This is a genomic window from Nocardia sp. NBC_01009, assembly GCF_045208035.1.
Classification (GTDB): Bacteria; Actinomycetota; Actinomycetes; order Mycobacteriales; family Mycobacteriaceae; genus Nocardia.
In genome coordinates this window covers 6206678-6668050 of record NZ_CP108695.1, presented here as the reverse complement: position 1 = coordinate 6668050, position 461373 = coordinate 6206678, and the positions used below count along the sequence as shown (strand labels likewise).

The following is a 461373-nucleotide window of genomic DNA, read 5'->3' as shown; positions in this document are numbered from 1 at the left end:
GGATGCGGCCAGCGCCCGGCTGTACCTGGGCGTTCTCGGCGCCGGTGAAATTGCCGAGCACCGAGCCGGGATCGCCGCCCAACAGCAGCGTCAGCACCAGCAGGACGAGACCACCGGCGCCACCGCCCAGCGCGATCTTGCCACCCCTGCCCGGGCCGCCGCCCCATGAAACCCGATCCGGGTCGATCTGCCTGCCCTCGTTGAAGGTCATCGTCGTCGCTCTCTGTGTTATCGGCCCGCAGGCGCGGCGTTGTCTAGAGCTTGACATGGACTGGGCGATATCGGTTTCCCCTCGACTAACGTGTCTGATCACGATCTCGTGATTCCACGCCTGCAGGTTGATTCGACCCTGTGCGGCGCGCTGGATCCGGTCGTCGTCGACGGCGGGTGCGGCGGAGTTCGCGGATGGCGTTGTCGGACAGCGGCTTCAGGAACGGCGGGTTGCCACCACCGGCGCCGTGAGCCAACGCGAACTCTTGTGCCCGGTCGGTCCGATTGCTACAGTCCTTTAACTGAGGGATGAATTATCTGCCGGGGGGTCAGATGTGGGCTCTGCGAGTAGATTCTGTTTTTGGAGAATCGAGTCCAGATGACTTTCAATGACGGTGTTGAAACCTACCCCTGCAGCATCGGGGTTTCCGGTTGGTCCTGCACTCCTACGCCAATTGACGGCGATAAAATGGGCGAGACATGGTGCCGCCACGATACCGGTGAATGTTTTGGCAGACCGTGCTGCAGCATTCCGCAGCCAATTGCGTATGCTGCTGCGTCGACATCCATTCAACCCGATAATATCTCCACTTTTGCCCTGGTAGGGATCTTGACGGTATTCCTTGTCCGCCGTTCGGTCTGGAAATTATGGCACTCCATCGGCGCGTCCAAAGTGATCAATCTACACAAGCCAGTTCGATCTGGATACGCCGTGGTTGAGTAGCGGCACCATAATCGTTCTTTACGATTGTCCGGGCTGATGCAGTTATCTGCAGCTGCAGATTTGATTGATCATCTGGTCGTATCGCCGCAATCTCCTCTCGTTATGGTCGGCTCCGACGCAAGCGGGTTGGGCAACTCCAGGGTCTTTGTTTCCTCGCCCGAAACGGGAAGGCGGATGTCGGTTTCCGCCCGACGAACATTCTCACCACGATGGGCGGGGCGGCGAGCGGTTCGACTGCGTGGCGTGTCTGCCGCGCAGACACCGGCGGGTAGCAGCGGCGATATCGGTTTCCGGCTCGGCAACCCGGCTGGCTACGATGGCTACCGCACCTGGCCAATGCCTGCCGGTGCCGAAAGTCGTCGAAAGGAATCCAGTGCTGCGCACCCACTTGGCTGGTTCGCTGCGAAGCGAGCACGCCGGTCAGACCGTCACCCTCACCGGTTGGGTGGCCCGGCGACGTGACCATGGTGGCGTGATCTTCATCGATCTGCGCGACGCGTCGGGTGTGGCGCAGGCGGTGTTCCGCGAGGGCGAGCCCGCCGCGCAGGCACACCGGCTACGCGCCGAGTATTGCGTGCGGGTCACCGGCGTGGTCGAGCTGCGGCCGGACGGTAACGAGAACCCGGAGCTGCCGACCGGCGGCATCGAGGTGAACGTCACCGAGCTCGAGGTGCTGAACGAGAGCGCCCCGTTGCCGTTCCAGCTCGACGAGCAGCCTGGAGACGAGGCCCGCCTCAAGTACCGCTACCTCGACCTGCGTCGTGAGACGCCGGGTAAGGCCATTCGCCTGCGGTCGAAGGTCAACGCCGCCGCCCGCGCGGTGCTGGCTTCCCACGAGTTCATCGAGGTGGAGACCCCGACGCTGACCCGCTCGACGCCCGAAGGCGCCCGCGACTTCGTGGTGCCCGCGCGTTTGCAGCCCGGCAGCTTCTACGCACTGCCGCAGAGCCCGCAGCTGTTCAAGCAGCTGCTCATGGTCGGTGGGATCGAGCGGTACTACCAGATTGCCCGCTGCTACCGTGACGAGGATTTCCGCGCCGATCGTCAGCCCGAGTTCACCCAGCTCGACCTCGAGATGAGCTTCGTGCGCCAGGAGGACGTGATCCTGGTCGCCGAGGAGATCCTGGCGGCGCTGTGGCAGCTGGTCGGCTACGAGATCCCCTTCCCGATTCCGCACATGACCTACGCGGAGGCAATGCGTCGCTTCGGTAGCGACAAGCCAGATCTGCGGTTCGGTGTCGAGATCACCGAGTGCGCGGAGTACTTCAAGGACACGCCTTTCCGGGTCTTCCAGGCCGAGTACGTCGGCGCGGTCGTGATGCCGGGCGGCGCGAGCCAGCCGCGGCGTCAGCTCGACGCATGGCAGGAATGGGCCAAGCAACGCGGCGCGAAGGGCCTGGCGTATGTGCTGGTGCAGGAGGACGGCACGCTCGGCGGTCCGGTCGCCAAGAACCTCAGCGAGTCCGAGCGCGATGGCCTCGCCAAGCACGTCGGCGCAGAGCCCGGTGACTGTGTGTTCTTCGCGGCCGGTCCGGCCAAGGCACAGCGCGCGCTGCTCGGTGCGGCTCGCGGGGAGATCGCCCGCAAGGTCGGCCTGATCGACGAGAACGCGTGGGCCTTCGTCTGGATCGTGGACGCGCCGATGTTCGAGCCGACGGCCGATGCGACCGCGAGCGGCGATGTGGCGCTGGGTTATTCGGCCTGGACGGCGGTGCATCACGCGTTCACCTCGCCGAAGCCGGAGTCCATCGACACCTTCGACACCGATCCCGGCTCCGCGCTCGCCTACGCCTACGACATCGTCTGTAACGGCAACGAAATCGGCGGCGGCAGCATTCGTATTCACCGCAGGGATGTCCAGGAGCGGGTCTTCAAGGTGATGGGCATCAGCCATGAGGAGGCGCAGGAGAAGTTCGGATTCCTGTTGGATGCCTTCGCTTTCGGTGCGCCCCCGCACGGCGGTATCGCCTTCGGCTGGGACCGCATCACTGCGCTGCTCGCCGGGCTCGACTCGATCCGCGAGGTGATCGCCTTCCCGAAGACCGGCGGCGGCGTCGACCCGCTGACCGACGCGCCCGCACCGATCACCCCGCAGCAGCGCAAGGAAGCCGGGCTCGACTTCAAACCGGAGAAGAAGAAGGCTCCCGAGGCGAAGGGCGACGACGCCACGGGCGAGCGCACCGCGGAGTAGTCCGCCGACTGCCGTTCAGCTGGTGCCCGTCACGGACTCAGCGGGTACTTCTCACGTCGAGAAGGCAGAATTGCCGGACCTGCCGGGAAGTGCCCGCAGTGGTCGGACCGAAACCAGGCCCTGAACGGCATGGCTGACGTGGGGGTTGCGGACCGTATCGGGGAATGGCGGGCTCGACGGCACAGGCGGTACCTTCTGGTCAGTTTTCGATGTCGTTCGATCGACGGTGACCACAAGGGGATCCATTGCTGCACTTGCGTATGATCAGCCCACCCGATGTGACCGACAAGGTGATGTCGGTGCTGGCCGCGGATCCGGGCGTTACGCATGTGACGCTGGCGCGGGGTGTCGCCGTCGAGCCTGCGGGGGATCTGGTGCAGGCCGATGTCGCGCGTGAGGCGGCCAACGATGTGCTGGCCGACCTCACCTCGCTCGGCATCACCCATTCCGGCGGCATCACCCTCGGACCAGTGGAGACTGTGCTCTCCGATGCCGGGGAGCGCGCGATCACGGAGGCGCCGGGCGATCCGACCGATGCGGTGGTGTGGGAGGAGCTGCTCAACCAGGTGCACGAGGAGTCGTCGCTCAACTCCACCTTCGTCGCCTTCCTCACCATCGCCTGTCTGCTCGCTGCCGTTGGTGTGGCGACGGACTCGCCGGTGACGATCGTCGGTGCGATGGTCGTCGGCCCGGAGTTCGGGCCGCTGGCGGCGTTCGCAGTGGGGTTGGTGCGCCGTGATTTTCTGCTCGCGCGCCGTTCGGCGCTCGCGCTGGCGATCGGGTTCCCGGTGGCCATGCTGTTCACCCTGGCGGCGACGCTGGCCTGGGAGCAGTTCGGCTGGATCGACCTCGCAGGCATCGAGGACATCAAGAACGTCGACTTCATCTACGAGGTCGGTCCGTTTTCGCTCGTCGTCGCGCTGCTCGCCGGTGGGGCGGGGATGCTTTCGTTGGTCACCGCGAAATCGGCCGCCCTTATCGGGGTGTTCATTTCGGTGACGACGGTGCCCGCGGCCGGATTCGCCGTGGTCGCGGCCACCATGGGGGAATGGCGTATCGCGTTCATGTCGGCCGGCCAGCTGGCGGTGAATCTGGCGGGCATCGTGGTGGCCGGGGTGATCGTGCTGGAGATGCGCCCTCGCGCAGGCAGCGAGGGCGGACCCATATCGCGCTTCAAGCAGTGGGTCGGAATGCGGTCGCTGGTCGGCTAGCGACCGCACGCGCCAGTTTTCAGAGCGGCGCGACCATGCCGCCGGTCAGGGTGCGGTAGGCGAAGGTCACCGCGATAGTTGCCACCGGCGCGGCAACGAACAAACCGAGGCCGCACAGAATCGCGCCGACGACGGTCAGCACCATGACCGCGAGAGCGAGCAAGAGCACCGGCCCGGCATTGGTGACAACAAGGGTGGCGCTGGCCTTGATCGCGGCAAACGGGCCCAGATCCTGATCCACGACATAATGCAGCGCGAACATGCACAGGAACCCGGCGATGAGCCCCGGCAGGACACACAGCGCGAAACCGATCCCCGTGAGCACGAACGCCAGCAGTGCGGTCAGCAGCACATTGCCCGCGTTCACGAAGTGGAAGTACGACCCGAAAACCGGTTTGTAGCCGTCGGTTTCGTACAGCGCGCCACGGACGAGCGCGGCCTGGAGCAGCCAGATCCCTACCATCACGGCCAGGAAGATCAGCAGCACGGGCAGCATCGACGTCGGATTCGTGATCCGGACGACGAGGACGAACGCGAGATAGATGAGTACGCCGACCGCGGTGGTGCCGAGCCACGGCAGCGGATTCGCCCGGAACCTCTCCCAGCCGTAGCTCAACGCGTTTCCGACGTCGAGACTGCGGGGGACGTTGTCAGCGGCTTGATAGCCGTAGGTCGGCAGCGGGCCGCCGGGCAGTGGCGGCATGATGCTGGGCGGTGGCGGTGTTGCGCCGGGGTAGGGCTGCATCCCGGGCGGCGGCATCATGCCGGGCTGGGGACCCGCCGGACCGGTCCCCGGCGGACCGTAGGTCGGCTGGTGCGGCGCAGGCGGTTGTTGAGGGGGCGGGGCCTGCGGCATCGGAGCCACCGCGGGCGGTGGCTCCACCGGTTCGCTGCCGTACTGCGCCGCGCCCGGGCCCTCGAACTGCGGGTACCCGGCGGGACCCGCCATCTCGTGGCGGCCGTGCTCGGTGCCGGTGCCCGGCGACTGCGGGTCGGAGCTTTCGTGCTGACCCGGCTGCGCGGCGAACTTCTCGCCACCGCTGTGCTCGGGAGATTCGCCAGCTGGATCGTTCGGTGTGGAAGACGGTGTGTCGGCCATTGTCGTAGACCTTTCGACGCAACTGGTTTGCGGTGTGGCGCACGGCAGTTGACGATGAGAAAACCGGACGCGCGCAATGGTGTCAAGCAAGGAGCGCCCGTTCCGCAACCTCGACCGAGACACGCCGAACGACGCGGAAAGGTTGTGTAACTGCTCGCTAGAAGTGACCCGGTGCGAGTAGCTTGAATGGCGATGACCGCACTATTGGCCGAACGCGCCGCCGAAGTCGTGTCCGCAGCGCAACAGTTGCTTACAAAGCGAATGGGTGCTCCGGTGAAGCTGAGCGATCCGATCGAGCTCAGCGGCAGTGGCAGGACAACTGTCCTACGCGTACGTGTTTCAGAGAACGCCTTTTCGTTGCCACGGACGCTGATTATCAAGCAGGTCCGTGGCTCCGCAGAGGATCGCCACACCGGAGGGCTAGCGCCCGGTGTGGCCAGCATCGACTCCGCATTCCTACGCGAAGCGGTGTCCTACCAGTTCACGACTGCGCTCAGTCGCGAGCAACGACCCGGCGCGTACCTGATAGCGCACAGCCTGCCCGACCGGTTGCTCATCCTCAGCGACCTCGGTGACAACGCCAGCATCACCGCGGTCCTGCAGTCCGGCTCGGAGCCTGCGACCCGCAACGGGTTGATGGCCTTCGCGCAGGCGCTCGGCAGAATGCATGCGGCAACTGTTGGGCGCGAGGCGGATTTCGTCGCGCTGCTGCGCCGCGTCGATGTGGTGCACCGGGTCGACGGCATCGCGCAGCAGGCCGAGGCCGCCATCTCCGAGGTGCCCGGCATGCTGCAGCGCGAACTCGGCATCGAGGTGCCCGGTGAGATCGCCGAGCGGATCGTGCGCGGTAACCGCTTGTTCTCCGCGGGGCGTTTTCGCGCCTTCAGTCCCTCGGATCTGTGCCCGGACAATGTCATCCTGAACGAGGAGGGTGCGCGGTTCCTCGACTACGAATGGGGCGGTTTCCGCGATGCCACCCTCGACATCGCCTACGCGCTGGTGTCTTTCCCTGGATGCCTGTGCGACTTCGAACTGTCCCGCGAACGCGCACAGCAGATGGTAGAGGCGTGGCGCTCGGAGGTCGTCGGCGTCTGGCAGTCACTGGCCGACGACGACGTGCTTGCCGAGCGCATCCTGGAGGCCCGCCTGATCTGGGTGTGGCTGTCGACCTATTGGTTCCTGCCCGCGGACCATGCCCGCATCGCCGCGGCTCGCGAGCACGGACTCTCGGTGCCGCGCTCGGAGGCATTGATCAACCGCTGGGCGGCGCTGGCCGAGGACGCCCGCTGCACGGGTGACGATGCTGTCGGCGACTTCGCCGAGGATGTCTCGGCCATGCTCGAAGAGCGCTGGTCCGAGTAACCGACCGGTCCGAACAGGTCTGGACCGAACAGGATTCGTCCGGTGCATGCCGGATTCGACATGCGGGGCATTCGAAGACGGTGCCGTGGTCACGGGTCGAGTTCGGCCGCACGTTTTTCCAGATAGGCGCGTTCGACGGTGTTCTCGGTCAGCAGCAGCGCCCGTTCATAGGCCGTCGCGGCATCTGCGGTGCGGCCGAGCCGGGCGAGGAACGCCGCGCGAGAGGCCTCAAGGTAGCCGTAGGTGGCCAGGGCGGGCTCGGCGGCAAGGTCGTTCAGCAGGGCGAGCGCGCGGCTCGGATTGCCGGAAAGCCCGACCGCCACCGCATAATTCAGGCGGGCCACCGGGGACGGCCACTCCCGAAGCAGCAGAACATACAGACCGGTGATTTCCCGCCAGTCGGTCTGTTCCCAGCTCGGCGCCTCATCGTGCACCGCTGCGATCGCAGCCTGCAGCGTGTACCGGTCGGTATGTGGCAGTGCATGTTTCACCAATGCGACGCCCTCGGTGATGGCTGCACGGTCCCACCGGGCACGGTCCTGATGTTCGAGGGTGCACAGTTCGCCGTCCGCGGTCACGCGTGCCGCCCTGCGGGCATCGGTGAGCAGGATCAGTGCCAGCAGACCGGTCATCGACGGATCGTCGGGCACCAGCGTATGCATCATCCGCGCCAATTGCAGTGCGCGCTCGACGAGATCGGCACGGACGAGCGCATCACCGGACGGCGCGGTGTGGCCGGTGGTGAACAACAGATGGATGACAGCACAGATGGCATCGAGGCGTTGCGGAAGTTCCCGCACCGACGGCACCCGATAGGGGATGCCTGCCAGCGCAATCTTCTTCTTGGCGCGCGTGATTCGCGCCGCCATGGTCGACTCGCTGAGCAGGAAGGCGCGTGCGACCTCGGGGGTGGTGATGCCGCAGACCAGGCGCAGGGTGAGCGCCACCTGAGCCTCGCGGGCCAGCGCCGGGTGGCAGCAGGTGCTGATCAGCCGGAGTCGGTCGTCGGGGATATCGGTGGCGGCGTCGACAGCGGCGAGTGCGAGATCGGCTGTGTCGCCTTCGACGTGGTCGGTGACCAGCAGCGGCAGGCTGCGCTGCATGGTCGAATTGCGGCGTAGCAGATCGAGGCCGCGACGCCGGGCGACGGTGGTGAGCCAGGCACCGGGTTTCGCAGGCACGCCGTCGGCCGCCCACTCCGTGAGCGCCTTGGCGTAGGCGTCCTGCACACACTCCTCGGCCAGATCGAAATCGCGGACCAGCCGCACCGTCGCGGCGAGCACGAAGGCCCATTCGCGACGATGCGCCTGCTCGACGGCCGCGGCCGCCCGCTCGGCCGCGGGGGTGTGGATCGACATCGACCGCCCGTTCCCTGCCTGCGCTCGGTCTATTCGAACACCATGATCGGGCGCACCTCGACACCGCCGAATCGGGCGGGCACCTGCTTTGCCAGTGCGATCGCGGCATCCAGATCAGGAGCCTCGAGCAGGTAGTAGCCGCCGAGTGCCTCCTTGGCCTCGCCGAACGGCGCGTCGGTCACGGTGAAATCGCCGTTGTCGTTCTTGCGTATCGAGGTGGCGGTGGGGGTCGGCTGCAGGGCGTTTCCGCCTTGTAGCGCATCGCCCGCGATCTCCTGGAACGTCACGTGGTCCTGGTAGACCGCGCCCATGACTTCCTGCGAAGCGGTCGCATAGGCATTCTCGTCTTCATAGATCAGCACCAGATACTGGCTCATGACAGCGCTCCTTCGGTGGCAGAACCCGCCGTTCGGGTCCCGTACTCATCCCGACGAGCGAGTTCGACGGAAATCGACAACCGTCGGAAAGAATTCTGCCCCGATTCGTGGTTCGCGTATCGCGACTTGCCGGGTGAATCTCGGCGCGACGGTCGTCAGGGCAGCAGTGCCGGACGTGGTTCGATCCGGCCGCCGGAGCGGACGGCGTAGGAGGCGCCGTGGCGGACGCCGGAATTCGGGTCTGCGACATCGGTGAGATAGAACCAGTCCATCTGGGTTTGGTCGGGGTTGACCTCGAGCACGCCGTAGCCGTGCGAATCCAGTTCGACGTAGCGCAGGTGGTGGTTGACGCCCTTGATCGACTCTTCCACCGGCACCGCGACCGTGCGTGGTGGCGCCTTCATGATTTCGCCGAGGCTCGAGGAGGTGACGGAGGGGACGACGAATTCCGCGCCGACGGTCGGTCCGCCCGGGTAGTTCGCGGCGTCGACGGGCAGGTCTGCGGCCCAGGAGGAGTGGATATCGCCGGTCAGGAAGACCACATCGCCGACCTGCTGGTCGGTGATCGCGCGGAACAGCCGCTGCCGGTCGGCGGTGTAGCCGTCCCACTGGTCGCTGTTGGCCGGAATGCCCGCCTGCGGCACGCCCATCATGGTCGTGACGGCCGCGGTGGTGGCCGGCTCCAGGGGCGGGAACACCAACGGTGCGATCATCACCGAGTTGCCGATCAGTTTCCAGCGCACCGGTGCGGACGCCAAACCGGCGGTGAGCCACTCCATTTGCGCCTTGCCGGTGATGGTGCGCGCCGGGTTGTCCATCTCGCGCCAGCCCGCGCCGGGCTTCGACTCCTGATCGCGGTAGCTGCGAAGGTCGAGCATCGACAGTTCGGCGAGGGTGCCGAAACGCAGCCGCCGGTAGATCTGCACGTCGGCGCCGGAGCCGCTGGTACGGACCGGCATCCACTCCAGGTAGGCGCGGGCCGACGCCGCGCGCCGGTCCTGCCAGTCGCCCTGGAGGGCGGGGTTGTGGTGGCTGGAGCCGCCGGACCAGGAGTTGTCGGCGCCCTCGTGATCGTCCCAGGTGCAGATGAACGGCACGAGCGCATGCAGGGCCATCAGGTCCGGATCGGTCTTGTACTGCGCGTGTCGGATCCGGTAGTCGGCCAGCGTGACGATCTCGTTCACCGGGTCGTGCGGGCGGACCGAGCCGTTGCGGCCGCCGTACTCGCCGTGCCCGTACTCGTAGATGTAGTCGCCGAGGTGCACGATCGCATCGAGATCGGTGCGCGCCGCCAGGTGCCGGTAGGCGCCGAAGTATCCGGCCTCCCAGTTCGCGCAGGAGACCACGCCGAACCGCAGGCGGTCGGGGGTGGCCGAGGCGGCGGGTGCGGTGCAGGTGCGCCCGACCGATGAGGTCACCCCGAACGCGGTGAAGCGGTAGTAATAGCGTGTGCCGGGTGCGAGCCCGCTCACGTCGATCTTGACGGTGTGATCGGAATCCGCTGTGGCCGTGGCGGTTCCGGCTCCGACGAGCGAGGTGAACCGTTCGTCGGCGGCGACCTCCCAGCGCACTGCCGCTGCTTCGCCGACACCGGAACCCGGCGTTGCGGCATCGGATACGGTGACACGGGTCCACAGGATCACCCCGTCGGGCAGCGGATCGCCGGAGGCAACGCCATGCCGGAACACCGGTTCGGCAGCGCCGCGCGCCGGTGCGGCGACCGCCAGCATGGTGGCGGCGGCCGCTGCTGCAGCGCCACCCTTCAGCAGGGTGCGCCGGGCGAGGGATCCGGGGGAGCCGGGGTGTGAAACGACCGTGTTTTCAGCCACGGGTAGTGATCACATCCGATGTCCGGTCGACACGCAAATCGGACCGCCCGACGTCACAGTGAACATCGAGGAACAGCTGCGCTGCGGCGTTGTCGGTGGGTCTCGGTAACCTGCTCAGCGTGAGCGAAGGCCTGTTCGACGTGCCCGGCGATGCCGCGCCGACGGAGCACACCATCGATAGAGTGGTGCGCCGCGATGCGGGCGCCCCGCTTGCTGTGCGGATGCGGCCCGCCGCGCTGGACGAAGTGGTCGGCCAGCAGCATCTGCTCGGCCCGGGGTCACCGCTGCGGCGGTTGATCGAGGGTTCGGGCGCGGCGTCGGTGCTGCTGTACGGGCCGCCGGGCACCGGGAAGACCACCCTCGCCTCGCTGATTTCGCAGTCCACCGGCCGGCGCTTCGAGGCACTGTCGGCCTTGTCGGCGGGGGTGAAAGAGGTGCGCGCGGTCATCGATGTGGCGCGCCGCAGGCTCACCGCGGGCGAGCAGACCGTGCTGTTCATCGACGAGGTGCACCGCTTCTCCAAGACTCAACAGGATGCACTGCTGGCCGCGGTGGAGAACCGGATCGTGCTGCTGGTCGGCGCGACGACGGAGAATCCGTCCTTCTCGGTGGTGTCGCCATTGCTGTCGCGCTCGCTGGTGCTGCAGCTGCAGTCGCTCACCGAGGCCGATATCCGTCTGGTGCTCGAACGCGCGATCGGCGATGAACGCGGCCTCAACGGCGAGTACAAGGTGACCGATGCCGCGCTCGATCACATCGTGCGCATCGCGGGCGGCGACGCCCGCCGTGCCTTGACCGCGCTGGAGGCGTCGGCCGAGTCCTCTCTGGACGGCGCTGTGGACGTGGATCTCGTCGAGGCCAGCGTCGATAAGGCCGCGGTGCGCTACGACCGTGCCGGCGATCAGCACTACGACGTGATCAGCGCCTTCATCAAGTCCATCCGCGGCTCCGATGTGGACGCAGCCCTGCACTACCTGGCGCGCATGCTCAGCGCGGGGGAGGATCCCCGCTTCATCGCCCGCCGTTTGATGATCCACGCCAGCGAAGACATCGGCATGGCCGATCCCACCGCACTACAGACCGCGGCCGCCGCCGCCCAGGTCGTCCAGCTGGTTGGTCTGCCCGAGGGTCGACTCGCTTTGGCGCAGGCCACGATCCACCTCGCCACCGCCCCGAAATCGGGCGCCGTCATCGGCGCGATCGGCGCGGCCATGGCCGATGTCGCCGCGGGCAAGGCAGGTGCGGTGCCACCACACCTGCGTGACGGCCACTACGCGGGCGCCGCGATGCTGGGCAACGCCAAGGGCTACAAGTACCCGCATGACAATCCGGATGGTGTTCTCGCGCAACAGTATCCGCCGGACGAACTGGTGGGCGTCGACTACTACCACCCGACCGATCACGGCGCGGAGCGTGACATCCAGGCTCGGGTGGGCCGGCTCCGGCGGATCGTGCGGGGTATGCGCACAGGCAAACGAGGCTAGGCACACGGTGGGTGTCGTCGTCGTGCCACGACCCCCCGCGCGCCCCTGCCCGATCCAGGGCGGTGTCGATCTCGCGGACCCGGCCGCACGTCGCGGTGGCGACGACAGTCGCAGCGCTGATGTCAGGTGACCCTCCTCTGCATCCAGGGCCGCGCCACCATAGACATCGCGAGGGCGCTCGGCGCATCCGCCTACACCGTCCAGGATCACCTCGAGTCGATCTTCGACAAGACCGCGGCCCGCATCCGCGGCGAACTCGTCGGCCAGGTATTCCTGGAGTATGACGCCCCGCGAGCCGGTCACCGACCCGCCCGCGGGCTGGTGGGTGAAGGGCATTGCGACATCGCCGACCGCGAGTCCCCACTGGGCAGGGCCCGTCTCGACTTCACGCACGCCGCGCCGCTACTCCGCGCGCAAACTCTCGAACCGCTGCACTGCTCCGATTCGCCATGGCGATCATGCAAGGTCTACGGCCTAGAGGCGATGATCAGCGCGTTCGATGCAGCGGTATCAGCGTCCGACGAGGCGCGCGAGGTGATGAAGTGGTAGGCCGCTCTGGACCTGGTCGAACGCCGACGGGGTGGCCGGTTCGCCGGGATCGGCGGACGGTGGTGCGGACCACCCCGGTCCCTGAAAATTCGGATGCGGCACACCGGTAGGCTGGATACCTGTGCAGACCCACGAGATTCGACGGCGCTTCCTGGACCATTTCGTCCGTGCCGGCCATACCGAGGTGCCGAGTGCCTCGCTGATCCTGGCCGACCCGAACCTGCTGTTCGTCAACGCAGGCATGGTGCAGTTCGTTCCGTTCTTCCTCGGTCAGCAGACCCCGCCCTACGCGACCGCGACGAGCGTCCAGAAGTGTGTGCGCACCGGTGACATCGAAAACGTCGGCGTCACCACCCGGCACAACACCTTCTTCCAGATGGCGGGCAACTTCAGCTTCGGCGACTACTTCAAGCGCGAGGCGATCACCTTCGCCTGGTCGCTGCTGACCGGCAGCGTCGAGGACGGCGGCTACGGCTTCGATCCGCAACGCCTGTGGGCCACCGTCTATCTCGACGACGACGAGGCGGAGCAGATCTGGCTCGAGGTCGGCGTGCCCTCCGAGCGCATCCAGCGCCGCGGCATGGCCGACAACTACTGGTCGATGGGTATCCCCGGTCCGTGCGGTCCGTGCTCGGAGATCTACTTCGACCGTGGCCCCGAATACGGCATCGAGGGCGGCCCCGAGGCCGACGAGGACCGTTATCTCGAAATCTGGAACCTCGTGTTCATGCAGAACGAGCGCGGCGCGGGCACCGGCAAGGACAACTTCGAGATCCTCGGCCCGCTGCCCAAGAAGAACATCGATACCGGTATGGGTGTCGAGCGCGTCGCGTTCCTGCTGCAGGGCGTGGACAACGTGTACGAGACCGATCTGCTGCGCCCGATCATCGACAAGGCCGAGGAACTGACCGGCCGGTCCTATGGCGTCACGCACGAGGACGACGTGCGCTTCCGCGTGATCGCCGACCACGCCCGCACCGGCGCCATGTTGATCGCCGACGGCGTCAACCCCGGCAACGACGGCCGCGGCTACGTACTGCGCAGGCTGCTGCGCCGGATCGTGCGCTCGGCTCGGTTGCTCGGCGCGGAGAAGCCGGTCATGGGCGAGTTCATGAAGGTCGTCAGCGACCTGATGTCCCCGTCCTACCCGGAGCTCGCCACCGATTTCCGCCGCATCGAGACCGTCGCGGTCGGCGAGGAGACGGCGTTCCTCAAGACGCTGAACACCGGCTCGACCCTGTTCGACAACACGGCCGCGGCCGTGAAGGCCAAGGGCAGCAGCACCATTGCGGGCTCGGATGCTTTCACCCTGCACGACACCTACGGTTTCCCGATCGACCTCACCCTGGAGATGGCCGCCGAGGCCGGCCTCGCGGTGGACGAGGACGGATTCCGCTCGCTGATGGCCGAGCAGCGCAAGCGCGCCAAGGACGATGCGCAGGCCCGCAAGCACGCGCACGCCGATCTGTCGGTCTACAAGGAGCTCGTCGACCGTGGCGCCACCGAGTTCACCGGCTTCGACGAGCTGACCTCCGAGGCGCACGTGCTGGCGTTGATCGCCGAGGGCGTCCGGGTTCCCGTCGCCACGGTCGGGCAGGACGTCGAGGTGATTCTCGATCGCAGCCCGCTGTACGCGGAGTCCGGTGGCCAGATCGCCGACCGCGGCTCGATCACCGCCGCCGGGGTGAAGCTGCGCGTGAACGATGTGCAGAAGATCGCCAAGAAGCTGTGGGTGCACAAGACCACCGTCGAGCAGGGCCAGCTCACCGAGGGCGATGTCGTGCTCGCGCAGGCCGATCCGGCCTGGCGGCGTGGCGCCACCCAGGGCCACTCCGGCACGCACATGGTGCATGCCGCGCTACGCCAGATCCTCGGCCCGAACGCGGTGCAGGCGGGCTCGCTGAACAAGCCCGGCTACCTGCGCTTCGACTTCAATTGGCAGGGGCAGCTTTCCGAGCAGCAGAAGAACGACATCGAGGCCGTGTCCAACGATGCGGTCGGCGCGGACTTCCCGGTGAATACCTTCGTCACCGACCTGACCAAGGCCAAGCAGATGGGCGCGATGGCGCTGTTCGGCGAGAACTACGGTGACGAAGTGCGCGTCGTGGAGATCGGGGGCCCGTTCTCGATGGAGCTGTGCGGTGGCACCCACGTGCAGCATTCCTCGCAGATCGGCCCGATCACGCTGCTCGGTGAGTCGTCGGTCGGTTCCGGTGTGCGTCGAGTCGAGGCGTTCGTCGGCCTCGACTCCTACAAGTACCTGGCCAAGGAGCGGGCGCTGCTCGCTGGTGTGGCGTCGTCGCTGAAGGTGCCGTCGGAAGAGGTGCCGGGTCGCGTCGAGCAGTTGGTGGAGCGGTTGAAGGCGGCCGAGAAGGAACTCGAGCGCACCAAGGTCGCCGCGGTGCTGTCCGCTGCGGGCAAGTTCGTCGAAGAGGCCGAGCGGGTCGGCAGCGTGCTGCTGGTCGCCGCCGCGGCACCTGAGGGCGTCACCGCGGGCGATCTGCGCACGCTCGCCACCGATATCCGTGGCCGATTCGGTAGCAGCCCGGCCATCGTGGTGCTGCTCGGCAACACCGATGGCAAGGTGCCGTTCGTGGTGACCGTCAACAAGGCCGCCCAGGATCTCGGCTTCAAGGCGGGCGATCTGGTCGGCAGCTTCGGGCCGAGCATCGCCGGCCGCGGTGGCGGCAAGCCCGAGATGGCTCAGGGCGCGGGCTCGGATCCCTCGGGTATCGAAGTCGGCCTAGCTTCGGTCCGTGCTCGGGTGGTCGAACTCGCCGGGTGATGACCGACTCGGAGAGTCCCGGCGCCGAGCGGCCCGACGCGGCGACCGATCCCGGTCGCGGTAGGCGTATTGCCGTCGATGTCGGTAGTGTCCGGATCGGCGTCGCCGCCAGCGACCCGGACGGCATCCTCGCCACGCCCGTGGAAACTGTCCCTCGAGCCAAGCCGAATCCCCGCGGCGGCGGTCTGGCACCTGACATAGCCAGAATTGCCGAAATTGTGCGGGAATACGAAGCCGTCGAGGTCATCGTGGGTCTGCCGCGTACATTGCGCGGCGAAAAAGGCTCCGCGGCCACCCTGGCGATGGCGTTCGCGGATCATTTGCGGACCACGATTGCTCCCGTGCCTATCCGACTTTCCGACGAACGTTTGACTACGGTGTCAGCTGCACGTGCATTGCGGGACAGTGGAGTTCGCGCGCGTGGCCAGCGGCAGGTGATCGATCAGGCGGCGGCCGTATCGATCCTGCAAGGATGGTTGGACGAACGGAGTGCGGTGTTGAGGTCGGTCGAAAACGCGTCTGATGTGTCGCACCAGCGGCATGGAGCGGTGCGTCCCGCGTCGTCCGGGGACGATGCATGACGGATCGATGGACGCAGGCCGAGGAACGCTTTCGGCAGCGTGAGGTCGAGTCTCGCCGCTATAAGCGAGACGATGCCGCCTGGGCTGCCTACGAGGACGACACGACGGTCATCCCGCGCTACACCGACGAGGAGCCGCTGGAGCCGCCTGCGCCGACCCGCGGCGGTGGCCAGCGCCCGCGCCGCCCCGCACCGGAGCGTGACGACGAGGAACTGCCGGAGCCACGGCGGCCACGTGGCCGCCGTTCGGAACCCCGCGCGGCCGAGTCGCGGTCGGCGAACTCGCGCGGTGGATCGCGGCGGCGGGGCACCCGTGTCGCGTCACGCAAGGCGGCCGAGCGCAAGCGCCGTCGGCGGAATCTGTGGACGATCGCAAGCGTGTTCGTGCTGCTGTTCGTCGTCGCCGCGGGCTTCGCAGGCTACAAGTGGGTGAAATCCGCCTTCGGCCCCGCCGAGGACTATGCGGGACCGGCTGGGCCGCTGGTGGTGGTGCAGGTGCAGCCGGGCGACACATCCAACCAGATCGCGAACGCGATGGTGGCCAAGGGCGTCGTCGCGAGCAGTGCCGCGTTCATCGAAGCGGCCGTGCGGAATTCGAACATGAACGCGGTGCAGCCCGGCTACTACGCGATACCGAGCCACAGTCCTGCCCTGCAGGCCGTGACCGCGCTGGTCGGCAAGGAATCGCGGGTCGGCAACCTGGTCGTCTCCGAGGGACGGCAGCTGCACGACCAGCAGGACGTGAACACCGGGTCGCGCACGGAAGGCATCTACCGCAAGATCGCCGATGCCAGCTGTGTCGGTACCGGCGCAGCGAAGAAATGCGTGACCTACGAGCAGCTCGACGACGCCGGCGCGAGCATGGATTCCGCCGCGCTCGGGGTACCGTCCTGGGCGGCCCAATCGGTCAAGGACGTGCCGGACCGCAGCAGGCAGCTCGAGGGTTTGATCGCCGCGGGGACCTGGGATTTCGACCCGAGCGGCACGCCGGAGCAGATCCTGAAGCAGTTGGTGACCGACAGCGCGCGCAGCTACGAGTCGACCGGGCTGCTGCAATCGGGCGCCGAGACCAAGCTGAATCCGTATCAGACGCTGATCGCCGCCTCACTGGTGGAGCGGGAAGCGCTGGCCCAGGATATGGGCAAAGTTGCGCGAGTGATCGTGAACCGCTTGCGAGTCAATCAGCCGCTGCAGTTCGACTCGACGGTGAACTACGCCCTCGACCGTACCGAGGTGGCCACCACCGACGCGGACCGGGGCAAGCGCACGCCGTGGAACACCTACGCCATGCCCGGCCTGCCCGCAACGCCGATCTCGGCGCCGTCGCTGAATGCGTTGCGTGCCATGGAAAATCCGGAGGCGGGCACCTGGTTGTACTTTGTGACCGTCGACAAGCAGGGCACCACCCTGTTCACCGAGAGCTACAACGAGCACCTGCGGAACATCGAAAAAGCCAGGCAGAGCGGAATTCTCGACAGTGGGCGGTGACTCGACGACGGCCGGGCCAGCCCGCAGGGCGGCGGTGCTCGGCAAGCCGATCTCACATTCGCGCTCCCCGCAGCTGCACCTGGCCGCCTACCGCGCGCTCGGCCTCGACTGGACCTACGACCGCATCGAATGCACCGCCGAGCAGCTGCCCGGCCTGGTCGACGGTCTCGGTCCCGAATGGGTGGGACTCTCGGTGACCATGCCGGGCAAGGAGGCCGCCTTGGCGTACGCGACCGAGCGTGCCGAGCGCGCCGTTCTGGTTGGGTCGGCCAACACGCTGGTCCGCGTTGTGGATGGCTGGCGCGCCGACTGCACCGATGTGGACGGCGTCACCGGCGCGCTGCGTGGCGGCGGTGTCACCGAACTCGCCGAGGCTGTCGTGCTCGGTGCGGGCGGCACCGCGCGTCCGGCCTTACTCGCATTGTCGGAGCTCGGGGCGAAGCAGGTCACCGTGATCGCGCGCGATGCGGGAAGAGCGCGCAGCGCACTGGATCTCGCGGAGTGTCTGGGTATGACGGCCACGGTGCTCGGATTCGACCCCGACGCGGTCGGTGCGGCGTGCGCGCGAGCGGGCGCGGTGGTGAGCACGGTCCCCGCGGACGCGGCCGCTGCCGTCGCCGACGCGGTGGCTACCGCGCCCGTCGTGCTCGACGCCATCTACAACCCGTGGCCGACGCCGCTGGCCGTGGCCGTCGCCCGGGCGGGCCATACCGTGGTCAGCGGACTCGAGATGCTGCTGAATCAGGCCTACGGCCAAGTCGAGCAATTCACCGGGCGGCCTGCCCCGCGCGCGGAAATGGCGGCGGCCATCGAGCCACGCGAAATCTGACACCGGTTCTAGTTTGGATCCGCGTGGCGCAGGTTATTGTGTTGGTCATGAATGCTTGGGTGTTGCGAGCCACACTCCTCGGTGCGCTGGTTGTCGTGCTGCGTACCGTGCTGGGATTTGCGATGGTGTACTGGCCGACCCAAGGCGGGTGGATGCGGATGCTGGCGCTGGTCGTCCTGCTCGGCGTCATCGCATTGTGGGGCGTGCTGGACGGTCGCAAGGACCGCGCCGCCCATCCCGACCCGGAGCGCGGCTCCGATCTGACCATCTTGTGGCTGAAGGCCGCGGTGGCCGGTGGCGTCGGCAGCGGCCTCGTCGCCTGGATCCTGGACTGGCTGCCCCGCTTCGACCTCGGTGACAACGGCTTGTTCTTCGAGCTGACCGCCTCGGCCTCGTTCATCGTCCTGCTGATCTTCGTGCCCGCGCTGCTCGGCGTCGCGATCGGCCGCGCGCTGGCGGGCCGCCGCAACGACAATCAATCCACGCCACCCACCGCGCAGCCGACCCCGGCCTGACCCGGGTATCGAGCGACGACAACGGCGCACCTCCTGTGGAGGTGCGCCGTTGTCGTTGTCGCCGGGCGTTTTCCGATTACAGCAGGATCGCGCCGCTACTCGGGCTGCCTTCCTTGGCAATCGCCGAGTATGCGGCGGCGAGCAACGTCGGATCCGGGCCTTCGAGGCGGCCCGGCTTGGCAAGGCCGTCGAGGACAACGAAACGCAGGACGCCGGAACGGGTCTTCTTGTCGGTCTGCATCGCGTCGAGGAGCTGCGGAAGCGCGTCGGCGTCGTAGCTGGTCGGCAGGCCGACGCTCTGCAGGATGGCGCGATGGCGATCGGCGGTGGCGTCGTCGAGACGTCCGGCGAGGCGACCGAGTTCGGCGGCGAAGACCAGGCCCACCGAGACGGCGGCGCCGTGCCGCCAGCGGTAGCGCTCGCGGCGCTCGATCGCGTGACCGAGGGTATGGCCGTAGTTGAGGATTTCGCGCAGGCTGGCTTCCTTGAGGTCGGCGGCGACCACGTCCGCCTTCACCTGGATCGCGCGGCGAATCAGCTCGGGGAGCACCTCGCCCTTGGGGTCGAGCGCGGCCTCCGGGTCGGCCTCGACCAGCTCCAGGATCACCGGGTCGGCAATGAATCCGGCCTTGATGATCTCGGCCATGCCCGCGACGATCTCATTGCGCGGCACTGTTTCCAGCGTCACCAGGTCGACCAGTACCGCAGCGGGCTCGTGGAAGGAGCCCACCAGATTTTTGCCCGCCTCGGTGTTGATGCCGGTCTTGCCGCCGACGGCCGCATCGACCATCGCCAGCAGGGTGGTCGGCACATGCACGATATTCACCCCGCGCATCCAGGTGGCCGCGACGAACCCGGCGAGGTCGGTCGCCGCGCCGCCGCCGAGGCTCACCACGACGTCGTTGCGGGTCAGGCCGATGCGTCCGAGCACCTCCCAGCAGAAGCCCGCGACGGCCAGGTCCTTGCCCGACTCGGCGTCCGGGATCTCGATGCGATGCGCGTCGATGCCGGTGTCGGCGAGTGCCTTTCGAACGGCTTCGGCGGTTTCGGCCAGCGGCGGCTGATGGAAGATCGCGACCGTCCGCACGCCGGTGGTCGCGCCGGTGACCGCTTCGACCAGTTCACCGAGCAACCCGCGGCCGATGATCACGGGATAGGGGTCGGCGGTGCGGACCTGGAGACGAGTCGGCTCGGTCATGTGTGCTCCGATTCTGTTCGTGCCGTTTGTTTCATCGCTCGGGCGCGAGCGCGTCGGGCGCGAGCGCGCCGCGACCGGCTGCCCGGTGTCGGTGTGTCGCCGGACGTTTCCGTCGGCGCGGGTGTCGGCTCGGTGTTGTCCTGCTGCTGCGGTTCGCCCTGGGCGTCCCTGCGGCGCGCCGCGGCGCGCGCCCGTGCCGCCCGACGGGCGCGTGACCTGCTATTGCCCTGCGGATTTCCGGCGCCCGGTGTCTTCTCGCCGCCCGGTGCCGTCTGCTGCGCGGTGCCTCGAGCAGTCGTGCTTTCTGTCCCGGTGGTCGCCGTCGCGTCGGGCTCCGCGTCTTGCGGCAGGACCGACTCCATGCCCAGCTTCGCCATGATCATGCGCACCACGCGTCCAGGGCTACGACCGTCGGTCCGCACCCGGACCGAGGCGACCTCCCGGTACAACGGCCGCCGCTTGCGCATCAGCTCCCGATACTTCGCGCCGGGATCGGCGCCGTTGAGCAGCGGTCGTCCCGTGCTCGCGCCGGTGCGGCGAAGTCCTTCGGCCACACTGATTTCCAGGTAGACCACGGTGCGGTTGCGCAGCAGCGCCCTGGTGTCCTTGGACAGCACGGCGCCGCCGCCGAGTGAAACCACCCCGCGCTCGGCCAGGATGGCGCGGCGCACCACCCGTTCCTCGATTTTGCGAAATTCGGGTTCGCCGTCGGTGGCGAAGATCTCGGGGATGGTGCGCCCGGTCTCGCGCTCGATGCCGATGTCGGTGTCGTACAGCTCGACACCGAGTTCCCTCGCGAGCTTGCGGCCGATCGTGGATTTCCCCGCTCCTGGCGGTCCGACCAGCACCACGCGCGGTGCGCGCGGATCGGTCTGGACGATCATTGCGGCACGTGTGGGCGGGCGCTGATGCGCTTGATGTAGCTGGTGATGTTGTCGAGGGTCTCGGTCAGCGAATCGCCGCCGAACTTCTCCAGCGCGGCCTGTGCGACGACCAGCGCCACCATCGACTCGGCGACCACACCCGCGGCGGGCACCGCACACACGTCCGAGCGCTGGTGGATGGCGACGGCTTCCTCGCCGGTGGTCATGTCGACCGTGGCCAGCGCGCGCGGCACCGTCGAGATCGGCTTCATCGCGGCGCGGACCCGTAGGGCCTCGCCGTTGGTCATGCCGCCTTCCAGGCCGCCCGCCCGGTTGGTGGAGCGCAGCACGCCGTCGGGCCCCGGCTTCATCTCGTCGTGTGCCTGGCTGCCGCGTCGGCGTGCGGTCTCGAAACCATCGCCGACCTCGACGCCCTTGATCGCCTGAATGCCCATCAGTGCGGCGGCCAGTCGCGAGTCGAGTCGGTTCTCGCCGCTGATGAAGGAGCCCAACCCGACCGGTAGACCCTCCACGACGACCTCGACGACGCCACCGAGAGTGTCGCCGTCCTTCTTGGCGGCCTCGATCTCCGCCATCATCGCGGCCTCGGCGTCCTTGTCGAACGCGCGCACCGGGCTCTCGTCGATGGCGGCAAGATCTTTCGCGGTGGGCACCAGACCGGTGGTGTTCGCGGCGGCTCCGATGGAGATGACGTGCGAGACGACCTCGACACCGAAGGCTTGTCGCAGGAAGTTGCGGGCGAGCGTGCCCGCCGCGACGCGCGCTGCGGTCTCCCGGGCGCTGGCCCGCTCCAGCACGTTGCGGGCGTCGTCGAAGTTGTACTTGAGCATGCCCGAGTAGTCGGCATGTCCGGGCCGTGGCCGGGTGAGCGGCGCATTGCGTGCCAGATCCGACAGCTCGGTCTCGTCGACGGGGTCGGCGGACATGACAATCGTCCACTTCGGCCACTCGGAGTTGGCGATCTCGACCGCGATCGGTCCACCCATGGTGCGGCCGTGGCGCACACCGCCCACGATGGTGACCTTGTCGGCCTCGAACTTCATTCGCGCGCCGCGCCCGTACCCGAGCCGGCGGCGCGCGAGCTGCGCGGAGATCTCTTGGGATGTCACCTCGACACCGGCCACCATCCCCTCGAGGATGGTGACGAGGGCGGGACCATGGGATTCTCCGGCAGTTATCCAGCGCAACACGTCGTCCATCTTCCCATGTCGGCGCGGGTGCTCCGGCACGCGGCCCGGCGTGATCACGGGCACGCTCGCACCGGCTGTGACATGGTCGCCGCACCACCTGCCGTCACCGGCCAGGTTGTCGCTGTGAGAGCGCCGCAGAGCTCGAGTCCGGGTGGATCGATCCGGCGTGTCGGGGTGGCGTCAGTTGTCATACGTCACCGCCAGCGCCAGCATCGTCGCCAAGCACATCGCAGGCCCGTGCGGCACCGTGATTGCTGCGGTGCGGTCGGCATCGGCTCGCATTCGCCGGACCGTCAGCGCCACGACGCCGACCGCGGCGGTGAGTGCTGGTGCGACGAGCGCTGCCGACACCCAGGTCCGCGCGCCGCCGAGCGCGGCCACCGCACCCAGTCCGATCGCGAGTTTCACGTCGCCGGCGCCGAACGCCCCGGGCGACACCAGGTGCACCAGCAAGTAGGGGATCGTCAGCAGCGCAGCACCGAGCAACGCGGTTGTGAATTGTGTTGTGAACAGCGCGTATCCGAACACGATCAGCGCCCCTGATCCGGTGAGCATGTCGGGCAGTCTGCGGTGCCGGATATCGATGACGGTGAGCATCGCACACCAGGCCACGAGCAGGGTGAATGCGGCAAAGTCCATGGCTACCAGCCTTTGTCGGGCGCGGTCGCCGATCAAGCCTCTGGTCCACAATGTTGATAGCCGATCGATATGTGAACAACCACTGGTCCGCTCGGTGTCGCGGTCGTCGACCGCCGGCTGCTCCGCAGTAATTGTGCGGGGGCAGAGCGGATTTCGGTTCAGCCGTATTGCGACGTTTGTCTGTTCACGGCGGTACCCGCCCGACCACGGCATCGCCCGCGGCGGATCCGCCCGTCGCCGGTGTAGGTGTTGCGTGTCGCCGCGATGCGTGTCGGCGGTAGCTTTGACATATGTCTGCTGATCACGCGGGCCTCGAGCCCGACTACGCGGCGCGTCGCGGTGCGCTGCGGAGTCTGCTGGTGGAGAACGAGGTCGATGCGCTGTTGGTCACCGATCTGGTGAACATCAGGTACTTGACCGGATTCACCGGGTCCAACGCCGCGCTGCTCGTGCATTCCTGGGATATGCGCAATGCCGAGGAGCGCACGGTGATCGGCACCGATGGCCGATACCTCACCCAGGTCGCCGAGCAGGCGCCGGATCTGCGCGCCGAGATCGCACGGGCCACCGCCCGCAGGATCGTGGAGCTCGCGGGGGAGTGGCAACTGGGCCGGGTCGGCTACGAAAGTCACGTCGTCACCGTCGATCAGCACCGCGGTTTCGTTGAGCAGTGCACCGGCCTGGAGTTCGTCGCTACACCCGGCCTCGTCGAACAGCTTCGCATGGTGAAGGACGCCTACGAGGTCGAGCAGCTGCGCGCCGCGTGCGCCGCGGGCGATGCCGGGCTCGCCACGCTGCTCGAGCGCGGTGGGCTGCGGCCCGGCCGCACCGAACGGCAAGTGGCAAGGGACCTCGAGTGGGCCATGTTCGAGCACGGCGCGGCGGCAGTGGCGTTCGAGACGATCGTGGCGGCGGGCGCGAATTCGGCTGTCCCGCATCATCGGCCGACCGACGCTGTGCTCGCTGTCGGCGACTTCGTCAAGCTCGATTTCGGCGCGGTGGTCGGCGGCTACCACTCGGATATGACCCGGACCTTCGTGCTCGGCTCGCCCACGGACTGGCACCGCGAGGTATATGCCCTGGTCCAGGAATCGCAGCGGGCCGGTCGCGAAGCATTGCAGCCGGGTGCGCCGGTGGCCGACGTTGATGCGGCGGCGCGCGCGGTGATCGAGGCGGCCGGGCACGGGAAGCTGTTCGTGCACGGTCTCGGGCACGGGGTGGGACTGCAGATCCATGAAGCGCCGGGAATCGCCAAAACCGGAACCGGTACACTTCTCTCTGGCGTGGCGGTGACCGTCGAACCAGGTGTGTACTTCCCCGGCCGCGGCGGCGTCCGCATCGAGGACACGCTCGTGGTGCGCGAGGGGGGCCCGGAACTGCTCACCAACACCAGCAAAGACCTGACCGTCGTCGACTGACGCCGGTTGCCCGAGACGTGGATATTACGAACGAGGAGATCCGAGGACAGTGGCGGACACCAGCGACTTCAAGAACGGCCTTGTGCTGAAGATCGACGGTCAGCTCCAGCAGATCATCGAATTCCAGCACGTCAAGCCGGGCAAGGGGCCCGCATTCGTGCGGACCAAGCTGAAGAACGTGCTGTCCGGCAAGGTTGTCGACAAGACCTTCAACGCGGGCGTCAAGGTGGAGACCGCCACCGTCGACCGTCGCGATATGACCTACCTCTACCACGATGGTTCGGACTACGTCTTCATGGACGGCGACACCTTCGACCAGATCTCGATCTCCGAGTCGACCATCGGCCCCGGCGCGCGCTTCCTGCTGGAGAACATGACCGTGCAGGTCGCCACGCACGAGGGCGCCCCGCTCTACGTAGAGCTTCCGGTCACGGTCGAGCTCGAGGTGCAGCACACCGACATCGGCCTGCAAGGCGACCGCTCCACCGGCGGCACCAAGCCCGCGACCCTGGAGACCGGCGCCGAGGTGCAGGTTCCGCTGTTCATCAACACCGGTGACAAGCTGCGCATCGACTCGCGCGACGGCAGCTACCTCGGTCGGGTGAACTCCTGATCACCTACCGCCATCGGGCCGCGGCAGTAGCGACGCGCCTGGTCACGCTCACGAAGCGTGACCACGTAGGGCCCCGCAGCTGCCGCGATCGGGTAAAGACGGGGATGATGTGACAGTGGCCGAACAGAAGTCCACGTACAAAAAGCTCGGTGCCAGGCACAAGGCCCGCCGCCGCGCGGTCGATCTGCTGTTCGAGGCGGAGGCCCGCGACGTCGACGCGGCCGACTTGGTTTCCGAGCGCGTCGAACTGTCCACCCAGGATCAGGCTGTCGCGCCGGTGCACGCCTACACCAAGACCCTGGTCGAAGGCGTCGCCGACGATCTCGACCGGGTGGACGGCACCATCGAGTCCTACCTCAAGGACTGGGAGCTGTCCCGGCTGCCCGCCGTGGACCGGGCCATCCTGCGGATCGCGGTGTGGGAGTTGTTCCACGCCAACGATGTTCCGCCGGTGGTCGCGGTCGACGAGGCGGTGGAGCTGGCCAAGGAGCTGTCCACCGACGACTCCCCGTCATTCGTGAACGGTGTCCTCGGCCAGGTCGTGCTCGTCGCACCGCAGGTCCGCGCCGCCGCCGCGGCGACGCTGGCCCCGCGCCCGGAGCCCGAGGCCTGAGATGGTGAACAAGTACCTGGTCATGGCGATGCGCAGGCCGAATTTCGACCCCGCCGTCGTCGAGCCGCACCGCGAGTTCCTCGCCGATCTGCTCGAACGCGGCCACCTGGTCGAGAGCGGCCGCTTCACCGACGGCACCGGCGGTGCCTACGTCATCCACGCCGACAACCTCGACGCCGCCCGCGAGATCGCCTTCACCGACCCGGTCCACACCACCGGGTCATCGGAACTCACGGTCTACGAGTGGGAGATCGCGGTCTCCGCCTGACCTGAACGTCCGCCACAGCCGCGCACCTGCAAGGTGTGCGGCTGTCGTCGTTCGGCGGTCCCGCCCACCGGAATTTGTCGGCGCGCACCCTGCGCTCCCGCTGGTGGGTGTACTGGCCCAGCGGGAGCGAACCGCGAACTGTGCTGTGACGGGTTCGCGGACTCGGGTGTGCGGTCGACGGAATTCACCTGTGACTGGTCGACGCCGGCGCTCGCGCACGGAGTCGATCTTCATTCCTCAACTGCACTCGAGGTCAAGTCATGTGGTGCAGGCCACCCGAATCAGACGTCCGCCACGGTCAGTACGAACTTGCCGGTGGTCTTGCCCTGCCCCACGTCGACGAGCATCCGCGACGCCGTCAGCACGGCCAGCGGCAGGGCGGCCGCCTGGGTGACGGATCGGTCCGATCATGCATCCGCCAGGTCATCGCCGAGGCTCTCGACCGCTTGCCGGAAAGCCTGCACAACCGGGCGGCTGTCGGATTGCCTGGTGACGACGGCGACCTCGACCGGTTTGGTGTCGAATGGCACGAACAGCACATCGGGTCGGGCGAAGTAGCGGCTCGCGGCCGCACCCTGCAGCCCCACTAGCCCGGTGGTGGCGACCGCGCTCGCAATCGCCGTCGGTGTCCTTACCGTCGGTGCATTCCGAGGCACCTGCTGGGCGGGGCCTGCCCACTCCTTGAATCGCGGGTGGGCACTCGACAACCCGACCCATCCGCAGTCGGCGACGTCGTCCCAGCTCAGCAGATCGGCGTCGGCCAGCGGGGATGATGCCGGGACGACCGCGACCGACGGCGTGGTGTACACCCGCTGGGACACCAATCCATCGAGCTCGCCGAGGTCGTGCACGATGCCGACGTCGACGTGGCCCCGGCGCACCGCCTCGTATTGTGAAAGCCAGTCGAGTTCTTCGTGCACGAGCTTCAGGTTCGGCATGGCCGCGGCCAAGGTGTCTCGCAGTTGCGGCCATCGCTCTGCTATCCCGAATCCGAGGACTCCGATCCGCAATAGGCCGGACCGACTCCCCAAGGTTGGATCGGTGCTCGCCCACAACTCGTCGAGCGCGCACAGCACAGTGCGGGCGTGCGCGACGATCCGAAGACCGGCCGGGGTCAACTCGACCCGGCGGCTGGTGCGATCGAATAGCCGCTCACCGAGCGCGTGTTCGAGTTGCTGCACCCGACGACCGAAGTGCCCGGCTGAGACGAAATGACGCTGCGCGGCCCGCGCGAAATGTAGATCGTCGGCCAAAGTGACGATATAGCGCAGGGACTCGATGTCCACCGTTAACTCCCATCGGTAGCGGAGCTGCGTGTCACGGGAAGCATAGAACGGTGACCTAGCTTGTTGTCGACCCGCGCACGCGGAAACCGGCGACGGCAATGTGCCGCTCACGATCGGGTGGTGTGATCGTTGTTGGTTAGCCGGTGAGCAGGAGGGCGGCTACCGCTCCTGTGGTTGCGATTGTGGCCAGGGCCAGGCCGGTGAGGACGAAGCGGAGCATCGGGACTCGGACCTCATGGGTGCGGCAGAATTCGAGGCACAGCAGCGTGGCGAGGGATGCCCATGGGGTGACCAGTGGGGCGATATTCGTGCCGATGAGCAAGGCCAGCAGTTGGTTTCGGTTCGCGTCCGGTACGACGGTCTCGCCTGCGGTATAGGCGGGCAGGTTGTTGGCCACGTTGGACAGCGCAGCGCCCGCTCCTGCGGCGCGGTATGTGCCGAGGGCGTCGGGGTCGGTGCCGATCAGCCAGTGCATCACCTCGGACAGTCCGAATCTGCTCAGTGTGGGCACCACGAGGAACAACCCGACCACGAAAACCAGCAGCTGCCAGGGGATCAGTGACAGCCGCAGCGCGGAACGGTCGAAGATCGCGAAGGCCGCCACCGTGATGGCCGCGGCGAGCGTGGCGGCGATGCCGATGCGATCGCCGACGAACGGGATGGCCAGGACGAACAGCAGGCACGCGGTCGCCGTCGTGTACAGCAGCGCGCGCTGCCTCGCATTCTCCGGGCGGACCGGTTCCGGCGGCAGGTATCGGTCGGCATCGCGTCGGCCGCGCCGCCAGTACCAGATCCACAGGCAGATCATCGTCGCGACGATCGACACCAGCTGTGGCGCCCACATGCGCGCGGCGAAGTCGGTGGCGTGCAACGCAATCCGGTCCGCGGCCAGCAGATTGGTGAGATTGGAGACCGGCAGCAGCAGGCTGGCGGTATTGGCCAGCCACAGCGTGGTCATCGCCAGCGGTAGTGGAGGGATCCGGGCGGGTCTCGCCAGCGCAAGCATGACCGGTGTGAGCAGCACCGCGGTGGTGTCCAGGTTGAGCAGGATCGTGGTAGCGGATGCGAACAGCACGCACAGCGTGAACAGCGCCGGATAGTAGCCGCGACCCAGAATTGCGATGCGATGCGCGATGACATCGAAAACCTTGGCCTGCCTGGTGAGTTCGGCAAGCACGATCACACTGCCGAGGAACAGCAGCAGCGGACCGATCCGGCGCATATTGTCGACGGCCTGGTCCTGTGGCAGTAGTCCGGTCAGCACGCACAGCAGTCCGGCGAGCAACAGTCCGAGCCGGACCCAGTCCAGCGTGCTCGGCCGCCATCGCGGCGGTGGTGTGGTCGAAGGAGGGGTCCGCGCGGAGGAAAGCATCTGCTCGGGCACGTTCGCCATCATCTCAGCAGGGGGCATGGTGGCAGCTGTTCAGTGCTGGGACGACTGGGTCGCGCGCCGGGCTGTGTCGGGTGCGGCGTCGCTCGAGTCCTCGAATATCTCGAGCAATGTTCTCCTGCAAGGTCTTTCGGAACGACACGGGGTACATGCAAGGACTCCAAAAACCACGGCCCGCTATTGACGGTGCCACTAACCAACGGTACGTTATGTGGGTCACGATTGGTGGTGTCGATAGCAAACGGACATGCGGTTCTCCTCTGGAGGCCGGTCGCGCCGATCATCGCTGGGTTCGTGATGGCGTTTGCTCCTCCCGAACCAAAGGACGTGTCTCGTCATGGTCGCCATTAGCCTTGGGCTCGTATTTCTTTTCATCCTGGTGTCCGGTGGGCTGCGGTCCATCGAGGTCGGGTGTCAGAACACGCAGAAGATCTATGTGCAGAACGTGTGGTTGTGCGCGGTGTTCTCGTATGCCGTTGCGCTGGCCGGATTCTTGATCTTCCTGGCGGTGTCGAGGGTGGTCGCGCCTTCGGCGTGGCCGTCCCTCGACGACGTGCGAAACATGCCGTGGTGGGCGCCGTTCGGCGGCCTGATCGGCGGTGTCGCGGTGGTCGGCATGATCACCGTCGCCAAATATGTCGGCGTGGCAACGTTCAACGCGGTCGTCATCGTGAGCGAAATGCTGGTCGCGCTGGTGATGGACGACCTGGGACTCATGGGGTTCGCCACCAGGGAGTTGACCGCACCCCGTGTGGTCGGCGCCGTATTGATCACGGTGGCGGTCTATCTGATGGCCAGCGACTCGGCGAAACAAGAAACCACCCCGCTCACCACCGCGCCTGTTGAAGGGATTGTCCGATGACCACTGCCACCGAACCCGAGGTCGAGACTCGCACCGCGCTGCCGCGCTCGGCATTTGCCCTGGTCTTCGTATTCCTGCTGATCGGCGGTGCATTGCGGTCCATCGAGGCAGGCTGTCAGAACACGCTGAAGTTGGCGCTGAAGAATGTGTGGCTGTGCGGGGTGGTTTCCTATGCGGTGGCCCTCACCGGCGTCGGGATCATTCTTGTTGTCGCGCTGCTGGTTTCGTCGAATCGGCAGTTGCCGACCCGAGCGGATCTCGCGGCCATGCCCAAGTGGGCGCCGTTCGGCGGTCTGACCGGCGGTGCGGCGATCTTCGCGATGATCACCGTTGCCTCCAGCGTCGGAATCGGCACCTTCAACGCCTTGATCATCGGCGGTCAGATGTTTCTCGCGACCGCGATGGACCACTTCGGCGTGATGGGGTTCCCACGTCGTCGCATCAATGTCCAACGAATCGCTGCGTGCGCCATGATTATCGCGGGCTCCTACCTGATGGCGAAGTACTGAGCGACCTGACCTGAGAGATTGATAGTCTCCTTCTTGCAACGTTGCCGCAGGCGAGGAGACCGAAATGGCCGAGACGAGGAGCGCAGCGCCGGGGACCGCCGAGTTGGCGGCGCTGCAGGCCGGCGGGTGCACGCCACAGCAGGCGTGGGAGCTCTTCGACCGCCTCCCCGGCGTGCCGACCGCGGAGATCACGACCGGACGTTGGCGCGGCGAGGAGCTGGACACCCGGCATCCGTTCGCCGGCGTGCTCGTCGCCTCGGGCTGGTATGGCAAGCAGTTCGACACCGCCGACACCGTCCACCCGCTGCTGTTCGCGGACGAGACCGGAACCGTGTTCCCCGTCGATCCCCGCCGGGTCCCGCTCGGCCTCGCAGGCCGGGTGCCGCTCGCGGGCGTGCGGATGGCGCGTAAGTCGTTGCGGGTGATCGGTTCGGTGCTTCGAACCCGCACGCCTGCAGCACGTTTGCGCGATATCGAGTATCGCGGTGTGCTGAGCGCGGGCATGATCTACGACCACTTGCCGATCGTCGATCACTTCCGGCGGGTCGACGAACGCACCCTGCTCGGCGTGATGGATCTGCGCGGCATGACCGAACCATATTTCTTCGTGCTGCGTCGAGAGGCGGTCTGACCCGACCAATGATGCGCCCTGTCCGCTCGGGGTGCGGCGCACCGCCCAACAGGCTGCCGACCGACCCTGGGCAGCGGTCGATCCATCCCGAAACACCTACGCGATAGCCGGCTTTCGAGTCGGCCGCGAGCCGATCATTGTCAGCGTGGCAGCCGCCGGACCACCCGGGATTCCCACTGTCGCCCAGTTCGATCGCCTGCCGAGGGACTTCGGCAGGTAGTGGGGAGGATCGGTCAGCCGATCGGCTCGGTCGGCGGCTCGGCAACCCAGCCTGCGACGACGGCGAGCCCGGTCGGGCGATGCACCGCGATGAAGCCGAAGGGGTGGTCGAAGGCGACGGAGATGGTGGTGACGAGGCGTTCCGGCAGCAGAGCCGCGGCCCGCGCCATGGTGATGGCCGTGATGGCCGCGGCCTCGAAACCGGTTCGGGTGAAACGGGCGAGTACTTCCTGTGCGCCCTGGGCTACATACAGCGGGTCGGGGGAGATATCGGGGAAGTGGCCGTGTGTGCTGTCGGTCGCCGCTGTCAGGCCGAACAACTCCGGCTGTGCGCGAAGGTTGTGCGTCGATCGGATCTCGAAGGGCGGCAGGCGAACTTCGAGCAGATCGCGCCGCGACCGCCCGGTGTGGGTACGTACCGCGAGACCGGGTCCAGTGGTCCCGGCAGGGAGGTCGGTGCGGATCGGCACCGCACCGGTCATCGCGCCCAGACCGGTCGCAATAACGTCGCCGGGGGTCGCCGCACCGAGCAGCAGGTGCACATCCACATCGGCGGTCCCGGTCACGACTACCCGGGTGACCGGTTGTGATCCTTCGAGGATCGCGGCATCGGTGAGGCGGTTGGTGACGCGTTGGAGGCCGGGTCCGCGCCGCCCTTGCCACGGGCCGGTTTCGGGCGCCAGCTCGGTTGCGGTGAACGGCGCTTCCCAGGTGGTCTTCGCCGCGAGGGCCGTGGCGAGGACGAGCACGGTGTCGCGCTCGATACGTAGCGGGAACTTCTCGATGAGTCCGCCGGTGTGCCGCCGAGCCCATTCGTCGAGGACTTGTTGTTCGCCGAGTCGGTCGATGGTGCCCGTTGGCAGTCGGCGCGTCCAATTCTCGTGCAGCGGTAGGTCATCACGAACCCAGAGGCCGAGCGCGGCGGACACGTCCTCGGCGTCGGCCAGTGTGTGCAATAGATCCAATGCCGCGGTGGTCGCCACCTCGGCAGACACCCCGATTGCCGTTTCCAGTTCGGATCGCGCGGCCCCCTCCGCGGCGGCGGCGAGCAGTGCCAACAGCGGCCACACACCGGCGCCGGACACGACGAAGTCGGCTGCGCCTGCCGCGGCGCACCATCGCGCGGTCAGCTCATTGGTCGCGACGACATGCGGCGCCACAGATGTCTGCACCGCTCCCACGATATTCGCCGATCGGTCCGAGCGCCGGTCTGTGCTGTCAGCGGTGTTTCGTGGTCGGCCGCCGCCGGGCGACGGCCAACCACGGGCTCACGCCTCGATCGACTCGGGGCGCAGGATGATCTTGCCGATCGGGGAGCGATCGTCGACGAGCCGGTGGGCCCGGCTCGCTTCGCTCAGCGGAAGGATGGCGTCCACCAATGCATCGAGATTCCCGGCGGCCGCACGCTCCAGCGTCGCGGTGCGGGCGTCGGCGACCCGGGCCAGCCACGCCGGGCCCGCGCAGCCGATGAGGGTCAGGCCGCTGGTGAGCAGGTCGGCGACGCCGACCTGTGCCGGTGCGCCGGACAGCCAGCCGTAGCTGAGCATTCGTCCGCGCAGCGGTGTCATGGCGGCCAGCACCTCGACGGCGGTGGCGCCACCGATCGAATCGAAGACGACGTCGACGGTGGCGTCGCCGAGTACTTCGCGCAGCTGGGTCGGCCACTGCGGGTTGTTGTGATCGAGCACCTCGTCCGCGCCGAGTTTCCGTGCCCTTGCGGCCTTTTCGGGACCACCCGCGGTCGCGATGATGCGCGCGGCGCCGTATTCCTTGGCGAGTTGCGTGAGCGCACTCCCGATGCCGGTTGCCGCCGCCTCGATCAGCACGGTCTCGGTGCCGGTGAGGGCCGCGGTCTCCAGCAGTGGGAGCGCCACCGATCCACTCATCAGCACCGATGCCGCCTCGACCGCCGAAACGCCGTCCGGAATCCGGACCGCGGAACCCGCGGGCGCGCAGACCAGTTCGGCGTATGCCCCGAAGCCCATGGTCTCCACGGCGACTCGCTGTCCGATCAGCTCGACATCGACGCCGGGCCCGACCTCGACCACCACGCCTGCCGCCTGGAAGCCGAACACCAGCGGTGTTTGGACGGGCATCGGGAACTGCCCCGAGCGCAGCATGGTCTCGGGGAACAGGACGGGAATCGCCTCGGCACGGATCACCAGTTCGCCCGTCCCCGGCTGCGGTGCGGGAACCTCTCGGGCGACCAGTACTTCGGGTCCGCCGATGCCCGTCATTACGATTGCCTTCATCGATAACTCCATAACTTGACTGTCGGTCCAGATGCTGGAAACAATATGGACCGTCGGTCAAGTTGTCAATGAAGGTGGTGGAATGGCCGACGAACGTCCCAAGGAGCGAGCGGATGCGGCGCGTAACCGGCGGGCGATCCTCGAAGCGACCGCCGCGCTGCTCGCCGAACATGGCGCCGATGCCCTGACCATGGATCGGGTCGCCGCGGCCGCGGGCGTGGGCAAAGGCACGATTTTCCATCGCTTCGGCAACCGCGCCGGCCTGCTGCACGAGATGATCGCCGAGAGCACCTTCGCGCTGATGGATGCTGTCCGCACCGGTCCGCCACCGCTCGGGCCCGGTGCCCCCGCCGGGGTCAGGTTGGTGGCCTTCTTCGATGCGTTCGTGCGATTGATGACCGACAACATCGAGGTGACGGTCGCCTACATCCAGGGCCCGCCACATCCGCAAGCCGCCGAAATCCACAACTTCTGGGATGCGCACATCACCGCACTGCTGCGCGAGGCACGCCCGGACCTGGACGCCGAGGTGGTCGGCAGGCTGCTGTTCGGGTCGTTGGGCGGGGCGCTGGTGCCGCAGATGGCCCGCGCGGGTGAGACGGATCGGCTGCTGGGTGCGGTTCGGGAACTGGTAGAGGCGGTGCTTCGGACGCCGTGAACGTCGGCGCGACCGGTGTCGAGGACGATTTCAGCGGTTACGTTTCGGGTCCGAACCGCGCCTGCTCGCCGGGTCGGATCTCGGGTCGGTCGTGCGCGAGGATCGCGTCGAAGCGTTCGTCGGCGCGGTCGAGCTGGTCGAGAATATGGCGCTTGACGTGCGCGGCGAGCGGGGTGTCCGCACGGGTGACCAGGTCGCGGTAGACATCGGTCAGCGGGCGGTATTTGGTGGCGAGCTTCTGCATATGAGGGCCGGCGGCGTACAGGATGCCCACGCCGTTATCGGTGAAGTCGGACAGCTTCACGACCCGGGCCCACGGCGCGCGATCGAGCTCGGCTGCGACGTGCGCGCGGTACTGGACGTGCCGATCGATCGACGGATCGGGCTCCGGATTCGTCACGGCGGCAACGATATCGGCCACCCTGGCGCCGAACCGTTCGGACAGTTCGGTGAGCGCGGCGCTGGTCGCCGGGCCGGGGCGGTCGCCGGCAAGCTCGGTCGCGTGATCCTCGACCGCGTCGTGCAGCAGGCCCGCGGCCACCAGATCGGCGTCGCGGACCTCGTAGTGGCTGATAATCCGAATCGCCACGCGCAGTAGATGATTGAGATACGGTTCCCGGCCGTAGCGATCGTCGCGGTGCAGCTCGTCGGCCAGGTCGAGGGCGGCGGTGAGCCGGTCGGCCTCGGGTAGTCCTGCGATCTCCAGTAGTAGTCGCTCGCGCAGTCCGGATTCGCCGTAGACGTCGCTGATCGTATGCAGCGGCATTACGGCCAAAACCCCCGCCCCAGGATTGCTCATAGGGTCAATCTATCGGTGCGGCCCTCGTCGGCGCTGTGCTCTGTGCCACTCTGCCTGCGTTGCCGGAGCATGCCCCGCGGAAAATCCGTTGCCGGTGCCCGCGGCTCGTGGTGTCCTGGTAGGCACGCGAGGCAGGAACTGGAGGTGACCGTGGCCGCGCACGATAAACGGCCGCGACGAGGTTCGGCCACCGATGAAATGATGAAATTGCACCGGCGCACCATGGTGCTCGACAGTCGGGTCTATACGGTGATCAGTCTGCGTCCCGGCAGCGATTTCCGCTTCTCCACCAATCGTTTTCACGACACCTGGCATGTGTTGTCGGACTGGCGCGGTTCGCGGGTGCTTGCCCGACTGCTGTGGGGTCTCGCCTATCAGCGGCGGCCGGGCACCGTGGTGGTGATCGATCCCGAACACCTGGACCCGAACCCGTTCGACGCCGCACCCGCGGATCCGATCGTTGTGGTGCCCTCGGACCTGACCGTATTCACGCGCGCCGCCGCCGTCGCACTGCGCCGGCAGCTGCCGTTCCGGCAGCGCTCCGAAGGCACCGTGCGCTGGCAGACCTTCGGCTTGCAGCAGGCGGTGGACGAACTACGGGAATGGAGATCACAAGGCCTCGGCGAGCGGATCTGGCGGCACCATGACCGGCGGACCGGATCGGCCTGGGTCGATCGTATCGGCGGCCTCATCACCCTGTTCGGCGCCCCCGATCAATTGCGCAGCTGGGCAACCGATCTCGCGACGCTGGGCACCTACGCCCAGGACGGGATGGATTACACCTACCTGGACGAAGCCGATTACAACGGTGAGGTCCAGATCTTCCGTCAGTATCGGCGGAAGGTGAGCATCGCAAGCCAGGCGCGCGCCGAGGTGCTCGCCCGAGCGGGTGGGGAAGCGGGCGATGTGGACAGCGCCATCTGGGCGCATGCCGCAACAGTTCGCCGCCGCCGCTTCCCTGCGATCGATGAGCCCTCGGTGGCCGACTGACCCCCGGTGCGTCCGAAGACAGCGCCGCAACGATGAAATCCGTTGCGGCGCTGTGCTGTATGACCGTTGGCTCGCCTATGAGCGCTCCGCCGAGGGCGGAGCTGTGCCATGCGCGAGCGCTGTCTATCCGACAACTGGGGTGATCGAACCTCGCGTTGCGCGACGGTATTCCCCTTGCGGTATCACTTCTGCGCTATCCCGCCTGCGGAACCAGGGTGTTCTGCCTTGCGGTGGTCCACCATCGGCCTTCCTGCTTCACCAGCACGTACAGCGCGACCATCGCGGGGTCGGTGTCGATGAGCTCACCCTGCGCGGTCGTCGCGCGCGCGACCTTGTGTGCGATCGCGACATCCGCACGCAGGAATACGATGTCGGTGACGTCGTAGCGCACATACTCGTCCTTCAGGAACCCGGCCAGCCCTTGGCGATTCGCTTCCAGCAGCGCCTCGGTGCCTGCGATCAGCATGCCGACGGCGTTCCCCGCGACCGCGTTGGCGGTGAAATGCGAAGTCATCAACTCGGCATCATTGGTGTTGTACGCAGTCTGGGTGTCGGCGATGATCTGCTCGATCGCCGCGATGTCCGCGGTGTGGTCGACGGTGGCGTCCTCGACGACCGGCGGCTGAAACGTTGCTGTATCCATGGGAATCAGCTTCGTACCTGAACTATGGTTAAGGTCAACTGCCCGGGGCAGTCGCCTGGATCACAGCTCTGGTGGCATACGGAATGGCAGTGCGCCCAGGTTGTTTGCGGTGCCGAGGCTCGTGCACTCCATGGTGGGTAAACGACAGGATGGATGCTGTGTTATCCCCGTGGCGGTCGGCGGATCGCCCCTCGACTTCATTTGTCCGCTTATTGCGACATGGTCATCGAAATTGCTCGGCCGCCACTATCGTTCGGTGTCGGGTCAGCGTACGTTGCGGGGGCGGAACTGAATGCTGATCCGCGGTCCGGCCGGCTTGCGGGTCTTCGGTATCGCATGCTCCCAGGTGCGTTGGCAGGAGCCGCCCATGACGAGCAGGTCGCCGTGGCCCACCGTGTAGCGCAGACTGGCGCCGCCACCGCGCGGCCGCAGGAGTAATGCGCGCGGTGCGCCGACCGAGACGATCGCGACCATCGTGTCGTGGGTGGCGCCGCGGCCGGAGGTGTCGCCGTGCCAGGCGACACTGTCGCGGCCGTCACGGTAGTAGCAGAGTCCTGCGGTCCGGAAAGATTCGCCGAGTTCGCGCTGGTAGTGCATGCTCAACGCAGCGCGCGCGTCGTCGAGTATGGGATCCGGTAGCGGTTGGTCCTCCTCGTAGAAGTAGAGCAGGCGTGGCACATCCACGACCCGGTCGTACATCGGCCGCCGCTCGGCCTGCCACGGCACCTCGCCGGCAAGGCGCTCGAACAATGTGTCTGCACCGCGGAGCCAGCCGGGCAGCACATCCACCCACGCGCCGCTGCTCAGCGGTGTCCGTCGCATTCGCTCCAGCGCCTCGAGGTGCACGTCATCGAACCCATCGAGCAGCGAACCCTGGAATGGTGACATGGATTCGAATCTACGTTGAATCGAACATATGTGCTAGCAGATTCCCGAAATGTAGAGACGCCGGACGTTCGCCTCCAATCTTCGTGGCCGGGCTCACAGCGGCGTCGTGGCCCGGCTCACAGCCCGATATGCCTGGTGAAAGCGGTGCTCGGGGCGCTGCTAGGCTGCTTGCCGTAAGACATCCTTTAACGGACCGTCCGGTGAGGCGGGGAAGGAGGTCGGCATGGCCGTGCCCGAAGATCGGGCCGCCAAGTCCGGCGCTGGCGAGGCATCGCAGCGACACACACCCGAATGGGTGGAGGCGGGACGCGAACTGTTGTCACCGTCGGATGTCGGCCGGACCGTTGCGCGTATCGCGCATCAGATCATCGAGAAGACCGCACTGGATTCGGGCGATCCCGACGCCCCGCGCGTCGTGTTGATCGGAATCCCCACCCGCGGCACCACGCTCGCCGCCCGGCTCACCGAGAAGATCGAGGAATTCTCCGGTGTGCGCCCGGCGCTCGGCTCGCTCGACATCACCCTCTATCGCGACGATCTGCGCAGTCGCCCGCACCGGCCACTGGAACGCACCTCCGTGCCCGAAGGTGGCATCGAGGACGCGCTGGTGGTCCTTGTCGACGACGTGCTGTTCTCCGGCCGCACCGTGCGCTCCGCGCTCGACGGACTGCGCGACCTCGGCAGGCCGCGCAGCGTGCAGCTGGCGGTGCTCATCGACCGCGGCCACCGCGAACTGCCGATCCGCGCCGACTTCGTCGGCAAGAACGTGCCCACCTCGCGCAGCGAGGACATCTCCGTACTTTTCACCGAACACGACGGCCGCGACGGCGTGTATCTGCATCAGGAGGCGGAAGCGTGAGCGAGCGAGCCACGGCGGAGCCGAGCGTCAGCCAGGTGGCGTCGTGAGACATCTGCTGACGGTGACGGATTTGGATCGCGTCACCGCGACGGAGCTGCTGGACGAGGCCGAACGTTTCGAGCAGGCGCTGCTCGGGCGTGAGGTGCACAAGCTGCCGACGCTGCGCGGTCGCACCGTGATGACAGTGTTCTACGAGAACTCCACCCGAACCCGGGTGTCGTTCGAGGTGGCGGGCAAGTGGATGAGCGCCGATGTGATCAACGTCAGCGCGAGCAGCTCCTCGGTCTCCAAGGGCGAGTCGTTGCGCGACACCGCGCTGACGCTGCACGCAGCGGGCGCCGACGCCCTCATCGTGCGACATCCCGCTTCCGGTGCCGCGCACCAGATCGCACGCTGGATGGATGCCTGGGCGGTGCAGTCGGGTCGCGGCTCGGGTCCGGCGATCATCAACGCGGGTGACGGTACCCACCAGCACCCGACTCAGGCACTGCTCGACGCGTTGACGCTGCGGCAGCGTCTCGGTGATATCGAGGGCAAGCGCGTGGTGATCGTCGGCGATATCCTGCACAGCAGGGTCGCCCGCTCGAATGTCTTCCTGCTGGCCACTCTCGGCGCCGAAGTCGTGCTCGTCGCTCCGCGCACGCTGCTGCCCGTCGGTGCGGAAAGCTGGCCCGCGCGGATCTCGCCCAGCCTGGACGCCGAATTGCCCGGCGCCGACGCGGTATTGATGTTGCGGGTGCAGGCGGAGCGCATGAACGGCGGCTTCTTCCCCTCGGCCCGCGAGTACTCGGTGAACTACGGGCTTTCGGAGCGCCGGATGGCGCTGCTGGAGGAGCACGCGGTGGTCCTGCATCCGGGCCCGATGCTGCGTGGCATGGAAATCGCCTCGCCCGTTGCGGACTCACCGAAGTCCGCGATCTTGCAACAGGTGACGAACGGAGTGCATATGCGGATGGCGGTGCTGTTCCGGCTGCTGGTCGGCACCCAGGAGGCGGTGGCGTGAGCGAGTTGCTGCTGCAAGGTGTTCGACCGTACGGCGAGGGGGAGCCGGTCGACGTGCTCGTCCGCGACGGTGTAATCGCCGCGATCGGTGCCGACCTCGACACGGGTGCCGACACCGAGGTGATCTCGGCGGCGGGCCAGGTCCTGCTGCCCGGCTTCGTCGACCTGCACACCCACCTTCGTGAACCGGGGCGCGAGGACACCGAGACCATCGAGTCCGGTTCCGCCGCCGCGGCGCTCGGCGGTTACACCGCGGTGTTCGCGATGGCCAACACCAATCCGGTCGCCGACTCGGTGGTCGTCACCGACCACGTGTGGCGGCGCGGCCAGGAGGTCGGGCTGGTCGATGTGTTCCCGGTGGGTGCGGTCACGGTCGGTTTGGCGGGCAAGCAGCTCGCGGAAATGGGCACCATGGCCGCAGGCGTCGGCGCGGTGCGCATGTTCTCCGACGACGGTCACTGCGTGTACGACCCGCTGCTGATGCGCCGTGCGCTCGAATACTCGAACTCCCTCGGGGTCCTGATCGCGCAGCATGCCGAGGAGCCACGCCTCACCCAGGGGGCGGTCGCGCACGAGGGGCCGACCGCGGCCAGGCTCGGCCTTGCCGGCTGGCCGCGCGCCGCCGAGGAGTCGATCGTCGCCCGCGATGCGCTGCTCGCCCGTGATGCCGGTGCGCGCGTGCACATCTGTCACGCCTCCACCGCGGGCACCGTGGAACTGGTCAAGTGGGCCAAGGCGCAAGGTATTTCGATCACCGCCGAGGTCACGCCACACCATCTGCTGCTCGACGATTCACGGCTGGAAACCTACGATGCGGTCAACAAGGTGAACCCGCCGCTGCGCGAGGCCTCCGACGCAGCGGCGCTGCGCCGCGCACTGGCCGAGGGCATCCTCGACTGCGTCGCCACCGACCACGCCCCGCACGCCGAACAGGACAAGTGCTGCGAGTTCGCCGCCGCGCGTCCCGGCATGCTCGGTCTGGAGACCGCGCTGTCGATCATTGTGCAGACCATGGTCGAACCGGGGCTGCTCGACTGGCGCGGCGTCGCGCGGGTGATGAGTGAGCGGCCCGCCGAAATCGTCGGACTCGACGACCACGGCAGGCCCATCGAGGTCGGCGAACCGGCGAACCTCACGCTGGTCGACCCGGACGCGACCTGGACGGTGCGAGCCACCGAGCTCGCCAGTATCTCGAACAACACACCGTTCGAGGCGATGACGTTCCCGGCCCGAGTGACGACGACGTTGCTCCGTGGCACGGTAACCGCCCGTGAGGGCAAGGCGGTGGGGCACCGTGCGGAGGCGTAGATGAGCGAACATTGCGCAGCCGCTCGTCGAAGCCGACCGGGTGCGGGTGTCCCGCAGGACACAGGAGGTCCGTAAGTGGAAAGAACGCTGTGGGTGGTCGGACTGCTGGCGCTGTTCGCGCTGTGCGTCTGGCTGATGTACCGAGGCTGGCAGAACCGGGCAGCGCGCCAAGCGGCGAGCATCGGTGAGCTACCGGGGGTGCCCGCCGACTGCGGCGCGCAACTGCTGGAGCCGACCACTGGAATGTATCTCGGCAGCACCATCGCGCCCAGCTGGCAGGACCGGATTGCGGTGGGCGACTTGGGCTTCCGGGCCACAGCGGAACTCACGAGGTTCGAACGCGGAATTCTGCTCGAGCGCGAAGGGGCGACGGTGATCTGGATTCCGCAGGAATCCATCACGGCGGTGCGCACCGAACGCGGGCACGCGGGCAAGGTCATGACGGAAGATGGTGTGCTGGTAATTCGCTGGAAGCTGCCCACCGGAACCGAGGTAGACACCGGTTTCCGGGGCGACGACAAGACGGTGTACCCGGCTTGGCGAGCGGATCCGACCAGAGCGACGACGGGAGAAGACGAATGAATGCAGGATCGCGCAGCGATTCGACGGGGGGCGGTGGTCGGGCGACCGGAGGTCCGGCGCAAGCAGCAGCTCTGGTATTGGAAGACGGGCGGGTGTTCCGTGGCACGGCCTACGGCGCCGTGGGTGAGACGCTCGGTGAGGCGGTGTTCTGCACCGCGATGACCGGGTACCAGGAGACCCTCACCGACCCCAGCTATCACCGGCAGATCGTGGTGGCCACGGCCCCACAGATCGGCAACACCGGCTGGAACGACGAGGACGACGAGTCCTCGAAGATCTGGGTCGCCGGCTACGCGATCCGCGACGCCTCGCGCGTCGCGTCGAACTGGCGCTCCACCGGGACACTGCAGGACCAGTTGGGTCGCCAGGATGTGGTCGGCATCGCGGGAATCGACACCCGCGCGCTGGTGCGCCACCTGCGTACCCGCGGTTCGATGAAGGCGGGCATCTTCTCGGGCGCCGCCCTGGCAGGCACCGACGAGTTGCTCGCCAGAGTGAACGGCCAGCCTTCGATGCTGGGCGCGAATCTGGCTCGAGAGGTCAGCACCGATGCCCTCTACACCATCGAGCCGGTCGGTGATCCCCGCTTCACGGTCGTCGCGGTCGACCTCGGCATCAAGACCAACACCCCGCGGATGTTCGCCGAGCGCGGGATGCGGGTGCACGTGGTGCCTTCGACCACCTCGCTGGACCAGATTCTGGCGCTGAACCCGAACGGCGTGTTCCTGTCCAACGGTCCCGGTGACCCGGCCACTCAGGACGGTGCGGTCGCGATCACCCAGGGCGTGCTGGAAAAAGGTCTGCCGCTGTTCGGCATCTGCTTCGGCAATCAGATTCTCGGCCGCGCGTTCGGACGCAAGACATACAAGATGAAGTTCGGCCACCGTGGCATCAACGTCCCGGTCGTCGAGCGGGAAACCGGTCGCATCTCTATCACCGCGCAGAATCACGGTTTCGCACTGGAGGGTGAGGCGGGGGAGCAGTTCGATACGCCCTTCGGCCGCGCCGAGGTCAGTCACGTCTGCGCGAATGACGGCACTGTCGAAGGTGTTCGCCTGGTCGACGGCCGCGCGTTCTCTGTGCAGTACCACCCCGAGGCCGCCGCCGGACCCCACGACGCCGCTTATCTCTTCGACCGTTTCGCCGGTCTCATGGAAGGAGCCTGATGCCTCGCCGCAAGGATCTCCAGCACATCCTGGTGATCGGCTCTGGCCCGATCGTTATCGGCCAGGCATGTGAATTCGACTATTCCGGCACCCAGGCGTGCCGGGTGCTGCGGGCCGAGGGCCTGCGGGTATCGCTGGTGAACTCCAATCCGGCGACCATCATGACCGACCCGGAGTTCGCCGATTCCACCTACGTGGAGCCGATCACGCCGGAGTTCGTCGAGAAGGTCATCGAAAAGGAGCGTCCCGACGCCATTCTCGCCACCCTCGGCGGGCAGACCGCGCTGAACACCGCGGTTGCCCTACACGAACGCGGTGTGCTGCAGAAGTACAACGTCGAGCTGATCGGCGCCGACTTCGACGCCATCCAGCGCGGTGAGGACCGGCAGAAGTTCAAGGACATCGTCGCCAAGGTCGGCGGCGAGAGCGCCCGCTCCGCGGTGTGCCACACCATGGCCGAGGTGCGCGCCACTGTCGCCGAGCTCGGTTTCCCCGTGGTCGTTCGCCCCTCCTTCACGATGGGCGGCCTCGGCTCCGGCATGGCCTACAACGACGACGATCTCGACCGCATCGCGGGCGGCGGCCTGGCCGCCTCACCTACCGCGAACGTGCTCATCGAGGAATCCATTCTCGGCTGGAAGGAATTCGAGCTCGAGCTCATGCGCGACAGCCGCGACAACGTCGTGGTGGTCTGCTCGATCGAGAACGTGGACCCGATGGGCGTGCACACCGGTGACTCGGTCACCGTCGCACCGGCCATGACCCTCACCGACCGCGAATACCAGAAGCTGCGCGACCTCGGCATCGACATCCTGCGCGAAGTCGGCGTCGATACCGGCGGCTGCAATATCCAGTTCGCGGTGAACCCCGCCGACGGCCGCCTCATCGTCATCGAGATGAACCCGCGTGTCTCGCGTTCTTCGGCGCTCGCTTCCAAGGCCACGGGCTTCCCGATCGCCAAGATCGCCGCCAAGCTGGCCATCGGCTACACCTTGGACGAGATCGTCAACGACATCACCAAGGAAACTCCAGCCTGCTTCGAGCCGACGCTGGACTACGTGGTGGTCAAGGCGCCACGGTTCGCGTTCGAGAAGTTCCCCGGCGCCGACGCGACGCTGACCACCACCATGAAGTCGGTGGGCGAGGCGATGTCGTTGGGCCGCAACTTCTCCGAGGCACTCGGCAAGGTGCTCCGCTCGCTGGAGACCAAGGCCGCAGGGTTCTGGACCCAAGAAGATGGCAAGTGGGCCCCCTCCGATGGCGGCGACCCGCAAGCGGTCGCCGCGGCCACCGAGTCCATCCTCGAAGATCTGCGGACCCCGACCGAGGGCCGCATCTACCAGGTGGAGCGCGCGCTGCGCCTGGGCGCGAGCATCGCGGAGGTCGCGAAGGCCTCCGGCATCGACCCGTGGTTCGTCGCCGAGGTCGCCGGACTCGTCGAATTGCGTCAGGAGATCATCGACGCACCGGTGCTCGACGAGACGCTGCTGCGTCGCGCCAAGCACCACGGCCTCTCCGACCGTCAGATCTCCGCGCTGCGTGCCGAACTCGCTGGCGAGACCGGCGTGCGCACCCTGCGGCACCGGCTCGGTGTCCGGCCGGTCTTCAAGACCGTGGACACCTGCGCCGCCGAATTCGAGGCCAAGACCCCGTACCACTACTCGACCTACGAGCTGGACCCCGCAGCCGAGTCCGAGGTCGCGCCGCAGCGCGAACGCGACAAGGTGATCATCCTCGGCTCGGGCCCGAACCGGATCGGCCAGGGCATCGAGTTCGACTACTCGTGTGTCCATGCGGCGCAGACGCTGTCGCAGGCCGGGTACGAGACAGTGATGGTCAACTGCAACCCGGAGACCGTCTCCACCGACTACGACACCGCCGACCGGCTCTACTTCGAGCCCCTGACCTTCGAGGATGTGCTCGAGGTCTTCCACGCGGAGTCCGAATCCGGCACCGTCGCCGGCGTTATCGTGCAGCTGGGCGGGCAGACCCCGCTCGGACTCGCACAGCGGCTCACCGACGCGGGCGTCCCGGTGGTCGGCACCAGCGCCGCGGCCATCGACCTGGCCGAGGACCGTGGCGAGTTCGGAGACGTGCTGGTCGCGGCGGGCCTGCCCGCTCCGAAGTACGGCACCGCGACGACCTTCGCGCAGGCCAAGAAGATCGCCGCGAGCATCGGCTACCCGGTGCTGGTCCGACCGTCCTACGTGCTCGGCGGGCGCGGCATGGAGATCGTCTACGACGAGCAGTCCCTCGAGGGCTACATCTCCCGCGCCACCGAGCTCAGTCCCGAGCATCCGGTGCTGGTCGACCGCTTCCTGGAAGACGCGATCGAGATCGACGTCGACGCACTGTGCGACGGCGAAGAGGTCTACCTCGGCGGCGTGATGGAGCACATCGAAGAGGCGGGCATCCACTCCGGCGACTCCGCCTGTGCGCTGCCGCCGATCACCTTGGGCCGCAGCGATATCGAGGCTGTGCGCCGGTCCACCATCGCGCTGGCCAAGGGCATCGGCGTCAAAGGCCTGCTCAACGTGCAGTACGCGCTCAAGGACGACGTGCTCTACGTGCTGGAGGCCAATCCCCGTGCCAGCCGTACGGTTCCGTTCGTGTCCAAGGCCACGGCGGTGCCGCTGGCCAAGGCTGCGGCCCGGATCACCATGGGCGCCACCATCGCCGAACTCCGCAAGGAAGGCATGCTGCCCGCCGAGGGCGACGGCGGGCACGTCCCGCTGGACGCGCCGGTCGCAGTGAAGGAAGCGGTGCTGCCGTTCCACCGGTTCCGCAAGGCCGATGGCACCGGCGTGGACTCGCTGCTCTCCCCGGAGATGAAGTCCACCGGCGAGGTCATGGGCATCGACGCCGACTTCGGCACCGCGTTCGCCAAGAGTCAGGCCGCCGCTTACGGTTCGCTGCCCACCGAGGGCACCGTGTTCGTCTCGATCGCCAACCGCGACAAGCGGGCCATGGTGTTCCCGGTGAAACGTCTGCACGACCTCGGCTTCCGCATCCTGGCCACCGAGGGCACGGCGGAAATGCTGCGCCGTAACGGAATTCCGTGCGAACAGGTGCGCAAGCACTCGGACCCGGAATCCGGTGGCGAGGTGCCGATCGCGTCGATCGTGGAGCAGATCCGCGACGGCGAGGTCGACATGGTGTTCAACACCCCCTACGGCAACTCGGGTCCGCGCGTGGACGGTTACGAAATCCGCACAGCTGCGGTCGGTGTGAACATTCCGTGCATCACCACGGTGCAGGGTGCGGCCGCGGCCGTGCAGGGCATCGAGGCGACCATCAACGGTGGCATCGGGGTGCGCTCCCTGCAGGAACTGCATTCGGCGCTTCGTGGCTGAGGATCGCGTGATCGAGGAAGGAGGCGGTGCAGTGAAGACGTTCGGCACCCGGCTGCGGCACGCGATGCGGCACTTCGGGCCGCTGTGTGTCGGCATCGACCCGCATCCGCAACTGCTCGAGGCGTGGGGCCTGACCGACGACATCGACGGCCTCGAAGCATTCGCCGAGACCTGCGTGGAGGCCTTCGACGGTCGCGTCGCGCTGGTCAAACCGCAGGTGGCGTTCTTCGAGGCCTACGGGTCGGGGGGCATCGCGGTGCTGGAGCGCACGATCAGTGTGCTGCGCGCTTCCGGAACATTGGTGCTCGCCGACGCCAAGCGTGGTGATATCGGCTCCACCATGGATGCCTATGCCCGTGCCTGGCTCGGCAACGGCCCGCTCGGCTCGGACGCGGTGACGGTGTCGCCCTATCTCGGATTCGGTTCGCTCGACCCGGCCTTTGGCCTGGCCGAGCAGAATCACCGCGGTGTCTTCGTGCTCGCCGCCACCTCGAATCCCGAGGGCGCGCAATTGCAGCGCATCACCGCAGCGGACGGCCGCACCATCGCCCAGACCATGGTCGATGCGGCGGCCGAACGCAACGCGGGCGCCGAATTCGGTTCTGTCGGAGTCGTTGTCGGTGCCACCCTCACCGAGGCCCCGGACCTGAGCAAGCTCAACGGGCCGATCCTCATGCCGGGGGTCGGGGCGCAGGGCGGGGGCGCGGATTCCATTCGCGCCCTGGTGTCCGACGCCGGTTTCGGTGCTGTCGTGCCGACCGCCTCGCGCGAAGTGCTCGCGGCAGGCCCGTCCGTCTCGGCGCTGTGCGCGAAGGTCGCGGAGCTGCAGGAAGAGTTTGCCTTCCTGCATGCCTGATCGGATACTCGCGGCCTCGCCGCAACGCTGAGGGCTGCCACGCGCAACACAACGGACCGGACAGCCTAACGGACCGGTCGCCCGCCGCGGGCCGAGCTATACGGACCGCGGCGGCTCGATGGCGCATCCATCGATGGGTTCCCACGGCGAGCGGCACGAGTCGATGACATCGTCGCGGCTGCCGCCTGCACCGTCATCTGCGAATTGCGGGCTTCGGTTCGATGAGGTAGCTGTGACGGTTCGCCTCCGAAAACTACGCGGGGCAACTTTTCGGCGATCGATCCGTCGCGCTGCGCTCGACCGTCGTTCGCCGGGTGCAGCACCACGATAGCGGCGAATGTCTTTGTGACGCTGCCGATTCGGAAGTGACTGTCCGCCCCGAGTTGCCCACGGCGGGTGCGGCCGGTTCTGTTTGCCGACACACCTGTGCGCCGCTGGCATCCGACACCCGTAATTCGACATCCGTCGCCGATGCGGCGGCGACCCGCATTACGGCAGCGGCCACGCCATCATCCCGCGGAATCGCCACGACCTGCGCAGATGGCGACATCGCTGCCACGATTACCGCACCCGATACCACCGCGATTCGAATCGGCTTCTTCTGCATGATGTTGGACACTGGGCCCGGCCGAGCGCGACGACCATGCGGGTTTCGCCCGATGTCCTGCGAAAACACACTCCGTCGCTGTGGTCAGGACGGCCGGACCGGGTGGTTGGTTCTACTGTCCCAGCGGTGCAGTGCGCCTGGCGTCGAAGACATGGAAACGACCATGGAATCGAAACGCAGCGAACTCGCAGGCACCACAGGCTGCGCACCTCCGAGAGAGGTGAAATCCTCGACTCGTATGCACACTCGAGCCGAATCGCGGCTGAACCGGCGCACCGAACGCGCACGCGATGTGCTCACCCGGATGGCGGCAGGGCACCGAACCCGCCGATCTGCAACGAGCTGTTCATCACCCGGAGCGCGGCGGAAAGCACATCAATGCCATGCACCAAGCTCCAGCTGCCGCCGGACGCGGCGCACCACTGGCGCGTGCGCACCATCCTCGAATATCTCGGCGCCGACGCCGCCGCGACCTGATGGCAGGGACGCCGGGGCCGGGCCGTGTGGCCGGCTGGCCGCCCGTCTGCGGCGGTTTCGGGGTGATACGGCAACGAGGGTGTGGCCGGGAGGATCGGGCGGCTCTGGGATCGATTCGGCCGTTGACGGGCGGGGTCCGTGGCCGTCGTTCTTCGCGTTCCGCGTGCCCGACACGCGAAAGACAACGCGACACGCGGAAAAATCCGAGAAAGTTCCTGGTCGGGCGGTTGCCCAGTTGCTGGGGTGGTGTGCCGTGCCACCGCAATCCCCCCGCTAACCCTGTTTGCTGCTGAAAAAGCCCTGTGTACGGGGCATTTCGGGGTCTCGGCGGTAGGATCGGCGCAGCGGACAATGGGGCGCGTCGATTCGGTCGGGTCTGCCCCTACGGCACCGGCGAATCATGCGCTGACCTGGGGGGTGGGTTCGCAATCGGCGGACGTCGTGGGTACGGTCGCTGAGACTGCCGGGTTACCGGCAGGAGTTGATGCAATGAACGATGAGACGGAGGAACCGTGGCCCTTCCCCAGCTGACTGACGAGCAGCGCGCCGCTGCTTTGGAGAAGGCGGCGGCCGCTCGCCGCGCTCGGGCGGAGCTCAAGGAGCGCCTGAAGCGTGGTGGCACCGACCTGAAGCAGGTCCTCACCGATGCCGAGTCCGATGAGATTCTCGGCAAGATGAAGGTGTCGGCGCTGCTGGAAGCCCTGCCCAAGGTGGGCAAGGTCAAGGCGGCAGAGATCATGAGCGAGCTGGAGATCGCCCCCACCCGGCGTTTGCGCGGACTGGGTGACCGGCAGCGCAAGGCGCTGCTCGCCCGATTCGACTTCGCCTGACAACGAAGGTGATCGGACACACGCGGAAGGGTCGACTGGTTGTACTGGTCGGCCCCTCGGCCGTGGGTAAGTCCACTGTGGTGCGCTGCGTCCGTGAGCGGCTGCCCCACTTGGTCTTCAGTGTGTCGGCAACGACCCGGGCCCCAAGGCCCGGGGAGGTCGACGGCCGGGACTATCGGTTCGTCACCCGGGACGAGTTCGACGCCATGATCGAGGCGGGCGAACTGCTCGAGTGGGCGGACATCCACGGAGGATTACAACGTTCCGGCACCCCGGCGGGTCCGGTACGCGAAGCAATGGCTGCCGGACTTCCCGTGCTCGTCGAGGTCGATCTCGAGGGCGCGCGGTCGGTGCGCAAGGCCATGCCCGAGGCGCTGCTGGTGTTCCTCGCCCCGCCCAGCTGGGACGAATTGGTCACCAGGCTGCGGTCGCGCGGCACCGAATCGCCCGAAGTCATCGAGCGCAGGCTGGAAACCGCCAGGACCGAATTGGCGGCCTGTGACGAGTTCGACATCGTCATAGTGAACGACGAGGTGACCAGCGCGTGTGAGCAGTTGGTATCGTTGTTTGTTAGCACAAATTCGAGTTCGTGACCCCCACCCCCGCAGGAGCGCCCCTAGTGAGCAGTACGGACATCAAGCCCGCCCCGGCATACGACACTCCGATCGGCCTGACCAACCCGCCGATCGACGAGTTGCTGGAGCGCACCTCGTCCAAGTACGCCCTGGTCATCTACGCAGCCAAGCGGGCCCGTCAGATCAACGACTACTACAACCAGCTCGGCGACGGCATCCTCGAGTACGTCGGTCCACTGGTCGAGCCGGGTCTGCAGGAGAAGCCGCTGTCGGTCGCGATGCGCGAAATCCACTCCGATCTGCTCGAGCACGCCGAAGGCGAGTAGCTCGAGCGGACGCAGTGACCACATCTAGGCCGGAGGCGTAGTGACCACACGGATCGTCGTCGGCGTCGGCGGAGGGATCGCCGCCTACAAAGCCTGCTCGATTGTGCGCCGGTTCACCGAGACCGGGCACCAGGTTCGGGTGATCCCCACCGAGTCGGCGTTGCAGTTCGTCGGCAAGGCCACCTTCGAGGCACTGTCCGGGAACCCGGTGCACACCGGCGTGTTCGCGGACGTGCCCGAGGTACCCCACGTACGGCTCGGCCAGGAGGCGGACCTCGTTGTCATCGCCCCGGCGACCGCCGATCTGATGGCGCGTGCCGCGAGCGGCCGCGCCGACGACCTGTTGACCGCCACGCTGCTGACGGCCCGATGTCCGGTGGTTTTCGCGCCCGCGATGCACACCGAGATGTGGGAGCATCCGGCCACCATCGCCAATGTCGCGACGCTGCGTGCGCACGGTGCGATCGTCATGGAACCCGCGTCGGGCCGCCTCACCGGCACCGACACCGGACCAGGACGGTTGCCCGAGCCCGAGGAGATCTTCGGACTCGCCACGTTGCTGCTCGAGCGTGCCGACGCGATCCCGCGTGATCTGGAAGGCCGCCGCGTGGTTATCACCGCCGGTGGCACCAGAGAACCGCTGGACCCGGTGCGTTTCCTCGGCAACCGCAGCTCCGGCAAGCAAGGCTATGCGCTGGCACGGGTCGCCGCTCAGCGTGGCGCTCACGTCACGCTGATCGCGGGTAACACGATCGAGATGGCCGCCCCGGCCGCCGTCGACCTGGTACACGTGACGACGGCCGAACAGCTCAAGACCGCGGTGGACAAGCACGCGGTCGGCGCCGACGCGGTGATCATGGCAGCGGCGGTGGCCGATTTCCGGCCGACCAACGTGGCCGCGGCCAAGATCAAGAAGGGCGCGGGCGAGCCGGATGTGATCGCGCTGACCAAGACCGACGACATTCTCGCCGGTCTGGTGCAGTCGCGCCGCGACGGCCAGCTGCCTGGCACCGCGATCGTCGGCTTCGCCGCCGAGACCGGTGACGAGCAGGGCGACGTGCTCACCCACGCGCGGGCAAAGCTGGCCCGCAAGGGTTGCGATCTGCTGGTCGTGAACGCGGTCGGCGAGGGCAAGGCATTCGAGGTCGACACCAATGACGGCTGGCTGCTCGGTGCGGACGGCACCGAACAGGCGCTCGACCACGGGTCGAAGGCGCTGCTGGCGAGCCGGGTGCTCGACGCACTCGGCCCGTTGTTGCGCTGAGCCGTCGTCGCCGATGCGTCGGTGCGAACGATTCGTTCGAGTCCTGTAGCGGTGCCGTGAGTATTGCGGTGTCGAGGTAGTCACCACCATCAACCGGTCGGTCGCGGTGCAGATATTCAGGCGAGCGACGCAATGTCGGGATGAAGATCCGGCAATGTGCGTCGGTCGCCGAATAGTCTGAGACAGCGTTTGACCGCGGGCCATGGTGTCGGTGGTTTGGAATAGTCTGAGATGAAGGGTTGCGCGGTGGCGGCAGCACGTTACTGTCGCAAACCGACACGAGTAACCCGTTGAGGGAGAGGGAAGAACTGTGCGCACGTCCGGCAGCCGGCTATTCACCAGTGAGTCCGTGACCGAGGGTCATCCGGACAAGATCTGTGATGCCATCAGCGATTCCATTCTCGACGCGTTGCTCGCGGAAGACCCGCGCAGCCGGGTCGCGGTGGAAACTCTCGTGACGACCGGTCAGGTCCACGTCGCGGGTGAGGTCACCACGTCGGCCTACGCGGATATTCCGCGCATTGTCCGCGAGAAGGTCCTGGAAATCGGATACGACTCGTCCGCAAAGGGTTTCGACGGAAATTCCTGTGGCGTCAATATCGCCATCGGCGCGCAGTCGCCGGACATCGCGCAGGGCGTGGACACCTCGCACGAGGCGCGCACCGCAGGTTCCGACGACGAGATCGAGCGCCAGGGTGCGGGCGACCAGGGGCTGATGTTCGGCTACGCGAACACCGACACCCCCGAGCTCATGCCGCTGCCGATCGCGCTGGCCCACCGCCTCTCGCGCAGGCTTACCGAGGTCCGCAAGTCCGGTGTGCTGCCCTACCTGCGCCCGGACGGCAAGACCCAGGTCACCATCGAATACGAAGGTGACCGGCCGGTTCGCCTGGACACGGTCGTCATCTCCACCCAGCACGCCGCGGATATCGATCTGGACAACCTGCTCGCGCCCGATATCCGTGAGAAGGTCGTCGATGCAGTGGTCGCCGATCTGGACCTGCCGAGCCTGGACACCTCGAACATCCGGCTGCTGGTCAACCCCACCGGCAAGTTCGTGCTCGGCGGCCCGATGGGTGACGCGGGCCTGACCGGCCGCAAGATCATCGTCGACACCTATGGCGGCATGGCCCGCCACGGCGGCGGCGCGTTCTCCGGCAAGGACCCGTCGAAGGTCGACCGCTCGGCCGCGTACGCCATGCGCTGGGTCGCCAAGAACGTCGTCGCGGCCGGACTGGCCGACCGCGTCGAGGTTCAGGTCGCCTACGCCATCGGCAAGGCCGCTCCGGTCGGTCTGTTCGTGGAGACCTTCGGCACCGAGAAGGTCGACCCGACTCGTATCTCGAGTGCGATCACCGAGGTCTTCGACCTGCGCCCCGGCGCGATCATTCGCGACCTCGACCTGCTGCGCCCGATCTACGCACCGACCGCCGCGTACGGCCACTTCGGCCGCACCGACATCGACCTGCCGTGGGAGCACACCGATCGCGCCGACAAGCTGCGCGCGGCAATCGGCCTGTAAGCCGACCCGGCCCGCGTGAACCAGCCCACGGCGGACCACCCCGCCACTCCCGCGGACGCCGCGTCCACGGGGGCACGGGCGGCACACGATTCGACAGCAGCGGGAGCACCCATCGCACGGGTGCTCCCGCTGCTGTCGCCCGCCCACCTGGACCGTGACTTCGACTACCTCGTCCCCCCGGAGTTGGACGCCATCGCCCAACCCGGCGTCCGAGTCCGCGTCCGTTTCGCGGGCCGGCTGGTCGACGGCTACCTCCTGGCCCGCCTCGCCCGCAGCGACCACTCCGGCAAGCTCGTCAAACTCGAACGTGTCGTCTCCCCTGAGCGAGTTCTCACTCCCGAAATCCTGAAGCTCGCCACCGCCGTCGCTGCCCGCTACGCAGGCACCCGAGCCGACGTACTGCGCCTGGCCATCCCGCCCCGTCACGCCCGCACCGAATCCGGCGGCTCGAAGAAGCCGGCCGAGTCGGCAGTGGCGCAAGAAGATTCGGTCCCGGGCGATGTACAACCGGAGCATGCGCCGGGTGCTGATGCCGCCGGTCGGCGTGGCGGCACCGCTTCCGCCGCGCCCGCTCCGAAGGCTGACCCGGCTGCGGCCGCTGGTGCCCACTTCGTTTCGGGCGATGATCGCGGTGGCCGCACAACGGCCGCAGCCTCCACGCTGAGCTCGGCGTCGCCTCGCGCGACGGCCTCCACGAAACCTGATGCAGCCGAATCTATTTCAGACGATGGCCCGAATTCGATAGGCGGATCCGCGACGGCCATCGCATCCGCGCCGACCGTAGCGCCGGTCGTGGGGGACAGCACGCCGCCCGGCGCGGATTCGGTTGGCGTACGAACCAATTCCCCCGTGGGCGCCGCAGCGCCGAGGTCGGCCTCCGGATCTCGCCATGACCTCAACATCGATTCTGTTGCCTCCGTGTCGGATTCGCGTCCACCAGGTGATCCTGCCGGCCCGAGCGATGAGACTGCCGGAGCCGACGATGCGACGGAGCAGACATCCAGCCTCCGGTCGCCGCATAGTGACACACCTGACCCTGTTTCCATCGGCCCGGTCGAGGTGGATTCGGGTGTCGACGGCGCGTCGGCGTCCGATGGTGGCGGTGATGCTGTCGGGAAATCGTCTATCTCTGGTGTTGCTGCGGCGTCTGCGCGGATGCTGTCCATCGATCCGGCTGTGGCCGAGGTGGATTCCGGTGTCGATCGTGTGCCGGGATCTGCTCGTCACGGCGATCGCGTCGGGAAATCGTCGCCCACTGTGGCCGTGGACTTCAGCGCCGAGCTCACTGTCGATCCGACGCCGTGGGACCGGTACATCCATGGGACCGCGTTCCTGGACGCACTGGGGCAGGGGAGGGGGCCGCGGGCGGCGTGGCAGGCGTTGCCGGGGGAGGATTGGGCGCGGCGATTGGCGGAGTTGGCTGCGGTGGTTGTCGGGCGGGGACGCAGTGCGATTCTGATGGTGCCCGATCAGCGAGATCTCGATCGGGTGCTGGCGGAATGTGTTCGGCTGGTGGGGGATTCGGCGGTCGGATTGGCGGCTGGGCTGGGGCCCGCAGCTCGGTATCGGCGATGGCTTGCGGCGTTGCGCGGGACAGCACGGGTGGTGGTCGGAACACGTAGTGCGGTGTTCGCGCCGGCGACGGAGCTGGGCCTGATCGCGATCTGGGACGACGGTGACGACACCTATGCCGAGCAGCGAGCGCCGTATCCCCATGCGCGCGAAGTCGCGATGCTGCGCGCGCACGAGACAGGTGCGGCCTTCATCGCAGCGGGGTTCGCACGGACGGCGGAGATACAGGCCGTTGTCGATTCGGGGTGGGCGCACGATCTGGTCGCCGACCGTGGGGTGGTGCGGAAGTTCTCGCCGCGGATCAGCGCACCGGGGGACACCGACATGGCGTTGGAGCGCGACCCGATTGCGCGCGCTGTGCGCATCCCTGGAGTGGGGTTCGCGGCCGCGCGGTCGGCGTTGAAAGAAGGTGCGGCGGTATTGGTGCAGGTGCCACGGCGCGGCTATGTGCCGTCGCTGGCCTGTGCGAAATGCCGGACGCCCGCGCGCTGTCGGCACTGCAACGGGCCACTTGCGCTGCCGGAGGTTCGCTCGCAGCACGACGACGTTGCGCACAGTCCGAGTTGCCGCTGGTGCGGCATCGTCGAGGCGGCCTTCCGCTGTGCGAGCTGCGGGTCGCGGGCCTTACGTGCGGTCGTCATCGGGGCCGTACGCACCGCGGAAGAGCTCGGTCGTGCCTTTCCCGGTGTGCCGATTCGCGGTTCCAGCGGCGGCGCGATGCTGGACACCGTCGAACCGGGCCCGCAGGTCGTGGTGGCGACGGTCGGCGCCGAACCGGTGCTGCCCGGCGGTTACGGCGTCGCGCTGCTGCTGGACGGCTGGGCGCTGCTGAGCCGGGCGGACTTGCGCGCCGCCGAGGACACGCTGCGGCGATGGATGTCTGCCGCCACCTTGGTTCGCGCGCACGGTCAGGTCATCGTGATGGCCGATCCGTCGATTCCCACCGTGCAAGCGCTCTTGCGCTGGGATCCGGTCGGCCATGCGCACGCCGAGGTGGCCGGTCGCCTCGAGGTCGGCTTCCCGCCTGCGGTCCGCATGGCCGCCGTCGACGGCTCCGCTGATGCGGTCGCCGAATTGCTCGCTGCCGCAAACCTTCCCGAAGGTGTCGATGTCCTCGGTCCCGTCCCCCTCCCACCCGGCGCCCGCAAACCCTTTGCCGGTGACAGCCCCGCCGAAGTCGAACGCATGCTCCTGCGCGTCGATCGCACTGCCGGTGCTGCGCTGTCCCGAGCTCTTACCGCCGCCCAGGCAGTCCGCAGCACCCATCGATCCGACGCACCTCTTCGTGTCCAAATAGATCCGGTCGACATCGGCTGACCGTGGCCGACCAGGCGCGAGTCGGCTTCGGGCTCGTGGTACCCAGGTAAATCCGGTGCGGATGGCTTGGTCGTGGGTCGGTACGCCCTGCAGGCAGCGGCTATTCGTGGTCCGAGTAGGTCCGGTCGATACCGGCCGACAATGTCCGCTCGAGCCCCGTCGATTACCTACTGACAGCGGCGGCGCAGAGCGAGTGGATCGCCGGTCCTTGGGGATCTCATGGTTGAGTGGAGACATGACGACTCGTTCGCGCTGCCGCATCATCACCATCGCGTGCGTCGCGATCGCGGCGTCCGCAACCTCGGGGGCATGCGCTACCGCCGAGCCTGAACAGTCGAAGTCCATGCTCGACCTCGTCGTCAGTTCGGGGGAGCGTCCGAACCCTGATGGTCAGCCGATCACCCTGACGTGTGAACCCGCCGGTGGCACGCACGAGCACCCGGAGGTAGCGTGCGCGGCGCTCGACAGGGTCAACGGCTCCTTCGACGACCTCGCCGCGGATTCCACCGCCGCGTGCATCCAGATCTACGACCCCGTGACCGTGACCGCCACCGGCACCTGGCGCGGCGTGCCGGTCCAATGGCAGCGGACCTTTGCCAACAGTTGCGAACTGCATTCCGGCACCGCCGGAGTCTTCTGACCGCCGCCTGCCGCCTGCCGCCGGCATCTGGTCCTCGTCGACCGAAACCGGTTGCGGCTGGCCCGTTTCGGTGCATCCCACCTCAGCCGCCGCGGTATCGCGGCGGCCTTCCTCGAGCACGGCTATCCCTGGCTGGATCGCGACGATCCCTTCGGCGCGGAATTCTCCCGCTGGATCGATGGCACGCCCGGAGTCGGTGACGATGTCAGCGCCCTGCTGCGGGCCCGCAGACGCGCTGTCGCCGACAAGAAGCCGCTCGCGATCGAGGAACTCGACGAGAAGTTGATCGCCCTCGGCGTCGATGTCCGGGATCGCAAGGGTGAGCAGCTTATTCGCACTGCCCTACGGCCGAGTTGACAGCGTTCGCCCTCGAACGCTGTCAACAAGCCGGACTACTTGAACGCGACCACGTTTCGCCGAGCCCAGTCCGCGAAGCTATGCGGTGTGCGCCCGAGCACCTTTGCGACGTCCGGGGACACCTGCTGCTCTGCCGGAGTGGGTGCGCCGATGATGGCCAGCGTGGTCTCGACGACCGGTTCCGGCATGAAATGCACCATCTGCGCGCGCGCCTCCTCGCGGGTCTGCTCGACGAAGCGGATCGGCTCGCCGAGTGCGGCACCGAGGTCATCGGCCCGCTGGCGCGGTGTGCTGAGGGCAGGACCGGTCAACGTATAGATCTGCCCGGCGTGGCCGTCCTCGCGCAAAGCTGCCGCGGCAACTTCGGCAATGTCGGCCGGATCGATGACCGGCAGGCCGACATCGCCGAAAGGCGCCGCGACCGTGCGCTGGGTGCGGGCCGACTCGACCCAGGCGTACGCATTGGAGGCGAAGGCGCCGGGCCGCAGGATCGTCCACTCCAGCCCTGACTCCCGCACGGCTTCCTCGATCGATCGTCCCAACTGCCCGTGGGAAGGCGACTCCGGTCGGGTGGCGACGCCTTGCGAGGACAGCTGCACAACCCGCTGGATCCCGGCGGATTTCGCGAGTTCGAGAATGGCCCGCGGGTTCATCAGATGGGCGCTGGTCCCGGTGTCGTGCAGAAAGAGCGCCTTCGCGCCTGCGAACGCGGGGGCAAGGGTTGCGGCCTCGGTCACATCGGCGCGCTGGTGGCGTACGCCGTCGGGCAGTGCCGGTGGCGTGGTTCCGCGGGACACGGCGGTCACCTGTTCGCCCGCCGCGGCGAGGGTTTGCACGAGGGTGCGTCCGACATTGCCGGTTGCTCCGGTTACAGCGATCACTTTAACTCCTGAGTTAGTTGACTGACTAACAAGAACGTAGCCGACAATCCGAAGTCTGTCTATAGTCAGTTGAATAACTAACTCGGAGGAAGGCGGGCGCATGACGGGCAAGCGGGAGCGGCTGGCCGCTGCGGCGGCCGAGGTGTTCCATCGGCAGGGCGTCGAGAAGACGACGATCGCCGACATCGCCACCGCCGCGGAGGTGCCGGTCGGCAATGTGTACTACTACTTCAAAACGAAGGATCAGCTGGTCCAGGCGGCGCTCGGCGCGCACGCGCGGTCACTCCAGGATCTGATCGTCGTGCTGGAAGAACACGAGCAGCCGCGGGAGCGGTTACAGGCGCTGGTGCGGGGCTGGGTCGAGCAGCGCGAGGTGGCCGCTCAGTTCGGCTGTCCCACGGGAACATTGGCCACCGAGCTCGGCAAGCGCGCCGACGGCCTCGATCGGGAGTCGGCGGCGAATATGCGTGCGTTGATCGACTGGGTCGAGCGGCAATTCGCAGCGATGGGGCGCAGCGATGCGGGCGAGCTGGCGGTTGCCCTGGTCGCGTCGTATCAGGGAATATCGTTGCTCACCAACACCTTCCGCGACCCCGAACTCATGCGCATCGAGGGGCTTCGCCTGGAGCGCTGGATCGATGGACTGCAATCGTGATCTCGGTCCAGCCCACGGCTGCGCCTGGATGATTCGGGTGTGGCGGGGTCAGTCGTCGGCGACGCGCGTGTGCTCGATGTCCGCGACGGCGCGCGCCCACGACCGTGTCGCGCGATCGCGGTCGTCGCCCATGCCTACGAGCAGGTCGAGCATCGTCGCATCGAGAGCGTGGGCGACGCTCGGCCCATCTGACCCGAGGTAGCCGGCGAGTTCGAGCATCACCATGCCATGGGTCAACCCCCAGACCCGGCCGGCTACGTCGGTCGCGGGACGGTCGCGAATCCGCTCGGCGGCGATGATGCGCTCGACCGTTCGAATCAGTCCGTCGAAACCGGTGTCGCCGACCGGCAGTGTGGCCCGGTCGGCCGAGACTGTCGGCTTCGGGCCCGGTTTCGGTGGCGTGGCCAGCCGGAACATCAGCCGATAGCGATGCGGACTTGCCAGCGCGTATTGCCGATAGGCGTGGCTCATGCGGAAGAGGTCCGCCACCGGGTCGTCGCTGGCGGTCGCGGCCTCGAGTGCCGCGCTGAAGCGGGCGAGTGCTTCTGCGACGATGGCTTCCAGTAGCCGGTGCATACCGCCGAAATAGGTGTACACGGCCATGGTCGAGGCGCCGATTTCGGCGCCGATACGGCGGGCCTGTAGCGCCTCGGTGCCGCCTTCTTCCAGCAGCCGCAGGCTCGCTTCGATGATTTTTTGACGTGGGTCCGGATCTGCTGTACGCCGACTGCCGTCCATAGCTGCGTAAATCTACTGCGGATAACATTGTTATCACTCCAAGGGGCCATATCCGGCTGTTACGTCGTGTTCCGACGGGCTTCCAGGGGAGCTGGCTGCTGGGCGGAGAGCGGTACGCCGCTTGTCCCAGGGCTGCACATCGCATCGGTGTGCGGCTTCTTGTTTTATCCGTCCGGTTGGTTTGTGTCGACCCTCACTCTTGTCGGCGATGCATTGTCGATACATCGTCGATAGCATGAACAGAACACGAAAGCCTGAGGAGGCAATCATGGAAAGCAGGGAACAACGAGATTTCGGACGGCGTGGCCGATGGAACCGGCCAGGGGCAGAAGAGTGCGGACCCGAGCGACATCAGCATCGTCGCGGTGGGCGGCACGGCTTCGGTCCCGAGTTCGGTCCGGGCTTCGGCCCCGGTTTCGGACCGCACTTCGGCCGTGGACGCGGCCGCGGTGGCCGAGGTCGGCGCGGTGACGTGCGTGCGGCCGTGCTGCTGTTGCTCACCGAGCGGCCGATGCACGGATACGAACTCATCCAGCAGATCAGGGAGCGCAGCGACGACGTCTGGCGGCCGAGCCCGGGGTCCATCTACCCCGCGCTTGCGCAGCTGGAGGACGAGGGTCTGGTGCTCATCGAGAAGGTGGCGGGTCGCAAGACTGCGAAGCTCACCGAAACCGGCACCGAGTACGTCACGGCGAATCGGGACGAGCTCGGCGACCCGTGGGCAGACATCAAGGAAGACGTCGGCGCACAGGCCATCGATCTGCGCGGGCTGGTCGGTCAGTTGATGGGTGCTGTCGGACAGGTCGCGGCGGCGGGCACTCCCGCGCAGGCGACCAAGGCGGCCGAGGTGCTCACCGAGGCGCGCAAGGCGTTATACCGCATCCTCGCCGAGGATGAAAGCCCTGAGAAGTCATAGCCGTCGCTAGCTAACAGAAGTGTGAAACACCTCTTCCCAGCGCGCATTCCACACCCTTTCGGGTGGATCATTGTGAGATGGAACAGTCAGGTGGATTGTGGGGTTGGGGTTGTTCACAATTGTGTCGTGTCGCGCTCGTCAGCGCACTGGCCGGAGCCGTCATCGTCGGCTCCGGCGCGGCGCCTACCACAGCAAGGGCTGAACCTGCGGGCTATCGGCCTGCGGACGTGCCCACCGAACCCGCTCCGCCGCAACCGGATCACCTGGCCGCCGCGACGTATCTGAAGACGCACCCGAGCGCGGTTCCCGCAGGCACCAACGATTTCGGCTGCGCTCCGACCGCCGCCCACCCACGGCCGGTGGTGCTCGCGCACGGCACCGATTCCACCGCGTACTCCGACTGGTCGGCCATCGCGCCGCAGCTCACCGCGGCAGGCTTCTGCGTCTTCGCGCTCAACTACGGCGGCAAGCCGGGTGCGGAAAGCTACGGAACCGAGGATCTGTGGTTGGGCGCGCACCAGATCGGTGCGTTCGTCGACGACGTGCTCGCCGCCACCGGAGCGACGCAGGTCGATCTCGTCGGGTTCTCCCAGGGCGCCAACGTGACTCGCCTCTACGTCAACAAGCTCGGCGGCGCACCCAAGGTCCTCCAGTGGGTCGGCATCGCATCCCCGAGCTACGGCGGGGTGATGTACGGACTGGTGCCGGTCGCGCAGGCGATTCCCGGCGCGCTGCAGGCATTTCAGCTGGTGACTTCGCTGGCGGCGGTGCAGCAGGCGCAGGGTTCGCCGCTCATGATCGAACTCAATGCCGGCGGTGACACGGTCCCCGGGGTGCAGTACACCACCATCGGCAGTCGGGTCGACGAGATGATCCAGCCCTTCGAGAACATTGCGTTGCACGGTCCCGGCGCGCGCAATATCGCACTACAGGACCTGTGTCCCGCGGACCTGACCGGTCATTTCCATATGGTCTACGACCCGTTCGTGCAGCAACTGCTGCTCACCGTGCTGGATCCGGCACACGCAGCTGCGCCGACCTGCGTAGCCGTAGCCCTCGGCACCGGCATCCCCGAAGTGATCATCGCCGGAAACTCCTGATCGCAGCGCACGAATGGCGCCCCGTCGGGCCGGGCGGGGCGAGGGTCCGCGGGGTCGGCAGATGGATATTGGGCCGGGTGGAGCGGCGGGGCACATGCTCAGCGGGTTGGCCAGTATCCCTGGGGTGCCGTGTCGTCCGCTGTCTCGCCGAATTCGCCCACATTGGTGACGCCGAGGTGGAGGAGAAGTCCCATTGCCACGATGCTGACGATGGTGATCAGTGGGGTCAGCAGCTGCACTGCTCCGGCGCCCGAAGGCGGGGGTAGGTGCATCGCATGGTGTGCGCGCATGGCAGCCATGCCGGTGTAGTGCATACCGCACACCGCCACCCCCATGATCAGGGCCGCGCCGCCGGTGGCGAACAAACCGCGCACGTGCAGGGTGAACCACAGCGCCGCGGTCGCCGCGACCACCGCGATGACGATCGATAGCGCCACTATGCGCATGTCGTAGTCGATGATTGCGTCGGAATTCATCGCGTACATGCCCGAGTAGTGCATAGTCCCCACCCCTAGGCCGGTAACCGTGCCACCGCCCAACAGTGCGGACGCCCTTTTGGGCTGCCGATTCACGATCGACAGCCCGATCCACACCACCGCCATCGCGATGATCGCGCTGAGCAATGTGATCGGCACGTTGTACCGGATCGACGCTCCGTTGATCGAGAAGCCGAGCATCGCGATGAAATGCATGACCCAGATCCCGGTGCCGCCGAGCGCGACCGCCGCGGCGACGAGCCAGCCCGGGTGTCCGGCGCCGATCCGGGACCGGGCCACGCATCGTAGGCCCAGCAGTGAACCGACGACCGACATGACGTAGGCGAGGACGGGCGTGACCAATCCATAGCTGAAGTGATGAATTTCCAGCACACGAACTCCAATGCCACAAGAGTGCTTCGATAGCGGCAGCTGCAACTGGGAGGCTACCCTCGGTAGCAAATAAAAAGGAAGTAGTTCCTCCGAAAAGAAAGTAAAGTTCAGCTCCCGGCCTGGTCAGGGCGAGGCGCGGCCAGCGACTCGGTAGCTGATCACACCCATGGCGTGGGCAAACCGTGCGCTTCCACGTTCAAGGCGGCGCTACCACCTGTGGCTCGACGAAGATCGGCCTCTTGGCGGAGGTCGTTGTTGGTCGGCCTGTCATCGGCGTGGGTTGGTCGCCGGCTGGCATCACCAGCTTCGGGGTCGGCTCGGACGGACGGTCGCCCCGGCTTGGGCCGTGAATCTGCGTCCACCACTGTGAGCACATCGTGGGATTCGGCGAGCAACTCCAGCAGCTCAGCGTCTGTTGTACGGGTGAACGCTCGGTCTATAGCTTGGCGGGTTCCCTTGCTGTTGAGCCACCGGACAACCTCGCTGTGCGGGTTGCCGTTGGGGTCCCAGAAGGCATTGGTCGGTACCAGTGCGCCGTGCCGAAGAGCGACGTCGTCGATGAGGAAGTCACGCAGGTGATGAATGGCTGCGGAAGTCTCGAGCCGCGACCAACTCGTCAGATATGGGGCGACGCTGTCGGCTGCCCTTCCCAACGCGCACAACAACGCCGCGGGATCCTCGAATGCTGGGTATTCGGTGAGAACGTCGTCCCACAGTGCGTCCAGCAGTTCGGCTATGACGCCTGCCTCCGGCCATGATTTCCAGTCGGCGCGACGCAGGTGGTCGTACACGATCTCGATATCGGGCCAGTTCAGCGCGCCGGTGTGGCACAGCTCCAGAATGCGCGGCGTGAAGTACCGCAGGTCCGCGGCCGACCCCATCGTCGTCATCGAACTGGTCGCGTAGTGCTGGAGATCGTCAGCGCCCAGCATCTTTCGTGGTTTGCTCAGCAGGACGGCGACTTCTTCGGTCGTGGTGCAGCAGGGACAGGCGTCGATGCGCGTCGGTCGCTTCGCCTGCGCGAACGCCGCGTCCAGTTCAGCGAGTACTTCTCGGAACGGACGGAAGTTACCGCTGCCTGGCACGGCGAAACGGTAACAAAGCGGCCGAGGTTTCGTCGCTATCAGTGTCTGCGCGTGGGGGTTCGCGGGGACAGATCAGCGAATCGAGAGTTTCCGTGAGCTAGGAGATTCGCGACCTGACCATCGGCAGCCCGTCGATGGGTTTGCCGGTGGCATGTTCGATGTTGTCGCGCAACCGGTTCCACGCTGTGACCCAACTCGATTCGCTGCCGCTCGTGGCGGGTGGCGGCCAACGTCAACTCGCTCATCGCTACCGTCGCCGGGTCGGATGCGGTGTAGGAACCGATCGCGGTGAGTAACTGTGTCATCGCGGCCGGTCCGGACGCCGCGAGCACCCGGGCCAACACGGTGTCGTATTCCGTGCGCGCCATCTGCAACGAAGCGTCGATGAGCAGGTCGGTCACCGACGGGAAGTGATGATGCACCGGCCGGCCCTCTAAAGGCAGCCCTGCGGGAGTGACCTCCGTGCCAGAGCGACTGGGTCAGGACGGAATCGACCGGATCTGGCCTCGGTCGAGCTGGTTCGCTGGGGTACGCGGTCACCGGAACGGGTGGTGACGCCGTCAGGGACGCAGTCTGGATCGTCTACCTGGACAAGACAAGGGCAACGCGCAAACGACCATCGTGAACAAGCATGTGTTTCTCAGCGCTGACCTGCGCTCGGCAGTGGCCGGTGCCGCTGCGTCGGTTCACCAGGGGATTACGTGTCGGTTCGGGGCCGGTGGTGGCCGTTCGTTCCACGTAAGATAACCGGTACAGGTCCACTCCTCGAGGAGGCTGGCGATGACCGACAGCCCACGATCGATCGCAGAAATCGACAAAGCGCTCCCATCGGGTGAGGATCAGGAGCGATTCTCCGGCTACGGGTTGATGGGGATGCCATTCGCCAGCGGCCACTACTTGGCGATGCGGCATTTCCCTGCCAGCTCGCTCGGTGCAGGGTACGACTCCGTGTGGCATCGAGACCCGGCCGGTGAATGGGTGATCTACAGCAGTCTTTCCCCGGAGGCCAGCTGCGCCCGCTATTTCGGCTCGGCACTCGAAGACCAACGGGTTGAACACATCTCGATAACCTGGACGGGTCCGTCCGCGTTCACCGTGGAGGTGCCCGACAAGCTCATGTGGGATCTCGAGCTGGGACGATCGGTGGCGACGTCGGCAATGACGGGTCTCGGTCGCATGCTGCCTGCAGCTTTGTGGCGAAGCCCTGCCGTCCTGTCGCTGATGTCGCGGGTTGCGGGTCCGGCGCTGGGCGTCGGGCGGGTGCGGCTTAGTGGCACTTCCCCGAACGGTCAATGGTTCCGGGCCAATCCGCGGATGCTATGGACCGTCGAGAGCAGTAGGGCACGGATCGATGGCATCGATATCGGTCCTCCGGGGCCGCTGGCCGAGCAGGCGAGGTTGGGCGACTTCTGGCTACCGCAACGCGGAATGTTCGTCGTCGGCGAGGCATATTTCGAGCAGTACGATCCGGCGCGCCATCGGGCGGCCCGCCCCGGCTCATAATGGCCGCGCTCGCTTCGGGCGGCGTCGGCCTCGGGGCGCCGTAGCATTCGCCGAGAATCGGGCTGGGTCTGAATCTCACGGCCACACGAACGGTTTTGCCAAACCGCCCGTGGGCGTAATGGTCGTGTCCGGAGGGGGACATGACCACCACGTTCTCCACCGGCGAGTATCGCTGTCAATGCCCGGATAGGGAACGTTGGGGCAGTTCTGGGTGAGCGGAGATTCCCGCTGACCCTGGCCCTGTCGATCTGCAACCTTCATTACAAATGACTCGCTTTCTCGGTTCGCGTGCGTAAGGTCGACTGATCTTGTTCGAACACGGGCGTTGGAGATTATGTCGAGATTCGCGAAGTTGCTGTTGGTCGCTGCCGGGGTTGTCGGCATGTCGTCGGTCGCGTTCCCGGTGCAGGCTCAGGAGGGGGAGCCGGCGTATGCCCCGACGATGCTGGTGTTGGACGCGTCAGGGTCGATGAAAGCGGCGGATCCCGGTGGTGGGTCGAAGATGGACGCGGCCAAGGCGGCGGTGCGGACCTTCGTGGGTGTGGCGCCGGCCGAGTCGAAGGTCGGTTTGACCGTGTATGGGACGGGCACAGGTTCGTCGGATGCGGAGAAGGCGACCGGGTGTCGGGACGTACGGCTCCTGCGGGGTGCCGAGACCATCGACAAGGGCGCGTTGACATCCGCGGTGGACGGGATCGAGGCGAGTGGCTATACGCCCATCGGCGCCGCATTGCGCAAGGCCGCGGAGGCGTTGCCACAGTCGGGTCCGCGGTCGATCGTATTGGTCTCCGATGGTGAAGACACTTGTGCGCCACCGGATCCGTGTGAGGTAGCGCGCGAGTTGAATCAACAAGGGGTCAAGGTCGTGATCCACGCGATCGGGTTCGGGGTGGATGCGAAGTCCCGCGCACAGTTGACCTGCATCGCGCAGACGACCGGCGGCACTTACACCGATGCTGCGGATGGCGCGGCCCTGGAGCGGGTCCTGCCCAGGGTGAGCCAGGCGGCATTGCGGACCTACAAGCCGGTGGGGACGCCCATCATCGGCACCGCGACCTATCGCAACGCACCGGTGGCCACGCCGGGTCAATACCTGGACACGATCGGCCAGAAGGAAAAGCGTTACTACGCAGTGGACGTGCCACAGGGGGCGACCGCCTACTTCAGTGGCACCCTGTCCTTTCCCCGGGTGCACCACGACAAGCCGAACGGCGATACCAGCGAACTCGATGTCCGGGTCTACGGCGCCGACGGCGAGGACTGCAACGGGTTCGAATTCGATTCGGTCGTCAATTCCAGTCACGGCGCGGCGCTGACCGTGGCCAAGACCTGGGACGGCGCAACCAAGGCGAAGACCGGCAACACCAGCTCCGACAAGTGCCGTGGCGGCGGCCGCTACTACTTCGTGCCCGAGTGGAGCGGTATTGCCGACAACATGCCCGAGCGGATGCCGATCGAGCTCCTTGTCGGGATCGAGCCCGCAGTGACTGACGCAGGGCCCCCGGCTGCCACCGCAAAGACGGCCTTCACCGAACCCGCCGGCGGCAGCGTGCCGGCGCCCGGCGGCGGCTCGTTCAATGTGGCAGGCGCCCTGAACGGCTCCGGTAGCTACACCGACACCCTGCAGCGCGGCGAGTTCGTCTTCTATCGCGTCAAGCTGGACTGGGGCCAGGGCTTGGCCTACCGCGTGCAGTACCAGGAGACCGGCAGTCATGGTGTCGATGGCCTCTCGACGATCACGACGACGCTGTACTCGCCGTTGCGTGAAGAGATCGATAACGACTTCACGTCGTACAACGGCGAAGCCCACGTGTTGCCGACCAGTAAGCCCGCGCTCGCGACGGTGCCGGTGCGCTACAACAACCGCACGGCCGCGGAGGCCCAGGACCGCAACCAGAGCATTGCAGGCTGGTACTACATCGCCGTGAAGCTCGGTCCGGCCCACACGGAAGGGGCCGGTGGGCCGGTGCCGATCCGCCTGGACGTCACGGTGGCAGGCAACGCCGACTCGGGTCCGCGCTACGGGGCGGCCACGGCAGGCGGGGTCTTCGGCGAGAACGCCACGCAGTCGACGAACGAGAAGCCGTCCGCCAACGAGAACGAGCCATCAGCTACCTCTGCCGCCGAGAACAGCAGTGGGATCTCCACCACCGGCTCGGCGATGATCATCGTGGGCGCGGTCGTCGTGCTGGGCCTGATCTTCAGCGGCCTGATGCTCTGGCGGCGCCGGACCACCCCACCGGGACGATAACCGGACGGTTATCGATCACGCGGCTGAGGCGGGGCAGCGAAGACGAAAGGGGCGGAGTCTTCGGTGGTGAGCGACATCGAAGACCCCGTCGAGCAGTTCGCGGCCGCGATGATGCCCCGGTCGTTTCGCCCTCGTTCCGGCTTTGCTCACGTCATCGCCTGGTGATGAGGAGGCCGGCTCGCGGCGGGAGGGAGCGGCAGCCGGGCTGGGAAACGGCCGGAGCGTTGTCCTGGCGAGCGCGCAACGGAGCATGCGACGATCTGGTGGGCACACAACCATGGGAGATGTGATGACCACACTGGCACAGGCGGCGGAGCTCGCTCGTGATGAGAACGGGCTCGCCGTCGTCTCGACCCTCCGATCCGACGACACCATCCAGTCCACGGTGGTCAATGTCGGGCTGCTGGTTCATCCGGTGTCGGGCGAGCCGGTCCTGGGCTTCGTTACCTACGGCAAGGTGAAACTCGCCAATCTCCGTGTCCGATCGCAGGTAACCACCACCTTTCGGCGAGGCTGGGCATGGGCAACGGTCGAGGGCAGCGCCCAGATCGTCGGTCCCGACGATCCTCAGCCGTGGATCGACGCCGAGGGGGTGCGCCTGCTTCTGCGTGATGTGTTCACGGCCGCCGGTGGTCAGCACGACGACTGGGACGAGTACGACCGGGTGATGGCAGCGGAACGTCGCGCCGTAGTTCTCGTCGAACCGAGTCGGGTCTACAGCAACGGCAGCTAGCACGTCTCGGCGAAAAGGATTGGGCCATGCGGATATTGAGGACGCCCGACGAGCGGTTCGCAGGGCTACCCGGCTTCCCGTTCGAACCGCACTACGTCGAAGTGGCGGCCGGTGACGGGACCATGCTGCGGGTGCACTACCTGGACGAAGGCCCGCCCGATGGGGAGGTCGTGCTGCTGCTGCACGGCGAACCGTCCTGGTCGTACCTGTACCGGCGGATGATCCCGGTTCTGGTGGCGGCCGGCCTGCGCGCGATCGCGATCGACCTGGTCGGTTTCGGTCGCAGCGACAAGCCGGCCGACCGTGACGCCTACACCTACCAGGCTCACGTCGAGTGGACCTGGGCTGCGGTCGAGGCGATCGGCCTCGACGGGATCACCCTGGTGTGCCAGGACTGGGGTGGATTGATCGGTCTGCGTCTGGTCGGTGAACATTCCGAACGTTTCGCAAGGGTCGTCGCCGCGAACACGTTTCTGCCGACCGGTGACCGCCATCCCGGCGATGCGTTCCTGGCCTGGCAGCGCTTCAGCCAGGAGACGCCCAACTTCCAAGCCGGGAAGATCGTCAATGGTGCCTGCCTGACCGACCTCACCCCCGAGGTGGTCGCCGCATACGACGCTCCGTTCCCGGACGACACCTACAAGCAGGGCGCCCGCCAGTTCCCGCTACTGGTTCCGGTCGGTCCGGAGGATCCTGCCGCGCCCGCCAACCGGGCTGCGTGGGCTGCCTTGGAGACCTTCGAGCGTCCGTTCCTGTGTGCTTTCTCGGACTCTGATCCGATCACCCGCGGCGGAGATAAGGTGTTGTGCTCGAAAATCCCTGGTGCTGCGGGACATCCACCGGTCACCATCACCTCCGCAGCGCACTTCCTCCAAGAGGACAAGGGCGAAGAACTCGCCGCAGTTGTCGTCGACTTTGTCCGCGCGACTGCGCGATAGGTTCGGTGGCTCCGTTGACGTGAGCTCCACTAGCTCAGCACCGAACCGGTGTAGATCAAACCGTCGAAAATCGCTGTTTCCAGGGACCTCTGCGCGACCCTTCTAGGACGTTCTCGACATTGTTCTCCCGCAAGATCGTCGGCCCGTCCATCGATTCCTCGCAGCGGTCTTCCCTGGTCGTGAACGCCTGTCCGCGACAGCGCCGCAATGAGATCGGCGAGGGTGCGGCCGCGTTCTTCTGCTGGTCCGATTGCAGCCTGCCGGTTTCGCGGAGCCGCTACGCCCACCCCACCGCCGTCGGCGGATGAAGGGGGAGGCGTGATGGCCAGGTTCGCGTGCTCGAATTCCGGGTGCCTGTACGCGTTGAATTACGTCCCAACGTGCCCGTACCGCGTCCCGGTGGCGCGCCCGGTCACCCGGGGTGTCCCATTCAACTCTCGATGTCTACGGCGATCTTTACGCCAGCCTCACGAAGTTCGTCCAGGGCCCGATCGATGCTGGCGGGGGAGACGCCGGCGGACAGGCCCAGGAGCACCCGGGTGTCGAACCCGGCGACGCGGGCATCCAAGGCGGTGGCGCGAACGCAGTGGTCGGTGGCGATGCCGCAGACATCCACGGTGTCGATTCCCTTGCTGCGTAACCAGTCCGCGAGGGCCGTGCCGTCTTTGGTGGCGCCCTCGAACCCGGAATAGGCGGCGGCATAGGCGCCCTTGAAGAAGACCTCGTCGATCGGCGCGGTATCCAGGTTCGGGTGGAAGTCGGCACCGGGGGTGTCGACCCGGCAGTGTGGCGGCCACGTGTCGATGAAGTTCGGGTTGTCGGAGAAGTGTGCGCCGGGGTCGATGTGGTAGTCGCGGGTGGCGGTGACAGCGGCGTAGTCGCTGACGCGCAGATATTCGCTGATCCGTTCGGCCAGCGCGGCTCCGCCTATGACGGCCACCGAACCGCCCTCGCAGAAGTCGTTCTGTACGTCGACGATGATGAGAGCTGTGCTCATGGTGCCTCCTGAAATCGGTCCCGCAGCGATTTTTCGGCCCGCACAGAGTGTAAGGGTAATCACCAGTGCACAGTGCCGAACACGCTGGCGTCCGGCCCATGACCACCGATCGTGAGCCCGCGAGCGTGCCTCTCTCCGAGAAGGTCGCCCGGATCGGGTGGTCATGTTCCTCGACCCCCAGATCGCGCCCGAATCCGGTCAGCCGAGGACAGTCATCCGCACCGACATCATCGAGCTCATGGGCAAGGCCACCCGGCCTCAGCTCAGCTGACGGTGGCCGGATTGCACCAAGCTGTTGCGACGGAGCCGTTGTTCGGCGATGAATTCCGCAGGGAGCGTCGGACTGGATGCGGTCGCGCGGGATCGCATGCTCGACTGCTGGATCGAGACCCTGCGCACGACTGTTGACGGACAGGGTGGGCCGACGCCTCGCGCCGTGCAAAGGGGATAACCTGAATCCGCTGTACCGGAGCCGCACATCGCCCGGTCTGCTGCATGATCAGGCTTGGGTCACGCTGGTGGATTGCGGCCCTCATCACTTGCTCTGTGATTCGACGGCAACCGACGTGCGACAAGGTATGTGAGACGACTGGAGGGTTGGATGGCGCAGGGGGGAGCGGGCGGCTTCGGGGGCAGGCTGAGTCGGCGTGCTGTCCTTGCCTCGGCCCTGGCCGCAACCTGGCTGGTAGGGGACACTTCCTCGAACAGTGTTGGGCGGGACGTTCAGCGGAACACGGTGAACGCGGCGCGGGATCCGGCTCATACCGACGTGTTGTTCGTCGGTGCGCATCCGGACGATGAATCGAGCAACCTGTCCACCTTCGGTCAGTGGTATGAAGACTTGGGCTGGAGCACCGGCGTCGTCACCATCACGCGTGGCGAGGGTGGCGGCAATGCCGTCGGACTGGAGGAAGGGCCGGAGTTGGGTCTGATCCGGGAGATGGAGGAACGTAAGGCGACCGCCTTCGCCGGGGTCGAGAACATCTACTACCTCGACAAGCCGGACTTCTGGTACACCCTCTCCGCGCCGCTGACCGCGCGCATTTGGGGCGAGCAGGACACCATGGCCAGACTGGTGCGGCTGGTGCGGCTGACCACGCCGCACACGATCGTGGTGATGGACCCCCGGCCGTTCAACCAGCATGGCGGCCACCAACTCTCGGCACGTCTCGGTATCGAGGCGTTCCGACTGGCAGGGGATCCACTGGCGTATCCCGAGCAGATCACCGATGAAGGGCTGACGCCGTGGCATCCCAGCAGGCTGCTTGCCCAGAACTACGGGTTCGACTCGTTGCTCGGGCCAGACGCACCCAAACAGCGACGCACCGATCCCGACACCGGTTTGCCGGTCATCGGCGTGTGGTCCGGCGCTCGCTCGCACGAACACAACACGACTTGGGCGCAGGTCGAGCGCGACGCGACTCGGCTTTATCTGACACAGGGTTTCGCCGCGAAGCCCGCGCAAGTGTCGTCGGACCCAGGGCAGCTCGGTTCCGATTGGTTCACGGTGCTGGCCGCGGACGGGCGGTTCGTCGAGGCTGCCGTGCACCGGCAAACCGGACTGAAGCCGCTGTACGCCGAGTTCCGTGACTGGGCGTACCGCGCCGGGTTGCCGTGGTTGGCCAACCGGGTCCAGCCGCACTATCCACCGAATCCGAGCACCACGATCCCGGCCGTTGCGGCTGCGCCTGTCCTCAACGGCGTCGAGGGACCCGGGGAGTATCCGGGGCCGGAACTGCCGCTCGCCGTCTGGGAGGGTGGCGGTGGATGCGCGGCGACAGCGAAGCTGGCCAGGCACGACGACGACCTGTACGTGCTGGTCAACGTCACCGACGACCGAAAGGGCGCCGAACTGGCGGCCGACGACATCAAGCGGCATTGGCGCACCGACTCGATCGAGATCGCCCTCGACCCACGCGGCGACTCCGACGACACCTCGACCACCCTCAAGATCGGCATCCTGCCGTACACGGCAGGCCGAGGTGGCCCAGCTGCCGAGCGCGACGCCGACAATCATCAGGGTGTGGCGGGCGAGGCGGTGCCGGGGATGCAGGTGGCCGCGATGGTCACCGAGCCGTACCGGGGGTACGCGATCGAGGTGAAGATCCCGCTCACCGGGCTTCCCGCAGCGGTCGATCCCACCAAGTTCGCGATGAACATCCTCGTCTACGACTCCGACACCGACGACAAGACCGGCCAGATTCGCCTGGCCTGGTCGCCATTTGGCAGCGCACAGGCAGACCCCTACGTGTGGGGCACCGCAACACTCGTCGGCTATCGACAGCCAGCGGACCCCTCGACGACCGAGGCGCTGCCCGCCATTCCGCAGACCGCCGCGCGTAGCGCCGACTCGTCTGCGTCGCTGGCCCAGACCAGACGTACCGGAGTGCCGATCGCGGGCAGCCCGCGGCCCAGACTTACACGCTAGCTCGCGCTTGCGCGCCACCTGGTCCTGCTGGATCTGGAGCGTACGTCGATCCGTCCGCCGGAATGGGATTGGGTGCATACCGCCAACGATGCCCTTGACCTGTGTCGCTGACGCCGTCACCAGTACAGCGCTACTTCGTGTCGTGAAATGCAACGACGTGTCGTGAATCGGCAGGTGAGCTGCAGAGATAGGGCGACTCTCGGTCGCCGACCAGGCCTTTTCAGGCGGCCGGGCGGAGGGGTTGACACCCCGCCCGGACCGCACTGGAGTTCTACCAGCTTTCGGCCGATGTGTCGGGGAGGTCAGGAGAATCGGGTCGTCTCACTAGAATGAGACGACCGTGTTCATTCGTTTCCGGGAGCCCGCCGTGACCATTCAGCCCGTTCGCCTCTTCGGCGACCCCATCCTGCGCGCACGTGCGGCGGAGGTCACCGAGTTCGATCGTGAGCTGCGCCAGCTCGTCGCCGACCTCACCGACACCATGCACGACGACGGCGGAGTCGGGATGGCCGCGCCGCAGATCGGCGTCGGCCTGCGGGTGTTCGTCTACGACACCGGCGAAGCCGCGGGCCATCTGGTGAACCCGACATATGTGGTGGACGGCGAGGAAGAACAGGTCGGGCCGGAAGGGTGCCTGTCGATTCCCGGTGTGCGCTATGACACGCGGCGGGCGCTGCGGGTGCGCGCGTCCGGGTTCGATATGGACGGCGCGCCGATCGAGTTCGCGGCCGAGGGACTGCTTGCGCGGTGCGTGCAGCACGAGACCGATCACTTGGACGGCGTGCTGTTCCTGGACCGACTGGATCCGGCCGCGCGCAAGGAGGCAATGCGCACCATCCGCGAATCCGATTGGTTCACAGCGGGTATCACCGTGCGCAGTTCGCGCGCGCTCGGGGCCGGCCAGGCCGGTCCGTTCGGACGTGGTCGCTGATGCGCATCGTCTTCGCGGGCACACCCGAACCGGCGGTGCCGTCGCTGCAGCGATTCATCGATTCGCCGCGCCATGAGGTGGTCGCGGTGCTGACCCGCCCCGACGCGGTCGCCGGGCGTGGGCGCAAGGTGACCAGGTCGCCGGTCGGCCGGTTGGCCGACGAGCACGGCATCCCGGTGCTGACCCCGCGCCGCCCGGCCGAGCCGGAATTCATCGAGCAGCTCACCGCGCTCGCGCCCGACTGTTGTCCGGTGGTCGCCTATGGTGCGCTGCTGCCGCAGCAGGTGCTCGATATTCCGCGGTTCGGCTGGATCAACCTGCACTTCTCACTGCTGCCTGCCTGGCGCGGCGCGGCGCCGGTGCAGGCGGCGATCGACGCCGGTGACGAGATCACCGGCGCATCCACCTTCCAGATCGAGGCGGGCTTGGACACCGGACCGATCTTCGGCGTCGTCACCGAGAAGATTGCGGTGACCGACACGGCGGGAGCGCTGCTCGAGCGGCTCGCGGCTAGCGGCGCGCAGCTGCTGGAGACCACCCTCGACGGTGTGGAAGACGGCACGCTGCAGGCCGTTTCGCAGCCGACCGACGGTGTCTCCTATGCCCCCAAGGTGGCCGTCGAGGCCGGGCGCATCCGCTGGGATATGCCCGCGCTCGCCATCAGCAGGCGGATCCGCGCGGTTACCCCGGCCCCCGGCGCGTTCACCGAGATCGGTGGCGCCCGCGTGAAACTCGGACCGGTCGAAATGGTCGAGGAAGTGCTGCCGCCGCGAACGATCGAGGTTCGTAAGTCCGGCGTTTTCGTGGGCACCGCCACCACCGCGGTCCGCCTGAATCAGGTCCAGCCGCAAGGCAAACGAATGATGGCGGCGCTCGACTGGGCCCGCGGCGCGCGCCTGCAGCCGGGCGCGGTGGTCGAATGAGCGCCGATGATGACCAATTGAAAGGACAGGCCGACGCGCGTCGGGCCGGATCGGCACCGGTGAAAAACGGTGCACAACGAAAGGATTCGGCCTTGCGCGACGACTCGGCACGCGGCGGAGACTCGACACAACAGAATCGTGGCGGCGACCGGCAGACGCCGCCGCCGTCGAAAGGCGCGGGCCGCAGCGGTTCCTCGGGAGCCCGCGACACCGGTGCCACGCCACGAGGGCAGCGCGGCGGTCAAGGCAGCAAGTCCGGTGCGGGGAACGCAACCGGCAAACGCGGCGAGGCCGCACGCGGCGATCAGAGCCGCCCCGGCGATGCACGTCGAGTGCAGCGCGGTCAGGGCCAAGGTGCGGCGACCGGGCAGTCTGATCGGGGGTCCCGGGATGCCGGGGACCGCCGCGGGGCTGCACAGGGAACTCGAGCCGGGCGTAGTGGCTCGGCGCAGGGGCGAGATGCAGGTGGTACGGGACGCGCATCGTGGAGCGCTGCTGGGCAGCGCAAGGATGCGTCGCCGCGTGGGCAGGGTGACCCCGTTCGGCGATCGGACGAGCGGCCTCGGAAGGCAGGGGCGGCGCAGTCGGGCGGTGATCGGGGCACGATGCGGGGTGCCGGGTCGACGAGTGGTGACCGGGGTGCGGTCAAGGCTGGCGGAGCGGCCGGCGATCGGCCGCGAGGCGGTGCCGATCGGTCCGGGCGCCCAGCGTCGAAAGGTACTGCGCGGCAGAAGGACTCGAATGCATCGCGGACCGGGCGGGACGAACGCGCGTGGGCCGGTTCGGTCGACGCGGTACGGCTCGTGGCGCTCGATGTGCTGCGCGCGGTTCGGGAACGCGACGCCTATGCAAACCTCGTGCTGCCCGGGCTGCTTCGGGAGCGCAAGATCTCCGGTCGGGATGCTGCGCTGGCCACCGAGCTAGCCTACGGCACCTGTCGGTCGCGGGGGCTGCTGGATGCGGTGATCGCCGATGGTGCGGGACGGCCGATCGACGAGATCGACGGTCCGCTGCTGGATGTGTTGCGGCTCGGTGTGTATCAGCTGCTGCGCACCAGGATCGGGGCTCATGCGGCGGTGGACACCTCGGTGGCGCTGGCGCGCGCCGAATTCGGCGCGGGCAAGGCGGGATTCGTCAACGCGGTGCTGCGCAGAGCAGGCGAGAAGTCCGTCGACGAGTGGGTCGACGCGCTCGCGCCGCGGGATCCGATCGGCCGGTTGGCCTTCGAGTTCGCGCATCCGACGTGGATTGCGCAGGCGTTCGCCGATGCCCTCGGCGCGCAGGCGGGCGAGCTGCGAGAGGTCTTGGCCGCCGACGACGCTCGCCCGATCGTGCATCTGGTCGCGCGCCCTGGTGAGATCACCGCCGAGGAGTTGGCACTGGTGACCGGTGGTGGGGAGGGCCGGTGGTCGCCTTATGCGGTGTACCTCGAAGGCGGCGATCCCGGAAAACTGGAGCCGGTGCGCGAGGGCATGGCAGCAGTGCAGGACGAGGGTAGCCAACTGGTAGCACTCGCGCTGACCCGCGCACCGCTGGACGGCCCCGACAACGGCCGCTGGCTCGACCTCTGCGCAGGCCCAGGCGGTAAGGCGGCGCTGCTCGGTGCGCTTGCCGCGATCGACGGCCACCGCATCGACGCGATCGAGCCTGCGGAGCACCGCGCCGAACTCGTCCGCAAGGCCGTGCACAACCTGCCCGTCGACGTGCACGTCGCCGACGGTCGCAGCAGTGGCCTGACCCCCGGTTACGACCGCATCCTGGTCGACGCACCGTGCACCGGCCTCGGCGCGCTCCGACGCAGGCCGGAAGCTCGCTGGCGTCGCACTCCGTCCGATGTGGCCGACCTGGTCGTCCTGCAACGCGAATTGCTAGCTGCCGCATGGGAACTCGTGCGTCCCGGCGGCGTCGTGGTCTACTCCACCTGCTCCCCGCACCTGCAGGAGACCGTCGCCATTGTCGCCGACGCCGTCCGCCGCACCGGAGCAACCCAACTGGACGCCCGCGATCTCCTCCCCGGCGTCACCGGCATCGGCGACGGTCCCGGCGCGCAACTGTGGCCGCACCGCCATGGCACCGATGCGATGTTCCTCGCGGCACTGCGCAAACCGGTGGAGTAGTTGCCTACCGAGTCACGAGCAGCCGTGTCGCTGCCCGACAACCGGGGTGGCAGCGAGTTCGCCGGATCGGGTTGGGACACGGCGAGCTCGTGATCCGGTCGGTATCTCTGGGTGCCGGTACGGCCGCTCGCCAGCTGGTCGTCGGTCCGCAGACAGCGAGTTTGTACCTGGTGTCGGCGGATTTGTCTGCCGGCTGGTCGTCGGTTCGCCATCGTCGGGTCGCGGTGGTCCGGGCGTCGAGTTCGTCGGTTGGGCGGGAAGCGCGCAGTCGGGATCGGGTAGCGCGTACTGCGGTGAGGCAGTCAGTGATAGATCCGTGGCCTCTTGGCAGGCCGGGTAGTAAGTTCGGTCGATGGGCGCTGGCAGCGAGTTCGTCGGCAGACCGGAAAGATCGTTCAGGTGGCTGATTCATGCGGCGCGACCTACAGTCGTGGTCTGTACGTGAGTCGATCACCGCGTCGGGTCGCACCCTGCGGCGGCCTGGCCACGAGGTCCTCTGTCGGCCGTGTCGTCGACGATGTCGCGCACGCTGACGGGTTGTGACAGACCTCCCCCATGTGGATCGACTCTTGGCCACCTGAGCCGTACACCCGACTCGGCCGTTCAGTCCCGGGCGGACTGCTCACGGAGCCGGGCAAGGGTTTTCGCCAGAATACGGGAGACGTGCATCTGCGAAATACCCATGCGCTGGGCGATCTGCGTCTGGGTCATCGACTCGAAGAACCGCATGGTGAGGATGCGGCGTTCGCGTTCCGGCAGACCGGCGAGCAGTGGGCGGATGGCAACGTATTCCTCCACCCGGTCGAACTGGGATTCCTCCTCGCCGAGGGTGTCCAGCAGCGAGGCCTCGGTGTCGCGACCGAGTGAGGCGGCGTCGATGGAGCTCGGCTGGTAGGCGTTGCCGGCAATGACGGCCTGGGTCACCTCGTCGGGATCCACGTCGAGTTCGGCCGCGATCTCTTTCGCGGTGGGGGAGCGGCCCAACGACTGGGACAGCGAATCTATGGCCGCGCCGATGCGCAGATGTGTTTCCTTGACACGGCGCGGGACACGCATCGCCCAGGTGTTGTCACGGAAATAGCGCCGGACCTCGCCCATGATGGTCGGCACGGCAAAAGACAGGAAGTTCGAGCCGCGCGAGATATCGAAACGGTCGACCGCGTGTACCAAACCAACCCTGGCGACCTGGGTGAGATCGTCGAACGGCTCACCGCGTCCGCTGAATTTTCGGGCGATGTGGTCGGCGAGCGGGATGCAGCGGCCGATCAATTCGGCGCGCAGCGCGGTGTGTCTCGCGGTGCCCGGTGTGCTTGCGGAGAGTTGTTCGAAGAGTGCGGCGACGTCGTCGTACCCTCCGCTCGACCCGGCCTCTTCGAGCGTCTCGGCCACCTCGACGGAATCCTCCGCCTGAGCCGGTTCGACCTCGTCCTCCTCTCTTTCGGCCCCCGACACCACGGTTTCGTCCGACACCACGGTTTCGTCCGACACCATGTTTTCGTCCGACACAGCGCTCTCGTCCGACTCGGCGCGTTTGTCCGACACGGCGTTTTCGTCCGCCACTACGCCTTCCCCCGGACCCGACGGAACTCCACCGTCGTCGGATATCCGGAGACGGCCGCATCGTACGAATCCTGTGTTGCCTCCACCACATCGGTGAGCGTGCGCAGCACATGCCACCCGAAGCTGCGCTGATCGGGTAGCCCCTCGCTGCCCGCCACACCGCTGACCCGCACCAGCAACTCGGTCTCACCCACGGTGAACCGGCAATGCAGGCTGGTGTCCGGCGCCGCGACCGCGATGAGCGTCGAGCACACCTCGTCCACCGCGAGCCTGATGTCGGCCACCTCGTCCAGGGTGAAATCGCTGAGCAAGACGAGGGTTTCGGCGAGCCCACGCACAATGGGTAGCTGTGTCACCGACGCAGCTACCCGAATCTCCACCGGGGTGCTGTAAAGCCCCTGTTCCGCCGAAATGTTGATCACCCTATGCAGGCTACCCACTCCTGGCCGAGGCAACCCTCACTACCGTTAGACTGCCGCGTTGTGTCCTCTTCGACGTTTTCGCGCCCGGCCGCGCCGATGATCGCCCCGTCCATCCTCTCCGCGGACTTCGCGCACCTCGCCGACGAGGTCAAAGCTGTGGAGGGCGCCGACTGGTTGCACGTCGATGTGATGGACGCGCACTTCGTGCCGAACCTGACACTCGGGCTGCCCGTAGTGCAGAGCCTGTTGAAGGCGACCGATATTCCGCTGGACTGCCATCTGATGATCGATGACCCGGGCCGCTGGGCGCCGCCGTATGCCGAGGCGGGTGCGCACAATGTCACTTTCCACGCCGAGGCGACCGACGATCCGATTGCGGTGGCCCGCGACATTCGGGCGGCGGGTGCGAAGGCCGGACTCTCGGTGAAGCCGAACACACCGATCGAGCCGTACCTGGAGATCCTGCGCGAGTTCGACACTTTGCTGGTGATGAGCGTGGAACCCGGTTTCGGCGGGCAGTCCTTCATTGCGCACGTGCTGGAGAAGGCACGGATCGTGCGCAGGCTTGTCGACGCGGGTGAGTTGCGGCTTATTGTGGAGATCGACGGCGGCATCAACAACGACACGATCGAGGCGGCAGCGGAGGCCGGAATCGACTGCTTCGTCGCCGGATCCGCCGTCTACAACACGGCCGATCCCGGTGCCACCGTGGCCGCGCTGCGGCGGCGTGCTGCCGCGCTGCGCGTCCAGTAACTCGGAATTCGGGTCCCACGGGGCCCGAATATCTTTACAACGCGCGAACTTTCATAGCACCGAGGGTGCGGGTCGCTTCGACGACCGCGCTCAGCGGCGGCAGTGTTGTCGCGTTCTCCGGCGGCTGTATCCAGGTCCGGTAGCCGGTGCGTTCGTCGTCCGGGGACGGCAGCACGACCTGGCTTCCGGTGCAGGCGACGGTGGCATACAGCCGGAACAGTTCGGCGGACACGGCCGTGGTGAGAGTGTCGGGCCGGGCGGGTCCCGTAATGAAGGTCCACCGCCGCGCGCGCGGATGATGGACGACCGGCGTGGCGATCTGGGCCTCGGTGAGCTGGTGCTGGACCCGTTCGCCGAGCTCCGCGGGCATGGTGATGGCACCGTAGTGCGTGCCTATGTGCAGTAATATGCGGCGCGACGTCGGGTCGATTGATGCCGGCATGTGAAATTCGCACCGATACTGCACGCAGCGAACTTCCAGCGTCGAATCGAGAAGAGTGGTCACGCAACACCCCCAAGTGTGTCGAACCTGATTTGACCCATCGTGCTGTCTATTTGACCCACGGCGCTGTCTGTCTTCCTAGAGTGGTGGACTTCCCTGGATCGAACTCCCCGGGGCCGCAACGGACCTCGGGTCGAACCGCTCCGCACTGAACTGCTCGGGTCGAAGTTGAACGTCAGGAATCAGCTAAATAACAATATTGCATCCAATTTTGTTCCCGCGCAAGCATTCGGTGTAATCCGTGTTTCGGCGGGGTACTCAGCGAAATCCCGCATTACGAGCCGCGAGTGAAATTCTTCCGCACGGTATCGAAAATATAAATTGATATTGATCGCCGACAGGTAAACGGCGATAGTTCCTTATGCTCGGTCACGATTCGGCTGCGAACAATAATTGGCGTTATGTTCGGCACGATCCGACCAGCCCAGCGGTCCGGTTCCGGTGCCGGCAGCGGAGTCGGGGTTTCGCCCGGCCACTGGATGGAACCGTGCTGGTTGCCCGCCGACACCCGTCGTTAGGCTGGTCTGGCACCGACCGACGGGAATAGCGGCCTGGCCCGAGCTGTTCCGCAACCGGTAGAAACGACGCGACAGGGAGTCAAGGCATGTTCACAGGCATCGTCGAGGAGCTAGGCGAGATCGTCGCCACCGAGCAGTTGGCCGACGCCGCTCGACTGACGATCAAGGGCAAGCTGGTGACCTCCGATGCCGGACACGGAGATTCGATCGCCGTGAATGGGGTGTGCCTGACCGTGGTCGACGTGATCGACGGCGACACGTTCACCGTCGACGTGATGCAGGAGACGTTGAACCGCTCCAGCATCGGCGGCCTCGGCGCTGGCTCCCGGGTCAACCTGGAACGCGCGGCCGCGCTCGACAGCAGGCTCGGCGGACACCTCGTGCAGGGTCACGTCGACGGCACCGGCACCGTGCTCTCCCGCACGCCCTCGGAGAACTGGGAGGTCGTGCGGGTTTCGCTGCCCGACGCGATCGCCCGGTATGTCGTGGAAAAGGGTTCGATCACCGTCGACGGCATCTCACTGACGGTCTCCGGCCTCGGCCTTTCGGAGGAACCGGCGGCCGACGGGAATCGTGACTGGTTCGAGGTTTCGCTCATCCCGACCACCCTCACGATGACCAATCTCGGCGCCGCGACGGTGGGCACCACGGTCAATCTGGAAGTGGACGTGATCGCCAAGTACGTCGAGCGGCTCCAGCAACGCGGCTGACCGGTCGCATATGCGCCGCCGGGAACATACGGCGGACGCCGTAGTGTTAGGGACGCACCCTTTTCGAGATGGAGCACAGCAGACGTGACCAGGTTCGACACCATCGAGCGCGCAGTCGCCGATATTGCCGCCGGTAAGGCGGTCGTCGTCGTGGACGACGAGGACCGCGAGAACGAGGGCGACCTCATCTTCGCGGCGGAGAAGGCGACCCCCGAGTTGGTGGCCTTCATGATTCGCTACACCTCTGGTTACATCTGCGTGCCGCTGACCGGTGACGACTGCGATCGGCTCGGCCTGCCGCCGATGTACGCGCTGAACCAGGACAAGCACGGCACCGCCTACACCGTGTCGGTCGACGCCCGCGAAGGCATCACCACCGGCATCTCCGGCGCGGACCGCGCGACCACCATGCGCCTGCTCGCCGCCGCGGAAACCAAGGCCGACGACTTCACCAGGCCCGGCCACGTGGTGCCGCTGCGTGCCAAGGACGGCGGCGTGCTGCGTCGGCCCGGCCACACCGAGGCCGCGGTGGACCTGTCCCGGATGGCGGGTCTGCGTCCTGCCGGTGTGATCTGCGAGATCGTCAGCCAGAAGGACGAGGGCCACATGGCCCGCACCGAGGAATTGCGCGTCTTCGCCGACGAGCACAACCTGGCGCTGATCTCGATCGCCGACATGATCGCCTGGCGGCGCAAGCACGAGAAGCATGTGGTGCGGGTCGCCGAGGCGCGGATCCCCACGGCGCACGGCGAATTCAAGGCTGTCGGCTACCAGAGCATCTACGACGAGGTGGAGCATGTCGCGCTGGTGCGCGGCGACATCTCCGATGGCGAGGATGTGCTGGTGCGGGTGCATTCGGAATGCCTCACCGGTGACGTGTTCGGCTCGCTGCGCTGCGACTGCGGTCCGCAGCTCGACGCTGCGCTGGAGATGGTGGCCCAGGAGGGCCGCGGGGTGGTGCTGTACATGCGCGGGCACGAGGGCCGCGGCATCGGTCTGATGCACAAGCTGCAGGCCTACCAGCTGCAGGACTCCGGTCACGACACCGTCGATGCGAACCTGGAGCTCGGATTGCCCGCGGATGCGCGCGATTACGGCACCGGCGCGCAGATCCTGGTCGACCTCGGCATCCGCTCGATGCGGCTGCTCACCAACAATCCGGCCAAGCGCGTCGGCTTGGACGGATACGGGCTGAAGATCACCGACCGGGTCCCGATGCCGTTGCGCGCCAACGCGGAAAACTTGCGGTATCTGCGTACCAAGCGGGACCGGATGGGCCACGACCTGATCGGCCTCGACGAGCTCGACCTCGGCGAGACCGCACAGTAATGCACACAGTCGACCAGATCCGGAAGGGCGGACTTCGATGAGCGGTACCGGCGTACCGACATTCGCGCTGGAGGATGCCAAGGAGCTCAAGCTCGGCATCGTCGCGTCGCGTTGGCACACGCAGATCTGCGACACGCTGGTCGCGAATGCGGAACGGGTGGCGAAAGAAGCAGGCGTCTCGCAGGTGACAGTGGTCCGGTGTGCGGGTGCGATGGAGCTGCCGGTGGTCGCGCAGGAGCTGGCCCGCACGCATGACGCGGTCGTCGCGCTCGGTGTGGTGATCCGTGGTGGCACACCGCATTTCGAGTACGTCTGTGATGCGGTGACCGCCGGTCTGACCCGGGTCTCGCTGGATGCGGGCAAGCCCATCGCCAACGGTGTGCTGACCACCAACGACGAGGAACAGGCCCTGGACAGGGCCGGGCTTCCCGGATCTGCCGAGAACAAGGGTGAACAGGCCGCCGCGGCAGCGCTCGACGCCGCGCTGACCCTGCGCACCCTGCGTCGGTCTGCGTAGGCCGATGCCAGTCGTCCGGATCTGGCGAAGGAAGCCCGGCACCGGGGCGGGCGCGCCCGCCGATTCGGCGGCGGGACAGGGTGACACCCCGGAGTGGGAGCTCGAGGTGCGCCCGCGTCGCGCGGTCCGCACCGCCTGGATCGTCGCGGTGCTGCTCGCCGCGTTCTTCATCGCGGGCGGCATCTGGTTACGCACCGGCTCGACTGGCGTCAACTTCCGCGCGGCCGACCAGTTGGCGATGATGGGCATCGGCCTGCTCGCGGCCGCCGCGGTGCTGTTGCTGACCAGGCCCCGGCTGCGCGCCGGTGCGCGCGGCGTCGCGGTCCGAAACATCCTCGGCGACACCGTGTTCCCCTGGGAGCACATCCGTGGTGTCTCCTTCCAGGACCGAAAGTCCTGGGCCCGCCTCGAACTGATCGACGACGACTATGTCCCGCTGCTCGCCATCCGCTCCAATGACAAAGAGCACGCGGCCCGTGCCCTGGATCGGCTCCGCGAGCTCGGCGTGAAGTACACCACCACCGCCGAATAGCACTGCCCACCACCTCAACTCGCCATCCTGCCGGTCGGCTGTGTTGGGTAAGTGACACATCATTACGGCAAACCGAGTGAGCGCTCCGCCACGGTGTGCTACTGGTCGGCAGGTATCAGGGGAAGGTGGGTGGCCGATTCGTGGGTGGACTGTGATGCCACCGAAGGCTGGTGTCCGAGCGGGGATGACATCCCGGCTCGGACACCAGGCGGTCAGTGCGTGTCGCCGAGAACAGCGCCTTCGCGGCGGGGGTCCGCACCGCCGATCCAGCCGTTCGTCCCGTCGCGCTGCAGGGCGCTCAGGCCACTGATCTGCGGAGCGACCGAGACCTGGTGGCCGAGTTCACGGAGCCGGAGCACCAGCGGGTCGTGATCGCCGTTGTCGGTGGCGTTGATGGCAGGGTGTTCGCCGCCGACATTGGTCGACGGGGTGTTGGCCGTGCCGAAGTCGACGCCCGAGACCGCCTGCTGTGGGTCGAGGCCCCAATCCAGCACCCCGATGAGGGACTTCAGCACGAACTGGATGATCACCGAACCACCGGGGGAGCCGACCACCTGGGTGAGCTCGCCGCGGGTGCCGTCGGCACCGCGATCGAAGACCAGGGTGGGGCTCATCGAACTGCGTGGGCGCTTGTTCGGCTGCACACGGTTGGCCACCGGCGCTCCGTCGGTGCCGAGCGGATCGGCGGAGAAATCGGTGAGCTGGTTATTGAGAACGAATCCATCGACCAGATGGAAGGAGCCGAACGCGGACTCCACCGTCGTCGTCATCGAGGCGGCATTGCCGTACTTGTCGACCACCGAGATGTGGCTGGTGCCGTGCTCGGGCGGCTGCGGGCCGACGCCGACCGGGACAGGGCCGAAATCGCCCGGCTGCGCGGTGCCCATGCTGTGGCCGGGGTTGATCAACGAGGAACGCTGCTTCAGATAGTCCTTGTTCAGCAGTGTCTGCGGTGAATTGCCGGGCAGCGGAATGAAATCCGTGTCGGCCACGTACTTGTTGCGGTCGGCGTAGGCGAGCCGCTCCGCCTCGGAGACGAGGTGCACCGCCTCGGCCTTCGGTTTGCCACCGTTGTGATCGATATTGTCCGGTCGCAGCGCGGCCAGGTCGAAGTTCTCCAGGATGCCGAGGGTGGCGGCGACGGCGATGCCACCGGAGGACGGGGCGGGCATTCCACAGATCTCATGGTTGCGGTAGCCGGTGCACAATGCGGTCCGCTTCTTGGGCTGGTACCCGGCCAGGTCGCTCGCGGTGATGAGGCCAGGAGTGCGGCCGCCCGTCGTCGAAGCGGTCGCGTCGACGATGTCGCGGGCAATGGCGCCGGTGTAGAACGCTTGCGCACCCTCGGAAGCGATGGCGCCCAACGCCTTCGCCATCGCCGGGTTGGCCAGGTTGGCGCCTGCGGGTTTGGCGGTGCCGTCGGGGTTGAGGAAGTACGCCTTCGAGGCCTCGTCGTTGGCGAGATCCTTGGCCGAATCCGCAATCTGACCCGCGAGCCGCGGGCTGATCGGGAAGCCCTGATCGGCCAACGACACCGCGGAATCGAACAGCTCGCGCCAACCGGTCTTACCGTGTTCCTGATGCGCGAGCTCCAGCATGCGCAGCACACCGGGGACGCCGATGGAGCGGCCGCTTGCCCGGGTGTTCGGTTTGGGTTCGGTCCGGTCGGTATCGCTGATCCAGCGCAGGTAGTTCTCGGTGGCGGCGGCGGGGGCGACCTCGCGCCCGTCGTAGGCGTCGACGGTTTTCGCCGCCGCGTCGTAGTAGAGCATGAACGAGCCGCCGCCGATTCCGGACGACTGCGGCTCGACCAAGCCGAGCACCGTTTGTGCGGTGATCAGTGCGTCGGCCGCAGTGCCCCCATTGTTCAGCACTTTGCAGGCCGCCTCGGTGGCGAGCGGATTCGCTGTCGCCACGGCGTACGAGCTGGTCCGGACCGCAGTCATATTGCTGCGATAACCGGACGCGCTCTCAGGGTTGGTGCTGATGTTCTGTGAGGTGGTGGCACCCGCCGTGGCGGGGGCGGCCGTCACCGGCGTCCCGTTCGGCACACTGGCGCATGCCGCGGCCTTGTCGCTGTCGGACGAACAACCTGTCACCAGTCCCACCGTGAGGACCAAGGCCGCGCCGGCCCCAGTCCAGATGTGTCGCACGCGCATTCACGGACTGTATCGCTCCGCTGCCGCCCGCAGCGCAGTTTTCCCCCGCCACTGGGAAGGTCATGAGAGGCCGATCACTGGCCGGTAGGCTGGCTCGGTGACGGTAGCGGCGGTGCTCTTCGACTTTTCCGGGACGCTGTTTCGGCTGGAGGATGACGAATCCTGGGCCGATGATTTGGTCGGCGAGGACGGGCAGCCGTTCGATATGCACGAAACGGCCGAGATCATGCGGCGCATGACAGCCCCTGTCGGTCAGTCCGTGCAGTTCGACGCCGAAGGTCAGATCGCCTGGGAGCAAAGGGATCTGGATCCACGGCAGCACCGAAAGGCCTACCTCGAGGTGCTGCGGCAGTTCGGGGTGCCGACCGTGCGGCAAGCGGAGCGGTTGTACGGCAGGCTCGTCGACCCCATCGTGGACGCCGTATCCCGATACCGAGGATGTTCTGAAAACGCTTGCGGCGCAACGCATTCCGGTCGGCTTGGTCAGCAATATCGCGTTCGATGTGCGCCCTACCTTCGCGGCAAGGGGCTGGGACCGGTTGGTCGACAGCTGCGTACTGTCCTTCGAGGTCGGTTCGGTCAAACCGGATCCACGTATCTTCCGAGCCGCGCTCGAGGAACTCGGCGTGCCCGCTGAGTCGGCGTTGATGGTCGGTGACAGCGCGGAGGCCGATGGCGGTGCGACTGCCCTCGGGTGTCGCTTCGCCCTCGTCGACCCCTTGCCGACGGTGGAACGTCCGGACGCACTGCTGCGAGTCCTGGAGCGGTACGAACTCGGCTGATTGCGCTATCGAATCGCGAACGTCGAGGCAGCGCGCAATAGCAATACTGTTCGATTGTGTCCTGTGTCACAGTGGTGAGCGATCGCGTCGTCTGGGCCGTCGTGCCGAATTACGGTGCGATCTGCGGGCCCGTCGGGGGTTCGCTGGTTTCCTCGTTGAAATGGGGGAGCGCCGTGTATGCGGACCCTGCTGCGGAGAATCATGCCATCGCGGTGGCCGCCCGAATGCTGGGCGGCATGCCCACGCAGGTCCGCGAGGCGCGTGAAGCCGCATGGGGCATGGCGGTATTCGGAATCGCCTATCCGGCAATCATGGGATCGACCATCGGTGCCGATGCGGCGCGGGCGGCCTCGATTCAATTCGTCTTCGGTTGGATATTGGGGCTCGTCGCCTGTGGATTCGCCGGTCGTTGGCAGTGGACGGGGGTCACCGCGATCATGTTGGCATTTCTGCAGTTTGTGGTCTGTGTGTGGGCGCGCAGCGATGTCATTCCACCCGTGCTCTGGATTGTGGCAGTTCTCTACTCTGCGGGTGTTTGCGCCGCTGTTGCCTGGTTGCTTCGGCGGCCCGTGGCGCAAGCCTGGTTTGTCGTGGGCGTCTCGCTTCCTGCGCGCTGAGCGAAGAGTTCGCGCGATTTATTCGATACGGAAGGGCACCGGCTCTGGCGTGGGAACATGTCGCGTGGGTCACATCGAGACGCAGACCAAATGTGGTTGTGGCCCTCGTCATAAGCATACTTACTCGATTGTAAGCAGGCCGATCATTCCGATAGCGTCCGATTTGCGCGTCTGTGAGGACGCGGCGCAAAGCTCGATGAGGAGTGATCGTGGTTTCGAATGTTGCTGTCGTGGACGAGCCGAAAGTCGTTCCGGCAGTCGGGGACTTGTCCAAGGTCCGCCGAATGGTCGATGCCAGCACCACGGTCCGTCATTTCTTCCGATTCGCCGTCGTCACGTCGAACATGCCCGATGCGGTGCGCAGGGTGCGCTTGGGGGCAGGGCTCCTGGTGGCTTTTACCCTTGGGCATTTCGTGCTCGGCCTGCTCGATAATGTTGAATCCGCAAGTGCTAGTTCGGCCGAGTTCTTTGCCAGCTGGGTGCTCGCCGCCAACGTCTTGATCTTCGGGCTCCGCGAACTCTGGGTCTGGGTGACCGCCATGATTCTGGCGAGTGTGCAGATCTTCATCGGACTTTTCACGATCATCTCCGGGCTGCCGTCTCAGGTCGGCGTCCTACCGGTCCTCGCGGTCATCGCAGGCGCTGCCGTGATCGTCGCGCTGCTGTTCCACTCCGCATCGACAGGATGGTTCTTCCGCAAGACGGCCTGATCGGCCCCTGTCTGTCCCGCAGGTTATCGCGCTGCCGGCGAGCGTCGGCCCCGATCGGCCTGTCGGACCCGCTCGATAGGCTTGATGGGTGGCAGATCCAGCGACGTACCGGCCCGCGCCCGGCACGATTCCCGTCGAACCCGGGGTGTACAAGTTCCGGGACTCCTACGGGCAGGTCATCTATGTCGGCAAGGCCAAGAGCCTGCGCAGCAGGCTGAACTCGTACTTCGCCGATGTCGCTTCGCTGCACCCACGGACGCGGCAGATGGTCACCACCGCCGCGAGCGTGGAGTGGACGGTCGTCTCCACCGAGGTCGAAGCGCTGCAGCTGGAATACAACTGGATCAAGGAATTCGATCCGCGCTTCAACGTCCGCTACCGCGACGACAAGTCGTATCCGGTGCTGGCGGTCACGCTCGACGAGGAGTACCCACGGCTGTTCGTCTATCGCGGCGCGCGCCGTAAGGGCGTGCGGTACTTCGGCCCATACGCGCACGCCTGGGCGATCCGCGAGACCCTCGACCTGCTGCTGCGCGTGTTCCCGGCACGCACCTGCTCCAACGGAGTCTTCAGGCGACACAACCAGATCGGCCGCCCCTGCCTGCTCGGCTACATCGACAAATGCGCGGCGCCGTGCATCGGCAGGGTGAGCGCCGAGGAGCACCGCGACATCGTCGACGACTTCTGCGACTTCCTGGCCGGGCGCACCGACCGCATGGTGCGGCAACTGGAACGCCGCATGCTCGACGCCGCCGAAGAGCTCGATTTCGAGACCGCCGCCCGGCTGCGTGACGATGTCCAGGCGCTGCGGAGGGCGCTGGAGAAGCAGGCCGTCGTGCTCGGCACCGGCACCGACGCCGACGTGATCGCCTTCGCCACCGACGAATTGGAGGCGGCGGTGCAGATCTTCCACGTCCGAGACGGCCGGGTTCGCGGCCAGCGCGGCTGGGTGGTCGACAAATCCGGCGACGCCATCGACGTACCGGAGGCCGGCGGCGAAATGGCGGCCCTGGTGGAGCAGTTCCTCACCCAGTTCTACGGCGAGCAGGTGGCACAGGTGGAACAGGGCGAGGACGAGCAGCCGGCGAACGTGGTGCCGCGCGAGGTGCTCGTTCCGCAATTGCCCGCCGACGCCGAGCAGATCCAGGAATGGCTGAGCAGGCTGCGCGGATCGGCGGTGCAGTTGCGGGTGCCGCAGCGCGGGGACAAGAAGGCGCTCGCCGAGACGGTACAGCGCAACGCGATGGAGGCGCTGGCTCAGCACAAGCTCAAGCGCGCAGGCGATCTGACATCGAGATCGCAAGCTCTGCAAGACATTCAGGACGCCCTCGATCTCGACAGTGCGCCGCTGCGCATCGAATGTGTAGATATCAGCCACGTACAGGGCACCGATGTGGTGGCCTCGCTGGTGGTCTTCGAAGACGGTCTGCCGCGCAAGTCCGAGTACCGCCACTATGCGATCAAGGAGGCCGCAGGCGATGGCCGCTCGGACGACGTCGGCAGCATCGCCGAGGTGACCCGTCGCAGGTTCCTCAAGCTACGCCGCGACCGCGACGCCGCCGAGCGCAGCGAACTGGACGGCCCGCCGGGCGTCGTCGCCGTCGCCGAACGCACCGAACTGGAGGTCACCGGGTCGGTCGCGGCTGTCGATGTGGAAACGACGGTCATCGACTTCGAATCCGACGACGCCGAACTCACCTCGCGACCCGGCATCGATCCACGCACCGGACGCCCGAAGAAGTTCGCCTACCCGCCGAACCTCTACGTCGTCGACGGCGGTGCACCCCAGGTCGCCGCCGCGGCCGAGGTGCTCGATGAGCTCGGTATCACCGATGTCGCGGTGATCGGCCTTGCCAAGCGGCTGGAGGAGGTGTGGGTGCCGGGGGAGAGTGACCCGGTGATCATGCCGCGCAACAGTGAGTCGCTGTATCTGCTGCAGCGGGTGCGCGACGAGGCGCACCGATTCGCGATCACCTTCCACCGCAGCAAGCGTTCGCGGCGGATGACCGCCTCCGCTCTCGACTCGGTGCGTGGCCTCGGCGCGGCGCGGCGGACCGCGTTGGTCACCCACTTCGGTTCGGTGGCCAAGTTGAAGGAGGCGACGGTCGAGCAGATCACGGAAGTGCCCGGCATCGGCGTGGCGACTGCCAAAGCGGTGCTCGCAGCGCTTCGGGAGGAGTAGTAAGGAACAGCGTCCTCGGAACCGCCGGAAGTTCCGTGCCGCCTACGTTGTGTGTCTGCGCCCGATACCCGAAGCGGTGCGGGATGATCGACAGGCACCTGAAACAGATCCGGTAGGACATGACACGCGTCGAATCGAACAACAGTGCGGGCAGTCCGCGGCCGACCGCTGGGCGGGCCGGCTCGGTGGATGCTGACGTCACGCCGGTCGAGGGGGGTTTGCGGGAGGTCGAGGCCGTCATCGTGACGGGCCTTTCCGGTGCGGGACGTGGCACCGCGGCCCGGGTGCTCGAGGATCTCGGCTGGTACGTCGCGGACAACCTGCCACCCGAGCTGATCGGGCGCATGGTCGAACTCGGCGCCTCCGCCGATCCGCCGATCCGCAGGCTGGCCCTGGTCATGGACGTGCGAAGCCGATTTTTCACCGGTGATCTCTCCGTCGTCACCGAGCAGTTGCGGGCCCGCGGCGTGCGGACGCGAGTGTTGTTCCTCGAGGCCTCCGACGACGTGTTGATCCGGCGCTTCGGTTTCGCCCGCAGACGTCACCCGCTGCAGAGCGAAAGCACCGATGGCACCCTTTCGGCGGGCATCGCCGCGGAACGGGTCCGCCTCTCCACCGTGAAAACCGCCGCCGACCTCGTCATCGATACCACCGAGCTGTCGGTCCACCAACTGCATCGCAAGCTGGAGGAGGCCTACGGTGGTGGCGCGCCCACCGCGCTGCAGGTGACCGTGCAATCCTTCGGGTTCAAGTACGGGGTTCCACTGGACGCGGACATGGTGTTGGATGTGCGTTTTCTACCTAATCCACATTGGATACCGGAACTTCGGGAACATTCGGGACAGGAGACCGTGGTCAGCGAGTACGTGCTGTCGCGCCCCGGCGCGGACGATTATCTGCGCACCTGCCACCACCTGGTCGACCTGACGACGAATGGTTACCGCCAAGAGGGGAAGCGATACATGACGGTGGCAGTGGGCTGCACCGGAGGTAAGCACCGCAGCGTGGCAATTGCGGAAGCGCTGGGCGAATTGATGAGCGCGGAGACCGGCGAATCCGCCGATGTCGTGCGGATCGTGCATCGGGATCTGGGGCGCGAATGACCGGGTGGGAATCGAATCCCGCCATCGTTGCTCTGGGTGGCGGGCACGGCCTGTATGCGACGCTGACGGCCGTGCGGCGGCTGACCACGAAGATCTGCGCCGTGGTAACCGTCGCCGACGACGGTGGCTCCTCGGGCCGACTGCGCGCGGAACTAGGCGTACCGCCGCCGGGTGACCTGCGGATGGCGCTTGCCGCGCTTGCCGCCGACAGCGACGACGTCTTGACGCGGACCATCCAGCATCGGTTCGGCGGCACCGGTGCACTGGCCGGACATTCGGTCGGAAACCTGATATTGGCCGGTCTCACCGAGGTGCTCGGTGATCCGGTGGCCGCGCTCGACGAGGTCGCGAAGATGTTGCGGGTCACCGGCAGAGTGCTGCCGATGTCGCCCATCGCGCTCGATATCGAAGCGGATGTCTCTGGGCTGGAAGCAGATCCGCGAGTGAGCCGCTGTATTCGCGGACAGGTTGCCATCGCGACGACACCGGGTAAGGTGCGGCGGGTGCGGCTGATACCGTCGGATCCGCCCGCGAGCCAGGAGGCGACCTCGGCCATCGAGCACGCGGATGTTGTTGTGCTCGGCCCCGGATCGTGGTTCACCAGTGTGATTCCGCACGTGCTCGTGCCCGAACTGCGCGACGCGCTGGTGTACACGAGAGCCAGAAAGGTGCTTGTGCTCAATCTCGCCGCCGAGCCGGGCGAGACGGCGGGGTTCTCCGCCGAGCGGCATCTGCATGTATTGTCCCAGCACGCACCGGAATTCGTGGTCGACGAGGTACTGGTCGATTCCGGGTCCGTGCCGGAAGGTCGCGAAAGAGAACATGTGGCCAGGGCTGCCGAACAATTGCGGGCGCGAGTAACCTTCTCCGATGTCGCCGAAGCGGGAACGGACCGGCATCACCCCGGAAAGCTTGCCGCCGCACTGGATCAGCTGATCCGGCAACCTCGGCCACACATGGCAGGGCTTCGAGTCGAGGGACGTCACATGGGTCAGGATGTGCGTTCCGGGTTGGGTGGAAAGGAGCGCGTCTCGTGGCGATGACAGCCGAAGTGAAGGACGAGCTGAGCAGGCTCACGGTCTCGCAGGTGAGTTCTCGCAAGGCGGAACTGTCGGCGCTGCTGCGGTTTGCGGGCGGCCTGCACATCGTCGGCGGGCGGGTGATCGTCGAGGCCGAGGTGGACATGGGTTCCATTGCGCGCAGGTTGCGCAGGGAGATCTTCGAGCTATACGGCTACGGCTCCGATGTGCACGTGCTCGGTGCGGGTGGTCTACGCAAAACCTCGCGCTATGTGGTGCGCGTGTCCAAGGAGGGCGAGGCGCTGGCCAGGCAGACCGGGCTGCTCGACGTGCGCGGGCGTCCGGTGCGCGGCCTGCCGGCCCAGGTGGTCGGCGGCAGCATCGGCGATGCCGAAGCGGCTTGGCGCGGAGCGTTTCTCGCGCACGGCTCGCTCACCGAGCCGGGTCGTTCCTCGGCTCTGGAGGTCAGCTGCCCCGGTCCGGAGGCGGCACTGGCATTGGTCGGCGCCGCACGGCGGCTCGGCATCACGGCGAAGGCACGCGAGGTGCGTGGCACCGATCGGGTCGTCGTCCGCGACGGCGAGGCGATCGGCGCGCTGCTGACCAGGATGGGCGCGCAGGACACCAGGCTCACCTGGGAGGAGCGCAGGATGCGCCGCGAGGTGCGTGCCACCGCGAACCGGCTGGCCAACTTCGACGACGCGAACCTGCGCCGCTCGGCTCGCGCCGCGGTCGCCGCCGCGGCCAGAGTGGAGCGTGCGTTGGACATCCTCGGCGACGAAGTGCCCGACCATCTCGCGGCCGCGGGCAAGCTGCGCGTTCTGCATCGCCAGGCGTCGCTGGAGGAGCTCGGCCAGCTGGCCGACCCGCCGATGACGAAAGATGCTGTGGCGGGCCGGATTCGGCGTCTGCTGTCGATGGCCGATCGGCGCGCCAAGGATTTGGGCGTGCCCGACACCGAATCGGCCGTCACCGCCGAGCTACTGGACGACGCCTGAGCCGTTTCGGCCGGACGATATGGTTTCGAACCCGCCGCAGACCCCGGTCTGCGGCGGGTTCGCAGTATCCGATCACTGTCGGTTCGTGCCGACCCGACCCGACCGCCAAGGAGCGAGTTTTACGAGTGATCGTTCGCGGCCCGTCTCGCGTCCGAGTGGCCGAAGTGCATGCGCCGAAGGCGCGAGTCTCGGCCGCTCGGACGCGAGACCAAGGGGGCCGCGAACACGCAGTGCCGTAGGCGCTGCAAATCCCACACAGCCCGGGCATTAGTGTGGTTATGGCATCGGAATGAATCCGCTTGAAAGCTGAGGAGCGATAACGTGACTGTCCGGGTAGGCATCAACGGCTTCGGTCGTATCGGACGTAACTTCTTCCGGGCGGTGGAGGCGCAGAAGGCGCTCGGCACCACCGACATCGAGATCGTCGCGGTCAACGACCTCACCGACAACGCGACCCTCGCGACCCTGCTCAAGTACGACTCGATCCTCGGCCGTCTGCCGCAGGACGTCTCGCTGGACGGCGACGACACCATCGTGGTCGGCGAGCAGCGGATCAAGGCACTGGCCATCAAGGAGGGCCCGGCCGCCCTGCCGTGGGGTGACCTGGGCGTCGACGTCGTCGTCGAGTCCACCGGCATCTTCACCGACGCGACCAAGGCCAAGGGCCACATCGCCGCCGGCGCCAAGAAGGTCATCATCTCCGCGCCCGCCAAGGGTGAGGACCTGACCGTCGTCATGGGCGTCAACGACGACAAGTACGACGGCAGCCAGAACATCATCTCCAACGCCTCGTGCACCACCAACTGCCTCGGCCCACTGGCAAAGGTGCTGAACGACAGCTTCGGTATCGAGCGTGGTCTGATGACCACCATTCACGCCTACACGCAGGACCAGAACCTGCAGGACGGCCCGCACAGCGACCTGCGTCGCGCCCGCGCCGCCGCGCTGAACATCGTGCCCACCGGCACCGGCGCGGCCAAGGCTATCGGCCTGGTGCTCCCCGAGCTCAACGGCAAGCTCGACGGCTACGCGCTGCGTGTTCCGGTCCCGACGGGCTCGGTCACCGACCTCACCGTGAAGCTGACCAAGTCGGCCTCCGTCGAGGAGATCAACGCCGCGTACCAGGCGGCCGCCGAAGGTGCGCTGAAGGGCTTCCTGAAGTACAACGTGGACCCGATCGTGTCCAGCGACATCGTCACCGACCCGCACTCCTGCATCTACGATGCGCCGCTGACCAAGGTCATCGACGATCAGGTGAAGGTCGTCGGCTGGTACGACAACGAGTGGGGCTACTCCAACCGCCTCGCCGACCTCATCGGTCTCGTCGGCAAGTCGCTCTGACGCGATGGCAGTCAAGACACTCCAGGATCTCCTGAGCGAGGGTGTCGAGGGTCGGGGCGTGCTCGTGCGCTCCGACCTGAACGTTCCCCTCGACGACAACGGCCAGATCACCGATCCGGGCCGCATCATCGCCTCGGTCCCCACCATCAAGGCGCTGGTCGAGGCCGGCGCCAAGGTGGTCGTCACGGCGCACCTCGGCCGCCCCAAGGGCGAGCCGGATCCGAAGTTCTCGCTGGCTCCGGTCGCGGTGCAGCTGGCGGAGCTGCTCGGCCGCAATGTCCAGCTCGCCGGTGACGTCGTCGGCTACGACGCGCTGTCGCGCTCGGAGGGCCTCACCGACGGTGATGTGCTGCTGCTGGAGAACGTGCGCTTCGATCCGCGTGAGACCAGCAAAGATGACGCCGAGCGGGCCAAGCTCGCCGCGGCTCTGGTCGAGCTGGTCGGCGACGACGGTGCGTTCGTCTCCGACGGTTTCGGTGTCGTGCATCGCAAGCAGGCCTCGGTCTACGACGTCGCGAAGCTGCTTCCGCACTACGCGGGCACGCTGGTCGCCGCCGAGGTCGAGGTGCTCGCGAAGCTGACCGAGAACGCCGAGCGTCCGTACGCGGTTGTGCTCGGTGGCTCGAAGGTCTCCGACAAGCTCGCTGTCATCGAGGCGCTCGCGCCGAAGGTCGACACGCTGGTCATCGGTGGCGGTATGTGCTTCACCTTCCTTGCCGCACAAGGACTCCCGGTGGGGGCCTCGCTGCTGCAGGAGGAGATGATCGATACCTGCAAGGGTCTGCTCGAGCGCTACGCCGATGTGATCCACCTGCCGCGTGACATCGTCGTCGCGAACAAGTTCGCCGCCGACGCGGACTCGAAGGTCGTTGCGGCCCACGAGATTCCGGAGGGTTGGCTGGGTCTGGACATCGGCCCCGATTCGGTGAGCCGGTTCGCGGCGCTGCTGACCGAGGCGCGCACCGTCTTCTGGAACGGCCCGATGGGTGTGTTCGAGTTCGAGAAGTTCGAGGCAGGCACCCGCGGTGTCGCCGAGTCGATCGTGACCGCAACCGGCAAGGGTGCGTTCACTGTTGTCGGCGGCGGTGATTCGGCCGCGGCTGTGCGGGCGCTCGGGCTGCCCGAGGACGGTTTCTCGCATATCTCCACCGGCGGCGGCGCGTCGCTGGAATACCTGGAGGGTAAGGAACTTCCGGGCATCGCGGTTCTGGAGGACTGACCATGGCGCGCAAGCCGCTCATCGCGGGCAACTGGAAGATGAACCTCAATCACCTCGAGGCCATCGCTCTGGTGCAGAAGATCGCATTCGCGTTGCCGGAGAAGTACTTCGCCAAGGTCGACGTCACCGTGGTCCCGCCGTTCACCGATCTGCGCAGCGTGCAGACCCTGGTGGAGGGCGACAAGCTGCTGCTCACCTACGGTGCGCAGGACGTGTCCATGCGCGACGAAGGCGCGTACACCGGCGAGATCAGCGGATCCATGCTGGCCAAACTGGGGTGCACCTACGTGGTCGTCGGGCACTCGGAGCGTCGGCAGTACCACCTGGAGGACGACGCCACCGTGCTCGCCAAGGCGAAGCAGGCGCTGAAGTACGGGATCACGCCGATCGTCTGCATCGGTGAGGGCCTGAACATCCGCGAGGCGGGCACACACGTCGAGTACAACCTCGAGCAGTTGCGTGGATCGCTGAAAGGTCTATCGGCCGAACAGATTTCGAAGGTCGTCATCGCCTACGAGCCGGTCTGGGCCATCGGGACCGGCAAAGTCGCCACGCCTGCCGACGCGCAGCAAGTGTGCGGCGCGATCCGTGCCGAGCTGGCCGAGCTGGCCAACCCGGAGGTCGCCGCGGGCGTGCGGGTGCTCTACGGCGGTTCGGTGAACGCCAAGAACGTCGGTGAGCTCGTCTCACAGACGGATATCGACGGCGCACTGGTCGGCGGCGCTTCGCTCAAGGGTGATGAGTTCGCCACCCTGTCGGCGATCGCCGCGGGCGGCCCACTGCCGTAAGCGTTTTCGTGACGACGAGCCGGGCATCGACATGATGCCCGGCTCGTCGTCATTCGATGGCCCTATACGGCGCGCAAGGTCAGGCCGTCGCCCTTGTCGTTTCGCAGGGTGAGGGCGTCCGCGTCGATGGTGGCGGTGGTCTTGCCGTCGAGGGCCCCGAGGACGGCGGTCTCGACCTCCATCACCTCGGGTGAACACATCATCCTGGTGCTGGCGACCTGGAAGGTGACCTCGGCGCCTGTGATGGTGGCGTTGCCGGTCAGCCGGTTGCAGCCGCCGCTTCCGGAGACGGCACCGTCGGGGGCGATGGTGAGGGTCGGTTTCACCTCGTCGATGGTCTGCGATCGGGTCCTGGCGTCGGGGGTGATGATCTCGGTGACGATCCAGGTGGTGCCGGTCAGCGGCTTGTCGGGTTGGGCGACCTTCTTGTCGAGCAGGTGCACGGTCGAGTTGGTGCCGTGCAGGGTGAGTTCGGTGTTGTCCAACTGCCAGCCAGGCGACGAGTTCAGCAGGTTCGTGAGCCATTCGTCGGCGCCATCGCGGTCACCCGAGCAGGCCATGAGGGTGCCGGACAGGGTGGATACCTGCAGCTTGTGGTCGTCGAGGACGACCGCGCCGCTGTAGGTGTTGCAACCCGCGGCGGCCGAGATCCGATCGGCTGCGAACGTGAGCGTCAGCGGGCCGTCACCCGGGATGGGCGCACCTTCGACATCGGTGGAGATGTAGGTGTGGCCCATCGGGGTCGGCGCATGCTCTGGAGATTTCTCCGAGTCGCTTGTGCAGGCAGCCGCCCACAATGTGAGCAAGAGAATCGGACCGAAACGCATGAAGTTTGCCGACATGTTGCGATCCTACCGACGTTGCCGTACCGAAACCGGCATTCTCGACCCCGACCGGCTCGCCGATGCGGTCCGACGTCCGCTCGCGGTCACTGCGCCCTGAAGCGGCAGGCGCGTCATTGGGCCTGTCGTTCAACCACATTGCGGTCGAGCGCCGGACACGACGGCGATGCCGCGTTCGCCCCGACCGGACCCACCGGCAGGATGGTCAGCGGTGACTGGTAGCCCCGAATCCGTGTCCGCGTCGCACCCAGCAGGAACGCCGCGCCGCGACGGTAGCCAAGCTGGTCGACGCCACCATCGCCGCGATCGGCGAAGTAGGTTATCAGCGCACCACGGTGCAGGAGATCTGCGGGCGTGCAGGGCTTTCGGCCGGTGCGATGTTCCGGCAGTTCGACAGCAGGCTGCATCTGATCGTGCGGAGCTCGGAGGAGGTCTTCGCTCGGCAGCTGGCAGCCTACCGGGCGGTAATGTAGCACCCTGGTGCACAGGATGATTCACTCGATGTCGCGCTGCGATACCTGCGTGAGGCGCAATCGTCATGGAGTAGGCGGTCATAGCTGGAGGGCATTGATGCGGTTGTGGACGTTGCAAGCGCCGGAAGTCGTCGCCGCAGTGCGATCCGACGGGCGCTACCTGGCCGAATGGGATCGAGTGATCGTCAACTGGCGGCCCGCGTTCCGGGCGATGGTCGCGGAGATGCGGCGTCGGGACATCTTCTGCGATAGCGCGCCGCCCATCTGGTGTTGGCCAGGTCGGGCGCTGCGGCGCAACCGAATCCGGCAGACTGCGAATTCGCTGCTCGGCGATGACCAGTGGGCGCACGGCATCTGGCTGCTGAAGCTCGACGTCCCCGATTCTCAGACCCTGGCCACCTCGTACTCCCGATGGAACGACTACCTCGGCGTCACCATGGACCTCCTGCGTGCCAGCGGTCTGTCCGACGGTCCTGCCTTCGCACCCGGTGCCGCACCCATGAATTGGGGTCCTGAACTGGAAAACGAATGGGACCAACCCCAGGTCGTCATCCCCGAGCTGCGCTGCGAGTGGCTATTGACCGCCTGCCCCTACCTGCCGGACCCCGAGACCGCAGTCCGAATTGCGGCCGATCCACTGCTTCGTGCCCAGCCGCAATGCGTCCGGCCCGACTGATGAATAGGCGCAATCCTGTTCGTGCGGAGTGAAAGTAACACTCTGCCGCCCGGATCAGCAGCTGGAGCGCCGTGGAAGTGCACGCTGAGGACGGATCAGGTGTGCAATGTTTCTGCCTGGTGCGCTCGGCGAGCGCCGCTAAACTCGGCACCGTGACCACCGCTGACGCAACGATCCCGCTATCCACCTGGGCGCCGCTGCGATCGCCGGTCTATCGGGCGCTGTGGATCGCCCAGCTGGTGTCGAACCTGGGCACCTGGATGCAGACCGTGGGTGCGCAGTGGATTCTGGTCGACGAGCCGAATGCGGCGACGCTGGTTTCGTTGGTGCAGACCGCGATCACGCTGCCGGTGATGTTGCTGTCCATCCCGTCGGGGGTGCTCGCCGATCTGGTCGATCGGCGCCGACTGCTGCTCGGAGCGCAGTCGGCGATGGCGTTGCTCGCCGCGTTGCTCGCGGTGTCGACCGGGACCGGACACACCACGCCTGCGGTGCTGCTGACGCTGCTGTTCCTGCTCGGCTGCGGGCAGGCGCTCACCGCGCCCGCCTGGCAGGCGATCCAGCCGGAACTGGTTCCGCGCGAACAGATTACGTCCGTCGCCGCACTCGGCAGCATGAATATCAACATCGGCCGGGCGGTCGGTCCCGCGGTGGCCGGTGTGCTGGTGACAGTGTCCGGGCCGACTCTGGTGTTCGTGCTCAACGCGGTGTCGTTCGGCGGGATCGTCGCGGCGCTCGCACTGTGGCGCCGCCCGCGGACCGATCAGAGCCTGCCGACTGAGCGCCCGCTGGCGGCGTTGCAGGCGGGCACCCGCTTTATTCGAGCGGCTCCCGCGATTCGCCGCGTGCTGTTGCGCGCGATCCTTTTCATCGCGCCGGCGAGTGCGTTGTGGGCCTTGCTTCCGGTCATCGCGCGCGACCATTTCGGTCTGTCCGCGTCCGGTTACGGGCTGATGCTCGGCGCCCTCGGCATCGGCGCGGTGCTCGGCGCACTTGCGTTGTCGCGATTGCGGTCGATGCTGACCCCGACGCACCGGCTGGCCGTGGCCGCGGTGTTGTTCGGCGCCGCGACGGTGGCCACGGTGTTGCTGCACTCGGTGCCGGTGGTGCTTGTCCTGCTGGTCGGCGCGGGGCTGGCCTGGCTGCTGGCGATGGCCACATTGAACTCGACCATGCAGTTGCTGTTGCCCGCGTGGGTGCGGGCGCGCGGGCTGTCGGTGTACATGCTGGTGTTCATGGGCGGTCAGGCGATCGGGTCGCTGGTCTGGGGTCTGGTCGCCGGTGCGGTCGGCTCGGTGTCGACCATGCTCATTTCCGCCGCGCTGCTCGCCTGTTGCGCGGTGAGCACGCTCTGGCTGCCGATCCGGCACAACGCCGAAGAACTGGACCTGACGCCGTCGGCCTTCTGGCCCGAGCCGCAGCTCGTGGTCGAGCCGGATCCGGCCGACGGCCCAGTGCTGGTGCTGCGGACCTATGACGTACCCGCCGAGAACGTCGACGAGTTCCTGGCCGCGATGGCCTTCGTCGGGCGCTCGCGGCAGCGCACCGGCGCGATGGAGTGGCGGTTGTATCGCGACGTCGGTGTGCTCGACCGCTATGTGGAGGCGTTCGTGGTGCGCTCCTGGGCCGAACACATGCATCAGCATCAGGTGCGGCTCACCGCCCAAGATCAACTGCGGGAACGCGCGGTAGCGGCGTTCACCAACGGCGACGACAAGATCACCCATCTGGTCGCGGTGGAGCCGCATTAGGTCCGGCAGGGGCTACCCCATAGACTGTCCGACATGCGGATGTTCCTGGATATCCTCCTGATCGTCACCAGCGTGCTGCTGGTGTTGCTGGTGCTGCTGCACCGCGCCAAGGGTGGAGGTCTGTCCAGCCTGTTCGGCGGTGGTGTCCAGTCCAGCCTGTCGGGATCCACTGTCGTCGAGAAGAACCTCGACCGCGTCACTATCTTCACCGGCCTGGTCTGGCTCATCGCCATCCTCGGCATCGGCCTGGAGATCAAGTTCGCCTGACGGTCCTTCGGGCCCAACGCCGCAGCTCACGATTCGAGTGAGCTGCGGCGATTTGTGCTGCGCCGAAGATCTCGAGGGGATCGATCGTCACGGGTTCGGTGGTGCTGAGGGTTCGGGCATCCGGGCAACGATGACGGCTGCTGCCGTCGCCGCGATCAGCACCGCCGTGGCGGTCACGAATGCCGCGGTGTAGCCGTCGCCGATTGCCGGCGCCACGACGAGCGGGCCGAGCATCTGTCCGGATCCGTAGCCCGCGGTGAGCGTTGCCGCTGCTCGGTGGTCCGACAGTTCGGTGCCCAGTCGAATCGCGAGCATGGTGATGCCCATGAAGGTGCCACCGAACAGCACTGCGGAGAGGATGGCGGACCAGAGCGCGGTGGACAGGGCGGGCAGCGCTGCCGACACGCATTGCGCCGATAGCGCTGCGACCAACACTGTCGCGGGTGTCCAGTGTCGGGCGGCCATGCCCCACAACACGGCGGGCGCCGCGCCCGCACCGACGATCACCCACATCGCCGAGCCGACGGTCGGGCCGCTGTGCGCGCTGACGGCCGCGACCAGGAAGGTGCCGATCACGATGTAGCCGACGCCTTCGAGAGAGTAGGCGACGAGCAACGCACGCCAAGCCGGAGTCGAGCGGCGTCTGCCTGCTACTTCGGTGGACCGATAGCCCTGATGGATGTCGAGCCGGAGCGCCGGCAGCAACAGCAGCGCTGTCAATACCGCCGCGCCGGACCAGAGTGCTTGCCAGGGCAGTACCGGTCGTGCGGCAAGGGCAAGCAGGCCGGTCAGCGCAATGCCGAGACCGACGCCGCCGAACGCGATCCCCGCCGCGTGTCCATGCCCGCCGAGTCGGGCGATCGCCCCGGCGCAGCCGACGAAGATCACCGCGCTCGCCACCCCGGCGATCAGTCGCAACACAGCGGGGAACACCGCCGGTCCCGGTATCGCCAGCAGCACTTCGCTCATCACCAGCGTCGCGGCGGCGAGGCGAAAAGATAGGGGGCTGTTCAGGTCCGGCCGTCGAGCAAGCAGCACGGCACCCACGAGATAGCCCGCGTAATTGGCGGCGGCGATCAACGCTCCGTCGTGTGCGCTGATCCGGTGCGCATCGACCATGGCGGGCATCAACGGGGTGTAGGCGAAGCGGCCCACTCCCACCGCCGCGGCCAGGCCGGCGCCTGCGGCGAGTGCTGGTGCAATGCTGCTGCGCGCGGTGGAAGCTACGGCGGTATCGGTCACACCTGCTGACCGTACGGACCGTCGACCCGGCCGTGAAATGCTTTCTACGCACGATGTATACGCTCGATGCATGGATATCGAGTTGCGGCACCTCCGGGCGTACCTCGCGCTCTGCGAGGAGGCGAACTACACCCGTGCCGCAGCACGCCTGCACCTCAGTCAGCCCGCGCTCACCCGGACCATCCAGCAGTTGGAACGCGGGGTCGAATGCCGCTTGATCGAGCGCTCGTCCCGCCGCTTCGAACTGACCGAAGAAGGCGCGGAACTGTTGGCGCACAGCAGGCGGATCATCGCCGACATCGACACCGTCCGTGACGAACTCCGCTCGCGCGCCACCCTCGACGTCGGTTTCTCCTGGCTGCTCCCCGATGCCTGGTTCGCACAGACCCGCACCCGCTACGAGGCGCTCGGCGGCCGCATCTCGCTGCACCGCGTCGAAGACCCGATGGCCGCGCTGGCGGACCGGTCGATCGATATCGCGATCCACCGCAACGAGATTCGGCTCCCACGCCACCTCGCGTCCCGGGTGATCGGGACCGAGGATCGGATGCTCGCGGTCTCGGTGAGCTCTCCACTCGCCCATGTCGAGGACCTACGCTGGGCCGACCTCGCGAGCTACCCACTGGTCGTCAACGTGGTCTCGGGCACCATCCACGCGGGATCATGGGATCCGCCGCACCCGGATCGCACCATCATCACCTGCACAAATTTCGACGAATGGATCGAACTCGTTGCGGCGGACCGAGGCATCGGCGGCGTCCCCACCCTGGCGCGGACCCGTGCACCGCATCCCGGCGTGGTCTACCGCGACATCCCGGACGCCCCGCCTTCGCACGTCTACCTCACCTGGCGTGCCGAGCCCGCCCCATTGCGCTCGGTGCAGCGCTTTCTCGGAATCGCCTGAGACGCAACGCCAATCGATGACTAGTTGTCGCGCTGTCGGACGGTGACGGGTGTTCGACACAGCGTCAGTCGGCGCGCGGGATGCGGCCGTCGACGTCGGTGAAACCGTATTGCTCGGCCAAATCGGCGACCCGCCAGGCTCGGCCGGTCCTGGCGCGGCGGTCGGGGTCGGTGGCGAGGGCGACGACCGCCCGGCCGGGGAAGTGGGGGGATTCGGCGGCGTCCAGGTCGAACGTGCCCTCGCCCGGGAGGGTGACCAGGCGCTTGCCCTGCTCGTTTGCCGGGACCAGCTGCAGGAGTTCGGTATTCACGATTCCGGGCCACAGGGAGACCGCGGTGACGCCGGTGTCGGTGAGGTCGTGGGCCATATCGGCGGTGAGCCGGTCCAGTGCGGTCTTCGCCACGCCGTACACGGCATTGTGCATGTAGCGCTGTGCACCCGGCGAGGAGATATTGGCGATCAAACCCGCCGACTCGATCAGCAGTGGTGCGGCGAATGCGCTTGCCGTGTAGTGAGATCGGACGCCGACATCGAACGTCTCGTCCCATGCGGCCGGGGGCACCTCCCAGAACGGTTTGCCGAGCCAGCGGGCAGCGGCGGGGGAGTTGTAGACATTGTTCACCAGCACATCCAGCCGGCCTCGCTCGTCGCGCACGCGGGTGAACAGGCGCTGGATCGCATCGTCGTCGCGGTGGTCGCACACGAACGGTATCCCGTGGCCGCCGAGGGCATCGATCTCCGCGGCCGTCTCGTGCACCGTCCCCGGCAGCCGGCCGGCCGCGGCCGAGCGCCCGGTGACGTACACCGTCGCCCCTGCTGCGCCCAATTCCAGCGCGACGCCTTTGCCGATTCCGCGGCTGGCGCCGGTGACGACGGCTACGCGGCCGCCGAGTAGGTGAGGTATTCCGTTCACGATCTCGGGACATTACCTTGAAACGAGAACGCGTTCTATGTTTTGGAGGCCGTAGTGGAGTTGACCCATCGGTTCGTGGCGACCAATGGCATTCGAATGCACGTCGCCGAACAGGGCGAGGGGCATCCGGTGATTTTCTGCCACGGCTTCCCACACACGTGGTTCATCTGGAATCGCCAGCTGGCGGCGGTGGCTGCGGCAGGCTACCGGGCCATCGCACCCGATCTGCGTGGCTACGGACGTACCGAAGCGCCCGCCGACGTGGCGGCACACACGAATTGTGAGGTGATCGGCGATCTCCTCGGCCTGCTCGACGACATCGACGCCGAACAAGCTGTGTTCGTCGGCTTGGATTTCGGTGCCGCACTGGTCTGGGAGCTGGCATTGCGCGCGCCGGAACGGGTGCGCGGCATCATCGTGCTGAACAACCCGTTCGTACCGCGTCCGTCGCGTCCGCCGTCGCAACTGTGGGCCAAAGCCTCGCAGCGACACTTCCTGCATCTGGACTACTTCCAGAAGCCCGGCGTCGCCGACGCCGAACTCGGTGCCGACCCGCGGGAGTTCCTGGCGCGCGTCTACTACTCCCTCAGCGCCGACTACCACTACCTGGACACTTGGCGTTTCCCGGCGGAAGGCACCGGCTACCTCGATGTACTGCCCGAGGCCCCGCCGCTGCCATGGCGCTGGCTTTCTGATGACGAATTAGAGGTCTTGGCACAGGATTTCGAGCGCACCGGCTTCACCGGCGGCCTGAACTGGTACCGCGCACTCGACCGCAACTGGGAACTCACCGCCGACTACGCGGACGCCACGGTGACCCCGCCGACCTACTTCCTCTACGGCGACCGCGACCCCGACATGGAGGGCTTCAGCGGCCGCGACCCCTTGGCCACGCTGCGGGAAAACGTCCCGAACCTGCGCGGGGTCACCAAGATCGGCGGCGCGGGCCACCTGGTTCAGTTGGAGCGGACGACGGAGGTCAACGACTGGATTACCGCTCATCTGCGCGAGCTTGCTCCGGTACCGGTTCCCGACTGACGATCCGGAAAGCGATCGGCGGTCCGAGTCCGCGCGTACCGCGGTGACCAGCCCTGGCGAATGAATCCGACTGGACAGGTCATTTGCCGCGGAGCTGCCCAGGCGTAGTCGACAACAGAGGTGCTCTGATCGCCTGGTGGACGCGCGTGCGTGCGGCTCGCGACCGAGCCACGCACTCGGCTGTCGCGAGATTTTCGCCTACTTGTATTCGCAGGCCAGTTCCGGATATTCGGGCCACTGGGGGAGCGGCTGGCGGTCCAGGTAGGCGGTGAGGCGGTCCAGCAGGTACTGCCAGCGTGGACCGATCGTGCTCGCGTCGGCGGGGCACACATGCCTACGGATGAGTTCGACATTCGTGACAACGCCGACCTGGGTCATGCGCAGCTCCAGCACACAGCCGTCGATCTGCGCGACCAATTCGTGCGGCGCCCGGCATTCGTCCACCCGCACCGTGATCAGCCCGATCCCGGGCCCGTCGATCGGCTCGATCGTCAGCTCCCCGCCCGCTCCCGACACCGTCCCGAACCAGCGCCCCAACTGCCGCCGCTCCGTGCACGCCGACCACACCTCCAACACCGGCCTACGAAAAGACCGCAGGTAGTGCAGCAACACCAAATCGCCGTCGGTCTCGCGATCGTGCTCGGGCCGTACCTCGCCGAGCATGGACATCGTGGTCATCGCCGTGCCCTTCCACTGCCGGTTACCGTTCTGCCCACTGTATTTCCAGTCCGCACCAACCGAATCCGAATCGCCCAATCGCAATCGTGTTGCGAGCAGACCGCGGCTTTCCCGGGCTTCGCGGGTTGCGTCGGGGAGCGCACCTCCGTCGGGATCCGCACCGCCGGTCGGGCCAAAGGGGCAGGTCCCTACAAGCGGTGCGGACGGGGTCAGTCGTCGGTTTGGGTCCAGGCGGCGACGGGGAGGGTGAGGTAGACGCCGAAGTCTTCGAGAGCGGTGGCTTGCGAGACCAGATCGTGCAGCAGGTCGCAGCGGTCCTGGCGGTTGTCGGCTCGGCTCTGGAACCATGTGGAGCGGACCTCGATGACGGCGTCGAGGCCGCTCTGGTCGAAGGGGCCGAGTTGGCGGAAGCGGATTTCGATATCGCCGGGCCGCAGGTCGCCGTCGTAGGGCTCGTCCGGGCATTCCACGGCCACGGACACGATGTGGGGCAGATGCTTTCCGAGGTCGCGCAGAACGGACTCGGGGACGTGAGGGGCGTAGGTGACCTCGACTAGTGGCACGCGATTCAGCCTAGCGAGACGGTGTTATGGCTCGGCAAGGAGTTTTCCGGCGGCGGCTTCGATGCGGTCCTCGTCCAGCAGCACCGTCGCGGCGGCAGGGCCGAGGGGGATGAAGCTGTCCTCGCTGGTGACGCGCGCGATGCGGCCGTCGAAACCGGCATCGATGAGCGCGGCGCAGAGCGCCTCGGAGACGCCGCCCGAGTGGCGGGTTTCATCGGCGACGAGAACACGGCCGGTGGCGCGGGCATGGTGGAGGAGGTCTTCGAGCGGGAGCGGCGCCAGCCACCGCAGGTCGAGAACCCGGGCGGATATACCGCTTTCGGCTAGTCGCCGAGCAACGCGCAGACTCATCGGCACGCCGTTGGCGAAGCTGACGATGGTGAGTTCGGTGCCGTCGCCATAGACGCGAGCACGGCCGATCGCGACATGATCGGCCGAGGGCGGCGCGAGCCAGGCACCGTCGCCGGGATCGTGCAGGTCACGGGTGTGATACAGCGCGATGGGTTCCAGGAAGACCGATACCCTGCCGTCGACCCGCCCGGCGGAGACACAGGTACGCAGCATCGCCGCGGCGTCGTCCCCGCGGGACGGGGACGCCAGGATGATGCCGGGGATGTCACGCAGCGCGGCGATCGAGTTGTCATTGTGGAAGTGCCCGCCGAAACCCTTCTGGTAGGCGTAGCCGGCTATCCGGATCACCATCGGGTTCCGGTACTGCCCATGGGAGAAGAACTGCAACGTGGCAGCCTCCCCGCGCAGCTGATCGGCCGCGTTGTGCAGGTATGCCAGATACTGGATCTCCGGTATCGGGAGGAAGCCGGCCAGCGCGGTGCCGAGTGCGGTGCCGAGCACACTCTGTTCGTCGAGCAACGCGTCGAAAACCCGCCGCGCGCCGAAGGCCTTCTGCAATCCCTTGGTGACGCCGTACACGCCACCCTTCTTGCCGACATCCTCACCGAAGACCAGCACATCGTGATCGCGCGTCAGCAGCGCACCGAGGGTGTGGTTGACGGCCTGCGCGAGCGTCATCGCATCGTTGACCACCGCAACTCGATTCGATTCCTGGCCGGGCACCTGGGCCGGCCGGGCAGCCTGGTTTGCAGTGTTGATTGCTTCCTCGCGAAGCGCGTCGGTTCGTACCGCATCCGGGTGCGATGGTGCGAGCGGCGCCATGACCGCGGCTGCCGAGCTCAGTTTGGGTTCGTGCTCCACCAGTTCGGCCATCGCCTCGACGCGGGTGCGGACGTCGTCGTAGCGGTCGATGACTTCATCGGGTGTCGCCACGCCGACCGTCACGAGCAGTCGGGCGGTCTCGATGACAGGGTCGCGCAGCAGGTCGGCGGCGATGTCGGCGGGGCGGCGGTAGGCGGATTCGACATCGGATCCGGCGTGGCCCAGCAGCCGCACCGTGCGCAGGCGCAGGAAGGCGGGCTTGCGGTTTTCACGTACCCAGTCGGCGGCGGACTGCGCGGTTGTCAGCGCGTCGAGCGCATCCCAGCCGTCCGCGCAGAAGTACTCGAGGCCGGGACGTAGGCCGTAGGCGTGTTCGATCCAGTCCGGCGGGGTCGGCACGCTGATACCGATCCCATTGTCCTCGCAGACGAACAGGACGGGCATTGGAATCCCTTGGTGGGCAGTGTGAATCGCGGTATTGATCGCGCCCGTCGCAGTGGAGTGGTTGGCCGATGCGTCACCGAAACTGCACAGCACGACAGCATCCGACGGCCATTCGCTGGTGACCCCGAGCTGGGCCGCACGACCGATCGCGAACCCGAGCCCGACCGCGCGCGGTAGCTGGGACGCGATCGTCGAGGTCTGCGGAATCACGCCCGCCGCCTTGCTGCCGAACACCTTGTGCCTGCCACCCGATATCGGATCGGCGGCCGCCGCGACGACGCCGAGCAGCACGTCACGGATCGGGTCGAGCCCCGCCACCTGCCGTGCGCGGTGCACGAAGAACGCGCCGGAACGATAGTGCAGCAACGCGGGATCGGTCGCGCGCAGTGCCGCCGCGACGGCCGCATTGCCCTCATGCCCGGACGATCCGATGCTGTAGTAGCCGCGTCGCACGCCGCCGAGCCTGCGCGCCGCGAGATCGAGCTGCCTACTCGTCGCCTGCGATTCGAACAGCTCCAGGCACCGCGCACCGGAAACCCGGCCGCCCGGGTCGATCGGCTCCCCGGCTGGGCGGCTCGGACTAGATGTCAGCGCCGCGATCTCGGTGCGAAACCGCTCGTCGAGGTCGACTCCCTGCTCGGTCATCGAACGATCATCCCGGACTCGGAGCCGCTCAGTCGACCATTCGCCGGTATTTTTCCGGGAACAGACCGAAAACTATGGAGAAGTTCGTGGGCAACTCTTACGCGGCGGTTCGAGCATGTGGACTATTGCAACCCTGCTGCCGCATCCGCGTCGAGCAGCCAGGTGGTCGATTCGAGGCCCTTGGCGCCGGCGGAGGGAATGTCCACCGGATCGGCGCCCGCTAACGCGGCTGCGACCGCTTCCCCCTTGGCCGCGCCGCCGACGACCAGCACCACATGCCGAGTGTGGCGGACCGCAGGCAGCGTGAGGGTGACCCGGACCGGCGGCGGTTTCGGCGAATTCGTCACGGCGACAACGAGTTCGTGCTGTTCACGGACCGCGTCGGTGTCGGGGAAGAGGGAGTTGATGTGGCCCTCGCCGCCCATGCCGAGCAGGTGCAGATCGAACGCGCCGTGTTCGGTCAGATGGGCGTGCACCGCGGCGGAGTACTCGGCGGCGGCCTCGACGGGGTCGGGGTATTCGCCGTCGGAGGTCGCGACCGGATGGACCCGGGCCGGATCGACCGGCACGTGGTCGAGCAGGGCTTGGCGGGCCTGCAGGTCGTTGCGTTCCTGGTCGCCTGCGGGGACGAAGCGTTCGTCGCCCCAGAACACATCGAGTTTCGACCAGTCGATGGCACCGGGCGACTTGCGCACCAGTTCCAGCAGCGCGATGCCGGTACCGCCGCCGGTCAGCACCACCGACGCCGAACCACGCGCGGCCTGGGCGGCCGTCACGACGTCGACGAACCGGGTCGCCGCCGCGGTCACCAACGCGTCGGTGTCGGGATGGACTTCGACGGTGTCGGCAGGAGATTCGGCCGAGATACGCTCACTCATAGGTCACCTTCTCGATTCCGGCGAGCGCCTCGGCATAGATCTCGTCGGCATCGAGCCGACGCAGTTCCTCCGCGAGACAGTCGCGAGTTTCCCTGCGGGCCAAAGCGATTCGCTGCACCGGGTCGCCGGTGCGGATGAGCGTCGCGGTGCGGCCGGTCTGCGGCCGCGCGATGGCGATCGACACCGACGGCCGATGCACCTCCACCCGCAGCTCACCCGTGCGGCGACGCACCTGGCAGCCCAAACGTGCGGCCAGCCAGCCGGCGAGCATGTCCAGCGCGGGCTCTTCGCGCAGCCCGGATACTGTCACCGATTCGACCGGCTCGTAGGGTGGCTCGTCCATGGTGGCCGCGAGCAACGCCCGCCAGTAGGTGATCCGGCTCCACGCCAGATCGGTATCGCCGGTGGCGTAGGAATCGCGCCGCTTCTTGATCGTCTCCTGCGGGTCGGGCGCGAAGGTGGCATCGGTGATGCGCCGGGTCGCCAAGCGCCCCACCGAATCCTTGGAGGGGAACTCCGGTGCGCCGCGCGGCCACCAGGCGACCACGGGGGTGTCCGGGAGCAGGAAGGGGATGACGACGCTGCTCTCGTGATTGATCAGCTCGCCTTGCAGTCGCAGCACGATCACCTCGGCCGCGCCGGCGTCACCGCCCACGCGGATCTGGGCGTCGAGGCGGGTCTCGGCTTCGCGATCGCCACGGGCCAAAACGACCACCCGGCAGGGGTGTTCGCGGCTGGCGTCGTTGGCGGCGTCGATGGCGTCTTCGGCTTCCGAGCTGTCCAGCGTGCACACGACCAGGGTCAGCACTCGGCCCATAGTGATCACGCCGTTGCTTTCCCGGAGGCTCACCAGGCGTTTGGTGACTTCGGACGTCGTGGTCTCCGGCATGTCGACGATCATGGCCGCCGCCATTCGCGCCCGGTACGGGCGAGTATCTCGTCGGCCGACGACGGACCCCAAGCGCCCGCCTCGTACGGTTCCGGCTTACCCTCGGTGGCCCAGTGTTCGAGTACCGGATCCAGAATGCGCCAGGACAATTCGACCTCCGCGTTCACCGGGAACAAGGACGGCACTCCGAGCAGCACGTCGAGGATCAGACGTTCGTAGGCCTCGGGGGAGGACTCGGTGAACGCCTCGCCGTAGCTGAAATCCATATTGACGTCGCGCACTTCCATTCCCGACCCCGGCACCTTCGAACCGAATCGGGTGGTGATGCCCTCATCCGGCTGTACCCGGATGACCAGGGCGTTCTGGCCGAGCTCCTCGGTCATCGTCTGGTCGAACGGCAGGTGCGGCGCCCGCTTGAACACCACCGCGATCTCGGTGACCCTGCGGCCCAAGCGTTTTCCGGTGCGCAGATAGAACGGCACGCCCGCCCAGCGCCGGGTGTCGACCTCCAGGGTGATCGCGGCGTAGGTCTCGGTGCGTGACTGCGGGTCGAATCCCTCCTCGTCGAGCAGGCCGACGACCTGCTCGCCGCCCTGCCAGCCCGCGGCGTACTGCCCGCGTGCCGTGGTCTCGTCGAGCGGCTCGACCAGCTTCGTAGCCGAGAGCACCTTGATCTTCTCGGTCTGCAACTGGTCGGGCTGGAAGCTGATCGGCTCCTCCATCGCGGTCAGCGCGAGCAGTTGGAGCAGATGGTTCTGGATCACGTCGCGCGCGGCGCCGATGCCGTCGTAATAGCCTGCGCGGCCACCCAATCCGATGTCCTCGGCCATGGTGATCTGGACATGGTCGACGTAGTTGGCGTTCCAGATCGGATCGTAGAGCTGGTTGGCGAAGCGCAGTGCCAGGATGTTCTGCACCGTCTCCTTGCCGAGGTAGTGGTCGATCCGGAACACCGTCTCTTCCGGGAAGACTCCGTTCACCAATGTGTTGAGCTCCTGAGCGCTCTCCAGATCGTGCCCGAAGGGCTTCTCGATCACCACGCGACGCCATGGCTTGCGGCCGTTGGCGTCGGTGGTGGACGGCTTGGCAAGCTCGTGTTCGGAGAGCTGATCCAGCACGACCGGGAACATGTTCGGCGGAATCGAGAGGTAGAAGGCGTGATTGCCGCCGGTGCCACGATCCTTGTCCAGCTTCGCGAGGGTGTCGGCGAGCGTGGCGAAGGCCGTGTCGTCGTCGAAGGTGCCCTTGACGAACCGGATTCCCTCGGCCAGGTGGTCCCAGACCTCCTGGCGGAAGGGTGTGCGCGCGTGCGCTTTCACCGCTTCGAGGACGACCTGGGCGAAATCCTCGTCCGCATAGTCCCGCCGCGCGAAGCCGACCAGCGCGAAACCCGGGGGCAGCAGCCCCCGGTTCGCGAGGTCGTAGATGGCCGGCATCAGTTTCTTGCGGGACAGGTCACCGGTGACGCCGAAGATGACCATGCTGCACGGTCCCGCGATACGGGGGACGCGTTTGTCCCGTTCGTCGCGAAGCGGGTTCTTCCAGACCGCCGCCGCCGTTTTTCCTGCCGCTGTGCCGGCCATCCCGATCAGTTGCTTCCGGTGCCGGCCGAATCGGCCACAGCGGCGTTCAACTCCTCGGTGGTGGCGGAAAGCAGCTCCGCCCAAGACTTCTCGAACTTGTCGACGCCTTCGCGCTCCAGCACCGCGAACACGTCGTCGAGGTCGATGCCGACCGCGACGAGCTTGTCGAAGACCTCCTTGGCGGCCGCGGCGGTCCCGCTGAGGGTGTCGCCGCGGATCTCGCCGTGGTCGGCGACCGCTTCGAGGGTCTTCTCCGGCAGCGTGTTCACCGTGTTCGGTCCCACCAGCTCGGTGACATACATGGTGTCGGAGTACTCCGGGTTCTTCACACCGGTCGAGGCCCACAGCGGCCGTTGCCGATTCGCGCCGGCCGACGCGGCCAGGTGCGCGTAGGTCGAGGTGTGCGCGCCGCCGTCGAACACGTCCTGGTACTCGGCATAGGCGAGGCGGGCGTTGGCGATGCCTGCTTTGCCGCGCAGCTCCAGTGCCTCTGGAGTGCCGATCGCTTCGAGGCGCTTGTCGATCTCGGTGTCCACCCGGGACACGAAGAACGACGCGACCGAATGGATCTTGGCCGGGTCGTGGCCCGCGAACTTGGCCTTGCCCAGGCCGTCGAGATAGGAGCCCATCACCGCGCGGTAGCGCTGGACGGAGAAGATCAGCGTCACGTTCACGCTGATGCCTTCCGCGATCACCGCGGAGATGGCAGGCAGGCCCGCTTCGGTAGCCGGGATCTTGATGAACAGGTTCGGCCGGTCGACGATCTTCCACAGCTCGACGGCCTGGGCCGTCGTTTTCTCCGCGTCGAACGCCAGCCGGGGATCGACCTCGATGGAGACCCGTCCGTCGACACCGCCGGATGCCGCGAACACCTCCGCGAACACGTCGCAGGCGGCGCGAACATCGTCGGTGGTGATGGTGCGGATCGCGGCGTCGGCGTCCGCGCCTTGGGCGGCAAGCTCTTTGAGCTGGCCGTCGTAGGAGTGGCCTTGGCTGAGCGCACCCTGGAAGATCGTCGGGTTGGTGGTGACGCCGACGACATTGCGGGTGGCGATCAGTTCGGCAAGGTTGCCGGACTGGATCCGGTCCCTGGACAGATCGTCGAGCCACACCGAGACACCGGCCGCAGAAAGAGCTGCAGTGTTTTCGTTCTGTGCCATGAGCGCTTATCCCTTCACGTTCTCGAGCGTGCGCTGCGCGGCGGCAACGACATTGTCGGTGGTGAAGCCGAACTCGCGGAACAGGGTCTTGTGATCGGCCGAGGCGCCGAAGTGCTCGATCGACACGATCTCACCCGCGTCACCGGTGAACCGGTACCACGGCATCGCGATACCGGCCTCGACGGCGACCCGAGCGGTGACCGCGGGCGGGAGCACCTCGTCCCGGTAGGCCTTGTCCTGCGCGTCGAACCACTCCACACACGGCATGGAGACCACGCGGGTTCCGATGCCCTGCGCCTCCAGCGTAGTGCGGGCCTCCACGGCGAGCTGCAGCTCCGAACCGGTGGCGATCAGGATCACCTGCGGGGTTCCGGTGGATGCCTCGGCGAGAATGTAGCCGCCCTTGCGGACGCCCTCGTAGCTGGTGCCCTCCTGGATCGGCAGGTCCTGGCGGGTCAACGCCAGTGCGGACGGGCCGTCCTGGTGCGGCAGCTCGGACACCGAGAAGTGCGAGGTGTGCTCGCTGCTGTCGCGCTCGAGGATGGTGCGCCAGGCGTAGGTGGTCTCGTTGGCGTCGCCGGGGCGGACCACGTTCAGGCCGGGGATGGCGCGCAGCGCGGCGAGGTGCTCGATCGGCTGGTGCGTCGGGCCGTCCTCACCGAGACCGATGGAGTCGTGGGTCCACACGTAGGTGACGGGTATCCGCATCAGCGCGGCCAGCCGCACTGCGGGGCGCATGTAGTCGCTGAACACCAGGAAGGTGCCGCCGTACGGACGAGTCGGGCCGTGCAGCGCGATGCCGTTGAGGATCGAGCCCATCGCGTGCTCACGAACACCGAAGTGCAGCGTGCGACCGTACGGGTTGGCCTTCCACATCCCGGTCGAGATCGACTCGGGGCCGAAGCTCGGGGTGTCGGGCATGGTGGTGTTGTTGGACTCGGCGAGGTCGGCTGAGCCACCCCACAGTTCGGGCAGCACCGGGGCCAGCGCGGCGAGCACCTTGCCGGACGCCTTGCGGGTGGCCATGCCCTTCGGATCGGCCTCGTAGGTCGGCAGATTCGCGGCCCAGCCCGTCGGCAGCCGGCGCTCGGCGAGCCGGTCGAACAGCGCCTTGTTCTCGGGGTTGGCCTGCGCCCACGCGTCGAACTGCTGCTGCCAGGCCTGGTGGGCCTCCTTGCCGCGCGCGGCGACCGCACGGGTGTGCGCGATGACCTCGGCGGCGACCTCGAAGCTTTGCTCCGGGTCGAAGCCGAGAATCTTCTTGGTGGCGGCCACCTCGTCGGCGCCGAGTGCGGCACCGTGCGCGGCGCCGGTGTTCATCTTGGTGGGGGCCGGGTAGCCGATGATGGTGCGCAGCACGATGATCGACGGCTTGCCGGTCTCCGCCTTGGCTGCCGCGAGCGCGGCCTCGATCGCGACGACGTCCTCGCCGCCCTCGACGGTCTGGACGTGCCAGCCGTACGCCTCGTAGCGCAGGGCGACGTCCTCGGTGAACGCGATCGTGGTGTCGTCCTCGATGGAGATCTTGTTGTCGTCGTAGATCACCACGAGGTTGCCGAGCTGCTGGGTACCCGCGAGCGACGACGCTTCGGAGGTGACGCCTTCCTCGAAGTCACCGTCGGAGGCGATCACGTAGATGAAGTGGTCGAACGGGCTCGCGCCCGGCGCGGCATCCGGATCGAACAGGCCGCGCTCGCGGCGCGCGGCCATCGCCATGCCGACAGCGGAGGCCAGACCCTGGCCCAGCGGACCGGTGGTGATCTCGACACCGTCGGTGTGGCGGAATTCGGGGTGGCCCGGGGTGAGCGAGCCCCACTTGCGCAGGTGCTTCAGATCGTCCAGTTCCAGACCGTAGCCGGCCAGGTAGAGCTGGATGTACTGGGTGACGCTGGAGTGTCCGCAGGACAGCACGAAACGGTCCCGGCCGACCCAGCTCGGATCGCTCGGGTCGAGGCGCATCGTGCGCTGGTAGAGGGTGTACGCCAACGGCGCCAGGCTCATCGCGGTGCCCGGGTGACCGTTTCCGGCGTTTTGCACCGCGTCCGCGGCGAGCACCCGTACTGTGTCGACGGCCTTGGTGTCCAGATCCGTCCAGTCGTCCGGGTAGTTCGGCTGAGTGAGGGCGCGGATGTCGTCTGTGACTGACACGACCGAGGTTCTCCTGACATTGGTTTCGTCGACTGTGGTGGTTACTGGCGGCGTTGACGCGCGGCAGCGGCGAATGCGCACGCACCGGTGTACCCCAACCACCCTAGATGTGCCCGGTGACCGGCTGGGCGGGAACCCGGCTTACCGGGTCCAGAGTCGGGCGTTCCGGTCCCGGCGGGCGCCGTTTCGCACCGTCGAACGGGTCGTTTCGCGGCCGGGTACCGACCGGTCGTGCCCGCCTTTGCGCGCGGCCGCGCGAGGGGGCGATGGGGAGAACACCACCGACGTGGGTCTACCATCCTCTGTAGTAGTAGCCGCGCCGTGCAGGTCGTGCGCTGCTCGTTCCATTGCCGGATGCGATGCACAGCGTGCGAGGAGAGACAGTGCGGATTGGGCAACAGCCGGGTGGCAATGGTGCGCACGGCTCCTCCGCGACGGCGCTGGCCGACCGGTTCACGGGTGATGGTCTGCTGTCGCGAACGGTGCGGAAACCGCTGGCCTACATTGCGCTCACCAAGCCGCGCGTCATCGAATTGCTGCTCGTCGCGACCATTCCGACGATGCTGCTCGCCGACCGGGGCGCCATCGATATCCGCCTCATCCTCGCGACGCTGTTCGGCGGCTGGATGGGCGCGGCGAGCGCGAACACATTGAACTGTGTGGCCGACGCCGACATCGACAAGGTAATGAAGCGGACCGCCAAGCGACCGCTCGCCAGGGAGGCGGTGCCCACCTCGCACGCCTTCGTGTTCGGTGTGGTGCTCGGCCTCGGATCGTTCGCCTGGTTGTGGTGGCAGGCGAATCTGCTCAGCGGCGTGCTGGTCGTCGCGACCATCCTGTTCTATGTTTTCGTCTATACCCTCGGCCTCAAGCGCCGGACCTCGCAGAATGTGGTGTGGGGCGGCGCGGCGGGCTGCATGCCCGCCCTGGTCGGCTGGTCCGCGGTCACCGGCAGCATCGGCTGGCCCGCGATCGCCCTGTTCGGCGTCATCTTCTTCTGGACACCGCCGCACACCTGGGCGCTGGCCATGCGCTACAAGGAGGACTACCGCGCGGCCGGTGTGCCGATGCTGCCGGTGGTCGCGACCGAGCAGGTGGTGACCAAGCAAATCGTCATCTATACCTGGCTCACCGTGCTCACGACCCTTGCCCTCGCACCCGCGACCGGCGTGATCTACACCGCCGTCGCGCTGGTGGCCGGGGCGTGGTTCCTGCTCATGGCTCACCAGTTGTACTCCGGTGTTCGCCGGGGCGAGTCGGTGAAGCCGCTGCGGCTGTTCTTGCAGTCGAACAACTATTTGGCCGTGGTGTTCTGCGGTCTTGCGGTGGACTCGGTGCTCGGCTGGGACACCATCGGCAGCTTCTTCGGCTAGCGCCGATCCGCCGCGACACCTGTACACCGAGTCCACGGGTTCAGCTGCGTCGACCGAGATAGCCATCGGGTCGGACCAGCACCGCGGTGCCCTCGCCGGCGTGGTATGCCTCGAACGCGTGACCTTCGACGTCCACGACGTAGCGCAGTGGCGTCGCACCGGAAGCATGATCGGCATCCACGGCAGCCCCTCCCGGGACCCCGTCTCCCGGACGTAGCACCGTGTAGGTGTGCACACCGGGCTTATTCGAATGCGCTGCGGTCTTTCCGAAACACAGCAGCGTCGAGTGCGGTCCGCGGAAAAGGTCGAACAGTCGGATCGGCAGCCCGGTCGCGTCCTTCAGCGGTGCGTCGGGCGCGCGATCACCCGCGACGAGCGGACCGTGATCGCCCGGATCGCGGTAGCTGATATCCAGCTGCCGCGTTTCCGCACCACGGTGCATGGCGTCTTCGTCGCCGTCGACCAGCTTGTCGAGCAGTTCGCTGCTGATGCCGAGCACCCGTGCGGCCACCGTCCTGCGCTCGGATTCGTAGCTGTCCAGTAGTGATTCGTCGCCGTGCACCGCCGCGGCGAGCTTCCATCCGAGGTTGTAAGCGTCCTGGATGCCGGTGTTCAAGCCCTGTCCGCCGGTCGGCGGATGCACGTGCGCGGCGTCGCCGGCCAGCAACACCCGGCCCTCGCGGAAGCGCTGCGCCAGGCGGATATTCGGCCGCCACACGGTGGCCCAGGCGAGGTCGCGCAGGACGATGTCGGTGCGTCCGGAGTATCGGTCGACGAACCCTTGCAGGACCTCGAGCGTCGGTTCGACATCGGCGCCGAGCGGTGCGGCGCACTGGAAATGTCGTCCGCCGGGCAAAGGAGACATGGCGATTCCCTCCATCGGCCGCTCCGCGCCGGCGAACCAGTAGCCGTACTGGTGGTCGAGCACATCGGCGCGGACGTCGCCGAGCAGCATTCGAATCGAGTCATCGGTCGTGCCCTCGAAGGGGACGTTCAGCGTCTTGCGTACGGTGCTCCGGCCGCCATCGGCCCCGACAAGATAGGCGGCGCGAACGGTTTCGGCGGTACCGTCGTGTGCGAGCGTGATGGTGACTCCCGAGTCGTCCTGATCGAACGACACCAGCGCGGTGCTCAGCTCGACATGAACACCGAACTCCGCCAACCGATCCCGCAGGATGCCCTCGGTCCTGGATTGTCCGAGCACCCAGAGGTTCGGGTAGGGGATCGCGGGTGTTGGTTCGGTCGGTTCACTCATCCGCCGCTCGCCGACGAACTCGCCGCCGAAGTAGGCGCGCATGACCGGCGTCGGGGTACCTGCGGCCAGCACCGCGTCCAGCACGCCGAGATCGTCGAACACCTCCAGGGTGCGCGGCTGGATGCCGTCCCCACGGGAGCCAGCGAAGAACTCGCGCGCCTGCTCCATGATGCGCACCGGGACGTTGCGGCGGGCCAGTTCGAGGGCGAGCGTCAGGCCGGTGGGTCCGGCGCCTGCGATGAGTACCTGGGTCTGCACGATGTCTCCTGAACTGAATTACAATTCACTGAATGTCGGTTCAGTATCAGAGTTGGTACCTTTCGCTGTCAAGGAGGTGATGTCGGTGTCGACAAGTCGCCGAGAGAAGTCCGCGGAAACCGAGCAGGCGCTGAAGGCAGCTGCGCTGCGGGTTTTCGCCGAACGCGGCTATCTGAACGCGAAGATCTCCGACATCACCACGGCGGCGGGTCGCGCGGCCGGGTCGTTCTACAACCACTTCGCGAGCAAGGAAGAACTCCTCCAGTCGTTGCTGAAGGACATGGCCGACGCCGGGGACGTGCGGGCAGAGGGGCCGGACCACAATCCGGACTTCAGCGATCCGGACGGCGTGCGCTATCACGTCGCCGGGTACTGGAAATTCGCTCGCGAGCATGAGCCCGTGCTGCGCGCGATGAGTCAGGCGGCGATCGTCAGCGAGGACTTCGCGCGGATGATCGGCCGGTTCGGCGTCGAGCAGCGCGCGGATGTCGCCGACCACGTGGATGGTTTTGCGGACAAGGGTTTACAGTTGCCGAGCACGACCGATGCCAGTCTGGCGATGGGGTTCCTGGTGATGCAGGCGCTGCTGCAGGCGGTCGAGGACGGCACCGTCACGCTGACCGACGAGCAGGCCATCGAGGGGTTGACCAAGTTCATCTACCGCGGCCTCACCGGGCGCGACTACTGATTGTGGTTGGCGGGCGTAGCAGAATCGGCCGCTGGACGGCCGGTGCGGTGAATGCTGTTCGTAGCCAACGCTGCGTTCCACCTGGGCGCCGCCGCTCTCGTCGCCGCTGCGATCGGCGTTCTATTTCCGGATCGACTCGAAACCTGGGTTGCGCGCGGCATAATTGCTGGAACGATTCTCGTGCAGCGTCTGTTCTATGACTTCAGCTGATAGCGGAGGCGCGGCCGGGCGGTGACGGCCGGATGGCGCTCGCGTACAGCCGAAAAGTCGCTTGCCGCAACAGCAGCGGGATGGCAGGGTCAGCGCTACCGATGTCGTCGAGGGGGGTGCATGAGGATTCGCGCGGGGATCGTCGCGGTGTCGGCGATCGTGGCCTTGACCGGATCGGCGGGTACGAATGCCGTTGCCGAATCCGGCGGAGCAGATCGAGCCGCTCTGCAGCAGGCGATGAACGACTTCGTCGCGGCCGGAGCAGCCGGGGTCCAACTCCGAGTGCGCGATCGGTCCGGTGAATGGACCGGTAGCGCTGGTGTTGCGGAAATCGGCCGCCCGGAAGGTGTTCCGGTGGATGGGCGATTCCGGGCGGGCAGCATCACCAAGACGTTCATCGCGACGGTGCTGTTGCAGCTCGTCGATGAGGGAAAGCTCGGCCTCGACGACCCGGTCGCACGGTACCTGCCGCAATTCGGCTTGGACCACCGCATCACTGTGCGAATGATCTTGCAGCACACCAGCGGTCTGCGTAGTCACACCCGCGGCTCGGACCCGGCGGATGCCGCCGACCCGGTCCTGGTCGACGACGTATTCCGCACCTATCTCCCTGACGAGATCGTGCGATTCGTTGCCGCCGAACCGCTGAAGTTCGATCCTGGGACGGGTTGGTCGTATTCCAACACCAACTACGTGCTCGTGGGTCTGCTGATCGAGAAGCTCACCGGGACGCCCTACGCCTGGCAGGTCAATCTCCGCATCGTGTTGCCCCTCGGACTGTGGCGCACTGAGCTGCCGGGGCAGGGGATCGAGATTCTCGGGCCGCACGCGCATGGCTACGTGCGTTATTCCGGAGACGGTGAAAGCGAGCTCATCGACATCACCCGGCTCAACCCCTCCTTTACTGGTGCATCCGGCGAAATCATCTCCACGACAGAGGATCTCACGACATTTGTGCTGGCCCTGGCGAGCGGACGGCTGTTGTCGCCTGCCCTGATGGAGGAGATGCGCGATATCCACCGGCTGAGTTCGACCGTGGGGTATGGACTCGGTCTGTTCGAGCGGGACTTCCCTTCGGACTGTGTCGGTCTAGGGCACGGCGGCCGCATGCCAGGCTATTCGTCCGAGATGCTCAGCAGTCCGGATGGTCGCGCCAGTGTGGTGATATCCGTAACCGAAGGCGCGCTCGCGCCGGAGAGCGAAGCGTTCCAGATAACCACTACTCGGCTCGCGAGCCTGGCGCTCTGTGGTCTCGCCAGCCCGCCGCTCCGACCAGCGTAACCGTAGTGCGTGGAGACTCGTGACCGTCGGATGCTGAAGCGACGGCCCACGTAGTGCGCATTCGCCCTACGGCAGCAGCGCGATAGAGCCGGTGGTTTTACGGCCTTCGAGATCGCGGTGCGCCTGCGCGGCCTCGGCAAGCGGGTAGGTCGCACCGATTCTGACATGCAGCGAGCCGTCGGCGATCGCGGACAGGATATCGTCTGCGCGCCACAGTAATTCGGCGCGATCACGGGTGTAGTGGACCAGCGTCGGGCGGGTGACGAACAATGAGCCCGCGGGATTGAGACGTTGCAGATCGAATGGCGGCACCGGCCCGCTGGCAGCGCCGAACAGCGCGAGCGTGCCGCGAATGCGCAACGAGGCCAGACTGGCTTCGAAGGTCGCAGCACCCACCCCGTCGTACGCGGCGGCGACACCGGCACCGCCGGTGAGCGCCCGCACCTGTTCGGCGAGATCGTCGCTGTAGCGCAGCACCTCCACCGCGCCGGCCTCCCTGGACAGCTTTTCCTTCGCATCCGACGACACCGTGGTGATGACTCGCACTCCACGGTTGGCGGCGAGCTGGGTGAGCATCAGGCCGACACCACCCGCACCCGCGTGTACCAGCACCGTCTCACCAGGTTCGGGCTTGTAGATCGATTCGATCAGGTAGTGCGCGGTCATCCCTTGCAGCAGGGCCGACGCGGCGACCGTCGGGGCCACCCCGTCGGGTACCGCGACCGCGACCGCGGCGTTCACCGCGACCCGCTGGGCGTAGCTACCCGGCGCCGCCGCCCAGGCGACCCGGTCTCCGACCGCGAATTCGGTCACATCAGCGCCGACCTCGGCCACGATCCCGGTGCCCTCGGCCCCGGGGATGTAAGGCACTGCCTGCGGGTATCGCCCGGTCCGGAGATAGGTGTCGATGAAGTTGATCCCGATGGCTTCGGTATCGACCAGCAGCTGATCCGGACCGATCTGCGGATCCGGAACCTCGACGAACTCCAGGACCTCGGGGCCGCCGTGCTCGGAAACCTGAATCGCGCGCATGAGATCCGTTCTACACCCATAGCCTCTGGACCCGAACGTACCGGTCAGTAAACTAACGTCCATGAGTGCTCCTGCCGCCCCGGCCCCAGTGCAGCTGTCGGGCTCCCTAGTGGACTCCGTCAAGGGATTCGTCGCCGAGCACGGCGGCTCCGCAACGGCCGTTCTCCAGCCGATCGGCCGCCTCGGCGTCCGAGTCACCCTCGTCGGCTCCGACGGCATCCTCGGCGACCAGGTCGTCCCCGACCTCGACACCGCCAAGAACCTGATCGCCACCATCGACGGCCTCACCGAAGCCGACGAATGGAACCGTGAACTCACCTCCATCGTGACGCCCCGCAAGGGTCACTGGGCAAAGATGGCAGGCTGGGTGGCTCGCCAGACCCGTTTCCCCAAGGCGCGCAACGAATCCTGAGGTTCGTCCCATCGGATACTCGGGCTTGGCGAATGGGTGCCACGTGAGTTCGGTGGTCTGAACAGGCTAGTGGGTGTACTCGAGCCCGCTCGAGCCTTCTTCGACCGAGTCCCGAAGTTCACGCCAGGAGCGCGAGGTGATTCGATACCTCGGCGACCATCGAGCCGACGACGCCTTCCCTGCCCGGAAGCGGGACTGAAGTGCGCACCCATGCGGCGAGGATCCGTACCGAAGACAGTCCGAACGAAAGTGCGCGGCCCCTCATCGCAGCACTGGCGAGGACCAACCTGGTGAGATCACGGTCCAGTCGGTGTATGAAGCAATCCGGCAGATCCTCGCCGAGCGCAGCACGGCAGACCTCGTCAACGTCAGCTGTATCGCTCCGGGTGCTGACTCGCATCATCGCGCCGAACAGCAGCGTGCTTCATGGAAGCGGTAAACGCCGCCGGCGTGAACCGGACGTGCCGACACATCATTGTCATCGGCAGAAGATCAGCTGGTCACAGACCGGCTGTGCACAAGATCGCGGGTGGGGCGTTCCCATCGATGTCGTGTGGCCCGAGGGGCGTCGCGCGGTGGACGCGGAATCCGTAGTAGCACCTGAACATCGCAGATGCGCCAACCCCTTTGGCCGGTGCAACCCCGGTACAACTAGGTGTCCCCGGTATCGGGGAGCATCGTTCCAGCTGTCACCCGGCGGGACCGCCGAGCTCGGCAAAGGCCGTGCATTGCAACGGATACCGACCGTTCAGCCGGTCTTCGGCTGCGGTTTCGAGGATAGATGGGTATCATCAAGCGGTTGAATCGAAACACGCTGCGGTCGAACAGTTTTGAGTTACCGGCCGGTTTCGGACATGAGTTCGATAACCGCGCCCGCCGAAACAAGCCGCATGAGCACAGGAGTTCAAGGGGTACCAAGACCGTACAGTCACACGGAAACCGTTGGGATTCATGGCAACCCGGCAGCGTTCCGGCAGCAATCCGCGACCGCGTTCGACGTGGTCGCGTCCGCGTGTGAAAGACCATGCCGATAAGCGGATCTCGTCGTCAGTTTTCTAATCGTTGTGAGGAGCCATCTTTTGACTATGTCATCGTCCCTGGCGCATTCAACGACACAGCAGGGCTGTCGGATCGTTCACCAGTCAGCGCCGGCTGACCTCGTCGGCCCACGCAAGTGACGCTCTATTCGGGCGAGTTCGCGGCTGATCCACACGGCGCGTACCGCGACATGCGCCGCCACCATGGTTCGCTCGTGCCGGTGGAGGTAGCGCCCGGTGTGCCTGCGACATTGGTGATCGGCTACCGCGAGGCGCTACACGTACTGGGCGACCCCCGACATTTTCCAGCCGATCCGCGAGTCTGGCAGTCCACGGTTCCGGCGGATTGCCCGGTGTTGTCGATGATGGAGTGGCAGCCCAACGCATCGCGGACCGCAGGCGAAGAACATGCAAGGTACCGGCGTGCCAACACCGATAGTCTCGACAAAATCGATCTCTATGCGCTGCGCGGTGCGGTCGAACGCACTGCGGCGGCGCTGATCGACAGCTTCTGTGAGTCCGGTTCGGCCGACCTGCTCAGCCAGTATGCGGTCCCGCTCACCGCGCAGGTGCTCAACGATTTGCTGGGGTTCTCGCAGGAGGCGGGGGAGGAAGCGTTCGCGGCGCTGGTGACGCTGCGCAATGCGGACGACGCAGCATCGGCCGAGGCGGGTCATCGGATGTTCACCTCGGCGATGCTGGAGGTGATTTCGGCCAAGCGGGAAGCCCCGGCCACGGATGTGACGTCCTGGCTGCTGGAACATCCCTCCGCCTTGGACGAAGCAGAGATGGTGCAACAGATGGCGATGTTGTATGTCACGGGTACCGAACCCACATCGAACCTCATCGTCAACACGTTGCTGTTGATGGCAACCGATGACAGATTCGGCAGTGAGCTACTCGCGGGAGCTCTGTCCACCCGGGACGCGATCGATGAGGTGTTGTTCACCGATCCACCATTGGCGAACTCCTGCTTCAGTTATCCGCGGCAGCCACAAATACTCGGCGATGTGCTGTTACCGATGCACGAACCGGTCGTGATCAGCCTCGCAGCGTGCAACAACGATCCTGCGGCGGTGAATGGTGATCGCACCGGGAACCGTTCGCATCTGGCGTGGGGCGCTGGTCCCCACGCATGCCCGGCCAAGTCGCTGGCGATGGTCATCGTTCAGGAAGCGCTCGACCAGTTGCTCGATGCGCTACCCGAAATCCGGTTGGCGGTGCCCGCTGAGCAGTTGCAGTGGCGCCAGGGAGGTTTCCACCGTGCGTTAGAGACGCTGCCGGTGATCTTCCCCCCATCCCCACCTTTGCCCAACGGTGCACGAGTGACTGTTGGGATCGGAAATGAGTAGGAGGCGGTTATGGTTACGCACGGGTATGAGGAACGCACATCGCTGGCAGAGCTTCTTCGGCACGGCCACTTAGAGTTCCACCAGCAGCTGCAGCAGGTTCTGAGCAACCCGGACTTCGCCGTCACGGACAAGCAGAGCCAGGAGCAGCGGCGGGAGAACGCGTATGACCAGTTGCGGAATCTGGTCAAGGAGATCGGCAGTACCCGCGCTGTCGCGACCGATCTGCCCAAGCTGTTCGCGGTGTTCGACTGGTCTGCAGTGCTGGCGACGGACCTGATCCCGCTGATCTCCGGCCACTACAACCTGGCGTCGGGCAGTCTGGCCACCCTGACCAACTCCGACTCCGACTCCGCCGAGCCGTACCTGCATGACCTGGATGACGCCACCAGCGTCGGCGTCATGCTGCTGACCGAGTACGGGTGTGGCTCCAACATCGGATTCATGCAGACCACCGCGACCTGGGATGGTGAGGGGTTCGTGCTCAACACCCCGGACCCGCTGGCGCGGAAATTTATGCCGTCCGTTGGTATCCCGGTTGCTCGGGTCTGCGTCATCGGTGCACGGTTCATCGACGCGGCGGGCGTCGATCAGGGCGTGCATCTGTTCACGGCGCGACTACGTGACGCCAACGGCGACCCGGCCCCCGGCGTGACGATCACCCAACTCGACCATCAGCCGCTGGTCATCATGGACAATTCGGTCATCAGCTTCGATAATCTCCGGGTCGAGCGCACTGACTGGCTGAGCAACGACCTGGCCACCATCGATGATGAGGGTGTGCTGACCTGGCACGACGAGGACAGCCGGAAGCGGGCGTTCGCCTCGGCGATCAGCCAACTGACTGTCGGGCGCTTGGCGCTCTCGTCGTGCTTGAACGCCTCGGCCCGCGCCTCGCTCTACATCGCCCTGCGCTACGCCGCCAAGCGGGTAGTGCCGTTGACGCCTGTCGACAGCACATTCATGTTCGATATCCCGCACGTGCGCGACACCCTGCTCACCGACCTGGCCGGCACGGTCGCCCGGACCATTTACGGCAACGCGGTCAAGACCTTCCTCGCGGGTGCCGATCTCACCGCTCGCGACACCGTCGTGTCGGTGATGTTGGCCAAGTATTTCATCCAGGAGCATGCGTTGGAGACAGTCACTGACTGTCGCATCAAAATGGCTGCGCAAGGCATGTTCAGCGCCAACCGGGTCGCCGACTACCTCGGAGTCTGTCATGCCGCTATCACCGGCGAGGGTGATATCTACGTCCTCGGGTCCGTCGCCGGTCGCGTACTGGCTAAACAGCTCGTCGGTTCGCTGCCACCCGAACCCGCTCTCCACGATCCCGCCGACCCAGGCGACCGCGCGCGCTTGCTCCGCGCCCGAACACTGACGATCGCGCAAGAGGCCCAACCGTACCTTGGCAATCCAGCGCTGAAAGCTCGGCTGGAGGTCATTCCGGACGCGCTCGAGCTCGCCGAGGCCTACTGCGCCGAGCAGGCCCTGCGGTTGCTCGACGAACACGCCGAACATCATCCCGAGATCGCCGCCCTGCGTGACGTTTTCGCTCTGGATCAGATCAGCAAAGAGTCTGCGTGGTATCTCACCCACGGTCTTCTCGACATCGCTGCCGTAAAGGCCGTGAAGCAGCAGCTCCGCAGTGGGCTGCTCCCACAGGCCATCGACAACCTCGCCGACCACCTGCCCGCACTGCTGGAGGCGTTCGGGCTCGATGACGAGATCCTCGGCGCACCGGTGCTGTCCGAGGATCTGCCCGCCGCGTGGGACTCCCGCTGCCACGACCCACTCCCTCACTGATCCTGCCAAGGCAAGTCCGGATAGGGCACCCCGGCGGGGGTGCCCTATCCGGGGCGTCGTAGCGGAACTCATCAACCAGTGCGGCCGTGGCCTGCGCTGGATCGAAGAAGTCCACAGGTAAGGGGTGTAGAGGGCGATGGCGATCTGGTTGTTGATCTACCCCAAGGTGGCGACAACCTTCGCGTGAGAGCCCAATTGGAAAGCCCCCAAGATATAGCTGGTCGCTGCGACCGGGATCCGTAGCAGGGCTTGCTCGGCGGTGTGGGGGCTACAGCAGTGCCTGTCCGGCTGGCTTGCAGACCACCGACGGACGTGTGGCAGGTAAGCCGGATGCTCCGCTGCTGATAACGTTTCACAACACCAGGCACTGTTCTCGAAACGTGGTGCAGCAGTCCGGTGTTGGACAGATCAACCGTCGGGTCGCAGTCGCACGACCATGGCTCGACCGTGTACCGGGAGGTCGGCCGACGTTCGCCCCATCCCGTTCCTGGCCCCTGACACCACAGAGGATTTCGATGATCATCTTGTACTCGGGACCCAACCAGCGACCACGCCGAGCCTACTCTTCAGGCCGAAGTAGCCACCCCGCCCCAAGTTGACAACATCCCTGCAGCGCCAGCCCAGCAGACGGCACACAAGACCTGGCGACGTGAGGCCGAAACCAACCCTGATGACGGAATCCTGTTGACAGGGAACAACATAGCGACCCGACAACCTTCGCTTGGCCCTCGCCTTGGGTACTATGCTGCCGCAACCGATATCAAGGAGACTACGTGTATCCGCAGCACACGCATCAGGGTGCTACCGCCAACTCAATGTCGTCGATCGAGTTCACAGGCCCTCGAATCCCGATCTACAGTGCAGAATTTGCGGCCGATCCGCACGGATTCTACCGCCAGATGCGTAGAGACTACGGACCGCTGGTGCCGGTCGAGATGTGGCCAGGAGTACCTGCCACCCTGGTGATCAAATATCGCACCGCCGTGGGCATTCTCAACGACTCCGACCGTTTTCCGGCCGATCCGAGCACCTGGCAGAAGACCGCACCTGCCGATATCCCGATCATGCCGATGATCGAGTACCGACCCAATGCAATACGTACCAGCGGTACAGAGCACACTCGGTACCGCAATGCTTTGAACGACGCCTTGGCCGGGATGGACCTGAACTCCTTGCGATCCATGGTGGCGACATCCGCCATCCCGATCATCAACACGTTCTGCAGGGACGGAAACGCCGAACTGTTGAACCAGTACATCCTCCCGCTGGTCTTCTCGGTCTTCTGCCAGATACTCGGCTGTCCACCCGAAATCGGTCAGCGGGTCGCGCAGGCCAGTGCTGCGATGTTCGACGGTGTGGATACGGAAGCGGTAAACGCGGAAATGGGCAACGCGTTGCTCGACCTTACGGCTCTGAAGCGCGCTCACCCGGCTAACGACGTCACCACGAGACTGACCCAGCATCCCGAAGGGCTGTCCGACGAGGAGATGGTGCACCAGTTGGTCCTGCTGTTTGCGGCCGGTGTCGAGCCACCACTGAACCTCATCGCCAACACCCTGCTGTTGATGCTGACCGATACCCGCTATGCCAGCGATGATAATAGCCGTCCCTTGTCAATCAAGACCGCACTCGAAGAGAGGCTGGCAACCGACCCGCCGATGGCGAACTATTGCATTACCTATCCTCGCCAGCCAATTCTGATCGAGGGCGTGTGGCTGCCGGCGAATCAGCCGGTCATCATCAGTATGGCCGCCTGTAATACGGATCCAGAGATGAACACAGGCGAATTCCTGGACAACGGATGGAATCTGGCGTTCAGCACCGGCCCACACGCCTGTCCTGCTCACGCCCGGCCGTACGGGCTTCTGCTCGCGCAGGACGTCATCGATCAACTCCTGGACATCCTCCCGGAACTGAAACTAGCGGTTGCCGAAGAGGAGCTCGTGTGGCGCCCTGGCCCATTTCACCGAGCATTGACAGCGTTGCCGGTTGTGTTCCCGCCTTCTCCTCCGTTGTACATCTGAAGGTGTAGCTCCTGTGAGGCGAACCCACCCGAACGACCGGAACCGAAGAAGGGGTCCCCATGGCGGTTAGTTCGATTCCCCACGGGCAGCACAGCATGACCGTGTACTTGGCAGTCGCGGATGCGCGGTCGGCAATCGAGTTCTACAAGAGGGCTTTTGATGCCGTCGAGCTTTACCGGGGGGAATCACCGAGCGGTCGCATTGATCATGCGGAGCTGAGGATCGGCGATTCTTCGCTGGTTCTCACCGAGCCTTCTGAGGGTCATCCGCTGGCGAGCCCGGCGCAGTCCCAGGCCTCGGTTGGTCTCCGGCTGTATGTTGAGGACGTCGACAAGCACTTCGCTCAGGCGCTGGAGCTGGGCGCCCGAGAGTTCAGCGCAGTGAGCGATCTGTTCTACGGCGACCGCAGCGGGACGCTGGTGGATCCGTTCGGCCACGTCTGGATTGTCTGCACCCACAAAGAGGACCTGTCGATAGAAGAAATCCAGGAGCGCGCCAAGAAGTTCTACGGCGGATAGATCGACAGGTTCACTGGACGTCTTCGGCCCCACGTAGTTCGACGTTCAATCACGTGCTCGCAGCGCTCGGCATGGCGGACAAGCACCGGCTGGAGGTCGTGTGCGCGCTGCTGGCGGACGTCGACGGGGCCGAGCGGCACTGCAGTTCGTTCGGTTTGCCGGTATCGAAGGCGACTCTGACACACCACTTTCGGGTTCTGCGGCAAGCCGGTCTGATTCGTCAGGTGAATCGGGGCAACAGCAATATGGCGCAACTACGCAGTGTGGAGTTGGCCGCTCGTTTTCCCGGCCTGATCGAGCTGCTCGAGGCGGAGAACAGGTGCCGAGCCGAGTCGCCGAGCTAGCCCCGATGCGCGGGTCGGTCGTTGGTCTTGGCGGCGCGTAGACCTGACTTTCGTGATTCGTTCATGACGACTCGGCCTCGCTAGTCGGTTCCCCGCAATACGTTGTCGCGGTATTCACCGGGGATATTGCCGCGTGACCGATAAATCGCCACGATGTAGGTCCAGCCTGGATCCTCGGATTCCGGTGCAAGCACGCAGGCTCGGCCGACACCGACTGCGGTACTGGCCTTCCACACCATCTGCGTGAAATTCTCGGTCCCCGGCGCCGGGCCGGCGGCATCGTATTCGTAGCGCTCTTGCTCATTCTTCCAATGCGTGACGGCATCACCGGCGGGCGTCGGCCGGGAGTCGTCGCTGCTGGCCAGGAATACGTTTTCGCCGTACCTCGTATCCAGTTCTTTGTGGGACAAGGAGCCGTTCTCCGCGTGGAACACCGCGCGCGTCTTCGCGTAGTCCGTCAGCTCTTGGCTAATCTTCAGCGCGGGGACTCCGTGGTGAGATCGTTCTTTATTGAGTCCGTCCAGGATCTCTTGGACGAACCCGGTGTCGGTGCACTCCTTCACCTCTCGTGCCTCGGCGGAGGCAGGAACTCCGCCGAGTGCGCCGAGCAGCGAGGCGCAGAGTACGGCGACCGTAAGGCGGGCCGGTGATCGCCGAGATCTGTCCGCGCGGAAACCTTGGTCCGTGGTGTCGTGAATCATGTGTAGCCCCTTCTCCATCGAAGCGGTACGTGATCAACCGGAACCAGCGTACGAAGCGGCGGACTCCTTCCCTTGCATCGGCGCGCACCTCGGAGTTTCCGCTGGGCTTCACCGACTGCTGTGGTGTCCGGCCACCGCGTAGGAGATGTCGAGGACGCACCGCGCGAACTCGGTCGGCTGGGCCAGGGGGAAGTAGTGACCTGCCCGCGGCGTGATGAGTAGTCGGCCGTCGGTGCTCGCGGCCAGGAATCGCCGTTCGTGGGTGCGGAAGTGATCGCGACTGCCGTTGATCAGCCAGAGCGGGCCGGGGTACTCGGCGAGATTGGCGAGCGGGTTGAAATACCGGCTTTCTCGGACCACGTCAGGGATGACTTCGGTGGCAATCCCACCGTGTTTGATCGCTTCGGCCACCCGCGGTGGGAGCGCCGAGTCGAAGAGGCGGCCGCTGGCCCGTTCGCCGCCGTCGGATTGCCGCGAGAGCACGCGATGCATCAACGCGAACGGAGCCGCTAAGCCGCGGTTCGGCACGCAGGTCGCCCCGGCGACTACCAGCCCGGCCACTCGCTCTGGATGCCGGGCAGCTGCGGCGATGCTCACGTATCCACCGAGCGAGTGCCCGACCACCACGGCGTGGCCGCCGACGTTGTCCACCGCTTCGGCGACTGCGTCGATGGCGGCGGCCAGCGTGAACCGTTCGCCGCGCCGCGCACCGTGCCCAGGCAGGTCGACTGCCGCCGAGGGGTGCGCGCCGAGCTGCTCGCGCACTACCGACCATGAGGTACCGCTCAGCCGAATGCCGTGCACGAATACCAAGGGAATGCTCATTCCACGCTCCTATCAACAACGCAACGTTGCGTTGCATTTGAAGATATACCGGCGCTAGATGCAACGCAACGTTGCGTTGTATCCTGGCGGGGTGAGCGAAGAACGCGCCCGAGGAGGGCCACGGCAAGCGTCGGCGATTTTTGCCGCGACCCTCGAGCTACTGGCCGAACAGGGCTATGACGGTCTGACCATCGAATCCATCGCAAGCCGCTCCGGCGTCAACAAGACCACCATCTACCGGTGGTGGCCGTCCAAGGACGCGGTGCTGGCAGCCGCGCTGGTCCACTCCGACCTTCTCGCCTTCGCGATGCCGGACACCGGCAGCCTGCGCGGCGACCTCCTCGCGCTGGCCCGGGAGATCGCCCAACTGCTGACCGGAGAACGGACCGCACCGATCGTCGCCACCGTTCTCGCCGCGGCACCCCGCAGGCCGGAGCTGGCTGTGGTGGCGCGCACGTTCTTTGTCGAGCGCCTCACCCGCGAGCAGCCGATGTTCCAGCGCGCGATCGCCCGTGCCGAACTGCCGGCGACGGCGGATCCGGCGATGATCATGGACCTGCTGGCCGGTGCGATCTGGTTCCGAATTCTGCTCCGTGATCAGCCCATGTCGTCGGATTACCTCAGCAGCGCAGTCGATCTCGTGCTGCACGGGGCTGCCGCCGCACACTGATCGACGACCCACGTTCAGGGTGCCGGTTCGAACCACACCTGCCCATCGGACAGTGCCTGCTCGATGCGCAGCAGATCGTGCTCGGGCAGCTCCGGCAATGCGGACACGTCGAACCAGGCGACCTCGAGCGACTCGTCGTCGTTGACCCGCGCCGTGCCGCCGACGGCGCGGCACCGGATCGTGATGTCCATGAACTGACAGATGTCGCCATTCGGGTAGGTGTGCGGCGGCATGGCGCGGACGATCACGATGCGCTCGGCGACGCAGCGAATGGCGGTCTCCTCGTACACTTCTCGAACCGCACACGCCGCGGGCTGCTCGCCCGGTTCCGGCATCCCGGCAATGACGGCCCACGTGCCGGTGTCGGCCCGCTGTCCCAACAGCACCCTGCCCTCGTCATCGAAGACAACAGCGCTGACACCGGGCAACCACAACAGCTGCTTGCCTGCGTCGGCCCGGATGGTGTGAATGAAGTCGGGGGTCGCCATGGTTTCGACAGTAAACCGCGCTCGACGGTGCCGGCTATCGGCGATCAGAACCAGGCTGATTGATATTGCGCCGGAAGGCATCCCGTCGTTGACCGTCGGGCGGTTACCCGCCGCTGGAGCGTGCGGACCTCCATCCGCCAGAAACCGGGCGTGGCCACGGCCAGCACATCCAGCGGCGCGGTGCGCGGATTTCGTGCCAGATCCACGTCGATCATGAAACGGACTCCATGTCCCGAAGTATCACGCTGTTGTCATCGTGGCCGCTATCAGGTGAGGTCGGTCTGGTTGCCGCGGTGTACGTGCACGGGCACATCGTCGGCCCACGGCTGGCGGGTCACCATGTCCGCGACATGCACCACGCCGCGCTCGAATTCGCCGGTCGCGGCGTCGACAAGACGGTATTCCTGAGTCTGCTTGTGGATCGGCTGGGCGTCGAGCAGGACGACGCGTACTTCGCCGGGGTCGAAGTGGCAACGCTGCTGCATCGCGGCGATGAGTTGCTCATTGTGCATGTGTCCGTCGCCGAAGTTCCAGCCGACCGCGGTGCTGCAGATGCGCTCACCGTCGGTGAGTGTGTACTCGTCCTCACGGCCGGCGGGCATGGCTCGATGAACCAGGGTGAACAGTGCGCGGCCGTGCGTGTTCATGGCGCGGAAGGCATATCCCATGAACATCGGAATCTGGGCCCGGTCCTTCCCGTAGAACCGCTCCAACTGGGCTTGCGGCATACTGGCGATCGCCACGATGCCGCGGCTGATCTTGTCCGCGGCCGAGGGTTTGATGCACCACATCGTCGTATCCCAGTTGCCTGCGTAGTACCGCATGCCGGGCAGGAACGAGATTGTGCGCGGGAACAGGTTCCCGGCGATCACAATGCCCGCGATCACGATGAACAGCAGCGCCACCGGCGCGGGGTTGTTCAGGCTGCCGAGACCGAGATCGGCGTGCGCGACGAACAACACCAGCACACCGAAGATCATGAAGACGTTCCATTCCAACGGCACCCCCATGGGAACGGCCGTCAGAATTACCAGGTGGAATCCCACCATCACGACCGCGGCCACCGCCGTCAGTGGGCCGCCGTGGGAGAAGAACAACACCAACGGAATCCCCATCTCGACGGCCGTGCCGCCGTGCGCGAAAATGCGCGACAACCGACCCGGCCTCAGGTCGTCGGGGAAGTTCTCGAAGAACATGCGCTTGAGCGACTTTCGCCGGAACACCGGGCTGTTGGACATCATCGTGGACACCACGAACGGGAAGTGCTTGTTCAGCTTCGAGGTCGCCGCGCCCATCCAGATCACCACGAAAACGACCTTCGCGGCGACGATCGTGTCGGTGGCGGTGAATAGAAAAGTGACTGCCAGGGTGGCATAGACCTCGCCGCGCGCCGCGAGGAAGATCACTTTGTCGCGCAACCCAATTGCCGCAAGCAGGCCGAGGATCACGGCGATTTGCCACACCGGGAGCAACCCCACTGTCGTGTCCAGCGCTGGTACCGCACCGGTGCCATCGGACACCAATGCGACCGACGTCGTCATCAGCAACGCCGCATACAGTGCGATATCCACTGGGGTGCGGGTGGTGCCACTGGTCAACGGAACACGACCGGGCCACGGCGGCAACCGAATTGTCCTCGGCCGCAACCAATACAGTATCGAGCCGAGCGGCGGAAAGAATCTGTTGTTCAGCGGACCGAACCCGCAACCGAGTCCGACCACCTCGAACAGCAGCGTGTAAAGCACAGCCTTCTGGAAGACGATCGGCTCCGACCACCAGTCGCCGACATCGGTGAATCCGTCGATGCCCTTGGTGGACAGCATGATCAGCCAGCCACCGAGAATATAGAGACCGACCTTGCCGACGTAGAACAAATGCAGCGCGACCGGAGTCCCGAAACCCACTTCGGCCCAATGCCTGGCCATGGGACGGATTCGTGCACTCCTAGTGCCTTTGCTCCACTCCGCCATATCGACCACGGGTAGGTCGGGTTCGAGAAACCCCATCGAGCACTCTCCGATTCGACGATACCGAGGTCAGCCGAATCAGGACCTCGATGTCCTTCGATACGTTGGCAGGTACGGCATTTGCTGTCAATCACCGATCCCGGTGGCTACCACGGCAAGGCGCCGGTGGTGTCGAAATAGCCGCCGGTGGGTCCATCGGGGGCCACCTGGGCCATGCGGACGATGATCTCGGCACCCTGCTGAACGGTCTGCGTGCCCAGGCGCCCGTTCAGATCTGTCGCGGTGTAGCCCGGCTCCACCGCGTTGATCCGCATGTTCGGAAACGCTTTGGCGTACTGCACGGTGATCATGTTGACGGCGGCCTTCGATACCGGATAGGCGACTCCCGGGTATGCGTGTGCGGGTGTGTCCGGGGTGGTGACCCGGGTCAGCGAGGCCAGGCCGCTGCTGACGTTGACCACGACCGGAGCGGCGGACCGCTGCAGCAACGGCAGGAAGGCGTGGGTCACGCGCACCACACCGAGGACGTTCGTCTCCAGCACTGGCCGCATCATGTCGGCGGTCACCGCGGCGGCGCCGACCACGCCCTTGTCCTGCGTCTGTCCTTCGAAGCCTGCGATGCCCGCGTTGTTGACGAGCACATCCACACCGCCATCGGCTTCGATCGTTTTCGCCGCGGCCACGACGGACGCGTCATCGGTGACGTCGATGACCACCAACCGTGCACCGAGCTGTTCGGCGGCGTGGCGTCCGCGTTCGGCGTCCCGGCTGCCGAGGTAAACGGTGTGGCCTGCCGCGACGAGCCGCCGGGCGGTCTCGAAGCCCAAGCCCTTGTTCGCTCCGGTGATCAGTGTCGTTGTCATGGCTTCATGGTCGCGCCGGGCAGCCGTGGTCAACCAGTCGTCCGGTCTTCCTGGGACTGCTGATACCAGGCAGTTCGGCGCTCGGCCGGGCACACTGAAGGACATGGCAACAGCGGAATTCGGGAAGGCGGTGCGCCGCTGGCGCGACCAGGTGTCACCTGAGACCGCCGGGCTGACCGTGGGTGGGCAGCGCCGCGCTCCCGGACTGCGCAGGGAGGAGCTCGCGCTACTGGCCGGCATCTCCGTCGACTACGTCACCCGCCTCGAACAAGGCCGCGCAGCCAACCCCTCGACACAGGTCGTCGAGTCGCTGGCCAGGGCCCTGCGGTTGTCCGCGGCCGAGCGTGCGCACCTGTTCCTGCTGGCCGGGCTGGCGCTGCCGGACCCCGAAACCGTGCCCACTTACATCACCTCGAGCGTCCAGCGCGTATTGGACCGCCTGACCGGGACACCCGTCGCTGTCTACGACGCATCCTGGACGCTGCTGCTGACCAACCCACCGCACGTAGCGTTGATGGGCGATCCGCCGGCCCGCCACAACAATGAACGCAACGGTGTGTGGCGACATTTCCTCGGCTCGGGCACCCCCGCCCGTCGCACCCCGAAGGCCATGCACGCATACGAAACCGCCCTCGTCACCGACTTGCGCACCGCCGCCGCCCAATATCCCGCCGACCAGCGCCTGCGAAAGCTCATCGCGGACCTGCGCGCCGAGAGCGCCCGGTTCGCCGCACTCTGGGATTCCGGCGCTGTCAGCCGCCGCGAGGCTGCCCGCAAGACGATCGATCATCCGCAATTAGGTTCCTTGACGTTGGACTGCGACGTGCTCACCGTGGCGGGCAGCGACCTGCGCATCATGATCTACACAGCCGAGCCCGGCACCGAGGACGCCGAACGCCTCGCAACACTTACGGTGCTCGGCACCCGGACACTCGTCGGATAGCGTCCGGCAGCTCGATACATCCGCCTCAGCCGCTGATCGGTTGTGTGGCAGGACATCCGGCCAGGCGAGCGCGTCCGGGTTCGCAATGCGCGCTCATGCCAGCGTGCCCGCAACCATCGCTGTAACAGCGGTCTACTGCGTCCGCAACCCGAGCAGCTGGCGGCTGTGCGGACGTAGTCGCTGTGCTGGACGGCCGCACACCGCGGCCGTTAGCGTGCGCGGTCGTAGACCATGGCGATCTCGCCCAGCTCGCCGGTCTCCTGGTGTGTGAGTGTCCACTTCGAACTCGGCAGGCCGTCGTCGAACAGCCGCTGCCCATCTCCGGCGATCTCGGGGCAGATCAAGAGGTACAGCCGGTCGAGCAGGTCCGCGGCGAGGAGTGCCTTGGTGATGGTCGGGCTGGTGTTGACGAGGATGTTGCCCGCTCCGGTGGCCTTCAGTTCGGCGATGACGTCGGCAGCGGGGGCGTTCACCATGCGGGTGCGTTCCCACGGCGCTTCGGTCAAGGTGGTCGAGAGGACCACCTTTTCGGTGTCGACGAGCCACTTCGCGTATCCGCGATCGCGCGGATCGGCGTTGTCGTCCGCGGCGACCGTCGGCCAGTACCCGAGGAACCCCTCGGCGTTGAGCCGGCCGAGCAGCGCTGTCGTCGCGCCCTCGTAGATGCGGGTGAGGTGGTCTCGTGCGACCTCGGTGGTTGCGTAGCGGACGATCGCCTCTGCATCGGTTGGCCCGCCCGGGCCGTTGTAGCGTCCGTCGAGGGTGAGGGCGATGTTCGCGGTTACCTTGCGTCCGGTCGAGGTGGTCATGCTTGTGTTTCCTTTCCTTTGGTATGTGCTGCCGTGGTGGTGCGCGTAGGTGTACCGACTGTGTCGGCGAGGTGGTCGAGTACCTGGCCCCAGCCGGTTTCGATCCCGGCGATGTAGGGGACGGCCTCGACGGCCGTTTCGGTGATGGTCAGGCCGAGCCGCAGCCGGGTGCCGTCCGGGACCGCGGCGAGGGTCAGGTCGTAGTGGCCGGTGAACGAGACCGCCCCCGCCGCGTCCAGCACCGATAGGTCGAACACGAGATGCTCGGGTTCCATCGCGGCGTGGACCCGTCCCTCGGAGCGGTACCGCCGCCCCTCGGCCTCGTGGTACTCGAGGACGGCGCGACCACCCCGCTTGGGCTCGACGGCGCAGTCGATGACCGTCATCGACGGCGGCGCCCACCAGGACGCGAGCAGGTCCGGGTCGACCCAATGCCGCCAGACGACGTCCCGGGCCGCGGCCAGCACGCGCTCGAACGAGAAGGTGCGTCCGTCCGCCCACCGTTCCCGGTCCGCGACAACGGATTCCGCTTCGATGGCGGCACGGTAGCGCGCGATGACGTTTCGCTCGTCCTGGTGCGCCTCGGTGGTCTCGACCAGTTCCCGCAGCCGGCACTCGAGGGCCTTCAATGGCGCCGCCTCGACCGCGTAGACGCGACGTTGCCCGAGCGGGAAGACCGTGACGAGGCCGGCGCGGGCGAGAGTCTGGAGGTGTTTGGTGGTCTGCGGCTGCCGTAAGCCGGTCCGCTCGGCCAGTTCGCCGACAGACCGGGGCCGCTCGGCGAGGAGCTCGACGATGCGCCACCGCGCGCCGTCTCCAAGTGCTGATGCGATCTCGTCCACGCCCAAAGTATTCACTATAAAGAATATTCGCGTCAAAGAATATTTTCGGCAAGGTCGGATCTGCGTGTCCGGGGTGACGAGGCGGTTCATGCTCAGTCGTCGAGCAGCCGCCATGCGGTGCGGGCGAGCCTGGCCCGTAGCGGTCCGGTGGGCTCGGTGGGTTCGGTGGTCTGCGCGGCACTTTTGTCGCGATTCATCCAGGGCGTGTCGGTCGAGTCGCACCAGTGGCCCGGCACATTCCACCGATCGCAGGCGATCCTGTCCGCCGAGGTGTCCGAGCGGCAGAACGCCGAACTCGCCGCGGCCCTGCGCCACGCCCCGGTCCAATGCGGCGCGCGGAATTAGCGACTATCGAAATATCAAGGCGTAGGCGAGGTTCCGAGATCGAAGCGGATACCGGAGCGGAGCACTCCGCTGGCGGACATTCCGAACATGTGGTGGAAGGTTTCGCTGAAGTGGGACGGGGTGGCGAAACCTGCGTCGGTGGGCCGGGCACGGTCACTGCGATCGTCGGTCCGTCGGGAAGTGGTAAATCCACGCTGGTTCAGCTGTTGCCGCGGTTCTTCGATCCGTCCAGCGGTTCGGTCGCGCTGGGCGGAGTCGATCTGCGCGAGCTCGGCAGCCGTGAGCTCTACCGGACGGTTTCCTTCGTTTTCCAGGATGTTCGCCTGCTGCGCGCATCGGTTGCGGACAATATCGCGCTGGCGGTGCCCCATGCCGACCTCGAGGACGTGGTTCGCGCCGCCCGCCTGGCGCACATCCATGATCGAATTCTCTGCTGGCGCCGTTCATTTCCGCCGCGGTGACGCCGCTGACGATCGTTGTCGTGATGTTCGCCTTCGATTGGAAGATGGGATCGGCTGCGTTGGTCGCCGCACCGGTGGTCGCGACGATCCAGATCCACCGGCTGCGCCTGGATGTATTCGATGACTCGCCCGGCGGCCTCATCACCACGTTCGATGCGCTCGGTATCGGTGGCGGCCATCGCCCGGCCGGTCCAACGATCGAGGAGAACGTACGTCTCGGCCGCCCGGACGCAAGCGAAGCCGAGGTGCGGGCGGCAGCGACCGCGGCCCGGCTGGACGAAGTGATCGAGCGACTGCCCGGCGGTTGGGCGACGAATGTCGGCGAGGGCGGCGCACTGCTGTCCGGCGGTGAGCGCCAACGTGTTTCGATCGCGCGAGCGCTGCTGAAGAATGCGCCGATCGTGCTGCTGGACGAAGTGACCTCCGCGCTGGACCCGGTCAACGAGGCGGCCGTCCACGCGGGTATCGAGCGCCTGATGGCAGGCCGGACAGTGGTCATGGTGGCGCACCGGCTGCGCACCGTCCAACGCGTCGATCGTGTCGCCTTCCTGGACGGCGGCCGGATTGTGGAGGAAGGCAACCACGAGGAGCTACTGCGCCGCGGCGGCCGCTACGCCGATTTCTGGAACATGTCCATGGCATCCGTAGCGAGTGAATGAGTCGGAATGTTGATCAATCTATTGGTCGCGGGAGCGTCGGGCCGGCACACCAGGCACAACGCACCCGAGGAAAGCTCATCACAGAGCAATGGCACCTCATCGAGTTGGATGCCCCGCGACACCACGGCTGTCACCGTGGCGCGAGGCGGCCGTCTCGAGAAACGGATCAAAGCCCATGCGCGCCCCTCGAACCCTATCCACCCAGAACGACGTGATGCTGCGGGATGTCGGCTTTCTCCAGCCCGGAGCGTATTTCCTGCCAGTATTCATCGACTTCTGACAGACACAGTCCGCCAACTGTTTGCTGGTGGGATGCTGTAAACGCGGCAAGGTAGTCGACCACTCGTACCCAAGTCCGCGGGAAGGGCCGGATCGACGTCGGGCCGCCGCAGTGACCACGTCTTCGGACATCAGTGCAATCGACCTCTATGAACCTCCGGCTTGCCCGGGTGGCATGCCGTGAAAGGTGAGAACCATGAAGCTCATAGTCATCGGCGGTACCGGACGGATCGGCTCCCAGGTGGTGCAGAAGCTGACCGCAGCCAGACACGAGGCCGTCCCCGCGGCACCGTCCACCGGTGTCGACCTGATCTCGGGAAATGGTCTGGACCAGGCGTTGGAGGGCGCCGACGTCGTGATCAACTTGGCGAACTCGCCGACCTTCGACGAGGCGTCCCTGGACTTCTTCCGCACCTCCATGAACAACCTGCTCGCGGCAGGAGAGAGTGCCGGTGTCGCGCACCAGGTCGTCCTCTCGATCGTCGGAGTGGACCAGGTGCCCCAGCTGGACTATTACCGGGCCAAGGCGCTGCAGGAGGACCTGCTCCGGCAGGGGCCGACGCCGTACTCCATCGTCCGCGCCACCCAGTTCTTCGAGTTCATGGACGCGGTCTTGTCCTGGACCTCCGACAGCGACGCCGTCCGCCTGCCCGCTACCCGCCTCCAGCCGATGGCCGCCGCTGACGTCGTCGACGCGGTCGTCGAGGTCTCCACTGACACCCCGCTGCGAGGGATCCGGAACTTCGCAGGCCCGGACGTCTTCCCCCTCGACGAACTCGGCAGGATCACCCTGGCGGCACAGCACGACAACCGGACCGTCATCACCGACGACACGGCCGGCATGTTCGCAGGCATAACCGGCGACGTGCTCACCGCCGGACCGGACGCACGCCTGGCACCCACGCATTACCGGGACTGGATCCAGAACGCCCACTGATCAGGGGATCCCGGTCCCCAGTCAAGGCCGAGGCGCGCGCCTCCCATCGACATCCGAACGGGTACATCCGACGCCAGCGTTCGCCGATCAACTGTGTCGGAATTCAGGCGGCACTCGCCCTCGCCGGTACGCACGCTCCGGCCGTGTCGAGTGCGTTCCTTCAGCGGCTGCCCATGCGGGCGAGCTGATCGAGCAGCAGTACCACCATGGCTACCGCGAGTGCTACCGCGACCCCGGAGTGACCATCGGTGCGCCCGTAATCGACGGCGAGCCCGACAGCCAGCGCTAGGACGGCGAATGCGAGGACGCGCTTCACAGATCCCAGTGTGACCGAAAGCTGCCTTCCTCGATCGCGGTGCGGTGTGCCGGGCGTTTCCGACCGAGGGCAGGAGTGCGCCGGCCCCGATAGGATGCCGAATACAACCAGGCCCTCATCGCCGAGGCCGCCGCATATGTAGTTGCCACCCTCGACTGCCCGCTTGGGGCAGGCTGCAAGCCCAACGCTTGTCGGCGGTGGAGTCGGTGGGCCGGGGTCGGTGGGGTTGCGCAACGCCGCGCTGGGACCGCACGCCTAGACTCTCGATCGAGAAGGAAGGACAGCTGATGAAGCGAAACCTGAACTGCCCCTGCGGAGAAGCCATCGTCGGAACCGACGAGGACGATCTCGTCGAGAAGACGAAGGCTCACTTGGCCGCGAACCATCCAGGCCACGAGTACTCGCGCGACGAGATCCTGTTCATCGCTTACTGATCGATGACTGTGTTGCGGCCCGCGTCGGAAAGTAGTGGGCCGTTTTCGCGAATCTTCGCTTGTCTTACGGACAATGATCGCGCCAACCCATCTCGCGCGCCGCGGACTGCTTGTCTGCCAACGTATCCGGCGAACATGTTGTCGGGCGCGGCGTGTGCTCGAGCCGATGTGCGGGGCTCGGCCGGTGGCCGCGATACTCGTTCCTGCCGACTCGGCCTCGGTAGTACTCAGCGGCTACGGTGAACGCGGCCTTCGGCTCCAGGACATGTCGGGATAGGCGTCTCCGCGCTGGTCCTCGAGGATCCCGGCAATGCCGTCGCCGGCAGGTCCAGGTCGCCGTGCCACGCTGACCTGCGGCGGGCGTCGAGGCCCGCTGGCCGTCAGGAGTCGGAGGCGCCGGTGGGTTCGCCCCGGCGGACGACCACGACGCCGGTGAGGATGAGCGCTCCGCCGAGGAGTTGGATCGGGCGGGGGGCCTCGCCGAGGAGGGCCCAGGCGAAGGTGAGGGCGGCCAGGACTTCGAAGAGAGCGACGAAGGATGCCAGGCGCGAGCCGAGGAGGCGGGTGGCGGCGATGCCGGAGACGTAGGCAAGGGCGGCGGTCACTATGCCGAGGGCCAGGACCGGAAGCCACCACGGGATGGTGAAGTCTTGGAAGACAACGGGATTCGTGGTTGCATGCAGGGGGACGATGCCGATCGCGCCCGCTGCCAGCAGGCCGAGTCCGCCGATGAGGAGTCCACCCGCGGCGAGGACGGTGCCCGGAAGTGTGCCGTCGCCGTGGGCGGAGAGAATGAAGTAGGCGGCGGCCCCGATCATGGCGGCGAGGGCCCACGCGATGCCGACCCAGTCGGTGGTGAGGCCGGAGCGCGGGTCGATGACCAGGACGAGACCGGCGGTCCCGAGCACGGCGCCCGCGACCGTCGCCGCGCCGGGCCGTTGGCGATGGCGCAACCACAGCCAGCTCACCACGGCGATCGGAGCGGTGTATTCGATGAGCAGTGCCACCCCGACTTCCATATGGGCGACCGCATTGAAATACGCCAGTTGGGTGCCGGCGACGGCGAGCAGTCCATAGGCGGTGATCAGGGCGGCGTTGCGGCGCAGCAGCTGCCAGTCGCCGCGCAGCTGCACCGCGGCGATCGGCACGAGCACGGCAGCGGCCACCAGCACCCGGACGGAGACCACGGACGCCGAACTCCAGCCCGCGTTCATCAAGCCGCGTGCCAGTGGCCCGGAAAGCCCGAACGACGATGCCGACAGCACCGCGCGGATCAGTCCGGAGCGCAGTCGCCGCTGTACGGCACTGTCATGAGTCATCGTCGCCATGAGTAATGACGCTAGAATCGCATTGGTAATATGTCAACATGACATTTGCTCATGACACCGAAGCGGCGCTGCTTGCCGCGGTGGAGTTGGTGAACTCGGCGGAGGAGCCGGACACATTGACTGAGATCGCCCAGCTCGATGAGTTTTTCGTCAAACATGTCTATACCGGCGTACACACCGGCGACGCTGCGGAGCTGGGAGCGGTGCGCGCACTGCGCGCACCGCTACGCCGGATGCTCACCAGTGACCGCGATACGGCAGTCCAGCTGGTGAACGAGACTTTGGCGAAGCATCGAGCGGTACCGCAACTCGTCCGACACGGTGACATCGACTACCACATTCACGCGGTGCCCGCGCAGGCTCCGATGCCCGTCCGGATCGCCGTCGAGACCGCGATGGCGATGATCGATCTGATTCGCTCCGACGAGCTGAGCCGACTGTCCTTCTGTGCCGACAGTGCGTGCGCGGGCCTCGTTCTCGACCTGTCCCGCAACAGATCTCGCCGCTACTGCAGCACCGCGTGCGGAAACCGAAACGCCGTCGCGGCCTACCGCGCCAGGAAGAAATAACCCTACGGTCGGTGCGTCCGGCGTGTCCGTCCCTCCCGGATTCCATGTCCGGGAGGACGGACCTCGAAACCTACTTTCCGGAACCGCTCGCCGACAGCGATTCGAGCAGGCAGTCCCATTGCGGGGCGCCGCCGGGGCAGCCCGGGCTGGCGATCGGACCCGACTGCTCGACCGGTTCGGCGGGCTGCAGCGGGATGGCCGACGCAGGTACGGCGGCAGCCAAGGGGGCCAGCAGGATTGCGCCGGCAAGGATTCCGGCACGAACGTGGTTACGCATCTATGGTTTCCTTTCGAGCGGCGAGGGGAGTCGCGTCAGAGAGGCTATTGGTGTGGTCGACATCGTCGACAGACCTTGGAAGGTGCGCCACCGAAGTTGGGGGCATCCCCGATAATTCGGTCAATACTCGCCGTGGACAAGATTCTTCGGCTGTTCGCCGGCCGCGAACCGCGCGATCTCCGAGGCGGCGACGGCATAGGCGCGTTCGGTGCTGCCGCGGCTGTTGCCTGCGACGTGGGGTGTCAGCAGGATGCCGGGTGCGGTCCACAGTGGATGGTCGGACGGCAGTGGTTCGGGATCGGTGACATCGAGGGCAGCTCGGAGCCGGCCCGAGATGAGCTCGGACAGTAGCGCTTCGGAGTCTACGACCGGTCCGCGCGCCACATTGACGAGAATCGCGTCATCGGCCATTCGAGTGAGAAACTTCGCGTCGACCAGTCCGATGGTCTTGCCGGTCACCGGAACCATCAGCACGACGACGTCGAAACCTCCCAGCAATTCCGGCAATTCATCGACACCGTGCACGCCGTCGCGGGCATTGACCCCGACCAGAGTGAGCGTCGCGTCGAACGCTTCCAGTTTGCGTCGCAGTTCGATGCCGAGATCACCCGCCCCGATACCGAGAACTCGTTTGCCTGCCAACGTATCCGTCTGATGGTGATTCCATCGGCACGCACGCTTGGTGTCGGCGAATCCGCCGAATTCGCGATAGATCGTCAGTAACGCCCCGAGCACCCATTCCGCAACGCTGGCCCCATGCGCGCCGCGCGCATTCGACAGCAGCACACCGTCGGGCAGTTGCCCGATCCAGCCGTCGGCCCCTGCGGTAAGCATCTGCACCAGCCGCAGTTTCGGCAGACCGGTGAGATCGATCGAATCCGGCCGGGTGAGGAATGCCGGGATCAGGACTTCGGCCAGCTCGGCACCTGCGGGGAGCGGCCTGCCCGGCTCGAAGCGCAGTGGGCGGATGCCGGTTACCTCCGAGAGCATCCCGACTCCATAATCATCTGGCACGAGGACAGTGACCGGCATGCCTTCCACACTAACTGCGGATTGCGGTGCGCGACCGGCAGATGCGTGAGTCGTGCTCACCTCGCGGAGGACTACTCGGCAGGACGCAGATGATCCGCGCAGGCAGCAGCATACGTGTCCAGCAGCGCGTCGGTTTGCGCGGTGGGCAGCGCGTCGAGGTTGAAGATCACGCGGTGCACATCGAGTTCGGCCAGTCGGTCCACGACGACCGCGGCGTCGTCCGCGGACACACCGGTCGTCACGACCACGGAAACCATCTTCGGTGCGCGACCCAGGTGCGCGGTGAGGTTATCGAGCTCGGCGATGCGGTGCGCGAGCTTATCGATGGCACCGACCGAGGACACGAACGGCATCCAGCCGTCGGCATAGTCGACCACGCGCTGGAGCACGGTGGGGCCCATGCCGCCGATGAGGACGGGCGGATGCGGGCGCTGTAATGGTTTGGGCCACTGGAACACCGGATCGAAATCGACGAATTCACCGTGGAATTCCGCCTGCTCCCGCGTCCAGAGTTCCTTGATGGCCAGGACCCGCTCGCGCAGCAGCCGGGTCCGTGAACCCGGACGGGTGCCGTGGTTGCGGATCTCCTCGAGATTCCACCCGGCGCCGACTCCGAGCTCGAATCGGCCGCCGCTGATCCGGTCGAGGGTGGCCACCTCTTTGGCCAGGATGATCGGATCACGTTGGGCAACAAGAGCAATCGCAGTCCCGATTCGTACTCGTTCGGTGACTGCCGCGATGGCAGACAGTGCAACGAAGGGGTCCAGCGAACGGAAGTATGCGCGCGGCAGTTCGCCGGAGCCGTAGGGCGTGTGCCGCGCGACCGGAATGTGGGTGTGCTCGGCCAGGAACAGTGCCGCGAAACCAAGTCCTTCGACGCTCGTGCCGAACTCGGCCGGGCTGATGCCCTCGTCGGTCAGGAACGTGCTGAACCCGATTTCCATGCGTGCTCCCGGTGGCTGCGGATTTGATCCCAGGTAGTAGACCGCAGGTCGCACTGCGCGCAGTAGGCGGGCGGCCATTCGCAGGGGCGGCGTCAGGTCGCCGCCGCCCCTGCGAACGTCGGTCAGACCGCGTCGGTGAGTGCCACGAACTCTTCGTCGGAGAGCGTGATCGTCGCGGCCGAGGTGTTCTCCTCGACGTGCCCGACACTGGAGGTGCCGGGGATCGGCAGCACGACAGGGGAGCGGCGCAGCAACCAGGCCAGCGCCAGCTGGGACGGGCTCGCGCCGTGCTCGTCGGCGAAGGTGTCGAGCGGACCGCCGGGGCGGGCGAGCTCGCCGGTTGCGATGGGGAACCAGGGAATGAAGGCGATGTTTTCGGCCGTCGCGTAGTCCAGCACGTCTTCGGCCTTGCGATTGGCGAGGTTGTAGAGGTTCTGCACCGAGACGATGTCGGCGATCTCCCGAGCTTGCTTCAGCTGTTCGACGGTCACTTCCGAGACCCCGATGTGGCGGATCTTGCCTTCTTGCTGCAGTTCGACGAGCGCACCGAGCTGATCGGCGAGCGGGACGGCCGGATCGATACGGTGCAGCTGGTAGAGATCGATCTGTTCGAGCCCGAGGTGGCGCAGGCTCAAATGCAGTTGCTGGCGCAGGTATTCGGGCCTGCCGACCGGCCGCCAGTCGCCAGGGCCCGACCGCGTCAGACCGCCCTTGGTGGCGATCACCAGGTCATCGGCGTAGGGATGCAGGGCGAGCCGGATGAGGCTCTCGCTGACGAACGGTCCATAAGAGTCCGCGGTGTCGATGAAGTTGACACCGAGCTCGACCGCGCGGCGCAGGACGCGAACGGCTTCGGCCGGGTCGTCGGGGTCGCCCCAGACGCCGGGACCGGTGATCTGCATGGCGCCGTATCCGAGGCGATTGATCGGCAGGTCGCCGCCGAGCGCGAAGGTGCCCGAGGCGTCGGCCGGGCGAGACGTTGTCTGTGCGGTCATACGGTAACTCCCTGATCAAGTCGTTGATTCATCGAATGTCGCGCGCACGTGGTGAGGTGGGGCGGCGCGGATGGCGCATTCCACCCTTGCGAGCAACACCTCGACCGCCCCGGATATGCCTGTGCGGTGCCTGCGGCGGGCACGCCTCGTCCGCGACTGTGGGGAAGGCATCGCCACGGAAAATAAAGGGCTGGATAGTGAATCGGCTCCAGCACACAGGCGCACCGGCTCGCTAGCCACGCACCCGCGATCGGACCGGACTGGTCGCGGCGAGCTCGACACCGGCCGGCACGCCGAGCCCGGAAACCGCGGCGTCGACGGCGGGGCGCAGCAGCTCGGTGCGGTCCGCGGCGATCAGCCCGACGAGCACGGCCAGGCAGATCTGCGCCGCGTCGTCGGGTCTCGGCGCGGCCGACTCTGCGAACACTGCGCTGAGCAACGTGAGCAGCTCGGTGGTGAAGCCACGGCAGATGTCGCCGCTCAATCGTGTGTGCTCATCGAGCAATTCGGCGGCGTGTGGAGAATCGGCAAACGGTCCGGTGGCGAGATCGAGCTTGGCCGTAAGGATTTCGTGCACCCTATCGGCGACGGGAGCGTGCCCGGCCGCGGCCTGCCGTGCCCGCCGCAGTGCTCGGTCGTGCAGGCGCGCACTCAGGCGGCGGACCGCGTCCTCTTTGTTGTGCACGTATTGATAGACCGCCGACCGCGACATACCCATCTCACCGGCAATGTCGTCCATCGTGGTGCGTCGCACGCCGTAGCGCGCAAGGCAGCGCGCCGTGGCGTCGAGCACCTCGTCGGTCCGGTCGGCGGCCATCGTATTCAGCCCAGTGCTTTGACCAGCTCCGCCGCCAGCGGCGCCGACGATGCGGGGTTCTGGCCGGTGTAGAGGGTGCGATCGACCTCGATGTGCGCAGCCCACGGCTCGCCCTCGCGGAAGTCGACACCCAGGTCGACGAGCCGATCCTGCAGCAGCCACTTGGCCTTGTCGGCGAAGCCGGCCTGGGTCTCTTCGGCATTGGTGAAACCGGTGACCCGGTAGCCCGCGAACGGTGAGTTGCCGTCGGCGGCGGTGGCGAGCAGGGCGGCCGGAGCGTGGCAGACAACGCCGAGCGGCTTGCCCGAGGCCAGCGTCGCGTTGAGCAGCGCGCCCGATTCGGCGTTCACGGCCAGGTCTTCCATCGGGCCGTGTCCGCCGGGGTAATAGACGGCGTCGTAGTCGGCGAGGTCCACGTCCGCCAGCCGGATCGGCCGCCGCAGCTCGGTCGCCGCGTCCAGCACTGCCGCAACCGCGGCCGCACCCTCCTGGCCACCGTTCACCTCGGGCGCCAGGCTGCCCTTGTCGACCGTCGGCGCCACACCGCCCGGGGTGGCGACCACGATCTCGTGACCCGCGGCCTTGAACGCTGTGTATGGCGCGACCACCTCTTCGGCCCAGTAGCCGGTCGGATGTCTGGTGCCGTCGGCAAGGGTCCAGTAGTCGACGCCGGTCATGACGAAAAGGATCTTCGACATCATTTGCCTCCTGATCGTGGATTTGTCGACGTGCTGACATTTCATGTCCGGATCGTCAGCTCGTCGCCAGCACCACGGTAGGTAGCGATTCATCGGAGCACCAATAGGATCGTTGATACGAGACATCGAAATGCTGATGGCTCAGCGGTCGACGCCCACTGCTCGTGGAGTAAGCGGCCGAGTCGGTACGACCGGTAGATGATGAAGCCGGATCCGCCGAGCACGTGCCGTGCCCCCTGGTCACCGCGCCTGTATCGAAGAAATCGACTTTCAATATCTGGGCTGCCGCGCATTGCGCGGTGTCGACAGCGTCCATATAGTCGCTCTGCGCTCCGTGCCTGGCTGCGCGGTCGATATGCTCGCCGCGACCATCCTCACGCCGCGAAACTTAATTCTGACCCTCGAAAAACGGTGACAGGCAACCGGTTTCGACATCGACACCGAGGTGTCCACCAGCGGGACCCGGCTTACGTAGACCGAACGGCAGCGTCGGGCAGCGACGCTGAGACGCGTTCGCGGGTGCGCAGCGACGCCCAGAGGGCGGCGGTGGCGGCGGTGCAGGCGGCGGCGCCACCGACGTGGATCGCGACGAGGGCTGCGGGCACGTCGGTGAAGTACTGGACGATGCCGATCAGCGACTGCCCGCCGACCAGGCCGAGCAGCACGAACAGCCGCGAGCGGACGGCGGGAGTGATGCCGACCGCGAACAGCCCGAAGGCCAAGCCGATCAGCAGAGCCAGGTAACCGACAAGCAGTTGCGAATGCAGGTGCACCAGGGTGACGATCTCGACCTGCAGGCGCTCGACCTGGCGCTCGATGCTCTTGTCGCCCGCGTGCGGACCGGCGCCGGTGACCAGGGTTCCCGCGATGAGCACGGCGGCGAGGGCGACGCCGCTGAGTGCGGTGAGCCAGCGCAGCGGGGCGGGGGCCTGGATCACTTCGATGCCGTCGTCGGGTGCACTGACCTTCGCGAACATCACCACCGAAACCCAGACCATGAGCATCGACGCGAGCAGGTGAACAGAGACGGTCCACCACAGCAGGCCGGTGCGGACGGTCATGCCGCCGATGATCGCCTGCAGGACGGTGCCGCCCGGCATCAACCACGCGTAGACCAGCACCTCGCGGCGTCGGCGGGCGCGCGTGACGGCCAGCACGATGAGTGCGGCGCACAGGGTCACCGCGAACGACAGCAGGCGGTTGCTGAATTCGACGGTCTGATGCAGGACCGGGACCTCGGAGACACCGATCGGGGTGAAGCTGCCGGGGAAGCATTGCGGCCAGGTCGGGCAGCCGAGACCGGAAGCGGTGACGCGCACGATCGCGCCGGTGACCGCAATGCCTGCTTGCGACAGGATGACGGCGGCCGCGATCCAACGCTGCACCTTCAGTGAGGGGAGCGGAAGCTTGTCGACGAGACGCAAAAATGCGCGATACAGCACGCGAACGATGGTAGCGGCTGCCGGTTGGGGCGACTCACCCGGTCTACTACGTGGTGTCGTTGTGCAACTCAGTCGAAGCGGAAGAAACGGGTTGCCAGGAGCGCGGACACCGCGCCCCACGCGGCGAGGACCGCGATTCCGAACCAGTCGACACTGCTGCGCATAGCGTCTTCGAGAGTGACCGCGAGCGCACCCGAGGGGACAAGCCTGGCCAGCACGTTCACCGCGGTCGGCAGGTCGTCGGAGGCGAAGACGATGCTGGCGACACCGAGCATCACGAACCACAGGATATTGGCGAGCGCGAGCACGATTTCCGCCTTGAGGGTGCCGCCGAGCAGCAGCCCCATCGCCGCGAAAGTCGCGGTGCCCAGTGCGATCACCAGCGCGCCGAGCGCGAGTCCGGCGAGATCGGGCCGCCAACCGAGCGCGAAGCCGATGATGCCGAGCAGGATGGCCTGCAATACCACCACGATCAGCACCGCCGCGCACTTGCCGCCGACGATGCCCCAGCGGGGCAGCGCGGTCGCGCCGAGACGTTTGAGCGCGCCATAGCGACGATCGAAGCCGACCGCGATGGCCTGCCCGGTGAACGCGGTGGACATCACGGCCACCATCATGACCGCGGGCACGAGCTTGTTCACCCGGTCCTCGCCCAGATCGCCGAAGGGGAGCAGGGACAGCCCGACCAGCAGCGTGATCGGGATGAACATGGTCAACAGCAGTTGTTCGCCATTGCGCAGCAACAGGATCAGCTCGAGTCTGGTCTGCGCACGCATCATGGAGGCCCAGCTGTTGGGGCGCGAGTCGGGGGTGAAGGTGCCGGGTGCGAACCGGTTTCCGACGAGATCGGGCTGGTTCATCCGCGTAGGTCCCGTCCGGTGAGTTCCAGGAAGACGTCTTCGAGGCGGCGCTGGTCGATCCGGATGTCGGTGGCGAGCACGTTGACCCTGGCACACCACGCGGTCACCGTCGCCAGCACCTGTGGATTGATCTCGCCCTCGACCAAGTAGCAGCCCGGCGTCGTCTCGCGCGGCGAGAAACCTTCCGGCAGTGCCGTTTTCAACAGTTCGAGATCGAGTTTCGGTGGGGCGGAGAAGCGTAGCTGTCCGGCGGCGCCGTGCGCGGTCACCTCGGCGGGCGTACCGGCGGCGACGATGCTGCCGTGGTCGATGATCACCAGCTGGTCGGCGAGCTGTTCGGCCTCGTCCATCAGGTGTGTGGTGAGCAGGACGGTGACCCCGTCGCGGCGCAGCGCGTCGATCAGCTCCCACACGATCAGCCTGGCCTGGGCGTCCAGGCCTGCGGTCGGTTCGTCGAGGAACACGATCTCCGGCTTGCCGACCAGCGCACACGCCAGCGCGAGTCGTTGTTGCTGCCCGCCGGAAAGACGGCGGTACGGGGTGCGCCGGTTGTCTTGCAGGCCGAGGGTTTTCAGTAGCCAATCGGGGTCGATCGGGTCGGCGGAATAGGCCGCGACCAGGTCGAGCATTTCGCCCGCCCGCGCGCCAGGGTAGGCGCCGCCGCCCTGCAGCATCACGCCGATGCGCGGCCGAAGACGGTCGGAGTCGGCGATCGGATCCAGGCCGAGCACCCGCACCGACCCGGCGTCCGGCGTCACGAAGCCTTCGCACATTTCGACGGTGGTGGTCTTGCCTGCGCCGTTCGGGCCGAGCAGTGCGAGCACCTGTGCCTGCTCGACATCGAAGCTGATCCCGTCGACCGCGGTGGTCTCGCCGTAACGCTTGACGACGCCGTCGATGTGTACGGCGGGTCCGGAGGCTGCGGTCACGATGAGACACCGTAGGACGTCGGCTGCTGTGACGGAGCCGACACCCCCGACTGGCCACGCCACGGTAGCGCATTGCGGGTGATCACGATGAAGAGCAGGCCCACGATCACGGTGACGATCGCCGAGCCGACGATCTGGAAGACCTCGAACTCCCCGCCGCGCGGCATCTGCAGCACGCTGACGATCGCCGAGAACAGGATGGCGGGCACGCGGAATATCGGCCGGGTCGCCCATGCTGCCAACGGCACGATCGCCCACAGCAGATACCAAGGTTGCACCACCGGGAACAGCAGCACGATGGCGCCGAGCGAGACACCGAGCGCTCCGACCGGATGCAGTCGCCCGGTTCCGGCGGCGACCAGCATGCGCACCGTCACAAACGCCGCGACCACTGCCGCGATCGGCCGGGTGATGCTCAGCATCGCTGTGGTGTGGTCGCCGAGGCCGAGCAGCACGCCGCCGAATCCGGTGACAATGCCGACTGCGGTGGGCAGCGACATCCAGCTGCGCACCGCGCTCGCGGTATTGAGCGTATGGATCCAGCCGAACCCGAGGCCGCTCAGTGAACTGATCAAAGCTGTGGTGCTGAGCGCGATTGCGCCGAGTAGCGCGGCGGAGATGACGAGCGAGCGCATACCGCCGCCCCATTTGCGGGCCAGCGCGACCCAGACGAATCCCATCGTGACAATCGAGGTGACCTTGATCGACGAGGACAAGGTGATGACCACCGCCCCGCCGATCAGCAGCGCGTAGGCCCGTCCGTCGAACGGTTCGATGTCGATCGCGCGCAGGCAGAGCTCCAGACCCGCGAGCATCAGCCCGAGCATCAGCGCATCGTTGTGCACGCCGCCGACGAGATGGAACAGCACCAGCGGGTTGGCCGCGCCGAGCCACAGCGCGCTCACCGGCGCCACCCCGCAGCGCGCCGACAGCCGCGGCAGCGCCCAGACGATCAGCGCGACTCCGGCCAGCGCGAGGATTCGGTGCATCCAGACGCCCATGATGATGTTGTCGCCGGTCAGCGCGGCGATGCCGCGTCCCATCCACAGGAATAGCGGGCCGTACGGTGCCGGCGTCTCGCGCCAGATGTTCGGGACATTTCTGGTCAGCACATTGTCGTTTCCGAGTGCCTGGGCCGGCCCCATCTCATAGGGGTCGATGCCGCGCGCGGCGATCTCGCTCTGTGCCAGATAGGAATACACGTCGTTGCTGAACAGCGGCGGCGCGATACACAGCGGCAGGATCCACAGCAGCAGCGTGCGGTCGAGCTGCGAGCGGGTCAGCCGGTGCAGGGGCGAGCCACCCAGACCGCCGACCGCGAAACGGCCGAGCAGCAGCCACGCGAGCACCACCATCGTGGTGCCGACCATGCACACCGCCAGCGACCCGGTGTGCGCGCGCCCGAAGATCGCGATGATGCGGATGCCCGAGGTGGGATTCTGCAGCACCGGCTGGGCTCCGACGCCGAGCGCGCTGATCACCATCAGCACCGTCCCGGTCGCGCCCAGCAGGCGGATCCGATCGAGCTGCGCCATCTCCCGGCGGTCGAGCTCCGGGACCTCTGATTCGTCGCGATGCAGAACCGCGACAGTGTGATCGGCGGCAGGCGCGTCGAGCCCGAGTACCCGGCGTCCGAGTGCCTTTGTGCTGCGCCGCGCGCTGTCGAGTACCGCCACGAGACGAAGCCTAGAGGAATGCGGGTGCCCTCACCGTGGCGGACGGCGGCCGACTATTCCGAGCTGTTGGCCAGCGTCGGTGGAGCAGAATTGGCGGCATGGTTTCGGAATCGAGGCGGTGGATCGAGGGGCCGCGGCGGCGGGGTTCTTCGCCCGGCGGGGCACGGTCGCACCAGCCACCGATGGGAAGCCCGCGCTGGATGCTGTGGCCAGTGTCGCAGTGATCGTCATTTGAGTGATCGCACAGGCGTTGGCGAATATTCGGATACCGGTGATTCCCACTCGGTCGAATCCCTGTTTTCACAGTTGATTGCGCGGATGTTCGGCAGCGAGGCGCAGTGCGATCGATCACAGTTGCGAGCTCCAAATCTCGTGGCGAACATCTGGCTGGCGAAGAATCGCGTGATTGTCGGGCTCCATGGGATTCATCGGCAGGTCACGAGCCCTCTGGGTCAGGGCACCCTTATTAGATTCCGGGAAGGAATTCCGCCACACTGGTGTTGTGAAAACCGTGGGTTTGCCGCATGACGAGGACTCCAGAGCCGGTCGCCGTACCGGTGCTGCGTCGTCGGCCGCGCCTGCGACCCTCGTCCCGAGCGGTGAGGGGCATACGCGGGCAGCCATCGTCCAGCTGCTGCTGGAAGACGGACCGATCACCGCGACCGCCATCGGAACCAAGCTGGGCTTGACCCCGGCCGGGGTCCGTCGCCATCTCGATGCGCTCATCGACTCCGGTCAGGCCAGGGCCAGCCGGTCGGCGCCCTGGCAGCAGAAGGGCCGCGGTCGGCCCGCCAAGCAGTACCAGCTCACCTCCGTGGGCCGCGGCCGGTTGGGGCATGCCTACGACGACCTGGCCGGCGCGGCTATTCGGCAGCTCGGTGAGATCGGCGGCGATCAGGCCATCACCGAGTTCGCACGCAAGCGGGCGCGCACCATCGTGGCAGGCATCGAGCCCGTCGGTGAGCACACGCCGGAGACGACCACTGCGAAGGCAGGCGAGATCGCCGAGGCGTTCACCGACGCCGGTTTCGCCGCGACCACCCGCAAAGTGGGCGCGGGCGTGCAGATCTGCCAGCACCACTGCCCGGTCTCCCATGTGGCGGAGGAATTCCCGCAGCTGTGCGAGGCCGAGCTGGAGGCTTTCCGGGACCTGCTCGGAACCCACGTGCAACGACTTGCGACGATCGCCAACGGCGATTGTGCGTGCACCACCCACGTGCCGCTGTTCGTTCCCCCTATTACCGATATGAAGTCAGCTTCTCCATCAACCGCTGCACAGCCCGCAGCGGGACGTACGAACGACTCCGGAAGGAGTGCCGAATGACGACAACCACCGACCAGGTGCAACCGCTCACTCAGGAAGAGACCATCGCTTCACTGGGCAAATACGGTTACGGCTGGGCCGACTCGGATGTGGCCGGTGCCAGCGCGCAACGAGGCCTCTCCGAGGAGGTTGTCCGCGACATCTCGGCGAAGAAGAGCGAGCCGGACTGGATGCTGGACTACCGCCTCAAGTCACTGCGCATCTTCGATCGCAAGCCCATGCCGAACTGGGGTTCCAACCTCGATGGCATCGACTTCGACAACATCAAGTACTTCGTGCGTTCCAGCGAGAAGCAGGCCGAGACCTGGGAAGACCTGCCCGAGGACATCAAGAACACCTACGACAAGCTCGGCATCCCCGAGGCGGAGAAGCAGCGCCTGGTCTCCGGTGTCGCGGCACAGTACGAGTCCGAGGTCGTCTACCACTCCATCCGTGAGGACCTGGAGAAGCAGGGTGTCATCTTCCTCGACACCGACACCGCACTGAAGGAGCAGCCGGAGCTGTTCCAGAAGTACTTCGGCACGGTGATCCCGGCCGGCGACAACAAGTTCTCCGCGCTGAACTCCGCCGTGTGGTCGGGTGGCTCGTTCATCTACGTGCCGCCGGGCGTGCACGTCGACATCCCGCTGCAGGCCTACTTCCGGATCAACACCGAGAACATGGGCCAGTTCGAGCGCACCCTGATCGTCGTCGACGAAGACGCCTACGTGCACTACGTCGAGGGCTGCACCGCGCCGATCTACAAGTCGGACTCGCTGCACTCCGCGGTCGTCGAGATCATCGTGAAGAAGGGCGGCCGCTGCCGCTACACCACGATCCAGAACTGGTCGAACAACGTCTACAACCTGGTCACCAAGCGGGCCAAGGCCGAGGCGGGCGCGACCATGGAGTGGGTCGACGGGAACATCGGCTCCAAGGTCACCATGAAGTACCCGGCCGTGTGGATGACCGGCGAGTACGCCCGCGGTGAGGTGCTCTCGGTGGCGTTCGCCGGTCCGGGTCAGCACCAGGACACCGGCGCGAAGATGCTGCACCTGGCGCCGCACACCTCCTCGACCATCATCAGCAAGTCGGTGGCGCGCGGCGGTGGCCGGGCCTCCTACCGCGGCCTCGTTCAGGTCAACAAGGGCGCGCACGGCTCCAAGTCGACCGTGAAATGTGATGCGCTGCTTGTCGATACGATCAGCCGCTCGGATACCTACCCCTACGTCGACATCCGTGAGGACGACGTGACGATGGGCCACGAGGCCACCGTGTCGAAGGTGTCCGAGGACCAGCTGTTCTACCTGATGAGCCGCGGCATGACCGAGGACGAGGCCATGGCGATGGTGGTGCGCGGGTTCGTCGAGCCCATCGCCAAGGAACTGCCAATGGAATACGCACTGGAATTGAACCGGCTCATCGAGCTGCAGATGGAAGGGGCCGTCGGCTGATGGCGACTGGCGTTGTTGGAGCGGTCGAGGGCGAGAACCCTACGGCCAAGCCGATTCAGAACCCGGGCGCCGGCTCCGCGACCAACAAGGGTGAGGTGTTCACCTCCTACGACGTGAACGCCTTCGAGGTGCCCTCGTCCAAGGATGAGGCGTGGCGGTTCACGCCGTTGCGTCGACTGCGCGGCCTGCACGACGGCACTGCGGTGCGCGACGGACAGGCCACGGTCGAGGTCAGCTCGGTCGCCGATGTGAACGTGGAGACCGTGGCGCGCACCGACTCTCGCCTCGGCGAGGCCGGCGTGCCGTCGGATCGCGTTGCCGCCCAGGCGTACTCGGGCTTCGAGTCGGCGACCATCGTGTCGGTCGGTGCGGAGACCGAGGTCGCAGAACCGGTGATCGTCACGGTCACCGGTCCCGGCGAGGGTATGACCGCCTACGGTCACTTGCAGATCCGGCTGGCCAACTTCGCCACGGCCACTGTGGTCATCGACCAGCGCGGCAGCGGAACCTACGCCGAGAACGTGGAATTCGTGCTCGGTGACAGCGCGAAGCTGACCGTCGTCGCGGTCCAGGACTGGGCCGACGACGCCGTGAATGCGACCGCACACCACGCGCTGCTCGGCCGCGACGCCACGCTGCGCCACATCGCGGTCACGCTTGGCGGTGACCTGGTTCGCCTCAGTGGAACCGTCCGCTACGCGGGCCCCGGCGGCGACGCCGAACTGCTCGGCCTCTACTTCGCCGACGCGGGCCAGCACTTCGAGCAGCGCTTGCTCGTCGACCACTCGCAGCCGAAGTGCAAGTCGAACGTGCTGTACAAGGGTGCGCTGCAGGGAGATCCGCATTCGCCCAAGGGTGACGCCCGCACCGTGTGGATCGGCGATGTGCTGATCCGTGCGGCCGCCGACGGTACCGACACCTTCGAGGTGAACCGCAACCTGGTGCTCACCGACGGCGCGCGCGCAGACTCGGTGCCGAACCTGGAGATCGAGACCGGCGAGATCGTCGGCGCGGGTCACGCAAGTGCTACCGGCCGTTTCGACGACGAGCAGCTGTTCTACCTGCGCTCCCGTGGTATTCCGGAGGATGTGGCGCGACGCCTGGTGGTGCGCGGCTTTTTCCAAGAAATCATCCAGAAGATCGCGGTCCCCCAGATCCGGGAGCGGCTGGAGTCGGCCATCGAGGCCGAGCTCGCCGCTGTCGGCGTCTGATCCCGAACCACTCACCCCCACAAAGGAACTCGAATTCGATGACCACCCTGGAAATCAAGGACCTGCACGTCGAGGTTGCCAACCCGGACGAGTCCGGTGAGCCCATCAAGATCCTGAAGGGCGTGGATCTCACCATCAAGTCCGGTGAGACGCACGCCATCATGGGCCCCAACGGCTCCGGCAAGTCGACCTTGTCGTACGCGATCGCCGGCCATCCCAAGTACACGGTGACCTCCGGTTCGATCACCCTCGACGGCGAGGACGTCCTCACGATGTCCGTCGACGAGCGTGCGCGTGCGGGCCTGTTCCTTGCCATGCAGTACCCGGTCGAGGTGCCCGGCGTCTCCACGTCGAACTTCCTGCGTACCGCTGTCACCGCCGTCCGCGGTGAGGCCCCCAAGCTGCGGCACTGGGTGAAGGAAGTCAAGGAGTCGATGAGCGAGCTCGAGATCGACGCCGCCTTCGCGGAACGCAATGTGAACGAGGGCTTCTCCGGTGGCGAGAAGAAGCGTCACGAGATCCTGCAGCTCGGCCTGCTCAAGCCGAAGATCGCCATCCTCGACGAGACCGACTCCGGACTGGACGTCGACGCGCTGCGCATCGTGTCCGAGGGCGTCAACCGCTACAAGGAGCGCGAGAACGGCGGCGTGCTGCTGATCACGCACTACACCCGCATTCTGCGCTACATCAAGCCGGAGTTCGTGCACGTCTTCGTCGGTGGCCGCATCGTCGCCGAGGGTGGTTCGGAACTGGCCGACGAACTCGACGCGAACGGCTACGTCCGCTTCACCCAGTCTGCTACCGCAGGAGCCTGATATGACCGCCACGGTCCCCGCACTCGACGTGGCCCGCATCCGGGCCGATTTCCCGATCCTGAGCCGTACGGTTCGGGATGGGAAACCGTTGGTGTACCTGGACTCCGGCGCGACCTCGCAGCGGCCCGTCGCGGTCCTGGACGCGGAACGCGAATTCCTGGTCCAGCACAATTCGGCGGTGCATCGCGGCGCGCACCAGCTGGCCGAGGAGGCGACCGACGCCTACGAGGATGCCAGGGCCGATATCGCCAGGTTCGTCGGCGTGCACGCCGGTGAGATCGTTTTCACCAAGAACGCGACCGAATCACTGAACCTGGTGACGTACTCCTTCGCCGACAGCCGGTTCCCGTACCACGTCGGTCCCGGCGACGAGATCGTCATCACCGAGCTCGAGCACCACGCGAATCTTGTTCCGTGGCAGGAGCTCGCGCGCCGCACGGGCGCGACGCTGAAGTGGTACGGCATCACCGACGACGGCCGGATCGATCTCGATTCGCTCGAATTGTCGCCCGCCACCAAGGTTGTCGCGTTCACGCATCAGTCGAATGTCACCGGCTCGATCGCGCCGGTGGCCGAATTGGTGCGCCGGGCAAAAGAAGTCGGCGCTCTCACGGTGCTGGACGCCTGCCAGTCGGTGCCGCACATGCCGGTGGACTTCCGCGAGCTCGGCATCGATTTCGCCGCGTTCTCCGGTCACAAGATGCTCGGACCTTCCGGTGTCGGTGTGCTCTTCGGCCGCCGCGCGCTGCTGGAGGAGACCCCGCCGTTCATCACCGGTGGCTCGATGATCGAGACCGTCACCATGGAGGCGAGCACCTTCGCCCCGCCGCCGCAGCGGTTCGAGGCGGGCGTGCCGATGACCTCGCAGGTGGTCGGACTCGGTGCCGCGGTGCGGTATCTCGAGGCAATCGGCATGGAAGCCGTTGCCGCACATGAGCACACGCTCGTCGACGCGGCGCTGGCCGGACTCGGCGCCATCGACGGCGTGCGGATCGTCGGACCGACCGAGAACGTCGACCGCGGCGGCGCGGTGTCGTTCGTGGTCGACGGCATCCACGCGCACGATGTCGGCCAGATCCTGGACGACGAAGGCGTCGCCATCCGAGTGGGTCACCACTGCGCGTGGCCGCTGATGCGCCGCCTCGGCGTGCCTGCGACAGCGCGCGCCTCCTTTGCGGTTTACAACACCCTCGACGAGGTAGACAAGCTGGTAGCCGCAGTGCGGAAGGCTCAGAGCTTCTTCGGGGTTGGATAAAACATGCGCATGGAGCAGATGTACCAGGAAGTGATCCTGGACCACTACAAACACCCGCATCACCGCGGGCTGCGGGAACCGTTCGGTGCCGAGGTGCACCACGTGAACCCGACCTGCGGTGACGAGGTGACCCTGCGCGTGCAGCTCGACGACAATGGTGACGTCGCCGACGTCTCCTACGACGGTCAGGGCTGTTCGATCTCTCAGGCGTCGACCTCGGTGCTCACCGATCAGGTCATCGGCCTGCCGCTGCAGCAGGCGCTGAAGGTGGTCGACTCGTTCAACGAGATGGTCGCGAGCCGCGGCACGGTCGAGGGCGACGAGGACATGATCGGTGACGGTATCGCCTTCGCGGGCGTCGCCAAGTATCCGGCTCGGGTGAAGTGCGCTTTGCTCGGTTGGATGGCGTTCAAGGACGCGGTGGTCCGAATAGCCTCCGCCGAGGAAGCCAAGCGTCCGATGGGCAATGGATTGCCAACGAATGGGGAAACGGCATGAGCGAGACACCGGTAACCGAATCCGCCGAACAGGCTGAACAGGTCGAGCTGTCTGCGGAAGACATCAAGCGCCTCGAGGATCTCGAGGAGGCGATGCGCGACGTCGTCGACCCCGAACTCGGCATCAACGTGGTCGACCTCGGCCTGGTCTACGGCCTGGCCGTCCAGGACGAAATCGCCATCCTGGACATGACCCTCACCTCGGCGGCCTGCCCGCTGACCGACGTCATCGAGGACCAGTCCCGCAACGCACTCGTGCGCAGCGGCCTCGTCGAGGACCTCAAGATCAACTGGGTATGGATGCCCCCGTGGGGCCCCGACAAGATCACCGAAGACGGCCGCGAACAGCTCCGCGCCCTCGGCTTCACCGTCTGACCGGATACCCGCTCGCAACGCCCCGACCCCGTGGTCGGGGCGTTGTGCATTCCGGGGTCGATCATCCGGCGAGGCCACACCAGGGGAGTACTTCTCACGTTTGCCGCAATCTTGTGCCACTCGTGCTGAAGCCGCACCGTGGGCCTGCGATGATGGGGCGGAGTCGGAAGAAGCGGGCGATGTTCTGGTTGGAAATCCACGAGTTCTCGAGGGACCGTCAGCCGCGCTGGGGGTGGGTCGTGATCATTCTTGCCGCTGTGCTGTTTTTCGCCGTGCTGGTGCTGGTGTTGGTGAGCACCGATGATTTCGAGGACGGGTCGACGACGACCGTGCCGTCCACGTCGGGTCCGTGCCAGCCGTTCTGTATCCGGAGCACTACCGCGCCGAATGGCGGGTAGCGCCGCTCGCTGGCTATTCGAGTGTTCCGAAGGCGTCTGGGTGTTTCGGCCGACGACACGCTCGCCGTCGGCGACGGCACCAACGATCTCGAGATGCTGGCGTGGGCTGCGCACGGCGTCGCCATGGGCGAGGCGCCGGCGGTGGTCTGCGCGGTTGCCGACGAAGTCTGTCCACCGGTCACCAGGGTGGGGTGGCCACGCTGCTGGCGCGCTGGTTCTGAGTCGGAATCTGCGGCTGTCACATCTTCGGGCCTCCCACGGTCATTGCGGTGACGGGATCTACCCGTCGTCGTCGCGCCGCGTGGCGACACACTCCTCCGGAGGAACAACATGCCGCAACGTTCACGATCGGCTCGGCTCGGCTCGGCCGTCTACTGGTTTCTCGCGTTCGAATTCGTCATCGGGTTCGCCACGAAGTTCTGGCCCGGGCCGACCTTCTTCGGCCCGGCGTACTCGGAGAAGTTCGCCGAGTGGGGTTTCGACCCGAACATGCGATTTGTCGTCGGTGGGGTGGAACTGATCGCTGCCGTGCTGCTGGTGGTGCCGCGCAGGGAGACTCGATTCCTCGGTGCCGCGATGCTGGTTCTGGTGCTGACCGGCGCCGTGACCACGCACGTCATCGACGACGGCGCGATCTACGAGGAGGTCTCCGCGCCGCTGCATTTGGTGATCATGCTGGTCGTCGCCCTGGTGAACTGGCCGGCCGACTGGAGAGATGTTGTCCCGCTGCGGAATCGAACGACATCGCGATGAGGCGAAGGTTTGCATAATTCGTGAGTGGTGGACAACGATCGCGCTGGACGTTGTTTCGACTAAACAGGAGAAATCATGATGTCAGTGTCGAGCAAGGCGGCTCTCGGCCTGGTCGTGTCATCTGCGACCGCGTTCGTCGCGCTCGGGGCCGGAACCGCAGGCGCGGCCGGCGACCTGTACGGGTCGCTGGCTATATCGAACACATCGCGCGGCGCGGTCGTCGGATCCGGTGTCAACTATGGGAGTTACGAGGAGGCGGATCGGCGGGCGCTGTCGGAATGCGGCGCCGCGAAGTGCAGAGTTATCGTGCACTTCGCCAATGGATGCGGTGCTGTCGCGGTCCGCGACGGCCACTACACCTGGGCATTCGGGTATTCGCGGGTGGAGGCGGAGCAGGCCGCGATCGGGCAGCTCGGTCCCGACCCATCACCGCTGCTGGCCGCCCTCGGCAGCGCGGCGCCGAGCCGCGCCGCGATCGTCACCTCGGAGTGCACAGCGAACGCGCGCTGACGAGCCCATTGATACGCGCGGTCGACCATCGCGCGCATCAATGTTTCAGCGGCGCAATACCTTCCTGGCCAGGAAATTGCCGAAGAACTGGATGCCCTGAACACCCGCGATGATGATCAGCGTCGCAACCAGCGTGACCTGCCAGTCGAACCGCTGATAGCCGTAGACCAGCGCGAAGTCGCCGAGCCCACCGCCGCCGACGGTGCCGGCCATGGCCGACATATCGACGATCGCAACGATCACGAAGGTGTAGCCGAGCACCAGCGGGCCGAGTGCCTCCGGGATGAGCAGGGTCAGAATGATCCGAAGCGGTCCGGCGCCGACGGCCCGTGCCGCCTCGATGACCCCGGGATCGACAGTGACCAGATTCTGCTCCACGATGCGCGCGATGCCGAACGATGCGGCCACGATCATGACGAAGGCGGCAGCCTCGGTGCCGATGGTGGTGCCGACTACCTCCAGGGTTACCGGCCCGAGGGCCGCGAGCAGGATGATGAACGGAATCGGCCGTACCACATTCACGAGCACGTTGAGCAGGAAGTAGATCGGGGCGTTCGCGAGCAGGCCGCCCTTGCGGGTGGTGTACAGGGCGGTCCCGAGGAACAGCCCGATCAGTCCGCCGATCACGAAGGTGAGCAGCACCAGATAGACGGTGGTGCCGATCGCTTCCTGCAGCACCGGCCGCAGTTTGTCCCAATCGGTATGCATGCTTGCTCCTTTCAGGCCGGTCGGCGATCGAGTTCGTCGACCACCTTGTCGACCGCATCGTCGGGCCCGTGCAAAGCCAGCGTGACGCTGCCGAACGTCTTGTCCTGCAACGTGCTCACCCCGCCGTAGACGACCTCGAACCGGACCTGTGCGTTGGTCGCCGCGGCCAGTGCCGCGCCGATCCCGCGTTTGTCGTCGATGTCGACGGTGACCAGCCTGCCGCCGTGCAGCTCGCTGAGCCTGCGGAACTCCTCATCGCTGGGCCGGTTGTGCAGCACGGTGTCGACGAACGACCGGGTCGGCGTCGCCTGTGGGTCGGCGAAGACGTCGAAAGTGCGGGCCAGCTCCACGATTCGACCCTCGGCAAGTACCGCGACGCGGTCGGCCACCGCGCGGATGACGTCCATCTCGTGGGTGATGACCACGATGGTGACGCCGAGCTCGCGATTGATCTTCTTCAGCAGCCGCAGCACCTCCTGGGTGGTCTCCGGGTCCAGCGCCGAGGTCGATTCGTCCGCGAGCAGCAACGACGGCGAGGTGGCGAGGGCGCGCGCGATGCCGACGCGCTGCTTCTGGCCACCGGAGAGCTGATCGGGATAACTGCGCGCCTTCTCGGACAGGCCGACGAACTCGAGCAGTTCGGCGACGCGCGCCTTGCGCTGGGCCCGCGGCCAGCGTGCCACCTTCAGCGGGTACTCGATATTCCCTGCGGCCGTGCGCGATCGGAACAGGTTGAACTGCTGGAACACCATGCCGATGTCCCGGCGGATCCGCCGCACCTCGGCCTCCCGCACGCCCGTGATGGGAGTGCCGGAGACCTCGACGGTGCCGCTCGTCGGCTTCTCCAGTGCGTTGATCAGCCGTACCAGCGTGCTCTTGCCCGCACCGGAATAGCCGATCACGCCGAAGATCTCACCCTTTTCGATCCGCAGATCGATGCTGTCGAGCGCGACATGCCGATCTGCGCCTTTGCCGAAAGCCTTGGTAACCGAACGGAATTCGACCGCGGGGACCTGATGCTCGCTCACTTGCCGTCGCGGATGGTCTGCTGCACCCGCTGCAGGATCTGCTCCAGCTCGGGACCGTTGCGCCGCACCTCGACCGCCGTGCCCTTGGTCACTTCGGAATGGGCCTGCTGCACCTCGGGTGAGTGCCAGAGCTCGACGAGCTTCTGGTACCTCGGGTTGTTCTTGTCCTCGGCCCTTGTCACCAGCGCATTGATGTAGGGCTCCGCGGACGGATTCTTCGGATCGTCCTTGTACAGCGCCGAATTGGGGTCGATGCCGGAGCGGTCCAAGAAGGTGTTGTTGATGATCGATCCGTCGACCGAGGCCAGCGACAGCGCCGTCTGCGCCGCGTCGACCGGGGTCACCTTGACCTTGGACGCGCCCTTGTCGATATCGGCGGGCGAGGGCGCCTTGGTGTCCGACGACAACTTCAGCAGACCCGCGGCCTGCAGCACGAACAGCGCCCGCGCCTGATTGGTCGGGTCGTTCGGGATCGCGATCTCGGCGCCCTGCGGCAGATCAGCGACGGTCTTGTGCTTCTTGGAGTACAGGCCGAGCGGCACGATATAGGTGGAGCCGATCGGGGTCAGATCCGCATTGTTCGCGACGTTGTAGGCGCCGAGGAACTGCAGGTGCTGGAACAGATTCACATCGATCTGCTTTTGCGACAGCGCGAGGTTCGGCTGCTTGTAGTCCGAGAAGTTGGTGATCTTCAAGGTGATGCCCTGCTCCTTCGCCTTCTGCTCGAAGACGTCCCAGGCCTTGTCCTTGTCGGTGGTGCCGATGCGCACTACCGTGTCGGAGGCGGCCTTGTCGTCGGAGCCGCACGCCGTAAGGGTGAGGGCCGCGGTGGCAACCAGGACCGGGATCGCCAGTACCCGATGGAATTTCACTCGTGCTCCCGAATGCTTGTCGCAACATCCGCCCGACGGACCCGTGCCCGATCGAGCGCTTTCTGAACCCGGTCATCCAAGCGGTGTCTCGCGGGGCGCCGCAACGGTTTGAATTGTGCTGAGCAAAACTCTCGCGAACTCTTGGACGGGCGTCTAGTTTGCGAGAAATGCGAGTTCTGCGCCGTATTGCGGTGATCCCGATCCTGTTCGCTCTTGCCGCCGGTGCGGTCGCATGTGATGACGAGCGCAATTCGGACGTGGTCCGTGTCGGTGTGAACGACATCGCGCTGCCGCACTGGGAGGTCTACAAAAAGAAGGCCGCCGAACAGGGCATCACGGTCCAGTACGTCAACTTCACCGACTACAACCAGCCGAACCCCGCGCTGTCGCAGCAACGGGTGGACCTCAACAAGTTCCAGCACGTGCGGTATCTGGCCAATTACAACGTCCGCAACAACGACACTCTGGTGCCGATCGGCGCCACCGAGATCTTCCCGCTCACCCTCTACTCGCGGAAGCACAAGTCGGTCAACGACATTCCAAAGGGCGGCCAGATCACCCTCAGCAACAATCCGGCCAACCAGGTGCGGCCGCTGCTGGCGCTGTCTGCGGCGGGCCTGATCGTGCTCCATGGCGGCGCGAGCTGGGACTCCAAGATCGAGGATGTCGACACCGCCGCCTCCAAGGTGCGCCTGACCACCATCGATCCCACACTGACCGCGCCTTCGCTCGACAGCGCTGACGCGGCATTCGTCGATGACACCTTCGCGCGCCCCGCCGGTCTGACCACCCAAGAAGTGATCTTCACCGATGACCCCGAGCGGCCGGAGCTGAAGCAGTACATCAATATCTTCGCCGCCCGCGCCGCGGACAAGGACAACCCGAAACTGGTAGCCCTCGCGAAGCTGTACCACGACCCCGAGGTGGAGGCGGTCGTGCGCGCCGAGACCGGCTACCGGGGTGTGTTCAAGACCAACGATCCCGCGGACCTGCAGGCCACGTTGAGGGAACTCGAGGCGAAATTCCGCAAGTAGGTGTCATCTGTCCATCGCCGACAGCACTCGGGCAGCCTCGCGCTGTGCGTTCGTATTCGGTTGCAGCGCACGCGAACCGGCCAGCTTCGCCTGGACGTGCTCGGAGACCGTGATCGGCGCGTACTTGCTGCCCGCACCGATGCACGAAGGCAGCGTTTCGATCATCGCGTCGAAATTGCCGTCGTGGAAGAACGCGGCGCTTCGGCGGCTTTCGATGGTGCCGTCGACGATCGGCGGCACCACCCGGTGCAGAGTGGACAGCCACCGTTCGTTGGTCCAGCGCGTCATCAAGTCGCCGAGGTTGACCAGCAGTGCGTCGTCGGCGGGCTGCACGTCGTGCCAGCGTCTGTCCGCACCGAGTACCTGTAGGCCCGGGACCTGGTCGGCCCACAGCACGGTGACGATGCCGTAGTCGGTGTGCTCGCCCATGCCCTTGAGTTCGCCGTCGAGATCGACGGTGCCCGGAGGCAGGGCGTAGTTGTTCATCCGCAGCACGTCCAGCGAGTGATCGGTGAAGTGGTCGAAATATCCGGCGGGCAGGTCGAGGGCGTCGGCGAAGATGGTGGTGAGAGTACGCACGACGCGCGCGGCCTCGGCGAAATACGCCTGGACCCGCTGTCGGAATGTGGACAGCTCGGCGGGCCAGACGTTGTCGGCATAGCCTGCCGCCGCGGGCAGGTCCAGGTCCGGGTAGTCGGCCGTGGTGGTGCCGACGTTGAACGCTTCGAAGTAATCGTTCATCCGCGTCGCCGAGGCCACCCCGAGACTCGAGCTCAGGTTCTCGCTTTTCGGCGGCGTGTAACCGCGGTTGAATTCGACGGCGGTCCGGTACCGCTGTTTGGTCGCCGGATCGAGGGCGAAGAAGTCGTCGAGCGCGGCGGCGAAGTCGTCGAGGACCGACCGCGCAATGCCGTGCCCGCGAATCTGCATGAACCCGACCGTGCCCGCGGCCGCATCCATCTGGCGAGCGACCGCGGCCCGGTCGGCATCGCTTGCCCGGTCGACGTAGGACGAGATGTCGATGACGGGAACATCGAACTCCATCATGGGCGTGTCCTTTCCTGGCCGAGCGGCATACATCCAGCTTGTCGCCGGATGCATGCCGCGTTCGGTCATTGGGGTCACGATCGCGTAAAGCCGCACGGCGCCATATCGCTCCGGATGCACGGGCCCGCATCCGGAGGCGAAAGGATCCGTTCGATGCGGGCGACAAACGTCTGGCCTGCTCGTCCGAGGTTGCCTTGACCTCGGCGGCAACGTTTAGCGTTGCGGTCGCCGGCCGCACGAAAGGGCCGCGCTTCGTCCGCATCGATCATCCGAGGAATGCCCATGAAGTTCGCGATCAGCTACAGCACGCCGTTCAACGGCACCGACCCCGACCGACTCACCGCGTTTGCCGTGCATGCCGAGGACAGTGGTTTCGAGGGCCTGTATCTGCCGGATCACATCGCGCTGTATCCCGGTGCGATATACGGGGGAAATGAGCTGCCTTCGACGCTCCCGTATTTCGACCCGCTCGACAGTCTGAGCTTCGTCGCCGCGTCTACCCGGCGGATTCTGCTGGGTACCGGTGTACTGCTGCTGCCGTACCGGCATCCGGTGATTCTGGCCAAGCGGCTCGCGACGATCGATGTACTGTCCGGCGGGCGTATGCGGCTGCTCACCGTGGGGCTCGGTTTCCTGCCGGGCGAGGCACAAGCGACGGGCGTGGACTTCGCCACCCGGGGCAGACGCGCCGACGAAGCGATCGACGTCCTGCGCCTGCTGTGGTCGGGCGGGCCGGAGGGGGTCGGCTATCACGGTGAGTTCTTCGACTTCGACAATCTGTGCAGCTTCCCGAAGCCGCAAGGGGCGAGCGAGCTTCCGATCCATATCGGTGGCAGCAGTCGAGCGGCAGCGCGGCGGACCGGTCGCCGCGGCGACGGCTATTTCGCCGGTGGGATGCTGCCCGAGTCCGAGCGTGACATTCAGTGGGATCTGGCCAAGGCGTCGGCTGTGGAGGCAGGCCGCGATCCCGCGGCGCTCGAGTACACCCGTTGGGGGACTGTCGACATGACCGCCGAACAGGTCGAGGCTTCGGCCGCGCGCGGCGTGACCCGAATCGTCGTCGGACTCCAGCCGGGCGATCCCGGTCAACAGCTGGACAAGATGTCGGAATTCGCCGAACGTTTCGGATTGGTAGGGGAATTGCAGAACCAGCACAGCTGACTTCCACCTGAACTCGACAACACCTCGGCAGCCACCTCCAGCGTGAATTCGCCGAATGTGACGACGCTCAGTCCTCAGGAGGCGGTGAACTTCGGTGCGCGGCGTTCGCCGACCGCGCGGACGCCTTCCGCGAAGTCGGCGCTGTGCATCAGTTCCGCCTGCTGTTCGGCCTCGTGATCGGTTGCGGCACGGACCTTTTCGGCCAGATCACCGCGCAATGTGGTGCGGATCGAGCGCACTGCGAGCGGCGCGTTGGCCGCGAGCTGCGCGGCCAGTGCGATGGACTCGTCGCGGAGTGTGCTCGCGGTGGTCAGTCGATCGCACAGGCCGATGGTTTCGGCTTCGGCCCCGTCGACGGCCCGACCGGTGGTCAGCAGGTCGAGAGACTTCTGTGCGCCGATGACCGCGGGCAGCGTGACAGTAAGTCCGAACCCGTGGTGGATGCCGAGCCTGGCGAAGTTGGCGATGAATCGCGTCTCGCGGGTGGCGACCCGGAAGTCGGCCGACAGCGCCAGTCCGAGCCCGCCTCCGATCGCCGCGCCGTGCACGGTCGCTACGGTCGGGGTGCCGACCTCGAACAGCCGCGCGGCCTCCGCATACAGCTCGCGTGGATCGCCGATCCCCGGCCCGGCGAAGTCGGCTCCCGCGCAGAAGTGTTTTCCGGTGGAGCACAAGACAATTGCTCGGCAGTCGGGGTCTGCGTCCAGCGCCGCATACGCATCGGCCAGGGACCGGATCAGCGCGGTGTCGAAGTAGTTGTAGGGTGGCCGCGAGAATTCCACCACTGCCACACGATCGTCGCGCAGCTCGATCGCAAGGTCGTCGCTCACTCGGGACTCCAGAACGTTGCGGACAGTGACTGAGCGAACTTTAACGGAGTCCGGGAACTGCGGTGCGGGGCAGGGGATCCCCTCGGACCGCCGGGGAACGATGGTGGGCATCGCAACACTTCCTTTCCGGCGGTGTCCCCTGGCGTGCGGTGTCGCCCACGCGCGGTTTGCGGATCGTCAGGTGCTTGCGACAGCGATGAACAGGTTCGGTCTGACCGTGATCAGTATCCGGTCGCAGGCGAGGTCTCGTTCGGCCATCCCGGAAGCGCTCGCACTGTCGAGGTACTTCTCACGGATGCGCGCGGTCCAGATGCCGTCCCGGTCGGTGGCCAGTTCGGCGTCACCGAGGACGCGGACTTGCCGATTGGGGCGTTGACCATCGGCCCGCAACCCGGCTTCCCGATCGATGACCAGGCCGACGCGCGGGTTCGAACGGATCCTGCGCAGATGTGGCCGCCCCGCATAGCTGGTCAGACGGAACGCACCGTCATCCCAGAGGAACCAGATCGGTGTGACGTGCGGATATCCCGACGCATCGACCGTGGCCAGATGCGCGACGATGTCGTTGGCCAGCAGCCCGGCGACCTCGGCTGGGCGAAGCGCCCGCATCCCCGACTCCCTTCGGCTCGAACGTGTGTTCGATTATACCGGAGCGTGTCGATGCTGGCCGCAGTGCCAGCAAGCGCGGTCTCGATTGTGTGTGGTGGCAGCAAATCAGCCGCTGGCTGCTGTCGGTCTCGGGGGCTTTGCGGACCCGCCGGTGCCCTTTCCTTCGGCCTCGACCAGGGTTCCGGCGGCGCTGATCGTTTCCACGGCCGTCGTCACGGCGGCCCGCTGTCGCATCGGTTCCCATCATCGGTGAGGCGGGCAGCAACGCTTCGGCGATCATGTGATGTGCGTAACGTGACGCATGGTTTGTTTCGAAGGGTCTTTGCATGACACTGATAACGGTTGGTGACCGAGAGCCTGCTGAGGGCTCTACCGTGACGCCGCTCGGAGCCGGGGCGCTACCCGCCGAGCTACCGCTGCGTGCGAGCCTGCGTCGCCTGACGTCCTATGCCGCACCGCAACCGGTTGTTCCGGTGCGGCTGAATACGAACGAGATGCCGTATCCGCCGTCGCCGGAGTTGGTATCCGACATCGCGGAGGCGGTGCGGATCGCGGCCACCACATCACACCGCTACCCCGACCCGCATGCACTCGCACTGCGCACCGAGCTGGCCGACTACCTGACCAGGAGTATCGGATGCGCGATGGCCCCTGCCAATGTCTGGGTGGCCAACGGCTCCAGCGAGATTCTGCAGCAGCTCATGGCATTGTTCGGCGGCGCAGGTCGGTGTGCGCTCGGCTGCACGCCGGCGTATTCGATGTATCGCATCCTCGCCGAATGTTTTGACACCGAGTGGATTTCAGTTCCCAGCGTGCCCGACTTCGCCCTCGATGTCGACGACATCGTGGCCGCGATCACCGACCATCGGCCCGATCTCGTGTTCGTGACCAATCCGCACAGTCCCAGCGGCCACAGCACCGAAATCGACGAGCTGGAACGAATCCTGAACGCCGCACCCGGAATCGTTGTGGTGGACGAGGCGTACGGCGAATTCTCCGCCACACCGAGTGCGATCAGGCTCATCGAGCGATTCCCCACGAAGCTGGTGGTGACCAGGACATTGAGCAAGGCGTTCGGTTTCGCCGGCGGTCGGCTCGGATATCTCATTGCCGCGCCCGCAGTGGTCGAGACGACATCGCTGGTTCGATTGCCGTACCACCTCTCGGCGATCACCCAGGCCGCTGCACGAGCGGTATTGCGCCATTCCGACACCATCCTCGCTCGTGTCGCAACCACGATCGCGGAGCGCGGCCGACTATGTGCCGCGCTGCGCACCCTGGGATTCGAAGTCCACGACAGTGAAGCGAATTTCCTACTCTTCGGCAGGTTTGCCGATCCGTCCAAGGCGTGGCAGAACTACCTCGACCGCGGGGTGCTGATCCGAGAGGTTGGTACTCAGCACCACTTGCGCGTGACCATCGGTTCGACGGCCGAGAACGAACGCTTCCTCGCGGTCTGCTCGGAACTGCGGGAGTTGGGCATGCCCTAGGTTGCCTGCATTCGAACACGTTGTGCTTCCCGCCGGCTACCGCGGGTTCAGCGTGACCGGTAGCGCCGAGGGTGAGAGGACGAAGTCTCGGTTGGAGGCCCGCACGACGTAGTTCGGAGCGGGCGTCGGCCGCCAGCGTGCGAGCAGCGCTGCCGAGGCCAAGGTGATCTCGAGCAGGGCGAAGTGGTCGCCGAGGCAGCGGCGGCGGCCGACGCCGAAGGACAAGTTGGCCTTCTTGTCGATGGCGTCGGCGCGCTCCGGTGACCAGCGCGCCGGGTCGAAAGCCTCCGGGTTGGCGTAATAGCGCTTGTCGTGCTGAACCATGTAGGGGCTGAACATGATTGCCGCGCCGTGCGGGATGGTGAGCCCGCCGATGGTGACGTCGCCATCGGCGGTGCCCGCGCTGATCCACGGGCCCCAGAATCGAAGTGTCTCCGCCACAACCTGTTTCAGATAGGGGAGCGCGGCGAGATGCTCCGGTCGAACGGGGCCGGTTCCGACGACGGCATCGAGTTCGGCATAGAGTTGTTCAGCGATGTGTGGCCGGCGCATGACCTCGTGCCACAGCCAACCGGTCAGTGAGGCCATCGACCCGACGCCACCTGCCAGCATCAGGATCGCTTCATCGATGATGTGCTCGTCGGACAGCGTTGCTCCGGTCTCGCTGTCGGTGTGCCGGATGAGCGCGGAGACCACGTCGTTGAAATCCTCGTCGCGGCGGCGATATTCCGACACCACCTCCCCGATGGCGCCACGCAGGTGGCGCGCCTTCGTGCGCCACCGCCAGTTCGCGATCACGCGCAGCCGGCGCACCTGCGGCGGCAATGCGGTCCGCAGGATGACCTGGCCGAGCAGCCACGGCACATTGTCCCGAATCTCGCGTCTCGCGTCGTCGCTGAACTCGGCGGTGAACAGCGTCGAGGAAACCGTGTCGAGAATCAGGCCGTGGGCCTCGTCCATCAGATTCACGCGTGCACCCGATGGCAGTCCCGCCGACCAGCTTTCGGCGATATCGGCCGCCGACCTCGTGTACTCGGCGAGGCGGCTCTGGCGCAATGCGGGCGCGATCATCCTGCGCCGCAGCTTGTGTTCGTCGCCGCGCAGGACGTTGACCGATCCGCCTGCAATGTCCTCGATTGCCTCACGCAGGTCTTCACGATTGAGCTCCGCGTCGCCGATGCCTGCCTCGCGAACCAGATCCGGGGTGGTGAGGAGGTATCCGGTCTGCTTGCCGAAAAATATCCGCACGACCGGCCCGAGGTCGGACAGCGACGTCACAAACGCCGGGGCGTCGCGCAGCGCCCGCAGACTGTGACCTACCAGCGGCAGGTGCCCCGGCGCAGTGGGCACTTCCGAAAGAGAGTGCGGCATCACCGGTTCGGGGCTGAGTGCGGACGTCTCGCCGGCCTGTCGATAGATGTTCAGCACGGCGCCCGTGTGCTGTGACTGCAGCACCGAGTCGCTGTATTTGCCGAGCACAGTGCACATTTCGGTGAGCGCATCGCGATCGGCAGCCAGCTCGGCAATGGTCGCGGCGATCCCCTCGGCCGAAGCATCCGCCGTGCGGACACCGCCACCGGTCGGCACCGACTCGTCGAGATCGGGATCGCAGTAGATGATCGGAAGCCCCACCGCCACGGCCTCGAGCAGGACCATGCCCTGTGTGTCGAAGCCGTAGGAGGGGAAAAGCAGCGCATCGCCACCGGACATGGCGTCGAGAGATTCGGCCTGAGTGACTCTGCCGTGCAATCGGATTCGATCGTCGAGCCGGTGCTCGGCGATCGCCGCGGCCGCGGCGTCGCGCAAATCACCTTCGCCATAGATATCGAGGGTGCAGTTGTCGGTGCGCCGTACCGCGTCGATCGCGTGGAGCAGGCGCTTCTCGGTGGAAAGCCGGCCACTCCACACCAGCCGCAGCGGCCCGTCGACCGACTGTCCAGAAACCACGCTGCTGTGGTTTTCCAGCAGGGCATCGTCGACGCCGTTGGACACCACCTGAATCGGGCGGGTCAGCCCGTGCGCGACCATCAGGTCGGCGAAATGCTGCGTCGGCGCGATCACCCGGTCGGCGGCCTGAGCCTGGCCGACGATCGTCCACCAGGCATGGCGCGCGGCGCGGCTCTCGGACCGGTGCGGCATGTGATGGCGATGCGGCACGAACCGGCCGTGCAACGCGCGCATCGCCAATGCTGTCGCATAGGGCGCGGGCGAGGTGTGTTCGATGAAGGCGTCGTCCCGGCTCTGGGCGGTGTGCACCAGCGGAAGTCGGTGTCGCCGTGCCGCTTTCATCCCGGAAATGGCGACACCATAGGTGGTGTGCGTGTGTACGACGTCGATCGGGCCGTGTGCGGCGAAAGCGGCGTCGATCAACTCGGCATTGCGCTTGGTCGGCAGCACCACTGGGAAGCCGTTCACCTCGAGCCCGGCGACCGCATCGAGCTCGACCACGTTGGGCTGGGAATCGGTGATTTTACCCGACAGCGGCGCGACGAAGAGGGTCACGTGATGGCCCGCGCGCTCGAGCCCGCGACACAGCGAGCCGACCGCAGTCTGGACACCACCGAGCGTGGCCGGGTGGTAATCCATGAACATAGCGATGTGCACAATGGGCACTGTACCGACGCGCGACGTTCGCCGAGAGCCCACAATTCTGTCGACTACCCGGCGAACCTCGATAGGAGCACAGTGCCGACGGGACCACAACAGCATCGAAAGAAGCGCCGTGAGAATAGCGATTCCACTCACCGGAACCCGAGGTGACGTACAGCCGGTCGTGGCACTGGGACTCGAGTTGCAGCGCCGCGGACACGACGTGCTGCTCGGCGCGCCACCCAACCTGGTCGATTTCGTCACCGGCACGGGACTCGCCGCGCGCTCGTGCGGGCCGGATGTGCAGCAGCTCTATAGCTCCGACGCCGGGCAGCAGGCGTTGGCAGCGGGCAACACCCTGCGCCTGATGCAACTGGTCGCGCGACAGATGGCCGGCTACGCCGAGCAGATGAATCGTGAGGTCATCGACGTGTGCGCGGGCGCCGAACTGATCGTCGCCAGCACCGTCACCGAGGACCGGGCGAGTTCAGTTGCCGAAGCAATGGGCGTGCCGCTGGTCAGCCTGCACTATTTCCCCTGCCGTGCCAATGGCGCCTATCCATTTCCCGGCGCGCTACCGCCGCAGTGGCGTCCTCCCGCGCCGGTCAACCGCGCGACCTGGGCGTTTGCGGAGAATCTGCGCCGCGTGGTGTTCATGCGCTACCTCAACGATCTGCGGGCGACACTGGGCCTGCCGAAGTCGATGGCGAGCACCGCCGCGGTGCTGGCCCGCAGGCACGTTCCGGAAGTGCAGATCTACGATCGAGCGCTGGTTCCCGGGCTGCCCGAACAATGGGACGCGCGTAGGCCGTTCACCGGTTTCCTGACCCTCGACCATGCCGCCCGTGCGGCGGTCGGCGACCTCGACGGAGACCACGCCGGCATTCTGTCCTGGATCGAGGAGGGGGACCCGCCGGTGTTCTTCGGCTTCGGCAGCATGCCGATCCGGGACACCGCAGCCGTATTGGCCATGGCTACCGAGGTGTCGGCTCGGCTGGGTGTGCGCGCGCTGGTGAGCGCGGGCTGGAGCGATCTGGATGTCGCTGCCGCGCAAGCCGGTTCGAATGTGAAGGTTGTCGGGCCGTTCGCGTACGACATCGTCTTTCCGCATTGCGCCGCCGCCGTGCATCACGGCGGTATCGGGACGCTGTTCGAGAGCTTGCGCGCCGGACTGCCGACGTTGGTGTGCTCGGTGTCGTTCGAGCAGCCCATGTGGGGCGGGCAGGTCGAGCGACTCGGCGTCGGCGCGCACCTGAAGTTCACGAAGCTCACCACGGCTCGCCTGGAGCATGGCATCACATCCATACTCGACAAAGAATGTAGAACTCGCGCAATGGAATTCGCTAAGACGCTGAGTACCGACGACGCCAGCGCCCGCACTGCCGACATCGTCGAGGCCGCCGCCCGGTGATAGCGCACGTTGTCACCGACACGGCCGTCATGTTCCGGCGCTGCGCGCGGCATACCCTGCGCAGCCGCGACACCTTGATCATCTCGCTGCTCATGCCGGTCCTGGTCATGATGCTGTTCACCTACGTATTCGGTGGGGCGATCGACGTCGGCGGGCCTTACCTGGACTACGTGGTGCCAGGAATCATGTTGCTGTGCACGGGTTTCGGCTCGTCGATCACCGCCACCAGCGTGTCGACCGATATGACGAGGGGCAGCATCGATCGGTTCCGTACCCTGCCGATGTTCAAGCAGGCCGTGCTGGCCGGACACGTCGCCGAAGGCGTCGTCCGCAATCTGGCTGCCATCGCGATCGCGCTCGCCGTTGCGCTCGTTCTCGGGTACCGACCCCACACCGGCGTCGTCGGCTGGTTGTCGGCGTTCGCGCTGATCACGTTGTTCGTCCTGGCGATCTCGTGGATCGCGGTCGCGCTGGGACTGGTCGCGAAGAACCCCGAGGCCGCCGGTGGGCTCACCTACGCGATCATGTTCATCCCCTACATCAGCAGCGCTTTTGTGCAGACCTCCACCATGCCCGGGTGGCTGCGCGGGTTCGCCGAGTATCAACCGGCCACGCCCGTCGTGGACACGGTGCGCGGGCTGCTCGATGCCACCGACACCGGGCACGATGCCGCGGTCGCCGTGTTCTGGTGTGTCGGTCTCGCCGTGATCGGGTTCGCCGGTGCGAGCGCCGTATTCGGCCGGTTGGCACACCGCTGAACAGTTACGTAGTCGGCGCTCGGACGTTTCGGTGCCGAAACACCTGCGGGCGATCTGCTGACCGGCAATGATTCGTTGGGTGGACGAGGCAAAGTACCGGGAGACCCGGCTGGCGTTGCATGCCGCGGGGGAGTTGTTGATCGCGGGCCCGCAATATCGGATGTTCGGAACCATTCGTTTGCGGTCGGTGCTCGGCGGTTTCGGCGGTGTGCGATGGCCGGTCTCGGTGGTGGGCACCGAGCTGGTCACCACCGCGGGTCGCATCCCGCTGGACAGCACATATCGCGAGGTCGCCGCGAAAGCGGGCTTTCAACCGGAGGCGCCCGAGGGCGTGTACAAAGACACCACCGGCGTCGACCCCGATGACCCGATCATGGTCGACGCGACGGCGGCCGCGGTGATCGCCGACTGGTTCGCCCTCGGAAATTCCGCGCTGCGCTGCTTGGCGCCCGACGCCACCGCGGTGCTGTGGCCGGAGCATTTCGATCTGTCCAGCACTCTGAACGAGGTCAACTACGGTGTGTCGCCCGGCGACGACGCCCATCCCGGTCCCTACGCCTACGTCGGGCCGTGGACGCCGCGCAGCGGCGCATTCTGGAACGCGCCGTTCGGTGCGCTGCTCCCGCGCGAGGAAGTGAACGCCGAGGCGGACCTGCTCGTGTTCTTCGAGGAAGGCAGGGCTCGCGCGGCGGAGACGATCTGATCAGCGGCTCGAGCCCGACGGATCCGCCAGCGCGGCAGCACGATCCGAGGTATCGCGTGCGAGCGCGTGCAGATAGTCCGCGGTCGCGGCATCGGCGGGAAAGAAGGACTCGACCGTGATCTCGTCGAGCGTGACGTCGAAGGCCGCGCCGAAGGTCGTGATGGTGCTGAACAGCGAGAGATCCATGCCGCGGTGGCGCAGCTGGATGGTCAGCGCGACGTCGGCCGGGTCGATGCGCACCGGATCGGTGTCGGTGGCGTAGTGGCTCAACTCCTCGTGCAACGCTGCGAGTTCGGGATCGCCGGTATGTGCGGCCTGGCGCGCGAGACGCGGCAGCAGGAAGCCGCGAACCTGGGCGAGATTGCGTACCCGGGGTGCGAATCCGTCGGGGTGCAAACCGAGTCGCATCATGTTGATCGGTGGCTCCAGTAGCGCCCCACGCACAGTGTGAGAGAAGATCTCGGCGGCCGTATTGGCGAACAGAAGATTCCAGTGGCGATCGAGAGCCAGTGCCGGGTAGGGCTCTTGCGCGGCCATGACGCGCCGCACCGCGGCCCCGGCCTCTGCGAGGTCCGGATCATACAGCGGACGCTGCCGATAGGTGGGCGCGTGCCCGGCCGCAATCAGCAGCCTATTGCGTTCGCGTAGTGGAATATTCAAATGCTCGGTGAATCGCTCGATCATTGCGTGGCTGGGGATCGTGCGTCCGGTTTCGACGAAACTGATGTGCCGGGCGGAGATCCCGGACCGGATCGACAGCTCGAGCTGACTCAGCTTGCGTCGGGTGCGCCACTCCCGCAGCAGGGCACCGACCCGGCGATCCTCATCCATGCGGCAAGTATCACCGCGCGACCGGACCGGCCGCCATTACATCCCTGGTAATCGACACGCGCACCGCACCGCTGCGACGGTTACCGCCATGACACAGAACACCCTGTCCGCCGACAACAAACAACTTGTGCTGCACGGCCTTGCCGAGTTCGCGAAGGGCAACATCGAGGTCCTGCGCGACCTGCTGCACGAGAATTTCATCGAGCACAGTCCCGGCAATCCCTCTGGCCGCGATGCCTTCATCGAATTCATCGCGGACTCTCCGGTCGCCGCCGGGCGGTTGGAGATCAAACGCGTGATTACCGATGCCGACTTCGCGGTCGTGCACTACCACATGATTCCGCCCGGCGACGAGCGCGGCCTCGCCGTGGTCGATGTCTGGCGGCTGGTAGACGGACGCATCGTCGAGCACTGGGACGTCGTGCAGCCGGTGCCCGACGCCGCCGAGATCCCGCACGGGATGTTCTGAGCAGACCGGCTCGGGTGCGTTCAGCGAGCGCCCCGACCTTCACCCGCGAGGCGGCTGCGACGGATCAGGGCCCGCTTGGTGCCGGGTGCCACCGCGGGCAGCACATCCTCGGGTTCGGGCTCGGTGGGATTGGGCCGGACGAACAGGGTGACCGTTGCGGCTGTCCGCTCGGTCCGAGCGACTCACGCCCCCTTGCGGGCAGTTGCCTTCTTCGCGGGCTTCTTCGCCGGTTTGTCGGCGGCCTTCTTTGCTGCCGCCTTCTTCGCAGGGGCGGCCTTCTTGCCGGCGCTCTCGCTGCTGCCATCGGACGCGGCGCGGCGGCCGCTGGCTTCCAGGCTGCGCTGCAATGCGGCGACCAGGTCGACCACCTCGGCATCCATCTCGGCGGGGGCCGGCTCGGGCCGGCCGGCCACCTTGCCGGTGCCGCTGGCGATGGCATCGTCGAGCACCCGCTGGAGTTCGATCTGATACTCGTCGGTGTATTGGCCGGGATCGAAATCGTCGGACATGGACTCGACGAGCGTCTCGGCCATCTTGATCTCTTGTGGTTTGGGCTCGGCGACGCCGTCGAGCGACTCGAATTCGGCCGCTCGGACCTCGTCGGGCCACAGCAGCGTCTGCAGCACCAGCATCCCCTCGCGCACCCGCAACGCCGCAAGTCTGGTCTTCTGCCGCAGCGTGAAATGCACGAGCGCGGTGCGGTCGATGCGCTCCAGCGTTGTCGCGAGCAGTACATAAGCCTTCGGCGTATTCGAGTCGGGCTCGAGGTAGTAGCTCTTGTCGAAGAAGATCGGGTCGATCTGCTCCGACGGCACGAATTGCAGGACCGGGATCTCGTGTTTTTCGGCCGCAGGGAGTTTTGCGAAGTCCTCGTCGGTGAGAATGATCTTGTCGCCCTCGGGCGATTCGTAGGCTTTGTCGATATCGGCGTATTGCACGGACTTTCCGCAGACCGTGCACACCCGGTCATATTTGATTCGCCCGCCGTCCTTGGCGTGCACCTGATGAAACCGTATGTCGTGGTCCTCGGTGGCGGTGTAGACCTTGACCGGGACGTTTACCAGCCCGAATGCGATCGAGCCCTTCCAGATCGCCCTCATGCTCCCATGATGGCGGAACGAATTCGAATACGCGAGCGAACCGGAATCCGCAGTGTCGCCGCGGCGATTCGGCGCCGCATTCCGGGGGGTAATCCGGCGAACAGCGTCCGCATGGCACCGAGCGTGCCGCCGAGATCGGTTCGCCCGGACAAATACGCCCGCTGCAACTCGGGTGGCAGCGAGAAGAAGACATCGAAGAAGACCGGAATCTCGGCGGGCGGCAAGGCGAGCAGAGCACGCAGACCGGCCGCCCGCAGCAGGTGGACCGCCCGTGCCGCGGCGGACCACGGCGAGTCTCCTCCCGCTACCGCGTCGGCGGCGGTGAGCGCGGCCGCGACGCTGTATCCGGTGGCGGGATGGGTGAAACCGCCTGCGGCGCCGAACCTTCGCGGCCCCGGTCGACCGCCCTCAATCGGGAAACGCACCCGCTCCACCGGTTCGTTTCCGGTGAGCTCGATACCGCGGAAACGTAATCGGTGCTCGAGGCGATCGCGCAATACCGCGCCGTCGAGTGCAGGCCGTCCGGCGAGGCAGGTCTCCTCGAGCAGCATCGCACCGCCGCCGAGGGGCACCGCGTACAGGAAGGACGGCGGCGCCTCCGGATGTGCGCCGTTGTCCGGGCGCCAATCCATGAACAGCGGGTCGACGCGGCCGTCCGCGACGACCACCCCGTATGCGGTCTGTTCGGCCAAGGCGGCGGAGCGGGCGATGCCGCGGGCGTCGATGACACGGGCGCCGTTCAGCACCGTCCCCGACGCCAGCGACACCGAGTGACGCTCGAGGCCGACGACCCGGTCGGCGATTACGTCTGCACCGGCCAACTCGAGGGATTCCTGTAGTCGAGGTGTGTCGAGAACGGCATAGCGTCGCGCTATGCGGTGGCCCAGCGTGCCCCACGCGGTCGGCTCATCGACCGTCGCGCCGACAGCTGCCGGGTCCAGCCACGCGGGCAGCTCGTCTTCCCAGGCGGCGTAGGTCGCCGACCAGAGCCGGTCGGGGAACGGATCGATGGCGGTGACCGAAAGGCCATGGGCGAGACTGCGATGTACCAACGCGCGACCTGCGGGGCCGAGGCCGCACACGATGATGTCTGCGGTCATGCCACGCCTGTCGTGCGATGTACTTGCCAGGGTGAGGTGGATTCGAATCCGGGCATCGGTCGCGCGCGTCCTTTCGTTCGGGCCGAGCTTAGTGGGGGCGTGTGATACCGAAGATCTCTGGTGACCATTCGCCGACCGGACGGTGATCCATTTCATATCCGGGTCCCGGACGGCGGTGGGCACGTCGGTCTCCATCCGCACTCCGTCGAGTGAAGTCCCCAGGTGGTAGCTACTTTCCGCGAGTATCGAAGTGATGCTCGCACGCTTTGCTCGGCAGTTGCGGGAATTGTGTTCTCGCTCACCGGTTTTGCCGGTCCGGTTGTTACGATCTCCGAGCGCCGACGCCAGCTCCCGATGCCCGGTGTCGCGGTGGTCGACGGTGATCGGCGCGCTGGTTCGCCCTGGGCTGTTGCCCGATGCGGGAGTGCCAGGTTGGTGGCGAAAGCCGGGCGAGCTGTTGCCGCGGCGCAGGACGCGCTGCGGCACAAGGAGTTAGGGGTAAGGCAGTGTTCGAACTGACCAGGCGGCGCAGCCGGCAGGTCCTGGCCGTATTCGCGGTGTTTGCGCTGGCGATGGGCATGCTCAGCTCGACGCTGTTCGATCGGGTGCAAGGCGGCGGATACTCCGACCCCAACGCCGGATCCGCACGCGCCACCGAGATTTTGCGCGAAGAATTCGGCCAGGCAGCGCCGAACTTCGTGCTGCTGGTGCAGACCCGGAAGTCGGTCGACGACCCGGAATCGGCCACCGCCGCAGCCGAGTTGGCGCAGCGGCTGATGGACGAGTCCGATGTCTCGAGTGTCGCGTCGTATTGGACCGACGGCAAGCCGCCCGCGCTCGCCAGCACCGATGGTGCCAAAGGGCTGATCGTCGCCAGCATTCTCGGCGACGAAGCGGACGTCGATAGAAAAGTCGGCGGTCTCGCCGACAAGTACGGCGGTAGGCACGGCGTGCTCGATGTTCGGGTCGGTGGCTACGCAATGCTGTTGCACGAGACCGTGCAACAAAGCGAGCAGGACGCCGTGCTCGGCGAATCCATCGCCTTCCCGGTCACCCTGCTCGCGCTGTTGTTCGTGTTCGGCGGCCTGGTTGCGGCCAGTCTGCCGCTGGTCGTCGCCCTCGTTACCGTCATGATCACCATGGGCGCGCTGTGGTTGATCACCCTGTGCACCGATCTGGCCGCGACCGCGACCAATGTCGCGACTCTGCTCGGATTCGGCTTGGCGATCGACTACAGCCTGCTGATCATCAACCGCTTCCGTGACGAACTCGCCATCGGTGCGCAGCCGGCCGCGGCGGTGCGCGCGACCATGCGTTCGGCAGGTCGGACAGTTGCCTTCTCCGCCGTCACGGTTGGTGTCGCACTGTCCGGGCTGCTGTTCTTCCCGCTGCTCGCGGTGCGTTCGATGGGGTACGCAGGCCTTGCGGTCGCGGTGATCGCGGCAACGGTGTCACTGACCGTGCTGCCGATGATCCTGTTGTTGATCGGCACCCGCATCGATAGCGGCCAGCTCGGCTGGTTCCTGCGGGCGCCGCGGCCCGCGCCCGGCGAGGGTTTCTGGCATCGCCTTGCGACTTTCGTGATGCGTCGTCCGGTGCCCATCGGCCTGGTGGTCGCCGCGCTACTGTTACTGCTCGGCACGCCGTTCCTCGGGGTGAAACTCGGTTTCCCGGATGAGCGGGCGCTGCCGGAGTCGATGAACAATCGACAGGTCACCGAGATCATCCAGCGCGATTTCACCGCGACCGACGCCAACAGCTTGGTCGCTGTATTGCCCGACAGCGCAGAAGGACTCGACGCGTACGCGAGGAAGCTCTCGGAAGTCGAAAACGTGCAGCGCGTGGACACCGCCACCGGTAGCTACTCGCACGGTGGCTTCCTCGCACAGCCGACCGAGCAGCACAAGCGCTTCGGCGCCACCGACGCCGCATACCTCGCGGTGCTTCCTGATACGACCGATCCGGACACACTGGACCGGGTGGCCGGCGACGTGCGTGCGGTACCGGCGCCATCGCGCGTGCTGGTCGGCGGCATCGCCGCGGCCAATGCCGACGCCATCGATTCGGTGATCTCGACGCTGCCGACCGCGCTCGGCTTCGTGGTGATCGTGATGCTGATCGTGCTGTTCCTGCTGACCGGCAGCGTGGTACTGCCACTGGTTGCCATCGTGCTGAGCGTGCTCAGCCTCACCGCGACCTTCGGCGCACTGGTCTGGATCTTCCAGGACGGGCACCTGTCCGGGCTGCTCGGCTTCACCGTGACCGGCGATCTACCGCCGACGGTGCCGGTGATGCTGTTCGGCGTCGCCTTCGGGCTGGCGATGGACTACCAAGTGTTCCTGCTGTCCCGAATTCTCGAGGAGTACGAGCGCACCGGCAAGAACGAGTCGGCGGTGGCGTTCGGGCTGGAACGCATCGGCCGCATCGTCACGGCGGCGGCCGTGCTGATCTCGCTGGTATTCCTGGGCTTTCTCGCTTCCGACATCACCTTCATGAAGGCCTTCGGTATCGGTCTGCCATTGGCCGTGCTCGTCGATGCGACCCTGGTGCGCGGGTTCCTGTTGCCCGCGGTGATGAAGGTGCTCGGCGACTGGAACTGGTGGGCGCCGGGTCCGCTGGAGAAGCTGCACGCCCGCTTCGGTTTCGATGAAGGCGGTTCCACGCCGCCGGTGCGCAGCCAGGTCGAGCACCGCAGGCCCGCACGAGTGTGACGACCCGAATGGCCGATGGCCGCTCGGTGTGCACCGAACGGCCATCGAATTCAGCGGGACGAGTCAGATGCCGCCGGTGGAGAGCAAGCCGCCGTCGACACGGACTGTCTCACCGGTGATCCAGGCGGCCTCGTCGGAGACCAGGAAGCCGATCAGCTTCGCCACGTCCTCCGGCGCGCCGAGACGCTTGAGCGGATACACCGATGCGGCCGCTTCCTCGTCCGCCGAGTAGAGGGCGTCGGCGAACTTCGTCTTGATAACGCCGGGGGCGACCGCGTTCACCCGGATCTTCGGGCCGAGCTGCCAGGCCAGTTCGTCGGTGAGGCGAATCAGGGCGGCCTTGGACGCGCCGTAGGCGGCGATCACGCCCGAGGAGCGGATGCCCGCGACACTGGCGACGTTCACGACCGCGCCGCCGTTGTCGCGCATCCAGGCCTTGTACGCCTCCTGGATGTAGCCGAGTGCGGCGACGACATTGACGTCGAAGATCTTGCGGACGGCATCGAGGTCGGCCTCCATCAGCGAGCCGTAGACCGGGTTGATGCCGGTGTTGTTGATCAGGATGTCCAGCGAGCCGAACTCGGAGACCGCCCGTCCGACCGCGGCTGCCCGGCTCTCCGCATCGCCGGAGTTACCCGCGAGCGCAACCACCTCACCCTGATGGCCGAGCGCTCGCAGGTCGACGGCCGCCTCGTCCAATGGCTCCGGTTTGCGCGCGGTGATCAGCACGTTTGCGCCGCGACTCAGCAATTCGGCCGCCACCGCCTTGCCGATACCTCGGCTGGCCCCGGTGACCAGTGCGCTCTTGCCCAACAGATCGGTACTCATGTGACGTCAGGTTACCTCAGTCACATGATCTGAGCGATTTCGCTCTATCTGCGGGTTCATTGCGTCATACGTTACCGCGTGTGACTTCTCGTTCTCGGGCGCTGGTCCGTGTCGCACGGTGCGCGCCGGCGGATGGGGCTGTCCGGAGGTCGCGCTCAACCCCTCGCCAGTTCGACGAGTCTCGTCATCAGCTGCGGCGAGATGGGTTGACACCGAAGATTTCTCCTTTCTCAGAAGAAGGCGCTTCGGTATTTACGGTGGCCGGTCTGACTGGTAGGTCGTCAATGGCCTGGTTTTCCACATTCTGTAGGCACAATATGTGTGTGCACACGAATCGGGGAAGTGCGTCGACCTCTGAGGGTGGTGAACTCGATAGTTCGACACAAGTGGTTTCGATTCGGATTCTGGCACCGCTGGTTCGGATGCGGGCGTAGCGAGAGGGTCGAGAGTGCAGCAGCGTGTTCTCCTTGTGAGCAGTGCCGACAACGGCCTGACCAGGCGCGCCCGGCTGGCGTTGCGCCGATCCGGACGTATGGTGCGTACAGCGGTGGTGACCACCAGCGGCGATATCGAAAAAGCCGTCGAAACATTCGACTCCGACGTGGTGATCTGTCCATTCTTAACTGTCCGCATTCCGGAATCGGTGTATACGCGATGGCCTACCGTTGTTATCCACCCAGGCCCGGTGGGTGATCGCGGAGGCAGCAGTCTCGACTGGGCTATCAGCGAGGACGAGCCGTTGTGGGGAGTAACAGCACTCTCCGCGGTTGGTACGTTCGACAGTGGACCTATCTGGGCGACAAGGATTTTCACACTGCCGCGTCTCCGTAAATCGCTCGTGTACAACGGGCAAGTGGCGAATGCGGCCATCGAGTGCATTTTGGAGGTTGCCGACAAGGCCGCCGACCCACATTTCCGTCCACTCGATCAGGAAAGTGCCCATCGCCCGATATCGCATGCGAGGGCGCGGCGGTTGATGCGCCAGAGCGACCGGGCCTTCGATTGGGCGTCCGATCCCGAGCAGATTCTGCGCCACATCCACGCCGCCGACGGTGCGCCGGGCGTGGTTTCGACGCTGGCGCAGCGGCCCGTGCGTCTCTACGACGCACACCCCGGCCGCAGTGGGCTCGACGCGGCGCCGGGGACCTTGCTCGGTCGTCGCCATCATGCGGTCGAAGTGGCCTGCGGTGGGGGCACCAGCATTTGGGTAGGCCATCTGAGCATCGATCTCGGTGATCGCTGGTCGTGCAAAGCCCCGTCCACCGCCGCGCTTGCACGGGCCGGGATCGTCCTCGGCACGATCCCGACCACAACTGCTGTGGCGGCAGGCGACGCCGGGCAGTTCACCGACATCACCTATCGGCGCTTCGGCCCGGTCGGCGAAATCGGCGCGGTGGAATTCGATTCGTACAACGGCGCAATGACCGAAAGTCTCTGCCGTCGGCTGACTTTCGTGATCCGAGCCGCAGCGCGTCAAGACACCAAGGTGCTGGTGGTGCGCGGGCGCGGTCACGCGATGTTCAGCAACGGACTCCATTTGGGCGAGATCGAGATCTCGCCTGAACCGGCGCAACAGGCGTGGCGGACCATCCGCGCGATCAACGCGCTGTGCCGCGAAATCTTGTTCTGCCGCCAGCTGTCGCTGGTGGCGATGACGTCGGCAGGGGCGGGTGGAGCAATGCTGCCGCTGTCTGCTGATGTTGTGGTCGCCACGGGCCACTCGGTCATCGACGCGCATTACCGCACAATGGGTTTGGGCGGCTCCGAGTTGCATTCCTACACCCTGCCGCGTCGCGTCGGCGCCGACACCGCGCACCGGCTACTCGAGGCCGCCGAACCGATCGATGCACTCGAGGCTCTCGATATCGGGTTCGTCGATCACGTCGGCCCCGACATCGGGTTCGACGACTGGCTGACTGCGCTGGCCAGTGAGTATGTCCAGCCTGAGCGGTGGCTGTCGACGATGAATCGCACGCGCGGGCGTCTGGCCCGCGATTTGGCCGACAAGCCGTTGGATGCCTACGAGTTCGAGGAACTCGGCGAGATGGCGCGCAACCTGTTTGCCGACAGTCTCGGGTTCGAAGCCAAGCGGCGGGCGTTTCTGTACAAAACCCCGTACCCGCGTTATCCCGAGCCACGCCACCCCCCACCTGTCCCCGCGATGGCGTCGCCGCATTAGACCAACACTGCGGCACAGGTGAGGAACCCGGCGATGCGCCATCAACGGTGGATGACGCAGGCCGAACAAGATGCTATGTCAGGAGGATTCGCACACGGCGCGTAGCGGACTCTTGCTCCGGCGGCCGTCTCGGGTGATCGGCACCATGCCCGGCAGGTCGTCGATTCAACCGGCGATGGAACTCGGCGGTCGGATGGCTGCTCGAATTCTACTGTCCAACAACGATAGTCCGGGAGCAGGAGCCGAGGTTCGCCGTCGAGGGCGTAGATGTCGGTGGTAGGTCTGGTTATGTCGGGTATCTCCGCTCGGCGACGATTCGTGCGATGTGCTGGTCTGTGCTGTGTCCGAGGTTTACCGTTGATGCCAGTTACTTGCAGATAGATCTCCTCGAGGAGTTTCGATGCACATTCCTGACGGGTATCTATCGCCGGCGACCTGCGCGGTGGGTTATGTGGTGGCCGTTCCGATCGCCGCGGTGGCGGCGCAGCGAGTCAAGAACGTCGTCAAGACCAGGCAGGTCCCCACGCTGGCGATGCTGTCTGCGGTGTCGTTTCTGGTGATGATGTTCAACATTCCGATCCCGGACGGCACCACCGCGCACGCGGTCGGCGGCGCGTTGATCGCGGTGCTATTGGGGCCGTGGGCCGCGCTGATAGCCGTGACCGTCGCGCTGGCCTTTCAAGCGCTGTTGTTCGGCGACGGCGGCGTCCTTGCCTTCGGCGTCAACGTGTTCAACATGGGCGTCGTATTGCCGTTCGTCGCCTACGGGATCTATCGGTTGCTCGCCAGGGGGAGCGTTCTGACCTCGTGGCGTCGGGTCGCCGCTGCCGCGATCGGCGGCTACGTCGGCCTCAACGCCGCCGCGATCTGTGTCGGCATCGAACTCGGCATACAGCCCGATCTGTTCCACGATGCCTCGGGCACGCCGCTGTATTCGCCCTACCATCTCTCGCAAACGTTGCCTGCGATGCTGCTTGCCCATCTGCTGATCGCGGGGTTCGCCGAGGCCGCGCTGGCCGGTGGCGTCGTCGCGTATCTACAGCAGGCCAATATCCCGCTCCTGCAAGTCAACAATCCGGGAGTGCCCGTCGATGCGGCAGACAACGTGGCGCCGAAACCGAAACTGCGTCCGTTCGCGGTAGCACTGTCGGTGATGGCGGTGCTGGTGCTGCTGACGCCACTGGGTCTGCTGGCGCCGGGAGGCGCCTTCGGCGAAGATTCGCCAGAGGACCTGGATCTCGGCGATCTCGGGCTCGACACGGTGCCGACGGGGCTCGCGAAGTACGCCGGGTTCTGGAACCACACAGTGCTCGGCGACTACGGATTCTCGAATGGTTCCCACTCCAATATCGGCTACCTGGTGTCGGCCGTGGTCGGGATCGTCGTCGTCGGAGCGGCAGTCTACCTCATCGCTTTCGGTCTGCGCGCTGTGGGCTTACGGAGTTCGATCGACAGTCGGACCGAACCCGCGCGCAGCTCGGCCGACACCGGCTCATGACCACGACCGCGCCCACCGATCCGCGTCCGGCATCCGCCCCGGCCTGGTTGCTCACTCGCGATGTCACGTTGTGCCCGTGCGGGTGTATCGGCAAGCGCCGCAAGGGGTCCTACATCGAGAAGACGCTCACCGGCGGTGCGGATCTATTGCGGCAGGTGATGTTCAGCGACGACACCTCCGCCCGGCACGGTTTACTGCAACGCATCGATGCCCGAGTCAAGATCGTCACACTGTTCGGGTTGCTGCTGGTCGGGGCGTTCCTGCACACCATCGCAGCGCTGATGGTGTTGTACGCCGCGACGCTGGTTCTGGCCGCGTGTAGTGCGGTGCCGGTCGGATTCTTCGTCAAGCGGGTGTGGCTGTTCGTCCCGATCTTTACCGGGATCGTCCTGATCCCCGCGACGCTGAGTGTGGTCACCGACGGCGAGGTGATCGTTACTCTCTGGCATTGGCACGGCCGGGCAGAAGGGATCACCCGGCAAGGTCTGATGTCGGCGCTGCTGGTCGTGGCTCGCGTGGCGTCCTCGATCAGTTCGGTCGTGCTGCTGACGCTGACCACGCCATGGACACGATTGCTCGCGTCACTGCGAACTCTCGGTGTCCCGCGCATGTTCATCCTGATCATCGGGATGGCCTATCGCTACTTGTTCCTACTGCTCGCCACGGTCACCGATATGTACCAGGCACGCAAAGCGCGCGCGGTCGGCGCCGAGAAGCACGACAAACGTGCGCGTCGATTCGTCTTCGCCACCGCTGGCGCGATGATCGGCAAGTCGATGGCGATGTCGGAAGAGGTACACCAGGCGATGGTCGCGCGTGGCTATCGCGGTGATGCCAAAGTCCTTGCCCAACCGCGGCCCTCGCGGATCGACCTGCTCTACGCCCTCGCTGTCGCGGTGTCCGGCGCGGCACTGTTGGTGGGTGAGCATGTCATCACCCGGTGAGGAATCCCAGTCCTGTCAGCTGCCCTCGGGCGGCGAGCCCGTCCTGGAGTGCACAGACCTGCGATATCGCTATCTCGGAAAGTTCGACGCTCTCTCCGGTGTATCACTGAAGGTCGCGGCGGGGGAGAAGGTCGCGCTGATCGGAGCGAACGGCTGCGGCAAGTCCACGCTGCTGAAGATATTGGACGGCTTGATATTTCCCGAGCGGGACCTACACCGCCTTCGGCGCACCTGTCACCGAGGACGCCTTGGAAGACGAGCAGATGAACAGGGGCTTCCGGTCGCGGATGGGCTTCGTTTTCCAGAACAGCGACGCGCAGGTCTTCTCACCGACGGTGCGCGACGAGCTCGCCTTCGGTCCACTGCAGCTCGGTCTGGACCGCGGTGCAGCCGCGGCCCGGGTCGAGGACGTCCTTGCCCTGCTCGGTATCGCCGATACCGCGGACCGAGCGCCGTTCCAACTCTCGGGAGGACAGAAGAAACGTGTCGCGATCGGCACCGTCCTGGTCATGAACCCGGAAGTGTTGTTGTTCGACGAGCCGACCGCCGCGCTGGATCCACGCACCAGCGAGTGGCTGACCGAGCTGATCGAGGACCTCGCCGAAGCGGGCAAAACAATCGTGCTCGCCACCCATGACCTCGACAGCTTGGATCGACTCGCCGATCGATGCATCGTTTTCGGCGAGGACCACACGATCCTTGCTGAGACCACACCAGCCGCCGCCCTCGCCGACCGGGAACTACTGCTCGAAGCCAATCTCATCCACGCGCACACCCGATTGCCGGTCCAGCAGCCCGCCGGTTGACCGCCCCCTCCGCTCAGTTGTGGGTGTGTGAGTGATCGTCGGGCATATCGCTTTGATGCACATGGCGATGCGAATGCTCGACTCCGTCATGGGTATGGGTGTGCTCGTGTTCGAGGTGGCCATGCTCATGTGCGCTGTGGGCGTGGGTATGGGTCAGTGTGCCGTGACTGTGTGCGTGGGCATGGGGCTCGACGTGGGAGTGTTCGTCGGTCATATCCCGGTTCCTTTTCTGTTTCGAGTGGGTTCTACGGCAATGCATGCATACCAGCACCCCGGGCTGATGTCCGGGAATGCCCAGTCCGGCATGTTGGGCGTTGTAAACCGCGTCCAGTACGTCGATACACCAACGGTGCTTGGCTCACCGACATGGTCGGCGAGATCGTTCACCGATAGTTCGGCATCGACCAGAGCCCACAGGATCTGAATGTGCGTCGAGTCGGTGAGCATCCTGCAACACCTCGACGACCAACAGGCTTGATCATCAGGCAACCGCATTACCCGATCATCTGCATTCCTACGCAGACAGTAGCGTTATGAGAGGAATGTAGTTTCGTGGCGAACGAGGTGCACCATGAACGAGGTCGACCATTCGGCGACAACTGCCTCGCCACTCGTGGGCGATACCGACATCGACCATGACACCGGGCCGATGCCCACCGCGGATACGTCCAGCAACCCAGCGATCGAGCACGCACGATCTATCCTGCGCAGTCACGGGTTACGGTGCACCGCACCGCGTTTGGCGGTGATGTCGGTACTGACCAGCGATCCCTCCGGAGGGCACCTCAATGCGCAGGAGATCGTCGCACGACTCACCGAGCGACGGGAACTCGTCGACCTGACCACGGTGTATCGCACGCTTGCGCGGATGGTCGAGATCGGCGCCCTGCACGTGCTCACTGTCGGGGAAAGGGCCGCGAGCTACGGGCTGACCGTACGACCCCACCACCACGCCGTCTGTACACGGTGCGCGGCGGTGATCGAAGTCCCCGCCGAACGACTGGCAACCGCGCTGGATCACGCCAGTCGCGGCAGCCGGTTCGAACTCGCTGCTAACGCCGGACTGACTCTGCACGGACTGTGTCCAGCCTGCAAACAGCCCGCGCGATAGCCGAACCGGCGGGTCGACATCGCCAGTCGGGGCCAAGCGGGTCGTGGGATTGCAACACATGACTGGGTTGTAGCGCGACAGCGGCGTGCCGATGCTGGGCGAAATGTACGCGCTCGCGGCGCGATCGACAGATGTGCGGGTCTGTAAGCGGTCGGGGAAGCCTTTCGCTTCGAACTGGACTAAATGGTCGGTTATTGAGCTCGGCGCACTTTATGCTGGGGCCTCGGACCACGTCGACCGGGGAGGGCTGGGCGGCGGTTATCGCAGGATGCGCGAAATACCTTACATTCGAGGAGGATTCGTGTGACGATCAGCAAGCTTGATATTTCGCGAGCGTGGTACTGGATCGGCCGGTGGGATCGCCAGCAGGAGCACTACATGCCCGATCGCGAACAGCGGTTCGAGGCTATCGGTGATGTTCTGACCGAACTCGTCGACCGGACGGACCCGTTGATCGTCGACCTCGGCGTCGGGCCGGGAACGCTGTCGGACCGGCTGCTCACGCGCATGCCCGCCGCAGCCATCGTCGGCGTGGACGCGGATCCACTCCTGCTGACGTTGGCCGAGATGACCCTGGGGTCACCGCGATTCCGCACGGTGAACGCCGATCTGCGCGAGCGCGATTGGCTCGACAGACTCCAATTGCATCGAGCGCCAGATGCTTTCGTGAGCACCACCGCTCTGCATTGGATGAACCGCGAACCGCTCCGCGCGCTGATCCGGGCCTGCGCGGGGACGCTCGCACCCGGCGGTCTGTTCATCGACGGGGACCATCTCTACGAGGGGGCGACCGGCCCGCGACTGGACGCACTGGGCAAAGCCATGACCGCCCGCCGTGCCCAACGAGTAGGAACCGCCGGTCTGGAGGACTGGGAGGCGTGGTGGGCAGCGGTCGATCGCGCTCCCGAACTTGCCGACCTGGTCCGCGTGCGCGACGGGGGATTCGCCCACACGGTTCACGACCGGCCCACCGTCCACGACTACATCGCCTTCGCGTACGAGGCGGGCTTCGCCGAAGCCGGAATCGTGTGGCAGTACGGCGACGACCGCGTAGTGGTCGGGATCCGATAGCCGGCCAGGGCACCCGGGGAACGACCGCGTTTTCGGCTATGCGAACTGGTCGAGGTACCGGCTAGCGCTTATCCGGCTCCACGCGGCCGGCGCGGAGAGGGATGTTGCCGTGCATGGCGAAACCGATCAGGAATCGAGAAGCACAGGCTACCGAGCAGCAATTAGCGTGGCTGCCATGGACATCACTACGCACCAGACCTCTATCGAGTCCGTCACCTTGGAGGTGCCCGACCCCGCGGCCGCCACGGCCTTCTACGCCGCCGCGTTCGGTCTCGGCGACAAAGTACGCGTCCGCGCCTCGGAGACGCCGACGACCGGCTTTCGTGGCTTCATCCTGTCGCTCGTGGTGTCTCAGCCGAGCACTGTCGACAGCCTCATCGGCACCGCGCTCGACGCAGGCGCGACCACGCTGAAGCAGGCCAAGAAGAGCTTCTGGGGCTATGGCGGCGTCGTCCAGGCCCCGGACGGGGCGATCTGGAAGGTCGCGACGTCATCGAAGAAGAACACCGGCCCGGCCACCCGGGAGGTCGACGATTTCGTGGTGCTCCTCGGGGTCGACGACGTCAAGGCGACCAAGCAGTTCTACCTCGACCGCGGCCTGGCCGTGGCAAAGAGCTTCGGCAGCAAGTACGTCGAGTTCGACACCCCGCCGGCTTCGGTCAAGCTGGCGCTCTACGGGCGCCGTGCCGCCGCCAAGGATGCCGGCATCCCCCCGGAGGGCACCGGGTCGCACCGGATCGTCATCGGCGGCAATACCGGGCCCTTCACCGACCCGGACGGGTTCGCGTGGGAGGCCGGCCCGGCCTGAGCCGGTCGCCGGTCGGCCGCGAGCAGAACGTGACCGTCCTGCCGCCGAGCCTGGTCGAGATTCGCTGTTCTCGGCGCACGACGATCGTGGATGCGCGGTGCCACCGTCGCTGCGTTCCGGGGTCGGTGCAACACCGCACTCATACTTGTAGCCCGTTGGCGGCCAGGTAACCGCGAGGATCCACCGACTGGCCGTTCCGGCGAACCTCGTAGTGCAGGTGGTTGCCGGTGGAATTGCCGGTCGATCCGACTGCGCCGATCACTGTTCCCGCGGGGATCTGATCGCCCACTCGCACCCGGATGCTGCCTGCGGTTTGGTGGGCGTAGATGGTCTCGGTGCCGTCCGCAGACCGAATCCGCACGTGATAGCCGTAGCCGCTGCCACTGTTGCCTGCTTGAATCACGGTGCCACCGGTAGCGGCGTAGATAGGGGTGCCCGCGGCGGCCGCAAGGTCGATACCGCCGTGGTGGTCGCCGTTGCGGGGGCCGTAGCCGGAACTGACGCGGTAATTGCCGGGGTCCAGCGGTAGCCTGGCACGTCCGTCGCCCGGCTGCCCGGTGCCGCTGATCGCTGTTTGCCTTCCGGCTATGCCATTGAGGTACTGGTTGGTGAGCTGGTTGACCGCCGTGGCGGTTTCGGAGGCGTTCGCTTGACCGCTGCCGACGATCGTCTGGGCTTTTTGCAGTGCGGCGGTGAGTATTTGGTGCACTTTCCGCTGCCCGGCCTTGGTGTAGGCGTTCGGACCGAGCTCGGCCAATTCCACATTGACCTCACGAATGATCCGAAGAATGGCTTTTTTGTCGACTTTGTTGGATCCGGCCAGGCCTACCAGGTGTTGCGCGAGTCCATTGTCGAGGGTATTGAACGCCGTCGCTGCATTCTTCTGGAACATGGACCGCGCTCGGAGGGCCGTTGCGGTGGCGCCTGAGCCGTTGACCGCGCCGGGTCGGGTCGCCAGGCTGCCGGTGTTCGAGGCGGTGTCACCGTCTTCCTCGCCGTACAGGACTGCCAATTTCTCCAACGCTGCGAGCGCTTGTTGAGCCTCGGGGGTCAGGCCGGCACCGGTGGCGTCGACTGCAGGAGCCGCAGCGACGGGGGATCCGGAGTCGTTGTTGGACAGCCCTGCCAGCGCCGAGGCCAGCATCGGCAGTGCGGACAGCGCCGCCGAGCCCGCGGTCGGCGCGAGCTGCGCGAGCATCTCGGGATCGAGCCCCATCGATGCCGGTGCCGCGGCGGCGGGTGTGATGGCCGGTGGGGGTGTCTGCGTAATCGAAGGTTGCGCGGGCTCCGCAGGCGCGGTCGTACTGGCGGCAGGCGTCGCCGGTGCCGCGCCGGTGCCGACGGCGGGGGTGGGGCGCAGTGACGGCAACCCGTGCCACGGTGGGGCGGAACTCGGTGGTGCTGTGGCCCCGGACGGATTCGGCGGTGCCGTGGCCCCGGACAGATTCCGACCCAGATTTGCCAGTGCCAGAGCCGTTTTCGCTACGACGTCCGACTGTCGTTCCGGCGGGGGCTGTCCCGGCGCAGCGGGCTGGTCTGTAGTCGGCTCGTCGTCGGTAGCGGCGTCGGGGTCCGTGATCAGCTGTGGCAACTCGCTGCTAGTCACCACGGCCTCCCCAAGCCTCAGGCTTCATCGACTCGCTCCTTTGACGCCGCTGTTCCATTAGCGATTGTGATCGTTCCGCCGGTGGCCACGTCCTCATCTATGGGAACAGGTTCCCAATTCTTCAGGGCAGCAAGGAAATACACAATTCCTGCCGTCGACGGCAGGCGCGGTGGCCACGCATAGCAGCTGATCGCGGTTCCGGTGGTTGGCACACATCGAAACGGCCTACGCGCTTCCACGACATCCGCCCCGGGCCGCCGACTATTTCGACATCCGCGCCAGATGGAAGTAGGGGGTGAGCCGACGGGGTCGGCCGGCGTCGGAAGGTCCCGGAACGTTACCGCGGTCACACCGGGCTCGCTGGGTGTAAGAGCGGTCTCCGGGGGCAGGTAAAATCGGTGGTTCTTGCGCTGATCTCGTCGCACAATCGAGCAGCCAACGACCAGCACCACGTATCCGTGAGGAGAAGCCTGTGATCACCGCGACGGACCTGGAGGTCCGGGCCGGAGTCCGCACCCTGCTGTCGGCCCCGGGGCCGGCACTGCGGGTGCAGGCCGGCGACCGGATCGGACTGGTCGGGCGCAATGGCGCGGGCAAGACCACCACACTGCGCATTCTGGCAGGTGAGGGCGAACCCTACGCCGGGAAAATCTTGCGATCCACCGATATCGGCTACCTGCCGCAGGACCCGCGCGAGGGCAACCTGGACGTGCTCGCCCGCGATCGCGTCCTTTCCGCGCGCGGACTCGACGCATTGCTGCGCGACATGGAAAAACAGCAGGCGCTGATGGCCGAGGTGGTCGACGATGCCGAACGCGACAAAGCTGTGCGCAAATACGGACGGCTGGAGGAGCGTTTCTCGTCGCTCGGCGGTTATGTCGCCGAGAGCGAGGCCGCGCGGATCTGCAACAGCCTCGGCCTGCCCGACCGCGTGCTCGGCCAGCCGCTGCGCACCCTGTCGGGTGGCCAGCGCCGCCGAATCGAGTTGGCGCGCATCCTGTTTGCCGCCTCCGACGGCAGCGGCGGTCGCTCCGACACGATCCTGCTGCTCGACGAGCCGACCAACCACCTCGACGCCGACTCCATCACCTGGTTGCGTGGCTTCCTGCAGAACCACGACGGCGGACTGATCGTGATCAGCCACGATGTCGAACTGCTCGGTGACGTGGTCAACAAGGTGTGGTTCCTGGACGCGGTGCGCGGCGAGGCCGACATCTACAACATGGGCTGGAAGAAGTATCTCGACGCCCGCGCCACCGACGAACAGCGCAGACGCAGAGAACGTGCGAATGCCGAGAAGAAGGCGAGCGCGCTGCGCGTGCAGGCCGCCAAACTCGGCGCCAAGGCCACCAAGGCCACTGCGGCGCAGAATATGGCCAAGCGTGCCGATCGGCTGATGGCGGAGCTCGATGACATCCGGGTCGCCGACAAGGTGGCGCGGATCAAGTTCCCCGAGCCCGCGCCGTGTGGCAAGACGCCGCTGATGGTCAAGAACCTGACCAAGGTGTACGGCTCGCTGGAGATCTTCACCGGTGTGGAGTTCGCGATCGACAAGGGCAGTCGGGTCGTGGTGCTCGGACTCAACGGTGCGGGCAAAACCACGCTGCTGCGGCTGCTCGCGGGTGTGGAGACCCCGGATTCGGGTGGACTCGAAGAAGGCCGTGGTCTGAAGATCGGCTACTTCGCCCAGGAACACGACACGCTCGACGACAACGCATCGGTGTGGGAGAACATCCGGCACGCGTCGCCGGACGCGGGGGAGCAGGAGCTGCGCAGCCTGTTGGGCGCATTCATGTTCACCGGCCCGCAGCTGGATCAGCCCGCGGGAACGCTGTCAGGTGGTGAGAAGACCCGCCTCGCGCTGGCCGGGCTGGTGTCTTCCGCGGCGAATGTACTGCTGCTCGACGAGCCGACCAACAACCTCGATCCCGTCTCGCGTGAGCAGGTGCTGGACGCATTGCGTAGCTACGCGGGTGCCGTTGTGCTCGTCACGCACGACCCCGGCGCGGCCGAGGCGCTGAATCCGGAGCGTGTGATCTTGCTTCCGGACGGCACCGAGGACCACTGGTCCCAGGATTATCTGGAACTGATTCAGCTCGCGTGATTTTCATCACAAGGATCTGTTGATCACGGCCCGCTGAGTGCTTAGCCTGGATACACGCGGCTCGGCGACTCGGAGGAAGCCATGAGCGACAGGCCCACACAAGTCAAGACCCCATTGGGTAGGGGCACACGCGTCACCGGTAGGTCACGCGATCGGCTACAAACCCAGTTGAAGAAGCAATACGAGGCGGGCGCAAGCATTCGTTCGCTGGCCCGGTCTACCGGACGTTCGTACGGTTTCATCCACAACGTGCTGGTGGAGTCGCATGTGCAACTCCGCAGCCGCGGTGGCGCGAACCGCCGGAAGAGCTCGTAGCGGTTTCGAACCGCTCTGTGCTCAGTACCCCGGCACTGCGCCGTCACCATCCACCAGGAGATTGCCGAGGCTACGGAAGATCGGCAGCCCCGTCTTGATCTCCAGGTAGGCGAACTGGCCCTGCGGGTTGACCTCGAGGAAGTAGTACTCGCCGTCGACACCGAGGCGCAGGTCCAGGACGCCGAAGCTCAGGCCGAGCGCGCCCATCAGGGTGGCCAATGACTTACTGACGGATGCGGGCAGATTGGCGCGGGTGAAGTCCACGGTGGTGTCCAACCGCGAGTCCACCCGGCCGACACCGGCCTGTGAGTCGATCCGGACCGTCCATTCGACACCGTCGACCCACACGACCCGCAGATCGCACTCGGCTTGGACGTAATCCTGGAATGTAGTGGGCGCGGAGCGGATGCCTGCGAGCTTGCCGAAGTCGCCCCGGGTGATGATCCTGGTCTCGGCGAATTCTGCGCGCCCGGTTCCGGTGCGCTTGTAAACGACAGCGCCGGAACGGGATTCGACAAAACTGCGCGCCTCGTCCGGATCGTTGGTGATAAGGGTCTCCGGGATGACGAATCCCGCTCGCTGTGCGGTCTGCAGCTGCACGATCTTGCGGGTGGCAGTGCGGTCGGCACCGGGGTCGTTGACCCAATTTGCCGGGATCGACCACAGCAGCCCTTGGATGAACCCGTCGCACTCGGCTTGGCGGTAGGCATCGTCGGATGCGCGCACGCCGACCGGAACCCGCGTCGGGTGTGGTCGTCGCCACCACACCGAACGCACGTCGTCGATCCCGATCAGATGCGACAGTGATCGCGCAGTGCCGAACCGGTCGAGCCGGAAACTTCCGGATTCGCGCGGAAAGTCGCGGAGGTCGAGTTGAATCGGGCTGAGCCCGTGGTGTTCTCGCAACGTCGCCGCCATGGCGGTGCCGTGCAGATCATCGGATTCGGTGACGATCAGGACCGAACCTGTACGGCTTGCCGCCATGCGGGGTCCCGTTCAGTCGAGACTGTCGCAGTTGATGCCGTCGTCGCTACTTTCGAACGATTTGGTCTGGCAATAGGTGAAGGTCGCGCTGCCGGCGCCCGGGCAGTCGACGAGCTCGAGCGAGTCGGCCCACGACGCCGTGAGTTGTTGCAGCAGTTCATCTCCCAGTGCAAGTGACGGCTCGGCCGCGATGGTCATCGGGCGTTCGACGAGGTCGACGCGCAGGCGGCGGGTGAAGTCGGCGGTGGCGCCGGGACGAATGTCAACCAGTACCGGGCGACCGTCGGAACTCGTGGCGTGCTGATCGGGGAGCACCCGCAGTACGTCGTCCCTGCGGAACGTCCAGGTGCCCTCGTTGACCCGGACGGTGATAGCGCGTTCCGACTCGGCCACCAGTAGGCCCTGCAACGCGGGAACGCGATCTCCCGTCGGCGCGGGACCGGGAAGGTGGATGGCGTCGGTCATAGTGAGTTCTCCGATCTGCTCGCGATTTGCCAGGGCCCCCGAGCGTGATCTGAAGCATAACGTGCAGAGGCCGTCGATCGGTTCGGATCGAAAGATTTCACGGCGGCTGGCAAACCTGATACGGCGTGGGATGCGCTTGAGCCGAAAGATTTTCGGTGTGCCGGAGAACGTTGTTCAGCAATCTGCAGGCTATCGGAATACCTAGGTATGCCTAGTGGTATTGCCGAGTGTTGGCGGCTGTGCAGGCGAACGTGCAAGTTTCCGGCCGACCCATCGGGCGGTGCTGGGCGGTGACCTTGTTCAGAGGCCGAGCAGATCCGGTCGTTCGGCGAGGGTGCGGAAACGTTCACCCGGAGCCTCGATGAGCTTGCGCGCGGTGAGGTCGAGGACGCCACCGATCACCGAAACCTCGGCGGCGACCGTTCCGTCGAGCTTGCGGATCTCCTGGCGGATGCGGAAGGTTTTGCCCTGCTGCCAATCGAATTCGCAGGTGATGCTCACCTCGTCGCCGCCGCGCAGCTCGCGTCGGTACTTGATGGTGGTCTCCAGCACCACTGGCCCCACGCCGGTGGCCAGGAGCTTGTCCTGGCCCACTCCGGCGGCGCGCAGCAGTTCCCAGCGGGCGTGCTCGGCGTATTGCAGATACACAGCCTGATTCAGATGGCCTTGTGTATCGAGCTCATAGCCGCGCACTACGACAGGAACGGAAAATGTCATGTGCGGAAGAACCCAGCGTTCGGTGTGGGTTGTTCCCGTGCGCGCTGATGTCTTCGCCACATTCGCGTGATCCGGGTATCGCCCTGTCGGTCGTGGTCCACATTTGGTGAGTGCCGAAATCACCGCCGGTTGGCGTTGCGCTCGGCCCACCAGGCCGGTGCATCGATGAAATGGTTGTCGAATTCTTCCTGAGACGCGGCGAGTTCCTCGAAGGTCGCCTCGCCTTTGACGAGCCGATCGAGCAGTCGGAAGTATCCGAAGCGTTCGACGGCGGGCATCAGGGCGATCAGAATTCGTGCCGAGCTGTCCGGGGTGGCGCCGAAAGCGTGCGGCATGAGCTTGGGCACGACGATCGATCCGCCGGCGCCGACGGTGACGATCTCGTCGCCTGCCAGCACCTGCAGCTCGCCGTCGGCGACATAGAAGAGCTCGTCGGACTTGGTGTGGTAGTGCGGGGTCGCCCCGTCGGCGCCCCGCTCCATGCTGACCTCCAGGTGGCTTACCGCGCCGCCCGCTTCGCTCGAGTCGATGAGCAGTCGCATGGTGACCGAATCCGTCCGCAGAACCTCGGCGTCCTGCGGCTGGCGGATGGCGAAGCTGCGGGTGGTGGTGTCGTTCATGATGTCCTCCAACTGATTCGGTCATTGATAATTCGCTACCGAACTATATCGCAACGAATAGAATCTTGTCCATGGCCGATATGAAGCAAGATCCCGTCGACGCGCTCGTCGAGCAGTGGCGCCGGGAACGACCGGATCTCGAGCTCGACGCGATGGCCGTAATCGGTCGCCTCGGGCGGCTGCTCGTGGTTGCGCAACGAGCGATCGAAGCGGTCTTCACCGCGCACGGACTGCAGCGGGGTGAGTTCGATGTGCTTGCCGCACTGCGCCGTTCGGGGGAGCCCTTCGAACTGAACCCGTCGGTGCTCGCCGACACGCTGATGCTGTCACGCGCCGGTATGACCGGACGGCTCGATCGCCTCGAGTCGGCAGGGTTCGTCCGGCGCATCGCCGACGCCGAGGATCGTCGGGCTGTCCGCGTCACACTCACCGATTCGGGCCGCGAGCTCATCGACACCGTGGTCACCGCACACACCGAGAACGAAACCCGCATCCTGTCGGTGCTGTCGGCCACGGACCGCCGTGAACTCGACCGCATCGCTCGCACCCTGCTCGGCAGCCTCGAATACGGCGCGTGACCTGCGGGAAATAAGGTAGTTCGTTACTCGTGTGCGCGGGGGAACAGTGGGTCATCCTTGGAGTTATCGCACCGAAGTGCGGTGCACAAGGGAGAGCATGATGATCGATATCGTCACCCTCCGCGGCACGGGCGAGCCGCGGAATGCCAACGGGACGCCGACGGGGATGCTCCATGACGTCACCAAGCTGCTCGACACCGACCGCTTCACCTGCTTCGAACCGGATTGGCCCGCCTCGATCGGACCGACGCCGGATCTCTGGGGCCCGTCACTGAAGACCTCGATCCGTCGCGGCGTCGCGGCGGGCGTGCGGGCCATCCAGGACTCGCCGAATGTCTGTGGGCTGCTGAGTTATTCGCTCGGCGGCATCTGCGCGAGCAAGATTCTGGAAGGAGTGCGTTCGGGCAAGTACACCAACGCCGACGGCTCCCCCCTCGAGATCGCCTTCGCGGTGAATATCGCGAACCCACTACGCAAGCGCGGTCAGTCGGTCGGAAATCTGTGCCCCGCAACGACCTACGGACTGCACGGCGAGCGCGGCGCCTGGCCGGCCCTCGACGTGCGTGAATATGCCAATCCCGGCGACATCATCACCTCGTCGCCCCAGGACTCGCCGCTGCGGGTGATCGATGTCGGGATATCGCCGTTCTCCTTCGTCGAAGGAGCCCGCATCGGCAACGTGGCGCCGCTGATCTTCGCCGAACTGCTGAGCTTCCTGATGAACGACCCGATCGCCAACCTCGGCCGGTATGCCACGGCCGTGAACGGGGTGATCGGATATCTGACCCCGTGGCCGGACGGCCAGCACGTCCTGTACTCGGGCCATAACATGCCCGGCACCGACGTCCTCTGGACAACCCACGCCGCCGACTACCTCAACGACACCTACTGAACCCGACACCAACTGATCCCGACATCTACAGACCCGAGACCTACTGAACCGACACCTACTGAACCGAGGTTCGCCGACCCGGCGCACCATGTCGCGACCGATTACACGGCGATCGCGCAGATATTGTCGATCATGATCGGCCAGACCTCTCGGGGAAACGCACCGTGCCCGACGCCTGGCATCATGACGAGTTTCGCCCCGGGGACGGCCTTGGCGGTCGCTTGTGCGCCGGCGGGTCGAATCATCGGATCGACGGTGCCATGCATGACCAGTGTCGGCAGTCGGAGTGCGGCCAGCGCCTTGCTTCGATCCGGGGCCGCAAGCATGGCTGCCTGCTGCCGGAGCTTGCCCGCGGGGTCGTGAGCCCTCTGGAAGCTCAACGCGCCGATCTCTTCGAGCCACTTGTCGTCGAGTGGATAGTTATCGGCCGGTGTGCCGATGATCTTGTATGTGTCGACGAGTTGTTGTCCGGCTGCCTCCGCGGTGTTCACCGGATGCTTCAGCAACGCAGCAACTTTCATGCTCGTCCTGATGGTGGCGCGCCCGATGCGCGCCGATGGTGACGACATGATCGAGGTCAGCGAACGCAGCCGCTGTGGATGCTCGATCGCCATCGTTTGCGCGATCATGCCGCCGAGCGAGCCGCCGACCACGTTGGCCGAGGACCAGCCGAGATCGTCGAGTACCGCAATCGCATCGTCGGCCATGTCGCTGAGCGAATATCGGGCCGCGGCCTTCGGGCGTGTGATCAGGTCGAACAGCCTCGGCTCACCGTGGTGGGTGAGGTGCGTCGAGAGTCCGACGTCACGATTGTCCATCCGCACGACCTGGAATCCACGTCGCACCAATTCCAGACAGAAGTCCTCGTGCCAGAGCAACATTTGCGCCCCCACCCCCATGATCAGCAGGAGTGGCTCTCCGGTGCTCGGTCCGAACATCTCGTAGGCGAGTGAGGCCTCACCGTTGCGTGCTCGGCCGCGTGTTACTTCGTGAATCATTCTTTTGTCCTTCCGAGGGGGTGTCCTCGGACAGCGTAGCCGAGATTGTTCTCATGTGAACAGTTCTGATGTGAACTCGATGGGTATGATGCTCGTATGTCGCGTCCGACGGATCTATACAGCGAGTTCGGCTACTACGTTCATCAGGTCGTCGTTTTGGTCGACAAGCGCGGCGATGCGATGTTCCGTCGCGAGCTCGGCATCAGCCTGCGGCAGTTCACGCTGTTGCGGCTGTTCGACGTCGGCCCTGAGGTGCCGTCTCAACAACTCATCGCCGAACGCCTCGGCATTGCAAAGAGCGCGGTCAGCAGACAGATCGATATCGCAAGGCAACGAGGCTGGATCCAGGTCGAGGTCTCGGCGCAGTCTCGCAGGCAGCACACGCTCACCCTCACAGACGTCGGCAAGCAACTGCTCACCGACGCGAAGGCATTGATCGCGCAGTCCGAGCAACAAGGGTTCGGCGACCTGCCCCGAGCCGATGTCGAGGCCACGATCCGCACCTTGAAAGCGCTATACGGGGCACTGACCGATCCGGCGCAATCGACGCCGACCATCGGTTCATAGCCGCACCGTCGGCCGCGCGCGAAATGCGAGCCTGCGCTCACGCCCGGTGCGACTGATCGATGGCGGCCGATACCTGTCGCAGGAACGAATGCGGCGGCCGGATCCTTTCATCGGTGGCCTCGGCCAGTGTTTCCAGCACCGGTGCTATGGCGGGTCCGCTGTCGACAACGGTACGGACCAAGCCGAGTTCGGCGCAGCGGCGTAGCAGCGGAGCCAGCAGTGCCGCCGCCTGCTCGGACCGTCCGGCCGCCGACAGACAACAGACGTAGCGGAGTTGAGCGTGCAGTAGTGCCCGTGGCCGTGTCTGGCCCTGGATTACCTGCACCAGACGCTCGGCTCGGGCGGTGGCGGCCCGAATCGAGTCGGTGGAATTCTCGGCGAGCAGCAGGTGGACGGCCGAGTCCTGCTCGAGCTCCGATGTCAGGGCCAGGATCGCGTCCGGTTGTCGACGATAGGTCGGGAGGTGCTCGAGTTTCTCACGATCGGTCTGTGGAATCGGCAGGCCGTGGCGCACCCGTTCGTTGAGGATCCGGGCTGCCACCCGGGGCAGGCTCCGGATCTCGGCGATGTGCTGCCCTTCGTCGAGTCGGGCTCGAGCGGTCTCGAGATCGCCGCGCAACGCCGCCAGACGCGATCCGGTGCCGTAGATGGCGAGCAGGACCTCGACGGTGCCGCCTTCCATCCCGGGCCAGGGTGCGAGAAGTTCCTGAGCCTCCACGAACTGCCCGGTCTCGTACAGCAGATCTCCCAGCATTGCGGTGGACTGGCGGGTGGCGTGGGATTGGGTGCCGGTCTCGAGTGCAAGTCGCACCGCCGTACGGAAGCTTGTCTCGGCGTCCGCAATGTCGAGATGATCGAAGGCGGCGAGGCCGGCGATGCAGTGGCTGTACACGGCGTTGAACGGGCCTGTGGAGCGGGTCCGAGAGGGCTCGGCCCACTCGTGCCATCGGGCGGCGCCGTCGAAGTCGAAGTGACACAGGGCAATTGCCGCCGCGGTGGTAGCCAGGGCGTTGGCGAAGAATGGCCGGACCGGTGCTGGCAGATGCGCGGTCACGTAGTCCGGCAGATCGGTGCATCTGTCGATCACCATCAACTCGGCCGCGCGGGCCACGGCAGCCTCGGCGCGAAGATCGCCGCCGAGCGCATCGTCGGCGGGCAGCGCCGCGATCGCGGCGTCGACCTGTTCCAGTGCGGTGCGGGTCGCGGCGGCGCGTTGCAATGCGATAGTCGCCCAGGCTACCGACAGTTGCAGCCGAGGGTTGCCCAGGCAGAGTGCGGTGGGCAACTTCGCGACGAGACCGAGGAACGTGGCCATCCTGGCGTTCTCGATCAACTCGTCGGCATGCTCCTCGATCAGGCGCATCGCGCGCTCCGGCGCGTCTGCCGCGAGCGCGTGATCGACTGCTTCGGTGAGCATGTCGTGCTCGGCGAACCAGATCGACGCGGTCGCATGCAATTGTTCGAGCAGACCGGGATGTTGCCGAATCAGCCTGCGGCGCAAGTAGTCTGCGAACAGTCCGTGATATCGGAACCAGCGCAGCTCATCGTCGACGCTGCGCAGGAACAGATCCTGCTTGTACAGATCTTCGAGCATTTGCTGCCCAGAAGACACCTCGGCGAGCGCCTCGGCGAGATCCCCGCAAATGGTCGCGGTGACGGCGGTCCGCATCAGGAAATCGAGGACCGGGGGTTCGAGATCCGCCACCACATTCTCCATCAGGTATTCGCCGATGGCGTAGTGCTGACCTGAAATTCCGTCCAGATGACTACCAGGACGGTCCTTTCCGCGCAGTGACAACGCGGCCAACTGCAGTGCGGCAGCCCATCCTTCGGTCGATCGACACAGGTTGTCGACGTCGTCGGCGTCCAGTTCGACGCCCTCGACACCGGCGAGTAGCCGCGCGGTGTCGGCGGCATCGAATCGGAGCTGACTTTCGTCGATCTCGACAAGTTCGTCGTGCACTCGCATCCGCCCGAGCGGGAGTCCGGTCCTGTTTCGGCTGGTGACGATCATGCGCAGGTGATGGCAGCCGTTGTCCAGCAGAAACTCCATCGCCGCGATCGACGCGGGACTGGTTACCAGATGCCAATCCTCGATCACCACGGCGACCGTTTCACCGCCGGCGTGGATCTGGTTGATGAGCATCGTCATCACGTGCCTGGCCGCATCGCTGGCGCGTTCTTCGAGAATTTGGGCCAGCTCGGCGGCCAGCGCGGGACGCACGCGCCGCACAGCCTCCACGAGGTGGGACAGGAACCACACGACATTGTCGTCGTCGGTGTCCACCGTGAGCCAGGCGACGCTGGATCCGTCCGCCTCGAGGACGTCGGCCCATTGCGTCGCCAGCGTGCTCTTGCCGAAACCGGCGGGCGCGTGGATCAGCACCAGCCGCCGTGACTGGCCCGCCCGCAGCAGCTCCAGCAGCGCCGGGCGTTCGACAAGTCGATGTGGCGACGTACGTGGCCGATACCGGGTCATCGGCGTCGCCACGGCCGTCGGTGGCGCCGGCGGCGTGCGCGCAACCGCTTGCGCCGTCACGCTGGGCGTGGTTTCGACGCCGATCGGGACGGCCGGCGTGTCGACCGGAAGACCGCAGGCGAACTGTATGTTGCGCAGTTGCTCGCCGAAGTCCTGTGCGGAGGCAGGCCGGTCAGTCGGCTCGGGTGCCATCGCGCTGTCGATGGCGGCGTGCAGCAGCGGCGGCACGCCCTGTGCCCGCAGGTCAGGTACCGGATCGGAGGTGATCCGCACGAACTGCGCAACCATCGTCTCGCCGGTTCGTCTCGCGAAGGCAGCGTGACCGGTGAGCAGGCAGAACAGTGTCGCACCGAGACCGTAGACGTCCGAGGCCACCGACGGCGCTGCGCCCTTCAGGACTTCGGGAGCCGTGTAGGCCGGTGTGCCGGCTACCAGCCCGGTCGCGGTCTCGAACAGACCGCCGATGCGGGCGATTCCGAAGTCCGCGAGCTGCGGCTCCCCGTAGTCGGTTACCAGGACATTGGCCGGATTCACGTCACGATGCACCACACCACAGGCATGGGCCGAGGCCAGCGCTCCCGCCAGCTTCACACCGATCGACAGCACCTCCTGCCAGGGGATCGGCCCGTCGGCTCGAATGCGGGTATCCAGGGATCCACGGCGATGAAATGGCATCACGATGAACGGGCGGCCGGTCGCGGTGATGTCGGCGCGCAGCACCTGCACGATGTTCGGATGTCCGGAGAACCGGCCGAGGGCCCGTTGTTCGCGAAGGAAGCGAGCTCGCCCGTCGTCGTCGACCTCTGTCGATAGCACCTTGACCGCCACCGTGCGGTCGAGAGCCTGCTCGATGCACTGATACACGACCCCGAAGCCGCCGCGGCCGACTTCGCGGGCATCGTCGAAGCCGGCCTCGGCCAATTCTGCGACGATGCCGAACCTCAGGTCGCGTTGTGTCCCCCCGATACCGTCATCGGACACCGCGCACTCTCTCGTCGGCCGGAGCAGGTCCACGGCACGCGCCGATGTTCGCCGAACGTTCGCAGTCGGCGAGGCTCCGCGTCGTATCGCAACCGCTCATGGCGTCCACCACCTCTAACGGCGAAATGCAGCCCCGACCTACCGATCATAATCCCGGCCGGTGGCACCCGAAGCCGCCATTACAGCTGGTAACTCGCCACCGCCCGAGCTGATCGATGGCCTGGGAACGCCCGTTCGGGAAGTCACTCCCTGCGGCGAACCGAGGCTTCGACGAGATCCAGTACCGCCGAAAGGTTTTCATTGGTGTGGCCGGAGGCTATGCGGGCGATCAGGCCGTCGAGGACCAAGTCCAGGTAGCCGAGCAGGACATCTGTGGGGACGTCGTCGCGCAGCCTGCCCTCCGCCTTGCGGCGCTCCAGGCGGGCCAGGGTGGCGGCGGTCAGCTCCTCCGAGCGCTGCTCCCAGTTCGCTCGGAATTCGGCGTCGGTGCGCAACCGGCGCGCGATCTCCAAACGTGTTCCGAGCCAATTGAATTGCTTCGGGTCGGCAAGCATGTCCCGCATCACCTGCACCAGACCCTGGTGGGCGGCCACATCGGCCATCCGCACGGCGTCTTCCTGCGCGAGCGCGAGGAAAAGGGCGTCCTTGTCACGGAAGTGATGGAAGATCGCGCCGCGTGAGAGCCCGGTGGTCTCTTCGAGGCGGCGCACCGTGGCACCGTCGTAACCGTATTCGGCGAAGCAGCTGCGTGCGCCGTCGAGGATCTGGTTGCGCCGGGCGGCGAGGTGATCGTCACTGACCTTGGGCACACAGTCTCCGTTTCGTGGCTAGAGTCTTGCGGGCGCTGGAGTCTTCCGGACGCTCGGCAAGCTCAGCGTCGATGCCGCCAACGAACTGTGCGTGAAAGCTCGAGCCTAGCCTTTCACAAGCGGGGCAGGAGCTTTCACGCACAGTCACCGTGATCGTTCGGGTGCTATCCCTTGATCATGTTGCGCAGCACGTACTGCAGGATGCCGCCGTTGCGGTAGTAGTCGGCTTCACCGGGGGTGTCGATCCGGACCACGGCATCAAAGGTCACCTTTTCGCCGTTTTCTTTGGTGGCCGTGACCTTCAGGGTCTTCGGAGTAGCACCCTCGTTCAGCTGGGTGATGCCCTCGATGTCGAAGGTCTCGGTGCCGTTCAGCTTCAGCGACGCGGCCGACTCGCCTGCCGGGAACTGCAGCGGGATGACGCCCATGCCGATGAGGTTGGAGCGGTGGATGCGCTCGAAGGACTCGGTGATGACGGCCTTCACACCCAGCAGGCTGGTGCCCTTGGCGGCCCAGTCACGCGAGGAACCCGAGCCGTACTCCTTGCCGCCGAGCACGACCAGCGGGATGCCCGCGGCCTGGTAGTTCTGCGAGGCGTCGTAGATGAAGGCCTGCGGGCCGCCGTCCTGAGTGAAGTCGCGGGTGTAGCCGCCCGAGACGTCGTCGAGGAGCTGGTTGCGCAGCCGGATGTTGGCGAAGGTGCCGCGGATCATCACCTCGTGGTTACCGCGACGCGAGCCGTAGGAGTTGTAGTCCTTGCGCTCGACGCCGTTGGCCTCCAGGTACTGCGCGGCCGGAGTGCCCGGCTTGATGTTGCCTGCCGGGGAGATGTGGTCGGTGGTGACCGAATCGCCCAGGTAGGCGAGCACCCGCGCGCCTTTGATATCGGTGACCGGGTTCGGGGTGTGCGGCATGCCCTCGAAGTACGGAGGCTTGCGCACGTAGGTGGACTCGGCATCCCACTCGAAGGTCTTGCCCTCCGGGGTGGGCAGGCCGCGCCAGCGCTCGTCGCCCTTGAACACGTCGGCGTAGGACTTGATGAACATGTCCTGGCTGATCGCGGTGCCGATGGTCTCCTCGATCTCCTTGGAGGAGGGCCAGATGTCCTTCAGGAAGACGTCGTTGCCGTCGGCGTCCTGGCCAAGGGCGTCGGTCTCGAAGTCGAAGTCCATGGTGCCCGCGAGCGCGTACGCGATGACCAGCGGCGGCGAGGCCAGATAGTTCATCTTGACGTCGGGGGAGATGCGGCCTTCGAAGTTACGGTTGCCGGAGAGCACCGCGGTGACCGACAGGTCGTTGTCATTGATCGCCTTCGACACCGCGTCCGGCAGCGGGCCGGTGTTGCCGATGCAGGTGGCGCAGCCGTAGCCGACCAGGAAGAAGCCGAGCTTCTCCAGGTAGGGCCACAGTCCGGCCTTGTTGTAGTAGTCGTTGACGACCTGCGAACCCGGGGCCATGGAGGTCTTCACCCACGGCTTGGAGGTGAGGCCCTTCTCGACGGCGTTGCGCGCGAGCAGCGCGGCGCCGAGCATGACCGACGGGTTGGAGGTGTTGGTGCACGAGGTGATCGAGGCGACCACCACGGCACCGTGATCGAGCACGAAGTCGCCGTACTCCTCCGAGGAGACCTTGACCGGCCGGCTCGGGCGGCCGGTGGCGCCGTTGGCGGCCGAGGGCACGAACTCCGAGTCGTCATCGGCGAAGGACAGCACCGCCGGATCGCTGGCCGGGAAGGACTCCTCGATGGCCTCGTCCAGATGCGTGTGCGGGGTGACGGCAGCCGGGCCGCTCTCGGCGTCGCTGGTGTAGTTGTGGATGTCCTTGCGGAACGCAGTCTTGGACTCCGACAGCAGGATTCGGTCCTGGGGACGCTTCGGGCCCGCGATCGAGGGCACCACATCGCCCAGGTCGAGCTCCAGGTACTCCGAGTACGCGGGCTCGTGCTCGGCGTCGTGCCACATGCCCTGTTCCTTGGCGTACGCCTCGACGAGCGCGAGCTGCTCATCGTTGCGGCCGGTCAGGCGCAGGTAGTCGATGGTCACGCTGTCGATCGGGAAGATCGCTGCGGTGGAACCGAATTCGGGGCTCATGTTGCCGAGGGTGGCGCGGTTGGCCAGCGGAACCTCGGCAACACCCTTGCCGTAGAACTCGACGAACTTGCCGACGACGCCGTGCTTGCGCAGCATGTCGGTGACGGTCAGCACCACATCGGTGGCGGTGACGCCCGGCTTGATCTCACCGGTCAGTTTGAAGCCCACCACACGCGGGATCAGCATGGACACGGGCTGGCCCAGCATGGCCGCCTCGGCTTCGATACCGCCGACGCCCCAGCCCAGCACGCCCAGGCCGTTGACCATGGTGGTGTGCGAGTCGGTGCCGACACAGGTGTCGGGGTAGGCCTGGCCGTTGCGGACCATGACGGTGCGAGCCAGGTGCTCGATGTTGACCTGGTGCACGATGCCGGTGCCGGGGGGGACGACCTTGAAGTCGTCGAACGCGCCCTGGCCCCAGCGCAGGAACTGGTAGCGCTCACGGTTACGGGAGTACTCGATGTCCACGTTGCGTTCGAGCGCGTCGGCGCGGCCGAAGACGTCGATGATGACGGAGTGGTCGATGACCATCTCGGCGGGCGCGAGCGGGTTGACCTTGTTCGGGTCGCCGCCCAGGGTGGCGACGGCCTCACGCATGGTGGCGAGGTCGACGATGCAGGGCACGCCGGTGAAGTCCTGCATGATCACGCGGGCCGGGGTGAACTGGATCTCGATGCTCGGATCGGCCGACGGATCCCAGCTCGCGATGGCGCGAATGTGATCGGCGGTGATGTTGGCGCCGTCCTCGGTGCGGAGCAGGTTCTCCGCGAGGACCTTGAGTGCGTAGGGGAGTTTCTCGGTGCCGGGCACGGCGGAGAGGCGGAAGATCTCGTAGGAGTTGCTTCCGACCTCGAGGGTGCCCTTGGCGCCGAAAGTATCGATACTTGTCGTCACGTCAGCTCCACTCGTCTGTGAGGGTGGCCACCGGCGGGGCTGTGCCAGTGGCTGGTTGTTTCGAGCGACCTGCAAACAGTCGCCGGCGGTACGTCTTCGGAGGGCTCCAGCGCTGGAAGGTACTGGCTCCTCGCGCCTTCGAGCCTAACAGTACGCTTGTCCTGTGAAACGCGCGGGGGCCGTTGGGCCTGCCATGTGCGGGAGGCCCGACACTCCGTCGCGTACTGTGCTTTCGAGTTGCAGGGGTGGCCGGTGGGCATGTACCGGCTCAGGGCAGTGCTCACCCCGCAGTGTTGGATGCCCGTCGCCTCGCGTGCGGCTCGACAGACCGGATGGAAGATGACCGTCTCGCACACCTCGGTTTTCACACCCATGGCCGCCGAACTGCCGCCCGGGATCGATGACAAAGCCATGGACGCCATCATGAAAGACGTGGCCGACAACCATGTGGCCACGCCCAAGGGCAAGGACCAGAAGGCGTTGGAGGCGGTCGTCGCCGACGCTCGGTCCCATGGAATCGAGCTCAGCATCGTGGTGATCCCCGGCAATCCAGGCCACGACTCCAATCTACGTGACCTGGCCACCGTGGTCGGCAAGGCCGAGCATGGAACTGTCGTGGTGCTCAGCGACGACTGGGTCGGCACGTACAGCGAATCCATCAGCCGGGTCAAGCTGGAGCGGGCCGAGGACTTCTCGAAGAGTCAGCAGGCGCATTCGGCACAGGCGGCCCGGCTTTTCGTGGATCAGTTGGAGCGGCCGGAAATGATCTCCTGGACCGCGGTCACCAGTGTGTTGCTGGCGGGCACCGCGATCGTCGTCGGCGGGCTGTACTGGATCAAGTCTCGGCGAGCGTCGGCGGACGCGGTGCCGGTGGGGGTTCCCGGTCGAGACGGCGACCGGGACTCTGCGCGCTAGCGAGTATCCGTTCTGCCACTTTTCCTAACGGTCGGTTTGTTTTAACCGGGCGGAGCCTTGCGCGCATCCAGCTAACTTCGGGCAAAGGACAAATTACGCGATTGTGATTCTGTTGCTGGAGTTTCCTTGGTGAAGGATGTGTCGTACGGTTCGAATGACTACTGATGGGGAAGATGTGTTGAGAGAGCTATTCGCCGACTACTGAGCTCGATGGTGCGGCTGATGCTCGTGAGGCGAAGCCGACGTCGGGTCCTTTGGGAGGTGCGATGCGCAACAACGGCGAAGCCGGCTCTCGGCGTCCGCGGTGGGTCGCTCTGGGGTTGCTGGTCTCGGTTGTCGTGGTGGTGACGGCGGGACCCGTCACTGCGGTGCCGCCCGCCCCGCCGAACCCCAGCGACGGCCAGATCGCCGACGCCGGCGCCCAAGTCGACGCCAGACTGACCGAAGTCGGCGGACTGATCAACCAGGTCGCCGCGGCCGACCAGCAGCTACAGCAGCTCGACGACGCTGTTGCGCGCAAACGCGAAGAGGTCAACAAAGCCCTCGTCGACCTGCAGAACGCGCGCGCGGCTGCCGACGCCGCTGCCGCGGTGGTTGTCGAGACTCAGCGCGAACTCGCCGACGCCGGAACCAAAGTCGGCGTGGCGCGGCGCAACTTCGACCAGTTCGCCACCCAGGCCTACACCCGCCCCGGTACCGGTTCGATGGTCACCTATCTCACCTCCGCCACTCCCGACCTCGCCCTCGATCGCGCCCAGGTGCTGAGCCTGGTGTCCAAGAACCAGCAGCAGGTCCTCGACGGCCTTCGACGTGCCCAGATCGATCAGGCCAACAAGAATTCCAGTGCGCGCCGGGCGAAGTCCGAGGCGGATGCCGCCGCCGCGGTAGCCGAACAGAAGAAGGTCGACGCGGCGAACGCCGTCGCCGCCGCGAAGTCCGAACTGGATCAGCAGACCGTGCTGCGCGACAACATTGTCCGCGAGCGCACCGCGGCCCAGGGACGGCTGGACGCCGCGCGCACGAATGTGGCTGGGCTGCAAGGACAACGTGAAGCATTCCTGGCCTGGGACGAGCAGCGCAGGGCCGAGGAGGCCGCGATCCGCGCCGCCGCGGCCGCCGCGGCGGCCCGCGCCGCCCAGGACGCTGCCGCCAGGGAGCGTGCGGCTCAGGCGGGGCAGGGTAAGCGCCCGCACAATCAGCTGGAGGACTCGCCGCCGCCGCGGTCGAGCACCCCGCGCCCGAGCATGCCGGCTGTCGGCGGTTCCGATGCCGTCGAAACCGTCGTCGACCGAGCCATGTCCCAGCTGGGAGTCATTTATGCCTGGGGTGGCGGCGACGAGGACGGGCCGACCCTCGGCATTCGCGACGGCGGCGTCGCCGACAGTCACGGCGACTACAACAAGGTCGGATTCGACTGCTCGGGACTGATGATCTACGCCTTCGCCGGAATCGGTGTTTCGCTGCCGCACTACAGCGGCTATCAATACAACGCCGGCACCCGCGTTCCGGTTGGCGAGCGGGCCCGCGGCGACATGTTGTTCTGGGGCCCCAACGGTAGCCAGCACGTCGCGCTGTATCTGGGCAACGGAAAAATGGTGGAAGCGCCGCAATCCGGTGAGGTCGTCCGGGTGTCCGCGGTACGCGAGGGCGGCATCATGCCGTACGCGGTGCGTATCGTCTCCTGAGGGTTGTGGCGTTGCGGCGTAACCAGGCTGGCGAATCCCACGGATTCCCGTACTGTCGGAGCCGGTTGCGGCGCTTGCGGCCATTACCTGGAATAGTTGTGGCAGCACGCACAGGACCAAAGCGAAAGCGGGGATGTTGGTGACTTCGACGGACGGTGTGAGCGGGGCAAGCTTGGCGAAAGAGGCGCCTGCTCCCGTACCTAGCACCCTGGAGCGTGACGTCCAGACCCTGGAAAAAGCGATCTACGAGGTCAAGCGGGTTATCGTGGGCCAGGATCGACTGGTCGAGCGGTTGCTGGTCGGTGTACTCGCGCGGGGCCACGTCCTGCTCGAGGGTGTGCCTGGTATCGCGAAGACCCTTGCGGTGGAGACCTTTGCCAAGGTCGTCGGCGGCTCGTTCTCCCGGGTGCAGTTCACTCCGGACCTGGTGCCCACCGACCTCATCGGCACCCGGATCTACCGGCAGGGCCGCGAGCAGTTCGACACCGAGCTCGGACCGGTTGTCGCGAACTTCCTGCTAGCCGACGAAATCAACCGTGCACCTGCCAAGGTGCAGTCGGCACTGCTCGAGGTGATGGCCGAGCGGCACGTGTCGATCGGTGGCAAGACCTACCCGATGCCCGATCCGTTCCTCGTCATGGCGACACAGAACCCGATCGAGAGCGAGGGCGTGTACCCGCTGCCGGAGGCGCAGCGCGACCGCTTCCTGTTCAAGGTCGTCGTCGACTACCCGTCGGTCGAGGAAGAGCGCGAGATCATCTACCGGATGGGTGTCACGCCGCCGGAGGCCAAGCAGATTCTCGAACCGGATGATGTGATCCGGCTGCAGAAGCTGGCCGCCAACACCTTCGTGCACCACGCGCTCGTCGACTATGTGGTCCGGGTGATCGCGGCGACCCGCACGCCCGCTGACTTCGGCATGCAGGATGTGGCGAGCTGGATCTCCTACGGCGCCTCGCCGCGCGCCAGCCTCGGCATCATCGCCGCGGCCCGCGCCGTCGCCCTGATCCGCGGCCGCGACTACGTAGTGCCGCAGGACGTGGTCGAGGTCATCCCGGATGTGCTGCGCCACCGCCTGGTGTTGTCCTACGACGCGCTCGCCGATGAGATCAGCCCGGACGACGTGATCAAGCGCGTGCTGCAGACGATCGGCTTGCCGCAGGTCGCGCCGCAGGCGATGGGACCGAGCACACAGCACGCGCCTGCACCGGCCGCACCGCCCACCATGGGTCCGCACTCTGCGCCGCCGCAGCAACCGCCGATTCCGCAACCCCCGGTGCCGCAGCCGCAGGTGGCTCCCCAGCCGCCGGTCGGGCAGATTCCGCAGGTCGCCGGCAATAACCAGCCCAAGTGACCCGAGCATCTGACCCGGTTCCACGAGTGACGATGTCATCACACGCACCGCCTTCGTTCCGAGCAGGAGAGCTCACCGATCCGAAGTTGTCGGCGGCGCTGAAATCGCTCGAGCTGACCGTGCGTCGACGGCTCGACGGCGTGCTGCACGGCGATTACCAGGGTCTGATCCCCGGCCCCGGTTCGGAGCCGGGCGAGGCTCGCACGTACCAGCCGGGTGACGATGTGCGGCAAATGGATTGGTCGGTCACCGCCCGCACCACCCATCCGCATGTTCGGCAGATGATCGCCGATCGCGAACTGGAAACCTGGATGGTCGTCGACCTGTCGGCCAGTCTGGATTTCGGCACCGCGTACTGCCAGAAGCGCGATCTCGCGATCGCCGCCGCCGCCGCGATCACCCACCTGACCAGTGGTGGCGGCAACCGGATCGGCGCTGTTGTCGCCACCGGTGAGCAGTTGGTCCGTATTCCGGCGCGCAGCGGTCGCGTGCACGCCCAGTCGCTGCTGCGCAGCATCGCGACCACCCCGCACGCCCCCGACGGCGTGCGCGGTGACCTGCGCGCGGGCATCGAATCCCTGCGCCGTCCGCAACGCAAACGCGGCCTCGCGGTCGTCATCAGCGATTTCCTCGGCGACATCAACTGGCAGCGTTCGCTGCGTGCGATCTCCGCGCGCCACGACCTGCTCGCGGTGGAGGTGCTCGATCCGCGCGATCTGTCGCTGCCCGACATGGGCGATGTGGTGCTGCACGACCCGGAGACCGGGCGTACTCGCGAATTCAGCGTGACGCCGACGCTGCGCGCCGATTTCGCGAGCGCCGCCCAGCGACACCGCGAACAGGTCGAGCAGGCGCTGCGCAGCTGTGGCGCGCCGGTCATGACGCTGCAGACCGATCGGGACTGGATTGCCGACGTGGTCCGGTTCGTGTCCACTCGGCGCCATGCCTTCGGCGCGCCGACCGGAAAGGTGGCGCGCCAGTGAGCATTTCGCATTTCACCGCGCTCATCTGGCTGAGCTTCCTCGCCGTCATCGGACTGATCGCGCTCGGCTACATCCTTGTTCAGCGCAGCAGGCACAAGCACATGCTGCGCTTCAGCAACATGGAGCTGCTGGAAAAGGTCGCACCGACGCGGCCGAGTCCGATGCGGCACGTGCCCATCGCGCTGATGCTGGTCGGGCTGGTGTTCCTCACCATCGCCGCCGCGGGACCGACGGCGGTGAAGAAGGTGCCGCGCAACCGCGCGACAGTCGTGCTGGTGATGGACGTTTCGCTGTCCATGGAGGCCACCGACGTCGAGCCGAGCCGTCTGCAGGTGGCGCAGAAGGCAGGCAAGGAATTCGTCGACGGGCTCACCCCCGGCATCAACCTCGGTTTCGTCACCTTCGCGGGCACCGCCTCCGTGATGCAGCCGCCGACCACGAACCGGGAAGCTGTCAAGGCCTCTATCGACAACATCAAGCTGGCCGAGCGCACCGCCACCGGTGAGGGCATTCTCACCGCGCTGCAGTCGATCGAGACCCTTGCGCAGGTGCTCGGCGGTGCCAGCACGCCGCCGCCCGCTCGGATCGTGCTGATGTCGGATGGCAAGCAGACCGTGCCCGACGACAAGGACGTCGACAATCCGCGGCACGGTTTCACCGCGGCTCGCCTCGCGAAGAACAAAGGCGTTCCGGTGTCGACGATTTCGTTCGGCACCCAGTGGGGCACGGTGGAGATCCCGGATCCGGACGGCACGGGGGCGCAGCGGGTCAAGGTACCCGTCGACGACGACTCGCTGCGCGAAATCGCCAAACTCTCCGGCGGCGATTTCTATACGGCGTCGAGCCTGACCGAGCTCACCGCCGTCTACGACACCCTCGAGGAGCAGATCGGCTACGAGATGACCCGTGGCGATGCGAGTAGGCCGTGGCTTTTGCTCGGCATGCTGCTTGTCTGCGCGGGTGTTGTGACCGGATTGCTCTATCGTCAACGCCTGCCATAGGCACTGCCCTCGCCTGCGGGCGCTGCGACTGTGGCATCGCACCAATGTGTGGTGCCCGGACGCGGCGCACGAACTCGAACAGATAGGTTGGTCTTTATGTCGAACATCACATCCCGGTCGGTACTGGTGACCGGCGGCAACCGTGGCATCGGGCTCGCGGTCGCGCAGCGTCTGGTCGCCGACGGCCACAAGGTCGCCGTCACGCATCGTGGGTCGGGGGTGCCGGACGGACTGTTCGGTGTGAAATGCGATGTGACGGACAGCGAATCTGTCGACGCCGCCTTCACCGAGGTGGAGCAGCATCAGGGACCGGTCGAGGTGCTGGTGGCCAATGCCGGCATCACCGACGACACGCTGCTGATGCGGATGACCGAGGAACAGTTCACTCGGGTCATTGATGCCAACCTGACCGGGGCGTTCCGTTGTGCCAAGCGGGCCAACCGGGCCATGCTGCGGGCGCGCTGGGGCCGGATGATCTTCCTCGGTTCCGTTGTCGGCCTCGGCGGCGGCCCCGGCCAGATCAACTACGCATCCTCGAAGGCGGGTGTGATCGGCCTCGCGCGCTCGATCACCCGTGAGCTCGGTTCGCGCTCGATCACCGCCAACGTCGTCGCGCCCGGGTTCATCGAGACGGACATGACGGCGGAACTGCCCGACGATCTGCGCGACACCGCGAAAAAGTTCATTCCGCTGCAGCGGCTCGGTCAGCCCGAAGACGTCGCGGCCGTGATCAGCTTCCTGGCCTCCGAAGATTCGCGCTATGTGTCCGGCGCTGTCATCCCGGTCGACGGCGGAATGGGCATGGGCCACTGAGCTGACGGAAATCCCGCCGGCGCCGTCGGTGGCCGCAAGCAACCTACACACGACTTTCAGGAGAACCGAGAACTCATGGGCGGACTGCTCGAAGGCAAGACCATCCTGGTCACCGGCATCATCACCGACGCTTCCATCGCCTGGCATGTCGCCAAGGTGGCGCAGGAGGCGGGCGCAAAGGTGCTCATCACCGGGTTCGACCGGCTGCGGCTGATCGACCGGGTCGCGCAGCGGCTGCCACAGCCGCTGCCGCCGGCCATCGAGCTGGACGTGCAGAACGTCGAGCACCTGGCCACGCTGGCGGACCGGGTGCGCGAGGTCGCGCCGGAGGGCATCGACGGCGTCGTGCACTCCATCGGGTTCGCGCCGCGCTCCTGCCTCGGCATCGGCGGCGAGTTCCTGGACGCGCCGTGGTCGGATGTCGCCGTTGCGCTGGAGGTTTCGGCCTACTCGTACGCGGGGCTCGCCAAGGCGCTGCTGCCTGTGCTCAACGACGGCGCCTCCATCGTCGGCATGGACTTCGACCCGCGCCAGGCGGTGCCGTTCTACAACTGGATGGGTGTCGCCAAGGCGACCTTGGAGTCGGTGAACCGCTATGTCGCCCGCGAGGTCGGCCACCGCGGCATCCGCTCCAACCTGGTTGCGGCGGGCCCGGTCAAGACCCTGGCTGCCAAGGCCATCGCGGGCGCCGCGACGGGTGAGGCCAAGAAGCTCGAGGCGCTCAACACCGTGTGGGACGAGAATGCCCCGCTCGGCTGGGACGTCAACGACCCGACCCCCGTCGCCAAGTCGGTGTGCGCGCTGCTCTCGGACTGGTTGCCCGGCACCACCGCCTCCATCGTCTACGTCGATGGCGGCGCCAGCCACAACTGGTCCATCCCGGCCAGCATGCTCGGTGAAGACGCGCCGGTGGCCGAATCCGAGCCCGCGAACGTGTGAAACTCCCGGCGACCGGGCGGATGAACCTCCCGGTATCCGGGTGCGGGGTGGCCCCGTCGCCCGGATGCCGGTGTTTCGGTCGGCCCGGCGTCGGAACTGTCGCATGGGCGGAGGCACTGGCAACCGGATTCCGGCAGGCGCCGGCATGAGGATGGGTTGAGCATGGGTTTTGATGCGCTGCTGCTGCTTTCCTTCGGTGGCCCCGAACGGCCGAAAGATGTGATGCCGTTCCTGGAGAACGTCACGCGGGGCAGGGGAGTGCCACGCGACCGCCTCGAGGAGGTCGCGCAGCACTATCTGCATTTCGGCGGCGTCTCGCCGATCAACGCGCTCAATCTCGACATCATCGCAGCGGTCGAAGCCGAATTGGCTGCAGCCGGAATCGATCTGCCGGTGTACTTCGGCAACCGGAACTGGCACCCCATGGTCGAAGACACCGTCGCACGGATGGCCGCCGACGGCGTGCGATCCGCGCTGGTATTCCCGACCTCGGCGTGGGGCGGCTACTCCGGTTGCCTGCAGTACCACGAGGACATCACCAGGGCGCGTGCGGCTTTCGGCGCAGGTGCGCCGGAACTGGTGAAGCTGCGCCAGTATTTCGACCATCCGCTGCTGATCGAGTCCTTCGCGGACGCGATTTCTGCTGCGGTGGCCGAACTTCCGCTCGACCGTCGGGATCGGGCGCGCCTGGTGTTCACCGCGCACTCGATCCCGATCTCCGCCGACGCCACCGCGGGTCCGCCCGCCGACGGCGGCAGGCTCTACAGTCGCCAGGTCGCCGAAGCGGCACGTTTGTGTGCCGCCGCAACCGGATTCACCGATTTCGACCTGGTGTGGCAGTCGCGTTCGGGCCCGCCGCAGGTCCCATGGCTCGATCCCGACATCGTCGATCACCTCGAAGATCTGTCCGGGAAGGCCGTCGACGCCGTGGTGGTCTGTCCGGTCGGCTTCGTCTCCGACCACCTCGAGGTGATCTGGGACCTGGACAACGAGGCGAAGGCGAAGGCTACCGAGCTGGATATGGCATTCGCCAGGGCGGCGACACCGGGCACCGATCCACGATTCGCCCGGCTGGTCGTCGAATTGATTGGCGAACATTTGACGGATACGGCGGCGCGCCGACTCGGCGCGGTGCCGGGCTACGGGTGCACCCGGAATGGGGATCCGTGTGCCGTCGGCTGCTGTGCGCCGGCCGGTCGGTGAATCGGGCCCTCGGACCGCAGATCGGAGTCGGCTGCCGAGTGGTGTACCTCGGCTGCCCAGCCTCGGGAGGCTCAACGAGGTTGCGATAGCATCCCTTTCGGCTTCGGTAGCGGACCGAAGCCGCTCGAAGGGGGAACCCGATGGTCTATGTCGACCTGCTGACCAGCGCAGGCCTGCTCGATACGCACGTGTGGTCCGATAGCGCCACGTGGACGTCGGCGTTGGACTCCTACGACGCTCGGCGTCGTGGTGGCAGCAGTAGCGGCGGCGGCGTGAGTGCTTCCGCCTACGTCGTCGGCATCATCTGCTTGATCATCATCGTGGTCGCGATCATCATTGTCGTCCGCTCGTCGTCGAACAGCAGGAACCAGAACCAGCTGCCGCAGAACCCGCCGCCGTACCCGCCGCAGCAATACCCGCAACAGCAGTACGCGCCGCAGCCCTACCCGCAGCAGGCCCCCGGCCAGCCCTATCCGCAGCAGCCGTACTCGCCACAGACGCCGGGCCAGCCGTATCCCCAACAGCAGGCGGGTCAGCCCTACTCGCCGCAGACGCCGGGGCAGCCGTACCCGCAGCAAGCGCCCGCACCGGGCTATCCGCAACCGTACGGGCAGCAGCCGTATCATCAACAGCCCCAGCAATACCCGCCGCAGCAGCCGCCCACCTACTGACCTCGGGGGTCAGGGGCGTATCGAGTTTGCCGACAATCACCAATCCAGGTGCGGGAGTGCATAGACACCCGGGAAGCCGGGACGTGCGCTGCCTTTGCCCCATGAGGTCAGCCCGGCAAGCCTGCCGTCGACGAGCAATGGTCCGCCACTATCGAGTAAGCCGGTGTCCGCTTCGGTAGAGCCTGCGCAGAGCATGTCGCGTGGATCGAAGGCCGAGCCGTATGCGGCGGCGCAGGCGCTGTCGGAGACCAGCGGGACGTCGGCGGCGCGCAGGATGGTGTTGGAGTAGTCGCCCTCGGCGGTTGCGCCCCACCCGAGGATCGTGCCGAAATCGGCTCGCTGGGTAGCGATTTCTACGAACGGTCCCGGTCGTGGCCGGTCCAGGGTGAGGATTGCGACGTTGTTGTGGTGGACGGTTTCGCCGTCGAAGTCGGTGTCGTGGAAGTCGGGGTGGATGCGAATATCTCTGACTCGCACGGTGTCTCCGTCACTCGAGCGCAGGTCGGTGCGGCCGAAGGTGACGGTGAGCGCCTGAGGGAGCAGCTGGGCCAGCTGAACGCAATGTGCCGCGGTGACCACCTGATCCGGTGCGACGAGCGCACCGGCGCAGAACTGTCCCGATGCGCGGGTGAGGAAGAGTGGGCTGCCGATCGCGGCGAGCCACGGGTACGCCGTTGCCGCTGCGGCGCTGCCACCCACGATTGCCGAGGCGGGGACCGCCGCAGGGAGACCGAGGCCGATCAGCGCGGCGGCCAGGACCGCGGAACTGCGCTGTGTAAGGAGCATTGCGCACCGCCCTGCGTCGGAGAGCCGGGTTGATCGGTCCCTATTCAACCAGAAGGGGCCACCACCTGGTGAGCGATCGGATCGACGGTTTCGCGCGACTCAGGACGTGCCACGTGCCGCTGCGTGCACGGCGACGAGGCGGGCGGCGCGGATGGCGTCCCAGAGTGGGCGTAGCAGGTCTTCTTGCGCGCCGATGGCCGTTGCCGACGTGGGGGAGGATGCCGGTTCCCGTTGTGCCACGGTGAGGATGGCGGCTACGTGGTCGGCGCTGTTCAGGATTCGCCTGGCACGCAATGGAATCGACTCGGGGTAGTCGTGTTTGGAGTAGTCGGCGAGCTCGGCCTCGATGAGTTCGCGTGGGTCGGATTCGGCGGCGTTGACGGAGGTGGTGTGCAGCTGCATCAGCGCGTCGGCGGCGTCGCGGACGGCTTCGCGCATCGCGTATTCGGCCTCGCCGAGTGACATGTCAGGGCCGGGTGCGGGCGGGATGGGGGTGCTGTAGACGGTCCACTGCAGGGTGTCGTCGGCCCACTGCGGGATCAGACCGGTGCCATCGGTTCCCGGGACGCCGATGAGCAAGCCCTCACCGGTGTCGACCGCGTCGGCGGCGAACACGGTGCCCGCGGGCAGGCCGCGCACGTCGCCCGGCACCGGAAGCACCAGCCGAAGCTGTGCGCCCGGCTGCGCCATGGTCTCGCGAATCACCTTGAGCAAGGCCATGACTCCGGTGCCGGGCAGGTTGCCCCGCGAGGACCACGGCAGGTCGTTGCGGCCGCCGGTCGCCGGGTCGCCTGCGGCAATGGTGTGCTGCGGCGCCCAGGCGTACAAGGCCTCCAGGATGTCGTCGGGCGCGCTGCATCCGGCCAGCCATGAGCCGGCCCACACCGTCAGCGTGGCACTAGGAGAGCACATAATCATCGAGCATAAAGGGTGATCGCTACCCGAGGGCATCCATCCCTGGTACCCCGGTGAGCTGCGTGCATCGATGGCCCGACTGATTCGAAATGCGCATGGTTAACTCATCGGTGTCAGGCCCTCCGGAACGCCGCGCGCCACCGGTACGCCTCGGGTCTGGTCGGCAGGGATACCTGCTCGACACGCATGGGTTCCAGGCCGCGGACCGCGAACGATTCGATTTCCGCGCGGGTCAGCGGCCATGGCGGACCATCCACATGCTCGCCCTCCACCCGGATGCCGGAGATCACCAGCAGTTCACCACCCGGCGCCACCATGTCCGCGACTCGGGCGATCGCCTCGGCCCGGACCGACAGTGGCATCGACTGCACGGTGATGGACTCCACCACGAGGTCGAACGCGCCGATCCACTCGGCGGGCGGATCGAGCAGATCGGCGACCACATAATCCACCGGTGAGTTCGGGAAGCGCTCGCGGGTCGTCCGAATCGCGGTTTCCGAAATATCGAACGCGGTGGTGCGGAAGCCCAGCCGCACAACATGTTCCGCATCCCTGCCCAGCCCGCTGCCGACCACCAGCGCCCGCCCGCCGACACCGGCGGGCTCGTGCCGCTCGGCCCAGTCGACCAGCAGTGGATTCGGTTCATCGGCATCCCACGGCACAATCGCCGACCCCACCTCCGCGGCGGCGTACAGTTGCTCGAACCATCCGGTCGGATCGCCTTGCGCGAGCGAGTCGGTAGCGAGCCGGGTTGCGTCCACATCACGATGGTCGGTCACCCGTCGAGTCTTGCAGAATGCGGCGGCGGGATTCGTTCGACGTCCCGGCCGTGTCGGCTGCCAGTACGAGAGGTTCGGCGAAACCGGATAATTCGGACGCGTAGGTTACTGCTCGGGCTCGGTGACAAAATCGATGAGCCGCTCCACCGCGCCGATGATCGGGGCTTCGAGGTCGCGGAAGGATTCGACGGCGTTATAGACGCGTCGCCAGCCCTCCTGCGGAGTGCCCCAGCCGAGGCGGCGGCAGATGCCGGTTTTCCAGTCTTCGCCGCGTGGCACCTCCGGCCACGCCTCGATTCCGACGGTGGCGGGGCGAACCGCCTGCCAGACATCGATGAAGGGATGGCCGGTGACGAGGACATGCGGGCCGAGGCCGGTGGTCAGTTGGGTTTCCTTCGAGCCGGTGACCAGGTGGTCGACCAGCACGCCAACTTTGCGGCCGGGGGCCGGGTCGAATTCGACCAGCCGCTCGGCCAGGTTGTCCAGGCCCTCCAGATGTTCCACGACCACGCCCTCGACGCGCAGGTCGTGGCCCCAGACTCGTTCGACGAGGGCCGCGTCGTGCACGCCCTCCACCCAGATCCGGCTGGTCCGGGCGACTCGGGCGCGCAATCCTTCGACCCGCGTGGAGCCGGATGCCGAGCGGGTGTCCTTTTTCGCAGCGGCAGCGGCCGGCCGGACCAGCGTGACCGGTTGGCCGTCGATGAGGAACGCCGCCTCGCGCAGTGCGAACAGTCGCACCGCTCCGCGCCCGTCTTCCAGCTTCACGAATTCACCGTCGTAGCTGCGATCGAATCCGACCACGGCGCCGCAGAACCCGGTGGCCGCGTCTTCGACGACGAGGTCTCGCTGCGCCGTCACCTGCGGCACTGCCCGCTTCTGCTTGCGCGAGTGCCCGTCGAAGATGTCGTTGCCATACATGTCACGCGAACTCACCCGCCCGAAGCTACCGTGCCCGGCCCGCCCGGTGGCGGAGGGCTGATCTTGTGTATGTCGCGCCCCCAGATGAGGTCCGGACCACTACAGTGGTTTTGTGGCCGCAATTGTTTGGCTGGTCGCGGGGATTCTGCTCGCGGCGGCGGAGATGCTCACCGGAGACCTCACTCTGCTGATGTTGGGTAGCGGCGCGCTCCTTACCGCCGGAATCAGCTTTGCCGCAGACACATCGGTGCTCGTGGACGCGATCGTCTTCGCGGTGGTTTCGATCGTCCTGATGCTGGGGGTGCGGCCGGTTCTGTTGCGGCACTACGGAAAGCCGCCGCTGACGCCGACCAATGTGGACGCGCTGCCCGGCAAGTCGGCACTGGTGCTCGACGCGGTGACCGAGCACAGCGGGCAGGTGAAACTGGGTGGTGAGGTGTGGACCGCCCGGTCGTTCGATCCAACCGAAGAATATCCGGAGGGGACCAAGGTGTTCGTCATGAGGATCGACGGCGCGACCGCCGTCGTCTGGAAGGGGCCGTAATGGCTGTACTGATCGTTGCCGCCGTTCTTGTACTGCTGGTCGTGGTGGTGGTCTTCAAGTCGATCGCGCTGGTGCCGCAGGCCGAGGCGGCCGTCATCGAGCGGCTCGGACGGTACTCGCGGACCGTGTCCGGCCAGCTGACGTTCCTGGTGCCTTTCGCCGATCGGATCAGGGCGAAGGTGGACCTGCGCGAGCGGGTCGTGTCGTTCCCGCCGCAGCCGGTGATCACCGAAGACAACCTGACATTGCATATCGACACCGTCGTGTACTTCCAGGTGACCAGCCCGCAGGCGGCGGTGTACGAGATCAGCAACTACATCGCGGCGGTCGAGCAGCTGACCGTGACGACGCTGCGCAATGTGGTCGGTGGCATGACGCTGGAACAGACGTTGACCTCGCGTGACCAGATCAATGGGCAGTTGCGCGGCGTGCTGGACGAGGCGACCGGGCGCTGGGGTCTGCGGGTCGCGCGGGTGGAGCTCAAGAGCATCGATCCGCCGCCATCGATCCAAGAGTCGATGGAAAAGCAGATGAAGGCCGACCGGGAGAAGCGCGCGATGATCCTCACCGCAGAGGGCACGCGGGAGTCGCAGATCAAGACGGCCGAGGGCACCAAGCAGGCCGCGATTCTCTCCGCCGAGGGCGCCAAGCAGTCGGCGATCCTCGCGGCGGAGGGCGAGCGGCAGAGCCGTATTCTGCGTGCCCAGGGTGAACGCGCGGCCTCCTACCTGCAGGCGCAAGGTCAGGCGAAGGCCATCGAAAAGGTCTTCGCCGCTATCAAATCCGGTAAGCCGACACCGGAACTGCTTGCCTACCAATACATGCAGACGCTGCCGCTGGTCGCGCGCGGCGATGCGAACAAGGTGTGGCTGGTCCCGAGCGATTTCGGAAAGGCGCTCGAAGGATTCGCGCAGAACTTCGCCACGAAGGGCGAGGACGGCGTCTTCCGGTACGAGCCCGCGCCTGCCGATGACGTGGCGAGCAAGCCGGAGGACGATTCCGATGTCGCGGGGTGGTTCGACACGGCCCGCGATCCGGCCATCGAACGCGCGGTCCGCGCTGCGGAGGCCGATGCCCGCACGCCGGTCGAAGGCGCTGTGCCCGCACCGAGGCGCTCCTACGAACCTTCTCCGCATCAACCGGTGATTCCCGTGCACGAAGCGTTCCCGCCGGATCAGCCGCAGCCACCGCAACCCTCGCAGCAATACCGGCCCGACGATCCCCATGGTCGTCCGTGGCAGCAGCCGGGTAACAACCCGCAGCAGTAGCTCCGCCTGCCGACCGCCCTGGCGTCCGTCCGGACTCCGGGGCGGTTTTTGTTGTCACGGTGGATGATTCACGACGCACGCAAGCCGTTCATGGCGAGCTCGATGAATCGGGGCCAATCGCCACTGCCGGTGCGGATGGTCGCGGACAACGCGCCGACGAGCATGTAGACATCGGCGACCGTGGCGTCGGCGCGCAGCGTCCCCGCGGCCCGGCCGTCGGCGATCAATACCTGTATGGCCGCCTCGAGTTCGGTCAGGGCGGTACCGCGCGGTTCGGTCCCCGATGTCCCACGGGCGGCTTCGATGGCGGCCGAGAGTCCGCGGTCGCCTGCCAGCACCTCCCCGACCCTGGTCAGATACAGCTCGAGCCCGCGGCCGAGCTCGGGCTGCCCGCGGCATTCGGTGCGCGCATATGTGGCCAGCTCGCCGAACCGGTGCTCGGCGGCGGCTTCGACCAGGGCCTGCCGAGTGGGGAAGTGTCGGTACACGGTGCCGACCCCGACCCCCGCTGCCCGCGCCAACTCCGGCATCTGCACGTCGTCGCCGCGCTCGGCGAACAACGCCCTGGCGGTCTCGAGTAGGCGTAACCGGTTGCGCTGTGCGTCTTTTCGGCCGGACGTCGATGGGGTTGACAATGTCTGCACTCCTCGGTGTTTAATTGAAACGGAATCGGATTCCGGTTCCAGTATCTCACAGTGGAGGACAGCTTTCCATGTCAGAAGACCGTTTCATCTTTCTCGAACCCACCCAGGTGCGACCGGGGCGCGTGCCGATGCCGCCGGCGTTCGCCGTGAAGGCGATGACCGCCGACACCGACGGACGTTTCTCCCTGCTCGAAGTGATTGTCGCCAGGGACATTCCGCGCCACATCCATCACGCGGCCGACGAGGGCATCTACGTCCTCGAAGGCGAACTCGGCATCGACTACGACGACCGCACCTACATCGCGGGCAAAGGCACCTTCACGCTGTTGCCGCGCGGCATTCCGCATGCACTGCGCTGCGTCTCCACGCCGCCGCCGCGCGTTCTGCAGATCTCCTCGCCGGGCGGCTGGGAGCACTACCTCGAGGACCTTTTCGAGGCCGGGCCCGCGGTGCTGACCGATGGCGAACTCGACCCGGCGAAGATCAATCCGATTGCCGCCGCCTACGACATTCGGTACGAAGAACGCTGAGCGCATTCCCCCGCCGCGCCTGCGGGACAGAACTATCCGACGGACTGCATGTTCGCGGTGAGCATCTGGACCGCGGCGCGGCGCAGGTCCCGGCGGGGACGGCGGACATCGAGTTCGGCGATGCAGATCTCCGCGACCATGGCCACTTTGAGCTGAGACGCGGCGTTCGGGTCCGGCCAGCCCACCGCGACCATATCCGGTTGCCCCACCGCGACGAAGATTTCGTGGCGTCGGCGGATCTCCTCGCGCAGATCCGGATCGGTGCGCGCCTGCACCATGAACGCCTCGGTGCCACGCGCATCGAGGCAGGCATCGAGAAAGGCGTCGAGGCTCAGGCCGACCCGCTCCAGCCCCGGCGGGATGCCGATCAGGGCGGCCACCACCTTCTGCGAGAGGGAGTCGAAGAATCGGCGGTGTAGTGCGATGACATAACTGCGGCGATTGACGAAGTGGCGGTAGAAAGTGCCTTTCGCCATCCCGGCCTCCGCGACCACCGCATTGATCGAAAGGCGTTGTAGCCCCTCGCGTTCCGCCACCACAGTGCCCGCGATCAGCAGTGCCGTACGACCGGGGTCGGCAATGACTGTCATAGTTTCGCACTCTCCCCACTCTTCTTGGAAAGCCTAGTATCGAACACCCCGCGCACATACGCTGTGACCGATCGGTCGGAGCCTAGACGGTTTCGAGACCGTCTGGTCATCGATGACCGTGCCGTTTCTGGGTGACACCCCTGGGGGTTTCGAATGTCCGCTGAGCGAAGTTTTACCGCCGGTGATGTAGTTCCAATCTCGACCAGCGCGCGCTACCTGGTTTCGATCGATCAGTTGTTGCCCGCGGACTCGCCCCGTTCCAATGGCGAGGACCGCAAGCATATCGCCAGGCTCGCTGAGAGCGAGTCCGAAATGCCGCCAATTCTGGTGCACCGCAACACAATGCGTGTCATAGACGGGATGCACCGGCTGCGGGCTGCGCGATTGCGCCAGCAGGACAGGATCGAGGTCGAATTCTTCGACGGCAGTCAGGCCGAGGCCTTTCTTCGCGGCGTCGAGCTGAACACGACGCACGGGCTGCCGCTGACGCTCTCGGATCGAAAGGCGGCGGCCGAGCGCATCATTGATTCGATGCCGGAGCTGTCGGACCGGGCGATCGCGGCCAGCACCGGTCTGTCGGGGAAGACGGTCGCCGCCATTCGAAAGCGTTCGAGTGCGGAAATTCCGCAGTCGAACGTTCGTGTCGGCGCAGACGGACGCCGTAGGCCACTGGATCGGACGCAACGCAGGCGGCGGGTGGCCGAGTTGCTCGCCGGCTCGCCCGATATGCCGTTGCGCGCCTTGGCCGCGGCCGCGGAGGTGTCGATCAGCACCGCCCACGCCATCCGAAAGCGATTGCGTGAGATGGACTGTCCGGTCGGCGTCGGCAGTTCCGAACAACCTGATGACGCCTCGCTGCTGCTGCAACAGCTCACCCGCGATCCCGCCATGCGGCTGAACCAACAGGGCCGGGATCTGCTGCGCTGGCTGCACACCCACTCGATCCAGCGCGACGTCTGGACCACCCTGATCGCCGCCGTGCCACCGCACACCGTGCCGGTCATCACCGAACTCGCCAGCAAGAACGCCAAAGAATGGCGTGCACTGGCCAGCTACATCGATTCCGCATCCGCTGCCGCCGAATAATCACCCGAGCGCAATTCGCCGGAACGCCCCGAGATCTAACGAGGTAATCGTCATGCTTGTTGGTGTCGCACACTTTGCGTCACGTCGGCCGCGTTCAATTCTCTATGGGGCCTTGTTGATCGGAATTGTCTGCGTTGCACTCGGCTGGACTGCGCCTGCGCACTTGAAATCGGGTGGCTTCGTGCCGCCGAACACCGAGTCGACGCAAGTCGCAGCACTGCTGAATCGCAGTTTTCCGGGCGCAGCGCCGAATATCGTGCTCTTGGTCAGCGCACTGGAGGGCATCGATAGCCCCGCGGCACGGTCGGTCGGCGAACGACTGTCGAAGGACCTGCGCGGGCGCGGCGACATCGACGCCGTGCAGTCGTACTGGGAACTACCCGTCGACCTGAGGCAGGCGTTGCGCAGCACCGATGACCGCAGCGGCCTGATACTTGCCCACGTCAACGGCGACGACACCGACGCGCCGAAGCGGGCGGGCAGGATCGCCGAACAGCTCGCCGGCGAAACCGACGGCGTCACGGTCCGAGCAGGCGGCCAGGCGGTCGCACTCGACCAGATGAGCCACCAGATCATCAAGGATCTGCTGGTCACCGAGGCGATTGCCGTGCCGCTGACCGGATTGGCGCTGATGCTGGTGTTCGGCAGCGTGATCGCGTCGATGATTCCGCTCGCCGTCGGTGTCTTCAACATCTTCGCGGCGCTGCCGATTCTGCGGCTGCTCTCCGAGATCGGTGATGTGTCGATCTTCGCGCTGAACATGATGAGCGCACTGGGTTTCGCGGTCGCGATCGATTCGAGCCTGTTCATGGTCAGCAGATTCCGTGAGGAACTCGCCGGTGGCCGCGACACCACGGCGGCCGTGCTGCGTACCGCACAGACGGCGGGCCGCACCGTGTTGTTCTCCGGCCTCGTCGTGGCGCTGTCGCTGTCCACGTTGCTGGTGTTCCCGCTGTATTTCCTGCGTTCGCTGGCCTACGCAGGGTTGGCCGTGCTCGCGGCGGCCGTGTTCACGACGTTGTTGCTCGTGCCCGCTGCGCTGGCGGTACTCGGACCACGGGTGAACCTGTTCGATCTGCGAATCCCGTTGCGTCGCCTGTTGCGTCGCCCGCCGCCGGTCGCCGTCGATCTGGCCGCGAGTCGTTGGTATCACGCGGTGACTGTGGTGATGCGTCATCCCGTGGTTGCCGCAGCGGCCGTGATCGCCGTGCTGCTGGTGCTCGGCGCGCCGTTCCTGTCGATACGATTCGGATCTGCCGACGACCGGGTGATCGCCGGGGCATCCAGCCACGAGGTCGGCGATGCGCTACGCACCGAATTCCGCGACAATGCCATGGCAGGCGTGCTCGTTGCGCTGCCCGACTACCACGGGCCCACCGAATCGATCGGTGCCTACGCCGCGCAGCTATCGCGTGTCGACGGTGTCACCTCGGTGGTCTCGGCCGCCGGTACCTACATCGGCGGCACGCGCCTGGCCTCCGCGTTGCCCGATATGGCCAATGACGCGGGCGCCTATCTCCGGATCGGCACTCGGCTCGATCCTTATTCACCTGCGGGCATCGACCAGTTGGACCGGATTCGAGTGGTGGCCGCCCCCGGTCCGGCCCGCTTCGGCGGCGCCGCGGCGGAGAACGTGGATGCCCTGCATGCCCTCGGAGCGAAGGTTCCGCTGGCGATTGCGCTGATCGCGCTGTCCACGTTCGTGGTGCTGTTTCTCTTCACCGGCAGCGTCGTGCTGCCGGTCAAAGCGCTGGTGCTCAACACACTGTCGTTGTCGGCGACCTTCGGCGCGATGGTATGGATCTTCCAGGAAGGGCATCTGACCGGACTCTTCGGTTTCGCTCCGACCGGCTATCTGGTGCCGACCATGCCGATTCTGATGTTCTGCATCGCTTTCGGCGTGTCGATGGACTACGAGGTGTTCCTGCTCTCGCGCATCCGTGAGGACTGGCTGTCGTTCGGCGACAACACACATGCCGTGGCCATGGGCGTGGCGCGGACCGCGCGCGTCTTCACCGCCGCCGCCTGCCTGATGGCCATCGCCTTCGCCGGGATGGTGACCTCGCACGTGTCGTTCATCCAATTGTTCGGCCTCGGACTAACGCTGGCGGTGCTGTCGGACGCCACCCTGATCCGCGGCGTGCTCGCGCCCGCGCTGATGCGGCTGATGGGCGCCGCCAACTGGTGGGCGCCGCGACACCTCGCGACTCTGCACGAACGCATCGAAATCTCCGAGACCAGCGTCGATCTCGAGCCAGTAGCCAAATGATCGAACAGGACACGACATGGCGAAATTTCGCACCGGCGTCATGGATTCGGGTGTCTACACCCGGTTTTCGCCCGACCTGCAGTTCCGCGGCAGCCGCTCCTTGGCGATGGCAGGCGGAGCGGACTCGCTGTGGGTGACCGACCATCTGCCCTCTATCCTGCCCGCATCGATCTGGAACCCGAGGTACGTCGGCATCACCAGGCTTGCACCGCACGCCGACGGGATCTATGAACCATGGACCGCGCTCGGCTATCTCGCCGCGCAGAACCGGCTGGCGCGGATGCGGCTCGGGGTCGGTGTCACCGATGCGGGCAGACGCAATCCGGCGGTGACCGCACAAGCCGCGGCGACGCTGCACCAATTGAGCAGGGGCCGGGCAATTCTCGGCATCGGCACCGGCATCCGCGACAACAACGAGCCCTACGGTGTGGACTGGAAAGCGCCGGTGGCGCGCTTCGAGGAAGCGCTGGCGACCATCCGGGCGCTGTGGGATTCGCGCGGCAGCTTGGTCACTCGGGAGTCGGCGCACTTTCCGTTGCAGGACGCCGTCTTCGACATTCCGCCGTATCGCGGCACCCGGCCCGAGATCTGGGTCGCCGCGGGCGGCCCCCGAATGTTGCGCGCCGCAGGACGATACGCCGACGTGTGGTTCCCTGGCTTCGCGCAACAGCCGCAGGATTACCGGCATCGGCTCGAACAGGTTCGCAGCGCGGCATCCGACGCAGGCCGCGATCCGATGGCAGTCGACGCCGCCGCGGTGTTCAGCGTGCTCACCGGTGCGCGACAGTCCGATGTCGACGAGTTGACCGACAGTGCCGGGGCGCGGGCGCTCACACTGTGTGCCCCTGGCGAGATGTGGACAAGGCACGGCGACACCCATCCGATGGGCGCGGATTTCGCCGGGCTGCAGGACCTCATTCCGCAGACCTTGGACGAACCGGCCGTGCTCGAATACATCGAAAAAGTCCCGCGGTCGCTGGTGCGTGAATTCTGCCTGACCGGGACACCGGACGAAGTGATCGATCAGCTTGCCGAATGGCGCGACAACGGTCTGCGTTATGCCGTGTTCATGAACCTGAGTGCAATTCATCCGAAAATGCGGAGCGGGATGTTGTCTAATGTGTCGCTCGTATCGATCTTGCGCAGGCTGAAACGCTTCTAATGCAACAAGATTGACGGCTGATCCACCCCGTGAATATTATGGGTATCGCGAGCGAAGAGGCTCGATCGATATTTATGCTGTGGGTGGGGTTCGGCATATCTAATTTCCGTAGACCAGGAGTGATAATGGTCGACATTGCAATTGTGGGTATCGGCTGCCGATTTCCCGGCGGCGTATTCGACCCGGAGAGCTACTGGAATTTTCTCCTCGCAAAGGGTGACGGCATCGTCGATATTCCGGAGGATCGCTGGAGTATCGAGAAGTACTATGACCCGGACCCGGACGCGCCAGGCCGAATGTATACCAGGCGCGGCGGCTTCCTCACCCAACCGCTATGGGATTTCGATGCCGATTTCTTCGGCATCGCCCATCGGGAGGCCGCCATCCTGGACCCGCAGCAGCGGCTGCTGCTGGAGGTGACCTGGGAGGCGCTCGACGACGCGGGGATGGCCGGGCGGGTGTCCGGCCATTCCGTCGGCGTCTACATCGGCGGATTCATTCTCGACAACGTGCTCGGCCGCAGTGGTCCGCTGGTGCGAGAAGCCATCACGAATCACACCGCGATGAGCGCCTCGCACACCCTGCTGTCGAACCGCATCTCATATCTGCTCGACCTGCACGGACCCAGCCTGACGGTAGACACGGCGTGCTCGTCGTCACTGGTCGCCACACACTTGGCGGTCCAGGCGATCACGAACGGTGAATGCGAGATGGCACTGGCCGGCGGCGCCAACACCATGCTGCAACCGGAGACGTTCATCTCCATGTGCAAGGGCCGCTTCCTCGCCGTCGACGGCCGCTGCAAGACCTTCGACGCGGCCGCCGACGGGTACGGCCGTGCGGAGGGCGCGGGCGCGGTGCTGCTGAAGTCGCTGGATGCGGCTCAACGCGACAACGACCGCATCTACGCGGTCATCCGCGCGACGGGGGTCAACCAGGACGGTCGCACCATCGCCATCCCGGTGCCGAATCCCATTGCCCAGGAACAACTTGCGCGGCAGGTCCGCGAGGATGCCGGCATCGCGGGGCACGAGGTGAGCTATCTGGAAGCGCACGGCACCGGCACCGCAGTGGGCGACCCGATCGAGTTGACGGCGCTGGGGGCGGTATACGGCGCGGTGGACGGCCGCAGTGAACCGGTGCCGGTCGGCTCGGTGAAGAACAATTTCGGGCACACCGAGGCGGCAGCCGGCGTTGCGAGCCTCATCAAGGCGGCGCTGACGCTGTACCACCGCACCGTGGCGCCGCAATGCTCGCTCGATACGCCGAACCCGAATATCGCCTTCGGCGAGCTACAGCTGCGCGTGCCGCTGGCTGCCGAGCCGTTGCCCGCGGCACCCGGGAAGGGCATCGTCGCAGTCAACGGATTCGGGTATGGCGGCACCAATGCACACGTCGTGCTCGGTGAAGCGCCGCAGCCGGTAGCCGCACCCGAGGACGAGCGTCCGGTACTGCGCGTGCTGCCGGTCTCCGGACGTGGCGAGGCCGCCGTGCGGACGCTCGCGGGCGAGGTGGCGTCGGCGCTGGCCGAGCAGCCCATCGAGACGGTGACGGCGGCGGCATGGACCCGCCGCGCCCATCACCCACTGCGCGTCGGGTTCGCCTACGAGAACGCCGAGGATCTGCGCGCCCAGCTGACCGCTTTTGCCGCCGGCGAGGGTCGCGCACCGAGCCGGATCATCGGCGACGGGGAGGTCGAGCCGGTCTTCGTATTCAGCGGCATGGGTCCGCAGTGGTGGGGGATGGGCCGTGAATTGCTCACCACCGAATGCACTTTCGCGAGGGTGGCGCGCGAGATCGACCGTGAGTTCGTCGCGGTGGCGGGCTGGTCGATCCTCGACGAGATGCTCGCCGACGAGGCCGATTCACGCATTATGCAGACCGCGTACGCCCAGCCCGCCAACTTTCTGTTGCAGGCGGCGCTGGCCGCCGAACTCGCCGACTACGGCATCTATCCGTCGGTGGTAGTCGGTCACAGCGTCGGTGAAGTCGCCGCCGCATACATCTCCGGTGCACTGTCGCTACGCGACGCGGTGACCGTCAGCTATCACCGATCCCGTTTGCAGGCCGCGACGGCGGGCACCGGCGGCATGCTCGCCGTCGGCATGTCCGAGGCCGACGCGCGCGAGCTGCTCGCGCGCACCGAGGGCATCTCGATAGCCGCGGTCAACAGTCCCGGCTCGATCACCCTCGCAGGCGACAGCCAGGACCTGGAGATGCTGCGCGACATGCTGGCCTCCACCGGCGTCTTCGCGCGCACCCTGCGGGTCGAGGTGCCCTACCACAGCCACCTCATGGACCCGATCCTCGACGAGCTGCGTGCCGAATTGGCCTCGCTCGCACCGCGGGATGCGAAGGTCACCACCTATTCCACCGTGACGGCGGACGAGATCACGGGCGACACCTGGACAGGCGATTATTGGTGCCGCAATGTCCGTGAGCCCGTTCGGTTCGCCGACGCCATCGGTGCGTTGGTCGACGCTGGGCATCGGGTGTTTCTCGAGGTCGGGCCGCACCCGGTGCTCAGCGGCAACATCCGGGAGATGCTGATCCAGCGCGGCGTGGTCGGCGCCTCGGTGACCACGCTGGCGCGTGACCGGCGCGACCGCCAGCATGTGCTGCGCGCGGTGGCCGATCTGTATGTCGCGGGCTCGCTGGACGGTTCGTCGATCCCGGGCCGGCCCGCCTCGGTGGTCGGGCACGTCGATCTGCCCGCCTATCCGTGGCAGCGCAAGCGCATCTGGCACGACGAGCCGGTCACGTTGCTCGATCGGCTCGGCACACCGGACAGTCGCGCGCTGCTCGGTGACCCAACCTCGGCGGTGTCCTCGGAATGGGAAGTGCAGCTTTCGGTTTCGCGTCTGCCCTGGCTGGCCGACCATGTCGTGGATGGTTACGTCGTGTTGCCGGGCGCCGCCTATCTGGATGCCGCGCTCAGCGCCGCGATCGAGCGCACCGGCCGCACGAGTGCAGGACTGGAGTCGGTGGAATTCGTCGCGCCGCTGGTGATCGACGAGCACGATGTGCCGGTGCTGCGGGTGACCGTCGAGGAATCGACGCGCCGCTTCATGATCCGCTCGCGTTCGGCCGATGCCGCGAACTGGACATTGAACGCCCACGGCCGACTGATCGAGGCCGATTTCGAGCCGGCGCTCGAGAACATCGGCGCACCGGCGGACGCCACGGTCATCGCGGGTCCGGATCTCTACCGCGCTCTGGCTTCTCGCGGGCTCGACTACGGGCCCGCCTTCCAGCGCATCGTGTCGGCCGTCGTCGGTAGAGACGCTGTCGTCGCGTCACTGGCGCCCATCGAGGTCGCCCACCGGCATCTTGCCCACCCGGCCATTGTCGATGCGGCATTGCAGTGCGTTGCCGCACTGGCTGCCGGTCCGGCGGCGGATTCCGATGTCGCCATCGTGCCTGCCTCGATCGCGGGCGTGCGGTGGCTCGGCGAGCTGCCCGAGCGCGCAAGGGTGGTGGTGACCAGGCAGGGCAGCGATCCGCTGCGCGCCGATATCGTGATCGTCGGCGAGCACGGCGAGGTCGCGATGCGGATGACGGGAGTCGAGTTCCGTCCGGTCAGCGCGGCGGTCGATATTTCACATCAATTGGAACGGGTTTTCTACCAACCGATCTGGGAGACAATCGAGCCGCAGCTACCCGTCGAACAGCCCGAATCCGATGAGGTCGTCGTCACCGTCTGTGTCGGCCCCGACGCCGCCGATCGCGCGGTCGCGCTGCTGGGGGATCGGTCCGATCGGACCGTTGTGATCACCGACCCTGCCGGCGACGGCACCGACGAACGGCTGCGACTCGCGCTGCGCACCGACGGGGCAATCGCCGGACCACGGATCCGGGTGGTCGTTGTCTTCGACACCGAATTCGCTGCCGCTCAGAACGTTTACTGGCTGGCCCGAATCGCGAACGCCGTCGAGGATCTGCGCATCGACGACGAGGCGGTACAGATTCGCGGAGTTCTGGTCACCGAACAGGCACTGTGCACGCCCGCAGACTCCTCGGCCCGAATCCGCCACGGCGCGTTGATCGGCGCGCGCCGGGCACTGCTCAACGAGCAGCCAGTGGCGCGGTGGCGACTGATCGATCTGGACGGAACCGCAGGGCAGCCTGCCGCGGATCTGATTCTGGCGGAGGACATCGTCGATGAGATCGCGGTGCGCGGTGACGCGCACTGGGCCGTGCGGCTCGAGCAGAACCTCGCGTCCTACCTCGAGCAGCGCGAGCAGACGGGACCGCTGTCGAAGCCCGAGCAATCCTTCGAGGTGGAGATCCCCAGGTCCCGGCTGATGTCGGATCTGGCGTTGCGCGAAACCGACCGGGTCGCGCCCGGACCCGGCGAGCTCGAGATCCGGATGGATGCCGTCGGACTGAACTACAAGGACGCCATGAAAATCATCGGCGTTCTCACCGAAAAGGAGCTCGGCGACACCTATTTCGGAATGACAGTGGGTATGGAGGGCTCCGGTCTGGTCGAACGGATCGGGCCGGACGTCACCGATATCGCCGTCGGCGACCGGATGATGGTGTGCGCGGGCGACATCCTGCGCAAGTACGTCACGATGCCCGCCGACGCGGGCGCGACGCTGCCGCATCCGCTCGCGCCAGGCGAATACTACAACCCGTTGACCTGCGGTTCTGGATTACCTTTCCTGACAGCCGAATTCGGTCTGCGCACGCTGGCCAAGCTGCAACCGGGTGAGACCGTGCTGATCCATGGCGCTGCGGGCGGCATGGGCATGGCAGCGGTCCAGGTCGCGTTGAATATCGGCGCTCGGGTGATCGCGACGGCGGGCACGCCGGAACGACGCGAGCACGTGCGGTCGGTGGGTGCGCACGAGGTGCTGAACTCGCGGTCGGCCGATTTCGTCGACGACATCGCGCAACTGACCGGCGGGCGTGGCGTGGACGTGGTCTACAGTTCGGCGCCGGGGGAGATCCTGCAGCAGAACTTCCGTGTCGCAGCGGAATTCGGCCGGATCATCGACATCGGCAAAGCCGATATCTACACCGGCGGCGTCATCGATCTCGGGCCGTTCGACCGCAACCTCACCTTCATCGCTGTCGACATGGATCGGGCGCTCGCGCACGATCCGGAGATTCTGCGCAGGCCGATGCGGATCACCCAGCAGGCCCTGCGCGACGGCACCTACCAATACCTGCCCTATACCGCCTATCCGCTGGCCGAACTCGTCGCGGCGTTCGAGTCGGTAGCGAGGGCCGATCAGGTCGGCAGGGTGGTCGTGGACTTCCGCGAGGATCAACCGCTGGTGCGGCCGAAGCTGGAATATCCGCGGATCGACGCTGCCGCAAGCTATCTCGTAACGGGAGGATTCGGCGGCTTCGGTCTCGCCACGGCCCGCTGGCTGGTTCGGGAGGGGGCACGCAGGCTGGTGCTCGCAGGGCGCAGCGGTGCAGCCAGCCCGCAGGCCCGCGCCCAGATCGCCGAATTCACCGAAGCAGGGGTCGAAGTGATCGAGGAGCGCCTCGACATTTCCGACTATGACGCCACAGTCGGTCTCATTGCCAGGATCGACGGCGCGGCCGGGCCGTTGCGCGGCATCTTCCACGCCGCCGGGGTGGTCAACAATCTGCCCATTCCGCAGATCACGCGCGAGTCCGTCGACGACCTGTTCGCCAAGGTGCGCGGTGCCGAGAATCTCGACCTGGCCACCGATGCGGTCGGTGTCGAGCTCGACATGTTCGTGCTGTACTCCTCGATCAGCGCACTCGGCTGCATCACTCCGCAGATCGGTTACGCCGCAGCCAATGCCGCGCTCGACGCGCTTGCGGCCAACCGGCGCGGCCGAGGCGCGGCCGCGCTGTCGGTGAACTGGGGCTTCATGAGTGGCGGCGGTATGGCCGACACCACCGAGGCCTTGGTCGAGTACGTCAAGATGCTCGGCTTCCTCCCCATCGACATGGACAGGGCGACCACGTTGCTGCGTGAATGTCTGTCACTCGACACCGCGCAGGCCGCGGTGGCCGATATCGATTGGGAGGTGTGGTCACGCGGCGCCCGGCCTTCCACCGACACCCACCGGTTCCGCCAACTGCTCGCCGAGATCGGCGTCGGCGGCGCATCGGGCGGCACGCTGCGTGCCGAGATCCTCACCTTGCCGACCGAGCAGCGGGTCGATTTCATCGCGCAGCGGCTCGCCGACCAACTCGCGGTGGTGCTCGGCGTGGAGACCGACACCATCAATATCGACGAGCCGGTCACCGACCTCGGTATGGACTCGTTGATGGCGATGGAATTCGGCGCCCGCACCGAAAAGGCGCTCGACCTCAAGATTTCCGCGCTCGAGATCAGCAGGGGCCTGTCGCTGCGCGGTCTCGGGACCAAAATTGTCAGCCAATTCGAGACGCCCGGCGACGAGCCGGTCGCGGCCTGAAAGGACGCGGCATGTCCACCGAACTGATCGCATTCGACACCATCGACGCCGTATTGGGCCACCGGGAGGGCCGCTTCTTCGGCGAGGGCTACAAGCGAATTGCCCACCACATCTTCGATATCGCGCTGGATCACGATCCGGCAGGCCGGCCACGACTCACAGCCTCGGCCGGCGTGACCTATCCGCTCGACTGGTCGCAGAAGAGCTCCCGGGTGCTGGAGCCGCATCTGAGCAGCATCGATTGCTCGATCTTCGGCTATCGCCTGCTCGAGGTCATTCTGCGGGAGTTCTGCGGACTGACCGCAGGCGAAATCCGGTCGTCGTGGCTGTCCTACATCCAATTCAGCAGCGGTACCGCGGCGACCGAATCGCTCGACCAGTTCCGGATCGTCGCAACCGTCACCGCGGTCGGGGACTCCTCGATCACCGTCAACAGCGAGCTAGGTACCGCCATGGCGTTGGAAGCGACTGTCGCGCTACCGGTCACACCGCGATTGCGAACCATGGAGCCACGTACTGTGCTGGAGGAAGGACACGGATATTTTCACGGCGCGGTCTATCAGCGCGGTCAATACCTGCGCAATGTCGTGATAGCCAATGAGGAAAGTTGGGCCGGCGCCGAATTCGAACTGGTGGAGCAGGATTCGCCAGGTGGCGGGCGCGGCGTCGCCGATGCCTATCAGCCGTCGGTCACGCTGGTCGACGCGACGGTGATCCTGGCGCAGCTGTCCCAAGTCTTGCTCTACGAGCTGGACAATATAGCCCGCAAGGACAGCGAAACGCTGTGGATGCGACGGATGACCGCCCGGGCCGCGGCTGCGCCGCCGCCTTACGAGCCCGGCTCGGCATCGACACAGATGGTGCGGTCGATGATTCTCACCTTCGGCGGCGGCGATTGGCGAATATCCACCTGGGAAGCGGATTTCGCGGGTTGTGAGATCCGATACGACCTGGCCCACCGACTTCCCGCGTAGTTCGCGGAACCTGTTCTCCGAGAAAGGCATCTCATGTCGGGAATCAATTATCGACGCATCGTGATCTCCGGAACCTATTCCACCGGGAAGACCACCACTTCGACCGCGCTGTCCCTGCTGACCGGTATTCCCCGGGTCGACGCCTCGTCGGCACGTGAGGTGGTCACAGAACTGTATCCAGGTATGCGGTTCCAGGATTTGAGCACCACCGAACTCATGGCGCTCGGCTTCCGACGCCTGGAACTGCGGATCCAGGCCGAGGCCATCCTGGATGCCGAGGGCGGATTCATCGCCGACGGCTCCGTGCTCAACGAGTGGATCTATGGCACCACCCGGCTGATCACCGGCCCCAATCCCGGTTCGGCGCGGTGGCACAAGGTGCTGAAGAACACCATCACCCTGCCCGGTCGACCGTTTTATCGCCGCTATCTGAATGCCTACGGGGACATGGCAAGACAGCGCGCCAGGCAGAACTACGACATCTTCTTCCACCTCCCGGTGGAGGTGCCGATGGATCCGGACGGCCATCGCCCGGTCGACGAGCGCTACCGCGCCCTCTCCGATCAGAAGCTGCTGCATGCGATCAGTGAGCTCGGCCAGCCCGTGGTGACCGTGCGCGGCACCCCGGAGCAGCGGCTGGAATCGATCATGAAGGTACTGGACATTCCCACTGTGATGGATATCGATGTCGCGGTGAAGGAGGCGATGGAAATCGTGCGCTCCAGCCGGGAGCGGGTCCAGGAAGCGATCATCGCGCAGCAGGAACTCCCCACCCTTGCCAAGAAGATCAAGTTCGCTACCCGCGTTTAGGAGAAAACCATGACCGTTCTGTTGGATAAGACCAAGCGCTACAACCCGATCGACTCCTGGTTCTACGATAACTTCATCTCCGACGCGGTCCGTGATATGACTCCGACACTATTCGACGACGTCGCCGCCGAATTGAAGGACAAGGCACAGGTCCTCGATGTCGGTTGCGGCGGTGGACAACTCGCGGTCGGCCTGGCTACTGCCGGCAAGCACTTGCAGCTCAGCGGCATCGATCTGTCGCCGCAGCAGGTCCGGCGCGCCCAGAAGCGCGGGGCGCCGCTCGGCGGTCGCATCCAGTTCCGGCAGGGTTCGGCGATGGATCTGCCCTTCGCGGACAACAGCTTCGACGCCGTCCTCAGTTCCGGGTCGATCAAGCATTGGCCGGATCAGCGCAAGGGCCTGTCGGAAATGATCCGGGTGCTGCGTCCGGGCGGTCTGCTGCTGATCATCGAGGCCGACCGTGGCTGCACCTTCGAGGATGCCCAAGGGTTCGTCGATCGGTGGCGGCTGCCGCGTCCGATGGCGCGCGCCTGCCTGCCGTTCTTCCGCACCTACATCGCTGGTTACGGCCTCGATCTGGAGGACGGACGGCAGCTCGTCGAGGATCTGCCGGTCGCAGGTGCGACGGTCGAACGCATCGCGGGCGAGCCGGGGATCCAGATCACCGCTCGAAAAGTCGAGGTAGTGCAGCCGGTCTAGCCATGTAGCGACAGACAGCGCAGGAGACGACCCGGAGTTCCGAACGGAACTCCGGGCGTTACCTGTCGCTGGTGCGGCAGGCGTCACCGAGGTGGCGGCGGTGACACTCACAGGAAACTGCCAGCCGGTACACAGCGGACGTGATCCTGGGGTACCGAGAATTCCGCTGTGACCAATGCCGCTGAGACGTCGATCAATGCCGATGGTGCGAGTTTCGTGGAGACAGCGGAGCTGAGATCGTCGCCGGGGGACCGCAGGCACTCCGGGTTGTCCGATCGGGCATGGGAATGCCTCGGGTTGGCGACGCTGCTGGTGGGGACCAGCGTCGTGTACCTATGGAACATCACCGTCAACGGCATGGGGAATGGGTTCTATGCGGCGTCGGCGCAGGCCGGGGCCGAGAATTGGAAGGCGCTGCTGTTCGGGTCGTTGGACCGTGGCAACTTCATCACCGTTGACAAACCGCCGGTGTCGCAGTGGGTGATGGGGTTGTCCGGGCAGCTGTTCGGATTCTCCAGCGCAAGCATGTTGGTGCCGCAGGCATTGATGGCGGTGGCCGCGGTGGCGCTGGTGTACGGCGCGGTCGCTCGGGTGAGCGGGCGCGGAGCCGGACTGCTCGCGGGAGCGGCGTTTGCGTTGATGCCGGTGGCCGCCATGATGTTTCGGTTCAACAATCCGGACGCCGTCATGGTGCTGCTGATGACAGCGGGCGCCTACTGCACGATTCGGGCTCTGCCACGGGCAGGCGCCGGGTGGCTCGCCCTGGCCGGGGTCGCGCTCGGCTTCGCCTTCCTCGCGAAGATGCTCGAGGGCCTGATGGTGCTGCCCGCGTTGGGGATTGCCTATCTGCTCGCCGCGCCGACCACTCTCGGCAAGCGAATACTGCACCTGCTCGGTGCTGCCGCCACGCTCGTTGCGTCGTCCGGGTGGTATGTCGCGTTGACGATGTTGTGGCCCAAGAATTCTCGCCCCTACATGGCTGGTTCCACGGATGACACCTTCATGGACCTGGTATTCGGCTACAACGGGTTGCAGCGCATCCAGGGCCGCGATGGCGGAGCCGGGCGAGCGGGTATGCCTGCTGGTGTCCAGCCGCAGGAGGCCTATCCCGGGCGCGGGGGCTCCGGATTCGGTGGCGTCGGCTCGCACGCTGGCGGCGCCCGACTGTTCACCGGTGAAATCGGATTCGAGATCAGCTGGCTCATCCCCGCGGCGCTGCTCGCCTGCGTATTGGTGTTGCTGGCCCGTGGTCGTCGTCCGCGCACCGATCTCGTCCGAGCGGGCGCGGTCGTCTTCGGCGTTTGGTTGGTAGTGGACGGCATCGTCTTCAGCTACATGAACGGTGGCATGCACGCCTACTACACCCTCGCGATAGCGCCCGCGATCGCCGGACTGTTCGGGCTCGGTGTGCCCGAAATGTGGCGGCTGCGCGATCGCACCCTCGGCCGGTACGGCTCCGCGGCACTGATTCTCGCGAGTGGTGGCTGGGGTTTCCTACTGCTACAGCGCAATTCGGATTGGTTGCCGTTGCTGCGATGGGCGATTCTCGCCGTCACGATTGTTGCCGCCGTAGGCGTTGTCGCCACCTCGTGGTCTGGGCTGCGCCGCTTCTCGACTGTGCTGATCGCCCTCGGTGTCCTTGCAGGGCTCGGCGGCACGTCGGCATACGCGGCGGCAACGTTGGGGCAGGCGCACACCGGTGGCAGCCCCGTCGTCGGCCCTGCCGAGCCGGGACGAAGGGGTTCCAGCGGCTACCCGGGTGCAGATGCGGCGAGGCCACAATTGGATGCAATGCTGCGAGCCACCACAACGCGATGGTCTGCCGCTATCGATCACTCCTCGCCCGCGGCCGCGATCGAATTATCCAGCGACACTGCGGTAATGGCCATCGGCGGCTTCAAGAACGACCCCACTCCGACGCTCGGCGAGTTCCAGGACTATGTGAAGAAGGGCGAGGTCACCTACTACATCGTGATGCCGCCTCGGAACTCCCGAACCGAGCCAGGGCAGCAACCGGCACCGGATCAGCGGCCGGCAGCCGGACGAGATCCGGCGCAGGGCCAAGGGTCTGTACTCGGTGCAGGGCGAACGATGGACCAGGGCTCCGCATCGAACCAAGAGGCAGTGTTGGGCGAGGGGCAGACGTCGGGCTGGCAGCCGGGATCGGGCCGGGGCGGATTACCGAGCAGCGGGCATGCTGACATCGCGGAATGGGTCGGGGCTACCTTCACGCCGACCTCGGTAGGCAACGCCACCGTCTACAACCTGTTGCAGCCCAAGTAGCCGGTTGCCACCGCCGCGGCAGCTCAGGGCTCGATCGTCCCCGGCATCGCAGTGCCGCGGAGGTGATGGCGGAAGGCGAGACGGACGATGTCGGCGATGTCCGGGTGGGCGATGGCGTACACATTGTGGCGGCCCGCTTTTCGGGCGTGAACCAGACCTGCCAGCTTGAGCTTCGCTAGGTGTTGACTTACCGCGGGGACGGTTTGCCCGATTTCGGCGGCCAGGGTTCCGACGTCGCGCTCGTCCTGGCTGAGCAGCCACAGGATCTGAAGGCGGGCGGTAGCGGCGAGCATGCCGAAAACTGCTGCCGCGTCGTGTAGTCGATCTGCCGGGATGGGACCCGGCGATTCGCCGTGCTCGGTCACTTCCGCCTCCACCGTGTGGGTAGCGTCGCACGATGCGAATACTTGCGCAACTGATTGACCGCGGTTTCCGACGCGATATGGCACCGGTACACCCGGTACAAGGCCGGTGCGCTCGGTCTAGATGGCGGCCAGAAAGACGCGCGCGACGGCTTCCAGTCCGTATTGATCGATCGCATCGAAGCGGGCCGGACGCGGGCTGTCGAGATCGAAGACTCCGATGAGTTCGCCATCGCGAACGAGCGGCACGACGATTTCCGATCGGGTGTCACCGTCGCACGCGATATGCCCGGGAAAGGCATGCACGTCGGGCACGAGTTGGGTTTCGCGCGTATCGGCGGCGGTTCCGCACACGCCTTTAGCGAGTGCAATTCGGACGCATGCCGGTTTGCCTTGGAACGGCCCGACGACGAGTTCTCGCCCGTCATAGAAATAGAAGCCGACCCAATTCAGATCGGGTAGCGCGTGGAATACCAGCGACGACAGGTTGGCCGCATTGGCGATGCGGTCGGGCTCACCGGTGACCAGCGCTTCGGCCTGCTCGACGAGCTGGCGGTACTGCTCGGACCGGTCGTCGGAGAGGTTGGGAACGGCGAACGACATGGGTGAATCCTAGGACGTTCCCACGGGCAATTCTGCTTCGACCGAACCCGTTTCGCCACTGACCTCATATTGTCGAGCCTTCCCAACATCGGAGGTACCGGACAGAGTTCAGCAGGCTTCGGTTGCGCGACAATCGGCTGACGCGCCAACGTGAGATCGGAAGGCTGGTGCACCCCGACCACTCGGCACGACCCGACCGCCGGAACGACCAGCAGGAGACATCGGTGAGTCAGTTGTTGCCGATCGACTCGAGCGAACTTCGCGCGATGGTGTCGACGCTGGAGCACCTCATCTCGGCAGCGTCTCGAACCGTCGGTGAACTGAAGGCTGCCATTGCGAGCGCCGAAGCGCTCATGGACAGTGGCCGGCGCGATCACCTCCCGGACTCGCCGGTCCCGGGTGCCCATGACGCGGCACTGCCGCCCGTCACCGACACGAGTGCGGTGGTCTCGAAAGTCAATGGTCCGTCGGCGGGCAACCCCGTCGTCCGCAAGCCGGGCCCCACGCCCTGGTCACGCAGGCCACCGGTTGCACCTGCGAGCTCATCCTGCCGACCCGCGTCCGTTGCATCCTCTCGACCGTCCGCGCCACGCACGCCGAGCGCCAGGGGCGCCGCCGTGTCTGCGCTTGGTGTGCCGACTGGTGGTGGGTCCGGGGTGCCTGTGTCGGGTGTGGTGAGTGCTGGTGCTGTGTCTGTCGTACCGAGTGTCGATGCTGGAGCGGTGTCTGGGCTTGGTGTGCCGACTGGTGGTGGGTCCGGCGTGCCTGTGTCGGGTGTGGTGAGTGCTGGTGCTGTGTCTGTCGTACCGAGTGTCGATGCTGGAGCGGTGTCTGGGCTTGGTGTGCCGACTGGCGGTGGGTCCGGCGTGCCTGCGCCGCGCCTGCCGAGCCCTGATGCCGGAGTCCGGCATGCGCTCGACCTACCGAGTACTGGGGCCACTGACGAGTCTGCGCCCCCTAAACCGAGCACCGGCGCGACCGTTGTGCCCGCGCGACGGCGTCGTTGGCGGGCCAGATCTCGTCACCACGATTCCGTGATATCGCGACGACCGACCAGCGCCGGGACCGATGACGCGATGCGAATCGCCCACGAGATGGCGGCTAAACACGATCTGGAGATCATCGGGTTCGACACGGCCGGCATCTCTGAACCCACCATTCGCGAAATCGCGGTTGCTGTGGACGACATGCTCGCGAAATATCCGATTCCACTGCGTGGCATCGAGATCACCGAAACACGTGACGGTAGGCCGTCACGCCTGGTGCGGGAGCAAGTTTCTGAGGGGGAGCAACAGGGGCCCCCAGCGAACTGGATCGTCCTCGACAGGGCCGCCGTCGCGAACCCGATCCGTGCGGCCGGGGCGGTGGCCTCGGCAACCCGGACACGCGCCGGTCGGCACGACTACGACGAGCGGCCGGTGTACGTGACGATCGTTCGCGAATTCGGTCGAGCACTCGATACCGCCGGCAATTTCCGTGCGCACCAAGAAGCGCAGCGGACACTGATCACCGAGAGTTTGCGTGGTGGAGGAAGTTTCGGTCACGGCTTGCTCGACCCCGGCACGGCGTTGGTCGAAGGGTTCACCGAGGTCGTGTTGCGCGGAGACAGGGCAGGAGGGGTGGCGACAGCGCTGCATGGAGCGTTGGTGCAAATGGCAAAGGCCATCTCCGTCGACCCTGACGAACCGTAACCATTGCATCGAATTCGGAATTCCGGTTCACCCATTGATTCTCGGGATCGCGATATTGCGAAGTCTGTGCAGGCCGACCTTCTCGAACACCCTCGCCACCGCCGGACCGATCCGCCGGGACACCGATCCGATCGCACAGATTCAAACCCTCGTGCCGACCGGATAACGGTGCTGGAGTAGAAGGAGCGCCGGGTGCTCGGCCGTGCCCGGCCTCCGATCGACGGGTTCCCCGACAACATTGGAGCAGCAGCTATGACCTTTGTCGGTAGCGGTCGCGGTGGCGGAGGCGACGCTCGTCGCGGGGGGTACCGCTATCGATGCCGCGACCGACGGTGTGCCGGGGGGCGATGCACCCGAAGTGGTGGCGCACGCGTCGCTCGCGGTCGCCACGGCCAAGGTGCTGTCCGACCCAACCGCCAACGAAGTGTCGGCCGCGCTGTTCGAGGTGGGTGGAACACGCAGCGTCGCAACGGATCTGAATCTGCACCACTGCTGGCGCAATGCGCGCACCCGCACGCTGCACGACCCGGTTCGGTGCAAGTACCAGCACATCGGCCGAGCATTGCGGCACGACACGCCACCACCGCTGCACGGGGTGATCTGACCCCAACCATCAGCCGAAAGCGCCAGAGCGAGACAAGGATACGAAAGTGACAGTGACGGTCGTCGTCGGAAATCCCAAACCCGCCTCTCGAACCCTGACCGCGGCCACCCTCGTCGCGAAGAGGCTGCGCCCGGACACCGAGCCCGCGGTGATCGACCTCGTCTCCTTCGGTGCGGGCCTGCTGTCGTGGGGCGACCCCGCGGTCGCCGCGGCGGTCCAGGCCGTCGCGGCCTCGGAGCTGGTCGTGTTCGCCAGCCCCACCTTCAAGGCCACCTACACCGGCTTGCTGAAGCTGTTCCTCGAACAATTCGACGGCGGCACCGGACTAGTCGATGTCGTCGCTGTCCCGGTCATGCTGGGCGCAGGTCCCGTCCATGCGCTGGCGCCGGATCTGCTGCTGAAGCCGGTACTCGTCGAACTCGGCGCGACAGCGGCCCTGCCGGGCCTCTACCTCTCGGACCGCACATTCCAGGAAGACGGTGTGATCGAGCGCTACGCCGATCGGTGGCGTGCCGTCGCGCAGGCACTAGGCACAAGGACAGCGAATCATGCATGACCTCTTCGAGTTTCCCGCCGACGGCGCGGGCCTACGCCGCGCCTTCGCCAGCTTCCCCAGCGGCGTGGTCGCGGTATGCGCCGAGATCGATGGCGTCCGGCACGGCCTGGCAGTGAGCACCTTCGTCCCCGTCTCGCTCGACCCGCCCCTGGTTTCGTTCTGCGTGCAGAACAGTTCGGCGACCTGGCCGAAGCTGAGCCGCGCGACCTACCTCGGCCTGAGCCTGCTCGGCACCCATCAAGAAGACGCGGCCCGAGCACTGAGCACCCGCAACGGCAATCGCTTCCACAATGTCGACCTCTACCGTGGCGCCACCGACGCGATCTTCGTCGACGGCGCCTCCGCCTGGATCGAAGGCGTCGTCGAGGTCCAGGTGCCCGCGGGCGACCACGCCGTAGTTCTGCTCCGCATCAACCGCCTCGCCGCCCCCGGCGAGGTCGACCCACTTGTGTTCCACGGCAGCAAGTTCCGCACGCTGCATCCGCACAACAAAGTCAGCGAGATAGCCGGCTGACGGACAGGATCCACTGATACTCCGAGAACGCCGAAATCAGACCCAGCGGTACGACACTCGCATTGTGCGGCCGGGGATTCTGTCGCGTTGGTGAACACTTGCGCAACTGATTGACGGACACGCAAGTTCGGGTTTCTAATGAATGGTGGCGCAATTCGTGCGCCGGGATCAACCACACGAAGCGGGGTGAGCGGCAGATGCCGGATGACAGTATCGACGTCTACAGCCGGGTTGCTCTCGCGAAACAGGTTGTGCCCGCTCGTCGTTGACCTGTGCGCGTCGTCCGCTGCCGACGAGTCGTCGGCAGCGACACACATCCAGCAAAACCTCTCGACCCGACAGACCGGTGCTTCGGACCTTCCGGGCGCCCGGTCTCTTGCGTTCGGTACGGCCTGGCGAATCTCGCTGTGGTCGGCCGATACCCGGGCGCGGCTCGATGCCGCGCAGCCACATCAAGACGACGGCAAGTATTGGAGCCCTACCATGGCCACCCTGTTCAACAAGGTCGAATCACCACATCGCGCACCGAATCTGGAGCGCCAGGCGATCTGGTTCACGATCGGCCTCTATCTGCTGATCAGTGCGGCCCTGCTGACGATGCACTATGTGCATGTGCAACAGCCGGTCGGGTCGTCGTCGGTCTCACCCGCACACTCCTCCTACGGGCAGTAGCCGATGACAACGACCGCCGCGGCCGTACTCACCGACCGATTCGACACCGACGTTCTACAGCAGCACTGGATTCCACTCTCCGCCACCGACTCCGACACCGCGGCGGTGCTGCGGGAGCGGCTCGGTGTCGATTTCGCGACGGCGAGGAATCGAGTATGGGAGACGGACGATTTCATCTACTTGCCGGTCGTCGTCAACCACAAACGTGGCGACACCATTGAACGCGACACGATCATGTTCGCCCTGGGCAGCGACTTCCTGGTGACGTTGCAACCGGACGGTCCCTTCACCCTGTTCGATAAGGCCGTCGCCAAGATGCGCCGCAATCCGGCGCTTACCGGCTCCCCGCATGGCGTGATGTACGCGCTGCTATGGGCGCTGAACGAGGAATCGGAGCGGGTGATCCACTACGCAAGCGACGCACTTGAAGCGATGAACGACGACATCGAAATGGCCACCAACGGCTACGACCGCCGCGGCCGCGAGATCGGCGTTGCGGACATGCGCGGCACTATGTCCCGGATGAACGCGGCCGAGCAGATCGTCTCCCGCGTCCAGGAGACTCAACTGCAACTGGCCCGCGCTGCCCGCCACCTGATGGCCGACACGCGCGGCGGCGACCTCGACGGCTTGATCGCCATCCTGATCGCCGATATGGACGGTGTAAAGCAACACGCGGGTTTCGAGCACGACAAGGTGCGCTATCTGCAACAGTCGGTGATGACCTGGCTGGATGTGAAGCAGAATCAGATCGTCAAGGTGTTCACGATCATTACCGCCGTCTTTCTGCCGCCGACGCTGATCGCGACGTTCTACGGCATGAATTTTACCTGGATGCCGGAACTGGAATGGCAGCACGGCCTCCTGGCCACCACGGTGATGACCCTGGTGGCGGCGGTGATTCCGTTGGTCTATATCAAACGGAAGGGATGGTTGCGCTGAACGTTCAGCTCGTGATGACGCCGAACCATGCGGAGGCGGCGATGAGGATCAGCGCGATCCCGATGGCAGCGTGAGTGGTGTAGGCGTGACGCACGGCGACCCCTTCAGAAGAAGTTGAAGCGTTCGGTGTGGACATTCCCAGGGACTCCGACGGCAGATATGTATGCGGACGGTTGGATCGCTGACAACACGCTACTTTCCGCGCACGCGGCGGGGCGTATTTCGCGCACGGTGTCGTCGCAGATTCGAGGAATTGTTATCCGCTCACGGCTGGTGACGGGCGTCGGCTCGACGTCACGATCGGGATCGGAAGTATGCGCGGTCGGGCGTGATGTGGCCGGCGTCGACGAGGAGGGCAAATGCGGCCGCTTTGCGGGCACAGCGACGAGTCCGACAATTTATGTGCTGCTGCATCACCGTGTGCGCCTGGTCGATTGAGAGGGAGGTTTCGGGGGCGGTGTGGGCATTCGCCCGCGCTGCGGGAATCGACGATTTGTTATCGCGTCGAGGACTTTCGTCTCGGCGAGGCGGCGGCGAAGATGGCAAGAAAGTAAGCGGTCGATGGAGCAGGGACGTGGGCCACACGACTACGGCTGCGAACGTAATCACGACGGTGACCAGGGAAATGTGCAGTGGGGTCATCGAATCGACCGCCTGTCTTGCGGGTGACAAAAACCAGACCGGGTAAAGGACACCTGGGCGGGAGTGCATCGCACTCGGCAGCGGTATCACTGTTGCCGGCACCAGCTCGGTACCGACCGAGGCTCCAGCAGGGCCGATCAGTGTGTAGGCCGAAGAGAGCCGATTATGTTTGCCAGGCTGTGACAGCGTCTGCGCCGCCGCTCTTGTGAAGCGGCCAGCATCCTCGCAGCGTACGCGGATACCGGCCGTCGATGAGTCAATTTGGATATTCCGTTCACGATTGTGTAACCGCCAGGACAACAGACTGTCGGTCGTGCAGCCATCGGAAAGGCGGACTCGCCAGGTAGGCAGGCACCGGTGGCCGGCACGGATTACGGTTCGCCCATGACGACTGACGAGCCTGCCGATCGACCTGTCCGCCACCTGCGGCTGCGGGGCTGGATCGCCCCGATCGCCGTGGTCACGCTGCTCATGGCGCTGTTGGCGACGATGTATCTCGCGTACGTGGTCAATCCCACGAAGAACCTGCACGATTTCCCGGTCGCGCTCGTCAATCAGGACGACGGCGACGTCCTCGGTGACAAGCCGGCCAACGTGGGCAACCAGATCACCGAGGCGCTGGTCGCGAACCTGCCGTCCGACAAGATCGACCTGCATGTCGTCGGATTCGCCGAAGCTCAGCGGCAGCTACGGCAGGGGCATGCTTACGGCGCCATCGTCATACCCAGTGATTTCACCAAACGGCTGGCAATTCTCGGCGCCGCCGGTGTCGTGCCGGGAGCCGTCGAGCAGCCCGTGATCACCGTGCACACGAACCCCCGCGCCGGCAGCTTCGCCACCGCGGTCATGCAGCGCATTGCCGATGAAGCATTGAGCAGGGTCGACGAAACAGTCGGCAAGCAACTCATCGATACCGTGCACGCCAGGTTGCAGCCGAGCCCAGGCACGCCCGGGACCGAGCTTGCGGGCGCCAGCCAACTGATGCTCGCCCATCCGATCCAGGTGGTGGTCGCGCCGTATCGCCCGCTGCCCGACGGCACCGGACAGGGTCTGTCCGCGTTCTTCTACACGCTGCTGGTCTTGCTCGCGGGCTTCACCGGCGCAATGACGATCCACTCGATGACCGATTCCGCATTGGGATTCGCGCCGACCGAGTACGGGCCGTGGTACGTGCACTATCCGTCGGCCCCGATATCCCGGTTCCGAACCCTGCTGCTGAAGTGGGCGATCCTGGCCATCACCGCACCCATCGTCTCGGCACTTTTCCTCGGCGTCGCCACGCTGTTGGATGTGCCGCTAGACCACCCGTTGGCTCTGTTCCTTTACTGCGTGCTCGCGATCTTGGCCGTCGGCGTCACCGCGCTGTCGGTGCTCGCCGCTTTCGGCACCGCGGGCCTGCTGGTCAACCTCATCCTGTTCATCGTTCTGGGCCTGCCGTCTTCCGGTGGCACCGTCCCCATCGAAGCCACACCGGAATACTTCGCCTGGCTGGCTACTTTCGAGCCGATGCACCAGGTCTTCCTCGGCGTCCGGTCGATTCTGTACTTCAACGCCAACGGTGCGGCCGGGTTGTACCGAGGCACCGGGATGGCGGTGCTCGGCTTGGCCATCGGGCTGTTGGGGGGCGCTGTGGTCACGCGCTTCTACGATCGAAAGGGGTTGCAGCGCAAACCTGCCGTGGCCGCACAGTCCGGTCGTTGATGGATTCGCTCACGAGCCGCCCGCGGCCTCGGCGTAGTACGGCGATAGTCGGAGCATCGCGCGTTCGGCGAACGGGCGGCTCAGCGGCATCAAGTGGCGCTTCCAGCCGAGTGTCGCGGCGATATCGGCGGTGATGGTGTCGAAGTCGCAGCGCTGATACCAGAGCATCCGCTGGCTCGCCTCGGTGTCGAGCCAGTCGGTGGCGTAGGTCTTGTCGCTGAACGCCGACTCCGGCAGCATCCGCAGCCCCATCGCACGGAGGACACCGGCGACGAACTGTCGGTAGGTGACCTGGCACGAGGTGCCGCCGCCGATAAACATCGTTGTGCCCCAGACCAGTTCGGTCTCCAATGCGTTGGCCATGGCCAACGCGGCGTCCGCGGGGTGGAGCACCTCGATCCGGTTGTCGAGGCCGATCTCGAACATGATCGGCTCTGCCTTGCGCACGCCGATGATCGGCACGTCGGCGAAACGCGGGATGAACCAGGTCAGTCCGCTGCGCCGCACCAGCGCCTCGCCCTCGATCTTGTGTCTGCTGTAGGCATCGGTGGCCCGTAGCGGATCCTCGACGTGGCGCGGCGGCGGCTTGTCCAGCGTGCGACCGTGCACGTCGAAGGTAGACGCGAAGATCAGCCGGGGCGATTTCGACTGTGCGCGGCAGGCGGCGATCACGTTGGCGGTGCCCTCGACATTGACCTGCCTGGCGTACTCGGGATCGTCGTCGCTGGCCGGTGGAATCAGTGCCGCGAAATGCAGCACCACCTCGACACCGGCCACAGCATCGGCGACCGCGCCCGCGTCACGGATGTCTACCCAGCGGACATCGGTGACGGACACGAATCGCGCCGCACGTCGCTCGTCCGCGGGTGTGCGCGCGGCCAAGCAGCGGACCTCATGTTTGCGCCGCAGCAGCTCGGCGAGCACGTGTGAGCCGATATTGCCGAACGCTCCGGTGAGCAACAGATTCACTACCGCACCACATTCTCGCGGGACTGTCTTTCCTGCCACGGTATCTGCTCCGACCTATCGATGGCCGCTGCGCAGCATGATCGGCTGCCGGCCGGACCGATATTGCAGTTTATGAAATATTGCAGATCGTGCTAAATTATCTGGCATGTCACAGGCGAAGCGCGACGCGCCACCGATGGGGCTGCGCGAGCAGAAGAAGCGCAGGACCCTCATCGACCTCAGCCTCGCCGCACGGCGTTTGGCGGTCGAGCATGGGCTCGACGCGACGACCGTCGATGACATCGCGAAGGCGGTCGGGGTCTCGCCTCGCACGTTCTTCAACTACTACGAGACGAAGATGGACGCGGTGGTCGGCCCGGTCGGCGAGATCGGCACACCGGAACTGCGGGAGCAGTTCATCGCGGGCGGTCCGACCGGCGTCCTCATCGACGATCTCACCTGGCTGTTCGCCTGGGGATTCGAGCCGGAAAGCGAAGTGCGCGAAGGCATCTCGCTGGTGACAGAGATCATCAAGACCGAGCCGAGGGTGTTAGCGGCCTTCGTCGCCTCCGGTGTCCGGCTGGAGGCCGCCATCGGCGAACTTCTGACGGCGCGGATGGGCGCTGCGGCAACACCCGAATTCGCCGCGCTCACAGCGGGACTCGTGACGACCATCACCTCCGGGGCGGTGATGTCCTTGGCCGATGACCCGACCGGGTCACTGGCGACTGCAATACGCAATCACTGTGCAATGGCTGCTCGGTTGTTCGACCAGCCGGCCGGCTCGAAAAGGAGACATGTCGATGACCACGACGGCTGCTGATTCGCCGCCTACCCCTATTGTCCTGACCCAGAAGCGGATCTGGCTGATCTTCTCCGCGCTGATCGCGGGGATGTTCCTGGCCAGCCTCGATCAGATGATCGTCGGCACCGCGATGCCGACCATCGTCGGCGATCTGGGCGGCATCTCCCACATGGCCTGGACCGCCACTTCGTATCTGCTCGCCACCACCATCGTGATGCCGATCTACGGCAAATTCGGCGATATGTTCGGCAGGCGTTGGCTTTTTCTGTTCGCGATCACAGTGTTCACCGCCGCCTCGATCGGTGCGGCCGCCTCGACGGGCTTCTGGGAGTTCATCGTTTTCCGCGGGCTGCAGGGTGTCGGTGGTGGCGGCCTGATGATCCTGGCGCAGGCCATCATCGCGGATGTCGTGCCTGCCAAGGATCGTGGCAAGTACATGGCTCCGATGGGCGCTGTGTTCGGCATCACTTCGGTCGCGGGCCCGCTGCTCGGCGGCTTCTTCGCCGACCATCTCGACTGGCGCTGGTGCTTCTGGATCAACGTGCCGATCGGAATCGCGGCGCTGGTCATCGCATTCCGCTATCTGAACATCCCCAGCCACCGGCCCGAAAGCCGGCCCGACTATCTCGGTGTCGTGTTGATGTCGTCGACGACCACGCTGCTGATCTTGATCACCGATTGGGGTGGCAAGCAGTACGCCTGGGGTTCGACGGTGATCGTGACGATGATGGCCGCGCTCGTGGTCGTGGTCGCTGCGTTCGTGATGGTGGAGGCGCGCGCCGAGGAGCCGATGCTGCCGCTATGGCTGTTCGGCAACCGGACCTTCGTGCTGACCTCGGTGATCGGATTCCTGGTCGGTCTCGTGATGTTCGCGGCGCTCGCCTTCATCCCGACCTACCTGCAGATGGCTACCGGCGCCTCCGCGTCGGTCTCCGGCCTGCTGTTGATACCGATGATGGTCGGGCTGATGCTCACCCTGATGACCTCGATGGCCGCGATTACCAGGACCGGCCGATACCGGGCCTACCCGCCGCTGGGTGCGGCGCTGATCGCCCTCGACATGCTGTGGTTGACCCGCTTGGACGCGAATACCGCGATGTGGGTTGTTTCGGCGATGCTGTTCGTGATGGGCGCCGGACTCGGCTTGCTCATGCAGATCATCGTGCTCGTCGTACAGAATGCCGTGGCGCCCAATCAGATCGGCACCGCAACCAGTGCCAACAACTACTTCCGGGAAATGGGCGGGGCGCTCGGGGTAGCGATCTTCGGCTCCATCTTCACCAGTCGGCTGACCGACGGCCTCACCGAGGTGTTCGTAGCGCACGGGCCGGAGGCGGCGGCGTCGAAACTCGATTCGGGCGCGCTGGTGCCGTCGGTGGTCAAGCACTTGCCGGACAACCTGCACGACGCGATCGTCGGTGCGTACGTCGACGCCCTCGTACCCGGCTTCTGGTACCTGATCCCCGGCGCGTTGCTCGCCTTGCTGCTCGCGTTGTTCATTCCGCACCTGAAACTCTCCGATGAGGCGGGCATGGTCGCCCGCGGCGAAGCGGTGATGGCGGAGGCCGACGATCGTGAGCCGGACCCGGAGCTGGTAGCCGAACGCTGAGATCACCTGCGCGACACCGCCATCGGATACGACAATGTCGTGCTCGATGGCGGTGTCTGCCAGTGTCTGCCGCACCTACTCGGGCGCGCGCTGAATCATTACCTCCGGCGTAATCGACTCGCCGACCGGAACCGGGCATGGTTGAGGCATCCGGTTCGAGCAATCGAACTGGAGGACCAAAACTGTTACGGCAGAGGAGAATTCAGCATGTCGCAGTATGAGGATGCGGTGGGCCGGTATTTCACGGCGTGGAATGCCACCGACGACGAGGCACGCGCCGCGGCGGTCGCCGCCGCATGGACCGAGGACGGGTCCTACACCGATCCGCTTGCCGACGTCAGCGGGCATGGGGATCTGGCCGCGGCGATCGGGGGCGTGCAGCAGCAGTTCCCCGGTTTCGAGTTCCGTGTGGTCGGCGCTGTGGACGGGCATCATGACACCGCTCGGTTCTCGTGGGAGTTGGTCTCGGTGGCCGACGGGAGCGCGCCGGTCGCCGGCTCGGATGTGATCACGCTGGCACCGGACGGGCGCATTGTCGGTGTATACGGCTTCCTGGACCGTGTGCCGTCGCCGTAATCGGATCCCGATCCGCGGCACGAGGGCGCGGCGGAGTCACCCTGGCATCGACGATGAGCTGCGCCGTATGGTGCAAGCGCGGGCACAACGACACAGGGCCCGCCGCTGACCGCACTCCTGCTCGAGCGTGCCGAGCAGGGTTTCACCGCGTGTTGCACGGATCGGCGCGTTGACCTCGTCGGCGGCCGGGCATTCGCCGATTGCGCCGGAGGCGAACAGGGTGCGCAATCGGCTGCGAAAGGCGCATCCTGGTGAGGGCAGGTTATGAGTCGGGCAGCAGGATGGGGGCCGTCGTGGACGACGAGTCGATTCGGTCCTCGGCAGAGCGGACGGAAAATGCTGCGATGGACGCCTATTCGCGGACAGTGATCGCGGTCGCGGCATCGGTGACGCCGCACGTGGCAAGCGTGCGGACGCGGCGGGGGTCCGGGTCGGCGGTGGTGTTCACCGACGACGGCTTCCTCTTGACCAACGCGCACGTCGTCGGCTCGGCCAGTAATGGCGAGGTGGTCTTCGCCGACGGAGTGGAATCGCGGATCGACGTTGTCGGCATCGATCCGCTGTCGGATCTCGCGGTGCTGCGGGCCCGTGGCGGAGCGCCCGGCGCGGTCGTTCTCGGCGACGCCGACAAGCTGGTCGTCGGCCAGCTGGTGGTTGCGGTAGGAAGTCCCCTGGGGTTGGCGGGCTCGGTCACCGCGGGCGTGATCAGTGCGCTCGGCCGTGCCGTGCCGGTCGCGTCGCGGCGGGCGGGGCGGGTGATCGAGGACGTGATCCAGACCGACGCCGCACTGAATCCCGGCAATTCCGGTGGTGCGCTGGCAGATTCGTCGGGTCGAGTGGTCGGGGTGAATACCGCGGTGGCGGGCGTCGGCCTCGGCCTTGCGATTCCGATCAACACGACGACCCGGCGCATCATCAGCACCTTGCTCAGCGAGGGGCGGGTGCGCCGGGCCTACCTCGGTCTGGTCGGGGTGCCCGCGCCGCTGCCGGCGAATGTCGCCGCGCGTACCGGGCAGCCTGCGGGCGTGCGCGTCGTGGAGGTGGTACGCGGCGGTCCCGCCAACCATGCCGGATTGCGCCGCGGTGATCTGGTGCTCAGCGTGGCGCGCTCGGAAGTGCGTGATGCGCAAGGCATTCAACGTCAACTGTTCGCCGACGCGATCGGGGTCTCGCTACCGGTGACGGTGCTGCGCAACGGAGCGATGGTGGACGTGTTCGCGGTGCCGATCGAGCTGACCGTGGACTGACGCGCTGTGCCGTCGTTGGTGCCCTACTCGGACACCGAGACCTGCGCGGGGGCAGCCGCTGCGGGGGCGGATTCGTGGGTCTGCGTCCATCGAGCATCGACGACGAGGCCGACGATCCCGACGGCAATACAGACGGCCGACACCACGAACATGGCGGGATGAGTGCCGCCGGTGAGCGCGTCGCCGAGGATGACGGTGCCCACGGTGCCGGGCAGGATGCCGGCGACAGTGGCGACCATGTAGGGCCAGAACCGGATCGAGGACAGCCCACAGCAATAGTTGATCACCGAGAACGGCGCGAACGCGATCAGCCGCAGCGAACCGACGGCCAGCCAGCCGCGGCGTTCCAGGCGATCATCGATGGCGCGCACGGCCGGGTGGGTGAGGTGCGCCGCCACTCGGTCCCGATCGAGCGCGCGCACGAGCAGGATCGCCAGGGCGGCGCTGACGGTGGTGGCCGAGACCGCGAGCGCGATGCCGAGTGCGGGACCGAAGAGCACCCCGGCGCTCACCGTCAACACCGTGCGCGGCACCGGCGCTACGGTGACCAGTGCGTGCACCACGAAGAACAGCAGTGGAAAGAGCGGACCGACCGTGCTCGCCCACTGCTGCATCTGCTGCGGGCTCGGTAGCGGGACCAGCATCGCCGCGACGAATAGCACGCCGCCGCCGACGAGCAGCGCGACGATACGCGGGTCACGGATCAATCTGGTCACCCGTGCGAGGTTACCGGTTGGTAGTGGCGGCCACGCTCAACCGACCGGATACCTCCCGCTAGCATCAAAGGAAACGGGACGAATGCTCGTTAACCTAAGTGCTCGCTGAGCTGGGCGAATACGACGGTATCGGGCGCACACAATGGGTGCGCCCGTAATCGAGTGGAAGAGGAAAAGCAGCTATGGCGATTGCTTCAGATCCGACGGCGGATCCGGTGCCCGAATACGCCGCATGGCGCAAGGGCGTGGCCGGGGTGCTGGCGAAGGCCCGCAAGATCGACCCCGCCGATCTTCCCGACGAGCCCGAGCGGCTGCTCGCGGAAACCACCTACGACGGGCTGACGGTCAACCCGCTCTACACCCGCCGTGACGAGCGGCCGGAACAGCCGCTGCCCGGCGCCTTCCCGTTCGTGCGTGGCCGGGATGCGACCCGTGACGTGAACCGTGGCTGGTACGTGAGCGCCTACGTAGGCGCACACGATGCCGCGGCGGCGAACCGCGAGATCATGTTCGGTCTGGCGAATGGCATCAGCGCGGTGTGGCTCGGCGTCGCTGAGCGCGGCGTGCCGGTGGCCGAACTGCCCGCGGCCCTGTCGGGGATGCTGTTCGAGCTGGCTCCGCTGACGTTGGACGCCGGTGGTGCGGCTACCGCCGCTGCCACACAGATCTTCACTGTTCTCGATGGCTACGAGCTGTCCGCGCGCGCGGACATCCAGGTCGGACTCGGGGCGGCCCCGCTCACCAGCCGCTTCGCGTCGACCGCCGATGTCGACCTGGCCGAGGCGCTCGGCCTGGCCGAGCAGGCAATCGCTCGGGCCGAGACCGTCCGCGCAATCACCGTGGACGGCACCGTCTTCCACGATGCGGGCGCCTCGGACGCTCAGGAACTCGGCGCCGCGGTGGCAGCCGGTGTGGAGTATCTACGTGCCCTCACCGAGACGCAGGACATCGCGGATGCGCTGGGTCAGATCGAGTTCCGCTTCGCCGCGACCGACGACCAGTTCGCCACCATTGCGAAACTTCGTGCGGCCCGCCAGCTCTGGGCCCGTGTCGCGCACGTCTGCGGCGCGCCCGCGTTCGGTGGTGCGCCCCAGCATGCCGTGACCTCTGCGGCGATGATGACCCAGCGCGACCCGTGGGTGAATATGCTGCGCACCACGCTCGCCGCGTTCGGTGCGGGTGTCGGTGGTGCGGACACCGTGACGGTGCTGCCGTTCGATTCGGCCCTGCCCGCCGGCGAGCTCGGCGTCTCCAAGCCGTTCGCCGACCGCATGGCTCGCAACACGCAGCTGTTGTTGCTCGAGGAATCACGCATTGGTCACGTGCAGGATCCGGGCGCCGGTTCCTGGTACGTCGAAGATCTCACCGCCGCGCTCGCCGCGAAGGCGTGGGAGTTCATGCAGGAGCTCGAGGCCGCGGGCGGCTACCTGGCCGCGTTGGACTCCGGTCTGCTCGCCGAGCGGATTGCCGCGACAAGGGCGGCACGGGATTCCGATGTCGCGCACCGCAAGACCGCTGTCACCGGGGTGAACGAGTTCCCGAACCTGGCCGAACAGCCGCTGTCGGAGGCCGCGCGTCAGGAATCGCGGATCGCCCGCTACGGAGCCAGGTTCGAGGCGCTGCGCAATCGCTCGGACGCTTACCTGGCGGCCGAGGGCTCCCGACCGCGTGCGCTGCTCGTGCCGCTCGGCTCGGTGGCCGAGCACAATGTGCGGGTCACCTTCATCGCCAACCTGCTGGCCTCCGGCGGCATCGAGTCGATCAATCCCGGTCCGCTTGCGGCAGACGGAATCGGCGCGGCAGCAACGGAATCCGGTGCCACGATTGCGGTGCTGTGTGGTTCGGACAAGCGCTACGGCACTGATGCGGGCGCGGCGGTCGGGGCATTGCGTGCCGCCGGCGTCGACACGGTGTTGCTGGCAGGCTCGCCGCAGGCAGTCGCGGAGCTGAGCGGCGCGCAGCGCCCGGACGGTTACCTCGCGGCCCGTATCGACGCGGTCGCTGCCCTATCCGGCCTGCTGGAGAAAGTAGGAGCCTGATGACCACTCGCGAAATCAAGCACGTGATCGGCAGTTTCGCCGATGTGCCGCTGGCCGAGCATCCCGCGGAACCCGCCGCGGTGGACGCCGCACAGGTCGATGCCTTCGTTCAGGGGGCGGCCGAGGCGAACAACTACGCCACCGAGCAGCTGGTGTGGTCGACGCCGGAAGGCATCGAGGTGCCACCGGTGTTCACCAAAGCCGATCGGGATGCCGTTGCAGCGGAGGGGTATCCGCTCGACAGCGTGCCCGGTATCGCACCGTTCCTGCGCGGCCCGTACCCGACGATGTACGTCAACCAGCCGTGGACTATTCGTCAGTATGCAGGCTTCTCCACCGCCGCCGACTCGAATGCCTTCTACCGCCGCAACCTGCAGGCCGGGCAGAAGGGGTTGTCGGTCGCCTTCGACCTGGCGACCCACCGTGGCTACGACTCCGACCATCCGCGCGTCCAGGGTGACGTCGGAATGGCGGGCGTCGCCATCGATTCCATCCTCGACATGCGTCAGCTGTTCGATCACATTCCGCTCGACCAGGTCAGCGTCTCCATGACCATGAACGGTGCGGTGTTGCCGATCCTCGCGCTGTATGTCGTGGCGGCGGAAGAACAGGGCGTGACACCGGAACAGCTGGCCGGAACCATTCAGAACGACATTCTGAAGGAGTTCATGGTCCGCAATACCTACATCTATCCACCCAAGCCCTCGATGCGGATCATCTCCGACATCTTCGCCTATACGAGCGCGAAGATGCCGAAGTTCAACTCGATCTCCATCTCCGGCTACCACATTCAGGAAGCGGGCGCGACCGCCGACCTGGAGTTGGCCTACACCCTCGCCGACGGTGTCGAATACATCCGCGCCGGAATCGCGGCGGGCATGGAGGTCGACAAGTTCGCGCCGCGGCTGTCGTTCTTCTGGGCCATCGGCATGAACTTCTTCATGGAGGTCGCCAAGCTGCGGGCCGGACGTCTGCTGTGGAGCGAGCTGGTCGCGAAGTTCGAGCCGAAGAGCGCGAAATCGCTGTCGCTGCGCACCCATTCGCAGACCTCGGGCTGGTCGCTCACCGCGCAGGACGCCTACAACAATGTGGCGCGTACCTGCATCGAGGCGATGGCCGCGACCCAGGGGCACACCCAGTCGCTGCACACCAATGCCCTCGACGAGGCGCTCGCGCTGCCGACGGACTTCTCCGCCCGCATCGCACGCAACACCCAGCTGCTGATTCAGCAAGAGTCCAACACGACCCGGCCGATCGACCCGTGGGGCGGCTCGTACTACGTCGAGTGGCTCACCCATCAGCTGGCCAACCGGGCCCGCGCCCATATCGCCGAGGTGGAAGCACACGGCGGCATGGCGCAGGCCATCGGCGAGGGCATCCCGAAGCTGCGCATCGAGGAAGCCGCTGCCCGCACCCAGGCGCGTATCGACACCGGCCAGCAGCCGGTGATCGGCGTCAACAAGTACCAGGTCGAAGAGGACCAGCAGGTCGAGGTGCTCAAGGTCGAGAACTCGCGGGTGCGCGCCGAGCAGATCGAGAAGCTGCAACGGCTACGCGCCGAACGCGATTCGGCGGAGGTCCGCCGGGCGCTGGCCGAATTGACCCGTGCGGCAGCCTCCTCCGCGGGCGGCATGGAGAACAACCTGCTCGCGCTGGCCATCGACGCGGCGCGCGCCAAGGCCACCGTCGGCGAAATCTCCGACGCACTGGAGCAGGTGTACGGCCGCCACCAGGCCGAGATCCGTACGCTCTCCGGTGTGTACCGCGACGAGGCCGGGAAGGTGACCAACATCAGCAAGGCGATCGATCTGGTCGAGGAGTTCGCCGAGGCGGAAGGCCGTCGCCCCCGCATCCTGGTCGCGAAGATGGGCCAGGACGGGCACGACCGAGGTCAGAAGGTGATCGCAACAGCCTTCGCCGACCTCGGCTTCGACGTCGATGTGGGTCCGCTGTTCCAGACTCCGGAAGAGGTGGCGCAGCAGGCGGCCGACAACGACGTGCATGTGGTCGGTGTGTCCTCGCTCGCGGCAGGCCACCTCACGCTGGTGCCCGCCCTGCGGCAGGCACTGGCCGATGTCGGGCGGCCCGACATCATGGTCATCGTCGGCGGCGTCATCCCGCCCGGCGACTTCGATGAGCTGTACGAGGCAGGCGCGGCGGCCATCTTCCCGCCGGGCACCGTCATCGCCGACGCGGCGATCGGTCTGTTGAAGAAGCTCGCAGCCGAGCTCGGACACGAGATCGGTAGCGGCGCTGTGGACTCCACCAGCGCCGAATGAGCAGACGCGTCATCGACGTCGACGCACTCGCCGAGGCGGTCCGCAATAACGAGCGGGCCGCCGTGGCGCGGGCGATCACGTTGGTCGAATCGACACGGGCCGATCACCGGGCCCTGGCGCAGCAACTGCTGCTGCAGCTGACTCCCGAGGCCGGCTCCGAGAACGTCGTGGTCTCGAATCGTGTCGGTATCACCGGTGTTCCGGGTGTCGGCAAGTCGACCTTCATCGACGCGCTCGGCATGGATCTGATCGGCAAGGGGCACCGCGTCGCGGTACTGGCGGTCGACCCGTCCTCCACCCGGACCGGCGGCTCCATCCTCGGCGACAAGACCCGCATGGCACGACTGTCGTTGGAGCGCAATGCCTATATCCGCCCGTCACCGACGGCGGGCACCCTCGGTGGCGTCGCCAAGGCGACGCGCGAAACCATCGTCCTGCTCGAAGCCGCAGGATACGACGTGATCCTGGTCGAGACCGTTGGCGTCGGCCAGTCCGAGGTGACGGTCGCCAATATGGTCGACGTCTTCTGCTTCCTGACCCTGGCCAGGACCGGAGATCAGTTGCAGGGCATCAAGAAAGGTGTCCTCGAACTCGCCGACCTGGTCGCGGTGAACAAAGCCGACGGCAAGCACGAACTCGAAGCCAAGGCCGCCGCCCGTGAACTGGCGGGCGCGCTGCGCCTCATCCACCCGCACGACGCGCTATGGCGCCCACCGGTTCTCACCATGAGCGGTCTGGAAGGCCACGGCCTGGACAAGTTCTGGGATACTGTCCTCGAACACCGCCGAGTTCTCACCGACGCAGGGGAATTCGACGAGAAGCGCCGCCGCCAGCAGATCGACTGGACCTGGACCATGGTTCATGACCAGTTGTTGCGCCGCCTCGCGGACAACCCGAACGTGAAAGCCATTCGGGCCCAAGTGGAGAAACAGGTCCGCGACGGCACTCTTACCGCAGCACTGGCCGCCGAAGAGATACTCGACGCCTTCGACAGCTGAGGGTCGACGGGGGGCACGTGCTCGGTCGCGGCCTAGGTTACTGCCAGGCGATCGGACAGCCGTACGACGAGGTGCGGTTCTCGATGGCGCTCGTGGCCGGGTGGGGTCGCCGGGGGTGCTCACGGTATTCCTCGTCGAGGATGTGTGGTCAGAGGCCGTCGACGATCGCCGCGACCTCGCGTGCGCAGCCGTAACCGATGGTGATGCCGGATCCGCCGTGACCGTAATTGTGGATCACGGGTGTTGGGGTGGAGCGGTCCAGCTCGAGTCGAACCTCGCCGCGGCCCGGCCGCAAGCCGACAAGCGTTTCGATCACCCGACTGTCGGCCAGTTGCGGGGCGAGATCGCGGCACCTATCCAGGATCGACTGTGTCAGTGCGGGATTCGGCGTCAGGTCCCACTCGTCTGCATCGAGGGAGCCGCCGAGGATACAGTCGTTTTCGCGCGGGTGGACGTACGCACGACCGAGCGGATGCGCTTCGTCGCGGACCGATACGGTCAGCCCGGGGTTGGTCACTCGAACGATTTGCCCGCGAATCGGATAGATGGTCGGATCGTCGACCAGTTCTCCTGCACGCAATCCGGCACAGTTGACCACGACGTCCGGTGCCAGGTCGGTGACATCATCGAGTCGGCGCACCAAGCGCCGGATCCACCGCGCTCCTGCCGCGCCGACTTCGTCGTGAAGATGCGGCAGAAACACGGGCATCTCGACGAGCGGAACGGCGAATCCGAACCCGAACCCATAGCCGGGCGGGAGCTCGTCGTTGTCGGCGGCGCGGAAGGCGCGCACGGTGCCCGACCAGATGGGCGTCGGGGGTTCGCTCCGATACAGCGCCAGCGATTCGCACATGCGCACCCCGGGCGTATCGGCGGCGGCGCGGGCTTCCAGATGAGCGAATGTCTGCATGCTCCACGCGCCGACACGGTCGGCCGGACCCGCCGCAGTCGGAAACCATACGGCCGCAGCAAGAAACGACGTCGTGGCGCTGATCGGTTCCGCGCTCACGACGGTGACCTCGTGCTCGGCGCGGAGCAACTCGGCCGCTGTCGAGAGACCCGAGATCCCCGAACCGATGACGACGACATGCATCTGGCCGAGCCTACCGCTCGAGGCGGGTGCGGCACTGCCGTCGGTGCGAGGTGCGTGCCATTCGTCAGTCGGGCTGTTCGGCTCGGCGGGTTGTCTTCGGGCCGGCCCGAAGGTGTGCGCGTTCACCCTGCTTGCCGAACAGACTGAGGAACTCGACAGGTTCGGCGTCGGCGGCGCCGAACCAGTGCGGTACGCGGGTGTCGAGTTCGGCCGCTTCGCCGGGCGTGAGTACCAGATCGTGTTCACCGAGGATTGCCCGCAGCCGTCCGTTGAGGGCGTAGAGCCATTCGTAACCCTCGTGGGTCTGCGGGTCGGGCTCGATGCGGTGCCTGCCGCCGGGGATCACCAGCTTGTAGGCCTGGATGCCGCCTGCCCGGCGGGTCAGCGGCAGCATGGTCATGCCGTGGCGGGTGACCGGACGCAGGTGGATGCGGGGGTCGCCGGTGGGTGGCGCGTCGACGAGTTCGTCGAGCGTGACGCCGTGCGCTCTGGCCAAGGGCAGCAGGAGTTCGAGGGTCGGTCGCCTGCTGCCGGATTCCAGTCGGGACAGGGTGCTCACCGAGATGCCGGTCGCTGTCGACAGGTCGGCCAGGGTGATGTCGCGTTGCCGGCGTAATGCGCGTAACCGGGGGCCGACTGCGTCGAGTGTGTGATCGAGGTCGCCGTCCATGTCCTCCAGTTTGCCATATTGGCAAACAATCTTGCCGAAATCGTGTGTTGTCTCCCATGGTGGAACCGAGGAGGTGGTCATGGTGACCGATCGGCTGAGTGATGGCTATGACGTGGTGATTGTCGGCGGTGGCGCTGCGGGGTTGAGCGCAGCGCTCATGCTGGCCCGAGCACGGCGGACGGTGGTGGTCATCGATGCGGGCACCCCGCGCAACGCGCCGGCCGCGGGCGTGCACGGGCTGCTGGCGCGGGAGGGGATTGTGCCGGGCGAATTGTTGGAGCGCGGTCGGGTCGAGGTCCGCGGCTACGGCGGACATGTCGTCGCCGGGGAGGTCGGCGCGGTCGGCCGCGAGGCCGAGGGGTTCCTGGTGACGCTGGCCGACGGCAGGTCGGTGCGGGCGCGTCGGCTGCTGGTGACCACTGGGCTGCTCGACGAGCTTCCTGACCTACCCGGCCTGCGCGAGCGGTGGGGCCGGGATGTGGTGCACTGCCCGTACTGCCACGGCTGGGAGGTCCGCGACCAGGCCATCGGTGTGCTTGCCTGCGGTCCGATGGCGGTGCATCAGGCCTTGCTGTTTCGTCAATGGAGCGCCGAGGTCACATTCTTCTCGCACACCATGCCGCCGCCGACCGGCTCGGATGCCGAGCAACTTGCGGCCCGCGGCATCAAGGTGGTGCAGGGCGAGGTCGCCGCCCTGGAAGTGGTCGAGGACCGTCTCGCGGGAGTGCGACTGAGCGACGGCACCGTGGTCCGTCGAACCGCGCTGGCAATCCAATCGCGGATGGTTGCCCGGGTGGCCATGCTCGCCTCGCTCGGACTGCATCCGTCGCAGCATCCGTCGGGAATGGGTGAATTTCTGCCCGCCGACCCCACCGGCCGCACCGAAACGCCCGGAGTGTGGGTAGCAGGCAACGTCACCGACTTGACCGCCCAGGTGGGTGCCGCGGCGGCGGCAGGCGCGGCCACCGCGGCCCAGATCAACGCCGACCTGGTCGCCGAGGACACCAGGCAAGCCGTTGCCGCATATCGGGCCCGGCAGGACCCGTTCTCGCCCGAATCCGAAGCACAACTCGGTGAACTGGTGATGGGCGACAGACGTCACGGCTGAGCATGGTTCTGCTGCGGTGGAATGGCATCCGCCCCGGCCGATGCGGGTGCTCAATGGTCCGGTGCTGTTCGTGTCCCGAAAGGTCGCCGGAACTGGTGCCTGCTGCGCAGGGACAACCGGATGACCGGGCCCGCGAAGATCCCGGCGAGGCGGGTGTAGGGCCACATCGCGATGAGCAGCAACAGGATAAGGCCGCGAGCCTGATAGATCAGCGGGGCGTGTTGCATGGCCTCGGGGTTCGGATGAAGTGTGAACAGCGAGCGGAACCAGGCGAACAGCGATTCGGCGGTCCGGTATCCGTTGTCGGAGGAGTTCGGGTCGAATCTGATCATCACGCCGGACAATAGGCCCGCGACCAAGACCGGCACTGTCATGCGGTCCACCCAGGTGGTCGCGGGCCGAGCGGGGCTGGCGATCAGATCGGGAACGAACAGCAACACCGCGCCCGTCGCCGCCAGCACGCCCGCAATCATTTCGACGACGAGGATGGCGACATAGATGGTGCCCTCGGGGCGGCTGTGTGCTCCGGCGGAGATCATGTCGGTAATGCGTGCCGCAACCACGATGCCGAAACCGAGCGGAAACACGATCGATCCGAGGCGTTGTGCGCGGTCCATGTCCTGGTGCGCGAGGTAGGAGCGGAATCGGTCGCGTCGGTGTCGCCATAGGTGGCCTACGGCGAAAGAGAGAAAGGCGCTGTAAGGCAACATGATCCACAGCAGCGACATCACCGTCGAGTTCGCCCACTTCCGCTATCGTGCTGACGGGCCATCACTTTCGCAGACAGGTAGACGGCGAACAAGAGGCCAGAGACTCTTTTCGGCAGTCACATCGGCGAGTCGCGCACCTGACCGTAGCCGAATGCCATGTGGCGGTTGGCTGTTGGGCGCGTGATATCGAAGTCGTCGGCGTCCGCGCCGTGCAGAGCGGTGTCTCTGCCGGTGGCCCGATAAGGCATGACCAAGTAGATCGGTGAAGTAGACGTGCACCCTCGCCAGCAGTGCAGCCCACTGCTGGGCAGGCCTGAGCCTGGCTATCCGCGCGCCGCTGCGAGGAAGGCGCGGATCAGGTCCGGGGACTTCACGCCCCGCTCGCTTTCCACCCCGCTCGACACGTCGACACCCCACGCTCCGGTCGCTTCGGCGGCATGACGGACGTTGCCGGGGTGCAAGCCGCCTGCCAGGAGCCACCGGCCGGTCGGCACCGTGAACTCCGGTGAGGCCCAGTTCCACGGCCGACCCGAGCCCGGATCCGGTGCGTCGAGGAGCAGGAGGTCTTCGCCGAGCTCGCCGCATCGGACGGGCACCTGAGTGGCGGCGCTGGCGCGGATGAGGGTGCGGCCGGGCGCGCGCAGCGCCGCGTAGTACTCCGGGCCCTCGTCGCCGTGCAGTTGGACGGCGCGGATTCGGCTGTCTCGGGTCGCCTGCACGACCTCGTCGACGGACTGGTCGCGGAAGACCCCAACGGTCAGCACGTGCGCGGGCACGCGCTGCGCGAGTCGGCGGGCGGTCGCTGTGTCGACCTGACGTGGACTCGCCGCGAAAACGAAGCCGATCGCGTCGGCCCCGGCCGCCACCGCGGTGTCCACATCCTGTTCGGTGCGCAGGCCGCAGATCTTGACGAAAAGATCGCTCATGTCTCTGAGTGAACCAAACCCCGCTCTGCACGCAGCTGGGCGGTCAGCGCGGTGGCGAGTTCGCGCGCCGCCGCGGCGCGTGCGCATCAGAACCAATGGCACGACGGCATCGCGTACCTGATGCCTAAGGATGAGCCGTTGCTCGACTCACCAGGCTGCCGCGCATGAACAGCGCGATGGTCCGCGCCTTCGGCACCAACCTGCTGACGATTCGGATCGACTTGGCCGACTGAGCAATCCGGCCGCCACCGTGAACCCGGTGGCGCGTGCCGAATCAGGTGGTATCGCCGAAGGTTTCGAGCAGTGTGCGCAGCGTTTCGGCGAGCGCATCGCGTTGGGCGTCGGACAGCGGCGTCAGTAGTCGTTGTTCGGTCGCCACGTGGTCGGGGAGCGCGGCGTCGATGACTTCGCGCCCGGCCTCGGTGAGTGTCACCAGGATGCCGCGGCCGTCGTGCTCGTTGCGGGCGCGGCTCACCAGGCCGCGCTCCTCCAGGCGGTCCAGGCGTTGGGTGATCGCGCCGGAGGTCACCATGGCGGAGCGCATGAGCTCGGTGGGGGTCAGGCAGTGTGGGGGATCGTTGCGGCGCAGCGTGGCGAGCACATCGAACGATGCGGCGTCGAGTCCGTGTGTGGCAAAGGTTTTGCGCAGTTCGGCGCCGGCCAATTGGGAAAGCCTGCTGAGCCGTCCGAAGACTGCCATCGGGGAGACGTCCAGGTCAGGGCGTTGTGCTTGCCACTGCATGAGCACCTGTTCGACATGATCGGCCACCTCTGCAGCCTAGCGAATATCTCAGCGGTGAGTTATCTCATAGAGATTTTGCTTATCGCTAAGCTATGTTTCTTAGGGCTAAGAAATCGCGGCGGGCAATGGCCCGGAGGAGGCAGACATCATGCGCATCACAGTGTTCGGCGCGGCGGGTGACGTGGGTAGCCGGGTGGTGGCCGAGGCGCTCGCGCGAGGTCATGAGGTCGTCGCAGTGGTTCGTGACCCTGCGCGCGCGGCAGCGGTGCCTTCCGGAGCGGAGCTCCGCACCGGCGATGCCTCGAATCCGGCCGACGTCGAGATGCTCGGTGCCGCAGCGGATGTGATGATCACCGCGACGCGACCGGCGTCGGGTCGTGAACACGAACTGCCCGCGCTCACCACGGTGCTGTTGGCCGGTTCGGCGCGGACCGGCGTTCGATTGCTGGTCGTCGGAGGCGCATCCACCCTGACCGTGCCGGGCACCGACGGTGCGATGCTGCACGAGATCCCCGATTTCCCGGCCGATCTGCAGCCGATCGCGCAGGCGTGCGCCGATCAGCTGGCGATCTGCCGCGCCGACGCCGACGCGGACTGGACCTACGTGAGCCCGCCCGCCGAACTGGTGCCGGGGCAGCGAACCGGCGCCTACCGGCTCGGCGCCGACGAACTGCTCGCAGGCGCGGAGGGGATCTCGACGATCTCCATGGAGGATTTCGCGGTCGCGCTCCTCGATGAGGCCGAGCGTCCGGCGCACTCCAGGACCAGGTTCACCGTCGCATCTGTCTGACGACTTCGACGGTCATTCGATCCCGAAAAGCCGGCCGGCGTTTCGATAGCAGACCTGCTGCAGCCAGGTGTCGCCGAGTTCGAGCCGCTCCAGCGCATAGATCGAATGACCGTAAGGGTAGGGAATATTCGGGAAGTCGCTGCCGAAGAGGATGCGGTCACCGAAGTCGTGCAGCCTGCCGCGTTCGGTGGTGGGGAAGGGTGAATCGGCCTCGCTGAAGTCGGTCCACACCATGGTGGTGTCGAGGCGGATTCCGTCGTAATCCTGTGCCAGATCAAGGAATTCGGAATACTCCGGTGTGCCCATGTGGGCGATGATCAGCTGCAGCCGCGGGAAACGTTGCAGCAGTGCGGCTATGGGTTCGGGTCCGGTGTATTCCCCGGGCGCGGGCCCGGAACCGCAATGGATCAGGACCGGGATCTGTGCGTCCTCGATCAGCCCCCAAACCGGATTGAGCAAAGGATCGGCGGGATGGAAGTCGCCGACCTGGATGTGCACCTTGAATACCCGGACGCCGCGCTCGATGGCCGCCTCGACGTAGCTCGCGGCGTGGTGTTCGGGGTAGAAGGTCGCGGTGTGCAAGCAGTCCGGGGTCCGATCGGCGAAGTCGGCGGTCCATTCATTGAGCCACGCCGCCATATCCGGTTTGTGTGGGTACACCAGCGAGGTAAAGGCGCGAACACCGAAGCCGCGCAACGTTTTGAGTCGGACCTGCTCGTCGTCGCGGTAGGCGATCGGCCATGGTTTGCCGGTCAACGGACCCGCGGAATCGAAGTATGCCCACACCTTGCGCATCACCTGCTCCGGCATGAAATGTGTGTGCACGTCGATGATTCCGGGCAGATCCAGCCGGGTGCAGAAATCGGCGAGATAGGAATTGTCGTCGTTGCTGTCGCCGATCATCACGCATCCTCGGGTGTCATTGGCGGGTAAACGGCTCGGGCGTAATCGCCGATCCTGGTGATCATTCGGTCGAAGAACGCCGCGGGATCGGTGCCGATCACGATGTCGGCGTTGGGTTCCCGGCCCCACATCCCGGCCCAATCGGCCACCGTGGTTGCGCGGGTGAGCGTTCCGATCAGTTCGACATCGACCGTTGCCGGACGGGTGGCGGCGAGCGCGGGGTCGAGGGCGATCGCCGCCGCGAACGGGTCGTGCATATGTGCCAGGTACCCCTGGTCGTAGGTGCGGTGGAAGTCGAAGTAGAACCGCACCGCGTCGGTCAGGTGGCGCACGATGGGGTTGCTCGTGCCAGAGCGAGCCTCGGGCGAATCGGTGTCCGACACCTGCTCGACCGGCAGGCTGCCTGCGCGTTCGGCCAGCAGCGCAAGGTGGACGGGATGCATCTCGATGGTCTCGGTGACATCGAGCGCGCACACGATCGGTCGGCGGTCGGGCGGCGCGGCCGAGAAGGCATCGAAGACCTCTTTGGCCGCCTCCGGGTCGACGTGCACGTTCCATTCGTTGGTCGGCGTCGTGTTGCCGGGGTGGTTGAACGCGCCGCCCATGATGACCAGTCGCTGCAGCAGCCGGGGCAACTCGGGCTCGACGCGAAGGGCGAGCGCGAGATTGGTCAGCGGTCCGGTGCACAGGCCGACGATCTGCCCGGGGCGCTCGCGTACCAGCTCGACCCACATCTGGGCGGCCGAGCGGCGCGAAAGCGAACGTGCGGATTCCGGCAGTTCCGCGTAGCCGACGCCCTGCGGCCCGTGTGTGTCCTCGGTGGTGCGCAGTGGGATGGCCAGCGGCTCGGTAGCGCCGAGCGCGACTTCGATGTCGGGCGCTCGGCACACATCCAGCCACGCGAGATTGTTCGCCGCCACGCGTGCTGCCGGAACATTGCCCGCGGTCGCGGCGATGCCGACGATATCGGCCTCCGGGGAGGCCAGCAGATAGAGCAGCGCGAGGGAGTCATCGATCCCGGTATCGACGTCCATGATGATCTGCTGCCGCACACTGCGAGCGTAGCGAGCGTCGTGGGGCCGCCCGGCTGGAGGCTCAGTACATCGGCAGCGCGTAGTCGTCGGTGTCGGTCATCATCTTCATGACCAGCGGCTTGCACAAGCGTGAGGTCATCAGTTTCATGCTGGCGCGGGCCATCTTGGTGCCGAGACGCGAGTTGGGCAGCATCATCTTGATGCCACCGCCGGGCAGTGCCTTGGCTTTGGCGAGAAACGGCGTGACGACGGTCTCGTAGCGGGCCAGCGCGCCGGCGAGATCGTCCGGGGTTGCGGCGATTTCGCCGGCCAGCACGTAGGCGCCGACGATGGCCATAGCGGTGCCCATGCCGGTCATCGGGGAGCCGCAGAAACCCGCGTCGCCGAGCAGGGTGACCCGCCCTGCCGTCAGCGACGGCATGTTGACGCGCGCCAACTCGTCGAAGTAGAAGTCCGGCGTCGTCGCCATCGCGGACAGTACCGCCGGTGTCTCCCAGCCCGCCTCGGCGAGCATGGTCCGGATGAGCTCGTGCTGTGCGGTGACATCGCGACGCAGCGCTGGGTCGGCCGCGGTCCGCAGCGTGATGATCGCCTTCGAGGTGGCGGGGTCGGCGTCCGGGCGGATCCCGACCGCCGCGCGGGGGACCGAGTGCATCGTGAACCAGCCCGGCTCGGTGCCGGCGGGCGTTGGGATGGTGAAGAAGGACGTGTAGCCGCCGAGGTAGGTCGTGAACTGTTCTTCCGGACCGAACGCCAGCCGCCGTGTTGCCGAGTGCACGCCGTCCGCACCGATGAGGAGATCGAAGCGTTCGGTGGCACCCGACGCGAAGCTCACCTCGACACCGGTGTCGTTCTGTTCGAGTTCCTCGATCCAGTCACCGTAGCGGTAGTCGAGTTCGGCTCCCGCCGTGGCGAGTTCGGTGAGCAGCACCTGGTTCAGGTCGCCGCGGGTGATCTCGATTTCCGCGATCGGGCCTCTGCCATCGAACATTTCGGCGGGCATCCGCGCGAACTCTCTGCCGTTCTCGTCGACATAGGCCATGCCGCGCTCGTCGAGCTGGTATTTGCGGATGCCCGGCATCAATCCCATCCGTTCGGCCACCTCGCGGCTCGGCCCGCGGAGGTCGACGGCCTGGCCGCCGGGCCTGGGCTCGGGTGCCCGCTCCACCACGGTGGTGCGGATGCCTGCGCGCAGCAATTGCAGTGCCACGGCGTTGCCTGCGATTCCGCCGCCGCTGACGAGGACGTGAAGTGTGCGGGTGGTGCTCATGATCCCAGTTCCCCTCTGAAGGACATTCGTATCAGACGAATGTCTAACACAATTATGGCACATGCGTCTAGTACGCATGTCTTAGACGTTGTATGGTGGAAAGCATGGGAAACCGAGAAGATCTACTGGCAGGAGCACGTAAGGCCATCTTGGAACGCGGGGTCGCGAAGACCACCGCACGAGATATCGCCACGGCGGCGGGGGTGAGCCTGGCTGCGATCGGCTACCACTTCGGCTCCAAGGAGCGGCTGATCACCGAGGCGCTGGCGGAGGCGCTCGGCAGCGGCATCGGCGACAGCATGGAGGCGCTGATCCGCGACACCACCGGCAAACCGCTGCTGGAGGCGTTTGCTCAGATGTGGGACGGCATGCCGGAGGTGTTGGAGAACAATCGCGAGGGGATGCTGGCAAGCCTGGAGAACCTGCTGCGCGTCGCGCGCACACCGGAGTCACAGGAATTCATGACCGACAGCCTCACCGGCGCCTACGCCGACATCGCGCATGCGCTCCAGCAGGCACATCCCGAACTGGATCAGGACGTCGCGCGGGCGATAGCCGAGCTGTATTTCGTGCTCACCCAGGGGCTCGGTGTGCTGTGGATGATCACCCGTGGCAAGAATCTGCCGGACGGCGCTCGGCTCACCGAAGCGATCGCGGTGCTCGCGCAGGATCTGCGAACCTGACTGGTCAGTCCTGCTCGGGTGTGCCGGCGGGAATGTGGCGCAGCCGAACCACCGCGATCACCGAAATTGCCAGTGCGGCAAGGGCAGCGATGCCCGCGGTGACATGCACGCCGTGCAGGAATGCTTCGCGCGCTGCCAGCAGGACCGAATCGCCGATGTGCTCCGGCAAGCTGGCGGCGACCTCGGTGGCGGCGCCGAGGGTGTCGCGCACCGAGCGCCCGGCCTCAGGGGACAATCCCGCGGGCAGTGACTCGGCGAGGTCGCCGCGGTAGAGCGCGATGCTGATGCTGCCGAGGATCGAAATGCCCAGCGCGCCACCGAGTTCGGCGCCCGTCTCCGAAACGCCGGAGGCAGCGCCAGCCTGTTCCTGGGGTGCCGAACCGACGATGAGCTCGGTGGTGATGCCGAATACCGGGGCGAGGCCGAGGGAAATGATTACCGAGGCGACCACTGCCAGCGCGAGGCCGCCGGACACCGACAGGTGCAGCATCAGCAGTAGTCCGATACTGGAAGCCGCCATCCCCGTACCGATGAGATAGCCGGGGCGCACCACTCGGACGATGCGTGGAGCCAGCGGCGAGCCGACGATGAAGCCGAGGCCCGAGGGGGCCATCACCACGCCGGTCGCCAGCGGTGAAAGACCGAGGACCAGTTGGAAGTACTGCGCGACGAACAGGAAGTAGCCGAAGGCGACGAAGATGCCGATCATATTGATCAGCAAGGCGATCCGGAACGTGCCGAGCCGGAACAGCCGCAGATCGAGCATTGGATCGCGGCGGGTGAGCTGTCGGCGCACGAAGAGCGCGCCGACGCTGCCGCCGCCGAACAACGCCAGCAGCGCGACGGGGCCGATGCCGTCCTGCGCAATCTTCTTCATGCCGAAGACCAAGGCGATCATGGTGGCCACGCACAGTGCCGCGCTGACCGGATCGAGCTTGCCCGCGTTCGGGTCGCGGAACTCCGGCAACACCTTCGGGCCGAGCACCAAAAGCAGCGCCATCACCGGCACAGCGAGCAGAAATACCGAGCCCCACCAGAAGTTCTCCAACAGCGCGCCGCCGAACAATGACCCGACCGCGCCGCCGGCCGAGAACGCACCGACCCACACGCCGACGGCCACCGAGCGCTGCCCGGCGTCGCGAAACATGGTGAAGATCAACGACAGCGTCGACGGCGCGAGGGTAGCCCCCGCGATGCCGAGCAGCGCACGGCAGCCGATCAGAATCTCCGCGGTCGGGGCGAACGCCGCGACGATCGAGACCACCGCGAAGGCGGCCGCACCGACCATCAGCAACCTGCGCCGGCCGATCCGATCGCCGAAGGTCCCCATGGTGATGAGCAGGCCCGCCACCATGAAGCCGTAGACATCGATGATCCACAGCAGCTGTGCGCTGGTCGGATGGAGATCCGCGCTGATCATCGGCACGGCGAGGTGCAGAACCGTCAGATCCATCGCGTAGACCAGGCATGCGAGCGCCAGCACCGCGAGCCCGATCCACTCCCGCCGCCCGGCCAGCGGCTCGGAGGCCGGGCTCGGTAATGGGCCGATAGTGGTGGCCACGGTGCTCGTTCCTTCCGGCGCGGTGTCATCCACGAGGTACATGTCCATACAGACGATGCAGAGACCACCATCTCATCGCCCACCGACCGGAAATCGCAAACGAATTTCCCGCTACCGCCCGCTCATGCGGACAACGGATCGCCGGGCTCGGTCAGCGCGTGCGCACGGGCCACGCGGCCGCCCCCGCACCGTAGGCGGGAGCAGGCCAGGCGTAATCGGGATATTCGGGCAGCGCGGGCGCGGCGGTGACCACATTTCCGTGCATCACGGTCGCGGCGGGGTTGGGCGCGGCGGCTGGTGGATGGCTCGGCGTGCGGTCCGGTGCGTCGAGCAGCCAGGAACCGGTGCGCGCGAGGGCAACTCGGACTTCGCGGCCGATACCGTCGGAGGCTCGTGCGACGAGCGCGTCGATGACGCCGGCGGCGAGCAGATAGCCGGAGGCGTGGTTGAGGGCCTGCGCAGGCAGTGCGCCGGGGACTGCCGCAGCGCCCTCGATGATCGAAATGCCCACGGCGGCTTGCACAATGCTGTCGAAACCGCGGCGGTTGCCCCAAGGGCCGAATTCACCCCACGCACTGACCCGGCCGTGCACCAGTCCGGGGCGCGCGGCCGCACGGAGTCCCGCCTGTTCGAGCGCGCCGGGCCGGTATCCAGTGATCACCACGTCGGCGGAGGCCAGCAGGTCATCGAGCACAGCGAGCTTGCCGCGCACGTCGAGCAGGGTGGAGTGTTTGCCCTGGCAGGTGTCGGCGAACTGCCACGGGATCTCGGGCAGCTGCGGCGGATCGACACGCAGCACCTCGGCGCCGAGCAGCGCCAGCGTGCGGGTCGCCACCGGTCCGGCGATCACGCGGGTCAGATCGAGCACACGGACGCCGCGTAGTGGCTGCAAAGGCGTTGCGCCGATGGGCAATCCGGACTCGCCACGGTCGTCGCGCAAGTCGATCGCGACCAATGGTCCGGCCGCGGCGGCCTGTCCTTGCGGGCTCTCGGCCCATTCCTGTTCTGTGCGGACCCGCACGGCGATCGCGCCCACCTCGGCGGCCCGCTCCTCGATATCGGAGGCGCGGCTCATCGCCATCTGCGCGACAGCCAGATCGATCGGGACGTCGGCGGGCAGACCGAGTGCGGCGAGCAGCCCGACGTGGTGGTGCGAGTAGTTGGCGTGGGTGCGGACCCAGCCGTCGAAAGTGGGGAAGAAGCCGGACAGCTCCGCGAACATCGTCGGCGGCTGTCCATCGATGCGCAACAAGCGTTCGCTGGAGAATGCAGCGGTGATGCGGTCCGGGTCCAGCCGATACGCCACCGGGTGCAGGCCGTGCGCGACCCTGATGCGGTTCGCCGCGGTGTTCAGCGCCGCGACCGATCCGGCGGCCAGCGCCCAGACCGGCAGGGTGGCGGCGAGATATCTGCCAGGAACAAAGGGCGGCGCAATGCTGGAGCCGGGGACACCGATGCCGGATTCGTAGTCGTGCAGCAGCCGTTCGTGCGCGTTCACCGGATCGAACACTCTAGCTGCAGCGGCTTTGCGACTCACGAGTGCCCATACTGTCACAGCACACGGTTGTGGTCTCGTTGGCCCCCAACGACTTCGCGTGCCTGGATGACGATCTCAGAGGCGCTGCCGTGATCACCTCGTGGATCAAGAATTCGGTACACGACTGTCCGGAATCTGCCCACGAAACGCAGCAGCTTTGTGGCGGGATCGGCGATGGCGTGCCACACGCACGCCCGCTACACCGCAACGAGGACACCTGTTGGGGGTGGCATCCAACTGCCACTGCCGTCCGACCGCAACGCAGCCGCGGAGGGGGTCCTTGTCGGGGTGTCGTCGATGGGTGTTGACTGGAACCAAGTGGGGCACCCGGACCCGAGTCGAGGTGTGCATGCCGGTGTGGCGACTGCGCGACTTTCGCGATGACGACCTGGATCAGGCGATCCAGATCTGGGATCAGAGTCGAAATCCCGGGTCTGCCGAACCCGTCTTCGCCGTTGCCGAGGTGATGGCGGCGGCGCGGAAGGGGCTGTCGGCGGTGGTTGCCGAGGTCGGTGCCGAGATGGTCGGGATGGCGGTTGCCGAGGTACAGGGCGAGCGTGCCTGGGTGCTGTTGGTTGCGCTGGGGTCGCGCTGGAGGGAACGCGGGATCGGCAGCGCTTTGCTCGCCGAACTCGAGCGGCGACTGCGGACCGCCGGTGTCCGGCGGATCTGCGCCCTGCTCCCCGCGGGGGCGACGGGCGCTGTCGCCTTCGAAAACTCCGGATACCTGCGCCGCGACGGTTTGGTCTACTACGAGATGCGCGAGCGCCTCGGCCCTGAGCAGAGCAGCCTGCTGACCGAGTTGGGTGGGCGACTGCTGCCCCCGGGGCTGTGGCAGTCGATGGCAGGCATGGACCGGGAGAAGGATGTCATTGAACGCCGGATCGTGCTGCCGCTTGCGAATAGGGACATCGCCGAACGTCATGGTGTGCAGACGCCAAAGAGCGTGATTTTGTTCGGGCCACCCGGCACCGGCAAGACGAGTTTCGCGAAAGCAGTGGCCTCGCGCCTGGGCTGGCCGTTCGTCGAGCTGTTCCCCTCGAGGTTGGCCGCGGCTGCGCCGGGCGGCTTGGCGGCCTCACTGCGAGAAACGTTCGACGACATCGCGGAACTCGACGAACTTTTGCTCTTCATCGACGAAGTCGAGGAGATCGCCGTTGCCCGCTCGGGTGCGGCGACCAGCGCCGCGCACGGTGTCACCAATGAGCTGCTCAAGTTGATTCCAGCCTTCCGGGAGAAGGACAGTCGCCTGCTGGTGTGCGCGACGAACTCCGTGCGTTCGTTGGACTCGGCCCTCCTGCGGCCGGGTCGTTTCGACTACGTGATCCCGATCGGTCCGCCGGATGTGCCTGCCCGCAATGCAATTTGGCGTCGATATCTCGGGCCTGCCAGCGATCGCATCGATCTCGACCGATTAGTCAGCGCGAGTGCACTTTTCACTCCCGCCGATATCGAGTTCGCGGCACGCAAGAGCGCCCAGACTGCGTTCGAACGCGAGATGCTCAGTGGTAGCGGTGAAACCGCGAGCACCGCGGACTACCTTGCGGCCATCGCCGACACTCGTCCGACACTGACGCCGGACATCCTCACCGCGTTCGAGCAGGACAACGAGAACTATACCCGGCTCTGAGGGCTGCGCGGTGCTCGGTCAGTCACGTAATGCCTGCTCGCGCAACGTGTTGAGGGTTTTGGACAGGATGCGGGAGACGTTCATCTGGGAGCAGCCCAGCTGTTCGGCGATCTGGGCCTGGGACATGGACTTGAAGAAACGCATGATCAATACCTGACGCTGCTGCTCGGGCAGCGCGGCGATGAGCGGTTCGACCGCCAAATAGTCCTCGACGGTGCGATAGCTCGGCTCGTCGGCGCCGTAGGTGTCCAGTACCGAGGTCGTAGTGCTGTCATCGCCGCCGCTGGGCGAGGGGTCGAGGGGTGCGGTTTGGTAGGCGTTGCGTGCGATGAGCGCCTGGGTGACCTCGGTCAGGTCGGCGCCGATTTCCTCGGCGATCTCCCTTGCCCTCGGTATGCGGCCGAGTCGCTGCGCCAGCTCCTCGGTCGCCGGGCCGATCGCCTGTTGAATTTCCTTGAGCCGCCGTGGAACTCGTAAGGCCCAGGTGTGATCGCGAAAGTGTCGTCGTACTTCGCCCATGATGGTCGGCACGGCGAAGGACAGGAACGACGCACCGAAGGCGGGGTCGAACCTGTCGACGGCCTGAACCAGGCCGACTCTGGCGATCTGTAGCAGGTCGTCGAAATTCTCGCCGCGGCCGCTGAATTTGCGCGCGACGTTCTCGGCGAGCGGCAAGCAACGCTCGATCACCCGCTGGCGCAACACCTCTCGGTGTGAATCGTCCGCGTCGACGGCTGCGAGTTCGGTGAGCAGTGGTTCGATGTTGTCGTAGGGATCTGTGCCTGGGCGAGCTCGCCGTGGTCGCGGCGCCGGTGACGAGACCTGCTCATCGACCATCGGAGCCGCCCCGCACCCAGTGGAAATCGACGACGGTCGGATAGCCGCCGGTGGCGGCGTCGAGCGGGGCCTGTACGGCGTGCACGGTGTCGGTGAGTGTACGCACGATGTGCCATCCGAAACTACCCTGGCCCGGCACAGTATTCGACGCGGCGACGGAGGAGACCCGCACGAGCATCGCGGACTCGCGATAGGTGAACCGGCAATCGATGGTCGTGTCCGCAACGGCGTCGAGAATCAGCTCCGTGGCGATCTCGTCGAGTGCCAGCCGAATGTCGGTGACCTCGTCGAGCCCGAAATCCGCGATAAGAGCGACGGTTTCGGCGAGCGCCCGCAGCATCACCAGTTGATCGAGCAGCGCAGGCACCCGAATCTCGATGGTGGTCGATCCACTGGCCTGCTCTGTCGTCCACTCCGTCATGCCTACCGCCTCGTCGATACGAACAGCTCACCGGAGCGGCAAGAATAACCCGCCACACCCGACCAGGGGCGGCCACATCGGCCCACACCGCGGCGCGAACTTGCTACAAAGGAATCTCCGCTCACGAGCTGTTCCGACCGAGAAGGAGATCGACGTGCGCCGAACCATCGCAGCCACGGACTGGTTGCGAGTGCTGCGGGCCGACGCCGCGGCGCGACACCAACTGGTCTGCATGCCGCCGGGCGGCGGATCCGTTACCGCGTACCGGACGTTGGCCGCGAAGCTCGGCCCCGGTATTGCCGTTGCCGCCGTGCAGTATCCGGGTCGGCAGGATCGGCTCGGCGAACCCCTGATCTCGGATATGGAGACACTGACGGGTCGGATCGCCGAGGAGATCTTGCGTCAAGGGCCGGTCGAGCGATTGGCGCTGTTCGGCCACAGTATGGGAGCGACGGTGGCATTCGAAACGGCCCGCCTGCTCGAGCGCGCAGGCCAGCTGGTGACCACACTGTTCGTCTCCGGTCGTCCCGCGCCGACTTACCTGGAACCGGGGCGTCTGCACCTCGCGTCGGAGGACGAGCTGATCGGTGATCTGGAGCGGTTGGCGACCGACCCGGCATCGGTGCGGATATTGCGCGACGACCCCGGTCTCGCCGAGCTGGTGTTGCCTGCTGTCCGCAGCGACTATCAGGCGGTGGAGACCTACGTCTACTGCGTGGATGGGCCACTCGCCGGGGATATCGCCGCGCTGGTGAGCACCGAGGATCCCACGATGGTCCCGGCGCAGGCCGACGAGTGGCGCGATCACACCGCGGGAAGGTTCGAGCGTGCGGTGTTCGCGGGTGGGCATTTCTACTTGGACGAGAAGGTCGCCGAGGTGGCCGACCTCATCACAGCGAGCTTGGCACGTCACCACCCGGTGGCGTGAAACCCCTTCGGGACGAGTCCATTCCGGGTGTCGGGCCGATGCGATCATGGCTATCCGGAAATTCGTTCGCGGCCGCCCGCCCGCTGCCGCGATAACCATGCGAATCCGGACCACGACACCGCGACACACACCGCAACCAGCACCCGCACCAACCCGAGCGCGCTCTCCGGGTAGATCACTCCGGTCAGGTAGTGGTCGATGAACCCACTCGACGGTAGCCCGGACACACCGGCCCGGTGGCGCGCCCAATTCTCCAGATAGGTCAGCGGACAATCGACTCCGAACAGGACGGTGCCGAATCCCCATCCGAATGCGATCAAGTGCAGCCAGATGGTGCGCGGCCAGCGCCACGCGAGAAATCCGCCGACCACCACGTAGGCCACGAACGCGAAGTGCACGGCGGCGGTAACGTCGGCCAGCAGCCGGTACAGCACGTTTTCAGCGTAGTCGTCCGGCCGGTGCGGTGCAGGCGTTGCGCACAGCTCGCCCGCCGGCACGGCACCTGCCCGGTGACGGCGTTCAGCCCAGATATTCGGACTCGAGCACCAGGTCGGTGAGCAGCGACTGGTATTCGACGTGAGTCTTGTGCTCGATGGTGCGCCAGGAGGTGCCCTCGTGCTCGCGCAGGTAGCGCCGATAACGCGGTGCGCCGGGCACTTTGACGTTATCGGCCACCACGATCGTCCCCGGATGCAGCCAATTCGCCGCGATGATCGTTTTCAGGTCCGGCAGATATGCGGTCTTCCAATGATCGATGAACACGAAATCCAGTGCGCTGACGGCGAATCCATACCCGTCGAGCAGCCGCTGCACCGTTGTGCCGCCGTCGCCGATCTTGCCGACCACCACGCTGACCCGATCCGTCAATCCGGCGTGTTCGATGACAGCGCGGGCGATCTCGGCGTTGGCCGGGCTGGCCTCCACCGACACCAGCCGCGCGTCCGCGGGTATCAGCCGCCCCGCGCGCACCGCGCTGTAGCCGCAGTAGGTGCCCAGTTCGAGCAGCAGTGTCGGGGCGGCCCGCCGGACCGCCACATCCAGAAGCAACCCTTTTTCGTCTCCGATATTCATCAGCATGCTGCGATTGCGGGCGAAATCATCGATGGTGGCGAGCACGCTCTCCGGATCACCCGCCGTGGCGTTGGTGAGCACGTGGTCGCGCAGTGCGGCTTCGCGGCCGTCGCCGACCTGCCCCGTGCGCAGCAGACTCAACCCGCCCAGCACGAAGCGGATGTTCGACCAGCGCAGCAATGGCAACCGGTCGCGCACCAGCGCGCCGAGCCCGCCGTGATTCGCCATGGTGCCCCTTGGGGTTGTCGGATCGGTCTCGATGCGATTCTGCCCGCGTCGGAGGTCACGCGGCGGCGATTCACCAGGGCGACGGTTGGTAGTCCTTGAGAAAGCAGCCGTACAGGTCGGTGCCGTTCTCGCCCTGGACGATCGGATCGTAGACCCGAGCTGCCCCGTCGACCAGGTCGAGCGGGGCGTGGAAACCTTCCTCGGCCAGGCGGACCTTCGTGTAATGCGGGCGCTCGTCGGTGATCCAGCCGGTGTCGACGGCGGTCATCAGGATCGAATCTTCCTCGAGCATTTCCTTGGCGCTGGTGCGGGTGAGCATATTCAGCGCGGCCTTGGCCATATTGGTGTGCGGATGGCCGGGGCCCTTGTACGCGCGGGAGAACTGGCCCTCCATGGCGGAAACGTTGACGACGTACTTGCGTCGCGCTGGCGACGCGGCCATGGCGGGACGTAGCCGGGACACCAGAATGAACGGCGCGACCGAGTTGCACAGCTGCACCTCGAGCAGTTCGGTCGGATCGACCTCGGCGACGGTCTGCACCCAGCTGTTGGTGTGCGCCAGATCCGGCACCAGACCGCCCGCGTCGATCGCAACGCCGCGCGAAATGCGTTCCGGTGTCGCCGATCCCGCGACCAACGCCAGTTCGGCGACGTCCGTGGCGGTCAGACTCGGCGTGAGCGAGGCAGTCAGCGCGGTCGGATGCGCCTGCATCGTTTTGCCGAAGCTCACCATATCCGGCAGCGCGCCCGCGGGCAGCGGACCGGATTCGGCATCGACGAGTGCGCTGTAGGCGCCGGTGGAGCGGCGCACGGTCTGCGCGGCATTGTTGATGAGAATGTCGAGTGGGCCCTGTGCGGCGACATCGTCGGCGAGAGCGACTACTTGGGCGGGGTCACGCAGGTCGATGCCGACGATCCGCAGTCGATGCAGCCAGTCCGCGCTGTCGTCCATGGCGGCGAAGCGGCGGATGGCATCGTTGGGGAAACGTGTGGTGATGGTGGTGTGTGCGCCGTCGCGCAGCAGTCGCAGCGCGATGTACATGCCGATCTTGGCGCGACCGCCGGTCAGCAGCGCACGACGGCCGGTCAGATCGGTCCTCGCGTCTCGCTTGGCATGGCTGCCGGCCGCGCACTCCGGGCAGAGCTGGTGGTAGAAGGCGTCGACGCGGGTGTAGCGCTGCTTGCACATGTAGCAGGGGCGCGGCCGGAGCAGGGTGCCCGCGCTCGCGCCCGCGGCGTTCGAGGTCAGCGGGATGCCCGCGGTCTCGTCATCGATCCGATTGGGTGACCCGGTCGCCGTCGCCGCGACCACCGAGCGATCCGCGGCCGCCACCGCGTCCCTTGCCTCGCTGCGACGGCGGAGCTTGAGCTTCTTGAACATGTGCCCCACGGCGCGCTGCACGGCGATCGAATGGGGATCGTCCTTGTCCAGCTGCCCGGCCTGTTCCAGCACACGCAGGCAAATGGCCAGTTCGGCCGGGTCGATGGCCTGGGTATCGGGCGAGGTCGACGCGGTGTTCTCGGCCATCGGAATGCGGGTTTATCCTTCGTGAACTGGGGCGGTTGACGCATTCATTGTCGCATCGCCGCCGCAGCCCGCCTGGCGCACCCCGGCTGCACCGTCGGTGGGCTACCCGCGCAGCATCTCAGCCGCCGCTATCCGGCCGCACTCGGTCGCGCGCTCGGCGAGCCGAGGCCGCAGGTCCGCCGGAATCTCGGTACGCACCTCGGTGATCACGTCCCAGACGACACTCGGTGTATCCGGGTCGACGCGCCGAGGAAATCGTCGAGACCGTCTATCCCGTCGACGAGCTCGAGCACGCGGGCCCGCCCCACCAGGTCCTGGGCGAGTGCGATCTCGACCAAGGTGTCGATGGTGCCGCTGCGCGCGGCGGTCAGCACCGCCGACAGCACGTGCTCGCGGGTGAGCTCGCAGATGCACGAAGCGAGAACAGGTTTGGCGGTGTCGGGTAGCGCATCGACCAGTGGCAGGGCCTGCGACCAGAGTTCGTGCTCAGCAGCGGCGGTCTCAGCTGCTTCCGTTGTCGGGCCGTGGCAGTGGCCAGCGGCGGCTCATCGGCGATGGATCGTCGCGTCGGAGGCGTGCAGGTCTTCGACGAAGTTGGCGATGGCCTCCGCGACGAGCAGCGGCTCGGTCACCGGTAGCCAGTGGTCGGCGGGAATCGCGCAGCGCCACAGGCGATCCACCCAAGGTGCGCTGCTGTCGTAGAGGAATGGCGGGACGAATACATCGGTGGTGTCGACCACCATCTGGACCGGCACCGCTGTCTGCCGCGGCCTTGGTCGTAGCAGATGGTGCAGCAGGTTGGCCCGCACGATGCGGCTGCCTGCGAGTAGGTCGGCGCGCCAGGTGGCGGCGATCGGCGCGTACGCGCGCGGGACGCCGCCGAGCCGCTCGATGAGCCAGGAGCGGACCCGGGGCGGGTAGGCGATCCGTTGCGCTGCGGCGGGCGCCGACCCGGCGTTGCGCCGCCACCACATCGGGTCCGTGGCCAGTCTGCGCAGGTGGCGCGACGGAGAGGCGATGTCGCGCAACAGCATTCCGACATGGTCGAGATTGGGGCCGGAGATCGCGGTGAACGAGGCGACGCGGGTGTTCGCCCGCGGATCGCACACTGCTTCCCAGGCCTGCACCGCGCCCCAGCCGTGGCCGCAGACATGCACCGGCCCGCCCGGGCTGATCGCGTCGATCACGGCGTAGAAGTCCGCGGCGAGTCGGTCCAGTCGATAGTCCGATGTTGCCGGGGGTTTCGCCGACCGGCCGTGGCCGCGGAGGTCGTAGGTGATCACGCGGAAGCTGTCGGCGAGCAGTGTCGCCACCTCGGCCCAGACGCGATGGGTGTCGGTGATGCCGTGCACGAGGACCAATGGTTCGGCGGCGGGATCGCCCCATTCGAAGACAGCCAGCTCGGTGCCCTCGACAGGCACGGTCGACTGCCGGTCCGGTCGTCGGAGATCGGTGCTGTCGGGCTGTTCGGTCATGTTCGCGCCTCGATCGATGAGCTGTCGCAGATGCTGATGTACCGCCGGTACGTGCTTCGATACTGGCAGTACGAAACATCGGAAATCAATGGGCCATAGCGTGCGTGAATTATGAAGTAGATCACGTGTACTGCAGGTCAATGGTGGATTGCGCCCGCATACGTCGCCACGCCGCATGCGCACTACCGGTACGTGTAGGATCCCGGATGTGCCCCGATCCGACACCAGATCCGCAGCGAGGACGATCACCCGCGAGGAAATCGTCGACGCCGCCATCCGGGTGATCGACAGGGATGGTCCGCGGCCGAGCATGGACGACATCGCCCGCGAGGCCCGCATCACCAAACCTCGGCTGTATCGCCAATTCGCCGACAAGGCTGATCTCTACACCGAGATCGGCAATCGGATGGCCAAGGCAGCAGGCGCTGCCGCAGGCAATGATCTCACCCTCATGCTGCAGCCGCCGCGCACCGCGCTGCACCGCGTCCTCGCCGGTTACGCCGACAGTATTCTCCAGCACCCCAACGTTTTTCGATTCCTCGGGCAAGCGCACGTCACGCAACACGCCGATGGTTCGGTGCTCCAATTCGACCTCGGTCGCGCCGCGGCGGGCCGCTTCGCCGCGCAGGCGCGTGAGGTAGCCGAATCCATCCAGATCGACGCGACCGGCATCGAATACTTGGCTCGCGCGGTCGTCGGAGTCGTCGTCTCGATCACCGATCTGTGGCTCGGAGATTCGGAGGTCCCGCGCCCCGCGACGACGGTCGAATTCGTCGAGCAGGCTACCGAATTCGTCTGGGGCCTCATCGACGGCTTCCTGTGCCGCCAGGGCATCTCGGCAGACCCGGACATCCCGATCTTCACGTCCTTGGCGGCAGTCAACCAGTCACAACAGCCCGCAACCTGACCGGGCTGCCCCGCGGGCCGTGTGGCTGTAACGCGGGCGGTGTTCCCAATGTAGGGGAACGATTGTCGACCCGCTGTTACGTCATACTCCAATCTGTCGTTGGTGCCGGGCCGTACGTGTGCGGCCCCCAAACCGCCCGGTGAGTGAGGATGCGATGCCACTGTTCGTGTGCCCGATGACATGCGGTGTCCGCGTCGACAGTGGTCGGGTGACGAGGTGACCGCCAATGCCAAACGATGGATGCCGGAGGGCATAGAACCTCCCGCGGGCGCGACAGCGGGCCTCATCGAGGCTGTCACGACTGCGCGGGTGGTGATTCAAACGTCGGCGGATCAGTTGGCGACCGGATCGTCGGCGGATCCGCCAAACCTGTTGAAGCTCCTGTCCGACAAGAAGCTTGTCGATACGCAGAACAAGTCTGTCATGGTCGACAACTATTCGTCGCGTCTGGATGAGGTCCGCGCGATCAAGTCCGACATAAAGAAGCAGGACGAGGGCATCGACATGTCCTCCTATGGCGTATTCGACGTCTCGAGCCAGACATTCACCAGTATCAAAGAAGAGGCCAAGGGCCTGGCCGACGCCTTGGCGGCCGCTCCCGCAGTGCTCGAGAAGCATGAGAATCTCACCGCGTCTCAGGAAGCACCGCTCATCACCGCCGCCTTGAATGCGTCAGAGAGTGTGCGCAAGAAGGTGGAAGAGGCGAACAAGCAGGTTGACGACCATAGGAAGGATGTCGAAAAGGCGACATCCACGTATGCCTCGAAGCCTGGCTACGTGCCGAGCTATTCCGGTCGTTCCGGTGGTGGTCGACGGGGTTCCTCGTACGGTCCATACAGGGCCCCGTCGGCTTCCGACTACGCGAAGTACACGGGCACCACTACGGTCAACCAGGCCATTGAGGGTGCGCTCGATGCGCTCGGGATCAAAGATCCGGTGGCTCGCGAGAATTGGCGGAAGGGCTATCTGGTCCTGATCGAACGCGAATCGAGCAACAACCCCAACGCCATCAACCTGGAGGACAGCAATGCCGACGATGGTCACCCCTCTGAGGGTCTCGCTCAGTGCATTCCGAGCACATTCCGTGAAAACCATGTCCCCGGGACCTCCAACTTCATCAGAGATCCGGTCGCCAACGTCGCCGCCAGCATGAACTACGTGATGCGCACGTACGGCGTCTCGAGAGATGGCAGTAATCTGGCGGCTGAAGTTCCCCAGGCCAACCCCGCTGTTGCCGGGCACGGATACTGAGCGCACCTGCGGCACGGAGATTCGACGCGGGTTCGTCGATATTTCCGCTATCGGGCCGACGTGTACCCGCCTTGTTGACATCATGCCAATAGTGGTGGAATCTGATGTCGACGGGCCGGCGGCGAGGCCGGCCCCGAGGCGAGCAAAGGATCGGACGATGGCACGCGCCGCGTGGAGTGATGACGAGGTCGAAGCGGTACGAGACCTGGCCAAGAACTTCTTCGAAAAGGAAGTCGTCCCGCATGAGGAGAAGTTCGTCGCCCAGGGGCATCCCGACCGCGCGCTGTACAACCGCGCAGGCGAACTCGGTCTGCTGTGCACCGCGCTGCCGAGTGAATACGGCGGCGGTGGAGGCACTTTCGCGCATGACGCGGCCATCATCGAGGAGCAGGCGTTCGCAGGAGACGGCGCACTCGGCATGCCCGTGCACAGCTCGATCATCGCGCCATACCTCAACGAGTTCGGGTCCGAGGAACTGAAGCGGCGGGTGCTGCCGAAGGCCGCGAGCGGCGAGATGGTGCTGTCGATCGGTATGACCGAACCGGGCACCGGCTCGGACCTGCAGAACATCAAGACCAGGGCGGTCCGTGAGGGCGACGAATACGTCATCACCGGCTCGAAGATCTTCATCACCAACGGCTGGTTGTGTGACGGCATCATCATCGCCGTGAAAACCGACCCGACCAAGGGCGCCGCAGGCGTTTCGCTGATTTTCGCCGAGGTCGGCGACAACACCCCGGGATTCAAGCGGGGTCGCATCCTGAACAAGATCGGCGGCAAAGCTCAGGACACCGCGGAGCTGTTCTTCGACGGCCTGCGGGTGCCGGCCTCGAACCTGTTCGGGGAGGCCGAGGGCCAAGGCTTCTACCAAATGATGCAGCTGCTCGCCCAGGAGCGACTGGTGACCGCGATCATCGCGGTGGCCATGATGGAGAAGGCCGTCGCGCTGACCGTCGACTACACCAAGGGCCGAGAGGCATTCGGCAAGCCGCTGTTCGCGATGCAGAACACCAAGTTCGAGCTGGCCGAGTGCGCGACCATCGCCACGGTGAGTCGCACCTTCCTGGACGATTGCATCGTCAAGCACCTGCGCGGCGAGTTGGACATTCCCACTGCTGCGATGTCCAAGTACTGGCTCACCGATCAGCTGGGTATCGTGGTCGACCGCTGCCTGCAACTGTTCGGCGGCTACGGCTACATGACGGAGTATCCGATTTCCCAGCTCTACACCGGCGCCCGCGTCCTGCGCATCCTCGCGGGTAGCAACGAGGTGATGAAGGATCTCATTGCACGGTCTCTCTGAAGTCAGGGGCGAGACGGCTTCGTCGGCGGCCGCATCCTCCGACGAGGCGCAGCCGCGCAGGCGCAGGCTGGAACCCGATGAGCGGCGCGCGCAGATCCTTGCCTGCGCGATCGACATGTTCGGTGAGCGTCCCTACGCGGCAGTCTCGACCGCCGAGCTGGCTCAGCGCGCAGGTGTGGCGCGCGGCCTGATCAATCACTACTTCGGCAACAAGCGCGACCTCTACCTCGCCGTGGTGCGCCGGATGGTCACCTTGCCGCGGCTCGACGACATGGTGACGCCGAGCGGCACCGATCGCGAGCGAGTCGACGCCAGCGTGCACTGGTTGCTGGACGTGATCTCCGAACACGGCAGCACCTGGGTGAAGGTGACAAGTCACGAGGGCGTCGGCAACGACCCCGAGGTGCAGCACATACTCGACCAAGCCGACGACGCGGCCGCCGAGCGCATGCTGCTGATGGTCGGACGCGCCGAATCGACACACAGTGCGGAATTGCGCGCGATGGTCCGCGCCTTCGGTGGTCTGGTGAAGGTGGCCGGGCGGGAGTGGATCACCCGAGGCACACTTACCCGCGAACAGGTGCACGTGTTGCTCGCGGACATGCTGATGACGTTGATGACCGAAACGATGCCGAAAGTGGACCCGCGCCGGTGAGCGCGGAGGCGGCCCGTTCGCGCTGCTAGGTCAGCTCACGGGCCGGCTCGCCCGATGTCGTGGTGCCGCGCGGCGCGGCGCCGTAGCGAACGTGCCGGACATGTCCCGGCGCGTGCCCCTGTCTGCCGTACTTCAGCTCGATCACTTCCTCGCGGCGATGCTCGATGACCAGCGCGCCGATGCCCGCTATCCACAGCATGGCGGTGGCAATCGCGCCGATCTGCGTCCAGCCGGTGAACCCGTATCCGGCTGCGGTGAGGGTGCACGCCATCGCCACGATGCCGAGAGCGCACAGGATCAGGCCGGGCACGTTGTAGTCGTCGCCGAGCAGATCGCCCGCATGAGCGTGCCACGGCCGCCCTTGGGTCGAATCGGTACTACCGAACATGTCTCCTCCTGGTTTCGAGTCAGCACATGATCAGCGATTTCACCCTGTGATCAGCATGGACCTCGGCCGCGCGATCCGCGAGGGGTGTTTGCTGGTTCGTTATTCCGGGGCGGGCGCAGCGGAAGTCGCACTGTTCCCACCGCTGCGAAATGTTGCTCCGGCTTCGTTATTACGCTTTGATGACGGCCGATTGGACGTTTCGGATGATCCTGCGGCTGTTCGCCCCTATTCTGTGTCGATATCGGGGCGGGTCCGGGCAGTCCGAGGCTCCTGCGCGGTTGTGGTGTGGAGAGGGACGGACCTGGCATGGCACGGATGGAACGCCGTGAGATCGAGCGCTGGCCAGAGGCGCAGCACGAGGAGAACTGGCAGCAGGAATCGGAATCCGAGGAGCGTTGGCCCGAGGCGGACGCCGAAGGACGCTGGGCGGAGACGCCGCAGCCCGGTCGTCGCCGGACGGGTCGGTTGCGGGTGGAGATTCCGCCCATCGTGAACCCGTATGCGATCGTCGCGCTGGTTGCCGCGTTGCTGGGGTTGTTTCCGGTGGCGATTGTGTTCGGTTTCATCGCCTTCAGCCATCCACGTGGCAAGGCGATGGCGGTGTCCGCACTGCTGATCGGGGTGGCCGAGGCGACGGCGCTCGCGGGATTCGTGGTGTTGTCCGGAACGGCATGGACCGATTCGGTGTCGCGCGCGAACAAGGTCGCCGAGGTATCGACCGTTGCCGCGCCGCCCGTGGTCGTGACGACGGTGGCGCCGACCACGGTCGCGCCGCCGCCGGTGACCACGACGTCCGCGGCGACCAACCTGGTCACTCCGAAGAAGGGCACGGCATGTTCGGACCCCGCGCTCATCGGTACGGGCGCGGACGGGAACACCCTGCTATGCCTGGCCACTCCGGCGAGTGGCGGCTACCAGTGGGCAGGGCCGTACACCATCGCGACGGCCGTGCAGCAGGCCGGGACGAAATGCGAAGTTTCCGGCACAACCAAGAGTGCACGCACCGCGGACGGTCATGCGCTGGCGTGCGAGAGCAAGGTGTGGGCGATGTGGACGGAGTAGCGCCGCGGTAGCTGTTAGTCGGCCTTCTTGGCCCGGCTCGGCTGTACGCGGGGCGGCTCGTTGGGCATCTTCGGATACTGCGGCGGCCACGGCGCGTCCATCAGGCCTGCGGCCATATCGCGTTCGGACATCGTCAGCAGCGATTCGATCGATTGCGGGGCACGGTCGGCCCACGGATCGCCGAGCGCGGCCAACCGCGCGGGCACGGTGGCGATGGTGAGTTCGTCGGGGACGATGGTGTCGAGTTCGGACCAGGCGATCGGCGTCGACACCTGGGCACCGACCTTCGGACGCACGCACCAGGCGCCGAAAACCGTTTTGTGCGGGGCGTTCTGGTTGAAGTCGATGAACACGCGACTGCCGCGTTCCTCTTTCCACCATTGCGCGGTGATCTCGTCGGGATGGCGGCGCTCGAGCTCGCGAGCCAAGGCCACAGCGGCGGCGCGAACCTGGTAACCATCCCAATTCGGTTCCAGCGCAACATAAATGTGCAGACCGCGAGAACCGGAGGTCTTGATCGAGGATTCGATGCCGAGTTCGGTGAACAGTTCGCGGGTCAGCACGGCGGCATACTTGAGATCGTCGAAGGTGATACCAGGGGAGGGGTCCAGGTCGATGCGCAGTTCGTCGGCGATCTTCAGATCGTCCACCTGATTGGGCCAGACGTGAAAGCCCAAGCAGCCCTGGTTCACCGCCCACAGGATATGCGCGAGATCATGCGCGACAAGGGCGTCGCTGGTGGTCCCGTTGGGTGTGGAGACCTCGACGGTGTGCAGCCAATCCGGCGCGGATTTCGGAACCCGCTTCTGGAACCACGATTTCCCCGACGCACCATCGGGATAGCGCTCGAGCAGCAGCGGTCGATTGCCGACCACTTTCAGGAACGGTTCGGCGACCGCCTGGTAGTAGTGCACCAGATCAAGTTTCGTTTCGCCGCGCTTGGTGAAATAGATCTTGTCGGGATTGCTGATGGCGACGGTTCTGCCGTCCACCTCGATATCGACGGACGTGCTCATCACTTTCCCTGGATTTCGGTGAAGAGGGTGCTCAATTCGGCGGGAGCGACCTCGTCGAGCTGGGCGTAGGTGCATGATTCCGGGGTCCGGTCGGCGCGGAAGCGAACCAGCCGGCCGCCGTGGCGCAAGCGGCCCGACTGCACATGTTCGTAGCGGACCTCGGCGACCAGCTCCGGGCGCAGCGCCTCCCAGGACAGGTCCTTGCCGCCGGTCCATCGGCTCACCCCGCCCGGCATCTTGCCGTCGGCCTTCGCCTGCGCGGCCGCATCGGCCCACTCCCGCCACGGATGGTTCTCCAGTGCGTGCTCGCGCAACGGTTTCAGCTCCTCGACCAGCGACTTGCGCTTGGCCGCAGTGAAGCTGCTCGCCACCCCGACATGATGCAGGTGCCCTTCGTCATCGAAAAGACCGAGCAGCAACGAGCCGACACCCTCGCCGTCCTTGTGCCAGCGGAAGCCGGCGACCACACAGTCAGCGGTGCGCTCGTGCTTGATCTTGAGCATCACCCTTTTGTCCTGCAGGTAGGCAAGATCGTTCGACTTGACCATGACGCCGTCGAAGCCCGCGCCCTCGAACCGGGTGAACCAGTCCTCGGCGATCTCGGGGTCCTCGGTGATCGGAGTGAGGTGCACCCTGGCGAATTCGGTGTCGAGAATGGTCGCCAGTAGTCGCCTGCGTTCGGCGAATGGTTCGCCGGTCAGATCCTTGTCACCGAGCGCAAGCAGATCGAAGGCGACGAAACTGGCCGGTGTTTCCTTGGCCAGCTTGTTCACACGCGAGGCCGCCGGGTGCAGACGATTCTGTAGCGTATCGAAATCGAGGCCCTGATCGGTGACCACGACGATTTCGCCGTCCACCACGCATTTCTCCGGCAGCGCCTGCATCAGCAATTCGGCGACCTCGGGGAAATACCTGGTCAGCGGGCGGTCGTTGCGTGACCCAAGTTCGATCTCGTCGCCGTCGCGGAAAACGACGCAGCGAAAGCCGTCCCATTTCGGTTCATAGCTCAGGCCCGGCTCACGCGGTACCGACGGGGCTGTTTTCGCCAGCATCGGCCGGACTGGTGGCATCACCGGTAGGTCCACGCGCTCCTCCTCGGTTTGTTCCTCACCCATGTCGACGCCGTAGCCGACGAAGATTCATCGGTTATCGCGGGCTGGGGCTCCGGCTCGATCGTAGGTCCCAGGTCCGACAACATCGTGAACTTCGGGCAACCGGGCTGCGGTGATGTCGGGCCGGGCAACCGGTGCGCGCAGGTCTGGAGCTGCAGTGATCGGCCGCAGCTCCATCGCGGCTACCTACGTGTTCGGGCCGAGCTCATTCGAGCCAGCCGTGCTGGTCGGCATAGGCGGTGAGGCGATCGCGGATCGTCAGGATTTCGCCCGCGGTCAATGCCGGGCTCGCGTCCAGGAGCAGTTCGGTGATCTGGCGCTTGTGCTCGGCGGCCGTCAGCTGGCCTGGGGAGGATGATCGGTCCTTTTTGTGTCGAGGGGGAGGAGCCGATGCTGCCTGCTGGCCGCCGACCACGGTCAGATTGACCGCTTTGGGCCCACGGTCGCCCTCGGTCACCTCGAATTCGAACACCCGACCCTGGCGCAGCTCGTCCTCGTCGAGACCGATGTCGTTCACGTGGACGAACACATCCGGTCCACCGTCATCGGGACGAATGAACCCGAACCCCCGAGAGCTGTCGAACGACACCAATTTCCCGATGGACACCAACACCCGCTCCTCGCCGTTGCTATTCGGCCACTTTAGCTCGCATTTTCCCCGTCGTTGGATGAAAGCGCCTTTTGTAACGAATTGAAGACGGTGAGCCCTTGACCGACCATTCCGTTGACCAATTCCCCGACGCCGTCCGGCCCGTTCAGGACCGTGAGGTTCGCGTTCGCCAGTCCGTTGGACGCCTGCTTGACGATCTCCGGCAACTGCTCGATCAGCAACTGGTCCAACGCGATCCGATTGTTCGATGCGGCCGCATCGGCCTGGATCCTGGTCCGGTCGGCCTCGGCCTCGGCCAGGATGCGCACCCGTTCCGCCTCCGCGAGTGCGGGTTTCACCACCTCGGCCTGCAACTGTTGTTCGCGCAGTTCGGCTTCCTTACGGGCCTGTTCGGCCTGCGCGGTCAGCACCTCCTGCATGGCCTTGGCCTCGGCCAGCGGCCCTGCCTGCGCCGCCTCGGCATTGGCTTTGTCGATATCGCGCTGATACTGGGCCTTCAGGATCGCGGTCTCGCGCTGGTACTCGGCCCGTCGGCGCAGCGACTCCTGCTCGGCCTCCGCGGCGAGCTGCGCGGCTTGTGATTGCGCGATCTGCGCGTCACGCTGCACCGCGGCGTTGTGCGGGGCCGCGAGTGCGGTGATGTAGCCGAGGTTGCCGTCATCGATGGACTGGATCTGGAAGGAGTCCACCCACAACCCGATATTGCTCATCTCGACCTTGGACGCGACAAGCACTTCGTCGGCGAGGCGCTGCCGTTCGCGAATGATTTCCTCGACCGTCATCGAACCGACGATCGAGCGCAGATGACCGGAGAAGATGCGCCCGGTGAGCACCGACATCTCCCGCTCCTGCTCCGACAGGAAGCGTTGTGCCGCATTGACGATCGACTTCTCGTCATTGGCGACCTTGAACGCGATCACCGCGCGCACCTCGAGTTGGATGGCCTGCTTGGTGACGCAGCGCTCCTTGATTTCCGCCTCGAACATCGCCAGCGACAGATAGCTCACCTTGCGGAAGAAGGGCATCACCCATTTGCCGCGTCCGATCACCACCCCGAACGGCACATCGTCCTTGCTCTTGGCGCCACTGACGAGCATTGCTTCGTCCGGATCAGGTACGTGATACCCCAGCACGTCGACTCCCTACTTGTTTACATTTTCTCGGGTAGATCCGTCTGCAACGGAATCCACGGAACCACATCGACGATGCGCCCCGGATTGACGGTGATGATCAACACGGTGGTTCCCGCCGGAATCGGCTCCTCCGCCCGTGCGATATAGAGCTCCGTCCCCCCGCGAATCGCCACCAAAACCTCCCCCAACATTCCGGCACCCCGAATCGCCGCCGTCAGCGTACCCGTCAAACCCCGCACGGGGTCGGTCATCGCGGTGAACTCCTCGGACTAGACACCAGGGCTGTCAGCCTACGCGTCGGAGCGGAATTCGGCCTCGGAGTAAATGGCGTCGGGTCGTCGATTACGGGTGTCGCTGTTCGCTGAGCGCTTCGGCGACGATATGGCCGACCGAGCGCTTGGTGAGATAGTGCGCGACGTCGTGCGGTTGTGCGCCATTGTCGATGGCGGGATGTGTTGTCGGCACGACCGTGCCGCCGGGGCCGGGTGGGAAGAAAGGGGCCAGGTCCAGGTGTGCCGCGACGATATCGTCACGGTCGGCGATATTCTCCCAGCGGGCGAGCGCGGGTGGAACGATCGGCGGCTGCGGACGCAGGCGCGGGTAGATGATCGACTGCAAGGCGAGCGGGGAACCGAGGGTGATCAGCGTGACCGGCCCCGGGGCGTGGTGCAGGGCCTCGTAGGCGACCACCGAACCGAGCGAATGTCCGATGACCAGCCTGGTCTCTGGTCCGATCAGGTCGAGCACCTGCTGCTGGGCATGCTTGCGCACAGCTTCGTCGGAGAGGTACCGGGTGACCTGCGCCAGCGACCGGTTGACGAACTTCTCCGCGAGCCCGAATCCGAAGGGCGCGAACCACTTCAGTCTGGTTAGCGCGTTGGTGGCGAACCTGGCCTTCGCCCCGATTCCCTGTTGGCCCACGTCGCCGAGCGCGGCGTTGTCGAGGTAGCGCTGTGCTTCCATCCGATCTCGCGAGTTGCCGGCCTGCGCCGCCGCCGTCGCGAGCCAAGCCGCGGCGAGCTGTTCGCTGAGTTCCTGATCGTCATCGCCGATCGGAGCGGCGCCACCCTGAGCACCGGGATCCAGAAAAGCGTTGCCGTAGAAGGCCATCCGAACCTCGGGGGCCCCCGGCAGCGGACCGCGCCACAACCGATCGGCCAGTTCGGGATGCCCGGCCGCGCGAACTCCGCCCGCCAGTGCGGGGATCCACTGGGCCTCCAGCACCTCCGCTGCATATTGTTCCTGCGCGATGCCATGCACGAGCACTATCGCTGCCATATTTCACGGCCCCCGGTTGTCACTCGCCACGGTGTGACGTTCTAGTACGTTCCTATCACGGCGGGCAAACCGCGGTGGTCGTCCGCGCAAAAATATGAGGTCCGTTAGCCGGGTTCCCGAGGGCGGTAGGTTGCCTGAATGGGAGGAAGGCTCGCGCTGGTCGTCGGATCCGAGTGCGTTGCGCTGGGGGAGTTGGGGTTCACCGGCGCTGCGGGCACGGCAGCGACCATACGGCGACGTTGGAAGCAGCCAATGCGGGGTTCCCGTTTCGCGAGGGAAGGTAGGTTGCCTGAATGGGAGGAAGGCTCGCGCTGGTCGTCGGATCCGAATGCGGGGCGCTGGGGGAACTGGGGTTCACCGGCGAACTCGCGACCGGTCTGTACGAGAGTTTGAAATCGACCGGCGGTTGGCAAGCCGCGACCGATGCCGACGGGCCACTGCTCAATCCGACTGCGGCGCAGCTCAGTTCGGCGGTCGGAGCGGCATTCGCGGCCGCAGCGCAGCAGCAGGCCACACTGTTGATCGGGTTCATCGGGCATGGGACGGCGACCAGTGCCGAGGACTTCTTTCTGCTCGGTCAGGATTCGCCGTCGATGCCGGACTCCCACACGGCATTTCATCTCATCCAGGAGATTCGGGAGCGACTGAACAGGTCGGCGCTCGATGGGCTGGTGGTGCTGGTGGATGCGTGCGAGACCGAGCAGGGCCTCTTCGGCGCGGCCCGTCGATGGCCGGAATTGCTGGCCAGGGCGGCGGGTCGGATGGAGCTGTTGGTCGCCGCGGGTGACGGCCCCGCGTATGCGGGCTGCTTCACTCGAACGATGTTGTCCACCTTCGCTTCCGGGCTGCCATTGCGTGGCGAGAATCTGTTGCCGTCGGATCTGGTCGACCCGATTGCGACGGTGTGCACCAGGCAGCAGCCCGAACATCTGTCCTTCACCTCGGGCACTGTCACCGTCAGCGAGGGCGGTGACCCTGGCCTGTGGCTGGTGCCGAATATCGCACGTCGCCGCGATGCGGTCACCGGCCGGCCGGCCGCAGGTTTCGTCGACCAGCTGACCAGTAGGTTGTTGCTCACCGCCGCGGTGAGGGAGACCCTCGACGACATCATCGAAGCCGGCAGCAACCGATTGCGCGGCGTCATCGGGCCGCCGGGTGTCGGCAAGTCGACCCTGCTGGCCATGCTCATCCGGCCCAGTCTCGTCGACACTCTGCCCATCTCGCCCGAATACATCACTGCCGCTATCTTTTTGACGGTGAACAGTTCGGTCGACGCGGTGGCCGCCGAGCTGTCGGCGCAATTGACCGCCAGGGTGCCCGGGTTCGCCACGGCCGCGCGGACCGCACGCGAGCTCGACGAACACAACGGCACCGCTCATGACGTGTTCGACATCGAGGTTCGACATCCGTTGGCGCGGTTGGCAAAAGACGGTAGACGGGTCACCGTGATCGTCGACGGGCTCAACCATCCGGAAGTCGGCACCCGACAATTGCTGATCGATGTCGTCACCGATCTGACGCGCAGCGATGATCTTCGTCAGGTGCGGGTCATCCTCGGTATTCGACAGGGCATGGGGATCGAGGATGCTCCGGCGCTCGCCCATATGCACCGCATCGTGGTCTCCGAGCCGGTCGCCGAGGACATCGCCGCCACAGTGGAGTCGGCGCGGGATAGTCGTATGGTGCTCGACGAGCGCGAGTGGACAGCATGGACGGATGTGCTCTTGGCCGAAACACCTTCGACCCGTGGTGATTCCGACTCGGTGACAGCCGGCTGGCTGATGGCTCGGCTGCTGACCGAGATCCCCGGTGCGATGGCCGATCAGGCGATGGTGCGCGACGTCGACCTCGACGATGTGGTGGCCTTGCGCATCGGGGCCGCCCTGCAGGTCGCGGGTGCGGCAACGGCCGGGACGATCGGCGCGCTGCTCGGTGTCCTCGCCGCCGCGGGCGTCGGGCCTGCGCTGCCGATCGAAGTGCTCGACGCGGCGATGGAGTGGATGGGCCACCAGACCGAGATTGCCCGCCTGCGTGACCTCACGGTCGGTCTCGGCTCGTTGGTCACTCGTAGCCGACCGGGCACCGCCCGCGAGGCGGTCGGCGTGACCCATGCCGCGTTGCTGGCCGGACTGCGGGCCGAATGCCGCAGGCTCGGAGTGGAACTCGACGAGGGCCACCGGGCGATCATCGCGGCGATCGAGGACAACGGCGCCAAGAGTGCCACCACTTACGCCCGCGGCGCGGCGGTGCGCCACTACCTGGCCTTCGGCAATTCCGCGGCCGCCTTCGACTTCCTCGAGCAACTGCAGACGCCGCGCGCCGCCGACAATCGCGACCTGTGGTCGGCGTGGCTGCCGAGCTTCACCGCGGTCATGGGCGCGGATCATCACGACACCCTGCGCGTGCGCAACCGCCTTGCGAACAGCCGCGGCCGCAGCGGCGACATCAATACCGCCATCGAAGAACTCGAGAATCTCGGCCGTGATCAGGCGCGAGTGCTCGGCGATCAGCACATCGACACCCTCACCACTCGCCTCCACACCGCCGACTGGCGGGGGCATACCGGCCGTTTGGAGCGCGCCGTCGCCGAACTCGAACGGCTCGTGATCGATTACATCCGCGTGTGTGGCGCCGACCATCCGTGGACCCTGCGCGTGCGCAACAGTCTGGCGTATTGGCGCAGCGAACGCGGTAGCCTGCGCCGCGCCATCACCGAATTCGAGCAGATCATCGAGGACCAGTCGAAAATTCTCGGCACCGCCGACCCCGAAACCCTGCGTACCCGACATGATCTCGCCCGCAGTCGCGCGATGGCAGGTGAAATCGACCGCGCCCTAGCCGAGTTCGAACAGCTGCTCAGCGACCTGAATCGCCTGCTCGGCCGCGACCACGCCCAAACCGTGCGCACCCGCAACAGCATCGCTCGATGGTTGCGGGAGGGCGGCGAAACATCAAGGGCAATAGCAGAATACGAGTCGTTGCTCACCGACCAGTTCCGTATCTTCGGCCCTGACCACCCCGATACCCTGTACACCCGCAACTGTCTGGCCGCCTGCCACGGCGAAGCAGGTGACATCACCCGCGCGATCGCCGAATACGAACAACTGCTCGCCGATCAGGAACGCGTCCTCGGCCCCGATAACGCCCACACCCAACTGACGCGAAGCAACCTCGACTACTGGCGCGCCCACTCAGGCCGATAGCCCTGTGCCCGAGGGCGAGTGGTACCTGGTGTGCCACGACATCGGCCGCGCCGTTGCGCGGCCGATCGAGGGCGTCGTGCGAGGGGTAGGAACGCAACAGGGTCATGCCCGCGCACCGCCCGCCGTCTCGGGCACCGAGATGTGCCAGCCGACGCTTGTTACCGACGGCTCCAGGCTCAGCCTGCTCACCGCCGACTCCATCTGCCGGTCATCGCGCTGGTCGCCGGTCAGCTCTGCGCGTACCTCCACCCGGCCTGGGACGTCGGTGTTCGCGCTGGCCACCGAAACCAGCCGGAATTCCGTGCGCGTCAACGCCTGCACCAGCAGCGCGCGGACGTGTGCCTCGTGCTCGTCATTGGTCACGGCGACGAAGGCGTAGGAAGCGGGCTGCTCATCGGATGCGTCGGGCTGGCGATCTACGGCCCGCCCGGCCGCCCGCAGGGCGATATTGACCACGACGACCGCAACGGTGCCCGCCAGCGCGGTGCCGAGCATTCCCGCTCCGGCCAGTGCGCCGACAGCCGCCGAACACCAGAGTGTCGCAGCGGTATTCAATCCACGCACGTTCAATCCGTCGCGGATGATGACGCCCGCGCCCAGAAAGCCGATTCCGGACACGATCTGGGCCGCGACGCGGGTCGGGTCGGCGGTGGCGCCCTCGAACCCATTGGCCGACAGCAGGACGAACAGCGTCGCGCCCGCGGAGACGAGGGCATTGGTGCGCAGGCCCGCACCCCTGGCCCGATACTGCCGCTCGAAGCCGATCACCGTGCCGAAGCCGACGCCCGCGAGCAGCCGAATGATCATTTCTACTGTTGACATCACGCACTCCCTGACTGGTCGGCGCACCATCGGACAGCAGGCTACGAGGCTGGTCCCGTTCCGAAATCGGCTGTGGAGGTGTCGCCGGGTGAATTGTTGGCTAACAGGGTCGTCGAACTATCTCCGCCGGGCATCCGGCTCACCTCCTTCGGCTGTTGTGCGCACGGCAAAGCCGGGCGCGGTATCGGCAATCGCTGCGGAGTATGCGTGGGGATCCCGGCAAACCTGCCGGTGGAAGCCCTCCTCGTAAGACCTTTGGCACTTCACGGCGTAAACCCGACAGGTGTCGGGAGCCAATCGGGATCACCCCTTAATCCGGGGAGACCTGTCCTGACCCGGGGCGTCTCTCGACGTTCGGGGTCGCTGGCCTGTATCCGTGAAGGAGCCTCAGCGAACGATCGGCACCTTGCGCTGGCCAGTAAACACCCAAACGAAAGTATTGGCAATGCGACGTCCGGGCATGCGTCCCGTCCGGCGCTTCCAGGATTCATCGCCTAGAGCTGCCTGCCTGTGTCCAGGTGGGTCTATCGCTGTCCGTGGTGGGCCCTATGTGTTCCTGAACACAGCGTCAAGACCGATAGAGGCAGCGGTAGGCCGCGATCGTTTCGGCGCAGTGGTCGATGACCTCTTCCCTGGTGGCGCGCAGCGAACCATTGAGCCACGCGGAGAACATGCCCGCATTACCGCTGGCCATGGTGACCGCGGCCAGGCGGCGGCGGACCGGGTCTTCGATGTGGGCGAACAAGTGGTCCTGCATCAGGCGGGTGAACACCGGCATGACCGCGATGGTGGTCTGGCCGAGGCCGGTGCTCGAATACGGCTCGACCAGGAACAATCGCGACTTGCGCGGATCCGCGAGCACCTTGTCGACGAGTACTTCGGAAAGCGCATGGTCGCGCGCCGGATTGTCGGTGGCGGCGAATGCGGTCATCGGCTCGAGGAACTCGTCGGCCACTTGGCGATAGAGCTGGTCGAGCAGTTCGTCGCGGCTGGCGAAACTCTCATAGAAGTACCGGTCGGTGAGATTGGCCCGCCGACACACCGCGCGCATGGTGACCCCGGCAGCGCCGGATTCACCGATCAGGTCCAGCGCAGCTTCGAGCAGCGCGGCCCGCCGCGCCTGCCTGCGCTCGGTGAGCGTCGTGCCGCCCCAGATCCGGGGACCGGCGTCGTCGTCTGATTCCTGCCCTGTCTGCACCGTCTCACATTAGTAGGCGTCGAGGCCACCGCGTCTTTCGCGGCTGCCCGGTGTCCGGAAAGTGCCGGAGTGATGCGCCGGTGCCCGCGGACTCAAGCGCCGCGCTCCAGGGGCAGACCGGCGTCGCGCCAGGCGACGATGCCGCCGGCCAGACTGTAGGCATCGAAGCCGGCGGTGCGGGCGGTGGTCGCGAAGCGCAGCGAGAGCTCGCCGACGGGGCACACGAAGACGACGGGGCGGGAGCGGGGGAAAGGGATACCGTGGGTGAACATGTCGTCGAGTTGGTCGTCGCGAATGTTGATGGCGCCGGGGACGTGGCCGATGCGGTAGGCCATGGCCCCTCTGGTGTCGACGACGGTCGGTCGGGCGGTGCGATCGAGATCGGCGAGTTCGTCGGGGGACAGCACCGGTGTCGCGGCCAATTCGGTCGCGGTGGGCTGCGGCCTGCGGTCGGTGCGGTCGAAGAGATCCGGCCTGCGCTTCTTGATATAGGACAGGTACGGTTCCAGGCGATCGCAGACGATGAAAACGGCGACGACGGGGCCATCGGTGGTGGAAGCCGCTGTGGCGCGCAAGGTTTCGAGTGCCGCGGCATAACTGGCGCCACTGGTCGGGCCCGCGAGAATGCCGTAGCCGGTGGCAAGGCGCAGCGTCGCGTCGACGGCGCTGGGGGCGTCGACGGTGACGATACGGTCGTAGAAGTCGGGTTGGAACAGACCGACGTCCCACATTTCGCTCTCCGAGCGGATGCCGGGGATGAAGTCGGTGCGGTCGGAAACCACGGCGATGGTGCGTAATTCGGGATTGTGTTTGCGCAGGTAGGTGGCGGTGCCACGGGTGGAACCTGTGGTGCCGAGACCGCCGATGAGGTAGTCGACACGGGTGATGCCGTCAGCGGCGAGATCCTCGTGGATTTCGCGGCCGGTCCCGTGGTGATGGGCCTCGATGTTCTTCTCGTTGGTGTACTGCGAGGCGTGGTAGTACGCGTCGGGATCCTTGGCCATCGTCGCCTCGATGACCGAATACACATCGTTCGGTGTAGTCGGGTCCGGGCACTCGGACAGTCCGGGCAGCTCCACGATGTCGGTGCCGAACAGCTGCAACAGATCCCGCACCTCGGCGACCTTGATCCGGTTGGTGACCGCACGCAGCCCGACGCCGTACACCGCGCCGAGTATCCGCAGCGCCTTGGCGGTATTGCCGCTGGACGCCTCGATGAGGGTCTGCCCGTTCGCCCGGATCTCGTCGAGATCGTCGCGAATCATGCCCCACGCCACTCGGTCCTTGACCGAGCCGAAAGGATTGTGCGACTCCAGCTTCGCGTACAGCTCGACGTTCTCCAGTCCGTGCACGGCAGGATCGAGGCGCAGCAGCGGAGTGTTCCCGATGAGTTCGGTGATGTGGTCGTAGCGCATTACGGCGCTCCATCGTTGTCGGCGTGGGAGGCGTGGCGCAGCACCGGCGGTCGATGCCGACCGCGTGCGGCAGACGGGTGCGGCGGCAGTCCGACCGGCACAGGCGGTTCGTAATCGCCGTCGCGGCACGCCTGGAAACTGCCCGCGCGGTGGGTGACGGCAAGCTTGGTCGGCACCGGATGCATCGAGGCCGTCGCCGCCGACAGATCCATGTGATAGGCGCCGGTATTGGGGAAGACCACGAGGTCGCCCGGCTCCGGCCGCTGCGGCAGCCATACCTTGTGATTGGTGATGAGATCGCGTTCCAGGCACAGCCGACCGGCGAAATACACCGCCACCGGACCGGATTCGGGCATCGGATGCAGTGTCGTCGAGGTGTCGCCCACTGGGCGCAGCGGTGTCACCGTAGCGTGGCCGACGTGTGCGTCCGGGCGGTGGGCGTTGCCGGACAGCACGATGGGGTCGACCATGACCTCCTGATCCGCCGGCGTCACCAGATCACGGCTGATGTCGAGATTGACAACCACGGTGCCATCGGCCAGCTCCTTGACGAACTCGACCTTCGCCACCGTCACGCCGGCATGATCGACAAGTGCCTTGCCGGGCTCCAGCCACAATTCGAGCATATTGTCCCCGGCGACTTGCGCCACGGTGCGCCCACCGTGGCGCTCCAGTGGCGCGGCCAGCAGGTCGGCGAGCATCGTGGTCGCGGGCACGGTATTGGCGTACTTGTGGAACACCGGAATACCGTGCACCGCACCGCCGTCGACGTGATAGCCGAAAGTATTGTTCCCCCAGCTCATCTGCGCGCCACGGCCGAGCAGTGCCTCGCGCAGCGCGAGCACGTAGCCGTCGAAGCGGTCCGCGTCGGCGGTGAAGACCTGACGAAAGCCGCCACCGATGTTCAGCACCGACGGTGTCAGACCGTGGTCGTAGGCCTGTTCGACCAAGGCCAGGCAGGCATCGATGGCTCTGATGCGTTCGGCAGGCTCACCCGAGTCGATATGAAAGGCGAAGCCGAGGAAGGTGATTCGGCTGCGACTGGCCGACAGTAGATCGAAGGCGCGGTCGAGGTGCGCGAGCGGTACGCCGAACCGGCTCGCCGATGCCGCCGCGAAACCGGAAACACGCAGCAGTACCGGCACTTTCGTGCGGTCGCCCGCCAGTTCGGCAATTCGGCGTAGCTCCCACAGGTTGTCGACATTGATGGTGACGCCACAGTCGATCAGCTCCCGCAGGAATGCTTCGCCTTTCGGCCCGGTCACCTCGATGCGCGTCGCATCGAAACCCGCTGCGATCGCGCTGCCCAGCTCCTGCGGTGAGGCGACATCGATGGCGACGCCTGCATGCTCGGCTGTCCGGACGAACGCGCGCGACTGGTTCACCTTGTGCGCGTAGCAGATTCGGTAGTGCGACACTTGCAGGTCCAGGACGGCACGGAATCGTGTGAGGTTCTCGGCATAGACTTGCGGGAACACCAGATGTACCGGGGAGCCGAAGCGGACCACCGTGTCTTCGACGGCGTCGCGCGAGTCGAGGAAGGCGCGCACCAGCGGGTGGATCTTTGCTGGTAGCGCCGGTAGCGGCGCCGTCATACCGCGGTTTCCGATGGGGCGGTTGTCGACGTATCGATCGCCGCGGGCTTGTCCGCGGCCGGGTTGTAGCCGCCGTCGCGTATGGCCTCGAATGCGCGGGCCCGATTGCGCGGGCTGCGGAATTCCGCGACGACCCGTTTGCTGATCAGATCGATGTCGACGACCTTGATCCCCATAGACTCCAGCACCCCGGTGATCGTGCGGACACAGTGTTTGCAGTTCATGTCCGGCACGTAGAACACCTGGTCCTCGGCGGTCGCCTCGCCACCGGCGGTCAGTTCATCGAGCTCGGCGCTTACCTCGTTGATCTCGCAGCGCCTGGCGAGCCAGCCGAAGACAGTGACGAACTGGTCCACCACCAGCGGCAACAGGGTGTAGTGCCCGCCGCCGAGGTGGTGTGGCATCGCGGCAAGGCAGGCGGGCCGGGTGTTGGACGGCAGCAGCGCGTACTGGCGGGAGATCAGGTCGAGATCGTCGTGGTATTTGGCGATCGCATCTTCGACGCTCAACCCCTCCACCCTCGTGGCACGCCGCATGACGTTGTGCGCATCCTCGATGGTCGAGTCCTTCATCGCGCGCAGCATCGCCACGCTGTCCGCGGTGTAGCGGACGGTCCCGTCGGGCTGGGTGGCCAGGGTCACCGGAATCATTCCGCGCCGATAGGTCGAGGCTTGCAGCTCCCAAAACCAGCGGGTCGCGACCGAAGAGAAGAGCCCGGAATCACGCATTCCTTCGGCGAATTCGGCCGCGCCGCGATACGGCGTCTGCCGGGCGAGCAGCGCGTGCTGGGCCAATGCCCGCCCGGTTGCTTCGACGCCGACGCGGAGGATGTCCATGGGTTCGTGATCGGTGGTGGTAGCCGCCAGCACCGCGTGCTCGCGCAGGCCGAGTGTGCTGATGCGTTCGGCGAGAGCAGAATTCGCGGCCAACGCGTGCCAGAGCGTCAGCACCGTCTCGCGCATGGCGATCGGGACGAGCGGCCCCAGCCCATCGGATCGGAAGTGGCCGGTGTTGGGGATTCCGTCGCTGTCGGTCCAGGCGATCCGATGTGTGGCGCTGGTGATCTGGTAGGGACGGCAGGGGCGCATGAACCGCTCCAGGTACAGCCGCTGCGAAAAGGTGAGATGGCTGTTCGATTCGGGACGCAGTGCGGCACAGGTGTATTCGATCCTGCGAGCCGCGGGGACAGGGATGGGCGTAGCGAACAATCCGGGCTGGGCAAGTCCGGCCAGCACTCGGGAAGCGGCCCGCCGGTCGTAGCGCGGGGAGCCGTCGATACTCATCGGACCTCCATGGCGATGGTCATGACACATTCCGTGAAGCGGTCTATCTCCTCGAGCGTGTTGTAGATGTGTGTGCTTACCCGAACCGAATCGTCGGCATCGTCGGCCGCGGCGGCCGGCGTGCAGTGGGCGCCGGTGCGCACGAGGAAACCTAGCTCGCTGAGGACGAATCCGAGGTCGGTGGCGGAGATTCCGGCGAGAGTGAACGACAGGATCCCGTAGCCGATCGCACACGGCGCGTGCGCGGGCCCCGGCAGGAATTCCAGGCCGGGTACCTGGCGCAGATTGGCGATCAGGCGCAGCGTGAGCTCGCGATTGTGCTCGGCTATCGCCCCGATATCGAAGGACTCCAGGACTTCCAATGCGCTGCCGAGCGCGAGGATGCCCGGGATGTTCTGGGTGCCGCCCTCCAGTAGATCCGGCATACCGGTCGGGACGAGCCCGGCGTCGGTGAGCTCGACTCCGGAATTGCCACCGGGGAGGAACGGCAGCAGTTGATCGTGAATTCGACGGTGACAGTACAGGATTCCGGTCCCCGGCGCGCCGAACATCTTGTGCGCGGCGAACACTGCGAAGTCGGCGCCGAGTTCGGTCACGTTCACCGGCAGGTGCCCGCCGCTCTGGCTGCAGTCGAAACACAGCAACACCGAGGGGTCCAGCCTGCCGCGCAGTTCCTCCAGAGTGGTCAGTCCGCCGAAGACGTGATGCAAGTGACTGGTGGTGATCAACCGGGTACGCGGGGTGAGCTTGGCCAGGATGTCGGCGGTGTCCGCCTCACCGAGTTCGGTCACCCGATAGGGGACCAACTCGACGTGGCGACCGAACCGGGCCAGCACTCGACGCAGATGGTGCCACGGGTGGACATTGGAGGCGTGATCGCGTGGGCTGTAAAGAATTTCGTCGCCGTCCTCCAGCGCGCCGAGGCCCCAGGACAGTGCGACGGCGTTGAGCGCGGCGGTCGCGCCACCGGTGAAAACGACCTCGTCAGGGTGTTCGGCGGCGATGAATGCCGCGGTACGCGCCCGTATCCTGCTGATCTGCCCGGTCAGGCTGGTTGCCCACGGGTAGGTGCCGCGACCGGCGTTGGCGGTGCGCGAGCTGTGATACCGGTGGATGGCCTCGATGACCGGCAGCGGCTTCTGTGTGGTTGCGGCGCTGTCGAGGTAGACCGCGGTGGATTCGGCGAGAGCGGGAAAAAGTCGGCGCGCGGCGGCGGATGGGGAGATCGGCGGTTCCGGCACCGCCGGTACGTGCGACCGGGTGGCCGCAGGCCGGGTGAGGTGCGACCCGGACGCAGGTGAACGCAACGTGTCGCTCCCTTCCGAGAACCGCTGGACGCCAATAACGATACGCACTTTGCGAAGGGCGTTCGAAGGTTTCTCGTACACAACGTCTTTCACGCGTCACGGGCGCGGCGATCGTTCAGTATCTGCCCTGCAGGTACTCGACGAGATGTTCGCGTTCGGTGGCGAGTTCGGAGATCGCGCTCTTGACTACGTCGCCGATGCTGACGATGCCGATCAACTGCCCGTCGTGCACCACGGGCAGATGCCTGATCCGGTGCTCGGTCATGGTCCTGCGCAGTCCGTCGACCAGGTCGTCCGGTGCGCAGGTGTGCACGTCGACGGTCATGATCTCCGATACTCGGGTGTCCAGCAGGTCCGCGCCGCGTGCGTGCAGGCTCCGGACCACATCGCGTTCGGAGACGATGCCGGCGATCCGGCTGCCGTCCGGCGATACCACCACCGCTCCGATGTTGTATTCGGCCAGCGCGGCCAGCAGGTTGCGCACCGTCGTGTCGGGCGGCACGGTGGCCACCTCGGTGCCTTTTCTACGCAAGATCTCCGCAATTCGCATATTTCCACCATCCATATGTCGCGGCAGTTCTAAGGATCTCTCGTTCGCGACCATGTGACCAGCACAAATCCGCATCAGGTCGCGACGAGGTCTCGAGCTGGGGCTGTGGACCTACAGACGGCGCGCGATGCTGCGGTCGAGATCGCGGGCCAACAGCGCGATCGCCGCCTGGGAGATGCCCGCCGAGGTGGCCAGGTCGATGGTAGTGAGCTGGGAGATACGGCGCAGACGATAGTCGACGGTGTTCGGGTGGACATACAGCTGCTTCGCGGTCAGCTGGCGGTTCATATCGTTGCCGAGATAGGCGCGCATCGTGTCGAACAATTCGGGGTGCGCGTCCAGTGGATCGAGAATGGTGGCGATCCGCCGGGTCGCGGGGCCGCCGCGCGTGAGCTGGTACTCCACGGCCAGGTCGGCCATCTGGTACAGGCCGGGTGCGCGTCCGGCCACCCGGACCAGGTTGAGTAGCTCGTGCGCCTGCTCGGCAGCCTCCGGGATCTGCTCGGTGTTACCCAGGACCGGCGTCGCGGTGAGCGGCACCGCCGCGGCCTCGGTGAGCAGCGCGAGTACCTCGCCGGTGAGCATCACCGCGCCCTCGTCGACCGGGATCAGCAGCGTGCCGCCCTTGGTGCTGAGCAGGGCCAGGACGCGGGAGTCGAAAACGGTGGCCAACGCCGACTGCAACCGGCGCAACTTGCGGCGCGCTGCGACCTGCTCGTCGACCCGAGAGTCTCGCTCGTCCGGATGTTCCGGAATCGACAGGGCCACCACCTGGTACGACTCGGCGATGGGGATGCCAGCCTGCCGCGCCAATGCGGAGCTGCTGCGTCCGCTCAGCAGGGCCGAGGCCAATGTCTGTGCCGCAGTTTGGTGTTCGCGCGCGACGAGGTGCTGTTCGTCTACGTAGGCGTCCGACACCGCGGCGGTGATCGCTTCGAGCAGTTCGAGCATCAGATCGGTGGCGACGAGCAACTCGTCGACATCATCGGCCTTGGCCCGCGCGGTCACGAGACCGAACGCGATCCGGAGTCCTTCGTGGTAGGCGCGCAGGATGGTACCGAGCGGCACGGCTTCCCGTGCCCATTGTGCCGCGGCTTCGCGGACCTCGTCGAGCTGTTCGTCGTCGGGTACCGCGCGCTTGTCGAACATTTCGGCGGCGAGCGCAAGACAGCTGCGGGTCAGTTTGGTGACGTCACCGCGCAGTTGCTCGCCCGGCAGCGTGCGGCAGGGGGCCATGCAGGTGGCGAAGTAGCCCACCATGCGCGAGGTCACCCGATCGGTGTTCTGCAACGGAACCGACGCCGGTTGCCCGCCGATTTCCAACGCCGTGTCAGGCGTGTTGATGGACAGATCCAGCGTCGAGAAGGTCATACACGTCGCTCCAGTAACCACGTCGGGCGTAATAGAACTGAGCCCGAATCGTGTGCATCACTATACGAAATTGTGATGAATGTGGGTAGCGATCCGTGAGATCTGTTGTCAGACCCTGCGATTGTCCGAGTAGATATCCCGTCGCGCTGTGGTGTCATAAAGTTTCGGCGCCGTGGCGGGGTGTCCGACTGATCGGTCGCGTGGAATTAGCGTCGACCAAAATCGGAGCGGCCGGTCTGTTTTTTATTGCGCACCAACCGGATGTGGTGACTATTCGTCGTCGAGTCCGGCGGAGAGGTAGGCGGCCGCGGCGAGCCACTGCCTGCACTGTGGTCCATGGACGTCGTGAATGTGCAGAATTTCGCGGGCCAGTCGGTAGGTGAGAGCGCGGGGCTCGGTGCCGCAATCCGGTGGTGTGAAGTCGGGAACTGCACGTGGCCGCACCATTTCGATCCCGGTGGCGCCGGCAAACGCAACTCGGTGGGGAGTTCGGAATGGCTGACTCATCGACCGCCCCTCGCATATGAGATGGGGAGGCTGATCGCGCCGGCGCGAACTCCCTGCGTACCTCCCGGATTATGGCTCCGAGTTTAGGCTGTTGTCGCTTACAGATGCAAGTACATTTGCACGAACGGCCGAGCGAAAACACCGGCGGCCCTTGGCGCATAGCCCAGGACCGCCGGTGTCGAAGTGTCGTTGTGAGGCCGACTACGGCTTGCGTGCGACGGCGCCGTACGCGGAGATGGGCCGAATATCGCCCACCTCGGTCTCGCCTGCCCTCCACTCCGTGATGGAGACGAAACCGGGCTCGACCAACTCGAGACCGTCGAAGACAGCCTGGATTTGGGCCTGCGGCCGCGGCGTATAGGGATCGCCGCCGGTGCCGGTGTAGTTCTCACACAGCGTGACGTAGGCCTGGCTGTCGTCGGTGCCGTCCCACATGACGAGGTAACTGCCCGACGGCACGGCGTCGAGCACCGTGTGCACGATCCGCAGCAGTTCGTCATAGGTCTTGGCGTGGCCGAGCACGCCCATGAACATGACGCCGATCGGCTCGTTGAAGTTCAGCACGTTCTTCGCGTCGGAGACGATCTGCTCCGGGTTGTGGAAGTCGCAGTCGACGTAGGTGGTCACACCCTCGTCCGAGGTGCTGGTCAGCAGCGCTCTGGCATGTGTCAGTACCAGCGGATCGTTATCGACGTAAACGATTTTCGCTTCGGGGATGACGCTCTGGGCGACCTCATGGGTGTTCTGCATGGTCGGCAGGCCGGTGCCGATGTCCAAGAACTGGCGGATCCCCTGCTCGCCCGCAAGGTAGCGCACGGCACGGATCAGGAACTGCCTGGACTGCACGGCCATGGTGGTGATGTCGGGGTCGACCTCGACGCCGGCGTCACCGGCGATCTGATCGATTTCGTAGTAGTCCTTACCGCCCATCCAGTAGTTCCAGATTCGCGCCGAATGGGGAATGTCGGTGCGGATCAATGGGCTGTGGTCGTCGGGCATGGGTGGGGGCTCCTCAGCAAGCAGGTGCGGCACGCGGGGCGAGCTGGCGCGGCGGGTGTCGCTAATGACTGGTACATCCGATGTGCACTGTGACAGTACAAGATTCGCGCCGCAGGGACGGTCGGGATCGGTGAGCTGAGCACGGTATTTCGCGGGTCGGAACGGCCGCCCGTTCAGAGCGGACCGCAGGGTCCGAAATAGTAGGCGCGTGAGGGTGAACTTCGTGCTATCGTCCCAATTGTCAGTGCAGATGCAAGAACGTTTGAGAGTGCATCTGCAAGAACTGACTCGAGTTGATCCACTGGCGCAACCGAGGAGTGGGGAAATGTCGGATACATCTACCAACAAGATCGATGGCAGCTGGCGCAAGAGCTCGTTCAGTAACCCGAGCGGGAACTGCGTCGAAGTGGCAGAGGCGACCAATAACCTGATAGCCGTTCGGAACTCGCGGGACCCGGAAGGCGGAGTGCTCTTCTATACGCGTCCGGAGATCGATGCGTTCGTCCGCGGCGCGAAGGCCGGCGAGTTCGACGATCTCACTAGCTGAGCGGTAACATTGGCGGTCGGTGCGGTGTGTTTCGAACTGGGGTGTTTGTGACACACTGTGGTCAAACCCGAGTATCGGAGATGACTTCATGATCGCAGAACCCGATGACGACGGTCGTGTGCAATCGGTTGTCGCGGAACGTGGTCCGACCGTGCTTCGGATCGCACTGGGCGGCCAATTGCGCAAGCTCCGGGAGAAGGCGAATATCACCCGGGAGGCCGCGGGCGACGCCATCCGTGGTTCGCATGCCAAGATCAGTCGGCTCGAGCTGGGCCGCACCGGCTTCAAAGAACGCGACATTCGAGATCTGCTGACCCTCTATGGCGTCGATGACCCCGTGGAGCGGGAACGATTCCTGGACCTGGCCAGACAGGCGAACGAACCGGGCTGGTGGCATCGCTACAACGATCTGCTGCCGTCCTGGTTCGGCACCTATCTGGGTTTGGAGCAGGCGGCCAACAAGATTCGCACCTACGAGGCGAATCTGATTCCTGGACTGTTGCAGACTCCCGAATACGCCAGGGCGGTCGTCTCCCTCGGTTACGAGGACGCCGACATGGATCGGCGGGTCGCGGTGCGTCAGCGCAGGAAAGAGATCTTGTTCCGGCAGGATCCGCCCGTCGTGTGGGCGGTGATCGATGAGGCCGCGCTGCACCGGCCGGTCGGCGGCGCGCGCGTCCAGCGTGAGCAGATGGAACATCTCATCAAGCTCTCCGAACTACCCAACGTCACCATCCAGGTGTTGCCGTACGCGGCAGGGGAGCACGCGGCGGCAGGCAGCTCGTTCAGCATCCTGCGCTTCGCCGAGCCCGAGTTGCCCGATATCGTTTACCTCGAGCACCTCACCAGTGCGCTGTACCTGGATCGTCGGCAAGATCTGGCGCTGTACCTGTCGGTTATGGACCGGCTGAGTGTGCAGTCCGAGCGTCCGGAGAAGTCCGTGGAGATTCTCCGGGGGTACGCCCAGGGGGAGTGAGGTCCGGCGGTTCGCCGTCGGCCCCGGTTTTCATTCGATCGCGCCCGTTTCGTGGGCCATCATGCCGGCTCGTGCCCGGGGCGGCTTGTTGCTGGTTGAGCGATCGGGCTGCACATAGCGATAGATTTGGCGTCGGCGCGCACGCCGACCGCAGATGCCTGCGGATCAGTGGGGCGCAGAGTCGCTCAGTATGGGGTGAACCCGTGCGTTCGGGTTATCACACAGCGCGAGGTGCGGCGGGGCGCCGATGGGCGCAGGACACCGCAGGTGCCGCGGGACGCTCTGTATCACGCAGCGGCACAACAGTATTCGGTGCCTGCGCGCGCTACCTCACTGCTTGATAAAAGTGGAGGCGATGCGCCAGAACGCATCCGGCTGCAGGACCTCGAGATCCCAGTCGTCGGCCATCGCATGTGCGGTGGTGACGATCCGGTCGATGTCGAAATCATGGCGGGTGGCCGCGCCGGTGGATTCGACGGCGTGGATCACGAACGCGACGGCAGTCTCCCGCGTGAGTGCGGCAGGCCGCTGGCCCGATCGTGACGACGGTGTGCTCATATTCGTACCGTTCGCTGGCTGGTCGGCCAGTGCGGCATCGGCTATTCCGAGCCGGCCGCCGTGAAGTGGTTGGTCCATTCGAACGCCCCTGACGTCTGGCGGCAGCAAACCCATGGCGACATTGGCCCTTGGCTCGCCCACGCGGCCTCCCCTGGTTGTCCCCTATATAGCGTTGCGGGACTGAGTTTAGGTCGGTGCGCCTTTCAGATGCAAGTACATCTGCACGATCGATTGCGTGTGCGCAGAGGCGATTTCGTGTCTGCTAACCGCCCGCGAACGCGTGGCGGAAGCGCGTTCCGCCGGGCAACTCAGTTGGCGTTGACGAGGACATCGGTGCTGTAGTGAACCTGGGTGCCCGGCTCGACATATCGGTCTGCCGCGCTGCGCCACGCAAGGAAATGGTCGGTGAATCGATGCGCTTCCGCTGCCTCGTCATCGACATATACCTGGTACAGGAAGAACCGGTGCGGATCCACGCGGTCGGCACAGACATCGAACCGGAGGCAACCCGGCTCCTCACGCACCGACGCGGCGGCGCTGCGGCCGACGGCGGCCAGAAATTCGGCGCGAGAACCGGGCCGGATCTTCAGGGACACGATGCGGCTGAACACAGTGACGGACTCCAATCGGGGACGTGCACAAGTCAATCGGTCGGGGCGGCACCGCCTTGGGCGACCGACTGGTTATCTAAATTTTCGATCGCGGAAGTCACCGGAATGGCACCTGAGATCAGTTCGAGTGTCGCTCCCGCGGTCTGCGGGGCGTGCAGAATTCCCGCCAGGACCGCGGCGACATCGGCGCGCGGGATGGCGCCGCGCGGCAGCGGCGGCGGACCGAGCGTCACGAGGCCGGTGGCGGGAGTGTCGAGGAGGCGGCCGGGGCGCAGGATCGTCCAGTCCAGATCGCGGGCACGCAGGTCGTCTTCGGCTTGGGTTTTGGCATCGATGTAGGCCGTCCAGACCTCATCGCTGCCCGCCGCGGGCGGCGCTCCGGCACCCATCGTGGAGATCTGCACGAAACGGCGCACGCCGGCCTGCTCGGCGGCGGTGGCGAGTAGCACCGAACCGCCCTTGTCGACCGTGTACTTGCGCTCCACGCTGCTGCCCGGGCCCGCGCCAGCGGCGAAAACGACGGCGTCATAGCCCTGGATGGCCGCGGCGACGTCGCCGAGCGCAGCATGTTCGAGGTCGAGCACCACGGCGCGAGCGCCGGTGGCGGCGATGTCGGTTGCTTGCTCGGGTTTGCGGATCATACTGTCGACCTTGTCACCGCGTTCGGTCAGCAATTCGGCGAGCAGCAGTGCGATCTTTCCGTGTCCGCCTGCGATGACGACGCGCATGGGGTGGTCCTCTCCGGTCGGTGTCGCGTGATATTCGGTGCGGTGATCAGCGTTCGGGTCCGCCCGGGTTGCAACCGGCTTGGACGATGGCCTGGTAGTCGAGCGCTGGACGCCAGGGTTCGAGATTCCAACTCGGTTTGTTCGGCGCCACCATGCGGGCCCAATGCCAGTGACATACGAACTGGTCGCGCATGCCGGGTGTATCGGCCGCTGCGGACTGCGCGAGCACTTCCTGCCAGGCGCGGTCCTCGGAGCCGGGGAAAGTAGTGTGCCGCCCGGCCGGTGTCGGGAAGACGAGCAGCCGCGGGCCATCGATGGCTACTGTCCACTCGATGTGGTCGATGAGTGCTTGATCAGCATAGGGATCGACGGTCGGAGTCGCGGCAGATGACGTCGAGATCGACGTCGCGGTGGCGGCAATGGAGGTCGTGACGGCGGGCGGGTCGAGCGTCGTGGCTGCCACCGACGCCGGCTGATCGGTTTCGCAACCGCTGATCGCGAGCAGCAGGGTGGCGCAGAGCAGAAGTGCCGCGCCGGACAGCATCGACGGGCGAGGTAGGCGCCTGCCCGGATAGGGCGGAATCGGGTTCACTGGGTCACTGTCGTTCCTCCCGCATGGTCATCGCCACCGAGCGTAGCCAAGGTTCGCCGGTGCGGCATATGACCGGCGCACCTCTGGTCGTGGTGTGCGACTGCGGCGGAGAGTCAGACGGGTCGCGGTGACAGCGAGGTCGGGGTTCCGCCGGTCCTCAGTGCCACAGCGAACGGCACGGCAGCGGTCGGAGCTCGGGTCGCACCTTGTTGTCCACGGTGACCACCAGCCCGGCTTGCACCGCGGCGGAGGTGAACTCCCACGCCTCGGCGCGGGTGGCGGCGTATTCGAGGATCAGAGCCTCGTCGGGTGTCGGTCCATCGAAGTAGACGGTGATCCGACGGGTGGGTGGCTCCTGGGCGTACTCCCGGTCGGTCAGTTTTCGCGCAGTGCCGGCCATGCCACTGTCTCCTTCCGCCACCGGCGCGGCAACGACGCCGGTACTTGTGACGGTAGGTCCCCACCATTGTGGGGAATATGGTGAACCTCGGCTGTTGGACATCTCACACGGCCGATGCCGGGCTATAGGGGGTTCTCACCAGGGCCGATGCACTATCGTCACGACCAGTCACGCGAAACTTGTGACTTGTCAAAATGTTTCGCTCCAAATATGTAACTGTGGTCCGTTGTTGTAAACGATGGTCACAACGTTGGACCCATTCTGGAGGCATCGTCGATGAGGCAGGCCCTACGTTCTAGGCGCAAGTGGAGATCCGGCAGGGGGGTGGTGCGCACGGTCGGTGCGATGGCCGCCGGTCTACTGATGGTGGTTGCGGTCGCGGGGACCGGTCACAGCGCACCGATATACCCGGCGGCGGATCCGGACCCGTTCTATGCGATCCCCGCGAATCTGGCGGACATGAAGCCCGGCGACGTCATCGCCACCCGCACGATGCCCCCACTGCCGATCTTCCCGGACACCACCGTGACGGTGGTGCGGTTCCGGTCGATCAACTCCCAGCGCAAGCCGATCGCGGCGACCACCACGGTGCTGACGCCGCGCGGACACAAGAAGGACGGCCCGCTGCTGTCCTATCAGCACATCATCAACGGCCTCGGCGCAGAATGCTCGGTCTCACGGGTGCTGTACACCGACGATCCAAATCTGATGGTGCGTGAGGCGCCGGCGTGGAACGTTTTGCTGCAGCAGGGTTGGACGGTCGCGCTGCCCGATCACCTCGGGCCCCAGTTCGCCTATGGCGCGGCGAAATTGGGTGGTCAGATCACCCTGGACGGTGTCCGCGCCGTCAAGCAGGTCTCCGAGCTGCAGGTGGAGAAGAGCCAGGTGGGCATGGTCGGCTACTCCGGCGGTGGCATGGCCACCGCATGGGCGGCCGCGCTGGCGCCACAGTATGCGCCGGAACTCGACATCGTCGGTGCGGCCATGGGCGGGGTGCCCATGAATCTGGTGAAGATGCTCGAGGCGCTCGGTCTCGGTTCGCATCCGGTGTTCGGGCTTGCGCTGGCCGCCGGGCTCGGTCTGGAACGCGAGTACCCCGACCGGTTCCCGCTCAGCGACCAGCTGAACGACCGCGGGCTCGCCGCCCGCGCGGCCATGGCCAACAGCTGCACCAATGACATCCTGGCCGCGGGTGCCGGACACGGCGCGATGGACTTCGCGAAGACGACGTCGATGATCAACGACGGCGACGCCCGCGCGGTGGTGGAGGAGAATAGCCTCGAACTCTACGACGGCGTGCCGAAAGCGCCGGTCTTCGAATGGCACTCGCCGATCGATGGGCTCATCCCGGTCGACGCGATCACCAACACCGACCGTCGCTGGTGTGCGGCAGGGGCGCGGGTGGAGGCACAAGTGACGCCGGTGCCCGATCATCTGACCGCGGCGGTGCTCGGCATCCCGGCGGCGCTCAGCTGGCTGAACGCCCGTTTTCAGGGGGAGCCCGCACCCAGCAACTGCTGAGGACCCACCACGTAGATACCAACGGGCCGAAGGCGATTCCACCGAATTGCCTTCGGCCCGGTTGTTGCGATATGGCGACATGACACACACAACTCGGGCACAGCGGAATCTCGGACCATGCACGGCGGGTTAGCCTGACTCTTCGAGCCCCGGTGCGACAGGGGGCATTTCGGGGTCGAGGACTCCCGTCATCTCCAGCACCAGGCAACCGACGTCGCACGCAGAGGGTGTGTCATGAGATGTTTGCGTGCGTTGTTCTTCGCTCTGTTACTGGTGTGCCCGCCGGTGCTCGGGCAGGCGGCCGCGGAGCCGCCGCCCGACCCGACCGCACGGCCTGGATTGCCTGCGCTATCCGATCTTTCGGGACTGCCCGGGCTGTTGACTCCGGAGAGCGGCTCACTCCTACCCGGCCTGCAGGAATGGATCGACCGGGTGCTGCCCCCGCCGCCCATCCCGTTCGCGCCGGCGCCGGACCCTGACCCGATGCTGTCGACCACTGGTCTGACGCCCGCGCTCGCCGCGCTGCGGCGGGCGGTGCTGCCCGCACCGGTTGGTGATCCGATCTTCGACGCGTGGCCTGCGAATCTGGAGGATTTCGCCGAGGGCCAGTTGCTCGAGGTCAGGGACATCACCCCCACCGCCGGGCCGCTGATCCTCGTCCCCATCAGACAGGCGCTGTTGCTGAAGTTCCGCACCACCGACGCGCACGGGCTGCCGTCGTATGCGACGGCGACGCTGATTGTGCCGACCAGCGCGTGGGCGGGCCCTGGGAGCAGGCCCGTAGTGGTCAACAACCTGCCGATCGACGCCCTCGGCCGCGACTGCACGCCCGGCTACAGTCTCGCGCACGGATTCTCGACGAAGACCAGCTTCACCGATTTCATCCCACCGACAACACCATTGGCGGTGCTGCGCGGGTATGCCGTGCTGATTCCCGACCACGAGGGACCCTGGATGGCCTACGCGGAGCCGTATGTGGCGGGTCATGCCGTGCTCGACGCGATTCGTGCGGTGCGCGAGCTGCGCCCGGAGGAATTCGGTGACAGCAAGTTCGCGATGGCCGGATATTCCGGCGGTGCGATCGCCACCCATGGCGCAGTCAAACTGATCGACAGCTATGCGCCGGAGTTGGCCGAGGTGATCGTCGGAGCCGCGCTGGGTGGGGTGCCCGCCGATTTCGAGATCCTCGCGCGGAGCATGAACGGCAATCTCGCCTCGGGGGTGTTCATGGCCGCGATCTTCGCCATCGGCAGGGAACGTCCGGAGATACTCGCGCGGATGAACAACCTGGCGCAGTGGGTGGCGACCTCGCCGGTGAAAGACCTGTGCGGCAACGGCTTCGGGATCGCCGGTGTGCTCATGCTGCCTCTCGATGTGGCTGCGAACTTCGCCGACCCGCTGCACTCCGAGCTCGCTGCGCAGATCTACCGGGTGACCAGGATGGAAGGCGTGAAGTCGGCAACGCCGCTCTACATCTACAACGGCGAGCAGGAATTCTGGATTCCGGCCGAGGGAGCTCGCAATCTCTATCACGAGCAGTGCGGTCTCGGTGTCCCCTCGGTCTATCGCAGTGTGCTCGGTGAGCATGTCATTGCCGCAGGCCTCGGCTATCCAGAGGCGATGGTCTGGCTGGATCAGCGGCTACAGGGCGTGCCTGCGCTCGACGAATGCTGAGATTTGCTCGTCTGCCGGACCTCCTCGTTGCGCTTGCCGTGGAATCGGCGATTAATGACACGTGATAGTGATACGCGTTTTCCGTTGTCGTGGTGCCCAGACTTTCCGTCGAGCGCAGCGAGCGCTGACCGCTGTGCCGGTACGGTGGGCCGGTCCGGACGCGGTGACAGACCGGATCGGCGGATGCTGCCGATGAACAACACCGCGGCCGTTGGGCCGGAGCAAGCGTCGCACCAGGCACGAGCCCTGGTCGGCCGCCATTATCGAATGACCGATCACTATGAGGTCGGGCGGGAGAAGATCCGCGAATTCGCCCGGGCTGTGCAGGACGATCACCCGGCACACCGGCAGGAATCGGCAGCGTGGGAGCTGGGCTACGACGGGCTGATCGCACCGCTGACCTTTCCGTCGATCGTCTGGCTGCTGATGCAGCGCAAGATGTTCGAATCGGTGATCACCGGTTACGACATCAGCCAGGTCCTGCAGACCGAGCAGACCATCCACATGCATCGGCCGATCGTCGCGGGTGACCAGTTACGCTGCGACTCGTTTATCGAGTCGTTTCGGCAGTTCGGCGACAACGACTTCATGGTGACCAAGAACGTCCTCACCAACCAGCACAAGGAGCTGTTGCAGACCGCGTGCACCACGGTGGTGGCGCGTACCGGCACCGAGGTCGCCCCCGACCTCGCGGCGGCGGTCGACGGCGTCATCATGACCGGCCAGGCGCTTGCCGATCGGCTCGGCGCGGCGCAGCGGCGCACATCCCCGACAGCGGACCCGGGACTCGTCGAATGCTCCGACGACCTGCCCGCGGGACCGGTCGATGAGGCGCAGGTACGGGAGCGATGCAGCGTCCCCACCTTCGATCAGCTGCGGGTCGGTGCGGAACTACCTGCCCGTATCGTGTCGCTCACCCGCGGCGACCTGGTGAATTACGCTGGGGTGTCGGGTGATTCGAATCCGATCCATTTCAGCGACCAGGTCGCCTGTGCCGCGGGTCTGCCCGATGTGGTGTCGCACGGACTGCTGACCATGGGCCTCGGCGCGGGGTATCTCACCGAATGGCTGGGTGATCCGGCCGCCGTCACTACATACGGCGTACGGTTCGCCGGGTTCGCTCCGGTCGCGCAGACCGAGCACAGCCGGATCGAGTTCCGTGGTCGGATCAAGTCGCTCGATCCCGATCGCCGTGCGGCGATCGTCGCCCTCACCGCCACTTCCGACGGCAGGAAGCTGTTCGGGCGCGCGACGGCAGAAGTTCTACTGCGCTGATCCGCGACGGTAGGCGACGAGATCGGGAGGCCCCCGGCGGGTGCTTCGCGACGTGGGCGCGTGGGTGCGGAACCTGGGCGGCCTGTCGGCTTCGAGTCCCCTCGTCCATGGGGTGAGGCCTCTGCGGGAAGGCTGTGTCGAAGCCGTGAGATGAGCGTATTCGTCCGACACGCCGATCGAGAGGCGGTCGTCGTGGAATGCGTAATGCCCGGTACTACCGCCGATTCGCGTGGGATTGTCACCATGCAATCGCGTGGTGACCGGCGCGTGGCCGGTGCATCCGTGGTGCCTCGGATGCCTGTGCCTGTGCACGAATATCTGTGCGGTTGAGGCACTTTGGCCGTAGAAAGTCACGGTCGTGACATGGCAGACTCGGAGCATGCCTGCATCGGAGCTACGAGAAGGGGATGGCCCCCCGTTTGCCGGAAGTGTGGCCGCCGACGGCGGACCCACGGTGCTGCGCATGATTCTCGGCGGCCGCATGCGACGGCTGCGAGAAGCGTGCGGGATCAGCCGGGAGGACGCGGGCGAGGCCATTCGCGGATCACATTCGAAGATCAGCCGACTAGAGCTGGGCCGGGTCGGTTTCCGGCAACGCGATCTCGTCGATCTGCTCGCCTTCTACGGGGTCACCGATCCTGCGGAATTGGCGGAGTTCATCGAGCTGGCGCAGCAGGCCAGCGCATCGGGCTGGTGGCACCGCGACACCGACTGGCTGCCCAAATGGTTCGACACCTATCTCGGCCTGGAACAGGCGGCGCGGCTGATTCGCTGCTACGAGCCGCGGGCGGTGCCCGAACTGTTGCAGACCGCCGACTACGCCCGCGCCCTGCTGACGCTCGCTCATCCCGACGAGCCGGACGAGGCGATCGAACGCCGGGTGGCGCTGCGCATGCGCCGACAAGAGATTTTGGTGCGTCGTGACCCGCCGCAGTTCTGGGTGACAGTCGACGAGGCGGCATTGCGGCGTCCGATCGGTGGCTCGACCGTGTGGCGTGGGCAGTTGGACCACTTGGTCCGGCTCGCCGCGCAACCGCATATCAGCGTCCAAGTGCTCGCCGATCATGTCGGCGGACCCGCGATCGCGGACGGTGCATTCACCATGCTGCGGTTCGCGGAGCCCGACCTGCCCGATATCGTCTACCTCCAGCAGTTGACCAGCGCCCTGTACCTGGACAAACGAGCCGATCTCGATGCCTATCTCCGGGTGGGGAACGTGCTGTCGGTGCATGCCGCGCCGCCGGAATACACCATCGGACTGCTCGAAGCGCTGCGGGAGCGGATGCCACGCACCGTTGATCGGCCGTCGGACACCGGCGATCAGCAGTAGCCGCAGTGCGCCTACGTCGCCTCGTTCGCGTCCGGTCCGCCGAGTAGTAGCCGTTTGAGGATCTTCCCGGTCTCACCGCGCGGTAGGTCGTTGAGAAAGGTGACGTCGCGCGGCACTGAGAAGCGGCTGAGCCGGTGCCGGATATAGCTGCGCACCATGTCCGAATCCAGGCCCGCGCCTTCCCTTTTCACCACGAAGGCGGCCAGCCGCTGGCCGTATTCGTGGTCCGGCACGCCGACCACCGCCACCTCACTGACCTGGGGGAGATGAGAAAGCGCCTCTTCGACCGGCCGTGGGAAGACGTTCTCGCCGCCGGAAATGATCATTTCGTCGTCGCGGCCCGCGATGAACAGCCGCCCTGCGGCATCGAGGTACCCGAGATCGCCGGTGTCGAGCATGCCGTCGGCCTCGCTGGGAGGTGCGGCATTGACGTAGCCGTCGAACAGCATGTGATTGCCGACGAAGATGTGCCCGGTCGCGCCGACCGGTAGCGGTTTCAGGTCGGGCCCGAGGACGCCGATCTTGGTGCCGAGCGGCGGACGGCCCGCGGTGGTCGGCGCGGTCCGCAGATCGTCAGGGTCGGCGATGGTCGCCCAGGAGACCTCTGTCGAGCCGTACACGTTGTAGAGGATGTCGCCGAAGGTATCCATGAAATTCAGCACCGTCGCGGCCGCGAGCGGCGCTCCGCAACTGGCGACGACCCGCAGGCTGGAGGTGTCGTAGCGAGCGCGCACGGGTGTGGGCAACTCGAGGATGCGGTGCACCATGATCGGCACGGCGATCAGCGTCGTCACGCGATGCTCGGCGATCAGGCGCAGGCAGTCCTCGGCGTCGAAATGTTCCGGCAGCACCACCGTTGCGCGCAGTGGCGTGCTCATCTGCAATGCCGCGAGGCCCCAGGTGTGGAACAGCGGGGCCGGGATGAGCATGGTGTCGTTCATGCGGAACGGAATCCGGGACAGCAGGGCGGCGATGGTGCCGAAACCCTTCGGGTGCGGGCGGCGCGCGCCCTTCGGCGTGCCGGAGGTGCCCGAGGTGAGTACGACCAGTTTGCCCGGTTGCGTTGGCTTACGAAAGTCCTTGTGCCCGTGTGCTATCAGATCATCGATCGTGGTTTCGCCCGGCGTCGGCGGGGTGTCGTCGGTGGTGTAGCGGGGGATGTCGGCGTGCAGATACTGGACGAGCGGATCGAATTCGGCGTCCACGAACAGCGCAGACAGCTTGTCGCGCTGCACGATTTCCTCGATCCGCCGGGCGGGCAGCCCGGTGTTCAGCAACACGGCGTCGATACCGAGCTTGCCTGCGGCGACCATGGTTTCGACCATGCCTGCATGATTGCGCGCCAGCAGTCCGACCGCGTCTCCCGCGTTCAGCCCGAGTGCCGCCATCGCGGCGGCCAAGGCTTGGGTGCGGTCGTGCATCTCTGTGAAGGTGCGCTGCCCCCGGCAGTCGATAACGGCCGCACGGTGCGGGGACTGCACGGCCGCGGCGGCGTAGCCACCGGCCATGTTGAATCCCCATTCGGCCAGACGGCGCAGCTGCCGGAACGCCGAGTCCGGTCGATAGGTGCGCCCTACCCCGGAGGTCATGATCTGTTTCGCGACACCGGCTCTGAGCCGCAGGGGCGAGTTCTCGCCGTTGACGATCACCGAGGTCGGCGCGGCGCGGACGAGGTCGGCAAGCAATCGCAGGCCGGCGTTCGTCCAATCGACGATCGCGGCGTTGGTCAGCTCGGCCAGATGCGGATGCACTCGGCCCGGCGCGAAATAGGTGACACAGATCCTGGTCTGCCCGTGCTCGTCGCGCAATCGCACCGAGGCGAAGCTGCCGAGCATAGGGAAGCGGAGCTCGAAGCTCTCCAGCTCCTGATCCACGATCAATTGCATGGTGTGGGAACGGATGCCGGCCTCGGCCGACCCGACCCGCACCAGCAGCACCGGATGGCCTGCGACGGTCTCCAACGGTTCGCAGGCGCCGACGCCTTCGAATATTCGTGGATAGGTTTGCGGATCCAGCAGCAGATCCCACACCGCTTTGCGGGCGATCGCGAATTCGGCGACTACATCGATGACATCGGTAATCAACTACGTGCAATTCTGGCAGGCGGTGCCGGACACTTGCGGGTCCGGCGCCGCGGTCTCACATCGGGTACAGGTTGTGCTTGCGAGGGTTTGGTTAGGCTCCGGCTTCCTTCTCCCTGAGCAGCCGCAGCGCGTGCCGAATTCCAGTCGGGTGCGGGCGGGTTCGATGACGGCGTCATATAACCGCGCTCGGCGGCGATCCACGGTGTGGCGACGGTTGCGTTGTAGCTATTGATCATGAAGTCTCGCACGGCGGACCGCTGGTCGGCGGGGACTTGGGCCAATTTGCGCTTGCCGACGATGTCTACCGCGCTCTCCGCGCCCATCACCGCGATCGGCGCGGTGGGCCACGCCAGGCTGATGTCCGCACCGAGCTTCGCCACCCCCACGGCCCCGTAGGCTCCGCGGCAACCTCCAGAACGCCGCGCAGGTGCTCCAGCTTGTCTCTCGTACTCGCCATGCCGGATGCCGCCTTTCGGCCTCGTCTTCCCCAGGCGGACGGTATCCATAGCGCAATCTACGACCGAGCGATTCTCCGGCCTCCTGGGCAGCTCACAGCGCCGCCCGAGGGGAGTTGGACGATGTCACGACAGCAATCGGTCCGCACGCTGGTGTGCCGCTCGGCGGGCAAACGTCGAGCTCAACCGACGGTCGGGGGGTGCGGGAACTGGATCTCTGCGACAACTGGGCCCAACTATTGTCCCTATGAGACAATTAGCTGCTAAGCTGTCGGTATGGGTGGCGACGATGGTGTCGACCTGGATGGCCGGAGGCTGCGTACGAGGCGTAGTCGGGCGGCCATGTCGGCTGCTGCCTTCGATTTGCTCACCGAGCGGGGGCTCGATTCGGTCGCGGTGGAGGACATCGCGGTGCGCGCCGGGGTGACGAGGCGGACTTTCAGTCGGCACTTCTCGTCGATCGAGGAGGCTGTGCTCGCCGATCTCGACCAGGATGTGCACCTGTTCAACGACGCGTTGTGCGCCAGGCCGCTCGATGAGCCACCACTGGCTGCTTATCGCAATGCCATTCATGACTGGCTGGATGCCGAATACAGTGGCCCGCGTGCGGAACTGCTTGTTCGCCGCTGGGAGCTGTTCCAGCGATTCGACGACGAGCCCGCGCTGTTCGCGGGCTACCAGCGCATCCGTCTTGCGGGGCAACAGGAATCGGTGCGCATCATCGCCGCGCGCATGGGTACAGATCCAGTAGCGGATCTGCGCCCGGCTGCGGCCGTTGCGGTGGGCTCCGGGATGCTCATCGCGGCGCTGCAGGCTTGGGCCGTCGGCGCGGATCCCAGCAGCCTGCCCGAGCTCATCGAAGGGTTCTTCGCCACTCTCGCCGGGCTGACCAGCGATATCCATCACGAGGAGGCACCGTCATGACCGCACGGCCGGTGCAAGCGAATGCAGTCCGTCGGACCTGTCGGCGCGTCGGGTTGGATCGTAATCCGATGCGTAGACGGGAAGATCGCCTCCAATCGGTGGCGGGCGCGCTATTGCTGCTGTTGTTCATTATCGTCGTTCCGGTGGCGGTCATGACTATCGGCGTCCGCGTCTACGAGACCGAAACCCGTGTCGCGCAAGCGGAGGCGGCGCAGCTGCACCAGGTCGACGCGACGGTCGTCGAGGTCGGCAAGACGCCGCTGTATGCGCCGATGACACCGGCGAAGGTGACCTGGAGCGATCCCGACGGCACCACTCACACCAGCGACTATCAGGCGACCGGAATAGTGAAAACCGGTGGCACCGTCAAGATTTGGCTCGACAGCACGGGAAAGGTCACCCATCCGCCCTCGGAGACCCGGGCGCTGAGCAAGGCCGTGCTCATCACCACCAGCGCGGTGTTGGCGGTGCTCGCCTGCTGCGGTGGCTGCTTTGCCCTGCTGCGGCGCGCACTGGACCGCAGGCGCTCGCGACTGTGGGAGACCGAGTGGGCCACAGCGGGACTCACCTGGGGCAACCACGGCACCCGACCGGACCAGAGCTAGCGCGGAAATTCATATGGAGTGCGGTGTGCCCGCCGACCAAGGGTAGGGACAAGGTCGGCGGGCACACCGCGTGCCGGGCCGCTGCGCGGCGAACGCGGGCCTGGCACATCGATAACGTTAGGCACTCGAACAGAACGCCGCTCGGCGGAAAGTAAACATCGGCACATGCTACGAATGGCACCGGTATGCGTTGTGACACAGCACAACTGGCGGTTTCTCGCGGCGGTCTAGACCGGGAAGAGGCTGTGCTTGCGATTCTCGGGTTCGAGTGCGGATTCCTTGTCGCGCAGCAGCCGCAGCGCCTGTCGGATTTCCAGGCGGGTGCGCGACGGTTCGATGACAGCGTCGATGTAACCGCGTTCCGCGGCGATCCACGGGGTCGCGACGGTCTCGTTGTACTGGTTGATCATGTAGTCCCGCACCGCCGCTCGCTGATCGGCGGGCACCTGGGCCAGCTGCCGCTTGCCGACGATGGTGACCATGCTCTCCGCGCCCATCACCGCGATCCGTGCGGTGGGCCAGGCCAGGCTGATGTCCGCGCCGAGCTGCTTGCAGCCCATCACTGCGTAGCCGCCGCCGTAGGCCTTGCGCACCACGACGGTCACGATCGGCACGGTCGACTCGAGGACGGCACGGAAGAAACGCCCACCGCGCTTGATGACGCCGTTGCGCTCCTCCTCGACACCCGGCAGCACACCGGGGGTGTCCACGACGAACACCAGCGGAAGCCGGAAGGCATTGCACAGGCGAATGAAATGGGTCGCCTTGTCCGAGCATTTGGCGTCGATGGCGCCGCCGAGCACCATCGGCTGGTTCGCGATGACGCCGACGCTGCGGCCGTCCACCCGGGTGAAACCGGTGATCAGGTTCTGTGCGGTGGCCGCGCCGATCTCGAGGAAATCGCCGTCGTCGAACAGCCGCAGCAGGATGTCGTGCATGTCGTAGCCCGCGCGGTCGGAATCCGGGATGATGGAGTCCAGCTCGAGGTCGGAGGCGGTGATTTCCGGCTCCAGCCCCGGGTTCACGATCGGGCCCTGCTCCATGACGCTGGACGGCAGGTAACTGAGGTAGTTCCTGGCCCAGTCGAAGGCGGCCTGCTCGGTCTCGGCGACATGATGGACGGTGCCGTTGCCTGCCTGCACCTGCGCGCCACCCAGCTCCTCCATGGTCACGGCCTCGCCGGTGACGTCCTTGATGACCTCGGGCCCGGTGACGAACATGTAGGAGTTCTCGGTCGCGATCAGGATGTCGGTGTTGACCGGCGCGTAGACCGATCCCGCCGCGCACTTGCCGAGCATGATCGAGACCTGTGGAACGAAGCCCGACAGTGGTCCCTGGCGCCTGCTCATCAGGGCGTACCAGGCCAGCGAAGCCACCGCGTCCTGGATTCTGGCGCCGCCGGAGTCGTTGATCGCCACGACCGGGCAGGCATTGTTCAACGCGAAGTCGAGTGCGTTGGCAACCTTGCGGCCGAACATCTCACCGACCGAGCCGCCGAAGACGGTCTGATCGTGCGCGATCACCACCACCGGCCTGCCGTCGATGCGGCCGTGGCCGGTCACCACGCCGTCGCCGTACATCGCGCCCGGCGTGCCCGGCTGGCGGACCAGGGCGCCCAGCTCGATGAAGCTGCCCGCGTCGAGCAGCATCCGGACCCGCTCGCGGGCGCTGGGTATCTCCTTGGCCTTGCGTTTCGCGATGCCGGCTTCGCCGGCCGGCTCCTGGGCGAGCTCCAGGATGCCCTGCAGCTGTTCCAGTTTGTCCCGCGTACCGCTCATGTGTGGTGATGCCCTTCGAAGTCGCTCGCCGTCGCCGTTGCTCCGCCGACCTCGTCATTCGGGGCGCGGCGCTCGATGTTATCGAGGATGACCCAAAGCACACATCCTAGACGGTCCTCATGGGGCAGCTCACAGGTCGCCGGGCGTGCGCTGGCCGTCTGTCGCCCCACCCGTCGTCACGGAGGCGGCGCGGGCCGAGCTCCACGGCGATCCACTGCCGGGGCATCGGTGTGTTGTGGTTGTCCCTGGTGGCAGCCGGTCCACTGGTGAAGAGTCGAGAAGTCGACGTCACGGCACGCGGTCGACCGTAGGGTGACGTTCACGCAGCGCCGGTTTGCGCGGTCGGCGCTGCGTCTGGAATTCCGCCGCGGTGGTGCGGGAGTTCGCGGGCGTCACAACGATTCCGATACATCGAAGGTCGGCGCCGCAATCGCTATCTTCTCGAAAGTCCGCAGATCACTTGTGATTTCGCCCAACGGTCGGAGTATCGGCTCATGACATCCCCGATTCTCGATTCGCCGCGGCATTTCGACGCGGCCGGTCATTAGCCTTCCTCAATCATGGTGGGCACACACGCGGGCTCGGGCGTCACGAGCTTGGAATCGAAACTCCTCGAGCATCTGAGATGTCAGGCGCGTGGCGCACCCCAGGGCGACGTCGCGACCACGACGAGAAACCTCGTCGCCGCGGCAGCAGGCGGATCGCCACCGGCCGAGGTCACCGGATCCGCGGCCCGCTGGGCCCGCGAAGGTGTCGCTCTCGAAACGGTCCTCGGCGCATATCACGAGGGCATCAGGACCGGTCTGGAGTTCCTCGCCGGCGCGGCCGCGGGCCTCGACGCCGACGAGGTCGTGGCCGGTTCGCGACTGCTGGTGCGGGTGCTGGAGACCGTCACGGTGGCGGCTTCGGCGGCCTATGTCGACGAGCACCGTCAGGTCGCCAGAGAGCACCAAACCACCGCACAGACCCTGGTATCTGCCCTACTCAGCGGCTACGGCGTGACTCAGCTGGCCAGGCAGACCGGTATCACTGTCGCGTCGTCCTACCAGGTGGTCGCGCTGTCGATTCCACCGCACGAGGACGAGCGAAGACCCGGCATTGCCAGGCCGTCCGCGGCGCGGCGCAAGCTGCGTCGTGTTCAGGCCGCGTTGGCGACACCGCTGGGGTCCCGTGCCCTGTCGCTGCTGTCCACCGATGGTGGCACGGTGCTGGTCCCGATCGACGGCGCCTCGGCCGGTACCCCGCTCGCCATGACCGCGGAGGTGCTGGAACTGCTCAGTGCGGCTGCCGAGGTGCCAGTCACCGCGACCGTCGGCGCCGGCGACACCGCGCGGATTCCCGAACTGGCAGCGCGCGGGCACGAGCTGCTCGAGCGGCTGCTGGTGGCAGGCCGCCCGCCCGGCCTCTATCCGATGGCCGACCTGCCCGCGGCGATCGGACGTGACGCGGCAGGTTATGACAAACCCCAGCAGGCGCGCAGCTCGGTAGTCACCTCACCCAACGATCACCGAATCGGTCGTACAGCCTGAATATCCGACCCTATTGTCGAATTCGCCTCGATTCAGGGGGCCACCGAAGGAGCTACGAGTGACAACCGCGTTGACCGATATCGACATTCTGCGCGAACTGGAACCCGTCGCCGAACGTAATCTCAATGAGCATCTCCGCAAAGCCAGGCCATGGAATCCGCACGACTATGTGCCGTGGGACGACGGCCGCAATTTCGCGGCCATGGGCGGAATTGATTGGGAGCCGGGACAATCGGTGCTCTCCGAGGTCGCGCAGATCGCGATGGTGACCAATCTGCTCACCGAGGACAACCTGCCCTCTTATCACAGGGAGATCGCTGATTCGTTCTCCCTCGACGGCGTGTGGGGCACCTGGGTCGGGCGCTGGACCGCCGAGGAGAACCGGCACGGGATTGTGCTGCGCGACTACCTGCTGGTCACCCGCGCGGTCGACCCCGTGGCGTTGGAAGCGGCCAGGATGGCGCACATGACCACCGGCGTCGCGAAACCGGTGAAGGGTTCGCAGTTTCTGCGCTCGGTCGCCTATGTCACGTTGCAGGAGTTGGCGACTCGGATCAGTCACCGCAACACCGGAACCGCGTGCGCAGAACCCGTCGCCGAGCGTATGCTGCAGCGGATCGCCGCCGACGAGAACCTACATATGATCTTCTATCGCAACCTGAGTGCCGCCGCACTGGAGCTGACGCCCAACGCGATGCTGTGTGCTATCACGGATATCGTGACCCGGTTCCAGATGCCCGGCCTCACCCAGCCCAACTTCCGTCGTAACGCGGTTGTGCTGGCCAAGAACGGCATCTATGACCTGCGGCAGCATCTCGATGTCGTGGTCCGTCCGATATTGCGGACGTGGAATGTCTTCGACCGCACCGACCTGTCCGGCGAAGGGGAACGCGCGCGCGAGGTGCTGGCCGGCTACCTGGACGAATTGGAAGTCGAGGCAAGGCGTTTCGAGGAGCAGCGGGACCGGGCCGCGACCCGGCTGGCAGAGCGAGTCGCCGCAGCAGGATGAACCTACGCGTGCCGATCACTGCCGCGGCGATGGTCACCATCGCCGTGGTGAGTGCTGCGCCCGTGCTTGCCGACGATGTGGCGGTGGCGCCGCCGCCACCGATCGATCCTGCGATGACCAGAACCGGGCTGCTCAGCCAGGAGCGGCTCGGCCCACACCGCGAACGTCTGAACATCGCCTCCGCGGCCATGCGGCGGGTCATCACCGTCGACGTATTGCACGGCACGGGCACCGGACCGCGCCCGACGTTGTATCTGCTCGACGGTGTGGACGGCGAAGCAACCTCGGGCTGGCTCAGCAAAGGCAATGCGGCGGAGTTCTTCGCGGACAAACCGGTCGACGTCGTATTGACCAGCGGCGGCACCGGAAGCATGTACAGCGACTGGGACCGCCACGACGCCGCGCTCGGGCTGAACCGGTGGGAGACCTTCCTGACCGAGGAGCTGCCGCCGATCGCGGAATCGCTGCTGAAGTCCGATGGGCGGCGTGCGATCGCCGGTGTGTCGATGGGTGGACAGGCGGCGATGATGCTCGCCCAACGCCACCCCGGCCGTTTTCGCGCCGTCGCCGGTATGAGCGGATGCTATTCGACCGCGGACCCATTGGGGCACGCCGTCACCACGATTACCGTCGCCTCGCGCGGCGGCAATGTCGAGAATCTCTGGGGCCCGCCGACCTCGCCGGAGTGGGTCGCGCACGACAGCGTGCTCGGCGCCGAAGGCCTGCGCGGGACAACGATCTACCTCTCGGCCGCGCCCGGCCTGCCAACCGGCGCGGATCTCATCGCCGTGGCCAACTCGCCGACCGTCCTCGATGCGCTGAAACTGGCAGGTGGGGGCGCAGCGTTGGAGGCCGGAGCGCGCGCGTGCACCGAGCGGTTCGCCGCCAGGCTCGGTGAGCTGAAGATCCCCGTCACCGTGGAGTATCAGCAGACGGGCATGCACACCTGGGCCGACTTCGAGGCACAGCTGCCGCGCGCCTGGCGCGCGCTTGCTCCCGCGCTCGGGCTGCCCGAGCCGAAATAGGCTCTGCGGCAAGGTGCACAGCAGGACCCGACTCGGCCTCGAGTTGCGGTTGGATTTACCGAATGTCATCTTGATGGGCGCTCCGCGCTCGCCCGAGGCGGTGCCGCATCCGATCCATTTCATGACGGGAAACACTGATGCCGACCCTGCCCTGGACCTCCGGAGTTCATAAGCCTGTCGACGGGGAGCAGTTGCAGGTGCTGACCTCGCGGCTGCCGCTGAACCGCTACTCCGATATCGTTCGGTTCCTGCGCTGGACGCTGAAGATCCGCTCCCAGCTGCGCGATGCCCCCGGCTGTGTCGGCTACACGCTCGACGCACGCCTGTTCAGCAAGACGTTCTGGACCTTGTCCGCGTGGTCGGACCAGGAGGCGATGAACAACTTCGTGCGTAGCGGCGCACACGCGCAGATGCTCGCCGACATGGCAGGCCGCGTAGGCAACCCCAGCTTCGTCGACTCGACCGCGACCCGTGTGGACATCCCACTCTCCTGGAAGGAAGCCCGCATCCGCCTCACCTGAGGCCCTGGTCAGCGGTGCTGCGGAATCAGACGACGCCGTCGGCGTTGACGTTGGTATGACTTCGGCACTTCAGTCGGTCCAGTTCTCGATCTTGGACCGGTCCCGTGTTCGGCGCGGTCAGACCCACCCCGAGGCGCTGCGTGAGACCGTCGAGTTCGCACAGCTGGCCGAGGAGTGGGGCTACCACCGCTTCTGGGTATCCGAGCATCACAGCGTGCCGGGCGTGGCGGGGTCGGCGCCGACGGTGCTCGCCGCGGCGGCTGCCGCGGCGACATTGCGGATTCGGATCGGCACCGGCGGTGTGATGCTGCCCAACCATCAGCCGCTCGTGGTTGCCGAGCAGTTCGGGGTACTGGAGTCGTTGTATCCGGGCCGCATCGATATGGGTCTCGGCCGGTCGGTCGGGTTCACCGATGGTGTGCGCCGCGCGCTCGGGCACGGGAAGGGCGACGCCGACGATATCGACGCGCAGCTCACCGAGGTACTGGAGTACGTCGGCAACGGCCGCAACGGAGTGCACGCCTGGCCCGCGGATGGCCTGCGGGTGCCTGCGTTCCTGCTGGCGACCGGCTCGGGTGCGGCGCGGGCGGCACGGTTCGGGCTGCCGCTGGTGATCGCGGCGGTGGCGGGCGAGGACCGGATGGTCGAGGCGATCGAGCATTACCGCAACGAGTTCCACCCGACGCCGTGGGGTGCGCAGCCGTATGTCGCCGTCTCGGGCGCGGTCGTCATCGCCGACACCACCGAACAGGCGCACCGGCTGTTGCTGTCGGAGGCGTGGTCGAATGTCTACTCGCGCACCCGTGGTGAGTTCCCCGTGCTCATCCCGCCCGAGGACATCGAGACCATGGCGATGACCGAGCGGGAGCGCAGGATGTTCGACGAGGCGCTGCGCGACCATATCCACGGCACCGAAGACGAGGTCGCGGAGGCGTTGGAGCACGTGGTGACCCGGACCGGCGCCGATGAGATCCTGGTGCACACCAGCACTTACGATCGGGCGGCGCGACTGGATTCGCACCGCCGCCTCGCCCGGCTGACCGGATTGGGCTCCTCGGCTCAATCCCGTTCGGGGAATAGCACTTCCGCGGCGGCGTAGCCGAAGAGCTTGCGGCCGAACGATCGTGCGTCGATGCCGATGGTCGCCTCGCTCTTTGGACTCGCTGCGTGTGGGCCGGCCGAGTCAGGAATCTGTAGGATTCACAGGCTGCGGAACGAGGTCGTCAACGGTTGCGGCGACGACGCCGAACAGGTCGGCGATCGTGGTCAGGGCTGCGGTGTGCAGTACGGCGGAGGGGACGGCGGGGCCCTGTGGGCTGGGCAGGGATCGGGTGGCGGTGGCCTCGGCGACGACGGTCGGGCGGTATCCGAGGTTGAACGCACCCTGAGCGGTGTAGCTCACGCACATGTGGGTCATGAATCCGGCCAGCACCAGTTCCTGGCCTACACCGAGTCGTTGCAGGGTCTGCTCCAGATCGGTGTTGTGGAAGGCATTCGGGAACTGCTTGACCACGACCGGCTCTCCGGACTGCGGTGCGACCGGGCCGCTGATCGCGCCGATGTCGGCGCGAATGTCATAGGGTGTGCCCGGGCCGCCGTCGTTGATGATATGCACTACCGGCCGGTGCGATTCTCGGGCGGCCCTCAGCAATCGGGCGCCGGCGGCCAGCGCCTGTTCGGCGCCGTCCACAGCCATTACGCCGCGGCGGTAGGTGTTCTGGAAATCGATCATGATCACTGCGGCATCGGCCAGCCGCGGTAGCTGATTGTCCAGACCGATCACGCTTCGGAGGGTGCTCGAGGCAGCATTCATCGACATTGGTTTCGACTTTCTGTGCGGGGGATGGAAATTCGGGCGTCGGATGCGGCGCGGTGGCTGCACTCGACGTTCAGGTCGTGATGCGGAACCAGTTTCGGTAGTCGCCCGGGGTGGTTGCGAGTTGCCTGCGGAAGGCGCGGTGCAGAGTCTCGACCGACCCGAGTCCCACCGTCGCGGCGACTCGTTCGAGCGGCTGGTCGGTGGTTTCGAGCAGCCGACGCGCGGCTTCGACCCGGCATGCCTCGACATAGACCACGGCGCTGGTGCCGGTTTCCTGCCGGAAGACACGCGTGAAATGACGCTCACTGAGGCACATCCTGGCCGCCAGCGCCGAGGTGGACAGATCGCCGTCCAGATGTTCGGTGACGAAGAGCCGCAATTCATCGATGTCACGGCGGGTGGCCGCGGGCCGGCTCAGTGGCACGCTGAATTGGCTTTGGCCGCCTTGACGTTTGAGGTAGACCACCAGTTGCCGCGCGACCTGCAACGCCAGTTCCTCGCCGTGATCCTCGGCCACCAGTGCCAGGGCGAGGTCCAGACATGCGCTGATCCCGGCGCCGGTCCAGATCCGGCCGGCGCGGATGAAGATGGGGTCGGGGTCCACGACGACGTGCGGGTGCTCGGCGGCGAGTTGGTCGGCTGTCGACCAATGGGTGGTGGCAGTCTTCCCGTCCAGCAAGCCTGCGGCCGCGAGCAGATGCGCACCCACGCACACCGAGGCTATCCGCCTCGTGCGCGGCGCGACGGTCCGGATCCACATCACGATCTCCGGCTCGACCCGCGCCACCGGGCCATGGGGCAGGGAGTCCACCGCGCCCGGGACGATCAATGTGTCGATCGTGTGTTCGACCTCGTCGAAGCCGAGATCGGTGACGACACGCACCCCGGCGGACGTGCGCACTTCGCCTCGTGTGGGGCTTGCCAGCCGCACGTCGTACCGCGCTCGCCCGCCACCCTCGCGGTTCGCCAGCGCGAATACTTCGGCCGGCCCGGCGACATCGAGCAAGTCGACATCGGGGAAGGCCGCGATGACGACGCGGTGGATCAAGGTCATGACTCTATCGTCGATGCCTGCGCCGATGGCCGCAACGACGTATCTCTGTCAGATCCGGCCATTGCTGCCCGGCTCGAATCGCGGACGACGAGGCTGTTCGGTACCGGAAGACGGCGTTCTGGACCGATCCGGAGCGAGGTCGACATCGACTGAATGTTCAGTCCTGCCGCCCATCGGCGTCGTCGCGAAACGACGAACCAACCGGGTTCAACGGATATGCACTGGTAGTTGGGTAAATTCGCGCCAGTGTTCAGTAACCGAACCGAAGGCTTCGATCCCGTTGCCCACGCGTATTCGATGGTTGGGCGGACTTACCGTGCCAGTGACTACTATGAGGTCGGCCGGGAGAAGATTCGTGAGTTCGCCCGAGCGGTACAAAACCGTCACCTCGTGCACTGGCGCGACGACATTGCCGCTGCCTATGGCTACCCGGGTCTCCTCGCGCCGCCGACGTTCGCGTCCGTCTCTGGACACCTGGCCTACTCCGAGATCTTTCCGACGATTCTGCGCGGCTACGATCTGAGTCAGATGATCCAGACCGATCAGATGATCGAGTACCACACAACTATCCACGAGGGTGACCGCCTGACCTTCGAGATGTGCCTGGAGTCGTTTCGCCAGGCGTTCGGCGGAGATCTCATAGGACTGCGTCAGGTGATCTTCAACGATCGCGACGAGCCGGTCCTGACCTCGCGCACGGCCATCGTGGGCCGCAGTAGCGACGACCCTGGTCTCGCGCATACCGCAGCTGAATCGCTGATGCCTGCTTTCACCGATCGTGAGCGTGACCCCCGCCGGAAGAACTCACCGCGTCGCGTCGATGTCCCAACCATCCCCGGCCCGGAAAACTACTGGCGTGGCGCGGGGGAGAACGTGGTGGCGGTCGATTCGCTGATCGTCGGCGATCGGCTTGCGCCGCGGACGGTCCGGCTCAGTAAAGGCGATTTGGTGAACTATGCCGGAGTCTCCGGTGACCCCAATCCCATCCATTGGAGTGAGAAGCTCGCACATTTGATGCGTCTGGAAACCGTGGTGGCACAAGGCATGCTCACCATCGGGCTCGGCGCGGACTACGTCAGCTCTTGGCTGGGTGATCCGGGCGCGATTCGTGCCCTCAATGTGCGGTTTACCAGTCCGGTATACGTCACAGAGACCGGCGCGGAGATCGAGTTCACCGGTCGGATCAAAGCGGTCGACCCCGACCGGTCCAGCGCGATCGTGGCCATCGGCGCCAAGCATCGAGGACGAAATGTCTTCGGTCGTGCGACCGCTACGGTCGCCCTTCGTTGACAGACTGTGGTCGTGGTGCCCTGACCGGGCTTCCGTGCATGGTCTCGGCTCGCCATGGGTGAGCCCATGCACGGATCGTCGTCGGCTGCACATCGGTGGCCATCGCGGTGGCTCGACCCGGCGCTACGAGACGGCCGGCGCCCTGAACGCCCCTCGCTGATGGCGGCTAACGCGGCGTGAGCAGCACCGGCAGCGTAACCAGGCCGTGTGAGCGCCACGAGGTTCGGTATTCGAGCGCCGATTCCGCAACAGCGAGCTGTACTCGGGGGTACCGCACGAACAACTGCGGGACCACGGCGTCGACGACAAGGTCGGTGGCGTGCGCGCCGAGGCAGTAGTGGGGGCCGCGGCCGAACATCAGGCTTGGCCTGCCATTGCGGGCCGGGTCGGAATCGGCGCCGAACAGCGTCAGCAGCACGGTGTCTCCAGCGGAGACGGTGTGCTCGCCCAGAATGAGGTCGGTGACCGCGAATCGTCGAATGGCAAACGGCAGTGGATTGGCGCGTTCCATCAGCGAGCCGCGCGACGTCGGCCAGGCGGCAAGGGTTGCGGCGGCATCGTCCGAGGTGAGCAGTGCGGCAATTATGTTGCTGCACATGTGCACGGCGTTCTCCAAGCCCGCCAGCATCATCAGGAAGGCGAGGGACACCAGTTCGTCCTCGGTCAGCGTTTCCTCGATGTCGCCGGCATGGATCCACCCGCTCAGTAGGTCGTCGCCGGGATCTGTGCGCTTCGACTCGACCAGTGTTGCGAATGTCGCGGTCAGCCAGCCGATCGCCGCCACGAGCCGTTGCCCGGACGCCTTCGATGCGGCATCGACAGTCACCATGGCGGTGGCGGCCTCGCGCAGGCGCGTATGGAGGTGGGCGGGTATCCCGAGCAGTTCGCCGATCACCAGTGCCGGAATCGGGACACACACGGCAGTGAGCAGATCAATTGTCTCGCTGCCGCTTTCGGGCAGTGCGGCGAACACCGCCGCGGCGGTTCGGGCGACGGCGTTGCGCAGACTTCCCGAGGAACGTCGGGAGAATGCGGGTCCGGCGAGCTTTCTGATCCGGTGGTGTTCGTCGCCGTCCATGTTCAACAGGTTTCGATCGAGCGCAGGTGGTAGCGCGAAGCCGGTATAGCCGTCGCTGGCGTGCTTCTTGTCCAGGCTCAGTCGGGGATCGGCCAGTAGTGTGGCTACCTCGTCGTATCCTGCAACCACCCAAACCTGTTGGCCGCCAGGAAGTTCCGCGCGTCGCACCGGCCCGCGCCAGGCGGCGTGCTCGTCCCATCGAGTTCTCGCCGACGTGCCGATCACCGCCGTCTCCACCATCGCGCCACCTCACTGTCGGTGTGTCCTCATAGGGTATTGGGTGGGTGCGCCGAACACTCGGCGGGGCGGGCGGCTCGTCAGGTCGATCCCTCGGTTGGTGCGGGTCGCGAGTTCTTCGGTTACGCGGGTTCCGGCGCAACAGCTTGTTCGCGAAAAGCGCGCCGTCATCCTCTTGCCGATTGCGGTACGTCGGCGTACCGTCATTCTGGTACATAGGTGTACCACGCGAGGAGGTGGGTGTATGCCCGCCCTGAAACTTCCGGATGGCCCTTCTACGCCGCGGATCGTGCAGAGCCTGGAGATACTCTTCGGACGCTCTCGTGCCTGGCGCCGCATGCATGACCGCTTCGGCTCGGCATTCACCATCCACATGCCCAGGTTCGGCCGGGTGGTGGTGGTCTCCGATCCGACCGAAGTCAAAGCGTTGTTCACCGCGAGTACCGATGTCGCCGACAATGTCGCCGTCAACCTCGGGCAGTTTCTGGGGCCGGGCTCGTTGTTCTCGCTGCAAGGCGAGGAACACCGCAAGCAACGCAAGTTGCTCACACCTCCGTTTCATGGTCGCCGCCTGGCCGTGTACGAGTCGCTGATCGAAGAGGAAGCGGTCCGCGAGATGGCGTCATGGCCGTCCGAGCACGAGTTCGCGACGATGGATTCGATGATGCGGATCACCTTGAATGTGATCCTGCGTGCAGTCTTCGGTGCCGAAGGCAAGGAGTTCGACGAGCTGCGCGAGCTACTTCCCAAATTGGTTCTCGTCGGGTCGGCCCTTGCGGCGGTACCGATTCCGCAGAGGATGCTGGGCCGCTTCGGCCCGTGGGCCCGGTTCGCGGCCTACCGCAACCGGTACGACGAAATCGTCGGACGGCTGATCGACCGCGCTTCGGCCGACGAACAGATCCAAGACCGCGACGACGTGCTGGCGATGATGTTGCAAGCTCGATACGACGACGGCTCCAGCATGAGTCGCAGCGAGATCGCGGACGAGCTGCTGACCCTGCTCACCGCCGGTCACGAGACCACCGCGACGACGCTCGCGTGGACGATCGAGCGACTGCGCCGCCACCCCGATATGCTGAACCGCCTCGTTGCCGAAGCCGATTCAGGCGGCTCGGAACTGCGGGAGGCCACGCTGCTCGAGGTGCAACGGGTCCGGCCGGTCATCGATGCCACAGCACGCACGGTGCGTGCCGAGTCGATGCAGTTGGGGCGGTGGACGCTGCCGAGGGGGCAGACCGTGGTGGTGAGCATCCGGTTGATGCACGACAACGAGGAGCTCTTCCCGAACGCCCGCGCTTTCGACCCCGATCGGTTCGTCGGCGTGCGCCCGGGCACGTTCAGCTGGATACCGTTCGGCGGCGGTGCACGGCGCTGCATCGGTGCGGCGTTCGCGACCATGGAGATGAACATCGTATTGCGTACGCTGCTAAGGGATTTCACGCTCGAACCGACCGATGCGCCGGACGAGCGGACGCACTTCCGCGGGGTGGCACTCGTGCCTGCCGGGAAGGGCCGCGCCGTGGTGCGCCGCCGCATTCCGCAGCAGGCGATTGCGGACCGGGGCCGCGCCACCGAGGTGACGGCGTGAGCGGACAGCGCGTCGAGGTCGGCCGCGGCGTTACCTTGGCCTACGAGCGACTGGGTGTGGGCGGTGTTCCGGTCGTGCTCGTCGCAGGTTTGGGCCAGCAGTTGCACGACTGGCCGGACGGATTGTGCGCGCTGCTGGTTGCACGCGGATATCAGGTCATTCGTTTCGACAATCGCGATGTCGGCCACTCGACGCATCTCGGTTTCCCACCGCCGGGCCCGGTGGATTTCCTACGCCGCCATTGGCATCGCGACCAGTACGATCTCGCCGATATGGCCGCGGATACGGTCGGTCTGCTCGACGCGCTCGAGCTGCCGTCCGCGCATCTGATCGGAATGTCGCTGGGCGGCATGATCGCGCAGACCGTCGCCGCCCGCTATCCGGCCCGGGTCGACTCGCTGACATCGATCATGTCCACCACTGGTGCCGCCCGACTGGGACGTCCGGCGTGGTCGACCTGGCGATTGATGTTCAGCCGACCGGCACGCAATCGCACCGAGCACATCGATCAGGCGGTGCGCATATACCGGCACATCTCGTCGACCGGATATCCGTTCGACGAGTCCGCTGTGCGTGCGGCAGCCGCCACGACCTGGGATCGCGACCCCGCTCCGGCCCCCGGTGTCGGCCGTCAGCTCGCCGGCATCCTGAAGTCCGGCGACCGGACACGAGAGCTGAGCGCCGTGACAGCGCCGACGCTGGTCCTGCACGGTGACCGCGACCTGATGGTCGCCCCGACGGGAGGGACCGCGACCGCGAATTCCATTGCCGGAGCTCGCCTCCGGACCCTTCCCGGCATGGGCCACGACCTGCCCGCGGGAGTATGGCCGGCCCTCGTCGACCTGCTCGACGACCATATCCGCACGTCCGAACCCAGGAGCACCGATGCCCCGCACTCATAGGCCGCTGTTCGGCCGCCCGGTCATGATCACCGGGGCGGCCTCCGGAATCGGCCGCAGTCTCGCCCAGCTGTTGTCACGCAAGGGCTCGCCCGTGGCGATCGCCGATATCGACCAGATCGGACTGAAGGAAACGGCAACGTCGTTGACCGGCCCGGTGCTGGCCCGCGTCCTGGACGTGCGGGACGCCGCCGACCCAGCTCGCGTTCGCCGGCGAGGTGCGCGACTGGCTGACCGCACCGCTGGCGGCAGTGTTCAACAATGCCGGTGTGGCGGTCTCCTCGTCGGTGCTCGACGCGGTTCCCGAGGACGACGAGTGGCTGCGGCAGATCAATTTCGACGGAGTGGTCAACGGTACGCGCGCCTTCCTGCCCATCCTTGTCGAACAGGACGAGGGGGTCGTCGTGAATACCTCGAGTGTGTTCGGTCTGCTCGGGATGCCCAATCAAAGCGCTTACTGTGCGGCGAAATTCGCTGTCCGCGGGTTCACGGACGCGCTGCGCCAGGAGCTGCGGGGAACCGGCGTGTCCGCGGTGAACGTCCATCCCGGCGGCATCACGACCAACATCGCGCGCAATGCCCGGGTCCGCAAAGACCCCGAGGGCCGCGGGCGAACGCCGGAGCAGATGGCGGCCGAATTCGAGGCTGTGGCCCTGACCAGCCCGGTGAAGGCGGCCGAAATCATCTGCCGCGGAGTCGAGGCGGGGAAGTCACGGATTCTGGTCGGCCCGGACGCCTATCTGTTCGATGCACTGGCGCGGGTGGCACCGACGCGCTATTACGATGTGATTGCACTGGTGGAGCGGCGGCTGCGTGCTCGTGGCAAGGCGGGAGCGCGGGCATGACCGAACATGTGGATGTCCTGATCGTCGGTGCCGGGCTGTCGGGAATCGGCGCCGCACATCACCTGCGGGCGGCGTTTCCGAGCCGCACCTACACGATCCTCGAAGCCCGCGATGCCATCGGCGGCACCTGGGATCTGTTCCGCTACCCTGGCGTCCGCTCGGACTCCGATATGCACACGCTCGGATACCGTTTCCGCCCGTGGACGCAGGCCAAAGCCATCGCCGACGGTCCGGCGATCCTCGAGTACATCCGCGCCACGGCTACCGACGCCGGTATCGACCGGCGTATCCGGTTCGGGCATCGAGTGGTCGGTGCGTCTTGGTCCTCCGCCGAATCCCGCTGGACGGTGCGAGCCGAGCACGCGGGCACTACCGCTGTATTCACCTGTGACTTCTTCTACGTCTGCAGCGGCTACTACCACTACGACGAGGGCTACACACCCGACTTCGCCGGGGTCGAGGACTTCGGTGGGCAGATTGTGCATCCGCAGTCCTGGCCCGCCGACCTGGACTACACCGGGAAGCGAGTTGTCGTCATCGGCAGCGGCGCCACCGCGGTGACGCTGGTGCCTGCGATGGCCGAGGCAGCCGGACACGTGACGATGCTGCAGCGGTCGCCGAGCTACATCTTTCCGGTGCCTTCGGAGGACACCGTTGCCAACCGGCTGCGCAGACTGATCGGACCAAAACGCGCCTATACGGTCGTGCGCTGGAAGAATGTGCTGCTGGGGACGTTCATCTACCAGTTCAGCCAACGGCGGCCGCAGCAGATGCGGAAGTTCATCCGCAAACTGACCATCGACCGGCTGCCCGACGGCTACGACGTCGACACGCATTTCAAGCCGACCTACGGGCCGTGGGATCAGCGGTTGTGCCTGGTTCCGGACGGGGACCTGTTCCGAACGATCCGCGAGAGTCGCGCCTCGGTCGTCACCGATCGGATCGACAGATTCACCGAGACGGGGTTGCGTCTCGAGTCCGGCCGCGAACTCGAAGCCGATGTGGTGGTGAGCGCAACCGGCCTGCAGTTGCTCGCCCTCGGCGGGCTCCGGCTCACCGTCGACGGACGAGAAGTCCCGCTGCCGAAAACCATGGCGTACAAGGGGATGATGCTGAGCGGAGTACCCAACTTCGCGTTCACCATCGGCTACACCAACGCGTCCTGGACGCTGAAGGCCGATCTCGTCAGCGAATTCGTCTGCCGGTTGCTGCGGCACATGGACACCAACGGCTACGCCCAGAGCACGCCATGGCCCGATCCGACCGTCACCGAGACCCCGCTGCTCGACTTCCAGGCCGGCTACGTCCTGCGCGCCATCGACCGATTCCCCAAGGCAGGTTCTCGAGCTCCGTGGCGGCTGGGCATGAGCTACGGCCACGACGTGATCACCCTGCGGTACGGCCGTATCGACGACGGAACCATCCGCTTCGCCCGTCGGCGCGCGCCGACGGATAGCGCAGCCTCGGAGGTCGTCGAACCCGGCCGCGGCCCCGAGCAGGTCACCGCATGAGAAGCGTGGTGGCCGCGTGCCGGGATCGCTCGACACGCGGATCGACGAGGGGAGTCACTACGCTGACTCCCGTGACACGTACCGAGCCCGTACCGCGCACCTCCACGGATGGCCCGGCCGAGCCGGGGCATCGGCGTCGCGTCCTCGACGGCATGGCTGTCGCAGTGCGCGAACGCGGTTATCGGGACTCGACTGTCGCCGACGTGGTACGCAACGCCCGTACCTCTCGCCGCACCTTCTACGAACATTTCGCCAGCAAACAGGACTGCTTCATCGCCCTGCTGAGCGAGCGGAACACCGAAACGATCCAGCAGATCGATGCCGCAGTGGACCCGCATGCGTCGTGGCGCACCCAGGTGCGCCAGGCCATCGAGGCGTGGATCCACTTCTCGCAGGAGGATCCCACGATCACGCTCAGCTGGATCCGCGTCGTCCCCGCCCTCGGCGAGGATGCCAGGCAACTACAGCGAGAAACCGGCGACGCGTTCGTCGACCTTATCCAGAAGCTCACCAGCACAACAGAATTCACTGCCGCCGGCCTGCATCCACCGACCCGCCAAGTGGCAACGATCCTGCTCGGCGGCTTCCGCGAACTCATGGCGACGACCGTCGAGGACGGCGGCCAAATCGCCGACATCATCGACGTCGCCGTCGAATCCGCGATCGCGCTGGTCGGTCCCCGCTTGTGAGACGAGACCGCACATCAGCCGACTTCCGCCTGCTCGCCGAGGCCCGGGATCCGTCGAGCGGCGGTCGAGCCGGGCTTCTACATCTTGTAGCCGATCTGGCGCAGTAGCTGTCTACGGTCTGCCTGGTCGTCGGCATTCTCTATGCCCAGCGGCGGGGGCCCGTCGACCACGCCGACGATTCCCCTCCCCAGCTCGGTCTCGGCAACCAGCACTTCCACGGGGTTGGCTGTCGCACAGAAGATTCCGCAGACCTCCGGGACGTGCTTGACCGCATTGAGCACATTGACCGGGTATCCCTCGCGGAGGAAGACGATGAACGAGTGTCCGGCTCCGACGGCGAGTGCGTTCTTCGTCGCGAGCTCGACCAGCTCGTCCTCGTTGCCGGAATGGCGGACCAGACGCGGCCCGGATGCCTCGCAGAATGCCAGGCCGAACCGCAGGTGGGGGCCGATACCGACCAGTGCCTCGTGCAGGTCCTCGACGGTCTTGATGAAGTGGGCCTGTCCGATGATGACGTTGAGATCGTTCGGTTTGTCGATACGCACAGTTGTCAACTCCACAGGAACATACTGCGCCTCACCGATGTGGATGCACAGCACTTCGGCGCCGATCTGCTCGCGAGCAGGCACTATCGAGAAACTCGCGTCCTGCAGATACCCTGCCGCGCGCCAGCCTGTCATTCAGCCCGCCGAAGGCCACCACGTCGGCGTCTACGCCTCGTGTCCGGGTCGTAGCTGGGATACCTCGCTGTAGCGGAGGGTACGCGGGGGCGGTGCGGACCCGGCTTCAGGGGTGACCAGCAGCCCGACGTGGTCGCCGAAGTCGTGGCGTTCGAGGATCCGTCCGCAGAATCAACCCGCTGCGGCATCCAGGATCGGCAGACCGGCCGGGCCGGGATGCCAGTCGCAGTGGGCGAACTTGTCGTTGCCGGTTTCGGTGCCGAAAAGTGCCGCCAGTGAGAACCTGGTCGCGACCGAGCATCGCCGTCGGCTTCGGGTGATCGTGGGCTACTTCGCCCGTGGTGTCGCGGGCACGTCGTGTGGTGGCCTCACGACGCATGACGCTGGCTGTTTGCTCGCCGGTTCACGGGGTAGCCGGGAACCATGAGCAACTCGGGATGCGACAGTGCCCGTTCTGTGGACACCGACCGACATGAGGATGTCGGTGTGATCGCTCGAGTTCTGGTCGTCGGTCCGGTTCGGGATGAACAGCGGCTGTCGTCCGCCTGCCTGACGACGCCGGCACGCGCTGCCGAGCGGGTGGATGTTCCGGTTCGGACCCATCGATCGTGTCGGGCGCGCACTCGGCGCTGGTCCACTGTGTGCGGATGCCGAGCATGCACAGCGTGTCGCCGACCTCACCGTCTACCTCCGCCAGAGTCATGCGGAGCGAGACCTGGCCGATCTCGGCCGCGATTACGCGGAAAAGGAGTTCTCATGGTTGCCGAGCCGATGATCGATCTTGCTGTTCGCGGTACTCCGGAGGATGTCTGGTCGCCGTGGCGGCATCGTCGCCGCGAACTGTCCCTCGCCGGGTGGCGACACTTGGTCGTCGTTGCGCCGCATCCCGACGACGAGATACTCGGCGCCGGTGGTTTGATCGCGTTGGCGCGCTCGCGCGATGTGCCGGTCACGGTGGTCACCGTGACCGACGGAGAAGCTTCACATCCCGGTTCGCCCACCTGTTCGCCGACCGAACTCGCCGATCTACGTGTCGAGGAATCTCTGCGTGCGGCAGCCGAACTGGGTATCGGACCACCCATTCGGCTCCGAATCGGCGATGGCGCCGTAGCGGCACAGCAAGCGGCGGTGACCGATGCCCTCGCGGAGATCCTCACTGCATGCGGGCGCATCGGCGCCTGGTGTGCGACGACCTGGCGGCGTGACGGTCACCCCGACCACGAAGCCGTCGGCCGGGCCGCGGCCGCGGCGTGCGCCGGAACCGCGACCCGATTGCTCGAATTTCCGGTGTGGATGTGGCACTGGGCGACTCCCGAACACCCCCTGGTCCTCGTGACCCGCGTGCGGACGTTGACGCTGCCGGAGGCCGTCATCAACGCCAAGTCGCGCGCGATCGCGCACTTCCGCAGCCAGACCAGCGCTCTGTCGGAGGATCCCGCCGACCAACCGATTCTGCCGCCGCACCTGCTCGACCGCTTCACCGGTTCGACGGAAACGTTCTTCTTATGAGCGAGACACGCCTGACCGCAGGCCATTTCGACGACATGTACGCCCGCGATTCCGATCCGTGGGGGTTCACCACGCGCTGGTATGAACAGCGCAAGCGGGCACTGACCTTGGCGGCACTACCGAAGCCGCACTACCGCTATGCATTCGAACCCGGCTGCTCGATAGGCAACCTCTCCGCCGAACTCACCACCCGTTGCGATCGACTGGTGTGCACCGATGTGGTGGCGCAGGCGCTCGATTCGGCCAAGGCCCGGGTCGAGCGCCTGCCCTACTCCACGCGAGGAACCGTTGAATTCCGCCGCTGGGCACTCGGCGAGGAATGGGTCGACGAGCGATTCGACCTGATCGTTTTCAGTGAGGTCTGCTATTACCTCGACGCCGCGAGCCTGCGTGCGGTGTTCGACCGCGCCGTCGAACACCTCGAACCCGGCGGCACTGTGCTGTGCGTGCACTGGCGACGAAAAGTGCCGGAGTACCCGATGTCCGGTGATCAGGTCCACGCGATCGCGTGCACTACTCGCGGCTTGTCGACGCTGGCGCACTACCGGGACGAGGACATGTCCATCGATGTCTTCACCGCGGTCGATCACGAGCCGATATCCGTCGCGCAGGCCGAAGGGATCAGGTGACACCCTGCCCGTTCAGCCTAGGAGCAGACCGCATTCGACCACATGCTGCTCACCGTCCACGACCGCATTCCGCCGGACTGAACCGACTGCCCGGCAGTCGGCGGTGCCCGCCGAGCGGAATCCGTTCGAGGAGGCAACTCGGTCCACAACGCGACGTTCAGATGCTGTCGAAGTCGGTGGATATCGCTTCGACCGTGCTGCCTGCCTCGTCGTTGCTCAGCGCGGTGGCCACGTCGGCTTGGGCGATGATGCCGACCAGCCGTTCGCTGTCGAGCACCGGGAGGACGATCCCGGTGACCGCGCGGATGTGGCGTCAGGTGGTTCGGTAGGTGCGGGCGACCAGGGCCGAACGCAGGTACCAGAGGCCGGAGGGTTGAGAGGGGTCGAAGCCGGTGAGTTGGCCGATGCGTTTGAGGCGATAGTCCACGGTGTTGGTGTGCACGTGCAGGACTCGGGCGGTGCGCTGGCGGTTGAGGTTGTTGCCGATGTGGCGTTGCAGAGTTTCCAGTAGTTCGGGGTGCTCGTCGAGTGGATCGAGCAGTGAGCCGAGGTATTCGCGTCCCGGACCGGGGCGGGTGAGCTGGTATTCGAGTGCCAGCTCGTCGAATCGGTACATTCCGGGCACCGCTTGCAAGCGCTGCACCATGTCGAGCAATTCGTGGGCCTGGTCGGCGGCGTTCGGGATCTGTTCGGGGGTGGCCTGCACCAGTGTCGCGGTGATGCCGACCTGCGCGGCGTGTGAGAGCTGGTTGACCAGGGTGTCGAGGCCCTCGTTGTCGAAGGTCGCCGAGGGAATGAGAATGGTGCCGCCGTCGACGCTGAGCAGCGACAGCGCGCTGTTGCCGCAGCGGGTCGCCAGCTCGGCCTGAACTCGGCGGAGTTTGCGTCGGGCCACGACCTGACGGTCGAGTGCCGGGTTGCCTTCGTCGCGATGCGCCGGAATCGCCGCCGCGACAACGACATACGACTCGGCGATGGCGATCCCGCATTCACGCGCCATGGTCGAGGTGCTGTGCCCGCCCAACAGTGCCGAGGTGAGCGTGTGGACGGCGGTGTGGTGCTCGCTGACCACCGCGCGTAGTTCCCTGACATAGGCGACCGAGACCGCCGAGGTGATCATGTCCAGCATTTGCACCACCATGTGGGCGCCGTCGACCAGATTGTCGTAATCCTTGATGGACGCGTTGGAGACCACCAGGTTGAGGCCCATCTGGAAGCCCTCGTGGATGGAGTGGTGGATCGTATCGATGGGCACGCCCTCGCGTGCCCATCCGGCGGCGGCGTCTTGGAGCCGCTGCAGCTTCTCCGGGATGCCTTGTCCGTCGAGCATGCTGACCGCGAGCTCGAGGCAGGTCCTGGTGATGGTGGTGACGTCACCGGAGATGGCATCCACCGGCAGTGTGCCGCAGGGGATGACATTTTCCACGAAGTGACCGACCATCTGGCGCGATAGCGTCCGGACATCTTTCAGCGGGGACGACATCGGCTGACCTGCCAAGGTCAGACTCGGCCAGGTCGGACTGTCGACGGACATTGGCGACTCCTTTGCCCCCGGGATGTAGCTGTGCAGGGCATTCACAGTAACTGCCCGAAGCGGGGCGTGGATCGATTCGCGATCTTCTGTGACAGCAACGGGGGCCGGTCGGTGTGCCCTTGTGAAGGGCCACAGGCGTCATGGGGGCTACTGGCGAGTAATGAAAGCCGTCACACTCGGTTGCCGGACCGGAAGTTTGCGGGACGTTCCGCTGCGACGGTAGGGCGGCGACGGTGAGGTAAAAGCGCTGTTAAGCGACTTCGCATTCTTCTCGAAAGGTGGTAGGGCCCAATTCAATTGAAAAATACCGATGGGTTGGTATGAAAATGTGGCTGACCGATCTGTGAACCTCGCGTGAACAGCGAACTCTGCAAAAATAGGACATGTTCCACTCTATGGTGGCGGAATTGGTTGATTATCTGTGACAACAAATCTCAGAATTTGTTGTCTCAGACGCTAAGTCGCCAACCGTTGTTTCCGGGGCGTGAAACCATGTTTCGCGCGCTGCGTGGGATGTGATTAGCCAAATGGTTGCCCATCCGTCAGACTGGCTGTGCTGCAGACGTTTTCGGATTGCAGGCCGCAAATCGACGGTGTACAGATGGGTGCATGCGCCGATGTTGTCGATAACGGTTGTGCACGTTGACGAGATATGAGACATAACAGTCTTGATTGCCGATATCGGAGGGCAAGTGATCGCAGTCTCGGCTGGCGCCGAATCCTGCGCTACCCAGGGGGAATACCTTTACCGCGAGTCGATGGAAAACCCATCGGTCCGCATTCTGCTCACGGGGGAAGCGGAAGATTCCAGCGCAACGGGAGGTGCGAAATGATGGCGACACAGATGGTGCGCGAGCGCGTGTGTGAGCTATTTCGACACGGTCTTCAAGTGGCCGAGATCGAGATAGACACACCGTTGCTGGATTATGGCTTGGACTCGGTCCGTTCGGCCGAGCTCGTGATTGATCTCGAGCGAGCCTTCGGCATCGAGATCTCCGACGAGGAGGCTGCGACGCTGCACACCGTACGCGCGGTGATCGACTGTGTGTCAACGAAGATCGGGCAAACAGCAGCCCGCCGCGCGGGAGTCGGAGCCTAGGCCGTGACTCCGAGTATGCAGTTTTCGGATATAGCGTCGAGCAGTCCCTCGGTGGCCGAAGTGTTCGATGATTTCGCGCGGCACAACCGCCCCGGCCTGGCCCGGCTACTGCGTGCCTGTCACCTCGATATGATTTACCTGGGCGCCGAGGGTGATTGGTTGATTCGCGCCGACGGTTCCCGGGTATTGGATCTGGTCGGCGGGTTCGGCGCGGCGCTGTTCGGGCACAACCATCCGGCACTGGTGCGGGTGGCTACAGCACGGCTGAATCAGCAGTCGCCGTTCGTGTCTCAGGGCAGCGTCCGCCCCGGCGCGTCCCTGCTGGCCCGCCGACTGTCCGAGTCGGTCGGCGCGGCCACCGATCGCGAGTACGTGGTGACCTTCGGTGCTACGGGCGCGGAAGCGGTGGAAGCGGCCATCAGGCACGCGGCGGTGGCGCATGCCCGTTCGCTCACCGACCTCGAGACCGAGTTGCGTCGCACCCTGCGTCGCGCTCGCCGTGACGGGCTGCACGACGTGCGCCCGATCATCGTCGCAGGGGCTGACGATGCCGTGGACGACCGCCGATCAGTGGCCCAGCTGCTCACCGACTCGCTGCACGAGATCGAGGAGATGCGCCGTCGCGGACCGATTTTCGTCTCGCTGGCGGGCGCATTCCATGGCAAGACGGCAGGTGCATTCGCCCTGACCGAGCAGGCCGACACGCCACCAGATCTGGTGGTTCCGGGCCCTGAACGACGCAGGCTGGACACGTGGTCGCCGCGCGAAGCGGCCGCGGCGTTCGCAGGCGAGCTGCGGCCGGTGTGCCGAATCGTCATCGACAGCGCAGGTCGCCCCGTGCGGTCCTGGATGTCGATCTCGCCGATCGCGGCGGTGTTCGCCGAACCGATCCAGGGCGAGGGCGGTGTCCGCGAGGTACCGGCCGAGACGCTGCGTGCGTTGCGTGCGCTGGCCGACTTGCACACGGCTGCCTTGGTTTTCGACGAGATCCAGTCGGGGATGGGCCGCACCGGAACATTCCTGGCGTCGGCGCCCTCGGGTGTGGTTGCCGACTACTACCTGCTGTCCAAGTCGCTCGGTGGCGGATTGGTGAAGATCTCTGCCCTGCTCGTCGATCGCGCACAGTCGATCGGTGATTTCGGCAGGTATCACACGTCCACTTTCGCCGACGACGAGTTGTCATGTGCGGTTGCGGATGCCGCACTGGACCTGCTGCGCGACAACCAGATCCGGATATCCGACGTCGGTGCTCGATTGCGGGCCCGGCTGGATACGGTGGCGAGTCGCTGGCCGCGGGCAATCGCAGGAGTGCGCGGCCGCGGGCTGCTGCAGGGCATCGAATTCATCCCTCCGGAGCCGGAATCCGCACTGCTGCGCGAAATCTGCGATCCGGACATGTTCGGGTACGTGGTCGCGGGCTACCTGCTGCACGCCCACGACATTCGAATGCTGCCGACCCTGTCCGCACCGACCACCCTGCGTATCCAGCCCTCGGCCTTCCTCGCCGAGTCCGAGATAGCTCGGTTGGCGACGGCGCTGGACGAGGTGGCGGCACTGTTGCATCGCGGCGACCTGGCCACCCTGCTCGCGCACTTGTCGAGCCCGGTGACGACGAATTGGCCGCTGCCCGACCGGACATCGCTCTCGGTCCGGCGCACCCACGAGGTCGCGCGGGACTGGAACGCACCGACCAGGGTGGTGTTTCTTGCCAACCTGCCCGAGGCCGCCGACCTGCGACGGTTCGCTCCCGAACTCGCCGAATGGTCGGACATCCAGTTCGCCGCATTGTTCGAACGCTTGCGCGCAGTGGCCGATCCGTTCGAACTGACCAGGCAGATAGTCACCTCGCCGACCGGCGCCCAGGTCGAGGTGTGCATGATCGCGGTGCCGATCTCGGCCGAGCAGATCATCGAATGCCTGCGCGCCGGGCATCGGGCCTGGGTGCGCGATCTGGTGCTCGAAGCGGTGGAGCAGGCAATCGAGCTCGGCGCCACCGTGATCGGGCTCGGCGGTTACACCTCCATCGTCACCGATGCCTCCCGCGACGTGGTGGAGGACGCCGTCACGGTGACCTCGGGGAACTCGCTCACTGCGGCATCCGCCTACGAGGTGGTACGCGCGGAGCTCGCCCGGCTGGAGCCGGGTCGACGACGGGTCGGCATCCTCGGCGCGCTCGGCAACATCGGCGCGGTGATGGCCGAACTTCTTGCCCCACTGGCAGATTCGGTGACCCTGATCGGGCGCACCGGATCGGCGAAGCGACTCGACCGGGTCGCCGCAACACTGGACGGAACAGTCGAGGTCAGTGAGGACCTGACCGCGCTGCGCGACTGTCGGATCGTCCTGACCGCCACCAACTCGGCCGTGCCTGTGGTCACCGCCGAGTCGCTGGCCGACGACCATCGGGTGCTGGTGGTCGATCTCGCGGTCCCCGGCGACGTGGATCCCGCGGTGTCTCACCGTCCGAACATCACCCTGGTCTCCGGCGGCCGTATGGCGCTGCCGCTGGGCCAGACACCTCCGTTTCCCGAAACCGGGCTGCCCGGCGGGGTCGTCTACGCGTGCATGGCCGAAACCATTCTGCTCGGCTTCGAGCCGCACACGGCGAGTCCCTCCTATGGCGGCCTGACCGCGGCAGGCGTGCGCGCCGCTCGTGACCTCGCCGCCCGTCACGACGTGCGCCCGGTTCTGCTTCCGACAGGAGCTCCCACCGTGCCCCATCCCGCTTCCACCCCGATACCGGGTCCGATGTACCTGGGCGCCGCCGATTTCACGGTCGAGAAGGCCGGCGGCAAGGCAGGCACACTGCATGAACTGATCGTCGCGGGATTCGAAGTGCCGCCGGGATTCGTCATCACCGCCGATCTCGACCTCGCCGAGGTCGCCGACGAGGATCTGCAACACTGGGTGCAGGCAGTCGGCGGATTCCCGGTCGCCGCGCGTTCCAGCGGCGTCCTCGAAGACCTCGACGATGCGAGCTTCGCCGGCCAGTACGAATCCTTCTTGGAGATCACGGATGCGGCGACGCTGCGCGGGTATATCACGCAATGCCGTGAGTCGGTGCACAACGAACGCGTCAGCGCGTACCTGTCCCGGCACGGCTACCGCGAGGCCGGTGCGTCGGTGGCGGTGCTCGTGCAACGAATGATCGATGCCCGGTGTGCCGGTGTCGGTTTCAGCATCGACGCACTCACCGGTATCGAAGACCACGCGGTGGTCGAATGCTGCAACGGCCTCGGTGAACGCCTGGTCTCCGGGCACGTCACGCCGACGAGGTACACGCTGCGCCTGTTCGGCGGTGACGTGGTGGCGCGCGACGCAGGCGGCGAAGACGTCGAATTGGCACCGGCTGCCACCGCCGAACTCGCGGCGCTGATGCTCGCGGTGCAGGCGCATCGACATCGCCCGCAGGACATCGAATGGGCCATCGATGGCGCGGGAAAGCTGTGGTTGTTGCAAGCCCGGGCCATCACGGCCATCTCCTGGCGCACCGACATCGAACAGTTCTCCGATGCCGACCTGCGTGACGGCGGCGTCTCGGCACGGGTATGCACGCCGATGATGTTCTCTTTGTACGACAACGCATTCCAGTTCTCGATGCAACAGTTCTTCGAGCGCCTGAGGCTGGCGGACCCGAACGAAGAACCCGACTGGATGGCTATGTACTACGGCCGGGCCTATTGGAATGTCAGCGCGGTCAAGAAGTGCTTCCGGCGCATCCCTGGCTTCGACGAACAGCATTTCGACGACGACCTCGGTGTGCTCAATGAGTACGGGCCCGAGGGGCCCGTCCGCACCCCGAACAACCCGAAAACCATTGCCCGCGCACTGCCGGTCGCGCTCGCCGTGCAGCAGAGCTACCGTGCGCAGCTCGACGAGGTCGCCGCATTCGCCGCCGAATGGCCCGCGAAGTACGCGGTATGGCGGGATCGGGTGCGCGAATTGCCGCACACCGACGAGGCTACTTTCGTCGCGGACCTGGCCGATTGCCTGCTCACCTTCCATGCGGCCACCGAACGCACCTACTTCACCACCATCTACAACAACTCCAGCGTGCAGACGGATTTCAAACAACTCCTCGACAAGGTCGACGCCGCGTCCGGCGGCAGCACCTCGGTCATCGATCTGATGGGCGGGCTCGCCGATATCAGCCACATGCAGCTGCAACGCGGCATCGTCGAATTGCATCGGGTGGCCACCGATCACGGCCTCGACAGCGCCGATTGGACCACGGCACTCGACACGTTCCTCGATGAGCAGGGGTTCCACGCCGACGCGGAACTCGATCTCACCAGCCCACGCTGGTCGGAGGCGCCCGAGCGGGTGCGATCGATGATCGTGACGATGCTCGAACACGGCACCCCGCCCGCTGATCCCGATGTGACACTGGTCGATCAGCGCAGGCGCTACGAAGACGAGCTCGCGGCGGTGCGTGCGCGGGTGCGCGCCAAGCCGATCACCCGACTCAAGCACGCCAAGGCGTTGGACAAACAGGTCGACCGGATGCGCAGGTACCTCGTTGCGCGCGAACGGATGCGGGAGTTCTCCTCCCAGTGCTACGCGATCGTGCGCGCCTATGTCGTCGAATCCGGGGTCCGGCTGGCGGCGGCTGGAACCATCGAGCAGGCCGACGACGTGTTCCAGCTATCCATCCACGAGCTCACCGATCTCGCCGCCGGACGCATCGACGCCGCCACACTGGCACCGCAGATCGCTTACCGCCGTGCGGTGTACGCCGGATATCGCGATCTCTTGCCGCCGCACGAGCTCGGCGGTGGCGTCACCGTCGGCGCGATCCGTGAAGTCGGTGACGGCGACCTGACCGGACTCGGTTGCAGCCCCGGCATTGCCGAGGGCACCGCGCGGGTGATCACGTCACTGGCCGACATCGACCAGTTGCGTGCGGGCGACATCTTGGTCACCCGGTTCACCGACCCGGGCTGGACCCCGGCGCTCGGCCTGGTGGCGGCGGTGGTGACCGAGGTCGGCGGGATGCTCTCGCACGCGGCGGTCATCGGGCGCGAGTACGGCATTCCCGCGGTGCTCAATGTCGCGGGGGCCACTTCGGTTGTTCGGTCGGGGCAACGGATTCGGGTGGACGGCCGCGCGGGTGTGGTCAGCGTGCTCGACCCCGAGGCCTCGACGGAGTCGGCCGCCGCCCCGGGGACTGGCTCGGCGGCGCAATCCACGACATCCACGGCGGCGCAGCCTCCGACAGCAACGGCAGCTCCGCGCGCGAGGGTGCCGGTCGATCAGCCGACGGCCGACGCGACGGTTTTGCCGACCGCAGCCGTGGCGATCGTGCCCGAGGCAGTGCCGGATGCCGGGACAAGAGCACCGAAAGACACAGCGCCACTGGCGCGCCCGACTCGCAGGAGGGATGAGCAACTGAGCGCACGCAAACGCCTGATCTGCATCGCCGGTGGCGACGGCTCGGGCAAGACCACGCAGGTGGCACGAATCGCCGCGGAGTTCGAAGCACAGGGGCAGACCGTTGCCGCGGTGACGATCTGGGATGCGTTCCTGGATCCGAAGGTCTCCTCGAAGCTGCCGTGGCGCAGTCCCGCCGAAATCTACGGCTACCTGAAGTTGTTGTCGCCGCTGAGTCGCGCGCACTTTCTGTTCCACGCGATGCAGCTGTCGTTCGATCTGGCCGCCGAGCGCGGCGTGGACATCATGCTGGCGAATGCGTACTGGTACAAGTACTTTGCCACCGAGGTGGCGCACGGCGGTGACCCCGCGGTGCTGCGGCAACTTGCGACGGGCTTCCCGGAGCCCGACCGCACCTTCTACCTGACCGTCAGCCCGCAGGATGCGCTGGGGCGCAAGCAGTTACGCAGTGACTACGAAAGCGGCTACGGCGACGAGGCAGCCTTTCTCACCTTCCAGCAACGCAGCCATGATGCGCTGGAGGCGCTGTCGGAGGAGTTCGACTGGGTGCGCCTGGACGGCACCGTTGCGCCCGCCGACATCACCGAGGCCGTGCTCGCACAGCTGCGGGAGGACGACCGATGATCGCGACATCCACGCGCCGCGTCGCCATCGTCGGCATCGACGGCGCGGGCAAGTCTTCGGTGATGGCCCGCCTGCGTGAGCTCGCACCGGCCGGGGACGGGTCTTTCGCGTCGATGACATGCCCCGACTTCCACAACACCAGAAACGTGCCGCTGACCGAGCTGTCCGAGCAGCTCAAGGCATTCAGCGTCGGCTGTGACGAAATCTCCAGTCTGGAGATGAAGGCCACCGCGATGTACCTGCAGATGACGCTGTTCGGCCCGGTCGAACGGCATTTCGTGCAGACCTGGTCGCCGGATGTGCTGGTGTTCGAACGGCATCCGCTGATCGAACTGCTCGTCTACGGTCCGCTGTACGTGGCGCTCGCGCGTCCGGACTGGAACGGCCACGACCGGCAGAACGAGATCGCCGCTGTGCTGGAGCGGCACCGGCCCGGCACCTTTGCCGACATCCTGGCCTGGCAGCGGTCGGAGTCGACCCGCCTCGGCAGCTCACCCGATATCTGGGATCTGCTGTCGGAAATCGCGGATCTGGTGCGACGGGACGTGACCGCGTCCGTCCCCGGTTTCGCTGCCCGCTTTCGCACCACACTGCCCGATGCCGTGCTCTGGCTGGACGCTCCGCCCGAGCAGGCCGCGGCACGGTGCGCTGAGCGCTCAGGGGACGGGCCCACTGAGGCCCATGAAACAGCAGAGCGGCTCGCAGCCCTGCGTGACGGATATCTACGGGTGCGCGACACCCTCGCTGCGGCCTTTCCCGAAGTGGGATTCCACCGCATCGACACCGGCGACGGTGTCGACATCGAGGAGTCGGTGCGCGCCTGCGTGACGGAAGGGAAGTTACTCGGTTGAACACACGGACTCCCGACAACGCGGGAATCCCGGCGGCCGACGTCGAGGTGCAGGTGCGCGCCGTCGTCGCCGAGGTGCTGTGGGTCTCGGCGGAGGATCTCGACGCGTCCACACCACTGATCGACTACGGCCTGGATTCCCCGACAGCCATCGAACTGACCATTCAGCTGGAGCAGGCGTTCGGGATCGATATTCCCGAAGATGCTGCGGCACAGTTGAACACGATCGGGCAGATCGTGCACTACGTGAAGGACCAGTCATGATCGGCGGGCTCGAGCCCCAGCGGACCAGCATCGTGCACGCGCTACTGGCCAATGCCGAACTCGGAGCCGACGCTCCCGCCACCGTCTTCGTCCCGGAGCGCGCCGTCGACGGTGCGGGCGACGTGAGCTGGCGGCACGACGAACTTGCGGCGGCGGCGGCCCGGGTCGCCGCAGGTCTGGCCGCCGAAGGCGTCGGGCCGGGCGACCGCGTCATGCTGTGCCTGCCCACCTCACCCGAGTTCGTCACCGCGTTCTTCGGTGCGCTGCTGCTCGGTGCGGTACCCACGGCCGTCGCCACGCCGGGTGGCTTCGGCTCAGCAGACATTTTCCTGGACAAGTTCACCCGCCTGCTCGGCTATCTGGAACCGGCGGCGGTCGTGGCGAGCGTGGCAGTGCTGAACGCCGCACCGATGCCGGACTCCGTGGCCGCGATCGACGGTGCAGTGCTGCACGCACTGGCCTGCGCACCGGATGCGCCCACGCTGCCCCCGCGGCTGCCTGCCCCTGGCGATCTGGCATTCATTCAAGCGACCTCAGGTTCGACGGGTACGCCGAAGGGGGTGCAGATCACGCACGGCAACGTGGCTGCCAATTGCGAGCAGATCGCCGCGGCTGCGGCAATGGGCCGCGGCGACACCTGGGTGGGCTGGCTGCCGCTGCATCACGACATGGGACTCATCGGCGGCTTCCTGACACCGATGTTCCGTGGCTTCGACGCGGTTCTGATGCCGCCGAGCAGGTTCCTGCGCAGCCCGGGGGACTGGCTGCGTGCGGTCGGACGTTATCGGGGAACTCTCACCGCCGCACCGAATTTCGCCTACGGCTATGCGGCGGCACGGGTGCCGGACGCGGAACTGGCCGACGTGGATCTGTCCAGCTGGCGATTCCTGTTCTGTGGCGCGGAGCCGATTCACCCGCCGACCGTGCAGCAGTTCGTGGACCGCTTCAGTGCATGGGGGTTGCCGAAGGACGCATTGGTGCCCTGCTACGGCATGGCCGAAGCATCCCTCGCGGTCACCGTCGCCCGCCCGCACACGCCGGTGGCCTTCGACTCCGTATCGCGCGAAGCATTGACCGGAAGCGGTGTGGCGCTGGATGTTCCGTTCGGTGACCCGGACGCGATGCAGATCGTGGATTGCGGCGCGCCGGTGGCCGGGACCGAGGTGCGGATCGTCGACGCGGATGAGGCCCCATGCGGCGACGACATCGTCGGACGCGTCCAATTCCGCGGCCCGTCGACCACGATCGGCTACTTCCGGTTGCCCGAGGCGACCGCGGCGGCCACCCGCGATGGCTGGTGGGACACCGGCGATATCGGGTACCTGCGCGATGGCCGATTGCGTATCACCGGCAGACACAAGGATTTGATCATCATCCGGGGCGCGAACTATCTGCCCACCGATTTCGAGATCGCGGCCCAGCAGGTGGCGGGCGTCCGACTCGGCGGTGTCGCGGCCGTCGGTCACGCCGATACCGCGGGTCTGTCGGAAGAACTGCACCTCATCGTCGAATCCGGCTCGGACGCAGCACAACACGATGCGCTGCGCAGGGCGGTGCGTGTCGCGGTGAGCAAGCGGACCGGAGTGCTGCCTGCCGGGGTGCGGGTGGTGCCACCGCGCAGTATCCCCAAGACCACCAGTGGCAAGGTGCAGCGTGCCGAGGCGCGACGCCTGTTCTTGTTCGATGACAGCCTGATCGATGCCGGGGGTGCTGCATGACTGCTTCGGCGAAGGTTCGCCGCTTGGATGGCCCCACGCTACGACACCCATTGGGCGCTTATCTCGAATACCGCAACGACCCGCTGACGCTGTTCTACGAACAGGCCGTCGCTCACGGTGGCAGCGTGCGGCTGCGACTGGCGCACCAACATGTGCATCTGCTGGTCGAGCCGGAGCACATCAACCAGGTGCTGGTCGGCAATGCGACCAAGTACGCAAAGGGGATCAGCTATCAGAGCCTGAACTATCTGCTCGGCCCCGGCCTGCTCACCAGCGGCGGCGAACTGTGGAAACGGCAGCGCGCATTGATCAAACCGGCCTTCGCTCGCCGTCACGTGGAGACCGAGATTCCGCTGATGGTGGCATGCGGAGAGCGAATGCTGACCAGGCTGGACGCACTCGCCGCGCACGGCGAGGTATTCGATCTGGTCCCCGAGATGATGGGATTCGCCGCCGACGTGGTCTGCCGCGCGGTGATGGGCGCCGATATCGACGGCGTGCTACCACAGATCGAAGACGATGTGCGCGAGGGTGTTTCGTGGGTGATGGGGCACATGGCCGCGCCCGTTCAGCTGCCGCCCAGCGTGCCCACACCCGCCAATCGGCGCTTCAACGGCGTGCGCGCCCGACTGCATCGCGTCGTCGACGACGTCGTTCACAAGCACCGACAGGCCGAATCAACCGACACGACATCGCTGTTGGCCCGGCTGCTCGCGGCCCGTGACGATGCGGGCCATGCCATGGATGACGAACAACTGCGCCACGAGGTACTGACCTTCCTGCTGGCCGGTCACGAGACGACCGGCGGCGCGATGGCGTGGACAATCTACGAGCTGTGCCGAAATCCATTGGTACTAGGAAAGATTCGTGCCGAAATCGACACGGTGCTGAAAGCTTCGACCGATCGGGGGTCGGAGTCGAACCACGCAGCTCGTGCGGGTGGGCCGAGCGGAGTGTCCAGCGCTGATGGGTTGGCCGGCGTAGACGGTGTCGGCGGGGCGAGTGTCGTCTCGGGCCTCGGAGGATCGGGGGCCGAACTCGGCGTCGACGGACCGAGCGGCGCAGACAGAGTCGGGGGTATCTTCGCGCACACGTTGCCGTCCCTCGAACTGACCGGCCACGCGATCGACGAGGCCATGCGTCTGCATCCGCCTGCCTGGGCGTTCAGCCGGACCGTGCTCGAGCGGGACAGTTTCGACCGCTTCGACCTCGAACCGGGCTCGATCGTGGTGATCAGCCCGTTCGTGAACCACCGGTGGCCCGAATTCTGGGACTCACCACTGACCTTCGACCCGGACCGGTTCACCAAAGAACGAAGCAAGGCTCGTTCGCCCTTCCACTACTTCCCGTTCGGCTGGGGCGCACACCTGTGCGTCGGCCAGCACATGGCACTCATGGAGGTGCGGGTCGGCATCGCGATGCTGCTGTCCCGCTACGACATCGAGCTGGTGAACGGCATCCGGGTTCGGGAGAACCCGGAAATCTCCAACACCCCCGACCCGGTTCTGGTGCGGCTGACCCGACGCAAGTCGTCGGTCCCGATCGCCAAGACGATGCAGGAGGCTGCGCAATGACCGAAACAACTCTCGGCGCGGTCGTGCAGGCCGCCGTATTGGCGGATTCGGCCACTGCGCAGCCGAATAGCGCTCAGGTAGGGGCCAAGGCCGCCAACCTCGGACGCCTGCTGGCCGCCGGCCACCGAGTCCCAGCCTTCGCGGTCCTGAGCACGGATGCGTGTGCCCGCATCGTCGCCCCGGTCACCGACTCCATCGCCGACCTACTGGCAACCCTCGACCACACCGATCCCACGTCGCTGCGCTCGGTGTCGGCGGCGATCCGTGCACTGATCACCACTCGGACCTTCCCGGATGACATCCGCGCCGAGCTCGACGCCGCCGTCGACGCGCTCGTCGAGCCCGGCCTCCGATCGACCGTCCGCGAGGCGCGCACGTCCGCACAGCCGGCCGATGCCCATCACGGCAACGCCGTCGTCGAACACTCCGCAACGTCGCCCGGGCCCGAGAGTCACTCGGCTTCGGAGACGGCGGGTACCCACAACAGTGTCGTCGGTTCGGGAGGCCGAGTGCGGTTGGCGGTGCGCTCGTCGGTCAGCGGCGAAGATTCGGCAACAGACTCCTTCGCCGGCCAGCTCGACACCCTCCTGAACGTCGCACCCGCGGGCGTCGCGCCGGCGGTGCTCGATGTTCTCGCCTCGGCATACTCGGAGCGATCCCTCTTCTACCGGGCACATCGCGGCCTGGACAACGCGACCATCGACTGCGCCGTCCTGATTCAGGTCCTGGTCGACAGCGCCGTATCAGGAGTGGTCTTCAGCTGTAACCCACAGACCGGCGATCCCGCCGAAGCGGTGGTCTCCGCGGCCCTCGGCCTCGGGGAGGGCGTGGTTGCGGGCACCGTCGAATGCGACACCTTCTTCGTGGACAACGCGTCGCGCACGATCACCTCACGGGTCGTGGCGGACAAACAGAGCAGAGTCGTCGCCGAATCCGGTTCCGGCACCACGATCGAGCAGTTGGCCGACACCGTCGCCACCGCCGCATTGGCCGACCTCCAGGTACTCGACCTCACCGCCACCGCCACGGGACTCGCCGAAACCTTTGGTGCGCCACAGGATGTCGAATGGGCCTACGACGCCGACGGCACCCTCTTCCTACTCCAGGCACGACCGGTCACTGCGACCGGCGCGCGCGAAACCATCTTCGACAATGTTAATGTCGCCGAGTCCTATCCCGGTATGTCCAGCCCGCTGACGTTCTCCATTCTGCGGGCCGCCTACGAACAGGTTTTCCGCGCCTGCCACCGGGACTTCGGCGCCACCGAAACCATCGTCGAGCGCAATGCCGCGAGCCTCTATCCCTACCTCGTCGGCACCGCGCACGGCCGCATCTACTACAACATCAGCAACTGGTATCGGCTGTTCCTGCAGATCCCCGGAATGGAATTCGCCATCGAAGGCTGGGAAGCGGCGCTCAATATCGAAAACCGCTACCAGCGCCCCGCCGCACCGAAACGCGGCATGGCCCGCGTGCGGATGTACCTGCTGCGGTTGCGGGTCATCGCGATCATCGCCTTCGGCTGGTTGCGGCTGCAACGCAGGTTGCGGGCATTCTTCGTCGAGCTCGCCGCGTTCACCGCCGACCTCGACCACCGGCTCGCGCCGGAAACGCCGGAGCGGGAGCGTGATCCGCATGCGCTGCTGGAGTGGATGGAACGCTGCCTGCACGAGCTCGTCCCCGCGTACTCGGTACAGATTTTCAACGATTTCATTGCCCAACAGATGTTCCATGTCGTCGGTCTCCTCCTCGAGCGGGAAGGTCTCGGCGAAGCGGAAGCGATCACCCTGCGCAATGAATTGTTCTGTGGGGAGGAGGGTGTCGACAGTGTCGACCCGGTTCGCTCGGCACTGACCCTGACCGCCACCGTCCGCGACGATGCGGCCCTGCGCGAGCTGTTCGAGGGCCCGCTGGCACCGCCGCAGGTGTGGAAAGCGCTGGCACAACCCGGGTTCACGGACTTCCACGCCGCATGCCTGCGTCACATCGCCCTGTTCGGCGATCGCACCGTCGACGAACTGAAACTGGAAACCGACCCGCTCGGCGAACACCCCGAACGGCTGGTGCCGATGCTGCGCAACTACCTGCGCGGTGGTCAGAACATCGACGAGATGGCGGCGCGGGAGAAACTCATTCGGCGTGCGGCCGAAGACACCGCCGCCACGGTGTTCCGTGGAAAGTTCGGCAGGCGCATGGTGTTCCGATTCGCGCTGGCTCGAGCCCGTGAGCATGTGAAGCAGCGGGAGAACATGCGCCTTGGCCGCAGCCGCTCGTTCGGGCTGGTCAAACGGGTGTTCCGCGAGTACGGCAGGCAGATGCACGCAATGGGTCTGCTCGAAGCGCCGCGCGATATTTTCTGGCTCACCTACGAGGAGATCGCGGCACTGACCCGGGGCACCGCGGTCGACACCAACGCGGCCCGCACCGTCGCCGCCCGCAAACGTGACCACGAAGTCTGGCACACCGAGGAACTGCCGTCCCGGATCATCACCTCGGGCATCGCCGCCACCACCATCAACGACCCGTCCTTCGATCACCCGACTCCTACCGTGACGTCCGGTGCCGTGCTCCGCGGAATCGGCTGTGCGCCGGGACGAGTCGAAGCACCCGCACTCGTTCTCGCGACACCGGACCCGGACGTTGTCATCGACGGCCAGATCCTCGTCGCCTCGACCACCGACCCCGGCTGGGTATTCCTGATGGTCGCGGCGGGCGGGCTGGTCAGTGAGAAAGGCAGCGTGCTCTCCCACACCGCCATAATCGGCCGCGAGCTGGGCATCCCCACCGTCGTCGGCGTCGCGGGCGTCACCCGCCGGGTGTCCAGCGGGGACACGCTGATCCTCGACGGTAAGGCCGGAACCGCAACCATCGTTCAGGAGGAAGGGCCATGACCTCCACCGAAGCCGTCCACGGCGAGAATTTCAGCCTCGAGCACTACCTCGATCCCGCCGCCCATACCTTCGAACAGCGCTTCGACGAATTCCGACCCTACGTCACCAAGGCACGCGGCACCGGATTCGTTTTGCGTGAGATCACCGGTCCCGCTGGGGCCGTTGTGCAGGTGCGCGATCCGGGCAGCACCGAGGTTCGTGACCTGATCATGCTGGGCTCCAACAACTATCTGGGCCTGGGCAACGAACCGGAGATCGTCGAGGCGGCCGTCGCGGCGACCCGCGAATTCGGCATCGGCTGCGGCGGGCCCCCACTGCTCAACGGCACCACCTCGGTGCACCGGCGGCTGGAGGAACGCCTCGCCGAGACCAAAGGCTGCGAATCCGCGCTGGTGTTCTCCTCCGGCTACGCCGCGAACGTGGGCTGGGTGACCGGACTACTGCGCAACGGCGACATCCTGCTCTACGACGAGCAGAGCCATGCCAGCCTCTACGACGGCATCCAGCTCGGCCGGGTGCGCTCGATGGCGTTCGATCACAACGATCTTCGGCATCTTCGGCACCGGCTGATGCAGATCCGTTGGCGCAACCCGGGTGCGAATATCGTGGTCGCTGTCGAGGGCGTGTATTCGATGGACGGCGATATCGCGCCGCTGCCCGACATTCGGGCGCTGTGCGATTCCTTCGGCGCCTGGTTGGCCATCGATGACGCGCACGGCACCGGCGTGCTCGGCGCTCGCGGGCACGGCACCGCCGAGCATTTCGCTATGGGCGACGGCTCGGTGGAGCTGTACATGGGCACCTTCTCGAAGGTGTTCGCGACCACCGGCGGATTCGTCGCCGGATCCACCGATTTGGTCGACGCTCTGCGCTTCTTCGCGCGCTCCTACATGTTCTCGGCCTCGTTGGCGCCCGCAGTGGTCGCCTCGGTGCTCGCCTCGATCGACTTCATCGACGCGCACCCGGAACGCATCCGCCAATTGCACGACAATGTGAGCTATTTCGTGCGGGAACTGCGCCGCATGGGCTTTGCCGTCGACCCGCAGACCGCGATCATCCCGATCCTGGTGCCGCAGCGGCTGGCTGTGGCGGAGGTGGTGGCCGCGCTGCACGCCGAGGGTGTCTTCGTCAACGGCGTCGAGTTCCCGGCCGTCCCCCGCGACCAGCAACGGCTGCGCGTCAGCATGATGGCCACCCTCACCCGCGACCAGCTGGACTTCGCGCTGGAAAAGATCTCGACCGTCGCTCGACGCTTCGGTTTCCATCCCGAACAGGAAGGCAGGCCATGACCGCACCCGAGATCGCCGCTGGCGGCACTGCCGCCGAACGGCTGCTCGTGCACGCGGCGCTGGCTGCGCCGAGCAACGACGAGCGTGCCGAGCTGTCCAAGCTCGCGCACGAAATATCCGACTGGTTCGAGGTTTTCGAGCTCGCACGGGTCAATGCGACTGTGCCGCTGGTGCAGCGCCGATTGGCGGCCGAAGAGTTGTACCACTTCGTCCCCGAGGAGGTGCGTGCGCGATTCGCCGACCTCATCGAACGTATTGCCACCGCGAATTATCGGCGTCTGGAGGGTGCGCTGGAATTGTTGCGCCGGTTCGACGAACGCGGTGTGCGCTGCGTTGTGTTGAAGGGCATGCTGTTCTCCTCGGAGATCTACCACGATCCGCGCTACAAGCGGATGAACGACCTCGACATCCTCGTCGAACTCGACCACGTGGACACGATCATCGAGATCTACCGCGAGATGGGTCTTTTCGCCACATCCGAGCTGCTCGGCAAGGCGCCGAAAGTGCGTGCCGAACGCTCGCATCACCTCCCGTCGTTCGTCTCCAGGGACGGCATGCTGGTCGTCGGTACGCACTGGGGCCTGATCACTCCCTTGGCCGGGTACCACATCGACTATCCCGCGATCTGGGATCGTGTGCGCCGCATCGACTTCTACGGCGTGCCCGCCTGGGCCATGTCGAACGAGGACAACCTGCATCACTTAGGTGTTCACCTGCCCTATTACAAGACCGGGGTCCGCGAACTCGCCGATATCTGGAACCTCGCCCGCCATGCCGCATCAGACCTGGACTACGACCTGCTCGCCGCCGAGATAGCCAAGGCGGGCAGTGAAAGCCTGATGTATCACGCACTCTCACTGACGCATCGCCTTGTTCCGATTGCGGACTTCGCGGCCCTCCTCGCGCGGATCGCCCCGCGGATAAACCGGTTCACCCGATACGACACCGCACGCAAGACCGCCGACCTGCACACCCTGCTACGCAGCCGCTCGACACACACCTCACGAATCGAAAAGGCATACACCGAGTTCAACATGACGGCGCTCGCACACGAGAAGCGCGCGGCGTTCGGACGGATGTGGTCGGATCTACTGCTGGCCCCCGGCGAGGAAGCGGCGAAGATGAGCTCGCTGCGGGAGCCGTCGACGCTCTCGGGCCTCGGTGCCAGGGTGGCAGCACCGTACCGGCTCACCCGGGTCTTCCAGCGCGACCTCGGCCGCTGGCTGTTCCCGGCGGCCTTGGCGAAGACTGTGTTCGATCTGGGTGCCGCCTATGGTCTGGAACTCGCGGGGAGAGCGGGTATTGCTGCGGCGCAGCAGGCGCGACCTGGAATCGACGAATACGCGGCACAACTCGGCCTGACCCGCGCCGACCTCCAAGCGGTACTGGACACTCAGGAGTGACCGAGTACCGCACGGTGTTGTGGGATCTGGACGGCACCCTCGTAGGCCTTCACCAGCGCACGTTCCAGGTGCTGATGCCGCTGGGGGCGGCGCGTGCCTTCCGCGATCTGATGCCACCGCATCGGTTCCTGCACACATTGAATGGTGTGCTGAGAGTCGTCCGCGCCAACGACACCGAGTACACCAACACCGATCTCATGATTCGGCTGCTGGCCGAACAGATGGGTATCGAACAGTCCCTTGCGGCGCGACGTCTGCACCGACTGGCCGAGATCGACTTTCCGCGCTTGCGCCGGTGCTTCTCTCCGCAACCCCAAGCGGTCGACACGGTAAATATGTTGCACGCCAAGGACCTAGCGCAAGTGGTCGCCACCAACCCGCTGTGGCCGCTGAGCACCGTGACCACGCGGCTGCGCTGGGGCGGCTACGAACCCGGGATCTTCGCCTTCCACACCAGCGGCGAGAACATGCGCAGCTCGAAGCCGCGCATCGAGTTCTATCGCGAACTCCTGGAGCGGCTCGGCGCCGAACCAGGGGAGTGCGTGATGATCGGCAACGATGCCGCCAAGGACGCGCCGGCGGCCCGGATCGGCATCCCCGTTTTCCTGGTCGGTGTGTCGGAATCCGCTGTCCCACCGAACTGTGCACAGACCGGTCTGGTCCGCACAGGGGACTGGCGCCGGCTACGCGCGTGGCTGGGTATCGAGGAGGAGTCATGCTCATCGTCCTGAATCCACAGTCCAATGCCGGAACGGCACTGGACCGGTGGCAACCCGTGGAACGTGCACTGCGCGAACGTAATACGGACCTGGAGGTCGAGATGCCCGGTGACGCGGAACAAGCCGCGAAGCTGGTGCGCGCCCGCATCGAGGCCGCCGACGGCATAACACCCGATGTGATCGTGGCCGCGGGTGGCGACGGCATGGTCAATCTGGTGCTCAACGCGCTCATGGATCCGGCCACCGACCGACCACGGCGGGGCGCTGAAGCGCTGGTCCTGGGTGCAATCGGACTCGGCAGCTCCAACGACTTCCATAAACCGATGCGCAGGGCAGCCGTCATCGCCGATGTCCCCGTGCGTATCGACACCGAACGCGCCGAACTCGTCGATGTCGGCAAAGCCACCATGCTGTTGCCCGACGGCACCCGAGCCGTCCGCTACTTCCTGCTCAACGCGAGCATGGGACTCGTTGCGGCAGGGAATCATTCGTTCAACCACGCACGCGGTGTAATCGGCTGGCTCAAATCGCGCAATGTCGAAGCCGCGATCGTCGCGACCGCGTTGAGCAATATCGCCACGCACCGTCCGCTGCCCGTCCAGGTGCGTGGCAGCGACTGGGAGCACGCCGCGCCGATCACCAACGTCGGCGTCCTCAAGAGCGTGCACTTCGCGGGCGGCATGTACTACGACACTCCGGTCACCCGTGCCGACGGCCGGTTCGACGTGAACATCTGGCAGGCTGCCGGCCGCGCCCGAATCCTCGGGCTCATCGCGGGGCTCTACCGTGGGAAATTCTCGGGGTCGGCGCTGGCGACCTGCTATCGCGACAGCGTCGTCGAACTGCGCCCGGCGCACGCCGCCCCGCTCGAGCTCGACGGCGAGATCACGATCGTCGAATCCGCGCGGCTCGAGGTGTTGCCCGAAGTGCTGAAAGTGTGCGTCGCATGACGGTGGTCCTGGTGACCGGCGCCGCCAACGGGATGGGCGCCGCGACTGTCGAATACCTTGCGCGCGTGGGCTATACGGTCGAAGGCAGCGACCGGATCGCGGGAGCGGACACGGCCGTCGTCGACGTCCGCGATGCCGAGGCGGTACGCGGCTGGGTGCGGGCCGCGCACGCCAGGCACGGCCGCATCGACGCCGTCGTCACCTTCGCCGCCTACGGCGTGGTCGGGTCGGTGGAGGAAACCGACCCAGACGAGGCCGCCGCGATCCTCGACACCAATGTGATCGGCACCCACCGCGTGCTGCGCGAGGTGCTGCCGATCATGCGCGAGCAAGGCCACGGTCGGGTGGTCGTGGTGAGCTCCGGCGCGGGTGCTGTCGCCGAACCTTACGGCGGCTGGTACTCGGCCACCAAGGCCGCCATCGAACGCCTCGGTGAGGCCGCGCGCATGGAAACAGCGGCATTCGGAATCCACGTTTCGGTGCTCGCCCCCGGCTGGACGGTGACGCCGATCATCGATGCCGCGGTGCGTGTGGCCGCCCCCATCGACGCCTACACACCCGATCGCGGCGCGGTGCTCGAACGGGTGAGCGGATACCTCGCGGCAGGCCAGCCCGCCGACGCGGTCGCCAGGAAGGTGCGCAGCATTCTCGAAGCGGTCCGACCGCGGCAGACCTATCTGTGCGGCGCCGACGTTCGGCTGTCGTTTTGGACCCGCCGCCTCGTCCCCGCCAGGGTTTATGAACGTTTAGTTCTGCGTTACTACGGCTTTTGACAGGAGCAACCCTCGGCGGTACCGGTAGGATCACCCGAGCCGGAACAGCCCCCGAGAAACCGGGGCTTGCCCGGTACGTGCCGTGCCTGGATGGTGTGCAGTACCCATCTGCTGTGCCCGGCACGGCGGGAAGGCAGCGATGACCGAGCGATAGGGGCAGGCCGATGAGACCGGCTCTGAGATGTCTTGTCTGGGAACTGGACAACACCCTGTGGGACGGTGTCGTGTGCGATGCGACGAGCACCACACCGCGCCCCGAGGCTGTGCGCGCGCTCCAGGTGCTGAGCGACCGCGGTATCTGGCACGCCGTCGCCAGCCGCAGCGACCGGGAACGAACCCTCGACAAGCTGTACCGCCACGGCCTCTACGAGATGTTCTCGGCGATCGAAATCGGCTGGGGCCGTAAGTCCTCCTCGCTCGTCCGGATCGCCACAACCCTCGGCCTCGCCCTGGACACCATCGGCTTTATCGACGCCGAGCCCATCGAACGCGCCGAGGTCCAGCGCGCGCTTCCCCGCGTCCGCTGCTACGCCGCCCGCAACGTCGATGTTCTCGCCGCCCTCCCCGACTTCCGCCCGGTCCTGCACACCGGCTCGAACCCAACGCCCCCTCTGGGTTTCGCGCGGGTTCCCGCGTTGTAGACCTGCCCGCGTGGGTGAATGCCGGTTACCAGGAGGGCTCGGCCACGCGGTGCAGGAGGCCTCGCAGCCGCTCGTCGCCCAACCTGCAGAGCGCCGGGGTGATCCGAGGTTTTGGGAGTCGGCTCGTGCCGCTCTTCGGAGTGTGGCGGCTCCCCGCCTGGACAGACTGCACATGAGGCACGTGCCGAAGCCGCCGCACAGGGCCGTCGGGTCTTCCTGTCAGTGAGCAGTGTCATGGTGCCCGTGGAGCGGTCGCGGAGTAAATTCGTTAATTAGCGAAATGCCGAAGGGTGGTGTGTGTGCTCGACGAGTGCAAGGCATTGGCCAACGAGACCCGGCTGCGCATCCTGGAGTGGCTCAAGAACCCGGATGCGAGCTTCCCGGACCGGGCGGGGGAGACCGCTGAGCTCGGGGTCTGTGTGGGTCTTCTCCAGCAGAAGGCAGGGACGTCGGCGTCGACCATGTCGGCGCATCTGGCGATCCTGCAGCGCGTCGGGTTTGTGTGCGCCACGCGGCGGGGGCAGTGGACCTACTACCGACGTGACGACTCCCGTATCGGCGCCTTCACCGATCAACTTCAACGCGTGCTCTGACCCAGGAAAGGCAGCTCTATGCCCACCGCACTATCCATTCTCGATCTCGCGTCGATCGCGCCGGGCCAGACCGCGCGCGATAGTTTCGACAACAGCGTCGCGCTGGCCCGGGCCGCCGAACGCTCCGGCTATCGGCGCGTCTGGTACGCCGAGCATCACAACATGCCCTCCATCGCATCTAGTGCAACGAGCGTTCTGATCGGCCACGTCGCGGCGCACACCGACACCATTCGGCTCGGCTCCGGCGGCATTATGCTGCCCAACCACTCGCCGCTGGTGATCGCGGAGCAGTTCGGCACCCTGGAGGCGCTGTTTCCCGGGCGGATCGACCTCGGGCTCGGCCGCGCGCCGGGCAGCGACCAGAAGACGATGCTCGCGCTGCGGCGTAATCCGAATTCGGCGGATTCTTTTCCGCAGGATGTGCTGGAACTGCAGGGGTACCTGACCGGGCGGTCGCGGATACCGGGCGTGCAGGCCGTTCCGCGGGCGGACGGGGTGGTGCCGCTCTACATTCTCGGGTCGTCACTGTTCGGTGCGCAGCTCGCCGCGCAGCTCGGTCTGCCATACGCCTTCGCGTCCCACTTCGCGCCGGACGCTTTACATCAGGCTGTCGCGGTCTACCGCGACAGCTTCCGGCCGTCGGATCAGCAGGCCGAACCGTACGTGATGGCCGGTGTCAATGTGTTCGCGGCCGAGGACCATGACGACGCAGCGGCGCAGAAGGCGATTGCGTATCGGGCTCGGGCGCGGGCGATGGTGTCGCGTGGCGCTGCGGGCAGCACGTTCAGCGATGCAGAGATCGACGCGTTTCTTGCCTCGCCCAACGGCAGTCAGCTCGCCTCGATGACCCGTTACACCGCCGTAGGCACGCCCGCCGAAGTACGTGACTACCTCGACGAATTCGCCGCGTCCAGCCACGCCGACGAGCTGATCCTGGCCCACCACGCCACGCAGATCGACGACCGAGTGCGCTCGGTCGAGCTCACCGGGCAGGCCGTGGCGGCTGCTTCGCTGGCCGCCGAATAATCGGCTGAGCGAATCTCCGGAAGTCTCAACGCTTCCGGTGTGGCGATAGCCGGGCCGGACCTGGAGTATCCGCTTCCGGCGCCAACGGAGCAGGGGCCGCGTAGGTCGGCGCTGGATTGCGCGTTGGAGCGGTATTGCGATGCCAGTCGCCATGGTCGTCTACCTGCCGCAGTTCTACCTGCCGCATGCCGAGCGGGTCGGCCGGGGCGCGCTGGTGACTGTCGGTGCTTGCTGCGAAAGCTGTAATAGCCAAGGCATTTCGAGAGGTTCTTCATCGGGTAGGTGATCCGATGGGCGACATCCTGCTCCGGCTTGCATCGCCGCGCTGAGCGATCAGGTTAGGGTTCGGCATGGCCGTTATCCATCAGACCTCCATGTCGCCCGGCAAGCTGGAATTGCTCGCATCCTGGTTGCCGACGCGGACCTGGTATCACGCGAGCGGTCGGCCGCCGCATCTGAGCAAAGCCGGCGGGTTCCGTCTCGATGATCCGGCAGGCGAGGTCGGCATCGAATTCATGGTGATCGCCGATAGTTCCGGTGTCGAGCCGGCTGTCTATCTTGTTCCACTCACCTATCGAGGTGGCCCGCTCGAGAATGCCGAGGACGGCCTCGTCGGCACTTCGTTGCACGGCGTGCTCGGGCAACGGTGGATCTACGATGGAGCTCATGACCCGGTGCTGGTTGCGCAGCTGATCGCGATGTTGGCCGGGAAGGCGCAGCCGCAGGCCCAGAACAACAGCGACACAACGGATCTTTCGGTCATCGTGGCCGCCGCCGACATCGTGTCGCAGGCCGTGGAATCGGCGTCGGTGGTCGATGGGGCCGACAGCACCGACATCGCCACGCAGGATGGTGTGATCCTGCGTGTCGAGCGGTTTCTGCGTTCCGGCGGCGTGTCGCAGAGTCCGCACGTCACCGCACCGTGGCGTCTTCCAGACGGCACCGACACGCGCGGGATTATTCTCACCGCGCGAATGTGATTGCAAACAACCGGCTATCTGCGCATCGGGGTCATATCATGTAGCTATGCCCGAAAACGAGAGTGCGGGGCGTGGCGGTGTGCTTTTTCATGGGGCATGGCAGGCGGTTCTTGTCGCTGGTGTCTGCTCGGTGATCCTCGGTGTGGTCATCGCGGTGTGGCCACACAAATCGGTGGCGATCGCGGAGCTGCTTTTCGGGCTGTATCTGGTGCTCAGTGGCGTACTACAGATGACCATCGCGATCGGCTCGCGGTTCGCGATGCCGCTGCGGGTGCTGATCTTCGTCAGTGGCGCGATGTCGGTGTGCCTGGCGGTACTGTGCTTGCGCAGCGGGAATTCGGTGCTGTTGCTTGCCCTATGGGTCGGCATCGGCTGGGCGATCCGCGGGGTCACCCAGGCCACCGTGGCGGTGTGGCACGACGGGCTGCCCGACGGCGGTAAGCAGGAACTGTTCGGCGTGGCCACGATGGTGATCGGGATCGTGGTGATCGTGGTGCCCTTCGATTCGCTGGATGTCTTGGCGCTGGTGGCAGGTGGTCTGCTCACGGTGTTCGGCGCATTGGAGATCCTCTCGGTCGGCCGTGGCCGCGGCGGTCTGGTGAGACTGGCGGAGTCGGCTCGGGTTCCGTTGGCGCCCAACTGAGCTGGCGAGCGGGCCGGGCAATTGGTTGACTGTGCGCATGGCATCCACACACCGGCGGCACAGTTCGGATGGATCGGCGCAGGCGGGGGCGACCCGGTCGGCCTCGGAGCTGATCGTCGTCACCGAACGCACGACATCGGCTATCGACGAGATCGCGCTGGACACCAGCCGATCCACCCAATCGCATGTGGCCGACCTGCTGCCCCCGGGTGCCGAGATTGTCCGAATCTTCGGGCCCGCCAATCGACTCCGACGCAAGTTGGTCGATACTGCGGGGGAGCCGGAGGGTGCGGACTATCTGAACTATTTCTCGGTGCACGGCGTTGCCGATCCGGAAGCCGTTGCCGCCTGGCTGCGCGCGGACGACTCGGTGGCTGCCGCCTACATCAAGCCGCCCGCCGAACCGCCCATCGCGCCGCCGATCGACGCGGGTGTCGATGTCGCACCCTCGCTCGCCGACGCACCGCCGGTGACTCCGAATTTCGAAGCGCGCCAGGGTTATCTGGACGCGGCGCCGCAAGGCGTCAACGCACGCTGGGCCTGGACTCGACCGGGCGGCCGCGGCGCCGGGATTCGCATCGTGGACGTCGAGGGCGCCTGGCGGTTCACCCATGAAGACTTGCTCGACAACCAGGGTGGCGTGATCGGCGGCAGTCCGTCCGCCGACCTGGGTTGGCGCGACCACGGCACCGCGGTGGCCGGTGAGATCAGCGGCGACGTGAATGCCTTCGGTATCACCGGCATCGCGCCCGAGGCGAGCATCCGGGCGGTGTCGATCTTCGGGGGAGCCGGCTCCGCGGCCGCGATTCGTACGGCCGCGGACGCGCTGAGCGCCGGAGACATCATCCTGCTCGAGCTGCACCGACCCGGACCTCGATTCAACTATGCGGGGCGGCCCGATCAGCGCGGCTACATCGCGATCGAATGGTGGCCCGACGATCACGCCGCGATCCGCTACGCGATCGGCCGCGGCGTCATCGTGGTCGAGGCAGGCGGAAACGGGGCCGAGAACCTGGACGATGCGCTGTACGACACGCGTCCTGCCGACTTCCCGGTGTCGTGGCGCAATCCGTTCCGTGGTGGCAGCGTCGACTCCGGCGCCATCGTCGTCGGTGCGGGCGCTCCGCCACCCGGCTCCCACGGCCGCGATCACGGACCGGCGCGGTCGCGACTGGCCTTCTCCAACTACGGCTCTCGCGTCGACGCGCAGGGCTGGGGGCGTGAGGTGACCACCACCGGATACGGCGACCTGCAAGGCGGCTCCGACGAGGACCTCTGGTACACCGACATCTTCAGCGGCACCTCCAGCGCGTCGCCGATCGTGGTCGGCGCTGTCGCCTCCTACCAGGGCATGTCTGCCGCGAGCTCGGGCCGCAAGACGCCGGCGCAGATTCGCGCGCGACTGCGTGAAACCGGATCACCGCAGACCGACGCGCCACAGCGGCCAGCGACCCAGCGCATCGGCAATCTGCCCGACCTGCGCACACTGATCGAACCGACGCCCGAGGTGTAGTTCCACTCATATCGCGACGTCGGATCGGCGGCTGGTCTCGTCGCCACCGTGGCGATGCTGACCTGTCTGATCGGACCGTGGGCGGTCGTGATTCGCCGTCCTCGGTTTCGTCGGGGACTGGCGGGCATGGCGAAAAGGGTTGTGACAGAGCAAATGCCGGTTACGTGACCCGGCTCGTACTACTCGGTCCGGCGCTCGCCGCGGTGGGTGTCTTCGCGGCACTGCAAACATCAGGGCAACGTCTGGTGGCGAGTATCCGTGGGGGCGTTGAACTTTGCGTGCCACAAGAACGCCGGGCGGAAGTCGTCTCGCGGATGCCGAACTCGCCCTTCGTCGCGGAGATCGCTGTTTCGACAAGGCTCTGACCTGGTAAAAGGACGTTGAATCCGGATATTCCGACAGTCCGTCGGCGCACGAATTATTACGTCGAATGTCTCCAAGAATGGTGAACGTCGCGGTGTCGACCACTCGGAAATGCCGGTAGCGTTCGGCGCGGCGCGGGCAGGCCAGGTGACCTTCTCGCGACTCCAGACCGATTCGAGGCCGAGGAGATTGTGGTGGGTGTTCCTACCGTTCGCGAAGAGCAGGCGATCCGCCGGTTGACCGATCGTCTGGTCGAAAGCTTCACCGACACTTACCCTGTCGAGCGCGTCGAGACCGTGGTCGGCGCCGCGCGCAGTCGCTTCGATGGCCATCCGGTTCGAGAGTTCGTTCCCATTCTGGTCGAACGCATTGCCCGGCGGGAACTGGAGGCGGCGCCGTCCTCGGCCGAGGACGGCGCGGTCATCCCGGAGGCCGAATCTGCTTCCTCGACAGCGCAATCGGACGCTGGCAGACTGCGGAACACGGATCTGAGACAGTCCATTGGTGCGGTCTTCGCCGGCAAACGCATCGCGGCGCTGTCGATCGCGGCTGCCGTTGTTGTCGCCGCCATTGTGGTGACGATTGCTGTGCGCCAACTAGATTCACCTGCCATCACGGGTCCGGTCGCGCAATCGCCTGCCACGTTGCACGGCGTGGTCGGGTCGGAGAAGATCGCGTTCTTCTCCGACCCGAAAGTTGTCGAGGCGCTGGCCCGCAACGGTGTGAAGATCGAGGTCGATCCGGCCGGTTCCCGGCAGATCGCCACCTCGGTCGACCTGAGCAAATACGATTTCGCTTTCCCGTCGAGCGGTCCCGCCGCTGAACGCATCCAGCGTGCCCGCAACATCACCGCGAAATACACGCCGTTCTCCTCGCCGATGGCGATCGCGACCTTCCAGCCGATCGCGGATCTGCTGACCGCGGCGGGTGTCGTGCACCCCGGTCCGGTCGCCACCTTCGACATAGCCCGCTACCTCGAGCTCGCCCGCACCGATACCCAGTGGGATTTCCTGCCGGGCAACACGGCCTATCCGGTGCGCAAGAACATCGTGGTGTCCACGACCGATCCGCGCAGCTCGAACTCCGCCGCCATGTACCTGGCCATCGCCAGTTACGTCGCCAATGACAACACCGTCGTGCAGGGCCCCGCCGCCGAGCAGGCCGTACTGTCCTCGGTGTCGAAGCTGTTCGCCCGCCAGGGCTACACCGAAAACTCCAGTGAAGGCCCGTTCAAGGAGTACCTCTCGGCAGGCATGGGCCCGACCCCGCTGGTGCTGATCTATGAAGCCCAGTTCGTCGAGGCTGCGGCGCACGGACAGGTCAAGCCGGGGATGGTGCTGACCTACCCGTCGCCGACGGTGCTGTCCAAACACACACTGGTGCCGCTCAACGCCGAAGGCGACCGAATCGGGCGGCTGTTGTCGACCGACCCGCAGCTGCAGCGGCTCGCCGCGGAACACGGCTTCCGCACCGGCGACACCGCCCCGTTCGCCAAAGTCACCGCGAACAACCACGTCCCGGTGCCCGCCGATCTGATCGACGTGATCGAGACACCCACCTATGACACACTCGAGCACCTGCTCGACGGCGTCACACAGACCTACAACTGAAGCGTCGATCGCTGCTTCCACGGCGGCAATGGATGCCGTCGGCGGTCCCGCCCATCGTTCTATCCCGACCGGTGAGTAGCCGGATCGCGCCGATTCGAGTAGCACGACACTCGTTGCAGCGCGGTCGGTTCGCGGCATCCTGAGCTGAGGGGCTGGAGGGAAAGGAGCCTCCTCATGAACGGGACCCATACCCGCACGCTGAGGTTCATCGACGAGCACGACACCACAACCACGGCGGGTACCAATGGCATGGTGGTGTTCGGCACCGGTATCGATTGCTATTTCTCGCATCGTCCAATGTTTGTGTCGCCGTACGACATTCAGGTGGTGCTCGACGTAGAGCTGGATGAGCGCGGCCGCAGAGCGCTCGGCGCCGATCGGCGCATCGGGTTCGGCGGCGTCCACTGCTTCGATACGGAGGAATTTGCCGTCAGCGAGCTGGACCCGCGGCGGGAGCAGCCGCGGACGACGTTCCGCGGCACCCTGATTCGTGGTCACCGCGAGCGTGGCGGGGTGCCGATCGCAAAGGATGTGCTGGCGCAGGTACGAACGGTCGTGTCGTTCGCGCAGCTGGATCCGCACCCCCATCGTGGCGGTGAACTGCTCACCCACCTGTGTTTCGGGCGGGCCGGGCGGTTATATCTGGCGCATCGGATCGGGCGGCGGCCGAGTTTCGACCAGATTGTGGTGGCGCGGCTGGTTCCCGGCACCGTGACCGACATGCTCGGTGTACCGCTGCCGGTCGACGTGCGAGACCTGGAGTTCGAGAACGCGCAGCCGATCATGCTCGGGCAGCGTCAGTTCACGGGGCAGCGGTTGCGGACCGGGGAGGTCGCGGTGGCGGCGTTCCATGCGCAGGCCTCGGCCGAGGGCGCGGACGGATTCCTCGCCGAGGTCGCCGTCGAACGGCAGATCTACCTGGAGGTAGCGGATTTGGCCTGAGGTCGGCCGGTGTCAATACGCCGTAGGTCGCGGTCATCGGCGTATCGGGTAAGGGGTGGAATCCGACTTCGGGGGGACGACCGTTCCAAGACGGGCGGCTACCTTCGGATCATGTCCGGAGCCACCGAATCGGTTCTGCCCGCCACCACGTCCGGTCGCCGGATCGCGGAAGTCGACATGCTGCGTGGGTTCGCGCTGTTCGGCATTCTGATCACCAATGTCACTGTCGCCACCATGCTCTGGTCGGCGGGCGGCACCGAAGACGATCCGAAGCTACGCTTCGACGGCACCATCGACCACGTCATCGGTGGGCTGGTGGACGCGTTGTTCTCGGGTCGGTTCTACCTGCTGTTCGCATTCCTGTTCGGCTATTCGTTCACGCTGCAGATCGCGGCGGCGCAGCGGGCAGGCGCGTCGCCGAACAAGCGGCTGCTCCGGCGCTGCGCCGCGCTGATGGCGATCGGGCTCGCCCACGTATTCCTGCTGTGGATCGGCGACATCCTGACGCTGTATGCGTTCCTGTGCCTGATTTTGATCGTGCTGCGCTGGCTGCGGCCGCGTACCGCCGTCATCACCGGCTCGGTCCTCTATGCGGCGTGGTCGGTCTGGGCCTTTCTGCCCGGCTCGGACGACGTGATCAGCGGCCTTGCCGAAGTATTCGACTTACCAGAGATTCACGAGGGGTTCACTGGAAGCTCGGCCGACACCTTTGCCACCCAGGTGTCGCTGGCACCGGGATTCCTGGTGCTGATCTGGTTCGCTCAGGGCATCACCAGTCTCGGCCTGTTCCTGATCGGCATGGCGGCAGGCCGACGCGCACTGTTCGAGGACCGAGATACGGTGCGCCGCTGGGCGCCTCGCGCACTGCGGCTCGGTCTCGGTGTCGGCCTTCCGGTCTCGGCGGTGTCGTTCGCCGGCTCGATGGACTGGTGCCCGGTGCCGTCCTTCTGGGGTGGTGTGCAGGAACTGATCAACCCGCTGATGACCTTCGCCTACATCGCCGGGATCGTGCTGCTTGCGCAGTCGGCGTGCACCGCCCGCGTCATCGGATGGCTCGCTCCTGCTGGGCGAATGGCGGCGTCGAACTACATCGCGCAGTCAGTGGTGCTGATGGTGGTCTACACCGGCTACGGTTTCGCACTGGTCGACACCATCCCACCCGCCGGGGTCATCGGCATCGCCCTCTTGACCTACGCCACACAGTTGGTGGTGAGCAATTGGTGGCTGCGCACGCATTCCTACGGTCCCATCGAGTGGTTGCTGCGCGCGGCGACCTACCTGTCGATCCCGTCGTGGCGGCGGGTAAACGCGCGGTCGCCACAGTGAATGGGTGGCGGGACACACGTGGTTGTCATGGTCGTTCGACGATCTCCAGGTACCAATCGGCGGTGCGGCTGCCGCTGCCGTTGCCGGTGACGTATTCGGCCTGCGTGATGTAGATCCCTGCCGCTGCTGTTGGTGTGCCCCAAGGGATTTCGTACTGGCCGCTGCCAACGTTGCACCATTCGGCTGGGTGCCTGTCGTCAGGCCGAGCGCACCCGGTTCTCGAGGACAACGTCGTTCACCGGTGTCCCGTAGCCGCGTGGCTTCGTGCTCCACGGCCGGCGGCAGCCCGCAGCTATTCGTGCGGTGGCGCATTCGTCGGTCTGTGCGACTATCTCGGTGGAGGCGACTTCCCCGCGCGGTCATGGCCGCCCTGCCCGAACATCAACGTGCTGCTCGGGGCGGCCGCCGTTGCCTACACTCACGCAATGTCGTCTGTGTCCTGGGCAGCCCTCGCTCGCGGCGCAGCCCTTGCACGGACTACCCCCTGGCGAGATATCGAGCTGGATCACCGCCGCCATACCGCGATCCACACCACCACTGCCGCCACAGTATTCGGCACCGCCACCACCGCCTCATCATGCGCTTCCGCGAATCCGAAAGCGAGATCCTGCCCGGCGCGACGGGCGGTGGGCAGCAACAGGTTCGCTGAACCGGAATGGCGGCGTTGGCGTTGTCGGGCGAGGGGTCGATCCGGCCATCGCATAACGCCACCTCCACCGGCAGCGATGCTGTCGGTGGAGGTGCTGTTGTAGCTCTGGCGCCGGTGCGAGACCCCGGATTTCCTTCCGAATCGAGCGGACCGTCAGTGCCAGTCGCTGATCTGGACGTCGTGGGGATCCGGAGCGCCTTTCCCGGTTTCGATCAGCGACTTCAGGCTCATCAGAAACACCGCCCACTTGGTGCTGCAGTGGTGCATGAATTCCACCGGCTCCTTCCAGCCTTCGTGTTTGAACAGAACGATGGTGTAGTCGTCGACCTGATCGAGGTCCCAGTTCACATGTGTGCCGATCCATTCTTCGGGTCCATCGACCACCTCCCACAGCACGCGCTTGTCCGGGACGAGCTCGAGGACCTTCATGTCGAATCCACCGGCGCTGAACCGGAATTGGAGAACACCGCCGACATCGGTGCCTTCGCCTCGGGTGTTGGTCGCCCACCAGTCGGCAAGCCCCTCGGTGGTGGTCAAGGCCGCGTAGACCTCGGCCGGAGCCGATTTGATTCCAACCCTGTGCAGGATGTCCACCATTTTCGATTCCTCTTTCCAGTGCTGGTTCCCGTAGGACCTAAATGAATTCACGGCTATATGCCGCGCTGGTCTTTCCCGCGCTGAATCGCTTCGGCGATCCGCTTGATACGCCGGAGCCTGGCGTCCCACGCCGCCCCCACCGAGGACAGCTGTGCGACCGCACGAGCAAGTTGCGCCTCGTCCACTCGGTACCTCTTCTCTCGCCCGGCAGGCGTGGCGTGCACCAAACCGGCGCGGTCGAGCACACTGAGATGTTTCGCGATGGCCTGCCGTGTCACCGGTAGCCGCTCACTGAGGCTGGTAGCCGTGCCATCGCCGTCGGCCAGGAGCAGGTCGAGCATCCGCCGACGGGTCGGATCCCCGACCGCGGACCACAGGTCGTCGTCGACGGCGCCGATCACGGGGTCGACACCAGCCGCGCGAGGTACTCCCCGAGTCGGGGAACAAAGGTGTCCCAACCGACGCTGTGTTCGCGGTACTGCTCCTCCAATTTCGCGGCCTCCCAGCCCATCTCCCGAAACCCGGTCTCGGTGAGCCGAATCTTGGTCCCGGTGCCCGACGGGGTGAGCTCGAAGGTGACCAGCATCGAGTTGGCGGAGTCGTCGACCTTGCCCTCGGGATAGCACCAGCGGAACGAGAACAATCGAGGCGGCTCAGCGTTCACCACGGTGATCGGGACGACTTCCGCCCTGTCGCCCCAGACAAGCTCGCCGACCGCGCCGGGAGTCGCTTCGATCTCGGCATCGTCGGTCCACCATTGCGAAATGTGCTCAGGGCTGCTGACGACCTCGAAGACCACCTCGGGCGAGGCGTCGACGTGGATCTCTCGTTCGATGCTGCCGTACTCCATACTCATCCCACTTCCTCCATATGCAACGTTTGGTTGCGCATTACGCTAGTCGGCCATCGGCCGTCGCGCAACCATTGGTTGCATATTGGCGACGACCGGCGCGCGGCCGATGCCGGCGGCCTGCCACCGCACCCAAGGCGCGCGGCACCCGTTCGGCACGCACGACCTGGCGATCGGCCAGATCTAGGACCGCATGGTCCAAGACTCCGGTGAGTGGAATCCCCGACGTCACGATCCTGCTCGTATCGGGCGACCTGCACCATCGGGCCGCGAAACCGGAAGGCTACTGAGGAAACCGGTCCCAGCACATGCTCGCTCGACAGGTCACCGATCACGGTTCCGTGATGGACCCAGCGGCCACGTCGAGCAGGAACGCGGTATTGCGGCGGACAACCTGGAGGGTTTGGTCGCGTCTGTTGCGTGTGAACGCGAAAGGTAGTTCCTATCAGGGTGTTTCAGGGTAGCGAGTGCTCGTCGATCAACGTTTGGTACAGCGTGAATGCGGGTTTGGGGCGGTAGTCGTCGGTGGTGATGCCCAGCTGGTTGGTGGGCTCGGGGGCTGCGGAGTCGGCGTCGCGTAGGCCGAACAGTTCGTAGTGGGTGATGTTGTGAACAGGCGCGGCGTCGATGATTGTTTCGAGCATCTGCTCGAGGCTGTCGGCTTGGTGGCGGGGGGAGCGGTCCGGTCCGGTGGGGCTGCCATTTTCGGCAATGTGCAGTGGTGCGAAATCCAGATGTGCTGTGGGAAGACTGGTTTCGCGGAGGTGGCGGATGGCGCGTTCGGTGAGTTCGATGAGGTTGCCTGGTGTCCCCGCGGGGGCGACGGGGGAGAAGGCGTCGGGGTAGAGGGCGAGGCCGACGTAATCGACGTGGTCGGCGAAGTCCGCGGCGGGGATCTTGGACAGGTGCTGCCAGAAGTCGGTGTCGCCGCCGAGCCATTCGGGCGGTTCGGCCACCGAGAATCCGAGTTCGACGTGGGTGTGGCCGAGGCGGTTCAGTGCGCGGCGGGCGTGGGCCATGCCGTGGGTGAGTGCGTCGAGAACCGCGGGTGAGCTGCCGTCGATCCAGGGGATGGGGAAATTGGGTTCGAGGGTGATCTGCAGGAATCGAGTGATCGCGCCGTAGCGGTGGATGGCGCGGTCGATGAAGGCCAGCCAGCCCGGGATGTCGGCGCTGGTCGGCAGATAGCTGAGGACCAGATCGAGTTGGCGGCGCTGGTCCACGTACCACTCGTCGGGCATGGTGAGACCGCGCAGCTCGCGTTCCGGATCCACCACCGCGACGCGTTCCGGCTCCGGTTCGGCGCCAAGATAGTGCAGGTACTCGCGGACGGCGAACGGTTTGCCGGACTGCAGCGCTGTGACAAGTGTGTCGATCGCCGCGACATCGTCGGGGGCTCCGATGCTGGTGCCTACCTGGCTTGCGGCGTAGATGCCGAAGGTCAAACCTTTGTTGGCGCGCATACCGTCAACCCTAGGCCGAGACCGGCCCACCGCCGTTGCAGTGGGCCCGGCCGGTTCAGCTCGCGGCGCTGCGGGCACCCAGCAGCAGGTCGAGCAAAAGCTGTGTGAACGCCTCCGGTTCGTCGGTGAATCCGCTGTGACCGCCCGGGAATATCGTCAGCGACAGACCAAGGTTCTCGGCGAGGGCAGCGGCCGGGCGGTGCGGCAGCTTCCCTCGGGTCAGCTCGCCCGCACCGAGGACGAGGCGGTCGGAAACGGTCGCGAGCGCGGCCTCGTCGGGCAGATACGAGGTGATCGGTCGCAATTCGTGCGCCATCATTACGGGTCCATTGGCCAAGAGCCGGCGAATCAACCCGGCCGGGCGGGGCGGGAGGTCGTCAGGGTTGGGGAAGCCCTTCATGGTGACGCCGACCCCTGCCGCGAACCGAGCCCCTGCCGCGGCGGGACCCTTGGTGTGCAGCAGCCGGCAGACCTCCTCGATGAACGCGCGATGTGCGGCCGCGTCGGGCAGTATTCCGAACATCGGGGGTTCGTGGGCGATGACGAGTCGAAGGCGTTCGGGGTGCTTCGCGAGCAGATCGAGCGCGACGACCGCACCACCGCTGCCGCCGAAGATGTAGGCGTCTTCGCCTGCGGGAGTGAGATGTTCGAGGAGGCGGTAGGCGTCGTCACTCATCACTTCGGCGGTCAGATCCCCGCGCTCCGGATCGTCGAGAGTGCTGTGTGAATAGCCGCGTGGGTCGATGGCGACGACGGTGAAATGCTCGGCGAGCGGCTCGGCGAGCTGGTCGAAGATGGCGGCGTCGCCGCCGCTGCCCGGCAGCATCAGCAGCAGCGGGCCGCTGCCGCGGATCTCGTAGAAGAGGGTCGCGCCGGGGACCTTGAATGTCTCGCTTCGCATTACTTCTGCTCCTTGTTGTCGGTCGACGGCCACTGTTCGAGTGCGATGTGCAGTGCGTCGATGATGCGGTCCCAGGAGGCCTCGGTCGGGCGCGAGTGCCCGAAGCCGCCGGTGGCTTCCAAGTTCGTGTAGCCGTGAAAGGTACTGCGCAGCAGGCGAACCGCGTCGGTGAGGTCGGGCTCTTCGAGGCCGTAGGCGCGCAGCATCCGGTAGGTCAAGTCGATGGCGCGGCGCAGGCCCGGCGAGGCGGTCGCCGCGGCGGGGTCTACCGGCATCTGGGTCGCCGCGTAGCGACCAGGGTGGGCGAGTGCATACCGCCGCCAGGTGTTGGCGTAGGCGGCGAGCGCGTCGCGGCCCGCGAGACCGGCGACCGCCGCGGCGATCAGGGTGGTCTTCTCCTCGGCGGCCAGGAGGGACACCCGCTGGCGCAGATCCTTGATGTTCTTGATGTGCGAGTACAGGCTCGCGTCTTTGACGTCGAACGTCCGTGCCAGTGCCGACACAGTGAGGTTGTCGAAACCGACCTCGTCTGCCAGATCGGCCGCCGCATGGACGATCTTGTCGGCCGTGAGACCGGCGCGTGGGGACATGCGCACCTACCTTCCTAGGTCTCCTAGGTTAAAACCTAATATCTCTAGGTGCAAGTGGCATTGTCCAGGGGATATCCGACCGACCGATGAGTTTTCGACGTGGCCACAGTCAACACTCATGGACCCGCAGGACTACTCCACCAGGAAAATCAATGACCTCGACTTCGACCGCCCCCGCGACTACCGGCACTCTCGACGTACCCGGCGCCCGCCTGCATTACGAGCTGCGTGGCACCGGACCACTGGTTGTTCTGGTCGGTGCGCCCATGGACGCGGCGGCCTTCGCGCCGCTGGCGGATTTGCTCGCCACCGATCACACCGTCCTCACCACCGACCCGCGCGGCCACCAGGGCAGCGTGCTCGACGACCCGACACAGGACTCGACCCCCGAGTTGCGCGCCGACGACCTCGCCCGCCTGATCGCCTCCGTCGGCGCGGGCCCGGCCGTGGTGTTCGGCTCCAGCGGCGGCGCTGTCACCGCCCTGGCGCTGGCCCAAGCCCACCCCGATCTGGTCACTACGGTCGTTGCGCACGAGCCGCCGTTGCTCGCACTGCTCGACGACCGCGCGGAGCAGCGGGCGAAAACCGAAGAGATCATTGCCACCTATCAGGGCGGCGATACCTTAGGCGCCTGGCGGAACTTCATGGCGCAGGCCAACATTCAGATGCCGGAGCCGGTGCTCGAACAGATCTTCGGTGGGGAGCGCGAGCCCGGGCAGCAGGCGAGCGAGAGTTATTGGTTCGCGCACGAGCTCCGCGGAACCACCTCGTGGGAACCCGATTCGGTGGCGTTGCGCGCGACGGCCGCACGCATCGTGATCGGTCTCGGCGCGGATTCGGCCGGACAGTTGTGTGAGCGCACCTCGCAGGAGTTGGGGGAGATGCTCGGGGTCGAGCCGGTGCTCTTTCCGGGCGGCCATACCGGTTTCGTGGAGGACCCGGCGGCCTTCGCCCCGCGGTTGCGTGAAGTGTTGCGGGCGTAATGGGCAGGCGGACATAGAAATTGGTACCGCCCGGGCCGGCATGGGTACGGCCCGGGTCGGCACTGCGGCGCTGAGGGCCGGCGAGGCCGGGCCGGCTGTGGCCGGATTCGGTGGCCACTGAGGACACCCGACCCGAGCGGCCACCTATGCCATTCCGCGAATGAACTCCGCCGAGTACTTGCCGCTGTAGTTGGGCTGGCCGTTCTTCTGCACCGCCGCGGCCTTCCCCGGAGCTGTCGCCTGCTGCCGTGAGCAGAAATTCGCAGCCCGGGGATTCCGGGTGGGGCCGTAGATTTTCGTGCAGAAGTGGGGCGTCGTCCGGGACGGCACCCCACTCACCAGCGAGTTACTCCGCCGATTCCAGGTAGACCGGCAGCTGTGCATGTCCGTTGGAGACGAAGCTGCCTACCGGCGCCAGTTCTTTCGGGTCCACAGCGAAACGTAGGTCGGGGAAACGGTTGAACAGCGCAGGCAGCGCGATCGCGGCCTCCATGCGGGCGAGGGGAGCGCCGATGCAATGGTGAGCGCCGTGGCCGAAGGCGACGTGCTGGTCCTTGGTCGCGCGGTGCACGTCGAACTCGTCGGCAGTTGCGCCGTGCACCTTCGGGTCGCGGCTCGCGCCTGCGTATGAGGCGAGGATCGCCTCGCCCTTGGGGATGCGGATGCCGTCGATGTCGATGTCGTCGACGGCATAACGCAGTGGCAGATGGGCGACAGGCGCTTCATAGCGCAGCGTCTCCTCCACCAGATCCGACCAGGGCACCCGGCCCTCGACCACATCAGCGCGCTGCCCGGGATGCGTCAGCAGTGCGAAGATCGCCTGATCGAGCAGGTTGACCGTGGTCTCGTGTCCGGCGTTGATGACCAGCATCAGCGTGTCGACGAGTTCCTTCTCGGTCAGCTGTGTGCCGTCGTCCTCGTCGCGGGTGGCGATCAACACGCTGGTGATGTCTTCGCCGGGCCTCTGGCGCCGGTAGGCCACCAGTTCGCTGATGAGCTGGTACATCTCGAGGTAGTTGGCCTGCGCCTGCTCGGGTGTGAAGGAGGTGTCGAAGAACCCGTCGACGCACTTGTGGATGCTGGCGCCGAGATGGTCGGGCACACCCATCAGCTCGCTGATGACCTGGATCGGCACCGGATAGGCGAATCGCGCACGCAGATCGACGGACTCACCACGCGGTGTCGCTGCGAGCTGTGCCACCAGATTCTCGGTGATCTCCTCGATCCGCGGCCGCAGTGCCGCAGTCCGGCGATGCGTGAACGCCGGCGCGACCAACTTCCGCAGCCGCCGATGCTCGCTGCCGTATGCGGTGAACATATTTTCCACCGCCACCCACGGCTGCAACGGCCACGCCTCGGTGATCTCGCCGTTCATGTACGCCGCCCAGTGCTGCCGCGGGTCCTTCGATACCCGCGGGTCGGCCAGCAGGCTACGGAGCACCACAGCGTCGGTCACCGACCACGCAGGCACTCCGCCGGGCAACTCCACCAGCGCCACCGGCCCGCGCGCCCGGATCCGGGCGGACTCGCCTTGGATGTCGAGACCGGCTGTGTCCAGGACTATCGGTTCATGCTCCATCAGACGCTCCTTACACCAGGTTCAACGGAGGGGACTTGGGGAACGCGACCGGCAGTGCGGCCATCGCCCGGTGGAAAGGACCCGGCCGCCAGACCAATTCGTCCTGCGGCACGGCCAGTTGCATCTCAGGAAGGGCGTCGAGCAGCTGATCGATAGCGTCCTGCACGACCATGTAGGCCACCGACTTTGCCGGACACGCATGCGGCCCAGCACTCCACGCCAGATGCGAGCGATTGCCGGTGCGGTCGCCACCGCGGATCTCGGGGTCGTTGTTGCAGCCGGCAAGGCTGATGAGGACCGGCTGATGTGCTGGCAGCCAGGTGTTTTCGATAAGGATCGGCTGCTTCGGGTAACTCATGCAGAAGTTCGCCATCGGTGGGTCGTTGAAGAGCACCTCATCGAGCGCGTCGCGAGTCGATAGGCTCCCGCCGAGGACCTCGCCGCCGAACCGGTCGTCGGTGAGCATCAGCAGCAGGGTATTGGTGATCAGATTCTGCTGCGGTTCGATACCGGCGCCGTAGAAGCTGATCAGCTGGGAGAGCATTTCGGTGTCGTCGAGTTCGGCGGGGTGGTGCGCGAGCCGCGAGGTGACATCATCCCCGGGCTCGGCGCGGCGCAGATGGATCAGCTCCATCAGCGCCTCGCTGAGCGTCTGCATGCCCCAGGCGGCGTTGACCGTGTCGAAGAGTGCGGCCATTCCGGTCGCGACCCGCTGTCCGAGCTCCGTCGAGCAGCCGACCAACTGGTTGAGCAGCTCGAAGACCAGCGGCAACGCGTACTGTGACACCAGATCGGCCGAACCGGCCTCGCAGAAAGTATTGATCAGTGGAACAGCGACCTTTTCGACCGTGGAATGTAGGGCGTGTAGGTCGATTCCGTCGATGCTCGCGGTGTAGGCCTGCCGATAGCGCGTGTGCGCGGCTCCGCTGTTGCGCAGCGCGTTCGGATACCACTCCATCATCGGCTTGATGGGGGAGTCGTCGGGCACGTGCTGCTGCCAGGTCCGCGGGTCGGCCGGAAAATGGTCCGGGTCATTGAGGATTCGCAGTGCGGTGTTGTAGCCGATCACCAAGGTGGCCGGCACATCCGGGGCCAGCTCCATCGGCACCATCGAACCGTACTGCCTGCGCATCTCGCGGTAGGCGCGGTGCGGGTCGGCGGCGAATTCCGGAGTGTGCAGTGAGACACGGGGACCATCGGTACGGATCGGTGAGCCGTGCGCGACGGGGCAGGTTCCGTTCGTGGTTGCGTTGGGCGCGGCCGACAACGGCGAGTGCGGCTTGGTCATAGGCGTGACTCCAGACGATGGATCAAAAACTCGACGAAATCGGTGAATGCGGGCATGCGCCTCGGTCACATGTGTCGAGAGAGGTCAGGGGTTCGCCGGGGTTTCGACGGTATGCTGCGTGCTTCGATCATCGACTTACAGCCTCCCGCCACATCGCTTCGTTCAGCCCTTCCTCGCAGTTGCCGACCATCGTGACCCCGGCAAAGAGGTCAGTGCCGAGGACCGGAGTTCTGGCGAGGCCAACCACAGTCTCACCATCGTCGCCTCACAGTCCCTGCAGGACAGATGATTTCGACAACCACCGACCGAACAAAGCAAGCCCTTCCAGTCGTCCGAAACCTGACGACTGGCCCACATTAGCAGTAAGACCGTCAGGTTTGCCTCGACGCCGCAGCAGTGCGGGCCATCGATCCGGGCGGGCACGGCCCGGCAAATATGCTGGGCGGCTATCGATCACATGCGGTTTTGCCGAGGCTGGCGGGCGTGGCGATGTCGCCGCCGAGCCGTGATGGCAGGCTAGGGGCATGGTGATGGACGAATGAGTCGTGGTGTGTTGGTGACGGGTGCGTCGCGGGGGATCGGACGGGCCATCGCGCACGCGTTTGCCGAAGGCGGCGACCGGGTGGCGGTGCACTACGCGACCGGCAAGGACGACGCCGAGGAGACGTTGCGTGGGCTGCCGGGAACGGGACATGTGCTCGTGGGCGGGGATGTCGGGTCACCGGAGGAGGCCGAGGCGATCGTCGCCGCGGCCGTCGCGGGGCTGGGCACCGTGCATGTTCTGGTCAACAATGCGGCGGTGAACATTCCGCATCCGTTGGCGGAGACCAGCTATGCGGACTGGCAGCAGGCATGGCGCACGACCATGGATGTCAACGTGTTCGGCACCGCCAACGTCTCCTACTGCGCGGCCCGACAGATGATCGACCGCGGTGTCGCGGGCCGCATCGTGAATATCGGCTCCCGGGGCGCGTTCCGCGGCGAACCCGACTACCCCGCATACGGCGCGAGCAAGGCGGGCGTGCACGCTCTCGGTCAATCGCTGGCGGTCTATCTCGCTCCCTACGGCATCGCGGTCGCCTCGGTCGCGCCCGGTTTCGTGGCGACCGAACGTGTCGTGCACCGCGTCACCGACGACGTCCGAGCTCAGAGCCCTTTCGACCGGGTCGCCGAGCCGGAGGAAATCGCCTCGGCGGTGCGGTATCTCGCCTCGGCGGAAGCGACCTGGACCTCGGGCGCGGTGTTGAATGTCAACGGAGCTTCGTACCTGCACTGACGTTTCCGCGTGCGAACTGCCCCGAACACGACAGTACCGCCGCACTTCATGCGTGTGCGGCGGTACCGGTCGGTGCGTGACTAGTGAACGAAGGTCGCCGCGCGTTCGGCGATGTCCAGCATCGACTGGGGCAGGATGCCGAGCAGAATGGTTGCTCCTGCGGTGAAGGTGACGACCGCGGTGGTCAGGAAGGGGGTGATCACCGCAGGGGCGGCTTCGGGCGGGTCGGTGAAGAACATCAGCACGATGACGCGGATGTAGAAGAAGGCCGCGATCGCGCTGGAGATCACACCGACGAGGACGAGAGGCGTGGCTCCGCCGGCGGCCGCCGCTTGGAAGACGGCGAACTTACTGACGAAGCCGCTGGTCAGGGGCAGGCCCGCGAAGGAGAGCAGGAAGAGCGCGAACACCGTTGCCAGGGCCGGGGAGCGGCGGCCGAGGCCGGCCCACTGCGACATGGCGGTGGCTTCCGCACCGGAGCTGTCCCGAACCAGGCCGACGACGGCGAAGGCACCGACGGTGCCGATGCCATAGGCCAGCAGGTAGAACAGGATGGCGGCGACACCGGCATCGGTGCCGGGGATCAGGCCGGTGAGAATGAAACCGGCGTGCGCAACCGAGGAGTACGCGAGCATGCGCTTCACGTCGGTCTGGGTGATCGCCATGACCGCGCCGATGAGCATAGTGGCGATGGCGATGGCGGCGAGCACCGGCCGCCAGTCGTCGCGCAGGCCGGGCACCGCGACCTGGAGCAGGCGCAGCAGCGCGCCGACCGCGGCGATCTTCGTTGCGGCGGCCATGAATCCGGTGATCGGTGTCGGCGCGCCCTGGTACACATCGGGCACCCAGGACTGGAACGGCACCGCGCCGATCTTGAACAGCAGGCCGACCGCGAGCAGGCCGACACCGAGCATGGCGAGGGTGGTGTTCTCCGGATGCTGCGCTATCGCATCCGCGATACCGCCGAGCCGGACGGTGCCCGCCTGGCCATAGAGCAGGGCGACACCGTAGAGGAAGAACGCCGACGAGAACGCGCCGAGCAGAAAGTATTTGAGCGCTGCTTCCTGGGAGAGCAGTCGCTTGCGACGGGCGAGCCCGCACAGCAGATACAACGGCAGCGACAGCACCTCGAGCGCGACGAACATGGTGAGCAGATCGTTCGACGCCGGGAAGAGCAGCAGCCCACCGATCGCGAGCATGGTCAGTGGAAACACCTCGGTGGTCGCGACACCCGTTCGGATGGCGGCCATCTCGCCCGCGCCTCCCGGGACCGCGGAGGCTTGCGGCGTGAACGCGTCCAAGCTGCGTCCGACGGTGGCCGCCGCCAGACTCCAGGTGCCGGGACCGGAACGTCCTTCGGCGCGCGGCTGCGCGTCACGCTCGGCGATGAGCAGCAGCGCCAGGATCGAGACCACCAGGATCGTGCCCTGCAGGAACAGTGTGACGCCGTCGATCGACACCGCACCGACCATCGCGGTGGCATTGGTGCCCGAGAGGCGTACGACGGCAACCAGAGCCGCCAGCAGACCGGCGAGCCCGAGCACCACCTGCGTCGCATACCGATACGGTCGAGGCAGGAACGCTTCGACCAGCACCCCGACTACCGCGACACCGAAAACGATGAGCATCGGCGAGAGCTTGCTGTACTCGATGCTCGGTGCGGGGACCGTGGCGGCGAGCACAGTTCCGTATTCGTAGGAAGTCACTTATGCCGTCCTTGATACATAGAACATGGTGGCGACCTGCCTGGCGGCACCGAAGTGCGCGCCACAGCCGGTACTGAGGCGGTCCGGTCGACGCTCGGCGGCGCTCACTTGTGCGCACCTCCGGTGTGCCCGGGCGCCCCCGCTTCGGGCAGCGACGGCACCGACGGCGCGGGGTCGTGGCGGCCGATCGTGGTCAGCGTCTGTCCGACCGCCGGATTGATGAAGTCCAGCAGTGGTTTCGGGTAGACGCCGAGGAACAGCAGCGCCGCGATCAGTGGTACCACCACAGCGAGTTCGCGGGGCACCAGATCGTAGAGGCGCTCGTTGCCTTCCTTCACCGGGCCGGTCATCATGCGCTGGTAGAGCCATAGCACATACAGTGCGGCGAGCACGAGTGCGCCGGTCGCGATGACGGCGGCGACCTGGTAGCGGCTGAACGTGCCGGCCAGGACCAGGAATTCGCTGACGAATGGGGCGAGACCGGGCAGCGACAGCGTGGCGAGGCCGGCGATGAAGAAGGTGCCCGCGAGCACCGGCGCGACTTTCTGCACCCCGCCGAATTCGGCGATGACCCGGGTACCCCTGCGCGACACCAGGAATCCGGCGATCAGGAACAGTGCGGCGGTCGAAATGCCGTGGTTGACCATGTAGAGCGTCGCCCCGGTCTGTCCCTGGCTCGTCATCGCGAAAATGCCGAGGATGATGAATCCGAAGTGCGAGATCGAGGTGTAAGCGATCAGCCGCATCACGTCGGTCTGGCCGACGGCCAGTAGCGCGCCGTAGATGATGCCGATGACCGCGAGCGTGATCACCAGCGGCGCATAGGTGCCCGAGGCATCCGGGAACAGCATCAGGCAGTAGCGCAGCATGCCGAAGGTGCCGACCTTGTCGACTACCGCCATCATCAGCACCGCACTCGACGGCGTCGCCGCGACCGCCGCATCGGGCAGCCAGGTGTGCAGCGGCCACAGCGGGGCCTTCACCGCGAACGCGAACATGAACCCGAGGAACAGGGCGTTGAGCACGGCGGGACCGGCGCCGAGCTGTCCGGCGTTGGCCGCGGTGACCACGGTGCGGAAGTCGAAGGTGCCCGCCGAGCCCGCGCCGAGCCCTTCCCGCGCGGTGAGCACATACAACCCGATCACCGCGGCCAGCATGATCAGCCCGCCGAACAGGTTGTAGAGCAGGAACTTCACCGCCGCCCGCGACCGCTGCTGGCGCAGCTGCACATCCGCACTGCGCGGTCCGAAGCCGCCGATGAGGAAGTACATCGGGATGAGCATGGCCTCGAAGAACACATAGAACAGCAGGATGTCGAGCGAAACGAAGGAGATCAGCACCATCGCTTCGACCATCAGGCTGAGTGCGACGTAGGTGTGCACGACGCGGCGGCCGCTGCCGACCTCGCGCTCGTCGTTCCAGCCCGCGAGGATCAGCAATGGCACCAGCGCCGCAGTGAGCAGTACGAGTACCAGCGCGATCCCGTCCAGGCCCAGGGTGTATCCGGCGCCGAAGGCCGGAATCCACTCGTGGTCCTCGACGAACTGATATTGCGCCCCACCGGGATCGAAGCGCACCGCCAAGATGATGCCGATCACCAGCACCGCGATCGAGATGCACAGGGCCAGGCAGCGCGCCAGTGTGCGTTGGGCGGCGGGCAGCACGAGCACCGCAACAGAGCCGACCGCGGGCAACGCCCACAGCAAGGTCAACCAGGGAAAATCGGTCACCAGATCCTCACCGCCAGCAGGGCGGCGGCCACCAGGGCCGCGCCGGTGAACATGGACAGGGCATAGGAGCGTACGAATCCGGACTGGACGCGCCGGATGCGGCCGGAAAGGCCGCCGATCAGTGCGGCGGTGCCGTTGACGATTCCGTCGATGCCGCGGCTGTCGAGAAAGACGAGGACCCGGGTCAGGTAGGCGCCCGGCCGCATGAACACGCCTTCGTTGAATGCGTCGCCGTAGAGATCCTTGCGAGCCGCGACGGTCAGCGTGCTCACCGATTCCGGTGCGGTTTCGGGGATCTCACGCTGGGCGTACTGGTAGTAGGCGAACGCGACGCCCACAGCGACGACGATCAGCGCGAATGCGGTGATGACAGCGGCGGGAACGGCCTCTTCACCGTGGTGTGCGCCGACAACGGGTTCCAGCCAGTTCTGCAGCGACGATCCGAGGACGAACAGCCCGCCCGCAGCAACCGATCCGACGGCAAGCAGGATCATCGGTCCCGTCATCACCGCGGGTGACTCGTGCGGATGGGTGTCGGGTTTCCAGCGGCGTTCGCCGAAGAAGGTCATCAGCATCACCCGCGTCATGTAGAACGCGGTCAGTCCGGCGCCGAGCAGCGTCACTGCGCCGAGCGCCAAACCGCTGGCGCCGCCCTGGTTGAACGCCGCCTCGATAATGCGGTCCTTGGAGAAGAACCCGGCGAACGGCGGCACCCCGATGATGGCGAGATAGCCGAGCCCGAAGGTGATGTAGGTGATCGGCAGCAGCGTGCGCAGTCCGCCGTAGCGGCGCATGTCGGTCTCATCGTCCATTGCGTGCATCACCGAACCCGCACCGAGGAACAGTCCGGCCTTGAAGAAGCCGTGCGTGAGCAGATGCATGATGGCGACCGCGTAGCCGGCCGGACCGAGCCCGGCGGCCAGCACCATATAGCCGATCTGGCTCATGGTGGAGGCGGCGAGCGCCTTCTTGATGTCGTCTTTCGCGCAACCGACGATCGCACCGAACAACAGTGTCACCGCGCCGACGAGCACCACCCCGAGTCGGGCATTGGGCGCCAGGTCGAAGATCGGGCCGGACCGAGCGATCAGATACACGCCCGCGGTGACCATGGTTGCCGCGTGGATGAGCGCCGACACGGGGGTCGGGCCCTCCATCGCGTCACCGAGCCAGGACTGCAGCGGCACCTGCGCGGACTTGCCACACGCGGCGAGCAGCAGCAGCAATCCGATCGCCGTGAGCTTTCCCTCGCTGGCGGCGGACGCTGCGCCGAACACGTCGGTGAAGTTGATCGACCCGAAGGTGGTGAACATGGTGAACATGGCGATCGCCAGGCCCATGTCGCCGACCCGGTTGACCACGAAAGCCTTCTTGGCTGCTGTTGCGGCGGACGGCTTTTCGTGCCAGAACCCGATCAGCAGGTAGGACGCGAGGCCGACGCCTTCCCAGCCGAGATAGAGCACGAGATAGTTGTTCGCCAGCACCAGCAGCAGCATCGCCGCGAGGAACAGGTTGAGATAGGCGAAGAACCGTCGTCGTGCCGGATCGTGGCTCATATAGCCGATGGAATAGATGTGGATCAGCGATCCGACTCCGGTGATCAGCAGTGCGAAACAGATGGACAGCTGGTCCAATTGGAGGCCGAAATCGACCTCGAGTCCCGGCACCGGCACCCAGCTGAACAGGTCCTGGTGAATGGCTCGTTCGGCATTATCGCGGTCGAGCATGCTGAAGAATGCCATCCCGGCGACCACGAACGACGCGAGCGCCGCGACAGTGCCGAGCAGGTGACCCCACTTGTCGGTGTACTTCCCGCCGAGCAGCAGGATGACGGCGCCTGCCAGCGGCAGCGCGGGCAGCAGTCCGAGAGTTGTTGTCCCGTCCATGTCAGAACTTCAGCAGGTTGGCGTCGTCGACCGAGGTCGAGCGGCGGGCGCGGAAGATGGTCATGATGATGGCCAGGCCGACGACGACCTCGGCCGCGGCGACCACCATGGTGAAGAACGCGAACACCTGGCCATCCAGATTGGCATGCAGCCTGGCGAAGGTGACGAAGGCGAGATTCACCGCGTTGAGCATCAACTCGATGCACATGAACACGACGATGGCGTTGCGCCGCAGTAGGACTCCCGCGGCGCCGATCGTGAACAACAGCGCGGACAGGAACAGGTAGTTCTGGGGGTTCACCGTATGCCTTCCTCGTCAGCTCTGTGGGGAATCGTCGGCGGGCGCGTGGTTTTCGGTCCCGTCGGGTGTGCTCGTCGAGCCGACCGAGATGACGGCCGCTTCGGTGAGCGCCCTGGTGCGACGGTGCCGCAGGATGGTGCTGACCGACAATTCCTCGAAGGACCCGTCCGGCAGCCTGGCCGGGATGTCGACCGCGTTGTGCCTGGCGTAGACGCCGGGGGTGGGCAGCGGGGTGGCGCGGCGCGTGGGATACAGCGGGTCACCGGTGCTGCGGAACCGGCGCTGCGACATTTCGCGCTGGCCGAGCCGCTGGCCGAACTGCTCGCGGTGCGCGAGCACCATCGCGCCGATGGTGGCGGCGATGAGCAGTGCACCGGTGAGCTCGAAGGCCCACACGTAGCGGATGAAGATCAGCTCGGCGAGCTCGCCGATCACGTCACGGCCTGCGAATCCGGTGGCCGGGTAGGTGATTCCGGAGTTGCGGACGCCGCTGGCGATGCCGCTGATCAGCAGCAGGCCGAAACCGAGGCCGACCGCGGCGGCGGAAAGCCGTTGCCCGCGAATGGTTTCCCGCAGCGACTCGGCGGAATCGACGCCGACCAGCATGAGCACGAACAGGAACAGCATCATCACCGCGCCGGTGTAGACGACGATCTGTACCACGCCGAGGAACAGGGCGTCCTGGGCAATGTACATGACCGCGAGCGCGATCATCGTCGAGGCGAGGCACATCGCCGAATGCACAGCCTTGGGTGCGAAGACCATGCCGAGCGCGCCGATCACGGCCAGCGGGGCGAGGATCCAGAAACTGACGGCCTCACCAGTGGAAGCTCGGGTCAGTGGCTCGGCGGCCAGGATCAATGCGTTCACGGCGCGCCTCCTTCCGCGCCCGCGGTGGCGGGCAGCCTCGGGGGAGTGGGTTCCGCCTCTGCGGCGCCACCGGGCACGTTGCCGCGGTAGTAGTCGCCTTCGTCGGTGCCCGGATACATGGCATGCGGTGGCGCGATCATGCCGGGCTGCAGCGGGGCGAGCAGCTGGTCCTTCTCGTAGATCAGATCGGCGCGATTGTCGTCGGTCATCTCGTATTCGTTGGTCATCGTCAGCGCCCGTGTCGGGCACGCTTCGATGCACAGACCGCAGCCGATGCAGCGGAGGTAGTTGATCTGATAGACCTGGCCGTAACGCTCACCCGGTGAGAAGCGCTGCTCCTCGGTGTTGTCCGCGCCCTCGACGTAGATGGCGTCGGCGGGACAGGCCCAGGCGCACAGTTCGCAGCCGATGCACTTCTCGAGTCCGTCCGGGTGCCGGTTGAGCTGGTGGCGACCGTGATAGCGCGGCGCGGTCGGTACCTTCTGCTCCGGGTAGAACTCGGTGTTGGCCTTTTTGAACATGGTCGATGCGGTGACGACGAATCCGGCAAGCGGAGCGAACAGACCGGGTTTCGGCATGGGATGCGCCAGCGCGGGGTCGGGCATCGGCGGTGTCGGGAAACCGAGGAACACCGTCGACCCGCTCGCACCGGATACCTCGGGACTCGGTTCCGCCACCGGCGGCGGCATGCCGTCTGCGCGTCCGGCCCGCAGGAACATGCCCACCATCAGCACGGAGATGATCAACCCGCCGATGACCAACACGGGTGTCTGGACGTGATAGCCCTCGGCCTCCAACACTCGAGCAGTGGCCACCAGCATCACCCACAGCAGCGACGCCGGAATCAGCAGCTTCCAGCCGAGATTCATGAACTGGTCGTAGCGCAGCCGCGGCAGTGTGCCGCGCAGCCAGATGAATACGAACAGGAACGTCCACACCTTGAGGGTGAACCACAGCACCGGCCACCAGCCGGAATTGGCCCCGTCCCACATGTTCAGCGGCCACGGTGCGTGCCAGCCGCCGAGGAACAGCGTGGTCGCCAGTGCGGAAACCGTTGCCATATTGATGTATTCGGCGAGCATGAACATCGCGAACTTGAGCGACGAGTACTCGGTGTGGAAGCCGCCGACGAGCTCCCCCTCGGCCTCGGGCAGGTCGAACGGCGCCCGGTTGGTCTCGCCGACCATCGAGACGCAATAGATCAGGAACGACGGCAGCAGTAGGAAGACGTACCAGGTGCCCTCCTGTGCCTTGACGATGCCCGAGGTGGCCATGGTGCCGCCGAGCAGGAACACCGTCGCGAAGCACAGCGCCATCGCGATCTCGTAGGAGATCACCTGCGCGGTCGAGCGCAGGCCGCCGAGTAGCGGGTAGGTGGAGCCGGACGACCACCCGGCGAGCACGATGCCGTAGACGCCGATCGAGGTGATCGCGAGGATGTAGAGCACGGCGACCGGCATATCGGTCAGCTGCAGCGCGGTGCGATGTCCCAGGATCGACACCTCCGGCCCGAACGGGATCACCGCGAACGCCATGACGGCAGGGATCACCGAAATGATCGGCGCCATGATGAAGATCGGCTTGTCCACGATCGTCGGGATGATGTCTTCCTTGAGCGCCATCTTCACGCCGTCGGCGATGGCCTGCAGTGTGCCCTTGGGGCCGACCCGGTTCGGGCCGACCCGCATCTGCATCCAGGCCACGATCTTTCGTTCCAGATACACCGCCATCAACGGGGTGAGCAGCAGGAAGGCGAAGATCGCGAGGGACTTTGCGAGCACGAGCCACAGCGGGTCGTGACCGAAGAGGGCGAACGCGTCGGGTCCGTAGGCGGCAGCGTGCGTAACCACGGAGGGCGTCGCGACGAGCAGAGCCAGATCACTCATGACGGTGTTCCTTCATCCTCTCGTCCGCACGTCGCAGATGAACCACGCCGCCCGGTTGGGTGGCGAGTTGTTCGAAGACCGAACTTCCCGGCGAATTCAGCGGCAGCCAGACCACCCGGTCGGGCAGGTCGGTGATCATCAGCGGCAGCGTGATGGTGCCGCGCTCGGTGACGATGCTGATCGGATCGTCTTCGACGGCACCGATTTCGGCGGCTGTCGCCTGCGAGAGTCGCACCACCGGCGGGCGTGCGATACCTGCCAGGTTCGGCTCCCCGTCCTGCATCCGGCCCTGGTCCAACAGCATTCGCCAGCCTGCGAGGACAGCGGTGCCCGGTTCGGGCTGGGTGACCGGGTGCGCACGATGCGCGGGTGGCGCGACGGGCGGGCCGTCCCACGCGCCGAGTTCGGCGAGTTCGGCACGGGCCGCATTGGCATCGGGCAGCCCGAGCGGCACTTGCATCTCATCCGCGATCGCCTGGATGACGCGCTGATCCGAGAGGGGAGTCGCCGCTCGCCGCACGGCGGAGTCGTGCAGCGCGGCGTCGAACTGCCGCGCGCGGCCCTCCCAGGTGCGGAAGGTGCCGGACTTTTCCATCGCCGAAGCCACGGGGAACACCACATCGGCGCGGTCGGTGATGGCACTGTGACGCAATTCCAGGCTGACCACGAAGCGGGCGGCGTCGACGGCGGCGAGCGCGGCCTGCGGGTCCGGCAGATCGGCGAGATCGACGCCGCCGATGACGAGAGCGCCGAGGGTGGCGGCGGCCTCCAGGATGGCGGCGGTGTCGCGGCCGACGGTCACCGGCAGGTCGGGCACGTTCCAGAGGGCCCGAACCTGTTGGCGGGCACGAGGATCCACGACGGGCCTGCCGCCCGGGAGCAGGCCGGGCAGTGCGCCCGCCTCCACCGCGCCGCGTTCGCCCGCCCGCCGCGGCACCCAGGCCAGGGCGGCGCCGGTCTCGTCGGCGAGCCGGACCGCCGCCGAGAGCGCGCCGGGGATTCCAGCGAGCCGCTCGCCGACCATGATCACCGCGCCCGATTGGCGCAGCAGCCGCGACGCCTCGGTCAGCTGTGCGGAATAGATTTCCGCGGTGGCGATTTCACCGGTGCGCAGCGTGTCGAGCAGGTGCGGCTCCGCGCCGGGCATCGCCTGCAGCAGGGTGCCGGACATGCGGTCGAGGCCACGCGAGGCGTAGGCGGCCAACGAGTAGACCGGCAGTCCGTGCTTGCGTGCGGCCTTACGCAGCCGCAGATAGACGATCGGTGATTCCTCCTCCGGCTCGAAACCGGCGAGCAGGACGATCGGCGCCTTTTCCAGGCTGTCGTAGTCGACGGTGACACCCTGCCCGGCGATGCGGGCGGCAAGGAAATCGGCCTCTTCGACCGAATGGACGCGGCTGCGGAAGTCGATGTCGTTGGTGCCGAGCGCAACTCGCGCGAATTTGGCGTAGGCGTAGGCGTCTTCTTCGGTGATGCGGCCGCCGATCAGGACACCCGCGCTGCCGTGCGCGGCGGCCAAACCCTCCGCGGCGGCGGCGAGCGCCTCGGACCATGAGGCAGGCGCGAGCTTGCCGTCCCAACCGCGCACCATGGGTGTGGTCAGCCGGTCGCGTTCGGTGGCATAGGCGAAAGCCCAGCGGCCCTTGTCGCAGTTCCATTCCTCGTTGACCTGCGGATCGTCGCCCGCCAGCCGGCGAAGCACCTTGCCGCGGCGATGGTCGGTGCGCTGCGCGCAACCCGACGCGCAATGCTCGCAGACGCTCGGACTCGATACCAGGTCGAACGGGCGCGCGCGGAACCGGTAGCTGGTGCCGGTGAGCGCGCCGACCGGGCAGATCTGCACGGTGTTGCCGGAGAAATACGAATCGAGCGGCTCGGCCTGCGCGATGCCGACCTGTTGCAGGGCTCCTCGATCCATGAGCTCGATGAAGGGGTCACCGGCGACCTCCTGGGAGAAGCGCGTGCAGCGGGCGCAGAGCACACAACGTTCCCGGTCCAGCAGCACCGCCGTGGACAGCGGAATCGGCTTGGGGTAGGTGCGTTTCACGCCGTCGAACCGGGTTTCGGGCCGACCGCTCGACATCGCCTGGTTCTGCAGCGGGCATTCGCCGCCTTTGTCGCAGACCGGGCAGTCGAGAGGATGGTTGATGAGCAGCAGCTCCATCACGCCCTCTTGCGCCTTGTCGGCGACGGCGGAGGTGAGCTGGGTGCGCACCACCATGCCGTCGGTGACTGCCATGGTGCAGGAGGCGACCGGCTTGCGCTGGCCTTCCACTTCGACGATGCACTGCCTGCAGGCGCCGACCGGTTCGAGCAGCGGGTGGTCGCAGAAGCGGGGGATCTGGATGCCCATCAGTTCGGCGGCCCGGATCACGAGCGTGCCCGCAGGCACGCTGACGGTGGTGTCGTCGATGGTCACGGTCACCAGATCGGCGGGAACGAGCCCGCTGGTATTGGTGTTCACAGTGGCAGGCCCACCCGTCACCCGGCCGGCACCCCCCATCGAATCGCTACGCGATGCTGTACTCATCGGACTCCTTCGGCCCAGGCAGTCGTGCGCGCGGGATCGAACGGACAGCCGTCGAGGCGCAGATGGTCGATGAACTCCTCGCGGAAGAACTTCAGGGAGGAGATGATCGGGCTGGCCGCGCCGTCACCGAGGGCGCAGAACGACTTGCCGTTGATGGTGTCGCTGATATCGAGCAGCTTGTCCAGATCGGATTCGGTGCCGCGGCCCGCCTCGATGCGCTTCAGCAACTGGACGAGCCAGTAGGTGCCCTCGCGGCAGGGTGTGCACTTGCCACACGATTCGTGGGCGTAGAACTCGGTCCAGCGCAGGACGGCACGCACCACGCAGGTGGTGTCGTCGAAGATCTGTAATGCCTTGGTGCCCAGCATGGATCCGGCGCCCGCGACACCCTCGTAGTCCAGCGGTACATCGAGGTGCTCGTCGGTGAACAACGGTGTCGACGAGCCGCCGGGCGTCCAGAACTTCACCCGATGCCCGGCGCGCACGCCGCCTGCATAATCGAGCAGTTCCCGCAGCGTGATGCCGAGCGGCGCCTCGTACTGGCCGGGCCGGGCGACATGGCCCGACAAGGAGTACAGCGTGAAGCCGGGCGACTTCTCGGTGCCCATGGACCGGAACCAGGCCGTGCCGTTGAGGATGATCGGTGGCACACTGGCAATGGATTCGACGTTGTTCACCACGGTCGGGCAGGCGTAGAGCCCGGCGACGGCGGGGAACGGCGGTCGCAGGCGGGGCTGGCCGCGGCGGCCTTCCAATGAATCCAGCAGCGCGGTTTCCTCGCCACAGATGTAGGCGCCCGCACCGGCGTGCACGATCAGCTCGAGGTCGTAGCCGGTGCCGAGGATATTGTGGCCGAGATATCCGGCCTCGTAGGCCTGGGTCACCGCGGCCTGTAGGCGACGCAGCACCGGCACCACCTCGCCGCGCACATAGATGAAGGCGTGCGCCGCGCGGATGGCGTAGGCGGCGATGATCACACCCTCTATCAGCGTGTGCGGAGTGGCCAGCATGAGGGGAATGTCCTTGCAGGTGCCGGGTTCCGACTCGTCGGCATTGACAACCAGGTAATGCGGCTTGGTGGTGCCGTCGGGGCCAGGACCCTGCGGAATGAAGCTCCACTTCATGCCGGTCGGGAACCCCGCGCCGCCGCGGCCGCGCAGACCCGCGTCCTTGACGGTCTGGATGACCTGGTCGGGGTCCATCCGCAAGGCTTTGCGCAGCGCCTGGTAGCCGTCATGGCGATGGTAGGTGTCCATCGTCCACGATTGGGGATCGTCCCAGTATCGGGTGAGAACCGGAGTCAACGTCATATCAGGCGCCCTCCATATTCGGCTGCGGCGCAGGCGGATTCATGTTGTGTTCCTGAGCGACCCGCAGACCGGCCAGGGTGGCCTCGCCCGCCGCGCCGTCCAGCACGCCGGGTCGCTGGTCGGGGAATCCGGCGAGGATGCGTGCGGTCTGCTTGAACGTGCACAGCGGCGCGCCGCGGCTCGGGGTCACCCGCTCTCCCGCGCGTAGCGAATCCACCAGTGCCTGAGCTGATTCCGGCGTCTGGTTGTCGAAGAACTCCCAGTTGACCATGACGACCGGCGCGAAATCGCACGCCGCATTGCACTCGACGTGCTCGAGCGTGATCACACCGTCCTGCGTGGTCTCGCCGTGCTGGATGTCGAGATGCCGCTGCAGTGTCGCGAGAATGGCGTCGCCACCCATCACCGCGCACAGTGTGTTGGTGCAGACCCCGACGTGGTAGTCACCGGTCGGTGTGCGCCGGTACATCGAATAGAAGGTGGCCACCGCGGTCACCTCGGCGCCGGTCAGTCCGAGCTGGTCGGCGCAGAATTCGATGCCGGTGCCGGTGACATAACCCTCTTCGGCCTGCACCAGGTGCAGCAATGGCAGCAGCGCCGACCTGGGGTGCGGGTAACGGCCGATGATTTCCTTGGCGTCGACCTCGAGACGCTCACGCACATAGGCCGGATACGGCTCTGGTCGCGTGGTCAGCTTCAGCAGAATCTCTGTCATCGGTCCACTCCGCCCATGACGGGATCAATACTGGCGACGGCCGCGATGACGTCGGCGAGCATGCCGCCCTCACACATCGCCGCCACTGCTTGCAAATTTGTGAACGAGGGGTCGCGATAGTGCACGCGGAAGGGCCGGGTGCCGCCGTCGCTGACCATATGTACGCCCAGTTCGCCGCGCGGCGACTCGACGGCCGTGTACACCTGCCCCGCCGGAACCCGGATGCCCTCGGTGACGAGCTTGAAGTGGTGGATGAGTCCCTCCATGGACGTGCCCATGATCTTGCCGATGTGCTTGGGGGAGTTGCCGAGTCCGTCCTGGCCGATCGAGAGGTCGGCGGGCCAGGCGATCTTCTTGTCGTCCACCATCACCGGACCGGGGCGCAGCCGGTCGAGGCACTGTTCGACGATCTTGAGCGATTCCTTCATCTCTTCCACCCGGATCACATAGCGGCCGTAGCAGTCGCAGCCGGTGGTGGTGGGAATGTCGAATTCGTAGGTCTCGTAGCCGCAGTAGGGCTGCGATTTGCGCAGATCGTGCGGCAAGCCGGTGGAGCGCAGCACCGGACCGGTGATGCCGAGCGCCATGCAACCGGTGAGATCCAGGTAGCCGATGTTCTGGGTGCGTGCCTTCCAGATCGGGTTGGCGGTGAGCAGTTTCTCCATGTCCCGCAGTCGCTTCGGCATCAGCTCGAGCAGCTCGCGGACCTTCGCGACACCGTTGTCCGGCAGGTCCTGGATGAGACCGCCCGGTCGGACGTAGGCGTGGTTCATGCGCAGGCCGGTGATGGTCTCGAAGACGTCCAGGATCAGTTCGCGTTCACGGAAACCGAACAGCATCGGGGTCAGCGCGCCCAATTCCATGCCACCGGTGGCCAGTGCGACCAGGTGTGAGGAGATGCGGTTGAGCTCCATGAGCATGACCCGGATGACGGTGGCCCGCTCGGGGATCTGCTCGGTGATGTCGAGCAGCTTCTCTACGCCGAGGCAGTAGGCCGTCTCGTTGAAGAACGGCGACAGGTAGTCCATCCTGGTGACGAAGGTGACGCCCTGGGTCCAGTTCCGGAATTCGAGATTCTTCTCGATTCCGGTGTGCAGGTAGCCGATTCCGCAGCGCGCCTCGGTGACCGTCTCGCCCTCGATCTCGAGAATGAGGCGTAGCACGCCGTGCGTGGACGGGTGCTGTGGACCCATATTGACGACGATGCGCTCTTCGCCCGCGCCGTCGAGCGCTTCGGCGACCTGGTCCCAGTCCTGTCCCGCGACGGTGACCACGGTGGGCTCTGCCCCCGCAGCCGACTCATGCCCGGCGTCATCTGCGACGTCGGGCCGAATGTCTGTTTCATTCATTAGCTGTACGTCCTCCGCTCGTCGGGCGGCGGGATACGCGCGCCCTTGTACTCGACCGGGATCCCGCCGAGCGGGTAGTCCTTGCGCTGGGGGTGGCCGCGCCAGTCGTCTGGCATGGTGATGCGGGTCAGCGAGGGGTGACCGTCGAAGAGGATGCCGAAGAAGTCGTAGGTTTCCCGCTCGTGCCAGTCGGTGGTCGGGTACACGCTGTACAGCGACGGTATGTGCGGGTCGGCGTCCGGCACGGACACCTCGATGCGCAGCCTGCGGTTGTGCGTGATCGACATGAGCGGGTAGACCGCGTGCAGTTCGCGGCCCTCGTCATCCGGGTAGTGCACGCCGCTGACGCCCAGGCAGAGTTCGAAGCGCAGTGCGGCGTCGTTGCGCAGCGTGAGCGCGACGGTCGGCAGGTGTTCGCGGCGCACATGCACGGTGAGCTCGCCGCGGAACACGACGATCTTCTCGATCGCGGTCTCGAAGCCGATGCCCGCGGCGGTGAGTGCGGTGCGCAAGGCGTCGACGACCTCGTCGAAGTAACCGCCGTAGGGTGCCGGGGTGCTGCCCGGCAGGCTGACCGGCCGGACCAGCTTGCCGTAGCCGGAGGTATCGCCGGTGCCGCTGACGCCGAACATGCCACGACGCACGCCGATCACCTCGGCGCCCGCCGCGGCCCACTCTTCTTCGGGGACAGTGCCTTCCGGTCCGGCCGTCGTGGCCTGCGGGAGTTCTTCCGACGGAGGTGTTCCGGTGTTGTCCGGGGAGTCGAACGTCATCGCAGCAGACCCTCCATCCGGATGGTCGGCGTCGATGCCAGCGCGGCCTGCTCGGCTGCGCGAACCGCCTCGTCGCGATTGACGCCCAGCGGCATCTCCTGAATCTTTGCGTGCAATGCCAGAATCGCGTTGAGCAGCATCTCCGGCCGCGGCGGGCAGCCGGGCAGGTAGATGTCGACGGGCACGACATGGTCGACACCCTGCACGATGGCGTAGTTGTTGAACATGCCGCCGGAGGATGCGCAGACGCCCATCGCGAGCACCCATTTCGGCTCGGTCATCTGGTCGTAGACCTGACGCAACACCGGCGCCATCTTCTGGCTGACCCGTCCTGCGACGATCATCAGATCGGCCTGTCGCGGGGAGGCGCGGAAGGCTTCCATGCCGAAGCGGGCGATGTCGAAACGGCCGGCACCGGTGGCCATCATCTCGATAGCGCAGCAGGCGAGACCGAAGGTGGCGGGCCAGAGCGAACCCTTGCGCAGATAGCCGGCGAAATCCTCGACCGTGCTCAGCAGAAAGCCGCTGGGCAGTTTTTCTTCGAGACCCATGTTGGACTACTTCTCACTTCCACTGTGTCGACATGACGGCATGCGTACGACCGCGCGGTATCAGTCCCAACTGAGGCCGCCGCGACGCCATTCGTAGGCGTAGGCGACGGAGACGTTGACGATGAACAGCGCCATCGCGGCAAGACCGAAGAGACCGAGCGCATCGAAGTGGACAGCCCACGGGTAGAGGAACACGATCTCGATGTCGAAAATGATGAATAGCATCGCGGTGAGGTAGTACTTCACCGGAAAGCGTTGTCCGGTAATGCTTCCCGGACCGCCCGCGACGGCGTGCGGGGTCGGCTCGATGCCGCACTCATAGGCCTCGAGTTTGGCCCGGTTGTAGCGTTTCGGGCCGACAAGGGCGGCCATCACTATGGAAAAGACCGCGAACGCAGCGCCGATCGCGCCGAGCACAAGCGTCGGCATTTCGATATTCACTACTGCACTTCCCCTCCTGCGAGCTGGAGTCAGCGTGTCGGGTGAGCGCGGGTTCGGTGGGTAGCGAGACCTGCTGAAGCAGGTCTCATACTCCGCCCGCGTTCATGTGAGCTAGGGCACACACTACAACTGGCACACCTGCGTGAGCCCGGTTTCGGAGCGTTGTTTGATCGAATTCGCGACTGCTATTTATGACTGACACGGGGGTAATCGAGATGTCGTCACGTGACAATCGGGCACCGCAATGACGGGCTCTATCCGCCATTTCGGCGGACGCCGGAATGTGGGATGCATAAAAAAGTCCCGGCGGACGCCGGGACTACGGAGATGTGGTTCGAGTCAGGCCGCGGTGCGCTTGCGCAGCAATGCGACCACGGCCTCGGTCAGCCGGATCGGATCGATCGGGTGTGCGACGGCGGCCTCGGCACGTGACCAACTGGCCAGCCAGGCATCGTCGGGGCGGCCGGTGAGCACGAGAACCGGTGGACACCGGTCGATCTCGTCCTTGAGCTGTTTGGCGATCCCGAGCCCGCCCGCGGGCGCCGCCTCGCCGTCCAGGATGGCCAGGTCGATGCCGCCTGCATCCATCTGGTCGATCACCACCGGTGCGGTGGCGACTTCGAGGTACTCCAGGCCGGGTAGCTCCGGGTGCGGGTGTCTGCCCAACGCCAGCATCACCTGGCGCCGAGTATCGGCGTCGTTGCTGTACACCAGGACCCGCAGAGGGGTGGAACGAATCGTGTCGGCCACGGAGGGGATGCTACTTCCGCGAGGGCACTCGCCGTGGCAGGTTCGCCCAGATTGCTTCACGCGTCGTGAGAGGTTGCGAATCGCAAAGGTTTCATAAGTTCTCGCCGGTAGTGTCCGAACACATGCGGGGAGATATCACCCGGGCCCTCGTCGATACCGACATCTGCACCGACGACATGGTCGGTGCCGCCGGGATCCCGGTGATCGACGTGCCGTTCGTAACCATCGGCAGTGGGATCGGATCGTTCGTCACCTCCGACGCGCTCCGGATCTACGGGGTGCCCGCTGCATCGATGGCCGTGCTCGGCCCGCAGCAGGTGCCGTGGTCGTCCTACGAGTACCTCACCCGTGTCTCGCAGATTCCGCGCGGTGAACGGTTGCGCAGCGACGCCGGTTCGACGCCGGACAATATGTGGGGATTTCCCTCGTACGCGGTCCGCGAGGCCATCGCGGACACATCGATCAAACCCCTCTGGAATGTATTCGTCGAGCCGATCTTCGCCAACTATTACACGCCGAAGGCCGGGCAGGTGTTCGTGGCAATGGAGCGCGAATTCCATCGCATCGACTATGCGAGCTCGTTGCACAAAGGGCATGATCACGATAGATAAGACCTTGCGGCCCTGCTCGCACGCCAGGTGGGTCTTGGTGGTCCAGCTACGTCTTCTTGCCACGAGGCAGCAGCGGTTCCAGTCGCGCCCACTGGGCGTCGGTCAGGTCCGCTCGCCTCGTCACCGATACGCTGGTCACGAGGTCTCCGGTGTTCTGGTGTTGCTTGGTCGCTAATTCAGATACCGGAGACCTCGCTCGATCTGCTCACCGACACACCAACGCAGGCAACATCATTCGAATCTTTCGAGTGGTAGGCGCCGTGCAGCGGCGCCCACCACGCACCCCACTATTGAGACATGGGCCAGCAGCAGGCCAGCACCGCTGCGCCGCTTCCGCGGAAACCTCCACGAAATCGACCGAATCAGAGGCGCACCGCGTTTTCGATTCGGTGAGAAATGCGCACAGCTCAGCAATTCTCGCGTGGCGGGAGGCCCTGCGTCTCACACGGACGGTTGCGGTATGTGGTGTCGACAAATTCGACAAATCGCTGGACGTCCTGAAAACTGGAGGCGATCCCGAAGGAGACGCGGAGAGCGCCACCGGTGGGCAGGCCGAGTTCGGTGATATACGCATCGATCGAGAGAGCCGACTTTCTGAACAGGCGAAGTAAGGATGGCCGACCGATGTCGAAGGCGGCCTCCCCAGCGCCGGGATTACAGAAGCAGCCCGTGCGCAACGAAAACCCTGCCGCCGAGGATTCTCGCGCTACCAGACGCTCGTCGACGATGGCCCCGAAGGGGTCGAGGATATTCAGCGCGACCGTCGCGCCGCGGTTGATCATATTGCGCGGCCCATAGATTCGGACCATGGAAGCCCCGTTGTCGTGCTCGAGCGACAGGAGCCGATCCAGAAGCCATCCGGTCAGGCAGCGGGTACGCCGATTGATCACATCGATGCCGACCCCGCGCAGCCAGTTGAGGCCATGTTCGATATCCGGTATGGCGAGGAAATTCACGGTGCCGTCCTCGAATTCGGCAGATCCCGCGGCCGGTGCGTGCCAACCTCCCTGAACGCTGGCGGCCTGGATGGTGCCGCCGGAGAACCAGGGCCGCCGCAGTCTGGACAATGCGTCGCGGCGGGCGATCAGGCAACCGACTCCGGTCGGATAGCCGAAAAGCTTGTACCAGCTCACGGGAACGAAATCGGCTCGGACGGCGGCGAGATCGAGCTCATGCGTCGGCAGATAGGCTGCAGCGTCCAGCAACACATCGAAGCCATGCTCATGTGCGATATCGACCCAGTCGAGCGGATGCTGAACACCGGTGAAATTGCTCTGCGCCGGATAGGCGAACAACCCACGGCTGCTTTCTCGTCCGTTCACCATAGCCATCGATAGTGATTCCTGCACCGTGCGGCGCTCCAGCGCGGCGCGGACGGCAGACTCGGTCACTCGTAGTTCGGAACCCGCGATCGGGATGTATTCCGTTCGAGCCCGCCTGGAGCGGGCGAATTCTCGAATGCCATTGACCGAATTATGGTTGTCGGCTGTCAGGACGAAACGTGTCGCGCGGCCGAAGGGATAGGCCTCGCCGACCAATCGACAGGCCGCCGTGGCGTTCGCCGTGAAGATCACGGTGTAGTCCTGCGCTGGAGCGTTGAAATGGGCGAGCACGGACGCCCGAGCAGTCTCGACCCCGGCCGTCGCCGCCCGTGAGGTCGGGTTGTCCGAATGTGGATTGCCATGACAGCCCGCAGAGATCCACTCGTTGTGTGCCTGATGTTGGGTGGTTGCGGCCAGCCCCGCGCCGGTGTAGTCGAGATAGACGTCCCGATTGCGATCCAGATATGCGTACTCGGTGGCCCGGAGGTCATCGAGCACTGTTGTAGTGGTGTATTCTGGATAGTCGGCCAGAAATTCCTGTGCGCTGGCGGTGCGCGTGCCGTCTCCGCTCATAGCAGGTCCTGTCTTATCGTGTGGGTCAGCGGTGGCTCGGTCAGCCCATCCGCATCAGGCGAGTCCTTGTCATCGTTGGTGGTTCTGCGACAACGTGGTCTCCCTTCCTGTGCCGCAAGATGATTCGTCGCTGCCAACCAGCCAGACAACGAGACCTCCGATTCCGCTAAGAGTCAAGCAGCACCCAACGCGGCAGCATCGTCGTACACGTCTGTTCCGATGCCGCACTAACGCAACGGAATCCGCATGAGTGTCGCCGACACGCGGTGGCCACCGTGGCCACCATCACCTTGGTCCGGTCGGCGATCCGCGGCCTGCTCACCACCGCCGGTGCCGGGCTGGCGGCGGCGTTGCGGGCACAGACGAGACAATGGTGAACCGTCACGGGTTTGGGGCCGAGGTCCTCCAGTGCTCATCGTTGCCTGCCACTGGGGGCGTCTGGCGCGGGTGGGGCCGATCCAGTTGCCCCCGTTCGAGACCGTTCACCTCTACATCAACGGTCAGCGCTTCCCCGGCGACTCCGCGCCCTGTCGGTTCAGCGCACACGATCAGGTCGTTCTCGGCAGCCGCTGGATGACTCTGGAGGGCGGCGAGCTACGAGTTCCCGCCTGGGCTCTGAATGGTAGGTCAAATCGATTGAGTCGCAAACAGGTTCATGCATGGCTGCTCCCAGAGATGGGAGAATCCACCCTTGACTAGTGATCTGCCACACACCAAACTCTAATTACTCCAGCACTTCTGGAGACTTGTCGGCCGACATGGTGAGTTCCAAGCGAATCGAGGGTTTGGGTTATGACGACGAGTATCGTGGCCGTGTCGGCTGAAACTGAAGTTCCTGCTGCGGATTTCGACACGACACACCTCAAGGAGAACCTGCGCTGGGGCCACTTGTTCTGGCCGGGCTCCACGGCGTTGACCGAGGAGCAGATCGACGATCGAGTAGCCCGCTATCAGCGGTCGCTCGAGCGCTTCCGGGCCAGCGGCATGCAGGGCAACTACCTGCCCGACGATCTGGAAGTGGACTCGGCGTGGCATGCGCATCAGTGCGATCCGGTCGGGTACGTGGAGTTCTGCACCCAGTATTTCGGCGGCATTCTCGCCCACACGGTAACGCTGTGTGTCTGCAAGTTGGTCGATCTCGACAAGAAGTGATCCACTCTTCGTGGTAGCCGTTCGGCGTAGCTCCCCTACCGGGGAGCTACGCCCCCGGCGGCAACTATCCGACAGTACGTGCGTCCGGTGACGGCCGGACAGCTCAGTGCTCGCGTGGACCGACCGCACTGTTTCTACAGCCATGAATTGCGTTACGGCCGTCCAGCTTTCGAGGAACCAGCGATGAAGATTTCGATCGAGCAGCCGACGAGCCCGACCTCGGGCGTGCGTCACGCTCCGCTATCGGAACCGGCCGACCCGCTCGACGTGGTGGGTCACGCTCTCGGTACGGCGGTGGAGAAGATCGTCCCGAAGGGCCGTGGCACGATCCCGCCGCTACGCCGTGGCTCCTCTCGGGTCACAGACTTTTCCGGCCGGTCATGCTGACCAATTCCGGACACATCACGCGAGAGAACTGGGCAGATGAATTCTTCGACGAAGGCTTCCGCGAAACATTCGCCATCCTAGGCAGATACGATGACACCGAGAGTGAGATCGAGGCGATTGTCGCACTGCTCCGATTGCCCCTCGGAGCGCGAATACTCGATGTCCCTTGCGGCTTCGGCCGTCACGCCGGGCCGCTCAGTCGGCGCGGCTATCGCGTCGTCGGTATAGATAACTCGCCGAAACAACTCGACGACGCCCGCCGTCGATATCCTGACTGCACCTTCGTCCTGACAGATATGCGAACGCCACCCGCAGGTCCATACGACGCAATTCTGAACCTGTGGACCAGCTTCGGCTTCTTCGACACCCGCGAGGAAGACCTTGCCGCCCTCGCGGCCTGGGCTGACGTTCTGGTGCCCGGGGGCAAGCTCGTCATGGAAATCGATACTCTCGAATACTTCGAGCATCGTGCACGCAACGGCAGCGAATTGATCAGTACGCAGCTGGTTCAACGGTCCGATCTCGTTGGTCACGCTCGATACGATTGGACCACCCAGGAACTCAACCTCCACTGGAAGCGCCCTGGATGGTCCCGACAGTGTCGGCTCCACATGTATTCCCGCCCACAACTCGAGACAGCAATCTATGAAGCCGGATTCGGCCACGTGGCATTCGCTGGCGACTTTCATGGCCGTCCGGTGGACCTGGACAGCGGAACCGTCATTGTCGCAACCAAGTAGTGCGGCACTTTCACAACGTCGACCGACCCGGTCGAGGGCATTTGGTCTGAAAGTCTCAGTGTTTCAAAGCATTTCACTGCCGGGCATTGCGATCCGGCATCCGAGCGATGGATCGCACCGCTGATCTGATGGCCTTCAGGGGCCCGCAATGCGACTGCTTGCCGGATCGCTGATTCCACGAAGCCGGCGTATTTGCTGGTCGAGCATTTCCACCCCGGATACGCCCGGCGTAGGCGCCGATGACGCACGCGGAATAGCCCGGCAGATCGGTTCGACCGCGAACCGAGCCTGATACTCGGCGATGAATCCACAGATCACCTCTGTCGCGGGTCGCTCGCCCATGTGAAGAAACACGTTGCTGCCGAGACGATTTCGATCGTCCGTTCCAGCTCGGCGATCTTTCGCTTCCGCCCGGCTCAGTGGCTGCGAACCGTCGCACGAAGGATATGTTCCTGTGCTGGCGAGCTCCAGCCTGCTCTGGACAACGGACCGGATTTCTGACTGTCCGGTATCGGCGCGTCCACTGCTGGTGGGTGCGGTGGGCACCTGCTGACGATGCCCACCAGCCTGGCTGATCGCCTACTTCTTCTCCACGGTCCTGGCGAGCAGGCCGAGCGAGGCCCGCAGCGCGGATTCAGGAAGAATCGGGAAGACTCCCATGTCGCGGTAAACCGCTGGGATCTGACTCCAGTCGTAGTACGACGTCACCGAGGTGCCGATCTCGCTGGGTTCCACGCGGTAGCCGTAGCGGTGTTCGATCATCGGCACCTGGCCCTCTCGGGAGACTGTCCACGCGATATGTGCGTCCTTTTCGAATGCGGTGATGGTCACTGTGACGTCGTACTTTCCCATCTCGGGAAAGTCATTGAGCGATTCACGATCCATCTGCACGACGAATTCATCTCCGACGGCGGTGATGGCTTCGCCTTCTGCGGATTGCAGCATGCCCGTGCTGTCGATCGACACATGCCCTTCGGGTGAGCACAGCAGGGCGAAGATCTCGGCCGGCTGCGCCGCGATCTCCCGTCGGACCTCGAACCGTTCTTCAGTCATGGGATCCATCCTCGCACAATCGTCGAGCGGACGCTGATCAAAAAGGCGGTTCGGTGATCGCCACCGACGGGAGGTCAGGGATGCCCGTGGCGTGTGCCACCTGGGTCGAAATATAGTCCGGCACAGCGTATTTCGATGAACATCACCGTCTCTCGGCTCCGTCGTTCGGATATCATTTCCGCACAACGGCGGATAACCCGCTGTGGCGTGATGCCGAGAACTTGGCAGCCAATGTCGCAGCCGCGCAGGGGCATTCCCCTGCCAAGGTGCTATCGACACTCGTTCATATCTCGAATATCCCAGCCGCGCAGCGGCATTCCCCTGGGGAGCCGCCGGAGACACTCGTTCATATCTCCACTGTCGCTTCCGGTCGGATCTCCGAGCCGGACGATTTGCAGCGCGACCAGTGGCGACCGGCCGCCGGAATGCCACACATGATTTCCTCGACCGAGGTCGTGAAGTCCCATACCTGCCGCTGGAGCAGATCGATGTGGTCCGTACTCAGCTGCCGGAGAGTGGCTTCCACCGAACCGTGCAGGCTCTTGCGATGCGCGCCCCGGAATTCGGGTCCCCGAGTCGGCCCAATGCCGGGTATTCCGTTATCGGCTCCGGGCTGTCGCGCGGACCTCCACTGAAGCTGCGGCAGCCACTTCGGGCATGTCAGCCCTTGCCCTGTCTGAGTTCACGTTTCAGGATCTCGCCGCTGCCCGCCTTGCGGAGATCACCGACGAACTCGACGATCCGCGGGCGCTTGTAACCGGCAAGCCGACCCTCGAGCCAGCCGAGCAGTTCCGTCTCGTCGAGCTCCTGACCGTGGCGCAGCACCACGACCGCTTTCACGGTCTCACCCCAGTGCGGGTGGGGTACGCCGACGACGGCGGCCTCGAGCACCGCAGGGTGCGCGCCGATCGCGTTCTCGACCTCGACCGAGTAGACGTTCTCTCCGCCCATGATGATCATGTTCTTGAGCCGGTCGTGGACGTAGAGGAATCCGTCGTTGTCGATCATCCCGATATCGCCGGTGCGGAACCAGCCGTCGGCGGATATCGCGGCCGCGGTCTCCGCGGGTTTGTTCCAATATCCTGTGGTCAGCTGCGGCGTCCGCAGCCAGATCTCGCCGTCCTCACCGGTGCCGACGTCGCGACCGGTGGAAACATCGACGATCCGGCACTCGCAGCTGGGGTGGATGCGGCCCACGCTACCCGGATGCCGGTCGACCTCCCCCCGGCGCAAGACCGGCGCGACCGCCACCCCGGCACAGGTTTCGGTCAAGCCGTAACCCTGCGAAAAGCCGGTCTGCGGCAGCATCTCCATCGCCTCGTCGATCAGCGAGCTGCTCGAGGGCGCGGAGCCGTAGATGATCACCTCGAGACTTGACAGGTCGAAGGTCGCGGCGGCGTTCTCGGCAACCAGACTGGCCAGCAGGGTCGGCACCAGGCTGGTGTGGGTGACACCTCGGTCCTCGACGGCGCCGGCGATCGCGGCGACCGAGGACCCCGACGGGATGACCACCTCGCCGCCCAGGTGCACGCAACACGTCACCGAGCTCATCCCGCTCATACGGAACATCGGCAGGCAGGCCATGTACCTCATCTCCGGATACAGCGCCCAGGCTGCCGCGGCCTGCTGGGCCATCTCCCGCAGATTTCGCTCGACCAGCTGAATGCCCTTGGGCTCGCCGGTGGTGCCGGTCGTGTAGGCCAGCAGCACGAGGGACTCGTCGGATTGATCGGCATCCGGCGCGTAGCCGGAATCCCCTGCGGCATACCAGCGCTCGAAGTCGGAGCCTTCGGGTCCATCCAGCCGGACCACCGGGCACCGTGGGTCCAACCCCGATGCCAACTCCCGATCGGCGAAGAGCAGGGACGGGTTGCAGTCCTCCAGAACGGCCCGGAGCTCGGCAGCCGTCAGCTGCCAGTTCAGACCGACCAGCACAATGCCGGCCCAGGAGGCGGCGTAGACGAGCTGAACGTAGGCCAAGTCGTTGTGCGCGAGCACCGCCATCCGGTCTCCCCGGCGTAGACCGGCTGCGTGCAGCCGGTCCGCGATTCGCGCCACGTCCCGGGCGAACTCCGCATAGGTCTGCGACCCCGCAGGCGCGCTGATCGCGCGGCATCCGGCGCGGTCCCGGGCGTGCCCGACCAAAAGGCCGGCCAGCGTCGGGGGGTGAGGGATGGTCATCGGCGTCTCCCTAGATCCTGGCCGCGACCGCAGCCATCTGCCCGGCGTACCGGATGGTCGATGTCCCCATGCGTGCCAGATCACGGGGCCAGCGGTTCGATCTCTTCTGCATTCATGTCTCTCGCTGGTCGTAACCGTGCAGGCACTGATGTTCGGGCTCCGGGAAAGGCGACCACCACACAGGTGCCCGCCGTCCCGCGATCAGTCGCGGGTCCCGAAGATGCTGTCGGGATCGTATCCAGGACACATTCGAGTTGTCACGCGATTCGAAAGGACGCTTGTTCCTTGGGTTCTCGGAACCCGCGCGATGGTCTCGATCACGGGCAACAGCCCGCATGCCGTCGCGGCCAACCGGTCACGGTGCGATCCACCCTGACCACATTGGGCATGGTCGTGCAGTCACTCATTGATCAAGACGCATTGTTGCGCAACGTTATTGCGTTCGTCGAGCACCCTGCAGATAACACGGTCGACGACGACGCCGAGGACACGAGGTCGTGGACAACACGCGTAGAGTCGTTCGGCGCGGACGGTCGACCCGCGCCGCCGCTGATGAGGAACTGGCCATAGTCCATCGCCAGCTCTGCTGTCTGTTCGATGACGAGGTTCGCTCGGTTGCTCATGGATTCATGCTCACATGCGGCACCTGTGCGGCCTTCCGGTGCGGAGAATACAGGGATGTCGTCCGAGGACCGGAGGGCGCAACGATGTCGCGACTCACCCTGGCTGGAAGACGGCCGCACCGACCTCTGCCGGGTCGAGGATGTGGGCCAGGAACAGTCGAGTGGTGGGCGTGGGGGTTCGGGTGGTGATGGCGTGCCACGGACGATCGAGTGGGGTGCCGTCTACCGGAAGTGCTTGCAGCAGACCGGATTCGAGGTCACCGACGAGCGCGTCGCTGTGCATCAGGGTGACGCCGAGGCCCTCGCGGGCCGCGGCAAGGACTGCGCCGTGGCTGCCGAGGGTGAGAGTGGGTGGCGTGATTTCGAGTCGGTCGAGCAGGTTCAGTGTGGCGTCCCTGGTGCCGGAGCCGCGGCCGCGCAGCAGCCAGGTGCTGCGCAGTGGGTCGGGGCAGTGTTCGGGGGCACCAACCACGACGAGCTGGCAGGCTCGGCGGCCGCGGATGACCAGGCCGGTGTCGCGTGGCGGGCGGCCCGCGATGACGAGATCTGTTTCGTGGTGGTGCAATTCGATGAAGAGGACATCGCGGGGATGGACCGACAGGCTCAGCTCGATGTCGGGGTAGCGGTTGCGGAAGGACGCGAGCAGTCGCAGCAGCACGTATTCGCCGGCGGTCGCGACGACTCCGATGCGTAGCCGCCCTGTCTCGGCGCGCCGGACCGCCGCATGTGCTTCCTTCATGAGTCCCAGGATGGTGCGGCAGTACTCGGCGTAGACCCGCCCGGCCTCGGTGAGCGCGATGCCGCGACCGGATTTGGTGGTGAGTTTCGCCCCGAGTTGCTTCTCGATGTGCGCGACCGCCGCGGAGACGGCGGCCTCGGTGATGTGCAGCTGGCTCGCGGCGCGACGGATGCTGCCCTGGCGGGACACAGCCAGGAATGTTTCCATCCGAGATGCGCTCACCATGCCCATATTCCACGGTACCAAACTCGAAGAAACCGTTGAGTATTCGGAGAAACAATCAAATTGTTTGTCGTCGCCGACCCCGTCATCCTGGAATTCGCAAGGCGCACACCCTCAGGATCTGGAGGAATGATGGCCGAGGAAACCGAACGGGACCGCTGGGATCCGGGTGTCCAATCGTATGCATCTATGGGGTATTACGCGCCGGACTATGAGCCGAAGGACACGGATGTCCTCGCCGTCTTCCGGGTCACCCCCCAGCAGGGTGTCGACCCGATCGAAGCCGCCGCCGCGGTTGCGGGCGAATCATCCACGGCCACCTGGACCGTGGTGTGGACCGATCGGCTGACCGCGCACTCGCGCTACCAGGCCAAGTGCTATCGGATCGATGAGGTGCCAGGGCGGCCGGGGGAGTACTTCGCCTACATTGCCTATGACCTCGATCTGTTCGAGGAAGGTTCGATCACCAACCTCACCTCGTCCATCATCGGCAATGTCTTCGGCTTCAAACCGCTGCTGGCGCTGCGGCTGGAGGATATGCGCATTCCAGTCGCCTATGTCAAGACCTTCCAGGGTCCGCCGCACGGAACTGTCATGGAACGGGAGTATCTGAACAAATACGGCCGGGCGCTGCTCGGTGCGACGGTGAAACCGAAACTGGGTCTGTCCGCGCGCAATTACGGCCGGGTGATCTACGAGGCGTGCAAGGGCGGTCTCGATTTCACCAAGGACGACGAGAACATCAACTCACAACCGTTCATGCGGTGGCGCGATCGCTATCTGTTCGCCATGGAGGGTGTCAATCGCGCCATGGCCGAGACCGGCGAGATCAAGGGCCACTACCTCAATGTCACCGCGGCGACGATGGAGGACATGTACGAACGCGCCGAGTTCGCCAAGGAACTGGGCAGCATCGTGATCATGATGGACCTGACGGTCGGCTACACCGCCATGCAGTCCATGTCGCATTGGGCACGGCGCAACGGTTTGCTGCTGCACCTGCACCGGGCAGGCCATTCGACCTTCACACGGCAGAAGACGCACGGTGTCAGCTTCCGGGTGCTGGCCAAGTGGTGCAGGCTGATCGGAGTCGACCATCTGCATGCGGGGACGGTGGTCGGGAAGCTGGAGGGTGATCCGGCCACCACTCGAGGCTTTTATGACACGTTGCGGGAGAACCATATTCCGGCGAACCCGGGCAACGGGATCTTCTTCGATCAGGACTGGGCAAGCTTGCCGGGGGTCATGCCGGTGGCTTCCGGTGGCATCCACGCGGGCCAGATGCATCAACTGGTCGACCTGTTCGGTGACGATGTGGTGTTGCAGTTCGGCGGCGGCACCATCGGTCACCCGCTCGGGATCGCGGCGGGGGCGGAAGCCAACCGGGTCGCGCTGGAGGCGATCGTCAAGGCGCGCAACGAAGGCCGCGATCTGTTGAAGGAAGGACCGTACGTGCTGCGGAAGGCGGCCGAGTCCTGTCGCCCCCTGGATGTCGCGCTGGCGACCTGGGGTGATGTCACCTTCGACTACACCTCCACCGATGCACCCGACGCCGTGCCGACGGCAAGCCACTGAGGCCGAATTTCCGAAGGACGTGCCATGTATCTGCGTCAGGGAACCTTCTCGTACCTGCCCGAACTCACCGATGCGGAGATCGCCGCGCAGGTGCGCTACGCGCTGCTGAACAACTGGCCGGTGTCCATCGAATACACCGACGACCCGCATCCTCGCAATGCCTATTGGGAAATGTGGGGGCTGCCGCTGTTCGATCTCGACGAGCCCGACGGTGTGCTCGCCGAGATCGATGGCTGCCGGAAAACCTGTCCGCGACACTATATTCGGATACTCGCCTATGACGCACGCTACGGCAGGCAGACCACGGCGCTGAGCTTCCTCGTGCAGCGGCCCGCCGACGAACCCGGGTTCCTGCTCACCCGCAGCGAAGGGCCCGATCGGCGGCAGATCTACGGGCTGCATTCCTACGCCACGAACGACCGTCCGGGGACGCGGTATGGCGGTTGAGCGTTCCGGATCGGCCGGCGGTTTCCGGCTGCACCGGCCCGGGGCCGATGATCCCCGGCCGGTGCGGGCGGTGCCGCCCGATGCGACGTCCGACACCGAGATCCTCGACGACGCCGCGGTGCTCGACCTGTCGACCGATATCGCGGGCAACGACGTCGAGGACGTGCTGGCCAGACTCGATGCGGAGCTGGTCGGCTTGGCGAATGTGAAGCTGCGTGTCCGGGAGATCGCGGCGCTGCTACTGATCGATCGGGCGCGTCAACGCTTCGGGCTTCGGGCGTCCCGGCCGACCATGCACATGAGTTTCACCGGCGGGCCCGGCACCGGCAAGACCACTGTTGCCCTGCGCATGGCGGAAATGCTGCATGCCCTCGGCTATATCCGGAAACCGAAGGTGCACACCGTCACCCGCGATGACCTGGTCGGTCAATTCATCGGACACACCGCGCCCAAGACGAAAGAGGCGCTGGCCAGGGCGGCCGGGGGAGTGCTGTTCATCGACGAGGCCTACTACCTGTTCCGCCCCGAGAACGAGCGGGACTATGGGCAGGAGGTCATCGAGATCCTCTTGCAGGAGATGGAGGACGAGCGCGCGAGTTCGGTGGTGATCTTCGCTGGTTATGCGGATCGGATGGACCGATTCTTCTCCGCCAATCCCGGACTGTCCTCGCGCGTGGCGCACCATCTGGAATTCAGCGACTACACCCATGGCGAGTTGCTGGAGATCGCCGAGATCATGGTGGCGCGGGAAAACTTTCGCTTCGATGATGCCGCGCGATCCGCGTTCGCCGAGTATGTCGAGTTGCGGATGCGCAGGCCGCGATTCTCCAATGCGCGCAGCGTCCGCAATGCCCTCGATCGGTGCCGGCTGCGCCAGGCCAAACGCCTGGTCGAGCTGCGGCAACCGCTTACCAAGACCGACCTGATCACGCTGTCTGCCCAGGATGTCCATGGCAGCAGCGTGTTCGGTGGCAGCGGTGCGAGTAACGGGCCCGGTGGCGGTGGCTTGCATGACCACGAAAGGCTCCGGGAGCACCGCAAATCGAGCACAACCGAGCTGCCGGACGGGCCGACCGCAAGGGCCCCCGCCTGACGAGATCGAGTCACCATGCCAGAAGGACTGAAGACCCTCACCCGTTACACCATCGAGGAGGAGCACCGGCACCCCGGCTCGTCCGGTGAGTTCTCCGCCCTGGTGAATGTTGTTGCGACAGCTACGAAGCTCATTGCCAACCAGGTGATGCGTGGAGCCATTGTCGGCTCGCTCGGCGCGGCGGATCCGGATAATCTGCCGCCGACGGTGCACCGCAAACTGGATGCGATCGCCAACGACATCATGGTGGCGCAGACCCAGTGGACGGGGCATCTGTCGGCACTGCTGTCGGAGCAGATGACGCAGATTCATCCGGTGCCGGACATCCACCGGCGCGGTAAGTATCTGCTGGCCTTCGACCCGTTGGACGGCTCCTCCAATATCGACGTAAATCTGCCCGTCGGAACGATATTCAGTGTGCTGCGGGCGCCGGATCGGGCGCGGGTTTCCGGCGGCGGTGGGGCGCCGATCGCCGATGACTTCCTGCAGCCGGGCGTGCGGCAGGTCTGCGCCGGGTTCACCCTCTACGGTCCGGCGACGATGCTGGTGATCACCACCGGCAGCGGTGTCGACGGCTTCACCCTCGACCGGGAGATCGGTGCGTTCGTGCTGACCCATCCGCGGATGCGAATCCCCGAGGACACATCGGGTTTCGCGATCAATGCCGCGAACGAGCGGTTCTGGGAACGGCCGGTGCGCAGATACGTGCACGAATGCCTCGACGGAGTGGACGGGCCGCGCGGGCGGGATTTCAATATGCGTTGGGTGGCTTCGCTGGTCGCCGACACGTTCCACATTCTTACTCGCGGTGGCGTTTACCTGTACCCGCACGACGCCAGGCCGCCGCTGCGGCCGGGTCGGGTGTCGTTGCTGTATGGGGCCAATCCGATCGCCTTCATCGTCGAGCAGGCGGGTGGCTGGGCCACTACGGGTGGCGAGCGCGTGCTCGAGGTGCCGCCGGAGCACGTGCACCACCAGGTGCCGTTGATCTTCGGATCGCGCAACGAGGTGGAGCGGATCGAGCGCTATCACAGTGAGCCCGACGAAGGGCCGAGCTTCGACAGCTCGTTGTTCGGCTCCCGGTCGCTGTTCCGGCCTGCCCCCCATTGAGAATTGAGGAGATGCCATGTCGGTGAAGCATCCCGTTGTCGCGATCACCGGATCATCCGGTGCGGGAACGACCAGCGTCACACGGACTTTCCAGGAGATCTTCCGCCGCGAGGGCATCAATGCGGTGATCGTGGAGGGGGACTCCTTCCACCGCTACGACCGCAACGAGATGAAGCTCGCGATGGTGGAGGCCGAACAGAGCGGCAACCTCACCTTCTCCCATTTCGGCGAGGAGGCGAATCTGCTGAAGGAGTTGGAGACACTCTTCCGTGACTACGGCGAGACCGGGGTCGGCTCGGTCCGCAAGTATCTGCACGATGACGCAGAAGCGAAACCCTACGACCAGCCGGCGGGCACCTTCACACCGTGGGAGGACCTGTCTCCCGGCAGCGACCTGCTGTTCTACGAGGGTCTGCACGGCGCCGCCGTCACCGACTCCGTGAACGTCGCTCAGCATGCGGATCTGCTGGTCGGCGTGGTGCCGATCGTGAACCTCGAGTGGACCCAGAAAGTCATCCGCGACAAGACCGAACGCGGCTACTCGAGCGAAGCCGTCATCGACACGATCCTGCGCCGCATGCCCGACTACGTGAAGTACATCTGCCCCCAGTTCTCGCACACCTACGTCAACTTCCAGCGAGTGCCGACCGTCGACACCTCGAACCCCTTCATCGCCCGCAGCATCCCCACCGCGGACGAAAGTTTCGTGGTAATCCGCTTTGCCGACCCCAAAGTGATCGACTTCCCTTACCTCCTCTCGATGCTGCACGACTCGTTCATGTCCCGCCCCAACTGCATCGTCGTCCCCGGGGGCAAAATGGAACTGGCCATGCAATTGATCTTCACTCCCCTCATCCTGCGGCTGATGGACAAGCGCCCCAAGCGAAGTCGCTGACCAACCAGCCCGTCGCCGAATGGGCCATCACAGTGGTGTTCGGCGCTCGTTGGTGTGGCCACGCCCCGGTCGGCCGGGGCGGTGGACCTGGGGGTGCGCAGTGCAGGGGATTGGCGTAAGGTGGCGTTAAGTTAATGAGGATTCACGTGATGGTTGCTGGTTTGGACAGGGAGTAGTTATGACTTCTGCCGTCGTTGTCGACGTGGTGCGCACGCCCTCGGGTAAGGGAAAAGTGGGTGGTGGGCTTTCGGAAGTTCATCCGGCTACGCTGTTGGCCGAGGTGCTGCGCACGCTGGTGGAGCGCAACGATCTGGATCCGGCGCTGGTCGACGATGTGATCGGTGGTTGTGTTACGCAGAGTGGTGAGCAGGCGTTCAATATTTCGCGGACGGCGGTGTTGGCCGCCGGGTTTCCCGAGACCGTGCCCGCCACGACGGTGGATCGGCAGTGCGGGTCCAGTCAGCAAGCGGCGCACTTCGCGGCGCAGGGGGTGATCGCGGGGGCCTATGACATCGCGATCGCGTGCGGCGTGGAGTCGATGAGTCGGGTGCCGATGTTCTCCAATGCGCAGGGCAAGGACGCGAACCGCGGTCCGCTGGCGCATCGTTTTCCGGAAGGTCTTATCGGACAAGGCATTGCGGCGGAGATCATCACTCAGCGGTGGAAGCTCGATAGGGAGACCCTGGACGCGTTCGCCGCGCGTTCACATCGGCTGGCGGCTCAGACCGCCGCGGCAGGCGGTTTCGACAACGAGCTCGTCGCGGCCGGGGCGTTGACCGCGGACGAGACGATTCGCCCCGACACCACGGTGGCGGGGCTCGCCGGTTTGCGTCCCGCGTTCGCCGCCGACGAGTTCCAGGCGCGGTTTCCGGAAATCGAATGGTCGATCACGCCCGGCAATTCCTCGCCGCTCACCGACGGCGCCTCGGCCGCGCTGATCATGAGCGAGGAAAAGGCCGACGCTCTCGGCCTGCGCCCGCGCGCCCGCTTCCATTCCTTCGCGGTCACCGGCGACGACCCGCTGCTCATGCTCACTGCCGTCATCCCGGCCACCCGCAAGGTGCTCGCCAGGGCCGGCCTGACGATCGACGACATCGACGTCTACGAAGTGAACGAAGCCTTCGCCCCCGTCCCGCTGGTCTGGCAGCACGACCTGCACGCCGACCCCGCCAAGCTCAACCCCCGCGGCGGCGCGATCGCCCTCGGTCACCCCCTCGGCGCCTCCGGCACGCGCATCCTCGCCACCATGCTCAATCACCTCGAACAAACCGGTGGTCGCTACGCTCTGCAAACCATGTGCGAGGCAGGCGGTCTCGCCAACGCCACCATTATCGAACGGTTGTAGTGCGACTACACAGCTGATCGGATCGCCGGCGGCAGCGACGTGGTGTGAGGCCGCGGATCGGCGCAAAGATCAGTCGGGGAGCAGGGGGACCGAGATGCCCTCGCCGCGGCCGATGAGGGCGGCGCGGGTGACGGCACTGGAGCCGAAGCGCTGCCGAAGATCGTCGAGGGTGGAGTCGAGGGTGTTGGTGGCGCGTGGCTCCAGCGGGAGGGTCAGTTGCACCGCGTCGGCGTCCTCGAGATTGGTGAGGGCGAGGCCGACGAGGGTGAGTCCGCGTTCCTGGATCATCGGCATGGCGGTGGCGAGCAGGGTGCGGGCGGTGCGCAGGATCGTTTCGGTGTGATCGGTTGCTTCGGTGAGGGTGTGGGAGCGGGTGGCTCGGGTGAAATCGTCGAAACGGATGCGTAGCACCACAGTTCGGCACACGCGGTCGGCAACGCGCAGGCGGCGGCCGAGGCGGTCGGTGAGGCCGTGCAGGTAAGCCTCGATTTCGTCGGGCGGGCGCGGGCGGCGGCCGAGGGCGCGTTGGGCGCCGATCGAGCGGCGGCGGCGTCCGGTCTCGACGCGGCGCGGGTCGCGGGCCCATGAGAGGGCGAACAGGTGCCGGGCCGCGCCCGGCCCGAGGATCGAGCGCAGCACGGGTTCACCGAGCTCCGCGAGGTGGCCGACCCGGGTGATGCCATGGTCGTGCAGCGTGCGTGCAGTGACTTCGCCTACACCCCACAGTCTTTCAACGGGCAGCGGGTGCAGGAAGCCGAGTTCGCCGTCCGGCGGGACGAGGCGTAGGCCGTCCGGTTTGGACACCGCGCTTGCTACTTTCGCGAGGAATTTGGTGCGTGCGATGCCGACGGAGATCGGCAGGCCGACCTGGTCGCGGACGTCGGCGCGGAGCCGGTGTGCGATGTCGATGGGCTCGCCCGCGATCCGGCGCAGACCGCCGACATCCAGAAACGCTTCGTCGATGGAGATGCCTTCGACGACCGGTGTGGTGTTGCGGAAGACTTCGAACACCGCCTTGCTGGCCTGCGCGTAGGCGGACATGCGTGGTTGCACCACGATGGCGTCCGGGCACAGTCGCAGGGCGGCGCCGCCGTTCATCGGGGTGCGCACACCGCGGGCCTTCGCCTCGTAACTGGCGGCGAGCACGACGCCGCCGCCGACGATGACCGGACGTCCCCGCAATCTCGGGTCGTCGCGCTGTTCGACCGAGGCGTAGAAGGAATCGAGGTCGGCATGCAAGATGGACGCTTCCGCGCGCGCTTCGATCCGGGGTCTACCGGATCGTGCGGCGGGCGCGGAGTCGGACACGAACACATGTTCGCACATATGTTCGAAAAGGTGAAGCATGGGTCCGCTGTCGTCATCACCGATGCGGCCGGGACGCGGTACTACGATGACGGTGTGATGGTCGAATCGGTGTGTCGAACTCGGCGAAATTCTGGTGAAGCGACTGTGGGAGAAGGTAATTGAGTAACGAACCCACTGCGGCGCACAGCGCGGCCGCGTTCCCGCTGCCACAGACACCGATCCACGTGCCCGACGACGTGCTCGCCGATCTTCGGCAGCGCCTGGCTCTGACGCGGTGGCCGGTCGACGCGGGCAATGGCGACTGGTCCTACGGCATTGATCGTCGCTACCTGCAGGAACTCGTCGAGTACTGGCGCGACGGCTACGACTGGCGCAAGGCCGAAGCCGCGATCAACGCCCACGAGCACTACCGGGTCGAGGTCGACGGCGTGCCGGTGCATTTTCTGCGCAAGGCGGGTGTCGGCCCGAACCCGACGCCGTTGATCCTCACCCACGGCTGGCCGTGGACGTTCTGGCACTGGTCCAAGGTCATCGACCAGCTGGCCGATCCGGGTGCGCACGGCGGTGATCCGGCCGAGGCGTTCGACGTGATCGTTCCGTCGTTCCCGGGCTTCGGCTTTTCCACGCCGCTGCCGAACAACCCGGACATGAACTTCTGGAAGGTCGCCGACCTCTGGCACACCCTCATGACCGAGACTCTCGGCCACGTCGAATATGCGGCAGCGGGCTGTGACGTCGGCGCGCTGGTCACCGGTCAGCTCGGGCACAAGTACGCGGACGAGCTGATTGCGATCCACATCGGGTCCGGTCAGAAACTGAGTATGTTCGAGGGCGATCGGGCCTGGGACGTCAGCGGCGGCCGGCCCATCCCCGAAGGGCTGCCCGACGATGTCCACGACCGGATCATCGAAATGGAGCGGCGCTTCGCCGTCCACCTCGCCGCGCATGTGCTGGAACCGAGCACGCTTGCCGTCGGGCTGTCCGACTCGCCTGCCGGAATGCTCGCCTGGATACTGCAACGCTGGGTGAAATGGAGTGACAACGGCGGCGACATCGAGACCGTCTTCACCAAGGATGAGCTGCTCACCCACGCCATGATCTTCTGGGTGACGAACTCGATCGGCACCTCGATTCGCACCTATGCCAACAACAATCGCTATCCGTGGACGCCCTCGCACGACCGGCGGCCGGTGATCGAAGCGCCGACCGGCATCACCTTCGTCGGCTACGAGAACCCGCCGGGTGTCGACACCGATCGGCGCGTGCAGAGCTTCCTCGACAGCGACCGCGCCGACTGGTACAACCACGTCAACCTCACTGTCCACGACCACGGTGGTCACTTCATTCCATGGGAAATCCCCGATCTGTGGGTCGACGATCTGCGCAGAACCTTCCGCGGCCGCCGATGACAAATCTACGGCCTACCTACGTAGGAATCCCGCGAAGCCGGTATCCTGGGGCCTCAGTCGGACGAGAAACGATGAGGGAGTCGGCACGGTGCGTGGATTCGGGGAACTGGAGGCGGTGATCATGGACCGCATCTGGGATCGGGACGCGGAGACCACGACGGTCCGCGAAATCTTCGACGAACTGGCGGCCGAACGCGGCATCGCCTACACCACGGTCATGTCGACCATGGACAACCTGCACCGCAAAGGCTGGTTGGCGCGCGAACGCGCGGGCAAGGCCTACCGCTACTGGCCGACCCTCACCCGTGAGGAGCACAGCGCGCGGCTGATGCTGGAGGCGCTCGGTTCCGGCGGCCGTTCGGATTTGGTACTCAGCCATTTCGTCGACCGGATCAGCGCCGACGAATCGGCAGGCCTGCGCGCGGCGCTACGCAGGCTGACCTCCCATAAGTCGCCCGAAGCGCCGTGAACGTAGCCCTCTGCCTACTGGTGTACGGCGGAGTGGTTGCGCTGTTCGGGCCGTCGGTGCTGCAACGGCTGACCCATAGCGGCGCGGCGCCGCGGCTGGGTGTCGTCGCCTGGCTGGTGGCTATTGTCGGTGCGCTCGGATCGTGGTTGCTGGCGGCCGGCATGCTGTTCGTCGAATTCGCCACGTACTGGCACGCGGATGTGGCAGTGCGCGTGTGCGTCGACGCACTGTCGACACCGGTGAACGAGGCGAGCCCGACGCTGCGCGCGGTGTCGTTCGCGGTGGCGGCCGTGGTGATCACGGGGACCGGGGTGGTGCTGTGGCGGTCGGTGCGGATTCTGCTGCGCATGCGTCGACGCACGCTGGAACACGCGCGGGCAGTATTGCTCGTCGGACGTTCGCGCCCCGATCTCGGTGCGGTCGTATTGGATTCGCCGCAACCACAGGCCTATTGCGTCGCAGGGCGGCCGGACGCGATCGTCGTCACCAGTGCCGCATTGGACGCGCTTGCTCCCGATCAGCTGACCGCGGTGCTCGCGCACGAGCGCGCGCACCTGCGTGGCAGGCATGCGGCACCGACGGCGTTCGTGCGTGGGTTGGCGACGATCCTGCCGCGCGTGCGGCTGCTGACGGTCGGTGCCGAGGAGATCAACCGGCTGCTGGAAATGTGCGCCGACGACGAGGCGGCGCGCAGGCATGGCGCCGAACCTCTGCTCGGTGGATTGATCGCGCTGGTCGGTGCCGGGACGGCGATCCCGGCGCATGCCATGAACGCTGCGGCCACCGCGGTGGTGGCCAGGGCTGAGCGGCTGGTGTCACCGGCCAGCGCGATGCGCAGGGCGACCAACCGCACGGCATTGCTCGGTGTGATCACCGCGACCATGATGGGAATGCTCGAGGTGGCCGCCGGATTGTTGATCTGCAGCTGGATTTTCGGCTGAGCAGGACGCCGCCGATGGGTCGGCGTGCGGTGGCCGAGAGCACAGCAGATCAGGCAACCGCGCATTCGGTGGAGTAGGAGGCGGTCGGTGCAGCTCACCTGGGATCAGGTCTTCGCGTGGCGGTTGGGTCAGCAGTTCGTCGCGCCACCCACCGAGGCACCCGTTCCCGAGATCGTCGATCGGCTGTGCGGGGTGCAGGCCCAGGTCACCTCGTCGGCGGAGCTGGCGGTCGCGTTGCAGCGTCGCGCAGCCGAAGCGGATGCGGTGGTGCGCGAGCTGAATTCGGGCACGCTGGCCGCCGCTCTCGGGCGGGCCCTCGCGTCCGTGCGGGTCGAGTAGCGGCTACTCGGTGGCGGCGCGGGCGGCGACCAGGACTTCGAGGCCATCGAGGATGCGTGCAAGGCCGAATCCGAAGTGGTCGAAGCCGGGATCGAACGCATTGTTGGATAGTGCCGCCATCGTCGGGTAGCGGCCGCTGGCCATGGCGCGTTCCAGAACCGGGACCTGGGCCTGCCAGAACTCCGCGTCGGTCAGGCCCGATTTGCGTTCTGCCTCTTGCAGATACAGCTGGGTGCGCGCGGCGCCCGCGACATAGTCGCTGACCAGGATGACCGCGGAGACGAGCTCGGGGTCGGTCAAACCCATGGGTTTGATGCGCGAGACCACGAGCTCCATGCCTTCCACGGCGCTGGGGCCCATCACCGGTCGGGACTGGTTGACCTGGAGCAGCCAGGGGTGGCGGCGAAAGAGGGCAAGGGATTCGTGGGCCAAGGCCTCCAGCGCACCGCGCCAGCCCGCGCCGCCGTAGGCGTCGGCGGCAGGCCGCTGCACCCGATCCAGCATGACGTCGAGTAGCTCGGCCTTGCCCGGCAGATAGCGATAGAGCGACATGGTTCCGGTGCCGAGCTCGGTGGCGACGCGGCGCATGGTGAGTGCTTCCAAGCCCTCGGTGTCGGCCACCACGATTGCCGCTTCGACGATGCGGTCCAGTGTGAGTGCGGGTTTGGGTCCGCGACTCGGCCGGGCGCCGGTGTCCCAGAGCAGGTCGAGAGTGCGGGCGATGTCGCCGCTGCCGCTGGCCTCCGTGCTCGTCATGAGAGCCAGCTTAACTGCTTGGCGAAAAACTGGGTACGTTGTACCTTAATTAGGGTACGTTGTACCCAGTTTTTATTCGATGTGTGATGCGGAGGGCGAGAGTGAGCGACGAATTCGCGGTCCGAGCCGAGGGGCTCGAGAAGAGATATGGGGACAAGCGGGCCTTGGACGGCTTCGATCTGACCGTCCGGCGCGGGACGGTGCACGGACTGCTCGGCCCGAACGGCGCAGGCAAGACCACGGCCGTGCGGATCTTGTCGACGCTGGTCCGGCTCGACGGCGGCCGGGCCGAGGTGGCGGGGCTCGATGTGGCACGCGACCCCCGGCTCGTGCGCTCGCGCATCGGGCTCACCGGGCAGTACGCCGCGGTGGACGAGGTACTCACCGGGCGTCAGAACCTCGAAATGTTCGGCAGGCTCTTTCATCTCGGTGGGCGCCGGGCCCGGCAGCGTGCGACCGAATTGCTCGAGCGCTTCGATCTCACCGCTGCCGCCGACAAGGGTGTCGGCAAATACAGCGGCGGTATGCGGCGCAGGCTCGACCTTGCGGCGTCGATGATCCTGTCGCCGGAGGTCCTGTTCCTCGACGAGCCGACCACCGGTCTCGACCCGCGCAGCCGAGGTGAGGTGTGGGAATCGGTGCGGGCGTTGGTCGCCGACGGCACCACCATCCTGCTCACTACCCAATATCTGGAGGAGGCGGACAAACTCGCTTCCCGCATCACGGTGATCGATCAGGGCAGGGCCATCGCCGACGACACCCCGGACGGGCTGAAGAACACCGTCGGAGCCGATCTCATCGAGGTCGTCGTCGCCGAGGTCGCCGATCTGCCGGTGGTCGCCAAGGTGGTCGCGAGGGTCTGTGCGGGGGAGCCCGAGACCGACGATCTCGAACGCAGGGTGCACGCGCCCGTCGCCGACCGCGTCGCCGCGCTCACCGAGGTGGCACGCGCGCTCCAGGACGAGGGGATCGGCATCGAGGACATCGGATTGCGCAGGCCGAGTCTCGACGACGTCTTTCTGCAGTTGACCGGACACCGCACTGTTGCCGAGGAAGCCGCCTGATGACCACCGTGACTGTGTCGCCGGCCCACTCGCGGGCATTCTGGGCCGTCGCCGATTGCTGGAATGTGGTGCGGCGCGGGCTGACCCACTATCAGCGCCAACCGGTGAACATCGCCTGGCAGCTCGGGTTCCCGATTCTGTCGGTGCTGCTGTACGGATATGTGTTCGGCAGTGCGATGAGCGTGCCGGGCGGCGGCGACTACCGGAGCTTTCTGATGCCGGGCATGTTCGCGATGACGATGGCGTTCGGGTTCATCAATACCGCGACGGTGGTCGTGTACGACGCGACCAACGGCGTGATCGACCGATTCCGGTCCATGCCGATGGCGTCCTCGGCGGTGGTGTCCGGGCGCGGCGTCACCGACCTGATCGTGGCCTGTGCGGAGTTGACGATCCTCATGCTCACCTCGCTGGCCATCGGCTGGCGGCCCGACGGTGGAATCGCCAACGGCCTTGCGGCTTTCGGGCTCCTGCTGTTGCTGCGGTTCGCCCTGATCTGGGTCGGTGTCTGGCTCGGACTGCTGGTGCCGAATCCGGAGGCGGCAGGTGGGCTGTTCGCGGTGGCCTTCCCGCTGACCATGATCTCGAGCATCTTCGTCGCACCGCAGCTGATGCCGAGTTGGCTCGGCGGGATCGCCGCGTGGAATCCGATCTCGTCCACGGTCGCCGCAACCCGTGAGCTGTTCGGAACTCCGGTGGGCAGCGGTGATTCGTGGATCGAACAGCACGCACTGCTCATGGCGATGGTGTGGCCGGTGATCCTCGCGGCGATCTTCCTGCCGCTGGCGGTGCGGCGATTCCAACGCCTGAGTCGCTGACACGGAAACGGTGCCCGGCCATCCCGAGGGATGCCGGGCACTGCGCCCGCTTGTCGAGTCAGACGGCGGCGCGGTCGCTCGCCGGATCCGGTTGTGCGGCAGCGGGTCGCGGTATTCTGGCCGCCAATCCGATTAGCCCTGCGACCAGCGCGACGGCCGCTGTGACGTACCAGCTGCGGTGGAAGGCGTCGAGGGTTTCCTGCGGTCCGGTGGGGGAGCCGAGGGTTGCCACGACGACGGCGACACCGACGGCGAGGCCGATCTGCCTGGACATGCTCAGCACGGCCGATCCGGTGGCGAATCGCTGGGGCGGCAGGCCTGCGCTGCCCGCGGCGAACGCGGTGGGCAGGGTGAGCCCGACGCCGAGCCCGCTGACGACCATGCCGCCCAGTAGACCACCCAGGTAGTCGGGTTCGAGGGTGATGGCGGTGGCCCACCACACCATGCCCGCGGCGAAAGCGACGCCACCGGCGGCGATGACCGGCCCGGCGCCGATGCGACTGATGAGTCGACCGGCGAGGATCGCCACGACCGGCACGACCAGGGGTCCCGGCGCGATCGCCAATCCGGTGCGTAGGGCCGACCACTCCCAGATGTTCTGCGCCCAGAGCACCACCGACAGCAGCATGCCGGCGAATGCGATCTGGAAGAACAGGGAATTGCCCGCCATCAGTGCGAAGTTGGGCGCGCGGAGCAGCGCGGGGTCGACAACGGGACTGTGGTGGCGGGCCGAGGAGATCGCGAAGGCGACCGCGAGCACCGCCGCGACGGCGAAGGAGGTGAGCACACCCGCCGAAGTCCAGCCCCAGTCCTGCCCTTTCACCAGGGCGAGGATGAACGCGCCGATGGCGCCGATCAGCATGATCGCACCGAACACATCGGGCAGTGGCCCGCCGTCGCCGCGCGGGCAGGGCAGCAGCCGTATGCCGAAGGCCAACGCGGCAAGGCCGATCGGCACGTTCACGAGGAACACCCAGCGCCAATCGATCTCGACGAGTAGGCCGCCGATCACCGGACCGAGTGCGGCGCCGAGGCCGCCGAAGGCCACCCACAGCCGAATGGCCATCGGGCGGCGCTCGGCTGGAGTCGCGGCCAGCACCAAGCCGAGTGAGGACGGGGTCAGCATCGCGCCGCCCACGGCCTGCAACACCCGAAAGGCCACCAGCGACTCGATATTCCATGCGGCCGAACACAGCCCCGAACCGAGCACGAACACGGCGAGACCGATCAGGAAGGTCGTCCGGTTACTGCCGCGATCGCCGAGCCGCCCTGCGGGCACCAGTAGCGCCGCGAACACGATTGCGTAGGCATTGAGCACCCACGACAGCCCGGATAGTTGAGTGTCGCCGAAATCCTTGCCCATATCCGGCAGGGCCACATTGACGATGAACAGATCCAGACTCGACAGCAGCACGCCGACCGACACGATGGCGAGGGCGACTCGCGAATCGACGGCGGGTCGATCTGTGGTTGGCACAACGGTATTCACGATCGCTTCTCCGATTCAGCCGAGCACTCGACGGGTTTGGCGGGCCGTCGCCAGCAGCAGGCCGCCGCGGTCCCAGATCGCGATGTCGTCCACCGACCAGCCGCCGGCGGTGCTGGCATTGGTCGCACGGACGAGCACCTGGCGCGATACCGGCCGGGTGAAATCCGTGTGCAGGTGCATCGAGAACGTGACCGTGGGCACTGCGACCGGTGTGGTCAGAGTGGGGAAGAGGCCGGGCGGCAGCGCATCGGCGAGCACCGCCAAAACCGCGGCGTCGGTCGGCAGCTCGGGGATCAGTGCGATCCACGCGCACATCCACGCCTCGTCCGACCCGCTCAGCGGCAGCGGGCCCGCGGCGGGACGGATTTCGAAATGAGCGCCGACAGGCACGATTTCTGGCGGGCGGAATGTCCAGCAGTCGGCGGGCGGCGGGACCTGCGGGGCGAGCACCGCAGGCCGCTCTGGCAGCTGTGTCGGTGCGGTCCGCCCGAAAGTGACGGCCGCCGAGGCGACCAGCACGCCTTCCTGATCGGCGACCACATCGATGACGGTGGTGCTGCGACCCACCGGATGCGCGGTCGCCCGGAACGTGAACGTCCCCTCGGCCGGTCGGCCGAGGAAGCGCACGTCGACCGCCCGCACCGGCAGGTCGCTTGCTGCTGCGCGGCGCGCGACCTCGATCAGCAGTCCACCGACGACGCCACCGTGCGGCCCGGTCCAGCCGCGCCAGCTGTCGTCGACGTGTGCCCGCCAGACGCAGTAGTCGAGTTCGGCGAGTGCGAACTCGTCACCGAGCCGTTGAGTGAGTTGCATCATGCAACGAACCATAAGCGAGTGAGTTCTTTGAAGCAACCGACTATGCTGTGGGGATGCGGAGGACAAGCTTCGAGGGCATGAACTGCTCGATTGCCCAGTGCCTGGAGATGGTCGGCGAGTGGTGGACCCTGCTGATCGTGCGCGACGCGCTGATGGGGGTGACGCGCTTCGAGGACTTCCGCGAACGTCTCGGCATTGCACGTAATGTGCTTACCCAGCGCCTGGAACACCTTGTCGCACAAGACATCATGACGAAAGTGCCGTACCAGGCGAACCCGGTCCGCCACGACTACCGGCTCACTGCCAAGGGGCGGTCGCTCTGGCTCGTGCTCACGGCGATGCGTCAGTGGGGTGACCAGTGGGCGGCCCCGGACGGCCCCCCGGTGCAGTCCTTGCACAAGACCTGCGGTCACGTCACGGTGCTCGAGCCGGTGTGCTCGGCATGCGGGGAACGGGTGCACGGCCGTGACCTGCAGCCGGTCGACGGTCCCGGAGTCCGCGACGTTTCGATGATCCCTGCCGTCCGCTGACATTCATTGGCCGGGCCGCACTGGATTAAGCTGCGGCGGTGGCGGACGGGCGAGTGGGACAGCTGATCGATACGGTCGCGTGGGTGCGCATCGAAGACGGGCGCATCCTGTGTGCACGCCCGCGCGGGAAGGACATCTTCTACATTCCCGGCGGCAAACGCGAGGGTGCCGAGACGGATCTGCAAACGCTGCTGCGTGAGATCGAGGAAGAGCTGACCGTCGCGCTGCTGCCGGAGACGGTCGCGCACGTCGGCACCTACGAGGCGGCAGTGCATGGACCCGACAGCGGTGTGGTGGTCAGGATGAGCTGCTACACAGCCGACTACCGCGGCACGCTCGCGGCGAGCAGCGAGATCGAAGAGGTCGCCTGGTTCAACTACGCCGATCGCGCTCTGGTGCCGCCGGTCGACCAGCTGCTGTTCGACGATCTCGTCGACGCCGGGCAATTGGCTCGAGCCCCCGGATCAGGTGCGGTTCCGGGCGTCGTCCGCCGATGCGCTGTCGCGGCGACCGTACACCGCGATACGGTCGCCTACATGAGATCGGTGTGCTCGTTGTTGCGCTGGGCCGGTTACGCATTGGTGGCGGGTCCGCTCGCCAGCCGGCCGGTGGCGGTCAGATTGCGGGTGCCGCGCCGGCTGTTCGGTGCGTCGTTCCCGATGGGCACTCGGTCCGGTCTGCGCGCTGCGGTGCACACGGTGCTTGCGATCGCGGTCTGTGTCCTGACGTGGTTTCTGGCGTTTCTTGCCGTGGTGGCCGCGGTGCGCGGCATCGCCTACCCGCTGATCGCGAACAACGACCTCGAACACTCCTGGGGCGGACCGACATTGGCCGGTGCGTGGGTGGTGCATGCGCTGCTCGGAGTCGGGTTGTTGCCCGCGTGGCTGGTTTTGCTGGCCGGGCTCGGTGTAGTGCAGGTGCGATTGAGTCACCAATTACTCGGGCGCACCGGGCCGTGGTGGCCGATCCCGGTGTCTCTTGTCCTCGGCGCCGCAGGCACCCTGCTCTTCATTTCCTGGCTACATCAGATATGAAGCCGACGGGTCTGCGAGCGGTGATCAGCTGGCGACCGTCGGTCTGCCCGCGCGCTCGATGAGGTGCTGCACGAGATTCACCAGCACTTCCTTGCTGGATTCGCGGCTGCGGGCGTCGCACAGCAGCACCGGAATATGGTCGTCGAGGTCGAGGGCGTCGCGCACCTCGTCGACCGTGTAGACGGGCGCACCGTCGAAGCAGTTCACCGCGACCGTGAATGCGAGGCCCCGGCGTTCGAAGAAGTCGACAGCGGCAAAGGAATTGCCGAGACGGCGGGTATCGGCGAGCACGACGGCGCCGAGCGCGCCGCGGGCCAGCTCGTCCCACAGGAACCAGAACCGGTCCTGCCCAGGCGTTCCGAACAGATACAGCACCAGATCCCGATCGATGGTGATGCGTCCGAAGTCCAGCGCCACCGTGGTAGTGGTCTTCTGCTCGACGCCGGACAGGTCGTCGACCCCGGTGCTGACCTCGGTGATCAGCTCCTCGGTGCGCAGTGGCGTGATTTCGCTGATTGCCGAGACCATGGTGGTCTTGCCGACGCCGAATCCACCGGCGATGAGAATCTTGACCGAGGCGGCCAAATGCGGGTCAGATTTTTCGGATGCCATCGAGTACCGCTCGCAATATGTTGAGATCGCCCGGGCCGGCCTCCGGCTGTACCGGAGCCCGGAAGATCAGATGTCCCTCGCCGATCAGATCGCCGACGAGGATCTTGGTCACCGCCAAGGGAAGTTTCACATGGGCCGCCACCTCGGCGACCGACTGCGGGACGCGGCAGAGCCGAACGATGTCGGTGTACTCGGGCTCGGCCCTCCGCAGGGTGGGCGCGCGATCAGCGGTGACAACCACCGTGAGCATGTCCAGATCATGACCCGCACCGATGGTGCGGCCACGGGTCACCGCGTAAGGCCGGACCAGCGGACCGGCGGCCTCGTCGAACCACGGCTCACCCTTGCGTGTCATGGCAGTCGTGCGGGGGTGGAGAGGTAGGTGCCGACGCGTTGGACGGTGACATTCATTTCGTAGGCCACCATACCGAGATTTGCGGTCTCGGCCGCTTGCAGTGCGAGGCAGGCGTTATCGCCTGCCGAGGTCACGAACAGCACGGCGCGATCGAGTTCGATCACCGCCTGCCGGACCCCGCCGCCGTCGAAACGACTGCCCGCGCTGCGCGCCAAACCGTAGAGGGTCGAGGACATCGCGGCGAAGTGTTCGGCGTCCTCGCGGGTCATGGCGGTGGATCTGCCGAGCAGCAGGCCATCGGTGGACAGCACCACCGCGTGACGTACGCCCGCCAACCGGTCGACCAGATCGTCGAGCAGCCAGTTCAGATCACCGGTGTTGGAAGAAGTCACCATTGCCTTCCTGTTCGTCCGCGGGCATGACGGCCGCGGTAGCGGGGAACTCCTCGGGCGCAGCCCTCGGCAGCTCGTCGGGCACGGTCCTCGGCAGCTGGTCGGGCGCAGCCCGGCGGCCCTGCCTGGTGCCGTTCTCGATGGCGGACATGAGATCTCGGGCCTGCTCGGCACTGCGTGCGCGCTCGGTGCCGGGCTCGGCGACCGGCTCGACCGGAGCGGGTTGCGCCAATTGTGGGGCGATGCTGGCCTGCCGGTGCCTGCGCGGCAGGGCGGGCCTGCCGTCGGGGTCCGCGTGCGGTGTCGGCGCGCTCGGCCACGGCCTGTCCGCGGGCGTCGGCCGCGGCGGTTCCACCACCGACGGCGCTTCCGGTGGCGCGGTCAGTACCGCGGATTCGGGTTCGGCGGACTCGTGTGCCGCGGATTCGACATACGGCACCGGGTGGCGGCGCCTGCGTCCGGCATCGGTCGTCTCGGATCCCGATGCGGGCAGGGAGTTTTCGCCGGCGATCAACGCAGACGGGATGAGCACGATGGCCCGGATCCCGCCGTAGTCGGACTCCGCGAGCCGGACCGAGATACCGTGCCGGACGGCGAGCTGGGCCACGACGAACAGCCCGAGGCGGGAATCGGCGGACAGCGCCGCGACTCCGAAATCCGGTGGGTCGCGCAGCATGTCGTTCATCTTGGCCATGTCGGTATCCGACATTCCCATGCCCTGATCGCTGATCTCGGCGACGATGCCCTTGCCGACCACATTGCCGGTTACCTCGACTCGGGACTGTGGCGGTGAGAAGGCGGTCGCGTTGTCGACCAGCTCTGCGAGCAGGTGGATGAGGTCGGCGACGACGGTGCCCATGATGTGGGTCTCGGGCAGTCGGGCGACCCGGACACGTGCGTAGTCGAGGGTTTCGCCGACCGCGCTGCGCACCACGTCGATCAGCGGCACCGGGTTGCGCCATTGCCTGCCGGGCTGCCCGCCGCCGAGGATGGTGAGGTTCTCGGCGTTGCGGCGTTCGCGAGTAGCCAGATGGTCGAGCCGGAAGAGCGTGTCGAGCAAGGCCGGATCCTCCTGCTTGGACTCGGCCTCGTCGAGAATCTCCAGCTGCCGATGCACCACGATCTGGCTGCGGTGGGCGATATTGAGGAAGACGGCCTTCACACCCTCCCGGGTGCGGGCCTCGTTTACCGCCGCGGCAATGGCCGCGGAGTGCGCGTGCTCGAATGCCTTGGCCACCTGGCCGATTTCGTCGTGGCCGTAGTCGAGGGTCGGCGATTCGGTGGCCGGATCGATGATTTCGCCCGCGCTCAGTCGCCGCATCGTCTCCGGCAGGCGCTCGTCGGCGAGCGCGAGGGTCTCGCCACGCAGGCGCTTGAGCCTGCGGATAATGCGGTTGGCGAGCAACAGCGCGATCACGAACGCCAGCACGCTGACCGCCAAGACCCCGCCACCTGCCCACGCGGAGGTATCCGCGGACTCGGCGGCCGTGTCCTCGGCCAGTTTCTGCGCCTGCTTGTTCTGTGCGATCCAGATATCGATCAGCTCGCGGTTCACCTCGGCGGCGGCGTTGTGCCATTCGGGTGTGCTCAACGGCAGCGGCGGAGTGGTCGATGGCTTGCTGGAGGAACTCGAAGAGCTGGCGGAGCTCGAGGAGTTCGACGAGCCGGAGGAGTTCGCGGTGCTGGTCGTATTTCGTTGGACGAGAGCATTTTCCATGGCTGTCAGCTGCTGCCATGCGGTGCTGTTCATCAGCGCCTGCAAACGCTCGCGTTGGGATTGGTCGAGTTCGGCGGCCAGGTTCGCGACTTCGGTGTGATAGAAGCCGATCTGCCGAAGGAACTCCTCCATCGGAACGGGGGTGGGGCCGTTCGCGTTGGCGATCATGTCTGCCAGTGCGTTGCTGCGCGACATCGCTTCCGTGGCAAGGAAAATGCGCATTCCGTCGGCGATGCGCACGCCGATCTCGGCGTTCGGCGCCGTCTGCTCGGCGAGCTCGGTGCCGAAGGTGATGACGTCGAGCAGACGGTTGTAGAACATGTACGCATCGGGCACGGGCAGTTGGCCCGCATCGGTAGCGGTCCGCACCTGGGTCATCTGGGTGCCCAGTGTCATGAAGTTCGCGGCGTTGTCGCCGATCTTCGAATCGTCGATCTCGCGCAGGCCGATGGATGCCTCGATCAGTCCGCGCAATGCGCTGTCGAGCCGCATTCGGGCCGCGCCGAGCGTCGGGATGCCCGAATCGTCGCCGGCCAGGGCGGCAATCGTCAGGTGACGTTCTTGCTGGACGGCCTCGAGTAGTTCCCTGGTCGACGGGATTGCCTGCTGATTTTGCGACGCCCAATCCTGGGCCTTGTTTCCCTGGGCTACCAGGTATCCCGCTGCACCCACGCCGACCACGAGCAGAGTCAGGCTCGGGATGAGCGCGATCGCCAGTATCCGTGTTCGGACACCGAGCCTCGCTCTGAACATCGGCACAACGTAATCGAGATGCCGACCCGTACGGCGATCGGGTCCCGGTGAGCGAGACTTGATTTGACATCGAAGCTCTGATCTGATCGGACAACGTCGAGGTGATGAATTCCAGTGGACGCCTTGGCTTCTGCGGTGCTCATCGGCTATTCGGAGCCTGCGGCAGTTCGGACCGGTCGCCATGCAGGTGTGGTGCCTGTGCATTCCGCCGAGTCGGCGACATCAGCAGCCGAACCGGGTCGAGTGGGTGCGGCGTGGGCGGGCGGCGGCGTAGATTGTGTGTAATCTGCGGTTACTCACAAGTAGGAGGCAACGATGCCCACGCCGGAAGCCGAAGTTTTCGCTCGTCTGAGCGCCCTGGCGGCGATCGATAGCCCCGAGGCCCGTTCGACCAAGACGATCGTCGAGACCTTCACCGGTAAGCCGCTCGGCACGGTGCCGGTGGGCACCGCTGAGGACGTGACCGCCGCATTCGACCGGGCACGAGCGGCGCAGGCACGGTGGGCCGCACGATCGGCCGAGGAACGCGCCGCCGTGCTGGAGCGGTATCGGGAATTGGTGGTCGAGCACCGCGAGTTCCTCATGGACGTGGTGCAGGCCGAGACCGGTAAGGCGCGGTGGGCTGCTCAAGAAGAGATCATGGGCCTGATGTTCGCCGCGCGGTACTTCGCGAAGACGGCGCCGGGGCTACTCGAACCACATTCGGTGCCCGGCGCTTTCCCCGTGCTCAATCGGGCATCGGTGCACACCCAGCCCAAGGGCGTTGTCGGTGTCATCGCGCCGTGGAATTATCCGATGCTGCTGTCCATCGGCGACTCGGTCCCCGCGCTGCTCGCCGGTAACGCCGTTGTTGTGAAGCCCGACAGTCAAACGCCGTTCTCGTCCTTGGCAAGCGCGGAATTGCTGTATCAGGCCGGGCTGCCGCGCGATCTGCTCGCGGTGGTGACCGGTCCGGGCACTGTTGTCGGCACCGCGATCGTCGAGGCCTGCGACTATCTGATGTTCACCGGCTCCTCGGCGACCGGCCGTTCACTCGCCGAGCAGTGCGGGCGCAGGCTGATCGGTTTCTCCGCGGAACTGGGCGGCAAGAACCCGATGATCGTCACCAAGGGCGCGAAGCTGGACAAAGCCGCCAAGGCGGCGGTGCGGGCCTGCTTCTCCAACGCCGGACAGCTGTGCATCTCGATCGAGCGACTGTATGTCGAGCGCTCGGTTGCCACGGAATTCACCACGAAGTTCGTCGCTGCGGTGCAGGCCGCCGAACTCGGTGCCGCCTACGACTATTCGGCCGATATCGGCAGCCTGATCTCCGAAGCGCAGCTGGAGACCGTGACCAAGCATGTCGCAGACGCCACCTCCAAAGGAGCGAAGGTGCTCGCCGGCGGCAAAGCACGTCCGGATCTCGGCCCGCTATTCTTCGAACCGACGGTGCTCGCCGAGGTGACCGACGAGATGGAATGCGGCCGCGACGAGACTTTCGGCCCGCTGGTCTCGATATACCCGGTCGACACCGTGGACGAGGCCGTCCGACTGGCCAACGATACCGAGTACGGCCTCAACGCGAGCGTGTGGGCGGCGAGCAAGAGCGACGGCGAGCAGATCGCCCGGCAACTGCATGCGGGCACCGTGTGCGTCGACGAGGGATACGCGCCTGCCTGGGGCACCACCGCGGCGCCGATGGGTGGCATGGGCATCTCGGGAGTCGGTCGCAGGCACGGCCCGGACGGGCTGCTGAAGTTCACCGAGGCGCAGACCGTGGTCGTCACCCGGTTCATGAACCTGGATGCGCCCCCGGTGATCTCGCAGGACAAGTGGCAGCGATTGCTGATGACGCTCGCGCGCAGCTTCCGGTTCCTGCCGGGCCGCTAGCGAGGTCGTAGCGGACCGCACCTCGTCGTCCCGGTGCACACACCGGGACGACGAGGCCGTGCGGTGCCGGCCAAGGGCTGCGGATCCCCGGACCGTCACCCGTCCCTGTGGTGTCAGGTCATGCGGTCGGCTCCGGTGTGCGGCGGCGGCCCGGCGGCCAGCACAGCGGATTCTTTGTCGGTGAGCAGCCGGGATCGGACGATGAAGCGCACGCCGTTCGGTGCTTCGAGGGAGAACCCGCTGCCGCGGCCGCTGACCACATCCACGGTGAGATGGGTGTGCTTCCACAGCTCGTATTGGTCACCGCTGATCCAGAATTCGGTGTGCCACGGCAGTCGGCCGAGCAGGACGTCGGCGCCGCCGATGCGGAATTCGCGGACCGGGAAGCACATCGGTGAGCTGCCGTCGCAGCAACCGCCCGACTGATGGAACAGCACCGGGCCGTTCTGTTCGATCAACCGCCGCAACACGATTCGTGCCCGATCGGTGATGGCGACGCGATGGATCCGGCCTTGCATCAGAAGAGCCCGAGCTTGGTCGGCGTATAACTGACCAGCAGGTTCTTGGTCTGCTGGTAGTGATCGAGCATCATTTTGTGGTTCTCGCGTCCGATTCCGGACTTTTTGTAGCCGCCGAACGCGGCGTGCGCTGGGTATGCGTGGAAGCAGTTGGTCCATACTCGTCCTGCCTTTATCGCTCGGCCCATCCGGTATGCGGTAGTGATGTCCTTGGTCCATACACCGGCGCCGAGTCCATAGAGAGTGTCGTTGGCGATGCGCACTGCTTCCTCGACGGTGTCGAACCGGGTCACCGAGACCACCGGTCCGAAGATCTCCTCCTGGAAGATCCGCATGGTGTTGTTGCCCTCGAAGATCGTCGGCTGGATGTAGTACCCGCCGGGCAGTCCGTCCACCTTACGTGCTTCTCCTCCGGTGAGCACGCGGGCGCCTTCCTGCCTGCCGATGTCGATGTAGGACAGGATCTTTTCGTATTGGTCGTTGCTGGCTTGGGCTCCGATCATGGTGGTGTCGTCGAGTGGGTTGCCGCCCTTGATGGCTTGGGTGCGTTCGATGCAGCGGGCCAGGAATTCGTCGTAGATCGAGGAGTGGATCAGCGCTCGGGACGGGCACGTGCACACTTCGCCCTGGTTGAGCGCGAACATCACGAAGCCTTCGACGGCCTTGTCGAGGAATTCGTCGTCGGCGGCCATCACATCGGGCAGAAAGATGTTGGGGCTCTTGCCACCCAGCTCCAGACTGACCGGAATGATGTTCTCGCTGGCGTACTGCATGATCAGCCTGCCGGTGGTGGTTTCGCCGGTGAAGGCAACCTTCGCCACCCGCGGACTCGCGGCGAGCGGCTTGCCCGCCTCGACGCCGAAACCGTTGACCACGTTGAGCACACCGGGCGGCAACAGATCGGCGATGAGCTCGACCACCAAGAGCAGCGACGCCGGTGTTTGCTCGGCCGGTTTGAGCACCACACAGTTGCCCGCGGCCAGAGCGGGCGCCAGCTTCCATGCCGCCATCAGGATCGGAAAGTTCCACGGAATGATCTGCCCGACCACGCCGAGCGGCTCGTGGAAGTGATAGGCGATGGTGTCGGCGTCGATCTCGGCGATGCTGCCCTCTTGTGCGCGAATGGCACCCGCGAAGTAGCGGAAGTGGTCGACCGCCAAAGGCAGGTCGGCGGCGAGGGTTTCGCGGACCGGCTTGCCGTTGTCCCAGGATTCGGCGACCGCGAGCGGTTCGATGCTGTTTTCGATCCGGTCGGCGATCCGGTTGAGAATATTGGCGCGCTCGGTGACGGAGGTGGCGGCCCAGCCTTCGGCAGCGTGGTGTGCGGCTTCCAGGGCCATATCGATATCGGCGGCGGTCGACCGGGCCACCGCGCAGAAGATCTCGCCGTCGACGGGGGAGGGATTGTCGAAATACCGTCCCTCGATGGGAGCAGCCCAGTCGCCACCGATGAAGTTGTCATAGCGGACGGCGTAACTGACGATGCTGGTACCGGACCCCGGTTTGGCGTAGATCATTTCAGTGCTCCTCGCGGAATCTTCCTCTGAGAGGCCACTATGACCCGCGAAGGTTGGTGCGAGGTTGGTGGCGTCGAACCGCGGACGCTAGGTGTGCAATGCGGTGTGAAGGCGCGCGGTAACCACGGCACGCCGTACGTCGTCGGCAGACAGCAGCCGCAGCGCGTGCTCGTGCACTTCGATGTCGTCGGGGACGCGTTCTCCGAGCGCCACCGCATGCTCGGCGCGATCGCTCGCCAGCACCACCGTGCGCACACCTACGTCCAGATACGTGCGCCACTCCACCACGCCCGGTGTGTCCGAGCCGGGCAGCAGCGGTCCGCGATAGAGCCACAGCGCCGAGGGAGCATCCCCCGCCGCGATGGCCGCGAGCAGCTCGACCGCGTCGCAGGACACCGCGCCGGTGAGCATGTACCTGCGGTTGGTGATCTCGCCACCGGTGGTCCGGCGCAGGTGCGAGACATCGGCTTTGAGCGTGTTGGCGGACACCTGGCGGTCGCCGTAGACCGCGGCGTGCAGTTGCTCGGGGGTGAAACCGTCGGGCTCCAGTGCGAGCAGAGCCAGGATTTCCAGTTGGCGTGGCGGTAGCGGGACCGGTCTGCCCTCGCGTAAAAGCTTTGCGGCGCCGAGGCATTCGAGACGAACACCCGGTGTCGGGGTGGGCGCGGCCGCGCGCAGCATGGTCTCCACGGCGGTGACGAGGGCACGCACCGAGGTCATGACCGCAGGATGCGAGCGGCTCCACGAGCTGGCGAGGTCGAGCGCGCCGACCTGTCTGCCGTCGGGCGCGTGGATCGGCGCGGCGTAACAGACCCAGCCGTGCAGCGCGGCGACCAGGTGTTCGGCCGAGAACACGGCGGTGGGGCGGTCGTGGTGGAGGGCGAGCGATAAACCGTTGGTGCCCATATGGCTTTCGTCCCAGGCACCGCCCGGGGCAAAGTTCACCTGTTCAGCTTGCCGCCGGACCGTGCGGTCACCGCAGGACCACAGGACGGTGCACGATTCGTCGGTGACCGCCGCAACGTAGCCCGCTTCCTCGGTGATGCTGCGCAGTTGGCCTGACAGTTCGGTGATCGGTGCGCGCAAGGCGGATTCCGCCCAGCGATCGCCGACATCGTCGAGGCCGGGCGCGCCCGTGCGGCCCGGGTCGACGGTATGCAACGAGCGCTGCCAGGATTGCGCGACTTCAGCGCGGAGCAGGCTGGTTTTCGCGGAGATGTCAGCCGCCGCGGTCGGCGCCGTCGCCCAGCGGGTCCATTCCTTTTCCAGTTCTGCCCGCTGCTGAGTGAGGGTGCGGAACAGTGCCACCTCGAAACCCCGCCGTCGATTGAGAGCTCACATTCGCTCTCTCATTCTGGCGTATGCGTTGCGGATACGGGAGAGTTCGATGTGTGCAGGCTGTCTGCTGATGACCGGTGCTGCGGCGAAAGTTCCCTACATAGAACATTCTTGGGGTCGAATGGCGAGGTTGATGGCGATCGTCGTGGGTCGAGTCCGACTACACCGTGACCCCACGTAGCGAGACCCCTGAACTCGCCGGGGCCGGGTCGTACTGCCAGCGCCCGCACTCAGGTCAGAACCAGCCTTTGCGTTTCGCCCAGATGAGCAGGGCCGTCGATATCGCGAGCATCACGAGCAGGGCCAGGGCTAGCCAGATCCATTGGGTTCGTTCGTTCACGATCACGTTCATGCCTCGAGTCCCGGATGGCGAGGGGATGAAATCCGAAGATGTTGGTCAATGCGTGGGCGGCCTCATCGTCCCAGGTCGGGACGTCCACCCAGACCAGTCCGTCAGGCCGGTCGAGCAATCTCTTCAGGTCGGTCGCCGGATAGGCACGCACACCGTCGTCGGAGATGAACCGGACGTCCATGTCGGCCTCCTCACGCGATGAACCGTCTCCTCCGTGATAGCACCAGCGCCGTGCCGGCGGGGGTGACTCGTCGAATCCGGGAGAGATGATCCGAACGACGCGATCGCGCGCCCGGCGGTCGCCCCGATGTATACGACCGACTTGGTAGCGGCTCCGCTCCCGGAGGCATCGGGACCCGGCGCTGCCTTCCCAACAGCGAGGGTGGTAACTCTTGTCGATGGCGGGCGTCGGCCAACTATGGTGAGCCGGTGGCACTCGAGCCAGGTGACCAGTTTGCGGGATTCGTTGTGAAGGCCAGGCTTGGCCATGGCGGCAGCAGCGAGGTGTACCTGGCCGAGGATCCGGAACGATCACGACCCGTATCACTGAAGATTCTGGGGCGGGACGACAGCCGGTCACCCGAGGCGCGTGCGCGATTTGTGCACGAGTTCGACATCTTGTCCGCGCTGCGGCACCCCAACATCGTGCGGCTGTACACACACGGTGAATCCGACGGCAGGCTCTGGTCGGCGCGAGAGTACGTGGCGGGCGCGACGGCGTCGCCGTTGGTGCGGATGCCGCACCAACGGCCTGATCTGCGGCGCGTGCTGCATGTGCTCTCCCATGTCGCGGCAGGATTGGATTTCGCGCATGGCAACGAGATGGTCCATCTCGACATCAAACCGGCGAACGTGTTGGTCGGCGTGGACGAGCCCGCGAGGGTGAAGATCTCGGACTTCGATCAGGCCCGATGGCTGCACCGGCCCGAGCCACCCTTGGCCACTAACGGTTTCGTGGTCGTATCGGTTCCGTATGCCGCGCCGGAACTGCTGCGGGCGGGCACTGTGTCCCCCGCGACGGACCAGTACGCGCTGGCCTGCTCGGCCATCGAGCTGCTCACCGGCCGCCCGCCGTTCCCCCGCGCGAACCTCATGGCTACCGCAGAGGCTCACCTACACGACCCACCTCCCGAAATCTCCAAGCGCCAACGCTGGATGCCGCCCGAGATCGACGCGATCCTGCACCGGTCCCTCGCAAAAGACCCTGATGCGCGCTACGCCGTATGCAGCGAACCCATCCGCTTGCTCACCGAGGCACTGCACGGCATCGATCCACGCCCTCGCCTTCCCTTACTGAACCGTCTCAATGCGGCATTCACCAGATCGCCTTTGCTGAATATCACATTCAGACGGAAACAAGGGGAGACAAATGATGCACGGGCGGGTTCCGACATGTGACCGGAGAACCCTCATCGAGCTAGCCCAACCTGGTAGGCGCACTGCCGGAACTGCGGGCCTCGACAGCGCACTGGCCGCTGCTCCGGCATATTCCACAACGAAGCTGCCCGTGCTGCGAGGCCCCGCCACCAAGGAGGAGAGGTGTGGCGGATCCTGCTGCACCACCGGTACGTCTGCGGCCGCCACCAGTATTGGATCGGCCCACCCGATACCGAGCGCTACGGCCCGATGCTGTGGCGCTGCCCCGAGATCGTCACCGCACAGCGGCAGCACCTGCGCCTGATCCAGCGTTTCGGCTGGGACGCCATCTACGACGGGGTCTTGACCGCGTTGATGGGATCAATGGGACCCGACCCTCGGACTGAAACGGCAGCAAGCCGTCCGGGCGGCGCACAGCCGCGTTCTTGTACCCGCGGGACGCGAAGAAACATCGTTCACCACGTCGAAGTTGCTCGCCTGCCTCTAGCCGCCACCTATCTCCGGACAGTCGGAGCTCAGCGCGTCCGGACTTAGTTGGCGACCGCAGCTCGCCAGCGGGAGCGCTCGCCACGTTCGTGCGGAACGGACAGCGCGATCGTACCGAACGATCATCGGCCCAACACGATGTCCGAGAGACATTGACCTTCAATCACGTAGGAGGCCGAGGATCCTGCTCCTCGGCGCAGGCGCGGGATGATGGTGCGCGCTAGTGCCCGGTCAGTGGTCATTCCAGTAGTCGGACGGAAAGCCGGCCAGGTGGTTGCAGGTGGAGATCAAGGCGTTTTCGATGTCAGATGCCGTTGGGGGAGAGTGGGTTCCGGCGATTTCGACGAGTGAGGTTGGGAGGAGGCGCTCGGTCTGGTGGGCGGCGATCAGGCGGTCCAGATCGGCCAGGCTGCCCATGTTGACTTTTGGGTTGGCGTTGGCGCGCAGCATGGCCAGCAGCTGCCGGTAGGTGTCGGGCGCGACGATGCGGGGTTTGAACGCCTTCAGGTAGACCTTCGGTTTGGTGTCGTCGGCACGATAGCGCCGCGCCGCGACATCGAAGACGAGGTCGATGATCCGTTCGAAGGTCGGTGCCGCGGGACCCGCGGTGATCCAGTAGACGTCGCCGGCTGGTGGCTCGTCGGCCAGCGCGGCGAGGGCGGCGGCGGCGAGATCGGCGGGCATCAGATCGGCCCGCATGCCCGGCGTGCTGGGCACGAAGGGCACCAGGCCCGCCATTGCCGCGCCGAGGATGTGGTGAAAGGCCTGCAGCCGGGCGATGTTTCCGGTTGCGGAATCTCCGATCACCGTCGAGATCCTGGCGATCGCCGCAGGCAGCCCGGACTCGCGAACCAGAATTTCACCGCGGCGTTTGGAGGCCGCGTAGGCGCCGAGGGCGACCGACTTGTCGTCCGCGTGGCCGATATAGGCGGTTGATGTGTGCACCAATCGGGCACCGGAGTCGGAGACGAATCGTAAAACATGGCCGACACCAGAAACATTCAATTTGTGCAGCGTCTTCGCCGCAGCCCCGAAGTTCACCGAGGCCGCGCAGTGCACGACGACCTCGACGCACGCCGCGAGGTCGCGGTACTCGCGCGGATCGAGCCCGAGCCAGGGCCGCGTGATATCGCCCCGAACCGATTCGGACCCGGCTGGTTTGTGGTGCACCAGCGCGATCACCCGGTGCCCGCGCACGTCCAGCGTGCGCAGCAACGGCGAGCCCACGACACCGGACCCGCCGGTGACCAGAATCGTCCGCCCGGTCATTCCCGGCCCCTTGGGCCAGCGCCAGTGAAAACCATCCGCAAAGCCGCGAGAACTGTTGGCCCACAGCATAACTGGAGGTCGAAGACCGGAAGATCCAGTTGGTCGTGCTGTCCGGCGGCACGGGCCTCGACCTCGACGATGCCGGTGGTCGGCAGTTCCCCGAACAGTGCCAAGGAGTCCATCCGATACGGAAACAGGAACCTGTCTCCCGCTGCGGGCAGTGCGGCGATGGTGTGCATCGCGGCATCGAGCAGTCCGTGGTGCAGCGTGCCGGGCGGGACGTTGCCACGCCCGCAGTCGAGAGCGCCGGAGGCGCCGAATGCGTTGGCGTGCACCGACTGTAGATATCGCATGCAGGGTCCGTGGAACAGCGTCCCCGCCGTGTAGGGGTCGGGGGCGGGGCGGGCATCCGCGAGTGGGGCAAATCTCACGGGACGGAGGTGTGCGTCGAAGAGCACGTATCCAGTGGCGACCGGGGTGTACCGCGATGCGCGGCGGACCGACAATGTGACAAAGGGTTCGCGTGGCTGCCCGCCCACTTCGGTGCGCAGTCCGACCGGCTCGGCGACGGTGATCCGATCCCGGAAGGTGACCGCACGTAATCCTGTTACCGCGCAGCCAGTTCGGGCTGCCGCGGCGCCGGCCAAGAGATCGGCGATCGCGGTACCGGGCAGCACCGGGACCCGCCCGTCCGGGCAGTGGTCGGCCAGCCAGGGCAGCGCCGCGGGGTCGAGGATCCGCTCGGTGATCGGCGGACGGGCCTGCGGGCGCTCCAGCCAGCGGCACAGGGTGTCGTGAAAGTCCGCCTGGCTGTGCAGGAAGCGCTCGTGCAGGGCGGTCGTGGTGGCGTGCGACTCCACGATCGCATCGGCGAGTGTGCCGTTCGGTCCCGCCCGCACCTTCTCGTGCGGGGTGGCGCCGACGCGGGATGCCGATGGTAGGCGCGGGGCGGGGGCCATCTCGGCGAACTCACCGTCATCGGGTTCGCCGTTCACCGCAGCACCACCTCCGCCGCGGATCGCACCCCGAGAATCGCCGGGTCCGCGACGATCAATGCTCGGGGATCCGCTGCTGGATAACCTAATTCGGCGAGAAAGGCCTCGGTACCGGCCGTTGGATCGATCAATCCGATCCCTGCGGCAAGTAAACCATCGCGCAGCGACGGCGTGACCATCCCGCGCTGCCACGGCCCCCACTGGATCGAACGGGCCAGGCAACCGGGCCGGGCCACCTGTTCGGTCGCCAGCACCTGGTCCAGAGTTTCGTTGCCCATGGCGTAATCGCATTGGCCCGCGTAACCGAAGCGCCCGGCCACCGACGAGAACGCGCACAGCAGCCGGAGCGGGTCGCCGCTCGTTGCGTCGAGCAGCGTGCGCAGCCCGTCGACCTTCGTCCCGAAACGCAGCTCGAACTGGGTGTCGGACTTGTCGGGGAGCTGTTCGCCCGCAAGGATTCCCGCCCCGTGCAGCACTCCGGTGATCGGGCCCCATTCGGCGCGGATCGGCTCCAGCGCAGCTGCCACGCCTGGGCGATCACCGATGTCGAGCTCGATATAGCGGGCCGGTGCGCCCACCTGATCCAGCGCGGCCAGTGTTTCGCGGATCTCCCGTGCGGCAATCACTGTGAGCGCTTGCGCCCGCGTTTCGGCGAGTGGCATACCCGCTCCGGCAAGTACGCGTAGCAACTCGTCCTCGGTCCGTGCGTGTGCCAGAGCGGGATCCTCCCGCAGCGGCGTGCGCCCGATCAGGACGAACTTGGACCGGTAGGTGTGCGCCAGCGCGCGAACCGCCAGTGCGGTCATCCCGCGACCGCCACCGCTGACCACGACCACGTCATCCGGCCCGAGATCGAGTTCTGGCCCCGGCTGCCAGGAGGTTTCGGTCAGATCGAGGGTATGGCGCGCGCCGTCGGCGGCCAGACCCACCTCGAGATCGCCACCACCACACCATAATTCGGTCACGATCGCCTGCGCGATGGACTCGGCGTCACAGCTGCCTCGTGCGCAGTCGATCGCCTTCACACCTGCGGAGGTCCATTCCGCCGCCGCCGTGCGCGCCGCAGCGGCGATCCCGCCCAGCCAGGCCCGCACCGGATCAGCCCGAGACGGTCCGAAAGATCCGCCCGTGTCCTGGACGGTGACGAACAATGTTGTGTCGGTGGCGTTTTCCACTCCGCCCCGGCGAATATTGCACGCCAGCGCGCGGGCCGCGCCGAACGCATTCCGTTGCACCGCCAGTGCGTCGTCCACTGTAGTGATATCGGCGAGGCCACCGAGGAACACCACGCCGGTTGCGTTCTCGGGCACGGTATTGCTCATCCGCGCCCTGCAACCGCGTCCGGTGAGCGCTGCGACCACCCGAGCTGCGATCCCTTTACCGTCGTCGGTGACGATCAGCAGACCGGAGTCCAGTCCGGCCATCGGCGTACCGGAGGCCGCGGTGGGAACTGTGATGGTTTGCCATCGGCGCAGCGCCGGCCCGGCACCGACCGGCAGCTGTGGCGCGGTGAGGTCCCGCAGTGCTGCCGCAATGTCGTGCACCGTCTGGAGTGCGCCGAGGTCCATCGGCTGAGCGCGCTGCTCCAGGATCGGAAATCGCGCCGCCAGCGCGGCGGCTACCTGGGCCCGAGTGATGGAATCGAGCCCGAGGTCACCTTCCAACTCCATGTGCGGGGCAAGCATGTCCACCGGGTAACCAGTCTTGTCGGCGACCACCCCCAGCACCACAGCCGTCAGGTCCTCGGACGTTGTCGGGGTCGAGGCACCTGATGCTTGCGGCAGATCCAGCTCCGGTGCCGGGGTAACCAGGGTGGACGGCAGCGGCGCAGCGGTCTGGGTGTGGATCACCGCCGGTGCGCCGACCACCGGCGCCTGGGATGCCGCGGGCGGGATAGGGCCTACCGCTGGCGTGGGCACGCTCGGCTCCGAGGTTGCGGTAACCATCAGTGCCGCAAGTATTTTCTTCGCCGTGGCGAGGTATGTGGCGTGCGCTTGGGCGGTCTGGCGTTGGATTTCGAGCAGTGACCACACCAGCGTGGGATCCGCGTCGAACGATGGGGGTTCGGCGTTGTCGCGAACTGCGCGCGGGTGCGTCGCTGGCTGGGCGGGGTGGTGGAGGTTCGGCGCGGTCAGACCTGCCGCACCGTTGGCCGGAGGGTATGGCCGGCCGAAGCTGCCGCCGTTGACGGTGATCCGCATGCCGGTCTCGCCGATCGGGCCCTGCCGAGGCTCTTCCCACAGCGCATCACAGGTGATCGGTACGCCGAGTGTTGCCAGCCGGCCGAGTGCTGCGCTGAGCGTTGCGATCCCGCTGCCGCCCTTGCGATCCAGCGCGATTCGCTGATGCGGGCGGTCGGCCAGGATGGTGCCGACCAGGCCCATCAAGACCGACCCCGGTCCGACCTCGACAAAGGTGCGGACACCGTCGTCATACATGGTGGAGATCATTGTGGCGAAGCGGACCGGATCGGTCACATGATCGACCAGTGAATCACGCAGCCGGTCCGGCTCGATGGGCGCCAGCTCGCCGTCGACATTGCGGTACACGTCGAGCAGCGGCGCCCGCAGCGGTATCTCGCGCAGGAATTCGCGCATCGGTGCACTGGCCGAGGCCATGCGTGGACAGTGGAACGCCCCTGGCGTCGCGAGACGCGTGGTGGATACCGCACCACGCAGCTCGATCTCCAATTTGTCGATGGACTCCCGGGATCCGGCGACAACCACCTGGGCGGGTGCGTTGTCGTTGGCGATCCACAGATCGCGCATATCGCGGTCCGTGATCAGCGCGGCCACCTCGCCATACGCCATGCCGACAGCCAGCATCGCGCCACCGTCGGAGTCCGCGTCGCGCATCAATTCGCCGCGCCGAGCGGCCAGCCGCATCAGGCTCTGCGCGTCGAGGACGCCCGCGGCATGCAGGGCGGTCAGCTCACCGAGACTGTGCCCGGCGACGCAATCCGGCCGCACGCCGAAGACTTCGAGCACCGCCAGCAAGGCGAGACTTGCTGCGGCCAAAGCAGGTTGGGCCGCTTCCGTGGTGGCGAGGCGCCTGCGTTGCGCGTCCCGCTCCGCATCGCCGAACACCGGACGTGGGAAGACGGCCGCCGCCAGCTCCGGGCCGGCCAGTCGATCCCATACGTCGTGCGCGGCGGGCAGATGCACCGCCACCTCCGCACCCATGCCCGGGTACTGCGAACCCTGGCCGGGGAACAGGAAGGCGAGCCGACCGGTTTCGGGTGCGCCCACCGCGTAGGAGGTTCCCGACGGCGTATCGAATGCCGTATCCGGTTGTGCCCGTACGTGTTTCATCGCCTCGGCGATCTGGTCGGCCAATTCCGCGGGACCCGCGCAGATCGCGAGCCGAACCTGATCGTCGGACCTGAACTGTTGCTGAGCTCGACGCACCAGCTCGGCCGTCGCCGACTGCGCCAGTTCCTCGGCCAGATCCGTGCAGCGGGCGAGAAGTTCGTTTGCCGAACCGGCCGACACCAGCAACAACTCGCTCGGGCGCGCCTGCGCGCGTGGCGCCCGCATCGCGCCGGTCCTGGGCACGTACTCCTCGAGGGTGAGGTGGAAGTTGGTGCCGCCGAACCCGAAGCTGGATACCGCGGCTCGGCGCGGATGTGCGGCCCGATGCACCCAGGGTCTGGTCTCGGTATTCAGATAGAACGGCCCCTCGTGCAGCCCGAGCGAGGGATCGGGCATGGTGACGTTGATGGTCGGCGGCAGCACCCGATGATGCAGGGCCAGTGCGGCTTTGAGTACACCCACCGCGCCCGCCGCCGTCTTGGTGTGACCGATCTGCGATTTGACCGACCCGAGTGCGCACCACCCGTGCGCTTCGGGCGCAGCCGCACCGAACACCGCATGTAACGCCGCTACTTCCGCCTTGTCCCCGGCCGGTGTCCCGGTGCCGTGCGCCTCGACCAGCCCGACTGTTTCCGGTCCGTATCCCGCTGCCACGTATGCCCTTCGGATCGCCCGCTCCTGGCCACTGGCCTGTGGGTGGTAAATGGAGCTGCCGCGGCCGTCCGACGACGACCCGACGCCGGTGATCACCGCATAGATCTGATCCGCGTCCCGTTCGGCGTCGGCGAGTCGCTTCAGTGCGCACATTGCCAGTCCCTCGCCCAGCAGAATCCCGTCGGCATCGGCCGAGAATGGCCGGCTGACACCGGCCCTCGACAGCGCGGTGGTCTTGCTGAAAGACACGAACATCATCGGGTCGTTCATCGTGTCCACACCGCCGGTGAGCACCAGATCTGCTCTGCCCAGCGCGAGTTCGTCGCAGGCAGCGGCCAGCGCGGCCAGCGAACTGGCGCACGCCGCGTCGACGGTGCAGTTGGTGCCGTGCAGGTCGAAGACGGCAGCGATGCGGCCGGCGACGACATTCGAGAGGATCCCGGGCAGTACAGCCTCGTCGAACCCGGTCGTATGGCCGGTGACGGCATCGCAGATCGACTGCACCTCCGCGTCGGCAAGGTCGTTCTCGCGCAAGACTTTCCGCAGGATCGGGCGGCTCAGCCGGGCGCCGATTTCACCACCCAGCTTGAGCATCCCACTGCCCATGATGACCGCTGCCCGCTCGCCGTCGATCCGGTCCACCCCACCGGTGACGTCGGAGAGCACCTGATCGGCGACCACCAGTGCCAGCAGTTGCGTGGTGTCGGTCGATGACAGATTCTTCGGCGGTATCCCGTATCGCATCGGGTCGAATACGATATCGGGCACGAAACCGCCACGCCGGCAATAGGTCTTGTCGAGGGCCTCGGGATCGGGATCGTAATGGTCGTCGATGAGCCACCGGTCCGCGGGCACATCGGTGATCAGGTCGCGCCCCTCGAGAACGTTGCTCCAGAACGCGTCCACATCGGCAGCGCCCGGCAGGATCGCGCCGAGGCCGACGATCGCGATCGGAGGCATGCGTGGCTGGTCTGTCGTCACTGGTTCCTCCGAGATCAGTGCGGCGGCCGCAATCGCCGCGGGACGTAGGCATAAGCGTTGTCCGGCAAGGCAATACCGAAACTGCGAAATTGGTGCGCGCGGGTCAGGACGGCGGCGCCTTCCATCAGGTTCAGCGCGATCTGCACAACACCGCGCTGTGTGGGATCGGCGAGGAAAGTCCCCGCCGTCCACCGGTTGAAACTTCCCGTGGCGGGGCCGCACCACAGTTGATAGTCTGCGATCCTTTCCGGCGCACCGGACACCGCCCACCGCACCGACTGGGACATGTACCAGCGGAACACCAGCTCCATCCGCAGCTTCGGATCCGACAATGCCAGCTCCGCGGTAGCCGGATCGCGATGCTGCCAATGTGTTTCGGTGTCATGCCACACCTCGTCGAGGGTCGCGCCGAACACCTCACGTTCCAACCGTGCCCGCTCGCCCACAGGGATGCTGGCGATGCTGTCGTGCGCCGCGTACACGCGGTACAGCTGCGCGGCGCGGGCGGCGAACAGCGTGCCGCGCCGCAATACCTGGGTTCGGATGCCCTTCTCGAACTGGCCCGGCGACGGGGCCATGGCGACATCGGAGATGTCGGCCGCCGCGAGCATGGCCTTGGCCCGCTCGGAGACACCGGCCTCCACCGACATCTGGTTTACCGAACCCGTGAGCACGTACGCGGCGCCCATGGCGAACGCCGCCGCGACCGCCGCCGGATCACCAAGGCCACCGGCCGCACCGATCCGGATCGATGTAGACCAGTCAGTATTGCTGCGCTGCAGTGTATTCCGTGCAGCGAGCACGGCGGGCAGTACAGCCACCAGCGATTGGTTGTCGGTGTGCCCGGCGCTGTCGGCCTCGATGGTGATGTCTTGCGCCACCGGTACCCGTGCGGCCAGGCGGCCCTCTTCTTCGGTGAGCAGGCCCTGCGCGACCAGTGCCCGCAGCAGCGCGACCGGTGTCGGGGACATGAACCGTTCGGCGACATCGGGACGGGAAACCTTGGCGAACACGGCAATCGGGCGCACGATCGCACCGGTGCGGTCCTGCCGCAGCCCCACCGCGGCACATCGCGCGACCGCCGGGGTCACATCGGTGAAGGCCGACAACGAGATAGCCGGCACCTGCCGGGCCAGCAGCAGATCGGCGATCCGGTCTTCGCCAGGTGCGTGGATGAGGTTCACACCCCAGTTCCGCCGGTCGCCCAGCGTGCTGGTCAGCGCGCCCAGCGTGCGGTCGAGGGTGCCCGTCTCGACGCCGCCCGCCCCGAAGAAGCTCAGCATGCGAGCCTGCGCCATCGCCACGACCAAGCGGGCCGAGGAGATACCGAACGCCATTTCACCGGCGATGTAAGGGAATCGGACGTCGTGCGTTTCGGCGAAGGTCCGATCCCCTAGCCATTCCGGAAACATTTCCGGCAACGTACCGATAACGGTGAAATCGGCGCGGGACACATCGGCGTCCTCGGCGAGGACGCCCCGCAATCCGTCGAATTTACGCTCGACGACGTGAATTCGTTGCCGCACATTATTCACCAAGGCCATCAGCTGGTGACCGCCGAACGCCGGGGCAGCTGAATTCGCCTGGCCGACCGATGTCGTCACAGGATTCCTGAAGGAACTCAGTAGTTCCCGAGCAGCGAGTTACCGTTCGCTTTCGGTTCGGTACTGGTGAGGAACTCGGTATATGCGATGGCGTATTGATCCATCGTCGCGTAGCCGCGGTTCCAGTAGTCCAGCTTGTCGAAGGATTCGGCCGTCTCCATATCGCTCAGGCCGAACGCTTCCTTGCCGAGTAGCATGTGCTCGGCCCTGCTGATCCGATTGTCGCCGTCGGCATCGGCGACGCCGAACAGCAGATTGCAGGTCAGCCCGATGAACTGCGAGAATCTGACCGGGTCGGAGGCCTGCGGCGCCACCAGCGAATGGACGAACTGTGATTCGGTCACCTGCCCACCCTCGGCGCCGGCGACGGCCAGCTGGAATTCTTCCCAGATCTGCTTCAGCGTCTCCTGCATCTCGGCGACCTTCCCGGGATCGCGTTGACCGGAAACCGTGGCCAGACGCGCGCCGAGCGCCTCGTAGTCGGCAACCGACACGGCACCGTCACCATCGACATCCAAAACCTTGAACAGCTTCGCCAGCTTCTGACTACGTACGTCGTCGAGCATTTCAGCCATTGTCGAACCCCTCGGAATTAGGTTGCGTCAATCGAATCCGTGCTGCCCAGAGCCTACCGCCTGGGCTGCACCGACGTCGCTATTACGACAGTCTTTTTCGAATGTGTGAATCCCGCATCGGGGGCCCGCGCGCTCGCTATACTGCGACCAGTCGTGATCGCCTGTCAGCGCGATGGAGTAGGTTGCCAAAAGTTGCTCTTGTTACCTTGCCCGCACACGGCTCGGATGTGCGGTAGTCGTGCACAACCGGCTACCGAGCATCTCGGTCCAAGGGCATGGAACAGCTGCAGCCACAACGGCATTGCCCGTTCATCGGGCGAGTGGTGATTGTCGTGTCCAGTTTTGTTGGCACCGTCCATATGAAGCGGGCGCGGGGTGTCGCAGTAAGGGTTATGTAGCGGATGGTGGAATTGCCCTGACCGCAACGACTTTCACATCTGCAGCGAAGAAGCCCGGAGCGCGAACCCCGGGCCTCGTCGGGACTCGATCACAGGGGCTGGAGGCGCCAGCCGCGGTCGACGGTTGTGGTGAGGGATTCACGCATGGTAGCCATTCCGTCCCACTTGATGTAGGCGTGGTTTTCTGGTGGTGGCACCGGCCGCAAGCCCCCGTAGCGCCCCAGGGACCCGGCGTTGCCGGTCTGGGTGTAGTTGTGTCGTGACCCGATGATGAAAACCTTCGGGATGACCTCGTACAGATCCATCTCCGGATTGCCGCGCCGCTCGAAGATGTCGCTGGGGAAGACGGTGTTGCGGCCGGGATACATGTATTCCAATCTCCCGTCGCGCAGGCTGACGAGCCGCGCCGAGTGGGTGAACGGGGACGGTGGTGTTCCGTTCGCGCGGAAGCAGAACACCCATCGGCCGTCGTTGTAATTGGCGTAGTCCTGGTTGATGTACCCGCCGCCGCATCGCTCTCCCGGCTTGTCGCTGCGGGAGGTCCAGGCATCCAAGTAGGCGTTTTGCTCGGTGGATATGTAGTAGTAGGACAAGATCTTGACGGTGCGCGAGTACCGCCACCCTCCGCCCTCCAGCTGGCTGGCGAACGGCTGCAAATGTGTGGGCAAGGTTGTGATGCAGCCGTCCAGAAGTTGCTGCAGTGTCAGCAGCCCGGATGGCAAGCTCGGAGCTTTCGCCTCCGCCCGCCGATCGGTGATCTCGGAGATCGAGTCAGGTGAGTCGAAGCTGTCGAATGACCGGATCTTTTCTTCGTCGTTCACAGGAATTCTCCTAGCGTCGCGAGAAGTACGTCCCAACAACGTCATCCATGGGGTGTTGAAACCCGGGCCGACCGACTCGAAACACATGGCGAGGGATGTCGGTCACGATGGTAAGGGTCGGCCAATCGTGATCCCGAAGATCGAAGCCGCCGCCCGTGCCCTGGGAACCGGCCGGTCTGGATCGTCGTCTCTCGTGAATCCTTCGCCGGCGGCGCTGCTTCGGCGGTTTGTTGTGGTCACAGCGCCCTACGGTATAGCGCCGGCCAACTGGTTCCAGAAGAATTCAGCAGCAGAAGCAGGATTGGTCGATGCTTGCCGCGTCAGGAGAGTCGGCGGGATTGGTCGACCCGCGCCGCGACACCGAGTTGGCCAGTGCGCGCAGTTGCGGATTCGCTGTGCTCCTGGCGCGACGGGTCTGCGTGCTCAGGAATCCGATGGCGTCGAAGGCCAACCGGCAACCCCCGGTTCGCACCTCTCGGTCGACGCCCCGCGCCGCGTCAAGGTCGCCAAGTCGAACATCCGCTATTGCCGCATACAGCGCTGTTCGGGTCTGGCCTGGCCGAATAGCGTGTGTCGGTGTGCCTGCGCCTAGGCTGCTGCCAGCGACGAGAGGATGCAGACGGGTACTTGGGAGCGCGGGCCCGTTCGGCAACGATTGTGCCGCCGATGCCTGATCTGTGGCGCTGCCGTCGGCTAGTCGTCGGGGGAGGCGCGGCGGTTGCGTTTGGTGGCGCCGCGCCGCTTCTTCGCGGAGATGCGACGTTCCTTTGCTCCGCGTGAGGGCTTGGTCGCGCGGCGAACAGGTGGCGGGGCGGCAGCGGCGTCACGCAGTAACGAGGCCAGGCGTTCGCGGGCGGCGGCGCGGTTCTGTAGCTGTGCGCGTTGCTCCGATGCGGCGATCGTGAGAACCCCGTTGACCAGGCGGGTGGCCAGCCGGTCGAGCATCCGGGTGCGCAGCCACTCCGGTACCGAGGGCGAGTTGGCGAGGTCGAGCGACAGCTCTACCCGGCTGTCGGTGGTGTTGACGTGCTGCCCTCCCGGACCTGACGACCGTGAGAACCGCTCGCGTAACTCGGATGCGGGTATCACCAGCACCCGAGTCACGGTCAGGTCTTCTGCCATGATCCGACGCCGCTCTTTCTGATCAACGAGTCGCCTTGGCCACGTCGGTCTAGTCGCGACTGAATGGTGACCTTGTCGTTCACGATAGCGATGACCTTGTCGACGTGTAACAAGCAGGCCGTCCGCACATGCCGCATATCGTGCGCGGTTGGCGCACCCAACCAAGCAACACGGCAAAGACCCCGCCGGGCCGCTCGCCTGTATATCTCAGGCGTGGCAATGCCTTTCAGATGTTCAGGTGGTCGAGTTCGGCAGTTGCTGCGGGGTGCCCGACACCGCGCGCGAGCGGGTGCGGCTCGCCAGTGAGTACCGCGAGCGCGGCAGCGACTTCGTGCAAGTGCGACTTGACGTAGGTGTCGGTAGTGCCGGAACTCTTACCACGATGGCCGGCGAAAGCGCGGGCAACGGCATAGCTGAAAGTCAGTTCGACCCAGGTCAGCGTGGTGTGACGCAGTTAGTGGGCGGTGACACCCTGCCTGGCTACCCACGGCAGTGACTCGCCGATTCGTCCCCAGACGTAGTCGTATCGGCGTGCGGTGATCGGGCGTCCGTGCCGGTAACGCAGCAACTGGCCGGTGAAAGGCGCCCCGCGCTCGGTGCCATGGTCGTTCAGGTGCCGCATCAGTGTCGGCGACACCGGCTGCCAGCGATCCGAGCCACCCTTTTCTCGCAGGAACACCAAGCACTGGTCACGATCGAGATCCTGCGGATGTAACGCCAGCGCGCCACCGCGACGGCACGCGGTCTCGAGGTGAAACCGCAGGATCAGCGCGTCGAGTTCGGGGCCGTCACCGGAGGTGGCTGCAACCTGGCAGATCTCGGCGACCTGACCCGACGGGACCGCATACCGATGCGATGCCCGACGGGACGGAATCGGCAATCGCCGTGCCGGATTATCTTGCGGCCGAACCCATCCGGCTTCCTCGGCGTAGCGGTAGACGCAGCGCGCTGCTGACACGAAATGCTCGACCGCGCTGGTCCCGCCCCGAGACGCTCGGTTGGAACGGGCAGTTGTCTGCACCGTGTACGCGAGTTCCTCGAGCTCGTGGCGGGTGGGCTCGGTCAACGACCGGTCCGGCCAAAGAGATTCGAGCAGATCAAAATGGGTCCCGTAGGTGCGCGCGGTACCCGCCGACAGACGTGCCCGCACACGCGGGATCACCTCGGCGAACGTCGGGGCCGCCGGTGCGGTGTCGACGAGGTCGGCGGCGGTGATGCCCATCTGGGCCACCAGCAACCGTGCCGCAGCCAAGGTATCTGCGGTGACCGCAGTCTGAGCAGCACTCTGGATCGTCATAAAGATTCCTCCAGGATTCGTCGGCTCTGACTGGTCAGCCCGTCGAGCACAGCCGGGGGATGAATCAGTCGGCGCTTCCGACCGCAATGCGCCACCAACAGCACCCGGTCGCCTTCGAGCAGACCGACCCGCGACCGGCGCATGTTCGCGGTGGGCGATGATCAGGTCGCGGTCAGGCAGCGGGGTGCTCGATGGGTCTCGGCGCGATGCTGCTGGGTTACCTTGCCATTTGGTGAAAGAGCCACGTATGCAACCTGTTGCGTTGTCACTCGGTGGAAGCACATGGTGGGATGGCCGGGATGATGCGCTGACCCGTGCGCCGTCGTTGAACGAGCTCGCGGACTATCGGGAACCAGAGCAGGGTGAGGAGCGTTAGCGCGAGCGCGTGCCAGGGTATCCGCCACCACCAAGGGACCACGGGTGGAAATGATGTCACGGTGGTGGCGAGCGGTGCGGGGAAGGACCAGGCCAAGAAGGCATCGCCGATGGGGAGGGCGCCGAAGGCGTAGCGTTTGGAGTTGCCGAGAGTGACTGGTATGCCGAGGCTTTCACCGAGGCTGGTGATCGGACCGGCGAGGGATTGATCGCCGTGCACTCGGGCCGCGCCGATGGTGACCACCGTGGCCGAGACGCTGACACCGAGAATGAGTGGCCCGGAATCCACATCGCCTGCGCCGTTGCGGCCGTGCGGATACTCGCGCACTCCTGGCAGACCGAGCGGGGTATCGACGAATAATCGGCGGAATGCGCTGTACTGCTGTCTGGCCCACGGGGCATCTATCTCGGGCAGGAACCGCTGGATCATTGCTTGTGACGAGCCGCGCGCACCTTCCTTCACGGGTGTCGTTCGGTGCGGCAGTAGACCAGTGGCTGGGTCCAGGTGCGCGCGAGCCGAAGTGAGCCATTGGGCGATCACCGGCTCGAAACGCGAACCGACGATGCGGTCGTGCAACCTCAGCGCGGCCACAGCCACCACATTGTCGACGGGCCAGGCCTGGCCCGGATACGCTGCAAGGAACGGCCCGTCGGTATCGAACGCCGCCGCGAGTGCCTCGCAATCGGCGGTGAATTGCGCCGTCTCCGGTGCGCCGGCACCGGCGAGTTCGATCACGGCCCCGCGCAACCGGCTGGACCATCCGACGTAGAAGACTCCGTATGCCGGGCGCAGTCGCGCATCGAAAACCGCTCGCCCCGAAGGGGATTCCAAACGCTGCAGCGCCCAGCGCGCCTCCCGAAGCGCCTCGTCCCGATACGTTGGGTCACCGCGCGCGACGTCAGTCCACGCCAATCCGTACAAGGCGTGCGAAAAGAAGTACCCCTCGGGAAACATTCCCCGCATCTCCTCCCCGGCCCCCGATCCCAATTTCGCACGGAGAAAACGTAATTGGGCGGCAACATCGGTGCGTGGCTGCTCATCCTGATACAGCCGACCCTGCGGGATGAGGATCAGCAGCGTGAGCAGAGCCGCGACGGCGACGTACATCGCCCCCAAGATGGTGCGAAAGGGGATCACACACCGACCCTAATCCCGAGTTCAATCCGAGCAGGTTTGCTGGTTCGACCACGAGGTGCCTCGTTGCGGAAATCAGGAACGACTTCGTCGACTGCGCGGTGGGCGACCTGTGGTCGAGTTCGGCTCATCGGAACTCAACCGTCCCCACGCTGCACATCGATGGGTCACGGTATGTCCCACGTCCTTCGTGAATAACAGCCCGGGATCCGGGCCCGACGTTGTCGAGGCTGCCGCGGCCCGCCTCATCCGCAGCTCGAGGATATTGAGCGCATAGAGGTCGGTCGCGCCGAGGTCGAGGGCTTTGGCGCCCGCTCGAGCATGCAGCGCAACGGAACTCGGATACCGGCGGAAAGTCGTACCTGGATCGCCTCCATGCCGAGGTGTTGACAAGGGTCATACATTCTCGTAATCTCTTCCTCAACGAAGAAACATCTTCACTGCAGATACATCTTCTGGGCAGAAGAATATACGAGAGGCTCAAGCTTTGACCACCATCGACATCAACCCAGCCACCCCAACAGCCCCGACCAAGTCCCGACGCCGCACCATCGTGCGAGCACTGGGCGCCACCACCCTCACGCTCGGGGTGATCGCCGCGGGTGGCTACCTTTGGCTGGACCGCACCTCCGAGGTGCACAACACCGGCGTCGCCGAGTGCACCAGCGTCGTCCCCGACGGCGGCTCCGACACCGACCTGCGGGCGGTCTGCACCACGCTGAGCACGATGACCGCGGCCTGGGGCCGCAACGATGCCGACGCCTATGGCGCAACCTTCACCGAGAACGCCACCTACACAACCTTTCTCGGCACCCACTACCAGGGCCGCGGCGATCTGACAGAGGCGCACCGCGCACTGTTCGACGGTTTCCTGAAGGGCACCAAGCTCGCGGACTCCTACCTCGACGCCCGGTTCTACGGCGGCACCGTCGCCATCGTCACCAGCCGGGGCGACCGATACTCCGACGACAAACCCGCCGAGTTGTCCAAGACCCAGACCTACACGTTGGTGCGTGAACAGGATGGTCAATGGCGGATCGCGGCGTTCCAGAACACCCAGCGCAACCCGGTGATGGAACGTGTCTCCTTCCTCTTCGACCCGGCGACCAAGCCGCTGGCCGAGCAGTGAAAGCGCTGGTGACCGGCGCGAGCGCAGGCATCGGGCGGGCATTCGCGACCACGCTGGCTGCCGCCGGGTACTCGGTGACGGCCGTGGCGCGCGGGAGGGATGAGCTCGAGGAGCTGATGACCGAACTCGGCGAGGGACACGACTACCTGGTCGCGGACCTCGCGACCGAGGACGGGCTGCGGGTCGTCGCGGCGGCGCTACGTGCCGGCGAATACACACTGTTGGTGAACAACGCGGGCACCGCCACACATGGCAGCTTCGCCGACATTCCCCTCGAATCAGCGCTGACCATACTGGATCTCAACTGCCGAGCAGTAGTAGTGCTGGCCCACGCCTTCCTCGCCGACGCGGCGCCCGGCAGCACGCTGGTGAATGTCTCCTCGACCCTCGGACACACCCCGAAGCCGGGCATGAGCGTCTACAGCGCATCGAAAGCTTTCGTCACCACCTTCTCCGAAACACTGTGGCACGAACAGAAATCGCGCGACGTGAAGGTGCTTGCCCTGTGTCCCGGTGTCACCACGACCGGCGGGAAAGCCGTCGAGGATGTGCCGTCCTGGCTGGTCCAGTCGCCCGAGCAGGTCGTGCACGCTGCCCGGAAAGCTCTGTCCGGCAAGGCCGGTCCGGTCACCTTCACCAGCCGGACCAACCAGATATTCGTTGCCGTGCTGTGCCTGCTGCCGCGCCGGGTCGCATTGTCCGCCCTCGCGCACTGAATTCCCCACCACCACTGACTCCGAAGGAATCTCAATGGAGATGTCAAGCCCCCGCAGCGACCGATCTCGGTGTCTGAGGTGTGAATTCCAGCCCGCAACCCGTCCCGCCGCCCGCTGATGACCAGCATCGCCGTGGTCGGAGCGAGCGGGCGCACCGGCCGGATCGTCGTCGAGCAGGCCCTTGCCTGCGGGCATCGGGTGACCGCGATCGTCCGGCGGCCCGGAAGTTTCTCACCCGCACCGGGATTGCGTGAGGTCATCGCCGATCCGACAATCCCGGGGTCCCTGCACGGACTGCTCGTCGGACACGATGCGGTGATCTCCGCACTCGGCGCAGCCGACCGCGCTCCCACCATCGTCTACTCGGCGAGTACCGCCGGGATCATCGCCGCCATGCCGCCCGGCGGTCGACTCCTCGTCGTCTCCTCTGCAGGACTGGATGTTCCGGCCGATGCCGGGCCGGCGAGCAGAGTGCTGGCCGCCGCACTGCACCGGATCATGTGCCATACCTACGCCGACATGGCGCGGATGGAGCAATTCCTCACCGAGAGTGCGCTGCGCTGGACCGCCGTTCGCCCGACCCGGCTCACCGACAAACCCGGCGCCACGATCCCCCGAGTCTCGTTGGGCGCCACGTCGAAGGTCGGTCCGCAGATCTCCCGCGCCGACCTCGCTGCCTACTTGCTCGATGCCGTCGACGACCCACACACCCACCACGTTGCGGTTTCGGTCTCGTCGGGGCGAGTCCTCCGCAACGCTACGGCGGTCTGCAGATCAGCGAGTCGATGAGAGGTGCTGATCTACCCACCGCCCTGATCCTGGCATCACCGGCTCGGACCCGCGCTTTCAGCGATGGCGTTGGCCTCTATGCCGTTGGCAGCCTGCACGAATGCGTGAACTCGTCGGGTGAGTTCGGTGGTGAGCCAGCCGAGGCCGAATTGCGGGGGTGCGCCACCAACGCCAGGGCACCACGAAAAACACTGCGGCTGTTACTACTTCTTCCCGGATCCGTTGCTACCGCCCTTGGCGGGCCACCGACTGAGCTCCCACCAAGACCACTCCCGCTACGCCACCGCACCCCGGCTCCGGACACCGTCTGGTTGGAAAGCACCGACAAGCCGCGACAGTTGATTACGCGAGCCCACCAGTACGCATCTGCGGGTGCCTCAGTCGGATGGTGTGGTTGGGCTTCTGGGCGTGCGAAGGGTCCGGCGGATGGCGTTGCGGAGCCAGTGGTGGGCTCCGTCGGCTGTGTGTCGGGGGTGCCAGGCCATGCTGATGGTCAGTGGCGGCAGTGCCAGGGGGATGTCGAGGAGGTGCAGTCCGAGGGCGGTCGCGTCGTCGGTGAGGGGCGATGGGTCGGCACCGGGGAGTGCGGCAGGTACGAGGCAGACGATGTCGCTGCGGGCGGTGAGGGTCATGGCGGCCAGGTGGTTGGGGAGGACGACGCTGACCCGCCGTTGGAGGTTGTGCTGGGCCAGCGCGGTGTCGAGTGGGCCAGTGAACCGGCCACGGCGGCTGACCGCGACGTGTTGGGCGGCAGCGAGCCGGGTCGGGGTCAAGGGTTCTTCGGTGAGGTGGTGGCCGGGCCGGACGGCTGCCACCATGCGCAGACTGACCAGTTCTTCGACCTGGGTTTCGGGATCTACGTGGTCGATGGATCCGATCTCCAGATCGATCCGGCCGTCGCGGAGTGCAGATCCGGCCTCGAGCTCTTCGGCCCGGAGCCGGAACGAGACCCCCGGCGCCTCCTGCTGGGCCAGTTGCAGCAGTCGGGGGGCCAGTGCCGCGCCGACCAGGTCGGCGGCCTGGAGGGTGAAGGTGCTGCTCAGGCCGGCGGGGTCGACGCCCGTGCCGGGGCTGAGCAGTGCTCCGAGACTGCGTACCACTGCGGCGGCTTCGTCGCGCAGGGCCTGGGCACGCGGGGTGGGGACCATGGTCTGTCCGGCCCGGACCAGGAGAGGGTCTTGGAGGATGCGGCGCAGGCGGGCGAGGGTGCGGCTCATGGCGGCGGGCGACGTGTGCAGGCGGGCGGCGGCGCGGGTGACGCTGTGCTCGGCCAGCAGGGCGTTCAGCGCGATGGCGAGATTGGCGTCGATGACCGGATCCGGGCTGTTCACCAGCATAATTCCATTTCAGTCAATGATTCAGTGCTGAAGTTCCCATTGTGGCAACGCTTGGTTCTCCGCAGGATGACGGTGTACCGATCCCCACGACCTGCGAGGCTTTCATGATCGTTATTACTGCTCCTACCGGGAACATCGGCCGTCCCCTGCTCTCCCAGCTCCTGGAGTCCGCCCACGCCGCGGGTGAGAAACTGCGGGTGATCGTGCGCGATCCCGCGCGGCTCCCGGACGCGGCGCGCGGACGCGTCGAGGTGATCACCGGCTCGCACGCAGACGCCAGGGTCCTCGACCGGGCCTTCGAGGGTGCGGACGCCGTCTTCTGGCTCGTCCCCCCGGACGCCTCCCAGCCCCCGCACGACGGCTACAGCGGCTTCACCCGCCCCGCCGTGCAGGCGCTCGCCGCCCACGGCGTCGGCCATGTCGTCGGGGTCTCCGCGCTCGGCCGCGGTACCCCGGTCGCCGACCGCGCCGGCCTGGTCACCGCCTCCCTCGCCATGGACGACCTCATCGCCGGCACCGGCGTCGCCTACCGAGCCCTGGCCAACCCGTCCTTCTTCGAGAACCTCCTGGAGGAGTCCGACTCGATCCGCGACAAGGGCGTGTTCACCGACGTCGTTGACGCCGACCGCAAAGCCCCCCTCGTCGCTGTCGCCGACATCGCGGCCGTCGCCGCCGGCCTGCTGCTGGACCGCTCGTGGACCGGCACCGACAGCGTCCCCGTCCTCGGGCCGCAGGACCTGTCGCCCAACGACCTGGCCCGCATCATGACCGAACAGCTCGGCCGCCCCATCCGCTACGAACGCCAGCCGCTCGACGAGCTGCACACTACCCTCGTCGGCTATGGCCTCAACGAGGCGTTCGTCCAGGGTGTCGTCGACATGAAGCGGGCCAAGGACCAGGGCCTCGACGCCGGAGTCGCCCGCACCCCGGACACCGCGTCCCCCACCAGCTTCGAGCAGTGGTGCGCCCAGACCCTCGAGCCCGCTGTCCGCTCCTGAGGCCCACCACCCGTCGCCCGGAACCCATGGTGCCCAGCGCACAACACCGCCTACACCTTTGGAGGCACCCTGATGCCCGCTGAAGAAACCGAACCACCGGTCACGGCGTTCATACTCGTCAAGACCACACCCGAGTGGCTTGCTCTGACCGTCCAGGAACGTGTGGACGCCTTCACCACCCAGGTCCTGCCCGCCGTCGAGGCCAAGACCACCGGCGTACGGTCACGCTTCTACGACACCGAGTTCTACTCCGCACGCATCACCGATGTCTGGGTATGGGAAGCAGAAGACCACCACGCCTACCAGCTCCTCATCGACGCGCTGCGCGAAACCCCGTTCTGGGATCGCTACTTCGAGGTCATCGACCTCCTCGTCGGCACCGAGAACGGCTACGCCCGAACCTACGGCCTCGAACCCGTCGCCACCATCACCACCTGAACCCCCGCGCGGCTGGGCCGATGTCAACCGGCCGGAGGGCATCGGCCAACGAGCTCGCCCACGGCCACGGCCTGCGGCGATGCCGCTACCACGGCCAGCCAAAAGCCCACGTCCAGCTCGTCCTCACCGCCGCCTGGGCGACCAGGCACCCCTTCGAGGTGTCGAGCACCACGGCGGGTGGCTCGTCCTCGAGGCCTGATGAGCAGCAAGGCCCTACGAGGCGGCGAGGTCCCGGCGTCGGAACAGCACTACTCCGACCGCACCGATGACGGCGGCGATCACCATGAGCCAGACCAGTGGAGTGGCCGTGACCTCCGCGGCGGGTACCGCAGGGATGTGCGCGAACGGCGACAGGTTGCGGACGGTGTGGGGCAGGCCGAGTAGCGGTCCGAGCAGCCCGAAGGCCAGGCAGAGTGCGAGGACGCCCCAGGAGAGTCCGGTCGACCAGGCGGGGAGGCCGCCGAAGAGGAGTGCGACCGCCGCCGCGACGACAAGGATCGCGGGCACGAAGACCAGAGCCGCACCGGTGAGACTCACGACCTGTCCGGGCACGTCCCCGATAACCAGACCGAACGCGAGCCCCGCCGCCGCCCCGGTCAGCGTCTGCAGGACCACGATCCCCGCAGTGACCAGGCCGATATGCGCGAGCATCCATCGCGGGCGCGAAACCGCTGTCGCGAGAACGGGTTCGAGCCGCCCTGCCGACTCCTCACCGCGCATCCGTAGCAATGCCTGCACGGCATAGCCGGCGACCGCGATCGCCATCATGCCGAAGATGGCGGCGAAGTAGGCGTTGATCATGTTGGTCGTTCCGCCACCCAGCTGTTCCATCATGTCGGCCACCTGCTGGCCCTCGCCGAGGAAGTCGTCGATCTGGTCGCCGATCGCGCCGTACACGACGGCGAGGACGGCGACTCCGAATGCCCACCAGAACAGGATCGTCCGTTGCATTCGCCACGCCGATCCGACCGCCGTCGGCAGCGAACGGGACGCCCGGGCCGGGCCTGGCCGGGTCGGCACGAGCCCCGAGCCGACGTCCCGGTGCTCCGTGAGTGCGAAGCCGACGGAGCCCACCACGAGTGCGAATACGGCGGGCAACGCCAAAACCCACCAGGCGTTGTCGTCGTAGGGTCGGACCTGCTCGGCCCAGCCGATCGGCGACGCCCACGTCGGCGAGCCGGCCACCACCCGGGTGCCGCCGGCCGTCACCGTCCCCGTCATGTCGCCCACCGCACGCAACAGGAACGCCACGCCCAGGGCCGCGCCGGCCAATCCGTTCGCGGTACGGGCGCTGTCGGTCACCTGGGCGGTGACCGCGGCGATCGCCGCGAACGCGATGCCGGCCCCGGCCACCGCAGCGCCGAGGGCGACCGACCCGCTCAGTGGCAAACCCTCCACCATCAGAACGACCACATTGAGCAGACCGAGAAGGACGTTGGCGCCGACCGCGACCATCAGCGCGGCGGTGAGCAGTGCCTTCCGGCCCACCACGGCGGCCTCGACGAGCTCGGCGCGTCCGGTCTCCTCGTTCTGGCGGGTGTGCCGGACGACCAGCAGCGTGGTCATCAGGCCGGCGGCCAGCGACAGCGGCATGACGATCTGGCAAGCGAGTATTGCGCCGGCGCTGTATCCCGACACGAGACCGTTGGTGGCCAGCGCGACCGGCGACGCCGCGGTGGCCATTGCGAAACTGTGCAGGTCGGCCTCGGTGGGATACAAGCCGAACACACTCGAGGCCGAGAATGCCTGCAGCGCAGTGAGAGCGAGCAGCCACACCGGCAACTGGATGCGGTCGCGCCGCAGAGCGAGCCGCATGAGCCGGGCGGTTCCCGCGTACTGACCCCGTCCGGTCGACTCCGGTGCCGTGACCGTGCTCATCGCGCCCGCGTCCGGGACTCGATCCGCCGGTGATTCTCGCTTTCGCGGGCCAATTCGTCCCCGTAGTGCCGCAGGAACAACTCCTCCAGCGTCGGTGGCGTCGACGTCAGTGACATGATCCCCAACGACAGCAAATGGCGCAGCACCCCGTCGATCGCACTGGTGTCCACCTCGCACCAGGTGTGCAGTCCGTCGACCCGTATGTCGTGCACGCCCTCGACTGCCTCCAGTCCTGTCACTGGGCGCTGTGTCTCGGCAGTGATCGACGTACGCGTGAGGTGACGCAGTTCGGCGAGTGTGCCGGTCTCCACGGTCCGGCCCTCGCGGATGATGCTCACCCGATCGCACAGCGCCTCGACCTCCGCGAGGATGTGACTCGACAGCAGGACCGTCTTCCCGGCGTCGGACATCTCCTCGACGCAGTCCCGGAAGACCGACTCCATCAGCGGATCCAGCCCGGACGTGGGTTCGTCGAGTACGTACAGTTCGACGTCCGACGCGAATGCGGCCACCAGGGCGACCTTCTGCCGATTGCCCTTCGAGTAGGTGCGCGCCTTCTTCGTCGGGTCGAGTTCGAACCGCTCCAGGAGTTCCGCACGCCGGGACTCGTCCAGTCCGCCGCGCAGCCCTGCGAGGAGGTCGATCGCCTCGCCTCCGGTGAGATTGGGCCACAGGTTCACGTCACCGGGAACGTAGGCGAGCCGCCGGTGCAACGACACCGAGTCGCGCCACGGGTCGCCGCCCAGGAGACGGGCGTTGCCCGAGTCCGCGCGCAGCAGCCCGAGCAGAACCCGGATGGTCGTCGACTTACCGGACCCGTTGGGGCCGAGGAATCCGTGCACCTCGCCCGTCCCCACCTCGAGGTCGAGGCCGTCGAGTGCTCGGGTCGGCCCGAACGTCTTGACGAGATCCTGCACCGAGATCGCAGCCATGGTGGGGACGCTACGCCGGGCCGCGGGGGACCACGACAGGTTTCGTCGCCGCGCGGTGCCGGATCAGATCAGACCGGCTGGTCGGCCTCGTACACGGCCTCCGCACGGCGCCTGACGTCCAGTTTGCGCGGTCGACTTCCTTGACCTGTGCGCAAACTGTAGTGCTCGGTGCCGTGTTACTCGTTCGGCGCGTGCGTTGACAGGGCCGACGCGGACGCTCTGGCGACGTTCATGTCGATCTCCTGGATCTGGATCGTCACGCCGTCCGGATCGACGACCCGCAAGCTGCGACCGAAGTCCTCGTCGAAGATCTCGTGGTCATAACCCCGCTCGCGCAACCGGTTCGCGACTACCTCCAGCTTCTCGTCAGTCGCGAACCCGAGTTCGACCGAACCGGCCGGGCGTCCCTTCGACACGGTGAAGTCGTGCAACCCGACCGCTCCGGCATCGGCCGAGAGTTGCGCCCACACATCGAGACTCGCATTCGAATCGAACACGAGGCCGAGACCGGCGTAGAACTCGCGGCACGCTTGCACATCCGAGACGTACCTGATGGGTAGGACGGTCAGCATCTTGCACTCCTTCTTGGAACGGGTGAGACCGAGTATGGGCACGCGCCGCACACCGCGCCCCTTTCTGGCGGGCATCCGCCGGAAATCGACATTTGCGCGGTCGGCATGACGGAATCCGTCATGCCGGCAACCGCAGGGCATTGAACGGATCGGGGTCGTTGCTGCTATTCAGCACAGCACCATCGCCTGGTCCGGGGCAGTACACGGCAGGCTCGCCCACCGCCCGGGTTGTACCTCAGTGAGCGAACCCGCCAGTGCCAGTGCCGTATTGGCGTGGGTGACCACCGCCAGCCGGCCGGTAGACCGGGGCCGCTCCGCAAGACGGCCGGGGGCATGGATGGTTCTTCTGTGCATTGGGAAGTCGTTGAGCGCTGGATCCTCGCGATTCATGCGCCGGCGCGGCGCGCGGAGGCCAGGGCGGACAAGATGCCGTAGATGCCGCCGGCGACAAGGCTGCCGGACAGCCAGGAGAAGTCGGTGTTACCCAAGGCTTTCGCCACCGGCCCCTGCATCGCGGGGACCACGCCGTACTGCCAGGACCAGCTGGCGAGCAATCCGGCAGCGAGGCTAACCAGACCGCGCGCATTGAACTTCCCGTAGATCGACGTCGTGCCGTCGCGGTAGAGGTCCGGGATCGAGAAGGTCTGGCGGCGCACCAGGAAATAGTCGACGAGCAGGATGGACATCCACGGGCTGATCCACATCAGGATCGACACCATCCAGTTGTCGAAGGTATGCGCGAAATTCGACGAGTTGATGAACACGGCCAGTACCGCGGAGGCCACCGCACCGGCGAAGAGGGTGATCTTCCAGCGGGCAATGCGGATGCCGACGGTCAGCGCGGCCAGCGAGCACGAGTACAGGTTCAGGATGTTGGTGGCGATCGGGCCGTGCATGATCAGCACCAGTACCGGGACGGCGAGCGCACCGAAGGTGCTGACGACGAGAGTGGACGGATCGGCGCCACCACCAGCGCTGGCCAGGCAGGCGCCGAGGGCAGCGAGCCAGACTGTGGGCAGGTACATTCCGGCCGCCGATGCCCAGAACACGGTCCTGGCGCGCAGCGTCGGCCGGGCGAATCGGCTGTAGTCCGCGGCGTAGGGAATCCAGGTCAGGCCCCAGCCGACACCGATGGCCGTGATGAGTTGTGTTACCGCGGTGAGCTTCTGGCCGGGAGTCGGGGCCGCGGCGGCGGTCCAGTCCAGGTGGGTGCGGGCGAGTGCGACCACGGTCATCGCCACCATGACGGCGATGGTGAGGGGGACGGTGTACTTCTCGAACGTCCGGATCGCATAGAAGCCGTACAGCGCGAGCGCGAGTTGAATCATCATGATGGCCGTCGCGACGAGAACTTTCAGCTCCATGCCGCCCCGGATGCCGATCTCCTCGAGCACTGCGAGCACGAGATCGAGCACGACCCAGGTGTTCACACCCACCCACGCCATGGTCAGCAGACCCTGGACGAGGGCGGGCAGCACTGCTCCCGCGATGCCGAACGCCGAGCGTCCGAGCACCATCTGATTGACAGCGGTGCGGTGGCCGATGACATTGAACAGCCCGAATACCGCGCAGCCAAATACATTTCCGACCGAGACGACGATCAGCGTTTCGATCAGGCTGAGCCCGAGGGCGATTCCGAGCGCGCCGAGCACCCAGTTGATGGGCGCGATATTCGCACCGCACCAGATCCAGAACAGTTCCCAGGGGGAACAGTCGCGTTCGCTGTCGGGAATGGGCAGTACACCGTGATCGTCGAATCGGACGCCGGTGTCACCGCTGGCCGGTGTGGTGTTGGCAGTGCTCGTGGTGCGAGGCAATTGGGGGGATGACATGAGTTCCCTCTTTCGGTTGTGATTCACCTCATAACAGCACCGCACTGCGCGATCGGTCGATGTGTATTCATCCATCGATTGCGGGTTGCTGTGTACATTTCGATAGGTGTTGACCATTAGCCGACTTGTCGCCGATCCCGCGCTGGGCCTGCGTGTCATGACGCCGGAATTCACCGAACGCCTGGCGGCGGAGATCCGCTGGCTGCACACCACCGAGCTTCCCGACCCGTCGCGATATGTCCGGCCCGGCGAACTGGTGCTGACCAACGGTCTGTGGCTACCGCATGTCTCGGCGGAGCGCTTCGTCGAGGCTGTCGCGCGGGCAGGTGCGACAGGGCTGGTGTTCGGGCTAACGGCGCAGACTCCGGACCTGCCGGAAGGGCTTGTCGCACTGTGCGTCTCGCGTGGTCTGCCACTGGTCGAACTGTGTATCGGGGTGCCGTTCGCCGCGCTCACCCGGGCCGCCGCCCGGATTCAGAACGAGGTCCTCCAGACGGAACTGACCGCGACCGTGCACCGTGGCGACGCCCTGGCGACCGCCCTGTCACGCGGCAGCGGTGCTGCGGGCGTGCTCGAAATCCTGCGTGGCGAAACGGAATTGCCGCTGTTGGTCATTGATCGCAAAGGGCGCTGCCTGGCCAGCATCGGCTGCGAACCTACCGATGAACAGATCCGCCTCGCCGCTGCGGCGCTCAACCGCACGCCACCGCCGATCGAGGTGGATCTACTGGGCTCCGGGCCGTCGGCGCTCTACCTCATCGAGGGCGCGATGGGAGAAATCGACGCCGGGCTGTACTGCCTGGAACCGGCCGCGAAACTCGCCGCGGCGGATCGGGAGGCGCTCGCCCAGGCCGCTCGATTCCTGAGCCTGGAGGTGACCAAACAACAAGCGGTGCATGCCATTGAGGCGCGTTTCGCGGCCGAGCTCCTGGAGATGATCCTGTCCGGGCCGCGGCGCAGCGGTGAGGTGAGCCAGCGGCTGCGTGCGTACGGTGTGCCGTCGGACCGGTCGCTGGGCGTGTTCGCGCTCGCACCGGTGTTCACGCCTGGCGGCCTCGACACACCGCTGGACGATATCGCCGATGCCGCCGGTGGGTTCTTCGCCGCGCACGGCATCCCGGTGTTCACCGTGGCGGGAAGCCGCGACGCGGTGGCCGTGTGCCCATGGGAGGGTACGACGGAGGAGCTGACGCGTTTCGCCCGAGAGCTGTCCGTGGAAGTCGGTAGAAGAGTGGCCGCTTCGCGGATCGTCATCGGGCTGGGTGAGATCGCCGCCGGTGTCGGCGCACTGCGGGAACCGCTGGTGCGTGCTCGGGAAGTCTGCCAGGTGCTGCGTGCGCAGGACGGGCCGGACACCGCCACCTTCGCCGATGTCGCGAACTTCCGGATGCTGCTGGGTCTGCTCGACGAGCAGGTGCTGCAACGGTTCTCCGAACAGGTGCTCGGCATCATCCGCGAGCACGACGCCCGCGCGCACACCGAACTGGAACACACCGTGCGGATCTTCCTGGCCAACGACGGCCAGTGGGGCGTGACCGCCGCCGCCCTGCATGTGCACGTCAACACCCTGCGCAACCGCATGGCCCGGATCACCGAGCTGACCGGCCGAAACGTCAACCGACTCGAGGATACCGTCGACCTGTTCCTGGCGTTGGCCGCCGAGACCGTCGGCCCGGGCACCGCATCGCACGCCGCGACGTAATGCCCGGGCCGACGCGACGTCAGTTCGGGTACACCGCCGGATCCACGTCGTAGCTCGGCAGTGCGCGACGCGGCGTCGCGGCGTCCTCGCGTGCCCAGGCAGCCACCTCCCGGCAGCGGACGAAGGTCACGTCCCCGCACTCCTGTGCGTACCCGATGAGGCGGCGCAGGGCCATCATCCGGCCCGGCCGCCCGGTGAGGAACGGGTGCATGCACACGTTGAACAGGCAGCCGTAGTGCCGCATTCCGTCGAGTTCGGCGCGCCACATTTCCTCGACCTTGACCGGCGATTCGATGACCGCGCCGATGCGCGGTTCGGGCAGATACGCATACTGCTCCCAGTCGTCCAGCGACCAGTGCACCGGCAGCTCCACCACCGGCGCATGGGTGCCGTCGACGAGGTACGGCCGGTCGTCACCCATCAGCGACGAGTCGTAGGCGAGACCGTATTCGGCAACCAGGCCGACCGTTTCGCGGCTGGCGCTCCACATCGCCGCCCGGTGTCCGGCGATGTCGATGCCCTGTGCAGCGAAAACGTCCAGTGCGCGGACGAAATCCGCGCGTTCCGCGCCTGCCGGCAGTGAGGTGGGCGCACGGTGACTGTAAGAGTGGTGCGCAACCTCGTGCCCGCGGTCGACGATCGAGCGGGCCAGGCCAGGACGCTGCTCGGCTACCCAACCGGGCACGAAGAACGTTGCGGGAACGACCATCTCATCGAGCAGATCGAGGATCCGCGGCACGCCGACATCCGGTCCGTACGACTGGTGTGACATCACCATGGGGTGATCGGCGAAGTGGCGTCCTTCCGCGAGGATGGGCGTCTCCGCATCGACATCGAATGTCAGCGTCGCCACGGCCGCCGCGCCGCGGGTCCAGGTGTGCTCGCTCATTTGTCGTTTCGTGCGCGCCATGCCGCGGCACTGTCCAGGGTGGCCATGGGATGGAGCATCTCATGGTTGAACGGAGCGAGCTCTGCCCCGGTCTCGACCCGACGCGGCAGATCCGGATTCGCCAGCGCACCCTGACCGAGGGACAGCACATCGGCATGCCCGCCGGTCAGTACATCGGCGGCCTGGGGGAGGGCATGCATGCCGCCATTGGCGATGACCGGGCGGCCGGACACCTCGCGGGCCAGCTGAGTGATGGTCGTGCCACTGGGGAAGCGCGCGGTCTCGAGGAAATTTCTGCCCTCGCTGGCGATGTGCAGATAGGTCGCGTCGGCCAGGGCCGCGAAGACGACCCGCGCGTCGGCCTCGGCACCGGGCCACCGGTAGGTGAAGTCGTTGACCTTGGTCTGTGACAGCCGCACACCGACGGGGAGATTGCCGAGCGTGTCACGCACGGCCCGCAGCACGCGCGCGGTAAGGCGGATCCGATTCTCCACAGATCCGCCGTAATCATCGGTGCGCTGATTGGTGTAGTCGGTGAGGAATTGGTCGAGCAGATAGCCGTTGGCCGCGTGGATCTCGACGCCGTCGAAACCCGCCGCCCGGGCCTTCTCGGCGGCGGCGGCGTATCCGGCGATGACGTCGTCGATATGGCGAGCCGTCATTTCCCGGGGCGCGTTCCACGGTCCGCCGACGCCGCCGTAATCGGCCATCATCTGCCCACGCGGCTGAACGGTCGACGGTCCGATGGTTTCGAACCCGTAGGCGTTGCCCTGTGAGATCGCTCCGGCGTGCATCAACTGCGCGATGATCGGGGCCCCGGCGCCGTGCACGGCGTCCACCACCGCGCGCCACCCGGCGATGTGCCTGTCGGTGACCAGGCCGGGCTGATTGAAATAGCCTTGGCTGTGGGTGGCGTCCGGGTAGATGCCCTCGGTGATGATCAAGCCGAATCCACCCGTCGCATACTCGCGGTAGTACTCGGCCATCTGCGCGGTCGGCGTGCCGTCCGGTTCGGCGGATATCCGCGTCATGGGCGCGACGGCGAACCGGTTGCGCAGCTTCAGGGAGTCGAGGCCGAATGGCTCGAGCGCCGGATGGGCCAGTTCGAGTTCAGCGGTGGTCATCGGTGTTCTCCTCGGTGGTCGGGGGAAGGATGGTCAGAGCCAGCGGGGTGGGGCCGGCGCCGTTTATGACGTTGTGGTCCTGCGGACAGGACGAGACGACCACGATGCAGGCCATCTCTGCGCGGAAGATGATCGAATCCCCTGGCGCGGTAGCAGCTTCGAGCCAGGACAGCTCCCCGTCGGCAGCGACGGGGATGCGCATGAATACGTTGATCGGCTGCGGAATGAACGGCAGCGCCGGCTGGCCGAGGTCGGCCATCGCTTGCCGCAGATTGTCCGCGCAGCTGGCGTGGTTGGGATCCCCGTATGCCGCATACCGTTCCGGATCGCAGGCGGCGATCAACATGTCGTGCCGC

The 461373-nt window shown here is 66.2% G+C and carries 421 protein-coding genes, 9 pseudogenes and 1 riboswitch (2 of these 431 only partly in view); of the genes and pseudogenes, 234 read left to right on the top strand and 196 right to left on the bottom strand.

From position 1 onward, the window contains the following. Positions 1-211, bottom strand: the start of a protein-coding gene (locus tag OHA42_RS29895) for a neutral zinc metallopeptidase (protein ID WP_406231109.1). The gene continues 713 nt to the left of window position 1, outside the view; 211 of the gene's 924 nt are visible here — the first part of the coding sequence; its start codon is at positions 209-211; its stop codon lies off the left edge, out of view. Between the two features lie 1096 nt (positions 212-1307). On the opposite strand from OHA42_RS29895, the gene aspS reads away from it, so the two are divergent. Beyond that, positions 1308-3125 carry an aspartate--tRNA ligase gene (gene aspS, locus OHA42_RS29890; protein WP_406239680.1) on the top strand — a complete coding sequence of 606 codons (1818 nt, stop codon included), beginning with the start codon at positions 1308-1310 and terminating at the stop codon, positions 3123-3125. A gap of 245 nt (positions 3126-3370) precedes the next feature. Then, positions 3371-4336, top strand: coding sequence for a DUF389 domain-containing protein (locus tag OHA42_RS29885; protein ID WP_406231108.1), 966 nt, complete (start codon positions 3371-3373; stop codon positions 4334-4336). Positions 4337-4355: 19 nt separating this feature from the next. Here OHA42_RS29885 and OHA42_RS29880 read toward each other — a convergent pair whose 3' ends face one another. Further along, on the bottom strand, positions 4356-5435 hold the full coding sequence (locus OHA42_RS29880) for a hypothetical protein (RefSeq protein WP_406231107.1): 1080 nt from the start codon (positions 5433-5435) through the stop codon (positions 4356-4358). A 192-nt stretch (positions 5436-5627) separates the two neighbouring features. Between OHA42_RS29880 and OHA42_RS29875 the strand changes: the two genes are divergently transcribed. Then, positions 5628-6797 (top strand): phosphotransferase family protein, encoded by a 1170-nt coding sequence (locus tag OHA42_RS29875; protein ID WP_406231106.1) that lies wholly within the window; start codon positions 5628-5630, stop codon positions 6795-6797. A gap of 89 nt (positions 6798-6886) precedes the next feature. Here OHA42_RS29875 and OHA42_RS29870 read toward each other — a convergent pair whose 3' ends face one another. The 3 genes from OHA42_RS29870 to OHA42_RS29860 form a co-directional block, all read right to left on the bottom strand. Beyond that, a complete protein-coding gene (locus OHA42_RS29870; protein ID WP_406231105.1) occupies positions 6887-8155 on the bottom strand; it encodes an RNA polymerase sigma factor in 1269 nt (422 codons plus the stop codon). 29 nt (positions 8156-8184) lie between these two features. Beyond that, positions 8185-8532: a YciI family protein gene (locus OHA42_RS29865; protein ID WP_328403139.1), complete on the bottom strand. Its 348-nt coding sequence runs from the start codon at positions 8530-8532 to the stop codon at positions 8185-8187. A 155-nt stretch (positions 8533-8687) separates the two neighbouring features. Continuing rightward, entirely contained in the window at positions 8688-10262 is a 1575-nt protein-coding gene (locus OHA42_RS29860) for an alkaline phosphatase D family protein (protein WP_406239678.1), read from the bottom strand. Between the two features lie 239 nt (positions 10263-10501). Here OHA42_RS29860 and OHA42_RS29855 point away from each other — a divergent pair, with 239 nt between their 5' ends. The 7 genes from OHA42_RS29855 (at position 10502) to OHA42_RS29825 (ending at position 18591) form a co-directional block, all read left to right on the top strand. Beyond that, positions 10502-11845 (top strand): replication-associated recombination protein A, encoded by a 1344-nt coding sequence (locus OHA42_RS29855; RefSeq protein ID WP_406239676.1) that lies wholly within the window; start codon positions 10502-10504, stop codon positions 11843-11845. 126 nt (positions 11846-11971) lie between these two features. Further along, a complete protein-coding gene (locus tag OHA42_RS29850) occupies positions 11972-12394 on the top strand; it encodes a hypothetical protein (RefSeq protein ID WP_406231104.1) in 423 nt (140 codons plus the stop codon). Positions 12395-12515: 121 nt separating this feature from the next. After that, a complete protein-coding gene (gene alaS / locus OHA42_RS29845; protein ID WP_406231103.1) occupies positions 12516-15179 on the top strand; it encodes an alanine--tRNA ligase in 2664 nt (887 codons plus the stop codon). Further along, the gene (ruvX, locus tag OHA42_RS29840; protein ID WP_406231102.1) at positions 15179-15760 is read left to right on the top strand and encodes a Holliday junction resolvase RuvX; all 582 of its coding nucleotides are present in this window, start codon (positions 15179-15181) and stop codon (positions 15758-15760) included. Before alaS ends, ruvX begins: the two co-directional genes overlap by 1 nt. Continuing rightward, positions 15757-17247, top strand: coding sequence for an endolytic transglycosylase MltG (gene mltG / locus OHA42_RS29835; protein ID WP_406231101.1), 1491 nt, complete (start codon positions 15757-15759; stop codon positions 17245-17247). Before ruvX ends, mltG begins: the two co-directional genes overlap by 4 nt. Next, positions 17237-18076: a shikimate dehydrogenase gene (locus OHA42_RS29830; RefSeq protein WP_406231100.1), complete on the top strand. Its 840-nt coding sequence runs from the start codon at positions 17237-17239 to the stop codon at positions 18074-18076. Before mltG ends, OHA42_RS29830 begins: the two co-directional genes overlap by 11 nt. 47 nt (positions 18077-18123) lie before the next feature. Next, positions 18124-18591, top strand: a complete 468-nt coding sequence (locus tag OHA42_RS29825; protein ID WP_406231099.1) for a B-4DMT family transporter — start codon at positions 18124-18126, stop codon at positions 18589-18591. A gap of 76 nt (positions 18592-18667) precedes the next feature. On the opposite strand, the gene aroB is transcribed toward OHA42_RS29825, so the two are convergent. From aroB to OHA42_RS29805, 4 genes and pseudogenes are all read right to left on the bottom strand, one after another. Then, positions 18668-19789 carry a 3-dehydroquinate synthase gene (gene aroB / locus OHA42_RS29820; protein WP_406231098.1) on the bottom strand — a complete coding sequence of 374 codons (1122 nt, stop codon included), beginning with the start codon at positions 19787-19789 and terminating at the stop codon, positions 18668-18670. A gap of 365 nt (positions 19790-20154) precedes the next feature. Beyond that, positions 20155-20673, bottom strand: a pseudogene (locus OHA42_RS29815) (shikimate kinase); the annotation flags it as partial. Then, on the bottom strand, positions 20670-21863 hold the full coding sequence (gene aroC, locus OHA42_RS29810; protein WP_406239674.1) for a chorismate synthase: 1194 nt from the start codon (positions 21861-21863) through the stop codon (positions 20670-20672). The pseudogene OHA42_RS29815 and the gene aroC, both read right to left, overlap by 4 nt. 180 nt (positions 21864-22043) lie before the next feature. Further along, positions 22044-22502 carry a prepilin peptidase gene (locus OHA42_RS29805; protein WP_406231097.1) on the bottom strand — a complete coding sequence of 153 codons (459 nt, stop codon included), beginning with the start codon at positions 22500-22502 and terminating at the stop codon, positions 22044-22046. Between the two features lie 290 nt (positions 22503-22792). Here OHA42_RS29805 and OHA42_RS29800 point away from each other — a divergent pair, with 290 nt between their 5' ends. From OHA42_RS29800 to OHA42_RS29785, 4 genes are all read left to right on the top strand, one after another. Then, positions 22793-23920, top strand: coding sequence for a M24 family metallopeptidase (locus OHA42_RS29800; protein ID WP_406231096.1), 1128 nt, complete (start codon positions 22793-22795; stop codon positions 23918-23920). A 49-nt stretch (positions 23921-23969) separates the two neighbouring features. Then, on the top strand, positions 23970-24533 hold the full coding sequence (gene efp / locus OHA42_RS29795) for an elongation factor P (RefSeq protein WP_406231095.1): 564 nt from the start codon (positions 23970-23972) through the stop codon (positions 24531-24533). A gap of 115 nt (positions 24534-24648) precedes the next feature. Further along, positions 24649-25146: a transcription antitermination factor NusB gene (gene nusB, locus OHA42_RS29790; RefSeq protein ID WP_406231094.1), complete on the top strand. Its 498-nt coding sequence runs from the start codon at positions 24649-24651 to the stop codon at positions 25144-25146. A 1-nt stretch (position 25147) separates the two neighbouring features. After that, positions 25148-25414, top strand: coding sequence for a YciI family protein (locus OHA42_RS29785; protein ID WP_328403111.1), 267 nt, complete (start codon positions 25148-25150; stop codon positions 25412-25414). A gap of 407 nt (positions 25415-25821) precedes the next feature. Here OHA42_RS29785 and OHA42_RS29780 read toward each other — a convergent pair whose 3' ends face one another. Both OHA42_RS29780 and OHA42_RS29775 read right to left on the bottom strand, forming a co-directional pair. Next, positions 25822-26700 (bottom strand): LysR family transcriptional regulator, encoded by an 879-nt coding sequence (locus OHA42_RS29780; protein ID WP_406231093.1) that lies wholly within the window; start codon positions 26698-26700, stop codon positions 25822-25824. Between the two features lie 136 nt (positions 26701-26836). After that, positions 26837-28093, bottom strand: coding sequence for an SLC13 family permease (locus OHA42_RS29775; protein ID WP_406239672.1), 1257 nt, complete (start codon positions 28091-28093; stop codon positions 26837-26839). 334 nt (positions 28094-28427) lie between these two features. On the opposite strand from OHA42_RS29775, the gene OHA42_RS29770 reads away from it, so the two are divergent. The 3 genes from OHA42_RS29770 to OHA42_RS29760 all read left to right on the top strand — a co-directional run bounded on the left by OHA42_RS29770 (position 28428) and on the right by OHA42_RS29760 (position 30092). Next, positions 28428-28952, top strand: coding sequence for a DMT family transporter (locus tag OHA42_RS29770; RefSeq protein ID WP_406231092.1), 525 nt, complete (start codon positions 28428-28430; stop codon positions 28950-28952). Then, entirely contained in the window at positions 28949-29461 is a 513-nt protein-coding gene (locus OHA42_RS29765) for a DMT family transporter (protein ID WP_328403103.1), read from the top strand. The genes OHA42_RS29770 and OHA42_RS29765 overlap by 4 nt, the downstream gene beginning before the upstream one ends. A gap of 64 nt (positions 29462-29525) precedes the next feature. Next, entirely contained in the window at positions 29526-30092 is a 567-nt protein-coding gene (locus OHA42_RS29760; RefSeq protein WP_406231091.1) for a DUF4334 domain-containing protein, read from the top strand. Positions 30093-30325: 233 nt separating this feature from the next. Here the strand turns inward: OHA42_RS29760 and OHA42_RS29755 are convergent, their stop codons facing one another. After that, positions 30326-31483, bottom strand: a complete 1158-nt coding sequence (locus OHA42_RS29755; RefSeq protein WP_406231090.1) for a serpin family protein — start codon at positions 31481-31483, stop codon at positions 30326-30328. 96 nt (positions 31484-31579) lie between these two features. Further along, positions 31580-32563: a zinc-binding alcohol dehydrogenase family protein gene (locus OHA42_RS29750; RefSeq protein ID WP_406231089.1), complete on the bottom strand. Its 984-nt coding sequence runs from the start codon at positions 32561-32563 to the stop codon at positions 31580-31582. Between the two features lie 82 nt (positions 32564-32645). On the opposite strand from OHA42_RS29750, the gene OHA42_RS29745 reads away from it, so the two are divergent. Further along, positions 32646-33221: a TetR/AcrR family transcriptional regulator gene (locus OHA42_RS29745; RefSeq protein WP_406231088.1), complete on the top strand. Its 576-nt coding sequence runs from the start codon at positions 32646-32648 to the stop codon at positions 33219-33221. Positions 33222-33258: 37 nt separating this feature from the next. Here the strand turns inward: OHA42_RS29745 and OHA42_RS29740 are convergent, their stop codons facing one another. After that, positions 33259-34020, bottom strand: coding sequence for an HD domain-containing protein (locus OHA42_RS29740; protein ID WP_406231087.1), 762 nt, complete (start codon positions 34018-34020; stop codon positions 33259-33261). Positions 34021-34218: 198 nt separating this feature from the next. Here OHA42_RS29740 and OHA42_RS29735 point away from each other — a divergent pair, with 198 nt between their 5' ends. Then, positions 34219-35010, top strand: a complete 792-nt coding sequence (locus OHA42_RS29735) for a hypothetical protein (protein WP_406231086.1) — start codon at positions 34219-34221, stop codon at positions 35008-35010. Positions 35011-35203: 193 nt separating this feature from the next. On the opposite strand, the gene OHA42_RS29730 is transcribed toward OHA42_RS29735, so the two are convergent. Continuing rightward, positions 35204-35653, bottom strand: a complete 450-nt coding sequence (locus OHA42_RS29730; protein ID WP_406231085.1) for an SgcJ/EcaC family oxidoreductase — start codon at positions 35651-35653, stop codon at positions 35204-35206. A gap of 264 nt (positions 35654-35917) precedes the next feature. Then, positions 35918-36475 (bottom strand): alpha-ketoglutarate-dependent dioxygenase AlkB, encoded by a 558-nt coding sequence (locus OHA42_RS29725; RefSeq protein ID WP_406239670.1) that lies wholly within the window; start codon positions 36473-36475, stop codon positions 35918-35920. 289 nt (positions 36476-36764) lie between these two features. On the opposite strand from OHA42_RS29725, the gene pyrR reads away from it, so the two are divergent. The 7 genes from pyrR to pyrF all read left to right on the top strand — a co-directional run bounded on the left by pyrR (position 36765) and on the right by pyrF (position 45667). Continuing rightward, entirely contained in the window at positions 36765-37400 is a 636-nt protein-coding gene (gene pyrR / locus OHA42_RS29720) for a bifunctional pyr operon transcriptional regulator/uracil phosphoribosyltransferase PyrR (RefSeq protein ID WP_328403083.1), read from the top strand. A 43-nt stretch (positions 37401-37443) separates the two neighbouring features. Continuing rightward, positions 37444-38403: an aspartate carbamoyltransferase catalytic subunit gene (locus tag OHA42_RS29715; RefSeq protein WP_328403081.1), complete on the top strand. Its 960-nt coding sequence runs from the start codon at positions 37444-37446 to the stop codon at positions 38401-38403. Next, complete coding sequence (locus tag OHA42_RS29710; protein WP_406231084.1) at positions 38400-39710, top strand: dihydroorotase; 1311 nt, start codon at positions 38400-38402, stop codon at positions 39708-39710. The genes OHA42_RS29715 and OHA42_RS29710 overlap by 4 nt, the downstream gene beginning before the upstream one ends. Before the next feature lie 75 nt (positions 39711-39785). Then, positions 39786-40292, top strand: a complete 507-nt coding sequence (locus OHA42_RS29705; protein ID WP_328403077.1) for a transporter — start codon at positions 39786-39788, stop codon at positions 40290-40292. Beyond that, entirely contained in the window at positions 40289-41458 is a 1170-nt protein-coding gene (gene carA, locus OHA42_RS29700; RefSeq protein ID WP_406231083.1) for a glutamine-hydrolyzing carbamoyl-phosphate synthase small subunit, read from the top strand. The genes OHA42_RS29705 and carA overlap by 4 nt, the downstream gene beginning before the upstream one ends. Beyond that, positions 41458-44811: a carbamoyl-phosphate synthase large subunit gene (carB, locus tag OHA42_RS29695; RefSeq protein WP_406231082.1), complete on the top strand. Its 3354-nt coding sequence runs from the start codon at positions 41458-41460 to the stop codon at positions 44809-44811. Before carA ends, carB begins: the two co-directional genes overlap by 1 nt. Before the next feature lie 31 nt (positions 44812-44842). Then, positions 44843-45667, top strand: a complete 825-nt coding sequence (gene pyrF, locus OHA42_RS29690; protein ID WP_406231081.1) for an orotidine-5'-phosphate decarboxylase — start codon at positions 44843-44845, stop codon at positions 45665-45667. A 65-nt stretch (positions 45668-45732) separates the two neighbouring features. Here pyrF and OHA42_RS29685 read toward each other — a convergent pair whose 3' ends face one another. Then, complete coding sequence (locus OHA42_RS29685; RefSeq protein WP_406231080.1) at positions 45733-46089, bottom strand: serine hydrolase; 357 nt, start codon at positions 46087-46089, stop codon at positions 45733-45735. A 1174-nt stretch (positions 46090-47263) separates the two neighbouring features. Between OHA42_RS29685 and mihF the strand changes: the two genes are divergently transcribed. The 8 genes from mihF to OHA42_RS29645 all read left to right on the top strand — a co-directional run bounded on the left by mihF (position 47264) and on the right by OHA42_RS29645 (position 55154). Then, positions 47264-47581, top strand: coding sequence for an integration host factor, actinobacterial type (mihF, locus tag OHA42_RS29680; protein ID WP_040692163.1), 318 nt, complete (start codon positions 47264-47266; stop codon positions 47579-47581). 8 nt (positions 47582-47589) lie between these two features. Next, positions 47590-48174 (top strand): guanylate kinase, encoded by a 585-nt coding sequence (gene gmk, locus OHA42_RS29675; protein ID WP_364901481.1) that lies wholly within the window; start codon positions 47590-47592, stop codon positions 48172-48174. A gap of 26 nt (positions 48175-48200) precedes the next feature. Beyond that, the gene (gene rpoZ / locus OHA42_RS29670; protein WP_328403067.1) at positions 48201-48482 is read left to right on the top strand and encodes a DNA-directed RNA polymerase subunit omega; all 282 of its coding nucleotides are present in this window, start codon (positions 48201-48203) and stop codon (positions 48480-48482) included. 40 nt (positions 48483-48522) lie between these two features. Beyond that, the gene (coaBC, locus tag OHA42_RS29665) at positions 48523-49746 is read left to right on the top strand and encodes a bifunctional phosphopantothenoylcysteine decarboxylase/phosphopantothenate--cysteine ligase CoaBC (RefSeq protein ID WP_328403065.1); all 1224 of its coding nucleotides are present in this window, start codon (positions 48523-48525) and stop codon (positions 49744-49746) included. Positions 49747-50056: 310 nt separating this feature from the next. Continuing rightward, a complete protein-coding gene (metK, locus tag OHA42_RS29660) occupies positions 50057-51268 on the top strand; it encodes a methionine adenosyltransferase (RefSeq protein ID WP_328403063.1) in 1212 nt (403 codons plus the stop codon). 120 nt (positions 51269-51388) lie between these two features. Then, complete coding sequence (locus OHA42_RS29655; protein WP_406239668.1) at positions 51389-54157, top strand: hypothetical protein; 2769 nt, start codon at positions 51389-51391, stop codon at positions 54155-54157. 235 nt (positions 54158-54392) lie between these two features. Further along, positions 54393-54797: an SSI family serine proteinase inhibitor gene (locus tag OHA42_RS29650; protein WP_406231079.1), complete on the top strand. Its 405-nt coding sequence runs from the start codon at positions 54393-54395 to the stop codon at positions 54795-54797. A gap of 51 nt (positions 54798-54848) precedes the next feature. Continuing rightward, positions 54849-55154 (top strand): hypothetical protein, encoded by a 306-nt coding sequence (locus OHA42_RS29645; RefSeq protein ID WP_406231078.1) that lies wholly within the window; start codon positions 54849-54851, stop codon positions 55152-55154. A gap of 35 nt (positions 55155-55189) precedes the next feature. Here OHA42_RS29645 and OHA42_RS29640 read toward each other — a convergent pair whose 3' ends face one another. Further along, complete coding sequence (locus OHA42_RS29640; protein ID WP_406231077.1) at positions 55190-56035, bottom strand: NAD(P)H-binding protein; 846 nt, start codon at positions 56033-56035, stop codon at positions 55190-55192. Positions 56036-56135: 100 nt separating this feature from the next. On the opposite strand from OHA42_RS29640, the gene OHA42_RS29635 reads away from it, so the two are divergent. Continuing rightward, the gene (locus OHA42_RS29635; RefSeq protein ID WP_406231076.1) at positions 56136-56690 is read left to right on the top strand and encodes a TetR/AcrR family transcriptional regulator; all 555 of its coding nucleotides are present in this window, start codon (positions 56136-56138) and stop codon (positions 56688-56690) included. Between the two features lie 48 nt (positions 56691-56738). Here OHA42_RS29635 and OHA42_RS29630 read toward each other — a convergent pair whose 3' ends face one another. Next, positions 56739-57428, bottom strand: coding sequence for a TetR/AcrR family transcriptional regulator (locus OHA42_RS29630; RefSeq protein WP_406231075.1), 690 nt, complete (start codon positions 57426-57428; stop codon positions 56739-56741). Between the two features lie 268 nt (positions 57429-57696). On the opposite strand from OHA42_RS29630, the gene OHA42_RS29625 reads away from it, so the two are divergent. Both OHA42_RS29625 and OHA42_RS29620 read left to right on the top strand, forming a co-directional pair. Next, on the top strand, positions 57697-58344 hold the full coding sequence (locus tag OHA42_RS29625) for a PadR family transcriptional regulator (protein ID WP_406231074.1): 648 nt from the start codon (positions 57697-57699) through the stop codon (positions 58342-58344). Positions 58345-58421: 77 nt separating this feature from the next. Beyond that, positions 58422-59444 carry an esterase/lipase family protein gene (locus tag OHA42_RS29620; RefSeq protein WP_406231073.1) on the top strand — a complete coding sequence of 341 codons (1023 nt, stop codon included), beginning with the start codon at positions 58422-58424 and terminating at the stop codon, positions 59442-59444. 98 nt (positions 59445-59542) lie between these two features. On the opposite strand, the gene OHA42_RS29615 is transcribed toward OHA42_RS29620, so the two are convergent. Continuing rightward, positions 59543-60313 carry an MHYT domain-containing protein gene (locus OHA42_RS29615; protein ID WP_406231072.1) on the bottom strand — a complete coding sequence of 257 codons (771 nt, stop codon included), beginning with the start codon at positions 60311-60313 and terminating at the stop codon, positions 59543-59545. A gap of 158 nt (positions 60314-60471) precedes the next feature. After that, the gene (locus tag OHA42_RS29610; RefSeq protein ID WP_406231071.1) at positions 60472-61398 is read right to left on the bottom strand and encodes a hypothetical protein; all 927 of its coding nucleotides are present in this window, start codon (positions 61396-61398) and stop codon (positions 60472-60474) included. Between the two features lie 288 nt (positions 61399-61686). Here OHA42_RS29610 and OHA42_RS29605 point away from each other — a divergent pair, with 288 nt between their 5' ends. The 6 genes from OHA42_RS29605 (at position 61687) to OHA42_RS29580 (ending at position 67131) form a co-directional block, all read left to right on the top strand. Continuing rightward, complete coding sequence (locus tag OHA42_RS29605; protein ID WP_406231070.1) at positions 61687-61812, top strand: hypothetical protein; 126 nt, start codon at positions 61687-61689, stop codon at positions 61810-61812. A 366-nt stretch (positions 61813-62178) separates the two neighbouring features. Further along, positions 62179-62901 carry a hypothetical protein gene (locus OHA42_RS29600; protein WP_406231069.1) on the top strand — a complete coding sequence of 241 codons (723 nt, stop codon included), beginning with the start codon at positions 62179-62181 and terminating at the stop codon, positions 62899-62901. A gap of 334 nt (positions 62902-63235) precedes the next feature. After that, complete coding sequence (locus OHA42_RS29595) at positions 63236-65152, top strand: vWA domain-containing protein (RefSeq protein WP_406231068.1); 1917 nt, start codon at positions 63236-63238, stop codon at positions 65150-65152. A gap of 289 nt (positions 65153-65441) precedes the next feature. Further along, positions 65442-65885 (top strand): TIGR03618 family F420-dependent PPOX class oxidoreductase, encoded by a 444-nt coding sequence (locus OHA42_RS29590; RefSeq protein WP_406231067.1) that lies wholly within the window; start codon positions 65442-65444, stop codon positions 65883-65885. Between the two features lie 26 nt (positions 65886-65911). Further along, a complete protein-coding gene (locus tag OHA42_RS29585; RefSeq protein WP_406231066.1) occupies positions 65912-66823 on the top strand; it encodes a haloalkane dehalogenase in 912 nt (303 codons plus the stop codon). 119 nt (positions 66824-66942) lie between these two features. Further along, the gene (locus OHA42_RS29580; protein ID WP_406231065.1) at positions 66943-67131 is read left to right on the top strand and encodes a hypothetical protein; all 189 of its coding nucleotides are present in this window, start codon (positions 66943-66945) and stop codon (positions 67129-67131) included. A 122-nt stretch (positions 67132-67253) separates the two neighbouring features. Here the strand turns inward: OHA42_RS29580 and OHA42_RS29575 are convergent, their stop codons facing one another. Next, complete coding sequence (locus OHA42_RS29575; RefSeq protein ID WP_406231064.1) at positions 67254-67820, bottom strand: nicotinamidase; 567 nt, start codon at positions 67818-67820, stop codon at positions 67254-67256. A gap of 601 nt (positions 67821-68421) precedes the next feature. Here OHA42_RS29575 and OHA42_RS29570 point away from each other — a divergent pair. The 4 genes from OHA42_RS29570 to OHA42_RS29555 all read left to right on the top strand — a co-directional run bounded on the left by OHA42_RS29570 (position 68422) and on the right by OHA42_RS29555 (position 74219). Next, the gene (locus OHA42_RS29570) at positions 68422-70248 is read left to right on the top strand and encodes a sugar-binding protein (RefSeq protein WP_406231063.1); all 1827 of its coding nucleotides are present in this window, start codon (positions 68422-68424) and stop codon (positions 70246-70248) included. Positions 70249-70615: 367 nt separating this feature from the next. After that, entirely contained in the window at positions 70616-71179 is a 564-nt protein-coding gene (def, locus tag OHA42_RS29565; protein ID WP_406231062.1) for a peptide deformylase, read from the top strand. Then, positions 71179-72102 carry a methionyl-tRNA formyltransferase gene (gene fmt, locus OHA42_RS29560; RefSeq protein WP_406231061.1) on the top strand — a complete coding sequence of 308 codons (924 nt, stop codon included), beginning with the start codon at positions 71179-71181 and terminating at the stop codon, positions 72100-72102. The genes def and fmt overlap by 1 nt, the downstream gene beginning before the upstream one ends. A gap of 605 nt (positions 72103-72707) precedes the next feature. Beyond that, positions 72708-74219, top strand: a complete 1512-nt coding sequence (locus OHA42_RS29555; protein WP_406231060.1) for an RsmB/NOP family class I SAM-dependent RNA methyltransferase — start codon at positions 72708-72710, stop codon at positions 74217-74219. 603 nt (positions 74220-74822) lie between these two features. On the opposite strand, the gene OHA42_RS29550 is transcribed toward OHA42_RS29555, so the two are convergent. Next, positions 74823-75779 carry an RNA polymerase sigma factor SigF gene (locus OHA42_RS29550; RefSeq protein ID WP_406231059.1) on the bottom strand — a complete coding sequence of 319 codons (957 nt, stop codon included), beginning with the start codon at positions 75777-75779 and terminating at the stop codon, positions 74823-74825. Next, the gene (locus OHA42_RS29545) at positions 75779-76201 is read right to left on the bottom strand and encodes an anti-sigma factor (protein WP_328403027.1); all 423 of its coding nucleotides are present in this window, start codon (positions 76199-76201) and stop codon (positions 75779-75781) included. Before OHA42_RS29545 ends, OHA42_RS29550 begins: the two co-directional genes overlap by 1 nt. A gap of 96 nt (positions 76202-76297) precedes the next feature. Between OHA42_RS29545 and rpe the strand changes: the two genes are divergently transcribed. Further along, on the top strand, positions 76298-76954 hold the full coding sequence (gene rpe, locus OHA42_RS29540) for a ribulose-phosphate 3-epimerase (protein ID WP_379066004.1): 657 nt from the start codon (positions 76298-76300) through the stop codon (positions 76952-76954). Positions 76955-76988: 34 nt separating this feature from the next. On the opposite strand, the gene OHA42_RS29535 is transcribed toward rpe, so the two are convergent. Further along, on the bottom strand, positions 76989-77396 hold the full coding sequence (locus OHA42_RS29535) for a hypothetical protein (protein ID WP_406231058.1): 408 nt from the start codon (positions 77394-77396) through the stop codon (positions 76989-76991). A 664-nt stretch (positions 77397-78060) separates the two neighbouring features. Here OHA42_RS29535 and OHA42_RS29530 point away from each other — a divergent pair. The 4 genes from OHA42_RS29530 (at position 78061) to OHA42_RS29515 (ending at position 81062) form a co-directional block, all read left to right on the top strand. Further along, positions 78061-78684: a riboflavin synthase gene (locus OHA42_RS29530; RefSeq protein ID WP_406231057.1), complete on the top strand. Its 624-nt coding sequence runs from the start codon at positions 78061-78063 to the stop codon at positions 78682-78684. 84 nt (positions 78685-78768) lie between these two features. Beyond that, complete coding sequence (locus OHA42_RS29525; RefSeq protein WP_328403020.1) at positions 78769-80013, top strand: bifunctional 3,4-dihydroxy-2-butanone-4-phosphate synthase/GTP cyclohydrolase II; 1245 nt, start codon at positions 78769-78771, stop codon at positions 80011-80013. A 37-nt stretch (positions 80014-80050) separates the two neighbouring features. Further along, a complete protein-coding gene (gene ribH, locus OHA42_RS29520) occupies positions 80051-80530 on the top strand; it encodes a 6,7-dimethyl-8-ribityllumazine synthase (protein ID WP_406231056.1) in 480 nt (159 codons plus the stop codon). 4 nt (positions 80531-80534) lie between these two features. Then, positions 80535-81062: a PH domain-containing protein gene (locus tag OHA42_RS29515; protein WP_406231055.1), complete on the top strand. Its 528-nt coding sequence runs from the start codon at positions 80535-80537 to the stop codon at positions 81060-81062. 212 nt (positions 81063-81274) lie between these two features. Here the strand turns inward: OHA42_RS29515 and OHA42_RS29510 are convergent, their stop codons facing one another. Then, positions 81275-83221, bottom strand: coding sequence for a gamma-glutamyltransferase family protein (locus OHA42_RS29510; protein WP_406231054.1), 1947 nt, complete (start codon positions 83219-83221; stop codon positions 81275-81277). A gap of 97 nt (positions 83222-83318) precedes the next feature. Between OHA42_RS29510 and OHA42_RS29505 the strand changes: the two are divergent. From OHA42_RS29505 to tpiA, 10 genes and pseudogenes are all read left to right on the top strand, one after another. After that, positions 83319-84003: pseudogene (locus OHA42_RS29505) on the top strand (HAD family hydrolase). A gap of 56 nt (positions 84004-84059) precedes the next feature. Beyond that, positions 84060-84620 carry a hypothetical protein gene (locus OHA42_RS29500; protein ID WP_406231053.1) on the top strand — a complete coding sequence of 187 codons (561 nt, stop codon included), beginning with the start codon at positions 84060-84062 and terminating at the stop codon, positions 84618-84620. A 209-nt stretch (positions 84621-84829) separates the two neighbouring features. Beyond that, the gene (locus OHA42_RS29495) at positions 84830-85330 is read left to right on the top strand and encodes a hypothetical protein (protein WP_406231052.1); all 501 of its coding nucleotides are present in this window, start codon (positions 84830-84832) and stop codon (positions 85328-85330) included. 88 nt (positions 85331-85418) lie between these two features. Beyond that, positions 85419-87512 (top strand): excinuclease ABC subunit UvrC, encoded by a 2094-nt coding sequence (gene uvrC, locus OHA42_RS29490; RefSeq protein WP_406231051.1) that lies wholly within the window; start codon positions 85419-85421, stop codon positions 87510-87512. Between the two features lie 119 nt (positions 87513-87631). Then, positions 87632-88615, top strand: a complete 984-nt coding sequence (gene rapZ, locus OHA42_RS29485; RefSeq protein WP_406231050.1) for an RNase adapter RapZ — start codon at positions 87632-87634, stop codon at positions 88613-88615. After that, entirely contained in the window at positions 88612-89658 is a 1047-nt protein-coding gene (gene yvcK / locus OHA42_RS29480; RefSeq protein ID WP_328403002.1) for a uridine diphosphate-N-acetylglucosamine-binding protein YvcK, read from the top strand. Before rapZ ends, yvcK begins: the two co-directional genes overlap by 4 nt. Beyond that, positions 89649-90632 (top strand): DNA-binding protein WhiA, encoded by a 984-nt coding sequence (whiA, locus tag OHA42_RS29475; protein ID WP_406231049.1) that lies wholly within the window; start codon positions 89649-89651, stop codon positions 90630-90632. The genes yvcK and whiA overlap by 10 nt, the downstream gene beginning before the upstream one ends. A gap of 321 nt (positions 90633-90953) precedes the next feature. Then, complete coding sequence (gap, locus tag OHA42_RS29470) at positions 90954-91973, top strand: type I glyceraldehyde-3-phosphate dehydrogenase (protein WP_406231048.1); 1020 nt, start codon at positions 90954-90956, stop codon at positions 91971-91973. 4 nt (positions 91974-91977) lie between these two features. Next, positions 91978-93192, top strand: a complete 1215-nt coding sequence (locus tag OHA42_RS29465; protein ID WP_406231047.1) for a phosphoglycerate kinase — start codon at positions 91978-91980, stop codon at positions 93190-93192. Positions 93193-93194: 2 nt separating this feature from the next. Then, positions 93195-93980, top strand: coding sequence for a triose-phosphate isomerase (gene tpiA / locus OHA42_RS29460; protein WP_406231046.1), 786 nt, complete (start codon positions 93195-93197; stop codon positions 93978-93980). A 62-nt stretch (positions 93981-94042) separates the two neighbouring features. Here the strand turns inward: tpiA and OHA42_RS29455 are convergent, their stop codons facing one another. Beyond that, positions 94043-94822: an META domain-containing protein gene (locus OHA42_RS29455; protein ID WP_406231045.1), complete on the bottom strand. Its 780-nt coding sequence runs from the start codon at positions 94820-94822 to the stop codon at positions 94043-94045. 335 nt (positions 94823-95157) lie between these two features. On the opposite strand from OHA42_RS29455, the gene OHA42_RS29450 reads away from it, so the two are divergent. The 4 genes from OHA42_RS29450 (at position 95158) to secG (ending at position 97989) form a co-directional block, all read left to right on the top strand. After that, positions 95158-95295, top strand: coding sequence for a hypothetical protein (locus OHA42_RS29450; protein ID WP_406231044.1), 138 nt, complete (start codon positions 95158-95160; stop codon positions 95293-95295). A 97-nt stretch (positions 95296-95392) separates the two neighbouring features. Then, a complete protein-coding gene (locus OHA42_RS29445) occupies positions 95393-95971 on the top strand; it encodes a hypothetical protein (protein ID WP_406231043.1) in 579 nt (192 codons plus the stop codon). A gap of 152 nt (positions 95972-96123) precedes the next feature. Further along, a complete protein-coding gene (locus OHA42_RS29440; protein WP_406231042.1) occupies positions 96124-97722 on the top strand; it encodes an MFS transporter in 1599 nt (532 codons plus the stop codon). A gap of 33 nt (positions 97723-97755) precedes the next feature. After that, positions 97756-97989: a preprotein translocase subunit SecG gene (gene secG, locus OHA42_RS29435; protein WP_328402986.1), complete on the top strand. Its 234-nt coding sequence runs from the start codon at positions 97756-97758 to the stop codon at positions 97987-97989. Positions 97990-98076: 87 nt separating this feature from the next. Here secG and OHA42_RS29430 read toward each other — a convergent pair whose 3' ends face one another. Beyond that, the gene (locus OHA42_RS29430) at positions 98077-99231 is read right to left on the bottom strand and encodes a YbfB/YjiJ family MFS transporter (RefSeq protein WP_406231041.1); all 1155 of its coding nucleotides are present in this window, start codon (positions 99229-99231) and stop codon (positions 98077-98079) included. Positions 99232-99301: 70 nt separating this feature from the next. On the opposite strand from OHA42_RS29430, the gene OHA42_RS29425 reads away from it, so the two are divergent. Further along, a complete protein-coding gene (locus OHA42_RS29425) occupies positions 99302-100135 on the top strand; it encodes a LysR family transcriptional regulator (RefSeq protein WP_406231040.1) in 834 nt (277 codons plus the stop codon). 64 nt (positions 100136-100199) lie between these two features. Here the strand turns inward: OHA42_RS29425 and OHA42_RS29420 are convergent, their stop codons facing one another. Continuing rightward, positions 100200-101048 (bottom strand): SDR family NAD(P)-dependent oxidoreductase, encoded by an 849-nt coding sequence (locus tag OHA42_RS29420; RefSeq protein ID WP_406231039.1) that lies wholly within the window; start codon positions 101046-101048, stop codon positions 100200-100202. Positions 101049-101102: 54 nt separating this feature from the next. Between OHA42_RS29420 and OHA42_RS29415 the strand changes: the two genes are divergently transcribed. Then, the gene (locus OHA42_RS29415; protein WP_406231038.1) at positions 101103-102086 is read left to right on the top strand and encodes an alpha/beta fold hydrolase; all 984 of its coding nucleotides are present in this window, start codon (positions 101103-101105) and stop codon (positions 102084-102086) included. A gap of 198 nt (positions 102087-102284) precedes the next feature. Here the strand turns inward: OHA42_RS29415 and OHA42_RS29410 are convergent, their stop codons facing one another. The 8 genes from OHA42_RS29410 to tkt form a co-directional block, all read right to left on the bottom strand. Beyond that, positions 102285-102764 (bottom strand): hypothetical protein, encoded by a 480-nt coding sequence (locus OHA42_RS29410; protein ID WP_406231037.1) that lies wholly within the window; start codon positions 102762-102764, stop codon positions 102285-102287. Positions 102765-102973: 209 nt separating this feature from the next. Beyond that, positions 102974-103327, bottom strand: a complete 354-nt coding sequence (locus OHA42_RS29405) for a hypothetical protein (RefSeq protein WP_406231036.1) — start codon at positions 103325-103327, stop codon at positions 102974-102976. A 24-nt stretch (positions 103328-103351) separates the two neighbouring features. Further along, a complete protein-coding gene (locus OHA42_RS29400) occupies positions 103352-105589 on the bottom strand; it encodes a thiamine pyrophosphate-dependent enzyme (protein ID WP_406231035.1) in 2238 nt (745 codons plus the stop codon). A 122-nt stretch (positions 105590-105711) separates the two neighbouring features. Next, entirely contained in the window at positions 105712-106467 is a 756-nt protein-coding gene (gene pgl / locus OHA42_RS29395) for a 6-phosphogluconolactonase (RefSeq protein ID WP_406231034.1), read from the bottom strand. Continuing rightward, positions 106460-107368: a glucose-6-phosphate dehydrogenase assembly protein OpcA gene (opcA, locus tag OHA42_RS29390; protein ID WP_406231033.1), complete on the bottom strand. Its 909-nt coding sequence runs from the start codon at positions 107366-107368 to the stop codon at positions 106460-106462. The genes pgl and opcA overlap by 8 nt, the downstream gene beginning before the upstream one ends. Continuing rightward, positions 107365-108939: a glucose-6-phosphate dehydrogenase gene (zwf, locus tag OHA42_RS29385; protein ID WP_406231032.1), complete on the bottom strand. Its 1575-nt coding sequence runs from the start codon at positions 108937-108939 to the stop codon at positions 107365-107367. Before zwf ends, opcA begins: the two co-directional genes overlap by 4 nt. A gap of 5 nt (positions 108940-108944) precedes the next feature. After that, complete coding sequence (gene tal, locus OHA42_RS29380; protein ID WP_406231031.1) at positions 108945-110099, bottom strand: transaldolase; 1155 nt, start codon at positions 110097-110099, stop codon at positions 108945-108947. Positions 110100-110105: 6 nt separating this feature from the next. Then, the gene (gene tkt / locus OHA42_RS29375) at positions 110106-112247 is read right to left on the bottom strand and encodes a transketolase (protein ID WP_406231030.1); all 2142 of its coding nucleotides are present in this window, start codon (positions 112245-112247) and stop codon (positions 110106-110108) included. A gap of 383 nt (positions 112248-112630) precedes the next feature. Here tkt and OHA42_RS29370 point away from each other — a divergent pair, with 383 nt between their 5' ends. Then, entirely contained in the window at positions 112631-113620 is a 990-nt protein-coding gene (locus OHA42_RS29370) for a heme o synthase (RefSeq protein ID WP_406231029.1), read from the top strand. A gap of 40 nt (positions 113621-113660) precedes the next feature. Here OHA42_RS29370 and OHA42_RS29365 read toward each other — a convergent pair whose 3' ends face one another. Continuing rightward, positions 113661-115133 (bottom strand): FAD-dependent monooxygenase, encoded by a 1473-nt coding sequence (locus OHA42_RS29365; RefSeq protein ID WP_406231028.1) that lies wholly within the window; start codon positions 115131-115133, stop codon positions 113661-113663. 85 nt (positions 115134-115218) lie between these two features. Between OHA42_RS29365 and OHA42_RS29360 the strand changes: the two genes are divergently transcribed. The 3 genes from OHA42_RS29360 (at position 115219) to OHA42_RS29350 (ending at position 117312) form a co-directional block, all read left to right on the top strand. After that, positions 115219-115821 carry a TetR/AcrR family transcriptional regulator gene (locus tag OHA42_RS29360; RefSeq protein ID WP_406231027.1) on the top strand — a complete coding sequence of 201 codons (603 nt, stop codon included), beginning with the start codon at positions 115219-115221 and terminating at the stop codon, positions 115819-115821. A gap of 51 nt (positions 115822-115872) precedes the next feature. Then, complete coding sequence (locus OHA42_RS29355; protein WP_406231026.1) at positions 115873-116031, top strand: hypothetical protein; 159 nt, start codon at positions 115873-115875, stop codon at positions 116029-116031. 120 nt (positions 116032-116151) lie between these two features. Next, positions 116152-117312 carry a serine hydrolase domain-containing protein gene (locus tag OHA42_RS29350; protein ID WP_406231025.1) on the top strand — a complete coding sequence of 387 codons (1161 nt, stop codon included), beginning with the start codon at positions 116152-116154 and terminating at the stop codon, positions 117310-117312. A gap of 66 nt (positions 117313-117378) precedes the next feature. Here the strand turns inward: OHA42_RS29350 and OHA42_RS29345 are convergent, their stop codons facing one another. Continuing rightward, entirely contained in the window at positions 117379-118344 is a 966-nt protein-coding gene (locus OHA42_RS29345; protein WP_406231024.1) for a quinone oxidoreductase family protein, read from the bottom strand. Between the two features lie 61 nt (positions 118345-118405). Between OHA42_RS29345 and OHA42_RS29340 the strand changes: the two genes are divergently transcribed. From OHA42_RS29340 to OHA42_RS29315, 6 genes are all read left to right on the top strand, one after another. Further along, on the top strand, positions 118406-118756 hold the full coding sequence (locus OHA42_RS29340) for a hypothetical protein (protein ID WP_406231023.1): 351 nt from the start codon (positions 118406-118408) through the stop codon (positions 118754-118756). A 1174-nt stretch (positions 118757-119930) separates the two neighbouring features. After that, the gene (locus OHA42_RS29335; RefSeq protein WP_406231022.1) at positions 119931-121145 is read left to right on the top strand and encodes a cytochrome P450; all 1215 of its coding nucleotides are present in this window, start codon (positions 119931-119933) and stop codon (positions 121143-121145) included. Between the two features lie 9 nt (positions 121146-121154). After that, entirely contained in the window at positions 121155-122948 is a 1794-nt protein-coding gene (locus OHA42_RS29330) for a hypothetical protein (protein WP_406231021.1), read from the top strand. A 773-nt stretch (positions 122949-123721) separates the two neighbouring features. Further along, positions 123722-124972: a cytochrome P450 gene (locus OHA42_RS29325; RefSeq protein ID WP_406231020.1), complete on the top strand. Its 1251-nt coding sequence runs from the start codon at positions 123722-123724 to the stop codon at positions 124970-124972. 95 nt (positions 124973-125067) lie between these two features. Then, positions 125068-125490, top strand: a complete 423-nt coding sequence (locus OHA42_RS29320) for a VOC family protein (RefSeq protein ID WP_406231019.1) — start codon at positions 125068-125070, stop codon at positions 125488-125490. A 53-nt stretch (positions 125491-125543) separates the two neighbouring features. Further along, entirely contained in the window at positions 125544-125834 is a 291-nt protein-coding gene (locus OHA42_RS29315) for an ArsR/SmtB family transcription factor (protein WP_406231018.1), read from the top strand. Positions 125835-125914: 80 nt separating this feature from the next. Here OHA42_RS29315 and OHA42_RS29310 read toward each other — a convergent pair whose 3' ends face one another. Together OHA42_RS29310 and OHA42_RS29305 are read right to left on the bottom strand one after the other, a co-directional pair. Then, positions 125915-126535, bottom strand: a complete 621-nt coding sequence (locus OHA42_RS29310) for a CAP family protein (RefSeq protein ID WP_406231017.1) — start codon at positions 126533-126535, stop codon at positions 125915-125917. A gap of 108 nt (positions 126536-126643) precedes the next feature. Then, positions 126644-127360: an alpha/beta fold hydrolase gene (locus OHA42_RS29305; RefSeq protein WP_406231016.1), complete on the bottom strand. Its 717-nt coding sequence runs from the start codon at positions 127358-127360 to the stop codon at positions 126644-126646. 91 nt (positions 127361-127451) lie between these two features. On the opposite strand from OHA42_RS29305, the gene OHA42_RS29300 reads away from it, so the two are divergent. Next, positions 127452-128030 carry a TetR/AcrR family transcriptional regulator gene (locus OHA42_RS29300; protein ID WP_406231015.1) on the top strand — a complete coding sequence of 193 codons (579 nt, stop codon included), beginning with the start codon at positions 127452-127454 and terminating at the stop codon, positions 128028-128030. Between the two features lie 14 nt (positions 128031-128044). On the opposite strand, the gene OHA42_RS29295 is transcribed toward OHA42_RS29300, so the two are convergent. The 4 genes from OHA42_RS29295 to OHA42_RS29280 form a co-directional block, all read right to left on the bottom strand. Continuing rightward, positions 128045-128518 (bottom strand): NUDIX hydrolase, encoded by a 474-nt coding sequence (locus tag OHA42_RS29295; protein ID WP_406231014.1) that lies wholly within the window; start codon positions 128516-128518, stop codon positions 128045-128047. A 44-nt stretch (positions 128519-128562) separates the two neighbouring features. Continuing rightward, positions 128563-128733, bottom strand: a complete 171-nt coding sequence (locus tag OHA42_RS29290) for a hypothetical protein (protein ID WP_406231013.1) — start codon at positions 128731-128733, stop codon at positions 128563-128565. A 51-nt stretch (positions 128734-128784) separates the two neighbouring features. Next, positions 128785-130524, bottom strand: coding sequence for a DUF3556 domain-containing protein (locus OHA42_RS29285; protein WP_406231012.1), 1740 nt, complete (start codon positions 130522-130524; stop codon positions 128785-128787). 107 nt (positions 130525-130631) lie between these two features. Then, positions 130632-131348 (bottom strand): SDR family NAD(P)-dependent oxidoreductase, encoded by a 717-nt coding sequence (locus tag OHA42_RS29280; RefSeq protein ID WP_406231011.1) that lies wholly within the window; start codon positions 131346-131348, stop codon positions 130632-130634. Between the two features lie 103 nt (positions 131349-131451). Between OHA42_RS29280 and OHA42_RS29275 the strand changes: the two genes are divergently transcribed. Continuing rightward, on the top strand, positions 131452-132291 hold the full coding sequence (locus tag OHA42_RS29275; protein WP_406231010.1) for a helix-turn-helix transcriptional regulator: 840 nt from the start codon (positions 131452-131454) through the stop codon (positions 132289-132291). A 209-nt stretch (positions 132292-132500) separates the two neighbouring features. Here the strand turns inward: OHA42_RS29275 and OHA42_RS29270 are convergent, their stop codons facing one another. Next, positions 132501-133100, bottom strand: coding sequence for a dihydrofolate reductase family protein (locus tag OHA42_RS29270; RefSeq protein ID WP_406231009.1), 600 nt, complete (start codon positions 133098-133100; stop codon positions 132501-132503). After that, entirely contained in the window at positions 133097-133942 is an 846-nt protein-coding gene (locus tag OHA42_RS29265; protein WP_406231008.1) for a metalloregulator ArsR/SmtB family transcription factor, read from the bottom strand. The genes OHA42_RS29270 and OHA42_RS29265 overlap by 4 nt, the downstream gene beginning before the upstream one ends. Before the next feature lie 455 nt (positions 133943-134397). On the opposite strand from OHA42_RS29265, the gene OHA42_RS29260 reads away from it, so the two are divergent. The 3 genes and pseudogenes from OHA42_RS29260 (at position 134398) to OHA42_RS29250 (ending at position 136623) form a co-directional block, all read left to right on the top strand. Beyond that, positions 134398-134748 carry an ATP-binding cassette domain-containing protein gene (locus OHA42_RS29260; protein WP_406231007.1) on the top strand — a complete coding sequence of 117 codons (351 nt, stop codon included), beginning with the start codon at positions 134398-134400 and terminating at the stop codon, positions 134746-134748. Positions 134749-134942: 194 nt separating this feature from the next. Continuing rightward, positions 134943-135407, top strand: a pseudogene (locus OHA42_RS29255) (ATP-binding cassette domain-containing protein); the annotation flags it as partial. 475 nt (positions 135408-135882) lie between these two features. Beyond that, a complete protein-coding gene (locus OHA42_RS29250) occupies positions 135883-136623 on the top strand; it encodes an SDR family oxidoreductase (RefSeq protein ID WP_406231006.1) in 741 nt (246 codons plus the stop codon). Between the two features lie 160 nt (positions 136624-136783). On the opposite strand, the gene OHA42_RS29245 is transcribed toward OHA42_RS29250, so the two are convergent. After that, positions 136784-136939: a hypothetical protein gene (locus OHA42_RS29245; protein ID WP_406231005.1), complete on the bottom strand. Its 156-nt coding sequence runs from the start codon at positions 136937-136939 to the stop codon at positions 136784-136786. Positions 136940-137226: 287 nt separating this feature from the next. On the opposite strand from OHA42_RS29245, the gene OHA42_RS29240 reads away from it, so the two are divergent. After that, positions 137227-137373, top strand: a complete 147-nt coding sequence (locus tag OHA42_RS29240) for a DUF1059 domain-containing protein (protein ID WP_328402905.1) — start codon at positions 137227-137229, stop codon at positions 137371-137373. Between the two features lie 380 nt (positions 137374-137753). Here OHA42_RS29240 and OHA42_RS29235 read toward each other — a convergent pair whose 3' ends face one another. After that, on the bottom strand, positions 137754-138701 hold the full coding sequence (locus OHA42_RS29235) for an EamA family transporter (RefSeq protein ID WP_406231004.1): 948 nt from the start codon (positions 138699-138701) through the stop codon (positions 137754-137756). A 38-nt stretch (positions 138702-138739) separates the two neighbouring features. On the opposite strand from OHA42_RS29235, the gene OHA42_RS29230 reads away from it, so the two are divergent. Then, positions 138740-139270 (top strand): CGNR zinc finger domain-containing protein, encoded by a 531-nt coding sequence (locus OHA42_RS29230; RefSeq protein WP_406231003.1) that lies wholly within the window; start codon positions 138740-138742, stop codon positions 139268-139270. A 70-nt stretch (positions 139271-139340) separates the two neighbouring features. Here OHA42_RS29230 and OHA42_RS29225 read toward each other — a convergent pair whose 3' ends face one another. From OHA42_RS29225 to mptB, 10 genes are all read right to left on the bottom strand, one after another. Beyond that, complete coding sequence (locus tag OHA42_RS29225) at positions 139341-139547, bottom strand: hypothetical protein (protein ID WP_406231002.1); 207 nt, start codon at positions 139545-139547, stop codon at positions 139341-139343. Positions 139548-139667: 120 nt separating this feature from the next. Then, positions 139668-140537 carry a 2-hydroxyacid dehydrogenase gene (locus OHA42_RS29220; RefSeq protein ID WP_406231001.1) on the bottom strand — a complete coding sequence of 290 codons (870 nt, stop codon included), beginning with the start codon at positions 140535-140537 and terminating at the stop codon, positions 139668-139670. A gap of 113 nt (positions 140538-140650) precedes the next feature. Continuing rightward, positions 140651-141523 (bottom strand): LLM class F420-dependent oxidoreductase, encoded by an 873-nt coding sequence (locus OHA42_RS29215; protein WP_406231000.1) that lies wholly within the window; start codon positions 141521-141523, stop codon positions 140651-140653. 122 nt (positions 141524-141645) lie between these two features. After that, entirely contained in the window at positions 141646-142518 is an 873-nt protein-coding gene (locus tag OHA42_RS29210) for an aldo/keto reductase (RefSeq protein WP_406230999.1), read from the bottom strand. 232 nt (positions 142519-142750) lie between these two features. Continuing rightward, on the bottom strand, positions 142751-143335 hold the full coding sequence (locus OHA42_RS29205; protein WP_406230998.1) for a TetR/AcrR family transcriptional regulator: 585 nt from the start codon (positions 143333-143335) through the stop codon (positions 142751-142753). 5 nt (positions 143336-143340) lie between these two features. Beyond that, complete coding sequence (locus tag OHA42_RS29200; RefSeq protein WP_406239666.1) at positions 143341-144033, bottom strand: type 1 glutamine amidotransferase domain-containing protein; 693 nt, start codon at positions 144031-144033, stop codon at positions 143341-143343. Between the two features lie 467 nt (positions 144034-144500). Further along, on the bottom strand, positions 144501-145475 hold the full coding sequence (locus tag OHA42_RS29195) for a COX15/CtaA family protein (RefSeq protein ID WP_406230997.1): 975 nt from the start codon (positions 145473-145475) through the stop codon (positions 144501-144503). 68 nt (positions 145476-145543) lie between these two features. Then, a complete protein-coding gene (locus tag OHA42_RS29190; protein WP_406230996.1) occupies positions 145544-146335 on the bottom strand; it encodes an ABC transporter permease in 792 nt (263 codons plus the stop codon). Beyond that, positions 146332-147264 (bottom strand): ABC transporter ATP-binding protein, encoded by a 933-nt coding sequence (locus OHA42_RS29185; RefSeq protein ID WP_406230995.1) that lies wholly within the window; start codon positions 147262-147264, stop codon positions 146332-146334. Before OHA42_RS29185 ends, OHA42_RS29190 begins: the two co-directional genes overlap by 4 nt. Further along, a complete protein-coding gene (gene mptB / locus OHA42_RS29180) occupies positions 147261-148940 on the bottom strand; it encodes a polyprenol phosphomannose-dependent alpha 1,6 mannosyltransferase MptB (RefSeq protein ID WP_406230994.1) in 1680 nt (559 codons plus the stop codon). The genes OHA42_RS29185 and mptB overlap by 4 nt, the downstream gene beginning before the upstream one ends. 418 nt (positions 148941-149358) lie before the next feature. Between mptB and OHA42_RS29175 the strand changes: the two genes are divergently transcribed. The 11 genes from OHA42_RS29175 (at position 149359) to OHA42_RS29125 (ending at position 157511) form a co-directional block, all read left to right on the top strand. Continuing rightward, positions 149359-150264, top strand: a complete 906-nt coding sequence (locus OHA42_RS29175; protein WP_406230993.1) for a helix-turn-helix transcriptional regulator — start codon at positions 149359-149361, stop codon at positions 150262-150264. Then, positions 150261-151697 carry a Fe-S cluster assembly protein SufB gene (sufB, locus tag OHA42_RS29170; RefSeq protein ID WP_406230992.1) on the top strand — a complete coding sequence of 479 codons (1437 nt, stop codon included), beginning with the start codon at positions 150261-150263 and terminating at the stop codon, positions 151695-151697. Before OHA42_RS29175 ends, sufB begins: the two co-directional genes overlap by 4 nt. After that, a complete protein-coding gene (gene sufD, locus OHA42_RS29165; protein WP_406230991.1) occupies positions 151697-152908 on the top strand; it encodes a Fe-S cluster assembly protein SufD in 1212 nt (403 codons plus the stop codon). Before sufB ends, sufD begins: the two co-directional genes overlap by 1 nt. A 38-nt stretch (positions 152909-152946) precedes the next feature. Next, a complete protein-coding gene (gene sufC, locus OHA42_RS29160; protein ID WP_406230990.1) occupies positions 152947-153723 on the top strand; it encodes a Fe-S cluster assembly ATPase SufC in 777 nt (258 codons plus the stop codon). A 1-nt stretch (position 153724) separates the two neighbouring features. After that, on the top strand, positions 153725-154978 hold the full coding sequence (locus tag OHA42_RS29155; protein ID WP_406230989.1) for a cysteine desulfurase: 1254 nt from the start codon (positions 153725-153727) through the stop codon (positions 154976-154978). Between the two features lie 3 nt (positions 154979-154981). After that, positions 154982-155476 carry a Fe-S cluster assembly sulfur transfer protein SufU gene (gene sufU / locus OHA42_RS29150; protein WP_328402859.1) on the top strand — a complete coding sequence of 165 codons (495 nt, stop codon included), beginning with the start codon at positions 154982-154984 and terminating at the stop codon, positions 155474-155476. Beyond that, positions 155473-155850 carry a metal-sulfur cluster assembly factor gene (locus tag OHA42_RS29145; protein ID WP_406230988.1) on the top strand — a complete coding sequence of 126 codons (378 nt, stop codon included), beginning with the start codon at positions 155473-155475 and terminating at the stop codon, positions 155848-155850. The genes sufU and OHA42_RS29145 overlap by 4 nt, the downstream gene beginning before the upstream one ends. Positions 155851-156029: 179 nt before the next feature. Beyond that, entirely contained in the window at positions 156030-156248 is a 219-nt protein-coding gene (locus OHA42_RS29140; protein ID WP_406230987.1) for a hypothetical protein, read from the top strand. A 21-nt stretch (positions 156249-156269) separates the two neighbouring features. After that, positions 156270-156521, top strand: a complete 252-nt coding sequence (locus tag OHA42_RS29135; protein WP_406230986.1) for an HAD family hydrolase — start codon at positions 156270-156272, stop codon at positions 156519-156521. Positions 156522-156578: 57 nt separating this feature from the next. Continuing rightward, the gene (locus OHA42_RS29130) at positions 156579-157001 is read left to right on the top strand and encodes a DoxX family protein (protein WP_406230985.1); all 423 of its coding nucleotides are present in this window, start codon (positions 156579-156581) and stop codon (positions 156999-157001) included. 75 nt (positions 157002-157076) lie between these two features. After that, positions 157077-157511: a DUF4189 domain-containing protein gene (locus tag OHA42_RS29125; RefSeq protein WP_406230984.1), complete on the top strand. Its 435-nt coding sequence runs from the start codon at positions 157077-157079 to the stop codon at positions 157509-157511. A gap of 45 nt (positions 157512-157556) precedes the next feature. Here OHA42_RS29125 and OHA42_RS29120 read toward each other — a convergent pair whose 3' ends face one another. The 3 genes from OHA42_RS29120 to OHA42_RS29110 are packed head-to-tail and all read right to left on the bottom strand — an operon-like array spanning position 157557 to position 160119. Continuing rightward, entirely contained in the window at positions 157557-158219 is a 663-nt protein-coding gene (locus OHA42_RS29120) for a methionine ABC transporter permease (RefSeq protein WP_328402849.1), read from the bottom strand. Between the two features lie 11 nt (positions 158220-158230). Further along, a complete protein-coding gene (locus OHA42_RS29115; protein ID WP_406230983.1) occupies positions 158231-159247 on the bottom strand; it encodes a methionine ABC transporter ATP-binding protein in 1017 nt (338 codons plus the stop codon). Then, positions 159244-160119 (bottom strand): MetQ/NlpA family ABC transporter substrate-binding protein, encoded by an 876-nt coding sequence (locus OHA42_RS29110; protein ID WP_406230982.1) that lies wholly within the window; start codon positions 160117-160119, stop codon positions 159244-159246. The genes OHA42_RS29115 and OHA42_RS29110 overlap by 4 nt, the downstream gene beginning before the upstream one ends. Before the next feature lie 167 nt (positions 160120-160286). On the opposite strand from OHA42_RS29110, the gene OHA42_RS29105 reads away from it, so the two are divergent. Then, entirely contained in the window at positions 160287-161153 is an 867-nt protein-coding gene (locus tag OHA42_RS29105) for a MetQ/NlpA family ABC transporter substrate-binding protein (RefSeq protein ID WP_406230981.1), read from the top strand. A 3-nt stretch (positions 161154-161156) separates the two neighbouring features. Here the strand turns inward: OHA42_RS29105 and OHA42_RS29100 are convergent, their stop codons facing one another. Beyond that, positions 161157-162197, bottom strand: a complete 1041-nt coding sequence (locus OHA42_RS29100; RefSeq protein ID WP_406239664.1) for an isopenicillin N synthase family dioxygenase — start codon at positions 162195-162197, stop codon at positions 161157-161159. A gap of 285 nt (positions 162198-162482) precedes the next feature. Between OHA42_RS29100 and OHA42_RS29095 the strand changes: the two genes are divergently transcribed. Continuing rightward, entirely contained in the window at positions 162483-163361 is an 879-nt protein-coding gene (locus OHA42_RS29095; protein WP_406230980.1) for an LLM class F420-dependent oxidoreductase, read from the top strand. A gap of 74 nt (positions 163362-163435) precedes the next feature. On the opposite strand, the gene OHA42_RS29090 is transcribed toward OHA42_RS29095, so the two are convergent. Beyond that, a complete protein-coding gene (locus OHA42_RS29090; RefSeq protein ID WP_406230979.1) occupies positions 163436-164191 on the bottom strand; it encodes an enoyl-CoA hydratase/isomerase family protein in 756 nt (251 codons plus the stop codon). Positions 164192-164368: 177 nt separating this feature from the next. Further along, complete coding sequence (locus OHA42_RS29085; protein ID WP_406230978.1) at positions 164369-164800, bottom strand: pyridoxamine 5'-phosphate oxidase family protein; 432 nt, start codon at positions 164798-164800, stop codon at positions 164369-164371. A 326-nt stretch (positions 164801-165126) separates the two neighbouring features. On the opposite strand from OHA42_RS29085, the gene OHA42_RS29080 reads away from it, so the two are divergent. Continuing rightward, the gene (locus OHA42_RS29080; protein WP_406230977.1) at positions 165127-166290 is read left to right on the top strand and encodes a histidinol-phosphate transaminase; all 1164 of its coding nucleotides are present in this window, start codon (positions 165127-165129) and stop codon (positions 166288-166290) included. A gap of 36 nt (positions 166291-166326) precedes the next feature. Here the strand turns inward: OHA42_RS29080 and OHA42_RS29075 are convergent, their stop codons facing one another. Further along, positions 166327-168894, bottom strand: a complete 2568-nt coding sequence (locus OHA42_RS29075; protein WP_406230976.1) for a cytochrome P450 — start codon at positions 168892-168894, stop codon at positions 166327-166329. 169 nt (positions 168895-169063) lie between these two features. On the opposite strand from OHA42_RS29075, the gene OHA42_RS29070 reads away from it, so the two are divergent. The 3 genes from OHA42_RS29070 (at position 169064) to OHA42_RS29060 (ending at position 171751) form a co-directional block, all read left to right on the top strand. Next, positions 169064-170290 carry a glycosyltransferase gene (locus OHA42_RS29070; RefSeq protein ID WP_406230975.1) on the top strand — a complete coding sequence of 409 codons (1227 nt, stop codon included), beginning with the start codon at positions 169064-169066 and terminating at the stop codon, positions 170288-170290. Further along, positions 170287-171048, top strand: coding sequence for an ABC transporter permease (locus OHA42_RS29065; protein ID WP_406230974.1), 762 nt, complete (start codon positions 170287-170289; stop codon positions 171046-171048). Before OHA42_RS29070 ends, OHA42_RS29065 begins: the two co-directional genes overlap by 4 nt. 79 nt (positions 171049-171127) lie before the next feature. Further along, a complete protein-coding gene (locus tag OHA42_RS29060) occupies positions 171128-171751 on the top strand; it encodes a hypothetical protein (RefSeq protein WP_406230973.1) in 624 nt (207 codons plus the stop codon). Here the strand turns inward: OHA42_RS29060 and OHA42_RS29055 are convergent, their stop codons facing one another. Further along, positions 171752-172582: a helix-turn-helix domain-containing protein gene (locus OHA42_RS29055; RefSeq protein WP_406230972.1), complete on the bottom strand. Its 831-nt coding sequence runs from the start codon at positions 172580-172582 to the stop codon at positions 171752-171754. A gap of 88 nt (positions 172583-172670) precedes the next feature. Between OHA42_RS29055 and OHA42_RS29050 the strand changes: the two genes are divergently transcribed. Next, entirely contained in the window at positions 172671-173051 is a 381-nt protein-coding gene (locus OHA42_RS29050) for a nuclear transport factor 2 family protein (protein WP_406230971.1), read from the top strand. Between the two features lie 182 nt (positions 173052-173233). Here OHA42_RS29050 and OHA42_RS29045 read toward each other — a convergent pair whose 3' ends face one another. Both OHA42_RS29045 and OHA42_RS29040 read right to left on the bottom strand, forming a co-directional pair. After that, complete coding sequence (locus OHA42_RS29045; RefSeq protein WP_406230970.1) at positions 173234-174151, bottom strand: Ku protein; 918 nt, start codon at positions 174149-174151, stop codon at positions 173234-173236. Then, positions 174148-175251, bottom strand: a complete 1104-nt coding sequence (locus OHA42_RS29040) for a lycopene cyclase family protein (protein WP_406230969.1) — start codon at positions 175249-175251, stop codon at positions 174148-174150. The genes OHA42_RS29045 and OHA42_RS29040 overlap by 4 nt, the downstream gene beginning before the upstream one ends. Positions 175252-175757: 506 nt before the next feature. Between OHA42_RS29040 and OHA42_RS29035 the strand changes: the two genes are divergently transcribed. Beyond that, positions 175758-177962: an MMPL family transporter gene (locus tag OHA42_RS29035; protein ID WP_406230968.1), complete on the top strand. Its 2205-nt coding sequence runs from the start codon at positions 175758-175760 to the stop codon at positions 177960-177962. Between the two features lie 63 nt (positions 177963-178025). Here the strand turns inward: OHA42_RS29035 and OHA42_RS29030 are convergent, their stop codons facing one another. Further along, positions 178026-178790, bottom strand: coding sequence for an SDR family oxidoreductase (locus OHA42_RS29030; RefSeq protein WP_406230967.1), 765 nt, complete (start codon positions 178788-178790; stop codon positions 178026-178028). A 469-nt stretch (positions 178791-179259) separates the two neighbouring features. Here OHA42_RS29030 and OHA42_RS29025 point away from each other — a divergent pair, with 469 nt between their 5' ends. From OHA42_RS29025 to OHA42_RS29005, 5 genes and pseudogenes are all read left to right on the top strand, one after another. After that, positions 179260-180969 (top strand): enoyl-CoA hydratase-related protein, encoded by a 1710-nt coding sequence (locus OHA42_RS29025; protein ID WP_406230966.1) that lies wholly within the window; start codon positions 179260-179262, stop codon positions 180967-180969. 400 nt (positions 180970-181369) lie between these two features. Then, positions 181370-182467, top strand: coding sequence for a cobalt transporter CbiM (cbiM, locus tag OHA42_RS29020; RefSeq protein WP_406230965.1), 1098 nt, complete (start codon positions 181370-181372; stop codon positions 182465-182467). Continuing rightward, the gene (gene cbiQ / locus OHA42_RS29015; RefSeq protein WP_406230964.1) at positions 182464-183411 is read left to right on the top strand and encodes a cobalt ECF transporter T component CbiQ; all 948 of its coding nucleotides are present in this window, start codon (positions 182464-182466) and stop codon (positions 183409-183411) included. The genes cbiM and cbiQ overlap by 4 nt, the downstream gene beginning before the upstream one ends. After that, positions 183299-183565: pseudogene (locus OHA42_RS29010) on the top strand (hypothetical protein); the annotation flags it as partial. The gene cbiQ and the pseudogene OHA42_RS29010, both read left to right, overlap by 113 nt. A 94-nt stretch (positions 183566-183659) precedes the next feature. After that, complete coding sequence (locus OHA42_RS29005; RefSeq protein WP_406230963.1) at positions 183660-184217, top strand: energy-coupling factor ABC transporter ATP-binding protein; 558 nt, start codon at positions 183660-183662, stop codon at positions 184215-184217. 13 nt (positions 184218-184230) lie between these two features. Here the strand turns inward: OHA42_RS29005 and OHA42_RS29000 are convergent, their stop codons facing one another. Continuing rightward, positions 184231-184431 carry a zinc transporter Slc39a7 gene (locus OHA42_RS29000; RefSeq protein WP_406230962.1) on the bottom strand — a complete coding sequence of 67 codons (201 nt, stop codon included), beginning with the start codon at positions 184429-184431 and terminating at the stop codon, positions 184231-184233. After that, positions 184428-184664: a hypothetical protein gene (locus OHA42_RS28995; RefSeq protein WP_406230961.1), complete on the bottom strand. Its 237-nt coding sequence runs from the start codon at positions 184662-184664 to the stop codon at positions 184428-184430. The genes OHA42_RS29000 and OHA42_RS28995 overlap by 4 nt, the downstream gene beginning before the upstream one ends. A 124-nt stretch (positions 184665-184788) precedes the next feature. On the opposite strand from OHA42_RS28995, the gene OHA42_RS28990 reads away from it, so the two are divergent. From OHA42_RS28990 to OHA42_RS28980, 3 genes are all read left to right on the top strand, one after another. Beyond that, a complete protein-coding gene (locus tag OHA42_RS28990; RefSeq protein ID WP_406230960.1) occupies positions 184789-185328 on the top strand; it encodes a Fur family transcriptional regulator in 540 nt (179 codons plus the stop codon). A gap of 303 nt (positions 185329-185631) precedes the next feature. Next, positions 185632-186399, top strand: coding sequence for a class I SAM-dependent methyltransferase (locus tag OHA42_RS28985; RefSeq protein WP_406230959.1), 768 nt, complete (start codon positions 185632-185634; stop codon positions 186397-186399). Positions 186400-186574: 175 nt separating this feature from the next. After that, positions 186575-187207 (top strand): glyoxalase, encoded by a 633-nt coding sequence (locus OHA42_RS28980; RefSeq protein ID WP_406230958.1) that lies wholly within the window; start codon positions 186575-186577, stop codon positions 187205-187207. A 139-nt stretch (positions 187208-187346) separates the two neighbouring features. On the opposite strand, the gene OHA42_RS28975 is transcribed toward OHA42_RS28980, so the two are convergent. Further along, on the bottom strand, positions 187347-188813 hold the full coding sequence (locus OHA42_RS28975; protein ID WP_406230957.1) for a peptidoglycan DD-metalloendopeptidase family protein: 1467 nt from the start codon (positions 188811-188813) through the stop codon (positions 187347-187349). 472 nt (positions 188814-189285) lie between these two features. Here OHA42_RS28975 and OHA42_RS28970 point away from each other — a divergent pair, with 472 nt between their 5' ends. Together OHA42_RS28970 and OHA42_RS28965 are read left to right on the top strand one after the other, a co-directional pair. Further along, on the top strand, positions 189286-190917 hold the full coding sequence (locus tag OHA42_RS28970) for an ABC-F family ATP-binding cassette domain-containing protein (protein ID WP_406230956.1): 1632 nt from the start codon (positions 189286-189288) through the stop codon (positions 190915-190917). 81 nt (positions 190918-190998) lie between these two features. Beyond that, a complete protein-coding gene (locus OHA42_RS28965; RefSeq protein ID WP_328402750.1) occupies positions 190999-191232 on the top strand; it encodes a helix-turn-helix domain-containing protein in 234 nt (77 codons plus the stop codon). A gap of 21 nt (positions 191233-191253) precedes the next feature. On the opposite strand, the gene OHA42_RS28960 is transcribed toward OHA42_RS28965, so the two are convergent. The 4 genes from OHA42_RS28960 to OHA42_RS28945 form a co-directional block, all read right to left on the bottom strand. Then, positions 191254-192216 (bottom strand): hypothetical protein, encoded by a 963-nt coding sequence (locus tag OHA42_RS28960; RefSeq protein ID WP_406230955.1) that lies wholly within the window; start codon positions 192214-192216, stop codon positions 191254-191256. 12 nt (positions 192217-192228) lie between these two features. Beyond that, positions 192229-192681, bottom strand: coding sequence for a hypothetical protein (locus tag OHA42_RS28955; RefSeq protein WP_328402746.1), 453 nt, complete (start codon positions 192679-192681; stop codon positions 192229-192231). 300 nt (positions 192682-192981) lie between these two features. Then, on the bottom strand, positions 192982-193398 hold the full coding sequence (locus OHA42_RS28950; protein WP_406230954.1) for an acyl-CoA thioesterase: 417 nt from the start codon (positions 193396-193398) through the stop codon (positions 192982-192984). A gap of 119 nt (positions 193399-193517) precedes the next feature. Further along, positions 193518-194018 carry a cupin domain-containing protein gene (locus OHA42_RS28945; RefSeq protein ID WP_406230953.1) on the bottom strand — a complete coding sequence of 167 codons (501 nt, stop codon included), beginning with the start codon at positions 194016-194018 and terminating at the stop codon, positions 193518-193520. Positions 194019-194089: 71 nt separating this feature from the next. Here OHA42_RS28945 and OHA42_RS28940 point away from each other — a divergent pair, with 71 nt between their 5' ends. Beyond that, positions 194090-194596, top strand: a complete 507-nt coding sequence (locus tag OHA42_RS28940; protein ID WP_406230952.1) for a MarR family winged helix-turn-helix transcriptional regulator — start codon at positions 194090-194092, stop codon at positions 194594-194596. Between the two features lie 97 nt (positions 194597-194693). Continuing rightward, positions 194694-195488 (top strand): hypothetical protein, encoded by a 795-nt coding sequence (locus OHA42_RS28935; RefSeq protein WP_406230951.1) that lies wholly within the window; start codon positions 194694-194696, stop codon positions 195486-195488. Between the two features lie 101 nt (positions 195489-195589). Here OHA42_RS28935 and OHA42_RS28930 read toward each other — a convergent pair whose 3' ends face one another. Next, on the bottom strand, positions 195590-196486 hold the full coding sequence (locus tag OHA42_RS28930; protein ID WP_406230950.1) for an alpha/beta fold hydrolase: 897 nt from the start codon (positions 196484-196486) through the stop codon (positions 195590-195592). 96 nt (positions 196487-196582) lie between these two features. Here OHA42_RS28930 and OHA42_RS28925 point away from each other — a divergent pair, with 96 nt between their 5' ends. Then, positions 196583-197053 (top strand): MarR family winged helix-turn-helix transcriptional regulator, encoded by a 471-nt coding sequence (locus OHA42_RS28925; protein WP_406230949.1) that lies wholly within the window; start codon positions 196583-196585, stop codon positions 197051-197053. 37 nt (positions 197054-197090) lie between these two features. On the opposite strand, the gene OHA42_RS28920 is transcribed toward OHA42_RS28925, so the two are convergent. The 3 genes from OHA42_RS28920 to OHA42_RS28910 all read right to left on the bottom strand — a co-directional run bounded on the left by OHA42_RS28920 (position 197091) and on the right by OHA42_RS28910 (position 204306). After that, positions 197091-200513 (bottom strand): protein kinase domain-containing protein, encoded by a 3423-nt coding sequence (locus OHA42_RS28920; RefSeq protein WP_406230948.1) that lies wholly within the window; start codon positions 200511-200513, stop codon positions 197091-197093. A 242-nt stretch (positions 200514-200755) separates the two neighbouring features. Further along, positions 200756-201322 carry a TetR/AcrR family transcriptional regulator gene (locus OHA42_RS28915; RefSeq protein ID WP_379067150.1) on the bottom strand — a complete coding sequence of 189 codons (567 nt, stop codon included), beginning with the start codon at positions 201320-201322 and terminating at the stop codon, positions 200756-200758. A gap of 164 nt (positions 201323-201486) precedes the next feature. Further along, entirely contained in the window at positions 201487-204306 is a 2820-nt protein-coding gene (locus OHA42_RS28910; RefSeq protein WP_406230947.1) for an aconitate hydratase, read from the bottom strand. A gap of 339 nt (positions 204307-204645) precedes the next feature. On the opposite strand from OHA42_RS28910, the gene OHA42_RS28905 reads away from it, so the two are divergent. From OHA42_RS28905 to OHA42_RS28865, 9 genes are all read left to right on the top strand, one after another. Next, a complete protein-coding gene (locus tag OHA42_RS28905) occupies positions 204646-205221 on the top strand; it encodes a DUF6676 family protein (protein ID WP_406230946.1) in 576 nt (191 codons plus the stop codon). 266 nt (positions 205222-205487) lie between these two features. Then, the gene (locus tag OHA42_RS28900; protein WP_406230945.1) at positions 205488-206906 is read left to right on the top strand and encodes an NlpC/P60 family protein; all 1419 of its coding nucleotides are present in this window, start codon (positions 205488-205490) and stop codon (positions 206904-206906) included. 133 nt (positions 206907-207039) lie between these two features. Beyond that, on the top strand, positions 207040-208260 hold the full coding sequence (locus OHA42_RS28895; RefSeq protein ID WP_406230944.1) for an AAA family ATPase: 1221 nt from the start codon (positions 207040-207042) through the stop codon (positions 208258-208260). Positions 208261-208292: 32 nt separating this feature from the next. Continuing rightward, on the top strand, positions 208293-209243 hold the full coding sequence (locus tag OHA42_RS28890; RefSeq protein WP_406230943.1) for a DUF58 domain-containing protein: 951 nt from the start codon (positions 208293-208295) through the stop codon (positions 209241-209243). Then, positions 209240-210244 carry a VWA domain-containing protein gene (locus tag OHA42_RS28885; protein ID WP_406230942.1) on the top strand — a complete coding sequence of 335 codons (1005 nt, stop codon included), beginning with the start codon at positions 209240-209242 and terminating at the stop codon, positions 210242-210244. The genes OHA42_RS28890 and OHA42_RS28885 overlap by 4 nt, the downstream gene beginning before the upstream one ends. A gap of 96 nt (positions 210245-210340) precedes the next feature. Next, positions 210341-211057 carry a 3-oxoacyl-ACP reductase FabG1 gene (gene fabG1 / locus OHA42_RS28880; RefSeq protein ID WP_328402720.1) on the top strand — a complete coding sequence of 239 codons (717 nt, stop codon included), beginning with the start codon at positions 210341-210343 and terminating at the stop codon, positions 211055-211057. 75 nt (positions 211058-211132) lie between these two features. After that, on the top strand, positions 211133-211996 hold the full coding sequence (inhA, locus tag OHA42_RS28875) for an NADH-dependent enoyl-ACP reductase InhA (RefSeq protein WP_406230941.1): 864 nt from the start codon (positions 211133-211135) through the stop codon (positions 211994-211996). Positions 211997-212158: 162 nt separating this feature from the next. Further along, positions 212159-213199, top strand: a complete 1041-nt coding sequence (locus OHA42_RS28870) for a ferrochelatase (RefSeq protein ID WP_406230940.1) — start codon at positions 212159-212161, stop codon at positions 213197-213199. A gap of 140 nt (positions 213200-213339) precedes the next feature. Continuing rightward, positions 213340-213870, top strand: a complete 531-nt coding sequence (locus OHA42_RS28865) for a hypothetical protein (protein WP_406230939.1) — start codon at positions 213340-213342, stop codon at positions 213868-213870. A gap of 36 nt (positions 213871-213906) precedes the next feature. On the opposite strand, the gene OHA42_RS28860 is transcribed toward OHA42_RS28865, so the two are convergent. From OHA42_RS28860 to OHA42_RS28845, 4 genes are all read right to left on the bottom strand, one after another. After that, complete coding sequence (locus OHA42_RS28860) at positions 213907-214656, bottom strand: S1 family peptidase (protein WP_406230938.1); 750 nt, start codon at positions 214654-214656, stop codon at positions 213907-213909. 99 nt (positions 214657-214755) lie between these two features. Then, on the bottom strand, positions 214756-215568 hold the full coding sequence (locus tag OHA42_RS28855; protein WP_406230937.1) for a hypothetical protein: 813 nt from the start codon (positions 215566-215568) through the stop codon (positions 214756-214758). Positions 215569-215684: 116 nt separating this feature from the next. After that, entirely contained in the window at positions 215685-216350 is a 666-nt protein-coding gene (locus OHA42_RS28850; RefSeq protein WP_406230936.1) for a class I SAM-dependent methyltransferase, read from the bottom strand. Positions 216351-216455: 105 nt separating this feature from the next. Further along, entirely contained in the window at positions 216456-217271 is an 816-nt protein-coding gene (locus OHA42_RS28845; protein ID WP_406239663.1) for a DUF3097 domain-containing protein, read from the bottom strand. Between the two features lie 112 nt (positions 217272-217383). Here OHA42_RS28845 and OHA42_RS28840 point away from each other — a divergent pair, with 112 nt between their 5' ends. Both OHA42_RS28840 and OHA42_RS28835 read left to right on the top strand, forming a co-directional pair. Next, positions 217384-217815, top strand: coding sequence for an NfeD family protein (locus tag OHA42_RS28840; protein ID WP_406230935.1), 432 nt, complete (start codon positions 217384-217386; stop codon positions 217813-217815). Beyond that, positions 217815-219083: an SPFH domain-containing protein gene (locus OHA42_RS28835; protein ID WP_406230934.1), complete on the top strand. Its 1269-nt coding sequence runs from the start codon at positions 217815-217817 to the stop codon at positions 219081-219083. Before OHA42_RS28840 ends, OHA42_RS28835 begins: the two co-directional genes overlap by 1 nt. Before the next feature lie 68 nt (positions 219084-219151). Here OHA42_RS28835 and OHA42_RS28830 read toward each other — a convergent pair whose 3' ends face one another. Next, positions 219152-219718: a TetR/AcrR family transcriptional regulator gene (locus OHA42_RS28830; RefSeq protein WP_406230933.1), complete on the bottom strand. Its 567-nt coding sequence runs from the start codon at positions 219716-219718 to the stop codon at positions 219152-219154. A gap of 77 nt (positions 219719-219795) precedes the next feature. Between OHA42_RS28830 and OHA42_RS28825 the strand changes: the two genes are divergently transcribed. After that, positions 219796-220257, top strand: coding sequence for a cupin domain-containing protein (locus OHA42_RS28825; RefSeq protein ID WP_406230932.1), 462 nt, complete (start codon positions 219796-219798; stop codon positions 220255-220257). 32 nt (positions 220258-220289) lie between these two features. Here OHA42_RS28825 and OHA42_RS28820 read toward each other — a convergent pair whose 3' ends face one another. Further along, entirely contained in the window at positions 220290-220847 is a 558-nt protein-coding gene (locus OHA42_RS28820; protein ID WP_406230931.1) for a TetR/AcrR family transcriptional regulator, read from the bottom strand. A 153-nt stretch (positions 220848-221000) separates the two neighbouring features. On the opposite strand from OHA42_RS28820, the gene OHA42_RS28815 reads away from it, so the two are divergent. The 8 genes from OHA42_RS28815 (at position 221001) to OHA42_RS28780 (ending at position 236540) form a co-directional block, all read left to right on the top strand. After that, positions 221001-221933: a ParB N-terminal domain-containing protein gene (locus OHA42_RS28815; RefSeq protein ID WP_406230930.1), complete on the top strand. Its 933-nt coding sequence runs from the start codon at positions 221001-221003 to the stop codon at positions 221931-221933. A 181-nt stretch (positions 221934-222114) separates the two neighbouring features. Further along, positions 222115-224202 (top strand): MMPL family transporter, encoded by a 2088-nt coding sequence (locus OHA42_RS28810; RefSeq protein ID WP_406230929.1) that lies wholly within the window; start codon positions 222115-222117, stop codon positions 224200-224202. A 16-nt stretch (positions 224203-224218) separates the two neighbouring features. Next, a complete protein-coding gene (locus tag OHA42_RS28805) occupies positions 224219-225364 on the top strand; it encodes an LLM class flavin-dependent oxidoreductase (protein ID WP_406230928.1) in 1146 nt (381 codons plus the stop codon). 125 nt (positions 225365-225489) lie between these two features. After that, complete coding sequence (locus OHA42_RS28800) at positions 225490-231774, top strand: SDR family NAD(P)-dependent oxidoreductase (RefSeq protein ID WP_406230927.1); 6285 nt, start codon at positions 225490-225492, stop codon at positions 231772-231774. 11 nt (positions 231775-231785) lie between these two features. Beyond that, a complete protein-coding gene (locus tag OHA42_RS28795; RefSeq protein WP_406230926.1) occupies positions 231786-232748 on the top strand; it encodes an AvrD family protein in 963 nt (320 codons plus the stop codon). Between the two features lie 33 nt (positions 232749-232781). Then, positions 232782-233558 carry an ATP-binding protein gene (locus OHA42_RS28790; RefSeq protein ID WP_328402684.1) on the top strand — a complete coding sequence of 259 codons (777 nt, stop codon included), beginning with the start codon at positions 232782-232784 and terminating at the stop codon, positions 233556-233558. A gap of 9 nt (positions 233559-233567) precedes the next feature. Beyond that, positions 233568-234257 (top strand): class I SAM-dependent methyltransferase, encoded by a 690-nt coding sequence (locus OHA42_RS28785; RefSeq protein WP_328402682.1) that lies wholly within the window; start codon positions 233568-233570, stop codon positions 234255-234257. Between the two features lie 231 nt (positions 234258-234488). Next, positions 234489-236540: an ArnT family glycosyltransferase gene (locus OHA42_RS28780; protein ID WP_406239662.1), complete on the top strand. Its 2052-nt coding sequence runs from the start codon at positions 234489-234491 to the stop codon at positions 236538-236540. A gap of 23 nt (positions 236541-236563) precedes the next feature. Here OHA42_RS28780 and OHA42_RS28775 read toward each other — a convergent pair whose 3' ends face one another. Beyond that, the gene (locus OHA42_RS28775; RefSeq protein ID WP_406230925.1) at positions 236564-236905 is read right to left on the bottom strand and encodes an ArsR/SmtB family transcription factor; all 342 of its coding nucleotides are present in this window, start codon (positions 236903-236905) and stop codon (positions 236564-236566) included. Positions 236906-237022: 117 nt separating this feature from the next. After that, complete coding sequence (locus OHA42_RS28770; protein ID WP_406230924.1) at positions 237023-237505, bottom strand: GAF domain-containing protein; 483 nt, start codon at positions 237503-237505, stop codon at positions 237023-237025. A gap of 1076 nt (positions 237506-238581) precedes the next feature. Between OHA42_RS28770 and OHA42_RS28765 the strand changes: the two genes are divergently transcribed. The 8 genes from OHA42_RS28765 to OHA42_RS28730 all read left to right on the top strand — a co-directional run bounded on the left by OHA42_RS28765 (position 238582) and on the right by OHA42_RS28730 (position 244827). Then, a complete protein-coding gene (locus OHA42_RS28765) occupies positions 238582-239196 on the top strand; it encodes a hypothetical protein (protein ID WP_406230923.1) in 615 nt (204 codons plus the stop codon). 259 nt (positions 239197-239455) lie between these two features. Next, the gene (locus OHA42_RS28760) at positions 239456-239800 is read left to right on the top strand and encodes a hypothetical protein (RefSeq protein ID WP_406230922.1); all 345 of its coding nucleotides are present in this window, start codon (positions 239456-239458) and stop codon (positions 239798-239800) included. 46 nt (positions 239801-239846) lie between these two features. Further along, a complete protein-coding gene (locus OHA42_RS28755; protein WP_406230921.1) occupies positions 239847-240356 on the top strand; it encodes an NADPH-dependent FMN reductase in 510 nt (169 codons plus the stop codon). Then, a complete protein-coding gene (locus OHA42_RS28750; RefSeq protein WP_406230920.1) occupies positions 240349-240870 on the top strand; it encodes a flavin reductase family protein in 522 nt (173 codons plus the stop codon). The genes OHA42_RS28755 and OHA42_RS28750 overlap by 8 nt, the downstream gene beginning before the upstream one ends. Positions 240871-241353: 483 nt before the next feature. Next, the gene (locus OHA42_RS28745) at positions 241354-241542 is read left to right on the top strand and encodes a hypothetical protein (RefSeq protein ID WP_406230919.1); all 189 of its coding nucleotides are present in this window, start codon (positions 241354-241356) and stop codon (positions 241540-241542) included. A gap of 105 nt (positions 241543-241647) precedes the next feature. After that, complete coding sequence (locus OHA42_RS28740; protein ID WP_406230918.1) at positions 241648-242484, top strand: CorA family divalent cation transporter; 837 nt, start codon at positions 241648-241650, stop codon at positions 242482-242484. A 159-nt stretch (positions 242485-242643) separates the two neighbouring features. Further along, complete coding sequence (locus OHA42_RS28735; protein WP_406230917.1) at positions 242644-242922, top strand: hypothetical protein; 279 nt, start codon at positions 242644-242646, stop codon at positions 242920-242922. A gap of 588 nt (positions 242923-243510) precedes the next feature. Then, the gene (locus tag OHA42_RS28730; protein WP_406230916.1) at positions 243511-244827 is read left to right on the top strand and encodes a YhgE/Pip domain-containing protein; all 1317 of its coding nucleotides are present in this window, start codon (positions 243511-243513) and stop codon (positions 244825-244827) included. A gap of 9 nt (positions 244828-244836) precedes the next feature. Here the strand turns inward: OHA42_RS28730 and OHA42_RS28725 are convergent, their stop codons facing one another. After that, positions 244837-245835: an NAD-dependent epimerase/dehydratase family protein gene (locus OHA42_RS28725; RefSeq protein ID WP_406230915.1), complete on the bottom strand. Its 999-nt coding sequence runs from the start codon at positions 245833-245835 to the stop codon at positions 244837-244839. Positions 245836-245941: 106 nt separating this feature from the next. On the opposite strand from OHA42_RS28725, the gene OHA42_RS28720 reads away from it, so the two are divergent. The 4 genes from OHA42_RS28720 to OHA42_RS28705 all read left to right on the top strand — a co-directional run bounded on the left by OHA42_RS28720 (position 245942) and on the right by OHA42_RS28705 (position 250012). Continuing rightward, positions 245942-246598, top strand: coding sequence for a TetR/AcrR family transcriptional regulator (locus OHA42_RS28720; RefSeq protein WP_406230914.1), 657 nt, complete (start codon positions 245942-245944; stop codon positions 246596-246598). Continuing rightward, a complete protein-coding gene (locus tag OHA42_RS28715; RefSeq protein WP_406230913.1) occupies positions 246579-248189 on the top strand; it encodes an MDR family MFS transporter in 1611 nt (536 codons plus the stop codon). Before OHA42_RS28720 ends, OHA42_RS28715 begins: the two co-directional genes overlap by 20 nt. 207 nt (positions 248190-248396) lie before the next feature. Beyond that, positions 248397-248765, top strand: coding sequence for a nuclear transport factor 2 family protein (locus tag OHA42_RS28710; protein WP_406230912.1), 369 nt, complete (start codon positions 248397-248399; stop codon positions 248763-248765). Positions 248766-249109: 344 nt separating this feature from the next. After that, positions 249110-250012: a S1C family serine protease gene (locus OHA42_RS28705; RefSeq protein ID WP_406230911.1), complete on the top strand. Its 903-nt coding sequence runs from the start codon at positions 249110-249112 to the stop codon at positions 250010-250012. Between the two features lie 23 nt (positions 250013-250035). Here OHA42_RS28705 and OHA42_RS28700 read toward each other — a convergent pair whose 3' ends face one another. After that, the gene (locus tag OHA42_RS28700; RefSeq protein WP_406230910.1) at positions 250036-250728 is read right to left on the bottom strand and encodes a TVP38/TMEM64 family protein; all 693 of its coding nucleotides are present in this window, start codon (positions 250726-250728) and stop codon (positions 250036-250038) included. A gap of 182 nt (positions 250729-250910) precedes the next feature. Here OHA42_RS28700 and OHA42_RS28695 point away from each other — a divergent pair, with 182 nt between their 5' ends. From OHA42_RS28695 to meaB, 3 genes are read left to right on the top strand one after another with little or no spacing between them, the layout of a single operon-like run. After that, on the top strand, positions 250911-252767 hold the full coding sequence (locus OHA42_RS28695; RefSeq protein WP_406230909.1) for a methylmalonyl-CoA mutase family protein: 1857 nt from the start codon (positions 250911-250913) through the stop codon (positions 252765-252767). Then, positions 252767-255046: a methylmalonyl-CoA mutase gene (scpA, locus tag OHA42_RS28690; RefSeq protein ID WP_406230908.1), complete on the top strand. Its 2280-nt coding sequence runs from the start codon at positions 252767-252769 to the stop codon at positions 255044-255046. Before OHA42_RS28695 ends, scpA begins: the two co-directional genes overlap by 1 nt. Continuing rightward, positions 255043-256044: a methylmalonyl Co-A mutase-associated GTPase MeaB gene (meaB, locus tag OHA42_RS28685; RefSeq protein WP_406230907.1), complete on the top strand. Its 1002-nt coding sequence runs from the start codon at positions 255043-255045 to the stop codon at positions 256042-256044. Before scpA ends, meaB begins: the two co-directional genes overlap by 4 nt. 148 nt (positions 256045-256192) lie before the next feature. On the opposite strand, the gene OHA42_RS28680 is transcribed toward meaB, so the two are convergent. Together OHA42_RS28680 and OHA42_RS28675 are read right to left on the bottom strand one after the other, a co-directional pair. Continuing rightward, entirely contained in the window at positions 256193-257137 is a 945-nt protein-coding gene (locus OHA42_RS28680) for an FAD-dependent oxidoreductase (protein ID WP_406230906.1), read from the bottom strand. A 64-nt stretch (positions 257138-257201) separates the two neighbouring features. Further along, positions 257202-257807 (bottom strand): helix-turn-helix domain-containing protein, encoded by a 606-nt coding sequence (locus OHA42_RS28675; RefSeq protein ID WP_406230905.1) that lies wholly within the window; start codon positions 257805-257807, stop codon positions 257202-257204. A 79-nt stretch (positions 257808-257886) separates the two neighbouring features. Between OHA42_RS28675 and OHA42_RS28670 the strand changes: the two genes are divergently transcribed. Then, positions 257887-258915 (top strand): NAD(P)/FAD-dependent oxidoreductase, encoded by a 1029-nt coding sequence (locus OHA42_RS28670; protein ID WP_406230904.1) that lies wholly within the window; start codon positions 257887-257889, stop codon positions 258913-258915. Positions 258916-258965: 50 nt separating this feature from the next. Here OHA42_RS28670 and OHA42_RS28665 read toward each other — a convergent pair whose 3' ends face one another. The 3 genes from OHA42_RS28665 to OHA42_RS28655 all read right to left on the bottom strand — a co-directional run bounded on the left by OHA42_RS28665 (position 258966) and on the right by OHA42_RS28655 (position 261320). Continuing rightward, positions 258966-259625: a respiratory nitrate reductase subunit gamma gene (locus OHA42_RS28665; RefSeq protein WP_406239660.1), complete on the bottom strand. Its 660-nt coding sequence runs from the start codon at positions 259623-259625 to the stop codon at positions 258966-258968. Positions 259626-259948: 323 nt separating this feature from the next. Further along, on the bottom strand, positions 259949-260551 hold the full coding sequence (locus OHA42_RS28660) for a phosphoribosylanthranilate isomerase (protein WP_406230903.1): 603 nt from the start codon (positions 260549-260551) through the stop codon (positions 259949-259951). Between the two features lie 274 nt (positions 260552-260825). Next, positions 260826-261320, bottom strand: coding sequence for a MarR family winged helix-turn-helix transcriptional regulator (locus OHA42_RS28655; protein WP_406230902.1), 495 nt, complete (start codon positions 261318-261320; stop codon positions 260826-260828). A 121-nt stretch (positions 261321-261441) separates the two neighbouring features. Here OHA42_RS28655 and OHA42_RS28650 point away from each other — a divergent pair, with 121 nt between their 5' ends. Continuing rightward, positions 261442-262083 carry an NAD(P)-dependent oxidoreductase gene (locus OHA42_RS28650; protein ID WP_406230901.1) on the top strand — a complete coding sequence of 214 codons (642 nt, stop codon included), beginning with the start codon at positions 261442-261444 and terminating at the stop codon, positions 262081-262083. Positions 262084-262095: 12 nt separating this feature from the next. Here the strand turns inward: OHA42_RS28650 and OHA42_RS28645 are convergent, their stop codons facing one another. From OHA42_RS28645 to OHA42_RS28635, 3 genes are all read right to left on the bottom strand, one after another. Then, on the bottom strand, positions 262096-262986 hold the full coding sequence (locus OHA42_RS28645) for an amidohydrolase family protein (RefSeq protein ID WP_406230900.1): 891 nt from the start codon (positions 262984-262986) through the stop codon (positions 262096-262098). Further along, on the bottom strand, positions 262986-264020 hold the full coding sequence (locus OHA42_RS28640) for a nucleoside hydrolase (protein ID WP_406239659.1): 1035 nt from the start codon (positions 264018-264020) through the stop codon (positions 262986-262988). The genes OHA42_RS28645 and OHA42_RS28640 overlap by 1 nt, the downstream gene beginning before the upstream one ends. Before the next feature lie 61 nt (positions 264021-264081). Continuing rightward, entirely contained in the window at positions 264082-265290 is a 1209-nt protein-coding gene (locus OHA42_RS28635; RefSeq protein WP_406230899.1) for an FAD-dependent monooxygenase, read from the bottom strand. A 104-nt stretch (positions 265291-265394) separates the two neighbouring features. On the opposite strand from OHA42_RS28635, the gene OHA42_RS28630 reads away from it, so the two are divergent. Next, a complete protein-coding gene (locus OHA42_RS28630) occupies positions 265395-265973 on the top strand; it encodes a TetR/AcrR family transcriptional regulator (protein WP_406230898.1) in 579 nt (192 codons plus the stop codon). Positions 265974-265977: 4 nt separating this feature from the next. Here the strand turns inward: OHA42_RS28630 and OHA42_RS28625 are convergent, their stop codons facing one another. Then, the gene (locus OHA42_RS28625) at positions 265978-267576 is read right to left on the bottom strand and encodes an MFS transporter (protein WP_406239657.1); all 1599 of its coding nucleotides are present in this window, start codon (positions 267574-267576) and stop codon (positions 265978-265980) included. Between the two features lie 109 nt (positions 267577-267685). Continuing rightward, positions 267686-269032, bottom strand: a complete 1347-nt coding sequence (locus OHA42_RS28620; protein WP_406230897.1) for a CoA transferase — start codon at positions 269030-269032, stop codon at positions 267686-267688. Between the two features lie 388 nt (positions 269033-269420). Between OHA42_RS28620 and OHA42_RS28615 the strand changes: the two genes are divergently transcribed. After that, on the top strand, positions 269421-270701 hold the full coding sequence (locus tag OHA42_RS28615; RefSeq protein WP_406239655.1) for an ATP-binding protein: 1281 nt from the start codon (positions 269421-269423) through the stop codon (positions 270699-270701). Positions 270702-270719: 18 nt separating this feature from the next. Here the strand turns inward: OHA42_RS28615 and OHA42_RS28610 are convergent, their stop codons facing one another. After that, on the bottom strand, positions 270720-271538 hold the full coding sequence (locus OHA42_RS28610; RefSeq protein ID WP_406230896.1) for an RNA polymerase sigma factor SigF: 819 nt from the start codon (positions 271536-271538) through the stop codon (positions 270720-270722). Next, positions 271528-271959 carry an ATP-binding protein gene (locus tag OHA42_RS28605; protein ID WP_406230895.1) on the bottom strand — a complete coding sequence of 144 codons (432 nt, stop codon included), beginning with the start codon at positions 271957-271959 and terminating at the stop codon, positions 271528-271530. Before OHA42_RS28605 ends, OHA42_RS28610 begins: the two co-directional genes overlap by 11 nt. Positions 271960-272113: 154 nt before the next feature. On the opposite strand from OHA42_RS28605, the gene OHA42_RS28600 reads away from it, so the two are divergent. Continuing rightward, a complete protein-coding gene (locus OHA42_RS28600; RefSeq protein WP_406230894.1) occupies positions 272114-272887 on the top strand; it encodes a thioesterase II family protein in 774 nt (257 codons plus the stop codon). A gap of 50 nt (positions 272888-272937) precedes the next feature. Here the strand turns inward: OHA42_RS28600 and OHA42_RS28595 are convergent, their stop codons facing one another. The 5 genes from OHA42_RS28595 to OHA42_RS28575 all read right to left on the bottom strand — a co-directional run bounded on the left by OHA42_RS28595 (position 272938) and on the right by OHA42_RS28575 (position 277189). Then, on the bottom strand, positions 272938-273321 hold the full coding sequence (locus OHA42_RS28595) for a DUF2784 domain-containing protein (protein WP_406230893.1): 384 nt from the start codon (positions 273319-273321) through the stop codon (positions 272938-272940). An 85-nt stretch (positions 273322-273406) separates the two neighbouring features. Then, on the bottom strand, positions 273407-274186 hold the full coding sequence (locus OHA42_RS28590; protein ID WP_406230892.1) for an O-methyltransferase: 780 nt from the start codon (positions 274184-274186) through the stop codon (positions 273407-273409). Between the two features lie 70 nt (positions 274187-274256). After that, positions 274257-275714, bottom strand: a complete 1458-nt coding sequence (locus OHA42_RS28585) for an SDR family NAD(P)-dependent oxidoreductase (RefSeq protein ID WP_406230891.1) — start codon at positions 275712-275714, stop codon at positions 274257-274259. Between the two features lie 206 nt (positions 275715-275920). Then, complete coding sequence (locus OHA42_RS28580; RefSeq protein WP_406230890.1) at positions 275921-276100, bottom strand: hypothetical protein; 180 nt, start codon at positions 276098-276100, stop codon at positions 275921-275923. 159 nt (positions 276101-276259) lie between these two features. Then, positions 276260-277189, bottom strand: coding sequence for an alpha/beta fold hydrolase (locus OHA42_RS28575; protein ID WP_406230889.1), 930 nt, complete (start codon positions 277187-277189; stop codon positions 276260-276262). Positions 277190-277397: 208 nt separating this feature from the next. On the opposite strand from OHA42_RS28575, the gene OHA42_RS28570 reads away from it, so the two are divergent. From OHA42_RS28570 to OHA42_RS28555, 4 genes are all read left to right on the top strand, one after another. Then, the gene (locus tag OHA42_RS28570; RefSeq protein WP_406230888.1) at positions 277398-278096 is read left to right on the top strand and encodes a TetR/AcrR family transcriptional regulator; all 699 of its coding nucleotides are present in this window, start codon (positions 277398-277400) and stop codon (positions 278094-278096) included. 216 nt (positions 278097-278312) lie between these two features. Further along, positions 278313-279347 (top strand): transglycosylase SLT domain-containing protein, encoded by a 1035-nt coding sequence (locus tag OHA42_RS28565; RefSeq protein ID WP_406230887.1) that lies wholly within the window; start codon positions 278313-278315, stop codon positions 279345-279347. Positions 279348-279504: 157 nt separating this feature from the next. Further along, positions 279505-280650 carry an acyl-CoA dehydrogenase family protein gene (locus OHA42_RS28560; RefSeq protein ID WP_406230886.1) on the top strand — a complete coding sequence of 382 codons (1146 nt, stop codon included), beginning with the start codon at positions 279505-279507 and terminating at the stop codon, positions 280648-280650. Further along, a complete protein-coding gene (locus OHA42_RS28555; RefSeq protein WP_406230885.1) occupies positions 280634-281305 on the top strand; it encodes a TetR/AcrR family transcriptional regulator in 672 nt (223 codons plus the stop codon). Before OHA42_RS28560 ends, OHA42_RS28555 begins: the two co-directional genes overlap by 17 nt. Before the next feature lie 25 nt (positions 281306-281330). Here the strand turns inward: OHA42_RS28555 and OHA42_RS28550 are convergent, their stop codons facing one another. Further along, positions 281331-281693 (bottom strand): hypothetical protein, encoded by a 363-nt coding sequence (locus tag OHA42_RS28550; RefSeq protein WP_406230884.1) that lies wholly within the window; start codon positions 281691-281693, stop codon positions 281331-281333. Positions 281694-281999: 306 nt separating this feature from the next. On the opposite strand from OHA42_RS28550, the gene OHA42_RS28545 reads away from it, so the two are divergent. After that, the gene (locus tag OHA42_RS28545; protein ID WP_406230883.1) at positions 282000-282755 is read left to right on the top strand and encodes a DUF4190 domain-containing protein; all 756 of its coding nucleotides are present in this window, start codon (positions 282000-282002) and stop codon (positions 282753-282755) included. Positions 282756-282769: 14 nt separating this feature from the next. Here OHA42_RS28545 and ligD read toward each other — a convergent pair whose 3' ends face one another. The 6 genes from ligD to OHA42_RS28515 all read right to left on the bottom strand — a co-directional run bounded on the left by ligD (position 282770) and on the right by OHA42_RS28515 (position 287904). Further along, positions 282770-283771 (bottom strand): non-homologous end-joining DNA ligase, encoded by a 1002-nt coding sequence (gene ligD / locus OHA42_RS28540; RefSeq protein WP_406230882.1) that lies wholly within the window; start codon positions 283769-283771, stop codon positions 282770-282772. Next, the gene (locus tag OHA42_RS28535) at positions 283771-284856 is read right to left on the bottom strand and encodes an ATP-dependent DNA ligase (RefSeq protein WP_406239653.1); all 1086 of its coding nucleotides are present in this window, start codon (positions 284854-284856) and stop codon (positions 283771-283773) included. The genes ligD and OHA42_RS28535 overlap by 1 nt, the downstream gene beginning before the upstream one ends. A 232-nt stretch (positions 284857-285088) precedes the next feature. After that, entirely contained in the window at positions 285089-285496 is a 408-nt protein-coding gene (locus tag OHA42_RS28530) for a cold-shock protein (RefSeq protein WP_406230881.1), read from the bottom strand. Positions 285497-285525: 29 nt separating this feature from the next. Beyond that, complete coding sequence (locus OHA42_RS28525; protein WP_328402575.1) at positions 285526-286626, bottom strand: SPFH domain-containing protein; 1101 nt, start codon at positions 286624-286626, stop codon at positions 285526-285528. 17 nt (positions 286627-286643) lie between these two features. Beyond that, positions 286644-286877, bottom strand: a complete 234-nt coding sequence (locus tag OHA42_RS28520; RefSeq protein ID WP_328402573.1) for a hypothetical protein — start codon at positions 286875-286877, stop codon at positions 286644-286646. A 91-nt stretch (positions 286878-286968) separates the two neighbouring features. Then, positions 286969-287904, bottom strand: a complete 936-nt coding sequence (locus OHA42_RS28515) for a hypothetical protein (RefSeq protein WP_406230880.1) — start codon at positions 287902-287904, stop codon at positions 286969-286971. A gap of 293 nt (positions 287905-288197) precedes the next feature. Between OHA42_RS28515 and OHA42_RS28510 the strand changes: the two genes are divergently transcribed. Next, complete coding sequence (locus OHA42_RS28510; protein WP_406230879.1) at positions 288198-291107, top strand: tetratricopeptide repeat protein; 2910 nt, start codon at positions 288198-288200, stop codon at positions 291105-291107. Positions 291108-291209: 102 nt separating this feature from the next. On the opposite strand, the gene OHA42_RS28505 is transcribed toward OHA42_RS28510, so the two are convergent. From OHA42_RS28505 to OHA42_RS28460, 10 genes are all read right to left on the bottom strand, one after another. Then, positions 291210-291929 (bottom strand): MgtC/SapB family protein, encoded by a 720-nt coding sequence (locus tag OHA42_RS28505; protein ID WP_406230878.1) that lies wholly within the window; start codon positions 291927-291929, stop codon positions 291210-291212. Between the two features lie 234 nt (positions 291930-292163). Further along, positions 292164-292335, bottom strand: a riboswitch (M-box (ykoK) riboswitch). Between the two features lie 162 nt (positions 292336-292497). Next, the gene (locus tag OHA42_RS28500; RefSeq protein ID WP_406230877.1) at positions 292498-293127 is read right to left on the bottom strand and encodes a TetR/AcrR family transcriptional regulator; all 630 of its coding nucleotides are present in this window, start codon (positions 293125-293127) and stop codon (positions 292498-292500) included. 92 nt (positions 293128-293219) lie between these two features. Further along, a complete protein-coding gene (locus OHA42_RS28495; RefSeq protein WP_406230876.1) occupies positions 293220-294542 on the bottom strand; it encodes a pyridoxal-phosphate dependent enzyme in 1323 nt (440 codons plus the stop codon). Continuing rightward, positions 294542-296137, bottom strand: coding sequence for a decarboxylase (locus OHA42_RS28490; protein WP_406230875.1), 1596 nt, complete (start codon positions 296135-296137; stop codon positions 294542-294544). The genes OHA42_RS28495 and OHA42_RS28490 overlap by 1 nt, the downstream gene beginning before the upstream one ends. Continuing rightward, a complete protein-coding gene (locus tag OHA42_RS28485; protein WP_406230874.1) occupies positions 296134-297420 on the bottom strand; it encodes a heavy-metal-associated domain-containing protein in 1287 nt (428 codons plus the stop codon). Before OHA42_RS28485 ends, OHA42_RS28490 begins: the two co-directional genes overlap by 4 nt. Next, positions 297417-298727, bottom strand: coding sequence for an aminotransferase class V-fold PLP-dependent enzyme (locus tag OHA42_RS28480; protein WP_406230873.1), 1311 nt, complete (start codon positions 298725-298727; stop codon positions 297417-297419). The genes OHA42_RS28485 and OHA42_RS28480 overlap by 4 nt, the downstream gene beginning before the upstream one ends. A gap of 115 nt (positions 298728-298842) precedes the next feature. Next, entirely contained in the window at positions 298843-299277 is a 435-nt protein-coding gene (locus tag OHA42_RS28475) for a CBS domain-containing protein (protein ID WP_406230872.1), read from the bottom strand. Between the two features lie 111 nt (positions 299278-299388). Next, a complete protein-coding gene (locus tag OHA42_RS28470; protein ID WP_406230871.1) occupies positions 299389-300648 on the bottom strand; it encodes a PucR family transcriptional regulator in 1260 nt (419 codons plus the stop codon). Between the two features lie 270 nt (positions 300649-300918). Next, positions 300919-301155 (bottom strand): hypothetical protein, encoded by a 237-nt coding sequence (locus OHA42_RS28465; protein WP_328402549.1) that lies wholly within the window; start codon positions 301153-301155, stop codon positions 300919-300921. 201 nt (positions 301156-301356) lie between these two features. Then, positions 301357-302154 (bottom strand): SAM-dependent methyltransferase, encoded by a 798-nt coding sequence (locus tag OHA42_RS28460; RefSeq protein ID WP_406230870.1) that lies wholly within the window; start codon positions 302152-302154, stop codon positions 301357-301359. A 325-nt stretch (positions 302155-302479) separates the two neighbouring features. On the opposite strand from OHA42_RS28460, the gene OHA42_RS28455 reads away from it, so the two are divergent. Next, positions 302480-302701 carry a DUF397 domain-containing protein gene (locus OHA42_RS28455; protein ID WP_406230869.1) on the top strand — a complete coding sequence of 74 codons (222 nt, stop codon included), beginning with the start codon at positions 302480-302482 and terminating at the stop codon, positions 302699-302701. A gap of 88 nt (positions 302702-302789) precedes the next feature. Then, entirely contained in the window at positions 302790-303677 is an 888-nt protein-coding gene (locus OHA42_RS28450) for a helix-turn-helix domain-containing protein (protein ID WP_406230868.1), read from the top strand. A gap of 330 nt (positions 303678-304007) precedes the next feature. Here the strand turns inward: OHA42_RS28450 and OHA42_RS28445 are convergent, their stop codons facing one another. The 5 genes from OHA42_RS28445 to OHA42_RS28425 all read right to left on the bottom strand — a co-directional run bounded on the left by OHA42_RS28445 (position 304008) and on the right by OHA42_RS28425 (position 306566). Then, positions 304008-304313 carry a hypothetical protein gene (locus tag OHA42_RS28445; protein WP_328402542.1) on the bottom strand — a complete coding sequence of 102 codons (306 nt, stop codon included), beginning with the start codon at positions 304311-304313 and terminating at the stop codon, positions 304008-304010. A gap of 230 nt (positions 304314-304543) precedes the next feature. Beyond that, positions 304544-304846 carry a putative quinol monooxygenase gene (locus OHA42_RS28440; protein ID WP_406230867.1) on the bottom strand — a complete coding sequence of 101 codons (303 nt, stop codon included), beginning with the start codon at positions 304844-304846 and terminating at the stop codon, positions 304544-304546. 32 nt (positions 304847-304878) lie between these two features. Next, on the bottom strand, positions 304879-305574 hold the full coding sequence (locus tag OHA42_RS28435; protein WP_406230866.1) for an SDR family oxidoreductase: 696 nt from the start codon (positions 305572-305574) through the stop codon (positions 304879-304881). 46 nt (positions 305575-305620) lie between these two features. Further along, a complete protein-coding gene (locus tag OHA42_RS28430) occupies positions 305621-306166 on the bottom strand; it encodes a DUF2599 domain-containing protein (RefSeq protein WP_406230865.1) in 546 nt (181 codons plus the stop codon). A 157-nt stretch (positions 306167-306323) separates the two neighbouring features. After that, entirely contained in the window at positions 306324-306566 is a 243-nt protein-coding gene (locus OHA42_RS28425; protein WP_406230864.1) for a hypothetical protein, read from the bottom strand. Between the two features lie 345 nt (positions 306567-306911). Between OHA42_RS28425 and OHA42_RS28420 the strand changes: the two genes are divergently transcribed. The 4 genes from OHA42_RS28420 to OHA42_RS28405 all read left to right on the top strand — a co-directional run bounded on the left by OHA42_RS28420 (position 306912) and on the right by OHA42_RS28405 (position 312366). Next, positions 306912-308087, top strand: a complete 1176-nt coding sequence (locus tag OHA42_RS28420) for a lipase family protein (RefSeq protein ID WP_406230863.1) — start codon at positions 306912-306914, stop codon at positions 308085-308087. Positions 308088-308321: 234 nt separating this feature from the next. Beyond that, positions 308322-309761 (top strand): lipase family protein, encoded by a 1440-nt coding sequence (locus tag OHA42_RS28415; protein ID WP_406230862.1) that lies wholly within the window; start codon positions 308322-308324, stop codon positions 309759-309761. Positions 309762-310028: 267 nt separating this feature from the next. After that, the gene (locus OHA42_RS28410; RefSeq protein WP_406230861.1) at positions 310029-311036 is read left to right on the top strand and encodes a fused (3R)-hydroxyacyl-ACP dehydratase subunits HadA/HadB; all 1008 of its coding nucleotides are present in this window, start codon (positions 310029-310031) and stop codon (positions 311034-311036) included. 379 nt (positions 311037-311415) lie between these two features. Then, entirely contained in the window at positions 311416-312366 is a 951-nt protein-coding gene (locus OHA42_RS28405) for a helix-turn-helix domain-containing protein (RefSeq protein WP_406230860.1), read from the top strand. An 11-nt stretch (positions 312367-312377) separates the two neighbouring features. Here OHA42_RS28405 and OHA42_RS28400 read toward each other — a convergent pair whose 3' ends face one another. Continuing rightward, positions 312378-314450 (bottom strand): AMP-binding protein, encoded by a 2073-nt coding sequence (locus OHA42_RS28400; protein WP_406230859.1) that lies wholly within the window; start codon positions 314448-314450, stop codon positions 312378-312380. A gap of 91 nt (positions 314451-314541) precedes the next feature. Continuing rightward, a pseudogene (locus OHA42_RS28395) lies at positions 314542-314851 on the bottom strand (carboxyl transferase domain-containing protein); the annotation flags it as partial. A gap of 330 nt (positions 314852-315181) precedes the next feature. Here OHA42_RS28395 and OHA42_RS28390 point away from each other — a divergent pair. Then, the gene (locus tag OHA42_RS28390) at positions 315182-315829 is read left to right on the top strand and encodes a TetR/AcrR family transcriptional regulator (protein ID WP_406230858.1); all 648 of its coding nucleotides are present in this window, start codon (positions 315182-315184) and stop codon (positions 315827-315829) included. A 68-nt stretch (positions 315830-315897) separates the two neighbouring features. Further along, positions 315898-316434 (top strand): hypothetical protein, encoded by a 537-nt coding sequence (locus OHA42_RS28385; protein WP_406230857.1) that lies wholly within the window; start codon positions 315898-315900, stop codon positions 316432-316434. 227 nt (positions 316435-316661) lie between these two features. On the opposite strand, the gene OHA42_RS28380 is transcribed toward OHA42_RS28385, so the two are convergent. After that, entirely contained in the window at positions 316662-318212 is a 1551-nt protein-coding gene (locus OHA42_RS28380) for an acyl-CoA carboxylase subunit beta (RefSeq protein WP_406230856.1), read from the bottom strand. Between the two features lie 560 nt (positions 318213-318772). On the opposite strand from OHA42_RS28380, the gene OHA42_RS28375 reads away from it, so the two are divergent. From OHA42_RS28375 to OHA42_RS28355, 5 genes are all read left to right on the top strand, one after another. Beyond that, positions 318773-319741, top strand: coding sequence for a transcriptional regulator (locus tag OHA42_RS28375; protein ID WP_406230855.1), 969 nt, complete (start codon positions 318773-318775; stop codon positions 319739-319741). A 58-nt stretch (positions 319742-319799) separates the two neighbouring features. Beyond that, a complete protein-coding gene (locus OHA42_RS28370) occupies positions 319800-320750 on the top strand; it encodes an acyl-ACP desaturase (protein WP_406230854.1) in 951 nt (316 codons plus the stop codon). 8 nt (positions 320751-320758) lie between these two features. Then, a complete protein-coding gene (locus OHA42_RS28365; protein ID WP_406230853.1) occupies positions 320759-321775 on the top strand; it encodes an alpha/beta hydrolase in 1017 nt (338 codons plus the stop codon). A 137-nt stretch (positions 321776-321912) separates the two neighbouring features. Continuing rightward, the gene (locus tag OHA42_RS28360) at positions 321913-322296 is read left to right on the top strand and encodes an antibiotic biosynthesis monooxygenase (RefSeq protein WP_328402502.1); all 384 of its coding nucleotides are present in this window, start codon (positions 321913-321915) and stop codon (positions 322294-322296) included. A gap of 55 nt (positions 322297-322351) precedes the next feature. Next, positions 322352-323395: an LLM class flavin-dependent oxidoreductase gene (locus OHA42_RS28355; RefSeq protein ID WP_406230852.1), complete on the top strand. Its 1044-nt coding sequence runs from the start codon at positions 322352-322354 to the stop codon at positions 323393-323395. Between the two features lie 84 nt (positions 323396-323479). Here OHA42_RS28355 and OHA42_RS28350 read toward each other — a convergent pair whose 3' ends face one another. Together OHA42_RS28350 and OHA42_RS28345 are read right to left on the bottom strand one after the other, a co-directional pair. Beyond that, positions 323480-324109, bottom strand: coding sequence for an isochorismatase family protein (locus OHA42_RS28350; RefSeq protein ID WP_406239651.1), 630 nt, complete (start codon positions 324107-324109; stop codon positions 323480-323482). Between the two features lie 76 nt (positions 324110-324185). Beyond that, positions 324186-325169, bottom strand: a complete 984-nt coding sequence (locus OHA42_RS28345) for a GlxA family transcriptional regulator (RefSeq protein ID WP_406230851.1) — start codon at positions 325167-325169, stop codon at positions 324186-324188. Between the two features lie 246 nt (positions 325170-325415). Here OHA42_RS28345 and OHA42_RS28340 point away from each other — a divergent pair, with 246 nt between their 5' ends. Further along, positions 325416-326459: a fused (3R)-hydroxyacyl-ACP dehydratase subunits HadA/HadB gene (locus tag OHA42_RS28340; protein WP_406230850.1), complete on the top strand. Its 1044-nt coding sequence runs from the start codon at positions 325416-325418 to the stop codon at positions 326457-326459. A 166-nt stretch (positions 326460-326625) separates the two neighbouring features. Here the strand turns inward: OHA42_RS28340 and OHA42_RS28335 are convergent, their stop codons facing one another. Further along, complete coding sequence (locus OHA42_RS28335) at positions 326626-327777, bottom strand: cytochrome P450 (protein WP_406230849.1); 1152 nt, start codon at positions 327775-327777, stop codon at positions 326626-326628. Between the two features lie 241 nt (positions 327778-328018). On the opposite strand from OHA42_RS28335, the gene OHA42_RS28330 reads away from it, so the two are divergent. The 5 genes and pseudogenes from OHA42_RS28330 (at position 328019) to OHA42_RS28310 (ending at position 333309) form a co-directional block, all read left to right on the top strand. After that, positions 328019-329365, top strand: a complete 1347-nt coding sequence (locus OHA42_RS28330) for a cytochrome P450 (protein WP_406230848.1) — start codon at positions 328019-328021, stop codon at positions 329363-329365. Next, the gene (locus OHA42_RS28325; RefSeq protein ID WP_406230847.1) at positions 329362-330267 is read left to right on the top strand and encodes an alpha/beta fold hydrolase; all 906 of its coding nucleotides are present in this window, start codon (positions 329362-329364) and stop codon (positions 330265-330267) included. Before OHA42_RS28330 ends, OHA42_RS28325 begins: the two co-directional genes overlap by 4 nt. Further along, positions 330251-331109, top strand: a pseudogene (locus tag OHA42_RS28320) (SDR family NAD(P)-dependent oxidoreductase). The gene OHA42_RS28325 and the pseudogene OHA42_RS28320 overlap by 17 nt, the downstream one beginning before the upstream one ends. After that, positions 331106-332620 carry a flavin-containing monooxygenase gene (locus OHA42_RS28315; RefSeq protein ID WP_406230846.1) on the top strand — a complete coding sequence of 505 codons (1515 nt, stop codon included), beginning with the start codon at positions 331106-331108 and terminating at the stop codon, positions 332618-332620. The pseudogene OHA42_RS28320 and the gene OHA42_RS28315 overlap by 4 nt, the downstream one beginning before the upstream one ends. A gap of 71 nt (positions 332621-332691) precedes the next feature. Then, complete coding sequence (locus OHA42_RS28310; RefSeq protein WP_406230845.1) at positions 332692-333309, top strand: TetR/AcrR family transcriptional regulator; 618 nt, start codon at positions 332692-332694, stop codon at positions 333307-333309. A 77-nt stretch (positions 333310-333386) separates the two neighbouring features. Here the strand turns inward: OHA42_RS28310 and OHA42_RS28305 are convergent, their stop codons facing one another. Then, a complete protein-coding gene (locus OHA42_RS28305; protein ID WP_406239650.1) occupies positions 333387-333869 on the bottom strand; it encodes an adenosine-specific kinase in 483 nt (160 codons plus the stop codon). A 721-nt stretch (positions 333870-334590) separates the two neighbouring features. Between OHA42_RS28305 and OHA42_RS28300 the strand changes: the two are divergent. From OHA42_RS28300 to OHA42_RS28290, 3 genes and pseudogenes are all read left to right on the top strand, one after another. Next, positions 334591-334764: pseudogene (locus tag OHA42_RS28300) on the top strand (acyl-CoA dehydrogenase); the annotation flags it as partial. Continuing rightward, on the top strand, positions 334746-335498 hold the full coding sequence (locus tag OHA42_RS28295) for a PIG-L deacetylase family protein (RefSeq protein ID WP_406230844.1): 753 nt from the start codon (positions 334746-334748) through the stop codon (positions 335496-335498). The pseudogene OHA42_RS28300 and the gene OHA42_RS28295, both read left to right, overlap by 19 nt. Next, positions 335495-336127: a class I SAM-dependent DNA methyltransferase gene (locus OHA42_RS28290; RefSeq protein WP_406230843.1), complete on the top strand. Its 633-nt coding sequence runs from the start codon at positions 335495-335497 to the stop codon at positions 336125-336127. Before OHA42_RS28295 ends, OHA42_RS28290 begins: the two co-directional genes overlap by 4 nt. Before the next feature lie 313 nt (positions 336128-336440). On the opposite strand, the gene OHA42_RS28285 is transcribed toward OHA42_RS28290, so the two are convergent. Then, positions 336441-337661, bottom strand: coding sequence for a PucR family transcriptional regulator (locus tag OHA42_RS28285; RefSeq protein ID WP_406230842.1), 1221 nt, complete (start codon positions 337659-337661; stop codon positions 336441-336443). Between the two features lie 889 nt (positions 337662-338550). On the opposite strand from OHA42_RS28285, the gene OHA42_RS28280 reads away from it, so the two are divergent. From OHA42_RS28280 to OHA42_RS28180, 21 genes are all read left to right on the top strand, one after another. Then, positions 338551-338760 (top strand): acyl carrier protein, encoded by a 210-nt coding sequence (locus OHA42_RS28280; protein ID WP_406230841.1) that lies wholly within the window; start codon positions 338551-338553, stop codon positions 338758-338760. A gap of 51 nt (positions 338761-338811) precedes the next feature. Next, positions 338812-344775, top strand: a complete 5964-nt coding sequence (locus OHA42_RS28275) for an aminotransferase class III-fold pyridoxal phosphate-dependent enzyme (RefSeq protein ID WP_406230840.1) — start codon at positions 338812-338814, stop codon at positions 344773-344775. Continuing rightward, on the top strand, positions 344772-345626 hold the full coding sequence (locus tag OHA42_RS28270; protein WP_406230839.1) for a hypothetical protein: 855 nt from the start codon (positions 344772-344774) through the stop codon (positions 345624-345626). Before OHA42_RS28275 ends, OHA42_RS28270 begins: the two co-directional genes overlap by 4 nt. Next, positions 345623-345889, top strand: a complete 267-nt coding sequence (locus tag OHA42_RS28265) for an acyl carrier protein (protein ID WP_406230838.1) — start codon at positions 345623-345625, stop codon at positions 345887-345889. Before OHA42_RS28270 ends, OHA42_RS28265 begins: the two co-directional genes overlap by 4 nt. Next, complete coding sequence (locus OHA42_RS28260; protein WP_406230837.1) at positions 345886-347607, top strand: fatty acyl-AMP ligase; 1722 nt, start codon at positions 345886-345888, stop codon at positions 347605-347607. The genes OHA42_RS28265 and OHA42_RS28260 overlap by 4 nt, the downstream gene beginning before the upstream one ends. Further along, complete coding sequence (locus OHA42_RS28255; protein WP_406230836.1) at positions 347604-349181, top strand: cytochrome P450; 1578 nt, start codon at positions 347604-347606, stop codon at positions 349179-349181. The genes OHA42_RS28260 and OHA42_RS28255 overlap by 4 nt, the downstream gene beginning before the upstream one ends. Next, positions 349178-352072, top strand: coding sequence for a PEP/pyruvate-binding domain-containing protein (locus tag OHA42_RS28250; protein WP_406230835.1), 2895 nt, complete (start codon positions 349178-349180; stop codon positions 352070-352072). The genes OHA42_RS28255 and OHA42_RS28250 overlap by 4 nt, the downstream gene beginning before the upstream one ends. Then, complete coding sequence (locus OHA42_RS28245; protein WP_406230834.1) at positions 352069-353361, top strand: aminotransferase class I/II-fold pyridoxal phosphate-dependent enzyme; 1293 nt, start codon at positions 352069-352071, stop codon at positions 353359-353361. The genes OHA42_RS28250 and OHA42_RS28245 overlap by 4 nt, the downstream gene beginning before the upstream one ends. Further along, the gene (locus tag OHA42_RS28240; protein ID WP_406230833.1) at positions 353358-354764 is read left to right on the top strand and encodes a nucleotidyltransferase family protein; all 1407 of its coding nucleotides are present in this window, start codon (positions 353358-353360) and stop codon (positions 354762-354764) included. The genes OHA42_RS28245 and OHA42_RS28240 overlap by 4 nt, the downstream gene beginning before the upstream one ends. Next, positions 354761-355495: an HAD family hydrolase gene (locus OHA42_RS28235; RefSeq protein ID WP_406230832.1), complete on the top strand. Its 735-nt coding sequence runs from the start codon at positions 354761-354763 to the stop codon at positions 355493-355495. The genes OHA42_RS28240 and OHA42_RS28235 overlap by 4 nt, the downstream gene beginning before the upstream one ends. Then, positions 355480-356433 (top strand): diacylglycerol/lipid kinase family protein, encoded by a 954-nt coding sequence (locus OHA42_RS28230; RefSeq protein ID WP_406230831.1) that lies wholly within the window; start codon positions 355480-355482, stop codon positions 356431-356433. The genes OHA42_RS28235 and OHA42_RS28230 overlap by 16 nt, the downstream gene beginning before the upstream one ends. Then, positions 356430-357206 carry an SDR family NAD(P)-dependent oxidoreductase gene (locus OHA42_RS28225; protein ID WP_406230830.1) on the top strand — a complete coding sequence of 259 codons (777 nt, stop codon included), beginning with the start codon at positions 356430-356432 and terminating at the stop codon, positions 357204-357206. Before OHA42_RS28230 ends, OHA42_RS28225 begins: the two co-directional genes overlap by 4 nt. Before the next feature lie 164 nt (positions 357207-357370). Continuing rightward, entirely contained in the window at positions 357371-357847 is a 477-nt protein-coding gene (locus tag OHA42_RS28220; RefSeq protein WP_406230829.1) for an HAD-IIIC family phosphatase, read from the top strand. Positions 357848-358146: 299 nt separating this feature from the next. Beyond that, positions 358147-358440, top strand: a complete 294-nt coding sequence (locus OHA42_RS28215) for an ArsR/SmtB family transcription factor (protein ID WP_406230828.1) — start codon at positions 358147-358149, stop codon at positions 358438-358440. Between the two features lie 18 nt (positions 358441-358458). Further along, complete coding sequence (locus tag OHA42_RS28210) at positions 358459-359466, top strand: LLM class flavin-dependent oxidoreductase (RefSeq protein WP_406230827.1); 1008 nt, start codon at positions 358459-358461, stop codon at positions 359464-359466. Between the two features lie 350 nt (positions 359467-359816). Beyond that, positions 359817-360446, top strand: coding sequence for a maltokinase N-terminal cap-like domain-containing protein (locus OHA42_RS28205; protein WP_406230826.1), 630 nt, complete (start codon positions 359817-359819; stop codon positions 360444-360446). 46 nt (positions 360447-360492) lie between these two features. Beyond that, the gene (locus tag OHA42_RS28200) at positions 360493-361089 is read left to right on the top strand and encodes an HdeD family acid-resistance protein (protein WP_406230825.1); all 597 of its coding nucleotides are present in this window, start codon (positions 360493-360495) and stop codon (positions 361087-361089) included. Positions 361090-361126: 37 nt separating this feature from the next. Further along, a complete protein-coding gene (locus tag OHA42_RS28195) occupies positions 361127-362602 on the top strand; it encodes a S8 family peptidase (protein WP_406230824.1) in 1476 nt (491 codons plus the stop codon). A 554-nt stretch (positions 362603-363156) separates the two neighbouring features. Then, a complete protein-coding gene (locus OHA42_RS28190; protein ID WP_406230823.1) occupies positions 363157-364575 on the top strand; it encodes a three-helix bundle dimerization domain-containing protein in 1419 nt (472 codons plus the stop codon). 174 nt (positions 364576-364749) lie between these two features. Then, positions 364750-365517: a hypothetical protein gene (locus OHA42_RS28185; protein ID WP_406230822.1), complete on the top strand. Its 768-nt coding sequence runs from the start codon at positions 364750-364752 to the stop codon at positions 365515-365517. A gap of 111 nt (positions 365518-365628) precedes the next feature. Then, the gene (locus OHA42_RS28180; RefSeq protein ID WP_406230821.1) at positions 365629-366843 is read left to right on the top strand and encodes a DUF418 domain-containing protein; all 1215 of its coding nucleotides are present in this window, start codon (positions 365629-365631) and stop codon (positions 366841-366843) included. A 505-nt stretch (positions 366844-367348) separates the two neighbouring features. Here the strand turns inward: OHA42_RS28180 and OHA42_RS28175 are convergent. The 7 genes from OHA42_RS28175 to OHA42_RS28145 all read right to left on the bottom strand — a co-directional run bounded on the left by OHA42_RS28175 (position 367349) and on the right by OHA42_RS28145 (position 371893). Continuing rightward, positions 367349-367546, bottom strand: a complete 198-nt coding sequence (locus OHA42_RS28175) for a hypothetical protein (RefSeq protein ID WP_406230820.1) — start codon at positions 367544-367546, stop codon at positions 367349-367351. A gap of 99 nt (positions 367547-367645) precedes the next feature. Next, positions 367646-368089: an SRPBCC domain-containing protein gene (locus tag OHA42_RS28170; protein WP_406230819.1), complete on the bottom strand. Its 444-nt coding sequence runs from the start codon at positions 368087-368089 to the stop codon at positions 367646-367648. A gap of 53 nt (positions 368090-368142) precedes the next feature. After that, positions 368143-368490: an ArsR/SmtB family transcription factor gene (locus tag OHA42_RS28165; protein WP_406230818.1), complete on the bottom strand. Its 348-nt coding sequence runs from the start codon at positions 368488-368490 to the stop codon at positions 368143-368145. After that, positions 368487-368939 carry an SRPBCC family protein gene (locus tag OHA42_RS28160; RefSeq protein ID WP_406239649.1) on the bottom strand — a complete coding sequence of 151 codons (453 nt, stop codon included), beginning with the start codon at positions 368937-368939 and terminating at the stop codon, positions 368487-368489. Before OHA42_RS28160 ends, OHA42_RS28165 begins: the two co-directional genes overlap by 4 nt. A gap of 455 nt (positions 368940-369394) precedes the next feature. Next, entirely contained in the window at positions 369395-370402 is a 1008-nt protein-coding gene (locus OHA42_RS28155) for a hypothetical protein (protein WP_406230817.1), read from the bottom strand. A gap of 55 nt (positions 370403-370457) precedes the next feature. Continuing rightward, complete coding sequence (locus OHA42_RS28150; RefSeq protein ID WP_406230816.1) at positions 370458-371303, bottom strand: alpha/beta fold hydrolase; 846 nt, start codon at positions 371301-371303, stop codon at positions 370458-370460. After that, on the bottom strand, positions 371303-371893 hold the full coding sequence (locus OHA42_RS28145; protein WP_406230815.1) for a TetR/AcrR family transcriptional regulator: 591 nt from the start codon (positions 371891-371893) through the stop codon (positions 371303-371305). Before OHA42_RS28145 ends, OHA42_RS28150 begins: the two co-directional genes overlap by 1 nt. 152 nt (positions 371894-372045) lie before the next feature. Here OHA42_RS28145 and OHA42_RS28140 point away from each other — a divergent pair, with 152 nt between their 5' ends. Then, on the top strand, positions 372046-372876 hold the full coding sequence (locus OHA42_RS28140; protein WP_406230814.1) for an alpha/beta fold hydrolase: 831 nt from the start codon (positions 372046-372048) through the stop codon (positions 372874-372876). 346 nt (positions 372877-373222) lie between these two features. Here OHA42_RS28140 and OHA42_RS28135 read toward each other — a convergent pair whose 3' ends face one another. Beyond that, positions 373223-374455: a cytochrome P450 gene (locus OHA42_RS28135; RefSeq protein WP_406230813.1), complete on the bottom strand. Its 1233-nt coding sequence runs from the start codon at positions 374453-374455 to the stop codon at positions 373223-373225. 10 nt (positions 374456-374465) lie between these two features. After that, positions 374466-375743: a cytochrome P450 gene (locus OHA42_RS28130; RefSeq protein ID WP_406230812.1), complete on the bottom strand. Its 1278-nt coding sequence runs from the start codon at positions 375741-375743 to the stop codon at positions 374466-374468. Positions 375744-376281: 538 nt separating this feature from the next. Here OHA42_RS28130 and OHA42_RS28125 point away from each other — a divergent pair. Then, entirely contained in the window at positions 376282-377019 is a 738-nt protein-coding gene (locus tag OHA42_RS28125) for an SDR family NAD(P)-dependent oxidoreductase (RefSeq protein WP_406230811.1), read from the top strand. A gap of 80 nt (positions 377020-377099) precedes the next feature. Here OHA42_RS28125 and nuoN read toward each other — a convergent pair whose 3' ends face one another. The 15 genes and pseudogenes from nuoN to OHA42_RS28050 all read right to left on the bottom strand — a co-directional run bounded on the left by nuoN (position 377100) and on the right by OHA42_RS28050 (position 393742). Continuing rightward, complete coding sequence (gene nuoN / locus OHA42_RS28120) at positions 377100-378725, bottom strand: NADH-quinone oxidoreductase subunit NuoN (RefSeq protein WP_406230810.1); 1626 nt, start codon at positions 378723-378725, stop codon at positions 377100-377102. A gap of 104 nt (positions 378726-378829) precedes the next feature. After that, on the bottom strand, positions 378830-380455 hold the full coding sequence (locus OHA42_RS28115; RefSeq protein WP_406230809.1) for an NADH-quinone oxidoreductase subunit M: 1626 nt from the start codon (positions 380453-380455) through the stop codon (positions 378830-378832). Beyond that, positions 380452-382341, bottom strand: a complete 1890-nt coding sequence (gene nuoL / locus OHA42_RS28110; RefSeq protein ID WP_406230808.1) for an NADH-quinone oxidoreductase subunit L — start codon at positions 382339-382341, stop codon at positions 380452-380454. Before nuoL ends, OHA42_RS28115 begins: the two co-directional genes overlap by 4 nt. A gap of 1 nt (position 382342) precedes the next feature. After that, on the bottom strand, positions 382343-382642 hold the full coding sequence (gene nuoK / locus OHA42_RS28105) for an NADH-quinone oxidoreductase subunit NuoK (protein WP_107656630.1): 300 nt from the start codon (positions 382640-382642) through the stop codon (positions 382343-382345). A 15-nt stretch (positions 382643-382657) separates the two neighbouring features. Next, on the bottom strand, positions 382658-383512 hold the full coding sequence (locus OHA42_RS28100; protein ID WP_406230807.1) for an NADH-quinone oxidoreductase subunit J: 855 nt from the start codon (positions 383510-383512) through the stop codon (positions 382658-382660). Continuing rightward, entirely contained in the window at positions 383509-384033 is a 525-nt protein-coding gene (gene nuoI / locus OHA42_RS28095) for an NADH-quinone oxidoreductase subunit NuoI (protein WP_406239647.1), read from the bottom strand. The genes OHA42_RS28100 and nuoI overlap by 4 nt, the downstream gene beginning before the upstream one ends. Positions 384034-384099: 66 nt before the next feature. Next, positions 384100-385398, bottom strand: a pseudogene (gene nuoH, locus OHA42_RS28090) (NADH-quinone oxidoreductase subunit NuoH); the annotation flags it as partial. Continuing rightward, positions 385391-387901: an NADH-quinone oxidoreductase subunit G gene (locus OHA42_RS28085; RefSeq protein ID WP_406239645.1), complete on the bottom strand. Its 2511-nt coding sequence runs from the start codon at positions 387899-387901 to the stop codon at positions 385391-385393. The pseudogene nuoH and the gene OHA42_RS28085, both read right to left, overlap by 8 nt. Before the next feature lie 23 nt (positions 387902-387924). Next, positions 387925-389238 carry an NADH-quinone oxidoreductase subunit NuoF gene (gene nuoF, locus OHA42_RS28080; RefSeq protein WP_406230806.1) on the bottom strand — a complete coding sequence of 438 codons (1314 nt, stop codon included), beginning with the start codon at positions 389236-389238 and terminating at the stop codon, positions 387925-387927. 1 nt (position 389239) lies between these two features. Then, positions 389240-389953 (bottom strand): NADH-quinone oxidoreductase subunit NuoE, encoded by a 714-nt coding sequence (gene nuoE / locus OHA42_RS28075; RefSeq protein ID WP_406230805.1) that lies wholly within the window; start codon positions 389951-389953, stop codon positions 389240-389242. Then, positions 389950-391302 carry an NADH dehydrogenase (quinone) subunit D gene (nuoD, locus tag OHA42_RS28070; RefSeq protein ID WP_406230804.1) on the bottom strand — a complete coding sequence of 451 codons (1353 nt, stop codon included), beginning with the start codon at positions 391300-391302 and terminating at the stop codon, positions 389950-389952. The genes nuoE and nuoD overlap by 4 nt, the downstream gene beginning before the upstream one ends. Next, positions 391302-392075 carry an NADH-quinone oxidoreductase subunit C gene (locus OHA42_RS28065; protein ID WP_406230803.1) on the bottom strand — a complete coding sequence of 258 codons (774 nt, stop codon included), beginning with the start codon at positions 392073-392075 and terminating at the stop codon, positions 391302-391304. The genes nuoD and OHA42_RS28065 overlap by 1 nt, the downstream gene beginning before the upstream one ends. Beyond that, positions 392072-392626, bottom strand: coding sequence for an NADH-quinone oxidoreductase subunit B family protein (locus OHA42_RS28060; RefSeq protein WP_328402372.1), 555 nt, complete (start codon positions 392624-392626; stop codon positions 392072-392074). The genes OHA42_RS28065 and OHA42_RS28060 overlap by 4 nt, the downstream gene beginning before the upstream one ends. Before the next feature lie 60 nt (positions 392627-392686). Next, positions 392687-393055, bottom strand: a complete 369-nt coding sequence (locus OHA42_RS28055; protein ID WP_379070420.1) for an NADH-quinone oxidoreductase subunit A — start codon at positions 393053-393055, stop codon at positions 392687-392689. A 351-nt stretch (positions 393056-393406) separates the two neighbouring features. Further along, a complete protein-coding gene (locus OHA42_RS28050) occupies positions 393407-393742 on the bottom strand; it encodes a hypothetical protein (RefSeq protein ID WP_406239643.1) in 336 nt (111 codons plus the stop codon). A 197-nt stretch (positions 393743-393939) separates the two neighbouring features. Here OHA42_RS28050 and OHA42_RS28045 point away from each other — a divergent pair. Beyond that, a pseudogene (locus OHA42_RS28045) lies at positions 393940-394410 on the top strand (hypothetical protein); the annotation flags it as partial. A gap of 425 nt (positions 394411-394835) precedes the next feature. Here the strand turns inward: OHA42_RS28045 and OHA42_RS28040 are convergent. Next, entirely contained in the window at positions 394836-396323 is a 1488-nt protein-coding gene (locus OHA42_RS28040) for an aminotransferase class V-fold PLP-dependent enzyme (RefSeq protein WP_406230802.1), read from the bottom strand. Between the two features lie 813 nt (positions 396324-397136). Here OHA42_RS28040 and OHA42_RS28035 point away from each other — a divergent pair. The 3 genes from OHA42_RS28035 to OHA42_RS28025 all read left to right on the top strand — a co-directional run bounded on the left by OHA42_RS28035 (position 397137) and on the right by OHA42_RS28025 (position 398602). Next, positions 397137-397475: a hypothetical protein gene (locus OHA42_RS28035; RefSeq protein ID WP_406230801.1), complete on the top strand. Its 339-nt coding sequence runs from the start codon at positions 397137-397139 to the stop codon at positions 397473-397475. A 183-nt stretch (positions 397476-397658) separates the two neighbouring features. Further along, entirely contained in the window at positions 397659-397862 is a 204-nt protein-coding gene (locus tag OHA42_RS28030; protein WP_406230800.1) for a hypothetical protein, read from the top strand. Then, complete coding sequence (locus OHA42_RS28025) at positions 397856-398602, top strand: class I SAM-dependent methyltransferase (RefSeq protein ID WP_406230799.1); 747 nt, start codon at positions 397856-397858, stop codon at positions 398600-398602. Before OHA42_RS28030 ends, OHA42_RS28025 begins: the two co-directional genes overlap by 7 nt. 579 nt (positions 398603-399181) lie before the next feature. Here OHA42_RS28025 and OHA42_RS28020 read toward each other — a convergent pair. The 4 genes from OHA42_RS28020 to OHA42_RS28005 form a co-directional block, all read right to left on the bottom strand. Continuing rightward, the gene (locus OHA42_RS28020) at positions 399182-399655 is read right to left on the bottom strand and encodes an SRPBCC family protein (protein ID WP_406230798.1); all 474 of its coding nucleotides are present in this window, start codon (positions 399653-399655) and stop codon (positions 399182-399184) included. A 660-nt stretch (positions 399656-400315) separates the two neighbouring features. Then, positions 400316-401836, bottom strand: a complete 1521-nt coding sequence (locus OHA42_RS28015; protein WP_406230797.1) for a class I adenylate-forming enzyme family protein — start codon at positions 401834-401836, stop codon at positions 400316-400318. 410 nt (positions 401837-402246) lie between these two features. Then, positions 402247-402459, bottom strand: a complete 213-nt coding sequence (locus OHA42_RS28010) for a hypothetical protein (RefSeq protein ID WP_406230796.1) — start codon at positions 402457-402459, stop codon at positions 402247-402249. Between the two features lie 94 nt (positions 402460-402553). Continuing rightward, a complete protein-coding gene (locus OHA42_RS28005; RefSeq protein WP_406230795.1) occupies positions 402554-403423 on the bottom strand; it encodes a LysR family transcriptional regulator in 870 nt (289 codons plus the stop codon). A 129-nt stretch (positions 403424-403552) separates the two neighbouring features. On the opposite strand from OHA42_RS28005, the gene OHA42_RS28000 reads away from it, so the two are divergent. The 6 genes from OHA42_RS28000 to OHA42_RS27975 all read left to right on the top strand — a co-directional run bounded on the left by OHA42_RS28000 (position 403553) and on the right by OHA42_RS27975 (position 409885). Further along, positions 403553-404995 carry a form I ribulose bisphosphate carboxylase large subunit gene (locus tag OHA42_RS28000; RefSeq protein ID WP_406239641.1) on the top strand — a complete coding sequence of 481 codons (1443 nt, stop codon included), beginning with the start codon at positions 403553-403555 and terminating at the stop codon, positions 404993-404995. 24 nt (positions 404996-405019) lie between these two features. Beyond that, the gene (locus OHA42_RS27995; protein ID WP_406230794.1) at positions 405020-405442 is read left to right on the top strand and encodes a ribulose bisphosphate carboxylase small subunit; all 423 of its coding nucleotides are present in this window, start codon (positions 405020-405022) and stop codon (positions 405440-405442) included. Continuing rightward, complete coding sequence (locus OHA42_RS27990; RefSeq protein ID WP_406230793.1) at positions 405432-406535, top strand: AAA family ATPase; 1104 nt, start codon at positions 405432-405434, stop codon at positions 406533-406535. The genes OHA42_RS27995 and OHA42_RS27990 overlap by 11 nt, the downstream gene beginning before the upstream one ends. A 15-nt stretch (positions 406536-406550) precedes the next feature. After that, a complete protein-coding gene (locus OHA42_RS27985) occupies positions 406551-407645 on the top strand; it encodes a class 1 fructose-bisphosphatase (protein WP_406230792.1) in 1095 nt (364 codons plus the stop codon). Between the two features lie 16 nt (positions 407646-407661). Next, entirely contained in the window at positions 407662-408540 is an 879-nt protein-coding gene (locus OHA42_RS27980; protein WP_406230791.1) for a phosphoribulokinase, read from the top strand. Between the two features lie 178 nt (positions 408541-408718). After that, positions 408719-409885: a thiolase family protein gene (locus OHA42_RS27975; RefSeq protein ID WP_406230790.1), complete on the top strand. Its 1167-nt coding sequence runs from the start codon at positions 408719-408721 to the stop codon at positions 409883-409885. A gap of 69 nt (positions 409886-409954) precedes the next feature. Here the strand turns inward: OHA42_RS27975 and dinB are convergent, their stop codons facing one another. Continuing rightward, on the bottom strand, positions 409955-411199 hold the full coding sequence (gene dinB, locus OHA42_RS27970; protein WP_406230789.1) for a DNA polymerase IV: 1245 nt from the start codon (positions 411197-411199) through the stop codon (positions 409955-409957). Positions 411200-411351: 152 nt separating this feature from the next. On the opposite strand from dinB, the gene OHA42_RS27965 reads away from it, so the two are divergent. The 4 genes from OHA42_RS27965 (at position 411352) to OHA42_RS27950 (ending at position 414351) form a co-directional block, all read left to right on the top strand. Continuing rightward, a complete protein-coding gene (locus tag OHA42_RS27965; RefSeq protein WP_406230788.1) occupies positions 411352-412602 on the top strand; it encodes an epoxide hydrolase family protein in 1251 nt (416 codons plus the stop codon). 121 nt (positions 412603-412723) lie between these two features. Continuing rightward, positions 412724-413071, top strand: coding sequence for a BlaI/MecI/CopY family transcriptional regulator (locus tag OHA42_RS27960; RefSeq protein ID WP_406239639.1), 348 nt, complete (start codon positions 412724-412726; stop codon positions 413069-413071). Further along, positions 413068-414012, top strand: coding sequence for a M56 family metallopeptidase (locus tag OHA42_RS27955; protein ID WP_406230787.1), 945 nt, complete (start codon positions 413068-413070; stop codon positions 414010-414012). The genes OHA42_RS27960 and OHA42_RS27955 overlap by 4 nt, the downstream gene beginning before the upstream one ends. Before the next feature lie 87 nt (positions 414013-414099). Then, positions 414100-414351 (top strand): hypothetical protein, encoded by a 252-nt coding sequence (locus OHA42_RS27950; protein WP_406230786.1) that lies wholly within the window; start codon positions 414100-414102, stop codon positions 414349-414351. A gap of 3 nt (positions 414352-414354) precedes the next feature. Here the strand turns inward: OHA42_RS27950 and OHA42_RS27945 are convergent, their stop codons facing one another. Then, positions 414355-415107: a TetR/AcrR family transcriptional regulator gene (locus OHA42_RS27945; protein ID WP_406230785.1), complete on the bottom strand. Its 753-nt coding sequence runs from the start codon at positions 415105-415107 to the stop codon at positions 414355-414357. Between the two features lie 101 nt (positions 415108-415208). Between OHA42_RS27945 and OHA42_RS27940 the strand changes: the two genes are divergently transcribed. Both OHA42_RS27940 and OHA42_RS27935 read left to right on the top strand, forming a co-directional pair. Next, positions 415209-416171: an ATP-binding cassette domain-containing protein gene (locus tag OHA42_RS27940; RefSeq protein ID WP_406230784.1), complete on the top strand. Its 963-nt coding sequence runs from the start codon at positions 415209-415211 to the stop codon at positions 416169-416171. After that, positions 416171-416989: an ABC transporter permease gene (locus tag OHA42_RS27935; RefSeq protein ID WP_406230783.1), complete on the top strand. Its 819-nt coding sequence runs from the start codon at positions 416171-416173 to the stop codon at positions 416987-416989. Before OHA42_RS27940 ends, OHA42_RS27935 begins: the two co-directional genes overlap by 1 nt. Positions 416990-417047: 58 nt before the next feature. Here the strand turns inward: OHA42_RS27935 and OHA42_RS27930 are convergent, their stop codons facing one another. Both OHA42_RS27930 and OHA42_RS27925 read right to left on the bottom strand, forming a co-directional pair. Further along, positions 417048-418478, bottom strand: coding sequence for an MFS transporter (locus tag OHA42_RS27930; RefSeq protein WP_406230782.1), 1431 nt, complete (start codon positions 418476-418478; stop codon positions 417048-417050). Positions 418479-418493: 15 nt separating this feature from the next. Continuing rightward, on the bottom strand, positions 418494-419294 hold the full coding sequence (locus OHA42_RS27925) for an acyl-CoA thioesterase (protein ID WP_406230781.1): 801 nt from the start codon (positions 419292-419294) through the stop codon (positions 418494-418496). A gap of 53 nt (positions 419295-419347) precedes the next feature. Between OHA42_RS27925 and OHA42_RS27920 the strand changes: the two genes are divergently transcribed. Together OHA42_RS27920 and OHA42_RS27915 are read left to right on the top strand one after the other, a co-directional pair. Next, positions 419348-419824, top strand: coding sequence for a winged helix-turn-helix transcriptional regulator (locus OHA42_RS27920; RefSeq protein ID WP_406230780.1), 477 nt, complete (start codon positions 419348-419350; stop codon positions 419822-419824). A gap of 38 nt (positions 419825-419862) precedes the next feature. Further along, positions 419863-420858: an NUDIX domain-containing protein gene (locus tag OHA42_RS27915; RefSeq protein ID WP_406230779.1), complete on the top strand. Its 996-nt coding sequence runs from the start codon at positions 419863-419865 to the stop codon at positions 420856-420858. A gap of 24 nt (positions 420859-420882) precedes the next feature. Here OHA42_RS27915 and OHA42_RS27910 read toward each other — a convergent pair whose 3' ends face one another. The 4 genes from OHA42_RS27910 to OHA42_RS27895 are packed head-to-tail and all read right to left on the bottom strand — an operon-like array spanning position 420883 to position 424687. Further along, positions 420883-421470, bottom strand: coding sequence for a GTP-binding protein (locus tag OHA42_RS27910; protein ID WP_406230778.1), 588 nt, complete (start codon positions 421468-421470; stop codon positions 420883-420885). Next, a complete protein-coding gene (locus tag OHA42_RS27905) occupies positions 421451-421825 on the bottom strand; it encodes a DUF742 domain-containing protein (RefSeq protein ID WP_328402293.1) in 375 nt (124 codons plus the stop codon). The genes OHA42_RS27910 and OHA42_RS27905 overlap by 20 nt, the downstream gene beginning before the upstream one ends. Beyond that, positions 421822-422220 (bottom strand): roadblock/LC7 domain-containing protein, encoded by a 399-nt coding sequence (locus OHA42_RS27900; protein WP_378674425.1) that lies wholly within the window; start codon positions 422218-422220, stop codon positions 421822-421824. The genes OHA42_RS27905 and OHA42_RS27900 overlap by 4 nt, the downstream gene beginning before the upstream one ends. Further along, on the bottom strand, positions 422195-424687 hold the full coding sequence (locus OHA42_RS27895; protein ID WP_406230777.1) for a nitrate- and nitrite sensing domain-containing protein: 2493 nt from the start codon (positions 424685-424687) through the stop codon (positions 422195-422197). The genes OHA42_RS27900 and OHA42_RS27895 overlap by 26 nt, the downstream gene beginning before the upstream one ends. 315 nt (positions 424688-425002) lie before the next feature. On the opposite strand from OHA42_RS27895, the gene OHA42_RS27890 reads away from it, so the two are divergent. Further along, entirely contained in the window at positions 425003-426556 is a 1554-nt protein-coding gene (locus tag OHA42_RS27890) for a succinic semialdehyde dehydrogenase (protein ID WP_406230776.1), read from the top strand. A gap of 113 nt (positions 426557-426669) precedes the next feature. Here OHA42_RS27890 and OHA42_RS27885 read toward each other — a convergent pair whose 3' ends face one another. From OHA42_RS27885 to OHA42_RS27870, 4 genes are all read right to left on the bottom strand, one after another. After that, positions 426670-427074 carry a DUF779 domain-containing protein gene (locus OHA42_RS27885; RefSeq protein WP_406230775.1) on the bottom strand — a complete coding sequence of 135 codons (405 nt, stop codon included), beginning with the start codon at positions 427072-427074 and terminating at the stop codon, positions 426670-426672. Beyond that, positions 427074-428591: an aldehyde dehydrogenase family protein gene (locus tag OHA42_RS27880; RefSeq protein WP_406230774.1), complete on the bottom strand. Its 1518-nt coding sequence runs from the start codon at positions 428589-428591 to the stop codon at positions 427074-427076. The genes OHA42_RS27885 and OHA42_RS27880 overlap by 1 nt, the downstream gene beginning before the upstream one ends. A gap of 87 nt (positions 428592-428678) precedes the next feature. Beyond that, a complete protein-coding gene (locus tag OHA42_RS27875) occupies positions 428679-429899 on the bottom strand; it encodes a transcriptional regulator (protein WP_406230773.1) in 1221 nt (406 codons plus the stop codon). Between the two features lie 260 nt (positions 429900-430159). Further along, positions 430160-430462 (bottom strand): hypothetical protein, encoded by a 303-nt coding sequence (locus OHA42_RS27870; protein WP_406230772.1) that lies wholly within the window; start codon positions 430460-430462, stop codon positions 430160-430162. A 248-nt stretch (positions 430463-430710) separates the two neighbouring features. On the opposite strand from OHA42_RS27870, the gene OHA42_RS27865 reads away from it, so the two are divergent. After that, entirely contained in the window at positions 430711-431679 is a 969-nt protein-coding gene (locus OHA42_RS27865; protein ID WP_406230771.1) for a serine/threonine-protein kinase, read from the top strand. Positions 431680-432375: 696 nt separating this feature from the next. Here the strand turns inward: OHA42_RS27865 and OHA42_RS27860 are convergent. From OHA42_RS27860 to OHA42_RS27820, 9 genes are all read right to left on the bottom strand, one after another. After that, complete coding sequence (locus OHA42_RS27860) at positions 432376-433413, bottom strand: SDR family oxidoreductase (protein WP_406230770.1); 1038 nt, start codon at positions 433411-433413, stop codon at positions 432376-432378. Next, positions 433410-434408 carry a hypothetical protein gene (locus tag OHA42_RS27855; protein ID WP_406230769.1) on the bottom strand — a complete coding sequence of 333 codons (999 nt, stop codon included), beginning with the start codon at positions 434406-434408 and terminating at the stop codon, positions 433410-433412. The genes OHA42_RS27860 and OHA42_RS27855 overlap by 4 nt, the downstream gene beginning before the upstream one ends. Further along, positions 434405-439354 (bottom strand): beta-ketoacyl synthase N-terminal-like domain-containing protein, encoded by a 4950-nt coding sequence (locus tag OHA42_RS27850; protein WP_406230768.1) that lies wholly within the window; start codon positions 439352-439354, stop codon positions 434405-434407. The genes OHA42_RS27855 and OHA42_RS27850 overlap by 4 nt, the downstream gene beginning before the upstream one ends. A 14-nt stretch (positions 439355-439368) precedes the next feature. Further along, positions 439369-440958 carry a PfaD family polyunsaturated fatty acid/polyketide biosynthesis protein gene (locus OHA42_RS27845; RefSeq protein WP_406230767.1) on the bottom strand — a complete coding sequence of 530 codons (1590 nt, stop codon included), beginning with the start codon at positions 440956-440958 and terminating at the stop codon, positions 439369-439371. A 17-nt stretch (positions 440959-440975) separates the two neighbouring features. Next, the gene (locus OHA42_RS27840) at positions 440976-441524 is read right to left on the bottom strand and encodes an EF-hand domain-containing protein (RefSeq protein WP_406230766.1); all 549 of its coding nucleotides are present in this window, start codon (positions 441522-441524) and stop codon (positions 440976-440978) included. Between the two features lie 496 nt (positions 441525-442020). Further along, positions 442021-442752, bottom strand: a complete 732-nt coding sequence (locus OHA42_RS27835; RefSeq protein WP_406230765.1) for a hypothetical protein — start codon at positions 442750-442752, stop codon at positions 442021-442023. Positions 442753-443445: 693 nt separating this feature from the next. Then, on the bottom strand, positions 443446-443874 hold the full coding sequence (arfB, locus tag OHA42_RS27830; RefSeq protein WP_406230764.1) for an alternative ribosome rescue aminoacyl-tRNA hydrolase ArfB: 429 nt from the start codon (positions 443872-443874) through the stop codon (positions 443446-443448). A gap of 454 nt (positions 443875-444328) precedes the next feature. Further along, positions 444329-445171 carry a tyrosine-type recombinase/integrase gene (locus OHA42_RS27825; RefSeq protein ID WP_406230763.1) on the bottom strand — a complete coding sequence of 281 codons (843 nt, stop codon included), beginning with the start codon at positions 445169-445171 and terminating at the stop codon, positions 444329-444331. Positions 445172-445436: 265 nt separating this feature from the next. Then, a complete protein-coding gene (locus OHA42_RS27820) occupies positions 445437-446684 on the bottom strand; it encodes a hypothetical protein (protein WP_406230762.1) in 1248 nt (415 codons plus the stop codon). Between the two features lie 484 nt (positions 446685-447168). On the opposite strand from OHA42_RS27820, the gene OHA42_RS27815 reads away from it, so the two are divergent. The 3 genes from OHA42_RS27815 (at position 447169) to OHA42_RS27805 (ending at position 449315) form a co-directional block, all read left to right on the top strand. Next, positions 447169-447810 (top strand): SgcJ/EcaC family oxidoreductase, encoded by a 642-nt coding sequence (locus tag OHA42_RS27815; RefSeq protein WP_406230761.1) that lies wholly within the window; start codon positions 447169-447171, stop codon positions 447808-447810. Between the two features lie 8 nt (positions 447811-447818). Beyond that, positions 447819-448526 carry an SDR family NAD(P)-dependent oxidoreductase gene (locus OHA42_RS27810; protein WP_406230760.1) on the top strand — a complete coding sequence of 236 codons (708 nt, stop codon included), beginning with the start codon at positions 447819-447821 and terminating at the stop codon, positions 448524-448526. Positions 448527-448643: 117 nt separating this feature from the next. Beyond that, positions 448644-449315, top strand: a complete 672-nt coding sequence (locus OHA42_RS27805; protein ID WP_406230759.1) for an NAD(P)-dependent oxidoreductase — start codon at positions 448644-448646, stop codon at positions 449313-449315. A 377-nt stretch (positions 449316-449692) separates the two neighbouring features. Here OHA42_RS27805 and OHA42_RS27800 read toward each other — a convergent pair whose 3' ends face one another. Next, entirely contained in the window at positions 449693-450652 is a 960-nt protein-coding gene (locus OHA42_RS27800; protein WP_406230758.1) for a LysR family transcriptional regulator, read from the bottom strand. Between the two features lie 104 nt (positions 450653-450756). On the opposite strand from OHA42_RS27800, the gene OHA42_RS27795 reads away from it, so the two are divergent. Next, entirely contained in the window at positions 450757-451650 is an 894-nt protein-coding gene (locus tag OHA42_RS27795; protein ID WP_406230757.1) for an NAD(P)H-binding protein, read from the top strand. A gap of 72 nt (positions 451651-451722) precedes the next feature. Beyond that, the gene (locus tag OHA42_RS27790) at positions 451723-452088 is read left to right on the top strand and encodes a darcynin family protein (RefSeq protein ID WP_406230756.1); all 366 of its coding nucleotides are present in this window, start codon (positions 451723-451725) and stop codon (positions 452086-452088) included. Between the two features lie 213 nt (positions 452089-452301). Here the strand turns inward: OHA42_RS27790 and OHA42_RS27785 are convergent, their stop codons facing one another. The 4 genes from OHA42_RS27785 to OHA42_RS27770 all read right to left on the bottom strand — a co-directional run bounded on the left by OHA42_RS27785 (position 452302) and on the right by OHA42_RS27770 (position 457302). Next, the gene (locus OHA42_RS27785) at positions 452302-453966 is read right to left on the bottom strand and encodes an ABC transporter permease (protein WP_406230755.1); all 1665 of its coding nucleotides are present in this window, start codon (positions 453964-453966) and stop codon (positions 452302-452304) included. After that, positions 453963-454898, bottom strand: a complete 936-nt coding sequence (locus OHA42_RS27780) for an ATP-binding cassette domain-containing protein (RefSeq protein WP_406230754.1) — start codon at positions 454896-454898, stop codon at positions 453963-453965. The genes OHA42_RS27785 and OHA42_RS27780 overlap by 4 nt, the downstream gene beginning before the upstream one ends. Before the next feature lie 176 nt (positions 454899-455074). Then, a complete protein-coding gene (locus tag OHA42_RS27775; RefSeq protein ID WP_406230753.1) occupies positions 455075-455470 on the bottom strand; it encodes a VOC family protein in 396 nt (131 codons plus the stop codon). A gap of 386 nt (positions 455471-455856) precedes the next feature. Beyond that, the gene (locus OHA42_RS27770) at positions 455857-457302 is read right to left on the bottom strand and encodes a purine-cytosine permease family protein (RefSeq protein WP_406230752.1); all 1446 of its coding nucleotides are present in this window, start codon (positions 457300-457302) and stop codon (positions 455857-455859) included. A gap of 106 nt (positions 457303-457408) precedes the next feature. On the opposite strand from OHA42_RS27770, the gene OHA42_RS27765 reads away from it, so the two are divergent. Then, positions 457409-459004 (top strand): PucR family transcriptional regulator, encoded by a 1596-nt coding sequence (locus OHA42_RS27765; protein ID WP_406230751.1) that lies wholly within the window; start codon positions 457409-457411, stop codon positions 459002-459004. A gap of 19 nt (positions 459005-459023) precedes the next feature. Here the strand turns inward: OHA42_RS27765 and OHA42_RS27760 are convergent, their stop codons facing one another. The 3 genes in view from OHA42_RS27760 to OHA42_RS27750 are tightly spaced (each overlapping or abutting the next) and all read right to left on the bottom strand, a layout consistent with a single transcriptional unit that may run on beyond the window. After that, entirely contained in the window at positions 459024-459893 is an 870-nt protein-coding gene (locus tag OHA42_RS27760; protein WP_406230750.1) for a polysaccharide deacetylase, read from the bottom strand. After that, positions 459890-461017, bottom strand: a complete 1128-nt coding sequence (locus tag OHA42_RS27755) for an NADH:flavin oxidoreductase (protein WP_406230749.1) — start codon at positions 461015-461017, stop codon at positions 459890-459892. Before OHA42_RS27755 ends, OHA42_RS27760 begins: the two co-directional genes overlap by 4 nt. Beyond that, positions 461004-461373, bottom strand: the 3' portion of a protein-coding gene (locus OHA42_RS27750) for a DUF1989 domain-containing protein (protein WP_406230748.1). 272 nt of this gene lie beyond the right edge of the window; 370 of the gene's 642 nt are visible here — the last part of the coding sequence; the start codon falls outside the window, past its right edge — the gene reads right to left on this strand; its stop codon occupies positions 461004-461006. Before OHA42_RS27750 ends, OHA42_RS27755 begins: the two co-directional genes overlap by 14 nt.

Coding starts and splice junctions, on each gene's coding strand:
- OHA42_RS29880 (WP_406231107.1), bottom strand. CDS start 5,435: ATGGCCGACACACCGTCTTCCACACCGAACGATCCAGCTGGCGAATCT.
- OHA42_RS29875 (WP_406231106.1), top strand. CDS start 5,628: ATGACCGCACTATTGGCCGAACGCGCCGCCGAAGTCGTGTCCGCAGCG.
- OHA42_RS29870 (WP_406231105.1), bottom strand. CDS start 8,155: ATGTCGATCCACACCCCCGCGGCCGAGCGGGCGGCCGCGGCCGTCGAG.
- OHA42_RS29865 (WP_328403139.1), bottom strand. CDS start 8,532: ATGAGCCAGTATCTGGTGCTGATCTATGAAGACGAGAATGCCTATGCG.
- OHA42_RS29860 (WP_406239678.1), bottom strand. CDS start 10,262: ATGCTGGCGGTCGCCGCACCGGCGCGCGGCGCTGCCGAACCGGTGTTC.
- ruvX (WP_406231102.1), top strand. CDS start 15,179: ATGACCGACTCGGAGAGTCCCGGCGCCGAGCGGCCCGACGCGGCGACC.
- mltG (WP_406231101.1), top strand. CDS start 15,757: ATGACGGATCGATGGACGCAGGCCGAGGAACGCTTTCGGCAGCGTGAG.
- OHA42_RS29825 (WP_406231099.1), top strand. CDS start 18,124: ATGAATGCTTGGGTGTTGCGAGCCACACTCCTCGGTGCGCTGGTTGTC.
- aroB (WP_406231098.1), bottom strand. CDS start 19,789: ATGACCGAGCCGACTCGTCTCCAGGTCCGCACCGCCGACCCCTATCCC.
- OHA42_RS29805 (WP_406231097.1), bottom strand. CDS start 22,502: ATGGACTTTGCCGCATTCACCCTGCTCGTGGCCTGGTGTGCGATGCTC.
- OHA42_RS29800 (WP_406231096.1), top strand. CDS start 22,793: ATGTCTGCTGATCACGCGGGCCTCGAGCCCGACTACGCGGCGCGTCGC.
- OHA42_RS29785 (WP_328403111.1), top strand. CDS start 25,148: ATGGTGAACAAGTACCTGGTCATGGCGATGCGCAGGCCGAATTTCGAC.
- OHA42_RS29775 (WP_406239672.1), bottom strand. CDS start 28,093: ATGGCGAACGTGCCCGAGCAGATGCTTTCCTCCGCGCGGACCCCTCCT.
- OHA42_RS29770 (WP_406231092.1), top strand. CDS start 28,428: ATGGTCGCCATTAGCCTTGGGCTCGTATTTCTTTTCATCCTGGTGTCC.
- OHA42_RS29765 (WP_328403103.1), top strand. CDS start 28,949: ATGACCACTGCCACCGAACCCGAGGTCGAGACTCGCACCGCGCTGCCG.
- OHA42_RS29760 (WP_406231091.1), top strand. CDS start 29,526: ATGGCCGAGACGAGGAGCGCAGCGCCGGGGACCGCCGAGTTGGCGGCG.
- OHA42_RS29750 (WP_406231089.1), bottom strand. CDS start 32,563: ATGAAGGCAATCGTAATGACGGGCATCGGCGGACCCGAAGTACTGGTC.
- OHA42_RS29745 (WP_406231088.1), top strand. CDS start 32,646: ATGGCCGACGAACGTCCCAAGGAGCGAGCGGATGCGGCGCGTAACCGG.
- OHA42_RS29740 (WP_406231087.1), bottom strand. CDS start 34,020: ATGAGCAATCCTGGGGCGGGGGTTTTGGCCGTAATGCCGCTGCATACG.
- OHA42_RS29735 (WP_406231086.1), top strand. CDS start 34,219: ATGATGAAATTGCACCGGCGCACCATGGTGCTCGACAGTCGGGTCTAT.
- OHA42_RS29730 (WP_406231085.1), bottom strand. CDS start 35,653: ATGGATACAGCAACGTTTCAGCCGCCGGTCGTCGAGGACGCCACCGTC.
- OHA42_RS29725 (WP_406239670.1), bottom strand. CDS start 36,475: ATGCGACGGACACCGCTGAGCAGCGGCGCGTGGGTGGATGTGCTGCCC.
- pyrR (WP_328403083.1), top strand. CDS start 36,765: ATGGCCGTGCCCGAAGATCGGGCCGCCAAGTCCGGCGCTGGCGAGGCA.
- carA (WP_406231083.1), top strand. CDS start 40,289: ATGAATGCAGGATCGCGCAGCGATTCGACGGGGGGCGGTGGTCGGGCG.
- carB (WP_406231082.1), top strand. CDS start 41,458: ATGCCTCGCCGCAAGGATCTCCAGCACATCCTGGTGATCGGCTCTGGC.
- OHA42_RS29650 (WP_406231079.1), top strand. CDS start 54,393: ATGACGACTCGTTCGCGCTGCCGCATCATCACCATCGCGTGCGTCGCG.
- OHA42_RS29635 (WP_406231076.1), top strand. CDS start 56,136: ATGACGGGCAAGCGGGAGCGGCTGGCCGCTGCGGCGGCCGAGGTGTTC.
- OHA42_RS29630 (WP_406231075.1), bottom strand. CDS start 57,428: ATGGACGGCAGTCGGCGTACAGCAGATCCGGACCCACGTCAAAAAATC.
- OHA42_RS29625 (WP_406231074.1), top strand. CDS start 57,697: ATGGAAAGCAGGGAACAACGAGATTTCGGACGGCGTGGCCGATGGAAC.
- OHA42_RS29620 (WP_406231073.1), top strand. CDS start 58,422: ATGGAACAGTCAGGTGGATTGTGGGGTTGGGGTTGTTCACAATTGTGT.
- OHA42_RS29600 (WP_406231069.1), top strand. CDS start 62,179: ATGACCGACAGCCCACGATCGATCGCAGAAATCGACAAAGCGCTCCCA.
- OHA42_RS29595 (WP_406231068.1), top strand. CDS start 63,236: ATGTCGAGATTCGCGAAGTTGCTGTTGGTCGCTGCCGGGGTTGTCGGC.
- OHA42_RS29590 (WP_406231067.1), top strand. CDS start 65,442: ATGACCACACTGGCACAGGCGGCGGAGCTCGCTCGTGATGAGAACGGG.
- OHA42_RS29585 (WP_406231066.1), top strand. CDS start 65,912: ATGCGGATATTGAGGACGCCCGACGAGCGGTTCGCAGGGCTACCCGGC.
- OHA42_RS29575 (WP_406231064.1), bottom strand. CDS start 67,820: ATGAGCACAGCTCTCATCATCGTCGACGTACAGAACGACTTCTGCGAG.
- OHA42_RS29570 (WP_406231063.1), top strand. CDS start 68,422: ATGGCGCAGGGGGGAGCGGGCGGCTTCGGGGGCAGGCTGAGTCGGCGT.
- fmt (WP_406231061.1), top strand. CDS start 71,179: ATGCGCATCGTCTTCGCGGGCACACCCGAACCGGCGGTGCCGTCGCTG.
- OHA42_RS29555 (WP_406231060.1), top strand. CDS start 72,708: ATGCGGGGTGCCGGGTCGACGAGTGGTGACCGGGGTGCGGTCAAGGCT.
- rpe (WP_379066004.1), top strand. CDS start 76,298: ATGATCGCCCCGTCCATCCTCTCCGCGGACTTCGCGCACCTCGCCGAC.
- OHA42_RS29535 (WP_406231058.1), bottom strand. CDS start 77,396: ATGCCGGCATCAATCGACCCGACGTCGCGCCGCATATTACTGCACATA.
- OHA42_RS29530 (WP_406231057.1), top strand. CDS start 78,061: ATGTTCACAGGCATCGTCGAGGAGCTAGGCGAGATCGTCGCCACCGAG.
- ribH (WP_406231056.1), top strand. CDS start 80,051: ATGAGCGGTACCGGCGTACCGACATTCGCGCTGGAGGATGCCAAGGAG.
- OHA42_RS29515 (WP_406231055.1), top strand. CDS start 80,535: ATGCCAGTCGTCCGGATCTGGCGAAGGAAGCCCGGCACCGGGGCGGGC.
- OHA42_RS29510 (WP_406231054.1), bottom strand. CDS start 83,221: ATGCGCGTGCGACACATCTGGACTGGGGCCGGCGCGGCCTTGGTCCTC.
- rapZ (WP_406231050.1), top strand. CDS start 87,632: ATGACACGCGTCGAATCGAACAACAGTGCGGGCAGTCCGCGGCCGACC.
- yvcK (WP_328403002.1), top strand. CDS start 88,612: ATGACCGGGTGGGAATCGAATCCCGCCATCGTTGCTCTGGGTGGCGGG.
- OHA42_RS29465 (WP_406231047.1), top strand. CDS start 91,978: ATGGCAGTCAAGACACTCCAGGATCTCCTGAGCGAGGGTGTCGAGGGT.
- tpiA (WP_406231046.1), top strand. CDS start 93,195: ATGGCGCGCAAGCCGCTCATCGCGGGCAACTGGAAGATGAACCTCAAT.
- OHA42_RS29455 (WP_406231045.1), bottom strand. CDS start 94,822: ATGTCGGCAAACTTCATGCGTTTCGGTCCGATTCTCTTGCTCACATTG.
- OHA42_RS29445 (WP_406231043.1), top strand. CDS start 95,393: ATGCGGTTGTGGACGTTGCAAGCGCCGGAAGTCGTCGCCGCAGTGCGA.
- secG (WP_328402986.1), top strand. CDS start 97,756: ATGCGGATGTTCCTGGATATCCTCCTGATCGTCACCAGCGTGCTGCTG.
- OHA42_RS29425 (WP_406231040.1), top strand. CDS start 99,302: ATGGATATCGAGTTGCGGCACCTCCGGGCGTACCTCGCGCTCTGCGAG.
- OHA42_RS29410 (WP_406231037.1), bottom strand. CDS start 102,764: ATGACCACGATGTCCATGCTCGGCGAGGTACGGCCCGAGCACGATCGC.
- OHA42_RS29400 (WP_406231035.1), bottom strand. CDS start 105,589: ATGACCGAGCAGGGAGTCGACCTCGACGAGCGGTTTCGCACCGAGATC.
- pgl (WP_406231034.1), bottom strand. CDS start 106,467: ATGAGTGAGCGTATCTCGGCCGAATCTCCTGCCGACACCGTCGAAGTC.
- opcA (WP_406231033.1), bottom strand. CDS start 107,368: ATGATCGTCGACATGCCGGAGACCACGACGTCCGAAGTCACCAAACGC.
- zwf (WP_406231032.1), bottom strand. CDS start 108,939: ATGGCCGGCACAGCGGCAGGAAAAACGGCGGCGGCGGTCTGGAAGAAC.
- tal (WP_406231031.1), bottom strand. CDS start 110,099: ATGGCACAGAACGAAAACACTGCAGCTCTTTCTGCGGCCGGTGTCTCG.
- OHA42_RS29355 (WP_406231026.1), top strand. CDS start 115,873: ATGCTGTTCGTAGCCAACGCTGCGTTCCACCTGGGCGCCGCCGCTCTC.
- OHA42_RS29350 (WP_406231025.1), top strand. CDS start 116,152: ATGAGGATTCGCGCGGGGATCGTCGCGGTGTCGGCGATCGTGGCCTTG.
- OHA42_RS29345 (WP_406231024.1), bottom strand. CDS start 118,344: ATGCGCGCGATTCAGGTTTCCGAGCACGGCGGCCCCGAGGTCCTGGAG.
- OHA42_RS29340 (WP_406231023.1), top strand. CDS start 118,406: ATGAGTGCTCCTGCCGCCCCGGCCCCAGTGCAGCTGTCGGGCTCCCTA.
- OHA42_RS29330 (WP_406231021.1), top strand. CDS start 121,155: ATGGTTACGCACGGGTATGAGGAACGCACATCGCTGGCAGAGCTTCTT.
- OHA42_RS29320 (WP_406231019.1), top strand. CDS start 125,068: ATGACCGTGTACTTGGCAGTCGCGGATGCGCGGTCGGCAATCGAGTTC.
- OHA42_RS29310 (WP_406231017.1), bottom strand. CDS start 126,535: ATGATTCACGACACCACGGACCAAGGTTTCCGCGCGGACAGATCTCGG.
- OHA42_RS29305 (WP_406231016.1), bottom strand. CDS start 127,360: ATGAGCATTCCCTTGGTATTCGTGCACGGCATTCGGCTGAGCGGTACC.
- OHA42_RS29295 (WP_406231014.1), bottom strand. CDS start 128,518: ATGGCGACCCCCGACTTCATTCACACCATCCGGGCCGACGCAGGCAAG.
- OHA42_RS29290 (WP_406231013.1), bottom strand. CDS start 128,733: ATGATCGACGTGGATCTGGCACGAAATCCGCGCACCGCGCCGCTGGAT.
- OHA42_RS29285 (WP_406231012.1), bottom strand. CDS start 130,524: ATGGGGTTTCTCGAACCCGACCTACCCGTGGTCGATATGGCGGAGTGG.
- OHA42_RS29280 (WP_406231011.1), bottom strand. CDS start 131,348: ATGACAACGACACTGATCACCGGAGCGAACAAGGGCTTGGGCTTCGAG.
- OHA42_RS29275 (WP_406231010.1), top strand. CDS start 131,452: ATGGCAACAGCGGAATTCGGGAAGGCGGTGCGCCGCTGGCGCGACCAG.
- OHA42_RS29270 (WP_406231009.1), bottom strand. CDS start 133,100: ATGACCACCTCGACCGGACGCAAGGTAACCGCGAACATCGCCCTCACC.
- OHA42_RS29250 (WP_406231006.1), top strand. CDS start 135,883: ATGAAGCTCATAGTCATCGGCGGTACCGGACGGATCGGCTCCCAGGTG.
- OHA42_RS29240 (WP_328402905.1), top strand. CDS start 137,227: ATGAAGCGAAACCTGAACTGCCCCTGCGGAGAAGCCATCGTCGGAACC.
- OHA42_RS29235 (WP_406231004.1), bottom strand. CDS start 138,701: ATGGCGACGATGACTCATGACAGTGCCGTACAGCGGCGACTGCGCTCC.
- OHA42_RS29230 (WP_406231003.1), top strand. CDS start 138,740: ATGACATTTGCTCATGACACCGAAGCGGCGCTGCTTGCCGCGGTGGAG.
- OHA42_RS29225 (WP_406231002.1), bottom strand. CDS start 139,547: ATGCGTAACCACGTTCGTGCCGGAATCCTTGCCGGCGCAATCCTGCTG.
- OHA42_RS29220 (WP_406231001.1), bottom strand. CDS start 140,537: ATGCTCTCGGAGGTAACCGGCATCCGCCCACTGCGCTTCGAGCCGGGC.
- OHA42_RS29215 (WP_406231000.1), bottom strand. CDS start 141,523: ATGGAAATCGGGTTCAGCACGTTCCTGACCGACGAGGGCATCAGCCCG.
- OHA42_RS29210 (WP_406230999.1), bottom strand. CDS start 142,518: ATGACCGCACAGACAACGTCTCGCCCGGCCGACGCCTCGGGCACCTTC.
- OHA42_RS29205 (WP_406230998.1), bottom strand. CDS start 143,335: ATGGCCGCCGACCGGACCGACGAGGTGCTCGACGCCACGGCGCGCTGC.
- OHA42_RS29200 (WP_406239666.1), bottom strand. CDS start 144,033: ATGTCGAAGATCCTTTTCGTCATGACCGGCGTCGACTACTGGACCCTT.
- OHA42_RS29190 (WP_406230996.1), bottom strand. CDS start 146,335: ATGAACCAGCCCGATCTCGTCGGAAACCGGTTCGCACCCGGCACCTTC.
- OHA42_RS29175 (WP_406230993.1), top strand. CDS start 149,359: ATGGGATTCATCGGCAGGTCACGAGCCCTCTGGGTCAGGGCACCCTTA.
- sufB (WP_406230992.1), top strand. CDS start 150,261: ATGACGACAACCACCGACCAGGTGCAACCGCTCACTCAGGAAGAGACC.
- sufD (WP_406230991.1), top strand. CDS start 151,697: ATGGCGACTGGCGTTGTTGGAGCGGTCGAGGGCGAGAACCCTACGGCC.
- sufC (WP_406230990.1), top strand. CDS start 152,947: ATGACCACCCTGGAAATCAAGGACCTGCACGTCGAGGTTGCCAACCCG.
- OHA42_RS29155 (WP_406230989.1), top strand. CDS start 153,725: ATGACCGCCACGGTCCCCGCACTCGACGTGGCCCGCATCCGGGCCGAT.
- sufU (WP_328402859.1), top strand. CDS start 154,982: ATGCGCATGGAGCAGATGTACCAGGAAGTGATCCTGGACCACTACAAA.
- OHA42_RS29145 (WP_406230988.1), top strand. CDS start 155,473: ATGAGCGAGACACCGGTAACCGAATCCGCCGAACAGGCTGAACAGGTC.
- OHA42_RS29140 (WP_406230987.1), top strand. CDS start 156,030: ATGTTCTGGTTGGAAATCCACGAGTTCTCGAGGGACCGTCAGCCGCGC.
- OHA42_RS29130 (WP_406230985.1), top strand. CDS start 156,579: ATGCCGCAACGTTCACGATCGGCTCGGCTCGGCTCGGCCGTCTACTGG.
- OHA42_RS29125 (WP_406230984.1), top strand. CDS start 157,077: ATGATGTCAGTGTCGAGCAAGGCGGCTCTCGGCCTGGTCGTGTCATCT.
- OHA42_RS29120 (WP_328402849.1), bottom strand. CDS start 158,219: ATGCATACCGATTGGGACAAACTGCGGCCGGTGCTGCAGGAAGCGATC.
- OHA42_RS29105 (WP_406230981.1), top strand. CDS start 160,287: ATGCGAGTTCTGCGCCGTATTGCGGTGATCCCGATCCTGTTCGCTCTT.
- OHA42_RS29100 (WP_406239664.1), bottom strand. CDS start 162,197: ATGGAGTTCGATGTTCCCGTCATCGACATCTCGTCCTACGTCGACCGG.
- OHA42_RS29095 (WP_406230980.1), top strand. CDS start 162,483: ATGAAGTTCGCGATCAGCTACAGCACGCCGTTCAACGGCACCGACCCC.
- OHA42_RS29085 (WP_406230978.1), bottom strand. CDS start 164,800: ATGCGGGCGCTTCGCCCAGCCGAGGTCGCCGGGCTGCTGGCCAACGAC.
- OHA42_RS29080 (WP_406230977.1), top strand. CDS start 165,127: ATGACACTGATAACGGTTGGTGACCGAGAGCCTGCTGAGGGCTCTACC.
- OHA42_RS29055 (WP_406230972.1), bottom strand. CDS start 172,582: ATGGATGAGGATCGCCGGGTCGGTGCCCTGCTGCGGGAGTGGCGCACC.
- OHA42_RS29050 (WP_406230971.1), top strand. CDS start 172,671: ATGACACAGAACACCCTGTCCGCCGACAACAAACAACTTGTGCTGCAC.
- OHA42_RS29045 (WP_406230970.1), bottom strand. CDS start 174,151: ATGAGGGCGATCTGGAAGGGCTCGATCGCATTCGGGCTGGTAAACGTC.
- OHA42_RS29040 (WP_406230969.1), bottom strand. CDS start 175,251: ATGACCGCAGACATCATCGTGTGCGGCCTCGGCCCCGCAGGTCGCGCG.
- OHA42_RS29030 (WP_406230967.1), bottom strand. CDS start 178,790: ATGAGTACCGATCTGTTGGGCAAGAGCGCACTGGTCACCGGGGCCAGC.
- cbiM (WP_406230965.1), top strand. CDS start 181,370: ATGCACATTCCTGACGGGTATCTATCGCCGGCGACCTGCGCGGTGGGT.
- cbiQ (WP_406230964.1), top strand. CDS start 182,464: ATGACCACGACCGCGCCCACCGATCCGCGTCCGGCATCCGCCCCGGCC.
- OHA42_RS29000 (WP_406230962.1), bottom strand. CDS start 184,431: ATGACCGACGAACACTCCCACGTCGAGCCCCATGCCCACGCACACAGT.
- OHA42_RS28995 (WP_406230961.1), bottom strand. CDS start 184,664: ATGCTCACCGACTCGACGCACATTCAGATCCTGTGGGCTCTGGTCGAT.
- OHA42_RS28990 (WP_406230960.1), top strand. CDS start 184,789: ATGAACGAGGTCGACCATTCGGCGACAACTGCCTCGCCACTCGTGGGC.
- OHA42_RS28980 (WP_406230958.1), top strand. CDS start 186,575: ATGGACATCACTACGCACCAGACCTCTATCGAGTCCGTCACCTTGGAG.
- OHA42_RS28965 (WP_328402750.1), top strand. CDS start 190,999: ATGAGCGACAGGCCCACACAAGTCAAGACCCCATTGGGTAGGGGCACA.
- OHA42_RS28960 (WP_406230955.1), bottom strand. CDS start 192,216: ATGGCGGCAAGCCGTACAGGTTCGGTCCTGATCGTCACCGAATCCGAT.
- OHA42_RS28955 (WP_328402746.1), bottom strand. CDS start 192,681: ATGACCGACGCCATCCACCTTCCCGGTCCCGCGCCGACGGGAGATCGC.
- OHA42_RS28950 (WP_406230954.1), bottom strand. CDS start 193,398: ATGACATTTTCCGTTCCTGTCGTAGTGCGCGGCTATGAGCTCGATACA.
- OHA42_RS28945 (WP_406230953.1), bottom strand. CDS start 194,018: ATGAACGACACCACCACCCGCAGCTTCGCCATCCGCCAGCCGCAGGAC.
- OHA42_RS28940 (WP_406230952.1), top strand. CDS start 194,090: ATGGCCGATATGAAGCAAGATCCCGTCGACGCGCTCGTCGAGCAGTGG.
- OHA42_RS28935 (WP_406230951.1), top strand. CDS start 194,694: ATGATGATCGATATCGTCACCCTCCGCGGCACGGGCGAGCCGCGGAAT.
- OHA42_RS28930 (WP_406230950.1), bottom strand. CDS start 196,486: ATGATTCACGAAGTAACACGCGGCCGAGCACGCAACGGTGAGGCCTCA.
- OHA42_RS28925 (WP_406230949.1), top strand. CDS start 196,583: ATGTCGCGTCCGACGGATCTATACAGCGAGTTCGGCTACTACGTTCAT.
- OHA42_RS28905 (WP_406230946.1), top strand. CDS start 204,646: ATGACCGTCTCGCACACCTCGGTTTTCACACCCATGGCCGCCGAACTG.
- OHA42_RS28900 (WP_406230945.1), top strand. CDS start 205,488: ATGCGCAACAACGGCGAAGCCGGCTCTCGGCGTCCGCGGTGGGTCGCT.
- OHA42_RS28895 (WP_406230944.1), top strand. CDS start 207,040: ATGTTGGTGACTTCGACGGACGGTGTGAGCGGGGCAAGCTTGGCGAAA.
- OHA42_RS28890 (WP_406230943.1), top strand. CDS start 208,293: ATGTCATCACACGCACCGCCTTCGTTCCGAGCAGGAGAGCTCACCGAT.
- fabG1 (WP_328402720.1), top strand. CDS start 210,341: ATGTCGAACATCACATCCCGGTCGGTACTGGTGACCGGCGGCAACCGT.
- inhA (WP_406230941.1), top strand. CDS start 211,133: ATGGGCGGACTGCTCGAAGGCAAGACCATCCTGGTCACCGGCATCATC.
- OHA42_RS28870 (WP_406230940.1), top strand. CDS start 212,159: ATGGGTTTTGATGCGCTGCTGCTGCTTTCCTTCGGTGGCCCCGAACGG.
- OHA42_RS28865 (WP_406230939.1), top strand. CDS start 213,340: ATGGTCTATGTCGACCTGCTGACCAGCGCAGGCCTGCTCGATACGCAC.
- OHA42_RS28860 (WP_406230938.1), bottom strand. CDS start 214,656: ATGCTCCTTACACAGCGCAGTTCCGCGGTCCTGGCCGCCGCGCTGATC.
- OHA42_RS28855 (WP_406230937.1), bottom strand. CDS start 215,568: ATGTGCTCTCCTAGTGCCACGCTGACGGTGTGGGCCGGCTCATGGCTG.
- OHA42_RS28845 (WP_406239663.1), bottom strand. CDS start 217,271: ATGTATGGCAACGACATCTTCGACGGGCACTCGCGCAAGCAGAAGCGG.
- OHA42_RS28835 (WP_406230934.1), top strand. CDS start 217,815: ATGGCTGTACTGATCGTTGCCGCCGTTCTTGTACTGCTGGTCGTGGTG.
- OHA42_RS28825 (WP_406230932.1), top strand. CDS start 219,796: ATGTCAGAAGACCGTTTCATCTTTCTCGAACCCACCCAGGTGCGACCG.
- OHA42_RS28820 (WP_406230931.1), bottom strand. CDS start 220,847: ATGACAGTCATTGCCGACCCCGGTCGTACGGCACTGCTGATCGCGGGC.
- OHA42_RS28815 (WP_406230930.1), top strand. CDS start 221,001: ATGTCCGCTGAGCGAAGTTTTACCGCCGGTGATGTAGTTCCAATCTCG.
- OHA42_RS28805 (WP_406230928.1), top strand. CDS start 224,219: ATGGCGAAATTTCGCACCGGCGTCATGGATTCGGGTGTCTACACCCGG.
- OHA42_RS28800 (WP_406230927.1), top strand. CDS start 225,490: ATGGTCGACATTGCAATTGTGGGTATCGGCTGCCGATTTCCCGGCGGC.
- OHA42_RS28795 (WP_406230926.1), top strand. CDS start 231,786: ATGTCCACCGAACTGATCGCATTCGACACCATCGACGCCGTATTGGGC.
- OHA42_RS28790 (WP_328402684.1), top strand. CDS start 232,782: ATGTCGGGAATCAATTATCGACGCATCGTGATCTCCGGAACCTATTCC.
- OHA42_RS28785 (WP_328402682.1), top strand. CDS start 233,568: ATGACCGTTCTGTTGGATAAGACCAAGCGCTACAACCCGATCGACTCC.
- OHA42_RS28770 (WP_406230924.1), bottom strand. CDS start 237,505: ATGTCGTTCGCCGTTCCCAACCTCTCCGACGACCGGTCCGAGCAGTAC.
- OHA42_RS28765 (WP_406230923.1), top strand. CDS start 238,582: ATGCGAATCGCCCACGAGATGGCGGCTAAACACGATCTGGAGATCATC.
- OHA42_RS28750 (WP_406230920.1), top strand. CDS start 240,349: ATGCATGACCTCTTCGAGTTTCCCGCCGACGGCGCGGGCCTACGCCGC.
- OHA42_RS28745 (WP_406230919.1), top strand. CDS start 241,354: ATGGCCACCCTGTTCAACAAGGTCGAATCACCACATCGCGCACCGAAT.
- OHA42_RS28735 (WP_406230917.1), top strand. CDS start 242,644: ATGTATGCGGACGGTTGGATCGCTGACAACACGCTACTTTCCGCGCAC.
- OHA42_RS28730 (WP_406230916.1), top strand. CDS start 243,511: ATGACGACTGACGAGCCTGCCGATCGACCTGTCCGCCACCTGCGGCTG.
- OHA42_RS28720 (WP_406230914.1), top strand. CDS start 245,942: ATGTCACAGGCGAAGCGCGACGCGCCACCGATGGGGCTGCGCGAGCAG.
- OHA42_RS28715 (WP_406230913.1), top strand. CDS start 246,579: ATGACCACGACGGCTGCTGATTCGCCGCCTACCCCTATTGTCCTGACC.
- OHA42_RS28710 (WP_406230912.1), top strand. CDS start 248,397: ATGTCGCAGTATGAGGATGCGGTGGGCCGGTATTTCACGGCGTGGAAT.
- OHA42_RS28705 (WP_406230911.1), top strand. CDS start 249,110: ATGGACGCCTATTCGCGGACAGTGATCGCGGTCGCGGCATCGGTGACG.
- OHA42_RS28695 (WP_406230909.1), top strand. CDS start 250,911: ATGGCGATTGCTTCAGATCCGACGGCGGATCCGGTGCCCGAATACGCC.
- scpA (WP_406230908.1), top strand. CDS start 252,767: ATGACCACTCGCGAAATCAAGCACGTGATCGGCAGTTTCGCCGATGTG.
- meaB (WP_406230907.1), top strand. CDS start 255,043: ATGAGCAGACGCGTCATCGACGTCGACGCACTCGCCGAGGCGGTCCGC.
- OHA42_RS28680 (WP_406230906.1), bottom strand. CDS start 257,137: ATGCATGTCGTCGTCATCGGTTCGGGGATCTCGGGTCTCTCGACAGCG.
- OHA42_RS28675 (WP_406230905.1), bottom strand. CDS start 257,807: ATGGACGGCGACCTCGATCACACACTCGACGCAGTCGGCCCCCGGTTA.
- OHA42_RS28670 (WP_406230904.1), top strand. CDS start 257,887: ATGGTGACCGATCGGCTGAGTGATGGCTATGACGTGGTGATTGTCGGC.
- OHA42_RS28665 (WP_406239660.1), bottom strand. CDS start 259,625: ATGTTGCCTTACAGCGCCTTTCTCTCTTTCGCCGTAGGCCACCTATGG.
- OHA42_RS28660 (WP_406230903.1), bottom strand. CDS start 260,551: ATGAGCGATCTTTTCGTCAAGATCTGCGGCCTGCGCACCGAACAGGAT.
- OHA42_RS28650 (WP_406230901.1), top strand. CDS start 261,442: ATGCGCATCACAGTGTTCGGCGCGGCGGGTGACGTGGGTAGCCGGGTG.
- OHA42_RS28645 (WP_406230900.1), bottom strand. CDS start 262,986: ATGATCGGCGACAGCAACGACGACAATTCCTATCTCGCCGATTTCTGC.
- OHA42_RS28640 (WP_406239659.1), bottom strand. CDS start 264,020: ATGGACGTCGATACCGGGATCGATGACTCCCTCGCGCTGCTCTATCTG.
- OHA42_RS28635 (WP_406230899.1), bottom strand. CDS start 265,290: ATGAGCACCACCCGCACACTTCACGTCCTCGTCAGCGGCGGCGGAATC.
- OHA42_RS28630 (WP_406230898.1), top strand. CDS start 265,395: ATGGGAAACCGAGAAGATCTACTGGCAGGAGCACGTAAGGCCATCTTG.
- OHA42_RS28625 (WP_406239657.1), bottom strand. CDS start 267,576: ATGTACCTCGTGGATGACACCGCGCCGGAAGGAACGAGCACCGTGGCC.
- OHA42_RS28615 (WP_406239655.1), top strand. CDS start 269,421: ATGCCGGTGTGGCGACTGCGCGACTTTCGCGATGACGACCTGGATCAG.
- OHA42_RS28610 (WP_406230896.1), bottom strand. CDS start 271,538: ATGGTCGATGAGCAGGTCTCGTCACCGGCGCCGCGACCACGGCGAGCT.
- OHA42_RS28605 (WP_406230895.1), bottom strand. CDS start 271,959: ATGACGGAGTGGACGACAGAGCAGGCCAGTGGATCGACCACCATCGAG.
- OHA42_RS28590 (WP_406230892.1), bottom strand. CDS start 274,186: ATGGCGAATCACGGCGGGCTCGGCGCGCTGGTGCGCGACCGGTTGCCA.
- OHA42_RS28585 (WP_406230891.1), bottom strand. CDS start 275,714: ATGGCCGAGAACACCGCGTCGACCTCGCCCGATACCCAGGCCATCGAC.
- OHA42_RS28575 (WP_406230889.1), bottom strand. CDS start 277,189: ATGACCGAACAGCCCGACAGCACCGATCTCCGACGACCGGACCGGCAG.
- OHA42_RS28560 (WP_406230886.1), top strand. CDS start 279,505: ATGGCACGCGCCGCGTGGAGTGATGACGAGGTCGAAGCGGTACGAGAC.
- OHA42_RS28550 (WP_406230884.1), bottom strand. CDS start 281,693: ATGTTCGGTAGTACCGATTCGACCCAAGGGCGGCCGTGGCACGCTCAT.
- OHA42_RS28545 (WP_406230883.1), top strand. CDS start 282,000: ATGGCACGGATGGAACGCCGTGAGATCGAGCGCTGGCCAGAGGCGCAG.
- ligD (WP_406230882.1), bottom strand. CDS start 283,771: ATGAGCACGTCCGTCGATATCGAGGTGGACGGCAGAACCGTCGCCATC.
- OHA42_RS28520 (WP_328402573.1), bottom strand. CDS start 286,877: ATGACCGACCCCGTGCGGGGTTTGACGGGTACGCTGACGGCGGCGATT.
- OHA42_RS28515 (WP_406230880.1), bottom strand. CDS start 287,904: ATGGCAGCGATAGTGCTCGTGCATGGCATCGCGCAGGAACAATATGCA.
- OHA42_RS28510 (WP_406230879.1), top strand. CDS start 288,198: ATGGGAGGAAGGCTCGCGCTGGTCGTCGGATCCGAATGCGGGGCGCTG.
- OHA42_RS28505 (WP_406230878.1), bottom strand. CDS start 291,929: ATGTCAACAGTAGAAATGATCATTCGGCTGCTCGCGGGCGTCGGCTTC.
- OHA42_RS28495 (WP_406230876.1), bottom strand. CDS start 294,542: ATGCGCTACGACCACATCACCGAACTCATCGGGAACACTCCGCTGCTG.
- OHA42_RS28490 (WP_406230875.1), bottom strand. CDS start 296,137: ATGACGGCGCCGCTACCGGCGCTACCAGCAAAGATCCACCCGCTGGTG.
- OHA42_RS28485 (WP_406230874.1), bottom strand. CDS start 297,420: ATGAGTATCGACGGCTCCCCGCGCTACGACCGGCGGGCCGCTTCCCGA.
- OHA42_RS28475 (WP_406230872.1), bottom strand. CDS start 299,277: ATGCGAATTGCGGAGATCTTGCGTAGAAAAGGCACCGAGGTGGCCACC.
- OHA42_RS28470 (WP_406230871.1), bottom strand. CDS start 300,648: ATGACCTTCTCGACGCTGGATCTGTCCATCAACACGCCTGACACGGCG.
- OHA42_RS28465 (WP_328402549.1), bottom strand. CDS start 301,155: ATGAGTCAGCCATTCCGAACTCCCCACCGAGTTGCGTTTGCCGGCGCC.
- OHA42_RS28460 (WP_406230870.1), bottom strand. CDS start 302,154: ATGCCCGACGACCACAGCCCATTGATCCGCACCGACATTCCCCATTCG.
- OHA42_RS28455 (WP_406230869.1), top strand. CDS start 302,480: ATGTCGGATACATCTACCAACAAGATCGATGGCAGCTGGCGCAAGAGC.
- OHA42_RS28450 (WP_406230868.1), top strand. CDS start 302,790: ATGATCGCAGAACCCGATGACGACGGTCGTGTGCAATCGGTTGTCGCG.
- OHA42_RS28445 (WP_328402542.1), bottom strand. CDS start 304,313: ATGGACCAACCACTTCACGGCGGCCGGCTCGGAATAGCCGATGCCGCA.
- OHA42_RS28435 (WP_406230866.1), bottom strand. CDS start 305,574: ATGCGCGTCGTCATCGCAGGCGGACACGGAAAGATCGCACTGCTGCTC.
- OHA42_RS28425 (WP_406230864.1), bottom strand. CDS start 306,566: ATGGCCGGCACTGCGCGAAAACTGACCGACCGGGAGTACGCCCAGGAG.
- OHA42_RS28420 (WP_406230863.1), top strand. CDS start 306,912: ATGGCCGCCGGTCTACTGATGGTGGTTGCGGTCGCGGGGACCGGTCAC.
- OHA42_RS28415 (WP_406230862.1), top strand. CDS start 308,322: ATGAGATGTTTGCGTGCGTTGTTCTTCGCTCTGTTACTGGTGTGCCCG.
- OHA42_RS28410 (WP_406230861.1), top strand. CDS start 310,029: ATGACCGATCACTATGAGGTCGGGCGGGAGAAGATCCGCGAATTCGCC.
- OHA42_RS28405 (WP_406230860.1), top strand. CDS start 311,416: ATGCCTGCATCGGAGCTACGAGAAGGGGATGGCCCCCCGTTTGCCGGA.
- OHA42_RS28390 (WP_406230858.1), top strand. CDS start 315,182: ATGGGTGGCGACGATGGTGTCGACCTGGATGGCCGGAGGCTGCGTACG.
- OHA42_RS28385 (WP_406230857.1), top strand. CDS start 315,898: ATGCGTAGACGGGAAGATCGCCTCCAATCGGTGGCGGGCGCGCTATTG.
- OHA42_RS28380 (WP_406230856.1), bottom strand. CDS start 318,212: ATGAGCGGTACGCGGGACAAACTGGAACAGCTGCAGGGCATCCTGGAG.
- OHA42_RS28375 (WP_406230855.1), top strand. CDS start 318,773: ATGGTGGGCACACACGCGGGCTCGGGCGTCACGAGCTTGGAATCGAAA.
- OHA42_RS28360 (WP_328402502.1), top strand. CDS start 321,913: ATGCCGACCCTGCCCTGGACCTCCGGAGTTCATAAGCCTGTCGACGGG.
- OHA42_RS28355 (WP_406230852.1), top strand. CDS start 322,352: ATGACTTCGGCACTTCAGTCGGTCCAGTTCTCGATCTTGGACCGGTCC.
- OHA42_RS28350 (WP_406239651.1), bottom strand. CDS start 324,109: ATGAATGCTGCCTCGAGCACCCTCCGAAGCGTGATCGGTCTGGACAAT.
- OHA42_RS28345 (WP_406230851.1), bottom strand. CDS start 325,169: ATGACCTTGATCCACCGCGTCGTCATCGCGGCCTTCCCCGATGTCGAC.
- OHA42_RS28335 (WP_406230849.1), bottom strand. CDS start 327,777: ATGGTGGAGACGGCGGTGATCGGCACGTCGGCGAGAACTCGATGGGAC.
- OHA42_RS28330 (WP_406230848.1), top strand. CDS start 328,019: ATGCCCGCCCTGAAACTTCCGGATGGCCCTTCTACGCCGCGGATCGTG.
- OHA42_RS28315 (WP_406230846.1), top strand. CDS start 331,106: ATGACCGAACATGTGGATGTCCTGATCGTCGGTGCCGGGCTGTCGGGA.
- OHA42_RS28295 (WP_406230844.1), top strand. CDS start 334,746: ATGGTTGCCGAGCCGATGATCGATCTTGCTGTTCGCGGTACTCCGGAG.
- OHA42_RS28290 (WP_406230843.1), top strand. CDS start 335,495: ATGAGCGAGACACGCCTGACCGCAGGCCATTTCGACGACATGTACGCC.
- OHA42_RS28285 (WP_406230842.1), bottom strand. CDS start 337,661: ATGTCCGTCGACAGTCCGACCTGGCCGAGTCTGACCTTGGCAGGTCAG.
- OHA42_RS28270 (WP_406230839.1), top strand. CDS start 344,772: ATGATCGCGACATCCACGCGCCGCGTCGCCATCGTCGGCATCGACGGC.
- OHA42_RS28260 (WP_406230837.1), top strand. CDS start 345,886: ATGATCGGCGGGCTCGAGCCCCAGCGGACCAGCATCGTGCACGCGCTA.
- OHA42_RS28255 (WP_406230836.1), top strand. CDS start 347,604: ATGACTGCTTCGGCGAAGGTTCGCCGCTTGGATGGCCCCACGCTACGA.
- OHA42_RS28250 (WP_406230835.1), top strand. CDS start 349,178: ATGACCGAAACAACTCTCGGCGCGGTCGTGCAGGCCGCCGTATTGGCG.
- OHA42_RS28245 (WP_406230834.1), top strand. CDS start 352,069: ATGACCTCCACCGAAGCCGTCCACGGCGAGAATTTCAGCCTCGAGCAC.
- OHA42_RS28240 (WP_406230833.1), top strand. CDS start 353,358: ATGACCGCACCCGAGATCGCCGCTGGCGGCACTGCCGCCGAACGGCTG.
- OHA42_RS28230 (WP_406230831.1), top strand. CDS start 355,480: ATGCTCATCGTCCTGAATCCACAGTCCAATGCCGGAACGGCACTGGAC.
- OHA42_RS28225 (WP_406230830.1), top strand. CDS start 356,430: ATGACGGTGGTCCTGGTGACCGGCGCCGCCAACGGGATGGGCGCCGCG.
- OHA42_RS28220 (WP_406230829.1), top strand. CDS start 357,371: ATGAGACCGGCTCTGAGATGTCTTGTCTGGGAACTGGACAACACCCTG.
- OHA42_RS28210 (WP_406230827.1), top strand. CDS start 358,459: ATGCCCACCGCACTATCCATTCTCGATCTCGCGTCGATCGCGCCGGGC.
- OHA42_RS28205 (WP_406230826.1), top strand. CDS start 359,817: ATGGCCGTTATCCATCAGACCTCCATGTCGCCCGGCAAGCTGGAATTG.
- OHA42_RS28200 (WP_406230825.1), top strand. CDS start 360,493: ATGCCCGAAAACGAGAGTGCGGGGCGTGGCGGTGTGCTTTTTCATGGG.
- OHA42_RS28195 (WP_406230824.1), top strand. CDS start 361,127: ATGGCATCCACACACCGGCGGCACAGTTCGGATGGATCGGCGCAGGCG.
- OHA42_RS28185 (WP_406230822.1), top strand. CDS start 364,750: ATGAACGGGACCCATACCCGCACGCTGAGGTTCATCGACGAGCACGAC.
- OHA42_RS28180 (WP_406230821.1), top strand. CDS start 365,629: ATGTCCGGAGCCACCGAATCGGTTCTGCCCGCCACCACGTCCGGTCGC.
- OHA42_RS28175 (WP_406230820.1), bottom strand. CDS start 367,546: ATGCGATGGCCGGATCGACCCCTCGCCCGACAACGCCAACGCCGCCAT.
- OHA42_RS28170 (WP_406230819.1), bottom strand. CDS start 368,089: ATGGTGGACATCCTGCACAGGGTTGGAATCAAATCGGCTCCGGCCGAG.
- OHA42_RS28160 (WP_406239649.1), bottom strand. CDS start 368,939: ATGGAGTACGGCAGCATCGAACGAGAGATCCACGTCGACGCCTCGCCC.
- OHA42_RS28155 (WP_406230817.1), bottom strand. CDS start 370,402: ATGCGCGCCAACAAAGGTTTGACCTTCGGCATCTACGCCGCAAGCCAG.
- OHA42_RS28150 (WP_406230816.1), bottom strand. CDS start 371,303: ATGCGAAGCGAGACATTCAAGGTCCCCGGCGCGACCCTCTTCTACGAG.
- OHA42_RS28145 (WP_406230815.1), bottom strand. CDS start 371,893: ATGTCCCCACGCGCCGGTCTCACGGCCGACAAGATCGTCCATGCGGCG.
- OHA42_RS28140 (WP_406230814.1), top strand. CDS start 372,046: ATGACCTCGACTTCGACCGCCCCCGCGACTACCGGCACTCTCGACGTA.
- OHA42_RS28135 (WP_406230813.1), bottom strand. CDS start 374,455: ATGGAGCATGAACCGATAGTCCTGGACACAGCCGGTCTCGACATCCAA.
- OHA42_RS28130 (WP_406230812.1), bottom strand. CDS start 375,743: ATGACCAAGCCGCACTCGCCGTTGTCGGCCGCGCCCAACGCAACCACG.
- OHA42_RS28125 (WP_406230811.1), top strand. CDS start 376,282: ATGAGTCGTGGTGTGTTGGTGACGGGTGCGTCGCGGGGGATCGGACGG.
- nuoL (WP_406230808.1), bottom strand. CDS start 382,341: ATGGACGGGACAACAACTCTCGGACTGCTGCCCGCGCTGCCGCTGGCA.
- nuoI (WP_406239647.1), bottom strand. CDS start 384,033: ATGTTCAAAAAGGCCAACACCGAGTTCTACCCGGAGCAGAAGGTACCG.
- OHA42_RS28085 (WP_406239645.1), bottom strand. CDS start 387,901: ATGGGGGGTGCCGGCCGGGTGACGGGTGGGCCTGCCACTGTGAACACC.
- nuoF (WP_406230806.1), bottom strand. CDS start 389,238: ATGACGTTGACTCCGGTTCTCACCCGATACTGGGACGATCCCCAATCG.
- nuoE (WP_406230805.1), bottom strand. CDS start 389,953: ATGACAGAGATTCTGCTGAAGCTGACCACGCGACCAGAGCCGTATCCG.
- nuoD (WP_406230804.1), bottom strand. CDS start 391,302: ATGAATGAAACAGACATTCGGCCCGACGTCGCAGATGACGCCGGGCAT.
- OHA42_RS28065 (WP_406230803.1), bottom strand. CDS start 392,075: ATGACGTTCGACTCCCCGGACAACACCGGAACACCTCCGTCGGAAGAA.
- OHA42_RS28060 (WP_328402372.1), bottom strand. CDS start 392,626: ATGGGTCTCGAAGAAAAACTGCCCAGCGGCTTTCTGCTGAGCACGGTC.
- OHA42_RS28055 (WP_379070420.1), bottom strand. CDS start 393,055: ATGCCGACGCTTGTGCTCGGCGCGATCGGCGCTGCGTTCGCGGTCTTT.
- OHA42_RS28050 (WP_406239643.1), bottom strand. CDS start 393,742: ATGCTGGCGTTGGGCAGACACCCGCACCCGGAGCTACCCGGCCTGGAG.
- OHA42_RS28040 (WP_406230802.1), bottom strand. CDS start 396,323: ATGAGCGGAGACGGCACGCGCACCGCCAGCGCACAGGAATTTCTGGCC.
- OHA42_RS28030 (WP_406230800.1), top strand. CDS start 397,659: ATGAAGATTTCGATCGAGCAGCCGACGAGCCCGACCTCGGGCGTGCGT.
- OHA42_RS28025 (WP_406230799.1), top strand. CDS start 397,856: ATGCTGACCAATTCCGGACACATCACGCGAGAGAACTGGGCAGATGAA.
- OHA42_RS28020 (WP_406230798.1), bottom strand. CDS start 399,655: ATGACTGAAGAACGGTTCGAGGTCCGACGGGAGATCGCGGCGCAGCCG.
- OHA42_RS28015 (WP_406230797.1), bottom strand. CDS start 401,836: ATGACCATCCCTCACCCCCCGACGCTGGCCGGCCTTTTGGTCGGGCAC.
- OHA42_RS28010 (WP_406230796.1), bottom strand. CDS start 402,459: ATGAGCAACCGAGCGAACCTCGTCATCGAACAGACAGCAGAGCTGGCG.
- OHA42_RS28005 (WP_406230795.1), bottom strand. CDS start 403,423: ATGGTGAGCGCATCTCGGATGGAAACATTCCTGGCTGTGTCCCGCCAG.
- OHA42_RS28000 (WP_406239641.1), top strand. CDS start 403,553: ATGGCCGAGGAAACCGAACGGGACCGCTGGGATCCGGGTGTCCAATCG.
- OHA42_RS27995 (WP_406230794.1), top strand. CDS start 405,020: ATGTATCTGCGTCAGGGAACCTTCTCGTACCTGCCCGAACTCACCGAT.
- OHA42_RS27990 (WP_406230793.1), top strand. CDS start 405,432: ATGGCGGTTGAGCGTTCCGGATCGGCCGGCGGTTTCCGGCTGCACCGG.
- OHA42_RS27985 (WP_406230792.1), top strand. CDS start 406,551: ATGCCAGAAGGACTGAAGACCCTCACCCGTTACACCATCGAGGAGGAG.
- OHA42_RS27980 (WP_406230791.1), top strand. CDS start 407,662: ATGTCGGTGAAGCATCCCGTTGTCGCGATCACCGGATCATCCGGTGCG.
- OHA42_RS27975 (WP_406230790.1), top strand. CDS start 408,719: ATGACTTCTGCCGTCGTTGTCGACGTGGTGCGCACGCCCTCGGGTAAG.
- OHA42_RS27960 (WP_406239639.1), top strand. CDS start 412,724: ATGGACCGCATCTGGGATCGGGACGCGGAGACCACGACGGTCCGCGAA.
- OHA42_RS27945 (WP_406230785.1), bottom strand. CDS start 415,107: ATGACGAGCACGGAGGCCAGCGGCAGCGGCGACATCGCCCGCACTCTC.
- OHA42_RS27935 (WP_406230783.1), top strand. CDS start 416,171: ATGACCACCGTGACTGTGTCGCCGGCCCACTCGCGGGCATTCTGGGCC.
- OHA42_RS27925 (WP_406230781.1), bottom strand. CDS start 419,294: ATGATGCAACTCACTCAACGGCTCGGTGACGAGTTCGCACTCGCCGAA.
- OHA42_RS27920 (WP_406230780.1), top strand. CDS start 419,348: ATGCGGAGGACAAGCTTCGAGGGCATGAACTGCTCGATTGCCCAGTGC.
- OHA42_RS27910 (WP_406230778.1), bottom strand. CDS start 421,470: ATGGCATCCGAAAAATCTGACCCGCATTTGGCCGCCTCGGTCAAGATT.
- OHA42_RS27905 (WP_328402293.1), bottom strand. CDS start 421,825: ATGACACGCAAGGGTGAGCCGTGGTTCGACGAGGCCGCCGGTCCGCTG.
- OHA42_RS27900 (WP_378674425.1), bottom strand. CDS start 422,220: ATGGTGACTTCTTCCAACACCGGTGATCTGAACTGGCTGCTCGACGAT.
- OHA42_RS27895 (WP_406230777.1), bottom strand. CDS start 424,687: ATGTTCAGAGCGAGGCTCGGTGTCCGAACACGGATACTGGCGATCGCG.
- OHA42_RS27890 (WP_406230776.1), top strand. CDS start 425,003: ATGCCCACGCCGGAAGCCGAAGTTTTCGCTCGTCTGAGCGCCCTGGCG.
- OHA42_RS27885 (WP_406230775.1), bottom strand. CDS start 427,074: ATGCAAGGCCGGATCCATCGCGTCGCCATCACCGATCGGGCACGAATC.
- OHA42_RS27880 (WP_406230774.1), bottom strand. CDS start 428,591: ATGATCTACGCCAAACCGGGGTCCGGTACCAGCATCGTCAGTTACGCC.
- OHA42_RS27870 (WP_406230772.1), bottom strand. CDS start 430,462: ATGGACGTCCGGTTCATCTCCGACGACGGTGTGCGTGCCTATCCGGCG.
- OHA42_RS27860 (WP_406230770.1), bottom strand. CDS start 433,413: ATGACCGGGCGGACGATTCTGGTCACCGGCGGGTCCGGTGTCGTGGGC.
- OHA42_RS27840 (WP_406230766.1), bottom strand. CDS start 441,524: ATGCTCGACGACGTACGTAGTCAGAAGCTGGCGAAGCTGTTCAAGGTT.
- arfB (WP_406230764.1), bottom strand. CDS start 443,874: ATGGCAGAAGACCTGACCGTGACTCGGGTGCTGGTGATACCCGCATCC.
- OHA42_RS27825 (WP_406230763.1), bottom strand. CDS start 445,171: ATGACGATCCAGAGTGCTGCTCAGACTGCGGTCACCGCAGATACCTTG.
- OHA42_RS27805 (WP_406230759.1), top strand. CDS start 448,644: ATGACCAGCATCGCCGTGGTCGGAGCGAGCGGGCGCACCGGCCGGATC.
- OHA42_RS27800 (WP_406230758.1), bottom strand. CDS start 450,652: ATGCTGGTGAACAGCCCGGATCCGGTCATCGACGCCAATCTCGCCATC.
- OHA42_RS27795 (WP_406230757.1), top strand. CDS start 450,757: ATGATCGTTATTACTGCTCCTACCGGGAACATCGGCCGTCCCCTGCTC.
- OHA42_RS27790 (WP_406230756.1), top strand. CDS start 451,723: ATGCCCGCTGAAGAAACCGAACCACCGGTCACGGCGTTCATACTCGTC.
- OHA42_RS27785 (WP_406230755.1), bottom strand. CDS start 453,966: ATGAGCACGGTCACGGCACCGGAGTCGACCGGACGGGGTCAGTACGCG.
- OHA42_RS27780 (WP_406230754.1), bottom strand. CDS start 454,898: ATGGCTGCGATCTCGGTGCAGGATCTCGTCAAGACGTTCGGGCCGACC.
- OHA42_RS27775 (WP_406230753.1), bottom strand. CDS start 455,470: ATGCTGACCGTCCTACCCATCAGGTACGTCTCGGATGTGCAAGCGTGC.
- OHA42_RS27770 (WP_406230752.1), bottom strand. CDS start 457,302: ATGTCATCCCCCCAATTGCCTCGCACCACGAGCACTGCCAACACCACA.
- OHA42_RS27760 (WP_406230750.1), bottom strand. CDS start 459,893: ATGAGCGAGCACACCTGGACCCGCGGCGCGGCGGCCGTGGCGACGCTG.
- OHA42_RS27755 (WP_406230749.1), bottom strand. CDS start 461,017: ATGACCACCGCTGAACTCGAACTGGCCCATCCGGCGCTCGAGCCATTC.